The 452,319-nt window shown below is 63.9% G+C and carries 423 protein-coding genes, 5 tRNA genes, 2 pseudogenes and 1 riboswitch; of the genes and pseudogenes, 225 read left to right on the top strand and 205 right to left on the bottom strand.

The features are described from left to right. Positions 1–60: 60 nt before the first annotated feature. From trpS to AC5ZG1_RS04525, 15 genes are all read left to right on the top strand, one after another. The gene (trpS, locus tag AC5ZG1_RS04595; protein ID WP_028168416.1) at positions 61–1,113 is read left to right on the top strand and encodes a tryptophan--tRNA ligase; all 1,053 of its coding nucleotides are present in this window, start codon (positions 61–63) and stop codon (positions 1,111–1,113) included. Between the two features lie 92 nt (positions 1,114–1,205). Further along, complete coding sequence (locus tag AC5ZG1_RS04590; RefSeq protein WP_028168417.1) at positions 1,206–1,700, top strand: universal stress protein; 495 nt, start codon at positions 1,206–1,208, stop codon at positions 1,698–1,700. 116 nt (positions 1,701–1,816) lie between these two features. Next, the gene (locus tag AC5ZG1_RS04585) at positions 1,817–2,386 is read left to right on the top strand and encodes a NifU family protein (RefSeq protein ID WP_028168418.1); all 570 of its coding nucleotides are present in this window, start codon (positions 1,817–1,819) and stop codon (positions 2,384–2,386) included. Positions 2,387–2,469: 83 nt separating this feature from the next. Continuing rightward, entirely contained in the window at positions 2,470–3,168 is a 699-nt protein-coding gene (gene tsaB / locus AC5ZG1_RS04580) for a tRNA (adenosine(37)-N6)-threonylcarbamoyltransferase complex dimerization subunit type 1 TsaB (protein WP_496132080.1), read from the top strand. Continuing rightward, positions 3,165–3,650, top strand: a complete 486-nt coding sequence (rimI, locus tag AC5ZG1_RS04575) for a ribosomal protein S18-alanine N-acetyltransferase (protein ID WP_456644232.1) — start codon at positions 3,165–3,167, stop codon at positions 3,648–3,650. Before tsaB ends, rimI begins: the two co-directional genes overlap by 4 nt. Positions 3,651–3,702: 52 nt before the next feature. Next, positions 3,703–4,152 (top strand): Fur family transcriptional regulator, encoded by a 450-nt coding sequence (locus AC5ZG1_RS04570; RefSeq protein WP_456644231.1) that lies wholly within the window; start codon positions 3,703–3,705, stop codon positions 4,150–4,152. Positions 4,153–4,158: 6 nt separating this feature from the next. Beyond that, complete coding sequence (locus AC5ZG1_RS04565; RefSeq protein ID WP_456644230.1) at positions 4,159–4,836, top strand: HAD family hydrolase; 678 nt, start codon at positions 4,159–4,161, stop codon at positions 4,834–4,836. A gap of 169 nt (positions 4,837–5,005) precedes the next feature. Next, positions 5,006–6,406, top strand: a complete 1,401-nt coding sequence (gene miaB / locus AC5ZG1_RS04560) for a tRNA (N6-isopentenyl adenosine(37)-C2)-methylthiotransferase MiaB (protein ID WP_130227490.1) — start codon at positions 5,006–5,008, stop codon at positions 6,404–6,406. Between the two features lie 4 nt (positions 6,407–6,410). After that, complete coding sequence (locus AC5ZG1_RS04555; RefSeq protein WP_035692414.1) at positions 6,411–7,466, top strand: PhoH family protein; 1,056 nt, start codon at positions 6,411–6,413, stop codon at positions 7,464–7,466. Between the two features lie 86 nt (positions 7,467–7,552). Beyond that, entirely contained in the window at positions 7,553–8,059 is a 507-nt protein-coding gene (gene ybeY / locus AC5ZG1_RS04550; RefSeq protein WP_130227491.1) for an rRNA maturation RNase YbeY, read from the top strand. 1 nt (position 8,060) lies between these two features. Further along, positions 8,061–9,194, top strand: coding sequence for a hemolysin family protein (locus AC5ZG1_RS04545; protein WP_165435334.1), 1,134 nt, complete (start codon positions 8,061–8,063; stop codon positions 9,192–9,194). Further along, positions 9,191–10,804: an apolipoprotein N-acyltransferase gene (gene lnt / locus AC5ZG1_RS04540; RefSeq protein ID WP_456644229.1), complete on the top strand. Its 1,614-nt coding sequence runs from the start codon at positions 9,191–9,193 to the stop codon at positions 10,802–10,804. The genes AC5ZG1_RS04545 and lnt overlap by 4 nt, the downstream gene beginning before the upstream one ends. A 257-nt stretch (positions 10,805–11,061) precedes the next feature. Then, positions 11,062–11,478 (top strand): helix-turn-helix domain-containing protein, encoded by a 417-nt coding sequence (locus AC5ZG1_RS04535; protein ID WP_496132079.1) that lies wholly within the window; start codon positions 11,062–11,064, stop codon positions 11,476–11,478. A 221-nt stretch (positions 11,479–11,699) separates the two neighbouring features. After that, positions 11,700–12,824 carry a M20 family metallopeptidase gene (locus AC5ZG1_RS04530; protein WP_496132078.1) on the top strand — a complete coding sequence of 375 codons (1,125 nt, stop codon included), beginning with the start codon at positions 11,700–11,702 and terminating at the stop codon, positions 12,822–12,824. Next, the gene (locus tag AC5ZG1_RS04525; RefSeq protein WP_496132077.1) at positions 12,821–13,534 is read left to right on the top strand and encodes a tRNA (guanine(46)-N(7))-methyltransferase TrmB; all 714 of its coding nucleotides are present in this window, start codon (positions 12,821–12,823) and stop codon (positions 13,532–13,534) included. The genes AC5ZG1_RS04530 and AC5ZG1_RS04525 overlap by 4 nt, the downstream gene beginning before the upstream one ends. A 96-nt stretch (positions 13,535–13,630) precedes the next feature. Here the strand turns inward: AC5ZG1_RS04525 and AC5ZG1_RS04520 are convergent, their stop codons facing one another. Then, positions 13,631–14,707: a DUF2336 domain-containing protein gene (locus tag AC5ZG1_RS04520; protein ID WP_496132076.1), complete on the bottom strand. Its 1,077-nt coding sequence runs from the start codon at positions 14,705–14,707 to the stop codon at positions 13,631–13,633. A 441-nt stretch (positions 14,708–15,148) separates the two neighbouring features. Between AC5ZG1_RS04520 and rimP the strand changes: the two genes are divergently transcribed. The 4 genes from rimP (at position 15,149) to infB (ending at position 21,130) form a co-directional block, all read left to right on the top strand. Further along, entirely contained in the window at positions 15,149–15,913 is a 765-nt protein-coding gene (rimP, locus tag AC5ZG1_RS04515) for a ribosome maturation factor RimP (RefSeq protein WP_496132075.1), read from the top strand. 2 nt (positions 15,914–15,915) lie between these two features. Then, a complete protein-coding gene (nusA, locus tag AC5ZG1_RS04510; RefSeq protein WP_456644224.1) occupies positions 15,916–17,526 on the top strand; it encodes a transcription termination factor NusA in 1,611 nt (536 codons plus the stop codon). Positions 17,527–17,541: 15 nt separating this feature from the next. After that, a complete protein-coding gene (locus AC5ZG1_RS04505) occupies positions 17,542–18,228 on the top strand; it encodes an RNA-binding protein (RefSeq protein WP_028168434.1) in 687 nt (228 codons plus the stop codon). Positions 18,229–18,388: 160 nt separating this feature from the next. Beyond that, a complete protein-coding gene (gene infB / locus AC5ZG1_RS04500) occupies positions 18,389–21,130 on the top strand; it encodes a translation initiation factor IF-2 (protein ID WP_456644223.1) in 2,742 nt (913 codons plus the stop codon). A 138-nt stretch (positions 21,131–21,268) separates the two neighbouring features. Here infB and AC5ZG1_RS04495 read toward each other — a convergent pair whose 3' ends face one another. Then, positions 21,269–21,442 carry a hypothetical protein gene (locus tag AC5ZG1_RS04495; protein WP_456644316.1) on the bottom strand — a complete coding sequence of 58 codons (174 nt, stop codon included), beginning with the start codon at positions 21,440–21,442 and terminating at the stop codon, positions 21,269–21,271. Between AC5ZG1_RS04495 and rbfA the strand changes: the two genes are divergently transcribed. From rbfA to AC5ZG1_RS04465, 6 genes are all read left to right on the top strand, one after another. Further along, a complete protein-coding gene (gene rbfA / locus AC5ZG1_RS04490) occupies positions 21,365–21,727 on the top strand; it encodes a 30S ribosome-binding factor RbfA (protein ID WP_456644222.1) in 363 nt (120 codons plus the stop codon). The genes AC5ZG1_RS04495 and rbfA overlap by 78 nt on opposite strands. A gap of 1 nt (position 21,728) precedes the next feature. Further along, positions 21,729–22,838 (top strand): tRNA pseudouridine(55) synthase TruB, encoded by a 1,110-nt coding sequence (gene truB / locus AC5ZG1_RS04485; RefSeq protein WP_456644221.1) that lies wholly within the window; start codon positions 21,729–21,731, stop codon positions 22,836–22,838. Between the two features lie 2 nt (positions 22,839–22,840). Continuing rightward, complete coding sequence (gene rpsO / locus AC5ZG1_RS04480; RefSeq protein ID WP_028168438.1) at positions 22,841–23,110, top strand: 30S ribosomal protein S15; 270 nt, start codon at positions 22,841–22,843, stop codon at positions 23,108–23,110. Positions 23,111–23,490: 380 nt separating this feature from the next. Then, entirely contained in the window at positions 23,491–25,647 is a 2,157-nt protein-coding gene (gene pnp / locus AC5ZG1_RS04475) for a polyribonucleotide nucleotidyltransferase (protein ID WP_496132074.1), read from the top strand. A 196-nt stretch (positions 25,648–25,843) separates the two neighbouring features. Beyond that, positions 25,844–26,578: a superoxide dismutase gene (locus tag AC5ZG1_RS04470; RefSeq protein ID WP_496132073.1), complete on the top strand. Its 735-nt coding sequence runs from the start codon at positions 25,844–25,846 to the stop codon at positions 26,576–26,578. 277 nt (positions 26,579–26,855) lie between these two features. After that, positions 26,856–27,452, top strand: coding sequence for a glutathione S-transferase family protein (locus AC5ZG1_RS04465; protein WP_208823420.1), 597 nt, complete (start codon positions 26,856–26,858; stop codon positions 27,450–27,452). Positions 27,453–27,548: 96 nt separating this feature from the next. On the opposite strand, the gene fabI is transcribed toward AC5ZG1_RS04465, so the two are convergent. The 3 genes from fabI to fabA form a co-directional block, all read right to left on the bottom strand. Further along, on the bottom strand, positions 27,549–28,349 hold the full coding sequence (gene fabI, locus AC5ZG1_RS04460) for an enoyl-ACP reductase FabI (RefSeq protein WP_496132095.1): 801 nt from the start codon (positions 28,347–28,349) through the stop codon (positions 27,549–27,551). A 141-nt stretch (positions 28,350–28,490) separates the two neighbouring features. Then, positions 28,491–29,714 carry a beta-ketoacyl-ACP synthase I gene (gene fabB / locus AC5ZG1_RS04455; RefSeq protein WP_130227506.1) on the bottom strand — a complete coding sequence of 408 codons (1,224 nt, stop codon included), beginning with the start codon at positions 29,712–29,714 and terminating at the stop codon, positions 28,491–28,493. Positions 29,715–29,757: 43 nt separating this feature from the next. Beyond that, entirely contained in the window at positions 29,758–30,279 is a 522-nt protein-coding gene (gene fabA / locus AC5ZG1_RS04450) for a 3-hydroxyacyl-[acyl-carrier-protein] dehydratase FabA (protein WP_027580962.1), read from the bottom strand. Between the two features lie 320 nt (positions 30,280–30,599). Here fabA and irrA point away from each other — a divergent pair, with 320 nt between their 5' ends. Beyond that, positions 30,600–31,088 (top strand): iron response transcriptional regulator IrrA, encoded by a 489-nt coding sequence (irrA, locus tag AC5ZG1_RS04445; protein WP_028167278.1) that lies wholly within the window; start codon positions 30,600–30,602, stop codon positions 31,086–31,088. A gap of 181 nt (positions 31,089–31,269) precedes the next feature. Here irrA and AC5ZG1_RS04440 read toward each other — a convergent pair whose 3' ends face one another. After that, positions 31,270–31,797: an SH3 domain-containing protein gene (locus AC5ZG1_RS04440; RefSeq protein WP_028167279.1), complete on the bottom strand. Its 528-nt coding sequence runs from the start codon at positions 31,795–31,797 to the stop codon at positions 31,270–31,272. A gap of 329 nt (positions 31,798–32,126) precedes the next feature. On the opposite strand from AC5ZG1_RS04440, the gene AC5ZG1_RS04435 reads away from it, so the two are divergent. Then, a complete protein-coding gene (locus AC5ZG1_RS04435) occupies positions 32,127–33,128 on the top strand; it encodes a 2-hydroxyacid dehydrogenase (RefSeq protein ID WP_496132072.1) in 1,002 nt (333 codons plus the stop codon). A 92-nt stretch (positions 33,129–33,220) separates the two neighbouring features. Here AC5ZG1_RS04435 and AC5ZG1_RS04430 read toward each other — a convergent pair whose 3' ends face one another. After that, on the bottom strand, positions 33,221–34,138 hold the full coding sequence (locus AC5ZG1_RS04430; RefSeq protein WP_496132071.1) for a LysR family transcriptional regulator: 918 nt from the start codon (positions 34,136–34,138) through the stop codon (positions 33,221–33,223). Between the two features lie 120 nt (positions 34,139–34,258). On the opposite strand from AC5ZG1_RS04430, the gene AC5ZG1_RS04425 reads away from it, so the two are divergent. Continuing rightward, entirely contained in the window at positions 34,259–35,260 is a 1,002-nt protein-coding gene (locus AC5ZG1_RS04425) for an aldo/keto reductase (protein WP_496132070.1), read from the top strand. A 3-nt stretch (positions 35,261–35,263) separates the two neighbouring features. Here AC5ZG1_RS04425 and AC5ZG1_RS04420 read toward each other — a convergent pair whose 3' ends face one another. Then, positions 35,264–36,064 carry a HesA/MoeB/ThiF family protein gene (locus tag AC5ZG1_RS04420; RefSeq protein WP_496132069.1) on the bottom strand — a complete coding sequence of 267 codons (801 nt, stop codon included), beginning with the start codon at positions 36,062–36,064 and terminating at the stop codon, positions 35,264–35,266. Between the two features lie 249 nt (positions 36,065–36,313). Here AC5ZG1_RS04420 and AC5ZG1_RS04415 point away from each other — a divergent pair, with 249 nt between their 5' ends. Then, positions 36,314–37,669, top strand: a complete 1,356-nt coding sequence (locus tag AC5ZG1_RS04415) for a serine protease (RefSeq protein ID WP_496132068.1) — start codon at positions 36,314–36,316, stop codon at positions 37,667–37,669. Positions 37,670–37,855: 186 nt separating this feature from the next. Here AC5ZG1_RS04415 and ggt (AC5ZG1_RS04410) read toward each other — a convergent pair. Together ggt (AC5ZG1_RS04410) and mutM are read right to left on the bottom strand one after the other, a co-directional pair. Then, positions 37,856–39,536: pseudogene (gene ggt / locus AC5ZG1_RS04410) on the bottom strand (gamma-glutamyltransferase). Between the two features lie 23 nt (positions 39,537–39,559). Further along, positions 39,560–40,444 carry a bifunctional DNA-formamidopyrimidine glycosylase/DNA-(apurinic or apyrimidinic site) lyase gene (mutM, locus tag AC5ZG1_RS04405; protein ID WP_028167287.1) on the bottom strand — a complete coding sequence of 295 codons (885 nt, stop codon included), beginning with the start codon at positions 40,442–40,444 and terminating at the stop codon, positions 39,560–39,562. 192 nt (positions 40,445–40,636) lie between these two features. Between mutM and ubiE the strand changes: the two genes are divergently transcribed. The 12 genes from ubiE (at position 40,637) to AC5ZG1_RS04345 (ending at position 58,959) form a co-directional block, all read left to right on the top strand. Next, positions 40,637–41,398: a bifunctional demethylmenaquinone methyltransferase/2-methoxy-6-polyprenyl-1,4-benzoquinol methylase UbiE gene (gene ubiE / locus AC5ZG1_RS04400; RefSeq protein WP_130226689.1), complete on the top strand. Its 762-nt coding sequence runs from the start codon at positions 40,637–40,639 to the stop codon at positions 41,396–41,398. Then, a complete protein-coding gene (gene ubiB, locus AC5ZG1_RS04395) occupies positions 41,395–42,969 on the top strand; it encodes a 2-polyprenylphenol 6-hydroxylase (protein ID WP_496132067.1) in 1,575 nt (524 codons plus the stop codon). The genes ubiE and ubiB overlap by 4 nt, the downstream gene beginning before the upstream one ends. Before the next feature lie 52 nt (positions 42,970–43,021). Next, positions 43,022–44,434, top strand: a complete 1,413-nt coding sequence (gene coaBC, locus AC5ZG1_RS04390) for a bifunctional phosphopantothenoylcysteine decarboxylase/phosphopantothenate--cysteine ligase CoaBC (protein WP_496132066.1) — start codon at positions 43,022–43,024, stop codon at positions 44,432–44,434. Continuing rightward, positions 44,431–44,889, top strand: a complete 459-nt coding sequence (gene dut / locus AC5ZG1_RS04385) for a dUTP diphosphatase (RefSeq protein WP_496132065.1) — start codon at positions 44,431–44,433, stop codon at positions 44,887–44,889. Before coaBC ends, dut begins: the two co-directional genes overlap by 4 nt. 183 nt (positions 44,890–45,072) lie before the next feature. After that, on the top strand, positions 45,073–47,592 hold the full coding sequence (locus AC5ZG1_RS04380; protein WP_130226693.1) for a PAS domain-containing sensor histidine kinase: 2,520 nt from the start codon (positions 45,073–45,075) through the stop codon (positions 47,590–47,592). Next, entirely contained in the window at positions 47,589–49,112 is a 1,524-nt protein-coding gene (gene tsaE / locus AC5ZG1_RS04375; protein WP_496132064.1) for a tRNA (adenosine(37)-N6)-threonylcarbamoyltransferase complex ATPase subunit type 1 TsaE, read from the top strand. The genes AC5ZG1_RS04380 and tsaE overlap by 4 nt, the downstream gene beginning before the upstream one ends. A 78-nt stretch (positions 49,113–49,190) precedes the next feature. After that, positions 49,191–49,517, top strand: a complete 327-nt coding sequence (locus AC5ZG1_RS04370) for a PilZ domain-containing protein (protein WP_496132063.1) — start codon at positions 49,191–49,193, stop codon at positions 49,515–49,517. 242 nt (positions 49,518–49,759) lie between these two features. Then, positions 49,760–50,482 carry a nucleotidyltransferase family protein gene (locus tag AC5ZG1_RS04365; RefSeq protein ID WP_456644501.1) on the top strand — a complete coding sequence of 241 codons (723 nt, stop codon included), beginning with the start codon at positions 49,760–49,762 and terminating at the stop codon, positions 50,480–50,482. A 198-nt stretch (positions 50,483–50,680) separates the two neighbouring features. Further along, positions 50,681–53,827 (top strand): double-strand break repair protein AddB, encoded by a 3,147-nt coding sequence (gene addB / locus AC5ZG1_RS04360; RefSeq protein WP_496132062.1) that lies wholly within the window; start codon positions 50,681–50,683, stop codon positions 53,825–53,827. After that, positions 53,821–57,345, top strand: coding sequence for a double-strand break repair helicase AddA (gene addA / locus AC5ZG1_RS04355; protein ID WP_496132061.1), 3,525 nt, complete (start codon positions 53,821–53,823; stop codon positions 57,343–57,345). The genes addB and addA overlap by 7 nt, the downstream gene beginning before the upstream one ends. A 64-nt stretch (positions 57,346–57,409) precedes the next feature. Next, positions 57,410–57,730, top strand: coding sequence for a thioredoxin (gene trxA, locus AC5ZG1_RS04350; RefSeq protein WP_027580982.1), 321 nt, complete (start codon positions 57,410–57,412; stop codon positions 57,728–57,730). Between the two features lie 206 nt (positions 57,731–57,936). After that, positions 57,937–58,959 carry an ATP-dependent DNA ligase gene (locus AC5ZG1_RS04345; RefSeq protein ID WP_496132094.1) on the top strand — a complete coding sequence of 341 codons (1,023 nt, stop codon included), beginning with the start codon at positions 57,937–57,939 and terminating at the stop codon, positions 58,957–58,959. A 92-nt stretch (positions 58,960–59,051) separates the two neighbouring features. On the opposite strand, the gene AC5ZG1_RS04340 is transcribed toward AC5ZG1_RS04345, so the two are convergent. The 4 genes from AC5ZG1_RS04340 to trpA all read right to left on the bottom strand — a co-directional run bounded on the left by AC5ZG1_RS04340 (position 59,052) and on the right by trpA (position 63,005). Further along, a complete protein-coding gene (locus AC5ZG1_RS04340) occupies positions 59,052–59,792 on the bottom strand; it encodes a metallophosphoesterase family protein (RefSeq protein ID WP_496132093.1) in 741 nt (246 codons plus the stop codon). A gap of 2 nt (positions 59,793–59,794) precedes the next feature. Continuing rightward, on the bottom strand, positions 59,795–61,138 hold the full coding sequence (locus tag AC5ZG1_RS04335; RefSeq protein WP_496132060.1) for a bifunctional folylpolyglutamate synthase/dihydrofolate synthase: 1,344 nt from the start codon (positions 61,136–61,138) through the stop codon (positions 59,795–59,797). Continuing rightward, positions 61,135–62,076 (bottom strand): acetyl-CoA carboxylase, carboxyltransferase subunit beta, encoded by a 942-nt coding sequence (gene accD / locus AC5ZG1_RS04330; protein ID WP_130226699.1) that lies wholly within the window; start codon positions 62,074–62,076, stop codon positions 61,135–61,137. Before accD ends, AC5ZG1_RS04335 begins: the two co-directional genes overlap by 4 nt. A 92-nt stretch (positions 62,077–62,168) precedes the next feature. Next, on the bottom strand, positions 62,169–63,005 hold the full coding sequence (trpA, locus tag AC5ZG1_RS04325) for a tryptophan synthase subunit alpha (protein ID WP_496132059.1): 837 nt from the start codon (positions 63,003–63,005) through the stop codon (positions 62,169–62,171). Positions 63,006–63,077: 72 nt separating this feature from the next. On the opposite strand from trpA, the gene AC5ZG1_RS04320 reads away from it, so the two are divergent. Then, positions 63,078–63,422 carry an endonuclease domain-containing protein gene (locus AC5ZG1_RS04320; protein ID WP_130226701.1) on the top strand — a complete coding sequence of 115 codons (345 nt, stop codon included), beginning with the start codon at positions 63,078–63,080 and terminating at the stop codon, positions 63,420–63,422. 82 nt (positions 63,423–63,504) lie between these two features. Here the strand turns inward: AC5ZG1_RS04320 and trpB are convergent, their stop codons facing one another. From trpB to rpsA, 6 genes and pseudogenes are all read right to left on the bottom strand, one after another. Further along, positions 63,505–64,722, bottom strand: a complete 1,218-nt coding sequence (gene trpB / locus AC5ZG1_RS04315) for a tryptophan synthase subunit beta (RefSeq protein ID WP_028167305.1) — start codon at positions 64,720–64,722, stop codon at positions 63,505–63,507. Positions 64,723–64,918: 196 nt separating this feature from the next. Further along, positions 64,919–65,551: pseudogene (locus AC5ZG1_RS04310) on the bottom strand (phosphoribosylanthranilate isomerase); the annotation flags it as partial. 60 nt (positions 65,552–65,611) lie between these two features. Beyond that, complete coding sequence (locus AC5ZG1_RS04305; RefSeq protein ID WP_130226703.1) at positions 65,612–66,004, bottom strand: LapA family protein; 393 nt, start codon at positions 66,002–66,004, stop codon at positions 65,612–65,614. 81 nt (positions 66,005–66,085) lie between these two features. After that, the gene (locus AC5ZG1_RS04300) at positions 66,086–66,436 is read right to left on the bottom strand and encodes an integration host factor subunit beta (RefSeq protein WP_283813271.1); all 351 of its coding nucleotides are present in this window, start codon (positions 66,434–66,436) and stop codon (positions 66,086–66,088) included. A gap of 141 nt (positions 66,437–66,577) precedes the next feature. Then, entirely contained in the window at positions 66,578–67,555 is a 978-nt protein-coding gene (gene sppA / locus AC5ZG1_RS04295; RefSeq protein WP_130226705.1) for a signal peptide peptidase SppA, read from the bottom strand. Between the two features lie 219 nt (positions 67,556–67,774). Continuing rightward, entirely contained in the window at positions 67,775–69,484 is a 1,710-nt protein-coding gene (gene rpsA / locus AC5ZG1_RS04290; RefSeq protein ID WP_028167309.1) for a 30S ribosomal protein S1, read from the bottom strand. Between the two features lie 549 nt (positions 69,485–70,033). Between rpsA and AC5ZG1_RS04285 the strand changes: the two genes are divergently transcribed. Next, positions 70,034–70,183, top strand: a complete 150-nt coding sequence (locus tag AC5ZG1_RS04285) for a hypothetical protein (protein ID WP_155255439.1) — start codon at positions 70,034–70,036, stop codon at positions 70,181–70,183. Here the strand turns inward: AC5ZG1_RS04285 and cmk are convergent. Continuing rightward, positions 70,180–70,818, bottom strand: a complete 639-nt coding sequence (cmk, locus tag AC5ZG1_RS04280; protein ID WP_028167310.1) for a (d)CMP kinase — start codon at positions 70,816–70,818, stop codon at positions 70,180–70,182. The two genes, AC5ZG1_RS04285 and cmk, sit on opposite strands and share 4 nt — an antisense overlap. Next, positions 70,815–72,209 (bottom strand): 3-phosphoshikimate 1-carboxyvinyltransferase, encoded by a 1,395-nt coding sequence (gene aroA / locus AC5ZG1_RS04275; protein ID WP_496132058.1) that lies wholly within the window; start codon positions 72,207–72,209, stop codon positions 70,815–70,817. The genes cmk and aroA overlap by 4 nt, the downstream gene beginning before the upstream one ends. Positions 72,210–72,320: 111 nt before the next feature. Between aroA and AC5ZG1_RS04270 the strand changes: the two genes are divergently transcribed. The 3 genes from AC5ZG1_RS04270 (at position 72,321) to AC5ZG1_RS04260 (ending at position 73,245) form a co-directional block, all read left to right on the top strand. Next, positions 72,321–72,731, top strand: a complete 411-nt coding sequence (locus AC5ZG1_RS04270; protein WP_028167312.1) for a TIGR02300 family protein — start codon at positions 72,321–72,323, stop codon at positions 72,729–72,731. Between the two features lie 64 nt (positions 72,732–72,795). Then, positions 72,796–72,871 (top strand) — tRNA-Ala (locus AC5ZG1_RS04265). Between the two features lie 134 nt (positions 72,872–73,005). Continuing rightward, positions 73,006–73,245 carry a GIY-YIG nuclease family protein gene (locus tag AC5ZG1_RS04260; protein ID WP_130226708.1) on the top strand — a complete coding sequence of 80 codons (240 nt, stop codon included), beginning with the start codon at positions 73,006–73,008 and terminating at the stop codon, positions 73,243–73,245. A gap of 6 nt (positions 73,246–73,251) precedes the next feature. Here AC5ZG1_RS04260 and AC5ZG1_RS04255 read toward each other — a convergent pair whose 3' ends face one another. Next, positions 73,252–73,716 (bottom strand): MarR family winged helix-turn-helix transcriptional regulator, encoded by a 465-nt coding sequence (locus AC5ZG1_RS04255; protein WP_496132057.1) that lies wholly within the window; start codon positions 73,714–73,716, stop codon positions 73,252–73,254. Between the two features lie 156 nt (positions 73,717–73,872). Here AC5ZG1_RS04255 and AC5ZG1_RS04250 point away from each other — a divergent pair, with 156 nt between their 5' ends. From AC5ZG1_RS04250 to AC5ZG1_RS04215, 8 genes are all read left to right on the top strand, one after another. Next, complete coding sequence (locus tag AC5ZG1_RS04250; protein WP_496132056.1) at positions 73,873–74,298, top strand: organic hydroperoxide resistance protein; 426 nt, start codon at positions 73,873–73,875, stop codon at positions 74,296–74,298. 153 nt (positions 74,299–74,451) lie between these two features. Further along, complete coding sequence (locus AC5ZG1_RS04245; protein WP_496132055.1) at positions 74,452–75,657, top strand: CaiB/BaiF CoA transferase family protein; 1,206 nt, start codon at positions 74,452–74,454, stop codon at positions 75,655–75,657. Between the two features lie 354 nt (positions 75,658–76,011). Continuing rightward, positions 76,012–77,331: a sn-glycerol-3-phosphate ABC transporter substrate-binding protein UgpB gene (ugpB, locus tag AC5ZG1_RS04240; RefSeq protein WP_496132054.1), complete on the top strand. Its 1,320-nt coding sequence runs from the start codon at positions 76,012–76,014 to the stop codon at positions 77,329–77,331. Positions 77,332–77,399: 68 nt separating this feature from the next. Then, the gene (gene ugpA, locus AC5ZG1_RS04235) at positions 77,400–78,281 is read left to right on the top strand and encodes a sn-glycerol-3-phosphate ABC transporter permease UgpA (RefSeq protein ID WP_208823343.1); all 882 of its coding nucleotides are present in this window, start codon (positions 77,400–77,402) and stop codon (positions 78,279–78,281) included. After that, the gene (gene ugpE, locus AC5ZG1_RS04230; RefSeq protein ID WP_496132053.1) at positions 78,281–79,129 is read left to right on the top strand and encodes a sn-glycerol-3-phosphate ABC transporter permease UgpE; all 849 of its coding nucleotides are present in this window, start codon (positions 78,281–78,283) and stop codon (positions 79,127–79,129) included. The genes ugpA and ugpE overlap by 1 nt, the downstream gene beginning before the upstream one ends. A 3-nt stretch (positions 79,130–79,132) precedes the next feature. Next, entirely contained in the window at positions 79,133–80,221 is a 1,089-nt protein-coding gene (locus AC5ZG1_RS04225; RefSeq protein WP_496132052.1) for a sn-glycerol-3-phosphate import ATP-binding protein UgpC, read from the top strand. 290 nt (positions 80,222–80,511) lie between these two features. After that, the gene (locus AC5ZG1_RS04220; RefSeq protein WP_130229228.1) at positions 80,512–80,937 is read left to right on the top strand and encodes an Hsp20 family protein; all 426 of its coding nucleotides are present in this window, start codon (positions 80,512–80,514) and stop codon (positions 80,935–80,937) included. A 49-nt stretch (positions 80,938–80,986) separates the two neighbouring features. Further along, complete coding sequence (locus AC5ZG1_RS04215; protein ID WP_028164846.1) at positions 80,987–81,253, top strand: BQ00720 family protein; 267 nt, start codon at positions 80,987–80,989, stop codon at positions 81,251–81,253. Positions 81,254–81,368: 115 nt separating this feature from the next. Here AC5ZG1_RS04215 and ptsN read toward each other — a convergent pair whose 3' ends face one another. The 7 genes from ptsN to AC5ZG1_RS04180 form a co-directional block, all read right to left on the bottom strand. Further along, the gene (gene ptsN, locus AC5ZG1_RS04210) at positions 81,369–81,830 is read right to left on the bottom strand and encodes a PTS IIA-like nitrogen regulatory protein PtsN (RefSeq protein ID WP_027581007.1); all 462 of its coding nucleotides are present in this window, start codon (positions 81,828–81,830) and stop codon (positions 81,369–81,371) included. Between the two features lie 232 nt (positions 81,831–82,062). After that, the gene (gene hpf / locus AC5ZG1_RS04205) at positions 82,063–82,665 is read right to left on the bottom strand and encodes a ribosome hibernation-promoting factor, HPF/YfiA family (protein ID WP_130229229.1); all 603 of its coding nucleotides are present in this window, start codon (positions 82,663–82,665) and stop codon (positions 82,063–82,065) included. Positions 82,666–82,742: 77 nt separating this feature from the next. Beyond that, a complete protein-coding gene (rpoN, locus tag AC5ZG1_RS04200; RefSeq protein ID WP_496132051.1) occupies positions 82,743–84,377 on the bottom strand; it encodes an RNA polymerase factor sigma-54 in 1,635 nt (544 codons plus the stop codon). 93 nt (positions 84,378–84,470) lie between these two features. After that, positions 84,471–85,478 (bottom strand): LPS export ABC transporter ATP-binding protein, encoded by a 1,008-nt coding sequence (lptB, locus tag AC5ZG1_RS04195; protein WP_130229230.1) that lies wholly within the window; start codon positions 85,476–85,478, stop codon positions 84,471–84,473. Between the two features lie 253 nt (positions 85,479–85,731). Beyond that, entirely contained in the window at positions 85,732–86,430 is a 699-nt protein-coding gene (locus AC5ZG1_RS04190; RefSeq protein WP_463327379.1) for an LptA/OstA family protein, read from the bottom strand. Continuing rightward, complete coding sequence (gene lptC, locus AC5ZG1_RS04185; protein WP_028164841.1) at positions 86,427–87,170, bottom strand: LPS export ABC transporter periplasmic protein LptC; 744 nt, start codon at positions 87,168–87,170, stop codon at positions 86,427–86,429. The genes AC5ZG1_RS04190 and lptC overlap by 4 nt, the downstream gene beginning before the upstream one ends. A gap of 163 nt (positions 87,171–87,333) precedes the next feature. Next, on the bottom strand, positions 87,334–87,948 hold the full coding sequence (locus AC5ZG1_RS04180) for a ribonuclease D (RefSeq protein ID WP_028164840.1): 615 nt from the start codon (positions 87,946–87,948) through the stop codon (positions 87,334–87,336). A 320-nt stretch (positions 87,949–88,268) separates the two neighbouring features. On the opposite strand from AC5ZG1_RS04180, the gene AC5ZG1_RS04175 reads away from it, so the two are divergent. From AC5ZG1_RS04175 to AC5ZG1_RS04165, 3 genes are all read left to right on the top strand, one after another. Further along, entirely contained in the window at positions 88,269–88,898 is a 630-nt protein-coding gene (locus AC5ZG1_RS04175) for a class I SAM-dependent methyltransferase (protein WP_456644520.1), read from the top strand. A gap of 118 nt (positions 88,899–89,016) precedes the next feature. Then, the gene (locus AC5ZG1_RS04170; RefSeq protein ID WP_496132050.1) at positions 89,017–89,856 is read left to right on the top strand and encodes an FkbM family methyltransferase; all 840 of its coding nucleotides are present in this window, start codon (positions 89,017–89,019) and stop codon (positions 89,854–89,856) included. Positions 89,857–89,859: 3 nt separating this feature from the next. Beyond that, the gene (locus tag AC5ZG1_RS04165; RefSeq protein WP_496132049.1) at positions 89,860–90,621 is read left to right on the top strand and encodes a glycosyltransferase family 2 protein; all 762 of its coding nucleotides are present in this window, start codon (positions 89,860–89,862) and stop codon (positions 90,619–90,621) included. A 77-nt stretch (positions 90,622–90,698) separates the two neighbouring features. Here the strand turns inward: AC5ZG1_RS04165 and AC5ZG1_RS04160 are convergent, their stop codons facing one another. Beyond that, on the bottom strand, positions 90,699–92,426 hold the full coding sequence (locus tag AC5ZG1_RS04160; RefSeq protein ID WP_496132048.1) for an arylsulfatase: 1,728 nt from the start codon (positions 92,424–92,426) through the stop codon (positions 90,699–90,701). Next, the gene (locus tag AC5ZG1_RS04155; protein WP_496132047.1) at positions 92,423–93,403 is read right to left on the bottom strand and encodes a formylglycine-generating enzyme family protein; all 981 of its coding nucleotides are present in this window, start codon (positions 93,401–93,403) and stop codon (positions 92,423–92,425) included. The genes AC5ZG1_RS04160 and AC5ZG1_RS04155 overlap by 4 nt, the downstream gene beginning before the upstream one ends. Positions 93,404–93,882: 479 nt before the next feature. Here AC5ZG1_RS04155 and AC5ZG1_RS04150 point away from each other — a divergent pair, with 479 nt between their 5' ends. Further along, a complete protein-coding gene (locus AC5ZG1_RS04150; protein WP_496132046.1) occupies positions 93,883–96,378 on the top strand; it encodes a helicase C-terminal domain-containing protein in 2,496 nt (831 codons plus the stop codon). A gap of 89 nt (positions 96,379–96,467) precedes the next feature. Here the strand turns inward: AC5ZG1_RS04150 and AC5ZG1_RS04145 are convergent, their stop codons facing one another. Continuing rightward, positions 96,468–97,196: a hypothetical protein gene (locus tag AC5ZG1_RS04145; protein WP_496132045.1), complete on the bottom strand. Its 729-nt coding sequence runs from the start codon at positions 97,194–97,196 to the stop codon at positions 96,468–96,470. A gap of 88 nt (positions 97,197–97,284) precedes the next feature. After that, positions 97,285–97,371, bottom strand: a tRNA-Leu gene (locus AC5ZG1_RS04140). 153 nt (positions 97,372–97,524) lie between these two features. Between AC5ZG1_RS04140 and AC5ZG1_RS04135 the strand changes: the two genes are divergently transcribed. Continuing rightward, positions 97,525–98,514, top strand: coding sequence for a complex I NDUFA9 subunit family protein (locus AC5ZG1_RS04135; protein WP_496132044.1), 990 nt, complete (start codon positions 97,525–97,527; stop codon positions 98,512–98,514). 259 nt (positions 98,515–98,773) lie between these two features. Here AC5ZG1_RS04135 and AC5ZG1_RS04130 read toward each other — a convergent pair whose 3' ends face one another. Then, positions 98,774–99,580 (bottom strand): undecaprenyl-diphosphate phosphatase, encoded by an 807-nt coding sequence (locus tag AC5ZG1_RS04130; protein ID WP_028164835.1) that lies wholly within the window; start codon positions 99,578–99,580, stop codon positions 98,774–98,776. A gap of 269 nt (positions 99,581–99,849) precedes the next feature. Between AC5ZG1_RS04130 and AC5ZG1_RS04125 the strand changes: the two genes are divergently transcribed. Together AC5ZG1_RS04125 and queG are read left to right on the top strand one after the other, a co-directional pair. Next, entirely contained in the window at positions 99,850–100,542 is a 693-nt protein-coding gene (locus AC5ZG1_RS04125) for a glutathione S-transferase family protein (RefSeq protein WP_028164834.1), read from the top strand. After that, a complete protein-coding gene (queG, locus tag AC5ZG1_RS04120) occupies positions 100,491–101,687 on the top strand; it encodes a tRNA epoxyqueuosine(34) reductase QueG (RefSeq protein WP_496132043.1) in 1,197 nt (398 codons plus the stop codon). Before AC5ZG1_RS04125 ends, queG begins: the two co-directional genes overlap by 52 nt. On the opposite strand, the gene AC5ZG1_RS04115 is transcribed toward queG, so the two are convergent. Then, positions 101,677–102,147: a nuclear transport factor 2 family protein gene (locus AC5ZG1_RS04115; RefSeq protein ID WP_496132042.1), complete on the bottom strand. Its 471-nt coding sequence runs from the start codon at positions 102,145–102,147 to the stop codon at positions 101,677–101,679. The genes queG and AC5ZG1_RS04115 overlap by 11 nt on opposite strands. A gap of 79 nt (positions 102,148–102,226) precedes the next feature. Continuing rightward, entirely contained in the window at positions 102,227–103,018 is a 792-nt protein-coding gene (locus tag AC5ZG1_RS04110) for an alpha/beta hydrolase (RefSeq protein ID WP_496132041.1), read from the bottom strand. A 223-nt stretch (positions 103,019–103,241) separates the two neighbouring features. Between AC5ZG1_RS04110 and infC the strand changes: the two genes are divergently transcribed. The 8 genes from infC to AC5ZG1_RS04070 all read left to right on the top strand — a co-directional run bounded on the left by infC (position 103,242) and on the right by AC5ZG1_RS04070 (position 110,667). Continuing rightward, a complete protein-coding gene (gene infC, locus AC5ZG1_RS04105; RefSeq protein WP_130229242.1) occupies positions 103,242–103,781 on the top strand; it encodes a translation initiation factor IF-3 in 540 nt (179 codons plus the stop codon). Positions 103,782–104,251: 470 nt separating this feature from the next. Then, entirely contained in the window at positions 104,252–104,452 is a 201-nt protein-coding gene (gene rpmI, locus AC5ZG1_RS04100) for a 50S ribosomal protein L35 (protein ID WP_028164829.1), read from the top strand. 68 nt (positions 104,453–104,520) lie between these two features. Continuing rightward, positions 104,521–104,880 carry a 50S ribosomal protein L20 gene (gene rplT, locus AC5ZG1_RS04095; protein WP_027581334.1) on the top strand — a complete coding sequence of 120 codons (360 nt, stop codon included), beginning with the start codon at positions 104,521–104,523 and terminating at the stop codon, positions 104,878–104,880. 126 nt (positions 104,881–105,006) lie between these two features. Beyond that, entirely contained in the window at positions 105,007–106,089 is a 1,083-nt protein-coding gene (pheS, locus tag AC5ZG1_RS04090; RefSeq protein ID WP_496132040.1) for a phenylalanine--tRNA ligase subunit alpha, read from the top strand. Between the two features lie 2 nt (positions 106,090–106,091). Beyond that, the gene (locus AC5ZG1_RS04085) at positions 106,092–106,502 is read left to right on the top strand and encodes an ASCH domain-containing protein (protein WP_496132092.1); all 411 of its coding nucleotides are present in this window, start codon (positions 106,092–106,094) and stop codon (positions 106,500–106,502) included. Beyond that, the gene (pheT, locus tag AC5ZG1_RS04080; protein ID WP_496132039.1) at positions 106,499–108,907 is read left to right on the top strand and encodes a phenylalanine--tRNA ligase subunit beta; all 2,409 of its coding nucleotides are present in this window, start codon (positions 106,499–106,501) and stop codon (positions 108,905–108,907) included. Before AC5ZG1_RS04085 ends, pheT begins: the two co-directional genes overlap by 4 nt. Next, positions 108,904–109,680, top strand: a complete 777-nt coding sequence (locus tag AC5ZG1_RS04075; protein ID WP_496132038.1) for a sulfite exporter TauE/SafE family protein — start codon at positions 108,904–108,906, stop codon at positions 109,678–109,680. The genes pheT and AC5ZG1_RS04075 overlap by 4 nt, the downstream gene beginning before the upstream one ends. A 45-nt stretch (positions 109,681–109,725) precedes the next feature. Then, the gene (locus tag AC5ZG1_RS04070) at positions 109,726–110,667 is read left to right on the top strand and encodes an MBL fold metallo-hydrolase (RefSeq protein ID WP_496132037.1); all 942 of its coding nucleotides are present in this window, start codon (positions 109,726–109,728) and stop codon (positions 110,665–110,667) included. A 97-nt stretch (positions 110,668–110,764) separates the two neighbouring features. Here the strand turns inward: AC5ZG1_RS04070 and AC5ZG1_RS04065 are convergent, their stop codons facing one another. The 3 genes from AC5ZG1_RS04065 to AC5ZG1_RS04055 all read right to left on the bottom strand — a co-directional run bounded on the left by AC5ZG1_RS04065 (position 110,765) and on the right by AC5ZG1_RS04055 (position 113,996). After that, positions 110,765–111,148, bottom strand: coding sequence for an SHOCT domain-containing protein (locus tag AC5ZG1_RS04065; protein WP_028164823.1), 384 nt, complete (start codon positions 111,146–111,148; stop codon positions 110,765–110,767). A 755-nt stretch (positions 111,149–111,903) separates the two neighbouring features. Then, the gene (locus AC5ZG1_RS04060) at positions 111,904–112,572 is read right to left on the bottom strand and encodes a Dph6-related ATP pyrophosphatase (protein ID WP_496132036.1); all 669 of its coding nucleotides are present in this window, start codon (positions 112,570–112,572) and stop codon (positions 111,904–111,906) included. Further along, positions 112,572–113,996, bottom strand: a complete 1,425-nt coding sequence (locus AC5ZG1_RS04055; protein ID WP_496132035.1) for a flavin monoamine oxidase family protein — start codon at positions 113,994–113,996, stop codon at positions 112,572–112,574. The genes AC5ZG1_RS04060 and AC5ZG1_RS04055 overlap by 1 nt, the downstream gene beginning before the upstream one ends. 189 nt (positions 113,997–114,185) lie before the next feature. On the opposite strand from AC5ZG1_RS04055, the gene AC5ZG1_RS04050 reads away from it, so the two are divergent. Continuing rightward, positions 114,186–115,073, top strand: a complete 888-nt coding sequence (locus AC5ZG1_RS04050; protein WP_496132034.1) for a YiiX/YebB-like N1pC/P60 family cysteine hydrolase — start codon at positions 114,186–114,188, stop codon at positions 115,071–115,073. A 222-nt stretch (positions 115,074–115,295) separates the two neighbouring features. On the opposite strand, the gene AC5ZG1_RS04045 is transcribed toward AC5ZG1_RS04050, so the two are convergent. After that, a complete protein-coding gene (locus AC5ZG1_RS04045) occupies positions 115,296–117,497 on the bottom strand; it encodes a TonB-dependent receptor (RefSeq protein WP_496132033.1) in 2,202 nt (733 codons plus the stop codon). A 147-nt stretch (positions 117,498–117,644) separates the two neighbouring features. Here AC5ZG1_RS04045 and nikR point away from each other — a divergent pair, with 147 nt between their 5' ends. Then, a complete protein-coding gene (gene nikR, locus AC5ZG1_RS04040; RefSeq protein ID WP_028164820.1) occupies positions 117,645–118,085 on the top strand; it encodes a nickel-responsive transcriptional regulator NikR in 441 nt (146 codons plus the stop codon). Between the two features lie 76 nt (positions 118,086–118,161). Continuing rightward, positions 118,162–118,911 (top strand): sulfate transporter family protein, encoded by a 750-nt coding sequence (locus tag AC5ZG1_RS04035; RefSeq protein WP_028164819.1) that lies wholly within the window; start codon positions 118,162–118,164, stop codon positions 118,909–118,911. A gap of 10 nt (positions 118,912–118,921) precedes the next feature. On the opposite strand, the gene AC5ZG1_RS04030 is transcribed toward AC5ZG1_RS04035, so the two are convergent. The 3 genes from AC5ZG1_RS04030 to nth form a co-directional block, all read right to left on the bottom strand. Then, on the bottom strand, positions 118,922–120,550 hold the full coding sequence (locus AC5ZG1_RS04030; RefSeq protein WP_496132032.1) for an MFS transporter: 1,629 nt from the start codon (positions 120,548–120,550) through the stop codon (positions 118,922–118,924). Continuing rightward, positions 120,537–121,700: an HlyD family secretion protein gene (locus tag AC5ZG1_RS04025; RefSeq protein ID WP_456644537.1), complete on the bottom strand. Its 1,164-nt coding sequence runs from the start codon at positions 121,698–121,700 to the stop codon at positions 120,537–120,539. The genes AC5ZG1_RS04030 and AC5ZG1_RS04025 overlap by 14 nt, the downstream gene beginning before the upstream one ends. Before the next feature lie 71 nt (positions 121,701–121,771). Then, a complete protein-coding gene (nth, locus tag AC5ZG1_RS04020; protein WP_028164816.1) occupies positions 121,772–122,536 on the bottom strand; it encodes an endonuclease III in 765 nt (254 codons plus the stop codon). Between the two features lie 23 nt (positions 122,537–122,559). Between nth and AC5ZG1_RS04015 the strand changes: the two genes are divergently transcribed. Both AC5ZG1_RS04015 and AC5ZG1_RS04010 read left to right on the top strand, forming a co-directional pair. Then, complete coding sequence (locus tag AC5ZG1_RS04015) at positions 122,560–123,078, top strand: DUF2244 domain-containing protein (RefSeq protein WP_496132031.1); 519 nt, start codon at positions 122,560–122,562, stop codon at positions 123,076–123,078. A 54-nt stretch (positions 123,079–123,132) separates the two neighbouring features. After that, positions 123,133–124,029, top strand: coding sequence for a methylated-DNA--[protein]-cysteine S-methyltransferase (locus tag AC5ZG1_RS04010; protein ID WP_456644539.1), 897 nt, complete (start codon positions 123,133–123,135; stop codon positions 124,027–124,029). 48 nt (positions 124,030–124,077) lie between these two features. Here AC5ZG1_RS04010 and AC5ZG1_RS04005 read toward each other — a convergent pair whose 3' ends face one another. The 10 genes from AC5ZG1_RS04005 to dnaK form a co-directional block, all read right to left on the bottom strand. Further along, positions 124,078–124,608 (bottom strand): GNAT family N-acetyltransferase, encoded by a 531-nt coding sequence (locus tag AC5ZG1_RS04005; RefSeq protein ID WP_496132030.1) that lies wholly within the window; start codon positions 124,606–124,608, stop codon positions 124,078–124,080. After that, positions 124,605–125,228: a 2,3-bisphosphoglycerate-dependent phosphoglycerate mutase gene (locus AC5ZG1_RS04000; protein WP_496132029.1), complete on the bottom strand. Its 624-nt coding sequence runs from the start codon at positions 125,226–125,228 to the stop codon at positions 124,605–124,607. Before AC5ZG1_RS04000 ends, AC5ZG1_RS04005 begins: the two co-directional genes overlap by 4 nt. Before the next feature lie 67 nt (positions 125,229–125,295). Next, the gene (gene dapB, locus AC5ZG1_RS03995; protein WP_496132028.1) at positions 125,296–126,111 is read right to left on the bottom strand and encodes a 4-hydroxy-tetrahydrodipicolinate reductase; all 816 of its coding nucleotides are present in this window, start codon (positions 126,109–126,111) and stop codon (positions 125,296–125,298) included. Between the two features lie 163 nt (positions 126,112–126,274). Further along, positions 126,275–127,288, bottom strand: coding sequence for a M23 family metallopeptidase (locus AC5ZG1_RS03990; RefSeq protein WP_496132027.1), 1,014 nt, complete (start codon positions 127,286–127,288; stop codon positions 126,275–126,277). A gap of 98 nt (positions 127,289–127,386) precedes the next feature. Beyond that, positions 127,387–127,689, bottom strand: a complete 303-nt coding sequence (locus tag AC5ZG1_RS03985; RefSeq protein WP_456644543.1) for a DUF1330 domain-containing protein — start codon at positions 127,687–127,689, stop codon at positions 127,387–127,389. Positions 127,690–127,705: 16 nt separating this feature from the next. Further along, complete coding sequence (gene pyrF / locus AC5ZG1_RS03980) at positions 127,706–128,419, bottom strand: orotidine-5'-phosphate decarboxylase (RefSeq protein ID WP_456644544.1); 714 nt, start codon at positions 128,417–128,419, stop codon at positions 127,706–127,708. A gap of 6 nt (positions 128,420–128,425) precedes the next feature. Continuing rightward, the gene (locus AC5ZG1_RS03975; protein WP_130225531.1) at positions 128,426–129,004 is read right to left on the bottom strand and encodes an NADPH-dependent FMN reductase; all 579 of its coding nucleotides are present in this window, start codon (positions 129,002–129,004) and stop codon (positions 128,426–128,428) included. 46 nt (positions 129,005–129,050) lie between these two features. Continuing rightward, a complete protein-coding gene (locus AC5ZG1_RS03970) occupies positions 129,051–129,653 on the bottom strand; it encodes a class I SAM-dependent methyltransferase (protein ID WP_130225530.1) in 603 nt (200 codons plus the stop codon). Positions 129,654–129,840: 187 nt separating this feature from the next. Continuing rightward, positions 129,841–130,971, bottom strand: coding sequence for a molecular chaperone DnaJ (gene dnaJ / locus AC5ZG1_RS03965; RefSeq protein WP_456644546.1), 1,131 nt, complete (start codon positions 130,969–130,971; stop codon positions 129,841–129,843). A 142-nt stretch (positions 130,972–131,113) separates the two neighbouring features. Continuing rightward, complete coding sequence (gene dnaK / locus AC5ZG1_RS03960; protein ID WP_130225528.1) at positions 131,114–133,012, bottom strand: molecular chaperone DnaK; 1,899 nt, start codon at positions 133,010–133,012, stop codon at positions 131,114–131,116. A 431-nt stretch (positions 133,013–133,443) separates the two neighbouring features. Here dnaK and AC5ZG1_RS03955 point away from each other — a divergent pair, with 431 nt between their 5' ends. Then, on the top strand, positions 133,444–134,379 hold the full coding sequence (locus AC5ZG1_RS03955) for a hypothetical protein (protein WP_496132026.1): 936 nt from the start codon (positions 133,444–133,446) through the stop codon (positions 134,377–134,379). Positions 134,380–134,449: 70 nt separating this feature from the next. On the opposite strand, the gene grpE is transcribed toward AC5ZG1_RS03955, so the two are convergent. Continuing rightward, a complete protein-coding gene (grpE, locus tag AC5ZG1_RS03950; RefSeq protein WP_028164802.1) occupies positions 134,450–135,058 on the bottom strand; it encodes a nucleotide exchange factor GrpE in 609 nt (202 codons plus the stop codon). A 235-nt stretch (positions 135,059–135,293) separates the two neighbouring features. After that, positions 135,294–136,382 (bottom strand): heat-inducible transcriptional repressor HrcA, encoded by a 1,089-nt coding sequence (gene hrcA, locus AC5ZG1_RS03945; protein WP_028164801.1) that lies wholly within the window; start codon positions 136,380–136,382, stop codon positions 135,294–135,296. A gap of 156 nt (positions 136,383–136,538) precedes the next feature. On the opposite strand from hrcA, the gene rph reads away from it, so the two are divergent. The 3 genes from rph to hemW are packed head-to-tail and all read left to right on the top strand — an operon-like array spanning position 136,539 to position 139,042. After that, positions 136,539–137,252, top strand: coding sequence for a ribonuclease PH (gene rph / locus AC5ZG1_RS03940; protein WP_028164800.1), 714 nt, complete (start codon positions 136,539–136,541; stop codon positions 137,250–137,252). Positions 137,253–137,262: 10 nt separating this feature from the next. After that, positions 137,263–137,892 (top strand): RdgB/HAM1 family non-canonical purine NTP pyrophosphatase, encoded by a 630-nt coding sequence (gene rdgB, locus AC5ZG1_RS03935; protein WP_456644548.1) that lies wholly within the window; start codon positions 137,263–137,265, stop codon positions 137,890–137,892. Next, positions 137,885–139,042: a radical SAM family heme chaperone HemW gene (gene hemW, locus AC5ZG1_RS03930; protein ID WP_456644549.1), complete on the top strand. Its 1,158-nt coding sequence runs from the start codon at positions 137,885–137,887 to the stop codon at positions 139,040–139,042. Before rdgB ends, hemW begins: the two co-directional genes overlap by 8 nt. A gap of 111 nt (positions 139,043–139,153) precedes the next feature. On the opposite strand, the gene AC5ZG1_RS03925 is transcribed toward hemW, so the two are convergent. Next, positions 139,154–140,383 (bottom strand): penicillin-binding protein activator, encoded by a 1,230-nt coding sequence (locus tag AC5ZG1_RS03925; RefSeq protein ID WP_130225524.1) that lies wholly within the window; start codon positions 140,381–140,383, stop codon positions 139,154–139,156. A gap of 291 nt (positions 140,384–140,674) precedes the next feature. On the opposite strand from AC5ZG1_RS03925, the gene rsmI reads away from it, so the two are divergent. The 7 genes from rsmI to AC5ZG1_RS03890 all read left to right on the top strand — a co-directional run bounded on the left by rsmI (position 140,675) and on the right by AC5ZG1_RS03890 (position 148,761). After that, positions 140,675–141,628, top strand: a complete 954-nt coding sequence (gene rsmI, locus AC5ZG1_RS03920) for a 16S rRNA (cytidine(1402)-2'-O)-methyltransferase (RefSeq protein WP_496132025.1) — start codon at positions 140,675–140,677, stop codon at positions 141,626–141,628. Beyond that, positions 141,615–142,028 carry a YraN family protein gene (locus tag AC5ZG1_RS03915; protein ID WP_496132024.1) on the top strand — a complete coding sequence of 138 codons (414 nt, stop codon included), beginning with the start codon at positions 141,615–141,617 and terminating at the stop codon, positions 142,026–142,028. Before rsmI ends, AC5ZG1_RS03915 begins: the two co-directional genes overlap by 14 nt. A gap of 28 nt (positions 142,029–142,056) precedes the next feature. Continuing rightward, a complete protein-coding gene (gshB, locus tag AC5ZG1_RS03910) occupies positions 142,057–143,004 on the top strand; it encodes a glutathione synthase (protein ID WP_496132023.1) in 948 nt (315 codons plus the stop codon). 159 nt (positions 143,005–143,163) lie between these two features. Next, positions 143,164–144,135: an MBL fold metallo-hydrolase gene (locus AC5ZG1_RS03905; RefSeq protein WP_496132022.1), complete on the top strand. Its 972-nt coding sequence runs from the start codon at positions 143,164–143,166 to the stop codon at positions 144,133–144,135. Positions 144,136–144,247: 112 nt separating this feature from the next. Beyond that, the gene (locus tag AC5ZG1_RS03900; RefSeq protein WP_130225519.1) at positions 144,248–145,786 is read left to right on the top strand and encodes a YifB family Mg chelatase-like AAA ATPase; all 1,539 of its coding nucleotides are present in this window, start codon (positions 144,248–144,250) and stop codon (positions 145,784–145,786) included. Between the two features lie 108 nt (positions 145,787–145,894). Further along, positions 145,895–146,362: a hypothetical protein gene (locus AC5ZG1_RS03895; protein ID WP_456646339.1), complete on the top strand. Its 468-nt coding sequence runs from the start codon at positions 145,895–145,897 to the stop codon at positions 146,360–146,362. Positions 146,363–146,517: 155 nt separating this feature from the next. Next, positions 146,518–148,761, top strand: a complete 2,244-nt coding sequence (locus AC5ZG1_RS03890) for a PAS domain-containing hybrid sensor histidine kinase/response regulator (protein WP_496132021.1) — start codon at positions 146,518–146,520, stop codon at positions 148,759–148,761. A gap of 114 nt (positions 148,762–148,875) precedes the next feature. Here AC5ZG1_RS03890 and coaA read toward each other — a convergent pair whose 3' ends face one another. The 7 genes from coaA to hisB all read right to left on the bottom strand — a co-directional run bounded on the left by coaA (position 148,876) and on the right by hisB (position 153,770). Further along, a complete protein-coding gene (gene coaA / locus AC5ZG1_RS03885; RefSeq protein WP_028164789.1) occupies positions 148,876–149,832 on the bottom strand; it encodes a type I pantothenate kinase in 957 nt (318 codons plus the stop codon). 138 nt (positions 149,833–149,970) lie between these two features. Then, complete coding sequence (locus AC5ZG1_RS03880) at positions 149,971–150,294, bottom strand: phosphoribosyl-ATP diphosphatase (RefSeq protein ID WP_130225516.1); 324 nt, start codon at positions 150,292–150,294, stop codon at positions 149,971–149,973. 74 nt (positions 150,295–150,368) lie between these two features. After that, positions 150,369–151,145 carry an imidazole glycerol phosphate synthase subunit HisF gene (gene hisF / locus AC5ZG1_RS03875; RefSeq protein ID WP_496132020.1) on the bottom strand — a complete coding sequence of 259 codons (777 nt, stop codon included), beginning with the start codon at positions 151,143–151,145 and terminating at the stop codon, positions 150,369–150,371. A gap of 8 nt (positions 151,146–151,153) precedes the next feature. Continuing rightward, positions 151,154–151,894: a 1-(5-phosphoribosyl)-5-[(5-phosphoribosylamino)methylideneamino]imidazole-4-carboxamide isomerase gene (hisA, locus tag AC5ZG1_RS03870; protein ID WP_496132019.1), complete on the bottom strand. Its 741-nt coding sequence runs from the start codon at positions 151,892–151,894 to the stop codon at positions 151,154–151,156. Continuing rightward, on the bottom strand, positions 151,891–152,541 hold the full coding sequence (gene hisH, locus AC5ZG1_RS03865) for an imidazole glycerol phosphate synthase subunit HisH (RefSeq protein ID WP_028164785.1): 651 nt from the start codon (positions 152,539–152,541) through the stop codon (positions 151,891–151,893). Before hisH ends, hisA begins: the two co-directional genes overlap by 4 nt. After that, positions 152,538–153,068 (bottom strand): DUF2628 domain-containing protein, encoded by a 531-nt coding sequence (locus AC5ZG1_RS03860; RefSeq protein ID WP_496132018.1) that lies wholly within the window; start codon positions 153,066–153,068, stop codon positions 152,538–152,540. The genes hisH and AC5ZG1_RS03860 overlap by 4 nt, the downstream gene beginning before the upstream one ends. Before the next feature lie 108 nt (positions 153,069–153,176). After that, positions 153,177–153,770 carry an imidazoleglycerol-phosphate dehydratase HisB gene (gene hisB / locus AC5ZG1_RS03855; RefSeq protein ID WP_130225513.1) on the bottom strand — a complete coding sequence of 198 codons (594 nt, stop codon included), beginning with the start codon at positions 153,768–153,770 and terminating at the stop codon, positions 153,177–153,179. A gap of 181 nt (positions 153,771–153,951) precedes the next feature. Here hisB and hslV point away from each other — a divergent pair, with 181 nt between their 5' ends. From hslV to hslU, 3 genes are all read left to right on the top strand, one after another. After that, positions 153,952–154,509 carry an ATP-dependent protease subunit HslV gene (gene hslV, locus AC5ZG1_RS03850; RefSeq protein ID WP_027581383.1) on the top strand — a complete coding sequence of 186 codons (558 nt, stop codon included), beginning with the start codon at positions 153,952–153,954 and terminating at the stop codon, positions 154,507–154,509. Between the two features lie 124 nt (positions 154,510–154,633). Next, positions 154,634–155,116, top strand: coding sequence for a GNAT family N-acetyltransferase (locus AC5ZG1_RS03845; protein WP_130225512.1), 483 nt, complete (start codon positions 154,634–154,636; stop codon positions 155,114–155,116). Positions 155,117–155,205: 89 nt separating this feature from the next. Then, a complete protein-coding gene (hslU, locus tag AC5ZG1_RS03840) occupies positions 155,206–156,507 on the top strand; it encodes an ATP-dependent protease ATPase subunit HslU (protein WP_028164781.1) in 1,302 nt (433 codons plus the stop codon). Between the two features lie 96 nt (positions 156,508–156,603). Here the strand turns inward: hslU and AC5ZG1_RS03835 are convergent, their stop codons facing one another. Genes AC5ZG1_RS03835 through AC5ZG1_RS03825 form a run of 3 tightly spaced genes read right to left on the bottom strand, consistent with a single transcriptional unit; the run spans position 156,604 to position 159,369 of the window. Then, the gene (locus AC5ZG1_RS03835) at positions 156,604–157,191 is read right to left on the bottom strand and encodes a Smr/MutS family protein (RefSeq protein WP_496132017.1); all 588 of its coding nucleotides are present in this window, start codon (positions 157,189–157,191) and stop codon (positions 156,604–156,606) included. Beyond that, positions 157,188–158,747 (bottom strand): murein transglycosylase A, encoded by a 1,560-nt coding sequence (gene mltA / locus AC5ZG1_RS03830; protein ID WP_496132016.1) that lies wholly within the window; start codon positions 158,745–158,747, stop codon positions 157,188–157,190. Before mltA ends, AC5ZG1_RS03835 begins: the two co-directional genes overlap by 4 nt. Next, positions 158,671–159,369 (bottom strand): Tim44/TimA family putative adaptor protein, encoded by a 699-nt coding sequence (locus tag AC5ZG1_RS03825; protein ID WP_028164778.1) that lies wholly within the window; start codon positions 159,367–159,369, stop codon positions 158,671–158,673. Before AC5ZG1_RS03825 ends, mltA begins: the two co-directional genes overlap by 77 nt. A gap of 417 nt (positions 159,370–159,786) precedes the next feature. Here AC5ZG1_RS03825 and secB point away from each other — a divergent pair, with 417 nt between their 5' ends. Further along, positions 159,787–160,281, top strand: a complete 495-nt coding sequence (secB, locus tag AC5ZG1_RS03820; protein ID WP_028164777.1) for a protein-export chaperone SecB — start codon at positions 159,787–159,789, stop codon at positions 160,279–160,281. Positions 160,282–160,292: 11 nt separating this feature from the next. On the opposite strand, the gene dnaQ is transcribed toward secB, so the two are convergent. From dnaQ to AC5ZG1_RS03800, 4 genes are read right to left on the bottom strand one after another with little or no spacing between them, the layout of a single operon-like run. Then, on the bottom strand, positions 160,293–161,003 hold the full coding sequence (gene dnaQ / locus AC5ZG1_RS03815; protein WP_028164776.1) for a DNA polymerase III subunit epsilon: 711 nt from the start codon (positions 161,001–161,003) through the stop codon (positions 160,293–160,295). Positions 161,004–161,034: 31 nt separating this feature from the next. After that, positions 161,035–161,634, bottom strand: a complete 600-nt coding sequence (gene coaE, locus AC5ZG1_RS03810; RefSeq protein ID WP_130225508.1) for a dephospho-CoA kinase — start codon at positions 161,632–161,634, stop codon at positions 161,035–161,037. Between the two features lie 25 nt (positions 161,635–161,659). Beyond that, positions 161,660–162,268: a Maf family protein gene (locus tag AC5ZG1_RS03805; RefSeq protein WP_496132091.1), complete on the bottom strand. Its 609-nt coding sequence runs from the start codon at positions 162,266–162,268 to the stop codon at positions 161,660–161,662. Positions 162,269–162,278: 10 nt separating this feature from the next. Further along, entirely contained in the window at positions 162,279–163,118 is an 840-nt protein-coding gene (locus tag AC5ZG1_RS03800; protein ID WP_130225507.1) for a pyruvate, water dikinase regulatory protein, read from the bottom strand. A 447-nt stretch (positions 163,119–163,565) separates the two neighbouring features. On the opposite strand from AC5ZG1_RS03800, the gene hemJ reads away from it, so the two are divergent. The 8 genes from hemJ to AC5ZG1_RS03760 all read left to right on the top strand — a co-directional run bounded on the left by hemJ (position 163,566) and on the right by AC5ZG1_RS03760 (position 172,424). Next, positions 163,566–163,988, top strand: coding sequence for a protoporphyrinogen oxidase HemJ (gene hemJ / locus AC5ZG1_RS03795; RefSeq protein ID WP_130225506.1), 423 nt, complete (start codon positions 163,566–163,568; stop codon positions 163,986–163,988). A 258-nt stretch (positions 163,989–164,246) separates the two neighbouring features. After that, a complete protein-coding gene (gene rho, locus AC5ZG1_RS03790) occupies positions 164,247–165,512 on the top strand; it encodes a transcription termination factor Rho (protein ID WP_130225505.1) in 1,266 nt (421 codons plus the stop codon). Between the two features lie 288 nt (positions 165,513–165,800). Further along, positions 165,801–167,135, top strand: coding sequence for a tRNA uridine-5-carboxymethylaminomethyl(34) synthesis GTPase MnmE (mnmE, locus tag AC5ZG1_RS03785; RefSeq protein ID WP_496132015.1), 1,335 nt, complete (start codon positions 165,801–165,803; stop codon positions 167,133–167,135). A 146-nt stretch (positions 167,136–167,281) separates the two neighbouring features. Beyond that, a complete protein-coding gene (locus AC5ZG1_RS03780) occupies positions 167,282–167,695 on the top strand; it encodes a hypothetical protein (RefSeq protein ID WP_496132014.1) in 414 nt (137 codons plus the stop codon). 119 nt (positions 167,696–167,814) lie between these two features. After that, positions 167,815–169,698 (top strand): tRNA uridine-5-carboxymethylaminomethyl(34) synthesis enzyme MnmG, encoded by a 1,884-nt coding sequence (gene mnmG, locus AC5ZG1_RS03775; protein WP_496132013.1) that lies wholly within the window; start codon positions 167,815–167,817, stop codon positions 169,696–169,698. Positions 169,699–169,834: 136 nt separating this feature from the next. Continuing rightward, complete coding sequence (gene rsmG / locus AC5ZG1_RS03770; RefSeq protein WP_496132012.1) at positions 169,835–170,500, top strand: 16S rRNA (guanine(527)-N(7))-methyltransferase RsmG; 666 nt, start codon at positions 169,835–169,837, stop codon at positions 170,498–170,500. 31 nt (positions 170,501–170,531) lie between these two features. Next, complete coding sequence (locus tag AC5ZG1_RS03765; protein ID WP_130225500.1) at positions 170,532–171,383, top strand: ParA family protein; 852 nt, start codon at positions 170,532–170,534, stop codon at positions 171,381–171,383. 156 nt (positions 171,384–171,539) lie between these two features. After that, entirely contained in the window at positions 171,540–172,424 is an 885-nt protein-coding gene (locus AC5ZG1_RS03760) for a ParB/RepB/Spo0J family partition protein (RefSeq protein WP_496132011.1), read from the top strand. Between the two features lie 107 nt (positions 172,425–172,531). Here the strand turns inward: AC5ZG1_RS03760 and holA are convergent, their stop codons facing one another. The 4 genes from holA to AC5ZG1_RS03740 form a co-directional block, all read right to left on the bottom strand. Then, positions 172,532–173,560 carry a DNA polymerase III subunit delta gene (holA, locus tag AC5ZG1_RS03755; RefSeq protein WP_456646324.1) on the bottom strand — a complete coding sequence of 343 codons (1,029 nt, stop codon included), beginning with the start codon at positions 173,558–173,560 and terminating at the stop codon, positions 172,532–172,534. 106 nt (positions 173,561–173,666) lie between these two features. Continuing rightward, a complete protein-coding gene (gene lptE, locus AC5ZG1_RS03750; protein ID WP_028164764.1) occupies positions 173,667–174,221 on the bottom strand; it encodes an LPS assembly lipoprotein LptE in 555 nt (184 codons plus the stop codon). Next, the gene (gene leuS / locus AC5ZG1_RS03745) at positions 174,208–176,832 is read right to left on the bottom strand and encodes a leucine--tRNA ligase (protein WP_496132010.1); all 2,625 of its coding nucleotides are present in this window, start codon (positions 176,830–176,832) and stop codon (positions 174,208–174,210) included. The genes lptE and leuS overlap by 14 nt, the downstream gene beginning before the upstream one ends. A gap of 889 nt (positions 176,833–177,721) precedes the next feature. Continuing rightward, positions 177,722–179,419 carry a diguanylate cyclase domain-containing protein gene (locus AC5ZG1_RS03740; protein WP_496132009.1) on the bottom strand — a complete coding sequence of 566 codons (1,698 nt, stop codon included), beginning with the start codon at positions 179,417–179,419 and terminating at the stop codon, positions 177,722–177,724. Positions 179,420–179,526: 107 nt separating this feature from the next. Between AC5ZG1_RS03740 and AC5ZG1_RS03735 the strand changes: the two genes are divergently transcribed. Continuing rightward, positions 179,527–180,216 carry a YggS family pyridoxal phosphate-dependent enzyme gene (locus tag AC5ZG1_RS03735; RefSeq protein WP_496132008.1) on the top strand — a complete coding sequence of 230 codons (690 nt, stop codon included), beginning with the start codon at positions 179,527–179,529 and terminating at the stop codon, positions 180,214–180,216. 226 nt (positions 180,217–180,442) lie between these two features. Here AC5ZG1_RS03735 and AC5ZG1_RS03730 read toward each other — a convergent pair whose 3' ends face one another. Further along, a complete protein-coding gene (locus tag AC5ZG1_RS03730) occupies positions 180,443–181,012 on the bottom strand; it encodes a L,D-transpeptidase family protein (protein ID WP_456644682.1) in 570 nt (189 codons plus the stop codon). A gap of 220 nt (positions 181,013–181,232) precedes the next feature. Here AC5ZG1_RS03730 and AC5ZG1_RS03725 point away from each other — a divergent pair, with 220 nt between their 5' ends. Then, positions 181,233–181,919: a response regulator transcription factor gene (locus tag AC5ZG1_RS03725; protein WP_027582830.1), complete on the top strand. Its 687-nt coding sequence runs from the start codon at positions 181,233–181,235 to the stop codon at positions 181,917–181,919. Between the two features lie 41 nt (positions 181,920–181,960). Further along, positions 181,961–182,401, top strand: coding sequence for a cyclic nucleotide-binding domain-containing protein (locus tag AC5ZG1_RS03720; RefSeq protein WP_496132007.1), 441 nt, complete (start codon positions 181,961–181,963; stop codon positions 182,399–182,401). A 134-nt stretch (positions 182,402–182,535) separates the two neighbouring features. Here AC5ZG1_RS03720 and AC5ZG1_RS03715 read toward each other — a convergent pair whose 3' ends face one another. The 4 genes from AC5ZG1_RS03715 to AC5ZG1_RS03700 all read right to left on the bottom strand — a co-directional run bounded on the left by AC5ZG1_RS03715 (position 182,536) and on the right by AC5ZG1_RS03700 (position 188,178). Continuing rightward, a complete protein-coding gene (locus AC5ZG1_RS03715) occupies positions 182,536–183,351 on the bottom strand; it encodes an exodeoxyribonuclease III (RefSeq protein ID WP_028164758.1) in 816 nt (271 codons plus the stop codon). 153 nt (positions 183,352–183,504) lie between these two features. After that, positions 183,505–184,308, bottom strand: coding sequence for an outer membrane lipoprotein carrier protein LolA (locus tag AC5ZG1_RS03710; RefSeq protein ID WP_456644683.1), 804 nt, complete (start codon positions 184,306–184,308; stop codon positions 183,505–183,507). A gap of 151 nt (positions 184,309–184,459) precedes the next feature. Next, positions 184,460–186,931, bottom strand: a complete 2,472-nt coding sequence (locus AC5ZG1_RS03705; RefSeq protein ID WP_496132006.1) for a DNA translocase FtsK — start codon at positions 186,929–186,931, stop codon at positions 184,460–184,462. Positions 186,932–186,951: 20 nt separating this feature from the next. Next, on the bottom strand, positions 186,952–188,178 hold the full coding sequence (locus tag AC5ZG1_RS03700; RefSeq protein ID WP_496132005.1) for an aminotransferase class I/II-fold pyridoxal phosphate-dependent enzyme: 1,227 nt from the start codon (positions 188,176–188,178) through the stop codon (positions 186,952–186,954). Positions 188,179–188,352: 174 nt separating this feature from the next. Between AC5ZG1_RS03700 and AC5ZG1_RS03695 the strand changes: the two genes are divergently transcribed. Both AC5ZG1_RS03695 and AC5ZG1_RS03690 read left to right on the top strand, forming a co-directional pair. After that, complete coding sequence (locus AC5ZG1_RS03695; RefSeq protein ID WP_130226310.1) at positions 188,353–188,589, top strand: AbrB/MazE/SpoVT family DNA-binding domain-containing protein; 237 nt, start codon at positions 188,353–188,355, stop codon at positions 188,587–188,589. Then, complete coding sequence (locus AC5ZG1_RS03690; RefSeq protein ID WP_496132004.1) at positions 188,586–188,996, top strand: type II toxin-antitoxin system VapC family toxin; 411 nt, start codon at positions 188,586–188,588, stop codon at positions 188,994–188,996. The genes AC5ZG1_RS03695 and AC5ZG1_RS03690 overlap by 4 nt, the downstream gene beginning before the upstream one ends. Positions 188,997–189,186: 190 nt before the next feature. Here the strand turns inward: AC5ZG1_RS03690 and AC5ZG1_RS03685 are convergent, their stop codons facing one another. From AC5ZG1_RS03685 to AC5ZG1_RS03670, 4 genes are all read right to left on the bottom strand, one after another. Next, positions 189,187–190,629 (bottom strand): ammonium transporter, encoded by a 1,443-nt coding sequence (locus AC5ZG1_RS03685; RefSeq protein ID WP_496132003.1) that lies wholly within the window; start codon positions 190,627–190,629, stop codon positions 189,187–189,189. A 38-nt stretch (positions 190,630–190,667) separates the two neighbouring features. Further along, positions 190,668–191,006 (bottom strand): P-II family nitrogen regulator, encoded by a 339-nt coding sequence (locus AC5ZG1_RS03680; protein ID WP_028164751.1) that lies wholly within the window; start codon positions 191,004–191,006, stop codon positions 190,668–190,670. A 308-nt stretch (positions 191,007–191,314) separates the two neighbouring features. After that, a complete protein-coding gene (locus tag AC5ZG1_RS03675) occupies positions 191,315–192,616 on the bottom strand; it encodes an ammonium transporter (RefSeq protein ID WP_130226307.1) in 1,302 nt (433 codons plus the stop codon). An 82-nt stretch (positions 192,617–192,698) separates the two neighbouring features. Then, positions 192,699–193,037, bottom strand: a complete 339-nt coding sequence (locus tag AC5ZG1_RS03670; RefSeq protein WP_130582970.1) for a P-II family nitrogen regulator — start codon at positions 193,035–193,037, stop codon at positions 192,699–192,701. Positions 193,038–193,288: 251 nt separating this feature from the next. Here AC5ZG1_RS03670 and AC5ZG1_RS03665 point away from each other — a divergent pair, with 251 nt between their 5' ends. After that, positions 193,289–194,176, top strand: a complete 888-nt coding sequence (locus tag AC5ZG1_RS03665; RefSeq protein WP_496132002.1) for a DUF4339 domain-containing protein — start codon at positions 193,289–193,291, stop codon at positions 194,174–194,176. Between the two features lie 109 nt (positions 194,177–194,285). Here AC5ZG1_RS03665 and tesB read toward each other — a convergent pair whose 3' ends face one another. Continuing rightward, positions 194,286–195,146, bottom strand: a complete 861-nt coding sequence (gene tesB / locus AC5ZG1_RS03660; protein ID WP_456644688.1) for an acyl-CoA thioesterase II — start codon at positions 195,144–195,146, stop codon at positions 194,286–194,288. Between the two features lie 116 nt (positions 195,147–195,262). Between tesB and AC5ZG1_RS03655 the strand changes: the two genes are divergently transcribed. Next, a complete protein-coding gene (locus tag AC5ZG1_RS03655; protein WP_496132001.1) occupies positions 195,263–196,483 on the top strand; it encodes a ubiquinone biosynthesis hydroxylase in 1,221 nt (406 codons plus the stop codon). A gap of 235 nt (positions 196,484–196,718) precedes the next feature. Here the strand turns inward: AC5ZG1_RS03655 and AC5ZG1_RS03650 are convergent, their stop codons facing one another. Together AC5ZG1_RS03650 and AC5ZG1_RS03645 are read right to left on the bottom strand one after the other, a co-directional pair. Then, positions 196,719–196,916 carry a Trm112 family protein gene (locus AC5ZG1_RS03650; RefSeq protein ID WP_028165232.1) on the bottom strand — a complete coding sequence of 66 codons (198 nt, stop codon included), beginning with the start codon at positions 196,914–196,916 and terminating at the stop codon, positions 196,719–196,721. Positions 196,917–196,957: 41 nt separating this feature from the next. Next, positions 196,958–197,494, bottom strand: a complete 537-nt coding sequence (locus AC5ZG1_RS03645) for a TetR/AcrR family transcriptional regulator (RefSeq protein WP_208823172.1) — start codon at positions 197,492–197,494, stop codon at positions 196,958–196,960. A gap of 78 nt (positions 197,495–197,572) precedes the next feature. Between AC5ZG1_RS03645 and AC5ZG1_RS03640 the strand changes: the two genes are divergently transcribed. Continuing rightward, positions 197,573–197,923, top strand: coding sequence for a hypothetical protein (locus AC5ZG1_RS03640; RefSeq protein ID WP_130226304.1), 351 nt, complete (start codon positions 197,573–197,575; stop codon positions 197,921–197,923). 147 nt (positions 197,924–198,070) lie between these two features. Here AC5ZG1_RS03640 and AC5ZG1_RS03635 read toward each other — a convergent pair whose 3' ends face one another. Both AC5ZG1_RS03635 and trxA (AC5ZG1_RS03630) read right to left on the bottom strand, forming a co-directional pair. Further along, positions 198,071–198,745 (bottom strand): LON peptidase substrate-binding domain-containing protein, encoded by a 675-nt coding sequence (locus AC5ZG1_RS03635; RefSeq protein WP_028165229.1) that lies wholly within the window; start codon positions 198,743–198,745, stop codon positions 198,071–198,073. Positions 198,746–198,776: 31 nt separating this feature from the next. After that, entirely contained in the window at positions 198,777–199,697 is a 921-nt protein-coding gene (gene trxA / locus AC5ZG1_RS03630) for a thioredoxin (protein ID WP_028165228.1), read from the bottom strand. A 399-nt stretch (positions 199,698–200,096) separates the two neighbouring features. On the opposite strand from trxA (AC5ZG1_RS03630), the gene AC5ZG1_RS03625 reads away from it, so the two are divergent. The 3 genes from AC5ZG1_RS03625 to AC5ZG1_RS03615 all read left to right on the top strand — a co-directional run bounded on the left by AC5ZG1_RS03625 (position 200,097) and on the right by AC5ZG1_RS03615 (position 202,597). Beyond that, positions 200,097–200,171, top strand: a tRNA-Gly gene (locus tag AC5ZG1_RS03625). Positions 200,172–200,617: 446 nt separating this feature from the next. Continuing rightward, complete coding sequence (locus tag AC5ZG1_RS03620) at positions 200,618–201,895, top strand: PQQ-dependent sugar dehydrogenase (protein ID WP_130226302.1); 1,278 nt, start codon at positions 200,618–200,620, stop codon at positions 201,893–201,895. Between the two features lie 123 nt (positions 201,896–202,018). After that, positions 202,019–202,597 (top strand): c-type cytochrome, encoded by a 579-nt coding sequence (locus tag AC5ZG1_RS03615; RefSeq protein ID WP_496132000.1) that lies wholly within the window; start codon positions 202,019–202,021, stop codon positions 202,595–202,597. 101 nt (positions 202,598–202,698) lie between these two features. Here AC5ZG1_RS03615 and panE read toward each other — a convergent pair whose 3' ends face one another. From panE to AC5ZG1_RS03600, 3 genes are all read right to left on the bottom strand, one after another. Then, entirely contained in the window at positions 202,699–203,619 is a 921-nt protein-coding gene (gene panE, locus AC5ZG1_RS03610; protein WP_496131999.1) for a 2-dehydropantoate 2-reductase, read from the bottom strand. A 174-nt stretch (positions 203,620–203,793) separates the two neighbouring features. Continuing rightward, entirely contained in the window at positions 203,794–205,140 is a 1,347-nt protein-coding gene (locus AC5ZG1_RS03605) for an MATE family efflux transporter (protein WP_496131998.1), read from the bottom strand. A 220-nt stretch (positions 205,141–205,360) separates the two neighbouring features. Next, positions 205,361–205,942 carry a DUF2239 family protein gene (locus tag AC5ZG1_RS03600; protein ID WP_496131997.1) on the bottom strand — a complete coding sequence of 194 codons (582 nt, stop codon included), beginning with the start codon at positions 205,940–205,942 and terminating at the stop codon, positions 205,361–205,363. 158 nt (positions 205,943–206,100) lie between these two features. Between AC5ZG1_RS03600 and AC5ZG1_RS03595 the strand changes: the two genes are divergently transcribed. Continuing rightward, positions 206,101–206,766 carry a glutathione S-transferase gene (locus tag AC5ZG1_RS03595; RefSeq protein ID WP_464346521.1) on the top strand — a complete coding sequence of 222 codons (666 nt, stop codon included), beginning with the start codon at positions 206,101–206,103 and terminating at the stop codon, positions 206,764–206,766. Positions 206,767–206,912: 146 nt separating this feature from the next. Here the strand turns inward: AC5ZG1_RS03595 and AC5ZG1_RS03590 are convergent, their stop codons facing one another. The 4 genes from AC5ZG1_RS03590 to ggt (AC5ZG1_RS03575) all read right to left on the bottom strand — a co-directional run bounded on the left by AC5ZG1_RS03590 (position 206,913) and on the right by ggt (AC5ZG1_RS03575) (position 212,551). Then, positions 206,913–208,301 (bottom strand): serine hydrolase domain-containing protein, encoded by a 1,389-nt coding sequence (locus AC5ZG1_RS03590; protein WP_496131996.1) that lies wholly within the window; start codon positions 208,299–208,301, stop codon positions 206,913–206,915. 205 nt (positions 208,302–208,506) lie between these two features. Beyond that, positions 208,507–209,403 carry an SDR family oxidoreductase gene (locus AC5ZG1_RS03585; RefSeq protein WP_130226298.1) on the bottom strand — a complete coding sequence of 299 codons (897 nt, stop codon included), beginning with the start codon at positions 209,401–209,403 and terminating at the stop codon, positions 208,507–208,509. A 19-nt stretch (positions 209,404–209,422) separates the two neighbouring features. Further along, complete coding sequence (locus AC5ZG1_RS03580) at positions 209,423–210,721, bottom strand: MFS transporter (protein ID WP_130226297.1); 1,299 nt, start codon at positions 210,719–210,721, stop codon at positions 209,423–209,425. Positions 210,722–210,904: 183 nt separating this feature from the next. Next, the gene (ggt, locus tag AC5ZG1_RS03575) at positions 210,905–212,551 is read right to left on the bottom strand and encodes a gamma-glutamyltransferase (protein ID WP_496132090.1); all 1,647 of its coding nucleotides are present in this window, start codon (positions 212,549–212,551) and stop codon (positions 210,905–210,907) included. A 219-nt stretch (positions 212,552–212,770) separates the two neighbouring features. On the opposite strand from ggt (AC5ZG1_RS03575), the gene AC5ZG1_RS03570 reads away from it, so the two are divergent. Then, positions 212,771–214,156 (top strand): MFS transporter, encoded by a 1,386-nt coding sequence (locus AC5ZG1_RS03570; RefSeq protein WP_496131995.1) that lies wholly within the window; start codon positions 212,771–212,773, stop codon positions 214,154–214,156. Positions 214,157–214,270: 114 nt separating this feature from the next. Here the strand turns inward: AC5ZG1_RS03570 and purH are convergent, their stop codons facing one another. The 3 genes from purH to AC5ZG1_RS03555 all read right to left on the bottom strand — a co-directional run bounded on the left by purH (position 214,271) and on the right by AC5ZG1_RS03555 (position 219,319). Further along, positions 214,271–215,863: a bifunctional phosphoribosylaminoimidazolecarboxamide formyltransferase/IMP cyclohydrolase gene (gene purH, locus AC5ZG1_RS03565; RefSeq protein ID WP_496131994.1), complete on the bottom strand. Its 1,593-nt coding sequence runs from the start codon at positions 215,861–215,863 to the stop codon at positions 214,271–214,273. Between the two features lie 23 nt (positions 215,864–215,886). Then, positions 215,887–215,968: riboswitch (ZMP/ZTP riboswitch) on the bottom strand. A gap of 59 nt (positions 215,969–216,027) precedes the next feature. Beyond that, positions 216,028–217,782, bottom strand: coding sequence for a heparinase II/III family protein (locus AC5ZG1_RS03560; RefSeq protein WP_496131993.1), 1,755 nt, complete (start codon positions 217,780–217,782; stop codon positions 216,028–216,030). Positions 217,783–217,972: 190 nt separating this feature from the next. Then, a complete protein-coding gene (locus AC5ZG1_RS03555; RefSeq protein ID WP_130226292.1) occupies positions 217,973–219,319 on the bottom strand; it encodes an RsmB/NOP family class I SAM-dependent RNA methyltransferase in 1,347 nt (448 codons plus the stop codon). 196 nt (positions 219,320–219,515) lie between these two features. Between AC5ZG1_RS03555 and AC5ZG1_RS03550 the strand changes: the two genes are divergently transcribed. Together AC5ZG1_RS03550 and AC5ZG1_RS03545 are read left to right on the top strand one after the other, a co-directional pair. Beyond that, on the top strand, positions 219,516–219,713 hold the full coding sequence (locus AC5ZG1_RS03550; RefSeq protein ID WP_028165213.1) for a DUF1674 domain-containing protein: 198 nt from the start codon (positions 219,516–219,518) through the stop codon (positions 219,711–219,713). 216 nt (positions 219,714–219,929) lie between these two features. Next, complete coding sequence (locus AC5ZG1_RS03545) at positions 219,930–220,439, top strand: thermonuclease family protein (protein ID WP_496131992.1); 510 nt, start codon at positions 219,930–219,932, stop codon at positions 220,437–220,439. Positions 220,440–220,490: 51 nt separating this feature from the next. Here AC5ZG1_RS03545 and AC5ZG1_RS03540 read toward each other — a convergent pair whose 3' ends face one another. From AC5ZG1_RS03540 to acs, 3 genes are all read right to left on the bottom strand, one after another. Further along, positions 220,491–221,021 (bottom strand): L,D-transpeptidase, encoded by a 531-nt coding sequence (locus tag AC5ZG1_RS03540; protein ID WP_028165211.1) that lies wholly within the window; start codon positions 221,019–221,021, stop codon positions 220,491–220,493. Between the two features lie 274 nt (positions 221,022–221,295). After that, positions 221,296–221,688, bottom strand: coding sequence for a Kazal-type serine protease inhibitor family protein (locus AC5ZG1_RS03535; RefSeq protein WP_456644700.1), 393 nt, complete (start codon positions 221,686–221,688; stop codon positions 221,296–221,298). Positions 221,689–221,709: 21 nt separating this feature from the next. Next, on the bottom strand, positions 221,710–223,662 hold the full coding sequence (gene acs / locus AC5ZG1_RS03530) for an acetate--CoA ligase (RefSeq protein WP_496131991.1): 1,953 nt from the start codon (positions 223,660–223,662) through the stop codon (positions 221,710–221,712). A 373-nt stretch (positions 223,663–224,035) separates the two neighbouring features. Here acs and AC5ZG1_RS03525 point away from each other — a divergent pair, with 373 nt between their 5' ends. Further along, positions 224,036–225,184: a DNA topoisomerase IB gene (locus AC5ZG1_RS03525; protein ID WP_130226289.1), complete on the top strand. Its 1,149-nt coding sequence runs from the start codon at positions 224,036–224,038 to the stop codon at positions 225,182–225,184. A gap of 154 nt (positions 225,185–225,338) precedes the next feature. Here the strand turns inward: AC5ZG1_RS03525 and AC5ZG1_RS03520 are convergent, their stop codons facing one another. From AC5ZG1_RS03520 to tsaD, 3 genes are all read right to left on the bottom strand, one after another. After that, the gene (locus AC5ZG1_RS03520; protein ID WP_130226288.1) at positions 225,339–225,752 is read right to left on the bottom strand and encodes an EVE domain-containing protein; all 414 of its coding nucleotides are present in this window, start codon (positions 225,750–225,752) and stop codon (positions 225,339–225,341) included. Between the two features lie 2 nt (positions 225,753–225,754). Beyond that, entirely contained in the window at positions 225,755–226,735 is a 981-nt protein-coding gene (locus tag AC5ZG1_RS03515; protein WP_456644703.1) for an NAD(P)H-dependent glycerol-3-phosphate dehydrogenase, read from the bottom strand. A gap of 198 nt (positions 226,736–226,933) precedes the next feature. Continuing rightward, positions 226,934–228,007, bottom strand: a complete 1,074-nt coding sequence (gene tsaD, locus AC5ZG1_RS03510) for a tRNA (adenosine(37)-N6)-threonylcarbamoyltransferase complex transferase subunit TsaD (protein ID WP_464347231.1) — start codon at positions 228,005–228,007, stop codon at positions 226,934–226,936. 134 nt (positions 228,008–228,141) lie between these two features. On the opposite strand from tsaD, the gene AC5ZG1_RS03505 reads away from it, so the two are divergent. The 4 genes from AC5ZG1_RS03505 (at position 228,142) to AC5ZG1_RS03490 (ending at position 232,221) form a co-directional block, all read left to right on the top strand. Next, positions 228,142–228,879 carry a uroporphyrinogen-III synthase gene (locus tag AC5ZG1_RS03505; RefSeq protein WP_496131990.1) on the top strand — a complete coding sequence of 246 codons (738 nt, stop codon included), beginning with the start codon at positions 228,142–228,144 and terminating at the stop codon, positions 228,877–228,879. 112 nt (positions 228,880–228,991) lie between these two features. Next, positions 228,992–230,266, top strand: a complete 1,275-nt coding sequence (locus AC5ZG1_RS03500; RefSeq protein ID WP_496131989.1) for a COG4223 family protein — start codon at positions 228,992–228,994, stop codon at positions 230,264–230,266. Between the two features lie 7 nt (positions 230,267–230,273). Beyond that, entirely contained in the window at positions 230,274–232,055 is a 1,782-nt protein-coding gene (locus AC5ZG1_RS03495; RefSeq protein WP_496131988.1) for a heme biosynthesis protein HemY, read from the top strand. A gap of 90 nt (positions 232,056–232,145) precedes the next feature. Further along, positions 232,146–232,221: transfer RNA gene (locus tag AC5ZG1_RS03490), tRNA-Thr, on the top strand. A gap of 97 nt (positions 232,222–232,318) precedes the next feature. Here AC5ZG1_RS03490 and AC5ZG1_RS03485 read toward each other — a convergent pair. After that, the gene (locus tag AC5ZG1_RS03485) at positions 232,319–233,368 is read right to left on the bottom strand and encodes a polysaccharide deacetylase family protein (protein ID WP_028165202.1); all 1,050 of its coding nucleotides are present in this window, start codon (positions 233,366–233,368) and stop codon (positions 232,319–232,321) included. A 256-nt stretch (positions 233,369–233,624) separates the two neighbouring features. On the opposite strand from AC5ZG1_RS03485, the gene AC5ZG1_RS03480 reads away from it, so the two are divergent. After that, positions 233,625–233,843: a hypothetical protein gene (locus tag AC5ZG1_RS03480; protein WP_496131987.1), complete on the top strand. Its 219-nt coding sequence runs from the start codon at positions 233,625–233,627 to the stop codon at positions 233,841–233,843. 30 nt (positions 233,844–233,873) lie between these two features. Here AC5ZG1_RS03480 and AC5ZG1_RS03475 read toward each other — a convergent pair whose 3' ends face one another. Next, complete coding sequence (locus AC5ZG1_RS03475; RefSeq protein ID WP_496131986.1) at positions 233,874–235,565, bottom strand: MFS transporter; 1,692 nt, start codon at positions 235,563–235,565, stop codon at positions 233,874–233,876. 252 nt (positions 235,566–235,817) lie between these two features. Between AC5ZG1_RS03475 and AC5ZG1_RS03470 the strand changes: the two genes are divergently transcribed. From AC5ZG1_RS03470 to AC5ZG1_RS03450, 5 genes are all read left to right on the top strand, one after another. After that, positions 235,818–237,203, top strand: a complete 1,386-nt coding sequence (locus AC5ZG1_RS03470) for a cytochrome P450 (protein WP_496131985.1) — start codon at positions 235,818–235,820, stop codon at positions 237,201–237,203. Between the two features lie 46 nt (positions 237,204–237,249). Continuing rightward, a complete protein-coding gene (locus AC5ZG1_RS03465) occupies positions 237,250–238,659 on the top strand; it encodes an adenylate/guanylate cyclase domain-containing protein (protein ID WP_456644710.1) in 1,410 nt (469 codons plus the stop codon). A 219-nt stretch (positions 238,660–238,878) separates the two neighbouring features. Further along, positions 238,879–239,382, top strand: a complete 504-nt coding sequence (locus AC5ZG1_RS03460) for a tellurite resistance TerB family protein (protein ID WP_456644711.1) — start codon at positions 238,879–238,881, stop codon at positions 239,380–239,382. Positions 239,383–239,611: 229 nt separating this feature from the next. Continuing rightward, positions 239,612–240,388 carry an SDR family NAD(P)-dependent oxidoreductase gene (locus AC5ZG1_RS03455; RefSeq protein WP_496131984.1) on the top strand — a complete coding sequence of 259 codons (777 nt, stop codon included), beginning with the start codon at positions 239,612–239,614 and terminating at the stop codon, positions 240,386–240,388. Positions 240,389–240,515: 127 nt separating this feature from the next. Then, positions 240,516–241,319: a glutamine amidotransferase gene (locus AC5ZG1_RS03450; protein WP_456644712.1), complete on the top strand. Its 804-nt coding sequence runs from the start codon at positions 240,516–240,518 to the stop codon at positions 241,317–241,319. Positions 241,320–241,448: 129 nt separating this feature from the next. Here AC5ZG1_RS03450 and AC5ZG1_RS03445 read toward each other — a convergent pair. Beyond that, positions 241,449–241,524 (bottom strand) — tRNA-Ala (locus tag AC5ZG1_RS03445). A 180-nt stretch (positions 241,525–241,704) separates the two neighbouring features. Between AC5ZG1_RS03445 and AC5ZG1_RS03440 the strand changes: the two genes are divergently transcribed. From AC5ZG1_RS03440 to AC5ZG1_RS03430, 3 genes are read left to right on the top strand one after another with little or no spacing between them, the layout of a single operon-like run. Continuing rightward, positions 241,705–241,995, top strand: a complete 291-nt coding sequence (locus tag AC5ZG1_RS03440) for a YggT family protein (RefSeq protein WP_028165194.1) — start codon at positions 241,705–241,707, stop codon at positions 241,993–241,995. Between the two features lie 25 nt (positions 241,996–242,020). Further along, positions 242,021–242,350 (top strand): DUF167 domain-containing protein, encoded by a 330-nt coding sequence (locus tag AC5ZG1_RS03435; protein ID WP_496131983.1) that lies wholly within the window; start codon positions 242,021–242,023, stop codon positions 242,348–242,350. Position 242,351: 1 nt separating this feature from the next. Continuing rightward, positions 242,352–243,236, top strand: a complete 885-nt coding sequence (locus tag AC5ZG1_RS03430) for a bifunctional methylenetetrahydrofolate dehydrogenase/methenyltetrahydrofolate cyclohydrolase (RefSeq protein WP_496131982.1) — start codon at positions 242,352–242,354, stop codon at positions 243,234–243,236. Between the two features lie 107 nt (positions 243,237–243,343). On the opposite strand, the gene AC5ZG1_RS03425 is transcribed toward AC5ZG1_RS03430, so the two are convergent. The 3 genes from AC5ZG1_RS03425 to AC5ZG1_RS03415 form a co-directional block, all read right to left on the bottom strand. Then, positions 243,344–244,825, bottom strand: a complete 1,482-nt coding sequence (locus tag AC5ZG1_RS03425; protein WP_496131981.1) for a M20 family peptidase — start codon at positions 244,823–244,825, stop codon at positions 243,344–243,346. 61 nt (positions 244,826–244,886) lie between these two features. Then, on the bottom strand, positions 244,887–245,414 hold the full coding sequence (gene ppa / locus AC5ZG1_RS03420; protein ID WP_028165190.1) for an inorganic diphosphatase: 528 nt from the start codon (positions 245,412–245,414) through the stop codon (positions 244,887–244,889). 168 nt (positions 245,415–245,582) lie between these two features. Then, complete coding sequence (locus AC5ZG1_RS03415; protein ID WP_028165189.1) at positions 245,583–246,092, bottom strand: GNAT family N-acetyltransferase; 510 nt, start codon at positions 246,090–246,092, stop codon at positions 245,583–245,585. A gap of 269 nt (positions 246,093–246,361) precedes the next feature. Between AC5ZG1_RS03415 and AC5ZG1_RS03410 the strand changes: the two genes are divergently transcribed. Further along, positions 246,362–247,258: an alpha/beta hydrolase family protein gene (locus tag AC5ZG1_RS03410; protein ID WP_496131980.1), complete on the top strand. Its 897-nt coding sequence runs from the start codon at positions 246,362–246,364 to the stop codon at positions 247,256–247,258. A gap of 44 nt (positions 247,259–247,302) precedes the next feature. Then, complete coding sequence (locus tag AC5ZG1_RS03405) at positions 247,303–247,710, top strand: thiol-disulfide oxidoreductase DCC family protein (protein WP_496131979.1); 408 nt, start codon at positions 247,303–247,305, stop codon at positions 247,708–247,710. A gap of 221 nt (positions 247,711–247,931) precedes the next feature. Here the strand turns inward: AC5ZG1_RS03405 and AC5ZG1_RS03400 are convergent, their stop codons facing one another. From AC5ZG1_RS03400 to AC5ZG1_RS03390, 3 genes are all read right to left on the bottom strand, one after another. Beyond that, positions 247,932–249,176 (bottom strand): flavin monoamine oxidase family protein, encoded by a 1,245-nt coding sequence (locus AC5ZG1_RS03400; RefSeq protein ID WP_496131978.1) that lies wholly within the window; start codon positions 249,174–249,176, stop codon positions 247,932–247,934. A 151-nt stretch (positions 249,177–249,327) separates the two neighbouring features. Beyond that, a complete protein-coding gene (gene typA, locus AC5ZG1_RS03395; protein WP_028165184.1) occupies positions 249,328–251,154 on the bottom strand; it encodes a translational GTPase TypA in 1,827 nt (608 codons plus the stop codon). A 336-nt stretch (positions 251,155–251,490) separates the two neighbouring features. Next, positions 251,491–252,252, bottom strand: coding sequence for a Crp/Fnr family transcriptional regulator (locus AC5ZG1_RS03390; protein WP_496131977.1), 762 nt, complete (start codon positions 252,250–252,252; stop codon positions 251,491–251,493). Between the two features lie 200 nt (positions 252,253–252,452). Between AC5ZG1_RS03390 and AC5ZG1_RS03385 the strand changes: the two genes are divergently transcribed. Next, on the top strand, positions 252,453–252,833 hold the full coding sequence (locus AC5ZG1_RS03385) for a response regulator (RefSeq protein WP_456644720.1): 381 nt from the start codon (positions 252,453–252,455) through the stop codon (positions 252,831–252,833). Positions 252,834–252,932: 99 nt separating this feature from the next. Here the strand turns inward: AC5ZG1_RS03385 and AC5ZG1_RS03380 are convergent, their stop codons facing one another. Together AC5ZG1_RS03380 and AC5ZG1_RS03375 are read right to left on the bottom strand one after the other, a co-directional pair. Continuing rightward, positions 252,933–254,480, bottom strand: a complete 1,548-nt coding sequence (locus AC5ZG1_RS03380; protein WP_130227341.1) for an alkaline phosphatase D family protein — start codon at positions 254,478–254,480, stop codon at positions 252,933–252,935. Positions 254,481–254,767: 287 nt separating this feature from the next. Beyond that, entirely contained in the window at positions 254,768–256,210 is a 1,443-nt protein-coding gene (locus AC5ZG1_RS03375) for a TAXI family TRAP transporter solute-binding subunit (RefSeq protein WP_496131976.1), read from the bottom strand. A 172-nt stretch (positions 256,211–256,382) separates the two neighbouring features. Here AC5ZG1_RS03375 and AC5ZG1_RS03370 point away from each other — a divergent pair, with 172 nt between their 5' ends. After that, complete coding sequence (locus tag AC5ZG1_RS03370) at positions 256,383–256,682, top strand: 4a-hydroxytetrahydrobiopterin dehydratase (RefSeq protein WP_208823086.1); 300 nt, start codon at positions 256,383–256,385, stop codon at positions 256,680–256,682. Positions 256,683–256,793: 111 nt separating this feature from the next. Beyond that, positions 256,794–257,177, top strand: coding sequence for a YkvA family protein (locus AC5ZG1_RS03365; protein ID WP_496131975.1), 384 nt, complete (start codon positions 256,794–256,796; stop codon positions 257,175–257,177). On the opposite strand, the gene AC5ZG1_RS03360 is transcribed toward AC5ZG1_RS03365, so the two are convergent. From AC5ZG1_RS03360 to AC5ZG1_RS03350, 3 genes are all read right to left on the bottom strand, one after another. After that, positions 257,178–258,353: a TAXI family TRAP transporter solute-binding subunit gene (locus AC5ZG1_RS03360; RefSeq protein ID WP_496131974.1), complete on the bottom strand. Its 1,176-nt coding sequence runs from the start codon at positions 258,351–258,353 to the stop codon at positions 257,178–257,180. 18 nt (positions 258,354–258,371) lie between these two features. Next, entirely contained in the window at positions 258,372–259,238 is an 867-nt protein-coding gene (locus AC5ZG1_RS03355; RefSeq protein ID WP_496131973.1) for a hypothetical protein, read from the bottom strand. A gap of 353 nt (positions 259,239–259,591) precedes the next feature. Beyond that, entirely contained in the window at positions 259,592–260,566 is a 975-nt protein-coding gene (locus tag AC5ZG1_RS03350; protein WP_130227337.1) for an NADPH:quinone oxidoreductase family protein, read from the bottom strand. Between the two features lie 89 nt (positions 260,567–260,655). On the opposite strand from AC5ZG1_RS03350, the gene AC5ZG1_RS03345 reads away from it, so the two are divergent. The 8 genes from AC5ZG1_RS03345 to AC5ZG1_RS03310 all read left to right on the top strand — a co-directional run bounded on the left by AC5ZG1_RS03345 (position 260,656) and on the right by AC5ZG1_RS03310 (position 269,637). Then, positions 260,656–261,495 carry an SDR family oxidoreductase gene (locus AC5ZG1_RS03345; RefSeq protein ID WP_496131972.1) on the top strand — a complete coding sequence of 280 codons (840 nt, stop codon included), beginning with the start codon at positions 260,656–260,658 and terminating at the stop codon, positions 261,493–261,495. A gap of 191 nt (positions 261,496–261,686) precedes the next feature. Next, on the top strand, positions 261,687–262,238 hold the full coding sequence (locus AC5ZG1_RS03340) for an invasion associated locus B family protein (RefSeq protein ID WP_409334772.1): 552 nt from the start codon (positions 261,687–261,689) through the stop codon (positions 262,236–262,238). 65 nt (positions 262,239–262,303) lie between these two features. Continuing rightward, the gene (gene rlmN / locus AC5ZG1_RS03335; RefSeq protein ID WP_496131971.1) at positions 262,304–263,518 is read left to right on the top strand and encodes a dual-specificity RNA methyltransferase RlmN; all 1,215 of its coding nucleotides are present in this window, start codon (positions 262,304–262,306) and stop codon (positions 263,516–263,518) included. 142 nt (positions 263,519–263,660) lie between these two features. After that, positions 263,661–264,152, top strand: a complete 492-nt coding sequence (locus tag AC5ZG1_RS03330) for a hypothetical protein (protein ID WP_496131970.1) — start codon at positions 263,661–263,663, stop codon at positions 264,150–264,152. Positions 264,153–264,331: 179 nt separating this feature from the next. Continuing rightward, complete coding sequence (locus AC5ZG1_RS03325) at positions 264,332–265,087, top strand: phosphatase PAP2 family protein (protein WP_130227332.1); 756 nt, start codon at positions 264,332–264,334, stop codon at positions 265,085–265,087. Positions 265,088–265,188: 101 nt separating this feature from the next. After that, on the top strand, positions 265,189–266,526 hold the full coding sequence (gene argG / locus AC5ZG1_RS03320) for an argininosuccinate synthase (RefSeq protein ID WP_130227331.1): 1,338 nt from the start codon (positions 265,189–265,191) through the stop codon (positions 266,524–266,526). 192 nt (positions 266,527–266,718) lie between these two features. Further along, the gene (locus AC5ZG1_RS03315) at positions 266,719–268,476 is read left to right on the top strand and encodes an alkaline phosphatase (protein WP_496131969.1); all 1,758 of its coding nucleotides are present in this window, start codon (positions 266,719–266,721) and stop codon (positions 268,474–268,476) included. A 225-nt stretch (positions 268,477–268,701) separates the two neighbouring features. Then, complete coding sequence (locus AC5ZG1_RS03310; RefSeq protein WP_496131968.1) at positions 268,702–269,637, top strand: homocysteine S-methyltransferase family protein; 936 nt, start codon at positions 268,702–268,704, stop codon at positions 269,635–269,637. Between the two features lie 139 nt (positions 269,638–269,776). Here the strand turns inward: AC5ZG1_RS03310 and AC5ZG1_RS03305 are convergent, their stop codons facing one another. The 5 genes from AC5ZG1_RS03305 to AC5ZG1_RS03285 all read right to left on the bottom strand — a co-directional run bounded on the left by AC5ZG1_RS03305 (position 269,777) and on the right by AC5ZG1_RS03285 (position 276,177). Beyond that, complete coding sequence (locus AC5ZG1_RS03305; protein WP_496131967.1) at positions 269,777–272,053, bottom strand: OmpA family protein; 2,277 nt, start codon at positions 272,051–272,053, stop codon at positions 269,777–269,779. A gap of 199 nt (positions 272,054–272,252) precedes the next feature. Continuing rightward, complete coding sequence (locus tag AC5ZG1_RS03300) at positions 272,253–272,495, bottom strand: hypothetical protein (RefSeq protein WP_130229005.1); 243 nt, start codon at positions 272,493–272,495, stop codon at positions 272,253–272,255. Between the two features lie 129 nt (positions 272,496–272,624). After that, positions 272,625–273,008, bottom strand: coding sequence for a VOC family protein (locus AC5ZG1_RS03295; protein ID WP_496131966.1), 384 nt, complete (start codon positions 273,006–273,008; stop codon positions 272,625–272,627). A gap of 17 nt (positions 273,009–273,025) precedes the next feature. Further along, positions 273,026–273,961 carry a glutathione S-transferase family protein gene (locus AC5ZG1_RS03290; protein ID WP_130229003.1) on the bottom strand — a complete coding sequence of 312 codons (936 nt, stop codon included), beginning with the start codon at positions 273,959–273,961 and terminating at the stop codon, positions 273,026–273,028. Positions 273,962–274,032: 71 nt separating this feature from the next. Next, positions 274,033–276,177, bottom strand: a complete 2,145-nt coding sequence (locus AC5ZG1_RS03285; RefSeq protein ID WP_496131965.1) for a hybrid sensor histidine kinase/response regulator family protein — start codon at positions 276,175–276,177, stop codon at positions 274,033–274,035. A 225-nt stretch (positions 276,178–276,402) separates the two neighbouring features. Here AC5ZG1_RS03285 and AC5ZG1_RS03280 point away from each other — a divergent pair, with 225 nt between their 5' ends. The 8 genes from AC5ZG1_RS03280 (at position 276,403) to AC5ZG1_RS03245 (ending at position 285,612) form a co-directional block, all read left to right on the top strand. Then, complete coding sequence (locus AC5ZG1_RS03280; protein ID WP_456644734.1) at positions 276,403–276,876, top strand: nuclear transport factor 2 family protein; 474 nt, start codon at positions 276,403–276,405, stop codon at positions 276,874–276,876. 272 nt (positions 276,877–277,148) lie between these two features. Then, positions 277,149–277,427, top strand: a complete 279-nt coding sequence (locus tag AC5ZG1_RS03275; protein ID WP_028165159.1) for a hypothetical protein — start codon at positions 277,149–277,151, stop codon at positions 277,425–277,427. Positions 277,428–277,691: 264 nt separating this feature from the next. Then, positions 277,692–278,576, top strand: a complete 885-nt coding sequence (locus AC5ZG1_RS03270; RefSeq protein ID WP_456644735.1) for a LysR family transcriptional regulator — start codon at positions 277,692–277,694, stop codon at positions 278,574–278,576. Between the two features lie 113 nt (positions 278,577–278,689). Beyond that, positions 278,690–279,124, top strand: a complete 435-nt coding sequence (locus AC5ZG1_RS03265; RefSeq protein ID WP_456644736.1) for a cupin domain-containing protein — start codon at positions 278,690–278,692, stop codon at positions 279,122–279,124. Between the two features lie 317 nt (positions 279,125–279,441). After that, positions 279,442–279,813: a hypothetical protein gene (locus AC5ZG1_RS03260; RefSeq protein WP_028165157.1), complete on the top strand. Its 372-nt coding sequence runs from the start codon at positions 279,442–279,444 to the stop codon at positions 279,811–279,813. Between the two features lie 97 nt (positions 279,814–279,910). Next, positions 279,911–280,783, top strand: coding sequence for a hypothetical protein (locus tag AC5ZG1_RS03255; protein ID WP_051396836.1), 873 nt, complete (start codon positions 279,911–279,913; stop codon positions 280,781–280,783). Positions 280,784–280,877: 94 nt separating this feature from the next. Next, entirely contained in the window at positions 280,878–284,222 is a 3,345-nt protein-coding gene (locus AC5ZG1_RS03250) for an adenylate/guanylate cyclase domain-containing protein (protein WP_496131964.1), read from the top strand. 145 nt (positions 284,223–284,367) lie between these two features. Continuing rightward, positions 284,368–285,612 carry a GGDEF domain-containing protein gene (locus AC5ZG1_RS03245; RefSeq protein ID WP_456644738.1) on the top strand — a complete coding sequence of 415 codons (1,245 nt, stop codon included), beginning with the start codon at positions 284,368–284,370 and terminating at the stop codon, positions 285,610–285,612. 119 nt (positions 285,613–285,731) lie between these two features. Here AC5ZG1_RS03245 and AC5ZG1_RS03240 read toward each other — a convergent pair whose 3' ends face one another. The 5 genes from AC5ZG1_RS03240 to AC5ZG1_RS03220 form a co-directional block, all read right to left on the bottom strand. Next, on the bottom strand, positions 285,732–286,514 hold the full coding sequence (locus AC5ZG1_RS03240) for a succinate dehydrogenase iron-sulfur subunit (protein ID WP_028165154.1): 783 nt from the start codon (positions 286,512–286,514) through the stop codon (positions 285,732–285,734). Between the two features lie 37 nt (positions 286,515–286,551). After that, entirely contained in the window at positions 286,552–288,393 is a 1,842-nt protein-coding gene (sdhA, locus tag AC5ZG1_RS03235; protein ID WP_496131963.1) for a succinate dehydrogenase flavoprotein subunit, read from the bottom strand. A 3-nt stretch (positions 288,394–288,396) separates the two neighbouring features. Continuing rightward, positions 288,397–288,771, bottom strand: a complete 375-nt coding sequence (gene sdhD, locus AC5ZG1_RS03230) for a succinate dehydrogenase, hydrophobic membrane anchor protein (RefSeq protein WP_496132089.1) — start codon at positions 288,769–288,771, stop codon at positions 288,397–288,399. A gap of 17 nt (positions 288,772–288,788) precedes the next feature. After that, the gene (sdhC, locus tag AC5ZG1_RS03225) at positions 288,789–289,187 is read right to left on the bottom strand and encodes a succinate dehydrogenase, cytochrome b556 subunit (protein ID WP_028165151.1); all 399 of its coding nucleotides are present in this window, start codon (positions 289,185–289,187) and stop codon (positions 288,789–288,791) included. A gap of 209 nt (positions 289,188–289,396) precedes the next feature. After that, positions 289,397–290,320 carry a LysR family transcriptional regulator gene (locus AC5ZG1_RS03220; RefSeq protein WP_496131962.1) on the bottom strand — a complete coding sequence of 308 codons (924 nt, stop codon included), beginning with the start codon at positions 290,318–290,320 and terminating at the stop codon, positions 289,397–289,399. Positions 290,321–290,409: 89 nt separating this feature from the next. Between AC5ZG1_RS03220 and AC5ZG1_RS03215 the strand changes: the two genes are divergently transcribed. Then, complete coding sequence (locus tag AC5ZG1_RS03215) at positions 290,410–290,664, top strand: hypothetical protein (protein ID WP_496132096.1); 255 nt, start codon at positions 290,410–290,412, stop codon at positions 290,662–290,664. A 17-nt stretch (positions 290,665–290,681) separates the two neighbouring features. Further along, positions 290,682–291,542, top strand: coding sequence for a sulfite exporter TauE/SafE family protein (locus AC5ZG1_RS03210; RefSeq protein ID WP_165435483.1), 861 nt, complete (start codon positions 290,682–290,684; stop codon positions 291,540–291,542). 30 nt (positions 291,543–291,572) lie between these two features. On the opposite strand, the gene AC5ZG1_RS03205 is transcribed toward AC5ZG1_RS03210, so the two are convergent. Then, positions 291,573–292,070 (bottom strand): DUF3658 domain-containing protein, encoded by a 498-nt coding sequence (locus AC5ZG1_RS03205; protein WP_496131961.1) that lies wholly within the window; start codon positions 292,068–292,070, stop codon positions 291,573–291,575. Between the two features lie 31 nt (positions 292,071–292,101). Next, positions 292,102–293,631 carry a malonate--CoA ligase gene (locus tag AC5ZG1_RS03200; protein WP_496131960.1) on the bottom strand — a complete coding sequence of 510 codons (1,530 nt, stop codon included), beginning with the start codon at positions 293,629–293,631 and terminating at the stop codon, positions 292,102–292,104. An 89-nt stretch (positions 293,632–293,720) separates the two neighbouring features. Here AC5ZG1_RS03200 and AC5ZG1_RS03195 point away from each other — a divergent pair, with 89 nt between their 5' ends. From AC5ZG1_RS03195 to AC5ZG1_RS03180, 4 genes are all read left to right on the top strand, one after another. Then, positions 293,721–294,482: an SDR family oxidoreductase gene (locus tag AC5ZG1_RS03195; protein WP_496131959.1), complete on the top strand. Its 762-nt coding sequence runs from the start codon at positions 293,721–293,723 to the stop codon at positions 294,480–294,482. Positions 294,483–294,769: 287 nt separating this feature from the next. Next, on the top strand, positions 294,770–295,324 hold the full coding sequence (locus AC5ZG1_RS03190; protein ID WP_496131958.1) for a fasciclin domain-containing protein: 555 nt from the start codon (positions 294,770–294,772) through the stop codon (positions 295,322–295,324). A gap of 183 nt (positions 295,325–295,507) precedes the next feature. After that, positions 295,508–296,140 carry a cytochrome b/b6 domain-containing protein gene (locus AC5ZG1_RS03185; protein ID WP_496131957.1) on the top strand — a complete coding sequence of 211 codons (633 nt, stop codon included), beginning with the start codon at positions 295,508–295,510 and terminating at the stop codon, positions 296,138–296,140. Positions 296,141–296,156: 16 nt separating this feature from the next. After that, complete coding sequence (locus AC5ZG1_RS03180) at positions 296,157–296,942, top strand: molybdopterin-dependent oxidoreductase (protein ID WP_496131956.1); 786 nt, start codon at positions 296,157–296,159, stop codon at positions 296,940–296,942. A 218-nt stretch (positions 296,943–297,160) separates the two neighbouring features. Here the strand turns inward: AC5ZG1_RS03180 and AC5ZG1_RS03175 are convergent, their stop codons facing one another. Further along, positions 297,161–298,351 carry a YbfB/YjiJ family MFS transporter gene (locus tag AC5ZG1_RS03175; RefSeq protein ID WP_496131955.1) on the bottom strand — a complete coding sequence of 397 codons (1,191 nt, stop codon included), beginning with the start codon at positions 298,349–298,351 and terminating at the stop codon, positions 297,161–297,163. Between the two features lie 139 nt (positions 298,352–298,490). Here AC5ZG1_RS03175 and leuB point away from each other — a divergent pair, with 139 nt between their 5' ends. After that, positions 298,491–299,603, top strand: coding sequence for a 3-isopropylmalate dehydrogenase (gene leuB, locus AC5ZG1_RS03170; protein WP_456645299.1), 1,113 nt, complete (start codon positions 298,491–298,493; stop codon positions 299,601–299,603). Between the two features lie 118 nt (positions 299,604–299,721). Here leuB and AC5ZG1_RS03165 read toward each other — a convergent pair whose 3' ends face one another. Further along, a complete protein-coding gene (locus AC5ZG1_RS03165) occupies positions 299,722–300,117 on the bottom strand; it encodes a hypothetical protein (protein WP_208829815.1) in 396 nt (131 codons plus the stop codon). Positions 300,118–300,479: 362 nt separating this feature from the next. Between AC5ZG1_RS03165 and AC5ZG1_RS03160 the strand changes: the two genes are divergently transcribed. Then, complete coding sequence (locus AC5ZG1_RS03160) at positions 300,480–301,514, top strand: aspartate-semialdehyde dehydrogenase (RefSeq protein ID WP_496131954.1); 1,035 nt, start codon at positions 300,480–300,482, stop codon at positions 301,512–301,514. Positions 301,515–301,554: 40 nt separating this feature from the next. Continuing rightward, positions 301,555–302,106 carry a TIGR00645 family protein gene (locus AC5ZG1_RS03155; RefSeq protein ID WP_130229081.1) on the top strand — a complete coding sequence of 184 codons (552 nt, stop codon included), beginning with the start codon at positions 301,555–301,557 and terminating at the stop codon, positions 302,104–302,106. 44 nt (positions 302,107–302,150) lie between these two features. Here AC5ZG1_RS03155 and AC5ZG1_RS03150 read toward each other — a convergent pair whose 3' ends face one another. Continuing rightward, the gene (locus tag AC5ZG1_RS03150) at positions 302,151–302,801 is read right to left on the bottom strand and encodes a carbonic anhydrase (protein WP_496131953.1); all 651 of its coding nucleotides are present in this window, start codon (positions 302,799–302,801) and stop codon (positions 302,151–302,153) included. Between the two features lie 95 nt (positions 302,802–302,896). Between AC5ZG1_RS03150 and AC5ZG1_RS03145 the strand changes: the two genes are divergently transcribed. Then, entirely contained in the window at positions 302,897–303,775 is an 879-nt protein-coding gene (locus AC5ZG1_RS03145) for an HpcH/HpaI aldolase/citrate lyase family protein (protein WP_028165136.1), read from the top strand. Between the two features lie 8 nt (positions 303,776–303,783). Here the strand turns inward: AC5ZG1_RS03145 and AC5ZG1_RS03140 are convergent, their stop codons facing one another. The 3 genes from AC5ZG1_RS03140 to AC5ZG1_RS03130 all read right to left on the bottom strand — a co-directional run bounded on the left by AC5ZG1_RS03140 (position 303,784) and on the right by AC5ZG1_RS03130 (position 305,692). After that, complete coding sequence (locus AC5ZG1_RS03140) at positions 303,784–304,569, bottom strand: glycosyltransferase family 32 protein (protein ID WP_496131952.1); 786 nt, start codon at positions 304,567–304,569, stop codon at positions 303,784–303,786. 37 nt (positions 304,570–304,606) lie between these two features. After that, the gene (leuD, locus tag AC5ZG1_RS03135) at positions 304,607–305,212 is read right to left on the bottom strand and encodes a 3-isopropylmalate dehydratase small subunit (RefSeq protein ID WP_208829809.1); all 606 of its coding nucleotides are present in this window, start codon (positions 305,210–305,212) and stop codon (positions 304,607–304,609) included. An 81-nt stretch (positions 305,213–305,293) separates the two neighbouring features. Beyond that, positions 305,294–305,692 (bottom strand): metallopeptidase family protein, encoded by a 399-nt coding sequence (locus tag AC5ZG1_RS03130; protein ID WP_028165133.1) that lies wholly within the window; start codon positions 305,690–305,692, stop codon positions 305,294–305,296. Between the two features lie 103 nt (positions 305,693–305,795). Between AC5ZG1_RS03130 and AC5ZG1_RS03125 the strand changes: the two genes are divergently transcribed. The 3 genes from AC5ZG1_RS03125 (at position 305,796) to AC5ZG1_RS03115 (ending at position 307,111) form a co-directional block, all read left to right on the top strand. Then, entirely contained in the window at positions 305,796–306,122 is a 327-nt protein-coding gene (locus AC5ZG1_RS03125) for a hypothetical protein (protein WP_496131951.1), read from the top strand. Between the two features lie 328 nt (positions 306,123–306,450). Then, positions 306,451–306,672, top strand: coding sequence for a hypothetical protein (locus tag AC5ZG1_RS03120; protein WP_130229085.1), 222 nt, complete (start codon positions 306,451–306,453; stop codon positions 306,670–306,672). 124 nt (positions 306,673–306,796) lie between these two features. Beyond that, on the top strand, positions 306,797–307,111 hold the full coding sequence (locus AC5ZG1_RS03115; protein ID WP_130229086.1) for a hypothetical protein: 315 nt from the start codon (positions 306,797–306,799) through the stop codon (positions 307,109–307,111). A gap of 239 nt (positions 307,112–307,350) precedes the next feature. Here the strand turns inward: AC5ZG1_RS03115 and AC5ZG1_RS03110 are convergent, their stop codons facing one another. The 8 genes from AC5ZG1_RS03110 to ffh form a co-directional block, all read right to left on the bottom strand. After that, complete coding sequence (locus AC5ZG1_RS03110; protein WP_028166208.1) at positions 307,351–307,560, bottom strand: hypothetical protein; 210 nt, start codon at positions 307,558–307,560, stop codon at positions 307,351–307,353. A gap of 99 nt (positions 307,561–307,659) precedes the next feature. Continuing rightward, complete coding sequence (gene leuC, locus AC5ZG1_RS03105; protein ID WP_496131950.1) at positions 307,660–309,066, bottom strand: 3-isopropylmalate dehydratase large subunit; 1,407 nt, start codon at positions 309,064–309,066, stop codon at positions 307,660–307,662. A gap of 401 nt (positions 309,067–309,467) precedes the next feature. Continuing rightward, positions 309,468–309,857 (bottom strand): 50S ribosomal protein L19, encoded by a 390-nt coding sequence (gene rplS / locus AC5ZG1_RS03100; RefSeq protein WP_028166210.1) that lies wholly within the window; start codon positions 309,855–309,857, stop codon positions 309,468–309,470. Between the two features lie 107 nt (positions 309,858–309,964). Next, positions 309,965–310,687 carry a tRNA (guanosine(37)-N1)-methyltransferase TrmD gene (trmD, locus tag AC5ZG1_RS03095; RefSeq protein ID WP_496131949.1) on the bottom strand — a complete coding sequence of 241 codons (723 nt, stop codon included), beginning with the start codon at positions 310,685–310,687 and terminating at the stop codon, positions 309,965–309,967. 9 nt (positions 310,688–310,696) lie between these two features. Continuing rightward, positions 310,697–311,779 (bottom strand): zinc-binding dehydrogenase, encoded by a 1,083-nt coding sequence (locus AC5ZG1_RS03090; RefSeq protein ID WP_496131948.1) that lies wholly within the window; start codon positions 311,777–311,779, stop codon positions 310,697–310,699. A 106-nt stretch (positions 311,780–311,885) separates the two neighbouring features. Beyond that, positions 311,886–312,431, bottom strand: a complete 546-nt coding sequence (rimM, locus tag AC5ZG1_RS03085) for a ribosome maturation factor RimM (protein ID WP_456645288.1) — start codon at positions 312,429–312,431, stop codon at positions 311,886–311,888. 18 nt (positions 312,432–312,449) lie between these two features. Then, positions 312,450–312,782, bottom strand: coding sequence for a 30S ribosomal protein S16 (rpsP, locus tag AC5ZG1_RS03080; protein WP_130229090.1), 333 nt, complete (start codon positions 312,780–312,782; stop codon positions 312,450–312,452). A 138-nt stretch (positions 312,783–312,920) separates the two neighbouring features. Further along, entirely contained in the window at positions 312,921–314,468 is a 1,548-nt protein-coding gene (ffh, locus tag AC5ZG1_RS03075) for a signal recognition particle protein (RefSeq protein WP_456645287.1), read from the bottom strand. 466 nt (positions 314,469–314,934) lie between these two features. Here ffh and AC5ZG1_RS03070 point away from each other — a divergent pair, with 466 nt between their 5' ends. Beyond that, complete coding sequence (locus AC5ZG1_RS03070) at positions 314,935–315,999, top strand: MBL fold metallo-hydrolase (protein ID WP_028166215.1); 1,065 nt, start codon at positions 314,935–314,937, stop codon at positions 315,997–315,999. Between the two features lie 49 nt (positions 316,000–316,048). Here the strand turns inward: AC5ZG1_RS03070 and AC5ZG1_RS03065 are convergent, their stop codons facing one another. Then, the gene (locus AC5ZG1_RS03065) at positions 316,049–316,744 is read right to left on the bottom strand and encodes an SIMPL domain-containing protein (RefSeq protein ID WP_208829800.1); all 696 of its coding nucleotides are present in this window, start codon (positions 316,742–316,744) and stop codon (positions 316,049–316,051) included. Positions 316,745–316,764: 20 nt separating this feature from the next. Then, positions 316,765–317,478, bottom strand: a complete 714-nt coding sequence (locus tag AC5ZG1_RS03060) for a GyrI-like domain-containing protein (protein WP_496131947.1) — start codon at positions 317,476–317,478, stop codon at positions 316,765–316,767. A gap of 304 nt (positions 317,479–317,782) precedes the next feature. Between AC5ZG1_RS03060 and dapF the strand changes: the two genes are divergently transcribed. After that, complete coding sequence (gene dapF, locus AC5ZG1_RS03055; protein ID WP_496131946.1) at positions 317,783–318,661, top strand: diaminopimelate epimerase; 879 nt, start codon at positions 317,783–317,785, stop codon at positions 318,659–318,661. 1 nt (position 318,662) lies between these two features. Further along, on the top strand, positions 318,663–319,928 hold the full coding sequence (mtaB, locus tag AC5ZG1_RS03050; RefSeq protein WP_496131945.1) for a tRNA (N(6)-L-threonylcarbamoyladenosine(37)-C(2))-methylthiotransferase MtaB: 1,266 nt from the start codon (positions 318,663–318,665) through the stop codon (positions 319,926–319,928). A 109-nt stretch (positions 319,929–320,037) separates the two neighbouring features. On the opposite strand, the gene AC5ZG1_RS03045 is transcribed toward mtaB, so the two are convergent. After that, the gene (locus AC5ZG1_RS03045) at positions 320,038–320,739 is read right to left on the bottom strand and encodes an RluA family pseudouridine synthase (protein WP_496131944.1); all 702 of its coding nucleotides are present in this window, start codon (positions 320,737–320,739) and stop codon (positions 320,038–320,040) included. 48 nt (positions 320,740–320,787) lie between these two features. Between AC5ZG1_RS03045 and ftsY the strand changes: the two genes are divergently transcribed. Next, positions 320,788–321,726, top strand: a complete 939-nt coding sequence (gene ftsY / locus AC5ZG1_RS03040) for a signal recognition particle-docking protein FtsY (protein ID WP_130228361.1) — start codon at positions 320,788–320,790, stop codon at positions 321,724–321,726. 2 nt (positions 321,727–321,728) lie between these two features. Then, complete coding sequence (locus tag AC5ZG1_RS03035) at positions 321,729–322,331, top strand: septation protein A (protein WP_496131943.1); 603 nt, start codon at positions 321,729–321,731, stop codon at positions 322,329–322,331. A 101-nt stretch (positions 322,332–322,432) separates the two neighbouring features. On the opposite strand, the gene AC5ZG1_RS03030 is transcribed toward AC5ZG1_RS03035, so the two are convergent. The 5 genes from AC5ZG1_RS03030 to ccmA all read right to left on the bottom strand — a co-directional run bounded on the left by AC5ZG1_RS03030 (position 322,433) and on the right by ccmA (position 325,321). Further along, on the bottom strand, positions 322,433–323,026 hold the full coding sequence (locus AC5ZG1_RS03030; RefSeq protein ID WP_130228362.1) for a DsbE family thiol:disulfide interchange protein: 594 nt from the start codon (positions 323,024–323,026) through the stop codon (positions 322,433–322,435). Between the two features lie 44 nt (positions 323,027–323,070). Beyond that, entirely contained in the window at positions 323,071–323,250 is a 180-nt protein-coding gene (gene ccmD / locus AC5ZG1_RS03025; RefSeq protein WP_409334867.1) for a heme exporter protein CcmD, read from the bottom strand. Beyond that, positions 323,250–323,981 (bottom strand): heme ABC transporter permease, encoded by a 732-nt coding sequence (locus AC5ZG1_RS03020; RefSeq protein WP_130228363.1) that lies wholly within the window; start codon positions 323,979–323,981, stop codon positions 323,250–323,252. The genes ccmD and AC5ZG1_RS03020 overlap by 1 nt, the downstream gene beginning before the upstream one ends. A 72-nt stretch (positions 323,982–324,053) precedes the next feature. Then, positions 324,054–324,722: a heme exporter protein CcmB gene (gene ccmB, locus AC5ZG1_RS03015; protein ID WP_028166225.1), complete on the bottom strand. Its 669-nt coding sequence runs from the start codon at positions 324,720–324,722 to the stop codon at positions 324,054–324,056. Beyond that, the gene (gene ccmA, locus AC5ZG1_RS03010) at positions 324,719–325,321 is read right to left on the bottom strand and encodes a heme ABC exporter ATP-binding protein CcmA (RefSeq protein ID WP_496132088.1); all 603 of its coding nucleotides are present in this window, start codon (positions 325,319–325,321) and stop codon (positions 324,719–324,721) included. The genes ccmB and ccmA overlap by 4 nt, the downstream gene beginning before the upstream one ends. A 312-nt stretch (positions 325,322–325,633) precedes the next feature. Between ccmA and acnA the strand changes: the two genes are divergently transcribed. The 3 genes from acnA to AC5ZG1_RS02995 all read left to right on the top strand — a co-directional run bounded on the left by acnA (position 325,634) and on the right by AC5ZG1_RS02995 (position 330,090). Further along, a complete protein-coding gene (gene acnA, locus AC5ZG1_RS03005; RefSeq protein WP_496131942.1) occupies positions 325,634–328,354 on the top strand; it encodes an aconitate hydratase AcnA in 2,721 nt (906 codons plus the stop codon). A gap of 160 nt (positions 328,355–328,514) precedes the next feature. Beyond that, positions 328,515–329,273, top strand: a complete 759-nt coding sequence (locus AC5ZG1_RS03000) for a DUF1223 domain-containing protein (protein WP_028166228.1) — start codon at positions 328,515–328,517, stop codon at positions 329,271–329,273. 445 nt (positions 329,274–329,718) lie between these two features. After that, positions 329,719–330,090, top strand: a complete 372-nt coding sequence (locus tag AC5ZG1_RS02995; RefSeq protein ID WP_496131941.1) for a DUF2794 domain-containing protein — start codon at positions 329,719–329,721, stop codon at positions 330,088–330,090. Positions 330,091–330,207: 117 nt separating this feature from the next. Here the strand turns inward: AC5ZG1_RS02995 and AC5ZG1_RS02990 are convergent, their stop codons facing one another. The 4 genes from AC5ZG1_RS02990 to AC5ZG1_RS02975 form a co-directional block, all read right to left on the bottom strand. Further along, positions 330,208–330,753: a GNAT family N-acetyltransferase gene (locus AC5ZG1_RS02990; protein WP_456645277.1), complete on the bottom strand. Its 546-nt coding sequence runs from the start codon at positions 330,751–330,753 to the stop codon at positions 330,208–330,210. 194 nt (positions 330,754–330,947) lie between these two features. Next, positions 330,948–331,739: a Bax inhibitor-1/YccA family protein gene (locus AC5ZG1_RS02985; protein ID WP_028166231.1), complete on the bottom strand. Its 792-nt coding sequence runs from the start codon at positions 331,737–331,739 to the stop codon at positions 330,948–330,950. A 238-nt stretch (positions 331,740–331,977) separates the two neighbouring features. Continuing rightward, positions 331,978–334,548 (bottom strand): ABC transporter permease, encoded by a 2,571-nt coding sequence (locus tag AC5ZG1_RS02980; protein ID WP_496131940.1) that lies wholly within the window; start codon positions 334,546–334,548, stop codon positions 331,978–331,980. Next, positions 334,545–335,264: an ABC transporter ATP-binding protein gene (locus AC5ZG1_RS02975; RefSeq protein ID WP_496131939.1), complete on the bottom strand. Its 720-nt coding sequence runs from the start codon at positions 335,262–335,264 to the stop codon at positions 334,545–334,547. Before AC5ZG1_RS02975 ends, AC5ZG1_RS02980 begins: the two co-directional genes overlap by 4 nt. Before the next feature lie 55 nt (positions 335,265–335,319). Here AC5ZG1_RS02975 and AC5ZG1_RS02970 point away from each other — a divergent pair, with 55 nt between their 5' ends. The 12 genes from AC5ZG1_RS02970 (at position 335,320) to AC5ZG1_RS02915 (ending at position 349,343) form a co-directional block, all read left to right on the top strand. Next, positions 335,320–335,967, top strand: a complete 648-nt coding sequence (locus tag AC5ZG1_RS02970) for an arylesterase (RefSeq protein WP_496132087.1) — start codon at positions 335,320–335,322, stop codon at positions 335,965–335,967. A 174-nt stretch (positions 335,968–336,141) separates the two neighbouring features. Next, positions 336,142–336,678 (top strand): RNA 2',3'-cyclic phosphodiesterase, encoded by a 537-nt coding sequence (thpR, locus tag AC5ZG1_RS02965; RefSeq protein ID WP_496131938.1) that lies wholly within the window; start codon positions 336,142–336,144, stop codon positions 336,676–336,678. 136 nt (positions 336,679–336,814) lie between these two features. After that, positions 336,815–338,002 (top strand): cell division protein ZapE, encoded by a 1,188-nt coding sequence (zapE, locus tag AC5ZG1_RS02960; protein WP_496131937.1) that lies wholly within the window; start codon positions 336,815–336,817, stop codon positions 338,000–338,002. 252 nt (positions 338,003–338,254) lie between these two features. Next, the gene (gene mdh / locus AC5ZG1_RS02955; RefSeq protein WP_496131936.1) at positions 338,255–339,223 is read left to right on the top strand and encodes a malate dehydrogenase; all 969 of its coding nucleotides are present in this window, start codon (positions 338,255–338,257) and stop codon (positions 339,221–339,223) included. 129 nt (positions 339,224–339,352) lie between these two features. Continuing rightward, entirely contained in the window at positions 339,353–340,549 is a 1,197-nt protein-coding gene (gene sucC, locus AC5ZG1_RS02950) for an ADP-forming succinate--CoA ligase subunit beta (RefSeq protein ID WP_496131935.1), read from the top strand. A 2-nt stretch (positions 340,550–340,551) separates the two neighbouring features. After that, positions 340,552–341,031: a DUF1579 family protein gene (locus tag AC5ZG1_RS02945; RefSeq protein ID WP_496131934.1), complete on the top strand. Its 480-nt coding sequence runs from the start codon at positions 340,552–340,554 to the stop codon at positions 341,029–341,031. A 59-nt stretch (positions 341,032–341,090) separates the two neighbouring features. Next, complete coding sequence (sucD, locus tag AC5ZG1_RS02940; protein ID WP_028166240.1) at positions 341,091–341,975, top strand: succinate--CoA ligase subunit alpha; 885 nt, start codon at positions 341,091–341,093, stop codon at positions 341,973–341,975. A 136-nt stretch (positions 341,976–342,111) separates the two neighbouring features. Beyond that, positions 342,112–345,069 carry a 2-oxoglutarate dehydrogenase E1 component gene (locus AC5ZG1_RS02935; RefSeq protein ID WP_496131933.1) on the top strand — a complete coding sequence of 986 codons (2,958 nt, stop codon included), beginning with the start codon at positions 342,112–342,114 and terminating at the stop codon, positions 345,067–345,069. 155 nt (positions 345,070–345,224) lie between these two features. Further along, on the top strand, positions 345,225–346,484 hold the full coding sequence (odhB, locus tag AC5ZG1_RS02930; RefSeq protein WP_463328373.1) for a 2-oxoglutarate dehydrogenase complex dihydrolipoyllysine-residue succinyltransferase: 1,260 nt from the start codon (positions 345,225–345,227) through the stop codon (positions 346,482–346,484). Between the two features lie 71 nt (positions 346,485–346,555). Then, positions 346,556–347,302, top strand: a complete 747-nt coding sequence (locus tag AC5ZG1_RS02925; RefSeq protein ID WP_130231550.1) for an SDR family oxidoreductase — start codon at positions 346,556–346,558, stop codon at positions 347,300–347,302. A gap of 35 nt (positions 347,303–347,337) precedes the next feature. Further along, complete coding sequence (gene lpdA, locus AC5ZG1_RS02920) at positions 347,338–348,738, top strand: dihydrolipoyl dehydrogenase (protein WP_028166244.1); 1,401 nt, start codon at positions 347,338–347,340, stop codon at positions 348,736–348,738. Between the two features lie 74 nt (positions 348,739–348,812). Further along, positions 348,813–349,343, top strand: coding sequence for a hypothetical protein (locus AC5ZG1_RS02915; protein WP_130231552.1), 531 nt, complete (start codon positions 348,813–348,815; stop codon positions 349,341–349,343). A gap of 177 nt (positions 349,344–349,520) precedes the next feature. On the opposite strand, the gene AC5ZG1_RS02910 is transcribed toward AC5ZG1_RS02915, so the two are convergent. Both AC5ZG1_RS02910 and AC5ZG1_RS02905 read right to left on the bottom strand, forming a co-directional pair. Next, positions 349,521–350,111, bottom strand: a complete 591-nt coding sequence (locus AC5ZG1_RS02910) for a DUF4337 domain-containing protein (RefSeq protein ID WP_456645269.1) — start codon at positions 350,109–350,111, stop codon at positions 349,521–349,523. Between the two features lie 146 nt (positions 350,112–350,257). Next, positions 350,258–351,229 carry a tyrosine recombinase XerC gene (locus tag AC5ZG1_RS02905; protein WP_496131932.1) on the bottom strand — a complete coding sequence of 324 codons (972 nt, stop codon included), beginning with the start codon at positions 351,227–351,229 and terminating at the stop codon, positions 350,258–350,260. 156 nt (positions 351,230–351,385) lie between these two features. On the opposite strand from AC5ZG1_RS02905, the gene AC5ZG1_RS02900 reads away from it, so the two are divergent. Further along, on the top strand, positions 351,386–353,593 hold the full coding sequence (locus AC5ZG1_RS02900) for a primosomal protein N' (protein WP_496131931.1): 2,208 nt from the start codon (positions 351,386–351,388) through the stop codon (positions 353,591–353,593). Positions 353,594–353,859: 266 nt separating this feature from the next. Here AC5ZG1_RS02900 and AC5ZG1_RS02895 read toward each other — a convergent pair whose 3' ends face one another. Further along, positions 353,860–354,360, bottom strand: a complete 501-nt coding sequence (locus AC5ZG1_RS02895) for a septal ring lytic transglycosylase RlpA family protein (RefSeq protein WP_496131930.1) — start codon at positions 354,358–354,360, stop codon at positions 353,860–353,862. Between the two features lie 619 nt (positions 354,361–354,979). Between AC5ZG1_RS02895 and AC5ZG1_RS02890 the strand changes: the two genes are divergently transcribed. The 6 genes from AC5ZG1_RS02890 (at position 354,980) to AC5ZG1_RS02865 (ending at position 360,583) form a co-directional block, all read left to right on the top strand. Then, entirely contained in the window at positions 354,980–355,540 is a 561-nt protein-coding gene (locus AC5ZG1_RS02890) for a F0F1 ATP synthase subunit delta (protein WP_496131929.1), read from the top strand. Then, the gene (atpA, locus tag AC5ZG1_RS02885) at positions 355,540–357,069 is read left to right on the top strand and encodes a F0F1 ATP synthase subunit alpha (protein WP_496131928.1); all 1,530 of its coding nucleotides are present in this window, start codon (positions 355,540–355,542) and stop codon (positions 357,067–357,069) included. Before AC5ZG1_RS02890 ends, atpA begins: the two co-directional genes overlap by 1 nt. A 137-nt stretch (positions 357,070–357,206) precedes the next feature. Then, entirely contained in the window at positions 357,207–358,085 is an 879-nt protein-coding gene (locus AC5ZG1_RS02880) for a F0F1 ATP synthase subunit gamma (RefSeq protein WP_456645264.1), read from the top strand. Positions 358,086–358,100: 15 nt separating this feature from the next. After that, positions 358,101–358,502 carry an organic hydroperoxide resistance protein gene (locus AC5ZG1_RS02875; protein WP_028166253.1) on the top strand — a complete coding sequence of 134 codons (402 nt, stop codon included), beginning with the start codon at positions 358,101–358,103 and terminating at the stop codon, positions 358,500–358,502. A gap of 120 nt (positions 358,503–358,622) precedes the next feature. After that, a complete protein-coding gene (atpD, locus tag AC5ZG1_RS02870) occupies positions 358,623–360,065 on the top strand; it encodes a F0F1 ATP synthase subunit beta (RefSeq protein ID WP_028166254.1) in 1,443 nt (480 codons plus the stop codon). A 110-nt stretch (positions 360,066–360,175) separates the two neighbouring features. Beyond that, complete coding sequence (locus AC5ZG1_RS02865; RefSeq protein WP_496131927.1) at positions 360,176–360,583, top strand: F0F1 ATP synthase subunit epsilon; 408 nt, start codon at positions 360,176–360,178, stop codon at positions 360,581–360,583. Positions 360,584–360,788: 205 nt separating this feature from the next. On the opposite strand, the gene AC5ZG1_RS02860 is transcribed toward AC5ZG1_RS02865, so the two are convergent. From AC5ZG1_RS02860 to groL, 5 genes are all read right to left on the bottom strand, one after another. Further along, the gene (locus tag AC5ZG1_RS02860) at positions 360,789–361,841 is read right to left on the bottom strand and encodes a trypsin-like peptidase domain-containing protein (protein WP_496132086.1); all 1,053 of its coding nucleotides are present in this window, start codon (positions 361,839–361,841) and stop codon (positions 360,789–360,791) included. Positions 361,842–362,031: 190 nt separating this feature from the next. After that, positions 362,032–362,358 (bottom strand): hypothetical protein, encoded by a 327-nt coding sequence (locus AC5ZG1_RS02855; RefSeq protein WP_496131926.1) that lies wholly within the window; start codon positions 362,356–362,358, stop codon positions 362,032–362,034. A 76-nt stretch (positions 362,359–362,434) separates the two neighbouring features. Further along, positions 362,435–362,932: an Hsp20/alpha crystallin family protein gene (locus AC5ZG1_RS02850; RefSeq protein ID WP_496131925.1), complete on the bottom strand. Its 498-nt coding sequence runs from the start codon at positions 362,930–362,932 to the stop codon at positions 362,435–362,437. A gap of 79 nt (positions 362,933–363,011) precedes the next feature. Continuing rightward, positions 363,012–363,464, bottom strand: coding sequence for an Hsp20 family protein (locus tag AC5ZG1_RS02845; RefSeq protein WP_130225350.1), 453 nt, complete (start codon positions 363,462–363,464; stop codon positions 363,012–363,014). A gap of 234 nt (positions 363,465–363,698) precedes the next feature. Continuing rightward, positions 363,699–365,321, bottom strand: coding sequence for a chaperonin GroEL (gene groL, locus AC5ZG1_RS02840; protein ID WP_496131924.1), 1,623 nt, complete (start codon positions 365,319–365,321; stop codon positions 363,699–363,701). Between the two features lie 289 nt (positions 365,322–365,610). Here groL and glgX point away from each other — a divergent pair, with 289 nt between their 5' ends. Further along, on the top strand, positions 365,611–367,845 hold the full coding sequence (gene glgX / locus AC5ZG1_RS02835) for a glycogen debranching protein GlgX (RefSeq protein ID WP_496131923.1): 2,235 nt from the start codon (positions 365,611–365,613) through the stop codon (positions 367,843–367,845). A 140-nt stretch (positions 367,846–367,985) separates the two neighbouring features. On the opposite strand, the gene AC5ZG1_RS02830 is transcribed toward glgX, so the two are convergent. The 12 genes from AC5ZG1_RS02830 to AC5ZG1_RS02775 form a co-directional block, all read right to left on the bottom strand. Next, complete coding sequence (locus tag AC5ZG1_RS02830) at positions 367,986–368,489, bottom strand: RNA pyrophosphohydrolase (protein WP_130225352.1); 504 nt, start codon at positions 368,487–368,489, stop codon at positions 367,986–367,988. A gap of 2 nt (positions 368,490–368,491) precedes the next feature. Further along, positions 368,492–368,995: an RNA pyrophosphohydrolase gene (locus tag AC5ZG1_RS02825; RefSeq protein ID WP_028166262.1), complete on the bottom strand. Its 504-nt coding sequence runs from the start codon at positions 368,993–368,995 to the stop codon at positions 368,492–368,494. A 193-nt stretch (positions 368,996–369,188) separates the two neighbouring features. Further along, the gene (locus AC5ZG1_RS02820) at positions 369,189–370,385 is read right to left on the bottom strand and encodes a divergent polysaccharide deacetylase family protein (RefSeq protein WP_496131922.1); all 1,197 of its coding nucleotides are present in this window, start codon (positions 370,383–370,385) and stop codon (positions 369,189–369,191) included. A 155-nt stretch (positions 370,386–370,540) separates the two neighbouring features. Further along, complete coding sequence (locus AC5ZG1_RS02815; RefSeq protein WP_456645259.1) at positions 370,541–371,905, bottom strand: S41 family peptidase; 1,365 nt, start codon at positions 371,903–371,905, stop codon at positions 370,541–370,543. Beyond that, positions 371,902–373,278, bottom strand: coding sequence for a murein hydrolase activator EnvC family protein (locus tag AC5ZG1_RS02810; protein ID WP_463328380.1), 1,377 nt, complete (start codon positions 373,276–373,278; stop codon positions 371,902–371,904). The genes AC5ZG1_RS02815 and AC5ZG1_RS02810 overlap by 4 nt, the downstream gene beginning before the upstream one ends. 29 nt (positions 373,279–373,307) lie before the next feature. Next, the gene (gene rlmH / locus AC5ZG1_RS02805; protein ID WP_208827485.1) at positions 373,308–373,790 is read right to left on the bottom strand and encodes a 23S rRNA (pseudouridine(1915)-N(3))-methyltransferase RlmH; all 483 of its coding nucleotides are present in this window, start codon (positions 373,788–373,790) and stop codon (positions 373,308–373,310) included. Between the two features lie 48 nt (positions 373,791–373,838). Continuing rightward, positions 373,839–374,189 carry a ribosome silencing factor gene (gene rsfS, locus AC5ZG1_RS02800; protein WP_028166267.1) on the bottom strand — a complete coding sequence of 117 codons (351 nt, stop codon included), beginning with the start codon at positions 374,187–374,189 and terminating at the stop codon, positions 373,839–373,841. A 226-nt stretch (positions 374,190–374,415) separates the two neighbouring features. Next, the gene (locus AC5ZG1_RS02795; RefSeq protein ID WP_496132085.1) at positions 374,416–375,057 is read right to left on the bottom strand and encodes a nicotinate-nucleotide adenylyltransferase; all 642 of its coding nucleotides are present in this window, start codon (positions 375,055–375,057) and stop codon (positions 374,416–374,418) included. A gap of 19 nt (positions 375,058–375,076) precedes the next feature. Continuing rightward, complete coding sequence (locus tag AC5ZG1_RS02790) at positions 375,077–376,369, bottom strand: glutamate-5-semialdehyde dehydrogenase (RefSeq protein WP_496131921.1); 1,293 nt, start codon at positions 376,367–376,369, stop codon at positions 375,077–375,079. Between the two features lie 138 nt (positions 376,370–376,507). Beyond that, positions 376,508–377,650: a glutamate 5-kinase gene (proB, locus tag AC5ZG1_RS02785; protein ID WP_496131920.1), complete on the bottom strand. Its 1,143-nt coding sequence runs from the start codon at positions 377,648–377,650 to the stop codon at positions 376,508–376,510. 80 nt (positions 377,651–377,730) lie between these two features. Beyond that, positions 377,731–378,786 (bottom strand): GTPase ObgE, encoded by a 1,056-nt coding sequence (gene obgE, locus AC5ZG1_RS02780; protein ID WP_028166271.1) that lies wholly within the window; start codon positions 378,784–378,786, stop codon positions 377,731–377,733. A gap of 222 nt (positions 378,787–379,008) precedes the next feature. Beyond that, positions 379,009–381,813, bottom strand: coding sequence for a [protein-PII] uridylyltransferase (locus tag AC5ZG1_RS02775; protein WP_028166272.1), 2,805 nt, complete (start codon positions 381,811–381,813; stop codon positions 379,009–379,011). Between the two features lie 205 nt (positions 381,814–382,018). Here AC5ZG1_RS02775 and AC5ZG1_RS02770 point away from each other — a divergent pair, with 205 nt between their 5' ends. The 5 genes from AC5ZG1_RS02770 to AC5ZG1_RS02750 all read left to right on the top strand — a co-directional run bounded on the left by AC5ZG1_RS02770 (position 382,019) and on the right by AC5ZG1_RS02750 (position 386,406). Beyond that, positions 382,019–382,993, top strand: coding sequence for an aliphatic sulfonate ABC transporter substrate-binding protein (locus AC5ZG1_RS02770; protein WP_456641501.1), 975 nt, complete (start codon positions 382,019–382,021; stop codon positions 382,991–382,993). Between the two features lie 245 nt (positions 382,994–383,238). After that, positions 383,239–384,081, top strand: coding sequence for an ABC transporter permease (locus AC5ZG1_RS02765; protein ID WP_496132084.1), 843 nt, complete (start codon positions 383,239–383,241; stop codon positions 384,079–384,081). Beyond that, entirely contained in the window at positions 384,081–384,866 is a 786-nt protein-coding gene (locus tag AC5ZG1_RS02760; RefSeq protein WP_456641500.1) for an ABC transporter ATP-binding protein, read from the top strand. The genes AC5ZG1_RS02765 and AC5ZG1_RS02760 overlap by 1 nt, the downstream gene beginning before the upstream one ends. A gap of 53 nt (positions 384,867–384,919) precedes the next feature. Beyond that, complete coding sequence (locus AC5ZG1_RS02755) at positions 384,920–385,429, top strand: OsmC family protein (protein ID WP_456641499.1); 510 nt, start codon at positions 384,920–384,922, stop codon at positions 385,427–385,429. 176 nt (positions 385,430–385,605) lie between these two features. Next, positions 385,606–386,406: a hypothetical protein gene (locus AC5ZG1_RS02750; protein WP_456641498.1), complete on the top strand. Its 801-nt coding sequence runs from the start codon at positions 385,606–385,608 to the stop codon at positions 386,404–386,406. Between the two features lie 85 nt (positions 386,407–386,491). Here the strand turns inward: AC5ZG1_RS02750 and mutS are convergent, their stop codons facing one another. Then, complete coding sequence (mutS, locus tag AC5ZG1_RS02745) at positions 386,492–389,221, bottom strand: DNA mismatch repair protein MutS (RefSeq protein WP_456641497.1); 2,730 nt, start codon at positions 389,219–389,221, stop codon at positions 386,492–386,494. A 209-nt stretch (positions 389,222–389,430) separates the two neighbouring features. On the opposite strand from mutS, the gene pcaF reads away from it, so the two are divergent. From pcaF to pcaG, 3 genes are all read left to right on the top strand, one after another. Beyond that, positions 389,431–390,639 (top strand): 3-oxoadipyl-CoA thiolase, encoded by a 1,209-nt coding sequence (gene pcaF, locus AC5ZG1_RS02740; RefSeq protein ID WP_496131919.1) that lies wholly within the window; start codon positions 389,431–389,433, stop codon positions 390,637–390,639. Positions 390,640–390,871: 232 nt separating this feature from the next. After that, entirely contained in the window at positions 390,872–391,576 is a 705-nt protein-coding gene (gene pcaH / locus AC5ZG1_RS02735) for a protocatechuate 3,4-dioxygenase subunit beta (RefSeq protein ID WP_130225364.1), read from the top strand. Further along, positions 391,573–392,178, top strand: a complete 606-nt coding sequence (gene pcaG / locus AC5ZG1_RS02730; protein WP_496131918.1) for a protocatechuate 3,4-dioxygenase subunit alpha — start codon at positions 391,573–391,575, stop codon at positions 392,176–392,178. The genes pcaH and pcaG overlap by 4 nt, the downstream gene beginning before the upstream one ends. A 129-nt stretch (positions 392,179–392,307) precedes the next feature. Here pcaG and AC5ZG1_RS02725 read toward each other — a convergent pair whose 3' ends face one another. Then, positions 392,308–393,234 (bottom strand): LysR family transcriptional regulator, encoded by a 927-nt coding sequence (locus AC5ZG1_RS02725; RefSeq protein ID WP_496131917.1) that lies wholly within the window; start codon positions 393,232–393,234, stop codon positions 392,308–392,310. Positions 393,235–393,388: 154 nt separating this feature from the next. Between AC5ZG1_RS02725 and AC5ZG1_RS02720 the strand changes: the two genes are divergently transcribed. The 10 genes from AC5ZG1_RS02720 (at position 393,389) to AC5ZG1_RS02675 (ending at position 403,069) form a co-directional block, all read left to right on the top strand. Next, the gene (locus tag AC5ZG1_RS02720; RefSeq protein WP_496131916.1) at positions 393,389–394,426 is read left to right on the top strand and encodes a class 1 fructose-bisphosphatase; all 1,038 of its coding nucleotides are present in this window, start codon (positions 393,389–393,391) and stop codon (positions 394,424–394,426) included. A gap of 11 nt (positions 394,427–394,437) precedes the next feature. Continuing rightward, entirely contained in the window at positions 394,438–395,313 is an 876-nt protein-coding gene (locus tag AC5ZG1_RS02715; RefSeq protein ID WP_130225367.1) for a phosphoribulokinase, read from the top strand. After that, positions 395,310–397,334 carry a transketolase gene (gene tkt / locus AC5ZG1_RS02710; RefSeq protein WP_496131915.1) on the top strand — a complete coding sequence of 675 codons (2,025 nt, stop codon included), beginning with the start codon at positions 395,310–395,312 and terminating at the stop codon, positions 397,332–397,334. Before AC5ZG1_RS02715 ends, tkt begins: the two co-directional genes overlap by 4 nt. 2 nt (positions 397,335–397,336) lie before the next feature. Further along, positions 397,337–398,419, top strand: coding sequence for a class II fructose-bisphosphate aldolase (gene fba, locus AC5ZG1_RS02705; protein ID WP_496131914.1), 1,083 nt, complete (start codon positions 397,337–397,339; stop codon positions 398,417–398,419). Between the two features lie 32 nt (positions 398,420–398,451). Next, the gene (locus tag AC5ZG1_RS02700) at positions 398,452–399,912 is read left to right on the top strand and encodes a form I ribulose bisphosphate carboxylase large subunit (protein WP_496131913.1); all 1,461 of its coding nucleotides are present in this window, start codon (positions 398,452–398,454) and stop codon (positions 399,910–399,912) included. A gap of 12 nt (positions 399,913–399,924) precedes the next feature. Beyond that, a complete protein-coding gene (locus AC5ZG1_RS02695) occupies positions 399,925–400,350 on the top strand; it encodes a ribulose bisphosphate carboxylase small subunit (protein ID WP_496131912.1) in 426 nt (141 codons plus the stop codon). 109 nt (positions 400,351–400,459) lie between these two features. Then, on the top strand, positions 400,460–401,383 hold the full coding sequence (gene cbbX / locus AC5ZG1_RS02690) for a CbbX protein (RefSeq protein ID WP_496131911.1): 924 nt from the start codon (positions 400,460–400,462) through the stop codon (positions 401,381–401,383). Continuing rightward, the gene (locus AC5ZG1_RS02685; protein WP_496131910.1) at positions 401,380–402,147 is read left to right on the top strand and encodes an HAD family hydrolase; all 768 of its coding nucleotides are present in this window, start codon (positions 401,380–401,382) and stop codon (positions 402,145–402,147) included. The genes cbbX and AC5ZG1_RS02685 overlap by 4 nt, the downstream gene beginning before the upstream one ends. A gap of 123 nt (positions 402,148–402,270) precedes the next feature. Further along, positions 402,271–402,594 carry an ArsR/SmtB family transcription factor gene (locus AC5ZG1_RS02680; protein ID WP_208827505.1) on the top strand — a complete coding sequence of 108 codons (324 nt, stop codon included), beginning with the start codon at positions 402,271–402,273 and terminating at the stop codon, positions 402,592–402,594. A 10-nt stretch (positions 402,595–402,604) separates the two neighbouring features. Beyond that, positions 402,605–403,069: an SRPBCC domain-containing protein gene (locus AC5ZG1_RS02675; RefSeq protein WP_456641487.1), complete on the top strand. Its 465-nt coding sequence runs from the start codon at positions 402,605–402,607 to the stop codon at positions 403,067–403,069. Positions 403,070–403,075: 6 nt separating this feature from the next. Here the strand turns inward: AC5ZG1_RS02675 and AC5ZG1_RS02670 are convergent, their stop codons facing one another. The 4 genes from AC5ZG1_RS02670 to AC5ZG1_RS02655 form a co-directional block, all read right to left on the bottom strand. Continuing rightward, positions 403,076–404,137 carry an SDR family oxidoreductase gene (locus tag AC5ZG1_RS02670; RefSeq protein WP_456641486.1) on the bottom strand — a complete coding sequence of 354 codons (1,062 nt, stop codon included), beginning with the start codon at positions 404,135–404,137 and terminating at the stop codon, positions 403,076–403,078. Between the two features lie 98 nt (positions 404,138–404,235). Then, on the bottom strand, positions 404,236–405,801 hold the full coding sequence (locus AC5ZG1_RS02665; RefSeq protein WP_456641485.1) for an MDR family MFS transporter: 1,566 nt from the start codon (positions 405,799–405,801) through the stop codon (positions 404,236–404,238). Positions 405,802–406,024: 223 nt separating this feature from the next. Continuing rightward, the gene (locus AC5ZG1_RS02660) at positions 406,025–407,185 is read right to left on the bottom strand and encodes an HlyD family secretion protein (protein WP_456641484.1); all 1,161 of its coding nucleotides are present in this window, start codon (positions 407,183–407,185) and stop codon (positions 406,025–406,027) included. Further along, the gene (locus tag AC5ZG1_RS02655) at positions 407,178–407,657 is read right to left on the bottom strand and encodes a MarR family winged helix-turn-helix transcriptional regulator (RefSeq protein WP_028168004.1); all 480 of its coding nucleotides are present in this window, start codon (positions 407,655–407,657) and stop codon (positions 407,178–407,180) included. Before AC5ZG1_RS02655 ends, AC5ZG1_RS02660 begins: the two co-directional genes overlap by 8 nt. Before the next feature lie 154 nt (positions 407,658–407,811). Here AC5ZG1_RS02655 and AC5ZG1_RS02650 point away from each other — a divergent pair, with 154 nt between their 5' ends. Further along, entirely contained in the window at positions 407,812–408,315 is a 504-nt protein-coding gene (locus tag AC5ZG1_RS02650) for a Fur family transcriptional regulator (RefSeq protein ID WP_456641483.1), read from the top strand. Positions 408,316–408,580: 265 nt separating this feature from the next. Continuing rightward, entirely contained in the window at positions 408,581–409,456 is an 876-nt protein-coding gene (locus AC5ZG1_RS02645) for a DMT family transporter (RefSeq protein WP_130225392.1), read from the top strand. Positions 409,457–409,687: 231 nt separating this feature from the next. Here AC5ZG1_RS02645 and AC5ZG1_RS02640 read toward each other — a convergent pair whose 3' ends face one another. Further along, positions 409,688–410,563, bottom strand: coding sequence for a sulfurtransferase (locus tag AC5ZG1_RS02640; RefSeq protein WP_496131909.1), 876 nt, complete (start codon positions 410,561–410,563; stop codon positions 409,688–409,690). Positions 410,564–410,833: 270 nt separating this feature from the next. Between AC5ZG1_RS02640 and ispG the strand changes: the two genes are divergently transcribed. After that, entirely contained in the window at positions 410,834–412,120 is a 1,287-nt protein-coding gene (ispG, locus tag AC5ZG1_RS02635) for a flavodoxin-dependent (E)-4-hydroxy-3-methylbut-2-enyl-diphosphate synthase (protein ID WP_456641482.1), read from the top strand. A 136-nt stretch (positions 412,121–412,256) separates the two neighbouring features. Continuing rightward, complete coding sequence (locus AC5ZG1_RS02630) at positions 412,257–413,153, top strand: TauD/TfdA dioxygenase family protein (RefSeq protein WP_456641481.1); 897 nt, start codon at positions 412,257–412,259, stop codon at positions 413,151–413,153. A 31-nt stretch (positions 413,154–413,184) separates the two neighbouring features. Here AC5ZG1_RS02630 and AC5ZG1_RS02625 read toward each other — a convergent pair whose 3' ends face one another. Next, complete coding sequence (locus AC5ZG1_RS02625; protein ID WP_456641480.1) at positions 413,185–413,460, bottom strand: hypothetical protein; 276 nt, start codon at positions 413,458–413,460, stop codon at positions 413,185–413,187. Positions 413,461–413,640: 180 nt separating this feature from the next. On the opposite strand from AC5ZG1_RS02625, the gene AC5ZG1_RS02620 reads away from it, so the two are divergent. Further along, on the top strand, positions 413,641–414,981 hold the full coding sequence (locus AC5ZG1_RS02620) for a Rieske 2Fe-2S domain-containing protein (protein ID WP_456641479.1): 1,341 nt from the start codon (positions 413,641–413,643) through the stop codon (positions 414,979–414,981). A gap of 98 nt (positions 414,982–415,079) precedes the next feature. Continuing rightward, the gene (locus AC5ZG1_RS02615) at positions 415,080–415,889 is read left to right on the top strand and encodes an N-acetylmuramoyl-L-alanine amidase family protein (RefSeq protein ID WP_496132083.1); all 810 of its coding nucleotides are present in this window, start codon (positions 415,080–415,082) and stop codon (positions 415,887–415,889) included. Positions 415,890–415,983: 94 nt separating this feature from the next. On the opposite strand, the gene AC5ZG1_RS02610 is transcribed toward AC5ZG1_RS02615, so the two are convergent. After that, positions 415,984–417,591, bottom strand: a complete 1,608-nt coding sequence (locus tag AC5ZG1_RS02610) for a Na+/H+ antiporter (RefSeq protein WP_496131908.1) — start codon at positions 417,589–417,591, stop codon at positions 415,984–415,986. 107 nt (positions 417,592–417,698) lie between these two features. Next, a complete protein-coding gene (locus tag AC5ZG1_RS02605) occupies positions 417,699–418,073 on the bottom strand; it encodes a nuclear transport factor 2 family protein (RefSeq protein WP_496131907.1) in 375 nt (124 codons plus the stop codon). 259 nt (positions 418,074–418,332) lie between these two features. Here AC5ZG1_RS02605 and AC5ZG1_RS02600 point away from each other — a divergent pair, with 259 nt between their 5' ends. After that, complete coding sequence (locus tag AC5ZG1_RS02600) at positions 418,333–420,144, top strand: caspase family protein (RefSeq protein WP_496131906.1); 1,812 nt, start codon at positions 418,333–418,335, stop codon at positions 420,142–420,144. Between the two features lie 334 nt (positions 420,145–420,478). Here the strand turns inward: AC5ZG1_RS02600 and AC5ZG1_RS02595 are convergent, their stop codons facing one another. Further along, positions 420,479–421,159, bottom strand: a complete 681-nt coding sequence (locus AC5ZG1_RS02595) for a DUF1345 domain-containing protein (RefSeq protein ID WP_496131905.1) — start codon at positions 421,157–421,159, stop codon at positions 420,479–420,481. A gap of 219 nt (positions 421,160–421,378) precedes the next feature. Continuing rightward, on the bottom strand, positions 421,379–422,299 hold the full coding sequence (locus AC5ZG1_RS02590; protein ID WP_496131904.1) for a polyprenyl synthetase family protein: 921 nt from the start codon (positions 422,297–422,299) through the stop codon (positions 421,379–421,381). 184 nt (positions 422,300–422,483) lie between these two features. Here AC5ZG1_RS02590 and mtgA point away from each other — a divergent pair, with 184 nt between their 5' ends. From mtgA to AC5ZG1_RS02575, 3 genes are all read left to right on the top strand, one after another. Next, entirely contained in the window at positions 422,484–423,155 is a 672-nt protein-coding gene (mtgA, locus tag AC5ZG1_RS02585) for a monofunctional biosynthetic peptidoglycan transglycosylase (protein ID WP_496131903.1), read from the top strand. A gap of 300 nt (positions 423,156–423,455) precedes the next feature. Continuing rightward, a complete protein-coding gene (gene rpmF, locus AC5ZG1_RS02580) occupies positions 423,456–423,638 on the top strand; it encodes a 50S ribosomal protein L32 (protein WP_007598106.1) in 183 nt (60 codons plus the stop codon). Positions 423,639–423,928: 290 nt separating this feature from the next. Beyond that, positions 423,929–424,579 carry a hypothetical protein gene (locus AC5ZG1_RS02575; RefSeq protein WP_496131902.1) on the top strand — a complete coding sequence of 217 codons (651 nt, stop codon included), beginning with the start codon at positions 423,929–423,931 and terminating at the stop codon, positions 424,577–424,579. Between the two features lie 66 nt (positions 424,580–424,645). Here AC5ZG1_RS02575 and AC5ZG1_RS02570 read toward each other — a convergent pair whose 3' ends face one another. Next, positions 424,646–424,933 carry a hypothetical protein gene (locus AC5ZG1_RS02570; protein ID WP_496131901.1) on the bottom strand — a complete coding sequence of 96 codons (288 nt, stop codon included), beginning with the start codon at positions 424,931–424,933 and terminating at the stop codon, positions 424,646–424,648. Positions 424,934–425,197: 264 nt separating this feature from the next. Between AC5ZG1_RS02570 and AC5ZG1_RS02565 the strand changes: the two genes are divergently transcribed. Then, a complete protein-coding gene (locus AC5ZG1_RS02565; RefSeq protein WP_496131900.1) occupies positions 425,198–426,886 on the top strand; it encodes a putative bifunctional diguanylate cyclase/phosphodiesterase in 1,689 nt (562 codons plus the stop codon). 177 nt (positions 426,887–427,063) lie between these two features. Here the strand turns inward: AC5ZG1_RS02565 and phaR are convergent, their stop codons facing one another. After that, positions 427,064–427,675 (bottom strand): polyhydroxyalkanoate synthesis repressor PhaR, encoded by a 612-nt coding sequence (gene phaR / locus AC5ZG1_RS02560; RefSeq protein WP_028169166.1) that lies wholly within the window; start codon positions 427,673–427,675, stop codon positions 427,064–427,066. Positions 427,676–427,993: 318 nt separating this feature from the next. Between phaR and AC5ZG1_RS02555 the strand changes: the two genes are divergently transcribed. Then, entirely contained in the window at positions 427,994–429,172 is a 1,179-nt protein-coding gene (locus AC5ZG1_RS02555; protein WP_130231415.1) for an acetyl-CoA C-acetyltransferase, read from the top strand. A gap of 225 nt (positions 429,173–429,397) precedes the next feature. Continuing rightward, on the top strand, positions 429,398–430,123 hold the full coding sequence (phbB, locus tag AC5ZG1_RS02550; RefSeq protein WP_130231417.1) for an acetoacetyl-CoA reductase: 726 nt from the start codon (positions 429,398–429,400) through the stop codon (positions 430,121–430,123). A gap of 67 nt (positions 430,124–430,190) precedes the next feature. On the opposite strand, the gene AC5ZG1_RS02545 is transcribed toward phbB, so the two are convergent. Together AC5ZG1_RS02545 and gloB are read right to left on the bottom strand one after the other, a co-directional pair. Continuing rightward, positions 430,191–430,619 carry a cupin domain-containing protein gene (locus AC5ZG1_RS02545; protein ID WP_130231850.1) on the bottom strand — a complete coding sequence of 143 codons (429 nt, stop codon included), beginning with the start codon at positions 430,617–430,619 and terminating at the stop codon, positions 430,191–430,193. Beyond that, positions 430,619–431,386, bottom strand: coding sequence for a hydroxyacylglutathione hydrolase (gene gloB / locus AC5ZG1_RS02540; protein ID WP_496131899.1), 768 nt, complete (start codon positions 431,384–431,386; stop codon positions 430,619–430,621). Before gloB ends, AC5ZG1_RS02545 begins: the two co-directional genes overlap by 1 nt. Positions 431,387–431,568: 182 nt before the next feature. Here gloB and AC5ZG1_RS02535 point away from each other — a divergent pair, with 182 nt between their 5' ends. Beyond that, on the top strand, positions 431,569–432,297 hold the full coding sequence (locus tag AC5ZG1_RS02535; RefSeq protein WP_496131898.1) for a methyltransferase domain-containing protein: 729 nt from the start codon (positions 431,569–431,571) through the stop codon (positions 432,295–432,297). 130 nt (positions 432,298–432,427) lie between these two features. On the opposite strand, the gene AC5ZG1_RS02530 is transcribed toward AC5ZG1_RS02535, so the two are convergent. The 5 genes from AC5ZG1_RS02530 to AC5ZG1_RS02510 form a co-directional block, all read right to left on the bottom strand. Then, on the bottom strand, positions 432,428–433,159 hold the full coding sequence (locus tag AC5ZG1_RS02530; RefSeq protein WP_496131897.1) for a DUF4167 domain-containing protein: 732 nt from the start codon (positions 433,157–433,159) through the stop codon (positions 432,428–432,430). Between the two features lie 472 nt (positions 433,160–433,631). Then, positions 433,632–434,513, bottom strand: a complete 882-nt coding sequence (gene prmC / locus AC5ZG1_RS02525; RefSeq protein ID WP_496131896.1) for a peptide chain release factor N(5)-glutamine methyltransferase — start codon at positions 434,511–434,513, stop codon at positions 433,632–433,634. Between the two features lie 154 nt (positions 434,514–434,667). Continuing rightward, positions 434,668–435,747, bottom strand: a complete 1,080-nt coding sequence (gene prfA / locus AC5ZG1_RS02520; protein WP_028164204.1) for a peptide chain release factor 1 — start codon at positions 435,745–435,747, stop codon at positions 434,668–434,670. 55 nt (positions 435,748–435,802) lie between these two features. After that, on the bottom strand, positions 435,803–438,070 hold the full coding sequence (gene ptsP / locus AC5ZG1_RS02515) for a phosphoenolpyruvate--protein phosphotransferase (protein ID WP_208827534.1): 2,268 nt from the start codon (positions 438,068–438,070) through the stop codon (positions 435,803–435,805). Positions 438,071–438,615: 545 nt separating this feature from the next. Then, positions 438,616–439,869, bottom strand: a complete 1,254-nt coding sequence (locus AC5ZG1_RS02510) for an aspartate kinase (RefSeq protein WP_130229253.1) — start codon at positions 439,867–439,869, stop codon at positions 438,616–438,618. Between the two features lie 153 nt (positions 439,870–440,022). Between AC5ZG1_RS02510 and AC5ZG1_RS02505 the strand changes: the two genes are divergently transcribed. The 3 genes from AC5ZG1_RS02505 to AC5ZG1_RS02495 all read left to right on the top strand — a co-directional run bounded on the left by AC5ZG1_RS02505 (position 440,023) and on the right by AC5ZG1_RS02495 (position 442,352). After that, the gene (locus AC5ZG1_RS02505; protein ID WP_028164207.1) at positions 440,023–440,490 is read left to right on the top strand and encodes a PH domain-containing protein; all 468 of its coding nucleotides are present in this window, start codon (positions 440,023–440,025) and stop codon (positions 440,488–440,490) included. 13 nt (positions 440,491–440,503) lie between these two features. Next, positions 440,504–441,253, top strand: a complete 750-nt coding sequence (gene ubiG / locus AC5ZG1_RS02500; protein WP_456641466.1) for a bifunctional 2-polyprenyl-6-hydroxyphenol methylase/3-demethylubiquinol 3-O-methyltransferase UbiG — start codon at positions 440,504–440,506, stop codon at positions 441,251–441,253. 199 nt (positions 441,254–441,452) lie between these two features. Next, positions 441,453–442,352, top strand: coding sequence for an EamA family transporter (locus AC5ZG1_RS02495; protein WP_130229250.1), 900 nt, complete (start codon positions 441,453–441,455; stop codon positions 442,350–442,352). Positions 442,353–442,355: 3 nt separating this feature from the next. Here the strand turns inward: AC5ZG1_RS02495 and AC5ZG1_RS02490 are convergent, their stop codons facing one another. From AC5ZG1_RS02490 to AC5ZG1_RS02475, 4 genes are read right to left on the bottom strand one after another with little or no spacing between them, the layout of a single operon-like run. After that, a complete protein-coding gene (locus AC5ZG1_RS02490; protein WP_130229249.1) occupies positions 442,356–442,826 on the bottom strand; it encodes a DUF1178 family protein in 471 nt (156 codons plus the stop codon). Further along, positions 442,823–443,701 carry a carbon-nitrogen hydrolase family protein gene (locus AC5ZG1_RS02485; protein ID WP_496131895.1) on the bottom strand — a complete coding sequence of 293 codons (879 nt, stop codon included), beginning with the start codon at positions 443,699–443,701 and terminating at the stop codon, positions 442,823–442,825. The genes AC5ZG1_RS02490 and AC5ZG1_RS02485 overlap by 4 nt, the downstream gene beginning before the upstream one ends. After that, a complete protein-coding gene (gene grxC, locus AC5ZG1_RS02480) occupies positions 443,701–443,973 on the bottom strand; it encodes a glutaredoxin 3 (RefSeq protein ID WP_028164213.1) in 273 nt (90 codons plus the stop codon). Before grxC ends, AC5ZG1_RS02485 begins: the two co-directional genes overlap by 1 nt. A gap of 29 nt (positions 443,974–444,002) precedes the next feature. Further along, complete coding sequence (locus tag AC5ZG1_RS02475) at positions 444,003–444,812, bottom strand: ComF family protein (protein ID WP_496131894.1); 810 nt, start codon at positions 444,810–444,812, stop codon at positions 444,003–444,005. Between the two features lie 78 nt (positions 444,813–444,890). Between AC5ZG1_RS02475 and AC5ZG1_RS02470 the strand changes: the two genes are divergently transcribed. Then, positions 444,891–445,733 carry a methyltransferase domain-containing protein gene (locus AC5ZG1_RS02470; RefSeq protein ID WP_496131893.1) on the top strand — a complete coding sequence of 281 codons (843 nt, stop codon included), beginning with the start codon at positions 444,891–444,893 and terminating at the stop codon, positions 445,731–445,733. Between the two features lie 137 nt (positions 445,734–445,870). Here AC5ZG1_RS02470 and AC5ZG1_RS02465 read toward each other — a convergent pair whose 3' ends face one another. The 3 genes from AC5ZG1_RS02465 to AC5ZG1_RS02455 all read right to left on the bottom strand — a co-directional run bounded on the left by AC5ZG1_RS02465 (position 445,871) and on the right by AC5ZG1_RS02455 (position 448,783). Continuing rightward, on the bottom strand, positions 445,871–446,281 hold the full coding sequence (locus tag AC5ZG1_RS02465; protein ID WP_028164216.1) for a (deoxy)nucleoside triphosphate pyrophosphohydrolase: 411 nt from the start codon (positions 446,279–446,281) through the stop codon (positions 445,871–445,873). Between the two features lie 111 nt (positions 446,282–446,392). Then, on the bottom strand, positions 446,393–447,652 hold the full coding sequence (gene argJ / locus AC5ZG1_RS02460; protein ID WP_496131892.1) for a bifunctional glutamate N-acetyltransferase/amino-acid acetyltransferase ArgJ: 1,260 nt from the start codon (positions 447,650–447,652) through the stop codon (positions 446,393–446,395). A 189-nt stretch (positions 447,653–447,841) separates the two neighbouring features. Then, a complete protein-coding gene (locus tag AC5ZG1_RS02455) occupies positions 447,842–448,783 on the bottom strand; it encodes a peptidylprolyl isomerase (RefSeq protein WP_130229244.1) in 942 nt (313 codons plus the stop codon). 352 nt (positions 448,784–449,135) lie between these two features. Here AC5ZG1_RS02455 and secA point away from each other — a divergent pair, with 352 nt between their 5' ends. Further along, positions 449,136–451,973, top strand: coding sequence for a preprotein translocase subunit SecA (gene secA / locus AC5ZG1_RS02450; RefSeq protein ID WP_496131891.1), 2,838 nt, complete (start codon positions 449,136–449,138; stop codon positions 451,971–451,973). Positions 451,974–452,319: the final 346 nt, after the last annotated feature.

Here is a 452,319-nt window from a genome sequence, read left to right as displayed (position 1 = left end):
CCGATAGCCCCAAAATGGCAAACGACCCCGCCGAAGCGGCATTTTCCGGGAATTGACACCATGGCGTTCGTGGAACGGGTTTTTTCAGGCGTCCAGCCGACGGGCAATCTGCACCTCGGCAATTACCTCGGCGCCATCGTCAACTTCGTCAAGCTGCAGGAGACGCACAATTGCATCTACTGCGTCGTCGACATGCACGCGATCACGCAGGGCGTTGATGTCTGGGGCGGCCCGGCGGAGCTGACGCGCAACACCCGCGAGGTGACGGCGGCGTTCATTGCGAGCGGCATCGACCCGAAGAAGCACATCGTCTTCAACCAGAGCCAGATCGCGGGCCATGCAGAGCTTGCCTGGATCTTCAACTGCGTCGCCCGCATCGGCTGGCTGAACCGGATGACCCAGTTCAAGGAGAAGGCCGGCAAGGATCGCGAGAACGCCTCCGTCGGTCTCTACGACTATCCGGTGCTGATGGCGGCCGACATCCTGCTCTATCGCGCGACCCACGTGCCTGTGGGTGAGGACCAGAAGCAGCATCTCGAGCTGTCACGCGACATCGCGCAGAAGTTCAACAACGACTTCGGCGACTCGATCCGCGGCCACGGCCTTGCCGACGGCCTGTTCTTCCCGCTGCCCGAGCCGCTGATCACGGGACCGGCGACGCGGGTGATGAGCCTGCGCGACGGCACGAAGAAGATGTCGAAGTCGGAACCCTCTGATAATTCGCGCATCAACCTCACCGACGATGCCGACACCATCGCGCAGAAGATCCGCAAGGCGAAGACCGATCCGGAGCCGTTGCCATCAGAGGAAAAGGGGCTGGAGGCCCGGCCCGAAGCCGACAATCTCGTCGGCATCTACGCAGCGCTCGCCGGCATCAGCAAGCAGGCCGTGCTGAAGGATTTCGGCGGCGGCCAGTTCTCCAGCTTCAAGAACGCGCTGGTGGACGTTTGCGTTGCGAAACTGTCGCCAATCGCGGCCGAAATGAAGCGGCTGGTCGCCGACCCCGGCCATGTCGATCAGATCCTGGTCGACGGCGCCAACCGCGCCCGCGTGATCGCCGATGAAACCATGCGCGCCGCGAAGGACGTCGTCGGCTTCATCCGGCAGCGATAGGCGATCAACATCGATTGCTCTCGCACCCTCTCCCAAAAGCCGAGGGGGTGTGGCAGCATAAGTCTGCTTGGCAATAATGCACCGGGACATGCATGACCACCCAGCGACGAAGCTACGAATCTGGTCACAAGCCGAAATGCCTTGTCATCGTTGACGACAGCGCCGAATGGGACCGCGCCGTCTACTACGCCAGCCGCTGGGCGATCCGGGTCGGCGGCGGCGTCGTGATGCTGCGCGTCATCGAGACCGAGGACCAGAACCAGCAATGGCTCGGGGTGGCCGACATCATGCGTGCCGAGGCCGAGGAAGCGGCAAACGAGGCGCTCGACCGCGCCGCCGGGCGCGCCAACGGGATTGCCGCGATCACGCCCGAGCGGGTGATTCGCGAGGGCGACCCAACCGAGCAGGTCCTCGACGTCATCGACAAGGACGAGGACATCTCGATCCTGGTGCTGGCGGCCAATCCGGGGCCGGAAGGCCCGGGTCCGATCATCACCACCATGGCCAAGATCATGGGCGAGTTCCCGATTCCCGTCACCATCGTGCCCGGCGGACTGACCGACGAAGAGATCGATTCGCTATCGTAACCCCTTGATCAATCGTCGGAACCGACGGTTCCCGCCTTGATCCGTGCGTTCGCCGTCGCCATCTGCTAAGGGAACCCCACGCGCCGGCCTTGAACCGGCGACGCCGGAGAAAACAAATGTTCATCCAGACCGAAGCTACCCCCAATCCCGCCACCCTGAAGTTCATTCCGGGCCGCACCGTGCTCGCGAGCGGCACCATGGAATTTGCGACACCTGAAGCCGCCGTCCGCTCCCCGCTCGCCGAACGGCTGTTCGCCGTGCCCGGCGTCACCGGCGTGTTCTATGGCTCCGACTTCGTCACCGTGACTAAGGCCGACGGCGACTGGCAGCATCTGAAGCCCGCAATCCTCGGCGCGATCATGGAGCACTACATGTCCGGCGCGCCGCTGCTCGCCGACGGCAGTGTCGATGGCGACGATTCGCTCGATGAGGAAGACGAGTTCTTCAATGACGAAGATGCCGACACCGTCGCGCAGATCAAGGACTTGATCGAGACGCGGGTGCGGCCTGCGGTCGCCAATGACGGCGGCGACATCACCTTCCGCGGCTTCAAGGATGGCGTCGTCTATCTCAACATGAAGGGCGCCTGCTCCGGCTGCCCGTCCTCGACCGCGACGCTGCAGCACGGCATCCAGAATCTGCTGCGGCACTTCGTCCCCGATGTGGTCGAAGTCCGCCCGATGTAAGGAGAGCGAATAGTGAGTGGCGAATGGCGAATAGGGATCGCGCCTGACCATCCATTCGCCATTCGCCAATTGCCATTCGCTCCATGATCATTCTCGCCATCGATACGGCGCTCGACGCCTGCTCTGCCGCCGTGCTCGACACCACCGCGAGCAAGCCGCTCGCGCTGGAATCGCAACCGATGAAGCGCGGGCATGCCGAAGCGCTGATGCCACTGATCGCGCGGGTGATGAAGCAGAGCGGCATCGCCTTCGTCGCGCTTGATCGCATTGCCGTCACCACCGGTCCCGGCAGCTTCACCGGACTGCGCGTCGGCCTGTCGGCGGCGCGCGGCATCGCGTTGGCCGCCAGCAAACCCGTCGTCGGTGTCACCACGCTGACCGCTTATGCCGCGCCTGTCGTCGCCGAGAACGGCGAGCATCCGATCATCTCCGCGATCGATGCGCGGCATGACCATGTCTATTTCCAGGTGGTGAACGGCGACGGCAGCCCGCTGGTCAAGCCGAAGGTGGCGCCGGTCGAGCAGGCGATCAAGGCCGCGCAGCTTGGCACACCGCATCTGGTCGGCAATGCCGCAAAAATCCTCGCCGACCGCTGGCCGGCGGAGACGGCGCCGCCGTTCAAGATCGATACCCAGGCCGCGCCCGACATCACCTGGGTCGCCTGGGTCGGCGCGGCCGTCAGCCCCGAAGCGGCGCCGGCGCGGCCGTTCTATCTGCGCGCGCCGGACGCAAAGCCGCCGGCCAATCCGCTGCTCGACATCGCGCAATCGACCGCGTCATGATGGCCTGGCTTTCCGAATGGCTCAGCCGCGGCACGCCGGCGGTCGAAGCCGCGACTGTGCGCGATGCACCGCGTTTGGCGCAGCTACATGGCGCCTCGTTTCATCGCGGCTGGGGCGAAGGCGAATTCGAGGCAATGCTCGCCGAGCGCAACACGCTGGTGCATCGGCTGCGGCTCGGGCGCAAGATCATCGGCTTTGCAGTATCGCGGATCGGAGCGGACGAAGCTGAAATCCTGTCGATCGCGATCGATTCCAGCCAGCGCGGCCGCGGCCTGTCGCGCAATTTGTTGCTGACGCATCTGGGCCATCTTGCTGGCCGTGGCGTGCGCACTGTTTTCCTCGAGGTGGAGGAAAATAACCAGCCGGCGCGACGGCTCTATGAACGGGCCGGGTTCGCCGTCGTCGGTCGCCGTGAACGCTATTACAAGCAGCCCGGTGGGGAACATTTGAATGCGCTTCTGATGCGCCGTGACTTGTCGTAACATGCGGGCAGTGGCAGAACAGTCCTGCCCTGCCCCTCCAGGCTGAAGAAACATGGCTCCGCTGAAAACCTCGTCTGCGATGAAGAACACCGGCATCGAGGCGCGCTGCGCCGCGACCGGCATGCGCATGACCGAGCAGCGCCGCGTCATCGCGCGCGTGCTGGCCGAATCCGTGGATCATCCTGACGTCGAGGAACTTTACCGGCGCTGCGTTGCGATCGACGACAAGATCTCGATCTCGACCGTCTACCGCACCGTAAAGCTGTTCGAGGACGCTGGCATCATCGAGCGCCACGACTTTCGCGAGGGCCGCGCGCGCTATGAGCAGATGCCCGACAGCCATCACGACCACCTGATCAATTTGCGCGACGGCAAGGTGATCGAATTCACGTCCGAAGAGATCGAGAAACTGCAGGCGGAGATCGCCCGCAAGCTCGGCTACAAGCTGGTCGACCACCGACTCGAACTGTATTGCATCCCGCTGGACGAAGATAAATCGTAGTCTGAATTGAATCCTGATCTCATCATCTTCGATTGCGACGGCGTCCTGGTTGACAGCGAAGTCATTTCGTGTCGCGCGCATGCCGAGGTCCTGACGCGTCACGGCTATCCGATCACGTCGGAACAGGTGTTCGATCGTTTCCTCGGTCGCTCGACACGACAGGCCAATCTCGAAATCGAGGCCGAACTCGGCCGCAGCCTTCCAGATGATTATCACACGCACTTGCAGGACGAGCTGTTCCGTTCCTTTGAGGCCGATCTGCAGGCGGTGCCGCACATTCACGCCGCGCTCGACCGGATCGCGCAGCCCGTTTGCGTGGCGTCCAGCGGCTCACCACAACGCATGCGCGTCAGCCTTGGTCGCACCGCCCTCTACGAACGATTTGCACCGAACATCTTTTCAGCCCTGCAGGTCAAGAACGGCAAGCCGGCGCCCGATCTCTTCCTGTTCGCGGCCGGGCAGATGAAGGTGGCGCCCGAACGCTGTCTCGTGGTCGAGGACAGCCTCCCCGGCATCACAGCCGCCCGCGCCGCCGGGATGGCGGTGCTCGGCTTCTGCGGCGGCAGCCATTGCAGGCCCGGCCATGCCGAGACGCTGCGCGCCGCCGGTGCCACAATGACCTTTGCGGACATGCGGGAACTGCCCGGGCTGATCGAAAACGGTGCAATCGTCGCCGCAACCTGAGCCATCATTCCGGGATTGTCCGAAGGACCAGACCCGGAATCTCGAGATTCCGGGTTCGATGCTGGCGCATTGCCCCGGAATGGCGGGCCCAAAAGCTGGATTTTGACGGCTTTAGGCTATATTTGAGCCCTGCGCCCCGATGCGCTCCTTTCCACCCCAAGCAGGTTCCATGACGCCGCCGCGCAAGCTGCACATCAAATCCTATGGCTGCCAGATGAATGTCTACGATGCGCAGCGCATGGTGGATACGCTGGCCGGCGAGGGTTTTGTCGAGACGGCAAACGCCGACGAAGCGGATCTGGTGATCCTCAACACCTGCCATATCCGCGAGAAGGCCTCGGAAAAGGTCTATTCCGAGCTCGGGCGGCTGCGCGTGATGAAGGACGACGCCGCGCGCCAGGGGCGCGACGTGAAAATTGCGGTCGCAGGCTGCGTTGCGCAAGCCGAAGGCGAGGAGATCATTCGCCGCGCGCCGACCGTCGACGTCGTGGTCGGTCCCCAGAGCTACCACCATCTGCCGCAACTGCTGAAGCAGGCGAAAGCGGAAGGCCGCGCGCTGGAGACCGAATTCCCGGTCGAGGACAAGTTCGGATTCTTGGCCCCGCCGAAGCCCGACGCGATCCGCTCGCGCGGCATTTCAGCTTTCGTCACCGTGCAGGAAGGCTGCGACAAGTTCTGCACCTTCTGCGTCGTGCCTTACACGCGTGGCGCAGAAGTCTCGCGTCCCGTGACGAGGATCATCGAGGATGTGGCGCGGCTTGCCGATAACGGCGTGCGCGAGATCACCCTGATCGGGCAGAACGTCAACGCCTATCACGGCGAAGGGCCGGATGGACGAAGCTGGCCGCTCGGCAAGTTGCTTGAGCGGCTTGCCGCCATCCCCGGCGTGCTGCGCCTGCGCTATTCGACCAGCCATCCGCGCGATGTCGAGGACAGTCTGATCGAGGCGCATCGTGACCTGCCGGCGCTGATGCCGTTCGTGCACCTGCCGGTACAGTCCGGTTCGGACCGAATCTTGGCAGCCATGAACCGCAAACATACCGCCGATGATTACCGCCGCGTCATCGACCGATTTCGTGCGGTACGCCAAGACATTGCTTTTTCTTCGGATTTCATTGTCGGCTTCCCCGGCGAAAGTAGGGAAGATTTTTCTGCGACCCTCGCGCTTGTCATGCAAATAGGGTACGCTGCGGCTTATTCGTTCAAATATTCGCCGCGGCCCGGCACGCCGGCGGCGGACATGCAGGAGATGGTGCCAGCGGCGGAAATGGACGAGCGATTGGAGCGCCTCCAGAACTTGATCGACAGCCAGCAATCGGCCTTCAACAAGGCTGCGATCGGCACCACGGTCGATGTGCTGTTCGAACGCGCCGGGCGCAATCCCGGCCAGATCGTCGGCCGTACTGCCTATCTGCAGCCCGCGCACGTGATGGCATCATCGGACATCGTCGGGAAAGTCCTGCCGGTCAGGATCGACAGCCTTGAGCGCTACAGCCTGCTCGGCGAGCTGGCCCCGCGTCATGCGCGGCCTCAGTCATCCGCTCTTTCGCAGACGACCATTGGAGCCTGAACCCTTGCCAAAAAGCGCATCGGATTCACCATCGCTTGCTCCCAGCCGCAAACCTGACCGCGACATGCCGATCCCTCCAGAGACCCAGGTCGTCATCGACTTCGACGACAACCGCGCCGCATCCGCGCTGGTCGGCCCTTATGGACAGAATCTGGCGCAGGTCGAACGCCGGCTCGGCGTCGTCGTTGACTCCCGCGGCAACCAGATCACCATCGCCGGTTCCCGCGACGGCTGCGACGCCGCACGACGCGTACTGGAGACGCTTTATGGCCAGGCAACGCAAGGGCATGATCTTTCGCAAGGCGACGTCGAAGGCGCGATCCGCGCCGTGATCGCGCAGGGCTCGCTGTTCGAGTTCGACGCCAAGACCGCAAAGCCCTCGTTCGAGACCATCAACTTACGCAAGCGCCCGGTGCGGGCACGCACCGCCGCGCAGGATTCCTACATCCGCGCGCTGAAGCGGCACGAGCTGGTGTTCGGCGTCGGGCCTGCCGGTACCGGCAAGACCTGGCTTGCGGTCGCCTATGCCGCGCAATTGTTCGAGCGCAAGGAAGTCGATCGCATCATCCTGTCGCGGCCCGCGGTGGAGGCCGGCGAACGGCTCGGCTTTCTGCCTGGCGATCTTCGCGAGAAGGTCGACCCCTATCTGCGGCCGATCTATGACGCGCTCTATGACCTGATGGATGCGCGCGTCGTCGAGCGCGCACTGCAGGGCGGCGAGATCGAGATCGCGCCGCTTGCCTTCATGCGCGGCCGCACGCTGACCAATGCCGTCATCATCCTGGATGAAGCGCAAAACACCACCTCGATGCAGATGAAGATGTTCCTGACGCGGCTCGGCGAGAACAGCCGCATGATCGTCACCGGCGACCCCTCGCAGGTCGACTTGCCACACGGCCAGGCCTCCGGGCTGGCAGAGGCAGTGAGCCTGCTGGAAGGCGTCGAGGGCATCGCGCAGGTGCGCTTCACCGCGGAGGACGTGATCCGTCACGAATTGGTGGCACGGATCGTCGCCGCCTATGAGGGATTGCCACAACGGCAAGTCGCCGCCAAATCTTGATGTCATGAGCCGGCCTCACGGACCTGCCGCAAGCGGGTTCCGGCCGCAACCACAACGCCTAGAAACAACAACTTTTTGGAACGACAGTGTCTTCCGCCTTCCCCGCTACCGAGGTTCTGGTCACAGCCGATTGCTGGCAGACCGAGCCTGATACTGAAGCGGTGATCCATCGCGCCATCGAGGCCGCCGCCGAAATCACCGAGGCCGACGTCGGCGAGGCCGAACTGGCAGTGATGCTGACGGATGATTCCGGAATTCGGACGCTGAACAACAATTGGCGCGGCATCGACAAGCCGACCAACGTGCTGTCGTTCCCGGCGTTGCAGCCAAAGGGCGCTCAGGGGCTGGACGATGCCCCGCGCATGCTCGGCGATATTGCGATCGCCTATGAGACGACGCGCAGGGAGGCGGACGAGGAGCAGAAGCCGTTCGACCATCATTTAAGCCACCTCGCGGTGCACGGTTTCCTGCATCTGATCGGCTACGACCACGAAAACGACGACGACGCCGAGCAAATGGAAAATCTCGAGCGCGAAATCCTCGCGCAGCTCGGCATTCCCGATCCGTATGCGGACCGGGAGCGGATGGACTGAAATGGCGGACTCCGAACCTACCCACGACAATCCGCGCGATGTGCGCAACCTGCCGGCCGTGGTGCCGGAGGAGGCACAACGTCCCGCAGCGGAGAGCTGGCTGCTGCGCGCGATCCGCACCTTGTTCGGCTGGAAGGCAGGATCGGTTCGCGACGACCTGCAGGTGGTGCTCGACGCGTCAACGCCCGATGACGTGAACTTTTCCGCCGTCGAGCGCACCATGCTGCGCAACATCCTCAATCTGCATGAGCGGCGTATCGCCGACGTGATGGTGCATCGCGCCGACATCGTCGCCGTGAAGCGCGACATCCCGCTCGGCGAATTGATGAGCCTGTTCGAAAGCGCCGCGCATTCGCGCCTCGTGGTCTACAACGAAACCCTCGATGATCCCGAGGGCATGGTGCACATCCGAGACCTGCTTGCGTTCATGACCGCAAGAGCGCGCGTCAGCGACGCCGGCAAGACGCGGCGCAAGAAGCCGCTGCCCGCCGGCCTCGACCTGCGCGCGGTCGATCTCGCGCTGCCGCTTCATGAAGCCAGCATCATCCGGAAACTTCTTTATGTGCCGCCGTCGATGCGCGCGATCGACCTCTTGGTGCAGATGCAGGCCACGCGTATTCACCTGGCGCTGGTGGTCGACGAATATGGCGGCACCGACGGATTGGTGACGATCGAGGACCTCGTTGAGGAAATCGTCGGCGAGATCGACGACGAGCACGACAGCGATGAGCCGCCGTCGATCGTTCGCCAGCCGGATAACTCGTTCATTGCCGACGCGCGGGCGAGCCTCGATGATGTCCGCTCGGTGATCGGCGAAGACTTCGTCACGGGCGAAGCCGGCGAGGAAGTCGAGACGCTCGGCGGCTATCTGGTGTCGTTTGTCGGCCGCGTGCCGGTCCGCGGCGAATTGATTTCCGGGCCCGGCAATTTCGAGGTCGAAGTGCTCGACGCCGATCCGCGACGGGTGAAGCGCGTGCGGATCGCAACCCGCAAGGAACGCAACGTCCCGCGCAAGGAGCGCGAGAGCCGTCGCCGCAGCGAGGCCGCGCCCGATGCCAGCCCTCAGGCCGATGCCAGCCCGCAGGCCAACGACACCGCGCCTCCGCCCTCCGGCGACGGAGCCGCTCCGCAGTGAGGGTTTCCGATCAACTCCGCGCGGCCGGGCTTTCGATCATCCTGACCTGGGGATGGAAGCGCGCCGTCATCGCACTCCTCGCCGGCGCCCTATCCTCGCTCGCGATGGCGCCGTTCAACGCCTGGCCGATCCTGTTCCTGACCTTCCCGGTCGCGGTCTGGCTGATTGACGGCGCAGGCGCCGGAAAGTGGCGCGGCATCCCGGCGGCGGCAATCTCCGGCTATTGGTTCGGGCTCGGCTACTTCGTGCCGGGGCTTTACTGGATCGGCTATGCCTTCCTGGTCGATGCGCAGACCTTCGCCTGGCTGTTGCCGTTTGCGATACTGGGCCTGCCGGCCTATCTGGCACTGTTTCCCGCGCTCGGCTTTGCGCTGGCGCGCCTGCTCTGGACTCCCGACGGCTTCCGCGTGCTGGCGCTGGCAGCGAGCCTGACCATCGCCGAATGGCTGCGCGGTCATGTGCTATCAGGATTTCCCTGGAACGCCTTCGGCTATGCGCTGTCAGAACCACTGGCGCTGGCGCAGACCGCGTCGCTGATCGGGCTCTGGGGCATGACGTTCCTCAGCCTCGCAATCTTCGCAAGCCCGGCCGTCTTGATCGATGGCAAATCATCCAACCGAAAGCTGTGGCGGGTGCCGGTCATAGCGCTGGTCGTTCTCGCGGCCATGCTGGTTTTCGGCGCGGTGCGGCTGTCGCGGCTGCCGACCACCATGGTCGCCAACGTCAAGCTGCGCATCATGCAGCCCAACCTGCAGCAGGACGTCAAATTCAACTACGCCGCCAAAGCGGAGGTGATGAAGAAATATCTGACGCTGTCCGATCGCGCTTCCGGCCCGCAATCCACTGGTGTGCGCGATGCCAGCATCCTGATCTGGCCAGAATCGGCGTTTCCGTTTTTCCTGACGCGCGAGGCCGACGCGATGGCACAGATCGCCGAGCTCCTGCCCCAAGGCACCGTGCTGATCACCGGCTCGGTGCGCGCCCCGGATCTGCCGCCAGGCGTGCGCATCACGCGCGCCTATAATTCGATCTATGTGATCGACCACGACGGCAGCGTGCTGTCGGTTTACGACAAGCTGCACCTGGTGCCGTTCGGCGAATATCTGCCATTTCAGGACCTGATGGAAAAGCTCGGCTTCGTGCAGCTCACCAAGGTCCATGGCGGATTCATCGCCGGCCAGCGGCGTCGCGCGCTTGACATCCCGAATGCGCCGCGCGCACTGCCGCTGATCTGCTACGAGGCGATTTTCCCTGATGACATTGACATCCACGACGACCGGCCGGGCTGGATCATCAACGTCACCAATGACGGCTGGTTTGGAATCTCGACCGGCCCCTACCAGCATCTACAGCAGGCGCGGCTGCGCGCGATCGAGGAGGGCCTGCCCGTTGTTCGCGCAGCGAACACCGGCATCTCCGCGGTCATCGATCCGGCGGGACGGATTGTCGCAGAACTTGGCCTTGGCATCGAAGGCGTGCTCGATGCCAGATTACCGGCTGCCATCCCGCCGACGCTATATGCACGTTTCAATGACATTCCCGCGGCGATCATTCTGTTCGTCGCATTGTTGCTTGTGGTCGCACGGCGTGTTGCCCGGCGCAATTCTTGACGCCTGCGGGCTCTCGATGGTTGCTTGCGCAATGAAAAATTCCGCTGGTGTGATTCCACCAGTTGACAGAACCACCGCGTCATTCGCATTCTATCCTTGCAAGCCGAAACTGAAATCCTGCCAGCACAGTAGCTCAAATTGTCCGCATTCGTCCTCGATCCTCCCGCAGGATTTTGACGATACCGGCGCCTGGGGCATACTCCATACCCGTTTTGCCTCATTCGCCGGGCGCGTAGTCCTTCCAGGAGAGTCCGAAGATGTCTACCAAAGCGCCCAATCCTGTTGACAAATATGTCGGCAGCCGTGTCCGCATGCGGCGGATCATATTGGGCATGAGCCAGGAAAAGCTGGGAGAAAAGCTCGGCCTCACCTTCCAGCAGATTCAGAAATATGAGAAGGGCACCAACCGCGTCGGCGCCAGCCGGCTGCAGCAGATATCCGAGATCCTGCAGGTGCCGGTCTCGTTCCTGTTCGACGGCGGACCGAGCGGCTCGACAACCCCGGAAGGCTTCAGCGAAGGCGCTTCGCCCAGCTACGTTTCCGACTTTCTCGCAACCTCGGAAGGGTTGGCGCTGACGCGCGCCTTCACGCGCATCGCCGACGCCAAACTCCGCCGCAGCATCGTCGAGCTGGTCGAGCAGATCGCCGCTCGCGAAGGCCCCGACAAGCGTTGATCGGCGTCGTCATTCCTGCGACATGGCGATTGACGCGCCCGCCGGTGCGGGCGCATGACGTCGGTTCAATCGTTCTTGGATCATGATCCGATTAGACCGAATCGGATCATGATCTCACCTCTTTGTTTGAGCATGATCTTCCCACGCAAACGCTTCGCGTTAGTCGCGAGGGAAAATCGGTTTCCACTTTTCCGGATCATGCTCCAGATGCCGGCGCGCCAATGACAACGACATCATTTAATCCTGCGGAGATTCTCGACGGCATCCGCCGCTGGGTGGAGATCGAAACGCCGACAGAGGCGCCCGAACAGGTCAACAAGCTCGCCGATCTGGTCGCCGAAGGCTATCGCAGCCTGCCGGCCACCCTCGAGCGAATCGCCGGCCAGAAAGGATGCGGCGATCATCTCGTCGCACGCTCGGCCTGGGGCCAGGACGCGCCGGGAATCCTGGTGCTGAGCCATCTCGATACGGTGCACCCTCTCGGATTCATCCAGCGCCTGCCATTTTGCATCGACGGCGACAGCGCCTTCGGTCCCGGCATCTACGACATGAAGGGCGGTGCCTATCTCGCCTACCACGCCTTCAGGGAAGTTTGCGCCAATGGCGCGCGGGCGCCGCTCGGCGTGACCCAGCTCTACGTTTCCGATGAGGAGATCGGCAGCCCGACCTCGCGGGCGCTGATCGAAGCCGAGGGCCGCAAAGCCAAATATGTGCTGGTGACAGAGCCGGCACGCGACGGCGGCAAGATCGTCACCGGGCGCAAGGGCGTCGCGCGCTTCGAGATCTTCGTCAAGGGAGTGCCCGCGCATGCCGGCACGCGCCCCGAGGACGGCCGCAGCGCGATCCGCGAGCTCGGCAACATCATCCAGACGCTGGAGGCGATGAACGATCTGGCGCGCGGCGTCACCGTCAATGTCGGCGTGGTCAAAGGCGGCACCAAGCCGAACGTGATCGCGGAAGAGGCCTATGCCGAGGTCGACACGCGCGTGCCGACGATTGCCGACGCTGAAGAGCTGGTGCCGAAGATTCTCAATTTGAAATCGCGGACCGACGGCGTCAGCGTGCATGTGGTCGGCGAATTGAACCGGCCGCCTTATGAGAAGACCAACGCCGGCGCGGCGCTCTACGAGCACGCCAGGGCGCTCGCAGCCGAGATCGGTTTCGACCTCGTCGACACCTCGACCGGCGGCGGTTCCGACGGCAATTTCACGGCGCTGCATACGGCGACGCTCGATGGCCTCGGCGTCGACGGCAAGGGCGCGCATACCCATTACGAGCAGATGTACATCTCATCGATCGAGCCGCGCGCGCGGCTGCTGCATCGGCTGTATCAGACGCTGCGATGATGACGCCTTCCCGCGATCAGGAGCGCGACGCGCATGCGCAAGGCTCGTTCTTCGGACGGCGCAAGGGCCACAGACTGCGCGCCCATCAGGCCGACCTGATCGAGCATCTGCTGCCGCATCTGGCGCTCGACATCGCAAGCCCGGCGCCGGCCAGCCTGACCGAACTGTTCGATGACAACGTCGAGGATGTCAGGCTCGAGATCGGATTTGGCGGCGGCGAGCATCTCGCCGCCGAGGCCCGCGCGTTTCCGAATATCGGCTTCATCGGCTGCGAGCCCTATGTCAACGGGATGGCCAAGATCCTGACCCAGATCGAGGCGCACAATATTGGCAACATCCGCCTGTTCGCAGGCGACGCCGCCGAGCTGCTCGCCTGGGCGCCGTCAGGGTCGATGCGGCGCATCGACCTGATCCATCCTGATCCCTGGCCGAAGCGGCGGCACTGGAAGCGCCGCTTTGTCCAGGATGCCACCGTTGCAGCAATGGCGCGCATCCTCAAAGCAGGCGGCGAATTCCGCTTCGTCAGCGACATCGACGATTACTGCGCCTGGACGCTATGGCACCTGATGCGCTCGCCCGATTTCACTTGGCTGGCTGAACGCGCCTCGGACTGGCAGGCTCCCTGGCCCGACTACACGATGACGCGCTATGGCGCCAAAGCCGAGCGCGAGGGACGCAAGGCGACGTATCTGCGGTTTCGCAGAATTTGACGCGCGTCATTCCGGGGCGCGCGCAGCGAAGCAATCCATAGCACCGCAAGTGAGACGTGGATTGCTTCGCTGCGCTCGCAATGACGAGGAGCAAGACTACCGCGTTTTCCAGAAGTCCACGACGCGCTGGGCGGTGGAGGGCATCAGGCGGGTGAAGTTCAGCCGCGCGCTCTCGATATCGGCTGGCGACGGCACGCGGTTGGGGCCGAGCCGGAGCAGGATCAGCGCGCGCACGGTGGCCCATTCGAGACCGATGGTCTTGCCCGCGATCAGAATCGGATCGTAGCGGTCGCCGGTGATCAGGCGATCGAGCGTTGCGATCTTGACGCCGGTCATCGCGGCCAGCGCGCACACCGCTTCCTCGTATTTGAACGACTTGGCGAAATCGAGCAGCGCGATTTCGTTCAATTGATTGGCGTGATGCAACGCGAGGATCGTGCGCTGGGCCGGCGTGAAATCGCGTGCGCTGTCGACCTTCTCGCTCATGCCGTTGAGCTCGCTGATCGCCTGCTTGATCGCGGCCTGCCGCTCCGGCTTGACCACGTCGAACAGGCGGCGGCGGACGATCTCGACGGAGCCTGCCACCAGCGTCTTCAACTGCTCGGGCGACAGATCCGCGCGCTGACCGACGGCAAGCGTCAGCACGCTGTCCTGGCTGGCGCGCCGGATCAGCGTCGAATAGCCGCTCGTCGAGAATTCGGCGCCGGCATTGCCGGCCGCGCGCCTGACGACGTCGCGATCGCCGCGGCGGACGATGACGTCGGTCAGATCGGCCGAGAGCGTCGGCCGTTCCGCCATCGCCAGCAGATGCTTCTGCCCGTTCGCGCGCGCGATTTCGACCAGGACCTGCTCGTCGATGACAGGCGACCGGCGCAAGAGCGGTCCTGCGATCGCGATCTCGTCCTCGCGCGCAAGCTGCCCGATCAGGCTGCGCGGCGCATTCGACAGCAGCGACAGGCGTTCGGCGAGCTGCGCCCGCGCGTCGCGCTCGGCATGGGGGACGAGGCTGGTCAGGACGCCGTCGAACAGATCGACATGGTCGGTACTGAAACTGGCCGCACCCTGCAGGAACAGTTCGCCGATCCGGCGCGCGGCGTCGGCACGGCGCCCGGGGTCACCGGTGCGGACGATCTCGTCGAGTTCAGGGATCAGCGCAGTCGCTGTCGTCGTCATAAGCCTACCCAAACCGGCCCGCCGTGCCGGTTTTTGCGGCGCAATCTAGGTGGCGTTCGTGAACGAAGCGTTAGACATTCGCACCCAACTTTCCGATAGCGCAAATTTGCTCAGCAGCGGTCTCTGGCCCTTGCCGGACGGGCGGAAAAGCGCTATATCGGCAGCGACTTAAAGTTCTCATACGATCCGTATTGAGGGTGGGCCCTTCCGGACCCGCTCTTTTTTATTACCCGAACGAACCCGGCTGAGCCTGGTCCGCTTTGGGTAGCGCAACCAGAGCATGAACCCGAACGGCGGAAGCCTGTTGTCCGCAAGGATCATGCTCAAACACGAGAGATAAGATCATGGCCCGATCAGCGTGATCGTATCATGATCGGACACCGGTCTAGGGCCGGCTAACCAACAAGACCGACAGCTCAAGACGTATCTTTGACCCTCGATATGACCGATCCAACCGCTGGTTCCGTCAATGCCGAATTGCTCGCCGAGCCGCGGCTCGTGGTCGAGCCCGGCGCCGCGGCGCGCGTGTCGGCAGTTGCCACCCCGGTCCTGCAGGGACTGGGCTACCGCCTGGTGCGCATCAAGATCACCGGCGATGCCGGCTGCACCGTCCAGATCATGGCGGAACGGCCGGACGGCTCGATGCAGCTCGAGGATTGCGAGGCGATCTCGCGGGCGCTGTCACCGGTGCTCGACATCGCCGATCCCATCGACCGGGCCTATCGGCTGGAGATCTCGTCGCCGGGCATCGACCGCCCCTTGGTGCGGCGGTCGGATTTCGAGCGCTATGCCGGCCACCTCGTCAAGATCGAGATGGCGGTGGCGCATCAGGGCCGCAAGCGGTTCCGCGGCACCCTGAATGGTGTCGAGGGCAACGCGGTGCGGCTACATCGGGATGACACACGCGAGGGCGAAGATGCGGAGACCTTGCTGGTGATGGAAGACATCGCCGAAGCAAGGCTGGTGCTGACCGACGAGCTGATCGCCGAATCGATGCGGCGCGGCAAGGCTCAAGAGCGCGAGCTGCGCCGCGAATTGGGGCTAGCCCCGCCACAACCCGCGCATGCGAAAAAAAGCGATCCGAGCAAGAGCCATAAGCCGAAACAAGGGACCGGCAAGAAGCCGGCCCCGAAGAACACCAAACAACACCGCCTCGCCGCCGAACGGCTGCGCCGGGGCGAGACCGAGCCTGACGAAGGAGACTAGCCATGGCAGTCAGCGCCAATCGACTTGAACTGCTGCAGATCGCCGACGCCGTCGCGCGCGAAAAATCGATCGACCGCGGCATCGTGATTGCCGCGATGGAGGATGCCATCGCGAAAGCGGCGCGCGCCAGGTACGGCAGCGAGACCGACGTCCACGCGGAGATCGACCCCAAGAAGGGCGAACTCCGCCTGTCGCGCCACATGCTCGTGGTCGACGTGGTCGAGAATGCTTCCAACCAGATCTCGCTCGCCGACGCCCAGCGCGCCAATCCCGGCGCCCGTGTCGGCGACACCATCGCCGACACGCTGCCGCCGCTCGAATACGGCCGCATCGCTGCGCAGTCGGCCAAGCAGGTGATCGTGCAGAAGGTGCGCGAGGCCGAGCGCGACCGGCAATACCAGGAATTCAAGGACCGCATCGGCGACATCGTCAACGGCGTCGTCAAGCGCGTCGAATATGGCAGCGTGATCGTCGACCTCGGCCGTGGCGAGGCCATCATCCGCCGCGACGAGATGCTGCCGCGCGAAGTGTTCCGCAACGGCGACCGCGTCCGCGCCTATATCTTCGACGTCCGCCGCGAGACGAGGGGCCCGCAGATATTCCTATCGCGCACCCATCCGCAATTCATGGCGAAGCTGTTCGCGCAGGAAGTGCCCGAGATCTATGACGGCATCGTCGAGATCAAGGCAGTGGCCCGCGATCCCGGCTCGCGCGCCAAGATCGGCGTGATCTCGCGCGATTCGTCGGTCGATCCGGTCGGCGCCTGCGTCGGTATGCGCGGTTCGCGCGTGCAGGCCGTGGTCAACGAATTGCAGGGCGAGAAGATCGACATCATCCCGTGGTCGCCCGACATCGCGACCTTCGTCGTCAACGCGCTGGCGCCCGCCGAAGTTGCCAAGGTTGTGATCGACGAGGACCGCGAGCGCATCGAGGTCGTGGTGCCCGACACCAACAACCAGCTTTCGCTGGCGATCGGCCGCCGCGGCCAGAACGTCCGCCTCGCCTCGCAGCTCACCGGCTGGGATATCGACATCCTGACCGAGCAGGAAGAGTCCGAGCGTCGTCAGGCCGACTTCGAGAATTCGACCCGCGTCTTCATGGAGGCGCTCAATGTCGACGAAGTCGTCGGCCAGCTCCTGGCGTCGGAAGGCTTCACCTCGGTCGAGGAACTGGCGCTGGTGGATGTGAAGGAACTCGCCGGCATCGAAGGCTTCGACGAGGAAACCGCGACGGAACTGCAGAACCGCGCCAGGGAATATCTGGAGCAGCTCGAGGCCGAGCTGGAAGCCAAGCGCAAGGAACTCGGCGTCGAGGATGCCATGAAGACGGTCCCCGGCATCACCGCGAAGATGCTGGTCAAGCTCGGCGAGAACGACGTCAAGACCGTCGAGGATCTCGCCGGCTGCGCCACCGACGATCTGGTCGGCTGGACCGAGCGCAAGGACGGTGGCGAACAGACCAAGCATGCCGGGTTCCTCGACGGGATCGATATCTCCCGCGAGGACGCCGAGGCGATGATCATGCAGGCCCGCGTAAAGGCCGGCTGGATCACCGAGGCCGACCTCGCCAAGCAGAATGCCGAGGCGGAAGCCGCCGAAGAACCGACGGCGTAAGGAGATGGCCCGCGTATGCTCGCAATGGCTGACCCCGATCTGGATCATGGGCCGCGGACCGAAAAGTCCGCGACCATGCGGATGTGCGCGGTCAGCCGCGAGGTGCGTCCGATCGACGAGCTGATCCGCTTCGTCGTCGCCCCCACCGGCGAGGTGATCGCCGATGTGAAACGCAAGCTGCCGGGGCGAGGCCTCTGGCTTTCGGCCTCGCGCCGCACGGTTGCGGAAGCGGTCCGGCGTCACCAGTTTAGTCGGGGATTCAAGCGCGACGTCCGCGTCGCGGCGACTCTGCCCGATGATACCGAAGCGCTGCTGGTTCGCAGCAGCCTCGAGGCGCTGGCGATGGCCGCCAAGGCCGGCCAGGTCGTTTCCGGCTTCGGCAAGGTCGAGGACGCGTTGTCGCAGCGGGAAAGACCCCTAAGTCTGATCCATGCTTCCGATGCGGCCCCCGACGGCGTCCGCAAATTGGACGCGATCCTGCGGCAAAGGGGCCGAAAAGATGAAGATTCGCCGAAAATATCTGTCGTCACCGCGCTGACATCGGCAGAATTGGATTTGGCACTGGGCCGGTCAAATGTGATACATGCTGCCCTGCTCGCGGGCCCGGCGAGCAAGACGTTCCTGTCGCGCTGCCAGCTTCTGGTCCGATACCGGATGGCCGACGACGACAAGACCGCCGATGCGGCCAGAAATTCTAGCTAGAGCATGATCGGGAAAAGGGGAAACCGGTTTTCCGAAAAGATCATGTTCAAACAACAAGATGGAGCGGGATGACGGTCCGAGGACAGTCATTTCGGTCTTTTGGAACTGCGACGATAACGCGTGCGAAAAGGCACAACGCTAACGAGATTAGGACTGCTGAATGGTTGATACCAAAACCCCTGGCGACAAGACTTTGAGTGTCCCGAGCAAGACCTTGACGCTGAAGCCACGCGTCGAGACGGGCACCGTGCGCCAGAGCTTCAGCCATGGCCGCAGCAAGCAGGTTGTGGTCGAAAAGCGCGGCAAGCGCCGCGTCGGTGGTGACGGCCCCGGAACCGAGCCGCATGCGCCCGAGCCTGTCGTGGCCAAGCCCGCGCCGACGCCGGCCAGGCCACCGTCCGGCCGCTCCGGCGGGTCTTCCCCATCGCAGCGCAACGCCGGCGGATCGGGCGTGGTGCTGCGCAGCCTGACCGAGGACGAACGCTCGGCCCGCGCCAGCGCACTCGCCGACGCCCGGCAGCGTGAGGTCGAAGAGCGCCAGCAGGCCGAAGAGGAAGCCAAGCGCCGCGCCAGCCGCGAAATCGCCGAGCGCGCCGAGCGCGAAGCCGCCGAAGCCCGCCGGCTGGCCGAAGAGGAACGTCATCGCCAGGAAGAGGAAGCCAAGCGCAAGGCCGAGATCGAGGCCAAGCGGCGCTTTGGCGAGGGCGAAGCGAAGCCCGCCGCGGCAGCCAAGCCAGCGGCCGCAGCAGCCCCTGCGCCGGCGGCTCCGGCCCGTACCCCATCGACCCCGGGCCGCACATCTGCGGCCCCGGGACGCACGTCAGCGACCCCTGGACGCACGTCAGCGACCCCGGCACGTACACCAGCGTCGGCTCCAGCGGCGAAGGCGCCGGGCGTCGCCGCAGAGCCCGATGAAGACGAGGGTCCGCGGCAGGTTCGCCGTGGCCCGGGTGGTGCCATGCGCCCCGTGGCCGCCCCGAAGACCACCCACAAGCCGGGTCCGCAGAAGGAGCGTGGCCGCCTGACGGTTGTCACCGCGCTCAACGCCGACGACGTGCGCGAACGCTCGATCGCGTCCTTCCGCCGCCGCACCCAGCGCCTCAAGGGCATCAGCGCGAACGAGCCGAAGGAAAAGCTGATCCGCGAAGTCACGATCCCGGAAGTCATCACCATCCAGGAACTCGCCAACCGCATGTCCGAGCGCGCGGTCGACGTCATCCGCATGCTGATGAAGCAGGGCGCGATGCACAAGATCACCGACGTGATCGATGCCGACACCGCGCAACTGATCGCCGAAGAACTGGGTCACACGGTCAAGCGCGTGGCTGCGTCCGACGTCGAGGAAGGCCTGTTCGACGTCGTCGACGATTCCACCGATACCGAGCCGCGTTCGCCGGTCGTCACCGTCATGGGCCATGTCGACCACGGCAAGACTTCGCTGCTCGACGCGCTTCGTCACGCCAACGTGGTCTCCGGCGAAGCCGGCGGCATCACCCAGCATATCGGCGCCTATCAGGTGTCTTCGCCGGAAAGCGGCACGAAGATCACCTTCATCGACACGCCCGGTCACGCCGCGTTCACCGCGATGCGCGCGCGCGGCGCCAAGGTCACCGATATCGTGGTGCTGGTGGTCGCGGCCGATGACGGCGTGATGCCGCAGACGGTCGAAGCGATCAATCACGCCAAGGCCGCCAGGGTTCCGATCATCGTCGCGATCAACAAGATCGACAAGCCGGACGCGCGGCCCGAGCGCGTGCGCACGGAATTGCTGCAGCATGAGGTGCAGGTCGAATCGCTCGGCGGCGAAGTCGTCGATGTCGAGGTCTCCGCCAAGAACGGGACCAACCTCGACCGGCTGCTCGAAATGATCGCGCTGCAGGCCGAAATCCTCGACCTCAAGACCAACTCGCAGCGTCCGGCCGAAGGCACCGTGATCGAGGCCAAGCTCGACCGCGGCCGTGGTCCGGTGGCGACCGTGCTGGTGCAACGCGGCACGCTCATGGTCGGCGACATCATCGTCGCCGGCGCCGAGATGGGCCGCGTCCGTGCACTGATCTCGGACCAGGGCGAGAATCTCGACGAAGCCGGTCCGTCCGTGCCGGTCGAGGTGCTCGGCTTCAACGGTCCGCCGGAAGCCGGCGATCGGCTTGCGGTGGTGGAGAACGAAGCCCGCGCCCGCCAGATCACGAGCTACCGTGCGCACCAGAAGCGCGAGAACGCCGCCGCCTCGATCTCGGGCATGCGCGGCTCGCTCGAGCAGATGATGTCACAGCTCAAGACCGCGGGCCGCAAGGAATTCCCGCTGATCGTGAAGGCCGACGTGCAGGGCTCGCTGGAAGCGATCCTAGGCTCGCTGGAAAAGCTCGGCACCGAGGAAGTCGCCGCCCGCATCCTGCATGCCGGCGTCGGCGGCATCTCGGAATCCGACGTCACGCTGGCGGAAGGCTTCAACGCCGCGATCATCGGCTTCTCGGTACGCGCCAACAAGGAGGCGGCCGCCGCCGCCAAGCGCAACGGCATCGAGATCCGCTACTACAACATCATCTACGATCTCGTGGATGACATCAAAAAGGCGATGTCCGGCCTGCTCGCGCCGACCCTGCGCGAGACCATGCTCGGCAACGCCCAGATCCTGGAGGTGTTCAACATCTCCAAGGTCGGCAAGGTCGCCGGCTGCCGCGTTACCGACGGAACGGTCGAACGCGGTGCCAATGTCCGCCTGATCCGCGACAACGTCGTCGTGCATGAAGGCAAGCTGTCGACGCTGAAGCGCTTCAAGGACGAAGTGAAGGAAGTCGTCGCCGGCCAGGAATGCGGCATGGCGTTCGAGAACTACGGCGACATGCGTGTCGGCGACGTGATCGAGTGCTACCGTATCGAAACGATCCAGCGCTCTCTGTAAGTCCAAGTCTTACGAAGCGCGGGAATTTCGAGCTGAACCGTCATGCCCCGCCACCGGGTCTCGCCTTCGGCGAGCCCGATGACAGGCTCCGGCCGGGGCATCCAGTATTGCAATTGGTGCTAGGCACAAAATACTGGATCACCCGCTTTCGCGGGTGATGGCGACAATTTGGGATTTTAGATAATGCCCCGTCATCAGAAGAAGAGTTCCGCCGCCGGCGGCTCGCAACGTCAATTGCGCGTCGGCGAGACCGTGCGCCATGCGGTTGCCGAGATTCTCTCGCACGGTGATGTCCACGATCCGGATCTTCAAGGCCACATCATCACCGTTCCCGAGGTGCGAATGTCGCCGGACCTGAAGCTCGCGACCATTTATGTAATGCCGCTCGGCGGACGCGACACCGAGACCGTGATTACTGCGCTCGACCGCAACAAGAAATTTCTCCGCGGCGAGATCGCGCACCGCGTTAACCTGAAATTTGCACCTGACATCCGCTTCCGCGTCGACGAACGATTCGACGAAGCGGAACGTATCGAGAAATTACTGAGAACACCTGCGGTGCAACGCGATCTTGCACCCGATTCGGACGACGAGTGAGATGACCGTGACGACCGCAAACCCCGTGATCGAATCGCAAGACGTCGATTCGCATGCGGATGAAGAAAAAATTTCGGCGCCTGCGCGCGGCAACGAGACGCGTCGCGTCAACAACGATCCGCGCCAGAAGCAGAAGCAGCAGGGCAACCAGCCGCGGCGCGACAAGCGCGACGTCCATGGCTGGGTCGTGCTCGACAAGCCGATCGGCATGACGTCGACGCACGCCGTCGCGGTGCTGAAGCGCCTGTTCCAGGCCAAGCGCGCCGGGCACGCCGGCACGCTCGATCCGCTCGCCTCGGGTGGGCTGCCGATTGCGCTCGGTGAAGCCACCAAGACGGTTCCGTTCGTCATGGAGGGCCGCAAGCGCTATCGCTTCACGGTGGCCTGGGGCGAGGAACGCGACACCGACGACATCGAGGGCCGCGTGGTCGAGACCAGCGAACTTCGCCCCTCGGCCGAATCAATCCAGGAATTGCTGCCGTGCTTCACCGGCGTGATCGAGCAGGTCCCCCCGCAATATTCCGCGATCAAGGTCCAGGGCGAGCGGGCCTATGATTTGGCACGGGACGGCGAGAAGGTCGAATTGCAGCCCCGGCCGGTCGAGATCCACGAATTAACCCTGGTGGAACACGGAGATAGCGGCCAGTCCGTGTTCGAGGCCGAGTGCGGCAAGGGAACCTATGTTCGTGCTTTGGCCCGGGACATGGGGCGGATTCTCGGCTGTTTCGGCCATATCTGCGCGCTCAGGCGGACCGTTGTCGGTCCGTTTACCGAAAGCGACATGATTCCGCTGGAAGAATTGGAGGCTTTGTGCAATAGAGCCGCGTCTGGCGAGGGCAGCCTCGCCGACGCGCTTTTGCCCGTTGAGACCGCGCTGGACGACATCCCGGCACTGGCCGTCACACGGGCGGATGCGGCAAGGCTCCATCGGGGCCAAGCCGTTTTGTTGCGCGGACGGGATGCGCCCAATAGTAGCGGCACAGTCTATGTCACGGTGGCAGGCCGGCTTCTCGCGCTTGCCGAGATTGGCAATGGCGAAATCATCCCCAAGCGCGTGTTCAACCTGACCGGACTGACTGCCAGTTCGGCTCGCAACCATGGAAGTATTTGACGATGTCGATTACCGCCGAACGTAAAGCGGAAGTCATCAAGACGAATGCCCTCAAAGCCGGCGACACCGGCTCGCCCGAGGTTCAGGTCGCGATCCTGTCGGAACGCATCAGCAACCTTACCGAGCACTTCAAGACCCACGGGAAGGACAACCATTCACGCCGCGGCCTATTGAAGCTCGTGTCGACGCGACGCTCTCTCCTCGACTACATCAAGAAAAAGGACGAGGCGCGTTACAAGGCATTGCTAGAAAAGCATAACATTCGTCGTTGATTTCAAGACTACGCGCGCAAGATTAGCGCGCGTTTTCGCATGATCTTCCGAGAGACCGGAGTTTCAACCGTTCGGAGACGATCATGCGCAAGAGCATGAACGTGACGACCGCATGTCGCACACACTCATGCTCAAGCCTCGAGCATGACCCGGTTTTCCGGAAAGACCATGCTCAAACCTAAAGTGCCCAGCAGCAATCCGGCCGCCGGGCGGGGCAAGATGCCCGTATGAACGAAAGGATGGACACCATCCGGAACTTGAGAACCATGGCAGGATCGCCGGATACTGATCACGACTTGCGATCAGTGTCTCGCCATCTTGCGCATGGTTTTTGCGTTTTGGGGGCCCGCTCTTTCGTGAAACCATGAAAGAAGACCAAAATGTTTACGACCCATTCCGTGGAGATCGACTGGGGCGGACGTCCGCTCAAGCTTGAAACCGGAAAGATCGCCCGGCAGGCCGATGGCGCCGTTATGGCGACCTATGGCGAGACCGTGGTGCTTGCCACCGTCGTCGCCGCCAAGACGCCCCGCGAAGGCGTCGACTTCCTGCCGCTGACGGTCGACTACCAGGAGAAGGCCTATGCCGCGGGCCGCATCCCCGGCGGCTACTTCAAGCGCGAGGGCCGGCCGACTGAGAAGGAGACGCTGGTCTCCCGCCTGATCGACCGCCCGATCCGCCCGCTGTTCGTCGACGGCTGGCGCAACGAGACGCAGGTGATCATCACCACCCTGTCGCATGACATGGAGAACGATCCGGACATTCTGGCGATGGTTGCCGCTTCCGCGGCGCTGACGCTGTCCGGTGTGCCGTTCAAGGGCCCGATTGGCGCGGCCCGCGTCGGCTTCGCCAACGACGAATATGTGCTGAACCCGACGCTGGACGAGATGAACGAGACCCAGCTCGATCTCGTCGTCGCCGGTACCGCGGACGCCGTGCTGATGGTGGAATCGGAAGCCAAGGAGCTGAACGAAGACGTCATGCTCGGCGCCGTGATGTTCGGCCACCGCCACTTCCAGCCGGTCATCAACGCGATCATCGAGCTCGCCGAGAAGGCCGCGAAGGAGCCGCGCGAGATCACCCCGATCGACAATTCGGCGATCGAAAAAGATATGCTCGGCCTGATCGAGCAGGAGTTGCGCACCGCTTACGCTATACCGATCAAGCAGGAGCGCTATGCCGCGGTCGGTGCCGCCAAGGAAAAGGTGATGGCGCACTTCTTCCCGGAAGGGCAGGAGCCGAAATATGACAAGCTGCGCGTCGCCGACGTGTTCAAGGAGCTGGAAGCGAAGATCGTCCGCTGGAACATCCTCGACACCGGCAAGCGCATCGACGGCCGCGACGTCAAGACGGTGCGCAACATCGTCGCCGAAGTCGGCGTGCTGCCGCGCGCCCACGGTTCGGCGCTGTTCACCCGCGGCGAGACCCAGGCGATGGTCGTGACCACGCTCGGCACCGGCGAGGATGAGCAGTACATCGACGCGCTGTCCGGAACGTACAAGGAGACGTTCCTGCTGCACTACAACTTCCCACCCTACTCGGTCGGCGAGACCGGCCGCCTCGGCGGCACCAAGCGTCGCGAGATCGGCCACGGCAAGCTCGCCTGGCGCGCGATCCATCCCGTGCTGCCACCGCACCATGAATTCCCCTACACGGTGCGCGTGGTGTCTGAAGTCACAGAGTCCAACGGCTCATCGTCGATGGCCTCGGTCTGCGGCGCCTCGCTGGCACTGATGGATGCCGGCGTGCCGCTGAAGCGGCCGACCGCCGGTATCGCGATGGGCCTGATCCTCGAAGATCAGCGCTTCGCGGTGCTCTCGGACATCCTCGGCGACGAGGATCATCTCGGCGACATGGATTTCAAGGTCGCCGGCACCGACCAGGGCATCACCTCGCTGCAGATGGATATCAAGATCGAGGGCATCACCGAGGAGATCATGCGCGTCGCGCTTGGCCAGGCCAAGGAAGGACGCATTCACATCCTCGGCGAGATGTCCAAGGCACTGACCGCGGCGCGCGCCGAGCTCGGCGAATACGCACCGCGCATCGAGACCTTCAAGATCCCGACGGACAAGATCCGCGAAGTGATCGGCACTGGCGGCAAGGTGATCCGCGAGATCGTCGAGAAGACCGGCGCCAAGATCAACATCGAGGACGACGGCACCGTGAAGGTCGCCTCCAACGACGGCGAGGCGATGAAGGCTGCGATCAAGTGGATCAAGTCGATCACCTCCGAGCCGGAGATCGGCCAGATCTACGAGGGCACCGTAGTCAAGGTGATGGAGTTCGGCGCCTTCGTGAACTTCTTCGGCGCCAAGGACGGCCTCGTCCATATCAGCCAGCTCGCGGCCAACCGCGTGCAGAAGACCTCCGACGTCGTCAAGGAAGGCGACAAGGTCAAGGTCAAGCTGCTCGGCTTCGACGACCGCGGCAAGACGCGGTTGTCGATGAAGGCGGTCGACCAGGAGACCGGCGAGGATCTGGAGGCCAAGCAGAAGACCGACGCGCCAGCGACGCGCGAGGCGGCAGGCGAGTGAACGCTTCTACACAATGGAATTGCTAAAAAAGGGCGGCCTTGACGGCCGCCCTAAGTTTATGTGGGGCTTTGCAAATCAACCGTGGCTGATGGCCATGTGCGGTTTGGCCGCGATTTCGTGATCACCTTTGTCGGAACCGCTTCACGTCCTGCGCCTACAATAAGACACCATGCTTTCCTTAAGCCCGGAGGTCACGATGTCATTCCTGTCCCGCCGCCGCCTGATGATGGCCGCAACCGGCCTCGTCGCCGCAGCCGCTTCGCCGCGAATGGCGTTCGCGCAAGGCTCGGCCCAGCCGCCTGCCGGTCCGTTCAAGGTGGATCCGCTGCCCTATCCCGCCAATGCGCTGGAGCCGCATATCGATGCGCTGACGATGCAGATCCATCATGACAAGCATCACCAGGCCTATGTGAACAACGTCAACGCGATCGCCAAAGATCATCCGCAGATCGCCGAAAAGCCCGTCGCGGATGTGCTCGCCAATCTGAACAAAGTGCCCGAGGCGGTCCGCACCGGCGTCCGCAACAATCTCGGCGGCCACGCCAACCACACCATGTTCTGGCAGATCATGGGACCGAATGGCGGCAAGCCGGAAGGCGAGGTGCTCGCCGCGATCGACCGCGATCTCGGCGGAATGGAGAAACTACGGACCGACTTCAACGCGGCCGGCGGACGCGTGTTCGGTTCGGGCTGGGTGTTCGTCACCGTGACCAAGGACGGCAAGCTCGCACTCGAGACCCGGCCGAACCAGGACAGCCCGCTGATGGACGGCAAACGCACACTGTTCGGCAACGACGTCTGGGAGCACGCTTACTATCTGCATTACCAGAATCGCCGCCCTGACTATCTGCAGGCCTGGTGGAACACGGTGAACTGGAAGGCGATCGGCGACCGCTACGCGGCCGCAAAGGCAGGCACGCTCGGCGTGTAGTCCACGCGCGACAGAGCAGTCTCACGCGGCCGGGGGGCGCGATATCGTCTCCGGCCGCTTCGCTGCACCGCCGAACTTCATGAGCAAGCTTCCCTTCACGGCGCCCCAGGGCTTCGGTTCTGATTGAACCAGAACCGAAGCTCTGGACTCTTGTTTTGACGCATTTTCTTCACGCGAACCGGCGCCCACTTCGCTCGAAAACGCTCTAGAATTGGCCGTTGCCAATGCAAGCGTTCGGAGCGATGAACGCGTCTTCGCCCGTGAAAGGTTCAGCCCCATGATCCAGCTCTATTGGTCGCCTCGTTCGCGCTCGTTCACCTGCCTGTGGCTGATGGAAGAAACCGGACTGCCGTATGAGCGCGTGCTGACCGACATCTCGACCGGCGCGCAGAAGGCGCCGGAGTTCCTGAAGGTCAATCCGATGGGCAAGGTGCCGGCCTTGAAGGACGGCGACGTCGCGCTCGGCGAAGCTGCTGCGATCTGCGCCTATATTGCGGATCGTTATCCGGAGAAGAAGCTCGCGCCGGCGCTGAACGATCCGAAGCGCGGGCGATATCTGCAGTACCTGTTCTTCGCGCCGAGCTGCATCGAGCCGGCGCTGATCCAGATCTTCACCAAGCTCGAGGTGCCCGCCAGCACCGCCGCATGGGGCACCGCGACACAGGTGTTCGACGTACTCGACACCGAGCTGCAGAAGGGACCGTGGATTCTCGGCGAGGACTTTTCCGCCGCCGATATCGTGGTCGGCTCTGGCCTGAACTATGCGGTGCGGCTGTTCAAGATGGTGCCGTCGCGGCCGTCCTTCGAGGCCTATATCGATCGTTGCACCGCGCGTCCGGCATTCCAGCGCGCGGAGAAGATTGCCGCGGGTTAGCTCTTGTAGGGTGGGCAAAGCGCAGCGTGCCCACCATTCACGATCGGTGCAAGAGAAGGTGGGCACGCTTCGCTTTGCCCACCCTACGATTTCGAGCTACTCCGCCTTCAGGTCTTCCGGGCGCGGCATCGAGATCACGTTGTAGCCGGAATCGACGTAATGGATTTCGCCGGTGACGCCGCCGGAGAGATCGGACAGCAGATAGAGCGCGGAACCGCCGAGCTCATCAAGCGTCACGCCGCGGCCGAGCGGTGAATGCTTCTGCTGAAACGCGAACATCGCGCGTGCATCGCCGATGCCCGAGCCGGCGAGCGTGCGCACCGGACCCGCTGAAATCGCGTTGATGCGGATGGCGCGGGAGCCGAAATCGGCGGCGAGATAGCGCACCGAGGCTTCCAGCGCCGCCTTCGCGACCCCCATCACGTTGTAATTGGGCATCACGCGCATCGAGCCGCCGAAGGTCAGCGTAATCATGGCGCCGCCGGTTTCCGGCATCAGCTCGGCTGCGCGCTCGGCCAGTTCGGTGAACGAAAAGCAGGAGATCAGCATGGTGCGCGAGAAGTTCTCGCGCGTGGTGTCCGCATAGCGGCCCTTCAGCTCGTTCTTGTCGGAGAAGGCGACGGCATGGACGAGGAAATCGAGCTGACCCCATTTCTCGCGCAAGGCTGCGAACACCGCATCGACGCTGGCGAGATCCTCGACATCGCAGGGCAGCACCGTGTCGACGCCGAGCGACTGCGCCAGCGGCTTGACGCGCTTGCCGAGCGCCTCGCCCTGATAGGTGAAGGCGAGCTCGGCGCCCTGCGCATGGAGCGTCCTGGCAATGCCCCAGGCGATCGAATGATCATTGGCGACGCCCATGATCAGTCCGCGCTTGCCTTTCATCAGGTCCTGCATCGTACTCACCACTCTCTTTCTTCGTCATGCCCGGGCTTGTCCCGGGAATCCACGCGCTTTCGGCGCCTATGGCAAAGACGTGGATGGCCGGGACGAAGCCCGGCCATGACGGTGAATCAGCCAGTCAACTGGCTAACAATCTCACGCATCCAGCCGCTTGAACACCAGCGTCGCGTTGGTGCCGCCGAAGCCGAACGAATTCGACAACACGGTGCCGAGCTTCGCATTGTCGATGCGCTTGCGCACGATCGGCATGTCGGCGAACACAGGGTCGAGCTCGGTGATATGCGCGCTCTCGCAGATGAAGCCGTTGTTCATCATCAGAAGCGAATAGATCGCCTCCTGCACGCCGGTGGCGCCGAGCGAATGGCCGGTCAGCGCCTTGGTCGCCGAGATTGGCGGGCATTTCTCGCCGGTGCCGAACACCTTGCGGATCGCCTCGATCTCCGGCGGATCGCCGGCAGGCGTCGAGGTCGCGTGCGGATTGATGTAATCGATCGGAGTATTCACCGTCGACAGCGCCATGCGCATGCAGCGCTCGGCACCTTCGCCCGAGGGCGCCACCATGTCGTAGCCGTCGGAGGTCGCGCCATAGCCGACGATCTCGGCATAGATGCGTGCACCGCGCGCCTTGGCGTGCTCCAGCTCTTCCAGCACCACGACGCCGGCGCCGCCGGCGATGACGAAACCGTCGCGGTTGATGTCGTAGGGGCGAGAGGCGGTGGCCGGCGTATCGTTATATTTCGACGACATGGCGCCCATGGCGTCGAACAGCACCGACAGCGTCCAGTCGAGTTCCTCGCAGCCGCCGGCGAAGATCACGTCCTGCTTGCCCATCTGGATGATCTCGGAGGCATTGCCGATGCAGTGGTTAGACGTCGCGCAGGCCGAGGAGATCGAATAGTTCACGCCCTTGATTTTGAACCAGGTCGCAAGCGTTGCGGAAGCGGTCGACGACATGCCCTTGGGAACCGCGAACGGACCGACCCGCTTCGGGCCCTTGGTGCGCGCGATGTCGGCGGCCTCGACCAGGGTCCGCGTCGACGGCCCGCCCGAACCCATGATGATACCGGTGCGCTCGTTGGAGACTTCGTCCGCCTCGAGCCCGGCATCGCGGATCGCCTGCTCCATCGCCACGTGATTCCATGCCGCACCGTCGGCCAGAAACCGCATCGCGCGGCGATCGATCACCTCAGCCGGCTTGAGCGTCGGCGCGCCTTGCACCTGCGAACGGAAGCCGAGCTCGGCGTATTTCTCCGCTCGGGAAATCCCGGACTTCGCCTCGTGAAGGCTCGCAAGCACTTCCTGGGTGTTGTTTCCGATGGACGAGACAATGCCCATCCCGGTGATGACAACCCGCCTCATGATCGCCTCGCCCTGCCGTTAGTTTTCTGTGCGATGGTTTCGGTCACGCCGGGGCCGTGCCCTGCTTGAACAGCCCAACCTTCAAATCCTTCGCGCGATAAATAATCTCGCCATCCATGGAAAGCCAGCCATCGGCAATGCCGAGCACCAGCCTCGAGCGCATCACGCGCTTAATATCTACGTTGTACACAACCTTGCGCACATTCGGCAGAACTTGGCCGCCGAACTTCAGCTCGCCAAGACCGAGCGCCCGCCCGCGTCCTTCGCCGCCGATCCAGCCGAGGTAAAAGCCGACCATCTGCCACATCGCATCCAGGCCGAGACAGCCGGGCATGACGGGATCGTTCTTGAAGTGGCAGCCGAAGAACCAGAGATCCGGTTTCACATCGAGCTCGGCGCGCACCAGTCCCTTGCCGAACTCGCCACCGGTCTCGGAGATCTCGCTGATGCGGTCGAACATCAGCATCGGCGGCAACGGCAATTGGGCATTACCGGGACCGAACATCTCGCCCCTGCCGCACGCCAGCAAATCCTCGTACTCATAACCGCTGCGCCGTTCCAGCATCCTCTTTCCACTCTCCTCAATGTCCCGGTGAAGCGCTCTCGAACGAACCGGACCGTTTCCCCGGCGGGACAAGATTCCCCGCAACGCGGCGCTACCTTGGGTGCGAACGGCGTCTCTACCGAATTCGCATATGTGGTCCGCGCGCTCTGTAACATAGGCATGAAGGCGCGGCAAAGTGTCGGAATGGGTTAAATTGCTGCATCCCCAGAGGGTTCCGGTCGGGCCGACTTCGCCGGCCCCAGTTGCGAGAAACTTGCATCTGAAGGATTTCCTTCTTATAGTCTTTGGAATATTGCCCGAGTTAGGTGTCTAGAGTGCATATGAGCGACGAAGTTCCGCATGTGAGCGATGACGCTAGTCAGATCGCCCGCGGCCCGGGTCATCAGCCGGCGCTGACCGGCTGCCCATGGCATGACGTCAATGAAATGCTGCAGGCGGCAGGCCTTCGGCCGACCCGTCAGCGCATGGCGCTGGGCTGGCTCCTGTTCGGCAAGGGTGCCCGCCATCTGACCGCAGAAATGCTTTACGAGGAGGCGACGCTCGCGAAGGTTCCGGTGTCGCTGGCCACCGTCTACAACACGCTGAACCAGCTCACCGATGCGGGCCTGCTGCGCCAGGTCAGCGTCGACGGCACCAAGACCTATTTCGACACCAACGTCACCGCGCATCACCATTTCTACCTCGAGAACAACCACGAGCTGGTCGACATTCCCGACCCGCATCTGGTGCTCTCCAAGATGCCGGATATCCCTGAAGGCTACGAGATCGCGCGCATCGATATGGTCGTGCGGCTGCGCAAGAGGCGCTGAGCGCCACGTAGCTGTCGTCCCGGGCTTGATCCGGGACCCATAACCGCGAATTTTCGTTGTTTGAGAGCGGCGTCTTCCGGCAGCGCGTTATTGCGAGATGACGCGGTATGGGTCCCGGCTCGCGCGGAGCCTGTCATCGTTCGCGCGACCCGTTGGCTTGGCCGGGACGACACCGTAAAATTCAGTCCACCTTCTCGTCGGCGTAGACGCCCCACAGGCGCTGCTGCTCGATCCAGCCGTCGAAGCCGTTGCCGGTGACGCGGCACCAGCTATTGGCGCATTTCCTCACCTGCGCGATGACGCCGGCCTGCAGCCGCGCAGCGACCGCGCTCGTCGCATCCGGACGATCGTAGAGCGACGCCAGGTCGTCCTTGTGCTTCATCGTGACGACCGCAGTGCGGCGGCCCGACAGCAGCGAATGATAGACCCAACCTTCGGCGCCTTCGGAATCGCGCACCCGGCGCCAGTTCTCGAACTCGGCGGTGATTTCGACCGGCAGGCCGGAGCGGGTATAGACCCAGGCGACGTCATTGTCCTTGGTCGGGCCGGCGCGGACGTTCACATGATCGGACTTGAGGCTGACGTAACGGGGTATCGGCAGGCCGCTGGTGGTCGGACTTGCATCCTTGGCCGAATGTCCTGGAGATACCGAGGTGCCGAGCATGCACCCAACCAGCATCGCCAACCAACTCAACCGCCCCAACGCCATCAACTCGTCTCCTACTGAGAACGCCAACTCAAGTTCTGCGAGTTGAACCGGTGAACGCCCAGAACCCCAGACCCTTGCGCCGCGCGTCGATGCCCCAGCCCGTCTTGCCGAGGGGTTCTTGTGTTGGCCCGGTCTTCTGCTAGAGAGGACGGAACGTTGAGAACCAGAACGCCCGACTTTTCCTTGGAAACCCGAGGCAATCATCGGGGAACCTAGGGAAACGTGAAGGAAACGCCGGGACCGCGCAGCAACCGCAGTTTCGAACAACCGGGTTAATGAGGCCTGAACGGCGAAGCCTTTGACGGGCCGAAGCCTCATGAGAGCAGAACATGTCGGTTAAGAAGAAGCCTCTCGTCGTCGTCACCCGCAAGCTGCCGGATTCGATCGAGACCCGGATGCGCGAATTATTCGACGCAAGGCTCAATCTCGACGACACCCCGATGACGTCGGAGCAGATCGCGGAAGCTGTGCGCACCGCTGACGTGCTGGTGCCGACCGTCACCGACCTGATCCGCGAGGACGTTCTCAACCAGGGTGAATCCAAGCTGCGGCTGATCGCCAATTTCGGCAACGGCGTCGACAATATCGACGTCACGGCGGCGCACGCGCGCGGCATCACCGTGACCAACACGCCGAAGGTGCTGACCGAAGATACCGCCGACATGACCATGGCGCTGATCCTGGCGGTGCCGCGACGGATGATCGAGGGCGCCTCGATCCTGACCGAAGGCAAGCACTGGCCGGGCTGGTCGCCGACCTGGATGCTCGGCCATCGCATCGGCGGAAAACGGCTCGGCATCATCGGCATGGGCCGCATCGGCCAGGCGGTCGCGCGCCGCGCCCGCGCCTTTGGCCTGCAGATCCATTATCACAACCGCCGCCCGGTGGCGCCGCGCATCGCCGACGAGCTTGGCGCCACCTATTGGGAAAGCCTCGACCAGATGCTGGCGCGGATGGACATCCTCTCGGTGAACTGTCCGCATACGCCTGCGACCTTCCACCTGCTTTCCGCGCGGCGGCTGAAGCTGATCCGCAAGGACGCCTATATCGTCAACACCGCGCGCGGCGAGGTGATCGACGAGGACACGCTGGTCAAGCTGATCGAAGCCGGAGAGATCGGCGGCGCCGGCCTCGACGTCTATGAGCACGAGCCTGCGGTCAATCCGAAGCTGGTGCGGCTCGCCAAGGCGGGCAAGGTGACGCTGCTGCCGCATATGGGCTCGGCCACCATCGAGGGCCGCGTCGAGATGGGCGAGAAGGTGATCATCAACATCCGCACCTTCCTCGACAACCACAAGCCGCCGGATCGCGTGCTGCCGAGCATGTTGTAGCCACCACCTCGGTGTCGTACCCGCGAAGCGGACTTGTAGCCCGGATGGAGCCATTGGGCGCGCCTTCGCGCGACCCGCTGGCCCCATCCGGGCTACGGGACCTTCCTCCGCCGTTCCCGCTTGCGCCACTCCGCAACGAACGCCACGAAGGCGGCGAGCGCGGGCGGCGTTTGGCGGCGGCTCGGATAGTAGAGAAACGGGCCCGGGAACGGCGCGCACCAATCGTCGAGCACGCTGACCAGCGCGCCGGATTTGACGCCGTAGCGCACGTATCCCTCGAACGTGGCCCAATATCCGACGCCGTCATGGACGGCGCGCAGCGCAAGCCCGAGATAGGTTGCGATCAGCTTGGCCGGCGGCGACACCTTGACGACGCGTCCTGCTTTTTCGAACTCCCAATCATGCATCGCGCCGCTGCCGAAGCGGGTGCGGATACAGGGATGGTCGAGCAGATCCTTTGGCTGCGTCGGCCGGCCATGCTGCGCGACATAGTCGCGCGAGGCCACGACTGCGTAGCGTTGCGGCGGCCCAAGCGATACCGCGATCATGTCCTGCGCGAGATGCTCGCCATAGCGCACGCCGGCATCGAACCCTTCCGCGACGATGTCGACGAACGCGCTCTCGGCGATGATCTCCAGATCGACTTGCGGATGTTTTGCCAGGAACGGCGCCACCATCGGCGCCAGCACCAGGTCGATAGCCGGCGGCGGCGCATTGATGCGCAGGCGACCTGAGGGCACGCCGCGTAAGCCGCGCACCTGATCGAGCGCCGCGCAGACGTCGCGCATCGCAGGGCCCACGCGCGCAAGCAACAATTCACCGGCCTCGGTCAGCGCCACGCTGCGCGTGGTGCGGTTCATCAGGCGCACGCCGAGCCGCTCCTCCATGTCGCGCAGCCGCTGGCTGAGGCTGGAGACCGAGACGCGCTGCTCCAGCGCCGCGCGCCGAAAATTCTGCGTGCGGGCCACAGCGAGGAAGGCTTTGAGGTCGCGAAGGTCGAAATCCTGCATTGTTCGCTATAGTGAACAAGCCATTCTCAATTGTCCAGCTTATCGAAATAATCAACGCGGCGCATATCCGCCTCGTCACGCGCGGCATCCATCCGCCGCCCATTTCGAGGAGAAGCTGCCATGGAAAAACGCAAACTCGGCTCAACTGGCCCGGAGGTCTCGGCCATCGGCCTCGGCTGCATGGGCATGTCGGATTTCTACGGCCCCGCCGACCGCAACGAGAGCATCGCCACGATCCATGCGGCGCTCGATGCCGGAATCACGCTGCTCGACACCGGCGACTTCTATGGCATAGGCCACAATGAGATGCTGATCGCCGAAGCGCTTGCCGGCCACAGCCGCGACAATCTGCAGATCTCGGTCAAGTTCGGCGCGCTGCGCGATCCCAACCGGGGTTTTCTCGGCTACGATAGCCGGCCAGTCGCGGTGAAGAACTTTGCCGCCTATTCGCTGCAGCGGCTCCGCACCGACCATATCGACATCTATCGGCCGGCGCGGCTCGATCCCAGCGTGCCGATCGAAGAGACCGTCGGCGCGATCGCTGACCTGATCAAGGCCGGGCACGTCAGGCATATCGGCCTTTCGGAAGTCGGCTCGGAGACCATCCGCCGCGCGCACGCCGTGCATCCGATCGCCGATCTGCAGATCGAATATTCGCTTGTAGCGCGCGGCATCGAGGACGACATCCTGAAGACCTGCCGCGAGCTCGGCATCAGCATCACGGCTTACGGCGTCCTGGCGCGCGGCTTGATCAGCGGCCACTGGTCGAAAGAGCATTCCGGCCCGCAGGATTTCCGCCTGCTGAGCCCGCGTTTCCAGGCCGGCAATATCGACACCAACCTGGCGTTGGTGGGTTCACTTCGCGCCATCGCCAGGGACGTCGGCGCATCTCCGGCGCAGGTCGCGATTGCCTGGGTCGCCGCGCAGGGCAAGGATATCGTGCCGCTGGTCGGTGCCCGCCGCCGCGACCGTCTCACCGAGGCGCTCGGCGCGCTCGAGGTGAAACTGACGGATGCGCATCTCGCCGCGCTGGCAAACGCCTTTCCGCCCGGCGTCGCCGCCGGCGGCCGCTATCCGGAGGAGCACTTGAAGCACATGGACAGCGAGAAGCGCGCTTCGTGACACTCAAAGATGCCCGCTCAGATCGGTGATGACAGGGTTGTCACCGTTGAGCGGATTCGCCGGATCGCGCGCGTAACGCAGAGTCTCGAAGCGCATCGCGCGCGCATCCACCATCAAGAGGCGCCCGACCAGGCCCTCGCCGAAGCCGACGATCTCGCGGATCGCCTCCAGCGCCATCATAGAGCCCAGCATGCCGGCGAGCGCGCCCATCACGCCGGCTTCCGCGCAGGCCGGCACCGTGCCGGGCGGCGGAGGTTCGGGAAACAGGCAGCGATAGGTCGGATTGAACTCGCCGGCGGCATTCTTCTCATGTGCGCGGATCGTGGTCAGCGAGCCGTCGAATACGCCGAGCGCGGCCGTGATCAGCGGCTTGCCGGCGAGGAAGCAGGCATCGGAGACGAGATAGCGCGTCTCGAAATTGTCGGAGCCGTCGAGCACGAGGTCATAGCCGCCGATCAGCGACATCACGTTATCAGCGTCGAGCCGCACCGCATGCGCCTCGAAATTGACATGCGGATTGAGCGCATGGATCTGCTCGGCGGCGCTGTCGACCTTGCGTTTGCCGATGTCCGGCGTCGCATGGATGATCTGGCGCTGCAGATTGGAGAGCGACACGATATCATCATCGACGACCCCGAGCGTGCCGACGCCGGCCGCCGCCAGATACATCAGCGCCGGCGCGCCAAGGCCGCCGGCGCCGATCACCAGCACCGAAGCCTCCTTCAGCGCCGTCTGCCCGGGCCCGCCGACTTCGCGCAGCACGATGTGGCGGGCGTAGCGTTCGAGTTCGTCAGCACTCAGCATTGTTGCTTACATCCTTATCGCCACCGCCAAACCCTCATGGTGAGGAGCCGCGAAGCGGCGTCTCCTGACGATGCTATCGCATCGCCGGGCGAACCATGAGGCCCGGACCTCGCCCGTGGCCCATCCTTCGAGACGGCCGCTTCGCGTCCTCCTCAGGATGAGGTCGGAATCGTGAACCCAGGTGTGGTTGTTGCCGACCAAGCAGATGTGCATAATCGACCCACCGCGCAATAACCTCCCGGATTTGTCATGAGATCGGTGCTTTCGGCAACATTGATGGTCGTGACAATGGGGAGCGCACAGGCGCAGATGACCCCGCCGTCCACCGCCGGCGCCAAACCAAAGACAGTCGCGACCGTGCCGGTCCGCCCCGCGCTGCAGAAGCCCGAGGAGACGGCGGGCGGGATGGCGCAGGCCGAGCGGCTCGCGCTGCAATCCGATCTCGCCTGGGTCGGCCAGTATAACGGCGCGATCACGGGCGATGTCAGCGAGCGCATGGTCAACGCGATCAAGGAATTCCAGAAATCGCGCGGCGGCAAGCCGACCGGCGTGCTCAACCCGCAGGAGCGTGGCGTGCTGGCCGAGACCGCGCGGCGCAAACAGGAGAGCGTCGGCTGGCGGATTGTCACTGAGCCCGGCACCGGAGCGCGGCTCGGCATTCCCTCAAAACTGGTTCCGCAACTCGCAAGCGGTGTCGACGGCGCCAAATGGACGTCAGCGACGGGGACGATCCAGGTCGTGCTGGCGCGCCGCAAGGAGGCGAGCCCGACCACCGCAAAACTTGCCGAGCGCGAGAAGAAGGAGCCGGGCCGGACCGTCGACTATACCGTCGTCAAGCCGGATTTCTTCGTGCTGTCGGGCCTGCAGGGGCTGAAGAAATTCTACATCCGCGGCACGTTCAAGGGCGACGAAGTTCGCATCCTCACCATCCTCTACGACCAGGCAACTGAAAATACCGTCGAGCCGGTGGTGATCGCGATGTCGAGCGCGTTCAACCCGTTCCCATCAGGTCCCCAGATTGCAGGTCCCCCGCCGCGCAAGACGGTGGAATATGGCACTGGCGTTGTCGTCAGCGACGACGGCGCGATCGTGACCGACCGCTTGGCCACCGACGAATGCATCGCGATCACGATTGCCGGTCACGGCAATGCCGACCGGATCGCCGAAGACAAGGAACACGATCTCGCGCTGCTGCACATCTATGGCGCGCGCGGATTGAAGCCGCTGAATATCGGCGCCACTGGCGCAAAGCCGGCGCTCGACCTCACCGGCATCGCCGATCCGCAGAATCAGGGCGGCGGCAACGCCGTGAGCAGCGCCAAGGCGACAGCCATGGCTGTCGGCAACGATGTCACGCTGACGCCGGCACCTGCGATCGGCTTCTCCGGCGCGGCGGCGCTCGATACCGACGGCAAGTTCGCCGGTCTCGCTTTGCTGAAGCCGGTGGTCGTCGCCGGTCCGGCGAATGCGGCACCCGCATCGCAGGCGATGCTGGCGCCGGCCGAGACGGTGCGCGGCTTCCTGAAAGCCCATGGTGTGACCGCGAATGGCACATCGACCGACGCAAGGGCCGCCGTGGTGCGCGTGATCTGCGTGCGGAAATAGCGCTCGCTCCTCCCCTCGCCCCGCTTGCGGGGAGAGGCCGGATGCATCGGCAGATGCAATCCGGGTGAGGGGCTGCCTCCGCGAACTCATCTCTTACCGAATTTGCGGAGACAGCCCCTCACCCCAACCCTCTCAGGGCGAGCTCTGCTCGTCCCGCCCCGCAAGAGCGGGGAGAGGGAGCCGACGTCACGCCAATCTGAACCTTACCCCCGCACGCGCCAGCCCACCGGCGATCCCGATCGGCGTGCCGTCGGCGCGCCAGCAGGCGGCGCCCAGCATGCGGCCATCCTCATCAAATTCGATCGCGTTCATGCCGCCGGCGACGGAAGATACCGGCGCGACGGTATGGCCCATCGCGGCAAGTTTCTCGCGCACGCTCTCGGGAACCGGCGAGTTCGACTTCGAGCGCATTGCCCTCGGTCCATACCCGCGGCGCCTCGACCGCTTCCTGCAGGCTCATGCCGTGATCGATCAGGTTGATCAGCGCCTGCATTGCGCTGGGGAAGATGCGTTTTCCTCCGGGCAGGCCGAGCGCATATCTCAGTTTGCCATCGCGCAGCGCCATCATCGGCGACATCGAGGTGGTGACGCGCTTGCCGGCCGCCAGCGACAGCGCGTGGCCGGGACGCGGATCGAACAGATGCATGTAATTGTTCGCGATGGCACCAAGGCCGGGGATCAGGATCTTGGCGCCGAACAGATTGTTGATGGTTTGCGTGGTCGCAACCACATTGCCGAACGCATCCGCCGCCGTCAGATGCGTGGTATGCGCGCCTTCGAGCTGCGCAACGCCCGCGGCCCAGGCCTGCGCCCGATCGGGATCGATCGCATGGCGGCGCTCTTCGGCATAGGCTTTCGACGTCAGCCGCTCGACGGGCACGTTGACATAGGCGGGATCGCCGCTTGCCGCTGCGCGATCGGCGAAGGCGATCTTCAGCACTTCGGCGAGATAATGAATCGTCTCGGCGCTGCCGAAACCGAGGCTCGCGATGTCGTAGCCTTCGAGAATGTTCAACATCTCCGCGATATGCACGCCGGATGCCGCCGGCGGCGGTGGTCCCAGGATAACCCAGCCGCGATAATCGGCGCGGATCGGCTGGCGCTCGACGGTCTTGTAGGCTGCGAGATCGGCGCGGCGAATATATCCGCCGTTCTGCTCCATGTAGTGGACGAGGATATCGCCGAGCGATCCCTGATACAGCGCGGCCTCGCCATGCTCGGCGATATACCGCAACGTCTCCGCATATTCGGCCTGCACCACGCGTTCGCCGATCTTCGGCGGTTCGCCGTTCGGAAGATAGATCGCCGAAATCGGCTTGTCCTTCAACATGTCGGCCGCGCTCTCGCGGATGCATTCGTGCAAGTAAGGCGTCACCGCATAGCCGCGGGCGGCATGCTTGATCGCGGGCTGCATGACGTCGGCAAGGCTCATGGTGCCGAATCGCCGCAGCGTCTCGCACCAGGCCATTAGCGAACCCGGCACCGCCACCGCCTTCGCACCCACGCAATTCTCATCGCCGACGGTGTCGAACACGTCATGCGCCGAACCCGGCTTCGAACTGTAGGTGTCGGGACGGACCGCGAGCGGCACGGTGCTCTGGCCGTCGATGAAGCGATGCGTGCCGTCAGCGAGACGGATATGCGCCATGCCGCCGCCGATGATGCCGACCATCATCGGCTCGACCACGGTTAGCGTGAACAATGTCGCGATCGCCGCATCGATCGCGTTGCCGCCGGCGGCCAGCATCTCGGCGCCCGCGCTTGAGGCCAGCGGATGATTGCTGACGACCATACCGCGGCTGGAGATGGCTGGTTGCTTCTCGCATTCGAAATGTGTCGCCGCGCGATCTCGCCAATTCTCGCTCATGACGTCGCTCCCATTATTGTCGGTTATTTTTGGCATTTCGGGCACCAGAACGTCGAACGACCATTCTGGGTGAAGCGTTTCACGGTGCCGTCGCAGCCCGGAGTCGGGCACTTCTCGCCTTCGCGGTCGTAGACCTGGAACGAATGCTGGAAATAGCCGAGTTCGCCATTGGTCTGGCGATGGTCGCGCAACGATGAGCCGCCGGCCTTGATCGCCTGGTTCAACACATCGTGGATCGCAGTGACCAGTCGTTCTGCGTGCTCCGTCGGCTCCTCCGTCTTCTTCCTGGCAAGCGTTGCCGCCAGCCGGCGCGGCGACAGGCGTGCGCGAAACAGCGCTTCGCAGACGTAGATATTGCCGAGCCCTGCGACCACGCGCTGGTCGAGCAGCGCCGCCTTCAGGCTGGTTTTCTTGTTGGCGCAGGAGTGCGCCAGCATCTCGGCATCGAATTCGTTGCCGAGCGGTTCGGGGCCGAGGCCCTTCAACAGCGGCTCGTCCTCGATCGCGTTGCGCGCGATCACTTTCATGTAGCCGAAGCGGCGCGGGTCGTTGAAGATGATCGCAGCCCCCGACGACATGTGGAAGATCACATGATCGTGCGCGCGGTCCTGATTGCGCTCGTAATGGAAATGTCCCGGCGCGGCCTTGTCATCGTCCTTGAGCACGCGGAACGAGCCGGACATGCCCAGATGCATCAAGAGCACGTCGCCCGAGGTCAGGTCCGCCATCAGATATTTCGCGCGACGGCCGAGACCCGCGACAGTTTGCCCTTCCAGCCGCGCGACAAAGTCTTTTTGAAAGGGAAACCGCAGGTCCTTGCGGCGGGCTTCCGCTTTCAGGATTTTCGCACCCTCCATGGACGGCTGCAGGCCGCGGCGGACGGTCTCGACTTCGGGGAGCTCGGGCATGGAAATGTCATTCACGCGGGGCGGGATCGGCAAAAGTGTAAGCGGTTTTGCGCCCCTTCGCCCGCCAAATTAACAATTTGCCAACAATCCGCCAGATCACAGCCGGTTTGGCGGATTGTGTGCGGAGGTGCTGACGTGATAGCGCCATTGCGGCGGGCGCGCTATGGTCGCGCTCCTTAAGGTAACGTGTTGATGGATCGGCGGGACCAAACCACCCATTTCGGCTACAGGGACGTTCCCCTGGGCGAGAAACAGACGCTGGTGAACGAGGTGTTCCACAGCGTGGCGTCGCGTTATGACTTGATGAACGATCTGATGTCGATCGGCCTGCACCGGGTCTGGAAGGACATCATGATCACCCAGCTCAATCCGCCGAAGAGCGAAGCGCCGTTCGCGCTGCTCGACGTCGCGGGCGGCACCGGCGATATCTCTTTCCGGGCGGCGAAGGCGGGCGGTCCCGGTTTCCGCGCCACTGTCTGCGACATCAATGCCGACATGCTCGAGGTCGGCCGCAACCGTGCTCGCGCCCAGCATCTCGATGAACGGGTCTCGTTCGTCGCCGGCAATGCCGAGGCGCTCAGCTTTCCGGACCGTTCGTTCGACGCCTACACGATCGCGTTCGGCATCCGCAACGTGCCGCGGATCGATGTCGCGCTGCGCGAGGCCTATCGCGTGCTGCGACCCGGCAGCCGCTTCCTCTGTCTTGAATTTTCCACTGTCGACGTGCCCGGCCTCGACCGGCTCTACGACATGTTCTCGTTCAGGGTGATCCCGCCGCTCGGCCGCGCCGTGACCGGCGACGCCGAGTCCTATCAGTATCTCGTCGAATCGATCCGCAAGTTTCCACGGCCGAGCGCCTTTGCCGAGATGATCACTGCCGCCGGCTTTGCGCGGGTGAAATGGGAAATCCTCTCGGGCGGCATCGTGGCGCTGCATTCGGGCTGGCGTTTGTGATCTCTGCAACAACACACATCGCGCGCCTCGCCCGCGCCGCCTACGTCTTCGCGCGCGAGGGCGTGTTCGGCGTCGTCGATCCGGCCCTGGTGCCGCCGCCGGCACAACTTCTGGTGAAGCTCGCCCGCCTCGTCGAACGGCGCGGCGCCAAGTCCGGCCCGCGGCTGTCGCGGGCGCTGACGCGGCTCGGGCCGGCCTATCTCAAGCTCGGCCAGTTCCTGGCCACACGGCCCGACGTGGTCGGCGTCGTGTTGGCCAAGGATCTGGAGAGCCTGCAGGACCGGCTGCCGCCGTTCCCGCAGGCCGAAGCCGAAGCTGTGATCGTGCAGTCGCTGGAACGCCCGCTGGCGCAGAGTTTCGTACGGCTCGGCCCCGCAGTCGCCGCCGCCTCGATCGCGCAGGTGCATCGCGGCGAGATCGAGCGCAACGGCGTGCGCCAGCAGGTGGCCGTGAAGGTGCTGCGGCCGAACGTCGCCTCCCGCTTCCGCCGCGATCTCTCCGATTTCTTCTTTGTCGCGCACAAGGCGGAAGCCCATTCGGCCGAAGCGCGGCGCTTGCGGCTGGTCGAGGTCATCAACACGATGTCGCGCTCGGTCGCGATGGAGATGGACCTCCGCCTGGAGGCTGCCGCCCTCTCCGAGATGGCGGAAAACATCAAGGACGATCCGGATTTCCGCGTGCCGGCGGTGGACTGGGACCGCACCACCCACAACGTGCTGACGATGGAATGGGTCGACGGCATCCCGCTGAACGACCGTATCAGGCTGGAGCAAGCCGAGGTCGATCTGCCCGATCTCGGCCGCAAGGTGATCCAGAGCTTCCTGCGTCACGCGCTGCGCGACGGCTTCTTCCATGCCGACATGCATCCCGGCAATCTCTTCCTCGACGATAACGGCCGGCTGGTGGCGGTCGATTTCGGCATCATGGGCCGGCTCGGGCAGAAGGAGCGGCGCTTCCTCGCCGAGATCCTGCTCGGCTTCATCACCCGCGACTATCGCCGCGTCGCCGAGGTGCATTTCGAGGCCGGCTATGTGCCGGGGCATCACTCGGTGGAGAATTTCGCGCAGGCCATCCGCGCCATCGGCGAGCCGATCCACAATCGCACCGCCGAGGAGATCTCGATGGCGCGGCTGTTGACGCTGCTGCTCGAGGTCACCGGCCTGTTCGACATGCAGACGCGTCCCGAATTGATCCTGCTGCAGAAGACCATGGTGGTGGTCGAAGGCGTGGCGCGCGGCTTCGACCCCAAGCTCGACATCTGGAAAATTGCTGACCCCGTGGTGCGCGAATGGATCGAGCGCAATCTCGGCCCCGTGGGGCGCATCCAGGGCGCGATGTCGGGGGCCGGCGAGCTCGCCCGCGTGTTCGCGCATCTGCCCGATATCGCCTCGCGCGCGGTCGCGGTGCTGGGCAATCTGGAGAGGATGACGCGCGAAGGCGTCACGCTGTCGCCGGAAACGATCGCGGCGATGGGACAGACCGAGGGCCGCAAGAACCGCTGGCGGACGATCGCGCTCTGGATCATCGCGGCCACTTTCATCGGAATCCTGATTGCAGTTCGGAATCTTTGATTGCAATGACAGCGTATGACGCTAGCATTGCTGTCAAATCGATGGTGCGGCCATGGCCAATCTGACTATTCGCAAGCTCGATGACGCCGTCCGAGATGAATTGCGCCTACGCGCAGCCCGTAACGGGCGCTCGGTCGAGGACGAGGTCCGGGTGATCCTGGGCGAGGTGGTTGCTGGGCAGCCCTCCGAGGTCCCGCCGGCAGCTCCCGCGTCGCGCCCGCAGGCCGCTGTAGCGTCGGCCAACGGCCTGGCCCGCGTCACCCTGATCATCGGCGGCGGCATCGCCGCCTACAAGGCGCTGGACCTGATTCGGCGGCTCAAGGAGCGCCAGATTCACGTTCGCTGCGTGCTGACCAAGGCGGCGCAGCAATTCGTCACCCCGCTTGCCGCCAGCGCCCTGTCGCATGAGCGCGTCTATACTGACCTGTTCGATCCCGAGAGCGAATTCGATGCCGGCCACATCCGCCTGGCACGCGAGTGCGACCTGATCGTAGTGGCGCCGGCGACCGCGGACCTGATCGCCAAAATGGCGCATGGCCATGCCGACGATCTCGCCTCCGCGATCCTGCTCGCCGCCAACCGCCCGATCCTGCTGGCGCCGGCAATGAATCCGCTGATGTGGAACAACGCCGCCACCCGCCGCAACGTGCTGCAGCTCCGCCGCGACGGCATCCTGACCGTCGGCCCCAACGCCGGCGAGATGGCGGAGGCGGGCGAAGCCGGCGTCGGGCGGATGGCCGAGCCGACGGAAATCGCCGCCGCTGCCGAACATATCCTGCGCCCGCCGCATCGGCGCCCGCTTCAGGGCAAGCGCGTGCTGATCACCGCAGGGCCAACGCATGAGGCGATCGATCCGGTGCGCTATATCGCCAACCGCTCCTCTGGCAAGCAGGGCTTTGCCATCGCCGCCGCCGCGCGAGATGCCGGCGCCGAAGTCGTCCTGGTCTCGGGGCCGGTCGATCTCGCCGATCCCCCCGGCGTGTCGGTAATCTCTGTGGAATCCGCGCGCGACATGCTGCACCGGGTGGAAGCGGCGCTGCCGGTGGATGTCGCGATTTTCGCGGCCGCGGTCGCCGACTGGCGGGTCGCCAATGAAGGCGAGCAGAAATTGAAGAAGACCACAGCCGGCGTGCCGTCGCTGCAACTGATCGAGAACCCCGACATCCTCGCCACCATCGCCAAGCTGCAGGACAAGCGCCCGCCGCTGGTGATCGGTTTCGCGGCCGAGACCGAGCATCTGATCGACAATGCAAAGGCAAAGATCGCCCGCAAGGGCTGCGACTGGATCGTGGCCAATGATGTTTCGCCGGCCACCGGCGTGATGGGCGGGGACCGCAACACCGTCCATCTGCTGACGCGCGAGGGCGAGGATATCAGCGTCGATTCCTGGCCGGTCATGACCAAGGAACAGGTCGCCACCGAACTGGTGGCGCGGATCGCGAAGGCTGTGGAGGCGAAATCGTGAGTGCGACAATCAAGGTCGATGTCAGGCAATTGCCGCATGGCGAAGGCCTTCCGCTGCCGACCTACCAGACCGCCGAGGCCGCCGGGCTCGATCTGCTCGCCGCAGTGCCCGAAGAAACGCCGCTGGTGCTCGCATCAGGCAAATATGCAATGGTTCCGACCGGGCTGACGATCGCGCTGCCGCCGGGCTATGAGGCGCAGGTGCGGCCACGCTCGGGACTTGCCGCCAAGCACGGCGTGACCGTGTTGAATTCGCCTGGTACCATCGACGCCGACTATCGCGGCGAGATCAATGTGCTCCTGATCAATCACGGCGAGGCGCCATTTTCGATCCGACGCGGCGAGCGCATCGCGCAGATGGTGATCGCACCGGTCGTGCAGGCGGAACTGGTTCCCGTGACCGTGCTGTCCACTACCGAACGAGGCAGCGGCGGCTTCGGCTCGACCGGGCGATAAGCCATTCGAATGCGGATAAAATTTGCGCTGGCGCATGAATTGAGCCCCGCATTTTTCACAGCGTGTCTTGCGTTCACGATCTGGACTCTTACTCGCTGAGTCAGCTTGAGGATATGCTTCCTCGATTCGTGAGCACGGCGGAGGTCTGACGCCGGGCTGAAGTCGTGCGTTCTGGGGCAAATTATGTCAGGCGTGGTCGCCGCAATGCGTCGAAGCCTGCTGTCGTGCACCTCACTGGCGCGCGACGGCCTGATGGGGCTCGCCGCTACATTGGCGCTGCCCACGGGATCGGCACGCGCCGGTGACTGGCTGTTCGAGCCGGCGATCTCGGCGTGGTTCGACCTCGATCACCAGGAATTCGTTCTTTTCACCGCCGCGGTTGCGTTGCTCGGCTTTTCCGTGGTCGCCGCGATCCTCTTGATGCGCACGCGCGCTCGCGCCAGCCGGAGCGAGGGGCGCCTGCGCGCCGAGATCGCCGATCTGCAGGCCCAATCCGATCGTCTGCGCGCGCTGCTGTTTGCCGAACCGCAGGTCCTGATTTCCTGGGCGGCCGGCAACAATCGCCCCGAGATCAGCGGCGACATCGCATTGCTGACCTCGCAGGAGGCGACCCAGACCTCGCCCCAGCGCGTGCTGGCATTCGGAACCTGGCTGCCGCCGGAACCGGCGCTGCAGATGGACCACGCCGTCGACGCGCTGCGCGAGGCCGGCCAGGGCTTTCTGCTCAACCTCACGACCGCGAACGGCCGCGCGATCGAGGCCATGGGTCGCGCCATCGGCGGCCAGGCGATCGTGCGGATGCGCGAGCTCGGCGGCTTGCGCCGCGAATTGGCCGAGGCCAATCTGCGCTACAAGATGCTGCAGGAGGAAACCGAGCTGCTGCGCGATTTCGCCGCCGCCGCACCCTGGCCGATCTGGGCCAAGAATGCGCAGGACGATCTGCGCTATGCCAATACGGCCTATCTGCGGGCGACCGAGGGCGCGAGCATCGCGGATGCAATCACCCGCAATCTCGAGCTCCTGGAGAACGATCAGCGGGTCGAGATGGCCAAGGCGCTGCACGAATATGCAACCTATGCCGCGCGACTGCCGATCGTGGTCGGCGGCGAGCGCCGGATCTACGACGTGCAGGCGATGAAGCTTGCCGGCGGCAGCGCCGGCATCGCCATCGACGCCAGCGAGGTTGCCGCCCTTCGCGCCGCGCTCACCCGGATGGCGGAAGCGCATCGCCGCACCCTCGACCAGCTCTCTTCCGGCGTCGCCGTGTTCGACGCCGACCGGCGGCTCGCCTTCTACAACGAATCCTATCGCCGCCTCTGGGATCTCGATCAGGCATTCCTCGATAGCAACCCGGACGATTCCAGCGTCCTCGATCGGCTGCGCGCCGCGCGCAAGCTGCCGGAGCAGCCGGACTTCCGCGCCTGGAAGGCCAAGCTGCACGAAGCCTATCGCGCGGTCGAATCGGAGAGCTACACCTGGTTCCTGCCGGACGGCCGCGCGGTCAGTGTCGTCACCACGCCGAATCTCGAAGGTGGCGTCACCTATCTCTTCGACAACGTCACCGAAAGCCTCGATCTGGCGCGTCGCTTCGACGGCCTGATCCGCGTCCAGCACGAGACCCTCGACAATCTGAACGAAGCAGTCGCGGTGTTCGGCAGCAATGGCCGGGTGCAGTTGTTCAACCCGGCATTTGAGAAGATGTGGCGGCTGCCGGCGGATGCGCTGCGCGAGCAGCCGCATATCGAGACCGTGGAAGCGCTGTGCAGGCCGCTGTTCGACGATCCGATCGTCTGGCGCGCGCTGCGCGAGGCGATCACTGCGATCGAGAACCGGGCCCAGGTTGCGCTGAAGCTCGAGCGCAAGGACGGCAGCGTGCTGCATTGCATGACCATGCCGCTGCCCGACGGCGCGACCATGCTGACATTCCAGGACATCACCGACACCGAGAATGTCGAACGCGCGCTGCGCGAGCGCAACGAGGCGCTGGAAGCGGCCGACCAGATGAAGGTCGATTTCGTCCACCACGTGTCCTACGAATTGCGCGCGCCGCTCACCACCATCATCGGCTTTGCGCATTTCCTGTCTGATCCCTCGACCGGACCACTCAACGCGAAGCAGGCCGAATATCTCGACTACGTCACCAAATCGACCAACGCGTTGCTCGCGCTCACCAACAACATCCTCGATCTCGCCACCATCGATGCCGGCGCGATGACGCTCGAGCTCGGCTCCGTCGATATCGGCAAGACGATCGAGGCCGCGGCCGAAGGCATCCAGGACCGGCTCGCGACCGACCGCATCACGCTCAAGGTCGACATCGAGCCCAATATCGGCGAATTCATCGGCGACGAACGGCGCGTGGTGCAGGTGCTCTATAACCTGCTCGCCAACGCCGTCGGCTTCTCCCCGCATGACGGGACGGTCACGATCTCTGCGCGACGTGCCGACCACAGCGTCGTATTCGCGGTGACCGACACCGGCCCGGGCATCGCGCCTGAGGTCAAGGACAAGGTATTCAACTGGTTCGAGAGCCATTCCCATGGCTCGCGGCACCGTGGCGCCGGCCTCGGCCTGTCGCTGGTGCGCTCCTTCGTCGAGTTGCATGGCGGCAAGGTCCGCGTCGATTCGACTGTCGGCAACGGCACGACCGTGACCTGCATCTTCCCGGTCGACCAGAACGCGCATCGCAACGCCGCCGAATGATTGTCACCAGCACATTCTCGGTCGCACTCGCCAATGAGGCGGCGACCGCGCATCTGATGGCGGATCTCGCGCTCTTGATCGGCCCCGGCGAAGTCATCGCGCTCTCCGGCGATCTCGGCGCCGGCAAGACCGCCGCGGCCCGCGCGCTGATCCGCTATCTCGCCACCGATGATACGCTGGAAGTGCCGAGCCCGACCTTCACGCTGGCGCAAACCTACGAGTTGCCGGCGTTCCCGCTTGTTCATGCCGATCTCTACCGCATCAATGACGCGAGCGAACTCGAGGAGATCGGGCTGTCGCCCTTGCCTGACGGCGCGGTAGCGCTGATCGAATGGCCGGAGCGCGCACCGGATGCCTTGCCACCGGATCGTATCGACATCGCGCTGAGCCACCGGCCGGCGCTGGGATCGAACGCGCGGGCGGCCGAGATCACCGGCCACGGCAAGGCCGCCGTCGTCGTCACGCGGCTGAACGCGCTGCGCCAATTCCTCGACAATGCCGGCTACATCGACGCGCGGCGCGAGCGCATGCCGGGCGATGCCTCGACCCGCTCCTACGCCCGGCTGTTCGACGACAATGGCAGCGTCATCCTGATGAATTCGCCGCGCCGCCCCGACGGGCCGCCGATCTATGACGGCAAGTCCTACAGCGCCGCCGTCCATCTCGCCGAGGACGTCAAGCCGTTCGTCGCCATCGACAACGGACTGCGCGAGCGCGGCTTCTCCGCACCCGCGATCCGCCACTCCGACATCGATCTGGGATTCCTGATCACCGAGGATTTCGGCAAGGACGGCGTCGTCGAAGGCAACCCGCCGGCGCCGATCACCGAGCGCTATGAAGCCGCGACCGACATGCTGGCAGCCCTGCATCGCGAGAAGCTGCCAGAGGAGCTGCCACTGTCGCCGCAGCTCACCTACGACATCCCCGTCTTCGACATCGATGCATGGCTGGTCGAGCTGGGCTTGATGATCGAGTGGTACTTGCCGCAGCGCGGCGTCACCCTCGCATCGGATTTACGCAATGAATTTCTTGCGATGTGGCGAACGCTCCTGGAAAAGCCGGCCGAGGCGCCGCGGACCTGGGTGCTCCGCGACTTCCACTCGCCCAACCTGATCTGGCTCGGCGAGCGCACCGGCATCCTGCGGGTCGGCCTGATCGACTTCCAGGACGCGGTGCTGGGACCTGCCACTTACGACCTGGTGTCGCTGCTCCAGGACGCGCGGATCGACGTGCCCGAGCAGCTCGAGCTCACGCTGCTCTCCCGCTACATCAAGGCGCGGCGCGCCACCGAGGAGCATTTCGACGCGGCCAGCTTCGCCGAGCTCTACGCGATCATGTCGGCCCAGCGTAACACGCGTCTGCTGGGCACGTTTGCGCGGCTCAACGGGCGGGATGGCAAGCCGCATTATCTCAAGCACCAGCCGCGGATCTGGACCTACCTCACTCGTTCACTGGCCCACCCGGCACTGGTCGGCCTCCGCGAATGGTACGCGGCCCACGTTCCGCCGCCGGTTGCCTGATTTACCCCCTGTTAGCCCGAGCCGCCCTAGTGTGACACACGCTCCGGATGCAGAGCGCGGCTTGGTTAACGATTGAGTTTGGCGATGAAGACAGAACGGCGCCGCGGCGAGCGTGTCACCTTCGAACGCGGCATTCCCGCGCACATGATGGGGATCGATGGCACGTGGCGGCGCGACTGCACCATGGAAGACGTTTCCGAGACGGGCGCCAAACTGACGGTCGAGGGCTCCGTGGAGGGCCTGCACCTGAAGGAGTTCTTCCTGCTGCTGTCATCGACCGGGCTTGCCTATCGCCGCTGCGAATTGTCCTGGGTCAACGGCGATCAGATCGGGGTCAATTTCCTCAAGCAAGGCGACAAGAAGAAGAAGGCGGGCAAGCGCGGCTCGCAACCCGCCGAGGTCTGAAGACTGCTGTTTTAGAGCATGATCCGGAAAAGTGGAGACCGGTTTTCCGAAAAGATCATGCTCAAACAAGGAGATGAGATCATGATCCCGATTTTGTCGAATCGGATCATGATCCAGGACGTTTTCTTTCCCGTCGCACGGGCGTCATGTCCGGCGACTATCGCGTCGACCTTATGCGCGCCCCAAATCGGCGTGATAGGATAGCGCGCGTCACGATTTGAACGGTTCGAGAGCCCGGAAGAATGTCCGTCACCCCCCGTAGAGCCATGGTCCTCGCCGCCGGTCTCGGCCTGCGCATGCGGCCTTTGACCGACCATATGCCGAAGCCGCTGGTGAGCGTGGCGGGGCAGCCGCTGCTCGATCATGTCCTGGACAAGCTTGCCGCTGCCGGCGTGAGCGAGGCGGTGGTCAATGTGCACTATCTGCCCGACCAGATCATCGAGCACGTCAAGACGCGGAAGCAGCCGCGCGTGATCATCTCGGACGAGCGTGACAACGTGCTGGGCACCGGCGGCGCGGTGGTGAAGGCGTTGCCGCTGCTCGGGCGTGAGCCGTTCTTCCACGTCAACTCCGACACCATGTGGATCGATGGCGTGCGGCCGAACCTGGCGCGGCTCGCGGAGACCTTCGATCCTGCGAAAATGGATATCCTGCTGCTGATGGCGCCAACCGCGAGCAGCATCGGCTATGGCGGCCGCGGCGACTATTCCATGCTGCCGGACGGCGCCTTGCGCAAGCGGCGGGAACAGCAGGTGGTGCCGTTCGTCTATGCCGGCGCCGCGATCATGTCGCCGTCGATCTTTGCCGACGCCCCCGCAGGCGAGTTCTCGCTGACCAGGCTGTTCGACCGCGCCAACGAGCAGGAACGGCTGTTCGGGCTCAGGCTCGACGGTGTCTGGATGCATGTCGGAACCCCCGACGCCGTGCAAGCCGCGGAAGAAGCGTTTTTGGAAAGCGTGGCCTGATCCGCTAGGGCCCGCCACACTCCGGCCGGCATGCCCCGCGCATGCGGAGCATCCAGTACGCCGCAGCCTCTCGACTTATTCACTGGTGCCTGTGGAATACTGGATCACTCGCCTTCGCGGGTGATGACCGGTGAACGGCGGTTCGACCGCGCGGCGATGGCCGCCTATATTATTGCCTGATTCCGAATCAGGCTCCTCATGCGCGTTTTCAGCGTCCCCCTCTCCGTCCCGTTCCTGCGTACCGTCATCGCCGCGCTTGTTGACGGTCGCCTGGTCAGGGGATTCGACGCGCGCGGCAATCCCGAACGGCTGGCTGACGCGACGCTCTATCTGCCGACCCGGCGCGCGGGCCGGCTTGCGCGGGAGATCTTCCTCGATGTCCTGGACACGGATGCCGCTGTGCTGCCGCGCATCATTGCGCTTGGCGACATCGACGAGGATGAACTCGCTTTCGCGGAAGAGGCGGAACAATTCAGCGGCGCAGCGCCGCTGGAGATTCCGCCCAAGCTTGGCGAGCTCGAGCGGCGGCTGACATTGGCGAGGCTGGTCGCGGCCTGGGCCAAGAGCCCGGTGACCGCGCCGCAGGTGGTCGGCGGCCCCGCATCGACGCTACAGCTCGCCGGCGATCTCGCGCGGCTGATGGACGACATGGTGACGCGCGGCGTCGAGTGGAGCGCGCTCGACAGGCTGGTGCCCGATCAGCTTGACCAATATTGGCAGCATTCGCTGGATTTCCTGCGGATCGCGCGCGTGGCTTGGCCAGCCTATCTCGCCGAGGTCGGCCGTATCGAGCCGGCGGCGCGGCGCGACCTCTTGATCTCGGCCGAAACCGCGCGACTGACCGCACAATCCGATGGTCCCGTGATCGCGGCGGGCTCGACCGGTTCGATGCCGACGACCGCCAAGTTTCTCCACGCGGTCGCCAAGCTGCCGCACGGCGCGGTCGTGCTGCCCGGGCTCGATACCGATCTTGATGAAGAGTCCTGGGACATGATCGGCGGCATGCGCGACGCCAAGGGCAAATTCACCACGCCGCCCGCATCGAACCATCCGCAATTCGCCATGCACGCGCTGCTCGATCGCTTCGCGATCAAGCGCGACGAGGTCGAGATTCTGGGCGCGCCGGCACCACGCGGGCGCGAGATGCTGATGTCGGAAACGATGCGGCCGTCCAGTGCCACGGCGCAATGGCACGACCGGCTGGAGCAGCCCGAGATCGCCGAGAAGATTTCCGCCGGCACGAACGGCATCGCCGTGGTGGAGGCGCCGAATCCGGAGATGGAAGCGCTCGCCATCGCCATTGCCATGCGCGAGGCGAGGCATCTCAATAAATCCGCCGCACTGGTCACGCCGGACCGCGCGTTGGCGCGGCGGGTGATGGCGGCACTGACGCGCTGGAATCTCGAATTCGACGATTCCGGCGGTGAAGCGCTGATGGACACGCCATCGGGCGTTTTCGCCCGCCTCACCGCGGAAGCCGCGACCAAGGGATTGGAGCCACCGACGCTGCTCGCGCTCTTGAAACATCCGCTGTTCCGGCTCGGCGCCGCGCCGGGCGCCTGCCTTCGCGCGACCGAAGTCTTGGAGCTGGCGCTCTTGCGCGGCACGCGGCCGCAAGCCGGCAGCGAAGGCCTTGCCCGCGACTTCGAACGCTTCCGCAGCGAACTCGCCAAGCTGCGCCGCGGCGAGACCTCATCGCTTCATGCCCTCGAACAACGGACCCGGCTCCGCGACGTCGAGCTCGACCAGGCGCAGTCGCTGATATCAAAGCTGAGGGCCGCGCTTGCACCGCTTGAAAGTCTCAGCGCATCCAAGCCGTACGATTTTGCCGAGTTGGCGCTCCGTCATCGCGAGGCTCTCACTGCGTTGTCCTGCGATCAGCACGGCATCGCCGTCGCCTTCGAAGAGCAGGCCGGTTCCGTGCTCGCATCCGCGTTCGATGATCTCGTGGGCGCCAAGAAGCTGAGCGGCGTGATGGTCCCGCTCTCCGATTATCCCGACGCCTTCCAGACTGCGTTTGCCGACCGCATGGTGCGTCGCCCGGAATCGCCGCGCGCGCAACTGCACATCTTCGGCCAGCTCGAAGCGCGACTGACGGAAACCGATCGCGTGATCCTCGGCGGGCTCGTGGAAGGCGTCTGGCCGCCGGCGCCGCGGATCGATCCCTGGCTCAGCCGGCCGATGCGGCACGAGCTCGGGCTCGACCTGCCGGAACGGCGTATCGGCCTTTCCGCCCACGACTTTGCGCAACTGCTCGGCACTGACGATGTGATCCTCACCCACTCGGCCAAGGTCGGCGGCGCGCCGGCGGTGGCCTCGCGCTTCCTGCACCGGTTTGAGGCGGTCGCGGGCGAGGCGCGCTGGAAGGCTGCGAAAGCAGCGGGCGAGACATACGTCCATTACGCCGCCGAGCTCGACCGGCCGGACAAGGTCGAGCCGATCGCACAGCCCGCGCCGAAGCCGCCGCTTGCGACTAGGCCGCTCAAGATGTCGGTGACCGCGATCGAGGACTGGCTGCGCGATCCCTATACGATCTACGCAAGATATATCCTGCGGCTCGATCCGCTCGATCCCGTCGACATGCCGCTGTCGGCGGCCGATCGCGGCTCGGCAATCCACGCGGCGCTCGGCGAATTCACGCAAAGCTTCGCCGCCGCGCTGCCGGACGATCCGCTTCGCGCCCTGCGCGAGATCGGCGGCAAGCATTTTGCGCCGTTGATGGAGCGGCCGGAAGCACGGGCGCTGTGGTGGCCGCGCTTCCAGCGCATCGCGGCATGGTTTGCCGAATGGGAGACCGCGCGGCGCGGCGCTATCGCGGCGATCAATGCCGAGATCCGTGGCGAGATCGGCATCCCCCTCGACAATGCGCGCACCTTCACGCTTTCGGCGCGCGCCGACCGGATCGAGCACCACGATGACGGCTCGTTTGCGATCCTCGACTACAAGACCGGGCAGCCGCCGACCGGCAAGCAGGTGCGCATGGGGCTGTCGCCGCAGCTCACGCTGGAAGCCGCGATCCTGCGCGAGGGCGGCTTTGAGGGAATTCCGGCCGGTGCATCCGTCGGCGAGCTCACCTATGTCAGGCTCAGCGGCAACAACCCGCCGGGCGAGCAGCGGACCTTGGAATTGAAGATCAGACCAGGCGATACGCCGCAATCGCCCGACGATGCCGCCGACCACGCGCGGAAGGAGCTGGAAAAACTGATCCGTCAATTCGAGGACGAGAACCAGGCCTACACCTCGCTGAATCTCTCGATGTGGGCCAACCGCTACGGCACCTATGACGACCTCGCCCGCATCAAGGAATGGTCCGCGGCCGGCGGCCTGGGAGTAGAGGAATGGTGAAAGCGCCGCGCCCCATTCCCGACGCGGTGCGCGCCACGCAGGCGCGCGCGTCCGATCCCAAGGCGTCCGCGTTCGTGTCCGCCAATGCCGGTTCAGGCAAGACCCATGTGCTGGTGCAGCGCGTGATCCGGCTGTTGCTGGAGGGCACACCGCCGGAAAAGATCCTCTGCATCACCTTCACCAAGGCGGCCGCGGCCAACATGGCCGAGCGGGTGTTCTCCACGCTCGGCCATTGGGTCACCCTCGACGATACGGCGCTGGACGCAGCGATCCGTGAAGCCGGCATTGCCCATCCCAATGTGAGGCTCCGACGGGAAGCGCGAAAGCTGTTCGCCTGCGCGCTGGAGACGCCGGGCGGGCTGAAGGTGCAGACCGTCCACGCGCTTTGCACTCGCCTGCTGCAGCAATTCCCGTTCGAGGCCAATGTGCCGGCGCGGTTCGCCGTGCTCGACGAGCGCGACCAGAACGAGATGATGGAGCGCGCCAATCTCGCGGTGCTGCTGGAAGCCTCGCGCAATCCCGATAGCGCCACCGGGCGTGCGTTGATGGTGGCGATGGCGAGCGCGGCCGACGTCACCTTCAAGGACGTGGTGCGCGAAGCCTGCCTCAGCCGCGATCATTTCATGGCCTGGACCGATGCCGCGGGCAGCGCGGTGGCCGCCGCCGGCCAGATGTCGGCAGCACTTGGCGTCGCCGCTGATGATTCGATCGAGGACGTCGAGCGCGCGATCCTGGATGGTCCCTATCTGCCACGCGCGCGCTGGGAGGACATTGCGCTCGTCCTCGACACCGGCAACAAGTCCGACCAGGACCAGGCGTCACGCCTGCGTGAGGCGCTGGTCTTCACCGGCAGCGCGCAGGTCGATGCCTATCTTGGCGTCTTCCTTACCGACGCCGACCGCACGCCGCGCAAGTCGGTGGTGACGAAGAAATTCTTCGACAACAATCCCGCCATCGGTCGGCTGTTCGAAGCAGAAAGCCAGCGCATCCATCCGCTGATCGAGCGCCGCCGCGCCGTAACGATCCGCGACCGCACCGAGGCGCTGCTGCATATCGCGACTGCGGCGGCCGCGAACTACCGCCGCGAAAAGCTGGAGCGCGGGCTGCTCGACTATGACGACCTCATCGACAAGACGCTCGAGATGCTCGACCGCGTCTCCTCGGGTTGGGTGCACTACAAGCTCGACCGCGGCGTCGATCATGTGCTGATCGACGAGGCGCAGGATACCAGTCCCAAGCAATGGGACATCGTCGCGCACATCATCTCCGAATTCACCTCCGGCGCCGGCGCGCGCGACGGTGTGGTCCGCACCGTGTTCGCGGTCGGCGACGAGAAGCAGTCGATTTTCTCGTTCCAGGGCGCGGCCCCGCATGAATTCGATCTGCGCCGCCGGGAGCTGAAGAAGAAGTTCGAGGATGCCGGGCTGAAATTCGATCCTGTTTCCTTCACCTATTCGTTCCGTTCGGGACCCGCGATCCTGCAATCGGTCGACCACGTGTTCCGTGAGCAGGAGATCTATCGCAGCATCCATGCGGTCGAGAACGGCTATCCGCTCCACAATGCGCTCGCCGACGCCGGTCCCAGCATGATCGAACTCTGGGAGCTCGCGGAAGCCGACGACAGGCAGGACATCGAGGGCTGGCGCGCGCCGTTCGACGGCGTCTCCGTCACCAGCCCCGAAGTGAAGCTTGCGAAGCGCATCCAGGCCGAGATCAGGCGGCTGGTGGAAAGCCGCACCATGACCGGCAGCCGCGGCAATCGCCGGCCGCTCACCTACGGCGATGTGCTAGTGCTGGTGCGAAGACGCGGCAACGCGTTCGACGCCGTGATCCAGGCGCTGAAACACGCCAATATCCCGGTCGCCGGCGCCGACCGGCTGAAATTGACCGAGCACATCGCGATCATCGATTTGATGAACCTCGCCGACGCGCTGCTGCTGCCACAGGACGATCTGGCGCTGGCGGTCGCGCTGAAGAGCCCGCTGTTCGGCCTCGACGACGACGATCTGTTCAAGCTGGCCTGGGAGCGCAAGGGATCGCTGCGCCACGCGCTGGCGCTGCATGGGGCGACCGATGAGCGCCTCGCGGCCGCGCTGAAACGGCTCGAACGATGCGAGCGGCGCTTTGCGGACTCTACGCCGTTCGCCTTCTATGCCTGGCTGCTTGGCGGCGAAGGCGGGCGGGCGCGCATCCTGCGTCGCCTCGGCCATGAGGCCAATGATGCGCTCGACGAATTCCTTGAGCTTGCGCTGGCCTATGAGCGCAAGGCACCCAGCTCGCTGCAGGGCTTCGTGGCCTGGCTGCGTGCCGCCGACACCGAGGTGAAGCGCGACATGGAGATTTCGCGCGACGAGGTGCGCGTGATGACCGTGCACGGCGCCAAGGGGCTGGAAGCCTCCGTCGTGTTCCTGGTGGACACCACCACCTCGCCCGCGGACACGCAGCGGCTGCGGCTGATCCATCTGCCACAGGGCAACGGCGCGCCGCACGGGCCCGGCGTCGTGGTCTGGGCCGGCCGCAAGGCCGAAGACCCCGGCCCCGTCGCCAAGGCGCGCGAGGCGATGCTGGAAGAGACCGAGGACGAATATCGCCGCCTGCTCTACGTCGCGATGACCCGGGCTGCAGATCGATTGATCGTTGGCGGCTGCCTGCCCGGCAATATGAAGAAGGTCCGGACTTCCTCCTGGTATGACCTGATCGACAAGGGCCTCGCCAATTCCGACCTCAGCTTGCAGGAGATCGAGACCCCGGCGGGCCTGGTGAAGCGTTATTTCCGGCCCGATGATGCCGATGCGACGACCGGCGTCACGGTGTCGGGGGCGCCGCAGCCGATCGAACTGCCGTCCTGGCTGCAGCGGCCGGCGCCGACTGAGCTCGCCGCCGACAGCCGGCTGCGGCCATCCGACCCCAGCGACGACAGCCGCCGCGTCCGCAGCGGCGAGCAGCTCGTGCTGCGTGCCCGCGCCATCCAGCGCGGCACGCTGGTGCACCGGCTGTTGCAGTCGCTGCCGGATATCGCACCCGAGCGCCGACGCGGTGCGGCGCTGTCCTATCTCGAACGCAATGCCGAGGATTGGACCGCCGAGGAGCGCGCGGCGCTGGCCGAAAGCGTGCTGGCCTTGATCGGCGATCCGCGTTTTGCCGCGGTGTTCGCCGCCGGAAGCCGGGCGGAAGTCCCCATTGTCGGCCGGCTCGAACGGCTCGGACAATCGCCGGCGCTGGTATCCGGCCAGATCGACCGGCTGGTGGTGACGCCGAACGACATCCTGATCGTCGATTTCAAGACCAACCACGCCCCGCCGAAAACTGCGGCCGAGGCCCCAAGGGGCTACATCCGGCAGCTCGCGCTCTACCGGGCCGTGCTGCGCAAGCTTTATCCCGGACGTCCTGTCCGTGCCGCCCTGCTCTGGACCGAAAGTACTGAAATGATGGAGATTTCTGCCTCCTCGCTGGACAGGGAGCTGGCATCCCATCATGCTGGCGTGACCGAGCTTGACCCGGCAGGGGTGCGTTCATAGGTTTGTCGTACGATCCGGCGCGACTCAAATCCCGCCTTTTTCTTCCAACCGAACGAGGTACCCCATGGCCGTTGGCAAGGTTTCTGACGCCAATTTCGAAGCCGAAGTGCTCAACGCGACCGGACCTGTCGTGGTCGATTTCTGGGCCGAATGGTGCGGCCCCTGCCGCATGATCGCGCCCGCGCTGGACGAGATCGCGGGCTCGATGGGCGACAAGGTCAAGATCGTGAAGCTCAACGTCGACGAGAGCCCGAAGACGGCTTCCAAATATGGTGTGATGTCGATCCCGACCCTGATGATTTTCAAGGGCGGCGAGATGGCCTCGCGCCAGGTCGGCGCGGCACCGAAGGCGAAGCTGCAGCAGTGGATTTCCGCTGCGGTCTGATCCGTCTCCTTAGAATAATTTTCGACAACGGCCGGCGGATAGCCGGCCGTTTGCGTTGAGGGAGCGTGTGTTGCGCTAGAGCATGATCCGGAAAAGTGGAAACCGGTTTTCCGAAAAGATCATGCTCAAACAAAAGGATCTAAAGGCCCTCGCCCGTGCCGTCTCCCCGCCGAAAGACCGCTTCCGATTCCGCCGCGCTGGTCGCGATGGAGGCCCGTTCGGTCGATGCCATCCCGCGCGGGGACGAATGGCAATATGAGCCGAAATGGGATGGCTTCCGCTGCCTGCTCGCGCGCCAGGGTGCGAAGGTCGACCTGCGCTCGAAGTCCGGGGAAGATCTCGGCCGCTATTTTCCGGAGCTGATCGCCGCAGCGCTCAAGTTGAAGGCAAGCTCTTTCCTGCTCGACGGCGAAATTGTCGTGCCGCATGGCAAGACGTTCTCGTTCGACGATCTGCTGCAGCGGATTCATCCCGCTGCCAGCCGCATCAAGAAGCTGGCGCACGAAACGCCGGCGCTGTTCATCGCCTTCGACCTGCTCGCGACGGCCACAGAGAAGAAGCTTTCCGCCGAGCCGTTGAGCCAACGACGGCCAACGCTCGAAACCTTCGCCAAAGCGCACTTCAAGTCCACTCCAACATTTCGGCTATCGCCCGTCACCACAAGCTACGCCACGGCTGTGAAGTGGCTGAAGCAATCGGGCGGCGGGTTCGACGGTGTGATCGCCAAGCGCATCGACCTGCCCTATCAGGCCGGCAAGCGCGAGGGCATGCAGAAGATCAAGAAATTCCGCAGCGCCGATTGCGTCGTCGGCGGCTTTCGCTACGCGACCAACAAGATCGGCGGCCGGAACGTCGTCGGCTCGCTCCTGCTCGGCCTCTATGACGATGACGGCCTGTTGCACCATGTCGGCTTCACCTCCGCCATCAAGCGCGAGGAGAAGCTGGCGTTGACGTCAAAGCTGGAGACGCTGATCGCAAAGCCCGGCTTCACCGGGAATGCGCCTGGTGGCCCGAGCCGCTGGTCGACCGAACGCTCCGCGCAATGGTGTCCGCTGACGCCGAAACTGGTGATCGAGGTCTGCTACGATCATTTCAGCGGCGAGCGCTTCCGCCACGGCACCTCGATCCTGCGCTGGCGCCCGGACAAGGCACCGCGGCAATGCACCTTCGAGCAGCTGAAGCAGAAGGCCGTCGATCCGATGAAGCTGTTGAAGGCGCAGGAATCGTAGCCCGGATGAAGCGCAGCGCAATCCGGGGCTTTCCGCACGTGGACAGACTTTCCCCGGACTACGCTCCGCTCCATCCGGGCTACGGCATCGTGCTAGCGGATCCACCCCGTCGCCAGCGCCGATGCCAGTTCCAACTGGCCATTCTCGCGCGCCAGCGCGGCCGTGGCGTCGTGATCGTAGGGCACATGGCGGAACGTCACCCGCCAGGCACCGCCGGCTAATTCCAGGACCGCGTAGCGCGCGTCGGGCGTGCCCGCCTCCACGACATGCTTGTACGGATGGACGTCGCGATAGCCAGGAGAACCGACGCTGCCAGGATTGACGATCAGGCGGCCGTCACGAAGCCGCACCGCACGCGCGAGATGGCTGTGGCCGCAGAGGATGAGCGGCTGGCTGATGCCGCCGGCAGCTTGCTCGATCGTCTCCAGCGATGCCATCCGCACCGTGCCATCAGGCAGCACTGTCTCCAGCCAATAGACTTCATCGTCGGCAGGCGTCGCATGGCAGAGAAAGACCTGATCACGGAACACCCGTGTCGGCGGCACGGTACGCAGCCAGTCGAGATGGCTTTGATCGAGTTGCGCGTACGCCGGCCGGTCCCACGAGCCCATCTTCTCCGGCGGCCGATCGATGAGATAGCGATCGTGATTGCCAAGTACGTGAACGGCACCGAGCGCCATCAGCGTGTCCATCGTCCGCCGCGCGTCCAGCGGACCGCTCGCCATGTCGCCGAGATTGACGATATCGGCAATCCCCTGCGCGCGGATATCAGCAACCACAGCTTCCAGCGCCAGATAGTTGCCGTGCACGTCGGCGATGGCGGCAAAGCGCAGCGTCATGCCGGCGGCGTGCCGTTCACGTCGAGCACATGGCCGGCGAGATAGAGCGAGCCGGTGATCAGGATGCGCGGCGGCACCTCGTAAGCAAGCTGCGAAAGCGCATGCAGCGCGGCCTCCACGCTCGCTGCGATCTCGACGCGCATGCCGAACGCGCGCGCCGCATCCGCCAGCCGCTCCGGCGGCATCGCGCCCGCACGGCCCGGAATCTCGACCGCGATGATGTGGCGCGTCAGACCGGCGAAATTGGCCAGGAAGCCGGATGCATCCTTGTTCGCCATCATGCCGGCGATCACCACCAGCGGACGCGACACGCGCTCTTCGAGATCGCCGACCGCAGTGGCCGCCACGCGCCCGCCTTCGGCATTGTGTCCACCATCGAGCCAGATCTCGGAGCCCGGCGGCGCCAGATTGACCAGCGCGCCCGACGCCAGACGCTGCATTCGCGCCGGCCACTCGGCATTGACGATACCGGCCTCGAACGAGGCGATCCCGATCTTGAACGCCTCGATCGCACGCAGCGTCGCGATCGCGAGTCCCGCATTGTCGAACTGATGACGGCCGAACAGTTTTGGCGCTGCCAGATCCATCAGGCCGCGGTCATCCTGATAAACCAGCCGGCCGCGCTCGACCCCGACATGCCATTGCTGTCCGGCCACGTGCAGCGGCGCGCGCCGGCGCGCCGCCTGAGCCTCGACGACGGTCATCGCATCAGGCGATTGCTCGGCACAGATCACCGGCACGCCGCCCTTGATGATCGCGGCCTTCTCGCCTGCGATCGCGGTCAGCGTGTCGCCGAGGAATTCGGTGTGATCCATGCTGATCGGCGCGATGACGGAGGCGAGCGGCGTCTCAATCACATTGGTCGAATCCAGCCTGCCGCCGAGACCGACCTCCAGCAGCGTGACGTCGGCCGCATGCTGGGCGAACAGGCAGAACGCCGCCGCGGTCTCGATCTCGAAGATCGTGATCGGCTGGCCGTCGTTGACGCGTTCGCAATGTTCGAGCACCGCGTGCAACTCGTCGTCGCCGACCAGCGCGCCGCCGCCGGCGCGGCCAAGGCGATAGCATTCGTTCAGTCGCACCAGATAGGGCGAGGTGAAGACATGCACACGCAAGCCGGCCGCTTCCAGGATCGCACGCAAATAGGCGATCGTGGAGCCCTTGCCGTTGGTGCCGGCAACATGGATCACCGGCGGCAGCTTGCGCTCGGGATGATCGAGCCGCGCGAGCAGCCCATGCATGCGATCGAGGCTGAGGTCGATCGTCTTCGGATGCAGCGCCGACAGGCGCGCAACCAGCTCGCCGAGCGGCGGCGATGGCTGGGCGGCCGGTACGCTCACGCGTGCGGCGCTGCCGGCACGGTTTCCGGTGCCGAGACGATCTGGGTGGGTGCCGTGACCTCCGGCGCAGGTTTCGAGGGCACCTGCAGCGGCGGCGATTTGGTGAGCAGGCGGCACAGCCGCGCCAGCGTCGCGCGCATGTCGTGGCGATGCACGACCATATCGACCATGCCGTGGTCGCGCAGATATTCGGCGCGCTGGAATCCGTCCGGCAGTTTCTCGCGGATGGTCTGCTCGATCACGCGCGCGCCGGCAAAGCCGATCAGCGCGCCGGGCTCGGCGATATGCACGTCTCCCAGCATCGCATAGGAGGCGGTGACGCCGCCGGTGGTCGGATTGGTCAGTACGACGATGTAGGGCTGCTTGGCTTCGCGCAACATCTGCACGCCCACGGTCGTGCGCGGCATCTGCATCAGCGACAGAATGCCTTCCTGCATCCGCGCGCCGCCCGAGGCGGCGAACACGATGAAGGGCGACTTCTTCTCGACCGCGAGCTCGAGCCCGCGCACCATCGCCTCCCCGGCAGCCATGCCGAGCGAGCCGCCCATGAAGTCGAAATCCTGCACCGCGATCACGACGCCCGCGCCCTCGAGCTTGCCGTATCCGACCTTGATCGCGTCATTGAGACTGGTCTTGGCCCGCGCATCCTTGATGCGGTCGACATATTTGCGCTCGTCGCGGAACTTCAGCGGATCGGGTGTTACGTCCGGCAGCGCCACGTCGAACCAGGTCTCGTTGTCGAAGATCGACTTCAGCCGCGCCACCGCGCCCATGCGCATGTGGTAATTCGAACCGGGAATGACGAACTGGTTGGCCTCGACGTCCTTGTAGAACACGAGCTGCCCGGAATCCGGGCACTTGATCCAAAGGTTCTCCGGCGTCTCGCGCCGCAGGATGCTGCGGATCTTCGGCCGGACGACATTGGTGAGCCAGTTCATGCTTCGCTCCGAAATGCGGTCGGTTCCGCATTGGCTGAATATATGGCGGGCCGGGTAACGCCCGGCAAGCCGCCTGCAACGACGATTGCAGCCTATTCGGCCGCTTGTTTGGCGCCCCGTACGCCCTGTGACAGCGCGGCGGCAAGGTCGGCCACGGCGGTCACAGTCTTGGCGGTAGCCCGCCCCTCCGCGTCAAGGCTGCCGCGCAAGGCATCGACCAGCGCGGTGCCGACCACCGCACCATTGGCGCTTTCGGCAATGGCCCGCGCGGCTTCTGGGGTGCGGATGCCGAAACCGACGCAGACCGGCAACTTGGTATGCCGCTTGATGCGCGCCACCGCTTCGCCGACCGCCGTAGCGTCCGCCGCCGCGGCACCGGTGATGCCGGTGATCGAGACATAGTAGACGAAACCCGAGGTGTTCGCGAGCACCGCCGGCAGACGCTTGTCATCAGTGGTCGGCGTCGCCAGGCGGATGAAATTGAGCCCGGCCTTCATCGCCGGCAGGCACAGCTCGGTGTCCTCCTCCGGCGGCAGGTCGACGATGATCAGGCCATCGACGCCCGCGGCCTTGGCATCGGCGAGGAACTTGTCGACACCATAGATGTAGATCGGATTGTAATAGCCCATCAGCACCAGCGGCGTGGCGTTATCATCCTTGCGGAAGCTGCGCACCATCTCGAGCGTCTTCTTCAGCGTCATGCCGCTCTTGAGCGCGCGCAGCCCCGCTGCCTGGATCGACGGCCCATCCGCCATCGGATCGGTGAAGGGCATGCCGATCTCGATGATATCAGCACCGGCATTCGGCAGAGCCTTGAGGATGTCGAGCGATGTCGCAGGGTCGGGATCGCCGGCCATCACGAAGGTGACAAAAGCGGAGCGGCCCTGCTTCGCAAGCTCGGCAAAACGTGCATCGATACGGGTGGTCATGGCGCGGCATTCGCTGTGCTATACCTCTCCCCTCCGGGGAGAGGTCGGCTGCGCAGCAGCCGGGTGAGGGGGATGGAGAGGTTCAAGGCAAGAGCACGAAGCCTCCGCGCGTCGCAGACCAGCGCCGAGGCCAAACTTTGGCAGGCATTGCGCAACAGGAAGCTGGCGCGATGGAAATTCCGCCGCCAGCATCCAATCGATCGGTACATCGTCGATTTCGTCACGCTCGATGGGAAATTGATCGTCGAGGTCGACGGAGCGACCCATTCCAGGGACTCAGAGATCAAGTACGACGAGGCGCGAACAAAGGTTCTCGAAGCCTGCGGCTTCCTCGTCGTGCGCGTCTCGAATACGGACGTATATGAGAATCTCGACGGGGTGCTTGAGATGATCGAAACCTCACTTCGGTTCGAGTGAGCGGAGAGACCCCTCACCCGGCTGCTGCGCAGCCGACCTCTCCCCTGCGGGGAGAGGTCAGAAAGGGAGCGGCGGCGAGAGGTCACTTGTTTCGGCCCTTCAAGATGTCGCCGACTTGCGGCACGTCCTTGTCGCCGCGGCCGGAGAGGTTGACCACCATCAGGTGATCCCTGGGCCGCTTCGGTGCGAGCTCCATCACCTTGGCGATGGCATGTGCGGGCTCGAGCGCCGGGATGATGCCTTCGAGCCGCGACAGCAACTGGAAGGCTTCCAGCGCTTCCTCATCGGTCGCCGAGAGATAGTTGACGCGGCCGGTCTCGTGTAGCCAGGCGTGCTCGGGGCCGATGCCGGGATAGTCCAAGCCGGCCGAGATCGAATGTGCCTCCTGGATCTGGCCGTCTTCGTCCATCAACAGATAGGTGCGGTTGCCATGCAGCACGCCGGGCCGGCCACCCGCGATCGACGCCGCATGCAATTGCGTCAGTCCGTGACCGGCGGCTTCGACGCCGAAGATCTCGACCGAGGGATCGTCGAGGAAGGGATGGAACAGCCCCATCGCATTGGAGCCGCCGCCGATGCAGGCGACGAGCGAATCCGGCAGGCGGCCCTCGACCTCCTGCAATTGCTGGCGCGTTTCGATGCCGATGATCGACTGGAAGTCGCGCACCATCATCGGATAGGGATGCGGGCCAGCCACCGTGCCGATGCAGTAGAATGTGTCGTGCACATTGGTGACCCAATCGCGCAGCGCATCGTTCATCGCATCCTTCAGGGTGCGCGCGCCCGACTGCACCGGGACCACCTTGGCGCCCAGCATCTCCATGCGGATCACGTTGGGCTGCTGCCGCGCGACATCGACCGCGCCCATATAGACCACGCATTCGAGCCCGAACCGCGCGCACAGCGTCGCGGTGGCGACGCCGTGCTGGCCGGCGCCCGTCTCGGCGATGATACGCTTCTTGCCCATGCGGCGCGCCAGCATGATCTGGCCAAGCACATTGTTGACCTTGTGCGAGCCGGTGTGGTTGAGCTCCTCGCGCTTGAAATAGATTTTTGCGCCGCCGAGATGCTCGGTCAGCCGCTCGGCGAAGTAGAGCGGCGACGGCCGCCCGACATAGTGCTTCAGATGGCCGTCCATCTCCTTCTGGAAGGCAGGATCGGCCTTGGCCTCGGCATAGGCTTTTTCGAGGTCGAGGATCAGCGGCATCAGCGTTTCCGCGACGAAACGTCCGCCGAAAATGCCGAAATGCCCGCGCTCGTCGGGACCGCTGCGGAAAGAGTTGGGTAGTGCTGGGCTCATCGAACCATCAATTCTTCTGTGGCGCGCGCGGGCGCGCTGTCTCTACTCCCTCGCCCCGCTCTTGCGGGGAGAGGGTCGGGGTGAGGGGCTCTCGCCGCAAATTCGCTAGCAGTTGTGATCGCGGAGACTCCCCCTCACCCGGATCGCTAACGCGATCCGACCTCTCCCCGTGAACGGGGAGAGGTGAAGGGACGCCACGCGCGGCGCGGATGAAAGCGCGGATCAGCTCGGGATCCTTGATGCCGGGCGACCGTTCGACGCCGGACGAAATATCGACGCCGCCGGCACGGGTGACACGGACGGCCTCAGCGACATTGTCGGCATTGAGCCCGCCTGAGACCATGAAGGGCAATGCAAGCTCGAGCTGTTCCAGCACGTGCCAATCGAACACCGCCCCGAGCCCGCCCGGCCGGGTCGCGCCCTTCGGGGCCCGCGCGTCGAACAGGATGCGGTCGGCGACGGCGGCATAGCCTGCGAGCGGCGCGAGATCGGCCGCCGTTTCGACGGCGAGCACCTTCATCACTTGCAGGCCGAACCTCTGCTTGATGTCGCGCACGCGCGCCACCGTCTCCTTGCCGTGCAGTTGCAGGATGTCGGGCTGCAGCGTCTCGACGATGTTTTCGAGGGTGGCGTCATCCGCATCGACGGTGAGCGCCACCTTCACGGCACGGCCTTTCGCCTGCCGGCCGAGCTCCCGCGCGGTCTCGAGCGAGAGATGCCGCGGCGAGGGCGGAAAGAACACGAAGCCAACCATGTCGGCACCGGCATCGAGCGCGACGTCGAGCGTCTCGCGCGTGGACAGGCCGCAGATTTTGACGAGCAGGGACATGGTCTCTCAGGAGCGCTGCAACGGCCGAAACTTGCAGCTCCGGCACGGACGGGGCGGGTTCTACAACGTCGCGCCCTGCTTGTCTCGCCCGACGACCCCCGCTGAACCGCCATTTGATGGGGCTGTGAGGCGACGCCGTTCGGCTTGAGCTGCGGCCAAGGTCGCCCGCAGATCGGCCAGCTCCGCCCGGGCCTGCCGGGCGTCAGCCTCATGCTGTCGCGCCGCGCGGCGCCAGCGATGCTGCTGGAACCAGGTCGCCACCCCGCCCGCGAGCACGCCCAGGATCGCCACGATAATGAGCACGAGGAACAACGGCAGCGTTATCGCCACCGTCGGAGTGGTCGAATTGAACGGATCGAATGAAACCGTCACCAGGTGACGGTTCGCAACAGCGAAGATGATGAAGAACAGGCCAAGCAGGATGACGAGCAGCGTCGTGAAGAACTTTCGCATCACCATCCCTCGCATCGGCCGACAATCGCGTGCCGATCTATAGCAACCGGAGACGCGGATGCGCCAGCGAACTCCGCGAGATCAGGCGCTCGATTCCGGCGAGTTGCCGCCGCTGGCATCGCTGTCGCGGTTCAGGCGCTCGCGCATTTCCTTGCCGGTCTTGAAGAACGGAACGCTCTTCTGATCGACCGGCACATGCGCGCCCGTTCGCGGATTGCGGCCGGCCCGCGCCGGACGATGCTTCACGGAGAATGCGCCGAATCCACGCAGCTCAACCCGATCGCCGCGCGCCAGCGCAGCCACGATCTCATCGAGGATCGCATTGACGATGTTCTCGACATCCCGCTGGTAGAGATGCGGGTTGTGCTCGGCGATACGCTGAACAAGTTCGGATTTGATCATCGAGAGTGTGGCCCGGGACCTTGCGGATATCCATTTCCGTGAAAATGCCTTGAACTGTCAAGACGCTAAATCACTTTTGGCGCCGATGAAGAGCCGTGACAAATGGCCCGGGACCGGCTTTTCGCGATTCCCGCAATACGGGAGTGCGGCCGGAGACCGATTGTGCGCATCTCAATTGCTCCCCGACGGCTGCCAAAGCGCCAGCAAGCCATCCATGCCGAACCGATCGACTGCCTGGACCAGGCCGGCCTGCTCAATGCGGCGCGCAATCGCGCTCAAACCAAATGCATCAAGCGTGACCGAAGCGGCCGTGCGCAGGAATGTCAGATCACCGAAGCGCGGATTGAGCTTGTAGTCGCGGACCGGCAATTCGCTCTTGATCTTCTTCTCCTGAACCAGCCAGGCGACCGCAGCCCTCTCATCGCCGAGCTGATCGATGAGCTTCAATTCCACCGCCTGCCGGCCGGTGAAGACACGCCCGTCCGCAACCTTTTCAAGCAGGGCATCATCCATGCCGCGTCGCTCCTTCACGAGGCCGCGGAACCAGGCATAGGAATCCTTCACCAGCGCATCGATCGCGGCGCGCGCTTCCGGGCTGGTTGGCTCGAAGCCGTTGGGCGCGGCTTTCAGCGGCGAGGACTTTATCTCCTCGACCTTCACGCCCACGGTTTTCAGGAGTTCGCTGACATTCGGGAACTGGAACAACACGCCGATCGAGCCGACCAGCGAGCTCTGCTGCGCGACGATGTGGTCCGCGGCAATCGCGGTAATGTAACCGCCGGACGCCGCCAATCCCTCGACCACGACGACCAACGGCTTCTTCGCCTTCAGCCGCGTCAGCGCGTCGTAGAGCTGCTCGGAACCGGCGGTGGTGCCGCCGGGCGAATTGATATGGACGATGACGGCCGCAGCTTGCGACTTCTCGAGCCGCTCCAGCGCCTCGACACGATCCTGGTCGCTGCGGATCAGGCCCTCGATATTGATGCGCGCGATCGATCCCGCCGCCGTCAGCGAGCCGCGCCCACCCGCGACGATCACGCCGACGCCGACAAGGGCTGCGATCGCAACCACCGCGGCCGCGACGCGCCAGAAGGTCAGCTTGCGGCGAATCCGACGACGATCGACGATCACGTCTGAATCAAGCGACATCGAAAATCTCCAAAAGAGCTCAACGCGTTCTTGCAATCACAGGATGACGGAGAGGTTATCAAAATACATCAATTGCGGTGCAATATGAAGAAAACAAGGCTGGCATAGAGTTACAAGCGTAGCACGGATGGAATACGCCGAGATACGCAGCCGTAGCCCCTGAACAAAAAAGCCCCGGCCGAAGCCGGGGCTTGATGATGCGACGAAGAAAGCAAGTGCTCACTTCTCGTTGGCACGATTCTTGAGTGCAGTGCCGAGAATGTCGCCGAGCGTCGCGCCCGAATCCGAGGACCCGTACTGCGCGATGGCTTCCTTCTCTTCGGCCACTTCCAGCGCCTTGATCGAGACCTGCACCTTGCGGGCCTTCTTGTCGAACTGGATCACCCGCGCATCGACCTTCTCGCCGACGGCGAAACGTTCGGCGCGCTGATCGTTGCGGTCGCGGGCGAGTTCCGAGCGCTTGATGAAGGTGGTGAAGTCGGTGCCGGAGATCTTCACCTCGACGCCGCTCTCCTTCACTTCGAGCACTTCGCAGGTCACGACCGCGCCCTTCTTAACGTCGCCCGGCTCGGCGAAGGGATCGCCCTCGAGCTGCTTGACGCCTAGCGAGATGCGCTCCTTCTCGACATCGACGTCGAGCACGACAGCCTTCACCAGGTCGCCCTTCTTGAAGTTGTCGATCACCTGCTCGCCCGGAAGCTTCCAGTCGAGATCGGACAGGTGCACCATGCCGTCGACATCGCCTTCGAGACCCAGGAACAGGCCGAACTCGGTCTTGTTCTTGACCTCGCCCTCGACCACCGAACCGACCGGATGCTTCTCGACGAAGACTTCCCAGGGGTTGCGCATGGTCTGCTTGAGGCCGAGCGAGATGCGGCGCTTGACCGAATCGACTTCGAGCACCTGCACCTCGACTTCCTGCGAGGTGGAGACGATCTTGCCGGGATGCATGTTCTTCTTGGTCCACGACATCTCGGAGACGTGGATCAGGCCTTCGATACCAGGCTCGAGCTCGACGAACGCACCGTAGTCGGTGATGTTGGTGACGCGGCCGGTGAAGCGGGCACCAAGCGGATACTTCGCCTCGATGCCCTGCCACGGATCGTCCAGGAGCTGCTTCATGCCCAGCGAGATGCGGTGCGTCTCGTGGTTGATCTTGATGATCTTGACCTTCACGGTCTGGCCGATTGAGAGCACCTCGGTCGGGTGATTGACGCGGCGCCATGCGATATCGGTGACGTGCAGCAGGCCGTCGATGCCGCCGAGGTCCACGAACGCACCGTAATCGGTGATGTTCTTGACCACGCCGTCGATCACCTGACCCTCTTCGAGGTTCTGCACCAGCTCCTGGCGCTGCTCGGCGCGGGTCTCTTCCAGCACGGTGCGGCGGGACACCACGATGTTGCCGCGGCGGCGATCCATCTTGAGGATCTGGAACGGCTGCGAATTGTTCATCAGCGGCGCGACATCGCGGATCGGACGGATATCGACCTGCGAGCGCGGCAGGAAGGCCACGGCACCATCGAGATCGACGGTAAAGCCGCCCTTGACCTGGTTGAAGATGACGCCGGTGACCTTCTCGTTGTTCTGGAACGCCTTCTCGAGCTTGCCCCAGCTCTCCTCACGCCGCGCCTTGTCGCGCGACAGCACCGCTTCGCCCAGCGCATTCTCGATGCGGTCGAGGAACACCTCGACCTCGTCGCCGACCTTGAGATCGCTTTCGCGGCCGGGGCCGGCGAATTCGCGCAGCGCCACGCGGCCTTCGGTCTTCAGGCCGACATCGATGACGGCCATGTCCTTTTCGATGGCAACCACCTTGCCCTTGACGACCGAGCTCTCCTGCAAATTGCCGCCGGCAAAGGATTCATCGAGCATCGCGGCGAAATCGTCGCGGGTAGGACTATAGGAAGCAGCAGTATTCGAAGCCATATGTTCTCCAGATGCGGGTGTCTTGCCGGCCGTTCGGGTTAAGGGCGCACCGCGCATGTGGTGTCAGGTCCGCAAATCCTGACGACCGCTCCTTGCGCGAGGGCGCAAAAGCGGGCCGGCAGCAAGCCACATGTTCGATACGTTGATGGCGCGCATTCCGCAAAAGTGGAAACCGGTTTTGCGAAAGAATGCGCGTGACGTAGATGTCCGAGCCCGGAAACGAAGGATCGACGTCAGAAACCGATGGAGCGGGCGCTCCTCCAATATCGGCCGGGGCTCATACCCCCGCTGCCGGCCCGCTCGGGCGGCCCCGACATAGTCGATGGCGGCACGGACGCTGTTGATATAATATCCACCGCTATTTTCGGCAAGCCAGAAATGCCCGATTTGCGGGGCTTTTAAGGCTGACACAAGCCTTAACAATGCCGGACTGCATTTGAACAATTGTTGACCGTGTCGCGCGAAAGGCATCTGGCAGGGCGTGTGGTGGAACCCGGGCTTAAGTGAGCCCGCGCAGAGTGGGGCCCACCCAAGAGACAGGGAACAACCATGAAAAGCCTGATCGCCCTGGCCGTCGTCGCTGCGTTCGCACTCGGCCATGCCATCGCCGCGATGCCTGGCGCGGCGGCGTCGATGCGGACCTTTTCGGCTGCACAGTCTTCCTCCGGCCTGGCTGACCAGGAATCCTCGACGCGCTAGACCAGTCCACGCGCCGCGCGCACCGCTTCCACAATGTCGATCGCGGCGCGCACGCCGGCCTCGATATCGAGATCGGAATTATCCAACGTATGCGCATCTGGCGCCGCCTTCAGTGGGGCCACCGGGCGGTTCTTGTCGCGCTCGTCGCGCTTGAGAATATCGGCCAGCACCGCGGCCTCGTCAGCGTCCTCGCCGCGCGCGCGGGCCTCCAGCGTCCGCCGCCGCGCCCGCACACGCGGATCGGCGACGACAAAGATCTTCACATCGGCATGCGGGCAGATCACGGTCCCGATGTCGCGCCCGTCAAGCACCGCGCCGGGCGGATCGGCGGCGAACTGGCGCTGGAAATTGACCAGCGCCTCGCGCACCTTGGGTATTGCAGATACCACGGAAGCGGCATCGCCGATCCGCTGAGTCTTCAACTCGGGATGGCCGAATTTCTCGGGGTCCAGTTCCATCGCCGCCTTGATCGCGCGCGCTTCATCGGTGAGGTCGACGCCGGCGTCGAGCAGCGCCTTCGCCACCGCGCGATAGATCACGCCGGTGTCGAGATGGCGGTAGCCATAGTGGGCGGCGAGCCTCTTTCCCAGCGTACCCTTGCCGGATGCGGCCGGCCCGTCGATAGCGATGATCATGAAAACTCCGCGCCGAGCGAGCGCATCATCGGAATGAAATCCGGGAAACTGGTGGCGATGAAGGCGGTGTCGTCGATCGTCACCGGCCGGTCGGCGGCGAGCCCCATCACCAGCGCCGACATCGCGATGCGATGATCCATGTGGGTGGCGACCACGCCGCCGCCGGGCACATGGCCCTTGCCCTCGACGATCAAATCGTCGCCGGAAATCTCGACCTTGACGCCGTTGACACGCAGCATGTCGGCGGTGGCTTCGAGGCGATCGGATTCCTTGACGCGCAATTCCTGCAGGCCGCGCATGATGGTGGTGCCCTCGGCGTAAGCGGCCGCCACCGCGAGCACCAGATATTCGTCGATCATCGACGGCGCGCGTTCCGGCGGCACCTCGACCCCGCGCAATTTGGAAGCACGTACGCGGAGGCGCGCCATCGGCTCGCCGCCGTCCATGCGCAACTCGTCCTCCTCGATCGCGGCGCCCATCTCGCGCAGCGTGGTGAACAGTCCGGTGCGCAGCGGATTGGTCATGACGTCGGGCAGCACGATATCGGAGCCGCCAACGACCAGCGCCGCCACGACCGGGAACGCGGCCGAGGAGGGATCGGCGGGAACGACGACCTCGGCGCCGTGCAGTTCCGCCTGGCCGGTCAGCGCGATCCGGCGGCCGTGGCTGCCTTCCTTGCTCGAGGTGAGCGCGGCGCCAAAATGCTTCAGCATCAGCTCGGTGTGATCGCGGCTGGCCTCCTGCTCGATCACCGTGGTGACACCGGGCGCTGCCAGCCCCGCCAGCAGCACCGCGGACTTGATCTGGGCCGAGGCGACAGGGGTCTTGTAGACGATCGGCACCGGGTTGCGGGCGCCATGCAGCGTTAATGGCAGCCGGCCGCCCTCTCTCATGTCCCCCGCCCTCGCGCCCATCAGTTCCAAGGGATCGAGGATCCGCCGCATCGGCCGCGAGCGGAGCGAGGCATCGCCGTCGAAGATCGCCGTGATCGGACAGCCGGCAACCGCTCCCATCACCAGCCGGCAGCCGGTGCCGGAATTGCCGAAATCGAGCGGCCCGGCAGGCTCCGCGAAGCCCCCGACACCGACGCCGCGGACTGACCAGGCAAACGGGCCGGTACGCTCGACCTCGGCTCCGAGCGCCCGCATCGATTTGGCGGTATTGAGCACGTCCTCGCCCTCGAGCAGCCCGGAAATCCGGCTTTGGCCGACCGCCAGCGCGCCCAAAATCAGGGCCCGGTGGGAGATCGACTTGTCGCCGGGGACGCGGGCCTTGCCGCTCAGGGGACCGCTCGCGCGGGCCTCCAGGGGGGTCTTGGAGGGGGTCTTTTCGGGGTTCTGGTGGTCGGAATGGGCCAAGATCACGTCCTCTCGCGGCGCGGCAGGTAACATATCGAACCCCCGGCGTCACCCGGTGACAAATGCCCGCAGACCGCTATTGACAGCGGCCCCTCAACTAGCCAAGTGAAGCACCGCTTTTCAGAAAATTCCTGGGATCACCACGTGGCCAAGTCCGACCTCGGAACCAAACGCATTTGCCCGACCACGGGCAAGAAGTTCTATGATCTGAACAAGAACCCGGTTATCTCGCCTTACACCGGCGAAGTCGTGCCGATCGCCCCCGTGGCGCCGCCGCGCACAACCCGTGGCGCCAGCGCCGCTGCGGCCACCACCGCTGCGGATATGCCGGAGCCCGCGGAGGCCGAAGAATTGGTCTCGCTCGAGGAGGCCGACGCCGAGGAGAACACCGGCAAGGTCAAGGCCGTCGTTCCCGAATCCGAGGACGACATCGAGATCGACGAGACCCTCGAAGACGATGACGATGATGATTCCACCTTCATTGCCGACGAAGAAGAAGGCGATGAGGACGTCACGGACATCATTGGCGACGTCGGAGGCGATGAAGAGACTTGAGATCGATCCAGAACTGTGTTCTGGGTCTCTCCGCGCGAGTCGGATGCGGCTCGCGATCCCTTAAGGGGCCATAGCTCAGCTGGGAGAGCGCTTGCATGGCATGCAAGAGGTCGGCGGTTCGATCCCGCCTGGCTCCACCACGCTTCGCCCTTCGGGCTTCGCGTGGCGCTGCCACGTGATGCCCGAAGGGCGAAGCGTGGTGCCCGGCGAAGCCCGAAGGGCGAAGACGGGCTGCCCAGGACGCCGCTCGTAGACCTCCTACCAGACATTCCTGATGTGGTACGTCTACATCATCCGCAGCATCAATTTCCCGGACCAGGAATACATCGGCGCCACTGCGGATTTGAAACGGCGCTTTCCGGAACACAATGCCGGCAGGTCCGCGCACACCGCCAAGTTCAAGCCATGGCAACTGATCTGGTACTGCGCCTTTCCCGATAAGTACAAAGCGCTCGCCTTCGAGAAATATCTCAAGTCCCACTCCGGCCGAGCCTTCGCCAAGAAGCGCCTCTGATCCCCCTCACTCCCCCACCGCCGCATTCAGCCTGTCCCGCAGCGCGACGATCCCGTTCTTCATCGCCGAGAGTTCGGGGATCGAGCAGGCCGAAGCAACCAGGACCTGCTGCGGCACTGCTCTCGCCTTTTCCTTCAGCGCCTGCCCCTGCGGCGTCAGCGCGATCAGCACCTGCCGCTCGTCCTCCTTGCTACGTGTGCGCTTGATGAACTGCGCCGCTTCCAGCCGCTTGAGCAGCGGCGTCAGCGTGCCGGAATCCAGGAACAGGCGCTCGCCGATATCCTTGACCGGAACACCGTCCTTCTCCCACAGCACCAGCATCACCAGGTATTGCGGATAGGTCAGGCCGAGCCGGTCCAATAGCGGCTTGTAGACGCGGTTGAACGCGTGCGCGGCCGAATAGATCGCAAAGCAGATTTGATTGTCGAGCCGTAGCGGCTGGTCCGCGACCGCCAATTGTTTCCGTGCCATTTCTCAGCCTCGTCAGAATCTCAGTTCATTGTGGGCCGGTGCGGCCGCACATTCAATTGCGAACAATTAAATGTGAGGCCATGCGTTTTATATTGTGCGCAATATAATTGTCTGCAATATAAGTGGCGTCGAAACCATTGATGAGGGAGACACCCCATGTCCGTGAACGTGCTCTACAAGACCAGCGCAAAGGCCACCGGCGGCCGCGACGGCCATGCCGCAACGCTCGACGGCGCGCTCGACGTCAAGCTCACCACCCCGAAGGAGCTCGGCGGTGGCGGCGGCGCCGGCAACAATCCCGAGCAGCTCTTTGCGGCCGGCTACGCCGCCTGCTTCATCGGCGCGATGAAGTTCGTGGCCTCGCACGGCGGCCCGAAGGTGCCCGCCGACGCTTCGGTGACCTCGACGGTCGGTATCGGACCGCGCTCCGAAGGCGGCTTCGGCCTCGATATCGCGCTCGACATCTCCCTGCCCGGGCTCCCGCGCGCGGATGCAGAGGCGCTGGTGGAGAAGGCCCACCAGGTGTGCCCCTATTCCAACGCCACGCGCGGCAATGTCGATGTACGCCTGAACCTGGTGTAATCCGTATGGCGGAATAGCCCGCTGATTTTTCGCGGCGGGCTATTCGCGTTGCGATCGGTGACGGCATGCCCCCACGCGCGATAGGGCATTGCCGCCGCGTTCGAAGACCGCTAGCTCTGGCGAGCCCTCCATCTGTTTGACTTGAGGTTTCCCATGAGTTCAGAAGCGGTCGCAGGCGCGATGGCCGGCCTGCGCGTGATCGATCTGACGCGCGTGCTCGGCGGTCCCTATTGCACCCAGATTCTCGCCGACCACGGCGCCGACGTGATCAAGGTCGAGCCGCCCGCCGGCGACGAAGTGCGCGACTGGGGGCCTCCCTTTCATGAGGAGGATGCGGCCTATTTCGTCGGCATCAACCGCAACAAGCGCTCCATCGGGCTCGACCTTGCCTCCGAAGGCGGCCGTGCCGTGCTGATGAAGCTGCTCGAAGGCGCCGACGTCCTGATCGAGAATTTCAAGCCGGGCACGCTCGACAAATGGGGCATCGGCAACGACGTGCTACGCGCGAAATTCCCACGCCTGGTGCATTGCCGGATTTCCGGCTTCGGCGCCGACGGCCCGCGCGGCGGCAATCCCGGCTATGATGCGATCATCCAGGCCATGACCGGCATGATCGCCGCCACCGGCTCGCCGGAAAGCGGCCCGATGCGGATCGGCGTGCCGCTGGTCGACATCACCACCGGGCTCTATGCGGCGATCGGCATCCTGATGGCGCTGTCGGAGCGGCAGCGCTCCGGCCTCGGCCAGTTCCTCGAGACCACGCTGTATGAAACCGGCCTTGCGATCATGCATCCGCACACGGCCAACTATTTCATGCACGGCAAGCCGCCTGGCCTCACCGGCAACGAGCATCCCAATCTCGTTCCTTACGCGATCTTCCCGACCAAGACCGACAACATCTTCATCGGCGTCGGCAATGACGGCACCTTCCGCAAACTGGCCAAGGAGATCGGCAAGCCCGAGCTCGGCACTGATCCGCGCTTTGCCCGCAACAAGGATCGCATCGCCAACCGCGACGCGCTGCGTGCCGAGCTTGCCGCGGTGTTCAGCCAGTATGAGGCCGAGCCGCTGTGCAACCGCCTGCTCGCGGTCGGCCTGCCGGCGGGCCCGGTGCAGAAGATCGACCAGGCGCTGACCAACCCGCACACGATCTATCGCGGCGATATCATCGAGAAGGATTGGTACAAGGGCGTCGCCTCGCCGGTCCGGCTGGAACGCACCAAACCCAGCCTGCGCCGCACTCCGCCGAAGTTCAGCCAGCACGCCGCCGAGGTGCTCGGCGAGTTCGGCTATTCGCAGGCAGAAGTCGGGTCGCTCATCGCCAAGGGCGTGGTCTGCGGGCCCGAGCGGAAGCGCTGATCTGTCCAGGCTACGTGCTCGTCATTCCGGGATGCGCCGAAGGCGCAGGCCCGGAATCCATCGGGCCACAAACGATGTGGATGAATGGATTCTCTGATGTGCAATTGCACATCATAGCTCACGCGGAGCCTGTCATCGGGCCGCGCCTTGCGCGGACCCGTTGGCGTGCCCCGGAATGACGGCTAAAGCCAGCGCCGGCCCCCGACGTTCGGGGCGCCGTCATCGGCGCTGTTAGTGGTTTCTACCTTTCGCCGGCTTCCCCGGTACCCTGATCTTCGCTTATAGGTCATTTGCACGTCATTCCGCGCTGTTAGCGCAACCGGCGGAGATGGCGGCTCAATGGGAGGGGTTTTGATGGCTTTTCGACAGTTCGGCGCTGCAGCGGCAATCGCGGTCGCACTGGCATTCGGCGCTTCGCCGGCATTTGCGGTGACCGAGATCCAGTGGTGGCACGCCATGACCGGCGGCAACAACGACGTCGTGGTCAAGCTCGCCAATGACTTCAACGCATCGCAAAGCGAGTACAAGGTCGTTCCGACCTACAAGGGCGGCTATGCTGATACCATGAATGCCGGCATTGCCGCGTTCCGCGCCGGCAACGCGCCCCACATCATGCAGGTCTTCGAGGTCGGCACCGCCACCATGATGGCGGCCACCGGCGCGATCAAGCCGGTCTATAAGCTGATGCAGGAGGCCGGCGAGAAATTCGATACCAGCAGCTACCTGCCTGCGATCACCGGCTACTACTCGACCTCGAAAGGCGAGATGCTGTCCTTCCCCTTCAACTCGTCCTCGACGGTGATGTGGGTCAATCTCGACGCCCTGAAGAAGGCTGATATCGCCGAGATTCCGAAGACCTGGCCGGACGTGTTCGCCGCGGCAAAAAAATTGAAGGCCGCCGGCTACAGCAACTGCGGCTTCTCCAACGCCTGGGCGACCTGGGTCAATCTCGAGCAGCTCTCGGCCTGGCACAACGTGCCGCTGGCCAGCAAGGCCAACGGGCTCGACGGCTTTGACACCGTGCTGCAGTTCAACGGACCGCTGCAGGTCAAGCATCTCGAAAATCTGGTCGAGCTGCAGAAGGACAAGACCTACGACTATTCCGGCCGCACCAACGCCGGCGAGGGCCGCTTCACGTCGGGCGAGTGCCCGATCTTCCTGACCTCGTCGGCCTTCTTCGGCAATGTGAAGTCGCAGGCCAAGTTCAACTGGACCAACGCGCCGATGCCCTACTACCCCGACGTCAAGGGCGCGCCGCAAAATTCGATCATTGGCGGGGCCTCGCTGTGGGTGATGGGCGGCAAGACGCCTGCGGAATACAAGGGCGTCGCCAAGTTCCTTGCCTTCCTCTCCGATACCGACCGCCAGGTCGAGATCCACAAGGCCTCCGGCTATCTGCCGATCACCAAGGCCGCCTACGAGAAAGCGAAGGCAGAGGGCTTCTACAAGGATCAGCCTTATCTGGAGACCCCGCTGAAGGAGCTCACCAACAAGGAGCCGACCGAGAACTCGCGCGGCCTGCGCCTTGGCAACATGGTCCAGCTTCGTGACCTCTGGGCCGAAGAGATCGAGCAGGCGCTGGCCGGCAAGAAGACGGCCAAGCAGGCGCTCGATGCCGCCGTCGAGCGCGGCAACCAGATGCTCCGGCAGTTTGAAAAAACCGCTGTACGCTGAGATCTCTCGCTTCATTCTGATATCGTCGTCCCGGCCTTGAGCCGGGACGACGGCGGATCTGGGGTGTCATGCAGAAGCAGTCGGTTTTCCAGTCGAAGCTGTTGCCTTTTGCGCTGGTCGCGCCGCAGCTCGCGATCGTCCTGATCTTCTTCTATTGGCCGGCCGCGCAGGCCGTGGTGCAATCCTTCCTGCTTCAGGATGCGTTCGGGCTCTCGACCAGTTTCGTCTGGTTCGAGAACTACCAGGACATCCTGAGCCAGCCGGATTATTGGGCGGCGATCGTCAGGACTTTCGTTTTCTCCTTCGCCATCGCGTTCTCGTCGCTGTCGTTTGCGCTGCTGCTGGCTGTGATGGCCGACAAGCCGCTGCGCGGCGGAACGCTGTATCGCACGCTCCTGATCTGGCCCTATGCGGTCGCTCCGCCGGTGGTCGGCGTGCTCTGGGTGTTCATGCTGCACCCCTCGCTCGGGATCCTGGCGCGCGGATTGCGCGGCATGGGCATCGACTGGAATCCGCTGCTCGACGGCAATCAGGCCGCGCTCCTGATCATTCTCGCCGCCGCCTGGAAGCAGATTTCCTACAATTTCCTGTTCTTCCTCGCTGGCCTGCAGAGCATTCCGAGAAGCGTGCTTGAGGCGGCCGCGATCGACGGCGCGCGGCCGATGCGGCGGTTCTGGACGGTGACGTTCCCGCTGCTGTCGCCGACCATCTTCTTCCTCCTGGTCGTCAACATCGTCTACGCCTTCTTCGACACGTTCGGCATCATCGACACGATGACGCGCGGCGGACCGGCGAAGGCCACCGAGACGATGGTGTACAAGGTCTATGTCGACGGCCTGCTCGGCGGCAACCTCGGCGGCTCCGCGGCGCAGTCGGTGATCCTCATGATCATCGTCATCGGCCTCACGGCAGTGCAGTTCCGCTTCGTCGAGCGCAAGGTGACCTACTGATGGTCGAGCAGGAAGGCATCCAGCGCTACGTCGCGCATGCGATCCTGTGGATCGGCATCGCGATCGTCGCGTTTCCGGTCTATCTCGCCATCGTTGCGTCCACCCAGGAAAACGCCGCGATCGCCAACGGCCAGATGTCGCTCCTGCCCGGCGGACATTTCCTTCAGACCTACTACCAGACCATTTTTGTCGGCACGAGCGGCTCGACCCGCGAGCCGGTCGGCACCATGCTGCTCAACTCGCTGGTGATGGCGCTCTTGATCGCATTCGGCAAGATCGCGGTCTCGATCATCTCGGCCTATGCCATCGTCTATTTCCGCTTTCCGTTCCGGATGACGATGTTCTGGCTGATCTTCATCACGCTGATGCTGCCGGTCGAGGTGCGGATCTATCCGACCTACAAGACCGTCGCCGACCTGCATCTGCTCGACAGCTATGCCGGCCTCGCGCTGCCGCTGATCGCATCCGCCACCGCGACCCTGCTGTTCCGCCAGTTCTTCATGACCGTCCCCGAGGAGTTGCTCGAGGCGTCGCGGATCGACGGCGCAGGGCCGCTCAGGTTCTTCTGGGATACGCTGTTGCCGCTGTCGCGCACCAACATGGCGGCGCTGTTCGTCATCCTCTTCATCCTCGGCTGGAATCAATATCTCTGGCCGCTGTTGATCACCACGCGCGACGACATGCAGACGATCCAGATCGGCATCCGCAAGATGATCACCACCAGCGACGCGCTGACCGAATGGCCCGTGGTGATGGCGACTGCCGTGCTCGCGATGCTGCCGCCGGTGTTCGTGATCGTGGTGATGCAGAAGCTGTTCGTACGCGGACTGGTGGAGACGGAAAAGTGAGACATGGCTAACGTCACCCTCCGCAGCGTCCGCAAGACCTATCCGGGCGGCTTCGAAGCGATCAAGGGCATCGATTTCGAGGTCGGCGACGGCCAGTTCTGCGTGCTGGTCGGCCCGTCCGGCTGCGGCAAGTCGACGCTGCTGCGCATGGTGGCGGGACTGGAGACCATCACCGGCGGCGAGATCGACATCGGCGGCCGCGTGGTCAACCGGGTCGAGCCCGCCGATCGCGACATCGCCATGGTATTCCAGAACTACGCGCTCTATCCGCATATGAGCGTCTACAACAACATGGCCTATGGCCTGCGCAACCGCCGCATGCCGGAGGCGGAGATCAGGACGCGCGTCGAGGAAGCCGCGCGCATCCTCGAGCTTGCCGCAATGCTCGACCGCAAACCGCGGCAGCTCTCCGGCGGCCAGCGGCAGCGCGTTGCGATGGGGCGCGCGATCGTGCGGCAGCCGAAGGTGTTCCTGTTCGACGAGCCGCTGTCGAACCTAGATGCCAAGCTGCGCATCGCGATGCGTGTCGAGATCCGCAAATTGCAGCGCCGGCTGAACACGACCTCGATCTACGTCACCCATGACCAGCTTGAGGCGATGACGCTCGCCGACATCCTCGTCGTGATGAACGGCGGCTTGGTCGAGCAGTTCGGCAATCCGCTCGAAATCTACCAGAAGCCGGCAACCACCTTCGTGGCCGCCTTCATCGGCGCGCCGCCGATGAACCTGATGCCGCTGGCTTCCGAGGAGCTCAGGTCGCAGCTCGCCGGCGATATCAGTGCCGGCAAGGCCGGCATTCTCGGGATCCGGCCCGAAGACTTCGTAATCGCGAACGAATCGGTCGCCGGCGGCATCGCGCTTGGCCTCACCGTGGAGGCGATCGAGCATGTCGGCGCCGAGACCTTCGTCTACGGCACCCGCCAGCGCGAGGAACAGGGCGTGGCCGCCAACCCCGGCGAACTGCCGCCCGGCGAGGTCATCGTCCGGGTTCCCGGCGCGACCGGCCCGGCGATCGGCGAGCGCATTCGGGCGGTCGCCCCCCGCGACAAATTGCACCTGTTCACGGCCGATGGCCGGAAACGGATCGGCTGAGGCTTGGGCCGAGGTCCCCTTCCGCCGTCATTCCGGGGCCCGCGGAGCGGGAACCCGGAATCCATTGAGCCACGAGCCTCGCGGTGAAATGGATTCCGGGTTCATCGCTTCGCGATGCCCCGGAATGACGGCGTTTGAGGTTGGCACTGGCCCGATTAACCCCGATTCCACAGGTGCTTGAACCCACCGCGAATCGCCCCCATATTCGCTCATGACCGGAGGGCAAGAGGCCCATCGGTTGCATGGGGTGCCGCAAGGGCCCCTCAAAGTCGCTTCGAGAGGACTTTGGGATGTCTCGTGTTCCAACGTTGTCCAGTCCGTTCCTTTTGGGATTCGACGAGATCGAGCGTGCGCTCGATCGGGTCGTGAAAGGCGCCGACGGCTATCCTCCATACAACATCGAGCGGTTTGACCGGTCCAACGGCCAGCCCGAACGCCTGCGCATCACGCTGGCAGTGGCGGGGTTTACCCGCGACCAACTCGATGTGACGGTTGAGGAAAACCAGCTCGTGATTCGGGGCCGCCAACAGGAGGACAAGGCTCGGCAATACATCCATCGCGGCATTGCCGCGCGCCACTTCCAGCGCACTTTCGTGCTGGCGGAGGGGATGCAGGTGCTGGGCGCCGATCTGAAGAACGGGCTGTTGTCGGTCGATCTGGCCAGGCCGGAACCTGAAAGGGTCATTAAGACAATCGCCATCAACGAACACGAATAATGGAACGAGGAGCGGACTCGACCGCTTATTCGACAGAGGAGTCGAGACCATGAGTGAAGTGAGTACGACGTTAGAACGCGATAGCGTGTCCCCGGAGGCGCTGGCCCATCTGGGCGAGGGTCATATTGCCTATGTGAAGCAGGTCCGTTCCGAGGATGTACCGGATCTCTTTCCCCAGGCGCCGAAGATTGCGCCGGGACTCAAACTCTTCGCGCTCCATGCCGCCGACGGCACGCCGATGATGCTGACCGATAGCCGGGAAGCCGCGGTCGCCAACGCCTGGAGCAACGAGCTGCAGGCCGTCAGCGTGCACTGACGCGTTGATGTCATGGCTGACTGAACGCGGCAAAATGCGAATTCAAATGCGCGGGCTGTCTTCGATCGAAGATGGTCCGCGTATTTTTTTGTCTCGTGGAGAATGCGTGCGAGCGCTAAGCCGCGCTTGCCGGTGGCAGCGCGAGCACCGAGTAGATTGCCTGCGCGTCGCGGGAGGCACGCAGCTTCTTGGCGACGTCCTGATCGCGTAACAGGCGGGCGATGCGCGCCAGGGCCTTGAGGTGATCGGCGCCGGCGCCTTCGGGGGCGAGCAGGAGGAAGATGAGGTCGACCGGCTGACCATCCATCGCCTCGAAATCGATCGGGCGCTCCAGGCGCGCGAACAGGCCGAACAGCTTTTCCAGCTTCGGCAATTTACCGTGGGGAATGGCGACGCCGTAACCGACTGCGGTGGTGCCCAGCTTCTCGCGCTGCAGCAATACCTCGAAGATCGAGCGTTCGTTCTGCCCCGTAAGAGTTGCGGCCCGCGCGGCGAGCTCCTGCAGCGCCTGCTTCTTGCTGATAACTTTCAACGCCGGGAGAATCGCCTCGGGTGCGACCAGATCGGTAATCGTCATGGGGCGTTCCGAGGGTGAAGTGAACCGTCAAGTTGCGAAATAGGTTGTCAGGCGCAGGCGTCAAGAAGATGAATCGGGAAGCGGCTTTTTGGCCCAGATCCCGATCGGGCGGCTTCTACTCCAAGGCATGAGCCGTGCCAACTCCCGCCGGCTAGTTCCCTTGAGCCTATGCTTAAGGGCGGCGGACCATAGGGACGGCCACGGGGCGCGTCAATGCGGAACGGCATAACCATCATGGATTAACCATGGGGGGATCGACCCAGCCCACATTGCCGTCCGCCCGGCGGTAAATGATGTTCACACGGCCGCTCCCACCGTGCTGGAAGACCAGGCAGGCTGCGCCGGTCAGGTCCAATTCCAGCACCGCCTCGCTGACCGACAGCCGCTTCAGCGAAGTGGTCGCCTCGGCGATGATCACGGGACTGTATTCGGTGACTTCCCCTTCGCCTTCCGCCGGCGCCTCGATCACATAGCTTGGCGCATCCAGGGGGACGCCGTTGAGCTCGGCAAGGGCGGCGGAGGCCGCGTAGGCCTTGCGGGCCGAGCGGTCCTTGAGCCGGCTCTTATAGCGGCGCAGGCGCTTCTCGATCATCAGGAGCGCGGCGTCGGCGCTGGCATAGGCGTCGGGGGCGTTCGAATCCGCTTCCAGCGTGATCCCGGAATCCAGGTGCAGCGCACAGTCGGTGCGGAAGCCGAAGCCGTCCTTGCTCAGCGTGATATGGCCGGAATAGTTGCCGTCGAAATATTTCTTCAGAACCTCATCGGTGCGCTCGTTCACGCGTGCGCGAAGCGCCTCGCCGATTGAGATGCTCTTTCCCGAGATTCGAAGGGTCATTGCGTGCCTCTATGCCTATGAACCCCCCGATCGCTTCGGAGGGGTGCCAAGACTAGCGCGATTTAACGCGAACGCAATTACACCGGTGCGGTATCGCGCGACCGGTCAGGAGAGGAAGCAGGTGCTGAAAGGGCGTTTCCAAGCATGCTCTGTTTGTTGCGGCGGCGCTGCACCGAGGAAGGAATTCGCATCGCTTCGCGATACTTCGCGACGGTGCGGCGGGCGATATCAATGCCCGACGCGCGCAATCGTTCCACGATCGTATCGTCAGAGAGGATCGCGGCCGGCGATTCGGCGTCGATCAACTGCTTGATGTGATGACGCACGGCTTCGGCAGAATGCGCCTCGCCGCCGTCGGCGGAGGCGATCGACGCCGTGAAGAAGTACTTGAGTTCGAAAGTGCCGCGATTGGTCGCCATATATTTGTTGGCGGTCACACGCGACACCGTCGATTCGTGCATCTGGATCGCATCCGCCACGGCTTTCAGATTGAGCGGCCGCAGGTGCGCCACGCCGTAGGTGAAGAAGCCGTCCTGCTGGCGCACGATCTCGGTTGCAACCTTGAGGATGGTGCGGGCCCGCTGATCGAGGGCGCGCACCAGCCAGGTCGCGTTCTGCAGGCAATCCGTAAAATAGGACTTGTCGCCGTCCTTCCGGATCGTCTTGGACAGTTCGGCATAATAGGTCTGGTTCACCAGGACGCGTGGCAAGGTGTCGCTGTTGAGCTCGACATGCCAGCCGCCATCGGGTCCCGGCCGCACATAGACGTCCGGCACCATGGTTTGCGTCCGCGACGTGCCGAACTTCAGGCCCGGCTTCGGATCGAGCCTGCGGATCTCGCCGATCATGTCGGTGATGTCTTCGTCGTCGACGCCGCACAGCTTCCGCAGCGATGCGATGTCACGCTTGGCGAGGAGATCGAGATTTTCGACCAGGGCTTGCATCGCCGGGTCGTACCGATCGAGTTCGCGGAGCTGGATCGCCAGGCACTCGCTCAAGTTTCGCGCGCAGACGCCGGGGGGATCGAATTTCTGCAGCACCGAGAGCACTGCATCGACCTCCTGCTGCGGCGCACCGAGCCGCTCAGCGGTCTGTCCGAGGTCAGGCGGCAGGTAGCCGGCCTCATCGACGAGGTCGATCAGATACTGCCCGATCATACGCTGCGAAGGCGAGGCGAACGCGACCGCAAGCTGCTCGGCGAGATGGTCGGCAAGCGTCAGCTCGGCGGCGACAAAGGCTTCAAGGTTGTAGTCCTCGTCGCTCGAGGCACCGCCGCCCCATTCGGTATAGGCGGTCGGAGCCGCGTCTTTCGCGGCACGTTCGGCAGCCTCCGCCGGCTCCTCGGAGAAGACATTTTCGAGCCCGGTATCAAGCGTCTGCTCGATCTCGGCGCGGCTGCCGAGATCGCGGTTCAGCCATTCCTCCTGGCCCGGCTCGAAGCCGTCGGCGGAACTCGCCTCGCCACCGGCTTCGCCATAGCTGGAACCGTCAGGGTCAGAAAATTCCTGCCGCTCCATCGCAGGCTCGCCCGGCACCGGCGGTTCCGGACCGTCGCTGCTGCGTTCCAGCAGCGGGTTCCGTTCCAGCTCCTCCTCCACGAAGGCCGAGAGGTCCAGGTTGGACAATTGCAGCAGCTTGATCGCCTGCATCAACTGCGGCGTCATTACCAGCGACTGCGACTGGCGGAACTCTAGTCTCTGGGTCAGTGCCATGGAGGCAAGAACGGTCCAAAAAGAAGTTGGCTCGATTCTTGCTTAGCCTAGTCCAAGGCCAATGTACACGGCTTGACGGATCGGAAAGAAGGACTAGAGGCGGAATTCTTCGCCAAGGTAAAGCCGGCGGACATCCGGATTGTTGACGATCTCATCCGGACTGCCTTCCGTCAAGATTTCCCCGGCGTAAACGATGTAGGCGCGGTCGGTCAGACCGAGCGTTTCCCGCACATTGTGGTCGGTAATCAGCACCCCGATACCGCGATTGGTCAGGTGGCGGACCAGATCCTGGATATCACCGACCGCGATCGGGTCGATGCCGGCGAAGGGCTCGTCGAGCAGCATGTAATTGGGCCGCGTCGCCAATGCCCGGGCGATCTCGACGCGGCGGCGCTCGCCGCCGGATAGCGCGATCGACGGTGTCTTTCGCAACCGCGTTATGTTGAACTCGTCGAGCAGCGCATCGAGTTCCGCCTCGCGCTTCTTCCTTGAAGGCTCGACCACTTCAAGCACTGCGCGGATGTTCTGCTCGACCGACAATCCGCGGAAGATCGAGGCTTCCTGCGGAAGATAGCCGATGCCGAGGCGGGCGCGCTGATACATCGGCAGTTTCGTTACATCGTGGCCATCCAGCTCGATGGCGCCGCGATCGGCCTTGATCAGCCCGGTGATCATGTAGAACACCGTGGTCTTGCCGGCGCCATTGGGGCCGAGCAGACCGACCGCCTCGCCGCGGCGGACATAGATGCTGACGCCGCGCACGACCTGGCGGCTGCCGAAACTCTTTTCCACGCTATGCACAGCCAGATAGCCCGGACGCCGGATCAGGCGCGGCGCCGCACTGGCTGCCTTGGTCTTTGCGGGCTTGGCGGCGCGCGGGCGCGACCTCTCCTCCCTGGGCGGCTCGTGCGCCGGTTGCGGATGCGGCACTTCCAGGCCGGGCATCGGGGCGGCACGCGCCACCGGCGGCGTATCCCGGACAGAGCTTGTCAGCATCTCGCCAAAGGAATCGTCGAGCGCGGTGATGTCCTCACGCGAACGCGCGAAGCCGGAACTGCGTTTCGCAGGGCGCCTTCGGAACATGCCGAATATGTCCACCATCCCGCTTCGCCAGCCTTTCACGGTGTCCCCGGGGACTACGCCCGCGGCCTAATCGATTCGCTCGCGAACCTTGAATGTGCATGGATGCCGCTGCCCTGCGGAATCGCTCGCCCACCCCCTGGCGCGTTCCACCACCGGACGTCCACTCTCTGTTCGGAAAACCGGTTCCCATTTTTCCGGATCATGGCCTAGATACAGCCTCGCCCCGCCGGCTTCAACCTCGCCGCCTCAAGATATTCAGTAAGTCATTGATTTATTTCGACTTACTGGACGACGATCCGCCAGACGGGCTAGCGGGCGGGGGCGGGCAGCCCCCTTGCCCGCCGCCGCCTTGCCCGCCCTGTCCCTGCTGGATCAGGGCCTGCACCCTGCCGCTATCGGATTCCACGCGCGAGACGCCGGTCGTCATGTCCACCAGCAGCCGATCGCCGCGCAGCACGTTCTTGCACTGCGTCAGCACGACGCCGCCGAGCATGGTGATGAGATTGGCCTTGGTGTCGAAGATCGCGGTCTCCCCGGTGACGACCTGGTCTTTCTGGGTGACCACGACGTTGCCCTTGGCCTCCAGCCGCTTGATCGAGGAGCTGCCGCCCGGCCCCGGCTGGGCCGACTGCATCGGCGCAGATTTTGCGCCCTTGGCATTCGACGGCGGCGGCGAGCTTTGTCCCGAACTCGATTCATAGAACACGACGAGCGTCTTCGACGTCATGGTGGTGTCGCCCTGTACCACCTTCACATTGCCCGAGAATGTCGCTTCCTTTTTCTTGTCGCGCATCTCGAGCGCCGCCGCCTCGATCTGGATCGGCTGGTCGCGATTCTGGGTAAAGCCCTGCATGGCGTTGGGCACGCCGGAGACTGCGCCCTGCGCGCGCACCGAACCCGGTGCGATCATCGCGAGCACGAAGGCCGCCGTTGCAACACCGCGCGAAGAAAACTGCTTCATGAAGATCATTTCGTGTTGGCGGACTTGCCTGAGCCCGAGCGCGTTTTCTGTGGTGGCGGCGGCGCAGGTGCGGGCGCCGGCTCTGGTTCAGCCTGGGCCGGCGGATTATCCATGATCAAATTCATCACGACATTGCCTTCGAAGCGCACGAGCTCGCCGTTGTTGTAGATCCGGAGCTTGTCGGCGGTCAGCGTGCCGTTCAGCAATTTGACGTCGACATGCTCGTCCGACGTCACCGTGCCCTTGTTCATATCGACGAAGGCTTGCGAGAGCTTGGCCTCATAGCCGGTCGACGATTGCAGGAAGATGTCCTTGCGCAGGTCGAGCTGCTGCTGCTTGCTGTCGAAGAAGCCGGTGCGCGCATCCAAGGTCACCGTGGTGCGGTCTTCCATCAGCATCTTTGCGCGCAGGGTCTGGAGCTCGACATGATCGGGATCGGTGAGGTCCTGGATCGCCGCCTTGGCCCAGAGCTCGTATGGGCGCTGGTCCGTGGAGAAGCCTGCGAGGTGCGGCGATTCCATCGTGATCTTGGTGCCGGAGACGACCAGGTTGCCGATGTCGACCGGCAGCTTCGGCAATAGCATGCGGAACGGATTGAAGACCGACACCCCAACGATCGCAAGCAATGACAGCACCACCGCCGCAGGCACCGCGATGCGCAGAATCCGCACCATCCGGCTGTGGCGCTCGGCGGCGGCAAAGCGCGCCTCGAGGCCGGCTAGATAGGCTGGGGTCTGGACCGAATTCACCGCTACTCCAAGGGCGCGAAGTCTGGCAAAGGCTTACATCATTCTACCCGGGAACGCCGGATTGCGCAGCCGGGACGTCGCGTCGCGACTGCCGCACACTCGCGTTACGAGTGTGACCGAAACGGGGCGGACGGACGCCTTATCACGCCCGCCTCGGACAGGTTCAGGAATGCGCAAAAATATCTTCGGCTTCCCAGCCGCCGAGATCGAGCCGGGCGCGGGTGGGCAGGAATTCGAAACAGGCTTTCGCCAATTCAGTACGACCCTCACGCGCCAGCATGGCATCGAGCTTTTCGCGCAGCGCATGCAAATGCAGCACGTCGGACGCGGCATAGGCAAGCTGCGCCTCGCTCAGCGTCGGCGCGCCCCAGTCGCTCGATTGTTGCTGCTTCGACAGTTCGATATTGAGCACCTCGCGCACCAGATCCTTCAGCCCGTGACGGTCGGTATAGGTGCGGCTGAGGCGGGACGCGATCTTGGTGCAGTAGACCGGTGTCGGCATCACCCCATAGGCATTGTAGAGCGCCGCAAGGTCGAACCGCGCGAAGTGGAAGATCTTCAGGATATTCGGATTGGCGAGCAGCGCCTTCAGGTTCGGCGCATCGCCGGGCGCCGTTGGCACCTGCACGACGTCGGCGGTGCCGTCGCCACCCGACATCTGCACCACGCAGAGCCGGTCGCGATGCGGATTGAGCCCCATGGTTTCGGTGTCGATCGCAACGGCATCCTTGTAGCGGGACAGGTCCGGCAAATCGCCGCGGTGCAGGCGAATGGTCATGAAAGCGTGCCTCGGTCAAAAAAGTTCGATTCGAGGCGCGACACTAGCCTCCAAAGCGCGAGGAGGCGAGCGCCGGGAGGCCCTCAGATGCATCAAAAACGACCATTTATCGGGGTTTTCCGTTGTACCAAGCAGGGCAGTCGGGTGGCCCGCAAAGGATGTGCCACGGCCCGCGCTTGTCCTTGTAGAAACTAGGGAATTTTGCTTCGTTTGTTGATAGGATCGAAGAGGCAGGAACCGGGTGAATATGCCGTAACCTGGGTTGCGCGCTGCGCTCCATCCGGGCCACCGGCTGCAAGCTGGACCAACGGAGCAAACCCGTGCACAGCGAGAATCGACAGGCTCATTGGCAAAGCGTCTACACCAGCAAGTCCGAGAACGAAGTCAGCTGGTTTCAACAGAGCCCAACTCCTTCAATCGAATTGATCATGCAGGTCGGAGCGACGCGCGCCTCCGCTATCATAGACATCGGCGGCGGTGCTTCACGTTTGATCGATAACCTCATCGAGAATGGGTTCGAGGATGTGACTGTGCTCGATATATCCGAAGCTTCGCTGCAGGTTGCCAGAGCCCGTCTTGGGGACCGGGCTACAAAGGTCGATTGGATCGTCGCTGACGTCACGACGTGGGAGCCGCGAAAGACCTACGACATCTGGCATGATCGTGCCGCGTTCCACTTCCTGACGGAGCAGCGCGACCGTACCGCCTATATCGACTGCTTGAAGCAAGCGGTGAAGGTTGGAGGCCACGCGATCATCGCCACCTTTGCATTGGACGGACCGGAGCGCTGCAGTGGCTTGCCTGTGGTGCGCTATGACCCTGAAAGCCTCGGCCGGATTCTGGCTCCCGCGTTCCAGCTCACCGACCACCGACAACATAGGCACGCAACGCCATGGAGCACGCAGCAGTCGTTCCAGTTCAGCCTGTTCCGCAGGACCGCCCTCCCCTGACTTTGGCAGCGTCTGGACTTTAGCTCGCCCACTTTGTACGGACGATCTCCTCCCGAAGAGGCCGGGAGATCGGGATACGATCAGGACGATGCGCCGAATACCCAGACCGCTCCAATCCATGAAGCTCCTGCTCGCCTGGATGATGCCGCAAGGCACGTCGTTCCAGACCTATGCAACAGGGTCGAAGCTGCGCTTCTTCGTCCAGTGCCGCGACGTCATCGGCCGTCACATCGCAAAATATGGCCGGTTTGAACCGCAATTGACCGACTGGATCGGCGAGTACCTGCAAAACCGACCGAAGGGGATCGTCGTCGACGTCGGCGCCAATCTCGGCTGGCACGCGGTGCATGCGGCTCAACATGCCTCCGTCACCACCGTGGTGGCGTTTGAACCGGATGCGACCAACGCCTGGCTGCTCGATCGCAATCTCACGATCAACGACATCGACAAGGTCGTTGTCTATCCTTGCGCGGTTGGAGCCAGCGTCGGGCACGCGCACCTGCACCGCTACAAGAGATCCAACAATGGGCGCCACTCTCTGATCAAGAACTATGGCCTGGGCTCGCGCATGGTCCCGCTGACCGATGTCGATTCCGCGCTCGACGCCCTTGGGCTGGCGCAGGACAGAATTTTATTGATGAAGATCGATGTCGAGGGCTTTGAGCCCGCGGTTCTGGCCGGCGCCGTCAAGGCACTCGAGCGCGCCGATGTCGTCATCACGGAATACTCTCCTCAATTGAGCCGCAACGGCGATCTGTCGGTCGAAGGGATGGTCGATCGGCTGCTTGCGGCTGGATTTGTCCCGCATCAGCTTGCTGGCACGTCATCCAAGACTGTCCGCGTTGAGCTCAAGGATCTGCGCCGCATCGAAGACCAGACCGATATCCTCTGGATCAAATTGACGACGAACGGTAGCCCGATGGCCGCATCCGCGCAGGCCGAGCCATCTGCGGGATGACGCATGCCGAGGCTGTCCCTCATCGTCATCACCAAGAACGAAGAGCATTGCATTGCGCGGTGCCTACGTTCGGTCGATGCGGATGAGATCATCGTGGTCGACAGCGGCAGCACCGATCGAACGGTGGAGATCGCCCGCGAGATCGGCGCGCATGTCGTCGTGACATCGGATTGGCCGGGATACGGGCCGCAGAAGAGCCGCGCGCTCGAGCTGGCGCAAGGCGACTGGGTTTTGTCGCTCGACGCCGACGAATGGATCGAGCCGGAATTTGGGAAGCGCGTCAGGAGCGCCATCAACGCAGTCGACGCGCCTGCCGCCTACCAGACGCTGCGGCGATCGCGTTTCTGCGGCAAGGCGCTGAGATTCGGGGGCTGGTCTTCCGACTACATCGTTCGGCTATTCCAGCGCGGACAGGCCCGATTTTCCGACGATTTGGTCCACGAGGGGCTGATCGTGGACGGCCCGATCAGGCGGATCGATGTCACCATCGAGCATGATTCGATCGAATCCTGGTCCGACGCCGAGGACAAGATCGACCGCTATTCCCGGGCCGCGGCCGAGCAGATGAACGCCCGCGGCCGCCGCGCGGGCCCATTCGCTGCGCCGTTGCATGGTCTGGCCGCTTTCCTGAAAGTCTACGTTCTGCGCCTGGGCTTCCTGGACGGAGCCGCCGGCTGGGGCGTGGCCCAGTACAACCGGCAATATTCCGCCGCGAAATGGCGGCGTCTCGCGGAATATTCAGCGCAAGCCAAGCGTGAGCGTTGATGGCAGCGAGCCGGAGAGCTTGTTCACATGCTCGGCGGCCTTGCCGTTAACGATTTGCGGCATGGCTGAGGGCGGCGCTAATTGCCTGTGCCAACCGTCCCCCGTCTCCTCGCCGCCTTCAGATCAGCGATTGCCTCGTCCATGATCGTTGTCGGCACGAAGCTTGGCGGAAACGAACGCGGCGGAAACTCCTTGAATGTAGCCACGAACTGGAAAACATCGTCCATTGCGCCGTAGACCCCACCGATCTGATTGAGATTCCAGTCCCAGTAGGTGTTGGAGGTGATGTCCGCCCGCTCGAACGGATCCTGGAACAGGTTGTAGATCTTCTGCAGGCGCAATCTCGTGAAAGGCTCGGCCCAGACCTGCAGCTGCCCCGGAGCGCGTTGCTCGGCATAGACGTATTTGTAGTCGCCCTTTCGAAAGGCGACGAGCAGACCATCATCGTCGGCGTAGAAGAACTTGTCGCGGGCGCTCTTGACGCCGTTGTTGTTTGCCGCAGTGCCGCTCACGTTGCGGAGAAATTGCGACTGATCGTAGCCGTCGAGATGCACCTTGTAGTCGATGCCGTTGGCGGTGTAGCCGGCGCGCAGCTTGTTGACGATATCGCCTTCTCCGGCGATCGCGCACAGCGTCGGTATCCAGTCGTTGTGGCTCATGAGCTCATTGGTGACCGTTCCGCCCCTGATCACGCCGGGCCAGCGAACCAGGCAGGGTACGCGGAACGCGCCTTCCCAATTGGTGTTCTTTTCCGAACGAAACCAGGTCATGGCGCCATCCGGCCAGGTGTTCATGTGAGGTCCGTTGTCGCTGGTGTAGACGACGATGGTGTTGTTCGCGATGCCCATGTCGTCGAGCGCGCGGAGCAGGGCCCCGATCGTGTCGTCATGCTCGATCATGCCGTCGACATACTCGCTGTCGCCGTGCGTGTAGCGCCCGCGATGGCTGTCGCGCACATGCGTTCGCAAATGCATGCGCGTCGAATTGAACCAGCAGAAGAAGGGCCGACCCGCCGATTGCTGGCGCTTCATGAAATCGATCGCCGCCGCCGAGGTCTCGTCGTCGATGGTCTCCATTCGCTTCTTGGTGAGCGCGCCGGTATCCTCGATCGTCTGCTTGCCGATCCGTCCGAAGCGCGGATCGACCGTCGGATCGTCGCGGTCGCTTGCCTTGCACCTCAACACCCCGCGCGGTCCGAATTTGGCGCGGTAGGCGGGATCCTTCGGATAGTCGGGCAGCTCCGGCTCTTCCTCGGCGTTGAGGTGGTAGAGATTGCCGAAGAACTCGTCGAAGCCATTCACGGTCGGCAAGGTTTCGTTGCGATCGCCGACGTGATTCTTGCCGAATTGCCCGGTCACGTAACCGAGCTGCTTGAGCAGGCCGCCGACTGAAGGATCACGCTGGCTCATTCCCATCGGCGCCCCGGGGAAGCCCACCTTCGTCAGTCCGGTCCGGATTCCATGCTGCCCGGTCAGGAAGGCCGCTCGACCTGCGGTGCAGGACTGCTCGCCATAGTAGTGAAGGAATCTGATCCCCTCGCGGGCGATCCGGTCGATATTGGGCGTCTCATAGCCCATGAGACCGCCGGAATAGGCGCTGATATTCGCGATGCCGATGTCGTCGCCGAAGATGACGAGAATGTTCGGCTTGCGGTCGCCGGGCAGTGGCGATGCGGCGGGAGCCGGCGCGGCGGACTTCTGGTCCTGGCCGAGCGCCTCAGAGGCCAACGTTGCGGCGACCAGGGCCGTCCCGCTCAAAAGCAAGTTGCGGCGATCGAGAAACGACTGTTTCCTCTCCGAATTCATCGTTCACTCCCATTTCTGACTACGCACCTGAAACCGACATGGCTCGTCGACGTGTCGACCGGTTCGGCATGCCGGGCGGCGGGCCGATACCGGCGGCAATAGTTCGGCGCGCACAGATGCGAGCCGCCCTTCAAGACTTTGCGGGGGATGCGGATGTTCGGTTGACCTGGATCAAAGCTCGCGCGCTCGGGGCCGCCGCGCGGATTCTGCGGAATGCAGCAAGGTTTGGCGCTGTCAGCTTCGTGACGGGCCGACCACCAGTCGGCGGTCCATTCCCAGACATTGCCGATCATGTCGTAGATGCCGTAGCCGTTCGGCGGAAATGCCGTGACGGGCGAGGTACGCGGAAAGCCGTCTTCGCAGATGTTCTGGATCGGGAAGTCGCCTTGCCAGGTGTTGGCCATGTGCCTGCCGTCAGGCGTCAGCGTGTTACCCCAGGCGTATTCCTCACCATCCAGACCGCCGCGCGCGGCAAGCTCCCATTCGGCTTCGGTGGGAAGCTGCTTATCTATCCATTTGGCGTAAGCGAGCGCGTCGGCATACGAAACGTGCACCACCGGATGGTCGTCGTGGTCCTTGATGTTGCTTCCGGGTCCGTACGGGCGCCGCCAGTTGGCGCCCTTCATGAACGTCCACCACTGGCTCCAGTCGCGCAGATCGTGCACGCGACGCGGCGGCGAGAACACCAGCGAGCCGGCATAGATCATCTTCGGCAGGGCGCCGGGATAGTCTTTCGGGTTCGGTGGAATCTCCGCATTGGTGACGTAACCGGTCGCGTTGACGAACGCCTTGAACGCGCGGTTGGTCACCGGCGCGCGGTCGATCCAGAAGCCGTCCACGCTTACCCGATGGCTGGGCGCCTCTTCGGGGTAATGATTGTCGGACCCCATCCGGAAAGTGGCGCCGGGAATCCAAACCATGTCACCGGCGGCGAGATCGGTCGGCCCTCGCGTGCCTTCGCTGCCCGGCTCCAACATGCGCACTTCCCGACACGGATCCGCGACTGTCGCCTGCACGTCCCCGAAATTCAGTCCGCGCCGTCAAGGACGTAACGGCAATCTACCACAGGTGGCAAACGAGAAAAATGTCACCGCTACTGACCTATAGCGTTGAGCACCAGGACCGTAGCTCGGCTGAAGCGCCAGCGTGATGGGGGGCTGCTCATAGCCGATCGCGCAGATTTCCGGTTGTGCGTTCCGCTCCAGCCCGGTCAGCAATCTGCGGCTCCAAATCAGTGATTCAACCCCTTGCAAAGAAGAGTGGTGCCCAGGAAAGGAATGAATGGTTGGACCCATTAGTCATTGAAATAATTAGCTCTTTTGTCCTGACAATTCAAGATGTTTACCAGTCTCGTTGCGCATCTACCCGCGCCGGGCATATATGGAATCGTGTATCGTATCCACGCTTCGCGTGTTAGTATCTACTTCTTCGCGCGATTCAGGTGGTCTATCCGAACATGGCATTCGACGTAAGAAAGCTCGGTGGCGGCAAGCCGCTCGGGGGCAGCAATATCATTGACCCTCGTAAAATCTTCGGAACGCTAGCGCGGAACCCTCGCTTTCGGCGACCTTCTGACGAGCAAGGCGAGGTCCTTGATAAGTGGTTCGCCGTCAGGACGCAGCCTGACAATACCCTGAAGATGAACACCGGGTCTGGGAAGACCTTAGTCGGGCTGCTCGCTTTGCAGAGTTCCCTAAACGAGGGCGTCGGCCCGGCTGCCTACGTCACTCCCGACATTTATCTAGCCAGACAGGTTATAAGAGAAGCCAACGAACTCGGCATAGCTGTGACCGACGATCCTAGAAGCGCGGCCTACGTATCGGGCAAAGCGATCCTTGTGATCAATGTTTACAAACTCATCAACGGTAAATCGGTTTTTGGCGTGGGAGCGGAGGGATCGAAGATTCCTATCGGCTCACTTGTGGTTGACGACGCACATGCATGCCTCGCTGTCGTCGCTGCTCAGTTTACTATTGCGCTGTCATCTAAGGACGCTGCTTACGGTGAACTACTGAAACTGCTGCAAGACGATCTTAGATCGCAGTCCGAGATTGGGCTACTTGATATTCAATCAGGCGACCCGCAAGCCGTGATGCTGGTCCCGTTTTGGGCGTGGAAAGACAAACATTCGCAGATTACAAAAATCCTGCACACCCATCGTGAGAGCGACGATCTTCTTTTTGTTTGGCCGCTCCTGAAGGAGGTCATCCCGCTTTGTCAGTGTGCGATTGGTGGGCGGGGCCTTGAGATCGCACCGCGTTGTTTGCCCATCGATGAGATTCCAAGCTTCGTTAACGCAAAGCGGCGCATCTACATGACCGCGACACTCGCCGATGATGGCATCTTGATTTCACACTTTCAGGCAGACCCAAAAAGTGTGGCGACACCCATCAAGCCGAATGGCGTAGGCGAAATTGGGGACCGAATGATCTTGGCTCCTCAAGAGATCAACCCTCAAATCGTCGAGGGCGACATTAAAGGATTGGTTGCCGATATTGCGAAGCACCACAATGTGGTGATTATCGTCCCTTCGAAAAAACGCTCTTCCTATTGGTCGGATGTCGCCGCGCAGACTTTGGATGCCACGAACATCGAGGACGGGATTGCTGAATTAAAAAACGGCAAGCATGTCGGCATCACCGTCCTTATCAACAAATACGATGGTGTAGACCTACCTGGGGATGCCTGCCGTCTTCTGGTGATCGATGGCCTCCCGGAGGTCTTCGGCCTGATTGAACGAAACGAAATGGTAGTTCTGGACGGCACCGACATTCAGCTCCTTAGGCAAATGCAACGCCTAGAACAAGGCATGGGGAGGGGCGTGCGTTCGGGAGAGGATCACTGCGCCGTTCTGCTAATCGGCTCTCGCCTTACACAGCGCATCCATTTGCAAGCTGCGCGATCAAAATTCACACCGGCGACGCTGGCCCAGTTGGATTTGTCGCGCGAAGTGGCAGAACAGATTGCAGGGCAGCCCATATCGGCCTTCCGGCCTGTTCTGGACTACTGCATCAAAAAGGACCCCGATTGGTGGCGCACTGGGCGAGAGCGTCTCGCTAATGCCGCAGAAGGCGCGGCCAGCTTTGTTGATCCTAACGTCGCTGCGATTCGGAGTGCGTTCGATTTAGCCAGGGGGCAGCTTTTCGACAAAGCATGCACGGCGCTACAGACTCCTATTAACTCTACGGGTGAGCGTCGCGTGAAGGGATATCTAAAGCAACAGCTCGCTGAGTACGAGCATCATTTGGACCCCACCAAGGCACAGCAGACGCAGCTTTCGGCTTATCAAGACAATCGCCGAACGCTTAGGCCTATCAAGGGAATAACCTACAACAAACTCTCGCCACCGGCTGCGGAACAAGCGGCTGCCGCCCTACAATTCATGAAAGCCCGATTCTTGGACGGCAATGATCTAGTGTTGTTCGCGAATGCCCTAGCCGATGATCTCGACTTTTACGAAGATGACTCCAAGCGATTTGAAGCTGCAATGCGCGAACTCGGATATTTCCTAGGGTTTGGATCGCAAAGACCGGAATTGGATATCGGAAAGGGCCCGGACAATCTTTGGGCAGTGGGAGGGCTGCACTTCTTTGTGATCGAGGACAAGAACGGAGCCACGTCGGGCATCATCGCGAAGTCCGATTGCAATCAGTTGCTCGGTTCAATGGAGTGGTTCAGTCAGGCTTACGACAATAGCTGCACGGCCACGCCGATCATGGTCCATCCAGAGACCAAATTTGATCAGTACTCATCACCAAGCGCCGATTTCCGGATACTTGACAAAGTAGGGCTGAAGAAACTGCGCGAAGCTATCAGGGCTTACACAACATCCGTCGCCGCCTCGAACAGTCTCTCAGACGAAGCCAAGATAAGAGACCGACTAGCTCAGTTCGGCTTGTCAGGCGCCAAATTTGTTGAGACGTTCACGAGAGGATTTACAAAAGCGAAATAGGTCCTCGGAGCCGAAGCAATTGTGCTCCTCCACCGCTGCGGCGTTGTGGCCAGGATCGTGTCCCGTGGCGTGGTGTAGCTGAGTGCGGGTCACCGCATTCGCCGGCATGGGCCGGATCGGTCAGCTGGCGAGCGCCGGGAAGCTGACGGCGGGAAGCGCGTGGCTTCCGGGTCAGGCGAGTAGTCACCTGCGGCATTGCGCTGGCGGCTCCTGAAGGCGTCCCTCAGCGCCATCCAAAATGCCGTGAGCAAGAGGGCACGTGATTCCCTGTCCACCCGCCGAATGCCCTTGGTCAGCAACAGACGATCCACCAGGGATCCAAGGGGCCTTTCCAGGCGCGCGGGCTCGCCATCCTCGCCCACCTTCTCCCACATTGCTACCACAGCCGCCCAATAGGCCTCCTGCTCGTCATGGCTCTCCGTGTCCGGCGACCAGCCAATTCCGGCCGTGTGCGCGATGGCGACACTGCGAGCGCGGCTCTCGCTGTCCGCCCATACGCGATAAAGTTGACCCGCGAGCGCCGTGGGCCGCCGGTGTGTCAAGTGAACGGGATCGTCATTGCGGAGCGCCTCCCAAACGGTTTCCAGGTAGGCCGCGATCGCCTGACGGGTCTTTATCTCGCTGCGCGCTGCGGTGCGCAGGAAAAAGCGGACAGCCTGAGCGCTCTCGCTAGGCGTCACAAAGACGAAGCCGTCAACGAGAGGAATCGCAAGCGGATTGCCGATCGCATCGTCGCGAATGTCTGCCGGACTACGCTGCACGAATAGCGAAAATCGAGACCCGTCCCGGCGCGTCGGCCGAACAACCCTGAACAGCAATGTTATGCCCCATTGTTACACAGTCGGGGCCGACACAACACTCTGAATGGGCTTATCTATCTGGAATTACTTAATGTCCAGAAATGAGTGGTGCCCAGGAAAGGACTCGAACCTTCACGGCCGTGAGGCCACTGGCACCTGAAGCCAGCGCGTCTACCAATTCCACCACCTGGGCACGTGGCGGGGTTAGTAAGGATCGGTCGCGCGCTTGTCAAATAGACGATTGGAAACTCAAATAGTCTGTACAGGGTGACCGCGATGGCGTATCGCGACATCCGGCCCAACAGGCTCCAAAATCGCAGCTATTTCGACCCGCAGGAACTGACCCATGGCATCGAACCTGGAAACGCTCGTCACGGTTTTCGGCGGATCGGGCTTCCTGGGGCGGCACGTGGTCCGGGCGCTGTGCAAGCGGGATTACCGCATCCGCGTCGCCGTCCGGCGGCCGGAATTGGCCGGGCACCTGCAGCCGCTCGGCAAGGTCGGCCAGATCCACGCCGTCCAGGCCAATCTGCGCTACCCGGCCTCGGTGGTATCAGCGATGCGTGATTCGCACGTGGCCATCAACCTGGTCGGCATCCTCGCCGAAAGCGGCGAACAGACCTTCGAGGCGGTCCAGGCCAAGGGCGCCGAGGCGGTGGCCGCCGCTGCGAGCGCCGAGGGCGCCCGCGTGGTGCATGTCTCGGCGATCGGCGCTGATGCCGATTCGACTTCCGCCTATGCCCGCGCCAAAGCGGCTGGCGAGAAGGCGGTGCTGGCGGCCTCGCCATCGGCCACCATCTTGCGCCCGTCACTGGTGTTCGGGCCGGAGGATCAGTTCACCAACCGTTTCGCGGCGATGGCCCGGATGTCGCCGGCGATCCCGCTGGTCGGCGGCGGCCTGACCAAGATGCAGCCGACCTTTGTCGGCGACGTCGCCACCGCGGTGGCCGATGCCGTCGACGGCAAGACCAAGCCCGGCGCGACCTACGAATTGGGCGGCCCGGAAGTGCTGACCATGCGCGAGATCATGGAGACGATCCTTGAGATCACCGATCGCGACCGCGCGCTGGTCTCCCTGCCGTTCGGCCTTGCCAGGATCCTGGCCGCGTTCCTGCAATTCGCGCCGGGCGCGCTGAAGCTCACGGCGGATCAGGTCGAGCTGCTGCACAAGGACAATGTGGTGTCGGATACGGCCAAGGCCGCCGGCCTCACCTTCGAAGGGCTGGGCATCACCCCCGATTCGCTGGAAGCCATCGCTCCGCAATATCTCTGGCGCTTCCGCCCGGCCGGGCAGTTCGAGCGCAAGAACGCGTATCGTCCGCCGTCCGGGGCTTGACCGGCGACGTGTAATCACAAATGTCGATGTGGCGCGAAGCTCGGGCCGCAACCTCCCGCCTCTCCCCTTGTGGGAGAGGCCGGATTTCGCGCGCCAGCGGGAAATCCGGGTGACGGGTTTCTCTCCGCGAGTGCGGCGGTCCCTTGAGACCAACCCCTCACCCGGATCGCATTCCGCTTCGCTGCATGCGCTCCGGCCTCTCCCACAAGGGGAGAGGCGGAACGGAGCAAGCGTAGAGATTCGTACAGCTGCCGGACCCTTACCTCCCCAGAGCCAGCGCGATCAGGCCGAGCGTGCCGACGATCACGCGCCACCACGCGAACAGGGTGAAGCCGTGGCGCGTGACATAGGAGAGGAACGTCTTCACCACGACCACGGCGGTGACAAGCGAGACCACGAATCCGATTGCGACGATCCATAGATTGTCCGTCGTCATCTCGGCACGGTTCTTGTAGAAATCATAGGCGAAGGCGCCGATCATGGTCGGGATCGCCAGGAAGAACGAGAACTCCGCCGCCGCGCGCTTGTCGGAGCCGAGCAGCATCGCCGCGACGATCGAGGCGCCGGAGCGCGACACGCCCGGGATCATCGCGACGCACTGCGCCATGCCGATCCACAGATACATCAGCAGCGGATATCTCGTCGCGTCATGTTCGCGCGGCTTGAGCTCAAGCTGATCGACCCACAGCAGGATGGCGCCGCCGACGATGAGCGAGAAGCAGACGATCCATGGATTGAACAGAACACTCTTGATGTATTTGCCGGCAATGAGGCCGACGATGACCGCGGGCAGGAACGCGACCAGCACGCCGATGACGAAGCGCCGGTCATCGGCGTTGGAGAACATGCCGAGTGCGACACGCGACAATTTGCCGAAATAGAGTCCGACGATGGCAAGGATCGCGCCGAGCTGGATCAGCACGGTGAAGCTGTCCCAGAAGGCACCTTCACCGAGACCGAAGAATCGTTCCGCCAGCAGGAGGTGGCCGGTCGATGAAACGGGCAGGAACTCCGTGACGCCTTCGATTATGCCCAGAATCACCGCACGTAACGTATCGGTCATCATGATGTGGCCTGCTTTTGCTGGAGAAATCGGGTGCTTCTCGCCTATTCCCCGTTTTGCTGCAATCGCTAAAAACGCCAAACATGGGTTGCCTGATTCGTCTGATTGGCTAGAGCATGATCCGGAGAAGTGGCAGGCCGGTTCTGCGCAAAGATCATGCTCAAACAAAGACATGGGACCACGATCCGATTTCATCTGATCGCATCGTGAATTAGTGTCCCGGGTCTGCCGCGGCTTCGACAAGATCAGGCCGTGAACTGCTGAAGGACTTCATGTACACGCTGTTTCATCATCCGTTCTGTCCGCATTCCCGTTTCATTCGCCTGGTGCTCGGCGAATACGGGCTCGATCTGCGGCTGGTGGAGGAACGGGTCTGGGAACGTCGCGAGGCCTATCTGGCGCTCAATCCGGCGGCAACGACGCCGACCTTGATCGCCGAGGGTTTCCCGCCGGTTCCCGGTGTCGGCGTGATCGCCGAATATCTCGACGAGGCGCATGGGCTCAACGCCGGCGACCGGCGCCTGATGCCGACCTCGATGGCCGAACGCGTCGAGGTGCGCCGGCTGATGTCGTGGTTCAACGACAAGTTCTTCGAGGAGGCCTCCAATCCGCTGGTGACCGAGCGCATCTACAAGCGTTTCATGAGCGAGGAGGATGGCGGAGGCGCGCCGAATGCGGAGGTGCTCCGCGCGGGCAAGGCCAATGTGCGCTATCATCTGACCTATATCGGCTGGCTGGCGCGGACGCGGAACTATCTCGCCGGCGACCGGCTCACTTACGCGGATCTCGCCGCCGCGGCGCATCTTTCGGCGATCGACTATCTGGGCGACGTGCCATGGAGCGAGGACGACGCAGCAAAAGCGTGGTACGCGCGGGTGAAATCCCGCCCGTCGTTCCGCCCGCTGCTCAGCGAATGGCTGGCGGGCGTGCCGGCGTCGCGGACCTATGTGGACCTCGACTTCTGACCCCACCGCCCAAGCTTTCACCGGCCGATCTCAGATCCGCGCTCGAGCACGAAGCCCGCGCGCTCGGTTTCGATTGTATCGGGGTCACCGATCCCGGCGCGATCGGCGGCGCGGCGAAATATTTCCGCGAGTTCCTCGACCTGGGCGGCCATGGCGACATGGATTGGCTCGCAGCGCATCCTGAGCGCCGCAGCGATCCGCGCGTGCTCTGGCCCGGCGTGCGCTCGATCATCATGCTCGGCGTCAACTACGGGCCGGACCAAAACCCGCTCGAGATCCTGAAGCGCCGCGACCGCGGCGCGATCTCGGCCTACGCGCAGGGCGATGATTATCACGACGTGATCAAGAAGCGGCTGAAGGCGCTGGCGCGGTGGCTGGTCGCGGCCAGCGGCGATGAAGTGAAGGTGTTCATCGACACCGCGGCCGTGATGGAAAAGCCGCTCGCGCAAACCGCCGGCCTCGGCTGGCAGGGCAAGCACACCAATCTGGTGTCGCGCGACTTCGGCTCATGGCTGTTCCTCGGCGCGATCTTCACCGCAAGCGAGCTGCCGCGCGATGCCGCCGACATCGATCATTGCGGCTCCTGCACCGCCTGCCAGGACATCTGCCCGACCGCGGCATTTCCCGCGCCCTACAAGCTCGATGCGCGGCGCTGCATCTCCTATCTCACCATCGAGAGCAAGGGACCGATCCCGCGCGAATTCCGCAAGGCGATCGGCAATCGCATCTATGGCTGCGACGATTGCCTCGCGGTATGCCCATGGAACAAGTTCGCGCAGACCGGGCGCGAAGCGAAACTCGCAGCGCGCGAGGCATTGCGCGCGCCAGTGCTTGCCGACCTCGTGCGGCTCGACGATGCCGCGTTCCGCGCGCTGTTCTCGAAATCGCCGGTCAAGCGCATCGGCCGCGACCGCTTTGTCCGCAACGTGCTGATCGCGATCGGCAACTCCGATGATGCCGCCTTGGCCGGCGAGGCCGAGCGCTTGCTCGACGATGCAAGTCCGCTGGTTCGCGGCGCAGCGGTGTGGGCGTTGTCGCAACTGATGGAGCCACAGGCATTTGCCGCGCTGGCCTCCAAGACAGTCGATGCGGAGACCGATCAGCGCGTATGCGAAGAGTGGCGGCTCGCGGCCCTTACTTCATGAGATGCCGCGCCATTTCGGGACGCGCCTTCAGCGCGGCGCCCTGCTTGGCGACGATCTTTGCGATTCGCTCCGGCGCAAAGTGCATATCGACGAAGGCAGGCGCGGTGTTGGCGACCTCGTGATATTCCGCGATGCGGCCATTGCGAAGGGTCATGATGGCGACGCCCTCGAACATCGCCCGCGCGCCACCTGCCTCCGGCAGCGTCGAGCGGTAGCTGAAGGTGTAGCGCGCATAGAGCGTATGGCCGTCGCTGACGGGGTCGTGCATGTCCCAGCGGAAATCGGACGCGGTGCGATAGAACAAATCGTCGATCATGCCAGCGATCTCGGCATGCCCCGTGAAGGCGCCATAGAACACGTCGTGATAGACGCCGTCTTCCGTGAACAAATCAGCGAATGCAGCGCCCTTCCGCTGTTCGACCGCATCGCAGAAGGCGCGAAGCAGGCTCGTTGTGTCCATTGTTATTCCTCCCTGCGCTCTTTTACTATTTGAGCATGATCTTTTCGGAAAACCGGTTCCCACTTTTCCGGATCATGCTCTAGCCCATCTCCTTCACTGCGGCGATGATCCGGGCGATGTCCTGCGGGCGCGACAGACGGTGGTCGCCGTCCTGGATCATGGTCAGCACCACGTCCTCGCTCGGCAGCCGATGCGCCAGCGTGAACGCATGTTGCCAGGGCACGTCGGGATCCTGCGCGCCCTGCAGGATGCGCACCGGACAGCCGACATCGATCTTGGCTCCGAGTAACAAATGATTACGCCCCTCCTCGATCAGCGCCCGCGTGATCGCATAGGGCGTATCGCCATATTGCGACGGCCGCAGCCAGACGCCCTTGGTCTCGATCTCGGCACGAATTTCCGGCGAAAAGCCCTTCCACATCAGCTCTTCGGTAAAATCCGGCGCCGGCGCGATCAGCACCATCCCCGCGAGCGAGGCCCGGCTGTCGGCACGCCTGGCAAGCTCACGCGCCAACAGGAGCGCCATCCAGCCCCCCATGGAGGAGCCGATCACGACTTGCGGCCCGCTGCAGAACCGCGTGAATACTGCGACACTGTCCTCGAGCCAGCGCCCGATGGTGCCGTCGATGAACTTGCCGCCGGATTCGCCGTGGCCGGAATAATCGAACCGGACAAAGGCGCGTTCCTGTTCCACGGCCCACGCGTCGAGCGCGACCGCCTTGGTGCCCTTCATGTCGGAATTGAAGCCGCCGAGCCAGAATAGCCCAGGGTTACGACCTCCGCGCGCACGCACCGCAATGCGGCGGCGTGCGGCGCTGTTCCCTACCTCGATGAACTCTGGTTCCTGGTCGATCGTCGCGGAGGTGGTCATGGGATCGTCATTCTCATCAGTGCGTTTTCGATGGGCACGGGCAAACCGTGAGCAGGGAACGTGTCTCGCCTTGTAGAGTATCCGCTCACCAAATATCTGCCCTATCGCGTGACCTAAATGCCGCGCATTTGACGGTTTTAGGATGCAACTTGCGAGCACGCTTGCCCGTTGCCACGTATTGCTTCAAAATATCGCCTTCCTTCACAACTTTGGAGAGTTACCCATTCGCCGTCCCAATAGAGCCCCGCCCGCTGTCGCCAAAGACGGGCCGCGCACCAACGATGAAATCCGCAACGCGCAGATCCAGCTAATCGACCAGAACGGTACCAATATGGGCACCGTGGAAACCATGGTGGCCATCAAGATGGCCATGGAAGCCGGTATGGACCTGGTCGAGATTTCGCCGAACGTGAGTCCTCCGGTCTGCAAGATCATGGACTACGGCAAGTATAAATATTCTGCGCAGAAGAAAGCCGCCGAAGCCCGCAAGAAACAGAAGGTCGTCGAGATCAAGGAGATCAAGCTCCGTCCGATGATCGACGATCACGACTACGACGTGAAGATGCGCGCGATGCAGCGCTTCTTCGAGGAAGGCGACAAGGTCAAGATCACCCTGCGCTACCGCGGTCGTGAAATGGCGCACCAGGAAATCGGCACCAAGCTGTTGGACAAGGTCAAGGCCGACGTCGCGCAATACGCCAAGGTCGAGCAGGACGCGAAGTTCGAGGGACGTCAGGTCGTGATGGTGCTGGCGCCGCGCTGAGGCGAATTGTCGATCGATGAAAGGAAACGCCCGCCGGACCGATCCGGCGGGCGTTTTCGTTTCCCTTCCGGCAACCCTCCGCCGTCATTCCGGGGCGCGCGAAGCGCGAGCCCGGAATCCATCGGGCGGCTGAGTACGCGGCTAAATGGATTCCGGGCTCGCGCTTCGCGCGCCCCGGAATGACGGCGGAGGGTGTCGGGTCCGCCGGGAGCTCGAAAACATTGACCTTCTGCGGAGGTCGCGCTTGCGGGGGAGGCAAGAGACCCCTTCGTTCCGGGATTGCCAATTCGCCCCTACTCTGCCATAAGCGCAGCCTTCGCCGCCCGGCTGATCAAGGGCTGCCGTGGCGACGTTCTGTGCGGGTTGTTTCATTTGCGAAAAACCTGAGCACATTCAACGCTCTAACGAGCATTTTAGTCGGCCGACGCCCCCCGCGGGGCGGTTTCGTGCTGGCGTTTAAGGAGAGCCAAATGCCCAAGCTGAAGACCAAATCGGGCGCCAAAAAGCGCTTCAAAGTGACCGGTACCGGCAAGGTGATGCACGCCCAGCGCGGCAAGCGCCACGGCATGATCAAGCGGACCAACAAGCAGATCCGCCAGCTGCGCGGCACCCGCGTGCTGTTCAAGACCGACGGCGACAACATCAAGAAGTACTTCTTGCCGAACGCCTGATCGCGCCTGAGCCGAGCTGCGTTCCACACAGCTCCCGTCACCACTTCAGAAATCCAAGGATTTAAGTCATGTCTCGCGTCAAACGCGGTGTGACCGCCCACGCCAAGCACAAGAAAGTCTACAAGGCCGCCAAGGGCTATTACGGCCGCCGCAAGAACACCATCCGCGTCGCCAAGCAGGCGGTCGAGAAGGCCGGCCAATATGCGTTCCGCGATCGTAAGCGCAAGAAGCGCACCTTCCGCGCGCTCTGGATCCAGCGCCTCAACGCCGCCGTCCGCCCGTTCGGCATGACCTACAGCCGCTTTATCGACGGTCTCTCCAAGTCGGGCGTCGTCGTCGACCGCAAGGTGCTGTCGGATCTCGCGATCCACGAGCCGGCCGCGTTCCAGGCGATCGCCGAGAAGGCCAAGGCCGCGCTGGCGGCCTGATCCGGCTCTTCGAAGTTTCTTGAAGTCGTCATGGCCGGGTAAGAGCGCGAGGGGCATCTTTCGCGCTTCAGCTCGGTATGACCGGCTAGGAGCGACGGCTTAGCATCCTGGCCAAGAGGGATTGCTATGACCGATCTTGCTCAACTCGAATCCCAGATCCTCGCTGACGTTTCCAACGCCGGCGACGAAGCGGCGCTGGAAACCGTGCGCGTCGCCGCGCTCGGCAAGAAAGGCTCGATCTCGGCGCTGCTTGCCACCCTCGGCAAGATGTCGCCGGAGGAGCGCAAGACGCAAGGCGCGGCGATCAACCTGGCCAAGGACAAGGTTGCCCAAGCGCTCGCCGCGCGCCGCGAAGTGCTGAAGGCCGCCGCGCTCGATGCCCGGCTTGCCTCCGAGACCATCGACATCACGCTGCCGCTGCGCGAGGCGCCGGCGGAAGCGGGCCGCATCCATCCGCTCAGCCAGGTCTGGGATGAGCTGACGGCGATTTTCGCCGATATGGGATTTTCGGTCGCCGAAGGGCCCGACATCGAGACCGACGACTACAACTTCACCAAGCTGAACTTCCCGATCGGCCATCCCGCGCGCGAGATGCACGACACCTTCTTCTTCAATCCGAAGGAGGACGGCTCGCGCATGCTGCTGCGGACCCACACCTCGCCGGTGCAGGTGCGCACGATGCTGACACAGAAGCCGCCGATCCGCGTGATCTGCCCCGGCCGCACCTATCGCATCGATTCGGATGCGACCCATACGCCGCAATTCCACCAGGTCGAGGGGCTCGTGATCGACAAGGAGTCGCATCTCGGCCACCTCAAATGGATCCTGCATGAGTTCTGCAAGGCGTTCTTCGAGGTCGACCACATCAACATGCGCTTCCGGCCGTCGTTCTTCCCGTTCACCGAGCCGTCGCTGGAAGTCGACATCCAGTGCCGCCGCGACAAGGGCGAAATCCGCTTCGGTGAGGGCGAGGACTGGCTGGAGATTTTGGGCTGCGGCATGGTGCACCCGAACGTGCTGCGCGCCTGCGGCCTCGATCCCGACGTCTACCAGGGATTCGCCTGGGGCATGGGCATCGACCGCATCGCGATGCTGAAATACGGCATGAGCGATCTGCGCCAACTGTTCGACAGCGACGTCCGCTGGCTCAGCCACTACGGCTTCAAGCCGCTGGATCTTCCGACGCTGGCCGGAGGGTTGAGTACGTGAATCTGAGTGCTGTGCCCGAGCAATATCGGAACCTGCGCGCGTTCGCCTTCGGCGACGGCCCCGGGCTTGCCGACGAATTGCTCGAACTCGTCATCAAAGGCATCAAGACCGCGACCTGCAGCACCGAGGGCGAGCCGAACACCTCGACATCGGGCGAACGCTGGATCGTGCTCGACGGCCGCGGCGAACCGGCTTGCGTCATCGAAACAACCGAAGTGACCTATCGCCGTTTTGGCGAGGTCGACGCCGCGTTTGCCTACGAAGAAGGTGAAGGTGACCGCAGCCTGCAATATTGGCGGGACGCGCACCGCCGCTATTTCGGTCGGCAGGGCAAATTCAGCGAAGACATGATGCTGATGTGCGAGCGTTTTCGTCTGGTTGAGGTTTTTCGCGATCACAGGTTGGCATCATGAAGTTCACCCTCTCCTGGCTGAAGGAACATCTCGACACCGACGAGCCCCTGGAAAAGCTCGCCGACAAGCTCACCATGATCGGGCTCGAGGTCGAGAGCATCGAGGACAAGGCGAAGGTGCTGGCGCCGTTCACCATCGCGCGGGTGATCTCGGCCGAGCAGCATCCGAATGCCGATCGTCTGCGGGTCTGCATGGTCGACACCGGCAACGGCGCTGCGCCGGTGCAGGTGGTCTGCGGCGCGCCGAATGCGCGCGCCGGCCTGATCAGCGTGTTCTCTGCCCCGGGTACCTTCATTCCCGGCAAGAACATCACGCTCGGCGTCGGTACGATCCGCGGCGTCGAGAGCCGCGGCATGCTGTGCTCGGCGGCCGAGCTCGAGATTTCCGACGATCATGACGGCATCATCGAATTGCCCGCTGATGCGCCCGTCGGCCAAGTCTATGCCGAATGGGCCGGCCTCGGCGATCCCGTCATCGAGATCAACCTGACGCCGAACCGGCAGGATTGCACCGGCGTGCACGGAATCGCGCGCGATCTTTCCGCCGCCGACATGGGCAAATTGATCGACCCCGCCATCAAGCCGATCAATGGCGAATTCCCTTCGCCCGTGACGGTGACGGTGGAAGACGCCTCGCTCTGCCCGGGCTTCGCGCTGCGGTTGGTGCGCGGCGTGAAGAACGGCCCGTCGCCGGAATGGCTGCAGAAGCGCCTGGCTTCGATCGGGCTGCGGCCGATCAATGCGCTGGTCGATATCACCAACTTCATGACCTACGATCGTGCGCGTCCCCTGCACGTGTTCGACGCCAAGAAGGTGAAGGGCAATCTGGTGGTGCGCCGCGCCCGCGACGGCGAGACCCTGCTCGCGCTCGACGGCCGCACCTATACGCTGGATCCCTCGATGTGCGTGATCGCTGATGACGCGGGCGTCGAATCGCTTGCCGGCATCATGGGTGGCGAGGCTTCCGGCTGCGACGAGAACACCACCGACGTGCTGATTGAATCGGCGCTGTGGAATGAGATCAACATCGCCCAGACCGGACGCAAGCTCGGCATCAATTCGGATGCGCGCTATCGCTTCGAGCGCGGCGTCGACCCGGCCTTCATGGTGCCGGGCCTCGAGCTTGCGACCAAGATGGTGATGGAATTGTGCGGCGGCGCGCCGTCGGAAAGCATCGTCGTCGGCAATCGCTACGGCGACGACCGCGTGATCGATTTCCCGCTGACCGAGGTCAAGCGCCTCGCCGGAATCGAAGTCCCGCTGGTCGAGACGAAGCGCATTCTCAGCCATCTCGGCTTCATGGTCGCGGGCACCGGCCCTGTGGTGAAGATCGCGGTGCCGTCCTGGCGCACCGATGTGCATGGCAAGGCCGACATCGTCGAGGAGATCGTCCGCATCGTCGGCGTCGACAAGGTGCCGATGACGCCGTTCGATCGCGGCGACGAGCCCCGCAAGCCGGTGCTCACCTCTATCCAGCTCCGCACCCGCCGTGCCAAGCGCGCACTGGCCGCGCGCGGCATGGTCGAGGCGGTGACCTGGTCGTTCATCTCAAAGCCCGCAGCCGAATTGTTCGGCGGCGGACAGGCCGAACTGGCGCTTGCCAACCCGATTGCCTCTGATCTCTCGGACATGCGGCCGAGCCTTTTGCCTGGCTTGGTCGCAGCCGCGCAGGCGAACATCAACCGCGGCTATCCTGACGTCGCGCTGTTCGAGGTCGGCCAGGTGTTCAAGGGCGACAGGCCGGAAGACCAGTTCCTTGCCGCTTCCGGCGTGCGCCACGGCTTCGCCTCGCTGGAAGGCGTGGGGCGGAGCTGGTCCGGTTCGGCAACGGCTGACGCATTCGACGCCAAGGCCGACGCGTTCGCGGTGCTGGCTGCGGCCGGCGCGCCAGTGCAGGCGCTGCAGATTGTGCCGGGCGGGCCCGCCTGGCTGCATCCCGGCCGTTCCGGCACGATCCAGATGGGCCCGCAGAATGTGCTCGGCTATTTCGGCGAGTTGCACCCGCGTGCGCTCGAGGCGCTCGGCGCTGATGGCCCGATGATCGCGTTCGAGGTGATCCTCGACCGTATCCCGGAGGCCAAGCGCAAGCCGACCCGCGCCAAGCCCGCGCTCGAACTCTCCGCGTTCCAGCCGGTGTCGCGCGATTTTGCCTTCATCGTCGACCGCAGCGTCAAGGCGGCGGATATCGTTCGCGCCGCACTGGCCGCGGACAAGAAGCTGATCACCGATGTCACCGTGTTCGACGTCTATGAAGGCAAGGGCATGGAGGACGGCAAGAAGTCGATCGCGATCGCGGTCACCATTCAGCCGCGCGAGAAGACGCTGACCGACCAGGAGATCGATGCGGTAGCGGCCAGGATCGTCGCTGACGTCACGAAGAAGACCGGCGGCACTCTCCGGGGATGAGCCCGTTTGGTCTCATCCCTTCGGAGGTTGGCCTTAACGTTGCGCTGGCAATCTGTGCCATCGCCTTTGTCTCGGGAACGGCGCGCGGCTTTTCCGGTTTTGGCTCCGCGCTGATCTTCATGCCGCTGGCAAGCAGCATCGCCGCGCCCCGCCTGGTCGCGGCGCTGCTGCTGATCATCGACTTCGTCGCAGCGATGCCGCTGGTTCCGAACGCGTGGAAGCACGCCGATCGCAAGGCCACCGCGATCATGGTGCTCGGTGCGCTCGTCGGCGTGCCGATCGGCACCTATTTTCTCAGCGTGCTCGATCCCGTGACCACGCGCTGGATCATTTCCGGCTTCGTCGCTGCGCTGATGGTGCTGCTCTTGTCGGGCTGGCGCTACCGCGGCAAGGACCACGCGGCGCTTTCAATCGGCATCGGCGGCCTCTCCGGCTTCTGCAGCGGGCTCGCGCAAACGGGCGGTCCGCCGATCGTCGGCTACTGGCTCGGGCGCCCGATCAGTTTCACGGTGGCGCGCGCCAACATCGTGCTGTTCTTCGGCGCCTCAGATTTCTTTTCCCTCGTGAGCTATTTGTTCACCGGCCTGATCACCGCCGATTCCGTCAAGTTCTCGCTCGTGGTCGGGCCGGTCTACGCCATCGGCGTCTGGTTCGGCGCCTCCCTGTTCGGCAAGGCCAGCGAACGTGTCTTCCGCGCCATCTGCTATGCCCTGATCGCCGCCGCTGTCATCGCCGGCCTGCCCATCCTCGACGGCGTGCTGCGGGGACGATAGATTCGGGTGTTGAACGCGGGCGGAAAAAAGCCAAGGGAGGAATCCATGATCGATCGCCGGAATGCGCTGAAACTGGCGCTCGGCGGCGCCGCCGCACTTGCCGCTCCGGCTGTGCTGGCGCAGGCCACAAGGCCTCGGACGCGGATCGTGTTTCTCGGCACCAAAGGCGGCCCGCGCGTCGGCGTTGGCGCTTCAAATCCCGCCAACCTCGTTGTGGTCAACGATACGCCGTTTGTCATCGATTGCGGCATGGGCCTAAGCCGTCAGCTCGTGAACGCGGGTCTGCCAATCCCTTCCATCAAATACATCCTCATCACCCACCATCATTCCGATCACAATCTCGAGTACGGCAACCTCTTCTACAATGCCTGGGCCGCCGGGCTATCCACGCCGATCCATTCGTTTGGGCCGAAGGGGATCGAGGCGATGACGAAGGCGTTCTGGGAGCTGAACAAATTCGATGTCGAGACCCGGATCGAGGACGAAGGCCGGCCCGATCCGCGCAAATTGCTGATCGCGAAGGACATCGACGACGGTGTGGTGTTGAAGACATCCGAGGTGACGGTCACGGCCTTCCGCACGCCGCACCCACCCATCGTTGACAATTTTGCCTACAAGTTAGAGACGCCCGATGGCACCATCGTGTTCTCTAGCGATACTGCCTACAATCCGAAGCTCGCTGAATTCGCTGAGGGAGCCGACGTGCTGGTGCATGAATGCATGTATCTGCCTGCCGTCGATCGGCTGGTCGCCAAAACGAAGAACGGCGCAACGCTGAAGAAGCATCTTCTCGAGAGTCACACCACGACCGAGGATGTCGGCCGCGTGGCGGCGGCCGCAGGAGTCAAGGTGCTGGTGATGAGCCATTTCGTCCCCGGAGACGATCCGCTGGTCACTGACGAGAATTGGACCGAAAACGTGAAGAAGAATTTTTCCGGCCGCATCGTGGTAGCAAAGGACCTGATGGAGTTGAAGCTGCCGGTGTGAGTCGCATGTCAACGGCGATCACGGTGATCGCCGACGATGCTACAGGGGTTGTGTGCAGCACAGCAAGGATATCGGCGCGACGAAGAGCCGAGCAGCACTACTGCACGAGCCGAGCGCGCAGCCGCGTAAATTCGGCGTCGCTGATCGACCCTGCCTGTTTCAGCCGACCGAGCTTTTCGATTTCATCTGCGGCGCTGAAACCAATCGCGCTCCTGAGTTCGTCGCGCGCCTGCCGAGCTTGTTGCAAGTTGCGCTCCGCCATGCCTCTTCCCTGAAAGATCAGGTATGCAAGCATGAAAATGAATGGAAATATGATCCATCCTATCACCCATAGCGCCTTGACCCAGCCGGAAATGTCGTGGCGTCGGAATAGATCGGAAGCGACGGTAATGAGCAGCCAGAACCACACGATGAAGAAGAATATGGTGAGGACGTCCAGCAGGAAATTTCGATAGGTGAAGCCCTCCTGAAAGAAGAACATTGCGACCCTCCTCTGCCTGCCACTGCGGCAACAGTTCCAGCCGACCCGATATTGTTCCTTAAAGCGCGATCCCGCCGCCAGCGTTTGATCTAGATCAATGCACGTCGGATCGAAGATCAATCAGGCGACACCCCCGATGTCTTCAACCTATGGCTGCTTTGCCCTCAAGAGCCGAAGCCGCTCGGGTACACGCCTTCCGACTAGAGCGTGATGAGATAAGGTCGAATTGTGTTCCCACGGGCGCTGCCTCTTCTCACCTCTCCCATAGGGAGAGGTCGGCGCGTAGCGCCGGGTGAGGGGATCTGCTCTATCGAGGGACCGTAACCCCTCACCCGCGCCTCCGGCGCGACCTCTCCCTTCGGGAGAGGTGAACTTGCGGCCAAGCCGATTCAACCAAATGACATCGAGCTCTAGTGCATGATCTCCGCGCAAACGCTTCGCGTTTGTCGCGAGGGAAAACCGGTCTCCACTTTTCCGGATCACCCGCCGTCATTGCGAGCCACCGGGTCGGCGCGCAATGACGATGTGGGTGCAGCGGGTACGACAAATCAACCCGACGAGGCTGGGCAAATCAGTGATTTAACTCCGCGCGTCTCACGGCGAATGAGGGGCGGGTCGCGATCGTCACGAACGTTGCGGTGAGATGCGGTGGACGCGATGCGTACGCGGCTCTATCTCCTCAGGATGAGGGTCCAACAGCGAGCGCGGGTTGAACCGTGGGCACGGGGCCGCACGCCTTTGCCTACCCCACGTTGCTACGCAATCACCAGATCGCAATAGGCATAACCATCACGCTCCACCCGTTCGCCGGCGCTGACTGCGATCCGGTGCGAGAACATCGGGCCGGCCACCACACACGTATGAAACTCGCCATTCTCGCCGCATGGATCGACACCATCGGGGAGATCGGCGAGAAGCTGCGCATCGAACCGGCGGCCGGCGAATTCGGCAGGCAGCCGCTTCAGGTCAACGGTCGCAAGATAGGCTTCGAGCCCGCTTGCGATCATGACTTGCGCCAGTGCCGGCGTCGGCCGCTCCCACAGCGGGAAGATCGGCGTGATGCCGGTGCCAACCAGCTTCTGCTCGCGGTAGGCGCGGATATCGGCGAGGAAGAGATCGCCGAAGATCATGTGGGTGATGCCCTCAGCGACGGCCTGCGCGACCGCTTCACCCATGCGCGCCTCATAGACGTCGTTGGGACAGGCGTATGGGATCGGCACGATTCGCTGCGGCAGCCCCGCCGCCTCGCATTGCGCGCACAAGATCTGCTGCCGCACGCCGTGGATCGCAACGCGCTCCAAGGTCTCGGTGACGGTCGTCAGCGCGCCAACGACCTCGAACTCACCCGCCTGCATCACTTCATGCAACGCGAACGCGCTGTCCTTGCCGCTGGACCAGGAGATCAGCGCCTTCGGCCGCGGCATCAGTCGAACAGCCCTCGCGGCTGAGCCGATTGCGCCGGCGGTGCGCGCCTGCGCTGCTTCTGTGGCGACGGTGCTGCTGCCGACGGCGCTGCCGGCAATGCGCCGATGCGGCGCAGCGCCGCTTCCGCGGCCCGCTCGCCGCTCTCCCAGGCGCCGTCGACCGTGCCCCACAAGGTGTCATGCGTGGCCTCGCCGGCGAAATACATGCAGCCGACCGGATCGATCAGCGCTCTCCGTGCGGCCTGCCCGCCGGGCGCGGCCACCGACATCGCGCCAAGTATGTAGGGCGAAGCGTTCCAGCGCGTGGCGCTCGACTTCTTGATGCCGGCCACCGCATCGCCGCCGAACAGCTTCTTCAGCCATTCCGTCGCGAATGCGATCATCGCCTGCTCACCCTCTGCCGACAGCTCGCGGCCGAACGAGCCCGCGACGTCGACCGTGCACAAGGATGAACCGCCGACATTGGCGTAGAGCAGCGCAGTGCGCGTCGAATTGCTCTGTTCGATCACGATATCATCGCGCGCAAGCCCAAGCGGATTGCCTGACATCTGCAGCGCGATGCGGTCGTAGCTGCCGAGGCTGAGCTTAGCGACCGCATCGACCACGCGCCTCGGAAGTTCGGAATCGAACTTGAGCTTGCCGGCCGCAAGCACATTCGTCGACACCGTGATGATGGCGGCGCGCGCGAGGATCTTGCCCGACGGCGTGTTCACCTCGACGTCGCGGTTGCTGTAGGACATGCGGGTGGCGGGCGTCGACAATGCCACCGGCAACTGCGCGCCGAGCTTCGCGATCAGCGTGCCGAGCCCCTGCCGACAGGCGACTGCATTGTCGCGATCCTGCGCCCGCGCCTTATCGACGACCGAGATCTCCTTGAGGTCCTTGCCGCTGAAACTGGCGCCGAGCACGAACTCCGCCGTGCCGGCCCAATCGCCAAGCTCCTTCGGCAACACCGAGGCGCAGGATACGTCGCTTCGGCGCGCGGCATCGTCGATCGCGCGATTGGCGCGCACCAGCGCGGCCAGGAATTCCTCGGTCTCGCCGGGACGTGCGTTACGGCGGCCGATCCGGATCTTCTCGCCCGACGGCGCGGGCAGCAGCTCGAGCCCCGCGGTCCGTGCGAGGCGGAGCATCGGATTGCTCTCCGGATTGTGCACCCAGCGCGCGCCGCGATCGAACGGAACTTCGAAGGTCGAGCTGTCGGTCTGGCAGCGGCCGCCGATCTGGCTTGAGGCTTCCAGCACGATCACCTTGCGGCCCGCCGCCAATACGCGCCGCGCCGCAGCAATGCCGGCGGCGCCCGCGCCGATGACCACGATGTCAGCATCGCGCGCCGGCGGCGCGGCTCCAGCGCGGCCGGCAGAGAGCGAAGTAACAGCAATGCCCGCGGACGCCGACAGGAAGTTGCGGCGGGTGATTGTCATATCATGGTTTCCGCAGGCTTGAAGCAAATGGGAACAGCCCGCGAACCTTGCCGCATCTCATGCGGCGCAGCAACCATCATGGTGAATCAATCATGATTGATCGGCTACGTCGATGAACTAAATTGCAACCGCTCGCGACCATGATAAGGAACCAAAAAGCGGAAGGGCAAGCCGCGCAGGGGGAAGCATATGGGCGTCATGCTCGACACGATCGGCCAGGTGATCGCGGGCTACCTGCAGAAGGAGATCCCGGGCTACGAGCCGTTCACGCCGAGCGATCCGGAGCATCTGCGCGGCGTGATCCAGCCTGGCGATGTCCTGCTGGTCGAAGGCAACAACCGCATTTCCGGCATCATCAAATACCTCACGCAATCGACCTGGTCGCACGCCGCGCTCTATGTCGGTCCGGTCGACGGCGCCTGCGAGCCTGACGGCGAGCCGCATGTGCTGATCGAGGCCAATATCGGCGAGGGCGTGACGGCTGCGCCGCTGTCGAAATATTTCCCCTATCATACCCGCCTCTGCCGCCCGGTCGGCCTCTCCTACGAGGACCGCGAGACGGTGTGCCGCTACGCCATCAACCGGATCGGCTTCGGCTATGACACCAAGAACATCGTCGACCTTGCGCGCTATCTGTTCCCGCTGCCGGTGCCGCAGCGCTGGCGGCGGCGGATGATCGCGTTCGGCTCCGGCGATCCCACCAAGATCATCTGCTCGGCGCTGATCGCGCAGGCCTTCGATGCCGTGCGCTACCCGATCCTGCCCAAGATCACGCGCACCTCGAGCCGCAAGGCGCGGCGCGAGATCCTGCACATCCGCGATTCCTCGCTCTACATGCCGCGCGACTTCGATATCTCGCCCTATTTCGAAGTCGTCAAACCCACCATCGTGCACGGCTTCGACTACACTGCCCTGCACTGGGCCGACAAGCAGAAGCCGCTCGAGGAGGTGGCGGGCGAATTCAGTGTGTTTCACGAAAAGTCGCCGCCGCTTGTTCCTGAAACGATTGACCAGGAAACGCCGCTTCCGGCTGCGCCTGAGGATACGGAAGTGAAGACGCCGGAGCTCGCGGCCTAGAGCATGATGTCATTTGGTTGAATCGGCGTGACCGCGGTTGTCCACCTCTCCCATAGGGAGAGGTCGGCGCGCAGCGCCGGGTGAGGGGTTACGGTTCCTCCATGGAGCTCATCCCCCTCACCCGGATCGCATCTCACGATGCGATCCGACCTCTCCCCGCCGGGGAGAGGTAAGGCACCTCCGACGTGGCGCCAATTTGACCTGATCTCATCATGCTCTAGATTAGAAGCGCGCAGCCAGCGTCAGGCGGACCGCGAGCGGTTCGGCCGGGTGGATGTGGCGATCGGCGACGCCATCGATCGGCTCGCCCGGCAGGCGCGACAGATAATAGTATTCGATCTGGTTGGTGTTGGCATTGAAGAGATTGAGCACGTCGAGCTGCAGCCGCATGCCATTGTCGAACTGATAGCCGGCCCGGGCGTTGAAGATCAGCGAGGATTGCGAGCGCACGCTGTCATCCTCGATCAGCGGGCGCGGCCCGAAATAGCGCGCGGTCAGGGCGCCAAACCAGCCGGTCTCGCGACCGAACGTCACGGCGCCGCTGGCGATCCAGGCCGGCGCGCCCGGAATGAAGTCGCCGACAGGATCGAAATCGGTGAAGCGCGCACGGGTATAGGCGAGATCGACGTCGATGCGCATCCACGGCAACGGCCTGTACTGATTGGTCCACTCGATGCCGATGCGCCGACTCGGACGGCTCGGCTCGGTGGTGCCAGCATCGCCGACGAACAGGAGTTCGGAATCGAAGTCGAGCACGAACACCGCGAGCGAGCTGGTCAGGCCTTCGATCGCCTTGGTACGGATACCGACCTCGGCGCCCTTGGAGCGGACCAGCAGCGGCACGCGGTCGAGCGGCGTCACCTTGTCGGTGGGATCGACGGTGATCGTCGCGCCGCGGATGTCGTTCGAATGCAGGCCATAACCGGCATTGCCGTAGAATTCGGTCTTGTACCACGGGCCCAGCACGATGCCGGCCTTCGGGCTGGTCATAGCGGCCTGCGCATTGCCCGAATTTTGCGGCGTGTCGCTGAAGACATGAGCCGCAAAGAAATCCTCGCGGATGCCGACCGTGGTGCGCAGCCAGTCGGTCCAGCGCGCGGTGGTGTCGGCCCACAGGCCGACATTGCCTTCCTGCACACGGTCCTGGCGCACCGTCGAGAGCGCCTCGCGCTGGAAGGTCTTGAACAGGCCGACCTCGATATCGTCGCCGCGGGTCTGCAGGCCGACACGGGTCTGGGTCTCGATGCTGGCGACGCGCGCGTCGAAGGCATGGGAGGCATTGAAGCCATAGACGGTGCGGCGATCGAGCTGGCTGAACTGATCGCCATTGATGGGATCGTCGAGGAAATAGGTGAAGTTGTTGAACAGTCGCAGCGACGAACGGATCACATAGGCATTCGCGAGAGTCTGGCCGTAGTCACTCGACTGCGCCCAATTGCCGGACAGGCTGAAGCGGCTCGAGGTGCCGCCGTCGGTCGGATCGAGCGAGCCGAAACGGTTGATCAAACCCTGGTCGATCGCGCGCTGCGCCACCTGGTCGGTCGACGTCCAGCCGTTGGAATAGGCCATCGCCGACAGCGTAAACCCATCGGTCGCGGTGCCCTGGCTGTAGCGCAGCACGCCGCTCGCCTTACGCACATCGTCCGGCACGTCCCACGGACCGTCATATTTGTTGGCCACGATCGCGCCGAGCAGCGTGCCCTCGCCGACCGCCGTGGAGCCCGCCGCCAGCGCGCGCTGATAGCCGAAACTGCCGAAGGTCACCTGGGCGATGCTCTTGGGCAGCCGGTTGACATAATCGATGCCGACGCTGCCGGCGGAGGAGAAGTCTCCAGTGTCCGCATAGTACGGGCCCTTGCGGACGTTGACGGTGCTGATCAGTTCCGGGATCAGGAAATTGACGTCGGCATAGCCCTGGCCGTGGCCATGGGTCGGCATGTTGACGGGCATGCCGTCGACCTTGATCGCAAGATCGGTGCCGTGGTCGAGATTGAAGCCGCGCAGGAAATACTGGTTGGCTTTGCCCTCGCCGGAATGCTGGGTGACAATCAAGCCGGGCACCACTTCCAGGACCTCGCCGACGCGCGACACCGGCAACGCATTCACCTCCTCGCCGCTGATGCGCATCTCGCTCGCGGCGGTCGGCAGCAGATTAGCCGCACCCACTTGTCCCGAACCGAGGGCGATGCTGCCTGCCGCCGATGCGGGCTGAGCCGATTGGACTGTGTGAGGGTTTCGCCCGCTGCGCGGACGGTGCGACTGTTCGGCCCGCTTGATCCGCTTTGGTGGCGTCGTCTGCGGCGACGTCACCGTGACCGCAGGAAGTTGATTGCCGGGCTGGCCGGCAGCCGTTTGGGCCTGCGCCGGCGACGTGAGAACAACAAGGGAGGCGGCGGGAAAAACCCACCCGACAAGTTTACGCAATGCCCATGCCCCGCATGGCAACCTGCTACAATCCGACAGGCAACCAGTTCGACTTCAACCCAGCCCGGCGAGGCTACCAAAGCTCAGTATGACGTTACAACAAGAATATCATACTGACGCACCCGCGGCGCCAATCGGAAATACCTGATGCAACGGATCACCATCACCATCGAGGACGATCTGCTCGACGAGATCGACGCCGCGGCAAAAACGCGCGGCTACCAGAACCGCTCGGAGATCATCCGCGATCTCGCCCGCGCGGGATTGCAGCAGAGCGCGGAGGACGCGGCGCCGTCAGGGCAGTGCGTGGCCGCGCTGGTGTATGTCTACGACCACGCCGCACGCGACCTTTCAAAGCGGCTGGTGCAGAACTTCCATGGTCACCACGACCTCTCGCTGGCGACGCTGCACGTCCATCTCGACGACGATAGCTGCATGGAAGTGACCGCGCTGAAAGGCGCCGCCGGCGACGTCCGCCATCTCGCCGACCACGTCATCGCCGAACGCGGCGTGCGCTATGGCCGGGTCGTGATGATCCCGACCGCACCGGACAAGAAGCCGCGCAAGCATGGGCACCGGCACGATTGAAGGCGGCGGTCCGGCTCTTGCCGAAGCCGTCGGTCATATCTAACTGTCGCAGGGGCTTTTTGGAGATAGACCCACGATGTTAGATGCCGCCGTCAAGGCGCTCACGCAAATCCTGTCGCCGCCGATGCGCTCGATCCTGTGGCGCTCGGTCGGCGTGGCGCTGGTATTAGTGACGGTGCTCGCAATCGGATTGCAGCGGCTGTTGAGCTGGTTTGCCGACTATGGCGAGGTCTGGGCCGAAGGCCTGCTCGGCCCCAACTTCCACTCCACGCTCCATGTGCTTTCCTGGATCGTATCGATCGCCGCCGGCCTCGGCGTGGTGCTCGGCGGCATCTTCCTGATGCCTGCGATCACCTCGCTGGTGGCGAGCCTGTTCGTCGACGAGGTTGCCGACCATGTCGAGCGCGAACATTATCCGGCCGAACAGCCCGGCGTGGCGCTGCCGTTCAACCTCGCCATGACCGAGGGCATCAAGACCGCGCTGCTGACGATCCTGGTCTACCTGATCGCGCTGCCCTTCGTGCTGTTCGCCGGCGCCGGCTTCCTGATTTTCTTCTTCGCCACCGCCTGGCTCTTGGGCCGCGAATATTTCGAGCTTGCGGCGATGCGGTTCCGGCCGCCGGCTGAGGCCAAGGCGATGCGCCGCGACAATGCGGCAACCATATTCACCGCCGGCCTGATCATTGCCGCCTTCGTGTCGATTCCGATCGTCAACCTGGCGACGCCGCTGTTCGGCATGGCCTTCATGGTCCACATGCACAAGCGCCTGTCAGGCCCGAGGCCGGAATTGCTCGAGCCGCGGCGGCAGGGAATATCGATGCGCTAGCAGTCGACGATCACGCCACCGACATTCCGCACTTGCGCATCACCATCTTGGCAAAGCCGAACGGCTCCGGCGTAAACGGACCCGGCGGCGCGCGGGTAATCAGGGCGACGAAGAACAGCGCAGTCATCGCCAGCCAGAAGCACAGCCAGAAACCGTCGATATAAGCGAGCACGTTGGCCTCGCGCTGCACCAGCGCCGCCAGCGTCCCCACCGCCCGCGCCTGGGCGAGGCCGACGCCGTGTGCCGCGAATTCGTCGGCGAGCTGCTTGAGCATGCGCACGACATTGACATCGCCATTGGCGACGTGTTGCCCGATATAGTTGGAGTGGATCTGCTCGCGGACGCGCAGCCAGGTGCCCATCAGCGCCACGCCGATCTCGGCGCCGCCAAGCCGCATGATCTGGATATAGGCGGCGAACGCCGTGGCGCGGCTCGGGTCGGAATTGGCCAGCGCCATGATGATGATCGGCAATAGCGTCAGCGACTGCCCGATCGATTGCAGGAGAACGATGCCGGCAAAATCCCCCCGCGCCCAATCGTGGGTCAATTGCGTGCCCCAGAGATTGGCGGCCGCGAAGGCCGAAAATCCCATAACAACCACCGTGCGCGGATCGAAATGCCTGAGCAGATAGATCGAGATCGGCACCAGCACGAACATCGGCACCGCACCGTAGGTCAAGAGCAAAACGCCGCTCTGCTCCGGCCGCATCAGCGCGATCGTGCCGAGGAAGTTCGGCACCAGCGATGAATTGGACAGACTGGTGAGGGTGTAGAGCAGGATGACGACCAGCGAGAGCCCGACGTTGCGCGAGAACAGCACGTTCACATGCGCCCAAGGCTGCCGCACCATTGTCTCATTGATCACGAAGACGACGAACAGCGCCGCGCCGCCAAGCAACAGTGCCATCACCGTGCCAGATTCGAGCCAGTCGAGCCGATTGCCCTGATCGAGACCGGCATAGATCATCGACACCGAGCTGCCGAGCAGGAGCATGCCACCCCAATCCGCATCGCGAAGCAGATCCTTGTTGACGGGTTCGCTGGGCGTGCCGAGATAGACCATCAAGGCCATCAGCGGCGCGATGACGACGCCCTGCCAGTACACCCACTGCCAGCCGAGATGATCGACATAGAAGCCGACCAGCGAGGTCGAGGTATCCAGTGCGAAGCTGACCCGGATCGCGTAGATCGATATCGCCGGAATCCACCAGCGGATCGGTAGATTCCGGAACACGATCATCAGCGTCGCCGGCACGAAGGTGCCGAGCAACAGGCCATGCACGATGCTGAGCCCGATCAGCGTCGGGTAATGGTCGACGCATGGGATGACCAGCGACACCCCGGCATAGGCGAGGCTCGGGATGCCCAACACTCGGCGCAAGCCGAACACGGTGGCGAGCCAGGCGACCGCCGGCGCGATGAAGATTTGCGAGCCGATTCCTGCGGTCGAAATCCAGGCGCCCTCGTCGAAACCGAGCGAGAATGCGCCGCGCAGGTCCGGCAGGCCAACCGTGGTCAGCCGGCTGTCGACATTGGCGAGGAACGCGCCGAGCAGCACCGCGGCCACCGCAAACAGCGGCTGCCGCGCGATGCCGCCCTGCGAGACCGGTCCACGGCCGGCGTCGTCATTTGCCGCCATTCGTCCCCGCATCGGCAGTGTTGATGCTGGTGATCACCGACATGCCAGGCAACAGGCGCGAGAGCAGCGGCTGATTTTCGTCGAACCGGATACGGACCGGGATGCGCTGCACGACCTTGGTGAAATTGCCGGTGGCGTTATCCGGCGGCAATAGCGCGAATTGCGAACCGCTGGCCGGCGCAATGCGCTCGACGCGACCGCGCAATCTCTCACGCGGGAAACTGTCGACAGTGATCTCGACGGGTTGGCCCGGCCGCACCCGTGTGAGCTGGGTTTCCTTGTAGTTGGCGATGACATAGACATTTGGCAGCGGCACGACATTGATCAGATTGGTGCCGATATTGACGTAGTCGCCCGGCTGCACCTGCCGCTCCCCGACGACGCCGTCGAACGGCGCCACGATTTTGGTGTAGCCGAGCTTGAGCTTCGCAGCGGCGAGCTGCGCCTTGGCAGCATCGAGATCGGCGGCGCGCTGCTTCTTGGTGCCCTGCAACACCTCGAGCTGATGGCGCTGCGCGGCAACCACGGCGCGGCTCGCGCGCACATCGGCCTGCGCCTTTGCGTAGGCGGCGGTCGCCTGTTCGAGCCTCTGCCGCGTGCCTGCGTCGGTTTGCGACAGCGATTGCTGGCGCTCCTGCTCCTGGCGCGCCTCGACCTCCAGCGCCGCCGCGGACACTTGCGCGGCCTCGGCCTGCGCGATCGTCGCGTATTGCAGTTCGACCTGATTGTTCAGATTGTCGAGCGCGGCCTGCGCGGCAGCGACGCCGGCTTCGGCCTGCGCAACCTGGGCCTCGTAATCGGCGGGATCGATCTGCACCAGGAGGTCTCCAGCCTTGACGTGCTGGAAATCCTTCACCGCCACCGTCAAAACCTCGCCGGAGACACGGCTGCTCAAGCGCGTCAGCTCGGCGCGGACATAGGCGTCGTTGGTGGTCTGGATCGTGGCTGCGCCGACCCATTCGTCCCAGCGCAGCGTGGCGAGCGCAATGAAGGCGAAGGCGGCAAGCACGGCGAATACGGGAATGGCCAGCCGCGCCAACGTGCTCGACGGCGCGGCGGATGGCTTCGGCGGCGGAGCCGTAGGCGCCGGAGCCGGTGTCGGCGCAATCCTGTTCAGGGGTGCCGGGGTGATTTGGTTTTGCTCACTCAAGGTACATTCCCCAGGTCATCCTTCTCACGCAACTACCGAGACAGCGACCGGCCGAGGGCGGCCATCATCGCTCAGACCGTCTTTTCCGGCCACCGGCAAAGATCGTTGATCAGGCATACCTCGCAGCGCGGTTTCCGCGCGAGACAGGTGTAGCGGCCGTGCAGGATAAGCCAGTGATGTGCATGCAGCATGAACTCGGCGGGAATCACTTTCTCCAGTCCGAGCTCGACTTCGAGCGGCGTCTTGCCCGGCGCAAGCCCGGTGCGGTTGGCGACGCGGAACACATGGGTATCGACCGCCAGCGTATGTTCGCCATAAGCCATGTTGAGCACAACATTGGCGGTCTTGCGGCCAGCGCCGGGCAGCGACTCGATCTCGGCGCGGGTGCGCGGCACCTGGCCACCAAAATCCGAGATCAGCTTCTCGGATAGCGCGATGACGTTCTTGGCCTTGGTGCGATAGAGACCGATGGTCCTGATATAGTCGCGCAGCTTCTCCTCACCGAGCGCGAGCATTTTCTGCGGCGTGTCGGCGACGGCAAACAGCGCACGCGTCGCCTTGTTGACGCCGGCATCGGTCGCCTGCGCCGACAGCACGACGGCAACCAGCAGCGTATACGGATTGAGATGCTCAAGCTCCCCCTTCGGCTCCGGGTTGGCCTTGCGGAACCGTTCGAACGCTTCGCGCACTTCGGCCGGAGTCCAAGGCTTCTGGGCTTTAAGGGATTTCTTTGCCGCGCGAGCGGGTGGCCTCGCCACCGGCTTCTTTGCCGATTTTTTCGGCGACGATCGAACGGTGGGTTTCCTGGCGCGTTGAGCGCGGATGATTTTGGCCATGATCGGCCATATACTGGTACGCCATGACTGCTAGCAACGACTTTGACCCCACGCTTGAACCAGAGCTGTTCTCGGCGCTGCTGACGCCGCACCGCTCGCTCAATCGTACCGGCTTCATCGTGCTGATGAGCATCGTCAGCGCGGTCAGTTTTGCGGCCGGCGCCGTATTCTGGTGGATGGGCGCTTGGCCGGTGTTCGGCTTCTTCGGCCTCGACGTGCTCGTCATCTACCGGGCCTTCCGCGTCAATTTCCGGACCGCCCAGGCCTGCGAGGAAATCACAGTGACGCCATCGGAATTGCGGGTGCGCCGGGTCAACCATCACGGCCATATCGCGGAATGGGTGCTCAATCCGCTCTGGGTGCAGTTCGAGCAGCAGGTCGACGCCGAGTTCGGCATCGAGCGGCTCTATCTGGTTTCCAGGGGACGCCGGGTCGACATCGGCAGCTTCCTGGGTCCAGACGAAAAAGCTAGTTTTGCCAAAGCCTTAATTGCCGCGCTGAACGCCGCCAAGCGCGGGCCGATCTACAATCCGATCCATTGAGGGTTGTCGGAAAACGGGTGGCTGAACCGCCGCATGCGCCCTAAATCAGCACCCATGATGACACTCGCCATCCACGATCAGCGTTTGGCCAAGTCGGGCCTCCAGAGTGCCGCGCAGCGCGACTACGATTCGGTACGGCGCGCGATTGCCTTCATCTCCGAGCGTTGGCGCGCGCAACCGACCATCGAGGCGGTGGCGGACGCCGCCGGTGTGACGCCTGACGAGCTGCATCACCTGTTCCGCCGCTGGGCCGGGCTCACGCCAAAGGCGTTCATGCAGGCGCTCACCCTCGATCATGCCAAGAACCTGCTCCGCGATTCCGCCAGTGTGCTCGATGCCGCGCTCGATTCAGGACTGTCAGGCCCCGGCCGGTTGCACGATCTCTTCGTCACCCATGAAGCGATGTCGCCGGGCGAATGGAAGATTGGCGGCGCCGGCATGACGCTGAACTACGGCTTCCACCCCTCGCCATTCGGAACCGCGATCGTGATCGCCACCAGCCGCGGTCTGGCCGGTCTCGCCTTCGCCGATCCCGGCGACGAAGCAACCGCATTTGCCGACCTGCGCCGGCGCTGGCCGAACGCGACCTATGTGGAGGACGCCGAAGGCACCGCTCCGATTGCACAGCGTGTCTTCGACACGAAACTCTGGCGGCCAGACCAGCCGCTGCGCGTGGTCCTGATCGGCACCGATTTCGAGGTGCGGGTGTGGGAGACGTTGCTGAGGATCCCGATGGGGCGCGCAGTGTCGTATTCCGACATCGCCTGCAAGATCAACAGCCCGAAGGCCTCGCGCGCCGTCGGCGCCGCAGTCGGCCGCAACCCCGTGTCGTTCGTGGTTCCCTGCCATCGCGCGCTCGGCAAAAGCGGCGCGCTGACCGGCTATCATTGGGGCATCACCCGCAAGCAGGCGATGCTCGGCTGGGAAGCCGGGCAGTTGGGATTGCAGTAGTGGAGCAGCTCGCAGGATAGGCAGAGCGCAGCGAAACCCATCGCACGATCAGCGATCCAACCGCTTCCAGAACACCGCCGTGTCGCAGAGCCTGCCGTCAGGAAACAGCGCGTAGTTCGGGATGATCCCGCTCTCGGTCCAGCCGGCGCGCTTGTAGAGGCGATAGCCGTTCTCGCCCGGCACGGTGTCGAGCACGAGCAGCCAGCGGCCGCGCCTGATGGCTTCGACTTCGATCTGCGCCATTAGAGCTGCGCCGATGCCGCGCCCACGGACGGAACGGTGTACCAGCATCTTTTTCAGATCGGCGCGGTGCGGCTGGTTGGGCGGCGTGTCGAGACCCAACTGGACCGTGCCGACAATCTTGCCATCGAGCTTTGCTGTAAGCAGGACAGTCTCGCCTGACGCGACCGCGTCCGCGACCTTACGAAAGTACGCAAGCCCGTCGGCTTGCGAGAACGGTGCCATGAAGCTGACACTGGCGCCGCCCTCGACACAATCGACGAGGACCGATGCGAGTTGCTCAAGGGCTGCGTCCGGTACGGGCGCGTCGAGAACGGATATCTCGACGCTGCCGCTCACGCCGCCAGGTCAATTTTGGAGGCGACGGTGGAGTCGGCGTTGAGGCGGTAGATGATTGGTGCGCCGGTCGCCAGCTCGCGCTTCACGATCTGCTCGGGCGACAGTTTCTCCAGCACCATGATCAGCGCGCGTAGCGAATTGCCGTGGGCGGCGACCAGCGTGCGCTCGCCGCGCAGCACGCAGGGCAGGATTTCCTGCACGTAATAGGGCAGCGCGCGCGCCAGCGTATCCTTCAGGCTTTCGCCGCCGGGCGGCGACACGTCGTAGGAGCGGCGCCAGATCAGGACCTGCTCTTCGCCCCACTTCTTGCGGGCGTCGTCCTTGTTGAGACCGGAGAGATCGCCGTAATCGCGTTCATTGAGCGCGACGTCCTTGAGCGTCTTCAATCCGGTCTGGCCGATTTCGGCGAGTGCCAGATCCAGCGTATGCTGCGCGCGCTTCAACACCGAAGTAAAGGCGATATCGAACGACAGTCCCTGCGCCTTCAACTTGCGCCCGGCCTCTTTTGCTTCAGCGATGCCCTGCTCGGTAAGACCGGGGTCCTTCCAACCGGTGAAGAGATTCTTCAGATTCCATTCACTCTGGCCATGGCGCACCAGCACGAGAAGACGATCGCTCATTCCAAATTCCGTTCTTGTTTGAGCATTATCATATCGGAAAACCGGTCCCGCTTTTCCGGATCATGCGTTAGACGTCGGACAGCCCCAGCACATCCATCATGGAGTATAGCCCGGGCTCCTTGCCATGTGCCCATAGCGCCGCCTTGATCGCGCCATGCGCAAAGATCATGCGGTCCTCGGCAAGGTGCGATAGCGTGATGCGCTCATGCGGTCCCGCGAAGATCACGCTGTGGTCGCCGGGCACCGTGCCGCCGCGGAGCGACGCAAAGCCGATATCGCCGGTGCGGCGCTCCCCGGTGTGGCCGTCGCGGCCGCGCACCGAGTGCTTCTCGAGCGCAACACCGCGGCCCGCGGCGGCGGCTTCGCCGAGCAGGAGAGCGGTGCCGGAGGGCGCGTCAACCTTGGCCTTGTGGTGCATCTCGACGATCTCGATGTCGAAGGCGTTGTCGAGCGATTTCGCGACCTGCTTGACGACGGCCGCCAGGATGTTGACGCCGAGGCTCATATTGCCTGATTTCACCACCACGGCGCGGTTGGTGACGCTTCGGATCACCGCGTCGTCGGACGCTGACAGCCCGGTGGTGCCGATGACATGGACGAGTCCACGCTGGACCGCGATCGCGACATTGGCGATCGTTGCCGCCGGCACGGTGAAATCCAGGATGCCGTCGGCATTGGCCGAGAGCGACCAAAGATCAGCCGATAATTTGACGCCGTTGGCCGGCAGGCCCGCGAGCACGCCGGCGTCCTCTCCGAGGAGGTCAGAACCGGGCGCTTCCAGCGCACCGGTCAGAACCGCGCCCGAAGTCTCCGAGATGGCGCGCGTCAAGGCGCGGCCCATCCGGCCGCCGGCCCCCGCAACGATCAAGCGCATATCGGCCATGGCTTATCCCTCACCACGCCCTATAGCGGGCGCAGGCCATTCCGGCAACCGAGTCTCTTGCGAGACGTTCCCATAGGCAAGCAAAAGCTGGAAACGAGGCGGGCAGAACGATAGTCCAACCTGGCCCCGCCGGCGGGATCGCCGAGGCCGCCATCTCGCGTGGCTATAGCGCTAGTTCCAACTGCTTTTCCAAGACGACCTGGCCGTCGCGTTCGACAGTATAGGTTGCCTTGTAGGTGCCGCGGCCCCAGCCGTTCGGCGGGCGCTTCTTTCCCGCAAACAACATGTACTGTGCCTTGTTGGTCTGAAGCGGCGCAGCTCGGTTTTCGGCGAGAACTTGTCCCTGCGGGTCCTTGATCACCAGCCCCTGGGTGTCTCCCGCTTTCAGCCCGATGGCACGAACGAAGGCAACAAGCGCGGGGGAATCGGCGGATACGGATTGCCCCTCCGCACTTGCTTCCTCGATGAGTTCCATGGTCGGCGGACCATTCATGAAGCCGGCGTTCAGCACCGCTCGTTCCTGATACGCAAGCCTGGCGCGGAGCGCGGGCTGCCAGAGCGATTCACCGCTGCCGCATGAGCCGGGAACGGCACCATAAGCGAAGGGATCGACGACGGCTCCTTTGTACCTCACAGTGAAATGCAAATGAGGATATTCGGTCAGACCCGACAGACCGATGCGGCCGAGCCGCTGCCCGCGGGCGATGTCGTCGCCGGGCTTCACCGCCAGGCTGCCATTGGCCATATGGCAGTATTGGGTTTCCCAACCGCCAGGATGTTCGATAAGGACGCCGTTGCCGCATTCGACGTCGCGCACGGCCTCGCGAGCTGGCTTGCCGGTGGCGTCGGGCACGCCGTCGCGCATGCGAAGAACGCGGCCGCTTGCGGAAGCGAGCACGTCCACGCCGGATCTTTGCGCCGCGAGCGAGGGTATGCGGAAGTCCGTCCCGTTGTGTGCGTCGTAGGTGAGCGTGCCGCATTTATAATCGCGGCTCGACTGCGAAGGGTCGTCGTCAACATAGTTCTGGATGTAGCAGCTCTGGCCAATCTCGCAGCCGACGGGCATTCCAAGCTCGATGTTCTCCGCGCGCGCGGAGCCGGCAAAGCCGACTGCGGTCGCGATCGCTGCGACGGACCGTATGAAGCTCGTGGATATGGTGGACGGCGTCGCAATCATCTGGCCGAAGCCTATCAGCTATCCAGCGCAGGATCATTTCCTGTCGACTGTTATTCGGACAACGCGTGGCTCGTCACCTTCTCGCGAAGAAGGCCGGCTCAGGACTGCGGCGCGTCGTAGCCTTCGATGATGATGAGATCGGCGATCGAATGCGGCTGGCGGACCTTGATGTTGGCCTGGTATTCTGGCGAGCGATAGCAAGTCAGCGCCGTTTCGTAGTCGGGAAACTCGATCACGACGTTGCGGGAACGGCTCTGGCCTTCGACTGTGGTGAACTTGCCGCCGCGCACGACAAACTTGCCACCGAATTTCTGAAAGATGGCCGCGTTGGCCGCGATGTATGGCTTGTAGCCTTCCTCGTTGTGAACGTCGACGCGTCCGATCCAATATCCCTTGGCCATCCCTTTTTCTCCTTTGTTACCATCCGAGCGCCTGCGCGATCTCAGCCTGGACGGCTTCTGCGGCAGCTTTGGGGTCGGCACCTTCCAGGATCGGCCGTCCGACCACCAGATAGTCAGCGCCGGCGGCGATTGCACGTGACGGCGTCATGATGCGCTTCTGATCGCCGCTCGCGGAACCGGCCGGGCGGATGCCTGGTGTCACCAGCTTCATCTGGTGCCCGACGATCTTGCGCAGCGAGGCCGCCTCCTCCGGCGAACTCACGAGCCCATCGACGCCGAGCACCTGCGCCTGCTGGGCGCGCGCCTCGACGAGATCGGCAACGTTGAAGCGATAGCCGGCGGCGTGGAGATCATTGTCGTCATAGGACGTCAGCACCGTGACCGCGAGAATCCTGAGGTTCGATCCCGCGCGCGCTTCGACGGCGGCCTTCATGGTCTGCGGATAGGCGTGCACGGTGAGGAAGGTCGCGCCAAGCGTCGCGATGCTCTCGACGCCGCGCGCCACCGTGTTGCCGATGTCATGCAGCTTGAGATCGACGAAGACCTTCTTGCCGGCGCTTGCGAGCGCGCGCACCAGCGGCAGGCCGCCGGCATAAGCGAGCTGATAGCCGATCTTGTAGAAATTCACGCTGTCGCCGAGTTTGTCGATCATCGCTTCCGCTACGATGACGCTGGGCAAATCGAGGGCCACGATCAATCGGTCCTTCGGCGCGATATCGGCTGGCTGCATGTCACCTCACATCATGCGTTGAGAAAGGTCGATCAATTGCCGCACCATTGCCTGCATCGCCTCGATATCGGCGGGATGCCTTAAGCGATCCATATCGTCATAGGCATGTTCGGCAAATGACAGCGCGAGCTGGTTCGGGATCACGGGGGCCTGGCAGGCCGACAGGATGAGGCGCAGCGCCGCCAATGCGCGGCTGCCGCCGAGCCGGCCACCGGAGGCGGCAGCGATGGCGAAGACACGATCGCGAAACACCTGGCCGCGGGTCTCATGGGCATCCTGCACGCGGCTCACCCAATCGATGGTGTTCTTGACCAGCGGCGGCACCGAGGAATTATATTCCGGCGTCACGATCAGGACGCCATGATGCGCGCCGATCATGCGCTTGAGATTGATCGCGTTCTTCGGCACGCCGGATTTTGCCTGCAGGTCACCGTCGTAGATCGGCAGCGGAAAATCGGCCAAAGAGATGCGGCTGACCTCGGCGCCCGCCTGCGCGAATTCATGCGCCGCAACGGCCGCGAGCTTCGCGTTGAGCGAGCCTGATCGCAGCGACCCCGGGATCACAAGTATTTTCAGCGCAGACATTATTTTTGAATCGCGTTCGGCAGACCCGCCGCGCGACGCGCGGGTGTCACCGCCCTTTGCGATACACCCAGACCCGGGCGGGCGGAAGGTTCATCCAGATCCGCTCGGAAGCTTCTGTGGACACGCCCGGCAGCGATTTCGGGATCGGCGGGACGACCGAATAGGTGAATTGGACGAAGGGAGCGCCCGGCGCCAGGGCCGCGAAGGCGTCGCGGATCAATCTCAGGCGCGTGATCATCGGTTTGGTGACCAGCGGCAGGCCGGAAACCATCGCTGCGGCCGGCGCGGGTAAAGCGTCCCAGAGCGATTCCCGAAGCCTGTAGGCGTCGCCCTGCACCACCTTGGCCTGCGGATAGCGCTCGCGCAGCAGCGCGCAGAAGCCGGGATTGTATTCGACCAGCACGAGCCGCTTCTGATCGACGCCATGTTCGATCAGCGCGTTGGTGATCGCACCGGTCCCGGGACCAAGTTCGACGACGGGACCTTCCGATCTGACATCGACATATTGCGCCATCGTGCGCGCGAGCAACCGGCCTGACGGCATCACCGCGCCAACATGCAGCGGTTTTTCGATCCATGACCGGAGGAAGCGGACCTCGTCGTCGAGACGGGGCTTCTTCAACGGACGCACGGACGATTGCAGGGGCATGTCGCTACCAGGCGGGACCGCGCGAGCGGCTGTCAGAAAACAGTCATAAAGAGGTATAGGTCGAAGCCGTTATGGTCAAGCAGATCGCCCGCGCATCTGTTCCGCCGAACCGCAACGCAGTTCGGCGATAACGCTATGCACCAATTTGGATTTCGGCACTGTTACGCCCATCGCTTCCGCGACCACGCTAGGTACCCGTCCGAGTGCCGAAGAAGTCCTTGACCTTGGAGAAGAAACCTACCGCTTCCGGTTGCGTCGCGCCGGAGGAGAGCTTTTCGAACTCCGTCAGCAATTCCTGCTGCTTCTTGGTCAGATTCTGGGGCGTTTCGACCACGACCTGGACATACATGTCGCCGGTCTGGCGCGAGCGCAGCACCGGCATGCCCTTTGATGCAATGCGGAATCGGCGGCCGGATTGCGTTCCGGCCGGTACCTTCACCTTGGTCTTGCCCTTGTCGATGGTCGGCACATCGAACTCGCCACCCAGGGCCGCGGTGACCATCGAGATCGGCACCCGGCAGTGCAGGTCGGCGCCATCGCGCTGGAAGAACGCGTGCTGGGTCAGCGACAGGAAGATGTAGAGGTCGCCGGACGGGCCGCCGCGGACGCCGGCTTCGCCCTCGCCTGCGAGGCGAATGCGGGTGCCATCCTCGACGCCCTGGGGAATATTGACCGACAGCGTCCGCTCGCGTGTGACCCGACCGGAGCCAGAGCAAGACGGACAGGCGTCTTCGATCATCTGGCCGCGGCCCTGGCAGCCGGGGCAGGTGCGCTCCAGCGTGAAGAAGCCCTGGGCCTGGCGGATGCGGCCGGCGCCGCCGCACATCGAGCAGGTCTTCGGCTTGGTGCCGGCCTTGGCGCCGGTGCCGGAGCAGGATTCGCAGGTGACGGAGACGGGTATTTCGATCTGCGCGGTCTTGCCGAGATACGCTTCCTCGAGCGTGATCTCCATGTTGTAGCGAAGATCGGCGCCGCGCTCGCGGCCACCGCTACGCCGCTGCCCGGCCATGCCGAACAGGTCTTCGAAAATATCGGAGAAGGAAGAGGCAAAACCAGCGCCGAAGCCCGGGCCGCCGCCGCCCATGCCGTGCTCGAACGCGGCATGGCCGTAGCGGTCATAAGCAGCACGCTTGTCGTTGTCCTTCAGGACCTCGTAGGCTTCGTTGATTTCCTTGAACTTCACCTCGCTCGTGGCATCGCCGGGATTGCGGTCCGGATGCCATTTCATCGCGAGCTTACGGAAAGCCGATTTCAGCTTGGTTTCGTCCGCGTTCCGCTCGACCTCGAGGGTCTCGTAATAGCAGCGCTTGGTAGACATCAGTCAAACCCGCCCGAATTCATCCTCATGCCGGACCATGCGTTCGGCAAGATGCAGTGTCCGGCTTAACGAAAAATGACCCCCATCCATGGAGACGCTCGGCGCGCTCTTGGCATGGGGGTCATCATCCTACGCCCGCGTCTTAAGCAGACTTCTTGTTCTTGTCGTCGTCGACCTCGGTGAACTCCGCGTCGACGACATCATCCTTCGCAGCGTCCTTGGCGGCATCGCTTTCGGCCTGCTGTTTGTACATGGCTTCGCCGAGCTTCATCGAAGCCTGCGCCAGCGCGTTGGTCTTGGCCTTGATCGCTTCGGCATCATTGCCCTTCAAGGCTTCCTTCAGGTCGCTGACGGCGTCCTCGATGGCGCGGCGCTCGGTCTCGGCGACCTTCGAGCCATGCTCGGCCAGCGCCTTCTCGGTGGAATGCACCAGCGCGTCCGCATGATTCTTGGCGTCGACGGCCTCACGCCGCTTCTTGTCCTCGGCCGCGTTGGCCTCGGCGTCCTTGACCATCTTCTCGATGTCGGTTTCGGAGAGGCCGCCGGATGCCTGGATCCGGATCTGCTGCTCCTTGCCGGTCGCCTTGTCCTTGGCCGAGACGTTGACGATGCCGTTGGCGTCGATGTCGAAGGTCACCTCGATCTGCGGCATGCCGCGCGGGGCCGGCGGAATGCCCATCAGGTCGAACTGGCCGAGCATCTTGTTGTCGGCCGCCATTTCACGCTCGCCCTGGAAGACGCGGATGGTGACCGCGTTCTGGTTATCCTCAGCGGTCGAGAACACCTGGCTCTTCTTGGTCGGGATCGTGGTGTTGCGGTCGATGATGCGGGTGAACACGCCGCCCAGCGTCTCGATGCCGAGCGACAGCGGGGTCACGTCGAGCAGCAGGACGTCCTTGACGTCGCCCTGCAGCACGCCGGCCTGGATCGCAGCACCGATGGCGACGACCTCATCCGGGTTGACGCCCTTGTGCGGCTCCTTGCCGAACAACTGCTTCACCACTTCCTGAACCTTCGGCATGCGGGTCATGCCGCCGACCAGCACCACCTCGCCGACTTCGGCGGCGGTGAGGCCGGCATCCTTCAGCGCCTTGCGGCAGGGCTCAATGGTCTTCTGGATGAGTTCGTCAACCAGTGCCTCGAACTTGGCGCGGGTCAGCTTCATCGTCAGATGCTTCGGCCCGGTCTGGTCGGCCGTGATGAAGGGCAGGTTGATCTCGGTCTGCGTCGTCGACGACAATTCGATCTTGGCCTTCTCAGCGGCTTCCTTCAGGCGCTGCAAGGCAAGCTTGTCATTGCGCAGGTTGATGCCCTGCTCCTTCTGGAATTCGTCGGCGAGATAGCTGACGAGCCGCATGTCGAAATCTTCGCCGCCGAGGAAGGTGTCGCCGTTGGTCGACTTCACCTCGAACACGCCGTCGCCGATTTCCAGGATCGAGATATCGAAGGTGCCGCCGCCGAGGTCGTACACCGCGATCGTGCCGGACTTGGTCTTGTCGAGACCGTAAGCAAGCGCGGCCGCGGTCGGCTCGTTGATGATGCGCAGCACTTCAAGGCCCGCAATCTTGCCGGCGTCCTTGGTGGCCTGGCGTTGCGCGTCGTTGAAGTAGGCGGGAACCGTGATGACGGCCTGATCGACCTTCTGGCCGAGATGCGCTTCCGCGGTCTCCTTCATCTTCTGCAGGATGAAGGCGGAGACCTGGGAGGGCGAATAGGTCTTGCCGTCGGCCTCGACCCAGGCATCGCCGTTCGATGCCTTGACGATCTTGTAGGGGACAAGCTTCTTGTCCTTCTCGACCATCGGGTCGTCATAGCGGCGGCCGATGAGGCGCTTCACCGCAAAGAATGTCCGTTCAGGGTTGGTCACCGCCTGGCGCTTGGCCGGCTGACCGACGAGGCGCTCGCCATCATCGGTGAGGGCGACGATCGACGGCGTCGTCCGCATGCCCTCGGAATTCTCGATGACCTTCGCGTTCTTGCCATCCATTACGGCAACGCACGAATTCGTGGTGCCGAGGTCGATCCCTATGACCTTTCCCATGATTCTGATTTCCTTCTTTCTAAGGCAGGTTGGCTGGGCCCTGACGGCGCACCGAACCGAACCCCCACACGTTCAAATGCTCGCGATATTGCGACGATGAGCCTCATATAGGAGGGGGGGTAAGGCCTGCAAGGACTGGACGCAACCTTGAGGTCTGAAAAGACTGACGTTTGAAAGATTGTGTCAGTCCGGCCCGGGACCTGTCTGGTCCTGTTTTGGTCCCAGGCTTGGTCTTGGGGCCCACATTAACGAATGCGCAAGAAAGCTGCGACATTGCACCCTGTGCCATCAGGCTGCATGGAGCCGCCCGCCCCTGTCGTCGGGCCATCAAAACCGCTAAAAGCGGGCCAACTGAACGAGGCCCGACAGCTTGCGGCCCGCACCGGCCGCCCATTGAACGGCTTCAATGCCAAACCCGGTAGATCCTTGACATGAACCCCATTCGCCTCCTCGCCGCGGTCACCCTGTTCGTTGCCGCCGCATTTCCCGCCTTTGCCGCGGACGTGGTCTTTCCGCCGGGCGCCCGGGTCGGGATGAAGCCGCTGGTGGGGCTCAATCGCGCGAAAACCTTCACCGGCTTCGAGACCGAGGACCAGGGCGTCAAGGTGCTGGTCACCGACCTGCCGGCGGAGGCCTATGGCGAGGTCGCCAACGCCTTCAAGGCGAACCCGGGCGGCACCGGCGGGATCAAGCCGGAGAGCATCGAGACCGCTGCCGGCCTTGCCTATTACACGGTCGAGAATGCCAAGGATGGCGCCGGCGCTGTGCGGCGCTATTCGATGATCCTGCCCGGGCCGACCTTCTCCGGCTACGTCGCCATGCAGGTCCCGGAGAATGCCGCCAGGATCTATACCGATGACGCCGTCCGCCAGATGTTTTCGACAGCCGCGATCCGGGATCAGGTTCCGGTCGACGAGCAGCTCGGGCTGATGCCGTTCAAGATGACCGAACTGGCGAACTTCAAGAACGTCCGCACGCTGGCACCCGGCGCCGCGCTGATCGTCGCCGATGGCGACGAGAAGAGCGGGTTCGAGGTGGCGCCCTTCATGATCATCGGCATCATCGGCTCGACCGCCGCCTCTCCCGATGATCGCGGCCGTTTTGCCCAGCAGATCGCGACCACGATTCCCGGCGTGCGCGACGGACGGATCACGATGTCGGAGCCGATCCGCATCGATGGCCAGCCCGGCTATGAGACACGGATCGATGCGGTGAGCGGCAAGGACAATACGCCGGTGACCATCGTGCAATGGCTGCGGTTCGGTGCGCAGACCTCGCTGCGCATCATCGGCTCCTCGCCGCGCGATCAATGGTCGACCGCATTCCCGCGCTTCCGCAGCGTGCGCGACGGAATTCAGCCGCGATAACATCTATCTCTGCCGGCCTTTGTCGAGGCCGGCATTAACAGCATTCCGTCAGCCGATGCGTTGAGCAGATTCAGTTCTGCTGTGCGGCGGAAGCCGGCGCGGTTTTTGCGCCGCCCTTGGAGACACCGACCAGCGCCGGACGCAGCACGCGATCGCCGATCGTATAGCCGGCCTGGACCACCTGCACCACTGTGCCCGAGGGCACGGAGGGGTCGGGAACCTCGTACATCGCCTGCTGAAAGTTCGGATCGAACTTCTCGCCGGTGGGATCGAACTTCTTGACGCCGTTCTTCTCCAGCGTGGCGTGCAGCGAACGCTCGGTCAATTCGACACCCTCGATCAGGGCCTTCAGCCCGGGGTCGGCGGCCGCCTTGGCCTCCGCCGGGACGGCGTCGAGGGCACGCTGCAGATTGTCGGCGATGTCGAGGATGTCGCGGGCAAAGCCGGTGATGCCATAAGCGCGCGCATCCGCGATCTCGCGGCTGGTGCGCTTGCGCAGGTTTTCCATCTCGGCCAGCGTGCGCAACGTCCGATCGCGCGCTTCATTGAGCTCCTTGGTCAAGGCTTCCGCCGATCCCTGTTCGGGATCGTCGGGCATGACGTAGGGCTTCGAGACCACGGGCTCGCCTGTCTGCGCCGGGTTCTCGGCGTTGTCGTTTGGCCGGTTCGGATCGGTCATGGCTTGCCTTTTCGAAAAATCACGTCTGATCAACAGTTAAGGATTGGCTGGCCCGGATATCGTGCTTTGGGCCATGAAAATCAAGCGCAACCGGCCCCGTTTCGGGGTTAGAGCGTTTTCGAGCGAAGCATGCCCTCGGACCTGATCCGAGGGTGGACACCGCTTCGCGTGAAGAAAGCGCGTCAAAACAAGAATCTAGAGTTCCGGTTCTGATTCCATCAGAACCGGAAATGCTCTAGCCGCCGAGGATCCTGCTGACGAGGCGCGCGGCATAGTCCACGGTCGGGATCACCCGCGCATAATTCAGCCGGGTTGGCCCGATCACGCCGAGCACGCCCACGATACGGCCGGCGCCGTCGCTATAGGGCGCAACGATGGTCGAGGACCCCGACAGCGAGAACAATTTGTTCTCCGACCCGATGAAGATCCGCACGCCATCGGCGCTTTCCGCACGCCCCAGAAGGTCGATCACGCCGCGCTTGGTCTCGAGATCATCGAACAGCGACTTGATGCGCTCGAGATCCTCGAGCGCATGCAAATCCTCCAAGAGATTGGCGTGCCCGCGCACGATGAGCTGCCGGTCTTCATTGTCGCCGCCCGACCAGCTCGCAAGCCCTGCAGAGATCACCTTCTGCGTCAATTGATCGAGCTCGGCGCGACTTTGTCCCAGCGCGGTCTCGAGTTCGAGCCGCGCTTCGGCGAGCGTACGGCCGAGGATGCGTGCATTGAGGAAGTTGGTGGCCTCGATCAGTGCCGAGGATGGAACACCCGGCGGCAAGCTCAGCACCCGGTTCTCGACCTGCCCGTCTTCGCCGACCAGCACCACCAGCGCACGTTCCGGCTCCAGCCGCACGAACTCGATATGCTTCAGCCGCGCATTGGATTTGGGCGTCAGCACCACGGCGGCGGCGCGGGTGAGGCCGGATAGCCGGATCAAGGCCTCATCGAGCGCTGCCTCGACCGACTGCGCGCGGCCGACAGTAGCCAATTGGCTCTGGATCGATTGCCGTTCCGCCTCCGTGAGATGGCCGACCTGCATCAGCGCATCGACGAAAAAGCGCAGGCCCAATTCGGTCGGCAGTCGGCCGGCGGAGGTATGCGGCGCGTAGATCAGTCCGAGTTGTTCGAGATCGGACATCACATTGCGCACCGAGGCCGGCGACAGCGGCAGCGCGATCAGACGCGAGATGTTACGCGAGCCGACCGGCTCGCCGGTCGCCAGATAACTTTCGACGATTTGACGAAAAATGTCGCGCGAACGCTCGTTGAGCTGGGCAAGCCCGGCGTGCGGCGCGATCAAACCAACCGGTTCGTGTTGAGCCACAATAACTCCCTCACAACTGCCTCTAATTTGACCATCCACACGCCCGGTGACAAGCGTGCATTACCCGCCCGGAAGCCGGCCAAAAAGCTTGCCGCTGCGGCTGCCCGCTCCTACAAGCACCGCCAGCCATATCGCTCGAATTCCCGGAGGATTCCCATGCGGCCAAGCCGCCGTGCACCCGACGAACTGCGCCCCGTCTCATTGGAACGCGGCGTGGTCAAATATGCCGAGGGTTCCTGCATGGTGAAATTCGGCGACACCCATGTGCTGGTCACTGCGACCCTGGAAGACCGCCTGCCGCCATGGCTGAAGGGCCAGGGCCGCGGCTGGGTCACCGCCGAATACGGCATGCTGCCCCGCGCCACGCTGGAACGTACCCGGCGCGAGGCCTCCGCCGGCAAGCAGGGCGGGCGTACCATCGAGATTCAGCGCCTGATCGGCCGTTCGCTCCGTGCCACCATCGATCTGGAAGCGCTGGGCGAGCGCCAGATCACGGTCGATTGCGACGTGCTGCAGGCCGATGGCGGCACGCGCACCGCCTCGATCACCGGCGCCTGGGTCGCGCTTGCCGACTGCATCAACTGGATGAAGACCCGCAACATGCTGAAAACCAACGTGTTGCGCGACAACGTCGCGGCCATCTCCTGCGGCATCTATAATGGCACGCCGGTGCTCGACCTCGACTATGCCGAGGATTCTGAAGCCGAGACCGACGCCAACTTCGTCATGACCGGCGACGGCCGCATCATCGAGGTACAGGGCACCGCGGAAAAGACGCCGTTCTCGCAGGACGAGTTCCTGGCGCTGATGGCGCTGGCGCGCAAGGGCGTGGCGCGGCTGGTCGACTTGCAGAAAATGGCAGTGGCGTAGTCAATAGGCCATGCACCGCCGAATCACTGGAAAGCTCGTGATCGCGACCCACAATCCCGGCAAGCTTGCCGAGATGCGCGAATTGCTGGCGCCGCATGGCGTGGAGGCGATCTCGGCAGGCGATCTCGGTCTTGGCGAGCCTGAGGAGACCGGCGACAGTTTTCGCGCCAATGCCGCGATCAAGGCGATTGCGGCAGCCAAGGCCGCCGATCTCCCGGCATTTGCCGATGATTCCGGGCTGGTGGTCGACGCGCTGGACGGCGCCCCCGGCATCTATTCGGCGCGCTGGGCCGGCGAAAACAAGGATTTCACCGCCGCGATGACGCAGATCGAGCGCCTCTTGCAGGAACGTAGCGCCACGGCGCCCGACCGCCGGAGCGCTCATTTCGTTTCCGCGCTCTGCGTCGCCTGGCCGGATGGGCACCTCGAAGAGGTCGAAGCGCGTGCCGATGGAACTTTGGTGTGGCCGCCGCGCGGCACCGCGGGTTTCGGCTATGATCCCATGTTCCTGCCGGATGGCCATACCCGCACCTTCGGCGAGATGACGAGCGTCGAGAAGCACGGGCTGCCGCCGCTCGGACTCGGCCTGTCGCACCGGGCCCGTGCCTTCGTCAAATTGGCGGAGATATGCCTTGACTGACCGGGACCAGGCAGCCTTCGGCGTCTACGTGCACTGGCCGTTCTGCCTGTCGAAATGCCCGTATTGTGATTTCAACAGCCACGTCAGGCATACGCAGATCGATGAGGCGCGCTTTGCCCGTGCCTTTGCGCGCGAGATCGAGACCACCGCGGCGCGCGTCCCCGGCCGCGAAGTGTCCTCGATCTTCCTCGGCGGCGGTACGCCGTCATTGATGCAGCCGCAGACGGTCGGCGCGATCCTGGATGCGATCGGCAAGTATTGGCGCGTCGCTCCCGATGTCGAAGTGACACTGGAAGCCAATCCGACGAGCGTCGAAGCCACACGGTTTCGCGGCTATCGCGCCGCCGGCGTCAACCGCGTATCGCTCGGCGTGCAGGCGCTCGATGATGCCTCGCTGAAGGCGCTGGGGCGATTACACACTGCGCGCGAAGCGCTCGATGCGGTCGCCGTCGCCCGTCAATCTTTCGATCGCTATTCCTTCGACCTGATCTACGCCCGGCCCGATCAAACTCCCGCGATGTGGGCCGACGAACTGAAGCATGCGATCGCGGAAGCCGCCGAGCATCTGTCGCTCTATCAACTCACGATCGAGGAAGGCACGCCGTTCTTTGGCCTGCATGCCGCCGGCAAATTGCAGACGCCGGACGAGGCGGTCGCGCGCGCGCTTTACGACGTGACGCAAGAGGTCTGTACGCAAGCAGGCCTGCCGGCCTACGAGATCTCCAATCACGCCCGCCCCGGCGCGGAGTGCCGGCACAATCTCGTCTATTGGCGTGGCGACGAATATGCCGGCATCGGCCCGGGCGCACATGGCCGCCTCGACATCAACGGCCGCCGTCACGCCACCGCGACCGAGAAGCGGCCGGAAGCCTGGGTGATGCGTGTCGAAACCAATGGCAGCGGCGTCATCACGGACGAGGTGCTCAACAGCGAGGAGCGCGCCGACGAATTCCTGCTGATGGGGCTTCGTCTCGCCGAAGGCATCGACCCCACGCGCTATGCGTCGCTCTCAGGCCGTGCACTCGACCCGCGCCGCATCGCGGTGCTGCGCGAAGAGGGCGCCATCATCGTCGACACCGACGGACGGCTACGCGTGACCAAGTCAGGTTTCCCGGTGCTGGATGCCGTGGTGGCGGATTTGGCCGCGTAGTCGACGCACAATTCGTAGCCCGGGTGGAGCGAAGCGCAATCCGGGGCCTCTCCATCCGCACGCGACAGAATCCCGGGTTGCGCTGCGCTTCACCGGGCTACGGCCGCTTCATCACGCCCCAAAACTCTTCGGTGAGCCCGCGACCGCCTGGGCGCCGCTGGTCGCAACCTTCATCACCGCAAGGCCGCGTTCGTTGGTGCCGTCAGCGCGGAAGCGGAACAGGCCGTCGATACCGGCGAAGCCGGAAGGATTGGTCAGCGTTTCCTGCTGGAAGCGCTGAGCACCTTGCGTCCGCGCCAGCGCGGCCACCAGCGCAACGCCATCATAGGCGAGCGTTGCGGTGCGCACGGGCTCGGAGCCGTATTTGCTGCGGTAACGTCCCGCGAAGGCGCGGAAGCCGGACGGATCCGGCGCGGCAAACAAACCGCCCTGCAGCGCCTGGTTCGCGAACACCCGCGGATTGTCCCACAGGCCGGTGCCCAGAAGCTGGATGTTGCGCAGATTGGCGCCGGCTGCGGTCAGCGCGTCTGCCGTCGCTACCACCGAATCACCGTCATCGGCGAGCAACAGCGCATCGGCCTGGGCGAGCGACTGCGCCACCGTGCGTGCCGGCGTGGCGCGATCGGCGCCGTATTTTTCGAACGCGACGACGCGGCCCTTGCGGCCGGCCACCTGCTTGAACGCGGCTTCGACCACATTGCCATAGGCATTGTCGGGAACCAGCGCGGCGAAAGAGCGCTTTCCAATGCTCGCGGAATATTCGACGATCCGGTTGATGTCAGACTCCGGCAGGAAGCTCAGGAGATAGACGCCGCGTCCCGCCACGCTCGAATCCGTCGAGAACGCGATTACTGAGATACCGCGCCCGCGCGCCACCTGGGCGACGGCCGGCACCGACTGCGCGAACAGCGGGCCCAAAATGATCTCCGCGCCCTCGCCGATCGCCTGCTGCGCGCCCTGGGAGGCGCCCTGCGGACTGCCGCCATCGTCCTTGATCAGGAGCTGGATGTTCGGGTTCTGGAATTCCGCCAGCGCCAGTTCGGCGGCGTTCTTCATCGACTGCCCGGCAAGGCCGGCATTGCCGGCCGCCGACAGCGGCAAGATCAACCCTACTTTGACCTGCCCGTTGCCGATCGCCTGCGGCTGCTGCTGCGGTCCGGCGGGGGCTGCTTCCGGCTGCGGCGAGCCGGACGGACTGGTAAACTGGCTAAGGGTCTGCTGCACCCCCGAGCAGGCGGCCAGCAGGGGAGCACCCAGCATCAGGCCGAGTGCTGTCCGGCGGGTCGCGGCGGAACCTTGCAGACCCGGGGATTTTGGTTTGCGGCTATGCGGGCCCACCATCTCGTCTCTTCTCTTGACCGGCCGTGTTCGGGCCGGGATTCCAACTGCCGAACCAATGGAGGATGGAATCAGGCATATTGTCGGCGAATAGTTAACCAAAACAAAGGGATTATCCCCATGGTGAATTGCCGGCTGTGGACCGCGAACCCCTCACCAAATGCGCAGCACAGCCGCCCCCACTCCGCAAGACGCAAGCACGTTATGGCGCCGGCGCTCTCCCACTCTTCGTTCGAGCACGATCTTTCGGAAAACCGGTGTCCACTTTTCCGGATGATGCTCTAGATTGGCACTATGCGCGCAAAAGCCAGCTCAAGATACGGCGCTGACGCCGGGACGGACGTCCCCAACAGGACATTTTCCATCGGCGGTCATGTGCTGAACGCGCCAAAGCCGGTTCCCGGCCTCCATCTGGTTGCAACACCAATCGGAAATCTCGCCGACATCACCCTTCGCGCGCTGGAGACACTCGCCGGCGCGGACCTGATCGCCTGCGAGGACACCCGCATCACCCGCCGTTTGACCGAGCGTTACACGATTGCAGCCGAGCTGACCCCCTACCATGAGCACAATGCGGCCCAGGCCCGGCCAAAAATCCTGCAGCGGCTGGCCGAGGGCGCCGCGATCGCGCTGGTCTCCGACGCCGGCACGCCGCTGATCTCCGACCCCGGCTTCAAGCTGGTGCGCGAGGCCTGCGCCGCCGGGCACCACGTGGTCGCGGTACCCGGGGCATCATCGGTACTGACGGCGCTCTCGGTCGCGGCGCTGCCGACCGACCGCTTTTTCTTCGAGGGCTTCTTGCCTGCGAAGGAACAGGCCCGGCGCACGCGGCTCTCTGAGCTCGCCAGGATCGACTCAACGCTGGTGCTGTTCGAATCCGGCAGCCGCGTGCAGGAGACGCTTACCGACCTCGCCGCGATCATGGGCGGGCGCGACGCCGCGATCTGCCGCGAGCTGACAAAACTGCACGAAGAGATCAGGCGCGCCCCGATCGCCGAACTGGCGGCGGCCAGGGACGCGGTGGAGACGCGCGGCGAATTTGTGCTGGTGATCGGTCCGCCGCCGGCGGACGCGCAGGTGATGGGGCAGGATCAGCTCGACGAACTGCTGCGCGCGTCACTCCTGCGCGACAGCGTCAAGGATGCGGTTGCGCATGCAGTCGAGCTTTCCGGCCGACCGCGTCGCGAGGTCTATGCCCGCGCTCTCGAACTCGCAAAGGAACTGCGGGGCGACGATGGCCAAGAGTGACGGCAGCTCGCCGCAGGGGGCGGACATAAAGCTCGCCTCGCCCGAACGGGTCGCTGCGTTCCGCACCGGGCTATCGGCGGAAAGCCGCGCCGCGGCCTATCTGATGGCCAAGGGCTATCGCATTCTCGCCAAGCGCTTCCGCACGCCCTATGGCGAGATCGACCTGGTGGTGCGCAAGCGCAACCTGCTCGCCTTCGTCGAGGTCAAGGCCCGCGCCAGCTTTGATGAGGCCGCCTATGCCGTCACGCCGCGCCAGCAACAGCGCATCATTGCTGCGGCCCAGGCCTGGCTGATGGCGCATCCCGAACATGCGGAATTCGACATGCGTTTCGACGCCATGCTGATTGCGCCCAGGCATCTGCCGCGCCATCTGTTAGCGGCGTTCGACGCCAGCGCATGACTTCCTCGAGAGACCGGACCCAAAGCCCATGAAATTGAACGTCGCCGTCCAGATGGATCCCATTGAGCGCATCAACATCCGCGGCGATTCGACGTTCGCGCTGCTGCTCGAAGCGCAGAAGCGCGGCCACGGCATTTCCTATTACACGCCTGACAAGCTCTCGCTGCGCGGCGACGAACTGGTGGCGCCGGTGCAGGTCCTTTCCGTGCGTGACGAGATCGGCGATCACTTCTCGCTCGGCGAGCCGAAGCGCGAGCCGCTGACCAATTTCGACGTGATCCTGCTGCGGCAGGATCCGCCGTTCGATCTCGCCTACATCACTTCGACGCATTTGCTCGAGCGCCTTCACCCGAAGACCCTGGTCGTCAACAATCCTGCCAGCGTCCGCGATGCGCCGGAAAAGCTGTTCGTGATGAACTTTCCGCAGCTCATGCCGCCGACATTGATCTCGCGCGACCTCGACGAGATCAACGCCTTCCGCGACGAGCATGGCGCTGTCGTCATGAAACCGTTGCACGGCCATGGCGGCGCCGCGGTGTTCCGCGTCATGCCCCAGGACATGAATTTCGGCTCGCTGTTCGACATGTTTTCGGTGACGTTCAAGGAGCCCTGGGTGATCCAGCGCTTCCTTCCCGAGGTCAAGCATGGCGACAAGCGCATCATCCTGGTCAACGGCGAATTCGCCGGTGCCGTCAACCGCGTGCCGGCGGCGGACGATTTGCGCTCCAACATGGTGCGCGGCGGCGCGGCGCAGTCGACCGAACTCTCCGACCGCGAGCGCAAGATCTGCACGACGCTCGGCCCGGCCTTGCGCGAGCGTGGCCTGTTGTTCGTCGGCATCGACGTGATCGACGGCTATCTCACCGAGATCAACGTCACCTCGCCAACCGGCATCCGCGCTATCTCGCGGCTCGGCGGTCCGGACGTGGCCGCCAGGATCTGGGACGTGATCGAATCAAAGCGCACGAAATCGTAAGGCCCGTTCGTCTTCCTTCCTCTCTGAGACCTCTTGTCAGCTTGCGGCAGCGGGCGCAGCATGCCCCTGCTCGCCTTCAAGTCGCGGGGCAGGACCTGTTCGCGGGCGGCAAGGCGGCGACTTGCCAAAGATAACTCGACAAAAATGTGGAGGAAAAGCATGACGATCAATGTCTCGCGAAGGTCCCTGCTCGCGCTCGGCGCCGGCCTTGGTGCAAGCACGCTGCTCGGCGGCAGCGCGCTGGCACGCGCGCCGAAGCTCGGCACGCAAACGCCTTATTGGCACCGCTTCATTCTCGGCGATGCCGAAGTCACCGTCGTCTCCGACGGCCCGCTGCCGCTCGGCGATCCCTCCGGCACCTTCACCGGCGTGCCGAAGGAAGAAGTGAAGAAGATGCTGTCGGACAATTTCCTGTCGCCCGACAATGTCGTGCTGGAGCAGAATTCGCCGATCGTGAACACCGGCGACAAGCTGATCCTGTTCGACACCGGCATGGGCACGTCGAAAGCGTTCGGTCCGACCACCGGCCGCCAGCAGAAGAGCATGGCGGAGGCTGGCATCAAGCCTGAGGACATCGACGCCGTCGTCTGCTCGCATGCGCATATCGACCACATCGGCGGCATCGTCGATGCCAACGACAAGCCGCTATTCCCGAACGCGCAGGTCTATATCGCCCAGAGCGACTTCGACTACTGGACCGACGAAGGCAAGATGGGCAGCCCGCTGAAGGATTTTGTCATTCACGCGCGCAAGAATCTCATGCCGGTCCGCGACCGCCTGGTGTTCTTCAAGGACGGCCAGGAATTCCTGCCCGGCGTGCAGGCGATCGCAGCGCCCGGCCACACCGTCGGCCATCACATCTTCATGGTGAGCTCGGCCGGCAAATCCTTCGCCTTCCTCGGCGATCTCTCGCATCACGCGGTGCTGCTGCTCGAGCGGCCGCGGATGGAGTTCTCCTACGATACCGACCCGAAGCAGGCGGCGGCCTCGCGGGTGAGACTGCTGGAGATGCTGGCGGCCAACAAGATCCCGGTGATGTCCTATCACTTCGCCTGGCCCGGTTACGGCCATGTCGCCAAGGTCGGCGACGGCTTCCATTATTATCCCGAACCGATGCAGATGACGCTGTAAGCCTGCCCGGGCTCTGGGACGGCCGCGCGGTAGGTCCCGGAGCCCGCGTTCCCGTAATGTTCTTGCGCTTGGCGCTGCCTTCGGCTACCCTCGATTGTGGCAAGGGGGCAGCATGGTTCAACGCGTTTCCACCGTCGCTTTCGAGGGGATCGAGGCTCGCGCGGTCGACGTGCAGGTGCAGGTCGCGCCGGGATTGCCGGCTTTTGCGATCGTGGGCCTGCCGGACAAGGCGGTTTCCGAAGCGCGGGAGCGGGTTCGCTCGGCACTGATCGCCTCAGGCCTCGCTTTGCCGGCGCGGCGGATCATCGTCAATCTGGCGCCCGCCGACCTGCCCAAGGAAGGCAGCCATTACGACCTGCCGATCGCGCTCGGGCTGATGGCGGCGATCGGGGCCATCCCGCCGGATGCGCTCAACGGCTTTACCGTGCTGGGCGAGCTCGGGCTGGACGGCTCGATCGCGGCGGTCGCAGGCGTATTGCCGGCGGCGATCGGCGCCAATTCGCGCGACGAGGGGCTGATCTGCCCGGCGGCCTGCGGCTCGGAGGCGGCGTGGGCGAGCCCGGACATCCAGATCATCGCCGCACACTCGCTGATCCAGATCGCCAATCACTTCAAGGGCACGCAGGTACTGTCGCGCCCACAGCCGAAGGTGCATGAGCAGAAGGAGACGCTGCTCGACCTCCGCGACATCAAGGGCCAGGAAAGCGCCAAGCGGGCGCTCGAGATCGCGGCGGCGGGCGGGCATCACCTCCTGATGATGGGCTCGCCCGGCGCCGGCAAATCGATGCTGGCAGCGCGGCTGCCCTCGATCCTGCCGCCGCTGTCGCCGTCCGAACTGCTGGAAGTCTCGATGATCGCCTCGGTGGCCGGCGAGATCCGCGACGGCGCCTTGACCGCGCGGCGGCCGTTCCGCAGCCCGCATCATTCCGCCAGCATGGCGGCGCTCACCGGCGGCGGCATGCGCGCCAAGCCCGGCGAGATTTCGCTCGCGCATCAGGGCGTGCTCTTCCTCGACGAACTGCCGGAATTCGATCCGCGCGTACTGGATTCGCTGCGGCAGCCGCTGGAGACCGGCGAGGTTTCGGTTTCGCGCGCCAACCATCGCGTCACCTATCCGGCGCGCTTCATGCTGGTGGCGGCAATGAATCCGTGCCGCTGCGGTCATGCCTATGAGCCCGGCTATGCCTGCAAGCGCGGGCCCATCGACCGCTGCACCGCCGATTACCAGATGCGCATCTCTGGTCCGCTGATGGATCGCATCGATCTACGGATCGAGGTGCCGGCAGTGACCGCCGCCGACCTGATCCTGCCGCCGCCTTCTGAAGGATCGGCGGAAGTGGCGGCGCGGGTTGCTGCCGCGCGCGACATCCAGCTTGCGCGCTATGCCGCCGCCGGCATGCCCAACGTCCGCACCAACGCCGAGGCACCGTCATCGCTGCTTGAGACCATCGCCCAGCCGGACGCGCAGGGGCAAAAACTGTTGCGTGATGCAGCCGAGACCATGCGCCTCACCGCGCGCGGCTATCACCGCGTGCTGCGCGTCGCGCGCACTCTCGCCGATCTCGATGGCACGGAGAAGATCGGCCGATTGCACCTCGCGGAAGCGCTGTCCTACCGCGCGCTGGCCGACGATATCAGGCGCGCGGCGTAGAGCGCGTCCAGCAGTTTCGCGTCAACGCGACGGTAACCAGTTCTCTTTACACTCCGCCAACCATAAGTCCGCGCAATTCTAGCCGGCTGCGGTTGAGTGAGTGGTGTCATGTTGCGTTTGAAGATTCTGGCCTCGGTCGTGCCGCTGGCCGCGTTCGCGCTTGTTGCCCGCGGTGAATTGCTGCCGGGCTCGCACCCCTGCATCGAGGCCGGCGGTGCCACCATCCAGATCGCATCGCTCCCCTGGCTCGCCCAGCTCCATGTCAGCTTCACGGACGATCCGGCTGCCGCCACCGTGCGGGTCCAGATCTCCGATAGCGCGGAAGCCGCCGATTTCACCGTCATCGATGATGTCGATGATAGCGAGCCCGGCGCCTGCGAGAGCAGCGGCGTCCCACAACTGGTCGCGATCTCGGCCAATCCTACCGCAACCGATCCCGTGATCTATCTTTCGCAGGACGGCCCGGCCGATTACCGGATCTTCGTTCATTCAAAGAGCTTCTCGGTGCGAGATGCCGCGGCGCTGATCGTCGGCGCGCATGGTGGGCACCGCCGACTGCAGGCCGCTTCGCTGTAGCAACGATCGTTAACGCATTATCAACCCTGTTCGCATCGCGGGCCGGAACGCGACGCCGTCTCAAGCACTTTGCAAGGTCGCCGACGCATCGTCGACCCAACATGCGAGGTGGCCCAAGCTGCCAGCCTCCAAAGCAGGTGATCAGGGGATCGGCGATGACGTGGACCTATCGGCTGAAGCTCCGCCTGCTTCGGTTCGGGCGGCGTCACGCCTGGATCGTCTTCACCCTCCGCGCCTTCGTCGTGTTCGCCGCGGTCTTCACCGGTGGCTATGCATTGCTCATTGGCGCGGTTTCCGACCGTGACCCACGTTCCATCGCTGTGGGTGTCAGCTTGCTCTTCGCGCTCACATGCGTGGTGCTGGTCGTACTGAATGTCCGGTTGCGGCTGATGCGCGGCAAGCTGCGCATGATCGCCGAGCATAACGAGGCGCTCGCCGACCGCAATTGGGAACTGCAGGAAGCGGAGCAACGTGCCCGCAGCCTGTTCGAATCGCAAAGCGACCTGATCGTGCTGCGCGACGCCGATGGCATGATCACCTTCGTCAACGACGCCTATTGCGACCTCGCAGGAAAAACGCGCGGTGAACTGATCGGCAGCCATTTCGCCTTCGAGGTACTGGAACAGGGCAACACTGCGCTGGAGCCAAGCGGCACCCGCGTCTACGACCAGAAGATCGCGCACCGCTCCGGGCCGCGCTGGATCGCCTGGCGCGAGGGCCTCGTCCGCACCGATGCAGGACGGCCTGCGGAGATGCAAAGCGTCGGGCGTGACGTGACCGACCGCACCGAAAGCGAGCGCGCGCTCGCTGACGCGCGCGATCAGGCCGATGCGGCCAACCGCGCCAAGTCGCGCTTCCTCGCAATGGCGAGCCACGAGATCCGCACCCCGCTGAACGGCATCATCGGCATGAGCGGCCTGTTGATGGATACGCCGCTGACGCCGGAGCAGATGACCTACGCCAAGGCGGTGAAGACCTCCGGCGACGCGCTGCTGTCGCTGATCGAAGAACTGCTGGACTATTCCAAGATCGAAGCCGGCAAGATCGATCTCGAAGAGGGCCCGTTCGCGCTTTCGAAACTGATCGAGGACATCACCGAACTGCTGGCGCCAAGGGCGGAAGCCAAAGGAATCGAGATCGCCGCCTATATCGATGAGCGGTTGCCGATGGAGGTGATCGGAGACGCGGCCCGGCTGCGCCAGGTGCTGCTCAACCTCGCCGGCAACGCCATCAAGTTCACCGCGACCGGCGGCGTCGCCCTCGTCGTCGAGCCCGGCATCCGGCCGAATGAGATCAGCTTCCTGGTGCGCGACACCGGCATCGGCATTGCACCGGAAGCGCAGCAACGCATCTTCCGCGAGTTCGAGCAGGCCGATGAAGGCATTGCGCGCAGCTATGGCGGCACGGGACTGGGCCTCAGCATCAGCGACCGCATCATCAAGCGCATGGGCGGCCGCATCGCGCTTGCAAGCACGCCGGGCGCGGGCTCGACCTTCGAAGTTTCGATCCCACTCGCCGCTTCCGACGGCAACACCGCGCCCGTGTTCAGCCCGCCTGACCTTGCGGGACGATCGATCATGCTGGTCGCGCCGCAAGGCATCGAAGCCTCGCTGATATCGCGCCGCTTGCAGCGCTGGGGCGCACAGACCTGCATGGTGTCAGATACCACGGTGGCGGAGGCCTTGCTGCCCGAACGTTCATGGCACGCCGTGCTGATCGACCATGCGCTGGGAGCGGCCGAGATCAGCCGCATCAGTGAAGTGGCGCGGCTGCATGCGACGCAGCGGATCGTGATGTTCACGCCGGCGACCCGGCAGGAGCTGCGGCGGTCCGCCGACGCGCCGTTCACCGGCTATCTGGTCAAGCCGCTGCGCGCCGTCTCGCTCGCCGCTCGTCTGACTGCCACGCCCGAGGTCGCGTCGCCGAGCGTCGTCGCGGAGCCCGTTGTGGAGCCGATAGGGGACAGTTCAACGCAGGCCTCACTGTCCGATAAGAAGCTATCGATCCTGGTTGCCGAGGACAATGAGATCAACGCGCTCCTGATGCGCTCGCTGCTGACGCGTCTCGGCCACCAGGTGGTGATGACCACCAATGGCGAAGAGGCGCTTCAATCCTGGTCATCGGCGAAATCCACAGGGGCGCCATACGACCTCGTGCTGATGGACGTGCAGATGCCGCAGCTCAACGGCATCGAGACCACCAAACGCATCCGGCAACTCGAAGCCAACCAGTCCGGCCGAGCAACGCCAATCCTCGCGCTGACAGCCAATACGCTGGCTGAGGATCGCTCCGCCTGCTTCGAAGCCGGCATGGACGGCTTTCTGATCAAGCCGCTCGATCGCGAGAAGCTGGAGGAGGCGCTCGCGGGATTGGCCGCATCACGGCATCTGGCGGCATAGCCACCGCTGCTCCCGCCGTCATTGCGAGCGAAGCGAAGCAATCCATCGCACCACACATGCGGAGGCATGGATTGCTTCGCTTCGCTCGCAATGACGATGCCGGGCGACAGCGAATTATAACCGCCGCAGTGCGACTGTTTCCACCACGTGGTCGGCGCCCTTCTTCAGGATCAGCGTCGCACGCGGACGGGTCGGCAGGATGTTGTCCTCGAGATTGGCGCGGTTGGTGCGTTCCCAGATCGCGATCGCGGTGGCGGTGGCCTCTTCGTCCGACAGCACGGCATAGCGGTGGAAATAGGAGCGCGGGTCGTGGAACGCGGTATCGCGCAGGGCAAGGAAACGCTTGACGTACCACTCGCGCAACACCGGCTCATCGGCATCGATATAGACAGAGAAATCGAAGAAGTCGGAAACCACCGGCACCGCCTTGCCGTCGCGCGGCAAGCGGCTCGTCTGCAGCACATTGACACCTTCGACGATCAGGATGTCGGGACGATCGATCTCGATGAATTGGTTCGGAACGATGTCGTAGGTCAGGTGCGAATAAACCGGCGCGCGCACCGGCCGCCGCCCGGCCTTGATGTCGCTCACGAACGAGAGCAGCAATTGCTGGTCGTAGCTTTCCGGAAAGCCCTTCTTCTGCATCAATCCCAGCCGCTCGAGCACGGCGTTGGGATAGAGGAAGCCGTCTGTTGTGACGAGATCGACCTTGGGCCGCGGCGACCAGCGCGCCAGCAGCGCCTGCAGCACGCGAGCCGTGGTGGACTTGCCGACCGCGACCGATCCTGCGACGCCGATGATATAGGGCATCTTGCGGTCCTGGATGCCGAGGAATTGGCGCTGCGCGTAATAGAGCCGCTGCGTGGAGTCGACATAGATCGACAGCAGCCGCGACAGCGGCAGATAGATGTCCTCGACCTCGTGGATGTCGAGCCGATCATGCATCGAGCGCAGCCGCTCGAATTCGCCTGGCTCCAGCGTCATCGGCGTATCGTCGCGCAATTTCGCCCATTGCTCGCGCGAGAAGATCCGGTACGGATTATATTGCTGGTCGGGTGCCTGAATATCCATGGCCGTGCCCTAACTGAACTATTGCTTGGGCATGATCTTTTCGGAAAACCGGTGCCCACTTTTCCGGATCATGCCCTAGATTCTTCTTTTGACGCGTTTTCTTCACGCGAACCGGTGTCCACTTCGCTCGAAAACGCTTTAGTCACGCTTGCGCGCCGCTTTCTCTTCCAAGCCGGACATGGATGTGCGCTGCGCCAGCGCCGCCTCGACGTCCTCGAGCTTCACGCCGCGGGCCTTCAGCAGCACCAGCAGGTGAAACACCAGATCGGCACTTTCGGCGATGAGATGATTGCGATCGTTCTCGATCGCGGCGATCACGGTCTCGACCGCTTCCTCGCCGAGCTTCTTGGCACAATGCTCTGCGCCCTTGTCGAGCAGCTTCTTGGTATAGGACGCCTCTCCCCCCGACGCTGCGCGGGCATCGATGATGGCGGCCAGATCGTGGACCGTGAAACGCGACATACTCAAGCACCCAGACCGGCCGGACGCCGGCAATTTCCCCCGGAGGGGACTTAGCACTTTTGTGACGGCGAGTCCTAGGGATCGAGACGCATGGGCAGCCCTGCACGCACCATGTGCTCCTTGGCTTGGCGAATGGTAAATTCGCCGAAATGGAATATCGACGCGGCCAGGACCGCGGTGGCGTGACCCTTCCTGATCCCGTCGACGAGATGGTCGAGGTTGCCGACCCCGCCGGACGCGATGACAGGTACGGGGACACTGTCAGCGATCGCCTGCGTCAGCTCAAGGTCAAAGCCCTGCCTTGTGCCGTCCCGATCCATCGACGTCAGCAGGATCTCGCCGGCGCCGAGCGAGACCACCTCCTGGGCATATTCGATCGCCTCGATGCCGGTGGGCTTGCGCCCGCCATGGGTGAAGATTTCCCAGCGGTCGGAACCGCCGGCACGATTGACCCGCTTGGCGTCGATCGCGACCACGATGCACTGCTCGCCGAACTTTTCGGCACCGTCTTTCACGAATTCGCGACGGCTGACCGCCGCGGAATTGATCGACACCTTGTCCGCACCGGAGCGCAGCAGCGTGCGGATGTCGTCGATGGTGCGGACGCCGCCGCCGACGGTGAGCGGCATGAAGCAGGCCTCGGCGGTCCGCCGTACCACGTCCAGCATGGTGCCGCGATTTTCATGGGTCGCGGTGATGTCGAGGAAGCAGAGCTCGTCGGCGCCGGCGGCGTCATAGGCGATCGCCGCCTCCACGGGGTCGCCGGCGTCGCGCAGATCGACGAAATTGACGCCCTTGACCACGCGGCCGTCCTTGACGTCGAGGCAGGGAATGACGCGGACTTTGAACATGTCGTCTCCTAAGCCGCGGCGCTGGCGCTGCGGATCAGTTTCAGCGCGGCGTCGGGATCGAGCCGGCCGTCATAGAGCGCGCGGCCAACAATGGCGCCGGCGAGCTTCTTGGCGCGTGGCTCCAGCAATGCCTTCACATCATCGATCGAAGCAAAGCCGCCGGACGCGATCACGGGGATCGAGATGCTCTCGGCAAGGGCGATCGTAGCCTCGAGGTTGAGGCCCTTCAAAAGACCGTCGCGGGCGATGTCGGTGAAGATGATCGCGGCAACGCCGGCATCCTCGAAACGCCGGGCGATCTCGAGCGCCGTCACCTCAGAGGTCTCCGCCCAGCCCTGAACCGCGACCTTGCCGTCGCGCGCGTCGAGGCCGACGGCGACGCGGCCGGGATACTTCTTCGCGGCGCCCCTGACGAGCTCGGGGTCACGTACCGCCGCGGTGCCGATGATGACGCGCGCCACGCCCTTGTCCAGCCAGGCTTCCACCGTCTTGAGATCGCGAATGCCGCCGCCAAGCTGCACCGGCATCGTCACCGCCTTCAGCATCGCTTCGACGGCGTGCGCATTCATCGGCTTGCCGGCGAAGGCCCCGTCGAGATCGACGACATGCAGATATTCGAATCCCTGCGCGGCGAAGGCACGCGCCTGCGCCGCCGGATCGAGATTGAACACGGTGGCGCGCGCCATGTCGCCCTGCTCCAGGCGCACGCACTGTCCGTTCTTGAGGTCTATGGCAGGAAAGAGGATCACGGCTTCCACTTCAGGAAATTCGAGATCAGCGCCAGCCCGAAGCGCTGGCTCTTCTCGGGGTGAAACTGTGTGCCGATCGCGGTGTCTTTTGCAACGACGGCTGTGACCGGCCCGCCGTAATCGGCGCGCGCCAGCACGTCCTGCTCATTGGCCGCGTTAAGGTGATAGGAGTGCACGAAGTAAGCGTGGCGGCCGTCCGGCCCCAGCGGCAACCGCTCCAGCACGGGATGCTCGCGCAGCACTTCGAGCGTGTTCCAGCCCATGTGCGGAATCTTCAGGTTCTCCTCGCGGGGCTGGATCTTCTCGACGTCGCCGGCGACCCAGTTGAAGCCGTCGGTCGTCACATGCTCCTTGCCGCGCGTCGCCATCAACTGCATGCCGACGCAGATGCCGAAGAACGGCCGCGCCTTGACCCGCACAGCTTCGGTCAAGGCCTCGAGCATGCCGTCGAGCGCATCGAGGCCTTTGCGGCAATCGGCGAAGGCGCCGACGCCCGGCAGCACGATGCGGTCGGCGCGGAACACCGCATCGGGATCGCGCGTCACCATGATCTTCTGCGGATCTTCCATGCTGCGCGCGGCGCGCTCGAACGCTTTCGCCGCGGAGTGCAGGTTGCCCGAGCCATAATCGATGATGGCAACCGTCATCGCGATCCTCCCGGCTCTGGAAACAACCCGATAATGCCGCCCTGCGGCAGCGGCGGCGGCTTGGAGAACGGCTGGCCCGGGGTGTTCCGCGTCGGCGGCGGGCCACCGCGGTCGACCGACCATTGGTCGTTGACGACGCCGCGATGCGCCGCGGTCCAGCGATCGAAAAAACGGCGCTCGGCGGATTCCTCGTCGTCGGCCACGACGATGTCGAGCTGGCGCCATCGGCCGCGCGACAACGTCCAGCGCTTCAGGCTTGCCGCCTCAAATCCCAAGAGCAGCGCCAGCACGACATCGACGGCCAGGATCGTGCCGCGGCCGATGCCGAGCTTTGCCAGGCCGTAATCAATCGCCGTCATCAACACGACCCAGCCGATCAGCGCCAGCCACAGCCGGTGCCAGGCCAGCCAGATCACGCTCGCAACCGCCGCCCAGAAATGAAAGCCGTCGCGCACGAAAGTGAACCTGTCAGTCGCCGCAAGATCGGCATTGTTCCCTACGGGGGCATGCACTGTGTAGACCGGCATCAAAACTCTCCGCCGCGAAGTTTTGGTTTGGCATGATCTCCGCGCAAACGCTTCGCGTTTGTCGCGAGGGAAAGCCGGGACCGAGTTTTCCGGGCCGTGCCCGGGAAATCAGCCGCCGAGCTTGCCCTTGGTGGAGGGCACTTCGCCCGCGGCCTGCGGATCGATCGCGACCGCCGCGCGAAGCGCTCTCGCAAGACCCTTGAAACAGGATTCGGCGATATGATGGCTGTTCTCGCCATATAGGGTCTCGACGTGCAAAGTCACGCCGGCGTTCATCGCAAACGCATTGAACCATTCGCGCACCAGCTCGGTGTCGAACTCGCCGATCTTGTCGCGGGGGAAGGCGACCTTGAACACCAGCACCGGACGGCCCGAAATGTCGATCACCACGCGCGACAGCGTCTCGTCCATCGGCATGTGGATCGAGGCATAGCGGGTGATGCCGGCCATGTTGCCGAGCGCCTGTTTCACTGCCTGTCCGAGCGCAATCCCGACATCCTCGGTGGTGTGGTGGTAATCGACGTGGAGATCGCCCTCGGCCCTGACCGTGATATCGATGCGCGAATGCCGCGCCAGGAGGTCGAGCATATGGTCAAAGAAGCCGATCCCAGTCGAAACCTGGGACACACCCGACCCGTCGAGGTTGACCGCCACCTCGATGTCGGTCTCCTTGGTCTTGCGCTTGATCGTCGCCGTGCGCATGAAAATTGAGCTTTCCCGTGCCGAAAACGGGCGTCTTTTAACAGGCCGATGACCCCTTCGCTACTGCGGGATGACACCAAAAACGGCCAAGTTGCGGCCATGGTGACCAAACCGGCCTCAAATGACCCGATTGTAAGCCACTGGCCGACCGCCTAAATCTGCTCGGACAATGAGGTACCCCATGCAAGCATCCCCAAACGAGCCGACCGTCTGGCACGGCACCACGATCGTCACCGTCCGCAAGGGCGGCAAGGTGGTGATCGGCGGCGACGGACAGGTCTCGATCGGCCAGACCGTGATCAAGGCCAATGCCAAGAAAGTGCGCAGGATCGGCAAGGGCGACGTGATCGGCGGCTTTGCCGGCGCCACCGCCGATGCCTTCACGCTGTTCGAGCGGCTGGAAAGCAAGCTCGAGCAATATCCGGGACAATTGACCCGGGCGGCTGTGGAGCTGGCCAAGGACTGGCGGACCGACCGCTATCTGCGGCGGCTGGAGGCGATGATGATCGTAGCCGACAAGGACGTCTCGCTCGTCCTCACCGGAACCGGCGACGTGCTGGAGCCGGAAGCCGGCGTCATGGCGATCGGCTCGGGCGGCAATTACGCATTGGCCGCGGCGCGCGCCTTGATCGACAGCGACAAGGATGCCGAGGCGATCGTGCGCCGCTCGCTCGATATCGCAGCCGACATCTGCGTCTATACCAACCGGAACGTGACGATCGAGACGCTGGGCGGCTGAAGCATGATCCGGAAAAGTGGGAACCGGTTTTCCTCGCGACAAGCGCGAAGCGTTTGCGCGGAGATCATGCTCGGACAAAGAAATGAGATCATGATCCGATTCAACCCAACCGGATCATGATCTCATGGGACTCTACACCTTCCGGGAAATGACGACGGCCGACCTTGCGCTGATCGAGCGCTGGCTGGCGCTACCGCATGTCCGGGAATGGTGGGGCGATCCATCCGAGCAATATGCGCTGGTGAGTGGCGATCTCGATGAGCCGGCAATGGACCAGTTCATCATCTCCGCCGATGGCAACGATTTCGCTTACCTGCAGTGCTACGCGCTGACGGCCTGGAATGAAGGCTTCGGAGCACATCCCGAAGGCACGCGCGGCATCGATCTCTTCATCGGCGAGCCCGACATGATCGGGCGCGGACACGGCTCGGCATTAATCCGCCGCTTCGTCATCGAGCGGTTGGGGCAGGGCGCGCCGCGCATCGTCACCGATCCCGATCCGAACAATGCTCGCGCCGTGCGCGCCTATGAAAAAGCCGGATTTGAGAAAGTCCGCATGATCCACACGCCCGACGGCCCGGCGCTCCTGATGGTCTGTGACGCATGACCGCAGATTACGAACTCGACATGATTTCCAGCCCGACGGCGATCTAACCTCAGCTTGCTCTCACAGCCTTGAACCCCTAGCTAGGTGACATGACCGACTTCTCCCCCCGCGAAATCGTTTCCGAACTCGACCGTTTCATCGTCGGCCAGACCGACGCCAAGCGTGCGGTCTCCATTGCCTTGCGTAACCGCTGGCGGCGACTGCAGCTTTCCGGTTCCCTGCGCGAGGAAGTGCTGCCGAAGAACATCCTGATGATCGGGCCGACCGGCGTCGGCAAGACGGAAATAGCGCGACGACTGGCAAAGCTTGCCGGCGCGCCGTTCCTCAAGGTCGAAGCCACCAAATTCACCGAGGTCGGTTATGTCGGCCGCGATGTCGAGCAGATCGTGCGCGATCTCGTCGAGGTCGCGATTGCGCTGATCCGGGAGCGCAAGCGGAAGGACGTGCAGGCGCGGGCGCAACTTGCCGCCGAGGAGCGCGTGCTGGACGCCCTGGTCGGACCGGGCTCGAGCCCGGCGACGCGCGAATCCTTCCGCAAGAAATTGCGCGCCGGCGAATTGAACGACAAGGAGATCGAGATCGAGACGCAGTCCTCCGGCGGCTTCCCGATGTTCGAGATTCCGGGCATGCCGGGCGCGCAGATGGGCGCGATTTCAATCGGCGACATCTTCGGCAAGATGGGTGGCCGCACCAAGACCCGGCGTCTGACGGTGGCGGGCTCGCACGAAATCCTCGTCAATGAGGAATCCGACAAGCTGCTCGACACCGACCAACTGGTGCAGGAAGCGATCAATGCGGTCGAGAACAACGGCATCGTGTTCCTCGACGAGATCGACAAGATCTGCGTGCGCGAAAATCGCGCCGGCGGCGACGTCTCGCGCGAAGGCGTGCAGCGCGACCTGCTGCCGCTGATCGAGGGCACCACTGTTACAACCAAGCACGGGCCGGTGAAGACCGATCACATCCTGTTCATCGCCTCCGGCGCATTCCATATCGCAAAACCCTCTGACCTGCTGCCGGAGCTGCAGGGGCGCCTGCCGATCCGCGTCGAATTGCAGGCGCTGACGCGCGACGACATGCGCCGCATCCTGACCGAGCCTGAGGCGTCGCTGATCAAGCAATATGTCGCGCTGATGCAGACCGAAGGCGTGAAACTCGAGATTACCGACTCCGCGATCGACGAGCTCGCCGACGTCGCCGTGGCCGTCAACTCCACCGTCGAGAATATCGGCGCGCGGCGGCTGCAGACGGTGATGGAGCGGGTGCTGGACGAAATCTCCTTCACCGCGCCCGATCGCCACGGCGACACCATCACGGTCGATGCCGATTATGTGCGCAAGCATGTCGGCGACCTCGCCAAGAACGCCGATTTGAGCCGGTTCATTTTGTAAGCCATCAATCCGTAGCCCGGATGGAGCGCAGCTCGATCCGCGGCGGAAACTGTCCCGGGTTGCGCTTCGCTTCACCCGGCCTACGGATTGTAGCGACTAGACCCTCGCGCGCCGCACGCGCACGTAGAGCGCGCCCTCGCCGCCGTGGCCGATGTGGGCTTCCTCGAAACCGACGACGAGCGCGCGGAATTCGGGCAGGCTCAGCCATTGCGGCACCTGGCGGCGCAGCACGCCACGCTCGGAATCGCCGCCGCCGGCTTTGCCCTTGCCGGTGATGACGAGCACGAAAGTCAGCCCGTCGCTGTGCGCGCGTTGCAAGAACGTGAGCAGCACGCGATGCGCGCGCGTCTGCGTCATGCCGTGCAGGTCGAGCCGGGCGTCGATCTCCTTCTTGCCGCGCGACAGTTGCGCGCGCTCGCGGCGGCCAATCGGTGCCAGTGGCGGCGGCGTCTGCGGACGCGGCACCGGTGCTGATTTGACTGGGATCGGTTTCGCGGGCGCTGCAGTTTTGGCGGCGGCCTTGGTCTCCGCTTCGGGTCCAGCATGCGTCTTCACAGCGGGTTGGCGTTTGCGCAGCGGCTTGACCTGCTTCGCGACGCTTTCCCACAGCGCACGCTCTTCTTCGCTGAGCGCGCGCCTTCGCCGCGGCGGCGCCGGATCTGCAATCGGAACGGGACGCTTCATCTGTAGGTGCGGTAATGGCGGTAGTGCCGATGACGCCGCGGCTCATCAGTCTTGATGGCGGGCCGCGGCTCCGGCATCGGCACCGCGCTGGTCGACGCGGATGCATCCGCGGGCTTCGCCGCGCTCTTTTCCTTCTGCGGATCAGCTTGCGGAAACAGCTTTGCGATCTTTTCCGACGGCCGCTCATCCGGCACCGGCATTTTGCGCCCGCGGGCGACGGGATCGAGGCTCCTCGGCACCAGCATCACGAAGCGCATATTGTGCCGCAGCCGGCCCGACACTTTTCCGGCATCGGCTCCGGCACCGAAATAAAGGTCTGCGCGGGCCGGGCCGACGATCGCCGAGCCGGTATCCTGCGCGATCATCAGGCGGCGGAACGGCGTCTTCGATTGCTCTGACTCGATCGGCAATTCGCCTTCGATGAAGAACGGCGTGCCATAGACGTGCAGCGCCTTGTCGACCGCGATCGAACGGCCGGGCGTCAGCGGCACGCCCTGCGCGCCGACTGCCTCGTCCTTGTCGGAGAGCTGCACCTCGCGGAAGAAGACATAGGAGCGGTTCTGCCGCCGCAATTCCTTGGCTCCGTCAGGGTTCTGCGCCATCCAGTCCCTGATCTTCTGCATCGACATCTGCTCTTTCGGGATGATGCCGCGGTCGATCAGGATGCGGCCCACTGGCGTGTAGGGATAGCCGTTGTGGGCATCATAGTTGATGCGCAATGTCGAGCCGTCCTCGAAGCGCACCCGCGCCGAGCCCTGGATCTGCGCGAATAGCAAATCGGTCTGCTCCTTGAGCCAGCAGATCTCGAGGCCGCGGCCGGCGATCGCACCGTCCTCGATCTCGGCGCGATCATAGTAGGGCACGAGCTTGCGGCGGCCGATCTTGCGGAATACCTGGCCCTTGTTCGGCAGGCCGCTCGAACTCTGCTTGGCGCCACGGACGAACAGGTTCGACGGCCGGCGGTAGACCGGCACGTTGTAGACGTCGGTCTGGGTCCGCGACCCATCCAGCACCGGCTCGTAATAGCCGGTGACGAAACCCTCGTCCTCGCCGAGCCGCGAGATGCGCAAGGGCAGGAAATGCTCCTCGAAGAAGGCTTTCGCCTTGGCTTCGTCGGTGAGCTCCGGCCCCTTGGCGATGCGGCAGGGATCGCGCAACGAGGTGCCGAGCGCCTTCGATTCCGAGGGCAGCCCGTGCTCGGCGGCGATCGGCCGGCAGCTCGCGCGAAAGGCCTTATAGGCCGCAAGGTGATCGTCATCGCTCCAGCCCGGCATGTCGGTCCAGGCCAGCGGTTCATACTGGCTGCTGCTGATCTGCAGCGGCAACTCCAGGTTCGGATAGGGGAGGTGACGGGTGTGCTGGACGGCCGAATGCCTGGTCGCCTTCGCTGGCGACCTTGGGCGCGCCTCTAGCGCGGCCGTCGAGCATAGAAGAGCGATTGCGCAGCACGCGGCCGTGAGACGCGCAAGGCGAAGCCGATCAGTGGGCGCTTCCAGTGCCAACCAGTTTCCAGTTCGGATCGCGCGACGCCGTATCGCGGGCGAATGTCCAGACATCGGTGATATCGGCGACCTTTTCCGGGTTGCCGTCGACGATGGTACCGGCCTTGTCGCGGGTGACGGAAATCATCTGCGACACAAAGCGGACCGTGACCTGTGCCGCACGGTCGCGTGCTTCCGCGCTGACAATCTCGGCCTTGTCGATCGAGACGAAGCGGGTTTCGGTCTTCTGCTCGTGCTTCTCGCGATCCTTGATCGCGGCATCGAAGCTGTCATAGACCTCACTCGACAGCAGGTCGCGCAAGGCGCGGCGATCGCCGTTGGCAAAGGCCAGCACGATCATCTCGTAGGCGCTTCGCGCACCCGAGATGAAATGGCGTGGATCGAACGAGGAGTCCTGGGCGACAATGGCGTCCAGCCCCTGCGCCAGCGCCGTACCGGGTTCCGCAATTCCCTTCCAGCGGTCGGACGGCGGCGTCACGTCCTTGCTCGGCAGCGGAGGCGGCTGGTCGATCACCGAGCCCGGCATCGGGACGACATTATTGTCCCGCTGCAGCACATTCGGGGCCGCACGGTCATAGGGGGGCCGCTCGCTGCCGGTGCGCTGTCCGAGGACACTCCGCAGGCGCAGGAAAATGAAGACGGCCAGCGCCAGGAAAATGATGGTGTAGATATCCACGTCGTGTTCGCTTTCTGATCTGCACCGGCAACGGTCCGCCCCCAGCGGGCGTTCCGCTCAGGAAACGGCGGAGATTACCTCGCCAATTGAGTCCGCAGCATGTAGGCACGAAACTCCGCTCGGCCAATGGCGCGTTTTGGCGCGGCCATTCTAGCGCGTTTTGGCCGCGAGGGGAAATCCGATGATGCCTGGAAATCACGCATCTTCAAATATTTAGGGCGCAAATGGTGCCGCCTTTCAGCCGCGATTGACGATCTCGGCGCCAAATCGGCGAAGGTTTGGCAATCAAGGACTGTCGCCTTGTGGTGCAGTGTGGGGCTATGATAGCCACTCGCCCGGCACCAGCATTTCCAAAACCTTAACTGCGGCTTCGGACGTCAGACCGTCTCCGATCGCCAGTGCTCAGGAGAGCTTCCCATGACCAACGGCAACGGCGCACCCCCCGAGCAGGCCCCGCCCCAGCTCAACGTGCTGGCGCAATACACCAAGGATCTCTCGTTCGAGAACCCGAACGCGCCGGCCTCGCTCGGGCCGCAGGAGCAGCAACCGGCGATCAATATCCAGATCAATGTTTCGGCCAGGAATCTCGCCGAGAGCGAATATGAAGTGACGCTGTCGGTCGAAGGCAAGGCCGAGAGTGCCGGCAAGGTGATGTTCAGCTTCGATCTGCAATATGCCGGCGTGTTCCGGATCCTGAATGTGCCGCAGGAGAACCTGCACCCGCTGGTGATGATCGAATGCCCGCGGCTGCTGTTCCCGTTTGCGCGCGAGATCATCGCCACCGCCGTGCGCGATGGCGGCTTCCCGCCCTTGATGCTGGATCCCGTCGATTTCGTCGGCCTGTACCGCCAGAACATGGAGCGGCAGGCAGCGACACAAGCCGCCCCGGCACCCGGCGTGAAACCGAGCTGATCTTAAGGAATCTACGCGGCGGCTTCGGCCGCCGCCGGCAGGTACTCGTTCCAGATCGGCTTGTCGCCGAGGGTCGCGATGAAGGCGCGGTGTGCCTCGCGCTCCGCGTCGGTCACCCGCGGCGCCAGCGGAATCTCGCGCTGCCGCCGCGGCATATCGCCATGGCCGACCTGGGTGATCTCGGCTTCCGAGGCCAGGATGAGCTGCGATTGCCGCGCCCCGATCAGGTCGACATAGACCTCCGCCAGCAACTCGGCATCGAGCAACGCGCCGTGCTTGGTGCGGCGGGAATTATCGATCGAATAGCGCGAGCAGAGATCGTCGAGCCGATTCGACACGCCCGGATGTTTCCGGCGTGCCAGGAGCAGGGTGTCGACCAGCCGATCCTTGGCGATCACCGGCCGCTTGATTCGATCGAGTTCGGCATTGATGAAGCTGATGTCGAACGAGGCGTTATGGATCACCAGCGGAGTGTCGGCGATGAACGCCAGGAATTCGTCGACAACTTCGGTGAACACCGGCTTGCTGGCCAGGAATTCGGTCGAGAGGCCGTGAACGGCGAAAGCCTCGGCCGGCATGTCCCGCTCGGGATTGATGTAGACGTGGTAGGTTTGCCCGGTCGGCATGCGGTTGAAGATTTCGACGCAACCGATCTCGACCAGCCGATCGCCGCGCAGCGGATCAAGGCCGGTGGTTTCGGTATCGAGAACGATTTCGCGCATGGATTTTTAGGACCGCAGAATACCAGGCGAATCAGATTCGCCGCTTCGGCATCTTAACGACCTCAGCCAGAATGTCCTTGATTTGCGCGCGCACGGGATCAAGGCCATGTGAGGTATCCACCACGAAATCCGCCCGCTTGCGTTTCTCGGCATCGGGCAATTGTCGCGCCAGAATCGCATCGAGTTTCTCGTCGTCCATCGTGCCCCGTGCCAGCACGCGCTCGCGCTGTATTTCCGGCGAGGTCGTCACGACGACCACCGCATCGACCCGTTTCTCTCCGCCGGTCTCGAACAGCAGCGGCACGTCGACGACCACGACGGGCGCGCCGGAGGCTTCCGCATCCGCAAAGAATTTCTGCCGGGACGCGCCGAGCATCGGGTGGACGATCTGCTCCAGCTGCTTCATCGCCGCTGGATCGTGGACCACGCGCGCGGAGAGCTTTGCACGATCCACCTTGCCATCAGCGGTGGTGCCGGGGAAGGCAGCTTCGATCGCCGGCACCGCTTCGCCTTCGTAGAGTTGGTGCACGGTCGCGTCGGCGTCATAGACGGGGACGCCAGCTTCCGCGAACAGTTTCGCGGTGGTGGATTTCCCCATCCCGATCGAGCCGGTCAGTCCCAGGATCAGCATCTTTCAGTCATCACTCGGAAACATGTCAGATTGCCAGCAAATTCTCGCTGCGCAGGAAGGCTAACAGCGACAATAGCGGCAAGCCGAGGATGGTGAAATGGTCACCGTCGATGCGCTCGAACAGATGTACCCCGAGGCTTTCGAGCTGATAGGCGCCAACGCTGGTGGTCACGGCCTCGCCGGCCTGGCCCAGATAGGCGGTGATCTCGTCCTCGCGAAGCGGGCGCATCGACATGCGTGCCACGCTGGTGTCGGCAAACAGTATTTTGCCGTCTTGGGCGACGGCAACGGCGGAATGCAGTTCGTGAACCCGACCCGCGAGCGCACGCAATTGTTCGGCCGCCTGATCGCGGCCAGCGGGTTTGGTGAACAATCGATCGCCGAGCGCCAGGGTCTGGTCGGCGCCGACGACGAATCGTCCCGGCCGCGCGGAGGAAACGAACAAGGCCTTTTCGCGCGCCAGCAGCAACGCGATTTCCGCCGGCGCCGAAAGGCCCGAATTTTCCTGGATCGCCCGTTCGTCGATATCCGCCGGCATCGCCTCGAACGCGATCCCCGCATTGGCCAGCAGCATTTTTCGCGCACGGCTCTGGGAGGCGAGAATCAGCGGACTTTTTCCGCGCCAGATCGTCATCGCCACCGAATCACTCCAGCGGCCGTTGCCGCTGGCGGTCATTATAGAGCTTCATCACCGCTGCGGCCGTCTCCTCGATCGAACGTCGCGTGACGTCCAGCAGCGCCCAGTTGAACTTTGCGCTCAGGCGGCGCGCGAACGCGACTTCATCGGTAACCGCCTGCCTGTCGATGTATTCGTCATTGCCGGACGCCGCGCCCATGCTCAAGAGCCGGTTTTGCCGAACCTGGATCAGGCGCTCCGGCGTCGCATGGAGGCTCACTACCAGCGGTTTCTTCAGGTGCTCCAGTTGATGCGGCAGCGGAATGCCGGGTACGAGCGGGACATTTGCGGTGCGGATGCCGCGGTTGGCGAGATAGATCGACGTCGGCGTCTTCGAGGTGCGGGACACCCCGACCAGAACGACATCAGCCTCCTCCAGGCCTTCGACATGCTGGCCGTCGTCATGCATCATCGTGTAGTTCAGCGCATCGATGCGCTTGAAATATTCCGCGTTCAGCACGTGCTGCGCGCCGACCCGACCCGAAGTGGCCGCACCCAGATACGCCTCGAACAACTGCATCACCGGCCCAATGATCGACAGGCTCGGAATGTTGATCTCCCTGCATTTGGCTTCCAGCCGGCTGACGAGATCTTTCTCGAGCAACGTGAACAGCACGATGCCGGGCGATTCCTCGATTTCATCGAGCACGCGGTCGAGCTGCTTCTGGCTGCGCACCAGCGGATAGACGTGTTCGACCGGTGAGACATTGGCGTATTGCGCGGCCACCGCGCGCGCCACCGTGATCAGCGTCTCGCCGGTTGAGTCCGACACCAGATGCAGGTGAAAGTAATTGCCTGATGTAGGCACCAGAACCTCTGTCTATCCTGTGAATCCCTGTGGAGGTTGCCTACAACTTTTCAGCTGAGATCGCCGCCTTAGGGATATCTAAACCTTTTCTTCACAGCGCCTCCTGCGAGGACAAGTCCGCCGTGCCGGTGGGATGATAGTGAGAATATGTGAATTTGTCTCTTGATAAGCTGGTCAAGGAACGCCGCAAGCGCTTGAGGCCTTGGGCGATATTCCGTTGCGCGACAGTGCGGGCCGAATTGTTGAGCGGTGTGAACAAGCACCCGAGAAGGGCGGGATCGCGTTGTGTGAGTCAAATTCACGGTCACTTAGACTCAAACCTAAGATTCTAAAATTAATTGGTTTTAAGAGAGCGGTGCTTGCGGATATGTATCCGTAACCTCGCTGGCGGGCCTTCTTTTGAAACGGCGAGGCTGCCCGAGATGTTCCAGGAGCACGGCGATCACGATGTATGAGTGGATCAAGGCGCTGCACATCATTGCGGTCATCTCCTGGATGGCCGGCATGCTCTATCTGCCACGGCTGTTCGTCTATCACTGCGAGGCCGAGAAAGGCTCCAAGCAGTCCGAGACCTTCAAGGTCATGGAACGGCGCCTTCTGAGGGCGATCATCAATCCGGCCATGATCGTCACCTGGCTCGCCGGCCTCTATCTGGCCTGGACTGGTCACTGGTTCAGCTCCGGCTGGCTGCATGGCAAGCTCTTGCTGGTGCTCGTGCTCTCCGGCGTCCACGGATTTTTTGCCCGCTGGATGAAGGATTTTGCCGCCGACCGGAATACCCGAAGCCAGAAATTTTATCGGATTATCAACGAGGTGCCGACTGTCCTGATGATCGGCATCGTCATTCTTGTGGTGGTCAAGCCGTTCTAGAGGAGCCGTTTGCCCAGGAATCAGGCTTCAGTCCTTCTTGCGGAGCGCAAAGCGATTTTCTATATTTGTCCCAATCCCACCCCACGCAGGCGGATGTGATCGCGTTCCGGTTCCATCAACGGCCGGCCGCCACATCAGGTTTGAAGCCCCACCGGCGCTTTCCTTGCTTAGACCTGCGGACCTTCATTTTTGCGTCCGCTTTTTCTCAAAGCCACCTCGCAAGACCCTTCTCAAAAAATGCTCCACAGGACCACCCCCATGCGGGAAATCAAACTTCAAGACCTCAAGTCCAAGACGCCGGCCGAGCTTGTCTCGTTCGCCGAGGAAAATGGGGTCGAAAACGCCAGCACCATGCGCAAGCAGGAGCTGATGTTCGCCATCCTCAAACAGCTCGCGATCCAGGAAACCGACATTATCGGTGAAGGTGTCGTCGAGGTGTTGTCGGACGGTTTCGGCTTCCTCCGTTCGCCCGATGCCAATTATCTGCCGGGCCCTGACGACATCTACGTTTCGCCCTCGCAGATCCGCCGCTTCGGCCTGCGCACCGGCGATACGATCGAAGGCCACATCCGCAGCCCGAAAGAGGGCGAGCGCTATTTTGCGTTGCTGAAGGTCAATTCGCTCAATTTCGAGGACCCTGAGAAGTCCAAGCACAAGGTCAATTTCGACAACCTGACGCCGCTGTTTCCCAATCAGCGGTTTCGGATGGAAATCGATGACCCCACGCGAAAAGACCTTTCTGCGAGGGTGATCGACATCGTTGCGCCGATCGGCAAGGGCCAGCGCGCCTTGATCGTGGCGCCGCCGCGCACGGGTAAGACCGTGCTGATGCAGAACATCGCGCATTCGATCACGCACAATCATCCCGAATGCTATCTGATCGTGCTTCTGATCGACGAGCGTCCGGAAGAAGTCACCGACATGCAGCGCTCGGTGAAAGGTGAGGTGGTGTCCTCGACCTTCGACGAACCGGCCGTGCGTCACGTCCAGGTGGCCGAGATGGTGATCGAGAAGGCCAAGCGCTTGGTCGAGCATGGCCGCGACGTGGTTATCCTGCTCGACTCGATCACGCGCCTGGGCCGCGCCTACAACACGGTGGTGCCGTCATCCGGCAAGGTGCTGACCGGCGGTGTCGACGCCAACGCGCTGCAGCGACCGAAGCGCTTCTTCGGTGCCGCCCGCAACATCGAGGAGGGCGGCTCGCTCACCATCATCGCCACCGCACTGGTCGATACCGGCAGCCGCATGGACGAAGTGATCTTCGAAGAGTTCAAGGGAACCGGTAACTCCGAATTGATCCTCGACCGCAAGGTCTCCGACAAGCGGACCTTCCCGGCGATCGACATCTCGCGCTCCGGTACGCGCAAGGAAGAGCTGATCACCGATCCGCAGCTCCTGAAGAAGATGTACGTGCTGCGCCGGATCCTCAATCCGATGGGCACGATGGACGCCATCGACTTCCTGCTCGACAAGCTCCGGAACACCAAGAGCAACTCCGAGTTCTTCGATTCGATGAACACGTAAGCGCCGGACGACAGGTCCGCTTATGTTGCGGTGCAATATATCTGGTTATGCTGCGGTATAGCTGCAGCATAACCGCATGGTTCAGAATTCCGTCATCTAAGTATTTGATTATTATTATACTTCTTCAATTCGCGGATCTGCCGATGATGGGGCGCCGCCGATCTCGTAGCAAATTGCTGCACAATTGCTGCAGCAAGATTGGCTGATTGTTGCGATGCAGCTTAGGCGCGAACGATGAGATGCGCGAATTGTGCGTTGCCTTCCCGGCCGTTCGCTAACAAATAGGCGATGCATCCGCGAGACCAGACCATCTTTGCGCTTTCCTCGGGGCGACCGCCAAGTGCGATCGCCATCGTCCGGGTGTCGGGGCCGCAAGCTGGTCCGGCATTGGTGAAGTTGGCCGGCAAGATTCCATCGGCGCGGATGGCGAGCAGAACGCTGCTGAAGGATGCCACCGGCCAGCCGATCGACGATGCGGTGGTCCTCTGGTTCCCAGCGCCCGCGAGTGCCACGGGCGAGGACGTCGCCGAATTTCATGTCCATGGTGGGCGGGCCGTGCTCGGCGCGGTGTTCAATGCGCTCGCTGGCGTTGATGACGTTCGGCCTGCCGAGGCCGGCGAATTCACCCGCCGCGCCTTCGAGAACGGCAAGCTCGATCTGACCGAGGCCGAGGGCCTCGACGACCTCATTCATGCCGACACCGATCGGCAGCGCCGCCAGGCGCTGCGCCAGTTGAAGGGCCTGCTCGGCGATCGCGCCCGCGACTGGCGCGCTGAGATCATCGAAGCATCGGCTCTGATCGAGGCTGGTATTGATTTTTCCGACGAGGGCGACGTTCCGGCGGAACTGATCGCGCCGGCGCTCACGAAGGTCAAAGCGCTGCTGACCGAAATTCAGCAGGTGCTGGCGGCCCAGGCGCAGAGCGAACGACTTCGCGACGGTTTGGTGGTCGCAATCGCGGGTCCGCCTAATGTCGGCAAGTCGACGCTGATCAACCAGCTTGCGCGGCGCGACGTCGCGATAGTCTCGCCGCACGCTGGCACGACGCGCGACATCATTGAAGTGCAGCTCGATCTCGACGGCTACCCGGTGACGGTGATCGACACCGCCGGAATCCGAGAGACCGACGATCCGATCGAGCAGGAGGGGGTGCGCCGCGCCCGTGCCCGCGCCGAAGAAGCCGACCTGGTTTTGTGGCTCACCGATAGGACGAGCGCGGCAGCTTCAAACGACGGGTCCGCGCCGGTCTGGTTGGTACGTAACAAGATCGATCTGGATGCTTCGGCGTCGGAGCTACAAGGATCGGAACTACCGTGCGCCACGTTCAGGATCTCTGCTCGGAGCGGGGAAGGGATCCCGGAACTGATCGCGGCCCTTGTCGGCTTTGCACACGACTGCTTCGGATCTGGCGAGGGCGGTCTGATTACCCGGACGCGGCAGCGCAAGCTTTTGCGAGAGACGGCCGAATCGTTGCGGCGGGCGATAGATGTGGTCGGGGCAGGCGAAGAACTTGCCGCGGAGGAACTCCGGGCGGCCGCCTATAGTCTCGGACGGCTTCTCGGCCGCGTGGATGTCGAGGACATCCTCGACGTGATCTTTCGGGAATTCTGCGTCGGGAAGTAGGTCGCTGGATCAGTAGGCCACTGAGTCAGGGAAGCCGATCCGGGAAACGACACCATACTCGCTTCTCAGGTCCCGCAAATCATAAACGAGTCTCCCTGGTTATCCATTGTGCTGCCGAACCGTTGGCGGCCGATCGCTCCTCGCAGATGCTGGAGAACGGCCAACAGGGCGCACGGAACTTCCACCGGACAGGCCTTCCGGATTCCATCCGCTGGTCTACAAGGCCGCTATCGGGCTCGTCGCAATTCTTCGTTCTGGCGGCCTGGATATCGTTTGATTGTCAGAACGATACGAACTTCCTCTCGCAATCCGTCAATCTGTTCCTGCTGGTGGCCGTGATGCTGCCTTATCTGCTGTGGCGGACTTGGCACCATCAACGACTGCCACCTTCACTGACGGCTAACAGCGGCTTCCGTAAGTGGACCAATGAATCGGTCGAGGTCTGGCAGAGCCGGCTTAAGGGCTCGGACGCCGCAATCGATCCGACCGCGCAGCACCGGCGCCGCGCTTCTCGACGTGAATTCTCCACCTTCGCCCTGTGCCGGCACTGTTTCACGTGAAACACCCGGCGCGGGGGTCGGTGGAACACAGGACCGCACCCTGTTTCATGTGAAACACCGGATCAGGCTCGTTGAAACTTGTCTTTCGACTTTCACCGCTCCGCGCTAGAAGTTTGCGCATGTCTACCCAATCGCTTTCATTCGACGTCATCGTCATCGGTGGCGGCCATGCCGGCTGCGAGGCCGCCAGTGCGGCTGCCCGGATGGGCGCGAAGACCGCGCTGGTGACGCATCGTTTTTCGACCATCGGCGCGATGTCCTGCAATCCCGCGATTGGAGGGCTCGGCAAGGGTCATCTGGTCCGCGAAGTTGACGCTCTCGACGGCCTGATGGGCCGGGTCGCGGATGCCGGCGGCATTCAGTTTCGGGTGCTGAACCGCCGCAAGGGTCCTGCCGTCCGTGGGCCGCGCGCTCAGGCCGACCGCAAGCTCTATGCCGCTGCGATGCAGGCCGCGATCCTTGAGACCGTCAACCTGACCGTGGTCGAGGGCGAGGCGGATGATCTCCTGACCTCCAATGGCCGCATCAATGGAATTCGCCTCGGAGACGGGCGGATGCTCTCTGCCGGCGCCGTTGTGATCACGACCGGCACCTTCCTGCGCGGTTTGATCCATCTCGGCGAGAAGAATTGGCCCGCCGGCCGGGTCGGTGAGGCTCCGGCCATGGGGCTTTCAGCTTCGTTCGAGCGTCTGGGCTTTACGCTTGGCCGGTTGAAGACCGGGACGCCTCCGCGCCTGGATGGCACCACGATCGACTGGTCTGCAGTCGAGATGCAGCCAGGCGATGATCCACCTGAGCCGTTCTCCATCATGACGGGCCGGATCACGACGCCCCAGATCCAGTGCGGGATCACTCGGACCACGCCCAAGACGCATGAGGTAATCCGGGCCAATGTGCATCGTTCGCCGATGTATTCCGGTCAGATCAAGAGCACTGGGCCGCGCTATTGCCCCTCGATTGAAGACAAGATCGTCCGCTTCGGGGATCGCGATGGCCACCAGATCTTTCTGGAGCCCGAAGGCATCGACGACGATACGGTCTACCCCAACGGCATCTCGACCTCACTTCCGGAAGAGGTCCAGCTCGCGATCCTCGCCTCCATCCCCGGCCTTGAGCGGGTCAAGATGGTCCGGCCGGGTTACGCGATCGAGTACGACCATGTCGACCCGCGCGAGCTTGATCCGACGCTTGAGACCAAGCGATTGCCCGGACTGTTTCTCGCTGGCCAGATCAACGGCACGACCGGATACGAGGAAGCAGCCGGGCAGGGGATCGTCGCTGGCCTGAACGCGGCACTCGCTGCCGGCGGCACTGATCCAATCGTGTTCGACCGCGCCGACGGCTATCTCGGCGTGATGATCGATGACCTGGTCACGCGTGGGATCACCGAGCCCTATCGCATGTTCACCTCGCGGGCCGAATACCGGCTGACGCTGCGGGCCGACAATGCCGACCAGCGGTTGACGGATAAGGGGATTGCGTTGGGGTGCGTCGGCGAAGCCCGCTCCAAGCGCCACACCGCAAAGATGGCGGCGCTGAATGCCGCCAAGGCGCTGGCCAGGTCGCTTTCGATTACGCCCAACGAGGCCATAAGACACGGGCTGGCGCTGAACCGCGATGGCGTCCGCCGCTCCGTCTTTGAACTGCTGTCGTACCCCGAAGTGGAGTGGTCGACGCTCCGAGGCATCTGGCCGGAGCTGTCGGTCATCGATCCATCGACTGCCGTGCACCTGGAGATCGACGCGAAGTACGATGTCTATCTCAAGCGCCAGATCGCCGATGTCGATGCCTTCCGCCGCGACGAGGGACTCGTCTTGACCGGCGTCGACTATGACGACGTACCCGGCCTCTCCAACGAGGCGCGCGCCAAGCTGAAGGCTGCGCTGCCGCGGACCGTGGGTCAGGCAGGGCGGATCGACGGGATGACTCCGGCGGCGCTGGGCATTCTGGCTGCCTATCTGCGCCGTGAGGCACGGCGGAAGAAGGCGACGGCGACCGCGTAAGCGTTTCACGTGAAACGGCGCGCCACGGTCATTGTGAGCGCAGCGAAGCAATCCATTCATCCGAGCACGACGGCGCCAATGGATTGCTTCGCTGCGCTCGCAATGACAACCTGGCTTCCGACTGACATTGCGAATCATGGTCAAAGCATCGCTAAACAGAGCGCTACCGAGCGCAGCTGCCGACAAGAGGGCGGCCCTCGCCCTCGCCCCCGTTTCACGTGAAACGGAAGCCCGGCTCGACCGCTACGTCGCGCTTCTCCTGGAGTGGCAGGCCAAGACCAATCTCGTTGCGCCGTCGACGCTTCCCGAACTCTGGACCCGCCACATCGCTGATTCGCTGCAACTGCTCGACCTTGCTCCAACTGCCAAGGCCTGGATCGACCTCGGCAGCGGCGGCGGCTTTCCCGGTGTCGTGCTCGCCTGCGTACTCGCCGACACGCCTGGCACTAGCGTCCACCTGGTCGAGCGCAACGCCAAGAAAGCGGCCTTTCTCCGCGAAGCACTGCGGGTGACAGCGGCGCCGGGGACGGTGCATCTGGCTGACATCGGGGATATTGTGGAAAGAATCAGCGGCCCGATCGATTGCGTGACCGCGCGGGCGCTGGCTCCGCTACATCAGCTCATCGGCTTCGCGGAACCGTTGGTGCGAAAGGGTGCAAAAGCGCTGTTTCTCAAAGGCCAAGATGTAGACGCCGAATTGACCGAAGCCACTAAATATTGGAAAATTGAGCCGCAGCTTCATCCGAGTCGCACCGGCGGAGACGGCTGGATTGTCGAGCTTAGCTCCATCGGGCGCCGTTGAGCTTTACGCAGGGGACTATCAGGGCAACGCTATGACCGTAATTGATGAGATTTATCAAGAGGATAGGGCGCCACAACCGGCTGGCCATCCACGCATCTTGTCGCTTGCCAACCAAAAAGGGGGCGTCGGCAAGACAACCACAGCGATCAATCTCGGGACGGCACTCGCAGCCATCGGCGAGCGGGTTCTGGTCGTTGATCTCGATCCGCAGGGCAACGCATCGACCGGGCTCGGCATCGACCGGCGCAATCGGGGCTGCTCGACCTATGACGTTCTGATCGGCGAGGCGCCGCTGCGCGAGGCGGTCGTGGCGACCGCGGTGCCACGGCTTCACATCGCGCCCTCGACCATGGATCTCTCCGGCCTCGAGCTTGAACTCGGCACGACGCCGGGCCGCGCGTTCCGCCTGCGCGACGCGATCGCCGGGCTCAACAACAACACCTCGCCGGATGCCGATTACACTTATGTGCTGATCGACTGTCCGCCGTCGCTCAACCTGCTGACCGTGAACGCGATGGCGGCGTCGGACGCGATCCTGGTGCCGCTGCAGTGCGAGTTCTTCGCGCTCGAAGGTCTGTCGCAGCTCTTGCAGACGGTCGAGCAGGTGCGCTCGACGCTCAACCCGAACCTGTCGATCCACGGCATCGTGCTGACGATGTTCGACTCCCGCAACAATCTGTCGAACCAGGTCGTCGCCGACGTCCGGCAGTTCATGGGCAGCAAGGTCTACAACACCATGATCCCGCGCAACGTGCGCATCTCCGAGGCGCCGTCCTACGGCAAGCCGGTGCTGGTCTACGACCTCAAATGCGTCGGCAGCGAAGCCTATCTGAAGCTCGCCACCGAAGTGATCCAGCGCGAACGCGAGTTGCGCACGAATTAAGGACCATTCGTAGGATGGGTAGCGCGCCGCGAAACCCATCATCTTTCCATGCGAGGAGCGCGATGGGTTTCGCGGCGCTCTACCCATCCTACGATCCGACCGATCTGAAATTCGAATTCCGGAGTTTGCTACGTGAATCCAAGGGAGCTGGCGACAATGGCCGACGAAGCGCGTTCGCGACTGGGCCGTGGGCTTGCAAGTCTGATCGGGGACGTCGGCGGCGAGGCCGCGCATGTCGAGCGGCCGCGCACGCAGCGCAAGGTGCCGATCGAATTCCTCAAGGCCAATCCACGCAATCCGCGCCGCAGCTTCGCCGATGCCGAGCTTCGTGAGCTCGCCGATTCGATCAAGCAGCGCGGCGTGATCCAGCCGATCGTGGTGCGGCCGGTCAAGGGCGCGCAGGACCGCTACGAAATCATCGCCGGCGAGCGGCGCTGGCGCGCCTCCCAGCTCGCCGGCCTGCACGAGGTGCCGATCGTCCCGATCGAGGTCAACGATAGTGACGCGCTCGAGATGATGATCATCGAGAACGTGCAGCGCGAAGACCTCAACCCGATGGAAGAGGCGCAGGGCTATCATGCGCTCGCCAACGAGTTCAAGCGCAGTCAGGAAGATATCGCGCGGGATGTCGGCAAGAGCCGCAGCCATGTCGCCAACATGATGCGGCTGACGAAGCTGCCCGCCGAGGTGCAGGCCTTCATCGCCAGCGGCGAATTGTCCGCAGGCCATGCGCGCGCGCTGATCGGCGTGCCCGATCCGCTCGCAGGCGCCAAGCGCATCGTCGCCGAAGGTCTCAACGTGCGCCAGGCCGAAGCGCTGGCGCATGACGAGGGCGTGCCGGTGCGCAAGCCGCAGAAGGCGCGCGGCGGCGCCGCCGGCAAGGAGAAGGACCCGGACACGCTCGCGCTAGAGAAGCGCGTCTCCGATGCGCTGGGCCTGACCGTCAGTGTCAACCACCGCGATCCGGGCGGCTCCGTCCAGATCAGCTACCGCAGTCTCGAGCAGCTCGACGAGGTGATGCGGCGGCTCGAGGGCGGTTAGTCTCGTCATTGCGAGGAGCGATAGCGACGAAGCAATCCATCTCTCCGCATGGGGAAATATGGATTGCTTCGCTTCGCTCGCAATGACGCCTTGGGGTGCATCGCGTCTCATCCCCGCCGTCGCGCATTCGCGGCGATCGAGAGCAAGGTGCGTTGCGCGATCACTGCGGCGAGCGAATTCTGCTTGCGCATATCGAGCGCCGCGGTGCCGAGCTGCTCGATGATGCCGACCAGCCGCTGCGGGCTGAAATTGCGGAGTGCGATTTCGACCGCACCTTTCCGCGAGAAATGCAATCGCGGGTATCCGCCCTCCAGCACCGACGCGGCCGGCGCACCATCGGCGATTGCCAGCGCCGATTTGTGCAGCCAGGCCGCCTGGCGCTGCGCGGCAGCGATGATGACGCCGGGATAGGTACCGGCGACCATCGCTTTCGCAAACTCCGTCTCGACCGCGGCGGCATTGCCGGCGAAGGCACTGTCCACGATCGGGTCGAGCTTCAGCTCGGACGCGTCGGACACCACGGTCATCACGTCCTCAAGCGTGACCTCGCCTTTGCCGTGGGCGTAGAGCGTGAGCTTGCGCACTTCGTTGCGCGAAGCCTGGCGGTCGCCGCCGAGCAATGACATCAGCACGGCACGGGCATCTTGCGCGATGCGCAGGCCGGATGCCTTGAGTTCGTCGTCGATCAGCTTGGCGAGATCGCGCTCAGTGTCGGGATAGCAGCCGATCGCCACTGCATTCTTGGCGCGCTCGCATATCTTGCGCAGCGGCGAATCCGGCCTGATGTCGCCGGCCTCGATCACGATGCGGCAGTCCTTCACCGGCGAATCCGTCAGCGTCTCGACGCCGCTGGCAAAATTGCGCGAGCCGGCGCGAACGCGGATCGCGCGCCGTCCGCCGAACAGCGGCACCGTCATCGCTTCATCCACCAAACGCGAAGGCTCGGCGGCGAGGTCGTCGCCGTCGAGGCGGACCAGAGAGAACGGATCGTTGGGGTCGTCGACCGCGGATGCCATCAGCGCATCGGCGCGCTCGCGCACGAGGCCGGCATCGGGGCCGTAGAGCAGGATGATCGGACGGCCGGGATCGGGCCGGGCGAGGAAGGCGTCGATCTCTTTTCCGCGGAGCGCGACCATTTTATTTGAGTGTCATTCCGGGGCGTGCAGAGCACGAACCCGGAATCTCCATCCATCATCTCTGGATTCCGGGTTCATGCTTCGCATGCCCCGGAATGACGGTGTTTCAGGTCCCGGCGGTGAAGAAGGACGCCAGCCGGGTATTGATGTTGTCCGCGATCTCCTGCGCGGCGCGATCTTCGGCGTCGCGCAACGCGCGCGTGCGGGTGAAGCGCTGGTAGGAGCCCGGCATGTCGTAGGACACCCGCGAGAAGGTGGAGCCCGTCATCACCGACTTGTTGGAGGCGATCTCGACCAGGTTGTATTGCGCGTCGATGCCAAAATTCTCGCCGGTCGGCAGCGCCGTGTTCGGATCGATCATCAGCGAGGAGCGGCTGGTCGTGAAGCGGATCACCAACCGATGGGTCGGCGGCATGCCGGTGGCGTTGCCATAGAGTTTGAACGCCAGCGCATTGCGGACTTCCACGCCGATGCGGGCCTCGCGGGACGCGTTCGGCTTGTCGTTGATTGGCGGGAGCTCGACGCCCATCAGTTTCTCGCGCAACGCCGGCGTGCCGTCGGTATGCTCGGCATACATCGGCTGGAAACAACCTGCCGTCACCGCAGCCAAAGCGGCCACCGCGACGAGCCGGAGAGCGATCCGGATCCTAGCCGACGACATTCACGATCCTCATGGGCACCACGATCACCTTGCGGACGGGCTTGCCGTCCAAGGCGGCTTTTACCGCATCAAGCGCCAGAACGGCAGCCTCGATCTCAGCATTTTCCGCCGCCCGTGGCACGGTAACATCACCCCGCTTCTTGCCGTTGACCTGGACCACCAGGGTCACGCTGTCTTCAACCAGCAAATCGCGTTCGATTTGCGGCCAGGAAGCCTCCGAAATCAGCCCCTCCTGGCCCAGAACCTGCCAGCATTCCTCGGCGAGGTGCGGCATCATGGGCGCGAACAGTTGAACAAGGATGACCGCGGCCTCCCGGACCGCCCAGGCGACGTCGGGGGCAGGCTTGCCGCCCTTGGCCAGGGTCTCGGCGAGCGCATTGGCGAATTCCCGGATATGGGCGAGGCAGACATTGAAATGCAGCCGCTCGATCCCGGAGGACACCTTGTCCAGCGCGCCATGGGCCGCCTTGCGCAAGGCGAGCGCCTCGGGGGTGAATGACGCCGGCCGGGCCGCCGGCACACCCTTCGCGATCTCGGCGGATTCATTCACCAGCCGCCACAGCCGCTGCACGAAGCGCGCCGCGCCCTGCACCCGTTCGTCGCTCCAGATCACATCGCGATCCGGCGGGGAGTCCGACAGCATGAACCAGCGCGCGACGTCGGCGCCATAGGTCGCAATAATGTCGTCGGGGTCGACCGTGTTCTTCTTCGACTTCGACATCTTCTCGATCGGGCCGATCGTGATCGCCTCACCGGTGTCGATCGTCGTCGCGTGCCGCTCGCTGCCGACGACCTCGATCTTCACGTCCGCCGGCATCACGTAGGTACCGTCGGCCTTCTGGTAGGTCTCGTGCACCACCATCCCTTGCGTGAACATGCCGGCGAACGGCTCATCCATCGCGATGTGGCCCGTCGCCTTCATCGCGCGGGTGAAAAAGCGGCTGTAGAGCAGATGCAGGATCGCGTGCTCGACGCCGCCGATATACTGATCGACCGGCATCATCCGGTTGGCGACTTCAGGGGTGGTCGGCGATGTCTCGTTCCAGGGATCGGTGAAGCGCGCGAAGTACCAGGACGAATCCACGAAGGTGTCCATGGTGTCGGTCTCGCGCTGTGCCGGCCCGCCGCATTGCGGGCAGGTGACGTGCTTCCAGCTCGGGTGGTGGTCGAGCGCATTGCCCGGCTTGTCGAAGGTCGCGTCCTCCGGCAGCGTTACCGGCAGCGCGCTGTCGGGCACGAGCACGACGTCGCATTTCGGGCAATGGATGATCGGGATCGGGCAGCCCCAATAGCGCTGGCGCGAAATGCCCCAGTCGCGCAGGCGGAAGTTCACCTGGCGCTCGCCGACGGGCGCGTTGCCGCGAATCTCGCTCTCCAGCCGCTTCGCGACTTCTTCCTTCGCCTGCTCGATGGTCATGCCGTCCAGGAAGCGCGAATTGATCATGCGGCCGTCACCGTCATAGGCGGTGTCGGTGATCACGAACGTCTTCGGATCCTGCCCCTCCGGACAGACAACAGGCGTATTGCCGAGGTCGTATTTGTTGACGAAGTCGAGGTCGCGCTGGTCGTGCGCCGGGCAGCCGAAGATGGCGCCGGTGCCGTATTCCATCAGCACGAAGTTCGCGACATAGACCGGCAATTTCCAGTTCGGATCGAACGGATGGATCGCCTTGATGCCGGTGTCAAAACCCTGCTTCTCGGCGGTGTCGATGACTTCCTGCGCGGTGCCGATCCGTTTGACCTCCGTGATGAACTCGGCAAGCTTCGGATTCTTCGCGGCCGCCGCCTGCGCCAGCGGATGGTCCGCCGAGATCGCCATGAACTTGGCGCCGAACAACGTGTCGGGCCGCGTCGTGAAAATCTTCAATTCGCGCTCGCCGTCCGGCGTGGTTGTGGGATCCAGCGCGAAGCGGATCAAGAGTCCCTCGGAGCGGCCGATCCAATTGCGCTGCATCAGCCGCACCTTGTCGGGCCAGCGATCCAGCCCGTCGAGCGCGTCCAACAGCTCCTGCGAGTACTTCGTGATCTTGAAGACCCACTGGTTCATCTCGCGCTGCTCGACGACAGCGCCCGAGCGCCAGCCGCGGCCGTCGATCACCTGCTCGTTCGCGAGCACGGTCATGTCGACCGGGTCCCAGTTGACCTTGCGCTTCTCGCGCTCGACCAGGCCGGCGCGCAGGAAGTCCAGGAACATCTTCTGCTGATGCCTGTAGTAGCTGGGGTCACAGGTCGCGAACTCGCGTGACCAGTCCAGCGACAGCCCGATCGAGCGAAGCTGCTTCTTCATCGCCGCGATGTTGTCGTAGGTCCACGCCTTCGGCGCCACCTTGCGCTCGATCGCGGCGTTCTCCGCCGGCAGGCCGAACGCGTCCCAGCCCATCGGGTGCAGCACGTTGAGCCCCTTGGCGCGCATGTAGCGGGCCAGCACGTCGCCGAGCGTGTAGTTCCGGACATGGCCGATATGAATGCGCCCGGAAGGGTACGGGAACATCTCGAGCACATAGTATTTCGGCCGCGGATCGTCGTTTTTCGACGCAAAGATCGCCTTCTCGTCCCACTGGCGCTGCCAGCGCGGCTCGGTTTCACGGGCGTTGTAACGTTCGGAGGTCATGGAGCAGGGCTCTTGAGGGGCTTTTCGGCCGTTTAGAAGACGGCGGACTAGGCCATAGAATTGGCTGCGGGGTCAACGGGTTGGGGTTTTTGGCCGATCCCCGCTAGGTAGGATGGGTAGAGGGAAAGCGAAACCCATCGCGATGGAGCAAGCGCCGCAAATGATGGGTTTCGCTCCGCTCTACCCATCCTACGATTCCGATTCAATTTTCGAACAGCGGAGCGGATGTGAGTTCGCGTTCTCGCGGCGCGTTGCGTCCGAGCTTTGCGTCTCGTTTCACCCTCCTCGATAAGCAGAGGGCGCAGGGAAAGCCGGGTGCTGGTTGCACCCGTGGGTCCCGTGCAACAAAAAGCACGGGGGTAGGACCACAGGTTCAACCGAAGCATTCCGGCTTTCCCTGCGCGATGGTGTTACGGTTTCCTTCGTGCTCTCCTCGGTGACCGGGCTTTCTTGCCACCGTCACCTCTCGCGCGAAGTTGTTCGCGCAAGAGATTTAGCGCCAGCGTCGGGGCGCCAGGACCACACGACTTCGCCGTCCGCTGATGTCGCGTTCGTCTGTCGCAACACCTGCGTCCACCGCATCTCACCGCAACGTTCGTGACGATCGCGACCCGCCCCTCATCTGGGTGAGACGCGCGGAGTCATAGTGCTGATTTGCCCGACGGCGGAAGCGGAATGTTTTTTGTGCGAGGGCTGGACGGGACAAATCAGGTTGGAATTGCTTGCGAATTTTTCTCCGCCGTCATTCCGGGGCGTTCGAAGGACGAGCCCGGAATCCATCCAGCCAGGAAGGATGCGGCGAAATGGATTCCGGGCTCGCGCCAAGAGGCGCGCCCCGGAATGACAGAGGATGTGGTGATGTCGTCGCGCCCGAATGACAGCAGCGAAGTTAGCTCGCCATCGCCATCGCTGCCGCGCCTTCCGAGCCTCGCACCAGGCCGTGCTCGACGACGGTGTTGCGGCCGAGATGTTTGGCGGCGTAGAGGGCGGCATCGGCGGCTTCGATCAGGTCACCGGGGAGGAGCGCCGGGCCTGGCTTGGTGCAGGCGACGCCGACGCTGGCGGTGACGATCTGGTAGCTGGAGGTTGCGTGCGGTAGGTGGAGATCCTGCACCGTGGCGCGCACGATCTCGCCGATCTCTTTTGCGCGTGCGGCACCGGTGTTCGGCAACAGCAGGCAGAATTCCTCGCCGCCATAGCGGCAGGCGAAGCCCAACGTATTGGCGGCGATGCCGGAGAGCGTCTCGCCGAGCCTGGTCAGGCAGGCATCGCCTTCGGGATGGCCGTAGGTGTCGTTGTAGAGCTTGAAATGATCGACGTCGATCATCAGGAGCGACAGCTCGCAATCATATTGCTGCGCCTTCATCCACTCGAAATCGAGCCGGCTCTGGAAGCCCCGGCGATTGGCGAGCCCCGAGAGCATGTCGATCGAGGCCATCACCGTCAGGCGGTCGTTGGTCGCGACGAGGTCGCGTTCGCGCTGGCTGAGCTGCGCGGCCATCGCGTTGAAGGCGCGGGCCAGCGGTACGAACTCCGCCGGTAGCTTGTTCTTGGCGACGCGGGCCGACCAGTCGCCCTCGCCGAAGCGCCTGGCCGTGCGGGTCATCACGTCGATCGGCTGGATGATCAATTTCTCTGCGCCGACCAGCGCGCCGAACAGCACAACCAGGCAGACGAAGCCGAGCTGCAGATAGGCGGTGCGGATATCGCGATCGATCGCCGCCGTCACCTTGGCTTCGTCGATGCTGACGATCAGCCGCGAGCGTGTGCCGGGAATGCGGGCAAAGCTGATCGTGCGGTTCGTGCCATCCGCCGCGGTAAAGGACATCGAGCCGGAGGACTCACCATAACTAAGCGCCTTGTCCGCGACCGCGGACATCAGCGGCACGGTGTCCAGCAAGCGGCCGATCATGCTTGCCTGATCCAGCGGTGCCGCGAGAACCGTGCCAGTGCTGTCGACCAAGACGGAGGAAACACCGGCACGTCCGCCGTAATTGCTCATGATCTTGGACATCCAGTCCAGATTGATCGCGGCCAGAACCACCGAGTCGGTTTCACTGTTGACGGCCGCCACCGGGTAAGCGGCCATCACGACCGGTGTATTGGTGGGGCGGCTCACGATCAAATCGCTCAAGACAAATTCCCGGCGCCCCCTCGCTTCGGTCACATAGGGCCGGTCACTGAGATCGATGCCGACATAGGCGTTGTCGGTCGAGCACTGGATCCGGTTGTCGCTACCGAGAAACATCAGGCTGCGGATCCATGGCATGTTGGCGGGCACGCTGGCGCGCAGGATCTCGCAGCTCTTGCCGATGCCGCCGGCGGATGCGCGGATATAGGCCGCGGATTTGAGCACGGTCTCGACCGAGGAGATGACCTCGCGCTGGGCGTCGGCGCTGTGTGCGGCGAGCGCGGCGAATTCCTCGGCGGCGTGTGCGATCTGCTTGGCCCGCGAACCCTCCAGGGTGCGGACGCGGTCCAGCATCATGGGCGCCACCAGCAACAGCGCAAGCAGCGCCAGCCGCCCGCGGATACCCAGAAGAGTCTTGAGTTTGGCGCGGTGGCGGTTGAAATTAATTTTAGACATTAATGTCCCCTAGCCCCACTGGTGAAAGTAGAACGAAGGGTTCAAGAAGGCTTTCCCGGATTTGATAAAATTCGAGGGAACTCCCGCCAGCCGCGTTGGTAGATGACATGACACCGGAAAACACAGCGGCGCTAACCGCGCATTCACCAAACGGTCTCGCAGAAGTCGAGGAGGAAATCGCGCGCGCCTGCAAGGATGCGCGTCGCGATCGTGGCTCGGTGACGTTGATCGCGGTGTCGAAAACATTCAATGCGGATGCGATTTCGCCCGTCATCGCGGCCGGACAGCGCGTTTTCGGCGAGAATCGCGTGCAGGAAGCCAAGACGAAGTGGCCTGCCTTGATGCAGGCCCATCCCGACATCGTGCTGCATCTGATCGGACCGTTGCAATCCAACAAGGCGAAGGAGGCGGTGGCGCTGTTCGATGCCATCCATTCGGTGGACCGCCCCAGCATTTGCGAAGCGTTAGCCAAGGAAATCAAAAACCAGAACCGGCAGCCGCAATTGTTCATCCAGATCAATACCGGCGAGGAGCCGCAGAAGGCCGGCATTTCCCCGTCCGAGGCCGATGCCTTCATCGCGCGCTGCCGCGAGCATTACGGGCTTTCGATCTCGGGCCTGATGTGCATCCCGCCGGTCAACGACCCCCCTGCCCCGCACTTCGCGCTGACGGCCAAGATCGCCGCGCGCAACGGCCTGACGAATCTCTCGATGGGCATGAGCGCCGATTTCCCCACAGCGATCCAGATCGGCGCGACCCATGTGCGCGTGGGATCCGCGATTTTTGGGACGCGGTAGCTGCGCGGTTGCGTTGCGTTCGCGCGCAATAATGCGAAGAGGGCCGTGAGCTCCAATCTATCTCCTCACCCTGAGAAGGCCGCGAAGCGGCCGTCTCGAAGTGCGAGGCCGCCGGCGGGGCCTCATGGTTCTCCGAGCGATGCGTAGCATCGTCCGGGAGACGCGCTGCGCGCTCCTCACCATGAGGGTCTAAGAGCGGGCCGCGGGTCACAGATCTACCTGCCCTCTAACCAATCACTATCCGCGTCTGCGGGCTCATTCGCCGTAATAGCCGCAGCATCGAGGATTTGGTCATCGAGACGCAGCCGGCGGTCGGCGCGAAATTTGGACGGGCCAGATGCAGGAACACCGCGCTGCCGCGGCCGGCGATGCGCGGGGTGGTGTTGTGGTCGATCTCGATGATGAAGTCGTAGAGACGATCCTCGCGCGTCAGCCGGTCGCCGTTCTGCTCGCGGGTCAGCCGCACCGGCCGGTTGTAATGGCGGTCCCGCGGGTCCTCACACCAGGCGTCCTCGGGCCGAATGGGACGGGTGGGCAGGAAGCTCGCCGGTCGCGGGGAGCGGTCCGCCCGCCACCATAATTGTCGGGGGCGGAAGACACCCCTAGGGGTGCCGCCGTCGCCCTCGCGCTTATTGGCGAGGATGCCGCCCCGGCCAAGTGCAACCGGTACCGACCAACCGTCGGCGGTCAGCCACCCCCGGCACGGGTTACCGGCGGCGGGTTGGACGCGGACCAGGGACAACGGCCGATCACGCGCGGTTGTCTCATAAGTGATTGAAAAACTGGAACTTCTCATGTGAATCAAAAAGCCCGCGCCTTGCCTGCCCGGCCCCGATTGTTCTATCTGGCGGGATTACAGCACATTCATCCAATCGGCTGCTGATTTGGGATAGACTGTGATCGGCTTGTGAATCGGTAATGAACGACTACCTACACAGCGAGTCTCGCCATCAAGTCTCGGCCAAAGCGCTGTCCGCTTGTGTCCGCTGCTGCCTGCCTCCAAGAGGATCGTTCCTATGGCCAATGCCCGCAAGATTTTGATCGTGGATGACGACACCGACCTGCGTGACACGCTGGTCGAGCAACTTTCCCTTCACGAGGAATTCGAAGCCTCCGCAGTCGATACCGGCGCCAAGGGCGCCAGCGCCGCCAAGACCAACTCTCCCGATCTCGTCCTGATGGATGTGGGCCTTCCCGATACCGATGGCCGCGAGGTGGTGCGGTCCTTGCGCAAAGGCGGCTTCAAGGCGCCGATCATCATGCTGACCGGCCATGACACCGATTCGGACACCATCCTCGGCCTCGAATCCGGCGCCAATGATTATGTGGCAAAGCCCTTCCGCTTCGCGGTGCTGCTGGCCCGGATCCGTGCGCAGCTCCGCCAGCACGAGGCGAGCGAAGACGCGGTGTTCTCCGTCGGTCCCTACAGCTTTCGGCCCGGCTCGAAGATGCTGACCGCCGCCAATGCGCGGAAAGTGCGGCTGACCGAGAAGGAGACCGCGATCCTGCGCTTCCTCTACCGCGCCGGCCAGATGCCGGTGTCGCGCGAGACGCTGCTGCAGGAGGTCTGGGGCTACAATTCGGGCGTCACCACCCATACGCTGGAAACGCATATTTACCGGCTCCGGCAGAAGATCGAGAAAGATGCCGCCAATCCCGAGATCCTGGTGACGGAAGCCGGTGGCTACAAACTGGTGCCGTGATACGATTCGCGACCGAATCGTATCCCCGGTCACCGGCCTGAATGTCGATCGAAGATGACGTAGCGCTGCTCGAACGCGTCTCCACCTTGCGCCTGCTGGGGGATACTGCTTTGCGCATGCTTGCGATCGGCTCCGAACAGCGAAATTTCGAACCCGGCGACGTTATTTTCCATGCCGGCGACCAGGCGGATGCGGGTTATGTCGTGCAGCGCGGCGCTTTCCGCGTGGAAGATGGCGGTGCCGAGATCATCGCAGGCCCCGGCGCGCTGATCGGCGAGCTCGCGCTGATCGTGCCGATGAAGCGGCCGTCGACCGCGACCGCGCTGGAGCGCGCCACCTGTGTTCGAATTTCGCGCAGCCTGTTTCAACGCGTGCTGGAAAGCGATCCCGCCGCGGCGCGAAGGCTGCGCAACGAATTCGCCACCCGCACCAGCCAGCTTGCCAGCGATATCGTGGTGGCGGGCGGGAAGTTGAGTTCGTAGCTCCCTGTCGTCCTCGCGAAAGCGAGGACCCATAACCACAGGCAGCCGTTGTGGCGGAAGCAAGTGGTTGCGGCGGAGCACACCACAAAAGCCTGTGGTTATGGGTCCCGGGTCAAGCCCGGGACGACGGTCAGCTACACCTCCAACGTCACCGTCACCGGCACGTGGTCCGACGGACGCTCCCAGCCGCGCGCGTCGCGGGTGATCCTGAAATCCGTGACGCTGTCCTTCAGCGCGCGCGAGACCCAGATGTGGTCGAGCCGGCGGCCGCGGTCGCCGACGGTCCAGTCGGCGGCGCGATAGCTCCACCAGGTGTAGACTTTCTCCGACAGTGGAATGCGCTCGCGTGCGACGTCGAACCATTCGCCATGCACCTGCGCTGCGAGCAGCTTCTCGGTTTCGATCGGGGTGTGCGAGACGACCTTCAGGAGCTGCTTGTGCGACCACACGTCGTTTTCGTGCGGGGCCACGTTGAGATCGCCGACCAGGACGTGACGGTCGTCGCCGCGCGGGTGCAGGGGCTCGCAGGCTTTCATCTCGTCGAGGAATTGCAGCTTGTGCTCGAATTTCGGATTGAGCGCGGGATCGGGGATGTCGCCGCCGGCCGGCACATAGAAATTATGCAGCACCAGCGGCTTTGACAATTGTGCCTTGTCGCCGAACTCGACCGAGATGTGGCGGGAATCGATCTTGTCGCAGAAGGTGCGGATGTCGGTCTTCTCGAATGGCACTTTCGAGATGATGGCGACGCCATGATAGCCCTTCTGCCCGTTCAGCGCGACATGCTCATAGCCAAGCCGCTTGAACCGCTTCAACGGAAAGGCGTCGTCGATGCATTTGGTCTCTTGCAGGCAGAGCACGTCCGGCCGCGCCTGCTTGATGAACTTGGCGACGAGGTCGATGCGCAGACGCACCGAATTGATGTTCCAGGTTGTGAGGGAGAGACGCATGGGAACTGCGTCTTAGCATGGATTGCGGCGGTGGATAGGATTGTCCACAGGGGACGCGTAGGGTGGGCAAAGCGAAGCGTGCCCACCATTTACGTCGGAGTGTTGATGGTGGGCACGCTGCGCTTTGCCCACCCTACAATTCCTGCGAACTCGCTAGCCCGGCGGGGTCGCGTAGTTGGTAAAATCGATCTTGAACAGGCCCGGATCGATCTTCCTGGTGGAATCGAGATTGTAGACGGCGACGGTGGTGTCGTAGCCCTGCGGATCGGTGATGGTCCATTGCTTGAGCTGGCCGTCCTTGGCGCCGACCATCAGCATCAACCGGCTGGTGCCGATCAGCGCCTGCTTCTCCTCAATGATGATCGAGACGAAGACATCGTCGGCGGTGACGCTGACGACGTTGGTGTCCTTCATCAGGTCGATGCGGTCGGATAACAGATAGCGCAGCGGCGTCTGCGACAGCGGATAGATATCCTGCGTGGCGAGCTTGCGGTCGCGCACCGCGACCGAGGAGCCGTCGGCGACGATGTCGATCGGGCTTGGCGGCTCATATTCGAAGCGCACCTTGCCGGGCTTCTGGATATAGAAATCGCCCTTGGTCTTGGAGCCGTCGGGGCCGACCTGCACGAAACTGCCGGCGAGCGATTGCAGCGAGGAGAGATAGCTGCTGATCCTCGCGGCCTGCGCCTTCTGGTTGGCATCGAACGTCGTGAAGATGCTGGCGGGAACATTGCGGCGCGGATCGGGGATGACAGGGGTCGGCGGCGTCTGTGTCGAGCCTGTCGTCGCGGGGCCTCTCTGCTCCTGCGCGCTCAGCTGCGTGCCATCGCGGCCCTTCGGCGCGGGCTTCGGCACCGGCACGTTCTGCGCCGATGAGGGCGCGGCGCCGGCGATCGACGTGGCGATCAGGATCGCCAATCCGGAATGGATGGCGCGATGGACGTGCTGTTTGGCCATTCGGTATTTCGGATTCTGATGCAACGCGTGTTCCGACTTTAGGGGCATGATCTTTTCGGAAAACCGGTGCCCACTTTTCCGGATCATGCCTGAGTTTACCGTGGGTAATGCCGCGGGGATATCGCTTTTCCGTGAAATTCTCGGGGCAGGATCACATGCTGCCTTCTTCTTCGATCAGGACCTCGCGCTTGCCGGCATGATTGGCCTGGCCGACAACGCCCTCGAGTTCCATCCGCTCCATCAATGAGGCGGCGCGGTTGTAGCCGATCTGCAGCCGCCGTTGAATATAGGATGTCGAGGCCTTGCGGTCGCGTTTCACGATCGCCACCGCCTGCGCATAGAGGTCGCCGCCGCCGCCGTCCCCGCCCATGCCGGTGGAGTCGAATACCGCGCCGTCCTCGTCGGTCGGCTCTTCGGCGGTAACGGCTTCCAGATACTCCGGCGCGCCCTGCGTCTTCAGGTGGCGCACCACCTTCTCGACTTCGTCGTCGGAGGCAAACGGGCCGTGCACGCGGCTGATGCGGCCGCCGCCGGCCATGTAGAGCATATCGCCCTGCCCCAGCAGTTGCTCGGCGCCCATCTCGCCCAGGATCGTGCGGCTGTCGATCTTCGAGGTGACCTGGAAGGCGATGCGGGTCGGGAAGTTGGCCTTGATGGTGCCGGTAATGACGTCGACCGAAGGACGCTGCGTGGCAAGGATCACATGCAGGCCGGCGGCGCGCGCCATCTGCGCAAGGCGCTGCACCGCGCCTTCGATGTCCTTGCCGGCGACCATCATCAGGTCGGCCATCTCGTCGACGATGATGACGATGTAGGGCAACGGATCGAGGTCGAGCTTCTCCTCCTCGTAGATCGCCTTGCCGGTCTCCTTGTCGAAACCGGTGTGCACGGTGCGCGTCAGCTCTTCGCCCTTGCCCTTTGCCTCGACCAGGCGCGCATTGTAGCCGTCGATGTTGCGCACACCGAGCTTGGCCATCTTCTTGTAGCGCTCTTCCATCTCGCGCACGGCCCATTTCAGCGCGACCACCGCTTTCTTGGGATCGGTGACGACCGGCGTCAAAAGATGCGGGATGCCGTCATAGACGGAGAGTTCAAGCATCTTGGGATCGACCATGATCAGGCGGCACTGGTCGGGGCGCAGCCGATACACCAGGCTCAGGATCATGGTGTTGATCGCGACCGATTTGCCGGAGCCGGTGGTGCCGGCGATCAGCATATGCGGCGTGCGCGCGAGATCGATGATGACGGGTTCGCCGCCGATGCTCTTGCCGAGGCAGAGCGGCAGCTTTGCCACCGAGTCGATAGCTTCCTTCGCGACCAGGAGTTCGCGCAGGTAAACCTTTTCGCGATGCAGGTTCGGCAATTCGATGCCGATGGCGTTGCGGCCGGCGACGACGGCGACGCGAGCCGACAGCGCGCTCATCGAGCGGGCGATGTCGTCGGCGAGGCCGATCACACGCGACGACTTGATGCCGGGCGCGGGCTCGAGTTCGTACAGCGTCACGACCGGACCCGGATTGGCTTTGACGATCTCGCCGCGCACGCCGAAATCCTGCAGCACGCCTTCGAGCGCGCGCGAATTGGCTTCGAGCTCGGCCTTGCTCTGCGGCTGGCGGTCGGCGGCTTTCGGCGCTGACAGCACCGAGACCGAGGGCAGCTCGAACTTGTCGGACGATTTCTTCTTCGCGCGCGGCTCGGCCTTCTTGCGCGGGGCGCGGGCGACGGGCGCTTCCTCGGCTTCTTCCTCCTCGTCTTGTTCCTCTTCCTCTTCGATCTCCTCGTCGAATTCCTCGCTCGCCTCCGGCACCACGGACGGCGCGGCGCGGCCGCCGAGACTGGGCTCCTGCCGCTCGAACGCGGCTGCGCTGCGTTGTGGCGCGCTCGAGACCAGCGACCGATAGGCGGTGCCGAAGAGCCAGCCGAGCCGCGCCTTCGCGCTCATGACAGCGTGGAACAGCCAGCCGAGCGAGATCGAACTGCGGTCTTCCCCATCGTCTTCTTCGACGAACGGCTCGTCACGATCCTCGATCGCCGTCAACTCTTCTTCGCTCTCCCTTGCGCCCCAGCCGCTCGCGAACAGGAAGCTCGCGGTCATCGCGACGAACAGGATGGTGCCGAGCACCAGGCGATAGATCATGCCGGCCGGGCCGAACACCACCGCCGGTGCGCGCACCAGCGCATCGCCAACCACGCCGCCGAGCCCGGTCGGCAATGGCCAGGCGCCATTATGCGGGAAGCAGCTCGCAAAGCCCGCGGCGATCACGGTGGTGAGGATCCAGCATGCCAGCCGCAGCGCCTCGCGGTCGAAGGCGCGATGCGTCAGCATGCGCCAGCCCCACACCGCGATGGGGAGGATGAGCATGATGGCGCCGAGGCCCAGGATCTGCATCAACAGATCGGCGCCGATCGCGCCGGGATAGCCGAGGATGTTGCGGATCGGGCGCGAGGTGGCGTGGCTGAGACTCGGGTCCTGCACCGACCACGTCATCAGCGCCGCGGCGGCGACGCCGGCAAGCGTGATCAGGCACAGCCCGCCGAATTCTCGCACCCGCCGCTCCAAGGCTTCGCGGATCGGGACCGGCAGATGGCCGACCAGGGGAATGACACGTTCGATCGCTGGCATACGCTTCCAAAGCCTTGCGATTAACTTAAGGTTTCGACCAGGCGGTGCAGCGCCTCGGCCGTTGATTCACTGTCGGAGACCAGCGCGAGCCGGATATAGCCCGCGCCCGGATTGGAGCCGTCGGCCTGCGGCCGCGCCAAATAGCTGCCCGGGATCACGCGCACGCCGGCATCGCGATAGAGTTTCACCGTCGCCGCCTCATCGCCGCCGCGCTCGGAGACGTCGAGCCAGACGCAGAAGCCGCCGGCCGGACGCTGATAGCCATAGCGGCTGCCGAGGATCTGGTCGGCGAGATCGAACTTGATCCGGTAGAGCCTGCGGTTCTCCTCGACATGCGCCTCGTCGCTATAGGCGGCGACCGCGACATGCTGCAGCGGCACCGGCACTTGCGGCGCCGCCACGTTGCGTAGCTCGTGGAAGGCGGCGAGGAACTTCTTGTCGCCGGCGGCAAAGCCGACGCGCATGCCCGGCAGGTTCGAACGCTTCGAGAGCGACTGGAACACGACCACATTGGTGAAGTCGGGGCCGGCATGTTCCAGCGCGCTGCCGGGAGCTTCCCGGGTGTAGATCTCCGAATAGCATTCGTCGCTCAAAATGATGAACTCGAAACGAGCGGCGAGCGCCTTCAGCCGCGCGAAATAATCGCTCGAGGCGACCGAGCCTTGCGGGTTTGCGGGCGAAGCGATGTAGAACGCCACCGTGCGCGCCAGCAGCGCGTCATCCAGCGCGTCGAGATCGGGCAGGAATCCGTTGGCCGGCGTGGTCGGCAGATAGACCTGCTCGCAGCCGGACGCGCGCGCGCCGGCGCCATAGGCCGGATAGAACGGGTTCGGCATCAGGATTGCCGGCGTCCCCGCGCGCGCGCCGACATAGCGGGCGGCGGTGATGGCGGCGAAGAACAGGCCCTCGCGGCTGCCGTTCAGCACCAGCACTTCGCTCTCGGGATCGACCGGCCGCGGCAGGTGGAACCGGGTCGACAGCCAGTTCGCCGCCGCGCGGCGGAACGGCTCGATACCCTTGGCGAGCGGATAGCGCCCGAACTCGGCGGTATGCTTGGCCAGCACCGGCCCGACAAAGGCGGGAACCGGGTGCTGCGGCTCGCCCAACGACAGCGTAATCAATGGCTTGCCGGGTTGGTACGGTGCCAGCAGCTCGGCCGTGCGCGCAAAGGGGGAACGTTCGGCCTGACCGGCCGGCATTACACTGCCGGCGTCTTGCGCCACGCCGGAGGGAGCGGTCATTGCCATGTCTAAACGCCAGCACTTTCAATGCGGTCGAGGGGAATCCAGCTCGACCGTAAATTGATCAAGTCACCATAGATACGGCGAGGTTAAGACGCGATTAACCATCGGTGTCGCTGGACAATTTGCGTGGTATTACCATATTTTCTTCGAGTATTACCGGGCAATTGGAGATCAGCGATGACAACGACTGTCACCCGCAAGGGCCAGGTGACAATCCCAAAGCCGCTTCGCGATTACCTGGGTATTGGTCCGGGCAGCGAGGTCAATATTCGCCGTAGCGACGACGGCAGCGTTCTGATCGAGAGAGCTGATGGACCGCGGCCGGCCAGCCGATTTGCCAAGGCGCGTGGCTCCGCGGGGCGGGGCATGACGACTGACGAACTGATGGCCCTTCTGCGTGATGAGCCGGAATGACCCTCGTCGATTCGAATGTCCTTCTCGACCTCGCGACCGACGACGAGAAATGGGCCGACTGGTCGCAGGCGCAGCTCGAACGGGCGGCATCGGCTGGGCCATTGTTCATCAACAATGTCATCTACGCAGAAGTCTCGATACGCTACGACAAGGTCGAAACCGTCGACGCCACACTCTGCGACTTGAAAATCGAGCTGGCAGAGATCCCGCGCGCCGCGCTCTTTCTTGCCGGCAAGGCCTATCTCCAATATCGCGCCGCCGGTGGCAGCCGCACAGGGGTACCATCTGATTTGTTCATCGGAGCCCATGCTGCGGTGGAGCAGCTGCCACTCTTGACCCGCGACGTGCGGCGCTATCGCACCTATTTTCCAACTGTCGCGCTGATTGCGCCGGAAGGCGAACGGTAGCACCTCGAGCAGCCCTGCCGCGTCGGCAGCCGTTAGAAGGCCGGCATGCCCTCTCCTTCTTCGGGCCGCGGTCAAAAAGAAAGGGGCTCCAACTTGCGCTGGAGCCCCTCAACGGTCAGGGCATTGCCGGGTATGTGCCCGAACCGTAGTTCTGGGTGTGATCCCGGGAGAGATCACACCCCGGGAGAACTCACATGTTGTAAGCGCGCTCGGTGTGCTCGGTGATGTCGAGGCCTTCGCGCTCGGTCTCGACGTTGGCGCGCAGGCCGACGATCACGTCGACGACCTTGTAGAGGATGGCCGAGCCGATGCCGGACCACACCAGCGTGGTGCAGACGCCCCAGAGCTGGGAGGTCATCTGGGCGACGAAGTCGTAGTCGCCGATCTTGCCGGCGACATAGTCCATCACGCCGGTGCCGCCGAGCGCCGGGTTCACCAGGATGCCGGTGCCGATCGCGCCGACGATGCCGCCGACGCAGTGGACGCCGAACACGTCGAGCGAGTCGTCGTAGCCGAGCGCATTCTTCACCACGGTGCAGAAGAACAGGCAGACCACGCCGACCACGAGGCCGAGCACGATCGCGCCCATCGGGCCGGCGAAGCCGGCGGCCGGGGTGACCGCCACGAGGCCTGCGACCGCGCCCGAGATGGCGCCGAGCACCGACGGATGGCCCTTGATGATCCATTCCGCGAACATCCAGGACAACGCCGCCGCCGCGGTCGCGACGAAGGAGTTGGTCATCGCGAGCGCGGCGCCACCAGAAGCCTCGAGGTTCGAACCGGCGTTGAAGCCGAACCAGCCGACCCAGAGCAGCGAGGCGCCGATCATGGACATCGTGAGCGAGTGCGGAGCCATCAGCTCCTTGCCGTAGCCCGTGCGCTTGCCGATCAGGATCGCGCCGACCAGGCCGGCGATGCCGGCGTTGATATGCACGACGGTGCCGCCCGCGAAGTCGATCGCGCCCTTCTTGAAGATCCAGCCGGCGTCAGCATTGATCTCGTCGAGCTTGGTCTGCGCCGCGGTCTTGGCCGCGCCGTCAGCCGCAGCCGCCAGCGCCTTCGCCGCATCCGTGATCGCGTCCGGACCAGCCCAGTACCAGACCATGTGGGCGATCGGGAAGTAGATCAGCGTCACCCAGAGTGGGATGAACAGCGCGAGCGCGGAGAACTTCATGCGCTCGGCGAAAGCGCCGACGATCAGCGCCGGCGTGATCGCCGCGAACGTCATCTGGAAGCAGACATAGACGAGTTCGGAGATATTGGCGTCGACGCTGAAGGTGGCTGCCTTCGAGTCCGGCGTCACGCCCGCCAGGAAGGCCTTGGAAAAGCCGCCGATGAAGTCCGAGCCGCCGGTGAAGGCGAGGCTGTAGCCGTAGAGCGCCCAGAGCACGGTGACGATGCACACCGTGTAGAACACCTGCATCAGCACCGAGAGCATGTTCTTGGAGCGGACGAGGCCGCCATAGAACAGCGCGAGCCCCGGGATCGTCATCAACAGCACCAGCACCGTCGATGTCATCATCCAGGCGTTGTCGCCCTTGTTGACGGTCGGTTCGGCATAGGCGGCGGTCGCAGCGAACAAGCCGAATGCGAGTGCCGCCAATCCCGCGCCATGGGGACGTTTGAACGTCATGTTATTCTACTCCTGAATTGTAAGGTTTGAGCGCGAAATCAGAGGGCCGCGGCATCGGCCTCGCCGGTGCGGATGCGCACCGCGTGGTCGAGGTTGATGACGAAGATCTTGCCGTCGCCGATCTGTCCGGTCTTTGCCGCCGATGTGATGGCGTCGATAGTCTTGTCGACCTGGTCGGCCGCAACCGCGACCTCGATCTTGATCTTGGGCAGGAAGCTCACGGCGTATTCAGCGCCGCGATAGATCTCAGTGTGGCCCTTCTGACGCCCGTAACCCTTGACTTCCGTCACCGTGAGACCGTGAACGCCAATGGCGGTCAGGGCGTCGCGGACTTCTTCCAGCTTGAATGGCTTAATAATCGCCATAACAATTTTCATGTGTCCTATCCCCGCTTGGGCCCGGTGCAGACGAACCGGGTGTTTTTCGACTGAGATCCACCACGCGGAGAAAATTCACGACGCGGTCACAGCCGCAGGCGTTAGAATCAAATGCCGTGCCAGATCGACGGCACCGCCTAACGGATTATGAATCCGCCCGTTTTCGCGTTTGACGGGAATTGGTCGGACCTGCGCTATTCCGTCGCGCTCAAAACGTAATCAATATTGCCCGATTCATGGGCACGCCAGAGTCTGGACATAATCCTGCCCAGCACGGTGGCAACCTAGAGGTAATATGGTAAGCGAAATTACTGCAGGGCCTCGCCGTGCTGCGAAATATCCAGGCCTTCCAGCTCCTGCTGCAGCGACACCCGGAGCGGGACGAACGCGCTGACCAGCTTCAGCAGCACGAAGGTGATGCCGCCGCACCACACCAGCGTCACGGCGACGCCGGCGAGTTGGATCAGCAGTTGCTGCGGACGGCCCTCGAGCAGGCCGGCCGTGCCGCCGATGGCGCTGGTGGCGAACACGCCCGCGAGCAGCGTCCCGGCCATGCCGCCGATGCCGTGGACGCCGAACACGTCGAGTGAATCATCATACTTGAAGCGGAGCTTCAGCCAGGTGCAGGCCCAGAAGCACACGAAGCCCGCGATGATGCCGATGATGACCGCGTGCCATGGTTCGACGAAGCCCGAGGCCGGCGTGATGGTGCCGAGCCCTGCGACTGCGCCCGAGATCATGCCGAGCACCGACGGCTTGCGTCGCGTCGCCCATTCGATCGCGCCCCAGGTCAGCGCGCCCGCGCAGGCGGAAAGATGCGTGGCGATGATCGCCATCACCGCGCGCGAACTCACGGTCAGTGCCGATCCGCCATTGAAGCCGAACCAGCCGACCCAAAGCAGCCCCGTGCCGATCACTGCGAGCGACAGGTCGAACGGCGACAAGTTCTCGCTGCCATAGCCGTGGCGTCGCCCCAACACTTGCGCGGCGACCAATCCGCTGACGCCGGCCGAAAGATGCACGACGAGCCCGCCGGCGAAATCCAGCACGCCGAGACTTGCGAGGAAGCCGCCGCCCCACACCCAATGTGCGAGCGGAATATAGGCGAAGATGAACCAGCCGACGGAGAACCAGAGATAGGCCGAGAAGCGCATGCGATCGGCGACCGAGCCTGCCACCAGCGCCACGGTGATGATCGCAAACGTCATCTGGTACAGCATGAACAGCGCTTCCGGGATTGTCTTCGCCGCCGGATTGACGCCGTCCATGGTCATGCCGGCGAGGAACCAGCGGTCGAGCGCGCCGATCCACGGTCCATCACCGACGAAGGTGAGAGAGTAGCCGAACATCGCCCAAAGGATCGAGATGATCGCGACGGCCGACAGGCTCTGCGCCATCGTCGCCAGCACGTTCTTCTTGCGCACCATGCCGGAATAGAACAGCGCAAGCCCCGGGATCGTCATCATCAGCACCAGCGCGGTGGCAACGATCATCCAGGCGGTATCGGCGGCGTTGATGGCCGACGTCTCGGCATGCGCCGGCGTCGCCGACAACAGCGTCGCAAGACCAAGCGGCGCGATCAGCCGCGCGGCACGAGAGGATGCCCCCATGGTGTTTCCCCGGCAGAAATGAAATGAGTCTGGTGGATGCGACCGGCGGCGTTGTCGGTCGCGCTCGGAGAGTTTGGAGAAGTTAGAGCGCGTCGCTGTCGGTTTCGCCGGTGCGTATCCGCAGCGCATGTTCGATCGGCGTGACAAAGATCTTGCCATCGCCGATCTGGCCGGTGCGTGCCTTTGCGGTGATGACCTCGACCGCCTTGTCGGCGATGTCGGATGCGACTGCGATCTCGATGCGCAATTTCGGCAGGAAGTTCACGACATACTCTGCGCCGCGGTAGATCTCGGTGTGCCCCTTCTGCCGGCCATAACCTTTGACTTCAGTGACGGTCATGCCGTGGACGCCGATCTCGGTCAGCGCCTGGCGAACCTCGTCCAGCTTGAAGGGTTTGATGATGGCGACGACAAGTTTCATGGCTAGCGGTCCGCATTTTCCTTAAGCACGGCCATCCTTCCTCTTTGGATGACCTTCGATCGCGGGCCAATCTGGCATCTTTCTGAGCAAATGGCACAAAAAAGTTGCAGGTTCAGGGGGAAAACATTGGCAGACCCTGACCTCGCTCCCTGTACAGGGGACATGATCGTCCGTCACAATGCGGCTTTCCTGCTTCGCCCGTTGTTCTACTGGCGTCCGTTCCCAAGAATCGTGTTTTCCAAGGAAATGCCATGGCCGATCGATCCTGGTTTTATGCATCCGAGGGCCAGCAAAAGGGCCCGTTTCCCGAATTCCAGCTCCGTGATCTCATCATGCGGGGCACGGTCGGGGCGGATACGCTGGTCTGGACCGAGGGGATGGCCGGTTGGCAGAAGGCGCGCGAGATTCCCGGACTGATTTCGGATCCTTCCAGTTCGGCGATGCCCTCGCAGGCGGGCGGGCCGCCGATCGTCACTGCTGCCGGCTATGCGGGTGGGACGGTCTCGGCCGATCTGCCGATCTGGGAGCTGTTTGGGCGCAGTCTGTGGTTCGCCATTGGCCAGCTCCTGGTGATCCCGGCGCCGTGGTCCGCCACCGGTTTTTATCGCTGGATCATCCCGCACATCAACGTCCCCGGCCGGCCGAATCTCGGTTTCACGGGACAGGTCGGTGACATCTGGTACGTGTTCGTCGCGATCGGGCTCTTGAGCTATACCGGCTGGACCGAGAGCACGACGGTCGAGCTGCTTGCGCCGCTGCTGCAGGCGGCGCTCGGATGGGTGGTCATCCGCTGGATCGCCAGCCATCTCACGTCAAACGGACAGCAGCTCCCGATCGCCTTCAACGGCAGCATCATCGCCTATACCGGGTGGTATCTGTTGTTGGCGATCTCCTTCATCACCATCATCGGTTGGGCGTGGGTGACCACGGCGTGGATGAGGTGGATGTGCCGCAATATCGAGGGCACGCGCCGCGAAATCATCTTCAAGGCGTCAGGCCTCGAGATGCTTTGGCGAACGGTCCTGTTCACCATCGGCTGCCTATTGCTGATTCCAATCCCGTGGGCCTTGCGCTGGTATGCGAACTGGTACCTGTCGCAATTCGCGCTGGTCGAGCGCAGCACGCTGGCGAACGCTTAGAGCAGGGCAAGACGACCTCGGGTTAGTTTCGCGTCGGAGGCACCTCACCTCTCCCGATGGGAGAGGTGAGGCATCGCAACCTTCGCCGCTATCCCAGCTCTACCGCGCGCTACCTGCGTTCGCGCACCGAACCTTCCTGTGCCACTGACGCCACCAGCGTGCCGTCGGGTTTGAAGATCATGCCGCGCGTCAAGCCGCGGCCGCCTTGTGCGCTCGGCGAATCCTGCGCGTAGAGCAGCCATTCGTCGGCGCGGAACGGGCGGTGAAACCACATCGCGTGATCGAGGCTTGCCGGCATCATGCGCTTGTCGAACAGCGTGCGGCCGTAGCGCGCCATGATGGCGTCGAGCAGTGAGAAGTCGGAGGCATAAGCGAGCGCGCACAGATGCAGTGCGGGGTCGTCTGGCAGCTTCGCCGCGGTGCGGATCCAGACATGGATGCGGCCTTCGTCGATCTTCTGGCCGAAATAGCGGCCGAGCTCGACCGGGCGCAGCTCGATCGGCCGATCGGATTCGTAATAGCGGCGGATGAAGTCCGGCATTTCGCGGAACATCGGCTGCTTCGACACTTCCTCCGCGGTGAGCTTTTCCGGCGGCGGCACGTCCGGCATCTTCTCCTGGTGATCGAAGGCGCCCTGCTCCTCGGCATGGAACGACACCATGATCGAGAAGATGGCATTGCCGTGCTGGATCGCGGTGACGCGACGGGTCGAATAGCTCTTGCCGTCGCGCAGTCGCTCCACCTGGTAGATGATCGGCACCTGGGGATCGCCCGGCAGGATGAAATAGCAATGGATCGAATGCGGCAGGCGGCCCTCGACCGTGCGGCAGGCTGCAACCATCGCCTGCCCAATCACCTGCCCGCCGAACACCCGTTGCCAGCTCGTTTTCGGGCTGTTGCCGCGGAACAGATTCACCTCGAGCGGTTCGAGATCCAGGATGGAAAGCAGGTCAATCAGGCTTTTTGACATGGATGGCCTTCCATTTTGTTGCGCGGCATTAAGTACCTTGTTTGGTGCCACTGTTTCGCCCAGCTATTATCAGGTAGCAAGCACAGTCTGAGGGCACGAGCGCGTAAGGGACTTGCATGTCGGCACAACGAGGCATTGTCATTTGCGGCGGCGCTTTTGCGGGCTTGGCGCTGGCGCTGGCGCTGCGGCAGGGGCTTGGGACCGAGATCCCCGTCATCGTGGTCGATCCCGCGCTCGGGCAGCGCCCAAGCCGCGATCCGCGGGCGACCGCGATCGTCGCCGCCTGCCGCCGGCTGTTCGAGGCGATCGGCATCTGGGCCGAGATCGCCGACACGACGCAGCCGATCCTCGACATGGTCGTCACCGATTCGCGGCTCGACGATGCGACGCGGCCGGTGTTCCTGACCTTTGCCGGCGATGTCGAGCCCGGCGAGCCGTTTGCGCATATGGTCGAGAACAGGCTGCTGATCGACGCGCTGGTGGCGCACGCCGAGGCCGCAGGCATCGATCTGCGCGCGAGCGCGGTTTCGACCTATGAGGCCAATGCCGATCTCGTCAGCGTGACGCTCGCGGATGGCAGTGCGATCGAAGCGAGCTTGCTGGTCGCCGCCGATGGCGCCCGTTCGAAGCTGCGCGAGCGCGCCGGCATCGTCACCCATGGCTGGGACTACGATCAGTCCGGCATCGTCGTCACCGTCGGCCATGAGCGCGATCACCAGGGCCGCGCCGAAGAGCATTTCCTGCCCGCGGGTCCATTCGCAATCCTGCCGCTGAAGGGAAAACGCTCCTCGCTGGTGTGGACCGAGAACCGCAAGGAAGCGTCCCGCATCGTCGGCTTGAGCGAGGCCGAATTCCACGACGAGCTGGAGCGGCGTTTTGGTTTGCATCTCGGTGAGGTCAAGGCGCTCGACAAGCCGCGCGCGTTTCCGCTCGGCTATTTCGTCGCGCGCTCCTTCATCGCCGAGCGGCTGGCGCTGGTCGGCGACGCCGCGCATCTGATCCACCCCATCGCAGGCCAAGGGCTCAATATGGGCCTGAAGGATGTCGCGGCATTGGCGGAAGTGGTAGTCGATGCGGCGCGGCTCGGCATCGATCTCGGCCAAGCCGATGTGCTCGAGCGCTACCAGCGCTGGCGCCGCTTCGACACCATGGCGATGGGAGTTGCGACCAATTCGCTGAACTTCCTGTTCTCCAACGAATCGACGCTGCTCAGGACCGTGCGCGACGTCGGACTTGGCGTCGTCGACCGCCTGCCGCCGCTGAAGAGCTTGTTCATCCGTCAGGCGGCGGGGCTGTCGGGCGAAGTGCCGCGGCTGTTGAAGGGCGAGGCGCTGTAGCTGCGTAGCCCGGATAAAGCGCAGCGTAATCCGGGAAATCCCGTGCAAGCGGACGTTGCGGCCCCGGATTGTGCTGCGCTCCATCCGGGCTACGAACTTGGATCGTCATTGCGAGCCACCGGGTCGGCGCGAAGCGCCGCCCGACGACAGGCTCCGCGAAGCAATCCATCTCTCCGCTCGCGGCGCAATGGATTGCTTCGTCGCTATCGCTCCTCGCAATGACGGCTCAAATCCATCACTCGATCTTGCGCGCTTCTTCCGGCAGCATGATCGGGATGCCGTCGCGGATCGGATAAGCGAGCTTTGCGGAGCGCGAGATCAATTCCTGGCGAGCCGCGTCGAATTCCAGCGGGCCCTTGGTGATCGGACAGACCAGGATTTCCAGGAGTTTTGGATCGGCGGTGCTTTCGAGATGATCGGTCGGGGAGTTCATGATGGTCTTCCAGCTTGACGGCTCGTCTTTATCACGTTCGATCAGCGCGCCGCCATCCGCAAAAGCTCGTCGACGACCGCCTGCTGTCTTGCTTTCGGTAGCGGCTGCTCCGTCAGCGCGTGGCCGAGGAATGCCCAATAAAGAATTTGCGCGCGGGCGCGGGCGACGTCCTCGGTGAGACCCGCCCGCTTCAGGAGGCCTTCGACATAGCCGAGCCGCCGCTGGTCGATCGCCTGCACGGCGGCGCGCGCTGAAGCGTCGACGCTCGCCCAGCTTCGCACCGCATTTTCCAGCGCCGGCTTTTCGGAAAACACCCGTCGCAGCAGCACGGCGAGTGCGTCGGAACCTGTCGCTGCCGCCTCGACATCGACGATGATCCGCTCCGCAGCGATCTCGCGCCAATGTTTCAGGATGGCGGCGTGGTAGGCGGCGATGTCGGCAAAGTGCCAGTAGAAGCTGCCGCGGGAGACGCCCATCTCCTTTGCCAGGGGGTCGGCCTTCAGCGCGGTGAAGCCGCGTCTTGCCAGTGCTTTCAGGCCCTGGTCGAGCCAGTCCTTGGCGGAAAGCTGATCGGTCATGTCGCCCACCATACACCAGTGTATTGACAGGCGCCAATGCGCGCGCGATAACCATACACACCTGTATGGAGGCGAACGATGCGCGATATCCTGCTGCAATGTTCCGGCCTCGCCGCGATCGCGGCGGCGCTGATCCACGGTTATCTCGGCGAGTTCAAGGTGTTTCCGAAAATGACGATCGAACCGGCGCGGCTGCGCACGCTGATCCGCCTGGTCTGGCAGGCCGGCACGGTGGCGTGGATCGGCGGCGGCGTGCTCTTGCTCGCCGCGCCCTGGATGGCCTCGGAGGTGGCGCGGCACTGGATCGTCGTCACCCTGGCCTGCGTGTTCGCTTTCGCGGCCCTCGCCAATGCGGTCGCGACGCGCGGCCGGCATTTCGGCTGGATGGCGCTCACCGCCGTGGTGGCGATGGCGGTCGCGGGGTATTAGCCAAATATGACGCTGTCATTCCGGGGCACGCGCAGCGTGAACCCGGAATCCATTGGGCCGCATGCGCTCGTGGAGAAATGGATTCCGGGTTCGTCCTTCGGACGCCCCGGAATGACGGCGGAGGAGAACGACGGGACGCGCGGAAAATCACTGCAGCGGGGGATCGCCGCTGGTGCGCTTCTTGGCGAGATCCATCTCGGTCACCGCGATCAGGATTTCGGCGCGGGTCTTGAGGTCAGGCGCTTCCAGCATCGCCTGCTTCTCCGCCGGGCCATAGGGCGACATCATTGCGAGCGCGTTGACCAGCGCCTCGTTGGGCGCGGCTTCGATGCCGGCCCAGTCGACCTTCAAATTGTTGGCCTTGAGGAAGTCTGTCAACACCGAGAGCAGCGCTTCGCGGTCGACGTCCTCCTCGCCCTTGCGCGCGACGAAGTCACCCGAGAAGGAGAAGAAGTCGACCTTGCACTGGCGGTACGCGGTCAGGACGTTGAGCTCCTCCACCACCTTGAAGCGCGCCACGCCGGTGAGTTCGAGGATATAGCGGCCGTCGCCGGATTCGGCGAGCTGGGTGATGCGGCCGACGCAGCCGACGCGGAACAACGCCGGCTTCTCCTCATTGTGCGAATGCGTCACGTCGGGCTGGATCATTCCGATCAGCCGATGGCCGTCACGGAAGGAGTCGTCGACCATCGCAAGATAGCGCGGCTCGAAGATGTTGAGCGGCATCTGGCCGCGCGGCAACAATAGCGCGCCGGCAAGCGGAAAGACCGGGATTACCTCGGGAAGCTCGGCCGGGCCCCGATATTCGGCATTGATCGGCATCTGTGGCCCCGGTGTTATGCGCGCGCTCTAGCTAAGAGAACAGGATCGTCGACAGCCGCTTTCGTCCCTCGACGGTCGCTTCATCTGCCCCGCCCCACGCTTCGAAGAACTGGACGAGCTGCTTGCGCGCGCCGTCGTCGTTCCACTTGCGATCGCGCCTGACGATCTCCAGGAGCTGGTTGGTCGCCTCGCTGCGCTTGCCCATCGCGTTCAGCGCGGTGGCAAGATCGAACCGCGCCTGATGATCGAGCGGATTTGCGGCGACTTTCTGTTCCAGTTCGCCGATCGGTCCGACCGACTCGGCCTGCTCGGCAAGGTCGATCGCGGCCTGCACGGCCTTGACGGCCGGATCGTTGCGCTTGGACTCCGGCACCATGCCGAGCGTCTGCTTGGCCTGGTCGATCGCGCCTGTCGTGACATAACATTTGGCGAGACCGGCGAGTGCGGCGATATTGGTGGCATCGATGCCGAGCACCTCGGCATAGATCTGCGCCGCAGCCGCGGCGTCGCCTTCGGCGAGCACGGCGTCGGCCTCTTTCAGGATTTCCGCGATGTTCGGCTCGCCCGCGGCCGGGACGCCCTTGGTCAGCCGCTCGATGAAGGCGTTGACCTGGCTCTCCGGGATCGCGCCCATGAAGCCGTCGGCCGGCTGGCCGTTGACGAAGGCGATGACGGCGGGGATCGACTGGATGCCCATCTGACCGGGGATCGACGGATGCTCGTCGATGTTCATCTTGACGAGCTTGACCCGGCCCTTGGCGTTGGTCACCACTTTTTCCAGGATCGGGGTGAGCTGGCGGCACGGGCCGCACCAGGGCGCCCAGAAATCGATCAGCACCGGCTGGCGCTTCGACTCCTCGATGACGTCCTTGACGAACGTCTGGGTGGTCGTTTCCTTGATCAGATCGCCTGCCTGCGGCGCCGGACCGCCGCCCTGCTCAACTATCGTCACGATATCCTCGCCTGATGTCCCGAGATTGGCGCCTGTTCTAGCACGGCCGGAACTGAACACCCGTCAGCTAAATGGCGGTTTCGCGTCAAATTTCAATCGGCAGGCGCCCTGCTCGTTCCGCCGCAGGCCGGTCATGCAGGGGCGCGACCAAATGCGGCCGGAGTTTGCAGGACTGCTCGAGGCGAATCGGCCGTGGCGGCCTGAGGTCGGGAAAAGCGGGTTCCCAGGCGAAAAACGCGGCGAGCCGCCACCGAAACGCTCCTCGCCGCGTTGCTTTTGGGCCCTCGTCCCCATTTCTGGTCAAATGAGGCGATTTAGCCGCCTTCGGGCCTGTTGCATTCGCGGTCCGCTTTTGGCATAGCTCTGCCGTTGCCGGCGAGCGATCGTCGTCATCAGGATGCGGGTGTAGCTCAGTGGTAGAGCACGACCTTGCCAAGGTCGGGGTCGAGGGTTCGAGCCCCTTCGCCCGCTCCAATTTCCCGTCCGGCGGACCGGCTTTTACTTGTAGTCCCCGCGCCCGTGCCGTGCGCGGTATCCTTCCCTAAGATTGACGAAGCGAGCCCGTGCTAAGACCTCTCCGGCGAGAGGCGCGACCCGGCTCGATGGCTGCTCAACCATTCATCCGATGACTGATTTTTCTGGCCAATCGAAATTGTCGGCGGTGACTCTGCGAGAGGCGTTAGCTTCAAACGAATATTGCGGCGCAATGACATCGCTGATGCTTCGCAGGAAAACAGCGTAAGCGAACCTCTCAACTTGTCTTGACCTCGCTCGAATGCGGCGTTGATCGCCTGCGCTTCTCTCGCGCGGGGGATGTGCTAACATTTTCCGCTCTGGCCTAATCTCTCGCAGGCCACCACGATCGTCTCGTTAGAATCAATAAAGAGCCAGCCGTCCGGCTGGATTAGGGGAGTAACGCGATGCAATCGGTTTTCAATCGTTCCATTCTTGCGCTTGCCACCATCGCCCTCGTGGCGGGGACTGGCTTTGCCAACGCACAACAGCAGCAGGACAAGGGCAGGGAGCTGAAGAAATACGAATCCGGCACCAAGGAATTCTGGACCCATCCGCCGGATGACTGGTTCCTGGGCGATGAGACCGAAGCGCAAAAGGGCCTCGCCCCGCCATCGGGACCGCCGACCGGCGCCTCCGACTCCGAGCTGGCGGCGCTGATCAAGAAGATCAAGCTGCCGCAGGGCTTCAAGATCGAGGTCTATGCATCGAACGTGCTCGCCGCGCGGCAGATGGCCTGGGGCGACAAGGGCACGCTGTTCGTCGGCTCATTCGGGCTCGGTAACGTCTACGCGATCAAGGACAACAACGGCAAGAAAGAGGTCAAGACCATCCTCAAGGGGCTGAACATGCCCACCGGTCTCGCCTTCCGCGACGGCGCGCTCTACGTGATCGCGGTCGACAAGCTGATCCGCTACGACAATGCGGAAGCCAATCTGGACAATCTCGGCCAGGGCAAGGTGGTCTATGACGACATGCCCTCCTATGCCGCGCATGGCTGGAAATATATCGCTGTCGACAAGGACGGCTGGTTCTACATTCCGTTCGGACCGCCCTTCAACATCGGCATCCCCCCGACCAGCCTCTCGCAGATCCGCCGTGTCGATCCCAAGACCGGCAACGCGGAAATCTGGGCGCTCGGGGTGCGCAACAGCGTCGGCGGCGATGTCGATCCGCGCACCGGCCGCTACTGGTTCACGGAGAACGCGCGCGACTGGATCAGCGACGATCTGCCGAGTGACAAGCTCAACATGATCTCGAGGATCGGCGAGCATTTCGGCTATCCCTATTGCCATCAGGGCGACCTGCCCGATCCGAAATTCGCGATGGGGCATAAATGCTCGGAGTTCACGCCGCCCGTGCTCAACTTAGGGGCCCATGTCGCGCCACTCGGCATGAAGTTCTACACCGGCAACCAATTCCCGGCGGACTACAAGAACAACATCCTGATCGCGGAGCACGGCTCCTGGAACAGGCACAAGTACCAGGGCGCGCGCATCGTGCGCGTGATCGTCGGTCCCGACGGCAAGAACGCCAAGCAGGAAGTGTTCGCGTCCGGCTGGATCGAAGGCGACCAGAATTATCTCGGCCGCCCGGCTGACATCATCCTCGACAAGGACGGCTCGATCCTCGTTGCGGATGATTGGGCCGGTGCGATCTATCGCATCAGCTACAGCAAGAAGTGAGACTGTGACCAACGGGGGGCTGCGGCGGCCGGACGGCGGCTGCAGCCTGCAATTCTTGTTGCGAATCGATCCAATCGTCATGCGCGGGCTCGACCCCGGCAATGACGAGTGAGAGGAATGAAAATGCGGATTGTATTGGCCGCAACACTGTTAGCAGTGACTGCCTGCGCACTTCCCGCCCGCGCCGCCGATGTCGCGGCCGGCAAGGAGAAGGCCGAGATATGCGTCTCATGCCACGGCGAGAACGGCATTTCGCAGACCGAGAACATCCCCTCGCTCGCCGGCCAGCCGGATCAGTTCATCCAGTGGCAGCTCGTGTTCTTCCGCGCCGGCACCCGCAAGAACGAGCTGATGCAGCCGATCGTCGAGCAGCTCAACAATGACGACATCCGCAATCTCGGCGCCTATTTCTCATCGCTGCCACCGCCGAAGGGCCCGAAGGACGACGATCCTGATCTGTCGGAAAAGGGCAAGCAGGCCGCCGCCGGCCGCCGCTGCGCGTCATGCCATACCGACAGCTATGCCGGCAACAAGGCGGTGGCGCGCATCGCCGGCCAGCGCGAGGATTATCTCGTCAAGGCGCTGCACGACTACAAGTCCAGCGCGCGCTCCGGCGGCGGCATGGCCGCGATGGCCGAGGTCGCCTATCCCCTGAGCGACGAAGAGATCACCGCGCTGGCGCATTATCTCGCGCATCTTTGACGAGATGCCGTAGCCCGGGTGGAGCGAAGCGTAAGCCGGGAACTCTGTGCGCCGCGGAGAGACCTGCCCGGGTTGCGCTGCGCTTCACCCGGGCTACAAGACTAATCGCCCCGCTGCAATTCGTACGCTTTCAGGTGCGTATAGGCCGTGCGCAGCTTCGGTACGGGAATCTTGGCGGCGTCGGCGCGGGCGACGAGGTCGCCGATCACATGATCGGCTTCGACCGGCAGGCCGGCCTTGATGTCGCGGAACATCGAGGCGGTCATCGGCGAGCCCGCGGCGGTCAGCATGCCCTTGACGCGCTCGAAGAACGGTCCGCCCGGCGCATAGCCTTCAGCGGCCGCTACCGCGCTGCACTCGTCGAGGATGCCGAGCAGGAAATCCTTGCCGCCGGGCGCCGCCAGGATGTTGCCGACGGAGGTGCGCATCAGGCTGGTGGAAGCCGCGAGCGAAGCCAGGAACACCCACTTTTCCCACATGTCCTGCATCACATGATCGCTGGCGGTGGCGCCGTTGAGGGCGGAAAACACCTCCGCGATCGCGCGCACGCGGTCGGACATCTTGCCGTCGCGTTCGCCGAAGGTCAGCGACTGCATCGGCTGAAGTTGCACCACCTCGCGTGCTTCATTGAGCGTCGCCGCAATCGCGCAGAGACCGCCGAGCACATGCTCGGCGCCGAATTTCTTGTCGAGCGCATTGAGGTGCAGCATGCCGTTGAGCAGCGGGATGATCGCGGTGTTCGGCCCGACCGCCGGCGCGAACGACTTGATGGCGTCCTCCAGGTCGAATGCCTTGCAGCTCAATAGCACGACGTCGAATGTCTCGTTCAATTTGTCCGCCTGCACCGTCGGCGGATTCTTCAATGTCACATCGCCGTTCGGGCTCTTGATCACGAGGCCTGCGGCGGCGAGTTCGGATGCGCGCCTGGGGCGGACAAGGAATGTGACGTCACGGCCGGCCTGCAGCAGCCGCCCACCGAAATATCCGCCGATCGCACCGGCGCCGACGACGAGAACGCGCATGGGATGATTCCTTGTTGTTGTTGCTTGAGAGGTGGACGGGCGAACGGACTGTCAAATAGGGAGGCGACCCTCCTGCCCTTCGGTCTTTTTCCTTGGCCCCTATTGTGGCGCGATCCGCGCGGCCCGTCTACTATATGATGATCATCATCATATAGGGATGATCTCCCTTCCCGGTCAAATCAGACGCTCGACCGTCTGCTTCCGCCAGACCAGCATGTAATAGCCCATCTGCAGCAGGAACATGGTGCAGAAGGTGATCGGATAGGCGGCCCACACCCCCTCGATGCCGATCAGCCGGCTGAGGAGGATGGCGGACGGGATCTCGACCAGCGCGATCGCGAGGGCGGAGATCAACAGCGGCATCCAGACCGTGCCGCCGGCGCGCATTGCCCCCGAAAACACCGTCGACATCCCGAACAGGACCGAGCTCCACAGCACGATGTGCAGCAGTCCCTGCGCGAGCTCGAGCACGGCGGGGTCGGTGATGAAAAAGCCCATCAGCGTGCGGGAGAACAGATAGCCGAGCACGGCCAGTCCGCCGGTCAGGACCAGATTCATCTTCAACCCGGTGCCGACGATCGCGCCGATCTGGCTGGCCTCGCCACGGCCGATCGCTTGCGCGCCGAAGATCGAGACCGCGATCGCGATCGACAGCGCGGGAAACTGCACATAGCTCAAGACCTGGTTGACGGCGCCATAGGCCGCCGTGGCATTGGAGCCGAAACCGTTGACGAGGCCGAGCAGCACCAGCTCGGCAAGCGACATCACGACCATGCCGAGCGCTGCGGGAATGCCGAGCCGCAACACGGTTCGCAGCAACCTGCCGTCCGGCCGCATCGCGCGCAGGAACGCGCCATCGAAAGCCAGCGCATGGCGTCGTCGCCACAGATAGAGGTTGAGCCACACCAGTGTCAGCAGGCTCGATACCGCCGAGGCCCAGGCCGCGCTGGCGACGCCGAGATGCGGCAGGCCAAGCCAGCCGCGGATCAGCGCCGGCGTCACCACGAGGCCGATGACGGTCGAAATCGCGAGCGCGAACAGCGGCGTGAGCGTGTCGCCGACACCACGCAGCATCGAACTGGCCAGGATGAAGGCGAAGGTGAGCGGCATCGTGACCATCATGGTCTGCGCGTAGGAGGTGGCGGCATCGAGGATATCGGCCGGCGTGGCGAGCGCGACCAGGAGATCGCGCGTGAACAACAATCCGAACAGCGCGATGCCACTGGCCAGCAGGAGCGCGACCGTCAGCGTGGTGCCGGCCACCGCCTTGACCTTGTCGACTTGGCCGGCGCCGAAGGCTTGGCCGACCAGCACGGTCGCGCCCGAGCTCAAGCCCATCACGAAAGCGATCAGGAAGAACATCACCGGGAAGAAAACCGAGACCGCTGCGAGTGCCTCGACTCCGATCATCTGTCCGAGATAGATGTTGTTGATGGTGCCGAACAGCGCCTGCAGGATGTTGCTCAGCATCATCGGCAGCAGGAAGGCGAGGAAGGTCCTCCAGAGCGGCGGCTTGGACATGGAAAGGGTACCTGTTGAAATGTGATAGGTCGTTGATTGAATCAGTCGTGCCGCGAGTTCACCTCCCCCGCTTGCGGGGAAGGTCGGATCGCATCGTTAGATGCGATCCGGGTGAGGGTTCTCACCACCTAAAGAATCCCGCCGCGGAGACACCCTCACCCCAACCCTCTCCCGCAAGCGGGAGAGGGGGTGCACCTCCGTTGTGGCTTAGTTCCACGCGCTAATCCGCGCGGTCGCTGTAGGCGAGCTTGACGACGTGGTCGCGAATGTCCGGCGGCCAGTCGGCGATCTCGCTGACAAAGCGGCGGCGGTCGTCGGCGAACAGGGCGCGCGAGGCCTCCTCGAATTTCGGCAGGTTGCCAGCCATCGCCGACATGAAATGATAGGCGGCATCGCGCGCGGCGCGCTGACGGTCGCGGTCGCCGCTGCTGCGCCGGGCTTCGTCGACGAGCTTGCGGAGCGCGACCGAGGCGCCGCCGGGCTGCGCGTTGAGCCATTCCCAATGGCGCGGCAACAGCGTCACCTCGCGCGCGACCACGCCGAGTTTCGGCCGGCCGCGGCCACGCGGCTCGCTCGGCGCCAGCTCCGGCGCTTCACCTGGCGGAGCCGATGTTGGCAGCCGTGCCAGGATCTCGTCATCGCTGCCGCGAAGGTCCAGATCGAGGGCGCGTCCGGTCCCGTCGCAGAAGATCGCAATCGGCTCGGCGCTCTGGCCGGCCCGTTTGATCGCCAGCGCGACTTCCGGCAGGGGCCCGGCGGCGAGGCGCCGCTGGCCTTCGAAGGCTGTAAAGGTCTGATTCATCTGAGACATCCGGTTAATCCGTGTTCAGCAATTTATGCCCGGGTATAATTCAGGTGTCAATATCACCCGGGTAAATAATTTGGCCGCACGGCCAATCGCGAATCTGGCGATTGCCTGATACGGAACGCCCGGTAAGTTTTTCGAATTCCGGGGGCGCCGTGCTGACCGTTCATCACCTCAACAATTCGCGATCGCAACGGGTGCTCTGGCTCCTGGAAGAACTCGGCGTGCCCTATGAGATCGTGCGCTATCAGCGCCAGCCGGACATGCGCGCGCCGAAGGAGCTTCTGGTCGTCCATCCGCTCGGCAAGTCGCCGGTCATCACCGACAAGGGCAACACGATCGCGGAATCGGGCGCGATCATCGAATACATCCTCGGCGCCTATGGCCAGGGACGCCTGATCCCGGCGGCCGAGACGCCGGAACGGCTGCGTTACACCTATTGGCTGCATTATGCCGAAGGCTCGGCGATGCCGCCGCTGCTGTTGAAACTGCTGTTCACGACAATGCCGAAACGCGCGCCCTCCTTGCTGCGCCCGCTCGTGCGCAAGGTCTCCAACCAGGTGCTGACGGCGCTGGTCAATCCGCAGCTCAAGCAGCACATGGCGTTCTGGGAGGCGGAGCTCGGCAAGAGCGAGTGGTTCGCAGGCAATGAGTTCAGCGCCGCCGACATCCAGATGAGCTTTCCGCTGGAAGCAGCTTCCGCGCGCGCCGGGCTGGAGGAGGGGCACCGGAAGTGCATGGCCTTCCTCGAACGCATTCACGCGCGCCCGGCCTACGCCCGCGCGCTGGAGAAGGGCGGACCGTATCAGGTCGGACGGTAGATGTGGCTCACCTCTCCCCGCTCTTGCGGGGAGAGGTCGGCGCGCAGCGCCGGGTGAGGGGACTCACCGCACACTCCTGTCCATCGAATTCGCGGAGGCAGCCCCTCACCCCGACCCTCTCCCCGCAAGAGCGGGGCGAGGGAGTCTCACTGCTCCACCGCCGCGATCACCTCTTTCACCAGCCGCGCCAATCCGCGCATGTCGCCGGTCCGATCAACGCTGTTGCCGAGGCGGACAACGACGAGGTGCTGCGTCGGCATGATGACGATGCGCTGGCCGAGATCGCCAGAGGCAAAGAAGGCGTCGCGCGGAATGCCGAGCGCGACGCGGGCCTTGGCATTCCGGTGTTCGCCGCGGTTGGTCCAGAAGCCCGCGCCATAGTCGGTCTTCAGGGTTGGGGCGGCGGAAAAGTCCACCCAGTCTTCGTGCAGCAGCCGCTTGCCGCCGACCACGCCGTCATTGAGATACAGCAGCCCGAAGCGGGCCCAGTCCCGGGCGCTCGCCAGCATGTAGGCAGTACCCTGCAGCGTGCCGCTGCCGTCGAATTCCAGCGTGACGCTGCGCATGCCGAGCGGGTTGAACAATTCGCGCCAGGCAAAGGCGAGCGTCTGTTCGGGCCCGCCGACGGCATCGCGGATGATCCGCGCCAACAGTTGCGTCGAGGGACTCGAATAATGCCAACGCGTGCCGGGTGGCGCCATCAGCGGCGCCTTCACTGCAAAGCCCGCCATGTCGTCACGCAGGTAGACCATCTGGCTGGAGGGATCGAAGCCCGAATTGGTCTCGTCCAGCGCCAGCCCGGTGGTCATGCGCATGAGGTGCTCGACCTCGATCTCGCGACGCGGATCATTCCTGCCGCGCCATTCCGGAATCGGCGCCGGCATCGACGGCGTGACCAGGCCTTGTTGCGTCAGGATTCCGATCAGCGCATTGATCACCGACTTGGTCATGGAAAAACCAAGCAGCGGCGTGTCGACGCTGATGCCATCGGCATAGCGCTCGGCGATGATCTTGCCGTTATGGACGACCACCACCGCCTTGGTGCGCCGGAGCGGCGGCTCCGCCGGCTCCTCGAAGGCATGATCGAGCGCCGCTTTTAGCGCCGGGTCCGAAGGCTCGACAGGTTCAGGGCCCCCGATCTCCTCAAGCAGCGGCGGCGCTTTTGCCATCTTCAGCGCGTCGATATCGCTCTTGAGCACATAAGGCGCTTTTCTACCGTGCAGCAGCACGCAACCGAGTCCGTCGTGAAAGGCGGCGCGGCTTGTCAGCCATCCCACAACCGACGCATCGACGGTCTTGCCGGTGCGGTCGAGCCCAAAGCGGAGCAGCGGACGCAGTCTGCGGATGCCGGCCCGATCGATTGTTTCCGAAAACACCGTCTCCGGATCGAGGCCAGAGACGAACACTTTGGAACACACATTGTGTGCGACCACGCCCGTCGCGACACGAACGGCCCGATCGGGACGGAAGTAGGCGGCAACCGCCACCGCGGCGGCGAACGCGATTGCTGCCGCGATCCATTTCTGCCAGCCCACAAATTCCTCCGCGCTGAAGCTGAGTGGTACTCTACCTCGCCCCGCTTACGGGGAGAGGTCGGAATTCAAGCGGAGCTTGAATTCCGGGTGAGGGGACTCCCGCGAGTCCACCTATCACCGTGCGCGCGGAGACAGCCCCTCACACCGCCCCTCTCCCCGTGAAGGACGGGGAGAGGGAGAGGGCCCGCGATCGTGTCGTTGAGTCTTACCGCGACTTCTGCGCTTCGCCAACGGAGGGCAGCGGCTGAACGGTGACGCCGGGCGGCGGCACGTCGTCGTCGGGCACGAAGAAGTCGGACATCAGCGGCCGCGACGGATCGACGCGGTAGCGCTCGAAATCGCGCACGCCGCTGTCATAGAGCACCTTGTCGTCAATGCAGAACTGCCCGGTGAATTCGCGTGCCGGTTTGGTCAGGATGACATGCGCGGCATCGCCCATGATCTCGGGCGTGCGGCTGGCGCGCATCATGGCGTCGCCGCCGAGGAGATTGCCGACCGCGGCGGTCGCGATCGTCGTACGCGGCCATAGCGCGTTGACGGCGACACCAGCCGATCGCAATTCGCCCGACAGCCCCAGCACGCACATGCTCATGCCGTATTTCGCCATCGTGTAGGCGGTCGAGTTCTCGAACCACTTTGTCTTCATATCGAGCGGCGGCGACAGCATCAAAATGTGCGGGTTCGCCGCTTTCTTCAAATGTGGGATGCAGTATTTCGACACCATGAAGGTGCCGCGCGTGTTAATGCCCATCATCAGGTCGAACCGCTTCATGTCGGTGGCCTGCGAGGTGGTCAGGCCGATCGCGCTGGCATTGTTGACGCAGATGTCGATGCCGCCGAATTCCCCGACCGTCTTGTCGATCGCCGTGATCACCTGCGCCTCGTCCCTGATATCGCAGATAACAGGCAGCGCCTTGCCGCCGGCAGCGCGGATCTCGTCTGCGGCGGTATAGATCGTGCCCTTGAGTTTCGGATGCGGCTCGGTGGTCTTGGCGGCGATCGCGATATTGGCGCCATCGCGTGCCGCCCTTAGCGCCATCGCGAGCCCGATGCCGCGGCTCGCACCGGTGATGAACAGTGTCTTGCCCTTGAGCGATGTCATCCGAACCCTCCCGTGTTATTTATCCCTCAGCATGCAACACCCGTCCGCGCGTCTCCGGCAGCGCGTAGGCGGCCAGGAAGAATACAGCGTAAGCGGCGACCGCGAAAATCGCGATCGCGTTGGCGAGCGAGGTCGTGGTCGAGAGCGCGCCGACGAGAAACGGGAACAGCGCGCCAATGCCGCGGCCAAAATTATAGCAGAAGCCCTGTCCGGAGCCGCGCAGCCGCGTCGGATAGAGCTCGGTCAGGAACGCGCCCATGCCGGAGAAATAGCCTGACGCGAAGAAGCCGAGCGGAAAGCCCAGCACCCACAGCAATTCGTTGCTGATCTCCACTTGCGTATAGACCAGCACGACGGCGATGGCGCCGAGCGAGAAGGTCAGGAACAGGTTCCGACGCCCGATACGATCGGCGAGCCAGGCGCCGACAAGATAGCCGATGAACGAGCCGATGATCAGCGCGGCGAGATAACCGGTCGAGGTGACCACCGAAAGGTGCCGCTCGGTGGTGAGGAAGCGCGGTACCCAGAAGGTGATGGCGTAGTAGCCGCCTTGGCAGCCGGTCGCCGCCAACGACGCCAGGATGGTCGTCTTCAGGATCGGTCCGTGGAAGATCTCCCACAGCGACGGCCGGTCGCCCGCGGCCTGCTGCTTTTGGCGCGTGGCAGCGGCGATCTCGGGCTCGGTGACGTAGCGGCGCAGATAGAACACCAGGAGCGCCGGCAGCGCGCCGATCACGAACATCCAGCGCCATGCGATTTCCGCCGGCAGGATCGAGAACAGGATCGCCTGCGCGAGCACCGCAAGACCCCAGCCGACGGCCCAGCCCGATTGCACCGAGCCGACCGCGCGCCCGCGATATTGCGGCCGGATCGCTTCGCCCATCAGCACCGCGCCCGCCGCCCATTCGCCACCGAAGCCGAGGCCCAGAACTGCCCGCGCGATCAGGAGTTGATCGAAGTTCTGCGCGACCGCGCAGACCAGCGAGAAGAACGAGAACCAGAGAATGGTGAGCTGCAACGTCCTGACGCGGCCGATGCGGTCGGCGAGATAGCCGCCGAGCCAGCCGCCGATGGCCGACGAGAGCAGCGTCACCGTTCCCGCAAGGCCCGCGGTGCCGGGATCGACCTTCCACAGGGTGATGATGGTGCCGATCACCAGCGGATAGATCATGAAATCCATGCCGTCGAGCGCCCAGCCCGAGGCGCACGCCCAGAAGGTGCGCCGCTCCTGCAGGTTCATGTCGCGGTAGAAGGCGAGCAGGCTCGTGTCGTGGATTTCGGCGACTTCCACCGCCTTCGATGGCTCCGATATCGTCATGTTCGAGGTCTCCGCGAGTTTTTTATTGGCCGCGCCTATCGCATGCGGCGGTTCGCCGGAAAGGTAAATCTATCGCGATAGTTCCGCAACGGCGCGCCTGTCGGGCTGTGCCGATCCTCGCGCCTTCTCCGTCATTGCTTCGCTTCGCTCGCAACGACGTGGAGAGAGTATTCGACGGCGATATCAATACCCCGCCGCTTCGGCGCCGCGGGTGCGGGGATCGGGGGCGCCGAGCGGGCCGTTCGACGTCACCAGGATCGAGTTGGCGGAGGAATAGCCGAGCGGCTCGACCAGCTTGTGGCCTTTGGCTCTCAGCTCGGCCAGCACGTCATCGGGAAATCCCTTCTCGATCCGCACTTCATCCGGCAGCCATTGATGATGCACGCGCGGAGCGGCAACGGCGGCGGCGATATCCATTTTGTAGTCGATGACATCGACGATCACCTGCGTCACGGCGGAGATGATGCGGCTGCCACCGGGCGTGCCGGTCACCAGGACCGGCTTGCCGTTCCTCAGCACGATGGTTGGCGACATCGACGATAACGGCCGTTTTCCCGCACCCGGCAGGTTGGCCTCGAAGCCGACCAGGCCGAATGCATTCGAGGCGCCGGGCGCGGCGGTGAAATCGTCGAGCTCATTGTTGAGCAGCACGCCGGTGCCTTCGGCGACGAGGCCGACGCCATAGGGGAAGTTCAGCGTATAGGTGTTGCTGACCGCATTGCCGCTGGCGTCGACCACGGAGTAATGCGTGGTGTTGGAGCCTTCGCGCTGCGGCGGCACTGCTGCCGCTTCGGCCCAGGGCGTGGCGCGGGCAAGGTCGATGGTGGCGCGCTGCTTGGCGGCATAATCCTTGTCGAGCAAAGCGAGTGTCGGCGCGTTGATGAAGGCGGGATCGCCGAGATAGCGGGCGCGATCGGCATAGGCGCGCTTCATCGCTTCGATCATGACATGGAGCGAGGAGGCAGAGCCCTGCTTCATGTCGGACATCTGGAAACCCTCGAGGATGTTCAGTATCTCCAGCAGCACGATGCCGCCAGAGGAAGGCAGCGGCATCGAGACGATGTCATAGCCGCGATAGGTGCCGCGCACCGGCGTGCGAATCACGGGCTGATAGGATTTCAGATCATCCAGCGCCATGATGCCGCCGGCATCGCTGATAGCCTTGACGAGTTTTTCCGCGACCGGCCCTTCGTAGAAGCCGCGCGGGCCCTGTTCGGCGATCGCGGTGAGCGTAGCCGCGAGGTCGCTCTGGATCAGCGTGTCGCCCTCATGCAGCGGCGAGCCATCGACGCGGGAGAATGTCCTAGCCGAGTTCGGCCAGCGCGACATGCGGCGATACATATCCGGCAGCGTGTCCGCGATATCATCAGCAACTGGAAGTCCGTCGCGCGCCAAGTCGATCGCGGGTTTGACGATCTGCGCCAGCGTGAATTTCCCCGAGCCATATTTCTGAAGCGCCAGTGCGAGACCGGCGACGGTGCCGGGCACGCCGATGCCGAGCGCGGAATTGCGCGACTTGTCGGGATCGGGCTTGCCCTCGGCATTGAGGAAGATGTCGCGGGTGATGGCGCTGGGAGCGGTCTCGCGATAGTCGATCGCGATATCCTCGTTGCGATCCGCAAGGTGGATCACCATGAAACCGCCGCCGCCGATATTACCGGCGCGCGGATAGGTCACTGCCATGGCAAAGCCGGTCGCGACTGCCGCATCGACGGCATTGCCGCCCTGGCGCATGATGTCGGCGCCGACGCGGGCTGCAAGTTTTTCCTGCGCCACCACCATGCCATGTTCGGCGGCAATGCCCCGCATGGTGTCGGCAGCCGGTGGCATGTAGAAGCGGCGCTGTTCCTGCGCGGCTGCCGGCATGATGGTGAAGACCACGAGCACGACAGTCGCGACAATCCTGCGCCAACCATTTGAGGAAGTTGTCATCAATATTTCGCCGCGGTTGGAGCCGAAGTGAAGCGCTCGCGTCGGGGCCGCATGCTATATGGATTTGAAGCCGACAGGCAAAGCGCCTGTTCGTGATTGGGGCAGGACGATTTTCGCATGGACATGGCAATCAGCGAGGCAGGCAACGCGGAGTTGCCGAAGGGATATCCAGGCCGTGCCGCCGTCGTTGGCTGGATCTTTTTCGACTGGGCCGCGCAGCCTTATTTCACGCTGATCACGACATTCGTCTTCGCGCCCTATTTTGCAGGTTTCGTCGCGCCCGATCCGGCGAGCGGACAGGCGATGTGGGGCTTTGCCACCGCGGCCGCGGGGCTTGCGATTGCGCTGATGTCGCCGGTGCTCGGCGCCATTGCGGATGCGAGCGGCCGGCGCAAGCCGTGGATCGCGGGCTTCGGCGCGCTGCTCGTGCTCGGTTCCTCCCTGATGTGGATCGGCCGGCCCGGCGATGCCAGTATCATCCCGCCGCTTCTGTTCGCCTATGCGCTCGCCTCTGTCGGCGCCGAATTCGCCACCGTCTTCAACAATGCGATGATGCCCACCTTGGTGCCGCCGAACCGGATCGGGCGGCTGTCAGGAACGGGTTGGGCCACCGGCTATGTCGGCGGCGTGCTTAGCCTGTTTTTGGTGCTCGGCTTCCTCGCGGCGAGCCCCGACAGCGGGCGCACGCTGTTCGGTTTCAAGCCGCTGTTCGGGCTCGATCCCGCCACGCATGCGGGCGATCGCATCACCGGGCCGTTGACGGGGCTGTGGTTCATCCTGTTCGTGACGCCGCTGTTTCTGTTCACGCCGGACTATCCGGCGAAGAGGCCGGTGCGGCAGGCGCTGCGCGAGGGCTTGCGCGAACTGAGGCAAACGATCGGCGAATTGCCAAGGCGGAAATCGGTGGCGACGTTCCTGCTCGCCAACATGATCTATGCCGACGGGCTGGTATCGCTGTTCGCCTTCGGCGGCATCTATGCTGCCGGCACTTTCGGCTGGCGCACGATCCAGATCGGTACGTTCGGCATCATCCTCGCAATCGCCGGCGTGTTCGGCGCCTGGTTAGGCGGCAAGCTCGACGATCTCCTGGGGCCGAAGCGTGTGATCGTGGGCAGCCTGATCATCCTCTTGTTCTCGATCGCAGCGATTCTTTTGGTCGACAAGGATTCGATCCTGTTCGTGCCGGTTGCGCCGCCCGAGCCGGGCGGTGCGCTGTTCGCTGGCGCGGCCGAGCGCGCCTATCTCGTGCTTGGCTGTCTGATCGGCGCCGCCGGCGGGCCGTTGCAGGCGGCTTCGCGCACGCTTCTCATCCAGCTCGCGCCGAAGGACCGCATCGCGCAGTATTTCGGATTGTTCGCGTTGACGGGCAAGGTGACGTCGTTCATGGGCCCGCTCCTGATCGGCGCCATCACCGCAGCAACCGCGAGCCAGAAGGCCGGCATGGCGGTGCTGGTGCTGTTCTTTCTCGGGGGGCTGGCACTGATATTGCGGGTGCGGGATTAGTAGTCATCGCCGTCATTCCGGGGCATCGCGCAGCGATGAACCCGGAATCTCGTGCCACACCTCTTGGATTCCGGGTTCGCGCTTCGCGCGCCCCAGAATGACGGCGTTGCCGGATCAGTGCCGGAAATGCCTGATGCCGGTGAAGACCATGGCGATGCCGTGCTCGTCGGCGGCTTTGATCACTTCGTCGTCGCGCATGGAGCCGCCGGGCTGGATCACCGCGGTGGCGCCGGCCTCGATGCAGGCGAGCATGCCGTCGGCAAACGGGAAGAACGCATCCGAGGCGACGACCGAGCCCCTGGTCAACGGCTCGGCGAGCTTCAATTCGGCTGCGGCGTCCTGCGCCTTGCGCGCGGCGATGCGGGCCGAATCGACCCGGCTCATCTGGCCGGCGCCGATGCCGACGGTGGCGAGATCCTTGGCGTAGATGATGGTGTTCGACTTCACGTGCTTTGCAACGCGGAAGGCGAATTGGAGATCGCGCAGCTCGGCATCCGACGGCGCGCGCTTGGTCACGACTTTCAGCGCCATGTCGTCGACCACGGCATTGTCGCGGCTCTGCACCAATAGCCCGCCGGCGACGGTCTTGGCGGTGAGGCCGACGCTTCGCGGATCGGGCAGGCCGCCGGCGAGCAGAAGACGGAGATTCTTCTTCGCCGCGACGATCTTGATCGCTTCATCGGTCGCGTCAGGCGCGATGATGACTTCGGTGAAGATCTCGGTGATCGCGCGCGCGGCGGCCGCATCGAGCGTGCGGTTGACGGCGACGATGCCGCCGAAGGCGGACGTCGAATCGCAGGCCAATGCCTTGCGATAGGCGCTGACGAGATCGGCGCCTTCAGCGACGCCGCAAGGATTGGCGTGCTTGACGATGACGCAGGCGGCGGTGCGCTTGGCATCGAACTCGCCGATGCATTCATAGGCCGCGTCGGTGTCGTTGATATTGTTGTAGGACAGCTCCTTGCCCTGCACCTGCCGCGCGGTGGCGACGCCCGGGCGCTTCTCCGGCGTCGCGTAGAACGCCGCGCTCTGGTGCGGGTTCTCGCCATAGCGCAGCTTCTGGATCAGCTTGCCGCCGAAGGCGCGGAAATCGGGCGCTTCGGTCTTGAGTTCTTTCGCGAACCAGTTCGAGATCGCCGCGTCATAGGCCGCGGTGCGGGCATAGGCCTTGGCGGCGAGGCGGCGGCGAAGCGCGAGCGTGGTCGCGCCCTTGTTGGTCGCGAGCTCGTCGAGCACCGCCTGATAGTCCTGGGCTTCGACGATCACGGCGACGTCGTCATGATTCTTCGCCGCGGCGCGGATCATCGCGGGACCCCCGATGTCGATATTCTCGATGCACTCTTCGAAATCGGCGCCCTTCTCGACGGTGGCCTCGAACGGATAGAGATTGACGACGAGCAGGTCGATCGGCGCGATGCCGTGGGCCTGCATGGCCGCCGCATGCTCCTTGTTGTCGCGGATCGCGAGCAGGCCGCCATGCACCCTGGGATGCAAGGTCTTGACCCGGCCGTCCATCATTTCGGGGAAGCCGGTCAGGTCGGAAACGTCCTTCACCTTGAGGCCGGCGCCGGCAATCGCTTTCGCGGTGCCGCCGGTGGAGACGAGCTCGGCGCCGTGGACGGCGAGCGCGCGGGCGAACTCGATCAGGCCGGTCTTGTCGGAAACGGAAAGGAGGGCGCGGGTGACGCGGCGGGTCGTGTCAGTCATGGGCAAGATCCTCTGTTAGGGAGTACCTATGCCCAGGCGCGCGGCAGATATATCCCGCGCTTCCCGATGGTGCTCCATCCAAGGTCGCCAGTCGCGCGAGCGAGTGCTCGTTAGCAGCTTTCGACGATCTTCACAACGGCCCAATAGGTCTGGACGGAGTCCGTCTACAGCGGAAGTTCCGGCTCGCGTCGTGCATTGCGGCGCGCATTGGTGACCGACGCCGAAGTGCTCGAGCGGACGAAACTCCAGCGGATGGTGGAGACCTGCCTTGCATCCTGCCGGATCACGATCTGGGAGGTGCGGCGCGGGCCGTCATTGCCGGCGAGGAACACGCTGTCCTCGAGATCGACCTTGTCGTCGACCGCCTCGAAGGTCCAGACGTCGCGGTTCGGCAAGACCAGCATGACGCCGCGGGCATCCGAAAGCCGGCTCGCCTTCACCGACGGGTGCAGGTGAAACCGCAGCGCGTATTCGCTGCCGTGGCCCTTGATGCGGCCGCCTGATGGCGGCGACACCGTATCCTCGCCGTCGAGCCGCGAGCCGTCCTGCGCCGCCATCAGCACGCGGTGGTGGATGACGCCGAAGCGCGAGAGATAGCCGTCATGCGAGGTCGTCAGGACATCGCCATTGCCGGTTGCCTCGCGATAGCTCTCGACATTGCTCGGGCCGCTGGTGATCGGCGCGCCCTTGAGCAGGCGCTTCATCGCGGACATCTCGACGAACTGGCAGGATGAGGTGTCGTGATAGGTCAGTGTCGAATGCGCCGCCGTCGAGCGCGCGAACGGCCGCCAATTGTCGCGACCGGTGGCAGGCATGCCGCAATTGACGACGATCCGGCTCGGTCCGGATGAAAGCTCGAACGACAGACATCCGGCATGGGCATCCTGGCTGATGCTGGGCGGCGGCGGCGGGCCGGTGTCGATGATCACGGTCATGTTGCCGGCGTCGAGCCGCTGATACCCGGTATGCGGCATGCTCGCCATCGGTGCGCCGTGGGCGTCGTCATAGGCCAAGAGTGTCGCGACGAGGTCGGACGGCGCGGTGCTCATGCCGTTGAACAGCGCGAAGCTGCCATCGCCATGGCGGAAGAAGCGCAGCATCGGCATCATGCGATCGATGGCGTTGAGCAGCGCCGGCGGCGGGGCGATGTTGCGAGCGGCGAAGGTCTGGCGCAGCGGCAGCATATCGCTGAGCAGTTCGACCAGCGCGCCGGGATTGCGCGAGATGTGGCCGCCATCGGGCAGGATCTGCCGTTGCAATTCGTCGGACAGACGTCGCGTCGCCGAGCGGACGTGGCGAGCCTGGTTGGCAAGGCAGAGCGAGGCGTAGCACAGCGCGATCAGGACCTGCAGCCGCGGCACGCCATCGGCGGCATCGACCATGCCGTAGCGCAAATGGCGGATCTCGCGTCCCAGCCCGCGCAGATATTTCCGGTAGAATTTGCCGTCCGTATCGCTGAGCACCAGCGGCGCCTGCGACAACAGCGAGATGACACGGCGCGCCCGCACGTCGGCGCGCCGCTCCAGCGGCCGCTTGCGCGACGCGTTCGACATCCAGTCGTCGATCAGGGAACGCGCATTGGCCCGGGTCAGCGCGGTATCGGCGACGCGCAGATGGCGCAGCCAGCCGAAGCCGAGCAGGGCCGCCTCCCAATCCTCCGATGGCGGCTCGAGGTCGAAGATCGAACGGCCGTGGCAGGTCACGATCTTGCCGGCGAACACGAAGCGGCCGGCATAGATTTCCGCGGCGCGGGTGGCATCCGCCGTACGCAGGTCATGCGGGGCGATGATCAGGCGGTCGCTGCGGCCGGGCCACAATCGCGAGAGCGCGACGGTTCCGCCGCTGGCGCGCGCGGCCACGCTGCGCGCGAAGCGGCCAGCGATCAGCGTCGAGATGCGTCTGCGTTGGGCGACGGACACGCCTAACCTTTGAAGGGAGAAGGGATTCTGGCGAATCCTTTTAATCCGGAAACGCCGCCAAGACACCATCTTGAAACGGCGCGAATCAGGTGCAGCGCGATCCGGACAAGGGCGCACCGGTTTTCTTCGCGCCAACCGCAAACCATTGGCGCGAAGATCGGGCTCCAGCGACGGTGAAAGCTGAATGAAATCAGGATTTAACCAGTCGCGCGGCGTAGAATCCGTCCAATCCGCCGAGCCTCGCATCGGCATGGGGCAGATGGCAGGGCAGTGTGCGCAAGTCGCCGTCGGCGGTCACGAGCTCGGAGAGGCCGGCGACCTCGCTTGGGGTGATCGGCGCGCGGCGCAGCCCTGATTCGCTGCCCAGGAGCGCCGCAATGGGTTGCTCGCCCTCCTCCGGCTCCAGCGAACAGGTGCAATAGACCAGTGTTCCGCCTGACTTGAGCAGGGTGACCGCCTTTTGCAGCAGCCGCTTCTGCAGGGCGGCCAGCGTCGCGATCTCGGCCTCCTGCCGCAGCCAAGCCACATCGGGGTGGCGGCGGATGGTGCCGGTCGAGGTGCAGGGCGCGTCGAGCAGGATGCCGTCGAAGCCGTCACCACCGCCCGGCCACTCGACGGCGTCGGCGACGATGCATTCCGCCGAAAGCGAAAGTCGCGCAAGGTTGTCGCGCAGCCGTGCCATCCGCGCCGGCGAGCGATCGACGGCAGTCACCTGTGCGCCGGCATAGGCGAGCTGCGCCGTCTTGCCGCCGGGCGCGGCGCAGAGATCGGCGATTCGCTTGCCTTTGATGTCGCCGAACAGCCGCGCCGGAAGTGCCGCGGCGGCGTCCTGCACCCACCATTGCCCTTCCGGAAAGCCCGGCAGCATGGTCACCGAGCCGTGCAACAGCGTACGCACGGTTCCCGTCGGCAGCATCTCGCCGTGCAGCCGGCTCGCCCATTGCGCGGGGTCGGATTTCACCGTGAGGTCGAGCGAGGGCTCATTGGCGATGGCAAGCGCCATTTCGCGCGCGGTGGCTTCGCCGTAATGGGCGGCCCAGCGCGCAAACAACCAGTGCGGGAGATCCAGCGTCTGGGTCCTGACCTCGTCGACCAGCGCATGGCCCTCACGGGCGCAGCGGCGCAGCACGGCATTGACGAGGCCTGCATATTTGGCGGCGCGCCGGTCCGATTGCACGAGTCGCACCGACAGATCGACCGCGGCATGATCGGGCACGTCCATCCAGAGGATCTGCGCGGCGCCGATCAAAAGCGCGCTCTGCGCACGCGGCGCATCGGTCGGGATGCCGCGGTCGAGCAGGCGCGACAGCAGATGGCCGAGGGTTCCGAGCCGGCGCAGGATCGTCGACACCAATCGGCGCATCAGCGCGCGGTCGCGATCGGCAAGCGTCTTGAGGCCGGGATGGGCGCCAGTGCCATCGAGCTGGTCATCGAGCGTGCGATGCTTGTGCAGAACGCCGTCCAGAATGTCGGCTGCGATCCGTCGCGCCGCAAGGCCGGGCACTTCGATCGACGCTGCAAATCTTGAAGGGGGCATGGAGCGGAAATATCTCAGTCAGGGAAAGCGGATAGCGCCTCGGCTCATGCCATCATGGGGAAGAGGCCACAGCTCTGGCATGCGAATAAGCCAAATCTAAGAATCGGTCTTCCGATTTCTTGATCGTGATGCCAAAGGTTTGTGGTCATCCGCGATATAAAAATCTGTTGCAGGAAAGTTGCAGGAAAATCGTAGCATGGCCGACAATGGATCACCGCCGGAACGCAAGCCGCTGACGCCAGCCGCGCAGCGCGCGCTTGCCGAAGCCGAAGCGCGACGGAAGGCCGCGGCGGCAAACGCAACGCCGATGCAGAAGGAGGTTCAGGGACCAAAGGGACCGGAACCGACACGCTACGGCGATTGGGAGAGCAAGGGCATCGCGTCGGATTTCTGACGCAGCCGTCTCTTCTCACCTCACCGGGCTCGATCTTGTTTGGGCATGATCTTCCCACGCAAACGCTTCGCGTTTGTCGCGACGGAAAACCGGTTTCCACTTTTCCGGATCATGCTCTAGCGTGGGGCGATGCCTCCCGACGAGCGAATCAATCCATATCGGCGATCATTTCGCCGCGCTCCATTTGGCCGTCGGTTCTCGGCTGCTTTGCCATGGGTGTTCGTGATCGGTATTGCGCTCGGCACCATGCTTCCAATCCGGCAATGGGTGCCTTGGCAGCTTCCGCATTGGGGTAGTAGCCGCGTGCAGGATGCCGATGCGATCTGGCAGCGCGGCGGCACTCCAGATGTCCGCCGCACTGTCGATGTCGTCAGGACGATCGACGGCGACACGTTCGAGGCGCGCGTGCATCTGGAGCAGGGACGCGACCTCATGACCCATGTCCGCTTGCGCGGCATCGATGCGCCGGAGTTGAAGGCATCATGCCAGGAAGAATTGGAAAGGGCCGAGGCTGCGACCGATGCCTTGCGCAATCTTCTCAGCCAGGGCGGCGTCGTGATCTACAATATCGGTCCCGACAAATATCCGGGGCGCGTCGTCGCCAACGTCGCGACCAGGCGTACGGACAACGTGTCGGCGGCACTGCTCGCGGCAGGCCATGCGCGCAGCTACAATGGCGGCCATCGCTTTGGCTGGTGCGCGAGGAGCCGACGCTTCTGGGAATGAGAAAAGCCGCGCAACAGCGCAGGTTTTGTTAATTCGCGTGCTTCGATCGGTTCAGTGCGTGACGACCACGGTGGCGCCGACGGGGACGCGGGAGTAGAGGTCGGTGATGTCATCGTTCAGCATGCGGATGCAACCATAGGAGACGAAGCCGCCGACCGAGCCCGGCACGTTGGTGCCATGGATCGCATATTCGCCGCCGGCGAGCGTCATCGCCGCAACGCCCATCGGATTGCGCGGCGAGCCGCCGGGAATCACGTCGGGCATGTGGGGCTTGTCGCGCTTGACTTCGGCGGGCGGCGACCAGGCCGGATAGCGGTATTTGCCGTCGATCTGCGTGGTGCCGGCCCACTGCTTGCCGGCCTTGCCGACGCCGACCGGATAACGCATGGCGTGACCGTAATCGAGAACCAGATAGAGGCGCCGCTCGCCGGTCCTCACCACGATCGTGCCCGGAGAATAATGGTCGTCGTGCATATCGACCATTTCCGGCCGCGCTTCGGCGGCTGTCGGCATCAATGCGCCCAGCGCAAATACGCCCAGCCCAAAGGTGGCAGCCATGGCCACCGCGATCCTCATCGACATGAAACTCTCCACATCCAGCCGCCCTTTGCGGGATCTCAGATATCGCGCTGCCGGTCAGGCTCCGGCCTGCCGTTCGCACCCGGCATTCTTGACCGTGTGTGTTAACCGGCTGTTTTCTTATGTCGCGCGGGGGGCGGTTCGCGTCGGGCGGAAGAGCGGAAAAGTTGCAAATAAAGTAAATGACCCGCAAACGACACAACCTGCGGCGGCAAACGTGCCGCTCCCGCTGCGGACGCGTGACAATCGCGTGAGGATTGGAAGATGTCGATCGCGCCTACTTGCTCGATTTTTTCTTCTTGGTCGCGGGCGACTTCTCCGGCTTCGGCTCGGCGGCACCCGGTGCCTTCTTGCAAGGGCCGGCATAATCGACCGCGACCTTGACGTGCCGCGCTTCGCACTCGTTCGGATAGGTCTTGCCGTTGCAACCGCAAACCGGCCGGTGAATCCGGATGCAAAAAGCCGGGGCTTTTTCGCAGGTGCCCTTGGCATCCGCGACCCCGCACTGTCCGGCCTCCTTGCGACAGAACAGCGCCGAGTTGCAGGTGATCTTCTCCGGCCCCCCGCAGGCATCGTCGAGATTCGCCGCGCGCAAGCTCGGCATGCCGATCATGAGACCGGCCGCGGCGATCAGCGCCGCGGCGGCAAGACGACCAAAGTGCAACCCCATGAACTCCCCCCTGCCGCGGTGTTAAACCGCGGCGCCCTTCTTGTTCTGCCGGTTCTTGACGAGATCATCAACCACCGCGGGATCGGCCAGCGTCGAGGTGTCGCCGAGGCTTGACGGTTCGTCCTCGGCGATCTTGCGCAGGATGCGGCGCATGATCTTGCCGGAGCGGGTCTTGGGCAGGCCCGGCGCGAACTGGATCAAGTCGGGCGAGGCGATCGGACCGATGTCCTTGCGCACCCAGGCAACCAGCTCCTTGCGCAACTCCTCGCTCGGCTCGGTGCCCGCCATCAGCGTGACATAGGCGTAGATGCCCTGGCCCTTGATGTCATGGGGATAGCCGACCACGGCGGCTTCCGACACCGCCGCATGCGCCACCAGCGAGCTCTCGACCTCGGCGGTGCCCATGCGGTGGCCGGAGACGTTGATGACGTCGTCGACGCGGCCGGTGATCCAGTAAAAGCCGTCGGCGTCGCGCCGGCAGCCGTCGCCGGTGAAATACTTGCCCTTGTAGGTCGAGAAATAGGTCTGCTCGAAACGGGCGTGGTCGCCATAGACGGTGCGCATCTGGCCGGGCCAGGAACGGATCAGGCATAGATTGCCGGTCGCCTCGCCCTCCAGCACCTTGCCCTCGGCATCGACGATCTCAGGCACCACGCCGAAGAATGGCCGTGTCGCCGAGCCCGGCTTGAGCTTGGTGGCGCCGGGCAGCGGGGTGATCAGGATGCCGCCGGTCTCGGTCTGCCACCAGGTGTCGACGATCGGGCAGCGGCTGTCGCCGACCACGCGGTAGTACCATTCCCAGGCTTCCGGATTGATCGGCTCGCCGACCGAGCCGAGCAGCTTCAGGCTCTTGCGCGACGTCTTCTTGACGGGCTCGTCGCCACCCTGCATCAGCGCGCGGATCGCGGTCGGCGCGGTGTAGAAGATGTTGACCTTGTGCTTGTCGATGACGTTCCAGAAGCGGGAATTGTCGGGATAGTTCGGTACGCCCTCGAACATCAGCGTGGTCGCGCCGTTGGCGAGCGGACCGTAGAGGATGTAGGTGTGGCCGGTGACCCAGCCGACGTCGGCGGTGCACCAGTAGATGTCGCCATCGTGATAGTCGAACACATATTGATGCGTCATCGACGCGAACACGAGATAGCCGCCGGAGGTGTGCAGCACACCCTTGGGCTGGCCGGTCGAGCCTGACGTATAGAGGATGAACAGCGGATCTTCCGCGTGCATCGGCTCGCACGGGCAGTCCGTCGTCACCATCTCGGCCGCCTCGTGGTACCAGAAGTCGCGGGTCGGATTCATGTCGACGGCAGCGCCGGTGTGCTTGACCACGACGACCCAGTCGACGCCCTCGGTCTTGGCCAGCGCCGCGTCGACATTGGCCTTCAGCGGCACTTTCCTTCCCCCGCGCAATCCCTCGTCAGCGGTGATGACGATCTTGGATTTGCAGTCGCTGATGCGCTGGGCGAGGCTGTCGGGCGAGAAGCCCGCGAACACCACCGAATGAATCGCGCCGATCCGCGCACAGGCCAGCATCGCATAGGCGGCCTCGGGGATCATCGGCAAATAGATGGTGACGCGGTCGCCCTTGCTGACGTTGCGGTTGCGCAGGATGTTGGCCATCCGGCAGACTTCGTCGTGCAGCTCGCGATAGGTGATGTGCTTCGACTTCGAGGGGTCGTCGCCCTCCCAGATGATCGCGGTCTGGTCGCCGCGGGTTTCGAGATGGCGGTCGATGCAGTTCCAGGCGACGTTGAGCACGCCGTCCTCGAACCATTTGATCGAGATGTTGCCGGGCGCGAAGGAGACATTCTCGACCTTGGAGTACGGCTTGATCCAGCCGATGCGCTTGCCGTGCTCGGCCCAGAAGCCGTTGGGGTCGGAAACCGAGCGCGCATACATCTCCTGGTATTTGGCGTCGTCGATATAGGCGCGTTTGGCCCAATCGGCTGAGACGTCATAAATCTTCTCGGACATCACATTCCCTCCACTCGACATCCGGCCCGCGTGATCCCGGTGTTGCGGGCCATCTTCATGGTTACGGTGATTATGCGTCGCCGGACAATACCCGGACAAGCGCTGGTGTCTTGGACCTTGGTCGGCTTCTCGTGCCGGAGCCTTGCTTCCAGTTGGGGGGATCGATCAAAATCGCGTTTTGAGCGAGGTCAAAATCAACGTTATCGCGCGAATGGCGGCCATGAACGGTATTTAGGAACCGTTAATGACTGATTCGCGACTCGCAAAAGCCGGAGTAACCCCCTAAATGGCGTTCCCGAGGCCAACAGCCTCCGGAACCAAGCCATAAAAATCGGCATTACCGAAAACCAGTGGAGCCAAGGCGTCAACGGTCATGATGGATCAGCAGAATTTTGTGGCTACGCGGCCCGTTTCCGCCGATCCGACGCTGCCGCTGGCGAAAGCACTGGGCCAATGGCCGACCAAGCTGCCCACTCCCAAGCAGAAGATCACCGTCAAGGGCTCGGTGAAGGAACTGGCTGCGGAACTTGGCCTCAAGCTCGGCGACCAGGCTCTGCTCACCATCCGCCGTGTCAAGCGCGGCAAGAACTATTCATTTGTTCGCGCCAACGGCTCGCACATCCGCGACGCCCGGACCATCCGCCGCCTCCATGCGATGGCGGTACCGCCCGCCTATCGCGAGGTGCGCTACTCCCACGATCCGAGTTCGCATCTGCAGGCGATCGGCCGCGATGCCGCGGGACGGCTGCAATACCGCTATCACGCCGACTGGGAGAAGGTCCGCGAGCACCGCAAGGCGCATCGGCTGGCAAAGCTGGTGGGGGCGCTGCCGAAGATCCGGCGCAACGTCTCGAAATATCTGTCCGGCGATGAGCCGACGCGCGAATTTGCGCTGTCTGCGGTGATCGAATTGATTGCGCGCACGGCGATACGCCCCGGCAATGAATCCTATGCGCGGCTCAACGGCACCCGCGGCGCCACCACGCTCTTGAAGTCGAACGTCACGCTCGAGGACGACTGCGTGGTCCTGACCTTCAAGGCCAAGGGCGGCAAGGCCGTGCGCAAGGAATGCGACGCGGCCAAGCTGGTGCGCGCGATCGGCATCCTGCGGAGCGTGCCGGGCAAGCGCATGTTCCAGTATCGCGACAGGTCCGGCACCGTCCGTGCGGCGTCGACCACGGCGGTGAATGCGTTCCTGCGCGAGATCGCCGGTATCAAGATTTCGCTGAAGGATTTTCGCACGCTGATGGCCTCCGCCGTCGTGCTGGAATCGCTGTCGCGGATCACGCCGGCCTCGAGCGCCCGCGGCCGCAAGAAGCAGGTGCTGGAAGCGGTGCGCGCGGCGGCCGATGAACTCTCCAATACGCCCGCGATCTGCCGCAAGAGCTATGTCCACGACACCATCGTCACCGCCTTCGAGGACGGCATCCTGGAGCGTTTCGCCGCGACCATGAAAGGCTATCGAACGCAAGCCAAGCGCGAGCAGCTATTGGCGCAGGTGGTGACCGCAGCGGCGGTTTGATCTTTTTTCCTTCTCCCCATGTGGGAGAAGGTGGCGCGGACGAAGTCCGCGACGGATGAGGGGTTTGCCCACCACGAACACAGGCGTTTGCGGAGAGAACCCCTCACCCGCGCTCGCTTCGCGACCGCACCCTCTCCCACAAGGGGAGAGGGTTTCAGAGCCCGCCCATCTTGCAGACGATCTTCCACTCGTCCGCGGTCACGGGCTGCACCGACAGGCGCGAATATTTGACCAGCGCCATGTCGGCGAGCTTGTCCTCGGCCTTGATCGCTCCGATCGTCACCGGCGTCTTCAAGGGCTTGTCGGCCTTGATGTCGACGCAGACGAATTTGCCGGTCTTGTCGGTCGGGTCGGGATAGGCCTCCTTGATGATCTCGGCGATGCCGACGATCTCCTTGCCCTCGTTGGAGTGATAGAAGAAGGCCTTGTCGCCCTTCTTCATGTTGACGAGATTCTGGCGCGCGGTGAAGTTGCGCACGCCGGTCCAGGCCTCGCCCTTGGCGCCCTTCGCTACCTGCTGGTCCCAGGACCAGGTCGACGGTTCGGATTTCACCAGCCAATACGCCATCATCATCCCTCCGCCTTGAATGGCCGCGTCAACAGGCTCTCGATCGCGGCATCGATCGTCAATTGCCTGGTAAGGATCGCTGCCACCGCATTTGATACCGGCATCTCGATATTTTGCGAAGCCGCAAGCTCGATCAGCACCGGTGCAGTGAACATGCCTTCGGCAAGCTTGCCGGCTGGCGGCTCTTCCCCGCGGCCGAGCGCAATGCCGAGCGCGAAATTGCGCGACTGCGGGCTGGAGCAGGTCAGGATCAGGTCCCCGAGGCCGGACAGTCCCACCAAGGTTTCGGCGCGTGCGCCGCACGCACGTCCGAGCCGCGCCAGTTCGCTGAAGCCGCGCGTGGTCAGTGCCGCAAGCGCTGACGCTCCGAGCTCGCGGCCAGCCACGATGCCGGCCGCGATCGCCAGCACGTTCTTGGCGGCACCGCCGATTTCGACGCCGCGGACATCGGTCGTGTGATAGGGCCGGAAGGTCGGCGACCCCAGCGCCTGCACCAGCGCGCTCGCCAGGGATTCATCTCTCGTCGCCAGCGTCACCGCTGTTGGAAGCCCGCGCGCTACATCGTCGGCGAAGCTTGGTCCCGACAATATCGCCGGCGTCGCATCGGGTGCGGCCTCCGCAATCACGTCGGTCATGAACTTGTGGGTGCCGCGCTCGATGCCCTTGGCGCAGGCGATGACGGGCGTCGCCTCTGCAAGTCGGGGCGCCAGATGCATGACAGCCGCACGCAAATGCTGCGCGGGGGTTACGACGAGGATGAGATCGGTGCGGGCAGCCGCTGCAATGTCGGCGGTGACCTTGACGCTGGAGTCGAGAGGCACGCCGGGAAGTCTTGGATTGGTGCGCGTCGCCTGGATCTGCGCAGCGTGCGCCGCGTCGCGCGCATAGAGCACGACATCGCGACCGGCCCGCGCCGCGACGGCCGCGAGCGCCGTGCCCCACGCGCCCGCGCCTATCACTCCAACAGATTGATGCGCCGGCATCAGGCAGACTCATCTGAACTCCCTCTCCCCGCTCTTGCGGGGAGAGGGTTGGGGTGAGGGGCTGCTCTCCGCGAATCCGCAAAGTGAGGTGTGCGCGGAGGCTCCCGCTCACCCGGATTTGCGCTACGCGCAAATCCGACCTCTCGCCGCAAGCGGGGCGAGGTGGCACGGCGTCTGCGGCGTGATCCTTCAAACATCTCAGAATCCCGCGCGGGTGTTGGCGTAGCCCGCGGGCGCCTTGGCGTTGGCGTCGAGCAGCCAGCGGGCGCGCGGGGGCGCGTCCATTGTGTCGGTGAGGCCGAGCGCCATCCGCTCGGCGCCGGCCCAGGCGATCATCGCGCCATTGTCGGTGCAGAGTGCGGGCGGCGGAATGATCAGCGTCGTCTGCGCCTTGGCGGCGACATCCTGCAGCGCGCCGCGGATCGCGTGATTGGCGGCGACGCCGCCGGCCGCGACGAGCGCGCGGGGCGGACCGAATTGCTCCTGGAACAATCTCAAACCGACGCTCAACCGGTCCGCGGTCGATTCCAGCACCGCGGCCTGAAAACCGGCGCAGAGGTCGCTGACATCCTGCGGCTCCAGCGGCGCCAGTCGGCTCGCCTCGTTGCGCACGGCGGTCTTCAGGCCCGACAGCGAGAAATTGGCGTCGGGACGGCCGAGCATTGGCCGCGGAAATGCAAAGCGCGTGGCGTCACCACCCTCTGCCGCGCGTTCCACCTCCGGCCCGCCCGGATAGGGCAGCGACAGCATCTTTGCGATCTTGTCGAAGGCCTCGCCCATGGCGTCATCGACGGTGGTGCCGAGCCGCACATACTGGCCGACGCCGACCACGGCGACGATCTGGGTGTGGCCGCCGGAGGCCAGGAACAGGCAATAAGGAAACGCCAATGCACAGGTGAGCCGCGGCGTCAGCGCATGCGCTTCCAGATGGTTCACCGCGATCAGCGGCGTGTCGTGCACCATCGCGATCGCCTTTGCCGTGGTGAGGCCGACGATGACGCCGCCGATCAGGCCAGGACCTGCGGCAGCAGCGACGGCGGACAATTGCGCATAGCCGACATCAGCCTCTTTCATGGCGCGATCGATGATACCGTCGAGCAGGTCGACATGGGCGCGCGCGGCGATCTCCGGCACCACGCCGCCGAAGCGCGCATGCTCTTCTGTCTGCGAGCGCACGATGTTGGACAGAATCCGTCCGCTGCCGTCGCTCTGGCGCTCGACCACAGCGGCTGCGGTTTCATCGCAGGTGGTCTCTATACCCAACACCAGCATCGGCGTGTCGTTACCCAAGTTCGGTCCTTGTGCTATTTCGCGTGCTATCTTCCGTTCCGTCACTCGGTAGCATTGCGAGGTCACAGCGTGCAATCGTCGGTTCTGCCCCAAATGTCGCTCCCGAAAGCCTGAAGATGGCCGTTCTTGTCACGCGCCCGCAAGGAGATGGTGAGGCCACTGCCGATAGTCTGCGCAGCCTGGGTTTTGAGGTATTGCTCGCACCGGTGCTGCGGTTCGAGGTGCTGCCGTTCCAGGAAGACGATGCCGCGGACTATGACGCTGTCATCGTCACCAGCGCCAACGCGCTGCGCGCCGCTGCGCCCCAGCTCGCCGGCCATGCGCTGCTTCGCCTGCCGCTGTTTGCGGTCGGCGAGCATACCGCCGCCGCGGCCCGCGAGGCTGGATTTGGCGAGGTGGCAAGCGCCGACGGCGATGCCACCGCACTCTACGAGCTCGTGCGGGCGCACAGGAAAGCGAAGAAACTGAAAAAGGCGGCAACCTTGCTTTATCTCGCGGGTGCCGATCTTTCGCGCGATCTCGCCGGCGAGCTGGGCGATGCCGGCTTTACGGTCATAACCCGCACGACATACCGGATGAGCCCGGTGGCGGGACTGCCGCGTCCGGTGTGTGACGCTTTCATGGCGGGCGGTATCGAGGCCGTGCTGCATTATTCCCGCCGCAGCGCGCGGGCGTTTCTCGATGCGGCGCGGGCGGAAGGCCTCGAAATATCGGCCCTGGCGCTGCCGCATTGCTGCATTTCGGCTGCTGTTGCCGCCGTCCTGCGCGAGGCCGGAGCCACCCAGGTCGTCACCGCCGCCTCGCCGGACGAAAATGCCCTGTTCGAAACCCTGACGCGTGCTTTGCGGCCCTGATTGGCTTAAGAGAACGGTCCGATTCTGGTAAGTCTTATTCTGGTAAAGTCTTGTTCTGGTAAAGTCTTGGCTTTCCCGGTTTCGGCGTATCAACAGTCAAGGGAACCGCTGCATGGTCGATGAGAGGCCCGAAGACACCGAATCGGTGGCGGATTCCTCCGCCTGGTCGCGGCGCGCGCCGCCAACCATCGATCTCAAGGCGACCGAGGTGTCGAGCGAACCGCCCAAAACGGATTCCGTGAACACGGATAGCGCTCAGGCGGATAGCGGAAATGTGAGCGGTGAAGCGGCCGCCGCCGAGGCGGCGCCGCAACCCGAGCCTGCGATGGAGACGGCTGCAGCCGCGCCGGATCCGGAACCCTCCTCCGCCGAACCTCCGCCTCGGCCGATCTCGCCCTGGGTGATTGCGCCTGTTTCGGGCGCTGTCGCTGCCGCGCTGGTGATCGGCGTCGGCTGGTTGCTCGGCTGGCCCGCGGTACAACCGGCGCAGCCGCCTGTGCCGCAGCTTAGCGCCGGCGCTATCGACGAGCTCACGGGGCGTGTCGCAGGCGTCGAAGCGAAGATCGGCAGGCAGGCTTCAAGCGATCAGGCGCTGGCCGCGCGGATCGACGGGCTGGAGAAATCCGCGAATGCGCTGCGCGGCGAACTTGCGGCATCACGCGCGCAATCGGACAAGCTGGCCACGGCGATCGATCGGGTGAAATCGATGCCACGCGATGGGTCCGCGTCCACGCCGGATCTGTCAGCAGTCAACGATCGGATTTCAAGAATCGAGAGCGCGGTACGGAAGCAAACGGCTGAGCTCGCCCAGCAAGGCAACAAGATCGCGGAAGTGGGCGCAGCCGATGCAAAGCTCGCTGACGATCTGCCGCTGCGCCGCGTGGTTGCCGCATCGCTGCTCGATGTCGCGGTCCGTCACGGCGATGCCTATGCCGCGCCGCTCGAGGTCGCCAAGCAGTTTGCGGAAAACCCTGATGCGCTCAAGCCGCTCGATGCGTTCGCGGCCTCCGGCGTGCCGAGCGCCGGCGCGCTCTGCCGCGAGCTGCTCGAGATCGTGCCAAGGCTTGCGCCGCCCCCGCCGTCGGCCGCGGCCACCACCGGCACCGGCATCGTCGATCGCCTGCAGGCCGGCGCGGCCAAGCTCGTGCGCATCGAGCGCACCGATGCGACGGGTACCGATCGCGGCAGCGTGGTTGCGCGCATCACCCAGGCCGCACTGCGCAACGATCTCGGCGAGGCGCAGCGCGAACTGAAGACGCTGGCGCCCGCCGATCGCGCGGCGGCGCAAGCGTGGCTCGAAAAAGTCGAAGCGCGCGCCGCATCGCTGGCGGCCTCGCGAACATTTGCCGACAACGCCATGGCTGGGCTCGCGAAGGCCGGACAGTAGGTTCTCCATGATCCGGATCATTCTGTTTCTCGTATTGATCGCGCTTGCCGCGGCCGGCGCGGCCTGGGTCGCCGACCAGCCCGGCGATGTCGTGCTGTCCTGGGGTGGCGGGCGCGCGGTGACCACGCTGCCCGTGTTCGCGCTGGGGCTCGGCATCGTCGCGGTCGTGGCCGTCATCGTCTGGTCGATCCTGTCCTGGCTGTGGCGTGTGCCGGCGCGCATCCGGCGCGGCCGGCGCGAGCGCCGTCATGCGCGTGGCCGTCATGCGATCACTCAAGGGCTGCTCGCGATCGGCCATGGCGATTCGACGGCGGCGCGGCACCATGCGGAAACCGCGCGGCGTCACGCCGGCAGCGATCCGCTGACGCTTCTCCTCCACGCGCAATCGGCGCAGCTCGAGGGCGACCGCGAGGGGGCGCAGCGCGCATTCCGCGCAATGGCCGAGCGCGAGGATACGCGGCTGCTCGGCCTGCGCGGCCTGTTCATCGAGGCGCAGCGTTCGGACGATGCGGTTGCCGCGGTCATGATCGCGGAAGAGGCGCTGAAGGTTTCGCCGTCCTCGCCTTGGGCCTCGCAGGCCGTGCTCGGCTTCTGCTGCGCCAAGGGCGACTGGGCCGGCGCGCTTTCGATCCTCGACAACAACCAGAGCTCCGGCCTCATCGACAAGGCGACCTATCGGCGGCAGCGCGGCGTGCTGCTCACCGCACGCGCGCTGGAGTTCGAGACCGTCGACCGCGATTTGTCGCGCGAGAGCGTGATGGAGGCGATCAAGCTCGCGCCGACGCTCATCCCGGCCGCGGCGCTTGCCGCCAAATATGAGAGCGAGGCGCATCAGGTTCGGCGCGCGATGAAGATCGTCGAGACCGCGTGGCTGTCGCAGCCGCATCCCGAGCTCGCCGATGCCTATGCGCATGTGAAGCTCGGGGACTCCGCGCGGCAGCGGCTGGTGCGGGTCGAGACGCTGGCGGCGAAGACGCCCGATAATATCGAGGGCGCGCTCGCGATCGCGCGCGCGGCGATCGACGCCGCCGAATTCGCCAAAGCACGCGAGGCGCTGACGCCGTTCATCGCCGCACCGACCCAGCGCGTGGCGCTGTTGATGGCCGAGATCGAGCGCACCGAGCATGGCGACAGCGGCCGGGCCCGCGCCTGGACCTTGCGCGCGGTGCGCGCGCTGCACGATCCGGCCTGGACCGCGGACGGCTATGTCAGCGACCGCTGGCGGCCGGTCTCGCCGGTCACCGGCCGGCTCGATGCCTTCCAGTGGCAGACCCCGGTCGCCGCGCTCCCGTCCGACAAGGGCCCGGCGATCGAATCCTCGCCGTTCGAGGAAGCGATGCTGGCCTCGAAGCGGATCGAGCTGCCGAAGGAAGCCCCGTCCGCGCCGCCCGCGAAACCGCTCGACGTGGCCATAGAAAAACCGGTCGAGCCGATAAAGCCCGTCGAAACAGCGCCGCCCGCCCCACAGGACAACACGCCGCCGGCCGCATCCCCGGCCCCGGTGGAACCAGCGCCCGCCGCCCCGTCGGTGACGGCATCCGCCCCGCCAGCTCCACAGCCGGCCCCAGCCGAATCATCGCCCGAAGCGGTGGCGCCATTGTTCCGCGACCGCCAGGACATCCCCAAAACGCCGCCGGCGCCGATTCCGGCGGTAATTCCCATCGTCCGCGCCCCCGACGACCCCGGGATCGAGGAAGACGGCAGCCGCGACGAATTTTCCGAGCAGATCGGGCCGCCAAAGGCCCAGGCCGGCGGCTGGCGCGGATTTCTGTCCCGCTGGGGGAGCTGAGACGCGGTCAAATGGCCGCGTCAACCTTGCCAATCGGGGCTACGCCCGATATCAGTGCGCACGCTTTCTGGCTAAGTTGCCGAACGGTTCGCCGCAATAGCTCAGTTGGTAGAGCACGTCATTCGTAATGACGGGGTCGGGGGTTCGAGTCCCTCTTGCGGCACCATCGCTCAAAGCATTTTTGATATTTCCGAGCGCCCTCAAAAACGTGGATGGCCGGGACAAGCCCGGCCATGAGACGAAAGGGAGCGTTCTTTAATCGGTTACTGCTGCGACACCGTCTGCACCACGCTTGAGAGCGGACGCGCGCTCACGGCCGGGACCTTCATGTCCTTGACCATGAGGGCGTCGTATTCGGGCAGGGTTTCCAGCGGCTCCTTTGCCTTCATCTGGACCACCTTGTAGCCGCCGGCCTTCAGGCGACGCAGCAGCGTCGGCAGGGCTTGCGCGGTGTGCTTCTGCAGGTCGTGCATCAGGATGATGCCTTTGCCCTGCTTGTCCAGCTTGGTCATGACGGTCTGGATCACCTGGTCAGGCGAGCTGGACTTGAAGTCCAGGGAATCGACGTCGACGGAGAACATCGCGATGTTCCGGGAGCCGAGATAGCCGAGCGTCGCCTGGGTATGGGCGAGCGCGGGGAAGCGGAAGAACGGCGAGGGCGCGGCCCCGAGCGCCATCTTCACGGCACTGAATCCCTTCTCGATCTCATCCTTGGCCTGCTGCTCCGTCAGCTTCTTGCTGTCGAGATGCGCGTGTGACCAGGTGTGCGAGCCGATGGTGTGGCCGGCGGCGGCGACCTGTTTCAGGATCTCCGGGTGATAGGTGGTGTGCAGGCCGATCGGGAAGAACAGCCCCTTGGTGCATTCGTCCGCGAGCGCCTTCAGCACCGCCGGCGTGGTCGGCCACGGGCCGTCGTCGAAGGTCAGCACGACCTCCTTGTCGGTCAGGAAGTCGAACTGCTTGTACTGCAGGAAGCCGAAGCCCGGGCCGCCGGTGGTGTCGATGACGACCGTGCGGCTGACGCCGAGCGCATCGGGATTGGTGCAGGTCGATTTCGCCTGCATCGGGGCCGGCGCGGGAGCAGGGGCGGGCGCCGGCGCGGCAGCCGCCTGTTTCGACACCGTGGCGGTGGTCTCGACATCGTCCTTGGCGGCCGATTTCGCGGCGGCTGGGGGCAGCGAATCCGCCGGCCGGGCGGCGACGGTTTGCGGCGGCGCCGCATCGGCCCGCGGCGCGGCAGTCCAGAACCACACTCCGGCGATCACGACCGCCGCAACAACAACGGCCAGCATCAGGCCTATCGGATTACGCATCGCTACTCTCTTGGGAAACTCGGGGCTCGCTCGTAACGATCCATTAGTGCCAACGAGGTCTTAACGCGATCCCAACGCGCTTGCCTTTGCCGAAGAAAATTAGGCCGTTGTTCTGCGTGACGCCCGTCACAGACGGCGCGCCGCGACGTTTGGTCGGAACCGAGCCGCGGGTGCCGCCGTTTGAACCTTTTTCCGGAGTGCGAAAACAACATAGCACGCCGTTGTCCTGCCTATTGCCAATACGAAGGCTTGAGAAATGACCAGATTGCTGTTCGTCATTCCGCTGCTTCTGGCGGCGTCCGCGGCCTCGGCGCAGCAGCAGCAGCAGGGGCGGGAAGCTTGCACACGCGACGCGTCGCGGTTCTGCCGGGCGTATCTCGACAAGGGCGATGATGCTGTGCTGGCCTGCCTGAAAGAGCACCGCGGTCGCCTCACCAAGGCCTGCCAGCAGACGCTGACCACGCATGGGCAGTAGCAGCGCGCGCCCCGGAATGACGGCAAGGGGTCAGGTGCTGCTGCCGGCCGCCGTCGCGACGACGGGCAATACTTCGGTGGCTCCGGGGTCGGGCGTCTCGTCCTTCCAGCGCACCGAGCCGAAGGGACGCTCCAGCATGCGGCGCACCCGTATCGGTTCGGGACCGAGATGGAAGGCGATCGCCTTCAGATGCAATTCGCGCTCGGATTGGGTGGCGCGGTTGCGCTGGCGCAGGTAATCGAGCCAGGTCGGGCAGTGATAGCGCTCGGTCCACAATTCGGGATCGGCGATGTCGCGCGCGATCGACCAGCCATAGGCGCCGTTGCGCTGCCGGCTGAGCTGCACCTCCAGCATCACGTTGTGGAAGGCGCGCGCGTTCTCTTGTGCGACGCGGTACTCGATCTCGACCACCAGCGGCCCGCTGCGCGGCGTGAGCGGCATGCGGACCTCGGGATCCGCGAGCATCTCGGTGGCGTCCTCATTGCGGGCGCCGACCGGTGGCATCCTGAGCCATAATCCCAGCAGTGGCGACAGCAGCATCAAGGCGGCGGAGACCAGGAGCGCGAGCTCGACGCCGGCGGCATCGGTGAGCCGGCCCCAGCCCCAGCTACCGATCGCGATTCCACCGGCGATCGCGGCCTGAAACGCCGCCAGCGAGCGGCCGGCGACCCAGCGCGGCGCCGAGAGCTGCACGCCGATATTGAACAGCGCGATCGCCATCATCCAGACCGCGCCGGCCAGCACCAGCGCCGCGGCGGTCACCACCGCCAGCTTGCTGATCGCAACCGCGGCGATCGCGCCCGCCATCGAGATCGCGCAGACGCGCACCGCCGCCTCGCCGCTCATCCGCTTGCGCACCTCCCCGATATTGAGGGCGCCGAGCACCGCGCCCATGCCGAAGGCGCCCAGCATGATGCCGTAGGTCTGGGCGCCGCCATGCAAGAGGTCGCGCGCCACCAGCGGCATCAGCGCGGAGACCGAGCCGCCGATGATGCCGGTGACCAGCGTGCGCGTCAGCACGATCTTGATCGACGGCGAATGGTTGATGTAGCGCATGCCCGAGACGATGGCGCGGTTGAGCCGCTCGCGCGGCAGCCGCGACGGCTCGCTGACGCGGTCCCAGAGGAACAGCACGATCAGGAGCGGCAGATAGAACAGGGCGTTGAGCGCAAAGGCGGCCACCGCGCCCGCGGCTGCGACCACGATGCCGCCGATCGCCGGCCCGAAGCTGCGGGCGATGTTGTAGCTGATGCCGTTCAGCGCCACCGCGGCCGGCAGCGTTTCGGGCGGCACCTGCTCGTTGACCGAGGACTGCCAGGCCGGGCCGAACAGCGCCATGCCGCTGCCGACGATGAAACAGAGCGCGAGCAGGATATTCGGCGTCACCAGGTCGAGCCAAGCCAGCACGGTCAGAACCGTGGCGCCGACCAGCGCGATCAGAAGCGACACCATCGCCACAATCCGGCGGTCGTGCATGTCGGCAATGGCGCCGGCCGGCATCGAGATCAGCATGACCGGCAGCATCAGGGCGGTCTGCACCAGCGCCACCTTGTCGGCCGCAGATGTCATCTGCGTCATCGCCCAGGCGGCGCCGACCCCCTGGATCAGGATCCCGAGGTTGGAGAGCAGGCTCGCCAGCCAGATGCGCCGGAACACTGAATGCCGAAGCGGCGCCAAGATGCCGTCGGAGGCAGGGCTCGGGCGTCGCGGCGATGCTATCATGGTGGTTCCGTGGTCCTCTGTTGGTTGGCTTGGCTGATTCCGGCCGCCGAGTGATGCCCGTCAAACGCCCGCATTGTCCAGTCGTCATGCTGTCATTTCCGTTCCGCAAAAACACGGCTTGGGAGCGAGGAGCGGTCGGCGAGGTAACAAATGCGCGTGTTCGGCGAACTCTCCCCGAGAACGCTGTTTTACGTCTTCATCACCCCCGGATGGAGAGCGTAGACTGGGTGGATCGAGACTGGAGCGAGCACCATGAGCATGGCCGAAGTCTACGAGCTGCCGCTTGCGCGAAACCGGCTGGTGCCGCCGGCTCCGCCACGGGCGCCCGACGATTTGTCCGCCTTCAGGCGCATGACGCTGATCAGCCGCAGCCCGATCGCAAGCTGGAGCCAGCGCGCCTATGAGGAGGAGATCGTCCGCGGCCGCTTCTTCGGCCGCAGCAGCTTCATCCTCAACACGCCCGATGCGATCAGGCATGTGCTGGTCGACAATTACGAGACTTATACGCGCACGCCGGCCGCCTTCCGGGTGTTGCGCCCGATGCTTGGCGAAGGTCTTCTGATCGCCGAGGGCCGTGCCTGGAAACATCAGCGCCGCACGCTCGCGCCGGCCTTCACGCCGCGCGCGATCACGACGCTGGTGCCGCACATGGTGGCCGTGACCGACGAGACCATCGCAAAGCTCAGGGCCGCGAGCCATGGTCCGGTGGACCTTCGCGAGACGATGCAGCGGATGACGCTCGAGATCGCCGGCCGCACCATGTTCTCGTTCGGCATGGATCGCCATGGCGGCATCTTGCGCGATTTCGTCGTGGAATATGGCGAGCGATTGGCGCGGCCGCGCTTCCTCGACATGCTGCTGCCTTTGAGCTGGCCGAGCCCGCAGGATTTTGCGCGCGCCCGCTTCCGCAAGCGCTGGACCGCGTTCGTTGCCATGCTGATGGCGGAGCGCCGTGCCGCCGGCAAGACAAGCGATGCGCCGCCGCGCGATCTGTTCGATCTGATGGTTGCGGCGCGCGACCCCGAGACCGGCCAAGCCTTCACCGAAGTACAGCTCGGCGACGAGATCGCGACCATGATCCTGGCCGGCCATGAGACGACCGCGACCGCGCTGTTCTGGGCGCTCTATCTGCTTTCGCTCGATCCGCCGACGCAGGAGGAGCTTGCCGCCGAGGTGAAGGCGGTCGCCGCAAGCGGTGGACTCGAGATCGAGCGGTTGAAATTCACCCGCGCCGTCATCGACGAGACCATGCGGCTCTATCCGCCGGCCTTCCTGATCGCGCGCGCCGCAGCGGGGGCGGATACGATCGCCGGCATGCCCGTGAAGAAGCATGACGTGGTCATGATCGCGCCATGGCTGCTGCACCGGCATGAGAAGCTCTGGCACGATCCGGCGGCATTCGTGCCGTCGCGTTTCCTGACCGGCACGCCGCCCGATCGCTTTGCCTATCTGCCGTTCGGCGTCGGCGCGCGGGTCTGCATCGGCGCGCATTTCGCGCTTGTCGAGGCGACGCTGGCGCTGGCGAAGCTGATCGGTGCCTTCCGTATCTCGCTGGTCGACAGGCAGCCGGTGATGCCGGTCGGGGTGGTGACGACCCAGCCTGACCGGTCGCCGATCTTCACGATCAAGCCGAGATAGCCAGACCTTGCGTTTCGGCGCGGGTCATCTCATCTAAGGTTGCGCCATGAGCGATACCCAGGCCCAATTTGCTGTGTTGAAACAAACGGCCGATCCGGCCGTCGTCGACGAAATCGCGCGGCTCATTGCCGAGGGTGATGATCGCGATCTCAACCGCATCAACGCTTTGGACTTCGCCGGGCGTACCGGGCTCGACGAGGAAAAGGTCATTTCCGGTTTCCTCCACTCGTCACGGCTCGGCCTGTTCGACATGAGCTGGAACGTGCTCTGTCCCGGCTGTGGCGGGGTGCTCGATGCGCACTCGACGCTGAAATCGCTGCGTCACGACGATTACAATTGTGCGCTCTGCGCCGCCGGCTACGAGGCTTCGGTCGACGAAATGGTCGAGGTCGCCTTCACCGTCAGCCCGCGAGTCCGCCGCATCGGCGCGCACGATCCCAACACGCTGCCGCTCTGGGACTATGTGCGGCAGATGTTCTGGAGTTCGGGTGTCGACATCAACGACGAATCGTTTTCGCGCCTGATCAACGAAGCGACGCTTGAAGCGCTCGAACTGCCCGCCGGCGAGAAGGCGATCCTGTCGCTGAACTTGCCCAGCCAGTACGTCATCGTATTTGAGCCGGTGACGCATTCGGCCCACTTCCTTGACATTCAGGGCGAGCCGACCACGGATCGCCAGCAGCTTTCAGTCGTCTACAACAAGCTGCAGGCGCCGACCGGCACGACGGTGCTGCGGCCAGGGCCATTGCGACTTTCGCTGGAAAACCAGGCCGGCGTCCGCGTGCTGCCATCGGTCTGGGTTGCCGGCGACGCGCTGCACCAGATGCTGGGCAGGCGCAAGCCGATCCTCACCGCGAAGCGGATGCTGAGCAACCAGACCTTCCGTGATGTCTTCAAGGCCGACAATCTCAACGTCGACCAGCGATTGAAGATCACCTCGCTGACTTTTTTGTTCACGGATCTCAAGGGCTCGACCGCGCTTTATGAGCGGGTCGGCGACCTCGCCGCTTTCGATCTCGTGCGTGCGCATTTCCATGCGCTACTCGAGATCATCGCGTCCGAGCACGGCGCCGTGGTGAAGACCATTGGCGATGCCGTCATGGCGACCTTCATCAAGCCTGAACATGCGCTCGCCGCCGGCCTACGCATGCGCGCAGCGATGAAGAAGCTCAACGACGAGCGCGGCAAAGAGGACCTGATCGTCAAGATCGGGATTCACGAAGGTCCTTGCCTCGCGGTGATGCTGAACGAGCGGCAGGATTATTTCGGCCAGACCGTCAACATCGCCGCGCGTGTTCAGAGCCTGTCGACCCAGCAGGAAATTCATATCACTGCGCCGGTGATCGATTCGCCGGAAGTGCTCTCCATTCTGAGGAATGCGGAGATCCGGCCGATCCAGAAGGAAGCGGCACTGCGCGGCATCGCCGACAAGATGGTGGTGTACGAGATACCGTGATCCGCTGGCCTCAACCGTCATTGCGAGCGAAGCGAAGCAATCCATGTTTCCGCAAGTGGTGAGATGGATTGCTTCGCTCCGCTCGCAATGACGGCGAAATCGGCCTTACCGGCGCCCAGATTGCCTAAACGTAATGCAGGCCGCAGAACCGGCGCGATTGCGCGGGTCGGGTTTCCACGCCATATAGGTCCCGTACCCTGTCAATCGATAGAGGCGTTGATGCTTGACGGACTTCGCCAGTTCATTGCCGATATTGTGTCGTCCGACGCGCAGGCGGATCGGGCATTCGATGACAATGATTATCGTCTTGCCGCCACTGCGCTGCTCGTCCACGTCGTCTCGATCGACGGCGAGCCGAGCGCGAACGAGAAACGCAAACTGCACAGCCTGATCGAAAGCCGCTTTGGACTCGATCGTGGCACCGCGGACAAATTGATCGCGTCCGCAACGCGGATCGAAGGCGAAGCGGTCGATCTCTATCATTTCACGAGCGTCATCATGCGGCAGGTCAACGAAGAGGGGCGCCTGCGCATCGTCGAGATGATGTGGGAGTTGGTTTTTGCCGACGGCCAGGTCAGCGAGTTCGAGGACAACGTGGTGTGGCGAGCGGCGGATCTCCTGGGTGTCTCCTCGCGTGATCGCATCGATCTCAAGCGCCGCGTAGGCGAAAAGCAGGCGAGCCTGCCCCGGGGGCCCTGGGGTGTTGCCGACGCGGCAATCTGACACTGCGTTCGCGGGCTGTTCGCTTCCCGCCGTGCAGATGACGAAACTTTAATGTACATCGCGCAACCGGCCGGTTTGCGCGCTAAGCCCCAAAATGATGCATTCCGATCGCGAAGGCGGCCAGCGCTGCATGCGGATATGCCCGCGGGTGGCTTGCGCCGGACCACAAGCCTATGCTCTCGTTCGGCCGTTCGTAACGGGCCCTGTGATTCATTAAGAGCATTCGATCGTGACCGAGTGTGTGACGCTGATTACCGGTGCATCGGCGGGTATAGGCGCCGAGCTGGCGCGTGTTTTCGCATCCAACGGTCATCGTGTGGCGTTGGTGGCGCGCCGCGCCGATCGCCTCACGGCGCTCGCCAGTGAAATCGCTGGCAAGGGTGGTGCAGCGCCGATCGTGATTCCGTGCGACCTCGAGCAGCCAGATGCCGGCGACAAGATCGCCGCCGCGCTGGCCGAGGCCGGCGTCGAGGTCGAATATGTCGTCAACAATGCCGGCTTCGGCGTGTTCGGCTACGCGAACAAGCGCGACCGGGCCGACCAGCTCAACATCATCAACGTCAACATCCGCGCGCTGACCGATCTGTCGCTGCGATTTGCCGATTCGCTGATCCGCCATCGCGGCGGCATCCTCAATGTCGGTTCGATCGCGGGCTTCCTGCCGGGGCCGGGCATGGCGGTCTATTACGCTTCCAAGGCCTATGTGCTGTCGTTCACGGAGGCGCTGCGCAAGGAGCTCGAGCCGCACGGCGTCCGTGTCACCCTGGTCTGTCCGGGGCCGGTGCCGACGGAATTCCAGGCCCGCGCCGGCTTCGCACCGGGATTTGACTCCGCGATCCTCAACGTCTCGGCGGCGGAGGTCGCGCGGCAGGCCTATGGTGGCTTGATGGCGAACAAGCGCGCGGTGCTGCCCGGCCTCATCAAGTTCGTGCCGCTCCTGCTCCGATTATTCCCACGCTCGTTCATCCTGACGGCGGTCGGCGGTTTCCAGCTACGTCGGCGCTGACGCAAACCAAAGGGCTCCAATTTGGCCCGCGATTTGCTTTAAAATTTTCGATGAGTTGGCGTGAACTCACCCGAAATTAAGAATTGCTTAGGCATGCTGCCAGCTTGCTGCATGCCGCTTGAGGTCGATGTCGTCACGATCTGAAACAGCCAATGTCGTGCTGCCTTTCCCCGGTGGAAGGCGCGCGGCCGTCACCGCAAGCCGACCTGCCTCCCTGCTGCCGGTCCTGATCGTCCTGCACCAGGAGACTTCCAAGCCCGGCCGCGTCGGCAACGCCTTGCGCGCGCTCGGCCATCCCCTGGATATCCGCCGCCCGCGGTTCGGCGATGCGCTTCCCGAGACACTGGATGAGCATGCGGGCGCCATCATCTTCGGCGGCCCGATGAGCGCCAATGATGGCGATGATTTTGTGCGGCGGGAGATCGACTGGATCGAAATTCCGCTGCGCGAGCAACGGCCGTTTCTCGGCATTTGCTTGGGGGCTCAGATGCTCGCCAGGCAGCTCGGCGCCAGCGTCGCGCCGCATCCGGAAGGCCGCGCCGAGATCGGCTATTATCCGATCCGCCCGACCGAAGCAGGCCGCGCGCTTTGCCCCTATTGGCCGCAGCAGGTCTACCACTGGCACCGCGAGGGATTCGAATTGCCTGACGGCGCCGAGCTTCTCGCCGAGGGCGGCGACTTTCCGGTGCAGGCGTTCAGATACGGACACGCCTTCGGCTTGCAGTTCCATCCTGATGTCACCTACGCGATGATGCATTGCTGGACGACGCGCGGCGGCGACCGCCTGGATTCGCCCGGCGCCCGCCCACGCCATCAGCATTTCGCCGACCGCGCCGTCTACGACGCGGTCGAGCGGGCATGGCTGAAGCATTTCATCGACGACTGGCTGGCGCGCGAGCCGATGGCGGTGATGTCGGAGGCGGCGGAGTAGGGGGCGTTGGGAGTTTGCGGAGCGAGCCCGCCTTCGCCCGTTGGGCTTCGGCGCGGCAGCCTTCGCTCGCTTCGCTACGAGAGAGCTCGGGTGGCTTGCCGAGCCGTAGCTCGCGAAGCGAGCGAAGGCTGGTGGAGCCAGGCGGGATCGAACCGCCGACCTCATCATTGCGAACGATGCGCTCTCCCAGCTGAGCTATGGCCCCGTCCAGACCGGTCCGTGCTGAGCAGTGCGGCCGGCAATCGGCGCCATTTACCGTCCCGCCCAAGCCCAAGTCAAGAACAGTAAACGCCCGGTTTTTGGCCACGTTGATCCGGAAGTTCCCTTGTTTGTGCAGGGGCGAACCGATATTTAGCTCGTTGTCCCACCCGCGAGCCCCCACCACATGCGCGCCATCCTCGACATCGTCATCATTGTCCTTGACCTCTATGTCTGGCTCCTGATCGCCGCTGCGATCCTGTCGTGGCTGGTCGCGTTCAATGTCGTGAACACGCGCAACCAGTTCGTATCAGCGGTGGCCGAGTTCCTGTACCGGATCACGGAACCGGTGCTGGCGCCGATCCGGAAGATCATGCCTAATCTGGGCGGGCTCGATATCTCGCCGATCATCGTCATTCTGCTCATCATGTTCATCGAGCGGGTGATCATGTACTACGTCTATCCCAACGTGATCTGAGCGCCCTTCGGCCGGTGACCGATCCTTGGCAGATCTCCCCTGGCGCTATTCCACCGGTGGCATCAGCGTCGCACTCCGCGTGACGCCCCGCGGCGGCCGCGACGACATCGATGGGATCGAGACGCTGTCCGACGGCCGTAATGTGCTGAAGGTCCGGGTCCGCGCCATTGCCGACGGCGGCGAGGCCAATCGGGCGGTAATGGGCCTGCTTGCCAAGGCGCTGGGCGTGCCCAAGGGGCGGGTGAAGATCCTCTCGGGCGCCACCTCGCGGCTCAAACAGGTGGCGATCAAAGGCGATCCACGGCAGCTCGGTGACACCTTGCGCCAACTGACTGCACCCAACGCGAAGGATTGAGATGACGGCTCACATCATCGACGGAAAAGCCATTGCAGCCGACCTCCGCGCACGCGTCGCGGAGGAGGTTGCCCGCGTCAAGCGCGAACACGGGGTGGTGCCGGGGCTGGCTGTGGTCCTGGTCGGCAACGATCCCGCGAGCGAAGTCTATGTCCGCAGCAAGCACACGCAGACCCAGGCCGCCGGCATGGCCTCGTTCGAGCACAAGCTGCCGGCCGATGTCGCACAGGCCGATCTGCTGGCGCTGATCGGCAAGCTCAACCGCGACCCGGCGGTGCACGGCATCCTGGTGCAACTGCCGCTGCCCAAATCCATTCACACCGAAACCATCATCAATGCCATCGATCCGGCCAAGGACGTCGATGGCCTGCATCCGAACAATGCCGGGCGGCTCGCTGGCGGCTTCGCCGCGCTGTCGCCCTGCACGCCGCTCGGCTGCATCATCCTGACCAAGAGCGTGCATCCCTCGCTCGAAGGCATGAATGCGCTGGTGATTGGCCGCTCCAACCTGGTCGGCCGCCCCCTGGTGCAGTTGCTGTTGAACGAAAATGCGACGGTGACGATCGCGCATTCGCGCTCGCGCGACCTGCCGAAGCTCGCCGCTAGCGCCGACCTGCTCTATGCGGCGGTCGGCAGGCCCGAGATGGTGCGCGGCGACTGGATCAAGCCGGGCGCGACCGTGATCGATGTCGGCATCAACCGCATCCCCGTAGAGGGCGGCAAGCCGCGTCTGGTCGGCGATGTCGCCTATCAGGAGGCGCTGAGCGTCGCCGGCGCGATCACGCCGGTGCCAGGCGGCGTCGGACAGATGACGGTGGCCTGCCTGCTGGTGAACACGCTGCGCGCGGCTTGCGCGATCGCCAGCCTGCCCGCGCCGGGGGTTTGAGGCCGTCGTAGCCCGGGTGGAGCGCCAGCGTAACCCGGGGCCGCTCTCACGTTGATACAGATGTCCCGGGTTGCGCTCCGCTCCACCCGGGCTACGGGGCTTTCGTATCACCCGGCCGTGTTCTCGATGAACCGCCGATAGAACCGGATCATGTCGGCATAGCCTTCGATGCTGAGGCGTTCATTGGTGCCGTGGAAGCGCTTCAGGTCCTCGCTGTTGGCGCGCACCGGGGAGAAGCGGAAGATGTTGTCGGTGATCCCTGCATAGTGCCGCGAATCGGTCGCAGCGATCATCAAGCCGGGCGCGACGATGACGTCGGGATAGATCTCGCGGATGGTGCGGTTGAGCGTCCGGTAGGACGCGCTGGCTGTGCCGGTCACCGATGGCGGATCGGTATTGCCGGGAAACGGCTTGATCGAGATGCGATCGTTGCCGACGGTGGAGCTGACGTGATCAGTCACGCTTGCCTGGGTGTCGCCGGGAAGCAGCCGGAAGTTGACGGTGGCCTCGGCGCGGCCGGGCAGCACATTGTCCTTGTCGCCGGCATTGAAGATGGTGAGCGCGGTGGTGGTGCGGACCATCGCTTCTGTCGGTCCGGTCTTCTGGAACTCGCGCAGGAGCAGCGGCTTGAACAGCCAGAGATTCGACAGGATCACGCGGTTGACGCCATTCATCTCGGGCGCCAGTGTGTCGAACATCTCCGACACCGTGGCGCGGATTTGCATCGGCAGGCGGTGATCCTCAAGCTTGACCAGCGCCGCGCTCATCATGCCGATCGCGGTCTCGCGCGGCGGCATCGAGGAGTGGCCGGGCGTCGCCTGCGCCGATAGCACCAGCGTGGCATAGCCTTTTTCGGCCACGCCGATCAGGGCAGCTTGCCTGGCAAGCCCCTTCATGATGCCGTCGGTGATCAACAGGCCCTCGTCGAGCACGAAGTCGAGCTTGATCCCGCGCGAGGCGAGCGTCGCGGCGATCGCCTTGGCGCCGCGCGTGCCCGCAACCTCCTCATCGTGGCCGAAGGCGAAATAGATCGTCCGCTTCGGCTGAAAGCCGGCTTTTGCGAGCGCCTCGGCGGCCTCCAGCATCGCATAGAGGTTACCCTTGTCGTCCCAGGAGCCGCGGCCCCAGATGAATCCGTCGGCGATTACGCCGTCATAGGGCGGCTGCTGCCAGTCCTTGTCGGTGCCGGGCGCGACCGGCACCACGTCCTGATGCGCGAGCAGGGCGATCGGCTGTGCCCTCGGATCGCTGCCTTCCCAGGTGTAGAGCAGGCTCAGGCCGGCGATGACCTCGCGCTTGGCGGCGGCATGAAACGCCGGGAAGCTTTTCTCGATATGGGCCTGCATGCCGCGCAACGCCGGGGCATGCTGTTCGGGCTTTTCGAAGCTCGAGATGGTCCTGAAGCGGATTGCCTCGGCTAGCCGGGAGGCGGCGGTTTCCGCATCAACGGCCGCGCGCGGGATGGCCGCGACCTGGAGCTGCCGCGAGCCGCGGCTGAAGACATTGAAAGCGAGCACACCGGCAAGGACGAGCGCCGCTGCAACCAGGAGCAGCACGGCCTTGCCGATGATCTTGATGAGCCGGCGCAATCGTTTCCCCTCGACATTCCCATGCCCCGGAGGCGCCACACCGCGCGTTCGGGATCAGGTGTTACTTCTTCGCCCGTGCGATCCCTTCGGTGATCAGCCTGCGCGCTTCTTCGGCATCGCCCCAGCGCAGCACCTTCACCCACTTGTTCTTTTCGAGATCCTTGTAGTGCTCGAAGAAATGCTGGATCTGGTCCAGCGTGATCTGGGGAAGGTCGCCGTAGTTCTTCACCTTGTCGTAGCGCTGGGTAAGCTTTGACGAGGGCACTGCGAGGATCTTTTCGTCACCGCCGGCTTCGTCTTCCATCAGGAGCACGCCGACCGGGCGCACGCTCATCACCGCGCCGGGCACGATGGCGCGGGTGTTGACGATCAGGACGTCGCAGGGGTCGCCGTCGTCGGACAGGGTGTGCGGGATGAAGCCGTAATTGCCGGGATAGCGCATCGGCGTATAGAGGAAACGGTCGACCACCAGCGTGCCGGCTTCCTTGTCCATTTCATATTTGATCGGCTCGCCGCCGACCGGCACTTCGATGATGACGTTGACGTCATGCGGCGGATTCACTCCGATCGATACCGCATCAATACGCATAGAGAACTCCGTGATTGCCAACGCGGGTGCGCCGGGCAGGACCAGTGATTGCTGCTGTCATACGCGGGCTGGGCCCGCCCATCCATCTAACTTTCGAGGAAAAATGATGGATTTTTGGGCTATTGGTTGACGCGCGCCCGTGGCGCCGTCCCGGAGACGCTCGCAGCCTCAGTTGGTCCAGGCAAAAGCGACCTTGTCGAGCGATTTCGGCCCGAACCTTTCGGAGGAGCGCGCCACCATGCGGCCGCCGAGCGCGCGATAAAACTCCGTGGCCGGGTCGTTATCCGACAGCGCCCAGACCACCATGCTCTTCAGCCCGCTCTGCGCGAGATCGCGGCGGGCGGCGTTGAACAGGCGGCGGCCGAAGCCGAGGCCCTGGAATTCCGGCCGCAGATAGAGCTCGTAGATCTCGCCTTCGAAGTGCAGGCTGCGGGCGCGGTTACGGCCGTAATTGGCGTAGCCTGCAATCTTGTCGCCGAACACCAGCACGCTGACGCGGCTCCCCTTGCGGATCGCACTGTCCCACCAGTGCGGGCCGCGCCGGTTGATCAGCTTTTCCAGTTCGGCGCCGGGGATGATGCCCTGATAGGCTGAACGCCAGGCTTCGTCATGCGTAGCCGCCACCGCGGCTGCATCCGCAACCTTGGCCGGCCGGACCTCTATCAGGGTTGTGCTCATGATCCAATCAAAGCAAGTCGGCGCGCCGCCTTCAAGCTCTATCGTTAATTATCGGTTAACCTGTGGATTTTTTGCATCAGTTTTCGAACGACTTGTACCGAAAGAGGACAGTGCGAACTTCAATCGGCCAGTTCGTGATGCGGGGCAGGCTGGCGTCACGCTGGTGACATATGGTCAGCAAGCGTGTCGTGAAAAACTGCGCCGGGTTGATTCGCGAGATCGTCTTTCGGCGAATCCGGTTTCCCCAGCATGGTCGCGTCAGGCCAAGAATGCATTCACTTAAAGTGATTTTCGCGCTGCTTGTTGCCGCGGCGCTCGGCTCCGAAGCAGCTCTGGCGCAACCCGTCCTGGGGGCGCAGGGCGGGGAGGGGGAGCCGAGCCGGCGGCAGCAATGGCTGGTGCCGTCGCCCGACCCCGCGCGGCCGGCGCGCGCCTTGCTGTTTCGCCCACCGGGCGCAGGGCCGTTTCCGCTGGCCTTGATCGCGCACGCCACGACGCAGAATGTGCTGCGCCGGGCGCAGATGCCCCAGCCCGAATACCGCGCGCTGGCCGGCTCGATGGTCGCACGCGGCTTTGCCGTGCTGGTGCCGGAGCGGCTCGGGCATGGCGCAACAGGCGGAACATACCTGGAAGACCAGGGCGGCTGCGACGAGGCGAATTATTCACGCGCGGCTCGGGCTACCGCCGGGCAGATCAGGCTCGCACTCGATTACCTCAGCGATCAGCCTTTCATCCGGAAGGATCACGCTGTCGTCATCGGCCATTCCGCCGGCGGCTGGGGTGCGCTGGCGCTTGCCGCCGAGAGCCCAAATGGCATCTTGGCGATCATCGCCTTCGCGCCGGGGCGCGGCGGCCGCGCCAATGATTTTCCGGACCAGGTTTGCGCGCCGCACACCCTGCTCGCTTCCGCGGCCGAGTTCGGCCGAGGGGCGAAAGTGCCGGTGACATGGTTCGTTGCCGCCAATGACAGTTATTTTTCGCTGGCGCTGTCGCGGCAGCTCGCCGATGCCTTTCGCGGGGCCGGCGGTCGGGTGGATTTTCACGTGCTGCCGGCCTATGGCGGCGAAGGCCATTGGCTGGCCGAAAGCGAGAATGGCGTTAAGCTCGCCGCGGCAGAACTCGACCGCGCGCTGAGAGCGCGGCGTGCTGCTCGGACTAAACCATGACGCACGCTTCGTCGTCGCGCAAGAATGCGTCAACTGGAAACAGAATGCGACTCTGGCCGGACGATGACGTGATCCTCTATGACGGCGTCTGCATCTTCTGCTCGCGCTGGGTCCGCTTCGTCGTCGCGCGCGACACGAACCGCCGCTTCCGTTTCACGCCGGTCCAATCGGACTATGGCACGCGGCTGGCGCGGGCATTCGGCATCGATCCTGCTGATCCTGACACCAACGCGGTCGTGCATGGCGGTGTCGCGTATTTCAAATCCGACGCCGCGCTGACGGTGCTGAGCCACCTGCCGGGCTGGCGCTGGACCCGAGCACTGTTCGCGGTGCCGAAGCCGCTGCGCGACGCCGTCTACAATCTCGTGGCACGCAATCGCTATCGCATTTTCGGCAAATACGAGACTTGCTTTGTGCCGGATGCTGAGATGCGGACGCGGGTGATTGAATGATGGGTTTCGCTGCGCTCTACCCATCCTACGACTGTCGTCCGTGCGAAAGCAGCGCCCCATAACCACAGCCTCGTAGCCCGGGTGGAGCGCCAGCGTAACCCCGGGCCGCTCGCAAGGCGGATAGAGATGTCCCGTGTTGCGTGGAGCCTGTCATCGGGCGCGCGTTCACGCGACCCGTTGGCTCCACCCGGGCTACGGTGCTCGCGATGACTGGAAAGCGGTTAGCGCTTCGCCTTTGAAGCCAGCACTTCCTTCGCCGCCCGCTCGCCGGAGTCGCGCGCGCCATGTGCGGTGGAGAAGAAGTTCGGCGAGGTCGCTTCACCCGCGAAGAACAATCGTCCATCGATGGGCGCGGCCAGCACGGCGCGTTTGCCGGCATGGCCGGGGAGCGCGTGCGAATAGGCGCCGCGGGCGAAGGGGTCGTGCGCCCAGCGGGATTCCGCAAGCGGCGTCAGCTTGCGCCGGATGTCGCTACCGAGAAAGCCCGCGATCTCGTCGATGCTGTGCGCGGCAAAGGCGCCGTCGCCGGCATCTTCCAGCTCTTTTGCGAACCGGCCGCCGAAAAAGCCCTCGATGCAGGGCTGGCCGAACGGACGGATGTGATAGGTGCCCATTTCGGTGCGCATGGTGGCGCCGCGCAAATTGCCTTCCTTCGGAAAGGCCTCCGCATCGGCGAGCGTCAGCACCACCTTGTCGTCGACGCCGAGCGGCAGTCCGCGTGCGGCGTCGACCTTTGCCGGCAGCGCGGGCGAGAAGCGAATGGCTTCATCCGCGATCAAATTGGTCGGCACGGTCACGATCACATGGTCGGCCGCAAGGGTGCCCAGCGACGTTTCGAGGCGCAGGCGTTTTCCGGAATGGTCGATCAGCGTGACATTGCAATTGAGCGCGACGGGACATGAGGCACCATAGGCGGCGACCAGCGCGCCATAGCCACTCCGCACGCGCCAATTGATGTTGGTGTCCTCATAAGCCTCCATGTCGAGGATCGAGACCTGATCGAGCTCGCAGCCGTTCACATAGGTGGAGATCGCATCGATCATCGGATTCCAGCGATTACCCGGCTCGAGACAACGGTTCGCAGGCGCGTCCTCGCCCTTTTGCGCGGCCTTCCAAGCGCGCTCGTAGAATTCATCGAGCGAACGCATGAAATCGTCGCGATCGGCTTGCGGGAACGCCTTGCCATAGGCGCGCTCGCGCCAGGGCGGCAAGGTCTTGTTGATCTCGAAATTCAGTTGTTCGGCGACGGCGACGAAACTGTTCTTGTCCGCCGAATGCAGCCAGCCGCAGCCGACGTCGAACACCACATCGGGCGCGGCCTGCACCGTATGCGCCCGCCCGCCGAGGCGGTCGCGCGCTTCCAGCACTACCACCGACAGGCCGGAATCCTTCAGCGCATTGGCTGCGCCAAGGCCGGCTGCGCCAGCGCCGATGATGACGACATCGACTGAGGAGGGGAGGGACATCGGGTCGTCCACTTCATCGTCATGCCGGGGCAAAAGCGCGAAGCGCGTCTTCGCGCAGATGTCCCGGGCATCCAGCTCTTGGTTCCCAGTATCGAAGACGTGGATGGCCGGGACAAGCCCGGCCATGACGGTTCCCTTGTGGAGCGAGAGGTTAAGCCACCGCTTCCTTGGCCTTTTCGGCGCGCTTGCGGTCGTTCGGATCGAGGTGCTTCTTGCGCAGCCGGATCGACTTCGGCGTCACTTCGACGAGCTCGTCGTCCTCGATATAGGCCAGCGCCTTTTCCAGGGTCATCCGGATCGGCGGGGTCAGGCGCACCGCTTCGTCCTTGGAGGTGGTGCGGATGTTGGTGAGCTGCTTGCCCTTCAGCACATTGATCTCGAGATCGTTGTCGCGGGTGTGCTCGCCGACGATCATGCCCTTGTAGACCTTCCAGCCCGGCTCGATCATCATCGGGCCGCGATCCTCCAGCTTGAACATGGCATAGGCGACGGCCTCGCCCTGATCGTTGGAGATCAGGACGCCATTGCGACGGCCCTGGATCTCGCCCTTGTAGGGCGCATAGCCGTGGAACAGGCGGTTCATGATCGCGGTGCCGCGGGTGTCGGTGAGCAGTTCACCCTGATACCCGATCAAGCCGCGGGTCGGCGCGTAGAACACGAGCCGGAGCCGGTTGCCGCCGGACGGGCGCATCTCGATCATCTCGGCCTTGCGCTCGCTCATCTTCTGCACGACCACGCCGGAATGCTCCTCGTCGACGTCGATCACGACTTCCTCGATCGGCTCCAGCGCCTGGCCGGTGGCCTCGTCCTTCTTGAACACGACGCGCGGACGCGACACCGAGAGCTCAAAACCTTCGCGGCGCATGGTCTCGATCAGGATCGCGAGCTGCAATTCGCCACGGCCGGAGACTTCCATCGAGTCCTTGTCGGCGGCTTCGATGACGCGCAGCGCGACATTGCCTTCGGCCTCGCGCATCAGGCGATCGCGGATCATGCGGCTCGTCACCTTGTCGCCTTCGGTGCCTGCGAGCGGGGAGTTGTTGACGATGAAGGACATCGACACCGTCGGCGGATCGATCGGCTGCGCCAGCAGCGGCGTCTCGACGGTGGGATCGCAGAACGTATCGGCGACGGTGCCCTTGGTGAGGCCGGCAATGGCGACGATGTCGCCGGCTTCAGCTTCATCGAGCGGTGTGCGCTCGATTCCGCGGAACGCCAGGATCTTTGACACGCGTCCCTGCTCGACCAGCTTGCCTTCCGCATTCAGCACTTTCACAGCCTGGTTCGGCTTGACGATGCCGGAGGTGATGCGGCCGGTGATGATACGCCCCAGATAGGGATTGGCCTCGAGGATGGTGCCGATCATGCGGAACGGGCCTTCCTCGACCTTCGGCGGCGCGACGTGCCGCACGATGAGATCGAACAGCGGCTGCATGCCTGCTTCCTTTGGGCCTTCCGGGCTCTCCGCCATCCAGCCCTGCTTGGCCGAGCCGTACAGGATCGGGAAATCGAGCTGCTCCTCGCTGGCATCGAGCGCCGCGAACAGATCGAACACTTCGTTGATGACTTCGGTCGGGCGCGCGTCGGGGCGGTCGACCTTGTTGATGACGACGATCGGCTTCAAGCCGACCTTGAGCGCCTTGGAGACCACGAACTTGGTCTGCGGCAGCGGGCCTTCGGCGGCATCCACCAGCACCAGCGCACCGTCCACCATGTTGAGGATGCGCTCGACCTCGCCGCCGAAATCGGCGTGGCCGGGGGTATCGACGATGTTGATGCGGATGTCCTTCCACTGCACCGATGCGGCCTTGGCCAGGATGGTGATCCCGCGCTCGCGCTCGAGATCGTTGGAGTCCATGGCGCGTTCGGCGACCTTCTGATTCTCGCGGAACGTACCGGATTGCTGCAGCAGGCGGTCGACCAGGGTGGTCTTGCCGTGGTCGACGTGGGCGATGATGGCGACGTTACGAAGATTCATGGCTCTGCTTTTCAGTCGTGCACAGGTCTTGAGCGATCTCGCCGGAAAGCCGGGATCGATCTTTGGCAACTACGGCCCCTCCGGGTCCGGATCACACTCAAGCCTTTGAAATCTCGCGGGGCGCGGCTCGCCTCAAAAAGCAAGCCCGGCCAAAAGGGACCGGGCAAAGCTTGCGCGTTTGCGGCGCAATATAGTCAGAAACCGTCAAAAAACAATGCGTTGTTTGCCGGGTACCCGCCGTTTTTGGAACCCTTTGGGGTCCTCCTTCACCTCACCGCGAGCGGGAGAGGGGGCGCACCGTGGCCGGGGATGCAATTCAGCCTGATTTGATGATGCCTATCCGGCTTCCTTTTCCTCGCTCGGATAGACCCCACGGAGCACCTCCTCAAAGTGGTCCTTGACGGCCTCGTTGCACAGGCAGGAGCGGAGGCGCAGGACGTCGAGGTTTCGGACCAGGATCGCGCCGCGGCGCGTCTCCAGCACGCCTTCGGCCTTGAAGGACTGAATCACGCGGCTGGCATAGCTACGGCCCACCCCCAGCAGGGTGGCGAGCTGCTCATGTGTGAGCGGCACGGCGCCATCGCCATTGGTGCGCTCCATCGCCGAGATGATCCATTTGGCGGTGCGCTGCTCGATCGAGTGGATCGCGTTACATGCCGTCGACTGGAAGATCTGCGCCAGCATGCAATCGGCGTAGCGTGCGAAGACGTTGCGGATCGAGGGCGATTTCAGCTTGGCCGCTTCCAGCTTGCCGATCGCCAGCCGCGCGAACGGCCCCCCGAACTTGACGATGATGCGGGTAAAGGCGGGAAGATATCCCTGGCTGACGATGCCGCCGACAGCACCTTCGCGGCCGACCAGAATGGTCTCGACGTCGCGGCCGTCCTCGTTGGTCACGAGGTAGGAGACGAGGCTGGGACCGCACGGAAAATACACGGTCTCGACGTCATCGCCGGGGCTGTAAAGCAGGTCGTTGGCATTGGCCTCGGCGCGCGCGAGGTGCGGTGCGATCAGCCCATAATCGGCGTCGCTCAGACGGCGCAACAGGTTGTTGAAGGGCCGGTCGGCTCTGTCCGGTTGGCTGCGTTGTTGAAGCATCGGGTCTCCCCCTCACCAACCGCGACGATAGTCAACCCGTTCCTCCTGTTGTGTGCACAAGTGAACAGACGCCGGGACCGCAGTGTGGTGGTTTCAATGCGGGAACCGCCGGTGTGCTTCAGAGGCGCCGGCGGCGTGCCGACTGGCGGCTCATGTCCGGACCATCAGATCAATGCCTCAAAACAGGACCTGGCGCGCATATGAAACCGGCCCTCTTCAGCCGCATGCCTTCCGACGTGTTGATCGTCGAGGACGACCCGATCATCGCCATCGATTTCGAGGACACGATCCTCGGCTTCGGGGTGAAGACGGTGCGGACAGCGACCAGTGTCGCGCAAGCACTTCAGATGATCGCCTATCGCCGGCCCGACTTCGCGCTGCTGGATGTCGTGCTGGCCCGCGAGAACACCTTTGCGCTCGCCGAGGAGCTCGACGCGCTACGGATCCCCTATCTCTTCGTCACCGGCTATGGCGCTGACGTCCAGCTTCCCGCTGCGCTGGCCGGCAAGCCGCGCCTGGTCAAGCCATGCTCGACCGAAGCGCTGGAAGCAGCGCTGCGAATGCGGGTTTCGGATTCGTAGCCCGGATGAAGCGCAGCGCAATCCGGGGTCCTGGGTTCGCGGATAGACCGTCCCGGATTGCGCTCCATCCGGGCTACGTTACGTCACTACGTTACGATGTTACACCGGCTTCGGGTCGAGCGTGGTCGACCACAGCGCGACGTCGGCGCGGTCGCGCAAGGTTACTGTCATCTGTCCGGTCGCGCCGTCGATCTTGACGTGGCCGAAGAACTGCATGCCCGCCGATGGCGGCAGGTTCTGCTTGTCGGCTCCGGGCGCCTTGATGAACTTCACCTCGGGTCCAAACGTGTTGTCGAGCTCGTTGGGGCCGAAAGTGCCGGCATGCAGCGGGCCGGAGACGAATTCCCAGAACGGGTCGAAGTCCTGGAACTGCGCCTTGTTCGGATTGTAGTAGTGCGCGGCGGCGTAGTGCACGTCGGCGGTCAGCCACACGGTGTTGACGATCCCGGCGGTCTTGATGAAACGCAGGATCTCGGCGATCTCGAGCTCGCGGCCGCGCGCCGGGCCGTCTCCTTGCGCGAACGCTTCGGAGCCCTTGCTGTTGGCCGCATCGTCATAGACGATGAGGCTGAGCGGCATGTCGGAGGCGATCACCTTCCAGGTGGCGCGCGAGTTGAGCAGTCCGCGCTTCAGCCAGGCGAGTTGGTCCGGGCCAAGGAAATAAGCATCGGGACCGTAGCTGGTCTGCTGGTTTGGCCCGTTGGGTCCGCGATAGCTGCGCTCGTCCAGCATGAATACGTCGAGATGCGGTCCGTAGCTGAGCGTGCGATAGACGCGTCCCGGCTCGACGATGCTTTCGCGCATCGGATACATCTCGTGGAAGGCGCGCGCCGCACGCGCCGCCAGCACGTTGATGTCGCGCTCCTTGTAGGCGGCAGGAAGCTGTTTCGACAGCGACCAGTTGTTGGTGACCTCGTGGTCGTCCCACTGCACGAAGATCGGCACCTCCGCATTGAAGCCGCGCACATGCTCGTCGAGCAGGTTGTACTTGTGCGCCGCGCGGTACTCGTCGAGCGTCTCGGCGACCTTGGCCTTCTCCGGGATGGTGAGGTTCTTCCAGAGCTTGCCGTCGGCGAGTTTCACCTCGGACGGAATGACGCCATCGGCATAGATGGTGTCGCCGGAATGCAGGAAGAAATCCGGCTTGTATTTGGCCATGGTGGCGAAGGTGAACATGCCGCCATCGTCGGGATTGATGCCCCAGCCCTGGCCGGCGACGTCGCCGCCCCAGACAAAGCTGACATCGCGCCGGTCGGCGGGCGCGGTACGGAAGCGGCCGGTTACGGGCTCGCCGAGGACGTTGACATGGGCGAGGTCGCGGAAGCGCACGCGGTAGAAGATGTCCTGGCCCGCGGGCAGGTTTTCCAGGAGCATCTTGGCGGTGAAATCGCTTTCGGGCAGGGCCGCGATCGGCGGCAGTGCGCGCGCGTCCTTGAAGGATTCGGTGGTCGCGACCTCGACCATCATCTGCGACGGCCGGTCGGCGCGCGCCCAGACCACGCCGCCGTCAACTCCGACGTCGCCGGACTGCACGCCATGGGTGACGGCCGGCCGGTCGGCGGCGCGGGAGAGGTGGGGCATCGCGATGACGCCGGCGCCGACAGCGGCTGAAGAGAGGAACTTTCGGCGGGAAATCCTGATCGTCATGGCAGCCTCCGTCGGTCCGGCACCGGATGCGCCGAAATGTCGCAACAGACCTAGAAGGATTCTATGACGAAGCGATTACGGCGGCCATCTCCACGTGATCGCAGAGAAATTGCATCTGGTCGTCATTCCGGCGCACGCGAAGCGTGAGCCCGGAATCCATTCATCCACGTCGCTTGCGGCCCGATGGATTCCGGGCCTGCGCCTTCGCGCATCCCGGAATGACGGAGGAGAGGTCGCGTGCCCCGCAAACAGGGAACTGAAGCGAACCCGATTGCGTCCCGCCTTGGCTAAGCGGTCCCTGCCGCCCGGAATTGCGCGCTGGCGCGCTGCAGGTTTTGCGGCATGCTGATCAACAGCAGCTTCCGGTCGGTGACCGCGTTGTGGAATTGCTCGAGTGCGATGTTGAAGGCGGTCAGCGTGCCCTGCTCGATTCCGCCGTGCTCGAAACAGGTCAGCGCTTCGCGCAGGATGTTGTCGGCTTCGGCCTGCATCTGGTCGAGTTCTTCCATCGAATCGCTGTGGCGCGCGGCAGCGAGCATGTCGAGCAGCCGGTCGCGCTGCGAGGTGTTGATGCTGCGTTCGTCCTTCTTCAGGTAGCCGGCAAACCAGGCGCCGGCCGAACCCATTGCGGAGACCAGCATCAGCCCCCACCAGATGTAATCGCTGTAGCGGTCGAGGAAGGTCTTCTCGTCGCCATCGACGAAAGCCGCAGCCCCAGGGTGCACGGGAATCGTGGCGTCCTTGTCGGTGTCCGGCGTCTCGATCCTGGCGGCCGGCGGGAAATCGTTCTTCAGCGACTGCCGGATCGAGAACAGCTGTCGGGTGAAGATGGCGATGGTCGATTCGGAAATGCCCCTGCGCGCCACGATATGGTGCGAGAAGCTGATGGTCTTGACCTCGTCCGCAGGGCGGTCGACGCCGCCGAGCGAGCCGGCGGGGATTTGCGAGGCTTCATAGGCGGGATGGTTCTGCGCGATCGCTTCCGCCGCGTCGATGGCGAGGAAGGTCGGCGTGCCGCGCGTCGAAGCTGCGATCGCGTCGGTTGTGATCTTGCTGTTGATGGGTCCGGCGGCGAGATAGGCGTCCGCCTTCTGGCCCTTGATGGTCTCGGCCGTCTCATTGGCGGGAAACTGGACGATCTCTACCTTGGCGGGGTCGACGCCATATTGCTGCAGGATCACCTTCAAGAGGTTGACGTTGGCGGGCGTGCGGCCGACGACACCGACGCGGTGGCCGGCGAGCTGCGCGATCTTGGTGATTTTTGGCGCTGCTTTCCTGCCCCTGCCTTTGCCCTGCGGCGGCACCCAGATCGCCACGACATTCTTGCGCAGCGTCGCCACCGCCTGCGCATTCTTGGGGACATCCAGATCGCCGCGGATAATGGCGAGGTCGGCCTTGCCGCCGGCCAGCGCCTCGGCGCTCGCTACCGCGCCGTCCGTCTGCATCAGACGCAGCCGGATTTGGCTGTTGCCCTGGTTGTAGGCTTGGGCGAGCGCCTGGACTACTTTGAGGTCGTCACTGTTGGCGGGCCCGACCGCGATTTTCAAGTTCACCGGCCGCATCGCGAAGTAATAGCCGGCGGCCAGTGCGCCGATGATGGCAAGCGCGCCGGCAATCATCACGAAACTCAGCCGACGCCGCGCCGAACGCGGCGGAGGCGAAGCTGGAGCGGCGACGAAGTCAGGCTCGGTCATCGATCGCGCAAACAGCCGTTTGAGGTTCTGGGTCATCCCGCCGACGCGTTTATCCTTTGCATTGTAACAAAATTCCGGCAGCAGCTAGGTTACAATCCCGTCATGGTTACCAGCGGCGATAGGACGCGCTTTGCGGCCGCGTCGTGAGCATGGATCCCGCTGGTGGCTGCCGGTGTTAGGGTGTGAACGAGTGAAGTGGAGATTTGCCATGGCAGGACGGTTATCGGCGGAAGCGCGGAAATCGGCGCTGAAGGAACTATCCGGCTGGTCCGAGGTGCCGGGACGTGAGGCGATCGCCAAGACTTTCACGTTCAGGGATTTCAACGAGGCCTTCGGCTTCATGACGCGCGTCGCGCTGATCGCGGAGAAGCGCGACCATCACCCGGAATGGAGGAACGTCTACAAGACGGTCGATGTGGTGCTCGCAACCCATGACGCCGGCGGCGTCACGGCGCGCGACATCGAATTGGCCAGGGCGATGGAGGCGATCGCCAAGCAGGCTGGCTGAGAGAGGCGACTTCTCCTTGGATGATCTTGCAGGGCAGGCGGGAGGTCCCCACCTTTTGCGTCAGGGGTCGCGGGACCGTTTGGCGGCTGTGGTCCGAGGGAGCTTCTTCCGATGACATCATCCGAACACACTGTCGGTTTCGAGCCGGCCGATCGGCTGGCGCAGGACCGCGAGAGCGTGCGACGGCGTTTCTGGATCAAGTTGAAGCGGGTGGCGGCGAAACTGCCTTTCGCCGAAGATCTACTGGCGGCCTATTATTGCGCCTTCGACAAAGAGACGCCGCGCCATGTGCAGGCGGCGCTGCTTGGCGCCATCGCCTATTTCGTCCTGCCGTTCGACTTCGTGCCGGACGTGATGCCGGTTCTCGGCTTCACCGATGATGCTGCGATCCTGGCGACCGCGATCCGCATGGTCGCAAGCCACATCACGCCGGAGCACCGCGAAGCCGCCCGTGCCGCGCTGAAGCGCGGCATCGAGACGGCCGAGGAGATCTAGCTAGCGCTTCTCGCCTGTGCGCACCTGCGCGCGGGCATTGTTCTCCGCTTCCCAGGCCTGGAACTGCTTGAACAGCGCCTCCTTGTCGGCGTCCGTCTGCAGCTTGGCTGCGGCCGGCGATTGCTTCAGGAACTCATCGAAGCGACTGCGTGTCACCGCTTCCACGCTGTGCTTCTCCAGCCATTGCTTGGCCGACGGCAGCCGGGTCCAGTCTGGCAGCGGTGCAGCCAGCGAGACCTCCTTCCACTTCGGATGGAACGGCGGATTCTGGAAGGCCGGGAATTTCGTGAAGAAAGCGTCCACGAACAGCGCCAGCTTGCGCGAGCGCTCGGTGTTCGGCGCCCAATTATAGGCCGCGAGCACGGCAGGCACGGCGATGGTGTCGACGCGCTCCTGATCCGAAATCAGGTTCGGATAATCCTTCGAGGTGAGCGTCGCCGGCAGATAGTCGTTCTGCAGCGGCTTGTCATAGTTGACGGTGACGAGGTGGAAGCGGCCGTCATTGTTGAATGTGCTGACGGATTTGTACGGCTTGCCGCCGGTCACGATCACGGCGTCGATTTCACCAGCCTTCAATTTCTCCATCGCGATGCGCTGCTCGATGTAGAGAAATTTCGCCTTCATCCCGAGCCGCTCGAACACTGTCAGCGCGGTGACGAAGGTGCCGCCATTGGGCAGGTCGACACTGACGATCCTGCCGTCGAGATCCTTCAAGGTCTTGATCGTCTTCGGCGCGACGACATGCATCTCCTCGTTATAGAGCTTGGTCACATAGGCGAACTGCTTCTTGATGTCCTTCGCAAAGCCCTTTCTTTCGAGATAGTCGAGCGTGTCCGCGCGGACGATGCCGAGATCGACGCCCTGCAGGAACAGGATATCGGCGACGCTCTGCACGGAGCCGCGCCCGACGATCGGCAGTACGCGCAACTTGTTGCCGTCGTCGAGCACGGAAGCGAGGTCGGCGCCGAACTGGACGTAGGTGCCGCCGATCGTGCCCGTGATCAGCGTCACCGTGTTGGCGTTCAGGTTCTGCTTGGTGGCGACCGAGCCGAACTGGAAGATGGCCCTCAGGCTGTCGCTGACCTTGGCCGGATCATATTCGGTTTCCTCAGCCCGTACTGTCGGGCCGCAAATCATCGTCAGGGCGAATAACGCCACTCCAAACAATCGCAGCATGTGCTACCCCAAAAAGGTTCAATCTTGCATTTGTGTGAGACGTTGCTGGGCGTGTTGCGAGCCAAGCTCGGCCGCCCGGCGGTACCAGATCCGCGCCTGAGCCGGATCGGGCGTGATGGCGCGCGCATCCTTCGTTCCCAGCACCAGGGGATCGTAGGTCCGCGCCAGCAGCAGCGCCGCGTCGGCCTCCTGCGCATCGGCGGCGCGCTCGAGCAGCAGCCGTGCGGCTGCGATATCGCCGATCGCAAGCAGGCTGTTCGCCCGCTTCATGAGGGCGCTGAGCTCGTCGGGACTGACCTGTCTTGCCTGCGGCGCAGCGGGCGGTGCCGCTTGCGCTGCGGGGGGCGGTGCGGGTGGAGCGGCAGATAGTGCCGGTGGAGCGCCAGATGGCGGTGCCACCGACCGGACCACGGCTTGGCCGCCCTTGATCGCCTCCTGATACGCGGCCGTGATTTGCTCGCGCGACGGCGGACCTGAATTGGTCGATGGTGGCGGTACAGGCTCGCTCAAGGGTTGCGGGAGCGCCGCCATGACGGTTCGCGCCTGCACCTGCGAGGTGCCGAGCAGCCACGTCTTGGCGGTGGCCGTGATATTATGCGTGACGTCCAGCGAAACCAGCAGGACAGCCGCCGCTGCGGCGGCAGCGATGAGAAGACCACTCGTGAGCAACGAGCGGCCGAGCGAACGTTCGAGAGAACCTCGCCGATATTTCGCACCGCTGTCCTCGTCGAGAGGGTATGACAGGAACAGCGGGGCGGGCTCGTCTGTGTCGATGTCGGTATCCGATCGATACGACCGCTGGTAGCGATACTCTGCCAGCTCAGGATCATCGATATCTACGTCATGCGCCTGTCTCGGCGTGACGCGTGATGAAATATCCACCATTTTGACGCTTCCCGTTACACAATACGCAACGCATGGGGCATCTCTGGTTGTCTCTTGCTTCTTGTCGGCTTTCCCCGAGTGCCCGCTAACGGGAACTTACGCACTGCGAATGAGCCCAAAAAACGGCCCTGACCTGCGAGAATTGGGACTTATTTTGGTTCGATTATGGCAAAAATGCCCTATTCACTAAATTAAAAATGGTGATTTTGGGAATAAGTTCCGCATTCGGAACTAACCCGGTCAGTTAATTCACATAGTTAAATGAATTGGGGTCACGGGGTAAGTGCGCGTGATTCCGTAATAGGAGAGCGCGGCGCCTGGATGGCGCCACAACTCACGCGCGTGTCGCCTCTTTATGGATGCAGGATCACCTTGCCCATCGCCTTGCGGCCGGCGAGCACCTTCAGTGCTTCCGCCGTTTGCGACAGCGGGAAGGTGCGATCGACATGCGAAGAGATTTTTCCTTCGGCGGTCCACTGCACGAGCTTCTGCAGGTTCTTGCGGTTCTTCTCGGGGTTGAGCCGCGTCCACGCGCCCCAGAACACGCCGCGGATATCGCAGCCTTTGAGCAGCGCAAGGTTGAGCGGCATCTTCGGAATGTCGCCGGCGGCAAAGCCGATGACGAGAAAGCGGCCTTCCCAGGCGATGGCGCGGAGCGCAGCTTCGGCGTAGGTCCCGCCGACGGGATCGAAGATGATGTCGACGCCCTTGCCGCCGGTCAGCGCCTTTAGGCCCTCTTTCAGATCTTCCTTGGCGTAATTGAGCGTCAGCTCGGCGCCATGCTGCTTGGCAAACTCAAGCTTCTCGTCCGAGGAGGCGCAGGCGATCACCTTCAGGCCCATCAACTTGCCGAGCTCGCAGGCCGCAAGCCCCGTGCCACCGGCGGCGCCAAGCACGGCCAGCGTCTCGCCCGGTTTCGGGCTCGCACGATCTTCCAGCGCGTGCAGCGCGGTGCCGTAGATGATGATGATCCCGGCGGCGCGATCGAAATCGAGATTGTCGGGAATCTTCACGATCGAATTCGCCGGCAGCGCGATCTTCTCGCGCGCGCCATTGTGGCCGCAAGAGGCGACCACGCGATCGCCGGGCTTGAGATCAGTGACGCCGTCACCGACGCTCTCGATCACGCCGGCGACTTCCGCTGCAGGCGAGAACGGGAACGGCGGCTTGATCTGGTACTTGCCCTGGATCATCAGGATGTCGAAGAAATTCAGGGCCGCGGCTTTGATCGCGATCACCGCTTCGCCCGGTCCGGCCACGGGATCGGGCACGTCAGCCAGCACGAGATCGTCGGGTTGGCAATATTCCGTGCAGAGAATGGCTTTCATGGATGCACCTGATTTTCGGACACAGAAGGATTACTCGCTTCATGCCGGATTTGAAGCCGGGCGACAATACAACGCGGAGGGATCAAACAATGTTTGAAAAGAGCCTGCTGGCACACAAGCGGATCCTCGTCACCGGCGGCGGCTCCGGGCTTGGCGCAGCGATGGGACGACGCTTTGCCGAGCTCGGCGCCGAACTGATCATCTGTGGCCGCAGGACGGAATTACTGCAGCACACGGCGACGAGATTGCGCGACGATCTCGGCGCCAAGGTCACTACAATCACATGCGACATCCGCGACGGCGCGGCGGTGGATGCGATGATGGACGCGATCTGGCAGGAAGCGCCGATCGACGTGCTCGTCAACAACGCGGCGGCAACGTTCATTGCACAGACCGAGCATCTCTCATTCCGTGCCGCGGACGCGATCCTGGCGTCGACGCTGCACGGCACGATGTATTGCACGCTTGCTGCCGGCAAGCGGTGGATCGAGAGCGGGCACAAAGGCGTCATCCTCTCGATCCTCTCGACCTCGACGATCACCGGGCGCGCCTTCACGGTGCCGTCCGCGATGGCGAAGTCGGCGGTGCTCGCGATGACCAAGAGCCTTGCCGTGGAATGGGGGCCAAAGGGCATCCGCACTGTCGCGATCGCGCCGGGCGCATTTCCGACGCCGGGAGCAACCGGCCAGCTCCGGCCCGAAGGGCGCGAGGAGAGCTGGGCGCACCGCAACCCGCTGGGCCGTCCCGGCGAGCACGGCGAGCTCGCCAACCTCGCGAGTTTCCTGATCTCCGACCAGGCCGGCTACATCAATGGCGAGATGGTGGTGCAGGACGGCGGGGCGCATTTGCGCAGCTCCGGGGCGGAGGACCTCCTGCAATGGACCGACGCGCAATGGGAACAGCAGCGCGCCTCGCGTACCAAAAGTTAATGCGGCGGAACCGCGCGCCACGCCCCTAACTACCTTCCCAAAAAGGCCTTTTCCGGCTATTGCATCGCGCCGGGGACGACGCCGGTTGGGCCATCTTCCAGTCACAATGATAGGGGAACCAGTTGTCCGTGCGGCAAATACTGACATCTCTGGTTGCAGGCGCCCTGCTTTGCGGGACGACTTCCCTTGCCATGGCGCAGGGCGGTTCCCCCAAGGCGGCCACCAAGGGCGCGGCAAAGTCTGCGGCCCCGGCCAAGCCGGAGGGCGCTGCTGCGGCTGCCGCGGCCGGGGGCGCCGAACCGACCCTGATTGGCCAGTTCGGCACCTGGGGCGCCTATACCGCGACCCCGAACGGCAAGAAGGTGTGTTTTGCGCTGGCAAAACCGTCGTCGTCGAAGACCAATCCGCCGAATCGCCCGCGCGATCCGGCCTACGCCTTCGTCTCGACCCGTCCCGCGGAAAAGGTCATCAACGAAGTCTCGATCATGATCGGCTACACCCTGAAGCCCGGGTCGGAATCGACGCTCGAAGTCGGCGGCGGGTCGTATGCGATGTACACCCAGGGCGACGGGCTCTGGATCAAGAATGCCGCAGAAGAAGAGCGCATGGTCGAAGCCATGCGCAAGGCTGCGGACCTGACCGTGAAAGGCGTCTCGGCCAAGGGCACCGAGACGACGGACACGTTCTCGCTCAAGGGCCTGTCGCAGGCGCTCGATCGGCTGGCGCAGGACTGCAGGCGCTAATTCAGCCTGAAATCCGCGCATTTCCCGCCTTTCCAGCGCCTGCTGGAAGGCCTATTTGGTGTTTCATGACTGACACCCTCACCAGCCAGAGCGATCGCGCCAGCACCGCGCTCGTGGAGAAAGTTCCGCTCGAGACCTATGTGCCGCCGGCCAAGCCGTCGCTGATCGGGCTGTCGCGCACGGAGATCGCCGAGCGGCTCGGCGAGATCGGTGTGCCGGCCTCGCAACGCAAGATGCGCACCCAGCAGCTCTGGCACTGGATCTATTTCCGCGGCGCCAAGAGCTTTGCCGAGATGACCAACGTCTCGAAGGAGATGCGCAGCGAGCTGGAGAAGCATTTTACCGTCGACCGGCCCGAAGTGGTCGCCGAGCAGATTTCGAACGACGGCACCCGCAAATGGCTGTTGCGGCTGCCGAGCGGCAACGATCTTGAGAAGCCGCATGAAGTCGAATGCGTCTATATCCCCGAGACTGACCGCGGCACGCTCTGCGTCTCCTCGCAGGTCGGCTGCACGCTGAATTGCGCCTTCTGCCACACTGGCACGCAGCGCCTGGTGCGTAACCTCACGGCCGGCGAGATCGTCGGCCAGGTGATGGTGGCGCGGGATCGGCTGAAGGATTGGGCCGACCGCGAGAGCGGCGGCCGCCTCGTCACCAACGTCGTGATGATGGGCATGGGCGAGCCGCTCTACAATTTCGATGCGGTGCGCGATGCGTTGCTCATCGTTGCTGATAATGAAGGCATCGGCATCTCCCGCCGCCGCATCACGCTGTCGACCTCGGGCGTGGTGCCGAACATCATCCGCACCGGCGAGGAGATCGGCGTCATGCTCGCGATCTCGCTGCATGCCGTGCGCGACGAGTTGCGCAACGAATTGGTGCCGCTCAACCGCAAATTTCCGATTCAGGAATTGCTGCAGGCCTGCCGCGACTATCCCGGGGCCTCCAACGCGCGGCGCATCACCTTCGAATATGTGATGCTGAAGGGCATCAATGATTCGCTCGATGACGCCAAGCTGCTGGTGAAGCTGCTGAAGGGCATTCCGGCGAAGATCAACCTGATCCCGTTCAATCCCTGGCCGGGCACGCGTTACGAATGCTCGGACTGGGAGCAGATCGAGAAGTTCTCCGAATATATCTTCAACGCCGGCTATTCCTCGCCGGTGCGCACCCCGCGCGGCCGCGACATCCTCGCCGCCTGCGGCCAGTTGAAATCGGAGACCGAAAAACTCTCCGCCCGCGAGCGCCAGGCGCTGCGCGCAATGGCGATGACGGATTGAGACGATCTATGCACCGAAACTCGTCATGGCCGGGCTCGTCCCGGCCATCCACGTCTTTCCGAAGCTTCGAGGCAGGCGTGGAAGTCCGGGCATGACGGCAGAGATTCGTATCGCGGGTGCGGTCTGACGGCGGAATGAAGCCATGGCACTGATCGGCCGCGTCCTCCTGATCCTGTTCGCCTTCCTGGCCTCCTGTCTGGTGGCGGGCATGATCATCGTCGTGGCGGTGCTCTATCCGGAGCTGAGCGATATCGGCACCGGTCAGATCGATCAGAACGCCATCAACATCGTGCTCGGCTTCGGCTTCATCTTCATTTCCGGATTCGCGCTGCTGCCGGCGCTGATCGTGGTGCTGATCACGGAAGCCTTCAATGTCCGGGGCGCGCTGAGCTATGCGATCGGCGGCGCGATCGTCGGGGCCGCCTGTTATCTCGGCCTGGTTCCGTTCGACCCCGATACGTTCCGGTTCGAGGGCATCGTGCATCGCCATCTCGAGATCATGACCGGCGCCGGCATCGTCGCGGGTCTGGTGTACTGGCTGATTGCGGGCCGCACCGCCGGCGCTTGGCGCGAGCCGCCGCGCAAATTGCCGCCGCCCCCGCCACTGCCGTCACAATCCCGGCCGCAGCCGTGAATGGAGCTGTCATTGCGAGCCACCGGGTCGGCGCGAAGCGCCGCCCGACGACAGGCTCCGCGAAGCAATCCATGCAGCTGCGCGTGCGGAGAGGTGGATTGCTTCGTCGCTATCGCTCCCCGCAATGACGGTTGAATTCGGGGTTTCCACATCCCGCCGCCTCGGGTAAACCGCGCGCCATGAACCGGACCGGACTTTTCATCGCGCTGGGGCTTGCGGTCGTGATCGGGCTGTTGTTCGGGCTGTTTCCCGAACTCGACCTGAAGCTCGGTGCGCTGTTCTACGATGCCGCGCAAAAAACCTTTCCGCTGAAGCTGAACGCTGTCGCGTCGTTTGCGCGCGATGCGGCGATGTGGATCGCATGGGGATTTGCGCTGCCCGCGATCGCTGCGTTCGTCGTCAAGATGATCCGGCCCGACCGGCCGATGCTGATCTCGGGCCGCGCCGCGACGTTTCTCCTGGTGACGCTGCTGCTCTCCGCCGGCGTCCTCACCAACTTCACCTTCAAGACCTATTGGGGCCGGCCGCGACCGGTGGCGGTGACCGAGTTTGCCGGCGACAAGAGCTTCGTGCCGTGGTGGGATCCGCGCGGCACCTGCGGCCGCAACTGCTCGTTCTTCTCCGGCGAGGGGGCGACTGCGTTCTGGACCTATGCGCCGGCAGCGCTGGCGCCGCCGCAATGGCGCGCCCTGGCGTTTGCGGCGGCGACCGTGTTCGGTATCGCCACCAGCGCCCTGCGGATGGCCTTTGGCGGGCATTTCTTCACCGACGTCGCGATTGCCGGCATCGTGACCTACCTGGTGATCTGGCTCGCCTATGCCCTGATCTACCGCTGGCCGTCGACGCGGGTGACGGATGCCCAGGTTGATGCCGCGCTAACCCGGTTCGCGCGACGGTGGCGCCGGCGCGAGACGGACCCCAGGCCGTCGATATGAGCGACGTCATAAAGGCCGCCATTAATCACGTGCCCATCAGCGCGAAATTTGATATTCGCGCAACTTAACAGCAAACGACTTTACGACCGATTGGACGCTCCATGAGTACGATTTTGAAAAGCCTGCCCAAGGGCGAAAAAGTCGGCATCGCTTTCTCGGGCGGTCTCGACACCAGCGCAGCGCTGCTATGGATGAAACAGAAGGGCGCGCGCGTCTTTGCCTACACCGCGAACCTCGGCCAGCCCGACGAGTCCGACTACAACGAAATTCCGCGCAAGGCCATGGAGTTCGGCGCCGAGAAAGCCCGCCTCGTGGATTGCCGTATGCAATTGGTCCACGAAGGCATTGCCGCGATCCAATCCGGTGCCTTCCACATCTCGACCGGCGGCGCCACCTATTTCAACACCACCCCGCTCGGTCGCGCCGTGACTGGCACCATGCTGGTCTCGGCCATGAAGGAGGACGGGGTCAACATCTGGGGTGATGGCTCCACCTTCAAGGGCAACGATATCGAGCGGTTCTATCGCTACGGCCTGCTGACCAATTCGAACCTGAAGATCTACAAGCCCTGGCTCGACCAGCAATTCATCGACGAGCTCGGCGGCCGCGCGGAAATGTCGGCGTTCATGACCGCGCAAGGGTTCGCCTACAAGATGAGCGCCGAGAAGGCGTATTCGACCGACAGCAATCTCCTCGGTGCAACCCACGAGGCCAAGGATCTCGAGAGCCTGCAAAGCGGTATCAAGATCGTCAATCCGATCATGGGCGTGCCGTTCTGGCGCGACGACTGTGTCGTCAGGGCCGAACAGGTCACCGTGCGCTTCGAGGAAGGCCAGCCCGTCGCGCTGAACGGCCAGACTTTCCCGGACCCGGTGGCGCTGTTCCTCGAGGCCAACGCCATCGGCGGCAGGCATGGTCTTGGCATGAGCGACCAGATCGAGAACCGGATCATCGAGGCAAAGAGCCGCGGCATCTATGAAGCTCCCGGCATGGCGCTGCTGCACATCGCCTATGAGCGCCTGATCACCGGCATCCACAACGAAGACACCATCGAGCAGTACCGGATCAACGGCCTGCGCCTTGGCCGGCTGCTCTACCAGGGGCGGTGGTTCGATTCTCAGGCTCTCATGCTGCGCGAAACCGCCCAGCGTTGGGTGGCGCGCGCCATCACCGGTGAGGTGACGCTCGAGCTGCGCCGCGGCAACGACTATTCGATCTTGAACACCGAGAGCCCGAACCTGAGCTATCAGCCGGAGCGGCTGAGCATGGAGAAGGTGGAGGATGCGGCGTTCACGCCGGCGGACCGTATCGGCCAGCTCACAATGCGCAACCTCGACATCGCCGATACCCGCACCAAGCTGGATCTCTACGCGGAGACAGGCTTGCTGTCGCTCGGCGAGGGCTCGAACATCTTGAGGCTCGATAGCGACAAGAGCTGAAGCGTGTGAGCTCCGTAGCCCGGACTACGCTTGCGCTCCATCCGGGCTACGGACTGCGACGATCCATCGCCGGTATCCAGGCTCGATGTGTAATGGACGCGTCATTCGGCGCGGCTAGTCTCGTCGCCTGCGCGCCCGTGACCTCCGTACTGCAGCCGGACGGCGCGGGCGAACAATTGTGGGGCGCAAATCATGATCAAGCCATTTGCCGGTGCCGCTCTCCTCGTCCTGTTGTCCGGATCGCCGACGCTAGCCCAGACGATCTATCCGATCGACCGCGCCGACATCCTCGCCGGCGCCCATTTCGACTTCAAGGTCGAGTTTCCCGATCGCGTTGATCCGGCGAATGTGAAAGTCACGGTGAACGGCGCGGATTATTCCGCAGCGTTCGGCCAGCCCGGCACCTTCGTGGAGCACGAAGACGGCAAGGAGCAGTCGGCCCTGATCGTTCGCGACGTCGCATTGACCAAGCCCGGAAGCGTGAAGGTGGAAGTCTCTGACGGCGCACGCAGCCGCACTGTCGTGTGGTCGGTTTACGACACCGGTCCGCGCAAGGCCAAGAACGTGATCCTGTTCATCGGTGATGGACTGTCGCCGGCGCATCGGGTTGCGGCGCGTATGCTCTCCAAGGGAATTGCGGAAGGCAAAAGCCTCGGCAAGCTTGCCATCGACGACATGCCGCATATGGCGCTGGTTGCGACTGCCGGCTCCGATTCGATCATCACCGATTCGGCGAATGCGGCCAGCGCCTACGCCACGGGCCACAAGACCGCCGTCAACGCGTTGGGTGTCTACGCTGATCGCTCCACAAGCCCGTTCGATGATCCCAAGGTCGAAACCATCACCAGCGTCGCGAAGCGGCGGCTTGGTCTGGGCATCGGGATCGTCACCAACACCGAAGTCGAGGATGCCACACCGGCGGCAATGGTCGCGCATACCCGCCGCCGCGCCGCCTATGATGAGATCGTCGCGCAGCTCTTCGCCGCCAAGCCCGATGTCCTGATGGGAGGAGGCAGCGCGAATTTCCTGCCGCAAGCAGCAGCGGGAAAGCGCAAGGACGACATCGATTACATCGCCCGCTTTCGCGATGCCGGCTATCAGGTGGTGACGACAAAGTCCGAGCTTGATGCCTCGGCTGCGAAACCCGACACGAACAAGCTGCTGGGACTGTTTGCCTCCGGCAACATGGACGGCGTCCTGGACCGCAAGTTCCTCAAAGGCGGCAGCGTCGGCAAGTTTCCCGAACAGCCCGACCTGACCGAGCAGGTGCAGGCCGCGCTGAAAGTGCTGTCGAAGAACGATGCCGGCTTCTTCCTGATGGTGGAATCGGGACTGATCGACAAATACGCTCATCTCCTGGACATGGAGCGCGCGGTCTACGACACGATCATGCTCGACAATGCCGTTCGTTTTGCGCGCGACTGGGCGCAGGCCCGCGGCGACGACACCTTGATCCTGGTGGTGGCGGACCACAATCATCCCAACAGTCTTGTCGGCACCATCAATGACGACATGACTAAGACGCCCAACGTCCCGTTCCGCGAACGCGTCGGCGTCTATGACAAGGCGGGATTCCCCAACTATCCGGCTGCCGATGCGGAAGGCTATCCCTCGCGGGTGGATGTCAGCCGGCGGCTCGCGATTTTCTCGGCCAGCCTGCCGGACCATTACGAAACCTTCCGCCCCAAGCTCGATAACCCGAATGATCCGACGGCGAAGGGCGATGAGCCTGGGACTTTCAAAGCCAACGACAAATACAAGGACGTTCCGGGAGCCGTGCTACGCCCCGGCAATCTGCCGGCGATGATCGGCGCCAGCGTGCATTCGGGAGAAGACGTCATCCTGACAGCAACCGGCCCAGGCAGCGAACGCGTTCATGGTTCGATGGACAACACGGACGTCTTCCGTGTCATCGCCGATGCGCTGGGACTTGCCGCACCGGCGCCGTAGCCTCGCGAGCTCTTGTAGCGTGGGCGAAGCGAAGCGTGCCCGCGATCAACACTCCGCTCGGAGGCGGGCACGCTACGCTTTTGCCCATCGCGACAGGTTCTGCGTTCACGCCTCTGCGCGCGGGAGCCATCTGGAAGTCGCGACAATATGAGGCACCAGCCGGCCCAACCAAACCCGGCATTGGCCGACCTACCGGTGACAGCCCTTTTGATCACGGAGGCATCAATGGCCAAGTATCGGCACGACCTGCCACAGCGGCGCGGCGGCATCTTCCTGACCGACGGCGGCATGGAAACGACGCTGATCTTCCACCACGGCCTCGAGCTGCCGCACTTTGCCGCTTTCGTCCTGCTCGACTCCGCGGATGGTCGTGAGCACCTCAAGCGCTACTACGAGTCCTACCTTGCGATTGCGCGCGCGAAGGGCACCGGTTTCGTGCTCGACAGCCCGACCTGGCGCGCCAATCCGGATTGGGGCGTCAAGCTCGGCTACGACGCGGCTGCGCTGACATCGATCAACGTCCGTTCGATTGAGTTCCTGAACCATCTGCGAACCGGCTGGGAGCGGCCGAACATGCCCTGTGTCATCGATGGCGCGATCGGTCCGCGCGGCGATGGCTACAAAGCCGGCAACATGGATGCATCGGAGGCGGAAGCCTATCATGCGCCACAGATTGCCGCCTTCGCGGAAGGCGGCGCCGACATGGTGACGGCGTTCACGCTGAACGGAATCAATGAAGCGATCGGCATCGTCCACGCGGCCAAGGCACACAGTATTCCGGTGGCGATCTCCTTCACCGTCGAAACCGATGGTCGTCTGGTGAAGGGTGAAACGCTGCGTGAGGCGATCGAGGCTGTCGATCACGCCACGCAAAACGGGCCGGAATATTTCCTGATCAACTGCGCGCATCCGTCCCATTTCGCAGGCGCGTTGAGCGCGGGCGACACGTGGGCCGGGCGCATCCATGGCGTCAGGGCCAATGCGTCGGCCAAGAGCCACCTGGAGCTCGACGAATCCGAGACGCTCGATGCCGGCGATCCCACCGATCTCGGCCGCCGCTATGTCGACCTCCGGCGCTCGTTTCCCGGCATGCACATTCTCGGCGGCTGCTGCGGCACCGACCATCGCCATGTCGCCGCGATCTGCGAAGCCTGCCTATAGCCGAGTGGCCCGCAATGACGGGCTCGTAGGATGGGTCGAGCGAAGCGAAACCCACCAAAAGTCTGAAGCGAATTCGTGGTCACTGTCGAAACAAAAATGGCCGGGATCGCTCCCGGCCATTTGTTCGAAATAGCTCGCCTCAGCGCGGTGTGCTGGGTGGTGGCAGTGAAGCGGTGCCGCCGTTGAGCAGCGGGGTGATGCGGCGGACAGTGACGCGCCGGTTGATGCGACTCGGTCCGTCCGTCTGCTCCTTCAGATACTGCTTGCCGTAGCCCTGCGACGTCAGGTTCTCCGCCGGCACACCGAACTGCTGGGTCAGCAATTCAGCCGCGGACTGCGCACGGCGATCCGACAATGACAGATTGTCGACGTCGTTGCCGACCGCGTCGGTGTGTCCCTCGATCAGGAACACCTCGCGCGGGTTGCGCTGGATCGCGCGGTTGAGGCCGTCGGCGATCACCTGCAGCCGAGCCGCCTGGTCCGGCGGGATAGTCCACGACCCCGTCTCGAAGTTGATCGTGTTGACGTCGATGCTCGGCATTTGCATGCGAACATTGGGGCTGTAGCGGATCTCGTCGAGCGAATAGCGCCGTTCGATCCGTTGTACCGGCGGTGCCTCCATGGTCTCGTAGATCACGTCCGGCGACGCCTCCTGAGCGTCGACGATGTAGCGATCGTAGGGAATGTTGACCACCGGCGGCGGCACGTCGACATAGAAGCCGCCGACCGCCCGCGGATCGCGGTAGCTGTTGTCGATGATGACGATCTCGCGCCCGCCGGGGTCCCTGCGGATTCGCCGCAGCAGCGTGCCGTCCGCACCAACCACGGTGATCACCTCGCTGCCGTCGGGACGGACCACGACGGTGCGGGTTTCGCCGCCGATCGTCTCGCTCCGGATGTCGCGAGCGCCATAGCGGAAGCGATAGAGATCGTTGCCGCGGACGTACTCCTGCCCACTCGGGTCGCGGATGATGATGCGATCCGGCTCGGTGTAGACGGTACGGCCGCCTTCGACGACTTCCTGTCGCTGGTTGCGGAGGTCGGCGATTGTCGCGCCGATCACGGCGCCGGCCACCACGCCCGCACCGATCGCGAGCGGCGTCAGGTCACGCTGCGGCGGACGCGGCGGTGGTGGCAGCGGCGCTGCGACCGTAGGTGCCGCCCGGAAGGCCGGCGCAATCGTCGGCGGCGCGTATTGCGCCCTGTTGGGCGGTGGCGCTGCGGCGGGCGTGCCAGGGACGACGGTCGGCGCGGCGGCTCCGGGGGGAGGAGCTGCAGGCCGGGGCGGGAGGCCGGCCTGGGGCGGCGCAGTCGGAGTTCCGGCAGCGGGTGCGCCGGCCGGCGGCGTGCCTGCAGCGGGAGGCGGGCTCGCTGGCGTGCCGGCGGCAGGAGGTGTCGTCGTCGCTGCGCCAGGCCGCACCGGCGAAGGCGTCGGAGACGGGCTTCCCGCGGCCGGCGGCGTTCCGGGTGTCGGCGTTGCCGCAGGCGCAGGCCGAGTCTGCGTCGGCGTGGCGGGGGCCGCCCCGGGCTGCTTGGCGCCGGCGGGAGGCGTGCCTGCAGCGGGAGGCTGGCTCGCCGGCGCACCGGCGGCGGGAGGTGTCGTCGTCGCTGCGCCAGGCCGTGCCGGCGAAGGAGTCGGAGACGGACTTCCCGCGGCTGGCGGCGTTGCGGGTGTCGGCGTTGCCGCAGGCGCGGGATGAGGCTGCGTCGGCGCAGGCGCGGGCTGCTTGGCGCCGGCGGGCGGCACCTCCTTTTGCGCGCCGCGCGGTGGCGTCGGAGTGGCTGGCGTCGTGGGCGCAGCGGGCGGCGTCGCCGCGGATGGAGGCGCGGGCGGCTGCGTGCGCGCCGGCGGCGCTGCGGCTGGCGGCGTCGGAGTGTGCGGCGCTGCTGCCGGAGGCGGCGTCGGACGCGCCGGGGCGGCAGCTGGAGGCGTTGGCCGTTCTGGAGCAGCGGCTGGAGGCGGTGTCGGCCGCGTCGGAGCGGCAGCCGGCGGCGTCGGCCGTTCTGGAGCAGCGGCTGGAGGTGGCGTCGGTCGTGCCGGAGCGGTAGCCGGCGGCGTCGGCCGCTCCGGTGCAGCGGCGGGAGGCTGCGGCGTGGGGCGTGCCGGTGCAGCAGCCGGAGGCGGCGCTGGTGTCGGTCGCGCTGGCGCAGCGGCCGGCGGCGGTGCAGATGGGTGTGGCGCGGCGCCAGGAGCCGGCGCGCCTGGGTGCTGCGGCGGTGCGGGCTGTTTCGGCGCGCCGGCCGGCGGCGCTGCCTTCGGTGGCTGCTTCGGCTTTCCGTCGGGGCCGAGTTCTTCCTTCGGCGCCGCTGCCTGTGCCACGACGAGTGGCGCGGTTTGCGCATGCGATGCGAAGCTGGCTAGCTGCGTCACCGTCAATGCGGTCGTGGCAAGCAGCACGAGGCGGAGGTTTGTCATGATTGCAGGTCCCGGGAAAGTTCTTGGTAAGGAAGGAGGATGGGCGGGGGCCGAATAGCTCGGCGGTCGGATCAACGGTTATTCGTTAGGCCGCAATGTGGCGGGCGACAAAGGGGAAAGGCTTTTTATTTCAGCGTTGCAATGACTTGCAAGCAAACTTGTTCATTGCTCATTCAGACGAGACTTGCAAATCGCGATCTCACCATTGTTGCTTGCGTGGTTCCGCGGCATCGGTCGGATTCGGCGGAGGCGGTCCGTTCGGCCCGCGAATCGGCAATTCATCCGGCAGCTTGCCGGGCAGTTCGTCAGGTACTGGCGGTTCGCCGGGCTCACGTGCCGGCGGCGGCACCTCAGGGCGCGGACTCCCCGGAGGGATTCCGGGAGGTGGTTCGCTCGGCGTGCCTGGTGTCGGCGGCGGAACCTCGGGCGGTTCGATCGGCATCTACGTAACCGTGCCGTTGTTTCCGATCGCGGCGCGCGGATCATCACGCGTCATGGTTCGCTCCGTTTCTGTTTCGGAAGAACGATAACGGCACGCATGCTGTGATGTTCCGGCGGTCCAAGCCCGGAACTATTCCGGCGCGTGGCAGACCGCTTCGATGTTGTGGCCGTCGGGGTCGAGCACGAACGCGCCGTAATAGTTGGGATGATAATGCGCGCGGATACCGGGCGCGCCATTGTCGCGTCCGCCTGCTGCGATCGCTGCCTTGTAGAACGCATCCACGGTTGCGCGGTCCTTTGCCACGATCGCGACATGCAGCGGCTTTTCAAGCCCGCCTTCGCCGCCGATCCAGAAATCCGGCTTGCCGCCAGCGCCGAAGCCGGCCGCCTGGTCAGCGCCGTTCTCATGCGTGACTTCCATGATCAGCGTGTAGTCGAGCGGCGCGAGCGCCTGCTGATAGAACGCCAGGGAACGCTGATAGTCGGAAACCGGAAAACCGATGTGATCGATCATCAAGCAACTCCTTCGGCCTATCTGCCCTGATCAAACACCAGAAAGCCGGCCCGCGGGAAGTGCACCACCACCTCGCCGGCGCGGGGGTCGTGCCTGCGGATCGCGATATGCTGCGAAGACAGGGAAACGATCTCGCCGCTCACTTTGATCTTGCCGTAGTCATCGGGCATCACCTCGACCTGGTCGCCCGGCTTGCGATGGTTGGGATCGTAAGGGTCGGCCAGCACGGTGGTCCGCGGCGCAGCATTGGCGGCGATGTCGAGCGCGGAGGCGGGCGAGATTTCCTTGCATGGCTTGTGCTCGATGGCGCGAATGCGCGCCTCCCATGATCGCGTGGCGGGGAACTCGAACAGCAGCTTGTCGAGGTCGGGAAGGTTGGTGCGCACGTACCAGATATTCATGTAGGCGTTGACGTCGCACAGGCTGGCGCTATCGCCGCACATCCAGCTATGGCCGTTGCGAAGCTGGGCTTCGATCCATTGCAGGTGGGCACGAAACTGATCGCGCATCTGCGGGATCGCTTCCCGCATGGCGGCAACATCAAATTTGGCGCCGCGCAGCTTTTCGCGGTCGTCGATGAACTCCTGCGGCACATTGTCGGCCACCGAGCCGAAGATCAGGTTGACGGTGTTCTGGAAGAACGGACGGTCGGTCCACATCGCGGTCGCGGCGGCAAGCCCGTAATACCCGCTCGGGAACAGCGTCGGCTGCGGATAGCGCCGTTCCAGTTCGCGGACGATGCATTGGGTGTCGCAGTAGATATCGGCGCCGATCTGCAGCACCGGGGTCCGCCGGTAGCCTCCCGTCAGCGGCATCAGATCCGGACGGGGCATGATCCGGGAAATCAGCACCGAGGTCCATGTCACGTTCTTCAGCGCCAGGATCAGGCGGATCTTCTCCGAGAACGGCGATTGAGGAAAATGATGGAGGATGACCGGGTAGTCGGGACTCATCGTTCCCTCCTGGATAAACGCCGACGGAAGGCTAACCCCGGCCTGGACCGGTTACAATGGACCGGCGCGCGTCAGGACGACGCCGCCGTCGGTGTTCGTGTTGGTTTCGGCCGGGAGACCTTGTGCAGCGCGTGCGAGAGCTGCTCGATCGAATACGGCTTTTGCAGGAAGTCGAACCCATAGCTGCCTCGCTGCGCCAGCACCTGGCTGTAGCCGCTGGTCAGCACGACCGGCAGGTCCGGGCAGCGGCGGCGGATTTCCTGGGCGAGCTCGACGCCGCTTATGCCGGGCATCGCGACGTCGGTGAACACCACGTCGAAGCGGGCGGCGTCGCCGGCCAACGCGTCCAGCGCCTGCGTAGCGTTCTCGACCAGGGTCGCGGCGTAGCCGAGCTCGGCGAGGGCGTCGGCCGTAAACCTGCCGACCTCGATATTGTCCTCGACCACCAGCACCGACATGCCGCTGCCGTCGACCGGCGGCGCATCCGCGGCCGCGAACTGCAATGTCGGACCCGTGGCCGCGGCGCGAGGCAGATAGAGCGTGAAGGTAGAGCCCTTGCCGACCTCGCTGACGACGACAATCTCGCCGCCGGACTGCTTGGCGAATCCGAATACCTGCGACAGCCCGAGGCCGGTGCCCTGACCGATCTGCTTGGTGGTGAAGAACGGCTCGAAGATGCGCCCGAGCTGATCCTGCGGAATGCCGATGCCGACGTCCCCGACCGCCACCGCGACATAGCCGTGCGGCGCCGGCGGATGGCCATCGGCAACGGGCAGTTCGGCTGCGCGACGCACCGCGATCGTCAGCCGGCCGGCACCATTCATGGCGTCACGGGCATTGACGGCCATGTTGATGATCGCGGTCTCGAACTGGCCGGCATCGGCGTTGATGAAGCAGGGTTCGTCCGGCAGCCTGGTGACGATCTCGATCCGCGGCCCGACCAGCGTTCCGATCATCTCGCCCAGCACCTGCACGCTCTGGCCGACGTCGAACAGTTCAGGCTTGAGCGTCTGTCGTCGGGCGAAGGCGAGCAGCTGGCCGGTCAGTTTCGAGGCCCGGTTGACCGTCTCCGAAATCGCATCGATGTAGCGCAGCCGCCGCTGCTCCGGCAGGTTCGGCCGCCGCAACATGTCGATGGAGGCGCGGATCACGGTCAGCAGATTGTTGAAGTCGTGCGCGACGCCACCGGTGAGCTGGCCGAGGGCCTCCAGCCGTTGCCCATGCTTCAGCGCCTCTTCGGCTTCCTGGCGTCTTTCGGCCTCCTCATGCAGGCGTCGCGTCCGCCGCAGCGCCAGAGCGAGCAGCAGGAACAACAGCGCGGTGGCGGGCACGCCGAAGATCAGGTGCTGGCCGATGGTTGCGAGCCAGCGCGCGCGGATCGCCGAGGTCTCGAGCCCCGCGCTGACATAGATCGGATATTCGGCGAGCCGCCGATAACCGAGACGGCGTTCGATGCCGTCGGCCGGGGATGTGACGGTGATCAGGCCGCCATCGGGAATCGCGGCAAGCTTCTGCCCGACCGGCCCGTCAGGGTCGAGGCGGAACTCGCGGTCGGCCGTCGGATAGCCAGCCAGCATCGCGCCGTCGGTGCGCCCGAGCGCGAAGAAGCTGCCGGGTTCGCGGCCGATCCGCGCGTAGAAATTCTCGAAATACTCGGGCAGAACCGATGCCTGGATCACGCCGGCAAAGTCGCCCGTCTCGGTCGACCGCCGACGGCTGACGCCGAAGAATGGTGCGCCCCGGTAGGGCGGCCGCGGCGTCAGCACGTCGCCGATATGGGTGCCGACGTCGCCGGCGGCATGGGCCCTGAAATACGCTCGGTCCGAGAAATCGATGTCGGGCGCCGGGGCCACCAGGCTGTTGACCAGAGCGTGGCCCCTGGCGTCGAAGACCCAGGCCGATTTCACCTGGGGCAGCGATGCCGTGAGCTGCTTCAGCCGCTCGTGCAGGCTCTCTTCACGCGAACGGATCGCGTCGTCGGGAAGGCCGCGAATGATTTCCGCGATCTCCGACAGGCTGCGGTCGATGGTCTCGAACACTTTCAGCGCGTGCTCGTGCGCGACATCGAGCGTGCGCTCGATTTCCCGGTCGGCGGCCTGGTTGATTGAATTCCAGGAGATCGCCGAAGCAAAAACAAAGAGCGCCAGCGGAAGGGCCAGGGAAGCGGCCATCATCCATTGCAACAACTTCAGCGAATGGCGTTGTGCGGTCTGCACGGGCACTCCGGATCCTCCGCAACCTTAACGCAAAATTCGGCTCGGAAGGAAGGGGAGCTGACGCGGCTTGCTGGCCGCCATCGCCGCCAGTTCCGTCCCTCGCATCACAAGCTATCGTGCATTATGGAAAGCTGGCGCGTGCTTCGGAAAGATAAGGATGAGCCGCCCGGGCACACTCGCGTGCCATGCGCCGGACCCGGGCCGAGCTAGAAATGGAGATCGTACATGGCTGAGAGCCGTCCCCCCTTTCCACCCTTCACCCATGAGACTGCCGTGCAGAAAGTGCGCGGCGCGGAAGACGGCTGGAATTCCTGTAATCCGGAAAGGGTGTCGCTCGCCTACAGCCTGGACAGCTACTGGCGAAACCGATCGGAATTCATCAACGGCCGCGCCGAGATCGTCGCGTTTCTCACGCGGAAATGGGTCAAGGAGCTCGACTACCGCCTGATCAAGGAGCTCTGGGCGTTCACCGAGAACCGGATCGCCGTACGTTTCGCCTATGAGTGGCACGACGATTCCGGAAACTGGTTTCGCTCCTACGGCAACGAGAACTGGGAATTTGCCGAGAACGGGCTGATGCAAAAACGGTTCGCCTGCATCAACGATCTCCCCATCAAGGAGTCCGATCGCAAATACCACTGGGACCGTTCGGGACCTCGTCCCGCCAATCACCCGGGGCTTTCCGACCTCGGGCTTTGAACGTCTCTGTTCGGAGTGGCAACCCACGCTCCATGGCACGCGTCGATGATCTATCGACGCGCGGAGTGCCTATTGCTTAGGCGGTGCAAGAACAGATCGTCGGGTCGTTCGCCCGCAGTTCATCACGGCTAGCTGGTCGGTTCTTACAACCGCAACTCTTCTCCCGAATGATTGAAATCACGCTGTAGCAAGCCGCGCCGATTCTGGCCGCTCCATATCGGAAGGAGGTCAGCCGATGACACCAACGGCAATCGAAGCTTTGGAGAGCAATCATGCGTGAGATGATCGGAGCAGTGCTTCTGGCAGCTTTACTCTCTGGTCGCACGGCCACGGCCGAGACGGTGGGACTGGCGAAACCATCGCCCTCGGCCGTCTCGTCAGGCATGTCCGATGCCTCATCACGGACGTTAGGTCTGCCGTGGCCTGCGCCGGTCGGCCATCGTCAGCCCCATGCGAAGGACCTGCCGTCGCAGAACACGAACGAGCTCGAGCAAATCAGCGAAGAGGATCGCGCTGTCGATCGCAAGCTCACGATCTGCCACGGCTGTTGAGTTTCGTGCGCCGCATTTGTGGTCCCGTGCGTCCTGGCCGGTGTGACGCACGGGACAACATTTCGAATGTAACTCATCTCCGATTCGTTGAAACGATCCTGTAGCTCCGCAACGTCATTGAAGCCGGCAACCACATCAATCCTCTTCCGCCACGACGTGCTTCGTCCGTCTGCCCGCAGATCGCGGATAAATCATATGACATGCGTGATTTCGGCCCGGCCGATGCGACGACATCCGAATTTGGCGTGACAAAAGGCGCGCCGAATGGACCTCAACTCTCTTCAAACCTTTGTCGCTGTCGTGCGGGCTGGCGGATTTGCGGCGGCCGCACGTCAGACCAACACCCCGCGCTCGTCCGTCAGTTTGCGCATCCGGACCTTGGAAAGGACACTCGGCGTGCGCCTTTTCAAGCGTTCGACTCGCGCTTTCTCGCTCACCACGGAAGGCGCCGAACTGTACGGACGCTCTGCGGAGGCTCTGGCCTCCCTCGCCGGCGCGCTCGACGGCCTGGGCAAGGCAGGCAGCCCCTATGGCGGTGGAATCCGTCTGACGGTGCCGGCGGATTTTCCGCCCGGGCTCATTGCCGGCGCCGTTTCCGAATTCCGTGAAGCGCATCCCGCCGTGCGGTTCGAGGTGCTGCTCACGAACGACGTGCTCGACCTCGTCTCCGAAAACATCGACGTCGCCCTTCGCATCGGCGCTTCCAACCCGCAGGAAGCGCTTGTCAGGGGCGTTCTCGACATGGAGTTCGGCCTCTATGGCAGCGCCGAATATCTGCGCAGGAACGGCGAGCCGGCCAACATACATCAGGTGAGCACGCTGATTGGTCCCGAACGGCCCGAGCTGCGTCGCCTGCTGTCCCGTGCTCTCAAGAACGGGGTCGAGTTCCCGCAATTCCAACTCGCGGTGGACAGTTTCGCCCTGGTGCGTGAGTTCGTCTTGCTGCATCAAGGCGTCGGGCTGCTGCCGCAATCGCTGTGCCAAGCCGAGCTTGCGTCGAAAGCGGTGGTACCCGTGCTGCCGAACCTGTTCTCGGGATCGATCCGGCTGCATCTCACCTTTCCCTCGCGCGCCGACCTCAATCCCAAGGTCAATGCGTTCGCGCAAGTCCTGGCGCGCCACCTGGAGGCTGCGGCGGCCGGACAGTGACGCGCCCGATTGGCCAGTATCCTGGCCGCTCTGTCCGGACCGGCAGGGCTACTCAGGGCCGGCGCGGTCGCTACATGCGGTTTGTCAGATCGCAACCTTGCCCTGGAGCGAACATGCAAGCCGATATCACCACGGAATTCGAAACGACAGAATTCGCCGGGATCACCACCGGGATCATCAACCCCTATCCGAGCCCCTTCACGATCCTCGACATGACGATCAAGCCCGGCACCGGCGCACCCGCGCACACCTCCGCCACCGAAGACAAGCTCTTCATCGTGATCGCAGGCCAACTGAAATACCTCATCGGCGACCGCACCGCCGTGGCAGGGCCGGGCGCACGCGTCCTGGTCCCGAGAGGCACGGTCCACGGCTTCACCAATGTCGGGGACGCCGACGCGCGACATATTCTGGTGTCCACGCCGCGCCGCCACGAAGAATTCTTCCGCGACCTGCACGCCATTCCCGATCCCCGGGAGGAGCATATGGATCTCTTGCCCGCCATCGCGGCACGCCACGATCAGGCGATCGTCGGACCTCTTCCTTAAGTTCTCTGCGCTCGGCCTGCGCCTGATGGCCGCAGGCGCGGGCGGGTTTTCACTATCGGTTTTCTACCGAAGTTGGAAAACAGCTGGGCAGGAAGATCGGCGAATTGATCGTAGCCACCCAGCTTCACGGCGTGGAAGCCGCGGCGAAACCCTGACGGCGAGGCGTTCGGCCGCGGCCAGCTTTCATCGTCGACCGCCAAATGCTTACAGCCTTTTCGGTGGCGCTAGTCTGGCTTGCCACCGCAGAGTTCTACAACTAAGCTACCAAAATACCGGGCGTCAGAACGGCGCCCCTGTATTTTACGGAGGGCTTCGCTATGGCAGGTATCTTCCGGGACGCTAATCTCCAAGAAAGAGTTGCTGATTTTTCTTATCAGAACGATGCCCTCGCACAGTTGATCGTCGAGGCGTGGACCGATCCAGATTTTGAAAAGTGGTTGACGACGCGGCAGTCGGACGGCACCTCGCCAAACGCCAAGGCGTCGCTCGAGGCCCGGGGCATATTCCTCGCGAACCCCATCGTGTTCACGGAAGAAGAGTATAATAACGGCTGTCACAACCCGGACCCTGATGGGACCGGAGTCATTTTCGTGGTGCCGGACCGATCGCGCGTCGAGCAGCCTCCGCATCACCTGTCTCTGCTCGAGACAGCGCGCTTGCTGATGGCCATTACGCCGAACGGAATCTAGCGCAGTCGAGATTGGCCTGAGCTGTATTTTTGGCGAGTTTCGCGCGCACCGTGCGGGAAACGTTGCGCGCGCGACCGCTCGGATATGGAGGTGTGGAATGGCGCCCCTGGTCACGGAGTGGGTCAACGTTAGCGGCAATATTTCGATCATCGCTCGCGAGTCCGGGGAGGTCTGGTTTCATCTCCCGGGCGGCACAAAGGAATACGCAGATCCGTTTGCGACGCCGATGACGGGCGTCGGCGCCAGGGGCAGCACGATCGGGCTGCTCGACGGCGCGATCAATCTCGGATTTTCCAGAATTGAAAAGCGCCTCGCCAGCCCGGCGCCGACGCTTGTCGGCTACATCATTGCCATCGTGGGCGCCTACCACACGTCTGTCCACACGCCGCGAAATCTCCAGCGCGCCGCCAGGCGATTCAACGAACTGGGGAGGCCGGAAGTGGCGGCTTATCTTGAAGAACGTGCGCGCGAGGAGACTGGTCACGACCGGCTTGCGCTCAAGGATCTTCGCGCGCTGGGCCTGCCCGCCGAGCGATTGGTCGCCAACTTCATTCCCGACGGCATCAAGCCGCTCTGCGAGCGGTTCGATGAGCTCTGCGTCGAGGACTACCCGATCGGCTGCATCGGCTATTCCTACTGTCTGGAACGCATCGCCGCGCTCAAGCAGAAGACCGATATCGAGAAGGTGCAGGCACTATGCCCTGACGGCGTCGATGCGACCCGCTTTCTCCGAAGTCACAGTTGCCTTGGGAGCGAGGTTGCCCATGTGGAAGAGACGATCGAGTTCGTCGCGTCGCTTCCTCCGAGCGACCGCATCAGGGTCGTCCAGGAGACGTATGAATCGGCATTGATCATGGCGGAGGGATATAATCACGAGCTCCTCAAATCCGAGGCGGAGATGCTCGACGAGCTTCAGCAGGCGGTCGGAGAGGCGCTTCCGTATCGTCTGAGCAGGGCCTTCGTACAGTAAGAGGCGCGGTGCTCGGCCCTCGGCGTGAGCAGAACGGCACGGCAGTCGTCGCAGTCTGGCGTGCCTCGAGCGACAAGAGACGAGGGCCTCTGCAATGGCGAGGACAACCACCGAGGTTACCGACTGGCTGTGTGGACACGGCTTGGGGCAGTACGCCCAAACCTTCGCTGACAATAATATCGAATACTCCGTCCTTCCGGATCTGACCGACAATGATCTCAGGAAGCTCGGCGTTATTTCGTTAGGCCATCGCAAGAAGCTGCTGAAGGCCATCGAAGCATTGACGGCAGCGAAGTTCGGCATCGCGTCCGCCTCGGTCGTGCCGCAGCGCGAGGCCGAATTCCGTCAGATCACGGTGATGTTCAGCGATCTGGTGGGGTCGACGCAGCTTTCGGAGGCGCTGGACCCGGAGGATCTGCAAAAACTCATTGACGCGTATCGGGGCGAATGCAGCACCGCGATCCGGCGCTACGGAGGAGAGGTCGCGCGCTACTTCGGCGACGGCGCGATGGCGTTCTTCGGTTGGCCCTATGCGCATGAGGATGACGCCGTTCGCGCCACGCATGCGGCGCTGGAGATCGTTTCCAGAGTTGCGACCATTCCAGGGCCGGTCACCCTGACGTGCCGGGTGGGTGTCTGCTCCGGCCCCGTCGTGGTCGGCGAAACCGGAGAGAGCGGCACGTGGTCGATGGACGCGGTGGGCGAGACGCCGAATATCGCCGCGCGTCTGCAGACCCTTGCGGCCGCCAATACGGTGGTCGTTTCGGAATCGACCAGACGGCTTGTTTCGGCTGCGTTTGATTTTCAGGACCTCGGTCTGCAGGAGCTCAAAGGTGTAACTGAATCCGTTCACGTCTATCGCGTGCTCTCGGCAAAGCACACCACGAGCCGCTTCGAGGCGGCGCATGCGGGTTCCCTTACGCCGCTGATCGGGCGCTCGAGCGAGCTTTCCCTGCTGCTCGACAGGTGGCAGAAAGCCAAGGAAGCCGACGGCCAGGTCGTGTTTCTTTCGGGCATTCCCGGAGTCGGGAAATCGAGGCTTCTCCACGAACTGAAATCGCGTGTCGAGGATGAGCCGCACGTCCTGCTTCACCATCAGTGCTCGCCCTATCACAGTCAGAGCGCGTTCTTTCCCGTGATCGAGCAGATCGAACAGGCGGCCCAACTGACGGCTCGCGAGCCCGATACCGACAAGCTTGCAAAGCTCAAGGCCTACCTTCCGCGCCCGATTGACGGCTCGGCAGAGCCGGTCGCCCTGATCGCTAAACTGTTGTCGATCCCGCTGGAAGATGACCTCGAACTGTCAGGACTGACGCCGCGGCAAGTGAAGAACAGGACGATCTCTACGCTTGTCGACATCCTCTTGGCATTTTCCGTCCAGCGCCCGACGCTGTGCATCTTCGAGGATGCGCATTGGCTTGACGCGTCGACCCTTGAGCTGCTCGAACTGGCCACCAGCCGCATCGACCGCGCCCGCGTGCTGCTGATCGTATCCTGCCGGCCCGAATTTCGCCCTGCATGGATCACTCACGCGAACACCACCCTGCACTCGCTCACCCGCCTGTCGCACAGCGAGGTCAGGGCAATGATCCGGGAGCTCCTGAGCGGCGCGAGCATGCCCCAGCCGTTGCTCGACCAGATCGTCGAAAAGGCCGATGGCGTCCCGCTATTCATCGAGGAACTGACAAACAGCACGTTGAGCGCGCCTTTGCGAAGCCGAGGTGCCGTCGAGCGCAAGGCGCAGCCGGCCTTGCTCCGCGTTCCGGACACGCTAAGCGACGCCTTGATGGAACGGCTCGATCGGGTCGCACCGAGCCGGCGGCTTGCGCAGATCGCGGCCGTGATCGGACGGGAGTTTTCCTATGACCTCTTGTCGGCTGCATCGCAGGTCGACGAGGAGGATATGCTGTCGGCGCTCTCATTGCTCGAACGCGCTGATATCATTTACCGGGTCGACGTTTCGCCGTTCGTCCGTTTCGCTTTCAAGCACGTGCTGCTGCGCGATGCGATCTACGACTCCCTGCTCAAAAGCAAGCGGCTGCAGTTTCACGCCGACATCGCGACGATCCTGGAGCATGATTTCCCGGAGCTCGCCGAAAATCAGCCCGAGGTTCTCGCCTATCATCATCAGGAGGCCGGCAATCATCCGCTTGCCATTCGCTGCTGGTTCAAGTCCGGGCAACGCGCGCTAGCGCATTCGGCCAACGTCGAGGCCATCGCCAATTTTCGAAAGGCGCTTCAGCTTCTGAGCGGCCTGCCTGATACGCTCGAGCGGACCAGGCAGGAGATCGACATCCAACTGGCGTTGGGCATACCGCTCATCGCGGTGCAGGGCTATGCCTCCGCTGATACCCGCGAAGCCTTTTCGCAGGCGCGGGCCCTGTGCCTGCGGCTCGGCAATATTCCCGAATATTTCCAGGCGCTGTTCGGGTTGTGGGGAAATTCCTGGATGTCCGGCAAGAATGATGAAGCGTTCGCCATGGCCGATGAGTTCATGTCGCGGGCCCAGGCATTGCCGGACGCCGTGCCGCGCATGGTCGCTCATCGAATGATGGGCAGCACGCTATTGACGATCGGGAACTTTCGATCGTCGGTGGACCATTTCGAGGAGTCGATCAAGCTTTCGATGAACAAGGGCAGGCCGCCGCTATACCATCTCTACATGGTCGAGCCGCAGGCGGCCTCGCTCCTGCTGCTGTCCTGGGACTTGTGGTTCCTCGGCTATCCGGACCGGGCGCTCGCGCGCGTCTCGGAGGCGCTTGCCTTGGCGCGGGATCTTCGCCACCCCTACACCATAGCGTTCGCGCATTACATGACTTCGGTCGTGCACCTGTTGCGCGGCGAGGCCGATCTCGCCTTCGAGAACGCCGAAAAGAGCTTCGAGGTGTCGCGGGAGCAGCGGTTTTCGCTCTATGCAATCCTGTCGCGAATTTCGCGCGGCCGGGCCGTCGGCGACCTCGGCCGGATCGAGGAGGCTCGCGCCGAGATTGCCCGAGGACTCGACGAGGCCCGGCAGAACAATGTCGGCTTCATGCTGCCGATGATGGAGAGCTGGCTTGCGGAGATGCACGCCAAGGCCGGAGAAAATGAATACGCGTTATGGATCGTCGAGCAGACCCTGACCAGTCTCGATGATGTGACCGGCAGGGCATGGGAATCGGAATTGCATCGGCAAAAAGCGCAGCTTCTTCTGGCGATCGACCCCTCGAACATTCTGGAAGCCGAATCGTGCCTGACGAAGTCCATCGAAGTGGCTTGCGGTCAAAGCGCGAAATCCTTGGAGCTGCGCGCCTCGATGGATCTCGCCGAACTCTGGCGCACGCAAGGAAAGCTTGAGGCGTCGCGCGCGCTATTGGAGCCGATCTGCCGCTGGTTCGATGAGGGCGCCGAGACGGCCGACCTCAGAAGGGCGCGCGCCGTTCAAGCTGCGGTGCGCTGATCCTCACGCGCGATGGCCGCGGATGTGGGGAACGGAGGATTTCAAGGTACTGCTTGCACCGACGACGCGCCCTATTGAGGGGAGCAAAGCAAAATGGCAAGGGAGAGGAACAGATCGACTTTCACGGTAGGGGCTTCTCGGCGGTATGTTCGGTTCTCTCGTCCTGCTCGCGCATGGCATCATCTATTTCATTGTCATGGGGAGCATTTTCAGAGCAAGGCAGAGCATTGGAGTTGGTGTTTTTTTCTGCCTCCTCGGCACGATGCACTTCCTCGAGACCTATTTAGCCGCGACCTTCTTCATCGAACTGCCCTTCGGGCTGATCTCGCCGGGGTCCACCGTGATGTTCACGGGCAAGCTCGCCTTTTTCCTGCTGCTTTACATCAAGGAAGACGCCGAGGTGATGCGGCAGCCGATCTACGGCCTCCTGAGCGGCAACATTCTGATGATCGCGCTAGGGCTTCTCCTGCGCCTCTATAGCAATCCGGCGAGCTTGCCAGGCTATAATCCGGATCTCCGCTTCATCGACCAAATGGGCTTGCTCATGGTCTGGGGCAGCCTATTGCTGTTCATCGATCTGATCGCCCTTGTCATCATTTATGAACGGCTTGGAAAATTGGTGACGACCACCGTCCCCGGGCGGATCTTCATCAGCCTGGCGCTTGTGTTGAGCTTCGACCAGGCTTTCTTCTACCTGGGGCTGCATCATCTTACCGGCGTGCCAGAATCGGCATTCTACGGCGGGTGGATCGCCAAGGTCGCCGCGGCTGCCTTCTTCAGCCTCATGATGACCGCATATCTCCGCATCTTTGAACGAGAGCCTCTTCCCGTGCAATCGCGTCGCGCCGCGGACGTGTTCGATCGCCTGACTTACCGGCATCGCTACGAGAAGCTTGCTGAGCGAGTTGGCAGGGATGCGCTGACGGGACTTCAGGATCGTGGGCAGTTCGATGCGAAAGGGGTGGCAATGCTGCAGGCTGCTTCGCAATCGGGCCTGTCGCTTAGTCTCATGATGATCGACATCGACCACTTCAAATCGATCAACGACAGCCGTGGCCACGTCGTCGGCGATGGAGTGATCCGCAAGGTGGCCGAGACGATTGTCGCCTCAAAGCGTGAGGGTGACGAGCTGTTTCGATATGGCGGGGAAGAGTTCGCATTGCTGTGCCCGCAGCTGCCCCCAGGCGCCATGGCGCTGGCAGAACGCATTCGGGCGGCTGTGGCCGACAGCACTCATCCAGAACTGCAGCGGCCGGTGACGGTCAGCATCGGCATCGCCACCTTTCCAACCCATGCCAGGGTTTTTCGGGAGCTGCTCGAGAAGGCGGATGCTGCCCTTTATCGGGCGAAGGCGTCAGGCAGGAACGGGGTTGTCGGCGCGGACGCTTAAATGTTTGATGACCGCTTTCGAGGGTAGATCGGTACCCCGAATGAGCGAAGACGACCCGTGCTTTTGACCCGTGGCGCGAGTTATCGCAGGCCGTCGTCCCTGTAACGTTCGCCGGCGGCTTACATCTGCCGCTCGACCAGCTTCAGTTTGAGCTCGGCGATCGCTTCGGAGGGGTTGAGGCCCTTGGGGCAGGCCTTGGCGCAGTTCATGATGGTGTGGCAGCGATAGAGCCGGAACGGGTCCTCGAGATTGTCGAGCCGTTCGCCGGTGGCCTCATCGCGGCTGTCCGTGACCCAGCGCGTGGCCTGCAGCAGCGCGGCGGGACCGAGGAAGCGCTCGCTGTTCCACCAGTAGCTCGGGCACGAGGTCGAGCAGCAGGCGCAGAGGATGCACTCGTAGAGGCCGTCGAGCTTCTCGCGGTCCTCGTGGCTCTGCTTCCATTCCTTCTGCGGCGTCGGCGTTGTGGTTTTCAGCCACGGCTCGATCGAGGCGTATTGCGCGTAGAAATTGGTGAGGTCGGGGACAAGGTCCTTCACCACCGGCTGGTGCGGCAGCGGGTTGACCTTCACCGCGCCGTCTTTGACGTCGTGCATCGACTTGGTGCAGGCGAGCGTGTTCTGGCCGTCGATGTTCATGGCGCAGGAGCCGCACACGCCCTCGCGGCAGGAGCGACGGAAGGTCAGCGTCGGATCGATGTGGTTCTTGATCCAGATCAGGCCGTCCAAGACCATCGGTCCGCAATCGTTGGTGTCGACATAATAAGTGTCGACGCTCGGATTTTTGCCGTCGTCCGGATTCCAGCGATAGATCTTGAACTCGCGCGTCTCGGTGGCGCCGGCCGGCTTCGGCCAGGTCTTGCCGCCTGAGATCTTCGAGTTCTTCGGAAGCGCGAATTCAACCATGCTTGCAAGCCTTCGCTGTCGTCATCACTACGCGCGATCAGTACACACGCGCCTTGGGCGGGATATACTGCACGTCGTTGGTCATTGTGTAATCGTGCACCGGGCGGAACTCGATCGTGGTGTTGCCCTTCTGATCGAGCCAGGCCAGCGTGTGCTTCATCCAGTTCTTGTCGTCACGATCCGGGAAGTCCTCGCGCGCATGCGCGCCGCGGCTCTCGGTGCGATTGGCCGCCGAATCCATGGTGACGACGGCCTGCACGATCAGATTGTCGAATTCCAGAGTCTCGATCAGGTCGGAATTCCACACCAGCGAGCGGTCGGAGACGGCGATGTCGCCAATGCCGCCATGCACCTTGTGGATCAGGTTCTTGCCTTCCTGCAGCACTTCGCCGGTACGGAACACTGCGCAATTGGTCTGCATCACATGCTGCATGCTGTCGCGCAGCTTCGCCGTCGGCGTGCCGCCCGAGGCGTAGCGGAAATGATCGAGCCGGCCGAGCGCCATCTCGGCGGAATCCTTCGGCAGCTCCGGCTGCTTGGCGTTCGCGGTGAGTTTCTCGGCGCAGCGCAGCGCCGCGGCGCGGCCGAACACCACAAGGTCGATCAGTGAGTTGGAGCCAAGCCGGTTGGCGCCGTGCACGGAGACGCACGCGGCCTCGCCGATCGCCATCAGGCCGGGGACCACCGCATTGTCATCGCCGTCCCGCTTGGTCAGCACTTCGGCGTGGAAGTTGGTGGGGATGCCGCCCATGTTGTAGTGCACGGTCGGCACGATCGGGATCGGCTCGCGGGTGACGTCGACATTGGCGAAGATCCGCGCCGATTCGGAGATGCCGGGCAGCCGCTCCGCCAGCACCTTCGGATCGAGATGATCGAGGTGCAGGTAGATGTGGTCCTTCTTCTTGCCGACGCCGCGGCCTTCGCGGATCTCGATGGTCATCGCGCGCGAGACCACGTCGCGCGAGGCGAGGTCCTTGGCCGATGGCGCATAGCGCTCCATGAAGCGCTCGCCCTCGGAATTGACGAGATAGCCGCCTTCGCCGCGGGCGCCCTCGGTGACAAGGCAGCCGGCGCCGTAGATCCCGGTCGGGTGGAACTGCACGAACTCCATGTCCTGCAGCGGCAGGCCCGCACGCAGCACCATGCCGCCGCCGTCGCCGGTGCAGGTATGGGCCGAGGTGCAGGAGGCATAGGCGCGGCCGTAGCCGCCGGTGGCGAGGATCGTGGTCTGGGCGCGGAAGCGGTGCAGCGTGCCGTCATCGAGCTTGATCGCGATCACGCCGCGGCAGACGCCCTGGTCGTCCATGATCAGGTCGATGGCGAAGAACTCGATGAAGAACTCGGCGGCGTGCCGCAGCGACTGGCCGTACATCGTGTGCAGCATCGCGTGGCCGGTGCGGTCGGCGGCGGCGCAGGTGCGCTGCGCCTGGCCCTTGCCGTAGTCGATGGTCATGCCGCCGAACGGACGCTGGTAGATCTTGCCGTCCTCGGTGCGCGAGAACGGCACGCCCCAATGCTCGAGCTCGTAGACCGCCTCGGGCGCATTGCGCACCATGTATTCGATCGCGTCCTGGTCCCCTAACCAGTCCGACCCCTTGACGGTGTCGTACATGTGCCAGCGCCAGTCGTCCTGATGCATGTTGCCGAGCGAGGCCGAGATGCCGCCCTGCGCCGCGACCGTGTGCGAGCGGGTCGGAAACACCTTGGTGATGCAGGCGGTGCGCAGGCCCGCTTCCGAGCAGCCGACCACCGCGCGCAGGCCGGCGCCGCCGGCGCCGACCACGACGACGTCGTAGGTGTGGTCTTCGATCGGATAGGCTTTGCCGTTCGTGGCCGGGCCACTGCCATTGGTGGCCTTGCAGTTACCTTCAGCGGCCATGGTTCATACTCCCGAGGATAATTTAAGGAGCGCGTAGATCGAGGCCAAGGCCACCGCAGCGCAGAAGAAATTGTTGGCCATGATGCTGGCGAGCTTCAGCCTCTCGTTATGCACATAGTCCTCGATCACGACCTGCATGCCGATCTTCATGTGCCAGGTGCTGGCGACGATGAAGAGCAAGAGGATGATCGCGATCGGCAGCGAGCCGAGGATCTGTGTCGCGCCCGCATGGTTGCGGCCGACCAGCGTCAGGATCACGAACAGCACCGGCACGATCAGCAGCGTCATCGCGACGGCGGTGAGGCGCTGGCGCCAGAAATCGGTGGTGCCGGAATGCGAGGCGCCGAGATTGCGGACGCGGCCGAGCGGCGTGCGCATCGAGGAACGAGAGTCGCTCATCGTCCGCCTCCGATCGCGTAAGCGATGATCCAGATCAGCACCGTGAGCACAATGCCGCCGATCAGCGCGGCCCAGGTGAGGGCTTCCCGTTCATTGGCCTTGAAGCCGTAGCCCAAGTCCCACACGAAATGCCTGATGCCGCTGAGCAGATGGTGCATCAGCGCCCATGTGTAGCCGAACACGATCAGCTTGCCGATGAAGCTGCCGGTGAAAGCCTGCAGATTGGCGTAGGCGCTGGGGCCGGAGGCCGCCGCGATCAGCCACCAGGCGAGCAGCAGCGTGCCGGCATAAAGCGCTATTCCCGTGGCGCGATGGACGATGGAAAGCGCCATCGTCAGGGTCCAGCGATAGGTCTGTATATGGGGCGAGAGCGGTCGTTCGATCCTGGCGGTCATCAGCGACTTTGAGTTTGGTGGGACCGCGGCCGGCCCATCGGGGAGCGCGGTAGATAAATTCTATTTACGGAGTCGAACCTTACAGCGCAACGGCCAAATGCCTGCAAAACGAACGGGTATTCATTGCTACACCATTGATGAAGCAAGCCGATCAGGGGCTTGGTATACCAGGGCGGTCGATCCAGTCCAAGAAGCGAATTCTGATTCCGTTATAAGGCTGCGACTGCATGCGCGCCGAACGGGTCGGCGGCTCGCCATCGCTCAACCAGATAATCGACAAATGCCCTCGTCTTTGGCGACGCAAGCCGCGATGGCTGAAACACGAGGTGCAACGGCGTGGGCGGCGGTTCGTAGTCGGCGAGGATGCGCCGCAAGCTGCCAGCCCTGATATCGGCGTCGACCTGCCACGACGGCACGCGCACAATGCCGGCGCCTTCCTTCGCCGCCGCGGCAAGCGCATCGAGGCTATTCATCCAGAGCCGACCGGATATGCGGATTTTGCGGTCTGCCTTCGTGCTCTCCGCGAAGCGCCACTCGGCGCTGCCGGGTGCATCGGAGAACATGAGACAGTCATGACTAGCGAGGTCGCGCGGCGTCTGCGGCACGCCGTGGCGCGCGAGGTAGGCGGGTGAGGCGCACACGATCATCCTGAGGTCGGCGAATTTGCGCGCGACCAGTTGCGAATCCCGCAAGCGGCCGACACGGATCGCCAGATGGATGTCTTCCTCGACCATGTCGACGGCGCGATCGACCAGCAGCAGATCGACTGACAGCAGTGGATAGCGGCGCAGGAATTCGGCGAGCAGCGGCGCGATCACGAGCCGTCCCATCAGGCTGGGGCAGCTCACGCGAAGTCGTCCCGAGGGCTGGTGGCGGTCGCGTGACAATGCGGCTTCGATTTCCTTGACCTCGCCGAGGATTGATTTCGCGCGCTCATAGAGGATCCGGCCATCATCGGTCAGCGCGAGCTGCCGCGTGGTGCGCAATAGCAGCCTGGTGCCGAAATGCTGCTCCAGCGCGGAGATCTGGCGGCTGACCGAGGTCAGCGAACTCGGGAGCGAGCGGGCTGCCGCCGAGAGGCTGCCCGTCTCCACCGCGCGCACAAAGGTCGCCATGGCCGAAAGCTGGTCCATCCGATCCTTCCGGAATTCGCAAAGGTGACCACCAAAGAGGCTAGATACTCCCGCCTTCGACAAGGGTCTAGGCTTCGGGAAGCCGTCATATGGAGGAATTTGAGATGGGATGGAGTACCGGCTTCGTATCGCATCCCAGGACGATGCGTCTGCTTCACAACCGATCGGCCGATGGCCTGATCGGTCCGGTTGTTTTCGCGGTTACGGGGCTGTTGCTGGATGGGGCCGCGATGCTGGCTCAGGCGGGCGATCGATACCCCTCGGTCTTCGGGGTGGGCCTGATCCTCGCGGCGCCAGCCGTGGCGGCTCTGGCGGCCTTGCGCGTGCAAGGCTGCAGAGACTAAACGCTGGCGCAAGGGACATCATGGCTGGCCTCGATCTTATCGAACTCCTTGAACTCGCATTGCTGCTGATCGCGGTTGGGGCCTTGTCCGGCTTTCTCGCCGGCCTGTTCGGCATCGGCGGCGGCGCGATCCTGGTGCCGGTGTTCTACGAATGCTTTCGTCTGGCCGGGGTGCCAGTGGAGGTGCGGATGCCGCTCTGCATCGGCACCTCGCTTGCCGTCATCATCCCGACCTCGATCAGTTCGTTTCGCGCCCATTACCGGCGTGGCGCTGTCGACATGGAGGTGCTGAAGCGCTGGTGGATTCCGATCGTGCTCGGTGTCCTCGCCGGCAGCGTCACCGCGCGGTTTGCGCCGGAGCGGCTGTTCAAGATCGTGTTCGTGATGGTGGCCTGGTCGGCCGCGGCGCGGCTGTTATTGGCGCGCGAGGGCTGGAAGTTCGGCGACGAACTGCCGAAAGGTCTCCTGATGCGCGTCTACGGCTTCTTCGTCGGCCTGCTCTCGACCTTGATGGGCATCGGCGGTGGCCTGTTCGCCAATCTCCTGATGACCTTCTACGGCCGCCCGATCCATCAGGCGGTCGCGACCTCTTCGGCACTCGCGGTGCTGATCTCGATCCCCGGCGCGCTCGGCTATGTCTATGCCGGCTGGCCGGCGGCGGCGAGCTTTCCCGATGTCCTTGCGCTGCAGGTCCCGTTCGCGCTCGGCTATGTCTCGCTGATCGGCGCCATCCTGGTGATGCCGACCACGCTGGTCACCGCCCCGCTCGGCGTGAAGGTCGCGCATGCGCTATCGAAGCGGGCGCTGGAGATGGCGTTCGGCGCCTACCTCTTCATCGTCGGCGGCCGGTTCGTGATCAGCCTCGTGAGCGGGCAGTAGTTGCCGAACTGCGCTTTCAGCGGCGGACGGTCAGTTCGACGGCTTTTTCCTTACCTCACTATGCCGCCACATGCGGAGATCGCCTTGGCTCTCAATGCAGTCGGCTTCGGCCAATGCGCCGAGCCGCGCAGCGAGAACCTCATCGCTGACCACCAGTCCCAGTTCCCTACACCGATCGAGCGCCCAGCCAATGATCGCCGCCGTCTTGCGCCACTGAGAATGCAGCACCGAAAAGATGATCCCATCGATATCGGCTTCGGAAATCGAAGACGGAAGCGAAACCTCTTCCCAGCGAAGTGTGCTGAGGATGTGCGGAGCCTCTTTATCCGGCGGTCTCAGATCCGGGAATTTCTTGTAGAGCACGAACAGTAGCTCGTAGTACACGGCATCGCCGGCTGCCCCAAGACCGCTGGCGAACATCCTTCGTGCTTCCTCACCGAGGCTGGAGATCGCTCCCTCTGCTCGCTCGAGCGACTCAACAACGTCAAGCAGATATTCGTGAATCTCTTCCGCTTGCTCTCGGTTCATAAGCTCTGTCCCCCGGAGCGGCTGTGCGCCCCTACTTCTTCGAATAAATATCCTTATACGTATCCCGCAAAATATTCTTCTGCACCTTGCCCATGGTGTTGCGCGGCAGTTCGTCGACGATGAACACCCGCTTCGGCATCTTGAATTTCGCCAATCGGCCATCGAGCCCGTTGAGCACCGCGGCTTCATCGATCGTGGCGCCGGGCTGGCGCACCACGACGGCGGTGACGCCTTCGCCGAAATCGGCATGTGGCACGCCGATGACAGCCGATTCGACCACGCCGGGCATGCCGTCGATCTCGGTCTCGATTTCCTTGGGATAGACGTTGAAGCCCCCCGAGATCACGAGGTCCTTGCCGCGGCCGAGGATGTGCACATAGCCCTTGGCGTCGATCTTGCCGAGATCGCCGGTGATGAAGAAGCCGTCGTCGCGAAATTCGGCCTTGGTCTTCTCCGGCATCCGCCAGTAGCCTTTGAAGACGTTCGGGCCCTTGACCTCGATCACGCCGATCTCTTCGCGCGCAAGCTCCTTGCCCGTTTCGGGGTCGGTGACGCGCGCGGAGACGCCGGGCAGCGGAAAGCCGACCGCGCCGGGCACGCGCTCGCCGTCATAGGGGTTGGAGGTGTTCATGTTGGTCTCGGTCATGCCGTAGCGCTCGAGCACGGCGTGGCCGGTGCGCGCGGACCATTCGCGGTGGGTGTCGGCGAGCAGCGGCGCCGAGCCCGAAACGAACAGCCGCATATGCCTTGTCGTCTCTTTGTTCAGCGCCGGATTCTGCAGGAGACGCGTGTAGAAGGTCGGCACGCCCATCAGCACGGTGGCGCGCGCCATCAGCTTGATGATCAGGTCCGGATCGAACTTCGGCAGGAAGATCATCGCGGCGCGCGCGAACAGCGTGACGTTGCTGGCCACGAACAGGCCGTGGGTATGATAGATTGGCAGCGCGTGGATCAGCACGTCGTCCTTGGTGAAGCGCCAGTAGTCGACCAGCGACAGCGAGTTCGAGGCGAGATTGTCGTGGCTCAGCATCGCGCCCTTGGAGCGGCCGGTGGTGCCCGACGTATAGAGGATCGCGGCGAGATCATCATTGCCGCGCGCGACCGTCTTGAACTCCGGGCTCGCTTTGTCGGCGGCCTCCGTCAGCGAGCCCTTGCCGTCGGCACCGAGCGTCTCGACCTTGGCGCCGACTTTCGCCGCGATCGCGCCGATGCCTTCCGCCTTGGAAGGATCGCACACCACCAGCGATGGCTCGGCGTCGCTGATGAAGTAGTCGAGCTCGTTCAGCGTATAGGCGGTGTTGAGCGGCAGATAGATCGCGCCGGCGCGCACGGTCGCGAGATAAAGCACAAGGCCCTGCACCGATTTTTCGGTTTGCGCCGCGACACGGTCGCCGACCTTGACGCCGCGCGAAACCAGCACGTTCGCCATCTGCCCGGTGCGCGCGATCAGGTCCGCATAGCTGATGCGACTGCCGTCGAGTTGCTCGATCGCGAGCCGGCTCGGATCCTCGAGACCGTCGAACAGGCGGGAAAACAGGTTGGCGTTGGCGCTCGTGTTCATGCAACATTCCCTGGAAGGGCGAAAAGGCCGGGAAATCCGGCGAATGGCTTAGCAAAAACGCCCTTTGGAAAGCAACGGAGACAGTTTGCATGACAAATAATGGGAAACGCGTGGCCTGGGTGACGGGCGGCGGCACCGGGATTGGCGAGTCCGGGGCGGAATTCCTGGCGCCTGACGGCTGGACGGTGGTGGTCTCGGGCCGCCGCAAGGAGGAGCTGGACCGGGTGGTCGCCAACATCGCCAAGAAGGGCGGCAAGGCCGAGGCCATCCCGCTCGACGTCAGCAACAAGGACGAGGTCAACAAGGCCGCCGACCAGATCCTCGGCCGTCATGGCCGCATCGACCTCCTGGTCAACAGCGCCGGCATCAACGTGCCGAAGCGGAGCTGGGCCGACATGGAGCTGGAAGGCTGGGACAAACTGGTCGAGATCAATCTCAACGGCGTGCTCTACTGCATGCATGCGGTGCTGCCGGCGATGCGCAAGCAGCAGGATGGCTGCATCATCAACGTAGCCTCCTGGGCCGGACGCCATGTCTCGAAGATGCCGGGGCCGGCCTACACCACGACCAAGCATGCGGTGCTGGCGCTGACCCATTCCTTCAACATGGATGAATGCGCCAATGGCCTGCGCGCCTGCTGCCTGTCGCCCGGCGAGGTCGCTACGCCGATCCTGAAACTGCGGCCGGTGGTGCCGAGCGAAGCCGAGCAGGCCAAGATGCTGCAGCCGGAGGATCTCGGCCGCACCATCGCCTTCGTCGCCAGCCTGCCGCCGCGGGTCTGCGTCAACGAGATCCTGATCAGCCCGACCCACAACCGCGGCTTCATCCAGACCCCCACGAGCAGGGATTAGTCTTTGATCCCCTGTAGCCCGGATGGAGCGCAGCGTAATCCGGGATAGGTGCATCCGCCGATCAAGTGGCCCCGGATTGCGCTGCGCTCCATCCGGGCTACGCACGTCACCCCACGGCCACGCTTGCAGATAGTTTCAGCCATCACGATAAATTATCCCGCGAAACCTCGTCCCAAACCCTCCCGTAGCTGCGGCCAACGACGGCCCAATCGAATAGCCGCACCGTCGTTGCCTTCATCCCCGGCGGCAGCTCCGCCGGTCATTGTTAGCCAAACGGGAGATTGTCCATGTTGAAACGTACAGCACTTCTCGCCGCCGCAGCGTTCAGTGCGCTGGCGTTCACCGCAAGCGTGATGGCGCCGGTTCGCGCCGAGGAAAAGACCGTGATGGTCGGCGGCGCCGCGATGTTCCCGTCCAGGAACATCGTCCAGAACGCGGTCAATTCCAAGGACCACACCACCCTCGTCGCCGCGGTGAAGGCCACCGGCCTCGTTGGCACGTTGGAAGGCAAGGGCCCGTTCACGGTGTTCGCGCCGACCAACATGGCGTTCGGCAAACTGCCGGCCGGCACCGTCGAAACCCTGGTCAAGCCGGAGAACAAGGCGACGCTGACCAAGATCCTGACCTATCACGTCGTGCCCGGGAAGTATGAGGCCTCCAGCCTTGCCGACGGCAACAAGCTCAGGACTGTCGAGGGCGAGGAACTGACGGTGAAGAAGCAGGACGGCAAGGTCTGGATCGGCGACGCCAAGGGCAACTGGTCGACGGTAACGATCTCCAACGTAAACCAGTCCAACGGCGTGATCCATGTGGTCGACACCGTGTTGATGCCTGCCTCGTAACACCGCACGCGCCTGTTTCATCCCCCGACAGGCAGCGTAAGGACCAGCGAGCCGGGGGAAACCCGGCTCGCTTTTTTGTGACCGCGAAGCGACGTGCGTATCGCACTTGTACCAGGTGTCGCGGTAACAAGGCCCCGATCCGGGCGTATAGATCGGTAACGAACCCCGAGCAGGGAAACAGCCATGTCGAGCCTTGCAGTCAGCAACGAGCACGCAGCCTCCGCCAGCACGGGCAAGGTGATCCAGCCGGCCTGGGTGCGGATCGTGCACTGGATCAACGCGGTCGCGATGATCCTGATGATCATGTCGGGCTGGCAGATCTACAACGCCTCGCCGCTGTTCAACTTCACGTTCTCCCGCAGCATCACGCTCGGCGGCTGGCTCGGCGGCGCGCTGCTCTGGCACTTTGCCGCGATGTGGCTGTTGATGGTCAATGGCCTGGTCTATCTTGTCCTTGGCTTCGTCACCGGCCGCTTCCGCAGGAAGCTGCTGCCGATTACCCCTAGCGGCGTGATCTCGGACACCAAGGCGGCGCTGACCTTCAAGCTCTCGCACGACGATCTCGCCAAGTACAATTACGTGCAGAAGCTGCTCTATGCCGGCATTATCATCGTCGGTGTGGTTATTGTGCTGTCGGGGCTGTCGATCTGGAAGCCGGTGCAGTTGCAGTGGCTGACCGCGCTGTTCGGAGGCTACGACGTCGCGCGCTATGTCCATTTCATCTGCATGGCGCTGATCGTGGCCTTCCTCGTCATTCACGTCGCGCTGGCCGTCCTGGTGCCGCGAAGCTTGCGCGCCATGATCATCGGCCGCTGAATTCAGGGAGAGAGACATGGGTCGCATGCGCAAGCTCCTGATCCCCGGCGTCGACAAGAAGCTCCTGGTCAAGGACGCCGTGAAACTGATGCCTGATCTGACACGCCGGCGTTTCATCACCGGCGGCGCCAGCTTGGGGGCGCTGACGCTGCTTACGGGCTGCGACGTCCTCGACAGCTCCTCGGCGGAAACGATGCTGGCGCAGGTTTCGAAGTTCAACGATGCGGTGCAGGCCTGGATGTTCAATCCGAACGCGCTGGCGCCGACCTTTCCGGAAAGCGCCATCACCAAGCCGTTTCCGTTCAACGGCTACTATGATGTCGACGAAGCGCCCGACATCGACGGCAAGGACTGGAAGTTGGAGGTGCGCGGCCTGGTCGAGAACAACAAGCCGTGGACGCTGGAGGAGCTCTACAAGCTGCCGCAGGTCAAGCAGGTCACGCGCCATATCTGCGTCGAGGGCTGGAGCGCGATCGGCAGTTGGACCGGCACGCCGCTGCGCGATTTCTTGAAGCTCGTCGGCGCCGACACCCGCGCGAAATATGTCTGGTTCCAGTGCGCCGACAAGGACGGCTACAACTCGCCGCTGGACATGCCGACCGCGCTGCATCCGCAGACCCAGATGACCTTCAAATTCGCCGACGAGATCCTGCCGCGCGCCTACGGCTATCCGATGAAGATCCGGGTCCCGACCAAGCTCGGCTTCAAGAACCCGAAATATGTGATCTCGATGGAAGTCACTAACGACTACAAGGGCGGCTACTGGGAAGACCAGGGCTACAATTCGTTTAGCGGAAGCTGAGTCTCTCGCTGTCATTCCGGGGCGCGCGCAGCGCGAGCCCGGAATCCATCGAACCGCAGGCGCAAGCGGAGAAATGGATTCCGGGCTCATCGCTTCGCGCTGCCCGGAATGACAGCACCCGTCATTGCGAGCGGAGCGAAGCAATCCATGTCTCCACTTGCCGCACCATGGATTGCTTCGCTCCGCTCGCAATGACGACGCCGGGAAAGCGCGCCTGCCTACGCCGTCACGTCCAGCTTCCTTTGGAACGCCGAGAGGACGGCGCCGAGCGCGAGCATCGCCGCCGATATGTTCAGCGCGAATGACAGGCTGCCGACCGCATCGGTGATCGCGCCGACGACGATCGGCCCGATGGTCTGGCCGATCCCGAACGAGATCGTCAGCGCGGCGATCGCGGTCGGCCAGGACGATGGCGGATAGTTGAAGCGCACGAAGGCGGTGGTCGATCCCACCACCGCGAAGAACGCGACGCCGAACACCAGGGCGGAGACCGCGAGCAACAGCGGCGAGTGTCCGAAAATCGGTAGGCCAGCGCCGATCGCGTTGACGCCGAGGATGATCGTGGTGGCAAGCCCGCCGCGGTTGAGCCCGAGCACGCCTCGCCACACCCACGGCGTCACGAAAGCGCTCAGCCCGATCAGGCTCCAGAAGGCGCTTTGCGCCAGTGCGCCGCCGCCGGCGTCGCGCACATAGGCGATCATGAACGTCATGTAGGCGATATAGCCGGCACCGAACAGGAAATAGCCGCCGAGATAGATCGCAACCGGCGTTATCGCGAACTTCGCCGCTGACTCCTGCCTGGTCATGGCGTCAGAAGGGAAGGATGTGAGCCAGAGCGGAATGGTCATGATGGCCGCAAGCAGCGTCATCGCCCACCACACGATCCACCACGAGCCCGGGCCGAACCATTGCAGCACGAACGGCGCCACCAGTCCCGACAGCAGGATGCCGCTGCCGGGTCCGGCATAGAACAGGCTGAGCAGGAAATTGGCGCGTTCGGGCCGCGTCTGCGCGATCATCGCCGCAAGCGCGCCGCCGCCGACGAAGCCGGCAGCAGCGCCAAGGCCGGCGAGCAGCCGCGCAAAGCTCAGCACCACGTAGTTCGCGGTGATGGCGCAAAGCGCGAGCGACACCACGCAGGCCAGCGTTCCCCAGCGTACCGACGCCACCAGCCCGAAGCGCCGGATCAGCCGTGCGGCGAGCAGCGCGCCGATCAGATAGCCGGCGGCGTTGATGGTGTTCATGAAGCCCGCCGCCGAATAAGACCACGCAAGCTGCTCGCGCATATCAGGCAGCACCAGCGAATAGGCGAAACGGCCGATGCCGAGCCCCGCGGTCGGCGCCAGCGACAGGATCAGAATCAGCCGCGCGGGGTGCGCGGAAGATGGGGGCAGGTCGGGGGCTTTCACTGAGAACTCCGGCAGGGCCGCATTGTGGCAGGCCTGGCCATGCTTGCACAGGCCAACTCCGGGAATGGTGTCTTGCCAACCGCGCAACAGCGCTTTAGCACTCCGCGCGGATTTCCTTAGATCTCAAGGCGAAAACCCCATGGCGACCCACAAGCTCCTGCTCCTGCCCGGCGACGGCATCGGCCCCGAAGTGATGGCGGAGGTGAAGCGCCTGATCGGCTGGCTCAAGGCGGAAGGAATCGCCACCTTCGAGACCGAAGAGGGGCTGGTCGGCGGCGCTGCCTATGATGCGCACAAGGTCTCGATCTCGGAAGGCGACATGACCAAGGCGAAAGCCGCCGATGCCGTGATCTTCGGCGCGGTCGGCGGGCCGAAATGGGACAGCGTTCCCTATGAGGTGCGGCCCGAGGCCGGCCTGCTGCGGCTGCGCAAGGATCTCGGCCTGTTCGCCAATCTGCGGCCCGCCGTATGCTATCCGGCGCTCGCGGATGCCTCCAGCCTGAAGCGCGAGGCGGTCGAAGGGCTCGATATCATGATCGTGCGCGAGCTCACCGGCGGCGTCTATTTCGGCGAACCGAAGACCATCACCGATCTCGGAAACGGCCAGAAGCGCGCCATCGACACCCAGGTCTACGACACCTACGAGATCGAGCGTATCGCCCGCGTCGCCTTCGACCTTGCCAAGAAGCGCCGCAACAAGGTGACCTCGATGGAAAAGCGCAACGTCATGAAATCGGGCGTGCTCTGGAACGAGGTCGTCACCCAGGTGCACAAGCGCGAATACCCCGATGTGACGCTGGAGCATCAGCTCGCCGATTCCGGCGGCATGATGCTGGTCAAATGGCCGAAGCAGTTCGACGTCATCGTCACCGATAATCTGTTCGGCGACATGCTCTCCGACATCGCGGCGATGCTCACCGGCTCGCTCGGCATGCTGCCGTCGGCTTCGCTCGGCGAGACCGATGCCAAGAGCGGCAAGCGCAAGGCGCTGTACGAGCCGGTGCACGGCTCGGCGCCGGATATCGCAGGCCAAGGCCTTGCCAACCCGATCGCGATGCTCGCTTCGTTCGGGATGGCGCTGCGCTACTCCTTCGACATGGGTGCGCTCGCCGACAAGCTCGATGCCGCAATCGCCGCCGTGCTCGCAAGCGGCCTGCGTACCGCAGACATCAAGTCCGAAGGCACGACATCAGCCTCGACCACGCAGATGGGCGAAGCAATTCTGAAGGAATTGCAGAAGCTGCACGCTTAGGTGCAACAGGCACCGGGATTGGTAAGGGTGGGCAAAGCGAAGCGTGCCCACCGCCACGAGCGGAGCGTAAAATGGTGGGCACGGCGCGATGCGCCTTTGCCCACCTTATGCCCTCAGCTCAATACAGCGGGAACCGGGTCGGCTCGCCACCCAAATCCGACGGCGGGTTGAGCGGCTGGCGGTCGATCGGCCGATTGAGGTTTTCCCGCGCGAAGTCCGGGTACCCGAACGGCGACGGGAAGGCGTAGTCCTGGAACTTGCGGTCGCCCGGCAGCACCTCGGTGCCGGCATCGAGCCAGGAGCGGGTGGTCACGAAGACGCGGGTGCGCGGTCCCTGCTGGTAGGAACGGTTGGGCCCCTGCCCTCCGTAAGTGACCCGGCCGTCGCGGTCATACCGGAGCTGGTCCTGACGCCTGCTCTGGGCATCGGCAGGGCTGGCGAGGAGACCGGCCACGGCCGCGGCGGTGGCAAAAAATACCGCGAGCTTGGTCGCAGCAGGAAATTTGGCAGTCATTTCATCCTCGTCACTGTGCCCGCACGCCGGGCTGGCAGATCGCCCATCTGATTTGGCCATATTGTAGCCTTGGCGCAACGGTCGCAACTAGGTCAAATGCGCCACACCCGCGCGCAATAATGCCGCGGGAAGTGCAAAAGTTTCATGAAAACCAGTGCCTTGCCGCGATAACGCCATCATCGAAGGCGCCGCAACCGATGGCGGCCGGCCCCTAAGTGATTACATAGCGTCACGGCGCGAGGCGGCCGGACCAGCAAAGCGCTACGACTAACGTTGTCTTAACGGCGTTTCTCGCATAGAAGCGCTGCGCTTCCTGATCCGCCGGACTGCGCGGGCGAGCATTTTTCCTCGGAGAATGAACGATGGGTTACAAAGTCGCGGTGGTGGGTGCGACCGGTAATGTCGGGCGGGAAATGCTCGGCATTCTGGACGAGCGCAAATTCCCGGCTGACGAGGTGGTCGCGCTGGCCTCGCGCCGCAGCGTCGGCGTCGACGTCTCCTATGGCGATCGGACCCTGAAGGTCAAAGCGCTCGAGCATTACGACTTCTCCGATGTCGACATCTGCCTGATGTCGGCGGGCGGGGCGGTGTCGAAGGAATGGTCGCCGAAGATTGGTGCCGCCGGCGCGGTCGTGATCGACAATTCCTCGGCCTGGCGCATGGATCCGGATGTGCCGCTGATCGTGCCGGAAGTGAATGCGGACGCGGCGGCGGGCTTCACCAAGAAGAACATCATCGCCAATCCGAACTGCTCGACCGCGCAGCTCGTGGTGGCGCTGAAGCCCCTGCACGACAAGGCGACGATCAAGCGCGTCGTGGTCTCGACCTATCAATCGGTCTCGGGCGCCGGCAAGGACGCGATGGACGAATTGTTCTCACAGACCAAGGCCGTCTACACCAATGACGAGCTGATCAACAAGAAATTCCCCAAGCGCATCGCCTTCAACGTCATCCCGCAGATCGACGTGTTCATGGAGGACGGCTACACCAAGGAAGAGTGGAAGATGATGGCGGAGACCAAGAAGATTCTTGATCCCAAGATCAAGCTTTCCGCGACCTGCGTGCGCGTGCCGGTCTTCGTCGGCCATTCGGAAGCCGTCAACATCGAGTTCGAGAATCCGATCTCGGCGGATGAGGCGCGCAACATCCTGCGCAATGCGCCGGGCTGTCTCGTCATCGACAAGCAGGAGCCCGGCGGCTACGTCACGCCCTATGAGGCTGCGGGCGAGGACGCCACCTATATCAGCCGCATCCGCGAGGACGCGACGGTGGAGAACGGGCTCGTGCTGTGGTGCGTGTCGGACAATCTGCGCAAGGGCGCCGCGCTGAATGCGGTGCAGATCGCCGAATGCCTGATCAACCGCAAGTTGCTCACCGCCAAGAAGAAGGCGGCCTGAGAATAGCGGCGAATGGTGAATGACCGGGGAGCCGGAATCGATGACCGACGAGCCGGTTCCCTATCGACCTGATCCCAGGCTGAAACGCGTTGAGATCGGCTTCGAAAGCCTGATCTTCAACAGTCGCTGGCTGATGGCGCCGTTCTATTTCGGTCTCGTCGTCAGCCTCGCCGTGCTGCTCTACAAATTCGTCGCGCTGCTGTGGGAATTCATCCTGCACGTGCCGTACGCCAAGGAATCCGACATCATCCTCGGCGTGCTCTCACTGATCGACGTGTCGCTGACCGGCAATCTGATCCTGATCGTGGTGTTCTCGGGCTATGAGAACTTCGTTTCCCGGATCGATCCCGCCGGCCATCCGGACTGGCCGGAATGGATGACCAAGGTCGATTTCGGCGGCCTGAAGCAGAAGCTGCTGTCCTCGATCGTGGCGATCTCGGCGATCCAGGTGCTGAAGGCCTTCCTGAACATTGATGCGATCTTCGACGCGCAGAAGCTCGGATGGCTGGTTGGCATCCACCTGGTGTTCGTGATCTCGACCCTGATCCTGGCGTTGTCGGACCGCTGGGGCGCCGGCCACGGGGCGGATTAGGTTGATTGGCGAATAGGGAGTAGCGAATAGCGAGTGGAATTACGCTACTCGCTACCCGCCATACGCGCACTCACGAATTCCTTCGTCGTCCGGTCGAGCACGAACAGCGAGCCTTCGGCGACGCCGAAATAGGCGCCGTGCAGGTTCGTCTCACCCTTCTGCACCCGCTCGCGCACGAACGGGAACGTCATCAGGTTCTCCAGCGAGCGGAACACCGCGGCTTTCTCGATCCGGATGGTGAAATCCTGCATCGTCTCGTGCTCGCGCTGCTCGACTATCTCGCCGGGCTTGATGAACATCTGCATCCATTTGCCGATGAAGTCGCCGGGCGACAGCGGCTGGATTTTATCGATAAAGGCGCGGATGCCACCGCATTGGGCATGGCCAAGCACGACGATGTGCTTCACCTTCAGCACGTTGACGGCATATTCCAGCGCAGCCGAAACGCCGTGAGCGCCGCTGTCGGGCTGGTAGACCGGAACCAGGTTGGCGACGTTGCGCACCACGAACAATTCGCCCGGCCCGGCGTCGAAGATCACTTCCGGCGAGACGCGGGAATCGCAGCAGCCGATCACCATTACTTCGGGTGACTGGCCGCGCACGGACAATTCGCGGTAGCGGGATTGTTCCGTGGGCAGCCGCTGCGTGGCGAAAGCCCGGTAGCCGTCGAGCAGATTTTTCGGGAAGAGCTCCATGCCCTTGCCTAACCACAAGCCGATGACCGGAACAAGTCTTTCGGAGCGATGGCCGAAATGATAGGCGGGATGGAAACGACCGAAAGGAAACGACCATGACCCGTCCGCGCCGCAGCCTGTTGTTTATGCCCGGATCCAACGCGCGGGCGCTGGAGAAAGCGCGCAACCTGCCGGCCGACGGTCTCATCCTCGACCTCGAGGATTCGGTGGCGCCGGACGCCAAGGGCCTGGCGCGGGACCAGATTGCTGCGGCTGTGGCGGCCAAGGGCTTCGGCAAGCGCGAGGTGCTGGTCCGGATCAACGGCCTGGACACGCCGTGGTGGGTCGACGACATCGGCATGGCCGGCAAGGCGCAGCCCGACGGCATCCTGGTTCCCAAGGTCTCCAGCGTCGACGACCTCAATGCGATTGCCGACCGCCTGAGCGACATCAACGCGCCTGCCTCGATCCGGGTCTGGGCCATGATCGAGACCGCGCGTGCGGTGCTGCATGCCGAGGAACTCGCCGCGGCCTCAAAGGATTCCGAGACCCGGCTTGCCGGTTTCGTGTTCGGCCCGAACGACATTTCGCGGGAGACGCGGATCAAGATGCAGCCGGGCCGTGCGATCATGATTCCGATGATCACCCATTGCATCCTGGCGACGCGCGCGCACGGATTGGAGATCCTCGACGGTCCCTATAGCGATTTCGCCAATGTCGATGGCTTTGCCGCCGAATGCGCACAAGCGCGCGATCTCGGTTTCGACGGCAAGACACTGATCCATCCGGGCCAGATCGAAGCCTGCAACGCGATCTTCACCCCGCCGGCGGAAGAAGTCGCGGAAGCCCGCAAGATCCTCGCCGCGTTCGACAAGCCGGAGAATGCCTCGCGCGGCGCGATCCAGATCGACGGCCGCATGGTGGAGCGACTCCACGCCGAGATGGCGCGCCGCACGATCGCAATCGCGGATGCGATCGCAGCAATGAAGGGTTGAGACGACGGTTAGCGAAATTTTTCCGCCGCCCACGCGTAGAGACTGCCCGGGATCGGCGCTTCGCGGCCGCGGCCTTTCGGCGAGATGTGCAGGCCGATGACGTCGGGGTTGCCGAGCAGTTTCGAGAAGTCGCGCGGTTCGAAGAACAATTTCGGCTCGGCGTGCACGGCGTAAAATGACTGCTTCGGCAGGGCGTATTGCAACTCCCCTGCGCGGCGGGCGAGCGCGGTGATCGCCGGCGGGCCGTAGAGCGAGATCCGGATGTCGGAGAGACGGTCGGAAACGCCGCGCAGGCGTCGCAGCGCGAAGACGACGCGATGACGAAGCGCGAGCCACTCCGGCGTCAGCTCCTCCTGCTTCATCAATCCTTCGAAGGCGCGCACGATCGGATCGTCCGGTGGCAGATAAAGCACGGAGTTGCCGAGCTGGCGCGGCCGCTCCCACGCAAAGTAAGGCTTGGCCGAATCGATCTCGATCGGCTTCAGCAGCAGCACATCGGCATCGAGCCAAACGCCGGCGCGCTCAGTCATCAGCCGCATGCGGAAGAAATCGCTGAACTGCAGGATGGTCCAGCCGTGCCAGCTCCCGTCCGGCCCTGGCGGGCGCAGTTTCTCGGAGAACGCATGCGGCAGGATTGCCTCGGCCTCCGCATTGCCGACGCCGTCGGGCAGGCCGGGCAGCGGATCGAAACTGTAGACGGTGACCTTGTGACCGGCCGCGACCTGCGAACGCAGGCAGGTCAGCCGCAGCCGGTCGAGCGGACCGTGCCAGAAGCTAACGACGTCCGGACGCATGCGCCGTCCCTCTAGAGCATGATCCGGAGCGGAAAGATCAGGCCCAGGCGCGCTCGCGGCTGGCCTTGGCCTCGTAGTCGTCGATGGACGACTTCTTCTCCATCGTCAGCCCGATATCGTCGAGACCGTTGATCAGGCAGTGCTTGCGGAACGGGTCGATCTCGAACTTCACGGCGCCGCCGTCGGGACCGCGGATTTCCTGGTTCGCCAAGTCGATCGTCAGCGTCGCATTGGCGCCGCGCTCGGCGTCGTCGAACAGCTTGTCGAGGTCTTCCTGGGCAACGCGGATCGGCAGGATGCCGTTCTTGAAGCAGTTATTGTAGAAGATGTCGCCGAACGAGGTCGAGATCACGCAGCGGATGCCGAAATCGAGCAGCGCCCAAGGTGCGTGCTCGCGGCTCGAGCCGCAGCCGAAATTGTCGCCGGCGACCAGGACCTTGGCATTGCGATAGGCCGGCTTGTTCAGCACGAAGTCGGGATTCTCGCTGCCATCGTCCTTGTAGCGTTGCTCCGAGAAGAGCCCCTTGCCAAGGCCGGTGCGCTTGATGGTCTTCAGGTACTGCTTGGGGATGATCATGTCGGTGTCGACATTGATGATCTTCAATGGCGCCGCGACGCCCTCCAGCTTGGTAAATTTTTCCATCGATCGCACTTCCCGGTTCAAGGTGGGAGAGGGGTTATCTATCCCGAAAAACCCCCTGGAAAAAGGCCAATTTACGCAATCCTAGCCTGCAGCGGCCTCGATCGCCTCCATATCGGCGTCCGAAAGGCCGAAATGGTGGCCGATCTCATGGACCAGGACGTGGCGGACGATGTGGCCCAGCGTCTCCTCGTGCTCGGCCCAATAGTCGAGGATCGGCCGGCGGTAGAGCCAGATCATGTTGGGCAAATGCGGGATGTCGCCATGGCTCTGGTGCGGCAGACCTATGCCCTGGAACAGGCCGAGCAGGTCGAATTCGCTTTCGCAGCCCATCTCGTCCATGACTTCGTCGGTCGGGAAATCGTCGACGCGGATAATCACGCCTTCGCAAAGACTGCGAAAACGCTGGGGCAGGCGCTCGAAAACGTCATGCGCCATGACCTCCATTTCGGCGAGCGACGGCGCTTTGGCTGTGGTCCACATGGCGCCTGTTTAGCGCGAGTTTCGCACAGGGCGCCAGCGCTGTTGACCTTGTCGCGGCAATCGGAGACCGTACGGCCCGCGAACAGGACTTTGGGTGGGCGTGATGCGGCGGATCGTGATGGGAATGCTACTGGCGGCTTTGGCGGGAGCCTCGCTGCCGGTCGCGAGCGCGCAGGCGCAAACGGCGCCATCGACCAGAGGGGCCGTGCAGGCGACTACGCCCACCATCTCCGAGACCTCCGCACAACGTCGGCGGCCGCTGCGGCGGATTCCGATCTACCGCCAGGATCACTGGGAACCGGATGTCATTCCGCGCTACAATCCGGGCCCGAACGCCGTGCGCGATTGCACTGCCCACTATGTGCAGGAATACCGGCCGAGCGGGACCGTGATCACACCGCGCATGCACTGCTACTGGCGTCCCGGTTAGCTTCCCGCTGGAGCGTGATGACTTTCTTCGAATCGTCATCCCGCTCTAGCTCTTTGTTTGAGCATGATTTTTTTCGGAAAACCGGTCTCCACTTTTCCGGATCATGCTCTAGCCGCGTCGCCAATCGCCAATACCGCGGGCGGCCAGAATTCCTGACTTTGTCAGGGAACTGAAACGCGCAGTCCTGCGTTCACGTCCGCGGCGCAGATTCATTCCCTCCACATTCACGTCGTCCGCTTCTGCTTGCGACCTGCGTCGCGGCAGCCTCACTCGATTCGAATCGATGGTTGCAGACGTGACATCCGAGGACGTTCGGGAGAACAAAAAAATGAAAGTGACAAAACTTCTGGGGCTGGTTGCCGCCGGTTCACTGCTTGCTCTTGCCGTGCCGGGCGAGCATGCTCACGCGCTCTCGCTGAACAGCCCCGGCGCCGCTGCGGCGGTTCAGGATGCTCCGAAGCAGATGTCGGGGACGACCGAAGTGCGCTGGCAGCCCCGCCGCCATCACCGTTGGCACCGCCCGCATCCTCGCCGCCACTGGCGCCGCTAACAGGCACGCGGCATTCAACGCAGAGCGCACAGGCCCGTTAGCAACGGGCCTGTTTTGATTTTGGCCGCGAAATCGGCATGATGGCTTCCTTATCGCCCGCCCGATTGCTTCAAGGAGTCCTGTCATGAAAAGTTGGATCGGTATCGCGCTCGTCGTCGGTGTATTGGCATTGGCATCAACGCCGTCGCTGACGACGAGGGCAGCAGCGCAGCAGCGGATCGTCACGGAAACGGCCGACACAGGCAAAGCCACGGATCTCAGCGCGCGCCGCTACAGGCCATATTACCGAAACGTTGATCGGTCCTATGCGGGCTTCTATTACAGGCCCTATCAGCCTTACGTTCGCACTTACACGGAGCCTTACTACTTCCGACCATATCCATATGACAGGCTGGTCCCGTACGCATTCGGCTTCCGGCATGACCCGTGGTGGTGGTGAAGACGGAAAGCCTCCCAGCAGAGGGCGACCGCGTCGCACGCTTCGTATTATAGGGCGTTCACTTCGTTATCTCTGACGTCGTGACAGGAGCGACCGAACATGCGCGACGACACGCCGCTGACGCGGCGCAATCATCGTTGGGCACGTAGCAGCGAACCGCAGGAGATGTGGACGCCCGGGGTCAAGCCCGGGCATGACAAGTCAGTCGCGAAATCGACCTCTCAAATCGGTGCGGTGCATCAGTCCCAGTCCCTGAACTTCCAGGACTTCAGCTTCCACGGCGTCAGATTCTCCACCCGCCATTGCGCCCAGCGGTCCGGCGGCCAGTGGCTGAGGCGCGAGGTCTCTTTCGCCTGAGGCATTGGATCGATCACGCGCGGCATGGTTCGGCGCCGGCTCTGGCGCGTCGCCTCGCTGATCATATCGACATATTCGCGCTTGTCGGCCATGGCTGGCTCCCTGCGAAACGATGCATTCGCAAGGAGCAAGCTTGCGCCTCGTCGCTTAACGAGGCGTTTCCGGGATCGATCGAGCTTGAACGAAGGCGGCTAGCGCCAGTCCCTCACGTCGACGAAGTGGCCGGCGATTGCCGCGGCGGCCGCCATTGCCGGCGACACCAGATGGGTGCGGCCCTTGAAGCCCTGGCGTCCCTCGAAGTTGCGGTTCGAGGTGGAGGCGCAGCGCTCTTCCGGCTTCAGCTTGTCCGGGTTCATGGCAAGGCACATCGAGCAGCCCGGCTCGCGCCACTCAAAGCCGGCCTTGATGAAGATCTTGTCGAGACCTTCCGCCTCCGCCTGCTCCTTCACGATGCCGGAGCCCGGCACGATCATGGCGTTGACACTGGCATTGACGTGCTTGCCCTCGGCGATCTTGGCCGCGGCGCGCAGATCCTCGATGCGGCCATTGGTGCAGGAGCCGATGAAGACGCGGTCGAGCTTGATGTCGGTGATCTTCGTGCCCGCTGTCAGACCCATATATTTCAGCGCGCGATGCTTGGAGAGACGCTTGGCCTCGTCCGCGATCTTGTCGGGATCTGGCACGAAACCGGTAACCGAGATGACATCCTCCGGCGAGGTGCCCCAGGTCACGATCGGCGGCAGCTTCGCTGCGTCCAGCCGGAGTTCGTGATCGAAATGCGCGCCCTCGTCGGAACGCAGCGTCTCCCAATAGCGTAGCGCCGCATCCCAGGCCTCGGCCTTCGGCGCCTTGGGGCGGCCGCGCAGGAAGTCGAACGCCTTCTCGTCGGGCGCGACCAGGCCGGCGCGCGCGCCGCCTTCGATCGACATGTTGCAGACGGTCATGCGGCCTTCCATCGACAGCGCGCGGATCGCCTCGCCGGCATATTCCAGCACGTAGCCGGTACCGCCGGCGGTACCGATCTCGCCGATGATGGCGAGGATGATGTCCTTGCCGGTCACGCCTTCGGGCAATTTGCCGTCGACGGTGACGCGCATGTTCTTCGCCTTCTTCTGGATCAGCGTCTGCGTCGCCAGCACATGCTCGACTTCGGACGTGCCGATGCCGTGCGCGAGCGCGCCGAACGCGCCATGCGTCGAGGTGTGGCTGTCACCGCAGACGATGGTGGTGCCGGGCAGCGTGAAGCCCTGCTCGGGGCCGATGACGTGGACGATGCCTTGGCGCTTGTCGAACTCGTTGTAATATTCGATGCCGAATTCCTTGGCGTTCTCGGCCAGCGCCTTGATCTGCTCGATGCTTTCGGGGTCGGGGTTTGGCTTGGTGCGGTCGGTGGTCGGCACGTTGTGGTCGACGACCGCCAGCGTCTTCTGCGGCGCGCGCACCTTGCGGCCGGTGGCGCGCAGGCCTTCGAACGCCTGCGGCGAGGTGACTTCGTGCACCAGATGGCGGTCAATATAGAGCAGGCAGGTGCCGTCTTCGGCTTCGTGCACCAGATGGTCGTTCCAGATCTTGTCATACAGGGTGGTCGGTTTGGACATGAGCATCAGCTCCAGCGATGTTGTGATAGCGGATCGGCGCGGTCAGGCGCCGGGGCAAACGAAGGGACGGCGCAGCATCAAGCTGCGCGCGTAAGCTCCGACGTTGCCGAGGTCGCAAAGCGCCCGAAGAAACGGCCAGGCAGCCGCGAGCGATCGTCGATCACGACGCGCTTGATGGGCTCGATGCTGGTCTGATCTGGAACCATTCTACAAATATATAGCAGGCCAATCCGGAATCGCGAGTGCTTTCAACGCGCGTCAGGATGCGCCATAAGCGCGATTACGTGACCCTCACCCTCTCGGGATGAGGGATGAGCAGTTGGGTCCGCTGTGACGGCGGCAACAAAAAAGCGCGGGGACCGGCCCCGCGCTCTGGTCGCATCCGATTTGGTCGGATGGGATTACTCGTTGACCGCGGCGGCGCGATCCTGCTTGTCCTGCTTCTCGACGATGCGGGCCGATTTGCCGCGCAGGCCGCGCAGATAATAAAGCTTGGCGCGACGCACCTTGCCGCGGCGCACCACCTTGATCGAGTCGATCATCGGCGACATCACCGGGAAGACGCGCTCCACGCCCTCGCCATAGGAGATCTTGCGCACCGTGAAGCTCTCGTTGAGGCCGGAGCCCGAACGGCCGATGCAAACGCCTTCATAGGCCTGCACGCGGGTGCGGTCGCCTTCGACCACCTTGACGTTGACGATCACGGTGTCGCCGGGCGCGAATTCCGGGATCTGCTTGGTCGCAGCGAGCTTGTCGTACTGCTCTTTTTCGAGCTGCTGGATGAGGTTCATTGAAATCTCCATCGGAGGCGCGCCCAGCACCGACGCGGGCTGCGCAAGAATTCGGTCTATCCTGATTGCGGATTTGGGCGCTCCTATAAGGCAAAGCGGAGGCTTTGTCACCCGTCTGTCGTGTTTTTTGTGCCGTGCCGCGCGGCCCACAAGTCCGGCCGCCTGGCCCGGGTCAGAGCCTCGGATTGGGCCTGCCGCCAGGCTGCAACCTTGGCATGATCGCCCGACGTGAGAATTTCCGGGATCGGCCGGCCCTCGAACTCCTGCGGGCGGGTAAATTGAGGGTATTCCAGTAGTCCTTCGGAGAAGCTTTCGTCTTCGCCGGAGGCCTGCTTGCCCATCACCCCCGGCAACAGCCGCACGCAGGCGTCGATCAGGGCCATGGCGGCGATTTCTCCGCCCGAGAGCACATAATCCCCCATCGAGACCTCCTGGAGCCCGCGCGCCTCGATTACCCGCTCATCGACCCCCTCGAAACGGCCGCAGACGATGAGGGGACCTGGGCCGGACGCGAGTTCCGCAACCAGGGACTGGGTCAGTGGCCGACCCCGCGGGCTCATTAAGAGCCGTGGCCGGGTCGGCGCGATCTCGGTGGCATCAATGGCGGCGGCCAGGATGTCGGCACGGAGCACCATGCCCGGGCCGCCGCCGGCGGGGGTGTCGTCCACGCTGCGGTGCCTGTCGGTCGCAGAATCCCTGATGTCCCGCGTTTCCAGAGCCCATAGCCCGGAGGCGAGTGCTCTGCCGGCAAGGCTGACGCCGAGCGGCCCGGGAAACATCTCCGGGAACAGGGTGAGAACGGTGGCGCGCCATATGGTCTGAGCGGTCATCGGGTTCCGTTACGGTACCACGCACGTAAGGTCGAGACCCTGCATCAGTGCGGCGGCGTCTACCGCACGCTTGATGTCGGCGAGCGAAAACGTCGTGACGTTGATTTGGCGGAGATCGAGCAGGTTCTCGGCGGCCAGCGCCGCCAATTGGCCAGGCGCCGTCCGGTCGTACATGAATTGCCCGACCACCTCCCAGTCGTTCGCCAGCATTTCGCGGAACGAGAGCTCGAGCGGCACCTGCGCGCTGCCCATCAGCACTAGCCGCCCGCCGCGCCTAAGCGCGTGCAGGCACGACAGCGTGGTCGAGGTGCTGCCGGCGTTGCCGAGCAGGTCGAGCGCAAGGTCGGCGCTGCCGCCTGCCGCGCGGCGGATGATCGGGATATCCTTGGCCATATCGCCAGTGACGACGGCCGGAATGGCGCGCGGACCGCACGTTTCGCGCAACATCTCCAGCGCCGCCTGCTTGCGCCCGACCGCGACTACGCGTCCAGCGCCCATCGCGACGGCTAGCATCACCGCGCCCGACCCGAAGTAGCCTGATGCGCCGTTGATGATGATGGTTTGCCCGCCGCGCAGGCCCGAACGCTGCAACCCGCCGAACGGCACGATCAGTTTTGCGAGTCCGATCAATTCGGTCGCGGGTCTGTCCTCGAGCCCCGGAAGCGGCGTTACGCAGGCTGCCGGCCAATGCGCGACCTCGGCAAATACCCCGTCGCGCCAGCGTGTCTGCAGGGCCAGCGCTTCCGGCGTGGTCGTCATAGCCGTAAGCCCGATCAGGATCTGTGGTGGCTCGCGGTCGGGCACATCGCCGCGCAGATGCGGGCTCAGGAAGACGCGGTCGCCGGCTTCGACATGGTTGACATTGTTGCCGACCGCGATCACGCGCGCGATGGCATTGGTCCCGGGCACGAATGGTGTTGGCGGCAGGCTGTAGGGCGCCGCGCCTGACAGTACCTTGCCTGTGTAAGAAAGCACCATGCCGGCTTCGATGCGGACCACGACGCCATCGGGCGCGGGCGCTGGAGTCTCCACTTCGTCAAAGCGAAGATCGTTAGGCGCGTGCAGGCGCCAAGCCTTGTGGGTATTCGTCATCGCGACTCTTCCTGATTCGTCGTCTCAGCGGACGCCGGGATCCAACCCGAACGCTCATGGCGCGCTGAATTTAGGCGCTTGCCGATGCAACAACAAACGCCCGCGGCTATGGGTCCCCGCTTTCGCGGGGACGACTTGGGGAGGGTTCCTCGCCCTCTATCTCATCAGGCAATTCGACGATCACCCGTCCGCCAGCGAGGTCGACAGTCGGCACGACCGCATTGGTGAATGGCAGCAGCATTGTCGCGCCCTGCGGCGGTGCGATTTCGATGATGTTGCCGGCGCCGAAATTATGGATCGCAACGACCTTGCCAAGCGGCTGGTCGGCGGTCGTGACAGCGGCAAGGCCGATCAGATCGGCGTGGTAGTATTCGTCGTCGTCCGTTTCGGGCAATCGCTCGCGCGGAACGTAGAGCTCAAGCCCGTTCAGCCGCTCGGCCTCTTCGCGCGTGGATACGTCCTTGAACGTCGCGACCAGATGATCCTTCGCCTCGCGGACATGCGCGACCTCGAACTGGCGCGTGCCGTCCTTGGTCGTCAGCGGGCCGTAATGCTTCACGGCCAGCGGGTCTTCGGTGAAGGTCCAAAGCTTAACGGCGCCGCGCACGCCATGCGCAGCGCCGATCCGAGCGACGCAAACCGGTGTGGACACCGTCGTGCGCCGAAAAGCTTACGCCTTCGCGGCGGCTTCGGCCTGGGCCTTCCGCTCCTTGCGCGGCACGGCCTTTTCCGGGTTGTTGCGCGGCGCGCGCTTCACGACGCCGGCCGCATCGAGGAAGCGGGTGACGCGGTCCGATGGCTGCGCGCCCTTGGCGAGCCAGGCCTTCACTTTGTCCATGTCGAGCTTCAGCCGCGCCTCGCTGTCCTTCGGCAGCAGCGGATTGAAGTGGCCGAGCCGCTCGATGAAGCGGCCGTCGCGCGGAAAGCGCGAGTCGGCGACGACGACGTGATAGACCGGACGCTTCTTGGTGCCGGCGCGCGCAAGACGGATAACGACAGACATTTAGTTCTCCTGATGAATGGTTTGATTGGATGTTGGTCAGTTACGCCGTCATTGCGAGCGCAAGCGAAGCAATCCATAGCGCCGCATGTGGAGGCGTGGATTGCTTCGTCGCTTCGCTCCTCGCAATGACGAGAGACGTCATTTCTTCTTCCCCGGAAAGCCGCCGAGGCCCGGCAGTGTCGGCTTGCCGCTGAGGCCGGTGAGCCCTGGCACGTTCGGCAGGCCCTGGCGCAGCCCGACGGGGAGTTCCTTCGGCAGGTTTGGCAGGCCGCCACCGGGCGCGCCCTGCATCTTCTCGGCCAACGCCTTCATCTCTTCCGGCGAAGGCGGCTTCATGCCGCCGCCAAAACCCATCGCCTGCGCGATGCCGGCGAGCGGGCCGCGTTTGCCCGAACCCATGGCCTTCATCATGTCGGACATGTTCCGGTGCATTTTGAGCAGTTTGTTGACCTGCTCGACGTTCTGCCCTGCGCCCGCGGCGATGCGCTTCTTGCGGCTGGCCTTGAGGATGTCCGGGTTCTTGCGCTCCTGCCGCGTCATCGAATCGATGATCGCGACCTGGCGCTTCAGGATCTTGTCGTCGATCCCGGCGGCGGCGATCTGGTTCTTCATCTTCGCAATGCCGGGCATCATGCCCATCAGGCCGCTGATGCCGCCCATATTCGCCATCTGCATGAGCTGCTCGCGCATGTCGTTGAGGTCGAACTGGCCCTTGCGCATCCGCTCGGCGGTGCGCGCGGCCTTCTCGGCATCGATGTTGGCGGCGGCACGCTCGACCAGCGACACCACGTCGCCCATGCCGAGGATGCGGCCGGCGATGCGGCTCGGATGGAAGTCTTCCAGCGCATCGGTCTTTTCGCCGGTACCGATCAGCTTGATCGGCTTGCCGGTCACCGCGCGCATCGACAGCGCGGCGCCGCCGCGGCCATCACCGTCGACGCGCGTCAGCACGATGCCAGTCAGCCCGACGCGCTGGTCGAACGAGCGCGCGAGGTTGACCGCGTCCTGGCCGGTCAGGGAGTCCGCGACCAGGAGCACTTCATGCGGATTGGTGGCGGCTTTGATCTCGGCCGCCTCTTGCATCATCTCTTCGTCGAGTGTGGTGCGGCCCGCGGTGTCGAGCAGCACGACGTCATAGCCGCCGAGCTTGCCGGCCTCGATCGCACGCCGCGCGATCTGCGGCGGCTTCTGGCCGGCGACGATCGGCAGCGTCGGGATGTCGAGGTCGCGGCCGAGCACGGCCAATTGCTCCATCGCCGCCGGACGATAGACGTCGAGCGAAGCCATCAGCACCTTGCGCTTGTCGCGCTGGACCATGCGGCGGGCGAGCTTTGCGGTGGTGGTCGTTTTACCGGAACCCTGCAGGCCGACCATCATGATCGGAACCGGCGGCACCGTGTTGAGGTCGATGGTCTGGCCGTCGGAACCGAGCGTGGCGACCAGCTCGTCATGGACGATCTTGACCACCATCTGGCCTGGCGTGACCGACTTGACGACGGTGGCGCCGACCGCCTGCTCGCGCACGCGCTCGATGAAACTCCTGACAACCTCGAGCGCGACGTCGGCCTCGAGCAGCGCGCGGCGCACTTCGCGCATCGCGGCGTCGACATCCTTTTCGGTGAGCGCACCGCGCCCTGTCAGCCGATCAAGGATGCCACCAAGCTTTTCCGACAGATTGTCGAACAATGCCGTTGTCCTTTGCCTGTTACAGGCGCTGCCTTAGACTCTTTGTCCGTCATACCCCGCGAAGGCGGGGTATCCAGTACGCCGGGACCTTGCATCAAAACGAACGCGGCCGGTTACTGGATCACCCGCCTTCGCGGGTGATGACCACCTAGGTGTCCCGACGCAGAACGCCAAGACGATCTGCAAAAAGACGGTCTTCCAAACACTTTCGCGCCCGAGGGCGCACAGCGCTGTCGGGCGTTGACCTCCGGTCTCGAGGGGCCGGTCGGCGGGTCGAAAAGAACGATCTTTCCGAGAAAGTGCCGGCGTTAAACCCCCACCGAGGCCAAAAGTCAAGGAAAAGTCGGGTGAGGTGATCCGAATTGAACCCGTAAAGACATGAAAGTACTTATGTTTCGGTCATAGGTTCCGATTTATGTACTCACCGCCATATAAATTCCCACGTCACTACCCGTGATACAGGCCCGTGCCCATCACCCGTCGCCGCATTTTTGGACTGCTCGCCGGTACTGCCGCCGTAGTGGGCGTGCCGTCTGCTTGGATTGACCGCATGAAGACCTATGACGGCCCCGTCTCCGATCATTTCGATGGCTTGCGCTTCTTCGATCCTCACGGCGCGCCGCCCAAGAAACTGGCTGAGGTGCTGCGCTGGCAGTTCGACGGCGAGCGGAAGCGCGTGACCTGGCCGGACTGGGTGCCAAGTCCTCACGCCGATACGCCGCCGCCGCGGGTCGAGGGCGACAAGGTGCGGCTGTCCTTTGTCGGCCATGTGAGCTGGCTGATCCAGGCCGCCGGTCTCAATATATTGGTCGACCCGGTGTGGTCGATGCGCGCCTCACCGTTCTCCTGGGCGGGACCGAAGCGACGCAACGATCCCGGCATCGCGTTCGAGGCATTGCCCGAGATCGATGTCGTGCTGGTATCGCACGGCCATTACGATCATCTCGATATCGCGACGCTGTCGAAGCTGGCGGCGAAGTTCTCGCCGCGCGTGATCACGCCGCTCGGCAACGACGTCACCATGCGCGAGGCGGATCGCGCGATCAAAGCCGAAGCGTTCGACTGGCAGGATCGTGTCGAGCTTGGCAACGGCCTCGCAGTGACGCTGGTGCCGACCCGGCACTGGTCGGCGCGTGGGCTGCTCGACCGCAACAAGGCGCTGTGGGCGAGCTTCGTGCTGGAGACGCCGGTTGGCAAGCTCTACATCGTCTGCGATTCCGGCTATGGCGATGGCGGCCATTTTCGCCGTGTCGCCGAGGCGCACGGCCCGCTGCGCCTCGCGATCCTGCCGATCGGCGCCTATGAGCCGCGCTGGTTCATGCGTGACCAGCACATGAATCCGGAAGATGCGGTGAAGGCGCTGGCCGATTGCGGCGCCGCGCAGGCCCTGGCGCATCACCATGGCACCTTCCAGCTCACCGATGAGGCCATCGATGCGCCGGTGATCGCGCTCGGCGAGGCGCTCGACCAGGCGGAAGTGCCGCGCGACAAATTCGCGGTGCTGAAGCCGGGACAGGTGTTCGAGATCTAACGTCGTCCCGGCTCAAGGCCGGGACGACAGCCCAATTGGTTCGGCTTGCTTACTGCTTCGGCTTGATCGCCCAGGACACGTTCACCGAGACCGACAGCGTCTCCTCGCCCGGCGCAACCGGCGCTGCGGCTGCCATTGGCGCGGCCATCTTGCCGCGGAAGAGGGGCGTCGGCGGTCCGCCTTCCGTGACGCTGAGTGCATCGCCAAGCGTGACGCCGGCCGCCCTGGCGTAGATTTCCGCCTTGCGACGCGCGTCGGCGACGGCCTTTTCGCGTGCGTCATCGAGCAGTTTTGAGGCCTGCGAGACCAAGAATCCGATACCGCCGATCTCATTGGCGCCGGCGCCAACCAGGACATCGATCAGGCCCGCGATCTTGGTGATATCGCGCACCTTGATGATCACGCGATTGGTGGCGCGATAGCCGGAAATCGTTGCCGGCCCCGGCCGGCTTTGGGTCGTGGGATATTGCGGCTGCAGCGACAATCGCGAGGTCTGGTAGTCCTTCTCATCGATGCCGGCGCCTTTCAGCGCCAGCAGCACCTTGCCCATTGCGGCGTTGTTGATGTCGGACGCCTCGCGCGCGGTCTTGGCTTCCGAGGTTACGCCGGCGTCGATCTCGGCCTGGTCGGGCGCTGCCGAGATGGTGGCTTCGCCGTTGACGGAAATCGCAGGAGGCGGGACCGTCTGCGCCAGGGCAGGCGATGCCGCCAGCGCCAGCGCCGCGAGGGCAACGAGCTGTTTCATTCGCTTCACTTCACTTCAGTTCACTTCAGGGGGACGTAGACGTTGATCACCAGCTTGTCTTCCGCCGTCTTCAGCGGATCGGTGGTGTATTCCTCGATAAAGGTGTCTTTTGCTTCGAGTTTCTTGTCGTCGAGGTGATTGGTGATCGCCTCGTAGGTGTTGTCCATATTGTCGTAGGAGCCGCGGTGGACGAACTTCAAGGCTTTGCCGTCAGGCGAGTTGCCCATGCTCATGTTCTTGCCGAGGTTCTTCACCTCCTGGTCGACAGGGATTTCCGCGATGAAGGTGAAGCCGGTGTCGTCGGTCGAGGTGTAGACGATCATCGCATTGCCTGTCGGCTTGATGTTCTGTTTCTCAAGCAGCGCCGTCAGCGCCTTCAGCGAATCGGTCAGGGAGTCGAAGGCCGAGTCCCAGTTGGCGGTGCCCTTCACCATGACAACCTTCTTCGGCTCCAGCGTGAACTCCTCGCCGAAGGGGTCGGCCGTCTGGACCGGCGCGGAGGCCGGGGGCGTCGGACTCTGGGCGGTTGAAGGGGCGTCGGCCGGCGATTTGGTCTCGGCCGGCGGCGGTGCGGGAGTGGGGGCGGGCGCCGGCGGCACCGGCGAGGCCGAAGGCGCCGGCGAAGGCGAGGCGGCTGGAGCCGGCGCTTGCGCCAGCGCCACGCTGCCCCAGGCAATAGCGATTATCGGGACCAATGCGACCAATGTGCCGCGGAAACCATTGAATCGAATCATCTTGATATTCTCCATCCCCATCCCGAGCGGCCGCCTTTTTGTCCCGGCTGACGTCCGCAAGGCGCGATAGTCCTAACACGCAAGTTCCGCTTTCGTCCCATGACACTTGTGCCATGGGCGGCCGCGGGTGCGGAATGAATAGCGTCGTTTCGCGACATCATTCCGCTGCATCTTTCTGTCTGAGCGGGATCTTTTTCGGAAATGGACGCCGCTTTGCACGGGGCGCCACCTTCCGGGTCCGGACCATGCTCTGGCCAATTCGGCGTCATTCGCCATATAAGGCAGGCATAAATTGGGAAATTCCATGAGCGCGCTCGCCAACCACGCATTCGCCAAGATGAACGGTATCGGCAACGAGATCGTCGTGGTCGACATGCGTGATTCGAAGGCTCAGGTAGCGCCGGAGGATGCCCGCGCGGTGGCCGCCCCGGCCGGCGTGCCCTACGACCAGCTCATGGTGCTGCAGCCGCCGCGGCTGCAGGGGACGGAAGCCTTTATCAAGATCTACAACAATGACGGCTCGGAAGCCGGCGCCTGCGGCAATGGCATGCGCTGCGTGGTGCGCCGGGTGTTCGAGAAGACCGGGCAGTCCGCCGCCACCTTCGAGACCCGGGCGGGGCTGCTCAATTGCTGGCAGGGCCCGGCGCCCGATCTCTACACCGTCGACATGGGCACGCCGAAATTCGGCTGGCAGGACATTCCGCTGGCCGAGGAGTTTCGCGACACCCGTTATATCGAATTGCAGATCGGACCGATCGATGCGCCGATCCTGCATTCGCCCTCGGTCGTCAGCATGGGCAATCCGCACGCGATCTTCTGGGTGGAAGACGTCAACGCCTATGACCTTTCCCGCTTCGGGCCGCTTCTGGAAAATCATCCGATCTTTCCGGAGCGCGCCAACATCACGCTCGCCCATATCGTCGATGCCGACCACATCACGATCCGGACCTGGGAACGCGGGGCGGGCCTGACCAAGGCGTGCGGCTCGGCCGCCTGCGCGACCGCGGTGGCGGCGGCGCGGCTGAAGCGCGCCAGTCGTACCGTCGAGATCACGCTGCCCGGAGGCAAGCTCAATATCGAATGGCGCGAGCGCGACGACCACGTGCTGATGACGGGGACGGCGACCTTCGAATATGAAGGCCGCTTCGATCCTGCGCTGTTCGCCAGCGCCAGCGTCACCTGAGATGACCGTCGACGTCATCACCTTCGGCTGTCGCCTGAATGCGTTCGAATCGGAGCTGATCCGGCACGAGGCTGACAACGCCGGCCTTGCCGACACCATCGTCATCAATAGCTGCGCGGTTACCAATGAGGCGGTGGCGCAGGCGCGCCAATCGATCCGCCGGTTGAAGCGCGAGCGCCCCGAAGCGCGCATCGTCGTCACCGGCTGCGCGGCGCAGACCCAAGCGCAGATGTTCGCTGACATGGCGGAAGTCGATCGCGTCATCGGCAATGATGAGAAGACGCGAAGCGCAGCCTGGCACGATGCACGCGCGGTGTTCGATGCGGGCCTTGGTGTCGCACCGAGCGAGAAGATCGCGGTCGCCGATATCATGGCGGTCAGGGAAATGGCGCCGCATCTGCTGGAAGGTTTTCAGAAGGGCCTGCCGCGGGTGTTCGTGCAGGTGCAGAACGGCTGCGATCATCGCTGCACCTTCTGCATCATCCCGTTCGGCCGCGGCAATTCGCGCTCGGTGCCGATGGGCGCGGTGGTCGATCAGGTCCGCGCGCTGGTCGAACGCGGCCATGTCGAGATCGTACTGACGGGCGTTGACCTCACGAGCTATGGCGCCGACCTGCCGGGCACGCCCAAGCTTGGCACATTGACGCGGCAGATCCTGAAGCACGTGCCGGAGTTGCAGCGCCTGCGCATTTCCTCGATCGATTCCATCGAGGCCGACCGCGATCTGCTCGACGTGATCGGCAATGATGACAGGCTGATGCCGCATCTGCATCTGTCGCTGCAGTCCGGCGATGACATGATCCTGAAACGGATGAAGCGCCGGCACTCGCGTCAGGACGCGATCGAGTTCTGCGCGCAGGTACGGCGGCTGCGGCCGGATATGGCGTTCGGCGCCGACATCATCGCAGGCTTCCCGACCGAGACGGAAGAGATGTTTGCGCGCTCGCAGGATTTGGTCGCGGAATGCGATCTTACTTTCCTGCATGTGTTTCCGTATTCCAAGCGCCCCGGCACGCCGGCGGCACGGATGCCGCAAGTGGATGGTGGCGAGATCAAGCAGCGCGCGAAACGATTGCGCGCCGTGGGGGACGCGGCGTTGCGCAAGCGGCTCGCCGCCGAAATCGGCACGACGCGTCAGGTCCTGATCGAGAGCGACAGGCAAGGCCGCACGGAGCACTTTTTGCCAGTCGCGATCAGAGGCGAAACGCCGGGCGCGGTGCGGGCGCTTGCGATCAGCGGTAATGATGGTGCGCGGCTGACCATCTAGTTCTCCGTCATGCCCGGGCTTGTCCCGGGCATCCACGTCTTGCTTTTCTCAAGCGGCACGACGTGGATGGCCGGGACAAGCCGGGCCATGACGAGCTCGGGGCTACTCGCTACTCCCCATTCCAGCCGCACGCCCGCAGCCGCTCATGCATGTGCTCGGGCGCGGGCGCGACTACTCGCACCGGGTCCTTGTTCTTCGAGATCGGGATCACCAATTCGCGCGAGTGCAGATGCAGGCGCGGCTCGCCGAAGCGCGGGCCGTTGCCGTAGATGTTGTCGCCAAAGATCGGCCAGCCCATGGCGGAAGCGTGCACGCGCAATTGATGGGTGCGGCCGGTGACCGGTTCCATCGCGAGCCAGGCAAGACCGTCGCCGCGGCCGAGCACCTTCCAGTTTGTCACGGCCTTTTGACCTTCCGGGTCCGGCTTCTGCCACCAGCCGCGTTCGGCGTTCTTGCGGCCGAGCGGCAGATCGATCGTGCCTTGCTCCTCGGCAGGCCCGCCTTCGACCACGGCCCAATATGTCTTTGATATCTTGCCGTGCTTGAACAACAGGCCGAGCGAGGCGGTCGCCTTGCGATGTCGCCCAAGGACGAGGCAGCCCGAGGTGTCCCGGTCCAGCCGATGGGCGAGCACCGGCGGCCGCGGCAGGCCGAAACGCAGCGCGTCGAACGAGGCTTCCAGGTTGGGGCCGCCTTTTGGGCCACGATGCACCGGAATTCCGGCCGGTTTGTCGATCACCAGCATCAGGCCGTCGCGATGGAGCACGCGCGCCTCGATTTCCGCCGGCGTCAATTGTGGAACATCGTTCACGCGTCGAGACTTTCGTTTGCGGGGCGAAACGGCTAACACACCCGTGCCATGAACGATACCACTGCACCCAAACTGAGCTGGTGGAAGCGGCTCTCCAACGGGCTGAAGCGGACCTCGAGTTCGATCGGCACTGCCGTTGCCGGCCTCGTCACCAAGCGCAAACTCGACCGCGCCATGCTCGATGATATCGAGGATGTGCTGCTGCGCGCCGATCTCGGGACCGATGTCGCGGTGCGCATCGCGGACGCCGTCGGCGCCGGACGCTACGACAAGGAGATCTCGGCCGACGAGGTCAAGGCCGTGGTCGCAACCGAGGTCGAGAAGGTGCTGGCGCCGGTGGCCCAGCCGCTCGAGATCGATGCGGCGAAAAAACCATTCGTCGTCCTCGTGGTCGGCGTCAACGGCTCCGGCAAGACCACGACCATCGGCAAGCTCGCGGCGAAGTTTTCCGCCGAAGGCCGCAAGGTAATGCTGGCCGCCGGTGACACCTTCCGCGCCGCCGCGATCGAGCAGCTCAAGATCTGGGGCGAACGGACCAAATCGCCCGTCATCGCCGGTGCCCAGGGTTCGGATTCCGCGAGCCTCGCCTTCAATGCGCTCAGCGCGGCCAAGGAGCAGAAGCTCGACCTGCTGCTGATCGATACCGCCGGCCGGCTGCAGAACAAAGCCGAATTGATGAACGAGCTCGAAAAGGTCGTGCGCGTGATCCGGAAGGTCGATGCCACGGCGCCGCATGCGGTGCTGCTGGTCCTCGACGCCACGGTGGGACAAAATGCGCTGTCGCAGGTCGAGGCCTTTCACCGTACTGCTGGCGTCACCGGCCTCGTGATGACGAAACTGGACGGCACCGCGCGGGGCGGCATTCTGGTGGCGCTGTCGGAGAAACACAAATTGCCGGTGCACTTCATCGGGGTCGGCGAAGGCGTCGATGATCTTGCCCCCTTCACCGCGCGCGATTTCGCCAGGGCGATCGCAGGGATCGAGTAGTAATGGACAACAAAGCACCGCATCCTCTGTTCAAGCTCGCAACCGAGCTTGGTCCGCTGCTCATCTTCTTCTTCGTCAACGCCAAGTCGAACCTGTTCATCGCCACCGGCGTATTCATGGTGGCCGTGGTGATTGCGATCATCGCAGCTTACCTCGTGACGCGGCATGTGCCCTTGATGGCGATCGTCACGGCGGTGGTTGTCGTCGTATTCGGCACGCTGACGCTGATCCTGCATGATGAGACCTTCATCAAGATGAAGCCGACCATCGTCTACGCGCTGTTCGCCGCGATTTTGGGCGGCGGCCTGCTGTTCGGCCGCTCCTTCATCGCGATCATGTTCGACCAGATGTTCAACCTCACCCCGCACGGCTGGCGCATCCTCACCTTCCGCTGGGCATTGTGGTTCCTGGCGATGGCCGTGGTGAACGAGATCGTCTGGCGCACCCAGACCACCGATTTCTGGGTCACCTTCAAGGTGTTCGGCATGGTGCCGCTGACGATGCTGTTTGCCGTCACCCAGATGCCGCTGATCAAGCGCTACCAGCTCGAGCCGGTCTCGCTGGAGCGGAGCGAGGCGGAGGCCGGGGACGTGAGTAAGGGGTAAGCTCTCTCTCCGCCCGTCATTCCGGGGCGTGCGTAGCACGAGCCCGGAATCCATCGGGCGGCAAGCGCAAGTGGTGAAACGCCCCGGAATGACGGAGAAAACTACGTCCCGGCCTTCAGCGCCTTCTCGATCTCGACCTTGAGCACACTGTCGAAATTCTGCGGCGTCACCGGTCCGACCATCTTGTAGACGATGGTGCCCTCGCGGCCGACGATGAAGGTCTCGGGTACGCCATAGACGCCCCATTCGATCGAGGCGCGGCCGTTGGCGTCGACGCCGACGATGCTGAACGGATTGCCGTAGCGGCCGAGGAAGCGGCGGGCGTTGTCGGGCGCATCCTTGTAGTTGATGCCGACGAGCTGCAGCCGGTTGTCCTTGGCGAGCTCGGTCAAGAGCGGGGCTTCGTCATGGCACGGCACGCACCAGGACGCCCAGACATTGACGAGGCTGACCTTGCCCTTGAAGGCGGCGGGATCGAGTCCGGGCACCTGCGCGCCATCTCTGGTCAACCCTTCGAGCGCGGGCAGCGCGGTTTGCGGCGCCGGCCGGCCGATCAGTGCCGATGGAATCCTTGAGGGATCGCCGCCATAGAGCCGCAGCAGGAATAGCGCGGCGAGGGCGGCAAAGACCACCAGCGGCAGCGCCACCAGCCAGCGCCGGCTCCGCGGCGCGGTTTCGGCAATGGGTTCGCTCATGAGATCTTTTCGGAAAACCGATTTCCACTTTTCCGGATCATGCTCTAGATCTCCGCCGCGCTGCGCCCGGAGCGCCTGACAATGCCGCTGGCCTCGAGTTCGCGCAGCCGCGCCGTCTGCTGGCGGTAGTCGAGAAAGATCCAGACGATCAGCAGCACCACCACGGCTGCTACCAGCCCGTAGGATGTCGCGATGAAGGAGGCGTAGGGGCCGAGCGCTGCCATCATGCCGCCTTTTGATTGGCCTGCATCATCTGCAGGCTGCGCACCCTGCGGCGCAGGATTTCGTTCCGCATCGCCGCCAGATGCAAGGTGATGAACAGCAGCGAGAATGCGACCGCCATCACCAGGAGCGGAATCAGGAAGGCATTGTCCAGCGTCGGCCCGCCCATCCGGATCACGGATGCCGGCTGGTGCAGCGTGTTCCACCAGTCGACCGAGAACTTGATGATTGGGATGTTGATCGCGCCGACCAGCGTCAGCACCGCAGCGGCGCGCGCCGCGCGCGAGGGATCCTCCACCGCGCGCCACAGCGCGATCAGGCCGAGATACATCAAAAACAGGATCAGGACCGAGGTGAGCCGGGCGTCCCATTCCCAATAGGTCCCCCACATCGGCCGGCCCCATAGCGAGCCGGTGACGAGGGCGAGGAAGGTGAAGGCGGCGCCGATCGGGGCTGCAGCCTTTGCCGCGACGTCAGCGAGCGGATGTCGCCAGACCAGCGTGCCGAGCGAGGCGATGCTCATGATGCCCCAGACGAACATCGACAGCCACGCGTTCGGCACGTGGATGAACATGATCTTGACTGTCGCGCCCTGCTGGTAATCGTCCGGCGCCATCGCGGACTGGTAGAGCCCTATCAGCAGCAGGATCGCGGTCGCGCCCGCCAGCCACGGCAGCACGCGCGCGGTCAGCGCGAGGAATTTCGTGGGGTTGGCAAGGTCGATCAGGCTCATGGCTTTCTCTGATAGTCGCGGCCGGCGTCGCAAGCAATTGGCCCAAAACCTCTCGTGAAGAGTTGATTGATCTCAATCCAGCCCATGCCGCAGGCTGGCGGCTGCGGCAAAAGGCCCGACCACGAAACTCACCAGCGACAGCGCGCACAGGATCGAGAACGGGGTTCCGAACGACAGCGGGCCCATAATCGCGGCTTGCGAGGCCGCGACGCCGAAAATCAGCACCGGAATCGATAGCGGCAGCACGAGCACGGCCAGCAGCAGCCCGCCGCGGTGCAACGTGACGGCGAGCGCCGCCCCGATCATGCCGGTGAAGGTGAGCGCGGGGGTTCCCGCCAGCAGCGTCAGCGCCACCGCCAAGGTCGCGGTGCCATCGAGATTGAGCAGCAGCCCGAGCACGGGCGTCGCCACGATCAGCGGCAGGCCGGCGGCAAGCCAATGCGCCAGCGCCTTCGCCGCGCAGGCGAGTTCCAGCGGCGTCCGGCTCATCACGATGAGATCCAGCGAGCCGTCCTCGTGGTCGGCCATGAACAGCCGGTCCAGCGTCAGAAGGCTCGCCAGCAGCGCGCCGAGCCAGAGGATCGCGGGTCCGAGCCGCGTCAGCAGCGCGAGGTCCGGCCCGACCGCGAACGGCATCAGCACGGTGACGGTGAGGAAGAACAACACGCCGATCAGCGCGCCGCCGCCGACGCGCAGCGCAATCCGGATGTCGCGCCGAATCAGTGCCGAGAGCGCGGTCATGACGCGGCACCCATCCGCATTTCCCTGACATCGATGCCGAGCGGGGTGTGGGTGGCGGCGATCAGGATGCCGCCGCCTGCGAGATGATCGCGCATCAAATCGACGAAGAGGTCCTGGCCTTTGGTGTCGAGCGCGGAGGTCGGTTCGTCCAGCAGCCAGACCGGCCGTCGCGCGACCAGCAGCCGCGCGATCGAAAGCCGTCGGCGCTGGCCAGCGGAGAGGTAGGCGGCGGGCAGATGGGTCGCATGGTCAAGACCGACGGAGGCGAGGCATCGGCCGGCGTCATCCGATTCGCCGCCGAGAAAATCCCGCCAGAAGGAAAGATTTTCGAGCACGCTTAAGCCCGGCTTCAGCGCGTCGCGATGGCCGAGATAGTGCGCCTGCTCGGCCACCGTCAGTTCGGCCTCGCCGCCATCGAGCGTGATCGAGCCGTCCGACGGCACCAAGAGGCCGGCGATCACGCGCAACAGCGAGGTCTTGCCCGAGCCGTTGGGGCCGGTGATGGCAAGCGCTTCGCCCGATGATGCTGCAAAGCCTAATCCGGAAAACACTTCGCGGCCGCCCCGCACGCATCGCAAGTTTTGTCCTGAGAGCCGCATCATGCCCTTCACGGCCCTCTAGATCTGCTCAAGCATGATCGCCGCGCAGACGCTTCGCGTTTGTCGCGGGGAAAACCGGTCCCCACTTTTTCGGATCATGCTCAAAGAAATCTTTCGCTAGCCGTTGAGAATTTTTGGGTGGCGCAAGGCTGTGGCGCGCTCGTCGGTGTGGCGGCGCTTCTAGAAAGATTCTATAAGCCCCGGAACTTGATGCAGCACACCATCGGCCTCCGCAAGCCGGAAGCCGACCTCGCCGCTGCCGGTATAAAAATACCCTTGCCGGGTATAACGGAATAAGTGGGATTTCCTCGCATGACCTCGCTCGACAGCTTCAAATGCCGCAAGACCCTGAAGGTCGGTGGCAAGACCTACGTCTATTACAGCCTGCCTACGGCAGAGAAGAACGGTCTGAAGGGCATTTCGAAGCTGCCATACTCGATGAAGGTGCTGCTTGAAAACCTTCTGCGCAACGAGGACGGCCGCACCGTCAAGAAGGAAGATATCGTCGCAGTCAGCAAATGGCTGAGGAAGCGCAAGCTCGAGCATGAAATCGCCTTCCGCCCCGCGCGCGTGCTGATGCAGGATTTCACGGGTGTTCCGGCCGTGGTCGATCTCGCGGCGATGCGCAACGCGATGCAGAATCTCGGCGGCGATGCGGAGAAGATCAACCCGCTGGTGCCGGTCGACCTCGTCATCGACCACTCCGTGATCGTCAACTTCTTCGGCGACAACAAGGCCTTCGCCAAGAATGTGGTCGAGGAATACAAGCAGAATCAGGAGCGCTACGAATTCCTGAAATGGGGTCAGAAGGCGTTCTCGAACTTCTCGGTGGTGCCGCCCGGCACCGGCATCTGCCACCAGGTCAATCTCGAATATCTGGCCCAGACGGTCTGGACCAAGAAGGAGAAGATGACGGTCGGCAAGAAGACCGGCACCTTCGAGGTCGCCTATCCCGATTCGCTTGTCGGCACTGATTCGCACACCACGATGGTTAACGGCCTTGCCGTGCTCGGCTGGGGCGTCGGCGGCATCGAGGCGGAAGCCTGCATGCTCGGCCAGCCCTTGTCGATGCTGCTGCCCGAAGTGGTCGGCTTCAAGCTCAAGGGACAGCTCAAGGAAGGTGTCACCGCGACCGACCTGGTGCTGACAGTGACGCAGATGCTGCGCAAGCAGGGCGTCGTCGGCAAGTTCGTCGAGTTCTTCGGTCCTGGCCTCGATTATCTTTCGGTCGCGGACAAGGCGACGATCGGCAACATGGCGCCGGAATACGGCGCGACCTGCGGCTTCTTCCCGGTGGACGCCGCGACCATCGATTATCTCAAGACCTCCGGCCGCAAGGCGGACCGTGTCGCGCTGGTCGCCGCCTATGCCAAGGCGCAGGGCCTGTTCCGCACGGCGAACTCGACCGATCCGGTGTTCACGGAAAAGCTGATTCTCGATCTCAAGGATGTCGTGCCGTCGATGGCCGGGCCGAAGCGCCCAGAGGGCCGCGTCGCCCTTCCTGCGGTCGCGACCGGCTTCGCAACGGCGCTCGCCAGCGAATACAAGAAGGCCGATGATGCGGAGAAGCGCTATCAGGTCGAGGGCCGCAACTTCGATCTCGGCCATGGCGACGTCGTGATCGCGGCGATCACCTCCTGCACCAACACCTCCAATCCGAGCGTTCTGATCGGCGCCGGCCTTTTGGCACGCAACGCGGTTGCCAAGGGCCTGAAAGCGAAGCCTTGGGTGAAGACCTCGCTTGCCCCGGGCAGCCAGGTGGTGGCGGAATATCTCGCCAATTCCGGCCTGCAGGCCGATCTCGACAAGGTCGGCTTCAACCTGGTCGGCTTCGGCTGCACCACCTGCATCGGCAATTCCGGCCCGCTGCCGGAAGAGATTTCGAAATCGATCAACGACAACGGCATCGTCGCCGCCGCCGTGCTGTCGGGCAACCGCAACTTCGAGGGCCGCGTCAGTCCTGACGTGCAGGCGAACTATCTCGCCTCGCCGCCGCTGGTCGTAGCGCACGCGCTGGCGGGCACCGTGACCAAGGATCTCGCGGTCGAGCCGATCGGCGAGGGCAAGGACGGCAAGCCGGTCTACCTGAAGGACATCTGGCCGACCGCGAAGGAAATCAACGCCTTCATGAAGAAGTTCGTCACCGCGTCGATCTTCAAGAAGAAATACGCCGACGTGTTCAAGGGCGATACCAACTGGCGCAAGATCAAGACGGTCGAGAGCGAGACCTATCGCTGGAATATGAGCTCGACCTATGTGCAGAACCCGCCCTATTTCGAGGGCATGAAGAAGGAGCCCGAGCCGATCACCGACATCGTCGAGGCGCGGATCCTCGCCATGTTCGGCGACAAGATCACGACCGACCACATCTCGCCGGCCGGCTCGATCAAGCTGACGTCACCCGCCGGCAAATTCCTGAGCGAGCATCAGGTGCGCCCCGCCGACTTCAACCAGTACGGCACGCGGCGCGGCAATCATGAGGTCATGATGCGCGGCACCTTTGCCAACATCCGCATCAAGAACTTCATGCTCAAGGGCGCCGACGGCAATATTCCGGAAGGCGGAAACACCAAGCACTGGCCCGACGGCGAGCAGATGTCGATCTACGATGCCGCGATGAAGTACCAAGCGGAAGGCGTGCCGCTGGTGGTGTTCGCCGGCGCCGAGTACGGCAACGGCTCATCGCGCGACTGGGCGGCCAAGGGCACCCGCCTGCTCGGTGTTCGCGCGGTGATCTGCCAGAGCTTCGAGCGCATCCATCGCTCCAATCTGGTCGGCATGGGTGTGCTGCCACTCACCTTCGAGCCGGGCACGTCATGGCAGTCGCTCGGCATCAAGGGCGACGAGAAGGTCACGATTCGTGGCTTGCAGGGCGATTTGAAGCCCCGCCAGATGCTGACGGCGGACGTCACCTCCAGCGATGGCAAAGTGCAGCATGTCCCGCTGCTTTGCCGCATCGATACGCTCGATGAGCTCGATTATTATCGCAACGGCGGCATCCTGCACTACGTGTTGCGCAAGCTCGCGGCCTAACGCGGATTTGTGATCGGTGCCTCACTGCTACGTGAATGGCTAGGAAAATGCGGGCGGCCTATGAAAAAGGCCGCTTTCGCACGTCAGGGGCATGCTCTTCAGGGTCGTCTCTCATGCCCCGTACAAGTACGGATGGAAATCATCACGATCGGTTCTCAGAATGACAGCGATGATGGCCTATAATCGTCTTTCGCTTTGGTCCGGCGCGCTCAGTGTTTGCGCCATTATCGCGATCATCCGACCCGCCCACGCCGATCCGCGTGCGGTCGTCGAGCTCTTCACCTCACAGGGTTGTTCGTCCTGCCCGCCCGCCGACAAGATCATCGGCGAACTCGCCAAGGACCCGAATGTCATCGCGCTCAGCATGCCGATCGACTACTGGGATTATCTCGGCTGGAAGGACACGCTGGCTGATTCGCGCTTCAGCGCGCGCCAGAAAGCCTATTCGCATGTGCGCGGCGACCGCGACGTCTATACGCCGCAAGTCATCGTTAACGGCTCGGCGAAGGTGATCGGCAGCGATCGCGTCGGCATCGAGACTGCGATCAAGGATACCGCGACCGAGGGCGTGATGTCGGTGCCGGTGACGATGTCGCTGTCCGGCAAGCAGATCAATGTCTCGGTGGCGGCGAGCAATGGGCCGCGCGTCAAGCATGGCGAAGTCTGGATCTGCTCGATCTCCAAGGCGGTGCCGATCTCGATCGGGCGCGGCGAGAATCGCGGGCAAGAGATCACCTATCACAACGTGGTGCGTAACCTGTTGAAGGTCGGCGACTGGAATGGCAGCGCGGGAAGCTGGACTGTGCCGATCGAGAACATCTCGCGTGAAGGCGTCGATGCCGCCGTCGTCTATGTCCAGGACGGCAATCGCGACAAGCCGGGCCCCATGCTCGGCGCGGCCATGACGCCGCTGCGGTAAGGTCTAAATCAAACCCGCCACATCCTGTCATTCCGGGCGCGCATCGCGCGAACCCGGAATCTCCCGCCATCAACCTCCAGATTCCGGGCTCACGCTGTCGCGTGCCCGGAATGACGTGTCGTGAGGGACCCCCAAAAAAGAAAAGGACCAACTCTCGTTGGCCCAGTCAAAAGGGAGTTAACTCCCCTGCGAACAGGCCCGGTCCCGACGGCCCCGGGGGGCTGGGGGCTGAGGAATCCGGAACCGAAAGAACCGGGCCAACGCAGGATTTCCTTTTCGCAGGGCAGCGGGGCGGGCGGTGGGCGGAAGTGGGGCAGCAATAAGATTCTTTCTAACGATACTGTGACTCCTGGAAAATCTTCCCATTCGTCGCACGGCGGCTCTGAACCCTTGCGGCGCTGCCCGGTTAGCGCAATCATGTCAGCCGCATGACAGGAGGCGCTTGATGATATCGATATCGGAGGACAGCGAGCCAAGCGGGCTTCGCGCGGCGGCGCGGCCCGTCGCTGCCACCCCGCTACAGAACCGCGTGACGTTCAATCGTCTCGAACTCAATCGCATCCTCAATCTCTATGGTCGCATGGTCGCCGACGGCGAGTGGCGGGATTACGCCATCGACTTCCTGAAGGATCGCGCCGTGTTCTCGGTGTTCCGCCGCTCCTCCGAAGTCCCGATCTATCGAATCGAAAAGGACCCGCGGCTCGCCCGCAAGCAGGGCATGTACAGCGTGATTTCGGCGACCGGCCTGATCCTGCGCCGCGGCCATGAGCTGGAGCGCGTGCTGCTCGTGATCGACCGCAAGCTGGCGGTTGTTTAAGGCCGCGTCCATCATTCCGGGGCGCGAAGCGAACCCGGAATCTCGTGCGGCAATTGCGCTCTCACCAACCTCTGGATTCCGGGTTCGCGCTTACGCGGGCCCCGGAATGACGGAGAATTAACGCCGGCCCGGATCCTCGGTCGGTATCGTGGTCGCGCCGTCGCCGAGCGCGCGCTGCATCATCACCGTGTCGAGCCAGCGGCCGAATTTGAGGCCGACGCTCGGATGGGTTCCGATCAGCGTGAAGCCGGTCTTGAGGTGAACGCCAATTGAGCCGGCGTTGGCGGAGTCCCCGATCACCGCGATCATCTGCCGGTAGCCGCGCGCCTCGCATTCGCTGATCAGCCGCTGCAGCAGTTGCAGGCCGACGCCGCGGCGGTGGATCGAGGGATCCAGATAAATCGAATTCTCCACCGTGAAGCGATAGGCCGGACGCGGGCGGTAGGCGCCGGCATAGGCATAACCGACCACGCCTCCGTCAAGGGCGGCGATGAAATAGGGAAAGCCGCCATCCGTCAGCGCCCTGAAGCGGCGCGTCATCTCCGCGAGGTCCGGCGGGACCAGCTCGAACGTCGCGGTGCCGAAGCGCACCGCGTGCTCGTAAATTGCAGTGACGGAGGGAAGGTCGGCCTCGGTGGCGGGCCTGATCTCGACGGCGGACATGGCGGCAAGATAGCAGCAGGTTTCCCGGGAGCAACGCTCTCCTTATCTGTCATGGCCGGGCTTGACCCGGCCATCCACGCCTTTCTCGTCAATGGTGGATGCTCGGGAACGAGCCCGGGTAGGGGACTGAGTGCGCAAACGAAAAGCCCCGGCGGTGAGGCCGGGGCTTCGATCGTTGGTACTGCCGGAGGCGCTTAGTCGCGCTGTCCGAGGAGCTGCAGGAGCAGCGTGAACAGGTTGATGAAGTTCAGGTAGAGCGAGAGTGCGCCGGTAATCGCCGCACGCTCGGCAATCGCGCCACCCTGCGAGGCGTAGCCGTAGATGTAGTCGTTCTTCAGCCGTTGGGTATCCCAAGCGGTGAGGCCCGCGAACACCAGCACGCCGACCACCGAAACGATGAACTGCAGCGCCGAGCTCGCCAGGAACAGGTTGACCAGGCTGGCGATGATGATGCCGATCAGGCCCATGAACAGGAACGAGCCCATGCCGCTCATGTCACGCTTGGTGGTGTAGCCGTAGAGGCTAAGCGCACCAAAGGTCGCCGCGGTGATGAAGAACACCCGCACGATCGAGGTGTGCGTATACACCAGGAAGATCGACGACAGCGAGAGGCCCATCAGCGCCGAGAACACCCAGAACAGGAGCTGAGCAGTCGCGGGCTGCAGCCGGTTAATGCCGGCCGAGATCACGAACACCATCACCAGCGGTGCGAGGATGAACAGCCACTTCAGCGGGCTGACGAACATCGCATAGCCGAACTGCGTCAGATAGGCGTTGCCGAACTTTGCGACGGCTGCGGACGGATCCGCCGTCACCGCCGCCATATAGACGCCGAGCGCGGCCAGGCCCGTGATCGCGAGGCCGATCGACATGTAGTTGTAGATGCGCAGCATGTAGGCGCGCAGACCGGCGTCGACCGTCGCAGTGTCAATGCGACCGGCGGCCCGGCCGAAGGGAGAGGCATAGTTACGGTCTAGGTCCGACATGGTCGAATTCCCGTGGTTGTTCCGGTCGCAAGGGATTTGCGGGACCGAGTATAATCTATCTCAGATAGCGCGGCCTGCGGACATTAAAATCCGTGTCATCAAACCGCCCATCCGACCCAAGGCGTATGTGGGAAACTAACACAACCGCCGCAAGCTTCCACGCGCGGCTGAATGTCGCTCTGGCCCTTATTTCAAGGCAAAGCCGGTGTTAACCGGCCTCGTTCCCCGCTTCAAATTGTCACAAATTCCGCAACACGGCCGCGGGCTTCTGGTTCAAGGCGAGCAGCGTGCCGGCCAGCCCGAGCCCGACGGTGACGATCAGCGCCGCGACCACCACCGCCGCGGCGCTGCCAGCCTCCCAGACGAAACTCAGCGTCATCAGCCGGGTGACGATCAGCCAGGCGGCGATCGAGCCGGCGAACACGCCGAACAGCGCGGTGGCGAAGCCGATCATGAGATATTCGAGCGCATAGGCGCCCAGCAGGCGGGCGCGGGTGGCGCCGAGCGTCTTCAGGATCACCGCGTCATAGACGCGGTGGCGGTGGCCGGCGGCGAGCGCGCCGCCCAGCACCAGGATGGCCGAGATCAGCGTCACCGCGCTGGCGCCGCGGATCGCCAGCACGAGATTGGTGACGACGCTGCCGATGGTCTCCAGCGCCTCGCGGACCCGGACGCTCGTCACCATCGGGAAAGCGTCGGCGACCTGCTTGATGATGCGGGCGTCGTCGGAAGGGGACGGATGCGCCTCCGTCAGGGTCGCCACATGGCTGTGCGGGGCGCCCTTGAAGGCGTTGGGCGAAAACACCAGCACGAAATTGATGCCGAGCCCCTGCCAGTCGATGTTGCGGAGATTGGCGATCTTCGCCGAAATGTCGCGGCCGAGCACGTTGACGACGATCTCGTCGCCGATCTTGAGCCTCAGCCCGTCGGCGATCTTCTTCTCCATCGAGACCAGCGGCGGGCCGTGATAGTCGGCGCCCCACCATTCGCCCTCGACGATCTTCGAGCCTTTGGGAACCTCTCCGGTGTAGGTCAGGCCGCGGTCGCTCTGCAGCACCCATTCGGCGTCGACCGATGGTTTCAACTCGTCCGCCTTGACGCCGCGGGCGGCAACGATGCGCCCGCGCAGCATCGGCACGTCCTCGACCGTTCCGTCCGGCGTGGTCTGCTTCAGAAAAGCGCTGAACCGGTCGGCCTCGGTGGAGGGAATATCAATGAAAAAGAACGAGGGGGCGCGGTCGGGCAGGGCGGCGAGGAACTGGCGGCGCAAATTACCGTCGATCTGGGTGATGGTGACGAGCACGGCGAGCCCGAGGCCGAGCGAAAGCACCACCGATGGCGTCAGCGCGCCGGGCCGGTGGATGTTGGCGACCGCCAGCCGCACCATGGTGATGCGGCTACGCGGCAGCCGGCGCGCCAGCGCCATCAACCCGGCGGCGATCAAACGCAGCAGCACGAAGACTGCGATGGAGGAGGCGACGAACACGGCGGCGATGCGCTTGTCGTAGGAAAGTCCGACCGCAACCGCGATCAATAGCGCGATCACCGCGCCCATCAGCGTCAGATAGCTCCAGCGCGGCCGGTGCCATTCGCTGGCGACCGTATCGCGGAACAGCGCCGCCACCGGCACGTCGTGCACCCGGCCGAGCGGCCACAGGCCGAATGCGAGGGCGGTCAGGAGGCCGTAGACGAACGACAATGCAAGTTCATCGGGATGCAGCGCCGGGATCACCGGCAGCGGCAGCAGCTTTCCGAATATGCCGACGATGACGAAGGGCAGGGCCGCGCCGAGCGCCAGCCCGATCACCGAGCCGATGGTGGCGAGCACGATCACCTGGGTCAAATAGATCGTGAAGACGTCGCGGCCGGTGGCGCCGAGCGCCTTGAAGGAGGCGATGACGTCGCGGCGGCGGTCGATATGACTCTTGACGGCGTTGGCGACGCCGACGCCGCCGACCAGCAGCGCGGCGAGGCCGACCAGGGTCAGGAACTGGGTGAAGCGGTTGATGTTGCGTTCGAGCTGCGGCGAGGCGTTGTCGCGGCTGCGAATCTCCCAGCCGGCTTCGGGCAGCGCATTGCGTGCGCTATCGATGAACGTGGTGGTCGCGCGGTCGTCATTGGCGCTGCCCGGCAGCTTCACGCGGTAGATCCAGCGCACCAGGCTGCCGGGCTGCAGCAACCCGGTTGCGCGCAGGCCCGCCTCGCTGACAAGGAAGCGGGGGCCCAGGCCAACGCCGCCGACGAGCTTGTCCGGCTCGGCCTCGACCACGCTGCGGATCTGGAACGTCGCGCCGCCGATGCTGACGTCGTCACCGAGCTTCAAATCAAGCCTCGCCAGCAAGGTCGAATCGACGCCGGCGCCGAACACGCCGTTGCGTTCGGCGAAGAGATCGGAGACCGGCATCTTCGGATTGAGCGTCAGTTCGCCGAGCAGGGGATAAGACTCGTCGACGGCCTTGAGTTCGACCAGCGCCAGAGTGCCCGCCGGATTGCGCGCCATCGCGCGCAGCGTTGCCCCGACTGAGACGTCGCCATGTGTGCGCAGGAACGCGATTTCGGCCGGCTTGGCCTCGCGCTGCATCAGGGAAAAGCTGACGTCGCCGCCAAGCAGCGAGCGGCCCTCGCGTGTCAGCCCTTCGCTCAGGCTCGCCGCCACCGAGCCGACGCCGGCGATGGCCATCACGCCGAGCGCGATGCAGGCGATGAAGACATAGAAGCCGCGCAGGCCGCCGCGCAACTCGCGCAGCGCATAGCGTAGAGCAAGCGACGGTGCGCGGCTCGTCGTGGCAGCTTCGACAGCAATGCTCATGTTGCGGACTGTCCGTCGATCCGTCCCGAACGAAGCCGCACCACGCGGTCGCAGCGCTGCGCCAGCGAAGAGTCATGGGTGACGAGCACCAGCGTCATGCCGCGCTCGGCATGTTTGGTGAACAGGAGGTCTACGATCTGCTTGCCCGTTGCCTCATCGAGATTGCCGGTCGGCTCGTCCGCGACCAGGATCGCGGGATCGGGCGCCAGCGCACGCGCGAGCGCCACGCGCTGCTGCTCGCCGCCGGAGAGTTGCGTCGGATAGTGGTGCAGCCGGTGGCCGAGGCCGACCGATGTCAGTTCCGCGGCGGCGCGCTCGGCGGCGTCGGGATTGCCGGCAAGTTCGAGCGGCACCGCGACATTTTCCAGCGCCGTCATGGTGGGGATCAGGTGGAACGACTGAAAGACGATGCCTACCTGACGCCCGCGGAAACGCGCCAGCGCGTCCTCGTCCAGCGTATTGAACGACGTGCCGTTGACCACTACTTCGCCGCTGTCGGGACGTTCCAATCCCGCCATCACCATCAACAGCGTCGACTTGCCCGAGCCTGACGGCCCGATCAGTCCGATCGCTTCCCCCGATGCCACACGAAGGCTGATATCCTTCAGGATATGAACCCGGGCCGCACCGGTGCCGAGCGAGAGGTTCACGTTGGAAATGGAAACGGAGTCCGGCGCGACGCCGGAGAGCGAAGAGGATTCTATGAGACTGTCCATGGCTCGGTCATATGGCACTTCCGCCGCGCGGGTCGAGGGCCGGATTGCGACCCTCGTGCACTTAACTGTGTTGATTGTGGCCTTGATGACGGTGGCTACGGCAACGGCACAGGGACAATCGGCCGGGGCGGCCAAACCGATCAAGATGGTGGTATTGGGCGATTCCTTAAGCGCCGGGCTTGGTCTTCCGGCCAACGCCGCGTTCCCCGCGAAACTGCAAAAGGCTTTGGAGACCAAGGGGATAAGGGTCGACATGATCAATGCCGGGGTGTCCGGCGACACCGCCTCCGGCGGTCGCGAGCGGCTCGACTGGTCAGTGCCCGAGGGAACCGACGCCGTCATCCTCGAACTCGGAGCCAACGACGGGCTGCGCGGCACCGATCCTGCGGTGACCCGTGCCGCTCTGTCCGACATCCTGTCGCGGCTGAAGGCGCGCGGAGTGGCGGTGCTCATCTGCGGCATGCTTGCGCCGCCCAACTACGGAAGCGACTATGCGGCGCGCTTCAATGCGATCTATCCGGAGCTTTCGAAATCTTTCGGCGTGCCGCTTTACCCGTTCTTTCTTGAGGGTGTCGCGGCCGATGCGAAGCTCAACCAGGCCGACGGCATGCATCCGACCGCTGATGGCATCGACATCATCGTAAAAAATATGCTGCCCACCGTAGAGGCATTTGTTGGCACGATCTCTGGGCAGCGGAGTTGAAAAGCAGGCAGTGGACAAGCCTGGCTTGCGGTTTTTCCGTAGGTTTACGAGCTGTTAATGTCGCATGCTTCGCAGAGTCATATAAGTCGGCTAGAAATAATCACCGGTGATTCGCTGCCGGGCTATTCTCAGCGAGGGCTCTTCGAGCTCACGCTCTGCATCGAGGATCTTGCGATGCCGCGTCTGTTCACTGGACTGGAAATCCCGGCCGAGATCGGCCAGACCCTTTCCGGCTTGCGTGGCGGCCTTCCAGGCGCACGCTGGATCGATCCCGAAAACTATCACGTCACCTTGCGCTTCATCGGCGATATCGACGGCATCTCTGCCAACGAGATCGCGTCGATGCTGCTGCGGATCAACCGCAAGCCGTTCGAGGTCAAGCTGCAGGGGCTGTCCAGCTTCGGCGGACGCAAGCCGCGAGCGGTGGTTGCCTCCGTCGAGCCGAGCAAGCCGCTGATCGAGCTGCAGGCCGAGCTTGAGCGCTTGATGCAGCGGATCGGGCTCGATCCGGAAGGGCGCAAATTCACGCCGCATGTCACGCTGGCGCGGTTGCATGACGCTTCGAGCCAGGACGTCGCCGACTATCTCTCGGTGCGCGGCTACTTCCCGAGCCGCACCTTCCTGGCTTCGCGCTTCGTGCTGTTCTCCTCGCGCGCCTCCACCGGCGGCGGACCCTATGTGGTCGAGGATTCATACGCGCTGAGCGCGTGAGCGCCGGTCAGGGCGTAGATGGCGACGTGGGGATTCCTCCGGGCCAACCACCGGGGCATGACCGCCGTTAGAATTTGTCATAGCCCCGGCGTCATTCACGGCTTGCAATTTTTCGTCCCATAGGGCGGAAAGGGGCATGCTCTCCACCTCGCCGAGTTCCTTCCGCGCGCATTATCAGGCTCTCGTTGACTCCGGGGCGATCGAAGCCGACCCGGAGCAGGCTCGCGTCGCCGACGCTTTCGGCGCGCTCGAGGACCGCCTTGCAAGCTATAAGCCCTCGCGCAAGCAGGGCCTGTTCGGCCGGCTGTTCGGCGGCGACAAGAACGAGCCGCCGCACGGGCTGTACGTCCATGGCGAGGTCGGCCGCGGCAAGACCATGCTGATGGACCTGTTCTTCCAGCAGTGTCCGATCGAGCACAAGCGCCGCGCCCATTTTCACGAATTCATGGCCGAGGCGCACGAGCGGATCTACGGCTACCGGCAGCAGATCGCGCGCGGCGAGATCGCCGATGCCGACGTGATCGCGCTCACCGCGCAGGCGATCTTCGATGAAGCGTGGCTGCTCTGCTTCGACGAATTCCACGTCACCGACATCGCGGATGCGATGATCCTGGGGCGGCTGTTCGCCAAAATGTTCGAACTCGGCACCGTCGTGGTCGCGACCTCCAATGTCGCGCCGGAAGATCTCTACAAAGGCGGCCTCAACCGCGCATTATTCCTGCCCTTCATCGCGCAGATCTCCGAGCATATGGACGTGCTGCGGCTCGATGCGCGCACCGATTTCCGTCTGGAAAAACTTGCCGGCGGGAAGATGTGGCTGGTGCCGGCCGATGAGGAGGCGGAGGCCGCGCTGAATACGGCCTGGGCCAGGATGACCGGCAATGCGCCCTGCAAGCCGCGCGACATTCCGATCAAGGGTCGCATCCTGCAGGTGCCCTGCTCGTCGCATGGCGTGGCGCGTTTTAGCTTTGCCGAGATTTGCGAGAGGCCATTGGCTGCCTCCGACTATCTGAGACTCGCGCACGATTATCACACCATTCTGATCGATCGGATCCCGGTGATGGATCTGGCCGATCGGAACGCTGCCAAGCGCTTCATCTCGCTGATTGATACGCTCTATGACAATGCCGTGAAACTGATGGCCTCTGCCCAAGCCAACCCGGTGTCGCTTTACCTCGCGACCGAAGGTGTCGAGGCCAACGAATTCAAGCGCACGTCCTCGCGCCTGATCGAAATGAGCTCGGCCTCCTATCTGGCGCTTCCGCACGGGAAGCGAAAGGATTCCACGGCCAGCGGCGCGAGCACGGGGCTGGTGGAGACGTAGCGCCTCACTCGTCATTCCGGGGCCGCGCGTCAGCGCGAACCTGGAATCTTGAGATGGCCGCGCGAGATTCCGGGTTCATCGCTGCGCGATGCCCCGGAATGACGGGGGGCACGCTGGTATGCCTCTGATGCGAATGCGCGGCCGGCCCGACAATTGGGCATGGCCGCGACTTGAATGGATCATTCGAAAGGGATAACCAGCGATCCGATCTGCTATCCATCCTCCTCTTTGTGCTCAAAGGACAGATTTCCCATGGCGCGCGACAAGATTGCTTTGATTGGCTCCGGCCAGATCGGCGGAACGCTGGCTCACATGATCGGCCTGAAAGAGCTTGGCGACGTCGTGCTGTTCGACATCGCCGAGGGCGTGCCGCAGGGCAAGGCGCTTGATATCGCGCAGTCCTCGCCGGTCGACGGCTTCGATTCCAAGTTGGTCGGCGCCAATTCCTACGAGGCGCTCGATGGCGCCAAGGTCTGCATCGTCACCGCCGGCGTGCCGCGCAAGCCTGGCATGAGCCGCGATGACCTCTTGAGCATCAACTTGAAGGTGATGGAGCAGGTCGGCGCCGGCATCAAGAAGTATGCCCCCGATGCCTTCGTCATCTGCATCACCAACCCGCTCGACGCCATGGTCTGGGCGCTGCAGAAGGCCTCCGGCATGCCGAGCAAGAAAGTTGTCGGCATGGCCGGCGTGCTCGATTCGGCGCGCTTCCGCTATTTCCTCGCCGACGAGTTCAACGTCAGTGTTGAGGACGTCACCGCCTTCGTGCTTGGCGGTCATGGCGACACCATGGTGCCGCTGACGCGCTACTCCACGGTCGCAGGCATCCCGCTGCCCGATCTGGTCAAGATGGGCTGGACCTCGCAGGCGCGCATCGACGAGATCGTCGACCGCACCCGCAATGGCGGCGCCGAGATCGTCAACCTCCTGAAGACCGGGTCGGCCTTCTATGCGCCGGCGGCATCCGCGATCACGATGGCCGAGAGCTATCTGAAGGACAAGAAGCGCGTGCTGCCTTGCGCCGCCTACCTCAACGGGGAATACGGCGTGAAGGATATGTATGTCGGCGTGCCCGTGGTGATCGGCTCCAAGGGCGTCGAGCGCGTGGTCGAGATCGAGCTGGCCGGCAAGGACCGCGAGGCGTTCGACAAGTCGGTCGGCGCCGTGCAGGGTCTGGTCGACGCCTGCAAGAAGATCGCGCCCGATCTGCTCGGTCATTGATTTCGTTCAGTTTTCGGCCCCGATCGGGGCCGAAAGCGTTTCTAGGTTGCAGTTCTTTTGGTATGTGGTATGCCAACTACCAAGGTGAACTGTAGAACTTCGCCGTAGAGGGTTTTGGGGAGCGTCCCGATGAATATCCACGAATATCAGGCCAAGGCATTGCTGCACGACTTCGGCGTGCCGATCTCGCGCGGCGTACCCGTGCTGAAGCCTGAGGATGCCGAGGTGGCGGCCAAGACGCTTCCCGGCCCGATCTGGGTGGTGAAGAGCCAGATCCACGCCGGCGGCCGCGGCAAAGGCAAGTTCAAGGAGGCCTCCGCCGGCGACAAGGGTGGCGTCCGCATCGCCAAGTCGGCGGCCGAGGTTGCTGCGTTCGCCAAGCAGATGCTCGGCGCGACGCTCGTGACGGTGCAGACCGGGGCGCATGGCAAGCAGGTCAACCGCCTCTACATCGAGGAAGGCTCCGAGATCGACAAGGAGTTCTATCTTTCGATCCTGGTCAACCGCGAGACCTCTGAGGTCTCGTTCGTGGTTTCGACCGAAGGCGGCGTCAACATCGAGGACGTCGCGCACTCGACCCCGGAGAAGATCATTACCTTCTCGGTCGATCCGGCCACCGGCATCATGCCGCATCACGGCCGCACCGTCGCGAAGGCGCTGAACCTTTCCGGCGATCTCGCCAAGCAGGCGGAAAAGCTCGTAAGCCAGCTTTATGCCGCGTTCACGGCCAAGGACATGGCGATGCTGGAGATCAATCCGCTCGTCGTCACCAAGCAGGCGCAGCTCCGCGTGCTCGACGCCAAGGTGTCCTTCGACGATAACGCCATGTTCCGCCATCCCGACGTCGCGGCGCTGCGCGACGAGACCGAGGAGGATGCCAAGGAGATCGAGGCGTCGAAATACGACCTCAACTATGTTGCGCTCGACGGCACCATCGGCTGCATGGTCAACGGCGCCGGGCTTGCCATGGCGACCATGGACATCATCAAGCTCTATGGCATGGAGCCCGCGAACTTCCTCGACGTCGGCGGCGGTGCTAGTGTCGACAAGGTGGCCGCGGCGTTCAAGATCATCACCGCGGACCCCAATGTGAAGGGCATCCTGGTCAACATCTTCGGCGGCATCATGAAATGCGATGTGATTGCCGAGGGTGTCGTCGCTGCGGTCAAGCAGGTCGGCCTGAAGGTGCCGTTGGTGGTGCGGCTCGAAGGGACCAATGTCGAGCAGGGCAAGAAGATCATCAACAATAGCGGTCTCAATGTCCTGCCCGCTGACAATCTCGATGACGCCGCGCAGAAAATCGTGAATGCCGTCAAGGGAGGCTAGCAATGGCTCAGGACCATCTCGCCGCACCGTCACCGCTTCCGGAGCACAAGAAGCTCGGAGTCTTCGCGGGTGAATGGGCCGGCGAGGAGGTGGTCTACCCGTCGCGCTGGAACCCGGGCGGTCCCGCCACCTCGCATGTGGTGGCGCGCATCGATCTCAACGGCTTTTACCTGATCCAGGACTCGCGCCAGACGCGCGACGGCCATGAGATATTCGCTACCCATGCCCTGTTCACCTATGACCGTGACGACCGGCTCTACAAATTGTTCTGGCACGATTCGCTCGGCTACTACCCGCCGTCGCCCGCGTCCGGAAGCTGGGTCGGCAAGACGCTGACGCTCGTTCGCGGCTCGCTGCGCGGCAACGCGCGTCACCTCTACGAGGTCGTCGACGACAACAGCTACACCATGAAGATCCAGTTCTCGCCCGACGCGGAAGGATGGGCAGACGTGCTCACCGGCGTGTATCGGCGTGTCCACTAAGCCTGATCCGGCTCAAACAACTAACCTGTCACCGGCGTTTCGCGAAAGCATCTGAAGACATGTCCATCCTGATCGACAACAACACCAAGGTCATCTGCCAGGGTTTCACCGGCAAGAACGGCACTTTCCATTCGGAAGCGGCGATCGCCTACGGAACCAAGATGGTCGGCGGCACGTCGCCCGGCAAAGGCGGCTCGACCCATCTCGGACTGCCGGTGTTCGACACCGTGCGCGAGGCACGCGAGAAGACCGGCGCCGATGCGTCGGTGATCTATGTGCCGCCGCCGGGCGCGGCGGACGCGATCTGCGAGGCGATCGATGCGGAGATCCCGCTGATCGTCTGCATCACCGAGGGCATCCCGGTGCTCGACATGGTGCGCGTCAAGCGCTCGCTGTCAGGCTCGAAGTCGCGGCTGATCGGGCCGAACTGCCCGGGCGTCATGACCGCCGGCGAGTGCAAGATCGGGATCATGCCGGCCAACATCTTCCGGCCCGGCAGCGTCGGGATCGTTTCGCGCTCGGGCACGTTGACCTACGAGGCCGTGTTCCAGACCTCGCAGGAGGGGCTCGGCCAGACCACGGCTGTCGGCATCGGCGGCGACCCGGTCAAGGGCACCGAATTCATCGATGTACTGGAAATGTTCCTGAAGGACGACGCTACCAAGTCGATCATCATGATCGGCGAGATTGGCGGCTCGGCCGAGGAGGATGCCGCCCAGTTCATCAAGGACGAGGCCAAGCGGGGCCGCAAGAAGCCGATGGTCGGCTTCATCGCCGGCGTTACCGCCCCTCCCGGCCGCCGCATGGGTCATGCCGGTGCGATCATCTCCGGCGGCAAGGGCGACGCCGGTTCCAAGACCGCGGCCATGGAAGCGGCCGGAATCACCGTTTCTCCGTCACCCGCACGCCTCGGGCATACCCTTGCCGAAAAATTGAAGTCTTGATTCAGTCCTTGGTTCTTTTCGGCGCGAAGTTTAGGATTAGATAGGGTAAACCATCCTAATCTCAGCCAGCCGGCCTTCCGGGCCGGCTGCTTGCGCCGTCACTTGCGCGCGAACCGAAAATCACCAGGACGCTATCATGTCTCGCCAGGACGCGAACGCCGCTTTTGCCCTTTCCTCCTTTTTGCAGGGCACCAACGCCACCTACATTGACGATCTCTACGCCCGCTACGAGCAGGACCCGGCGTCGGTCGACACCGACTGGCAGGATTTCTTCAAGAGCCTGAAGGACACCCCGGCGGACGTCCAGAAGAACGCCGAAGGGCCGTCCTGGAGCCGTCCCAACTGGCCGGCAACGCCGCGTGACGACCTGACCTCGGCGCTGGACGGCAATTGGGCGCAGGTCGAGAAGACCGTCGGCAACAAGATCGCCGCCAAGGCGCAGGCCAAGGGCGCCGAACTCTCGCCAGCCGACGTCAACCAGGCGACACGTGATTCGGTGCGGGCATTGATGTTGATCCGCGCCTACCGCATGCGCGGCCACTTCCACGCCAAGCTCGACCCGCTCGGCATCGAGGCGCCGCGCGACCGCGAAGAGCTCGATCCGCGCACCTACGGGTTCACGGAAGCCGATTTCGACCGCAAGATCTTCCTCGACCACGTGCTCGGGCTCGAATACGGCACCTTGCGCGAAATCGTCGCGATCTGCGAGCGCACCTACTGCCAGACGCTTGGCGTCGAGTTCATGCATATCTCCAATGCCGCGCAGAAGGCGTGGATTCAGGAGCGCATCGAGGGGCCGGACAAGGAGATCAGCTTCACCCCTGAGGGGCGCCGCGCGATCCTGAACAAGCTGATCGAGACCGAGGGCTTCGAGAAATTCTGTGACGTCAAGTTCACCGGCACCAAGCGTTTCGGCCTCGATGGCGGCGAATCGCTGATTCCGGCGCTGGAGCAGATCATCAAGCGCGGCGGCAATCTCGGTGTGAAGGAGATCGTGGTCGGCATGCCGCATCGCGGCCGCCTCAACGTGCTGACCCAGGTGATGGGCAAGCCGCATCGCGCGCTGTTCCACGAATTCAAGGGCGGTTCGGCCAATCCCGACGCCGTCGAAGGCTCCGGCGACGTGAAGTACCACCTCGGTGCTTCCTCGGATCGCGAGTTCGATGGCAACAGCATCCATCTGTCATTGACCGCGAACCCCTCGCATCTCGAGATCGTCGACCCCGTGGTGCTCGGCAAAGTGCGCGCCAAGCAGGACCAGCATGGCGATCCGCCGGACATGCGTATTTCCGTGCTGCCGCTCTTGATGCATGGCGACGCGGCGTTCGCCGGCCAGGGCGTGGTGGCGGAATGCTTCAGCCTGTCCGACCTGAAGGGGTATCGCACCGGCGGCTCGCTGCACTTCATCGTCAACAACCAGATCGGCTTCACCACCTATCCGCGCTACTCGCGCTCTTCGCCCTATCCGTCCGACGTGGCGAAGATGATCGACGCGCCGATCTTCCATGTGAACGGCGACGATCCGGAAGCGGTGGTGTTCGCGGCCAAGGTCGCGATCGAGTTCCGCCAGAAGTTCCACAAGCCCGTGGTCATCGACATGTTCTGCTACCGCAGGCATGGCCACAACGAGGGCGACGAGCCGGCTTTCACCCAGCCGGTGATGTACAAGAAGATCGCCTCGCATCCGTCCACGCTGGATATCTATGCCAAGCGGCTGATCGCCGAGGGTGTTGTCACCGAGGGCGAGGTCGAGAAGGCCAAGTCCGACTGGCGCGCCCGGCTCGATGCTGAATTCGAGGCCGGCGCCAGCTATAAGCCGAACAAGGCCGACTGGCTCGACGGCAAATGGGCCGGCTTCAAGATCGCGGACCAGGAGGAGGACGCGCGCCGGGGTGTCACCGGCGTCGATGCCGCCGTGCTCAAGGACATCGGCCGCAAGATCACCAAGGTGCCGGATGGCTTCCGCGTCCACCGCACCATCCAGCGCTTCCTCGATAACCGTGCGAAGGCAATCGACAGCGGTGTCGGCATCGACTGGGCGACCGCTGAGGCGCTGGCATTCTGCTCGCTGCTGGAGGAAGGCCATCACGTCCGCCTGTCCGGCCAGGATTCCGAGCGCGGCACCTTCTCGCAGCGCCACTCGGTCTTGATCGACCAGGAGGACGAGAGCCGCTACACGCCGTTCAACCATCTCGGCGGTGACCAGGGACACTACGAGGTCATCAACTCGCTGTTGTCGGAAGAAGCGGTGCTCGGCTTCGAATACGGCTATTCGCTCGCCGAGCCGAATGCGCTGGCGATCTGGGAGGCGCAGTTCGGCGACTTCGCCAACGGCGCCCAGGTGGTGTTCGACCAGTTCATCTCGTCGGGTGAGCGCAAATGGCTGCGCATGTCCGGCCTCGTCTGCATGCTGCCGCATGGCTACGAAGGGCAGGGTCCGGAACATTCTTCGGCCCGTCTCGAGCGCTACCTGCAGATGTGCGCCGAGGACAACATGCAGGTGGTCTATCCGACCACGCCGGCCAACCATTTCCACGTGCTGCGGCGGCAGTTGCACCGCGAGATCCGCAAGCCGTTGATCATGATGACGCCGAAGTCGCTGCTGCGGCACAAGCGCGCCGTCTCGCGGCTCGAGGAGCTGGCCAAGGGTACGACCTTCCACCGCATCCTCTACGATGACGCCCAGATGCTGCCGGATGAAAAGATCAAGCTGCAGCCGGACGCCAAGATCCGCCGCGTCATCCTGTGCTCCGGCAAGGTCTATTACGACCTCTACGAAGAGCGGGAGAAGCGTGGCATCGACGACATCTATCTGCTGCGCATCGAGCAGCTCTATCCGGTGCCGTTGAAGGCGCTGGTGCAGGAGCTTGGCCGCTTCAAGGGCGCCGAGATCGTGTGGTGCCAGGAAGAGCCGCGCAACATGGGTGCCTGGCACTTCATCGAGCCTTATCTCGAGTGGGTGCTGAACCAGATCCATGCGCCGAACAGGCGTCCGCGCTACGCCGGCCGCGCGGCCGCTGCGGCGACCGCCACGGGCTTGATGTCGAAGCATCTCGCGCAGCTCAAGGCGTTCCTGGACGAGGCGTTGAACTGACATTCGATCCGTCATGCCCCGCGGAAGCGAGGCATTCAGTAACCCGCGCTGCCGCTGCTTGATTGCAGCCGCCGCGGGCTATTGGATCCTCCTCTTTCGCGGAGGATGACAGCTAGAGTTTATGACCGCACAGGTTGTTTTAAGGAAACGAGACCATGACTGAAATTCGCGTTCCGACGCTAGGCGAATCCGTGACCGAGGCCACCATCGGCCGCTGGTTCAAGAAGGCCGGCGATGCCGTTGCCGTCGATGAACCCTTGGTTGAGCTCGAGACCGACAAGGTTACGATCGAGGTGCCGGCGCCTTCCGCCGGCACACTGGGCGAAATCATCGCCAAGGACGGCGAAACCGTCGCGGTCGGCGCGCTGCTCGGCCAGATCACTGATGGCGCCGCTGGCGCTGCCGCCAAGCCGGCCGCTGCGCCGGCGCCGGCCAAGCCCGCGGCTGCACCGCCGCCGCCTCCCCCGGCTGCCGCAGCGCCCGCGCCGTCAGCACCGAAGGCACTCCCTGCGGATACGCCGCTGGCACCGTCGGTGCGCAAGCTCTCGGTTGAAAGCGGGATCGATGCCTCCACCGTGCCGGGCTCCGGCAAGGATGGCCGTGTGACCAAGGGCGACATGCTGGCGGCGATCGAGCGCGCGGCTTCCGCGCCGACGCCGGTCTTTCAGCCGGCGGCTTCGGTGCAGGTGCGGGCGCCGTCGCCGGCGGACGATGCCGCGCGCGAAGAGCGCGTGAAGATGACGCGGCTGCGCCAGACCATCGCGCGGCGGCTGAAGGATGTGCAGAACACGGCGGCGATGCTGACGACCTTCAACGAGGTCGACATGAGCCACGTCATGGCGCTGCGCTCCCAGTACAAGGACGCGTTCGAGAAGAAGCATGGCGTCAAGCTTGGTTTCATGGGCTTCTTCACCAAGGCCTGCGTGCAGGCCTTGAAGGAGATTCCGGCGGCGAACGCCGAGATCGATGGCACCGACCTGATCTACAAGAACTACTACCACGTCGGCATCGCCGTCGGCACCGACAAGGGCCTGGTCGTGCCGGTGGTGCGGGATTGCGACACCAAGTCGATCGCGGAGATCGAGAAGGGAATCGCCGATTACGGCCGCAGGGCCCGCGATGGCCAGCTCAAGATCGAGGAGATGCAGGGCGGCACCTTCACCATCACCAATGGCGGCATCTATGGTTCGCTGATGTCGACGCCGATCCTGAACGCGCCGCAGTCCGGTATCCTCGGCATGCACAAGATCCAGGAGCGCCCCGTCGTGATCGGCGGCAAGATCGAGATCCGCCCGATGATGTATCTGGCGCTGTCCTACGATCACCGCGTGATCGACGGCAAGGAAGCCGTGACCTTCCTGGTGCGCGTCAAGGAAAGCCTGGAAGACCCGGCGCGGCTGGTGCTGGATCTCTGAGCTTGCTTTCGTGCGGCGCCCGAATTTCTCGGGCGTCGTGACCGGTGTCGCATGAACGTTCAGGGGCGAATGTGACGGACAAGGTCGTTGTCATCACCGGCGGCAGCCGCGGCATCGGTCGCGCTACCGCCATCGCCGCGGCGGCGCGAGGCTTTCGCGTCGTTGTCGGCTACGCCAGCAACCAGGCGGCGGCCAACGAAGTCGTCTCCGCAATCGAGGCCAGCAACGGCAAGGCGATCGCGGTGAAATGCGATGTCGGCAGCGAGGCCGACATTCTTGCGCTGTTCAAGGCGGCCGACGAATTCGGCGCGCTCGGCGCGCTCGTCAACAATGCCGGCATCGTCGGTCCGTCGATCCGGGTCGAGGACATGTCGGCCGAGCGCATCGAGCGCATGATGGCGGTCAACGTCACCGGCAGCATTCTGTGCGCGCGCGAGGCGGTGAAGCGAATGTCGACACGCAATGGCGGACAGGGCGGCGTCATTGTCAACCTGTCGTCGGTCGCGGCCAAGCTCGGCTCGCCCAACACTTACGTTGACTACGCCGCCTCGAAAGGCGCGATCGACTCCTTCACCATCGGCCTTGGTCATGAAGTCGCGGCCGAAGGCATCCGCGTCGCCGGGATCCGCCCGGGCCTGATCGATACCGAAATCCACGCCTCCGGCGGTGAGCCCGATCGTGCCCATCGCCTCGCTCACATGGTGCCGATGAAGCGCGTCGGCACCGCGGAGGAAATCGCCAACGCCATCGTCTGGCTAATGTCGGACGAGGCTTCATATGTGACAAGCGCCATCCTTGATGTCTCAGGCGGCCGCTAATACCTGTCACGGACTTCAGCAGCAGGATCTTCGAAATGGCTTCTTATGATCTCGTCGTCATCGGCACCGGGCCCGGTGGATATGTCTGCGCGGTGCGCGCGGCGCAACTTGGCATGAAGGTCGCGGTGGTCGAGAAGAACCCGACGCTTGGCGGCACCTGTCTCAACGTTGGCTGCATGCCGTCCAAGGCACTGTTGCACGCCTCCGAGATGTTTGAGGAAGCCGCGCATTCCTTCGCCAAGATGGGCGTCAGCGTATCGGCGCCGAAACTCGATCTGCCATCGATGATGAACTTCAAGCAGCAGGGCATCGACGGCAACGTCAAGGGCGTCGACTTCCTGATGAAGAAGAACAAGATCGACGTGCTGAAGGGCGCTGGCAAGATTCTTGGCGCGGGCAAGGTCGAGGTCTCCGCCAATGGCAGCACGCAGACGGTCGAGACCAAGAACATCGTCATTGCCACCGGCTCCGATATCGCGCGGCTGAAGGGCATCGAGATCGACGAAAAGCGCATCGTGTCGTCAACCGGCGCGCTGTCGCTGGAGAAGGTGCCGGAAAGGCTCTTGATCATCGGTGCGGGCGTGATCGGACTCGAACTCGGCTCGGTGTGGAAGCGCCTCGGCGCGGAGGTCATGGTGGTCGAATTCCTCGACCGCATCCTGCCCGGCATGGATGGCGAGATCGCCAAGCAGTTCCAGCGCATCCTTGAAAAGCAGGGCTTTGCGTTCAAGCTCGGCACCAAGGTGACCGCCGTGGATACCTCGGGCAAGACTCTATTGGCCAAGGTCGAGCCCGCCGCGGGCGGGGCTTCGGAAACGATTGAAGCCGACGTGGTGCTGGTTGCGATCGGCCGCGTGCCCTTTACCGATGGCCTCGGCCTGAAGGAAGCGGGCGTCGCGCTCGACAATCGCGGCCGGGTGCAGATCGACCCGCATTTCGCGACCACCGTGAAAGGCATCTATGCGATCGGGGACGTCGTTGCCGGGCCGATGCTGGCGCACAAGGCCGAAGATGAAGGCGTGGCGGTTGCCGAGATCATCGCAGGCCAGGCCGGCCATGTGAACTACGATGTTATCCCAGGAGTCGTGTATACCACGCCGGAAGTTTCTTCCGTCGGCAAGACCGAGGAAGAGCTCAAGCAGGCCGGCATTGCCTATACCGTCGGGAAATTTCCGTTCACCGCCAACGGCCGCTCCAAGGTCAACCAGACCACGGAAGGATTCGTCAAGATTCTCGCAGATGCGAAAACCGATCGGGTGCTTGGCGTGCACATCATCGGCCGCGAAGCCGGCGAAATGATCCATGAAGCCGCGGTTCTCATGGAATTCGGCGGCTCCGCCGAGGATCTGGCGCGCACCTGCCACGCCCATCCGACCCGCTCCGAGGCGATCAAGGAAGCTGCGCTTGCGGTCGGCAAGCGGGCCATCCATATGTGATCGACGCCCGGCCTGAGCAGGGTCCGTAAAGGATTATGCTCGAAGGTAAAATCTGGCCGGGGTCGAGACAACAGATGCTGCGCCGCTTGCTTCAGCCTTTCTGGGTCCTGCTTGCGATCATCTTCCTGATCGAGGCGTGGCTTTGGGATCACCTTGAGCCGATCGTGGCGCGCGTGGTGGCGCTGATCCCGCTGCGCGCGTTCAAGCAGTGGCTTGCCGATCGGGTCGATTCGTTGTCGCCGGCAATGACGCTGATCGTGTTCATCGTGCCGGTGATCCCGTTGTTTCCGCTCAAGCTGGTGGGCCTTTGGCTGCTCGCCCACGAACATTGGCTGAGCGCGATCGGCACCCTCCTGTTCGCGAAGTTTCTCGGCGTCGGCGTCACCGCTTTCATCTTCGACGTGACCCGCCCGAAGCTTCTGGAGATGCGCTGGTTCGAGGCGCTCTATGATTTCGTGCTGAGGATGCGCGCGAAAGCCGTCGCGCTGATCGATCCGATCAAGCTGCGCATTGTGGAGACCCTGCGCGGCGACGGCAACGGCTGGTCGGCGCGAACGATCCGGCTGATCGCCCGCTTCCGCAGGAGCGTACAGCAAGCGCGGTGACGACTCGTCGCAAACCCTAGCCGCGGGCTCGGTTCACCTCTCCCTTAGGGAGAGGTCGAATTGCGCAGCAATTCGAGTGAGGGGATTTGCTGCATCGAGGGACCGTAACCCCTCACCCGCGCCTGCGGCGCGACCTCTCCCTTCGGGAGAGGTGAAGTCGGCGCGGCAATCAGTGACTCAATGCAGATGCAGCAAATGCGGCGAGTACAGGCCCAGCGCGGTGATGACGATGCCGGCGAGCGTCAGCAGGCCTGAAATCCAGGCCAGCGCGATGATGCCGGTGATGATGGTCGCCGATGCCAGCACGATCGCGATCTGGAAGGCGGCGGAGGCGATCTCGAAGTGGTGGTATTTTGCCGTCGCCTCGTCGCGCTGGTGCTCGGCATGTTTGGCGCGTTCGGCGAGCTGCTCGGTGCCTTCGCCGGTCTCGGGTTCGGAGCGATAGCGCGCCGCCGTTTTCTGCCAGTCATCGAGCTGCTTTTGGATCGTCGCCCTGATGGCATCGTCTGTGGTGGTGGCAAGGGTCAGCTTGCCCTGCTCGGCGGCCGTCTGCACCGCGGTGCGGCGGATGCTCTTGGCCTGGAAGAACGCCCACAGGTTCGACGCCTCGACGTTCTTGCTGATCGATTCGGTCTGCGCCCCCTTGCCCAGCGTCTCCGAGAGCGCCAGGAACAGCGCGATCACGGCAATCAACAGCGCGATCTTCTTGTTCTCGCCGGATGCATGCTCGGCGTGCTCCGCATGCTCCATACTCTCATGTGCGCTCATGATTCCCCTCTCCGATATGACCCGCCGTCACGATTGCCGAAACGACATCGCTTACGCAAGTGCCAAGCGGATGTGACGCGAGCGTGTCAGGATGAACCCGGCATCGCCCCTCACACGAGGAAAAACGCGTCAATACGTGAGCGAAGTCAGCCCCGCGGATGCGCGGAGCGATAGACCTCGAGCAGTCGTTCCGAATCGATGCCGGTATAGATTTGCGTGGTCGAGAGCGAGGCGTGGCCGAGCAATTCCTGGATCGCGCGCAAATCGCCACCGCGGCTGAGCAGGTGGGTCGCGAACGAATGCCGCAGCGCGTGCGGGGTGGCGCTGTCGGGCAGGCCGAGCGCGCCGCGCAGCCGCTCCATGGCGAGCTGGATGATGCGCGGGCTCAACGGGCCGCCGCGGGCCCCGACGAACATCGGGCCGGTGGGCGGCAGCGGATGCGGGCAGGTCGCCGCGTAGTCGGCAATGAGCTGCAACACGTTTTGCAGCACCGGCACCATGCGGGTCTTGTTGCCTTTGCCGGTCACGACCAGTACGTCGCCTTCGCCGGGTTTCGGCACGTCGCGACGTTTCAAGCCGAGCGCCTCGGAGATGCGCAGGCCCGAGCCATAGAGCAGTGCCATCACCGCCGCATCACGTACCAGGATCCAGGTCTTGCGTTCCTCGCCGGCGCGCTCGTCGGCATCGGCGAAGCGTTTTGCCGCCGCCACGTGGATCGGCTTCGGCAGGCTCTTTGCAACCTTGGGCGCGCGGATCGCGGAGAGGGCGCCGACCTTGCCCTTGCCTTCGCGCTCGAGGAATCGGCCGAACGAGCGCAGGCCAGCCAGGGCCCGCATCAGCGAGCGTCCGGCGACATCGTCGGCGCGGCGCATCGCCATGAACGCCCTGATATCGGTGGCCTCGAGGGCCGCAAAACCTTGCAGCGTTACCCGCGTGCCCCAGTGCTGGGCAAGAAAGGCGAGGCATTGGCGGACGTCGCGGGCATAGGCCTCCAGCGTTTTCGGCGACAATCGCCGTTCGGCACGCAGATGCGATAGCCAGTGCGCCATCTCCTGCGTGACGGTTTCGTCGGCGCAGTCGAGTTCGATCACGGGAACGGCGGGAAGCGCTTTGGCCATGGACCTGTCTTATGGACCTGTCTTGACGGACCTGTCTTGGAGGCGATCTTGGAGGCGATGGTTTAAGCCATTATATCGCATCGCTTTCGTTTACCGTTCGCTAACTTGCGCCAGCGGCTCTAACCTCACCTGCAATCGGAACTTACGATCTCCTGAATGGACACCGCGCGCAGCCACGCTTCCTCGCTCACGCCGACCTCCATGGTCGATGTACTGGTCCCGGTCGCGCTCGACCAGACCTATTCCTATCGCGTGCCGCGCGGCATGGATCTGAAGGCCGGCGATGTCGTCGCGGTACCGCTCGGTGCGCGCGAGGTGATGGCGGTGGTCTGGGCGGAAAACGCCAAGCCCGATCCGCGGCTGCACAACCGGCTGAAGGATGTCAGCGAGAAGCTCGACGTGCCGCCGCTGAAACCGGAGCTGCGCGCGCTCGTCGATTGGGTGGCCAATTACACGCTGTCCGCCCGCGGCATGGTGCTGCGGATGACGCTGCGGATGGGCGAAAATCTCGGCCCCGAGCGGATGCGCCTGGGCGTACGGCTGGTTGGCGAGCCGCCGCGGCGAATGACGCCGGCGCGGCATCGGGTGATCGAATTGCTCTCCGACCGCCTCTTGCATGGCAAGTCGGAAGCGGCAAGGGAAGCCGGCGTGAGCAGTGGCGTGATCGACGGCCTCGTCGATGAGGGCACGCTGACGGTCGAGCCGATGCCGCCGCCACCAGCGCCGCCCATGCCCGATCCGGATTACGCGCAGCCGGACTTCTCGGGCCAGCAACGCGCCGCCGCCGATGCGATGCGGACGCTGGCGGCGAGCGGCAGTTTTCATGTGGCCCTGCTCGATGGCGTCACAGGATCGGGCAAGACCGAGGTGTATTTCGAGGCGATCGCCGAAAATATCCGCCGTAACAGGCAGTCGTTGATCCTGATGCCGGAGATCGCGCTGACTGGCCAGTTCCTCGATCGCTTCGCGCAGCGCTTTGGCGTGCGTCCGCTGGAATGGCATTCCGAGCTCTCGCCGCGCACCCGCGCCCGCAATTGGGCGGCGATCTCGGGCGGCGAGGCGCCGGTGGTGGTCGGCGCGCGCTCGGCGCTGTTCCTGCCCTATGCCGATCTCGGGCTCATCATCGTCGATGAAGAGCACGACCAGGCCTATAAGCAGGACGATGGCGCGCATTACCATGCCCGCGACATGGCCGTGGTGCGCGCGCATATCGCCAAGATCCCGATCGTGCTCGCCTCCGCCACGCCATCGATCGAAAGCGAGGTCAATGCGCGCAAGGGGCGTTATCAGCGCATTGCGCTGCCTTCGCGCTTCGGCGGCCAGCACATGCCGCAGATCGAGGCCATCGATTTGCGGCGCGAGCCGCCCTCGCGTGGCCGCTTCATCTCGCCGCGGCTCGCCGAGCAGATCCGCTACGCGGTGGAACGGCGCGAGCAGGCGCTTTTGTTTCTCAATCGCCGCGGCTATGCGCCGCTGACGCTGTGCCGCGCCTGCGGACACCGCTTTGCCTGCACCATCTGCGATGCCTGGCTGGTCGATCACCGCTTCCGCCAGCGCCTGGTCTGCCACCATTGCGGTTTCTCGATGCCGCGCCCGAACATCTGCCCACATTGCGCGGCGGAGGAATCGCTGGTGGCGGTCGGCCCGGGCGTGGAGCGGCTGCAGGAAGAGGCTGCGGCGCTGTTTCCCGGCGCGCGCACCATGGTGCTCTCCAGCGACCTCATCACCTCGATCGAGACCATGCGCAGCGAACTGAACGAGATCGCCGAAGGCCGGGTCGACATCATCATCGGCACGCAGCTTGTGGCGAAAGGCCACAACTTCCCGCGCCTCAATCTGGTCGGCGTGGTCGATGCCGATCTCGGCCTCGGCAATGGCGATCCGCGTGCGGCCGAGCGTACGTTCCAGCTCCTCAACCAGGTGATCGGGCGCGCCGGCCGCGAGCAGGGCCGCGGCGTCGGGTATCTGCAGACCCATCAGCCCGAGCATCCCGTGATGAAGGCGCTGGTCGCGAGCGACCGCGAGGCGTTCTACGCCAGCGAGATCGAATCGCGCGAGCGCACCGGCTATCCGCCGTTCGGGCGATTGGCGAGCCTGATCATCTCGGCGGGCGATCGGCCCACGGCGGAGGGCTTTGGGCGCAAGCTGGCCTCGGTCGCGCCGCTCGACGAGCGCATCCAGGTGCTCGGCCCGGCGGAGGCGCCGCTTGCGGTCATCAAGGGCCGCTACCGCTTCCGCCTGCTGGTGAAGTCGCTGCGTTCGGTCGATCTGTCGCAGTACTTGCGCGAATGGCTGGCGGCCGGGCCGAAGACCACGGGCAACCTCAAGCTCGAGGTCGACGTCGATCCGCAGAGCTTTTTGTAGCCCTCTCGCCGTCATTCCGGGGCGCGACGAAGTCGCGAGCTATGATGTGCAATTGCACATCAGAGAATCCATCGGACCGCGCGCGCAGGTGGCGCGATGGATTCCGGGCTCGCGCTACGCGTGCCCCGGAATGACGGCGGCGAACTCATGAAAAAGCCTGCCGTCATTTCTGACGGCAGGCTCTCATCGGTGCGCGGAAAGTTCCGCGGCCGTACTCTACGCAACGCTTACCGAAACTGGTCGGAAACGGCGCCTGAAGGGCGCCTTTAGGAGACGACCTCGGCGGTGACACGGCCGACGCCGGCACCAGTCAGGCCAATGGCACGGGCGGCGCCCGTGGAGAGATCAAGCACGCGGCCACGGATGAACGGGCCGCGGTCGTTGATGGTGACGACCACGCTGCGGCCGCCATGGGTCACGCGCAGCTTGGTGCCGAACGGCAGGCTGCGGTGGGCCGCGGTCATGGCGTTCTGGTTGAAGCGCTGACCGGACGCGGTGCGGCTGCCGGACTCGTTGCCGTAAAAGGACGCCATGCCCGAGAAGCTCCGCCCGCCGGTGCCGGGCGCAAACGCCGCATTGGCATCGCGCGACGCCGCGTCGGTTGCGGTACGGGCCTGGTGATGGTGATGGCGATGATGGTGGTGCCGGGATTTAGCCGACGCTTCGGTGATGCTTCCACCAACCAGGAAAGTTGCGGCGACGACAGCCAGCGCCGCGCGCGACGGCCGGGTTGCGTTGCCCCGAGCCGGCTTCTTGTATTTCAACATTCAAGACCCTCAAACAGTATTGCCACATACGTGGCAAATGGAACCCCCGTCCCTTCGTCGACCAAGGCCGTGTGATTTCGCAATGAGGCATGAATTGGGCAGTAAATTCGGAATGTATCAGACTGAAATATCTTGTTACTGCCGGGGTGCTGCCGGACAGCTTTCACTAGTCTTTCGCTCTAACTAATTTTTAACCCAGTGAATACTTACGATTACTGTTGATTTACGTTTAGGAAACATTTCCGCAAGTAATCACGGAATAGAGAGCGGCTGGCCATTTTGTTCCCGGGCCCGAACTCCGGGCAGGCATGCGATTGCCGATGGAACGATGGGTCGCCTCCCTGTCTCTCGATCGAAATTCCTGCACGCAGAATTTCGCCGGCGGGGTCCTCGCGGCGCTGTGCCGGAGCCGTGCGACAAGGCATCACCTAGATGTGACGTCGTGTTGCACCTGCGCGCCTGCCATGCTAGCAAAGCCGCGATTTTAACGATCCCGGCACTCCGCGTGTCGGTCGAAAATCGAAGTCCCGCTTGAATTCCAAGGGCTTGGATCGCTAGGCGCCGCTGCAGCGGCGACGGTTTTTCCCTTGCGAATTTGACAGCAAAAAAGAGCGCGTCTGTGGCTGCTGAAGATCCGTCCGTTTCGGGAGTTGCCGGTCGTTACGCAACGGCCCTGTTCGATCTGGCTCGCGACGAAAAGTCCGTCGATGCCGTGAAGTCCGATCTCGATAAATTCAATGCCCTTCTGAATGAGAGCGCCGATCTGAAGCGCCTCGTTCGCAGTCCGGTGTTCTCCGCCGAAGCGCAATTGAAGGCGCTCTCCGCGGTGCTCGACAAGGCCGGTATCTCCGGCATCACCGCCAAGTTCCTGAAAGTGCTCACCTCCAATCGCCGCTTGTTTGCGATCGCGGACGTGATCCGCGCCTACAACGCGCTGGTGGCGAACTTCAAGGGCGAGGCGACCGCCGAAGTCACCGTCGCGGAAGCGCTCAATGACAAGAATCTCGACGCGCTGAAGGCCGCACTGAAGTCGGTGACGGGCAAGGACGTCGCGCTCAACGTGAAGATCGATCCCTCCATCATCGGCGGCCTTGTGGTCAAGGTCGGTAGCCGCATGGTGGATAGCTCGCTTCGCACCAAACTCAATTCGATCAAGCACGCGATGAAAGAGGCAGGCTGATGGACATCCGCGCCGCGGAAATTTCCGCGATCCTCAAGGACCAGATCAAGAATTTCGGCCAGGAGGCCGAGGTCACCGAAGTCGGCCAGGTGCTGTCGGTCGGTGACGGTATCGCCCGCGTCTACGGGCTGGACAATGTCCAGGCCGGTGAAATGGTCGAGTTCGAGAACGGCACCCGCGGCATGGCGCTCAACCTCGAAACCGATAACGTCGGCATCGTGATCTTCGGCGCCGACCGCGAGATCAAGGAAGGTCAGACCGTCAAGCGCACCCGCGCCATCGTCGACACGCCGGTCGGCAAAGGCCTGCTCGGCCGCGTCGTCGATGCGCTCGGTAATCCGATCGATGGCAAGGGTCCGATCCAGGCTGACAAGCGCATGCGCGTTGACGTCAAGGCGCCCGGCATCATTCCGCGTAAGTCGGTGAACGAGCCGATGGCGACCGGCCTCAAGGCGATCGATGCGCTGATCCCGATCGGCCGCGGCCAGCGCGAGTTGATCATAGGCGACCGTCAGACCGGCAAGACCGCGATCGCGCTCGACACCATTCTCAATCAGAAGCCGCTCAACGCGCAGCCGGACGAGAACATCAAGCTGTATTGCGTCTACGTCGCGATCGGCCAGAAGCGTTCCACCGTTGCCCAGTTCGTGAAGGTGCTGGAAGAGCAGGGCGCGCTGGAATATTCGATCGTCGTCGCGGCCACCGCGTCCGATCCAGCGCCGATGCAGTACATCGCGCCGTTCACCGCCTGCACGATGGGCGAATTTTTCCGTGACAACGGCATGCACGCCGTCATCATCTATGACGACCTGTCGAAGCAGGCCGTCGCCTATCGCCAGATGTCGCTGCTGCTGCGCCGCCCGCCGGGCCGCGAAGCCTATCCGGGCGACGTGTTCTATCTGCACTCCCGCCTGCTCGAGCGCGCCGCCAAGCTCAACAAGGAGCACGGTTTGGGCTCGCTGACCGCGCTGCCGGTGATCGAAACCCAGGCCAACGACGTGTCGGCCTACATCCCGACCAACGTGATCTCGATTACCGACGGCCAGATCTTCCTGGAAACCGACCTGTTCTTCCAGGGCATCCGTCCCGCGGTGAACGTCGGTCTGTCGGTGTCGCGCGTCGGATCGTCGGCGCAGACCAAGGCGATGAAGAAGGTCGCCGGCAAGATCAAGGGCGAGCTCGCGCAGTACCGCGAAATGGCAGCGTTCGCGCAGTTCGGCTCCGACCTCGACGCCTCGACCCAGCGCCTGCTCAACCGCGGCTCGCGCCTGACGGAGCTATTGAAGCAGCCGCAGTTCTCGCCGTTGAAGATGGAAGAACAGGTCTGCGTGATCTGGGCCGGCACCAACGGCTATCTCGATCCGCTGCCGCTCAACAAGGTGCGCGCCTTCGAGGACGGCCTGCTGTCGCTGCTGCGTGGCAAGAATGCCGGCATCCTCGACGCGATCCGCGATAGCCGCGACCTCAACGACGACGTTGCCGCCAAGCTGAAGAACGTGGTCGAAGGTTTCGCCAAGACGTTTGCCTAAACGTCGTCGCGGCCGGACAAAGCGCGGAGCTGGTCTTCGCGCTGCTGCTCCCGGTCGCCAAGATGCGGATGCCCGGCGCCGGAGCCGGGCAGAACAATGGGATAGGCTAGCGATCGGATCGCCGGGGTGGACGAAGAATGGCGTCACTAAAAGACATGCGGGTCCGCATCGCCTCGACCAAGGCGACGCAGAAGATCACCAAGGCCATGCAGATGGTGGCGGCGTCAAAGCTGCGCCGCGCGCAGACCGCGGCCGAGGCCGCTCGGCCCTATGCAGACAAGATGGGCGCTGTGATCGGCAATATCGCCAGCGCCGCCGCCGGCTCGCCCGGCGCGCCGGCGCTGCTCGCCGGGACGGGCAGGGACCAGGTGCATCTGCTCCTGGTCTGCACCGGCGAACGTGGCCTTTGCGGCGCGTTCAACTCCGCGATCGTGCGGCTCGCGCGCGAGCACGCGCTGTCGCTGCTCGGTCAGGGCAAGGAAGTCAAATTCTTCTGCGTCGGCCGCAAGGGCTATGAGCAGCTTCGCCGCCTGTTCGAACGGCAGATCGTCGAGCATGTCGACCTCCGCGCGGTGCGGCAGCTCGGCTTCGTCAATGCCGAGGACATCGCCAAGAAAGTTCTGGCGCGCTTCGACGCCAGCGAATTCGACGTCTGCACGCTGTTCTATTCGCAGTTCAAATCGGTGATCGCGCAAGTCCCGACCGCGCAGCAGGTCATTCCGCTGGTGGTGGAAACGCCGGCCGCAAACGGCGGCCCGGCGACCGCCTACGAGTACGAGCCGGAGGAGGACGAGATCCTCACCAGCCTGTTGCCGCGTAACCTCGCCGTGCAGGTATTCCGTGCACTCCTGGAAAACAACGCCTCGTTCTACGGCGCGCAGATGAGCGCGATGGACAACGCGACGCGCAACGCCGGTGAAATGATCCGCAAGCAGACGCTGGTCTACAACCGAACCCGTCAGGCGATGATCACCAAGGAACTGATCGAAATCATTTCCGGCGCCGAGGCGGTCTAACCAAGGGAGCGCGAAATGGCTTACGTCACATCGGCTACCACCAAGGGCGGACGCAACGGCCGCTCCGTGCTCGACAACGGCGGGCTGGCGCTCGCAATGGCGCTGCCGAAGGAATTGGGCGGCGCCGGCGATGGCCACAATCCCGAGCAGCTTTTTGCGCTGGGCTATTCGGCCTGCTTTGGCCAGGCCATCCTCGTGGTCGCCAAGAACCATGGCGTCGACGGCCAGGCGGCAAAGGTCACGGCCGACGTGACGCTCAATACCGATGGCGGCTTTTCGCTCGCCGTCGAACTCAAGGTTTCAATCCCAGGCGCTGATAAGGCCAAGGTCCAGGCGCTGGTCGAGGAAGCTCACACGGTGTGCCCGTATTCGAAGGCCACCAAAGGTAATATCCCGGTCAAGCTGACCGTGGTTTAAAGCATGATCCGGAAAAGTGGGGACCGGTTTTCCGAAGAGATCATGCGCAAAAAAAGATGCGATCATGATCCGACCCGTCGGATCATGATCTGGAAATTCGGATCGAAGGAGACAGAGTAAATGGCTACAGCAGCCAACCAGATCGGTCGCGTCACCCAGGTTATGGGCGCCGTCGTCGACGTCCAGTTCGAGGGCCACCTGCCGGCGATTCTCAACTCGCTGGAAACCAAGAACGGCGGCAGCCGTCTCGTGCTCGAGGTGGCGCAGCATCTCGGCGAATCCACCGTGCGGACGATCGCGATGGATACGACCGAGGGTCTGGTGCGCGGCCAGGAAGTGACCGATACCGGCGAGCCGATCCGGGTGCCGGTCGGCGTCGGTACGCTCGGCCGCATCATCAACGTCATCGGCGAGCCGATCGACGAGGCCGGCCCGATCAAGGCCGAAGGCGTTCGCGCGATCCACCAGGAAGCGCCGACCTATACCGACCAGTCCACCGAGGCGGAAATTCTCGTCACCGGCATCAAGGTCGTGGATTTGCTCGCGCCTTACGCCAAGGGCGGCAAGATCGGCCTGTTCGGCGGCGCCGGCGTCGGCAAGACCGTGCTGATTCAGGAACTGATCAATAACGTTGCGAAAGCGCACGGCGGTTACTCGGTGTTCGCCGGCGTCGGCGAGCGTACCCGCGAAGGCAATGACCTCTATCACGAGTTCATCGAGTCCAAGGTCAACGCGGACCCGCGCAATCCCGATCCGAGCGTACAGTCGAAATGCGCGCTCGTGTTCGGCCAGATGAACGAACCGCCGGGCGCACGCGCGCGCGTCGGCCTCACCGGCCTCACGGTGGCCGAGCACTTCCGCGACCAGGGTCAGGACGTGCTGTTCTTCGTCGACAACATCTTCCGCTTCACGCAGGCCGGCTCCGAAGTGTCGGCGCTGCTCGGCCGCATCCCGTCGGCGGTGGGTTACCAGCCGACGCTTGCGACCGACATGGGCGCGCTGCAGGAGCGCATCACCACCACCCAGAAGGGCTCGATCACTTCGGTGCAGGCGATCTACGTGCCGGCCGACGACCTGACCGACCCGGCGCCGGCGACCTCCTTCGCCCACTTGGACGCCACCACCGTGCTGTCGCGTGCGATCTCGGAGAAGGGCATCTATCCGGCGGTGGACCCGCTCGACTCGACCTCCCGCATGCTGTCGCCGCTGGTCGTCGGCGAGGAGCATTACAACACTGCGCGCATGGTGCAGCAGGTGCTGCAGCGCTATAAGTCGCTGCAGGACATCATCGCCATCCTCGGCATGGACGAGCTTTCGGAAGAGGACAAGCTGACGGTGGCCCGCGCCCGCAAGATCGAGCGCTTCCTGTCGCAGCCCTTCCATGTCGCCGAAGTCTTCACCGGTTCGCCGGGCAAGTTCGTCGAGCTCGCCGACACCATCAAGGGCTTCCGCGGCTTGTGCGAAGGCAAGTACGACCACCTGCCGGAGGCTGCCTTCTACATGGTCGGCACCATCGAAGAGGCGGTCGAGAAGGGCAAGAAGCTGGCTGCCGAAGCAGCTTGAGTACACTCGTCATTGCCGGGCTTGGCCCGGCACTCCATCAAGGCAGAACTCTTTGATCGATGGACCCGCGGGTCACGCCCGCGGGTGACAGCGGAAAGAACGGAAAGACCATGGCCACCTTCCACTTCGACCTCGTCTCCCCCGAAGCGCTCGCTTTCTCCGGCGAGGTCGATCAGGTCGATGTTCCCGGCGTGGAAGGCGATTTCGGCGTGCTCGCCGGTCACGCATCGGTCGTGGCGGCGATCCGTCCGGGTATCCTGACCATCACGACCGGCGGGGCGCATCAGAAGATGGTGGTGCTCGGCGGTCTTGCCGAGGTCTCCGACAATCGCCTGACCGTGCTCGCTGATGTCGCGACCTCGATCCAGGAAGTCGATCGCGCCGAGTTCAGGGAAACCATCGCCGAGATGGAAGAGAACCTGAAAGAGAAGCACGGCTCGGAGCTCGACCGCGAGATCGAGCGGCTCGACCACTTCAAGAGCATCGAGAACATCCTCAACGCGACGGCTATGCACTAGGCCCCGGTGCACCGCGCCGGGGCCGAACAAAAACTTGAACGACCTTCGTCCGTCACATCGTGGCGGACGAGGGTTTTTCGATGCCGAATTCCAAACATTGCGCGGGCTTAGAGCTTCGGTTCTGATTGGATCAGAACCGAAGCTCTAGATTCTTGTTTTGACGCGTTCTTCACGCGAATCGGTATCCACTTCGCTCGAAAACGCTCTAACGGCGCCTCGTCCTGCTTGAAACCGCAGCATTGGCGTCCACCATCGGCGCCACTGCGACCGTGACATTCTGGGTTCCGCCGCCGCGCTCGATTGTCAGCCTGACCTGCTCCCCGATGCGAGCGAGGCCGACACGGTTACGGAGCTGCGCAGCGCTGCGGATCGGACGATCGTCGGCTCGCAGCACGACATCGCCCTTGCGCAGACCGGCGGCCTCCGCAGGCGATCCCGGACTGATGTCGGCGATCCTGGCCCCCTCGCTGCGTCCGCCGTCCGTCGAGGGATGCATATCCTGCAGCGAGACACCGATCCGGCCGCGCACGACCTCGCCGTTCTCGACGATTTGGTCCATCACGCGGCGTGCCATGTTGATCGGGATCGCAAAGCCGATGCCGACATTGCCGCCGGCCGGCGAAATGATCGCCGAGTTGATGCCGATCAGTTCGCCCTTCAGATTGATCAGCGCGCCGCCGGAGTTGCCGGGGTTGATCGCGGCGTCGGTCTGGATGAAATCCTCATAGCCCTGTTTGCCCAGCCCGGTGCGGCCGAGCGCGCTTACAAGCCCCGATGTCACGGTCTGGCCGAGGCCGAAGGGGTTGCCGATGGCAATGACGAAATCGCCGACTTCAAGCGCATCGCTGTCGCCCAGTGCAATTGCCTTGAGTGCGGTCGGGGAGTGGATTTTCAGGACCGCGATATCGGTCGCGGGATCGCGGCCCATTACCTTGGCAGAGAACTGACGACCGTCCTTGGTTGTGATCTGGACCGCCGAGACCTGATCCACCACGTGATTGTTGGTCAGGATGTAGCCCCGCTCACCGTCGACGATGACGCCGGAGCCGGTTGCGCTGATCTCCTTCTCGAGTTGCTTCGGGACATCGAAGAATTCGCGGAACAGCGGATCGCGATAAAGCGGGTTGTCCTCGCGGATTTTGCCACGCACGGAGATATTGACGACCGCGGGAGTCACTTCGCGTACCAGGGGCGCCAGCGTCGGCACCGTGCCCCCGGTTTTCAGATTCGGAACCTGACCTGCCGCCGGCACGATCATGATGAGCGCGCCGAGCACGGCGCCGAATGCAGTCGATATTGCTCGCTTCACGTCCGCTCTCTCTATCGGTCCAGCTGGAATCCGGCGCGCAAGATGTCGCGAGAAAGCAAATCCCGCTGCCATGCGAACCATGGCATCGCCAGCAGCGCGGACGCCTGATTGACACATGCCAAAGCCAAAATAGTTGGCGTCAACAAGGCGGGGCCTCATGGGAGAGATTGGTTCGCGAAGGCCGCGGCAGCGCAGCGCCGCCGCGTGGCGGCGGATCGTCGTCGTCATCTAGCTGCCGCGGCGCGGAAAGGATATCGGCCAGGCGAATGCTGTGGTCGATCCCCGGGATGTCGCGCAGGCTGGGGCTGGATTCCACCGCGAACATGTCGGATGCCCAGGACGATAGGATGACGCGCTTCTCGGATCGGGATAGCCGCGGGTCCGGCAGGACCTGGACGGGTGAGTCGTAATGGGCGGCGGGGTGGAAGAGGGGGTGTGTGGCGGCGCTAACGTTGGTCTCGCTCATCGAAGTGTCTCCTTTACGCTCCTTTCCAAGGAACCGTTTGAGTTGAAAGGCGGCGCCGGATGCGCCGCCTTTCATGCTACTGCTTGCCGATCGGGATGCGTTTGACGCTCTCGCGCGCTTCCTCCGATTTCGGCAGCGTGATCGTCAATACGCCGTCGCGGAAGGAAGCTTGCGCCTTGTCTTCGGCAACACCATCAAGGGCGATCCGCCGCCCGAACGCGCCGTAGTAGCGTTCGGAGAAGTACTTTCCGTTGTCCGTCCGCTCGGCTTTCTTCTCGCCCCGGAGCGTCAGCACGCCATTGGCGATCTCGACCTGAACGTCCTTCTCCGTCATGCCCGGAAGCTCTGCTGAGACGGTAAGCTCCTTGTCGGTTTCGCTGAGCTCGATCTTCGGCCAACCGAAGCGGCCTTCCAACAGCGGGCTGCTGATGGGACCGAAGGAGCCGAAACCGCGGAACACGTCGTCGAACAGCCGGTTCATCTCGCGGTGAAGCGTGATGAAAGGATCGAAATTCTCGCGCGTCGGCGCAAGCTCCTGGTTCTTCGACCAGGGAATGAGATCACGAAAAGCCATCTTATCCTCCTTGTCTCAGCTACGATCTCCCGCGCGGGCGGCTTGGCCCACGCGTGTCCTCGTCAAGCATCAGGCAAAGTCAGGCCGCCTGCTTCTGCTCGATTGCTTGGGAGCCCGTACCCGCGATCGGGATGCGTCGCGGCTTCATCGATTCCGGCACCTCGCGGACGAGATCGACGATCAAGAGGCCATCCTTGATGGAGGCCTGCCTAACCTGCACATGGTCAGCGAGGCTGAATACCCGCCGGAACGGTCGCGCGGCGATGCCCTGGTAGAGATAATCGCGCGCCGGGCCCTCAGGTTTCCTGCCTTCGATCGTGAGCATGTCCTGCTCGGCGGTGACGGTGATGTCATTCACGCCAAAGCCGGCAACTGCCAGCGAGATCCGATAGCTGTCCTCGCCGGACCGCTCGATATTGTAAGGGGGATAGTTGTCGTCGGCGGACTGCCGTAGGCTCGCATCGAGCAAATCCGCAAGATGGTCAAAGCCGACTGTGGAGCGCCACAGGGGCGAGAAGTCAAAGGTCCTCATAACCAAGTCCTCCTCAGAGCAAGATGGATACGAAGGAGCGTCGGACACTGTCCGCCGCCCAGTTCGCCGGACCCAAGCTGGCATCCGGCACCACCTTTCTTGGCGGCAAAATCGAATTAGAAAACCGGCGCGAACTTTCAAGAGGGGTGTCCGAAATTTTCCGGCCACTCAGGAAAGTTCGCCAATCGCGTAAGGCGACCGGCGGCATTATCCGCGGGCCGCCCTTGTTGTCGATCAGAAGTCCATCGGCGGCGGGGTGGGCGTCTGCTCGGACTTCTTCGGCTTGTCGGCGACCAATGCTTCCGTCGTGATCAGGAGCGAGGCAACGGATGCCGCGTCCTGCAATGCGGTGCGAACCACCTTCGCCGGATCGATCACGCCGGCGCGCACCAGGTCCTCGTACTCGCCGGTCGCGGCATTGAAGCCCCAATTGTAGTCGCCGCGCTCCAGGAGCTTGCCGACCACCAGTGAACCGTCCTCGCCGGCATTCTCGACGATCTGGCGCGCCGGTATCTGCAAGGCACGACGGACGATATCGACGCCCGCCTTCTGGTCGGCATTGGTGGTCTTGATCTTGTCCAGCGCCTTCAAGGCACGCAGCAGCGCCACGCCGCCGCCGGGAAGGATGCCTTCCTCGACGGCTGCGCGGGTGGCGTGCAGCGCGTCCTCGACCCGGTCCTTGCGCTCCTTCACCTCGATTTCGGTCGCGCCGCCGACCCGGATCACGGCGACGCCGCCGGCGAGCTTGGCGAGCCGCTCCTGAAGCTTCTCGCGATCATAGTCAGAAGTGGTTTCGTCGATCTGCGTCCTGATCTGGGCAGTGCGTGCCTCGATGTCCTTCTTGGCGCCGGCGCCATCGACGATGGTCGTGCTCTCCTTCTCGATCACGACCTTCTTGGCACGGCCGAGCATGTTCAGCGTGACATTCTCGAGCTTGATGCCGAGATCTTCGGAGATCGCGGTGCCGCCGGTGAGGATGGCGATATCCTCGAGCATCGCCTTGCGGCGATCGCCGAAACCCGGCGCCTTCACCGCGGCGACCTTCAGGCCGCCGCGCAGCTTGTTGACGACGAGCGTCGCCAGCGCCTCGCCCTCGATGTCCTCCGCGACGATGAGCAGCGGCTCGCCGGACTGCACCACCGCTTCCAGCAGCGGCAACATCGACTGCAGCGTGGTCAGCTTCTTCTCATTGGTCAGGACATAGGGCTCTTCGAGCTCGACCTTCATCTTCTCCGCATTGGTGACGAAATAGGGCGAGACATAGCCGCGGTCGAACTGCATGCCCTCGACCACTTCCAGCTCGGTGTTGAGACTCTTCGCCTCCTCGACCGTGATCACGCCTTCATTGCCGACCTTTTGCATGGCATCGGCAAGGAAGCGGCCGATCTCGGCATCTCCGTTGGCGGAGATGGTGCCGACCTGGGCGATCTCATCATTGGAGGTGATCTTCCTGGCATGGGTCTTGAGGTCAGCGACGATCGCTTCGACCGCGAGGTCGATGCCGCGCTTCAGGTCCATCGGATTCATGCCAGCGGCGACCGATTTGGCGCCCTCCCTGACGATTGCCTGTGCGAGCACAGTGGCGGTGGTTGTGCCGTCACCCGCGATGTCGCTGGTTTTGGACGCGACTTCCCGCACCATCTGTGCGCCCATGTTCTCGAACTTGTCCTCGAGCTCGATCTCCTTGGCGACGGTGACGCCATCCTTGGTGATGCGCGGCGCGCCAAAGGATTTTTCCAGCACGACGTTGCGGCCCTTCGGTCCGAGCGTCACCCTGACCGCATTCGCCAGCAGATCTACACCACGCAACATGCGCTCGCGGGCCTCGGTTGAGAACTTCACGTCTTTCGCGGCCATGACGTTTTCTCCTCTCCCCTTGATGGATCAACTGCGTTCTCTCGTCCTTGTCTGAGCATCGATATTTTCGGGAAAGCGGTATCCGCTTTTCCGGATCGTACTCTAAGCGGCCTTCCGCGCGGCCTCGGCCGTCCGGCCTGGGCCGAGAGGGTTGCTCTGCTGCATGATGTCACAGGACCAGGAGGCCGGGAACCCGTTCGGGCGGCGGAGATCGGGTGAGCCGAGCCGCCCGACCAGAGGAACGATGGTGAGGTGCAGGCGTTTATGTCACCGAAGGGCAGGCCTTCTGATGGATAGATCAGCCGCAGGTCGTGAGCTCGCGCAGGCAGCCCAGTTGCTGCGGCGCTCCGCTGTTCGCGAAGGCAGGCCGTTTCCCCTGGGCGCCACCTGGGACGGCCTGGGTGTCAACTTCGCGCTGTTTTCAGCGCATGCCACCAAGGTGGAGCTATGCCTGTTCGATGACGCCGGCCAAACCGAGGTCGAGCGGATCGAGCTTCCCGAATATACCGACGAAGTCTGGCACGGCTATCTGCCGACCGCGCGGCCAGGATTGGTCTATGGCTATCGCGTCCATGGTCCCTACGAACCCGACGCCGGCCATCGCTTCAATCCGAACAAGCTGGTGATCGACCCTTACGCCCGGCAATTGGTCGGGCAGTTGCAATGGGGTCCCGAACTGTTCGGCTACAAGATCGGCGATGCCGACAAGGACAAATCGTTTGATGACCGCGACAATATCCATCTGGTGCAGAAGTGCCGGGTGATCGATCCCGCTTTCACCTGGGGACGTGACCGCAAGCCCGCGACGCCGTGGGAGCGCACCATCATCTACGAGATGCATGTGAAGGGCTTCACCAAGCTGCATCCATTGGTGCCGGAAGCCGATCGCGGCACGTTCGCGGGCCTCGCCTGCCCGAACGTATCAGCGTATCTGCGCTCGCTCGGCGTCACCAGCGCGGAGCTGTTGCCGATTCATGCTTTCGTCGACGACAGCTATCTGGTCGACAGAGGCCTGCGCAATTATTGGGGCTACAACTCGCTCGCTTTCTTCGCTCCGGATCCGCGCTACCTGCGGACTGGCTTGGCGACCGAGTTCAAGGAGATGGTCAACCAATTCCATGCCCACGGCATCGAGGTGATCCTCGACGTGGTCTATAACCACACCGCCGAAGGCAACGAACTCGGACCGACGCTGTCCTTCAAGGGCATTGATAACGCGAACTACTATCGGCTGCTGCCCGATCAGAAGCGCTACTACATCAACGATACCGGCACCGGGAACACCGTCAATCTATCGCACCAGCGCGTGCTGCAGATGGTCGCCGACTCTCTTCGCTACTGGGCAACGGAGATGCGCGTCGACGGCTTTCGTTTCGATCTTGCCACCATTCTCGCGCGCGAACCCTACGGCTTCGATGAAGGCGGCAGCTTCCTCGATGCCTGTCGGCAGGACCCGGTGCTCTCCAGCGTCAAGCTGATCGCGGAGCCATGGGACATCGGCCCCGGCGGCTACCAGGTCGGCCAGTTCGCGCCGGGCTGGGCGGAATGGAACGACAAATTCCGCGATACGGCGCGACGCTTCTGGAAAGGGGATGCCGGGCAGGTCGCTGATTTCGTCAAGCGCACTACCGGGTCGGGAGACCTGTTCAACAAGCGCGGCCGCAAACCGTGGGCGAGCGTCAACTTCGTTACCGCCCATGACGGCTTCACCCTCAACGATCTCGTCTCCTACGACGACAAGCACAACGAGGCCAATGGCGAGAAAAACCAGGACGGCCATTCCAACAATCACTCGTGGAATCACGGCGTCGAAGGTCCAACATCGGATGCGGAGATTGTCGCGTTACGCGAGCGGCAGAAGCGCAATTTCCTTGCCACGATGGTCCTGTCGCACGGCACGCCGATGCTGCTCGCCGGCGACGAATTCGGTCACAGCCAGAAGGGCAACAACAACGCCTATGCGCAGGACAACGAGACCACCTGGCTCGATTGGATGAAGATATCGCCTGAAGGACGTGCCTTGCGCGAATTCACGCGAAAGCTGATCGCGATGCGCAAGGCGTTTCCGATCCTTTATCGGAGCCGTTTCCTGATCGGCACCCACAATGAGGAGCTCGACGTCAAGGACGTGACCTGGCTTGCCCCGTCGGGCGAAGAAATGACCGTCGAGCAGTGGCAGGATGGCAATGTGCGCTGCTTCGGGATGCTGCTTGATGGTCGCGCCCAGGAAACCGGAATCAAACGTCGCGGATCGGACGCAACCCTGCTGTTGATCTACAACGCCCATTATGACGTCGTGAACTTTACGCTGCCGGAAGTTCCGGAAGGACAGCACTGGCAGGGGTTGATCGACACCAACCAGCCGGAGGGGCAACTGCCAAGCTTTCCGTTCGGCCACGTCTACGCCGTGACCGGACGCTCCATGCTGGCGTTCGGTCTCGCGAGCGAAGACAGCGCCGTGCGCCGCTTGCGGCATGGCATCGGCAGCATCCTTGATGTCGCCGAGTTCCCGCTATCCGAGTAATGCGTTCACCTAGCGCATGATCCGGAAAAGTGTGAAGCGGTTTTCCGAAAAGATCATGCTCAAACAATAACCTAAAGCGCGATAATGATTCATCCTCATCTCATCGCGCTTTAGACGAGGTGAGGTTCTGCAATCCGGTCTCAGCGCGCTTGCGCAAAGGCGGCAAAGCTGCGGGCGACATGCCGGTACACTTCGCGGCGGAACGGCACGACGAGATCGGGGACGCGGTCGAGCCGCTCCCAGCGCCAGGCGTCGAATTCGGCCGGTTGTCCGTTGCGCGGTGTCAGCGGGTCGATTTCCTCGTCGCGCCCGGTGAATCGCAGCGCGAACCATTTTTGCCGCTGTCCGTGGAATTTGCCGAGACGATGCGGCGGTCCATTGTAGGGCGGGAATTCATAAGTGACCCAATCGGTCTCGCCGAGATAGTCGGCGGAAACGGCGCCCGTCTCCTCCCAGAGTTCACGCATCACCGTCTGGCGCGGTTCCTCGCCAGCATCGATGCCGCCCTGCGGCATCTGCCATTCAAGCCCGGGAAGGATGATTTCCGGACCATCGTCCCTGAATCTGTGGCCGATCAGCACGTGGCCGGACGTGTTGAACAGCGCGATCCCGACATTGGGGCGGTATAGTTTTTCCTCGGACATTCCTATCGGCCCGCGAGCCTGGAAAACTCCTGCACGACGCGCTCATACACCGGCCGCTTGAACGGCACGATCAATTCGGGGAGATTCTTCATCGGCTCCCAGCGCCAGTTCGAGAACTCGGCCTTGTGGCCGCCGCCGGGATGTTCCACGTCGATCTCATTGTCCTTGCCGGTGAAGCGAACCGCGAACCATTTCTGGCGCTGGCCGCGATAGCGGCCCTTCCAGGCGCGCCCTGCGACCGTGCGCGGAATATCGTAAATCAGCCAGTCCTCGACCTCGCCGAGTTTCTCGACCGATCGGACGCTGGTCTCCTCGTAGAGCTCGCGCTTGGCGGCGTCCCAGACGTCTTCACCGGGATCCACGCCGCCTTGCGGCATCTGCCAGATGTGGGTGTCGTCGACATGCTCGATGCCGCCGGCGCGGCGTCCGATAAAGACCAGCCCGTCTCGGTTGAGCAGCATCACGCCGACGCAGGTCCGGTAGGGCAGTTCCTCGTAACGCGTCATTCGATCAGGACTCCCAGAGCGTGATCCGGAACCAGTCGGAAATCGTTTCTCCCTCGCGACAAACGTAAAGCGTTTGCGTGGGAAGATCACGCTCCAACAAAAAGACGAGACCATGACCCGATTCACCTGGCGGATCATGATCTGGAAGACGGGCGGGTCCGGAAGTCCGAAGTCGCGCCATCAGGTTGAAGTTCTAGCCCGATTTTGATTTCAGCATCGCGGTTGTCAATGGCACAAGCAGGATACCGCGCGCCTCCAGCGTCTTGGTCCAGGCCGCGAGGCGCTCGATCGAAATCGGCAGCGCCGAGGCCACGCCGACCGCGACGCCGCGTTCCTTGGCGAGCGTCTCGAGCTTGACCAGCACCCGGTCGATCTCCACCGACGTCGGAACCGCATCGATGGTGAAATCGGCCTTGGCAAAGGGCAGCGCCTGGCCGGCGGCGAGCGAGGCCGCGACGCTGCGTGGCGTGGCGCCGTCGTCGAAATAGCTCAAGCCGCGCTTGGCTGCTTCACGCATGATCGGCTGCATCACCGGATCGGTCGCCACGAAACGGGCGCCCATGAAATTGGCGATGCCGGCATAGCCCTGGATGCGGCTGAAGTGCCAATAAAGCCGGTCGAGATTCTGTTCCGCGTTCAGGGTCGTCAGCAGCGTTTGGGGGCCCGGGTCATTGTCCGGGTAGTCGAACGGCTCCATCGGGACCTGCAGCAGGATCTCGTGGCGCTGCGCACGCGCCCGTTCGGCAAGCTTGGTCGGGTCGGCGCCATAGGGCGTGAAGGCCAGCGTCACCGCCGGCGGCAGTTTCATGATGGCGTCGGTGGTTTTGGCGGCGCCGACGCCGAGCCCGCCGACCACGATCGCCACCACGGGTGTTTTTGCCGCCTTGGCGCGGTCGGCATCGGCCGCATAGACCGTAAACGGCCTCAAGCCGTCGGCGACCACAGGGATCATGCCATAGCGCGATTTTTCCAGGAGGCGCTGGTCTATGCCGGTCATCGGCCCTGGCGCGGCGTCGGACTCGGCCTTGTCGGCGGCATCGCCGCTGACGACGACGTCATGCCGCGCGCCGCTCGAGCCGTCGATGATGGTGACCGTCTTGCTCTCGCCGGCAGCCTGCCTGGGCGGCGATTTCGCCATGGGCTCGGCGGCAGGGCCGGCCGCTGCGGGTTTTTCCTCCGCCACCGGCGCCTTGCGCAAGGCGATATGGGCGATCGGCTCGCCGCCGAGCGGATCATCGTTGAACAAGGCGATGCCGGCGAAAGTGACCAGGATCAGGCCGAGCATCACCGCCAGCGCCTGCGTGGCCGTGAATGGCACCTGGAGCCGGCGTTTTTTGGCCACGGTTTCCTGTCCGAGCGGTGCGCTCAGTTCGTCGGCCGCCTCTGCCATGAACCCCCCGAATCAGCTCCGCCGACGATAGCACAGCCGCTTCTCGGAGGACGCCGGACACCCGTAGCTCGGGTGGAGCCAACGGGGCTACAGGACTCTCAAAATGAAAAGGGCGGCCGAAGGGGCCGCCCTTGGTCTGAATTCGCGATGGCCGATCAGTTCGCGGCCTTGCTGCCTTGCTTGTTGTCGACCGCAGCCTTGTCACCGCCGGGCGGCGGCGCCGAGCTGGCGGTGGACTTGATGCCATGCAGGAGGTCGTCGGCCAGCTTGAGTGCCTTGTCGTCCTTGGCGTCCGGCGGCACGTAGGACTGCGAGCCGGTCTTCTCGTCGCCGTCGGATTTCAGATGGCCGCGCAGCGAGGCCTCACCCTTGGTGTCGGTGCGGGCCTTCAGTTCATCCGGCACATCCTGCAGCACCTCGATATCCGGCACGATGCCCTTGGCCTGGATCGACTTGCCTGACGGCGTGTAGTAGCGCGCGGTGGTCAGCCGCAACGCGCCATTGCCGCTGCCGAGCGGGATGATGGTCTGGACCGAACCCTTGCCGAAGGAGCGGGTGCCGACCAGCGTCGCCCGCTTGTGGTCCTGCAACGCGCCGGCGACGATTTCTGAGGCCGAGGCCGAGCCGCCGTTGATCAGCACGATGACCGGCTTGCCCTTGGTCAGGTCGCCCGCATGGGCGGCGCGGCGCTGGGTTTCCTCGGCATTGCGGCCGCGGGTCGAGACGATCTCGCCGCGCTCCAGGAAGGCGTCGGAGACCGTCACGGCTTCCTCCAGCAGACCGCCGGGATTGTTGCGGAGATCGATGATGTAGCCCTTCAACTTGTCGCCGATCTGGTTCGAGAGATTGGCGATCTCCTTCTTCAGGCCCTCGGTGGTCTGCTCGTTGAAGGTGGTGATGCGGATATAGGCGATGTCGTCGGCCTCGACGCGGGCGCGCACCGAGCGGACGCGGATGTTGTCACGCACCAGCGTGACCTCGATCGGATTGTCCTGGCCCTTCCGGACGATCTTCAGCCGGATCTTGGTGTTGACAGGCCCGCGCATCTTCTCGACGGCCTGGTTGAGGGTCAGACCCTGCACGGCTTCGTCGTCGAGGGTGGTGATGATGTCGTTGGCCATGATGCCGGCCTTCGACGCGGGGGTATCGTCGATCGGGGAGACGACCTTGATCAGCCCGTCTTCCATCGTGACCTCGATGCCGAGGCCGCCGAACTCGCCGCGCGTCTGCACCTGCATGTCGCGGAAGCTCTTGGCGTCCATGTAGCTCGAGTGCGGATCGAGCCCGGCCAGCATGCCGCTGATGGCGGATTCCACGAGCTTGCTGTCATCGGGCTTCTCGACATAGTCGCTGCGCACGCGCTCGAACACGTCGCCGAACAGATTGAGCTGGCGGTAGGTATCCGAGGTCGCGGCGCGCGCGCTTGATCCCATCAGCACGGCGCGCGGTTGGGTAACGAACAGCGTCAACGCTGCACCGCATGCGGCGCTGAGGAGAACTACAGAAGTCTTGCGCATCATCCGCGAACCTTTTCGCCTTCATTTGCGGCCCACCATGGGCCTGGATCGATTGGAGTGCCGTCCTTACGGAACTCGACATAGAGCACGGGTTGGCTCGCGTTTGTAGCGAAAATAGAGGCAACCTGGGACGTAGACCCCATGGTCGCGACCGGCTCCCCCGTAAGTACAAACTGGCCGATGTTTACCGAAATACGCTCCATCCCGGCGATCAAAACATGATACCCGCCCCCGGCGTTGAGGATCAAGAGTTGACCGTAGCTTCGGAAGGGTCCGGCATAGACGACCCAGCCGTCACACGGGGTTGTGACCTGGGCACCGGGCAGCGCTGCCAAAGAAATGCCTTTTTGCACGCCGCCAGCACCGTCAGACCCGCCAAAATCACGAATCCTGGTACCGTTAACAGGGTAGGCGAACAGGCCCTTGGCCGAGGCAAAGGCGACCGCCGGCCTCAGCCGCGCCGAATCCTTCAAAGCGCCCAGATTTGGCTTGCCGTTCGGGGCGGCGGGCGTGCCCTGGAGGTTGGCGGTGGCGGCCGCTTTCGCGGCGCTCTTCAGATCCTGTTCCATCTTGGCGATCAGGCCCTGCAGGTCGTCGACCTGCTTGGACAGGGCGATGGCCCGCGCGCCTTCCGCTGCCATGTCCTTTTCGATCGCGCTCTGCTGGCGTTGCCGCTCCTCGACCAGCGCCGCGAGCCGGACCTGGTCTTCCCTGAGCTTGTCGCGGTCGCGCGCCATTGCATCGCGCTCGCTGGCGATGGTTTTGCGCAGCGCAACCAGCTCGCCGAGGTCGGCGGTCAGCTTTTCCGCGCGCCCCCGCAATTCAGGTACGACCGCACCGAGCAGCATCGCGGTCCGCAGCGACTGCAGTGCGTCTTCTGGCCGCACCAGGAGCGCCGGCGGCGTGCGCCGGCCGGCACGTTGCAGCGCCGCCAGCACCTCGATGATCTCGGCGCGGCGGGAATCGAGCGAGGCGCGGATCTCCTGCTCGCGGCCGTCGAGCGGGCGCAGCCGCGCCTCCGCATCGACGATCCGGCCTTCGACGCCGCGCACTTGGCCCGCAATGTCGATGATCTGCTGGTTGAGCTTGCTGCGGTCCTGACCGATCGCGGCAATGTCGGCCTTCAATTTCTCCTGCAGCTCGGTGGCTTTTCGTTGCTGTTCGCGGGCGGCCTCAAGCTCCTGCTCCCGCTGCTTGATGATATCGGGCGAAGGCGCGGTTGCCGCGGTCTGTTGCTGTTGCGGCGGTGTTTGCGCGATCGCGGCTGTGGCAAGGGTTGCCGACAGCAACACGACCGGAAGGGGAAGCCAGGATGCCGGATACCGGCCGCGGTGCGCGGCGTCGGGATAACGGTGAAGGTCGCGCAGCGACGGCATCGGATTGTTCAGCGCTTTCTCTTGACGGTTCACGCGCGATGATAGGGGTGGCCGGCCAAAATGGTCGCCGCCCGATAAATCTGTTCCAGAAGCATGACCCGGACCATCTGGTGCGGCCAAGTCGCCGCGCCGAATGCGACGCGCAGCTTGGCCTTGCGCTGCAAATCAGGCGAAAGTCCGTCGGCGCCGCCGATGACGAAAATAGTGTTGGCGACCGATTGGTCCCGCCAGCGCCCGAGATACCCGGCAAAAGCCGCGCTGTCGACGTTCTCGCCGCGCTCATCCAGCGCCACGAGCAGGTGTTTTTCCGGGATCAGCGCCGAGATCGCCGCGGCTTCCTCGGCCATCCTTGTTGCTGCGTCTCGCGCGCGGCTTTCCGAAATTTCATGAACGTCCAGGCCGCGGAAGCCGAGCTTGCGACCGATATCGTCGAAGCGCTCGCGATAGCGCTCCGCCAGTTCCCGCTCCGGGCCCTGCTTCAATCGGCCGATCGCGATGACAAGTAACCGCATTAACGCATGTTAGCATGCGCATCGGCCGATTTGCATCGGCTCAGAGATCTAGACCGCCGCGACCGGGCTTTGCGTCCACAACCGCTCGAGATTGTAGAACTCGCGCACCTCGGGCCTGAACACGTGCACGATCACATCGCCGGAATCGATCAGCACCCAGTCGCAATTGGGCAAGCCTTCGACATGGATTTTGCTGATGCCGTTTTCCTTCAGGGCTTTCGTGACGTTCTCCGCGATCGCACCGACGTGCCGGTTGGCCCGGCCCGAGGTGATGACCATGTAGTCGGAGTATGCTGATTTGCCGCGAAGGTCGATGGTGACCGTTTCTTCCGCCTTCATATCGTCGAGGCGGGAGAGGATCATATTCAGGGTCTTGTCGGCGTCGCCTTGCGCCTTCAAGGCCGCAGTCGGGGTCGATGTTTTACGCGCAGGTTTTGCTGCCTTGTTGGCTGCCTTGGGTAAAACAGACTTGGACAATACAGGTGTGGCCAGGGACCATTCCTTTCACTGTATCGCGAACGCCGAATCTCGGTGCCCGCCGCCTATACTACGCATGTGGGGTTAAGGGTTTCAATATTCCAGTAAGCCCCACGCCACTTGCCGCATGATCCACCTCGATCATGCGCTAGACCGTCCTCCAGCTCCCATCAGGGTTCCGAAGGCCGGTCGAAGACAGATTGGATTTCATGCCAGTGAGAAAGACCCAGGCTGGCGCCTGTTGGTCCGCCAGCCGGGGCGCCTGATTCTCGGGCAGACGATAGCGGGCGAGCGCCTGTGCGGCGGGCGCGGCGAGCGCGCGGAAACTTTGTGGCGGACGGTCGATCACGGCGATCGGCACATCGGAGGCGATGCGCCGCCAGTCTTTCCAACGGTGGAACTGCGCGAGGTTATCGGCGCCCATGATCCAGACAAAATGCACGCCGGAGACGCGGCGCCGCAAATGGATGATCGTGTCAACAGTGTAGCGCGTGCCGATGACAGCTTCGAGACAGCTCACATCGATACGAGGATCGTCGGCCACTTTCAGTGCGGCTGCAGCGCGCTCGGCGAGCGCATGCAGGCCGTCGTGATTCTTGAGCGGGTTGCCAGGCGTGAGCAGCCACCAGACGCGGTCGAGCTGCAGCCGCTTGAGCGCGAACTGACTGATCGCGCGATGCGCGGCATGCGGCGGATTGAAGGAGCCGCCAAGCAGGCCGATGCGCATTCCGTTGGTGTAGAACGGAAGCGCCTGCGCGACCGATGGCGACGCGATCTGGGCGGGCTTCAATGGGATCACAAGTTTGGCTTCACGGCCGCGTCTGTCCGGTGCCGTGGATGCGATACTTGAAGCTCGTCAGTTGCTCGGCGCCGACCGGCCCGCGGGCGTGGAATTTGCCGGTGGCTATCCCGATCTCCGCGCCGAAGCCGAACTCGCCGCCGTCGGCGAACTGGGTCGAGGCGTTGTGCAGCACGATCGCGGAGTCGACCTCGTTGAGGAATTTCTCCGCAACAGCCTTATCATCCGTCACGACGGCATCGGTATGCCGCGAGCTGTGCTGGTGGATATGCGCGATCGCTTCATCGACGCCGTCGACGATTCGAGCCGCGATGATCGCGTCCTCATATTCGGTGTCCCAGTCTTCCTCGGCTGCCGGCTTCACGCGGGCATCGACGCGTTGCACCGTCTCGTCACCGCGCACCTCGCAGCCGGCATCGATCAGCATTTCGACCAGCGGCTTCAGGCTGGCGGAGGCGCCGGCGCGGTCGACCAGAAGCGTCTCGGCCGCGCCGCAGACGCCGGGACGCCGCATTTTGGCGTTCAGCACGATCGACTTCGCCATCTCCAGATTGGCCGAGCGGTCGACATAAACGTGGTTGACGCCCTCCAGATGGGCGAACACCGGCACGCGCGCTTCGGCTTCCACCCGCGCGACCAGGCTCTTGCCGCCGCGCGGCACGATCACATCGACGCCGCCGTTCAACCCGGTGAGCAATAGCCCAACCGCGGCGCGATCGCGGGTCGGCACCAGCGTGATCACGGCTTCCGGCAGACCCGCCTCGCGCAGGCCCTGCGCCAGGCACTCATGGATCGCGCGGCAGGAGCGGAAACTGTCGGAACCGCCGCGCAGGATCACGGCGTTGCCGGATTTCAGGCACAGCACGCCGGCGTCGGCCGCGACATTGGGGCGGCTTTCGAAGATCACGGCGATGACGCCGAGCGGCACACGGACGCGTTCGATGGTCATGCCGTTCGGCCGCCGCCAGCTCTCGGTGACGGCGCCGACCGGATCGGGAATGTTGCGCACGGTGGCGACGCCATCGGCCATCGCCTCGATGCGCGCCTGCGTCAGCGTCAAGCGGTCGACGAATGCCGAGGTCGCACCGCTCGCGCGCGCCTCGGCGACATCCTCGGCATTGGCGGCAAGGATGGTCGGTGCATTCTCGCGGATGGCACGCTCGATCGCGGCAAGGGCCCTGTTCTTCTGCTCGGGCGGCGCGAGCGCCAGCACGCGCGCAGCGGCACGCGCTTGTGTCGCGAGTTCATTCATGAGGGTCGGCAGATCGGCGTTACCGTCGATCGCCTTCAGCGGCGCAGTCATGGAGTGTCCCAGCGTTCTGTTAAGACCATGGTCTAGCACGGAAATCGGGGCCTTGGCGAGGCGAGGAACCGGCATGGCAGGTCGAACCGGGTCGGTTTCACCAATCGCCGGGAAGTCCGCAGGAGCTCGGCCAATGGCCTATTTGGCCGGAATAACCCCTGCAGGGCCGACCACCAGATCGTCGCGGTGGATCATCTCCGCCCGGCCGCTGATGCCTAGGATGGCCATCACGTCGGGGGAGGAGCGGCCCTTGATCTTGTCGGCCTCCTCTGCGTCGTAGGCGACGAGGCCGCGGCCGATCTCATGGGTATCGGGGCCACGGACGATCACCGCGTCGCCGCGGGCGAACTGGCCGTCGATCCGGATCACGCCGGCCGGCAACAGGCTCTTTCCGGCGCGTAGCGCGGCTACCGCGCCGGCGTCGATGGTCAGCGTGCCCTTCGGTTCCAGCGAGCCGGCGATCCAGCGTTTACGCGCTGTGATCGGGTTGGCCGGCGTCAGGAACCAGGTGCAGCGCCCGCCGTCCGCGATCGCCTGCAACGGATGCTCGATCTTGCCGGAGGCGATCAGCATGTGCGTGCCGCCGGTGGTCGCGATCTTGGCCGCTTCGATCTTGGTGCGCATGCCGCCGCGCGACAGCTCGGATCCAGCCTCGCCCGCCACCGCCTCTATCTCCGCGCTGATGCTTTCGACCACCGGGATCAGTTTTGCGTTGGGGTTGCCGGCTGGCGGCGCGTCATAGAGGCCGTCGATGTCGGACAGCAGGACGAGGAGATCGGCGCTCGCCATCGTAGCGACGCGGGCAGCGAGGCGGTCATTGTCGCCATAGCGGATCTCGTTGGTGGCGACCGTGTCGTTCTCGTTGATCACGGGCACCGCGCGCCATTCCAGGAGCTTGGCGATCGTCGAGCGCGCATTGAGATAGCGGCGGCGCTCCTCGGTATCCTGCAGCGTGACCAGGATCTGTCCGGCGCGAATCCCGTGATCGCCAAGCACTTCCGACCAGATCCGTGCCAGCGCGATCTGCCCGACGGCGGCTGCACCCTGGCTCTCCTCGAGCTTGAGGGGCCCGCGCGGCAGTTTCAACTGGCTACGTCCGAGCGCGATCGAACCGGAGGAGACGATCAACACCTCCCGGCCTTCCCGGTGCAGCTTGGCGATGTCGGCGGCGAGCGCAGACAGCCACGACGACTTGACCTCGCCCGCCTCGGAATCGATCAGGAGCGATGAGCCGACCTTGACGACGATACGGCGAAAGCGATTGAGCGCGGGGCGTTTCATGGGTTCGGTCGGAGTAGAGCAGCGGAGGGATGCGCACCACCCCTTACTTTGAAAGCGGCGCTCGGGAAAGAGCGTTGGAATCAACCCTGCGGCGTCGGTTGCGCCCAGGGTTCGGCATCAGTGCCGCCTTTGGCCTTGGCCGACACCGGCGCCTCGCCGATCACCTCGACCAGCGCCTTCAACGCGTCCGGAATGCCCTCGCCGGTGGCGGCGGAGACGAGCAGCGGCGTCTTCTTTGCCGCCCGTTTCAGCCGGTCCTTCTGCTTCTTCAATTCGTCCGGCGCGACCGCGTCGATCTTGTTCAGCGCGACGATCTCGATCTTCTCGGCGAGATGGCCCTCATAGGCCTCGAGCTCGGTACGTACCGTCTTGTAGGCCTTGCCGGCATGCTCGCAGGTGGCGTCGATCAGGTGCAACAGCACGCGGCAGCGCTCGACATGGCCCAAGAAGCGGTCGCCGAGGCCAGCGCCTTCATGCGCGCCCTCGATCAGCCCGGGGATGTCGGCGAGCACGAATTCGCGGCCCTGCGCGCTGACGACGCCGAGCTGCGGGTGCAGCGTGGTGAAGGGATAGTCCGCGATCTTCGGCTTGGCGGCGCTGACCACGGACAGGAAGGTCGATTTGCCGGCATTCGGCAGTCCGACCAGGCCCGCATCGGCGATCAGTTTCAGGCGGAGCCAGATCCAGCGTTCCTCGCCGGGCAGGCCGGGATTGGCATTGCGGGGGGCGCGGTTGGTGGACGACTTGAAATGCGCGTTGCCGAAACCGCCATTGCCCCCCTCGGCCAGCACGAATTTCTCGCCGAGCTTGGTGAAATCGTAGATCAGCGTCTCGCGGTCCTCGTCGAACACCTGGGTTCCCACCGGCACCTTCAGCACGATCGGCTTGCCATTGGCGCCATGGCGGTCCTTGCCCATGCCATTGGTGCCCTTTTGCGCCTTGAAATGCTGCTGGTAGCGGTAGTCGATCAGCGTGTTCAGCCCGTCGACCGCCTCGATGATGACGTCGCCGCCGCGCCCGCCATTGCCGCCGGAGGGCCCGCCGAACTCGATGAACTTCTCGCGCCGGAACGCGACGCAGCCGTTGCCGCCGTCGCCGGAGCGAATATAGACCTTTGCTTCATCGAGGAATTTCATGAGCCTACCATAGCGTTTTCGCGCGAAGCATGCCCCCGGACTTGATCCGAGGGTGGATACCGGTTCGCGCCAGAAAACGCGTCGAAACAAAAGGCTAGAGCCACGGTTTACCAAGGCTCTAGGTAAGGCAGCGGCGTTGAGGCGGCAACCCTGAAGCTGGCTGATCGGATAAAAGGCTTAACTGTCAGCCGGTTGCTGGTTCCGTAAAATCACGGCGAAGGTTCAGGCCGCCGGCTGGGCGGCCGCGTTCTCGTCGGCCAGCAGGTGCAACAGCGCACTCTTGATCGCGGCCTGCCGGGTCGGCGCAGTGATCTGCGCGCCCAGGAGGTCGGTGACATAGAACACGTCGCGGGCGCGCTCGCCGAAGGTCGCGACATGGGCGGAGGCGATATTGAGGTTGAGCTTCGAGATCGCGGTGGTGAGCTGGTACAGCAGGCCGGGCCGGTCGAGGCCGGAAACCTCGATCACGGTGTAGCGGTCCGACCACTGGTTGTTGATCGTCACTTCGGGCTCGACGGTGAACGCCTTCACCTTGTTGCCGCTGCTGCGATGGACGGCGCGGCGTGCCATCGCCTCGGGCAGGCGCAATTTGCCTTCCAGCACGTCCTCGATCATCTCGCCGATCCGGGTGGCGCGGCGGCCTTCATCCTCGTCGCGGTCGTATTCGCGGGAGATCGCGATGGTGTCGAGCGCGCGGCCGTCGGTCGTGGTGTAGATCTGGGCGTCGACGATATTGGCGCCAGCGGAAGCGCAGGCACCGGCGATGATCGACAATAGCCAGGGATGGTCGGTCGCCCAGATCGTCAGTTCGGTGACGCCGCGCGCCTCGTCGAATCCGACATTGATCGCAAGCTTGTGCCCGGCCTGCTCGCTGGCGCGGATGAAGCGCGCCTGGCGGATCTTGCGCGGCAATTCGACCTTGAGCCAGTACGCCGGATAGTGCCGCTCGATATAGGCGTTGAGCTCCGCCTCCGGCCATTCGGTGAAGGCGGCCCGGAATTCGGCCTGCGCCACCGCGATGCGGCGGGCACGGTTCACTTCCGAGAAGCCGCCGGTCAACACCGGCTCGGTCTCGTAATAGAGCGTGCGCAGGAGTTGCGCCTTCCAGCCGTTCCACACCCCGGGGCCGACGCCGCGGATGTCGGCGGTGGTGAGGATCGTCAGCAGCTTCATCTGCTCGACCGATTGCACGACGGCGGCAAAATTCTCGATCGTCTTGCGGTCGGAGAGATCGCGCGACTGCGCGACCGTCGACATCGTCAGGTGGTCCTCGATCAGCCATGCGACGAGCTCGGTGTCGGCGTTGCTGAAGCCGAGCCGGGGGCATAGCCGTCGCGCCACCTTCGCGCCGGCGACCGAATGATCCTCGGGCCGGCCTTTGGCGATATCGTGCAAAAGGGTCGCGATATAGAGCACCGGGCGATGCTCGGGGCGGATCTTGCGGAACAGGTCGCTGGCGACAATGAACTCGTCATTGCCGCCGCGCTCGATCTCCTGCAGGAAGCCGATGCAGCGGATCAGATGCTCGTCCACCGTGTAGTGGTGGTACATGTTGAACTGCATCATCGACACGATCTTGCCGAAGGCGCGGATGAAGTGACCGAGCACGCCGGTCTCGTTCATTCGCCGCAGCACGATCTCGGCATTGTCTGAGGTCAGGATCTCCATGAACAGCCGATTGGCTTCCGCGTCTTCGCGAAGCTGTGTGTTCACGAGCTTCAGCGAGCGCGTCACGGTGCGCATCGCGTCGGGGTGGAAGGCGAGGTTGTTCTTCTGCGCCAGGCGGAAGATGCGGATCAGGTTGACCGGATCGTGCTTGAAGACGTCGGGCGCGGCCAGGTTGATGCGGTTGTTGTCGACGATGAAGTCGTCGCTCTCGGGCACGCGCCGCTTGGTGCTGCCGGGCCGCAGGCGCGCCACCATGCGGCTCAGCACCGGCGCCGGCTTTTTCTGCTCTTCCTCCAGCTTGGCGCACAGGATCGCCGTGAGGTCGCCGACGTCCTTGGCGATCAGGAAGTAATGCTTCATGAAGCGCTCGACGTCCTGCATCCCGGGATGCGAGGTGTAGCCGAGCCTGACCGCGATCTCGCGCTGGACGTCGAACGACAGCCGCTCCTCGGCGCGGCCGGCGAAGAAATGGATGTTGCAGCGCACCGACCACAGGAAATCGGCGCAGCGGCGGAAGGTGCGGTATTCCTGCGCGTCGAACACGCCGCGTTCGAGCAATTCATCGGTCTCGCGCACGCGGTAGACGTATTTCGCGATCCAGAACAGCGTGTGCAGGTCGCGCAGGCCGCCCTTGCCGTCCTTGACATTGGGCTCGACCAGATAGCGCGACTGTCCGGCGCGGCGGTGCCGCTCCTCGCGCTCGGCCAGCTTGGCGGTGACAAATTCGGCAGCGGTGCCCTGCACGACGTCCTTGTCGAATCGGTCGACCAGTTCGTCATAGAGCGGCCGGTCGCCGGTCAGGAACCGCGTCTCCAGGATGGCGGTGCGGATCGTCATGTCGCCGCGCGCCTGGCGGATCGATTCGTCGACCGACCGCGTGGCGTGGCCGACCTTCAGTCCCATGTCCCACAGGCAATAAAGGATCGCTTCGGCGACCTGCTCGCCCCAGGCGGTCTGCTTGTAGGGCAGGATGAACAACAGATCGATGTCGGATTCCGGCGCCATCAGGCCGCGGCCATAGCCGCCGGTGGCGACGACCGCCATGCGCTCCTCGCCGGAGGGGATCGGCGAGTGATAGAGATGCTTGGTCGCCGCCGCATAGAGGATGCGGATGATCTCGTCCTGCACGATGCAGAGCCGCTCCGCGCAGCGTCGGCCGTGGCGGTCCTTGAGCAGTACGGCCTGTGCCGTGGCGCGTGCCGCGATCAATTCCGCCTTGAGCAGTTGCGCCATGGCCGAGCGGAATTGGTCCTCGCGTCCCGCGTGTTTCTCGGCGAGCGCGTCGACCGCGGCGGTGATCCGCGCGGTATCGAAACGGTCATCCACTTCCGGGCGGGGTTCGGCCACGACACTATCCATGGTCTATCCCGATAAAGGACGGCGCCTGTGCTGTCACGGGACATTGTGGCCCCGCGATCACTCTGTGCTGAATTCCAGTTGATTTGGGCAAATTCATTCTCGCGCGGCCGCCTTCAGGATCCGGATTTTCTCATTGACCTTGCGGCCTAACTCATTGAGATGAAATGACGTTTTAACAAGATTTTCCAGTACCTGGAGGCTGAGGATGGTCCGGATTTCACGGCGCACTGTGGCTGCGATGATTGCAGGTTTGGCGCTTGCGCCCGCGGCAAGTTTTGCGGCGGAGCCGCTCAAGGAGATACGCATCGACTGGGCGACCTACAATCCGGTCTCGCTGGTCCTGAAGCAGAAAGGGCTCCTGGAAAAGGAGTTCGCCAAGGACGGCATCAGCATCGTCTGGGTGCAATCCGCCGGCTCCAACAAGGCGCTCGAATTCCTCAACGCGGGATCGATCGATTTGGGTTCGACGGCGGGCTCGGCCGCGCTGGTCGCCAAGATCAACGGCAACCCGATCAAGTCGATCTATGTCTATTCGCGTCCCGAATGGACCGCGCTGGTCACGGGCAAGGATTCCAAGATCGCCTCGGTCGCCGACCTCAAGGGCAAGCGCGTCGCGGTGACCCGCGGTACCGATCCGCACATCTTCCTGGTGCGGGCACTACTTGATGCCGGCCTCTCTGAAAAGGACATCACGCCGGTGCTGCTCCAGCACGCCGACGGCAAGACCGCGCTGATCCGCGGCGATGTCGACGCCTGGGCCGGCCTCGATCCGATGATGGCGCAGGCCGAAGTCGAGGACGGCGCAAAATTGTTCTTCCGCAAGGCGGACGCCAACACCTGGGGCATCCTTAATGTGCGCGAGCAGTTCCTGAAGGACCACCCGGACGTCGTGCGCCGCGTGCTCGCTACTTACGAAGAGGCCCGCAAATATTCGCTGGCGAATTACGACGAGCTGAAGAAGACCTTCATTGCCGTAACCAAGCTGCCGGAGGCCGTGGTCGACAAGCAGCTCAAGGAGCGCACCGAGTTGACCCACAGCCGGATCGGCGCCCCGCAGCGCGATTCGATCCTCGCCGCAGGGCTCGCGCTGCAGCAGGCCGGCGTGGTCGATGCCAAGGTCGACGTGAAGGCGGTGCTGAATTCGCTGATCGACGACCAAGTCCCTCTGCCGACGAATTGACGATCCGTAGCCCGGGTGGAGCTCAGCGAAACTCGGGCTACGAAGCCTCGACGATTTGAGCTGTCGTCCCGGGCAAGCGAAGCGCGACCCGGGACCCAACCACGAATGTTCGATGTGGCGCGACGTTGGGGCCCCAGCCCTGCCTTACCACCGGCTCCTGTGGTTATGGATCCCCGCTTTCGCGGGACAAAGTGGGGTGAGACCCACCTTGCAATCTGGCGCGGGAAAGGGTTCTTGCCGTGGCGATGACCATTGAAGTGCCAGTGCTGGAACAACCCGACGCCGCCATGCCGCCTGCGGCGGTGCGGCTGTCGCGTTTTGTGCGGCCCGCGCTCGGGCTGCTGCTGCCAGCGGGTCTCGCCGTCGGCTGGGAGCTCGCGGTCTGGCTCGGTTATTCCAACGGCCGGCTGGTGCCGCCGCCGACGAAAGTCTTCGCCACGATCGTGGAACTGGCGAAAAGCGGCGAGCTGTCGCGGCACATCATCACGACGCTCTCTCGCGTTGCCGCGGGCTTTGCGCTCGGCGTCGTCGCCGGCACGCTGCTCGGCGCCGTCTCCGGCTATTGGGGACTGGCGCGGCGGCTGCTCGATCCGACCGTGCAGGCGCTGCGGGCGATCCCCTCGATTGCCTGGGTGCCGCTGTTCATCCTCTGGCTCGGCATTTTCGAAACCTCGAAGGTCGCGCTGATCGCGGTCGGCGTGTTCTTCCCGGTCTATCTCGGCGTGATGGGCGCGATCCTCTCGGTCGATCGCAAGATCGTCGAGGTCGGCCGCATCTTCCGCCTCTCGGGCCCGGCGATGATCCGGCGCATCCTGTTGCCGGCGGTCTTGCCGGCTTACGTGGTGGCGCTCCGCGTCGGCCTTGGTCTCGGCTGGATGTTCGTGGTTGCCGCCGAGTTCATGGGCGCCTCCGAGGGGCTCGGCTATCTCCTGATCGACGGCCAGCAGCTCGGCAAGCCGGCGCAGATCGTCGCCGCGATCGTGATCTTCGCGATCCTCGGCAAGACCACCGACTGGCTGATCGAGCTCGCCACCGCGCCGCTCCTGCGCTGGCAGGACGCCTTCGGCCGCGAGCGCGGAGCCGCCTGATGCTCGCGCTCGACAAGGTCGGCAAGACCTATCCCAACGGGGTCCATGCACTGTCGCGCTTCTCTGCCGAGATCAAGCCGGGCGAAATCATCGCCATCATCGGCGGCTCCGGTTGCGGCAAGTCGACGCTGCTCCGCGCCATCGCCGGGCTCGATCGCGCCACGTCGGGCACGGTGACGCTCGATGGCGACACCATCACCGCGCCGCACGCCAAGATCGGCATCATCTTCCAGGAGCCGCGGCTGCTGCCATGGCTCAGCGTCGCCGACAATATCGGTTTCGGTCTTTCCGACCTGCCAGCCGATGCGCGGCGTGAAAAGGTCACCCGCGCGCTGGCCCGTGTCGGCCTCACTGACAAGGCCAATGCCTGGCCGCGCGAGCTTTCCGGCGGGCAGGCGCAGCGGGTGGCGATCGCGCGCGCTTTGGTGCCGCAGCCGGAGGTGCTGCTCTTGGACGAGCCGTTCTCCGCGCTCGACGCCTTCACCCGGCGCGACCTGCAGGATCATTTGCTCGACCTCTGGGCCGACACTCGCCCGACGCTGATCCTGGTGACGCATGACGTCGACGAGGCCGTGGTGCTGGCGGACCGCGTGCTGGTGATGCGGCCGCGGCCGGGCCGGCTGTTCGAGGAGATCGCGATCAACCTGGCGCGGCCGCGCGACCGAAGTTCGGCACATTTCGACAATTTCAAGCGCCGCGTGCTGACGGCGCTCGATCGTTCGCTCGACCGCAACGTGCCTGACAGCGAGGCGGCCGCGAATGCAGGCGAGGCGATGTGGTGGTGACAGCGGTGCGATAAGGCAGTACACCCGGAGGCAGAAAATCCGGGAGAACAACAATGGACGCCACCGAGCTCCGCGCGCTGCAAGCCCCGATCAAGGAACGCTACAAGGCCGATCCCGCCACCGCCGTCATCACCCTGAAAGCCAAGGGCTCGATCGAGAGCGAAGGCATCGCCTGCAAGGTCGAAACCGGCCGCGCGCTCGCGGTCGCGGGCCTCCATCCGGCGACCGGCGGCTCCGGGCTGGAACTCTGTTCCGGCGACATGCTGCTCGAGGCGCTGGTCGCCTGCGCCGGCGTGACCTTGAAATCAGTGGCGACCGCGATCGAAGTGCCGCTCAAGAGCGGCAACGTGTTCGCCGAGGGCGATCTCGATTTCCGCGGCACGCTCGGTGTCGACAAGGAGGCCCCGGTCGGCTTCGCCGAGATCCGCCTGCGCTTCGAGGTCGACACCGACGCGCCGCAGGACAAGCTCGACCTCCTCTTGAAGCTGACCGAACGCTATTGCGTGGTCTACCAGACCATCAGGCACGGCCCGGAGGTCGCGGTCTCGCTGAAGCGGGCGTGATGTCTTGTCTTACCTCTCCCATAGGGAGAGGTCGCGCCGAAGGCGCGGGTGAGGGGCTTCGCTTCCTCGAGGGACCTGAACCCTCACCCGATTTGCTGCGCAAATCGACCTCTCCCTATGGGAGAGGTGAAAGCGGCCGTCGCTACGGCGATCCTGCAATAAATTCTTCGGCGCCGATGCCCCCCGAATTCATCTTCCTGCTGACGCTGCTATTGCGCATGGCGACCACCGCCGCCTTTGTCGTGACCGCCTCCATCATCACCGAGCGTTCGGGGCCAGTGATCGGCGCGCTGGTGGCAACGCTGCCGATCTCGGCGGGGCCATCCTATGTCTTCCTCGCGCTCGACCATGATGCGGCGTTCATCGCCGAGGGCGCGCTCGCCAGCCTGCCCATCAACGCGGCGACGATCTATCTTGGACTGACCTATGTCGTGCTGGCACAGCGCCATAGTGCGCTGCTCAGCACGGTCGCCGCCGTCGCGGTATGGCTCCTGCTCGCGTCCATCTTCCGCCAGTTCCACTGGACGCTTGCCGCCGGGCTGATCGTGAACGTCATCACCTTTGCGATCTGCGTGCCGCTGTTGCAGCGCTATCGCCATGTGAAGAAGATGCCGCTGATCACCCGCCGCTGGTACGACATCCCGCTGCGCGCCTCGCTGGTCGCGACATTGGTCGCGATCGTGGTGACGTCCTCAGGCTGGGTCGGCCCGCGTGTCAGCGGCATCATCGCGCTGTTTCCGGTGGTGTTCACGTCGATGATGCTGATCCTGCATCCGCGCATCGGCGGCCCGCCGACGGCCGCCGTGATCGCCAACGGCGCCTGGGGCCTGATGGGATTTGGGCTTGCGGTCGCGGTGCTCCACCTCGCCGCGCTGCAGTTCGGCTCGGCGATCGGCCTGAGTCTTGCGCTCGCCACCTGTGTGAATTGGAATCTCGGCCTGTGGTGGCATGGCCGGCGACGATTGCTTCGAACGTAGGGTGGGCAAAGCGTAGCGTGCCCACCTTTCTTGCACCGAACGTGGAGGGTGGGCACGCTGCGCTTTGCCCACCCTACGGCAGTGTCTAACGCTTCGGCAGTTTTGCTTTCAGCGTATAGAGCGCCTCCAGCGCCTCGCGTGGCGACATCTCGTCCGGATGCAGCGCTTTCACTGCTTCCACCAAAAGCTCCGCTTCGCTCGGCGGTGCTGCTTCCGCGGCGGCGCGGGAGGGGACGGCGAACAGTGGGAGGTCATCGACCAACGCGCGCGCGGTCTGGCCGCGGTCCTGCGCCTCCAGTTTCGCCAGCACGGACTTTGCGCGGCTGATCACCGCCGGCGGCAGACCTGCGAGCTTGGCTACCTGGATGCCGTAGGAGCGGTCAGCCGAGCCCGGCAGCACCTCGTGCAGGAACACGACATTGCCCTGCCATTCCTTCACCCGCACCGTGGCGTTGAACAGCCGCGGCAGTCTTGCCGAGAGCGCGGTGAGCTCGTGATAATGCGTCGCGAACAGCGTACGGCAGCGGTTGTTCTCGTGCAGATGCTCGATCGCGGCCCAGGCGATCGACAGACCGTCGAAGGTGGCCGTGCCGCGGCCGATCTCATCCAGGATCACGAGCGAACGCTCGCTGGCCTGGTTGAGGATCGCCGCCGTCTCGACCATCTCGACCATGAAGGTCGAGCGTCCGCGCGCGAGATCATCAGCCGCGCCGACGCGGGAGAACAGGCGATCGATGATGCCGATCCGCGCTCGTGATGCCGGCACATAGCTGCCGATCTGGGCGAGCAGCGCGATCAGCGCATTCTGGCGCAGGAAGGTCGATTTGCCGGCCATGTTCGGACCGGTGAGCAGCCAGAGCTGTCCGGATTTCTGCGCCGGCCCTGGCGACAGGTCGCAGGCGTTGGCGATGAACGGCTGGCCGTCGCGCTTCAAGGCCTGCTCGACCACCGGATGGCGGCCGCCTTCGATCGCAAAGCCCAGGGAATGATCGACCTCGGGCCGCACATAATTCTCGTCGACCGCGAGCTTTGCCAGCGCGGTCGCGACATCGAGCAGTGCGAAGGCGAGCGCGGCGGCGCGCAGATCGTCGCTTGCGGCGAGTGCCATGGCAGAGAGCCGGTCGAATATCTCGAGCTCGAGATTGAGCGAGCGGTCGCCGGCATTGGCGATCTTGGCTTCGATCTCGCCGAGTTCGGAGGTGGTGAAGCGGACCTGGCCGGCAAGCGTCTGGCGATGGATGAAGGTCGCGTTCAAGGGCGGCGTCATCAATTTGTCGCCGTGTTGCGCGGTCACCTCGACGAAATAGCCGAGCACGTTGTTATGGCGGATCTTGAGCGCCTTGACGCCGGTGTCCTCGGCGTAGCGCGCCTGCATCGAAGCGACGACGAGGCGCGAGGCGTCGCGCAGGTTGCGGCTCTCGTCGAGCGCGGCCTCATAGCCTTCGCGGACGAAACCGCCGTCGCGCTTGATCAGCGGCAATTGCTCGGCGAGCCCACGCTCGAACTCATGCGCCAAGTCCCGCGACGGACGGCGCAGCGCCTCCATCACGGCCACGATTTCCGCCGGCGGCTGGTCGAGCTGCGCCAGCCGCACCAAGGCCTGATCGGCGGCCAGGATGCCGTCGCGGAGCCCAGCGAGATCGCGCGGGCCGCCGCGGCCGACCGACAGCCGTGCCAACGCGCGCGACATGTCCGGCGCCGCGCGCAGCACGCTGCGGATATCCTCACGTGCCGCACTATCGGCGACGAAGGCCGAGATGGCATCGAGCCGCCGCGTGATCGTAGTGCTGTCGGTGAGCGGCGCCGCGAGCCGCTGTGCCAGCAGGCGTGAGCCGGCGGCGGTCACAGTGCAATCGATCGCATCGAGCAGCGAGCCGCGGCGTTCGCCGGCCAAGGTGCGTGTCAATTCGAGATTGGCGCGCGTCGCCGGGTCGATCGCCATGGTGGTGCCGACCGCCTCGCGCGCGGGTGGTGACAGCGGCGGGCGTTTGCCCACCTGCGTGCGGTCGATATAGGTAACGGCGGCCGCGGCGGCCGTTGCTTCCAATCGCGACATCGCGGCGAGGCCGTCCATGGTCGCGACCGCGAAATAGTCGCACAGCCGCCGCTCGGCGGTGGCGCCGTCGAAGACGTCACGAGTAAGCGGCGTCACCGCCGGCAATTCGCGCAACACTGGCCCGAACTCGACGTCGCTGTAGAGCGCGTCGGTGACGATGGCTTCATTTGGATTGATGCGCGCCAGCGTCGCCGGAAGCTCGGCGACAGAGCACTCCGTTACCATGAATTCGGAAGTCGAAATATCGATCCAGGCCAGCCCAATGCGGTCGCCGCCGGACGAGCCGCGGGCGCGGGCGAGCGCGAGCAGGTAATTGTTGGTGCGGGCATCGAGTAGCGTGTCCTCGGTCAGCGTGCCCGGCGTCACCAGCCGCACCACGTCGCGCTTCACCACGCTCTTGTTGCCGCGGGCGCGCGCCGTTGCCGGATCCTCGCTCTGCTCGCACACGGCGACGCGGTGGCCCGCCGCGATCAATCGGTGCAGGTAATCCTCGGCGCGTTCCACCGGCACCCCGCACATCGGGATGTCCATACCCTGATGCTTGCCGCGCTTGGTCAGGACAATGCCGAGTGTCTTTGAAGCGATCTCGGCGTCCTCGAAGAACAGTTCGTAGAAATCGCCCATTCGATAGAACAGGAGCAGGCCCTGATTGGCGGACTTGATTTCGAGGTACTGTTCCATCATCGGCGTGATGCGCGCGGGCGTTTCCGCACTCGGTGTCGCCTCGGATGGAACGGGAATGGGCTGCTGGACGGTCATGAGGGGGCGGAAACTACAAAATTTCGCTCTCCCGTCCCACCGCTTTGCCCCGCGATATTGGGTTTTCCACCCTCTCCACGCCCCCGACCTCATTTCAACGCGGGCGAGGGACGCGTCCGCCTCAATTGACCTCCTGCTAACCCGCTCCTAAAACTCGCCATCAATCCAAGCCTAGCGCGCAAGTCCGCGGCAATCAGGGAGAGAAATCAATGCGTGATGTGTATATCTGCGATGCCGTCCGGACCCCGATCGGTCGCTTCGGCGGCTCACTCGCCAAGGTGCGCACCGACGATCTCGCTGCCACCCCGATCAAGGCGCTGATGGCCAAGCATCCGAACCTAGACTGGTCGCAGGTGGATGAGGTCTTTTTCGGCTGCGCCAACCAGGCCGGCGAGGACAACCGCAATGTTGCGCGCATGGCGCTGCTGCTCGCGGGCATGCCTGAGTCGATTCCCGGCCAGACGCTGAACCGGCTTTGCGCCTCCGGTCTCGACGCGGTCGGCGCGGCCGGCCGCGCCATCCGCGCCGGCGAGATCGATTTCGCGATTGCTGGCGGTGTCGAATCGATGACGCGGGCGCCATTCGTGATGGGCAAGGCGGCGGAAGCGTTCTCGCGCTCGGCCGAAATCTTCGACACCACGATCGGCTGGCGCTTCATCAATCCCCTGATGAAAGCGCAGTATGGCGTCGATGCGATGCCGGAGACCGGCGAGAACGTCGCCGAGGAATTCCAGGTTTCGCGCGCCGACCAGGATGCGTTCGCGATCCGCTCGCAGCAGCGCGCCGGTGCCGCAATCGCGGCCGGCTATTTCGCCGAGGAGATCACCCCGGTCTCCGCGCCGGGTGGCAAGGCGGGCCCCATTACCGTTGACAAGGACGAGCATCCACGTCCGGAGACGACGCTGGAAGGCCTCGCCAAGCTGAAGCCGGTAGTGCGCAACCCCGGCACGGTGACGGCCGGCAACGCCTCCGGCGTCAATGACGGCGCCGCCGCGATGATCCTTGCCTCCGAGGCCGCCGTGAAGAAGCACGGATTGACGCCGCGGGCGCGCATCCTCGGGCTCGCCTCGGCCGCGGTGCCGCCGCGCATCATGGGCATCGGCCCGGTGCCGGCGACGCGCAAATTGATGGAGCGGCTCGGCCTCAAGATCACTGATTTCGATTTGATCGAACTCAATGAGGCCTTCGCCTCGCAGGGCATAGCCTGCCTGCGCCAGCTCGGGGTCAAGGAGGATGCCGACTTCGTGAACCCGCATGGCGGCGCGATCGCGCTCGGCCATCCGCTTGGCATGAGCGGCGCGCGGCTCGTCTTGACAGCGGTGCATGGCATGGAAAAGCGGGGCGGGAAGCTTGCCTTGGCAACCATGTGCGTCGGCGTCGGCCAGGGCGTTGCAGCGGCGATCGAGAAGTTGAACTGACCTCTCTCCGTCATTGCGAGGAGCCAACGGGTCCCGCCTTTGGCGGGCCCGATGACAGGCTCCGCGACCAAGCAATCCATGCCTCGGCAAATGGCGAAATGGATTGCTTCGCTGCGCTCGCAATGACGGGACGAGGGACGGAAAAGCAAAACAGCGCTTTTCCGGATTAGTTATATCCTATAATGATCTGACGGCTGGCTCACCGGCAAGGAGCGCCAGGGAGGAAATCATCATGACCTTGCTCTATCCGCTGCAATCGCTCGCGGCGCATCCGCCGCGGCTGTCGCCGGGTTATCGCTCGACGGTCAAGCGCTCGCCGCAAAAGCCGTTGATCCCGATCCGGCAAACGCTCTCCGAACTGACCGGTCCGGTCTATGGCCACGAAACAGTGCGCGAGAACGATCACGACCTCACCATTCAGCACAAGGGCGAGCCGCTTGGCGAACGCATCATCGTGCACGGCCATGTGCTCGACGAGGACGGCCGCGGCGTGCCCCACGCGCTGGTGGAGTTGTGGCAAGCCAATGCCTGCGGCCGCTACGTCCATGTCGTCGACCAGCATCCGGCGCCGCTCGATCCGAACTTCACCGGCGCCGGCCGCGCGCAGACCGATGCGAGCGGCTATTACAGGTTCGTCACCATCAAGCCCGGCGCCTACCCGTGGGGCAATCACCACAACGCCTGGCGCCCGGCCCACATCCATTTCTCGGTGTTCGGCCATGCCTTCATCTCGCGCCTGGTGACGCAGATGTATTTCCCGGGCGATCCCTTGTTTCCGTTCGATCCGATCTTCAACTCGGTAACGGACGAGAAGGCGCGCGCGCGGATGATCTCCTCGTTCGACCTTGAGAACACCCAGCCGGAATGGGCGCTGTGCTACCGCTTCAACATTGTCTTGCGCGGCAGGAACGCGACGCCGATGGAGAATAAACAGTGAGCGAGCAGCGGCCGGACGGCATCACACCATCGCAGACGGTCGGCCCGTATTTCAAATACGGCCTGACGCCGAACGGCGAGTACGCGTGGAACGACGCCTTCACCAACAATCTGATCACCCCTGACGTTTCCGGCGAGCGCATCCGCGTCGAAGGCACGGTGTTCGACGGCGACGGCGTGCCGGTGCCGGACTGCATGCTGGAGATCTGGCAGGCCGACGCACAGGGCCGGTTCTCCGATCCGCAAGATGCCCGCGCGCTGCCGAACAGCTCGTTCAAGGGATTTGGCCGCGTCGGCACCGATGCCAAGGGCGGCTATTCCTTCGACACCATCAAGCCGGGGCAAGTGCCCGACCCCGACGGCAAGCCGCAGGCGCCGCACATCCTGCTCGCGGTGTATGCGCGCGGCATGCTGCTGCATCTCTACACGCGGATCTATTTCGATGATGAGACGGCCAACGCCGACGACCCCGTGCTGGCGCTGGTGCCGGCCGATCGCCGCGCGACATTGATCGCCAAGCGCAAGGCGGGCGCTGCCAATCCGGCCTATGTGCTCGACATCCACCTGCAGGGCGACAACGAGACCGTGTTCTTCGACGTCTAAGGTCACGCCTCAGCATTCTCTCGTCATGGCCGGGCTTGACCCGTCCATCCATCTCCAACGAGTCGTTTGCGAAGATGGATGGATACGCGGGTCAAGCCCGCGTATGACGGCTGGGTTGCGCGGCAGGCCTCACCGCACATTCGGCAAATAGCGCGATCCCTCCTTTCCGAGGAACTCCAGCATCGCCTGCGCCGGCGGCAGCAGGATCTTGTCGGCGCGGCGGATCGCGTGCCATTGGCGCATCACCGGCAGGCCCGCGACCTTGAGCACGACCAGCCGTCCTTCCTCCAACTCGTGGAAGACGGTGTGCTGTGAGATGAAGGCGATGCCGAGCCCGGCCATCACCGCCTGCTTGATGGTCTCGTTGCTGTCCATGGCCATGCCGACCTTGGGCTCGATCCGATGCTTCTGGAAGAACTGCTCCATCAGCAGCCGCGTGCCGGAGCCGTGCTCGCGGGTGATGAAGGTCTCGCCAGCAAGATCGGTAGCGGCGACGCGCTTCTTTCCATTGAGCCGATGATCGGCGGCGGCGATGATCACGTGCGGATGCCTGCCGAGCGGGCGCATCTCGACCTCGATGTCCGCTGGCGGCTGCCCCATCACGGCGATATCGAGGTCGTAGCCGCGTAGCGCATCGCGGATGTCCTCGCGATTGCCGATTCTGAGCGTCACGTCGATCTTCGGGAAGCGTTGCGAGAACGCCGCGATCGCGAACGGCACAAAATATTTGGCGGTGCTGACTGCGCCCATCGCGACGCGCCCGCCGTTCTTGCCCGCGATCATGTCGAGCGACTGCTCGCAGTCGGCGAGCGCGGATTCGATACGCTCGACCAGCGCGAGAACGGTGCGGCCGGCATCCGTTAACGCCATGCCTTCAACAGTGCGCTGGATCAGCGGCAGGCCGGCAAGATCCTGCAGGTTGCGAAGCTGCAGGGTGACCGCCGGCTGGGTAAGGTTGAGCCGGTTGGCCGCGCCCGTGATCGAGCCGGCCGCATGCACGGCGGTCAACGCGCGCAGCTGACGAATGGTGAGGTCGCGCGAGAAATGTCCCGGCATGAGTATCTCCATAAAAAATACTTTGGCCACACTTAAGATATTAAAATTTCACTAATTCTGCAATCCGCGTGTTGATAGTGGCGACAGCGACTCCGCTCCGGAGCCGCTTCAAGCGAAGCCCCGTCGAGAGGGCTCGGTGAACGGGAGAGCGGCCGTGGATCATCTTCCTGCATTGCATGCCTATCTCGACGACCCCGCGCGTCAGGACACCCTCCGCGCGGCAGCCGTGGCGGTGGTCGAGGCGCTGGCCGCGGCCGCGGTCGAACTCGCAGGCATCATCGCCTCGGGCCCGTTGGTCGGCATCACCGGCCGTGACGGTGCGGTCAATCCGGCCGGCGACACCCAAAAGGACATCGATGTTGTCGCAGATCGCCTGATGCGCGACGCCCTGCGTACAGCGCCGGTGGCGGCCGTGCTCTCGGAGGAAGTGGAACTGCCGGAGACGCTCGACGCCGAGGCGCCGCTCTGTGTCGCGATCGATCCGCTCGACGGCTCGGCCAACCTTGCGAACAACATCTCGGTCGGCACCATCTTTTCCATCCGGCCCAAGGCGCGCGACATCCTCTCGACCTTCTTCGAGCCCGGCACCGCGCAGATTGCCGCCGGCTGTTTCATCTACGGCCCGCAGACCGTGCTGGTGCTGGCGCTGGACCAGCGCGTCGACGTCTTCACCCTGTATCCGCCGCGGCGCGAATTCGTGCTGACCGGGCGCGGTATCCGGATTCCGCCCGATACGCCGGAGTTCGCGATCAACGCCTCCAATCGCCGGCACTGGAGCGGCGCGGTGCGCGGCTATATCGACGAATGCCTCGCCGGCGCCAATGGCGAGCGCGGCCGCGACTTCAACATGCGCTGGATCGGCTCATTGGTGGCGGAAGCCTACCGCATCCTGGTCCGTGGCGGCGTGTTTCTCTATCCAGCCGATGCGCGCCCGGCCTACCGCGAAGGCCGCCTGCGCCTGCTCTACGAAGCCCATCCCGTGGCGCTGATCATGGAATGGGCTGATGGCGCCGCCTCCAGCGGGCGCGCCCGCATTCTCGAACTTTCGGCGCGGACGCCGCACCAGCGGGTGCCCTTGATCATGGGATCGCCGCGCACCGTGCGCGACATCGATATGATGCACGAAGGTGTCGAGCCGCTGTTCGAAAACGCCGACGCGCCGTTGTTCGCGCGCCGCGGACTGTTTCGCTGAAGGAGGCCGGCATGTCGCGGCGTCACCCCATCATATCGGTCACAGGTTCTTCCGGCGCCGGAACGACATCGGTCAGGAAGACCTTCGAGAACATCTTCCGGCGCGAGAATGTCAGCGCCGCCTATGTCGAAGGCGATGCCTTCCACCGTTACGATCGCGCCGAGATGCGCAGCAAGATGGTTGAGGAGGCCGAGCGCGGCAACAAGCATTTCAGCCATTTCAGCCCCGAAACCAATTTGTTCGAGGAACTCGAAAAACTGTTCCGCGACTATAGCGAGTCCGGCACTGGGACGACGCGGCACTATGTGCACGACGAGCAGGAGGCGCGGCTCTACGGCGGCGATCCCGGCACTTTCACCAAGTGGGAGTCGTTGCCGGAGAGTTCCGATCTGCTGTTCTATGAGGGCCTGCATGGCGCCGTCGTCACCGAGAAGGTGAATGTTGCCAAATATGCCGACCTCAAGATCGGCGTCGTCCCCGTCATCAATCTCGAATGGATCCAGAAGCTGCATCGCGATCGCAGCCACCGCGGCTATTCCACGGAGGCAGTGACCGACACCATCCTGCGGCGCATGCCTGATTATGTGAACTACATCTGCCCGCAGTTCACCGAGACCGACATCAACTTCCAGCGCGTGCCGACGGTCGACACGTCGAACCCGTTCATCGCGCGCTGGATCCCGACGCCGGACGAATCGATGGTCGTGATCCGGCTGAAGAATCCGCGTGGCATCGATTTTCCCTATCTGCTCTCGATGATCCCGCACAGCTTTATGTCGCGCGCCAATTCGATCGTGATCCACGGCGCCAAACTCGACCTGGCGATGCAGCTCATCCTCACCCCGCTGATTCTGCAACTGATGGAACGAAAGAGGCGAACGATATGACCGCACTTGCGTCTGTGGCCAGCCGCACCCAAGTCAGCCATGCCGAGATGGCGAACGCCATCCGCTTCCTCGCCATCGATGCCGTGGAGAAGGCGAAGTCCGGGCATCCCGGCATGCCGATGGGCATGGCCGATGTTGCGACCGTGCTGTTTTCGCGCTTCCTCAAATTCGACCCCGATGATCCGGCCTGGCCCGACCGCGACCGTTTCGTGCTCTCGGCCGGCCATGGCTCGATGCTGCTCTACGCGCTGCTGCATCTGACCGGCTATGAAGGCGTCACGCTGGATCAGCTCAAGGCCTTCCGCCAGTGGGGATCGGCGACTCCAGGCCATCCCGAATATGGCCACACGCCCGGCGTGGAGACGACGACCGGCCCGCTCGGGCAGGGCATCGCGACCGCCGTCGGCATGGCGCTCGCCGAGCGATTGATGAATGCGCGGTTCGGCGACGAACTCGTCGACCACTTCACCTATGTCATCGCCGGCGATGGCTGTCTGATGGAAGGCATCAGCCACGAGGCGATCTCGCTCGCCGGGCATTTGCGGTTGAACCGGCTGATCGTGCTGTTCGACGACAACCGGATCTCGATCGACGGCGCGACGTCACTGTCCTGTTCCGACCATCAGCTCGCGCGTTTCAGGGCCTCCGGCTGGTCGGCCTGCCGGATCGACGGCCATGATCCGCAAGCGGTTGCGAGGGCGATCGATGAAGCCAGGAAGAGTGACCTGCCGTCGCTGATCGCCTGCCAGACCGTGATCGGCTTCGGCGCGCCGAACCGGGAAGGCAGCGAGAAGGTTCACGGTGCACCGCTCGGATCGGACGAGGTCGCCAAAACGCGGGCAGCGCTCGATTGGCGCTACGAGCCATTTGAAGTTCCGCCAGCCGTGCTTGCCGAATGGCGCGAGATCGGCGCACGCGGCCGGGCGGCGCGCCGCGCCTGGATCGAGCGTTCACGGAGCGCCTGCAATGGCGGCGGCAGGTCGCCGTTCCACGATGCGCTGAACAAAAAGCTGCCCGGCGCCTATACCGAGGCGATGGCGAAGCTGAAGGAGCGTTTCGCGGCCGAGCGTCCCAAGCTTGCGACACGGCAGGCGTCGCAGCAGGTGATCGATGTGATCGCCGAAGCGCTGCCAAACCTGCTCGGCGGCTCGGCCGACCTGACGCACTCCAATCTCACGCTGGCGAAATCACAGGTGCCAGTGCGGTCGGGCTGGCTGCACGGCAGCTATATCCATTATGGCGTCCGCGAGCATGCCATGGCGGCGGCGATGAACGGCATCGCGTTGCACGGCGGCTTCGTCCCCTACGGCGGAACATTCCTCGCGTTCGCCGACTATAGCCGCCCCGCGATCCGGCTCGCTGCGCTGATGGGCGTCCGCGTCATCCACGTCATGACGCACGATTCGATCGGGCTGGGCGAGGACGGTCCGACGCACCAGCCGGTCGAGCATCTCGCCGCGCTCCGTGCAATTCCCAATCTGCTGGTGTTCCGCCCTGCCGATCCAATCGAGACCGCGGAAGCCTGGGACTGCGCGCTGCAAGCCGAGACCTCGCCGTCGATCCTGTGCCTGTCGCGGCAGGCGCTGCCCGCCTTCCGCGACGCGACCGACAGCAACCACGTCGCGCTTGGCGCCTATGTGGCGATCGAGCCGGATGGAGGCCGTGACGTCACGCTGATTGCAACCGGCTCGGAAGTCTCGATCGCGCTCGAAGCGGCCAAGCTGCTCGGAAGTGAGAATATCCGCGCCGCCGTCGTTTCCGCCCCGTGCTTCGATCTGTTCCGGAAGCAGCCGCGCGACTACCAGGCCAAGGTGCTGGGCGATGCGCCACGTGTCGGCGTCGAGGCCGCGATCGAGGGCGATTGGGCGCGCTGGCTTGGCGATGATGGCGAGTTCGTCGGCATGAACGGTTTCGGCGCCTCCGCGCCCGCTGAGGTGCTCTACCGCGAGTTCGGCATTACGCCGGCCGCCGTCGCGGCTGCGGCCAGGCGCGTGATCCAGCAGGCAAACGAAAGGAAATAAGCATGGCGCGGATAACCTTGAGGCAACTGCTGGATCATGCCGCCGAGCGCGGCTACGGCGTGCCGGCTTTCAACATCAACAATATGGAGCAGGGCCTTGCGATCATGGAGGCGGCGTCGGCCTGCGATGCGCCCGTCATCATCCAGGCCTCACGCGGCGCGCGCGCCTATACGGGTGACATCATGCTGTCGAAGATGATCGATGCGCTCGAGGAGATGTATCCGGACGTGCCGCTGTGCCTGCATCTCGATCATGGCAACGAGGAATCCACCTGCGCCACCGCGATCCGCTATGGCTTCACGTCGGTGATGATGGACGGCTCGCTGAAGGCCGATGCCAAGACGGCAGCCGACTATGACTATAACGTCGACATTACCCGCCGCGTCGTCGACATCGCGCATTGGGTCGGCGCCTCCGTCGAGGGCGAGCTCGGCGTGCTCGGATCGCTAGAACATGGCGGCGGCGAGCAGGAAGACGGCCATGGCGTCGAGGGCAAGGTCAGCCATGACCAGCTCCTCACCGATCCGGACCAGGCGGTCGATTTCGTCCGCGCCACCAAGGTGGATGCGCTCGCGATCGCGATGGGCACCTCGCATGGCGCCTACAAGTTCACGCGGCGGCCCGACGGCGAGATCCTCGCGATGCGCGTGGTGGAGGAGATACATCAGCGGCTGCCGAATACGCATCTGGTGATGCACGGCTCGTCCTCGGTGCCGCAGCCATTGCAGGACATGTTCAACCAGTTCGGCGGCGAGATGCCGCAGACCTGGGGCGTGCCGGTCGAGGAGATCGTCCGCGGCATCAAGCACGGCGTCCGCAAGGTCAATATCGATACCGATTGCCGGCTCGCGATGGCCGCGGCGTTCCGCAAGGTCGCGACTCAATCGAAAAGCGAATTCGATCCCCGCAAATTCTTGAAACCCGCGATGGAGGCTTTGCGTGACCTCTGCCGCGACCGCTTCGAGCAGTTCGGCACGGCGGGCAATGCCGCAAAGATCAAGGTGATTCCGCTGCCCGAGATGGCGAGGCGCTACCGCGCCGGCGCGCTCGATCCGCAAATTGGGGCGATGACCGAAGCAGCGTGAGGGGCACGCCGGAACAATTTCAGGAGGACCATATGAACATGCAGTCGATGACCCTGCGCGGCAAGGATCGCTACAAATCCGGTGTGCTCGAATATAAGCGCATGGGCTATTGGGAGCCCGACTACCAGCCCAAGGACACGGACGTCATCGCGTTGTTCCGCGTCACGCCGCAGGACGGCGTCGATCCGACCGAAGCCTGCGCGGCGGTAGCAGGCGAATCCTCGACCGCGACCTGGACCGTGGTGTGGACCGATCGTCTGACGGCGGCGGAAAAATATCGCGCGAAATGCTACCGCGTCGATCCGGTGCCGGGTTCGCCAGGCAGCTATTTCGCCTACATCGCCTATGACCTCGATCTGTTCGAGCCGGGCTCGATCGCGAACCTCACCGCGTCGATCATCGGCAACGTCTTCGGCTTCAAGCCGCTGAAGGCGCTGCGGCTCGAGGACATGCGGCTTCCCGTTGCCTATGTGAAGACGTTCCAGGGCCCGGCGACCGGCATCGTGGTCGAGCGCGAGCGGCTCGACAAGTTCGGGCGTCCCTTGCTCGGCGCGACTGTGAAGCCGAAGCTCGGCCTCTCCGGCCGCAACTACGGCCGCGTCGTCTACGAGGCGCTGAAGGGTGGGCTCGATTTCACCAAGGACGACGAAAACATCAACTCGCAGCCCTTCATGCACTGGCGCGAGCGCTTCCTCTACTGCATGGAGGCGGTCAACCGCGCGCAGGCCGCGACCGGCGAGATCAAGGGCACCTATCTCAACGTCACCGCGGCGACCATGGAGGACATGTACGAGCGCGCCGATTTCGCCCGCGAACTCGGCTCGACGATCGTCATGATCGATCTTGTGATCGGCTACACCGCGATCCAGTCGATGGCGAAATGGGCGCGCAAGAACGACATGATCCTGCATCTGCACCGCGCCGGCCATTCCACCTACACCCGGCAACGGTCGCATGGCGTCTCGTTCCGCGTCATCGCAAAATGGATGCGGCTCGCGGGCGTGGATCATATTCACGCCGGCACGGTCGTCGGCAAGCTCGAGGGCGATCCGAACACCACGCGCGGCTACTACGATATCTGCCGCGAAGACTTCAATCCGATGCAGCTCGAGCACGGCGTGTTCTTCGACCAGAATTGGGCCAGCCTCAACAAGCTGATGCCGGTTGCGTCGGGCGGTATCCATGCCGGCCAGATGCATCAGCTGCTCGACCTCCTGGGCGAGGACGTCGTGCTGCAGTTCGGCGGCGGCACCATTGGTCACCCGCAGGGCATCCAGGCGGGTGCCACCGCCAACCGCGTTGCGCTGGAGGCGATGATCCTCGCCCGCAACGAGGGGCGCGACTACGTCCATGAAGGTCCAGAGATCCTGGCCAAGGCGGCGCAAAGCTGCGCACCGCTGCGCGAGGCGCTCGAGGTCTGGAAGGACGTCACCTTCAACTATGAATCGACCGATGCGCCGGACTTCGTTCCGACGCCGAGCGTCGCGGTCTGAAAGGGGTACATCATGCGCATAACCCAGGGCTGCTTCTCCTTCCTGCCCGATCTCACCGACGAGCAGATCACGGCACAGGTGCAGTACTGCCTCGACAGGGGCTGGGCTGTTAACATCGAATTCACCGACGATCCGCATCCCCGCAACACCTATTGGGAGATGTGGGGCCTGCCGATGTTCGATCTGCGCGACGCCGCGGGTATCATGCGGGAGCTCGGCGAATGCCGGCGCGTGTATGACGACCGCTATATCCGGATCTCCGGCTTCGATTCGAGCCACGGATGGGAGTCCGTGCGCATCTCCTTCATCGTCAATCGGCCCACGAACGAGCCCGGCTTCCGGCTCGACCGGCAGGAATCCGTCGGTCGCAACCTCCGCTATTCGACGCATGCCTATGCGGCGGAGCGGCCTGAAGGCGAGCGTTACGCAGACCGTTAACCGCGTCCGGTTCAAGCCAGGCGGGTGGCTCCCTCGGCCGACCTGGTCCGGATGCACTTCTCCGTCGTCGCCAGGTTGCGGCGACGGAGCTTTTCGACACGAGAGCAGGATGACGCAACCACAGCCACAGACTGACGAAGCCCCGCTGGAGGCCGTCGATCTCCGCCGCGAATTCGCCGACCTTGGCATCGGCGCCGTGCTCGACCAGCTCGATTCCGAGTTGATCGGCCTGGCGCCAGTGAAGACGCGCATTCGCGAGATCGCAGCGCTGCTGCTGGTGGAGCGCATCAGGCGGAAGATGGCGCTCGCTACCACCTTTCCGACCCTGCATATGTCCTTCACCGGCAATCCTGGCACCGGCAAGACTACGGTAGCAATGCGGATGGCCAGCATCCTGCACCGGCTCGGCTTCGTGCGCCGCGGCCACGTCATCAGCGTCACTCGCGACGACCTGGTCGGGCAATATATCGGCCACACCGCACCAAAGACGAAGGAGATCTTGAAGAAGGCGATGGGCGGCGTGCTGTTCATTGACGAGGCCTACTACCTCTATCGCCCCGACAATGAGCGCGACTACGGCCAGGAGGCGATCGAGATCCTGTTGCAGATCATGGAGCAGCAGCGCGAGGATCTGGTTGTGATCCTCGCCGGCTATGGCGACCGCATGGAGAAATTCTTCCAGAGCAATCCGGGTTTTCGTTCCCGCATCGCCCATCACATCGACTTCCCCGATTATTCCGACCCCGAGCTGTTCGCGATCGCCGAATTGATGCTGCAGCAGCAGAACTACCGGTTCTCAGCGGCGGCACGCGATGCCTTCATCCGCTACATCGCCGTGCGCAAGACCCAGCCGCTGTTCTCCAACGCGCGCTCGATCCGCAATGCGCTGGATCGTATCCGGCTCCGCCAGGCCAACCGCATCGTTTCCCGGCTGGACCGGGTGCTCACGGCTGACGACGTGATGTCGATCGAGGCCGGCGATGTGCTGGCAAGCCGAGTCTTTTCGAAAGGCGCGACGGACAAGGAGACATGAGCGAGACGCTGACAGCCGTGCGGGCGGCGGCCTTCGGAGACCTCCTTGCCCGCGCCCACGCACTGATCTTTGACGTCGACGGCACAATGGCCGAGACCGAGGAGGTGCACCGCCGCGCCTTCAACGAGGCGTTCTCGCGCGCAGGCCTCAACTGGTACTGGGACCAGCCCACCTACGGACGGTTGCTGCGCGTCGCCGGAGGCAAGGAGCGGATCCGCGCATTTGCCATGCGCAAGCGAACCATGCCCTTGCTGTCGACTCGCGAGATCGCGGAGCTGCACGCGATCAAAACCGCGCGTTATGCCGAACTGATCGCAACGGGCGGCTGCCCGCTGCGGCCTGGTGTGGAAGCCTTGCTCCGGAAGGCCCGATGGCGCAGCCAGCGCCTGGCGATCGCGACGACGACCTCGCGTGCCAATATCGATGCGCTGCTGTCGGTGGCGCTGGGCGAGGACTGGGCCGAGTGGTTCGAGGCGATCGTCGCCGGCGACGATGTGCCCGAGAAGAAGCCGGCATCCGACGTCTATCTCATGATGCTGGCGCGACTGTCGCTCCCTGCTTCCCGCTGCATAGCCATCGAGGACTCGCGCAACGGATTGATCGCGGCCTCGGGCGCCGGCATTCCCGTGTTGTTCACCCGCAGCGCCTACTTCCGCGACGATGATTGCTCGGAAGCGCTGTTCGCCGTCGATGAACTCACCGAGATCGCCGACGCTGCCGCGTGCCAGCTGGAGCGCCGTAGCCCGGGTGGAGCGCCAGCGTAACCCGGGGCCGCTCACAAACGTTGATGCAGATGTCCCGGGTTGCGCTTCGCTCCACCCGGGCCACGGCCCTTGACTATCAGCATTCCGTTATATAATAATACAGTTATATAATGGATGCTTGATATGCCCAACCTCGACGCCGCCTTTTCAGCGCTCGCCGACCCGACTCGCCGGGCCATCCTGGCTCGCCTTGCGCTGGGCGAAGCGACCGTCATGGAACTGGTCGAGCCGTTCGAGCTGACGCAGCCCGCCATCTCCCGCCATCTCAAGGTGCTGGAAAGCGCCGGCCTGATCATTCGCCGCGTTGAAGGCACCAAGCGACCGTGCCGGCTCGCGCCCGGTGCCATGGCCGAGATCGACCAGTGGCTTTCGATGCTACGGCAAGCCCTGAACGCGAATTACGACCGGCTCGACCAGGTTCTGGCCGATATGAAAACCGAGAAGTGAAAGGCTTCCCATGACCAGACTGACGCTGAAGACCGAAGGCGATCGATATGTCATCGTCACCCGCCGCTTCGCCGCGCCGCCAGAAGCCGTCTATCGCGCCCATACCGAGCCGGAACTCTTGCAGAAATGGCTGCTCGGTCCGCCGGGCTGGACCATGCCGGTCTGCATCAGCGAAGCCCGTCCTGGCGGCAAGATCCGCTACGAGTGGAGCAATGGCGAAGGCGGCGGGTTCTATCTGACCGGCGAATATCTGGAGCTCGCGCCGTTCAGCCGCATCGTCCACGTCGAGCGCATGCATCTGCCGGACCCGACGCCGGATAATCACGTCGAGACCATTTTCGCGCCCGACGGCAGCGGCACCTTGATGACGATGCGAATGACGCTGCCGGATGCAGCGACGCGGGACGCGATGCTGGCGACCGGCATGGAGCACGGAATGGAAGACAGCTACGCCCGGCTCGATGCGCTTGCGTAGCCGGTCTTACGGGATGAGACGCTCGTCGCGTAAACGCGCGAACAGATCGAAGAAGCTATCATCGGTTGTTTGGTAATCGAGAAAGCCGAGCTTGCGGCTCTTGCTCATATCGGTAACGACCTCGATCGGGCGACCGAGGTCGGCGTCGGTGTGCCAGGCCGAGGTGAGCACGCCGAGATCGGGCTCGGCCAGCCGATATTTTCTGGCGATGTCGGACCAGATCGGGCCCGCATCGGCCAATTGTCGCTCCAGCGGAATTCCTTCGCCCTGAAATGGCGCCGGCTTTAGTCCAAACCAGTCGGCCAGCCGCTGCCACATCCAGCTCCAGCGAAACACGTCGCCATTGACGACATTGAACGCCTGATTGCGGGCGGCCGGCGTTGTCGCCGCCCATTCCAGATGGCGTGCGAGCAGCCGCGCATCCGTCATATCGGTAAGACCATTCCACTGCGTCGCGGAGCCCGGAAACAGGAACGGACGTCCGGTCTCGCGGCAGATGGTGGCGTAGACCGCGAGCGTCACGCCCATGTTCATCGCGTTGCCCACGGCATAGCCGATGATGGTGTGCGGCCGATGGATGCTCCAGCCAAAGCCGTCGCGACCAGCCGCCGCGAACACTTCGTCTTCCTGGGCGTAGTAGAAATTCTCGATCTCGAGCCGGGGCTGGTCTTCCCGAAACGGCGTGGCGGGCAGCTTGCCCTTGCCGTAACTTTCGAACGGACCAAGATAGTGCTTCAGCCCGGTCACCAGCGCGACATGCTTCACCGAACCTGCAGGCGACAACGCGTCGAGCAGGTTGCGCACCATCGCAGAATTGACCCTGATATTCTCGGCCTCGGTGTTCTGGCGCAACCACGTGCTGATGAACACGTCCGTCGGTCTCAGATCCTGTAGCGCCTTGCGAACCGATGCGGGGTCCAGCAGGTCCGCCGCCACCGGCTGCACGCCGATGTTGGCTGGTGGCCGGCGCGCCAGCGCGTAGACCTGCCACTCCTGCTGACGCAGGTGCCGGACCAGATTATTGCCGACGATACCGCTTGCGCCCACGACCAGCGCTGAACCCGCCATGTTCCAACCTCCAGTGATATCGGTGGGGAGATAGGATTGGTCGACGCATCAACCAGGGCAGCCGCGCCGGGAATAACTCTTTCGTGAGCGAGCCTCGACTACTCCATCACCGCCGCATGGTCCGAGGATGCCTGCGACTGCGACCGCAGCGCCGCCTTGGTCGAACCGATCATGATCGCAAGCGGGATCGAGGCCAGGATGAACACCATCACGAGCTGGTAGTCGTGGGCGAACGCGATGATTTGCGCCTGCACCGCGACGATCTTATCCGCCATCGCGCGGCCGGTGTCGGTGTTGAGATTGATCATGCCACTGACATTGGGCATCTGCAGTGCATGGTTGAAGGGGGTGATGTGCTCGGACAGCGTCGCGTAGATGCGCCGCGAGCCTTCCGTGAGCTGCGCGATCACGATGGAGATCCCGATCGAGCTGGCGACGTTGCGCAGCAGCGTCAGCATCGAGGTGCCGTCAGTGCGCAGGTGATTGGGCAAGCTCAGGAACGCCACGGTCGAGAGCGGTACGAACACCAGTCCGAAGCCGAAACCCTGGACGATGCTCACGACCACGATCTCGGTTGCGCTGGTCTGGTCGGTCCAGCCGGTCATCACGAACAGCGACGCGGCGGTCAGTGCCAGGCCGGAGATGATCAGCGTGCGCGCCTCGATGAAGCGCATCATGCGTCCGACCAGCATCATCGCGACGAAGGTGCCGCAGCCGCGGCTCGCCAGCAGCACACCGGCGGTGATGATGGGATAGCCGATCACGTTCTGCAGGTAAGGCGAGGACAGCGCCATGGTCGAGTAGAGCACAAGCCCCATCACGGTCATGAACACGCAGCCGCCGACGAAATTCCTGTCCTTGAACAGTTCGAACCGGATGAACGGCTTCGACGTCGTGAACGAATGGGCGAAGAAGTAATAGAAACCGATGCCGCTGATGATGAACTCGGCGATGATCTCGTTGGATTCGAGCCAGCCGAGCTGCTCGCCGCGGTCGAGCGCAAGCTGCAGCGAGCCGATCGCAACTGCGAGCGCGCCGAAGCCGAACCAGTCAAAGCGCAGTTCCAGGTTCTGCTTGGTCTCGTCCATGAAGATGATGAGGCCGAGCACGGTGATGGCGCCGAAGGGCAGGTTGACGAAGAACACCCAGTGCCAGGAATAGGTCTCGGTCAGCCAGGCGCCGAGCGACGGGCCCATGATCGGGCCCATCATCACGCCCATGCCCCAGATCGACATCGCCTTGGCGCGTTCGTGCAGCGCGTAGGAGTCGAGCATCACGGCTTGCGACAGCGGCACCAGCGCGGCGCCGAACACGCCCTGCAGCAGGCGGAACAGCACCATCTGGCTGATGTCCTGCGCCAGGCCGCACAGCACGGAAGCCACGGTGAAGCCGGCGGAGCAGATGATGAAGATGCGCTTGCGCCCGAACCGGTTGGCGATCCAGCCGACCGGCGCGGTCATGATCGCGGCCGCCACGATGTAGGACGTGAGCACCCAGTTGATCTGGTCCTGCGACGCCGACAGCGTGCCCTGCATATAGGGCAGCGCGACATTGGCGATGGTGGTGTCCAGCGCCTGCATGACGGTCGCTGTCATCGCGCAGACCGTCACCATGTTCCGGCGCAGGCCGGGCACCATGCTGGGCGAGGGGGCCGCCGTCGACATCTGTTCTATCGCCTGGTGCTGGTTGGTTGAATCGGTCGGGCCGCGGGCACCACCTCTCCCCGCCGGGGAGAGGTCGCGCCGAAGGCGCGGGTGAGGGGGATCAGGTCCCACGAGAGAGCGTAACCCCTCACCCGGATCGCATCTTGCGATGCGATCCGACCTCTCCCGATGGGAGAGATGGCGAGTTCCGATGCCGCACCAACTCGACCTGATTTCATTAGACCTAGTCCTGCTCGTGGGCCGCTGCGGCCGAGGACAGGCCGAGCAGGCCGGACAGCGTGCGGCGATGGTTGGTGTCGATGGTGGCGTAGACGCTCATCCCCGCCTTCAATTTGCGCACCATTTTGTCGTTCTGGTCGAAATAGATCCTGACCGGCACGCGCTGCACCACCTTGACGAAATTGCCGGTCGCGTTCTGCGGCGGCAGGATCGCGAATTGCGCGCCGGTACCGGGCGAGAGCGAGCCGACCGTGCCCTTGAACAAATGGTTCGGGAACGCGTCGACCTCGAGGTCGACCGGCTGGCCGACCGCGACATAGGTGAAGTCGGATTCCTTCGGGTTGGCGTCGACCCAGGGATTCGCCACGTCGATAATGGAGAACACCGGCGTGCCGGCGGCGATGAAGCGGCCGAGCTGGATCTGCTCGACCTGGGTGGCGGTGCCCGCCATCGGCGCGCGCATCACGGTGTGGTCGAGGTTGCGCTGGGCCTCATCGAGCTTGGCCTTGGCCTGCGCATAAGGCGGGAATTGCTCCAGCGGCAGGTCGGGATCGCCGAGCAGTTGCGCCTTGGAGCTGGAGATCTGCTGCTTGATGAACTCGGCCTGCGCGCTCGCGGTCACCAGCGACGTCGCGGCATTGTCGAGGTCGAGCTGCGAACCGAAATTGCTCTTCACCAGCGACTGCTTGCGGTCGACGTCCCGCTGCTTCAGGTCGACCCCCCGTTGTGCCAGATCGAGCATCTGGCCGTAGATTTTGATATTGGCGACCAGGTTGTCATAGTTCGTGCGTGCCTGATCGAGCGCCCCCTTGGCCTGGTCCACCGCGAGGCGGAACGGCACCGGGTCGATCTCGAACAGCACGTCGCCTTGCTTGACCTGCTGGCCTTCCTTGACCACGACCTTCTCGATCTTGCCGGAGATGTCGGGCGTGATCAGCACCTTCTGCGCACCGACATAGGCGTCGTCGGTCGACACATAGCGGCCGCCGTTGAGATAGAAGACGACGCCGCCGACCAGCACCAACAGCGGCAACACGACCAGGAGGAGGAAACGGCGATAGTGCCGCAAGCCCGCCATCAGGCCGCGCGGCTGATCGGTCTTCGCTGGAGCCGAGGCCGGATTGTCCCTCTGCTCGGGCGCGAGTTTCAGTACGGGATCAGCCATAGCGCTGCTCTTTTCTGGGAGATTCGCCGGCCGGGGTCTGGATGGCATTGCGGACGTTTTCCTTGATAGATTCGAGTTGGGCGAGCAGACGGTGGGCATCGGCGGGGCTGATGCCTTCCAGCGCGGTTGCAGTGAGTTCGGAGCGAAGGCCGGCGAGCTTGGCGAGCAGCGGGCGCGCCGCCTTGCGCAGATAGAGCCGGTTGACGCGACGGTCGTTCTCGTCGCCGCGGCGCTCGATCCAGCCATTGTCGCAGAGCTTGTCGATCAGCCGGGTCAGCGTGATCGGTTGCATCTCGAGCAACTCGGCAAGCTCGGTCTGCTTCATTCCCTCGCTGCGCTCGACCTTGGTCAGCACCGCCCACTGCGCGCGGGTAATTCCGTAGCGCGCGGCCTCCTTGTCCGCGTAGACGCGGATCAGGCGAAACAATTCACCGAGCGTGAACATGAAGTTCGCGTCGACGGACCCCGGCATAATCTACCCCTCCATAAGCTTTGGCTATAATAAGCTAGCTTATGATTTCCGCATGTCCGGTTAACGGAAGGCAGCTCCGCTTCCAGAACATGGCTGGGAACGGGGCGAGCCCCGGGGCTTTGGGATCGTCGGTCAGGCTGCTAAAACGGTGCATATGACGTTGGCAAAACCCACATTTCCCGCACCTGACCACGATCACGGCCGCTGCACTGCGGAAGGGATCGCGCATGCCGAGGAGGTTTGCGCGCGGCGGGCGCAGAAGTTCACGCCGATCCGCCGTCAGGTGCTCGGGGCGCTATTGTCCAGCCACCGGCCGCTCGGCGCCTATGAGGTGATCGACGAGCTCGCCAAGTCGATGCCGCGCCCGGCGCCGATCACCGTCTACCGCGCGCTCGATTTCCTGATGGAGAACGGCCTCGTTCACCGCATCGAAAGCCGGAACGCGTTTCTGGCCTGCGCGCATGATCACGACGAGACCTCTATGGTGGCGTTTTTGATCTGCGATCGCTGCGGCGCAGTCGGCGAAATCCCGGCGGCGCCGGTGGCCCAGAGCCTGAAGGCCGCAGCGCGCGCCGCGGGCTTTGCGCCGAAGCTGTCGGTGGTCGAGATCGCCGGCACTTGCGCGCATTGCCAGAAAGAAACCAGGGCCGTTGTCTGATTGGATTTGAGCATGATCCGGAAAAGTGGAAACCGGTTTTCCCTCGCGACAAACGCGAAGCGTTTGCGCGGAGATCATGCTCAGAGAAAGAGATGAGATCATGATCCGATCCGGTCCGATCGGATCATGAAACCCGGAAGCCCCCCGCTCCGGATTCCAAACGATAACACGGCGCCAAGCCGGAAACCGAGGCAACATGTCAACGCAAACCATCTCCAGCGTCGCCGCAACCGGGCGCGCGCTCACCCCGGGCGCGGTCGCGATCATGCTGATGCTGTGCGTGAGCTGGGGATTCAACCAGATCGCGGTCAAGCTCGCGCTGCCCGACATTCCGCCGATGCTGCAGGCGATGTTCCGCTCCGCCGGCGCGTTGCCGGTGATGCTGATCGTGGGCTGGCTGCGCGGCGTCAAATTCTTCGAGCGCGACGGCACGCTTCTGGCCGGCCTGGTCGCCGGGTTGATGTTCGGCATCGAGTTCGTGCTGATCTTCAGCGGCCTGGTGTTCACCTCGGCCTCGCGCGCGTCGGTCTTCCTCTATACGGCGCCGTTCTTCGTCGCATTCGGCTCCCATCAGTTCCTCGGCGAGCGGCTCTCCGCCTTGCAATGGAGCGGGCTCGCCTTGAGCTTTGCCGGCGTCGCGCTTGCGATCGGCGTGCCGCAGCCGGATGTCGACGCCAAGGTCTTGCTGGGCGATCTGATGGTGGTCGGCGGCGGCGCGCTTTGGGCGGCCACCACGCTGGTCGCCAAGGGGACAGCGCTACGCAAGGCCGCGCCGGAAAAGGCGCTCGGCTATCAGGTCGCCCTGTCGATTCCGATCCTGGGTATCGCCTCGTGGCTTGCGGGCGAAACCATCACCCATTTTCCCAGCCCGCTGTCGCTCGCCTTGATGGCGTATCAGGCGATCTGGGTGGTGGGTTGCACCTTCGTGATCTGGTTTGCGATGGTGAAGATGTATTCCGCCAGCAAGCTGTCGGCCTTCACTTTCATCACGCCGCTGTTCGGCGTCGTCGCTGCCTATGTCATCATGCATGACACGCTGACGCCGGTATTCGGCGTCGCGGCGCTGTTGGTGATCATCGGCCTCTATCTCGTGAACAAGCCGGATCCGAAGGTGACGCCGGATCCTAATGTACCGGCGTGAGCCACCGCTGTCATTCCGGGATGCGCCGAAGGCGCAGGCCCGGAATCCATCGGGCCGCATGCGCGGTGGAGAAATGGATTCCGGGCTCGATGCTTCGCATCGCCCCGGAATGACGACTGGGCGTCGAGGTAGATCTTTCCTCCGTCATTGCGAGCGGAGCGAAGCAATCCATGCCTCCGCGTGCCGTGTATTGCTTCGCTTCGCTCGCAATGACGGGTAAAGAACCCGCGCCTATCCCCGTTCGATCGGCAGCGTCTCGTCCTTGGCCCATTCGCCCATCGACGCGTCATACAGGGTGAGGTTGTCGTAGCCGAGCCGATGGAGCTGGAATAAATCGACCGTCGCGGAAATGCCGCCGCCGCAATAGGCGATCACGCGCTTGTCCTTGCTGATGCCTTGGCTTGCAAATTTCGCTTCCGCGTCCGCGCGCGCGATGAACGTCTTCGCCGTGGGATCGAGCAACGTCGCCGCCGGCATATTGACGCTGCCGGGAATGCGTCCCGGCCGGCCGTAGCGGCTGGGTTCGAGGCCTGCGTGGAATTGTGGACCCAGCGCATTGACGGTGACGGTGCCTTGGTCCCCTCGTGCGGCGAGCACGTCGTCCTTGCCGACGAAGAAACCCGCTCGCGGTTTCGCGGCAAACGTCGCAGGCGGATAGCCCTTGGCGGGGCCGGTCTCGAGCGGGCGGCCTTCCGCTTTCCACTTGTCCAGGCCGCCGTCGAGCACGGAGGCGCCGTCGAAGCCCAGCGATTTCAGCATCCACCAGAAGCGCGTCGCCCACATCGGCGTGCCGATCGAATACAGCACCACCCGGCTGTCGGGACCGATCCCGTGGCGGCCGAAGGCGGTTTCGAGCTGCGCGACGAGGGGCATCATGAAGCGCAGTTCCGTGTTCGGAGCGGAGAATTCGCCCTGCAAGTCGAGAAAATCGGCGCCGGCGATATGGCCGGCCTCGAAGGTTTCTTTCCCCGGCACCGCAATATAGGGAACGCCGCTGCCTTCCGGCGCCGGCTCCAGATAGGTCGTACAGTCGAAGAGGCGAAGATCCGGCTGATGCAGGATATCGGCAAGTTCCGCCGTGGTGATAAGCTCATCCCTTGTCGCCATCTGCACCTCCCGCGGGTTGTATTTGCTTCAAGGTATGGCGCGCGGTAGGGGATGAAAAGCCGTCCTCGCGTGTTCGCGGGCTCTTTAATCCCCCGAATCCTCCCCCGATATACCGGTCAGCCCATCGGACGGCCGCCGGTCTTGCGCTCGATCCCGCTTTCAGGCGCAAGCTGTTGAATCTCCGTTAGAAAATATGTGATCCAATAAACCGCCAGCCCGCCTTCGTGCCCCCCTTGGTGAATGTCACCAAAACCTGATATTCGAGACGCCATGAACAAGCCCGAAATTCTCAGCGACGTCGCCGGCCCAGCGCCCCGGCATCAGACAACCCAGGTCATGGTCGGCCATGTCGCCGTCGGCGGGGGCGCCCCGATCGTCGTGCAGTCGATGACCAACACCGACACCGCCGATGTTGATGGCACCATCGCCCAGGTCGCAGCACTTTCGCGCGCCGGCTCGGAAATGGTCCGCATCACGGTCGACCGCGAGGAAGCCGCCGCCGCCGTCCCGCATATCCGCGATGGCCTGCGAAAGCGCGGCATCGACACGCCCCTGATCGGTGACTTCCACTATATCGGCCACAAGCTGCTCGCCGAATATCCGGCCTGCGCCGAGGCGCTCGACAAATACCGCATCAATCCCGGCAATGTCGGCTTCAAGAACAAGCGCGACTCGCAGTTCGCCGACATCATCGAGATCGCTAACAAGAACAACAAGCCGGTGCGCATCGGTGCGAACTGGGGTTCGCTCGACCAGGAACTCTTGACCAAGCTGATGGACGAGAACACGGCCTCGCCGAACCCGCGCGATGCCCGCGCGGTGACGCGCGAAGCCATGGTGCAGTCGGCGCTATTGTCAGCGGCCCGCGCGCAAGAGCTCGGCATGCCCAAGAACCGCATCATCCTGTCGGCCAAGGTCTCGGCCGTGCAGGATCTGATCGCGGTCTATCAGGATCTGGCGCGCCGCTCGGATTACGCGATCCATCTCGGCCTCACCGAGGCCGGCATGGGATCGAAGGGCATCGTCGCCTCCTCGGCAGCCCTCGGCATCCTCTTGCAGGACGGCATCGGCGACACCATCCGCATCTCATTGACGCCTGAGCCCGGCGGCGACCGCACGCTGGAAGTCCAGGTCGCCCAGGAACTGTTGCAGACGATGGGTTTCCGCACCTTCGTGCCGCTGGTCGCGGCCTGCCCGGGTTGTGGCCGCACCACCTCGACCACGTTCCAGGAGCTGGCGCGCTCGATCCAGGATTTCATCCGCGACGAGATGCCGGCCTGGAAGACGAAGTATCCCGGCGTCGAGCAGCTCAACGTCGCTGTCATGGGCTGCATCGTCAACGGTCCCGGCGAATCCAAGCACGCCAATATCGGCATCTCGCTTCCAGGCACCGGCGAAGCGCCGGCCGCGCCTGTCTTCGTTGACGGCAAGAAGTTCCGCACCCTGCGCGGTCCGTCGATCGCCGCCGACTTCAAGGCGCTGGTCATCGATTACATCGACCAGCGCTACGGCCGGGGTAGCACGGTGCCCGCGAGCACGGTGACCGCGGCGGAGTAAGTTCTCTCCGTCCAACGACCCCTCTCCGCTGTCGTCCCCGCTTTCGCGGGACGACAGATAAAGCCGCGGCCTGCGATTGCGCTTCGCCCCATCCGGGCTACGATGCTCCCGACAATAACGATTGGGAGCAACACCCGTGAGCTCGCTGTCCGGCAAGCAAGGTCCCCGCTACAAGCATCTCGCCGACGAGAGCGAGCCCTATGAAACCATCGGCGTCGAAAAGCTGACGCCGATCATCGGCGCGGAGATTTCCGGTGTCGATATCGCGCAGCTCGTCTCCGACGATGCGCGCTCCAATCGCCAGATGGATGAGATCCATCGCGCGCTTGCCGAGAACCTCGTGATCTTCTTCCGCGACCAGCGCATCACGCCAAAGGACCATCTCGCCTTCGGCCGGAAGTTCGGCGAATTGCACATCCATCCCGCCGCCCCGCATGAGGGCGAGGATCCCGCGCTGATGAGGATCTACGCCGACAAGGATTCGCCGCGCGCCAACGGCGAAGGCTGGCATTCGGACGTGTCCTGCGATCTCGAGCCGCCGATGGGCTCGATCCTCTACATCAGGCAGTGCCCGCCGCATGGCGGCGACACGCTGTTCGCCAATATGTATGCGGCCTATGAGGCGCTGTCGGATCGGATGAAGGCCTATCTCGACGGGCTCACCGCGCTGCATGACGGCGAGCCGATCTATCGCGGGCTCTACGCCAATTACGGCGTCGCCGACAAGCCGAGCTATCCACATGCCGAGCATCCGATGGTGCGCACGCATCCGGTCACGGGAAAGAAGGCGCTCTATGTCAATCGCGGCTTCACCCGCCACATATCAGGCATTCCCCGTGACGAGAGCGACGCCATCCTCGCCTATCTCTACCAGCACGCGGAAAACCCGCTGTTCCAGTGCCGCTTCCGCTGGACCGAGAACGCGATCGCCTTCTGGGACAATCGCTGCACCCAGCACCGTGCGATGTGGGACTACTGGCCCCATACCCGCGCCGGCACGCGCGTCACGGTGAAAGGCGAGCGGCCGGTGTGACGGTAAATGCGGGACGGCGCGCCGCAACCTATCATGTGCAGAACATCTCGAAGTCGATGCGGATGTCGGCAAGGCTCATCTCATCCTCATCGATCTGGCTCTGTAGTGATGCGATCGACTGCTTGAGCTGCTCGATGAGGGCCGGTTCGGGCCTTGGTTGAGACTCTGCCTTCCTCAGGCTGGCTTCGAGGACGGCGAGCCTGCGCCGTTCGTCGCGGATTCTGATTTCAAGGTTTGCGATCATTCGCTTGAAGAGAGCGCATCCGCCACGAACGGCAGTTTCGACTTCGGCTTCCGACGTCGCCATCTGAGCATCCTTTCCTGAACGGGACATGGCAATTCGAACGTCGCTATCATTTTTACCTGAAATTGCGTGTGATAAATCTCACAATCTATATGTGTGACACGTTGAAGCAGTGCGCGTTGACCGACGCCTGCGCTTGCGCCAAGCTTCCTCGTAACCAAAACAAGAATCGGAGGACGTCCCATGCTTCGCGCGGAAGACAACAGGTTCTTGACCGAAAGCGGGCCGGGCACGGGAATGGGCGAGCTGTTGCGCCGCTTCTGGCTGCCGGTGCTGTTGTCGGAGGAATTGCCCGAGCCCGACAGCGAACCGAAGAAGATCATCATTCTCGGCGAGGAGCTGCTCGCTTTCCGCGATAGTCGCGGCGTTGTCGGCGTCATCGACCAATATTGCCCGCATCGCGGCGCCAATCTCTGGCTCGGCCGCAACGAGGAGTGCGGCATCCGCTGCGTCTATCACGGCTGGAAGTTCGACACCGACGGCCGCTGCGTCGACATGCCGACCTCCTATCCCGATCTCAACGCCAAGGATCACATCCGCATCAAGTCCTATCCGGTGCGCGAATGGGGCGACATGATCTGGGCCTATATGGGGCCGGCCGATGCCGTGCCGGAATTGCCGGCGCTGGAGATGGCGCTGGTGCCGCCGTCGCATCGCTACGTCAGCAAGAAGTGGCAGGACTGCAACTGGGTGCAGGCGCTGGAAGGCTCGATCGATACCGCGCATTTTACCTTCGCGCATCTGTCGTTCGAGAAGGAAGAGAACGAGATTCTCGACATCAAGAAGCATTTCGTCAATCCGCTGGTGCGTGTGGCGACCGAGCACATGCGCTGGATCGCCGAAGACCCGCGGCCGGTGATCAAGATCAACGCGCACGACGCCGGGCTAACGATCGCAGGCGGCCGCCTCACCGGCTCCGACAACATCTATTGGCGCATCGCCCAATTCCTGATGCCGGTTCACGCCTTTGCGCCGAGCGCGATGCCGGGCGAGAACATCTTCGGCCAGAGCTTCGTGCCGGTCACCGATACCAACTGCTGGATCTACACCTACGCCTGGAATCCGCATCGCCCGATCACGCAAGCGGAGCGCGATGCGTATGACCGCGGCAACGGTGTGATCGCCGAGGTCGATGAGAACTATGTGCCGCTGCGCAACAAATCGAACGACTATCTGATCGATCGTAAACTGCAGAGGACCAAGAGCTACACCGGCATCAAGGGCGTCTCCGAGCAGGACGCCGCGGTGCAGGACAGCCAGGGCCCGATCGCCGACCGCACGCGCGAGCATCTCGGGCCGACCGACCTCGGCATCATGCATTTTCGCAAGCTGGTGATGGACGCCGCCCGCGCGCTGCAGCAGGGCGAGGCGCCGCCGCATGTTGCGCGTCAGGACCGTTACATCGTCCGTTCTGGCGCCTGCGTGACCAGCAAGGCGAAGGACCTGACGGCGGTCATGACCGAGCGCTTCGGCGATCCCACGGGCTTCGTCGGCGGTCCCGGCCAGAACGCCGCGGCGGAGTAGGGGGCTAACCGTAGCCCGGGTGCAGCGAAGCGAAACCCGGGATGTCTCGCACGCGGATGGACAGATCCCGGATTGCGCTTCGCTGCATCCGGGCTACGATGTTCGCCGTGTGGCGCCACCGTCCGATCATCGTGAGTTCGATCATCGTCTTGTCGCTCGTGTCGCCCGACACGCGAAATGCCGCGTGGTCGCGCGGGAGTGTCAGGGCGGCGCCAAAGACTGCGTCTTCGAAATGCGACCGGTCCAAATTCAAGCTCATCCTGGATGTCGGCCATAGCGCCGAAGCGCCGGGTGCGAGGAGCGCCCGCAACATTCCGGAATTCGATTTCAATCTCCGCCTTGCGAAACGCATCGAGGACAAATTGAAGTCGGAAGGCTTTGCGCAAACCCGCCTCCTGGTGACCGAAGGCCCGAAAAGGCCGAGCCTGTTCAAGCGCGCCGCCGCCATCAACAATTCAGGGGCCGATCTCGCCTTATCGATCCACCATGACTCGGTGCCTGATTCCTTTCTCGAAGAATGGGAGTTCGAGGGAACGAAGAGCCATTTCAGCGACCGGTTCAGCGGCTATTCGCTGTTCGTTTCTCACGACAATCCGAAATTCTGGACCAGTCTGAGGTTTGCCCGGTTGCTCGGCAATCGAATGAAGGCGCAGGGCCTGCAATATGCCCGCCAATATGCGCAGGCCGTGATGGGGCGATACCGGCGAAAATTGCTGGACAAGAAGGTGGGCGTCTATCGTTACGATCAGCTCATCGTGCTTATGCGGACCCGCGTGCCCGCGGTCCTGCTTGAGGCCGGCTCGATCATCAATCGGGACGAGGAGCTGGCAATGGCGTCCACGGAACGACAAGACATGATCGGCGCCGCTGTGGTCGGTGCTGTGAAGGAATTCTGCGCCTCGCGGTAGAGCATGATCCGGAAAAGTGGAAACCGGTTTTCCCTCGCGACAAACGCGAAGCGTTTGCGCGGAGATCATGCTCAAATAAAAAGGTTAGCCCGCGTTACAACGGTATCTTCCGATATTCGCGGTTCGCGAGGCTGGCCTCTTCCAGGTCGAGATCGCGCTCGATCCGGCGGCGCGTCTCGTCGGTGATCTTGCCGTCGCGGAGCAGGGCGTGGATGAACTGGCGCTCGGTCGCGATCAATTCCCGCGTCAGCTCGGTGCCGTTGGCGGAGACGTCGTGCTTGTCGGGATCAAGCGCGGCCGGAAGCTGGCTGGTGCGGATATGGTGCCGCGCCCGCAGCAGCTTGACGACCTCCTCGGAGAGCGCGCGCTCGTCAACGATGGCATCGAGCGATGCGAGGCCGGCGGCCAGCGCCTGGCGCCTCGCGACAATTTCTGCTTCATGCTCGGCGATAGTCTCGGCGCACCCGTCCTTGGTGATGTTCAGCCAGCCGACGACCGTGGGCAGGCTCAAGCCAAATCCCACCAGCGTGATGAAGATGACGCCGAAGGCGACGAACAGGATCATGTCGCGGTAGGGAAAAGGCTCGCCGCTCGCGAGCGCAAACGGCAGCGCCAGCGCCGCGGCGAGCGACACCGCGCCGCGAACGCCGACGAAGGCGAGCGTGAATACCCATTGCCAGGGCGGCTGTGGATCGCGCTGCCGCAGGCGCTTGCTCAGGATCCGCGGCAGATAGGTTGCGGGAAATACCCAGGCAAAGCGCGCGATGACGATGACTGCGATCACCAGCGCAGTGGTGGAGAGGATGTCGTCGAGCGGAAATGCCTTCGACTTCTCGTACAGCAAGCGCATCTGGAAGCCGGTGAGCAAGAACAGGATGCCTTCGATCAGGTAGATCACCAAGTCCCAGAAGAAGATGCCTTGCAGGCGGGTGGCGGAAGAAATCAGGAGCGGCCCATTCCAGCTCACGTAAAGACCGCAGGCGACCGTGGCGATCACGCCGGAGCCGCCAAAATGTTCGGGCAGCCAATAGGCCACATAGGGTGTGATCAGCGAGAGTGTGATCTCGACCTGCGGATCGCGCGAGTGCTGGCGGGCGCGCAGGCTGAGCCATCCGACGGCGATGCCGAACGCGATCTCGCAGACCACGATGGCTGCAAATTCGCCGATGGCCTTCGGCAGCGAGAAGGCGCCGGTGGTGATCGCCGCGAGGGCGAAGCGGTAGAGGATCAGCGCCGTGGCATCATTCGCCAGCCCCTCGCCCTCCAGCACGACAAGGATGCGGCGGGGGATGTGGAGCCGCCGCGCGATCGCAAGCGGGGCGACCACGTCGGGCGGCGCCACGATCGCGCCGAGCAGGAACCCGACCTCCCAAGGCAGCCCGATCAGGTAGTGAGTGGCGATCGCTACCGCCGCCGCTGTGAAGATCACGCAGCCGACGGCGAGCAGCACGATCGGACGAAGGCTGTTTTTGAACTCGCGCCAACTCATGGCCACCGCAGCCGTGTAGATCAGCGGCGGCAGCACCAGCAGCAGCACCAATTCCGGCGGCAATTCGATGCTGGGCATGCCCGGCACGAACGCGAGCGCGATACCGGCCAGCATCAAGAGGATGGCAGGCGCGACATTGAGGCGCCGCGCCAACAGCGCCGTGCCCGCCAGCACAGCGAGCAGGATCACGAAGGTCTGGAATCTGGCTTCCATGGCCGTCCAAATTGGCCCCGAAGCGCAGGCAAGGTCAATGTGCGTGGACGGCTCGACCGTGCGAGATCGAAAAGAGGGCGGTCCGATCCGCCAACCCTGGGGCGGACTTACTCCCGCAGGTCGTAACGATAGGATTTCGAGACGATCTGCCAGCCGTCCTTCAGTTTCATCGCCACCAGATAATCGGTGAAATAGCGCGGCGGCAATTGGCAGCGGACCTTGATGAAGGCGGTGGAGTCGTCCGAGCGGTCGATGGTAACGATGAAATCCTCGCGCGGCTTGCCTTCGGCCTTGGCCGACGGCCGCTTGCGGACCCGGTCGAGCCAGTCCGGCACGGTCAGCACCTGAAGCTCGCTCTTTTCCACCCAGCGCAGGTCGGCGGAGGGGTGAAACATCGCGCCGAGCTTTTCGGCGTCGCCTTCATAGAGTCCGTCGAAATAGTTCTGCACGACGGCCTCAATGGTCGATCGGTCATGGCTCATGGTTGGTTCCTCCCGGCATCCTTTGGTAGCCCGGGTGGAGCGTAGCGCAACCCGGGACACCTCCATCGACGGTCACCAGCGCTCCCGGGTTATGCCTCGCTTCACCCGGGCTACGCGAACCATCATTCGGCTTCGGCTACTAACACGTTATGGGACGGCGGGCACGGGATGGTTCGTGATTTGGCTCACCCCATCCGGCCCCGGCTTCTGATAGGCTTTGCTGTCGGATGGAAAAGCCGCGTTTTTTGAAGGTGCGGTAATGAAATCGATTGGATTTCCGGGATTGCATCACCTCGTTTTGGCGCTGTTCCTGCTTCTGATGTGCCAGCCGGCCTTCGCCGAGAAGCGCGTGGCGCTGGTGCTCAGCAATCAGGCCTATCAGAACGTCGCGCCGCTCCCCAACCCCGTCAATGACGGCGCGCTGATCGCGGCGATGCTGAAGGACGCCGGTTTCGACGTGGTGGACTTCCGCCGCGATCTCGCGGCGGTCGAGACCCGCCGCGCGCTGCGCGACTTTGCCGATCGTACCCGCGATGCCGAGATCGCCGTGGTCTATTACGCCGGCCATGGCATCGAGGTCGACGGCGCCAATTACCTCATTCCGGTCGATGCGAGGCTGGAACGCGACACCGACGTCTATGACGAGGCGTTTTCGCTCGACCGCGTCCTGATCGCGATCGAGCCGGCCAAGAAACTGCGGCTCGTGATCCTCGACGCCTGCCGCGACGATCCCTTTGCCAAGACCATGAAGCGCACGGTGGCGTCGCGCGCGATCGGGCAGGGCCTCGCCAAGGTCGAGCCGACCAGCCCGAACGTGCTGATCGCCTATGCGGCCAAGGCCGGTTCCACCGCCGCCGATGGCGACGGCAAGAACAGCCCCTTCACATCGGCGCTCGCAAAGCACCTGACGACGCCCGGGCTCGATGTGCGGCGCGCGTTCGGTTACGTCCGCGACGACGTGCTGAAGTCCACCAATAACCGCCAGGAGCCGTTCGTCTATGGCTCGCTCGGTGGGGAGGACGTGCCGCTGGTCCCGGCGCCAGCCAAGGCAGCGCCCGTGCCGAATCCGCAGGCCGATATCCGCCGTGATTACGAGCTGGCGCTGCAGGTCGGCAACAAGAGCGCGCTCAACGCCTTTCTCGCGCAATATCCCGACGGCTTCTATGCGAGCCTCGCCAAACTCCAGCTCGAGAAGATCACAGCCGAGGAAGCCCGCGTCGCCGCCACGGAGAAGGCGCGGGCGGCGGAGCAGGAGCGTGCCCGGCTCGCCGCCGAAGGTGCCCAAAAAGCCGAGCAGGCCAAGGCGGCTGCCGACGCCAGGGCCGCTGAACAGGCGCGCATCGCCGCCGAAAAGGCCAAGCAGGTCGCGCAGGAGCAGGCGGCGGTCGCCGAGCAGAAGCGGCTGGCCGCGGAAAAGGCACTGGCCGACAAGATCGCCGCGGATCAGGCGGCCGCCGCGCCCGCGACGACGCCGGTCGACAAGGACAAAGCGGTGAGTGTCGCTGCGCTCAGCACCGGCTCGCCGCAAGCCGACGTCACCAAATCGATCCAGACCGAGCTGCGCCGCGTCGGCTGCCTGACAGGTAGCGCCGATGGCGAGTGGAACGCCGCCTCTCAGCGGTCGCTGACGCTGTTCAATCGCTATGCCGGAACCAGGCTCGACACCAAGGTCGCCAATGTCGACACGCTCGATGCCATCAAGCAGAAATCATCGCGCGTCTGCCCGCTGATCTGCGAGCACGGCACCAAGGCCGATGGCGATCGCTGCACCCGGATCGTCTGTGGCGCGGGCTCGTTCCTCAATGAGGACAATGCGTGCGAGAAGCGGCGCGACAAGAAGCCGATGGCCAAGCGCGATTCCGGCGATCGGCCGGCACGGCGCGAGCGGGCGGAAGTGCGCATTCCCCGGCCGATGGCCTCTTCAGGCGGCCGCGGCGGTGGCGGCGGCCAAATGGTCTGCGACCGCGGCGGCTGCCGGCCGGTCGCGCGCGGCTGCCACCTCGAATTCCGCACCACCGCGCAAGGCGGCCCATACGAGGGCGGCGGCGGCAATGTCCAGGTTTGCAATTAGCTTGGCCGAGCCGTCATTGCGAGCGAAGCGAAGCAATCCATGCCTCAGCAAGCGGCGAAATGGATTGCTTCGCTCCGCTAAGAAGAAAGTGAGTTGCAAGCCGCCGGTCATCGTCCGCGCGGTCATTCCGGGGCACGCGTAGCGTGAGCCCGGTATCCATCTCACCGCGGAGTGCGGCGCCCGATGGATTCCGGGCTCGTCCTTCGGACGCCCCGGAATGACAGCGGTGAGGAGGCGCCTCTGCGCGTCAATAACGCCCTCCTATTTTCATCAAGCGGGGTCGGCCCTCGGCCGCTGCCAAACTCGCAATGACGCGTGATGTTGCGCGCCGAAGCTAGATCGCGCTCGCCGCGATATTGACCATCAACGCCAGCAGCGCCGTGTTGAACACGAAGGAGATGATGCCGTGCACGGTCGCGGTGCGGCGGATGATCCTGTCGGTGATGCCGACATCGGAGACCTGCGCGGTCATGCCGATCACAAATGAAAAGTAGACAAAATCCCAGTAATCGGCCTCGACGTGCTCCTTGCCGCTCGGAAACTGCAGACCGCCGGGTTCCTTCCCTCGATAATATTCGTGCGCATAGTGCAGCGAAAAGGCGGTGTGCACCAGCGCCCACGATAGCGCGATGGTGACGATCGCGAGTGCCAGCGCTTCCGGGCTGCTTTTGGCGGCGCCGAGCTCGAAGATGATCGCGGCAAGGCTCGCGAAGGCGCCGAGCGCGGCGATGAGCAGGATCAGGAACCGGCCGTCATCCTGCAGGATCGCGTTGCGCCTGATGTAAGCGATGCTGCATTGGAGCATCATCATGAAGGCGAGGGCGAGATATAGCGCGACGAAGATATCCCAGCTCACTACGAGCCGCGTCACCGGACGCAGTGTCTGAGGCAAAAGGAAGAACGCGGCGACGCCCACTGCGATCGAAGTAAAGATGCGTGGCCGCGAATACACCACGCGGACAGCCTTCGGCAGTTTCCGGAAGCGAACAAGGTGTTCCTCGAATTCCTTGCTCATGGTCCGCCCTGGTTGCTCTATTTGATTGTAACGGTCAGGCCACTAGCTCGTTCACCTCTCCCGCTCGCGGGGGAGGTCGCCGCGTAAGCGGCGGGTGGGGGCTCTCTCCACACGAAGAGTCTCGCCGCGGCGACACCCTCACCCCAACCCTCTCCCGCAAGCGGGAGAGGGGGCGCAGCTTCGCCTTGGTCGCTCTACCTGATCCGATCCATTGGCACTCTAATTCCTGCGCTCGGCAACGAACCGCGCCGCTGCGCGCAGCACATCGCCCTTTGCTCCGAACACCGACAAAGCGGCATCGGCACGCGCGAGCAGGTCGCGGACGCGCTGCTTGGCGCCGTCGATGCCGAGCTGGGTGACGAAGGTGGTCTTGCCGAGCGCTGCGTCCTGGCCGGTCTGCTTGCCGAGCGCGGCGGCATCGCCCTCGACGTCGAGCAGGTCGTCGGCGATCTGGAAGGCTTCGCCGAGCGCGCGGCCGAAATCGTCGAGTGCCAGATATTCTTTCTCGGAGGACTGGCCGAGGATGGCGCCGGCGATGCAGCCGAAGCGGAGCAATGCGCCGGTCTTCATCTGCTGCAGCCGCGCCACGTCCACCGGCTCGCGGTCGCCGAACCGGCCTTCGCCGGCCAGGTCGAGCATCTGCCCGCCAGCCATGCCGCCGACGCCGGAAGCGCGCGCGAGCGCCCGGGTCAGCGCCAGCCTGACGCCGGCATCGCGATGGATCTCGTCGCGGGTGATGATGTCGAAGGCGATCGTGAGCAGCGCATCGCCGGCGAGGATCGCGGTCGCGTCGTCATAGGCCTTGTGGAGGGTGGGGCGGCCGCGGCGCAGATCGCTATTGTCCATCGCCGGCAGGTCGTCATGGATCAGGGAGTAGCAGTGGATGCATTCGAGCGCGGCCCCCGCCATCAGCGCGGCGTTGCGCGGCACGCCGAACACGGCGGCACTCTCGACCACCAGGAACGGCCGCAGGCGCTTGCCGCCGCCGAGGCTCGAATAGCGCATGGCCTCGATCAGCCGCCGCGGACGGACGATCTCGTCCTGTTCCACGGTGTCGGCCAAGAGTTTCGCCAGCAGGGCCTCGGTATCGTCAGCGGTCTGGTCCAGCCGCTTGGCGAATTCTGCAGTACCGGTCGTCATTAAGAATTGCTCCAGATCGGATTTCGGGGCGGACAATCGTTGATGGCACCGGCTTCGTCAATTCCGCCGGGACGAAGGCTGCGCCTTAAAAGCGCTGGAAAAACCGCCAATTGTTACAGAATCTCATTTGAAACCGGCCAATATTGCCGGCAGCGCCGACCCGCTTTCAGCCGGAACCTCCAATTTGCGCATTGTCCGGATCCTTTTGCTGCTGCTGGTGGCCGGGCTGCTCGTGCCCTACGTGCTGACACCGCTTTACCGATCCGGGCAGCCGGTTTCGGCGCTGATGGCTTGGCGCACCCTCAAGGGCGCGCCTGTTACCCGGCAATGGGTCGATTTCAACGCGATCTCGCCGTATCTCCCCCGCTCCGTGGTGGGAGCGGAGGATTCGAAGTTCTGCAGCCATCGCGGCATCGACTGGGACGCGCTGCAGGATGCGATCGACGATGCCGAGGATGGCGAGCCGGGCCGGGGCGGCTCGACCATCACCCAGCAGGTCGCCAAGAACCTGTTCCTGTGGCCGGGCCGCAGCGTGGTCCGCAAGGTGCTGGAGCTGCCGCTGGCCATGTGGATCGATTTCGTGCTGCCGAAGCAGCGGATCCTGGAAATCTATCTCAACATCGCCGAGCTCGGCCCGTCCGGCCAGTTCGGGGCCGAGGCCGGTTCCCAATACGCCTTCGGCCGCTCGGCGGCGACTTTGTCGCCACGCGAGGCAGCGCTGCTCGCGGCGATCCTGCCCAATCCGGTCAAGCGCAGCGCCCGCAATCCCGGCCCTGGTGTGCGCCGCCTGAGCGCAACCTATATGGCCCGCGCCAGCGCGGTGCAGCGCTGCTGGAGCGAGAACCGCGGATTCTGAGCGCGATGCACCCGCTGGCCGGCACCGCATGGCCTATTCTGGACGGGACGAGATCGTGGTGCCCTCGCGTGCCGAAACCGATAGCGGATGGCCACGTTTTGTTCCGATAAATTCGACCAGCCATGTCGGGCTTTGTCCGTTGCCGACGGGGAGGGCTCGCACCGCAATCTAATCGCGTCAGGCCCTAGCTTTACGCCATCCCTTCCTCTATAAGCCCGGCCTTATCGGCATCGCAGCTCGCTTTTGACGCGCGTCCTTAATTTCGGACGGATGCCTCCGCTACACCCCTAGAGGACTGTTATGGCTGTTCCCAGAAGAAAAACCTCGCCGTCGCGCCGTGGCATGCGCCGTTCGGCGGACGCGATCAAGAAGCCGACCTATGTCGAGGACAAGGATTCCGGCGAGCTGCGTCGCCCGCACCATCTCGATCTCAAGACCGGCATGTACAAGGGCCGGCAGGTCCTGAAGAAGAAAGAATCCTGATCCCCGCGGGATCGGAGAGCATTTGGATCCCCGGCTCTGAAAGCAGGGCCGGGATCACGATTGATTGGGCCGCCTGAAATCGACCAATGAGTGCGGTCAGACGGTCCGCCTCGGCGCGTCGGGCGTGATCCGGGAAGAGTGGCACCGGTTCTTCCCTCGCGACAAACGCGTAGCGTTTGCGCGGAAGTCATGCTCAAACAATCAAATCAGGTCATGATCCGATTCAATCTGATCGAATCACGATCTCAGGGCGTTTCGCTCCTGGTTTCCTTCGCTAAGGCCTCGCTCGCATGGTCGGTTTTCCGCTGCTGCTGATTCCGCTCGCGGTCTACAACATCATCGTCTTCCTGATGCCCGGCGTATCGCTGGTCGATCCGCTGGTGACGGTGCCGCTGATGTCGGGGGCGGAGTGGCCGATAACGCTGAGCGACATCCTGCTGGCGCTCGGCATCCTCCTGCTGTTGCTCGAAGTCATCAAGGGCGCGCGGCCGGGCGCCAAATTCGTGATGGATCACTTGCTGTCGCTGATCGTGTTCGGTGCGGCAGCCGCCGAATTCGTGCTGTGGCCGAAATTCGGCACCTCGACCTTTGCTCTGCTGACCTTGCTGGCATTGGCGGATTTCATCTCCGGGATCGCGCTTCGCACCCGCCGTCGTGCGGCGATCGCGCCCGCAACACGGGTGCAGCAAATCGAGCCGGAGCCAGCCCCGCTGCCGCAACCCGCGCCGGCGCCAACTCCCCAGCCGGCTCCCGCGCCGGCCCCGCAGCCGGCTCCACCACCCGCAGCCTCAACGACGTCAGCGAACACGGTGCCGCCGGCGGCCTCGGTCGCGGAATCAGTGCTGCAGGATCATTCCAAGCCGACGCAGGCGCAACCCGCGGTCACCTCCCCGGACCTGCAGCCAAGCCGCAATCCGCCGGCTGAACCGGAACAGCGCTGAGCTCCGGATTCTTGTTTTGACGCGTTTTCTTTACGCGAACCGTTTCCACTTCGCTCGAAAACGCTCTTAGATGATCTGGCGCGTGCGGCGCGCGACGCCGCGCCGTTCCTGCGGATGGGCGCCATAGGCCATCTGCGCATCCGCCAGCGAGCCGCGCCGCAGCGGACGAGTCTCTGGCGCCAGCGCCGCAGTCGCGATCAGCTGGGTCACGAAGCCCGCGTCGGGCCGTGGCAGCGGCTGCTTGGACACGGAGTGCAGGGATTCGGTCACCGGGACGAGTTCAGCCGAGGCGGTGGCGGCGCCGGTCAAAACCTCGCCGTCCAGCACTTGCCTTGATTCGCCGGCTTCCGGCATCGCTGATCCCGCTCGATTGTCACGTTTCGGGACGCTGCCATCCCGTTGGCCTCGAACTCGCAAGGTCCATGCCGGTGCACGGGCTTTTGTTCCCGATGGCGGCAAAACGTGGTTTCCAGATTATTTATGAACTTTACCTAAGGTCTGAGCGGAAACAGAGGCACACTGCGGGCTCGGAATCACTTACCCACTGTCACGTGCGTCCACCTGTATCCAACTGGCCGTGTCCTGAATTGGCCGTGTCCTGAAACGAGGCGACAGCAGATGCCTTCCATCCCGCCAGCCGCCGACATCCTGGCTTCGCTCGGCCAAGTCACCTTTGTCTGGGATATTGCCTCCGATGCGCTCGTCTGGAGCGACAATGTGGCCTTGGTTTTCCCTGATCTCCCGGCGGAGGCGATTGCAAGCGGCGCCGCATTTTCCAGGCTGATCGAGCCATCGCGCGCCATTCGCAGCGATGCGTTCGGCCAACCCGCGCCGCTCCGTAGCGGCGAGGGCATGCCTTACCGGATTGAGTACGGCGTGCGGGCCAATATCTCGGCGCCCGTGATCTGGATCGAGGAAACCGGCTGCTGGTTTGCCGGACCCGACGGCCGGCCAGTGCGCGCCCAGGGCGTGATCAGGATCGACAATGAGCGTCATGCCCGCGACGAGCAGCTCGTGAAGCTGTCGCGGCACGATCCGCTCACCGGCGAACTCAACCGCACCCATCTGATCGCCGCGCTCGCCGAGGCGATCGAGGAGGCTGCACGCTTCCGTTCGTCCTGCGCCTTCATGCTGATCGGCATCGACCATCTGGCGCGCATCAACGACGCCTTCGGCTTCGACGTCGCTGACGCCGTGATCGCGGAGATCAGCAAGCGCATCCGCGCCCGCCTGCGCGGCGGCGACGTGCTCGGGCGTTTCTCCGGCAACAAGTTCGGGCTGATCCTGCGCAACTGCACCGTCGACGATGCCAATGTCGCCGCCGAACGTTTTCTCACGGCCGTGCGGGAGGAGATCGTGCCGACCAAGTCGGGCCCCGTCTCGGTGACGGCGTCGATAGGCGCGGTCAGCGTGCCCCGCCACGCCCGCAGCGCCGACGAGGCGATCAACCGCGCCCAGGAGACGCTCGATACCACCAAGAGCCGCCGCGCCGGCTCGTTCCTGCTTTGGAAGCCGAATGTCGAGCGCGACGCCCAGCGCCGCGTCAACATCCGCGTCACCGACGAGATCGTCACCGCCCTGAACGAACGTCGCATCGTCGTGGCGTTCGAGCCGGTGGTCGAGGTGCAGTCGCGGCAGCCTGCCTTCTACGAGTGCCTGGTGCGCATGCAGCAGGAGGACGGGCGGGCATTGTCGGCGCCCGACATCGTGCCGGTCGCCGAGCGTCTCGGCCTGATCCGGCTGGTCGATCACCGCGTGCTCGAGCTTGCGGTGGCCGAGCTTGCCGCTTCACCCGAGGTTCAGCTCAGCCTCAACATCTCGCCGGATACCACGATGGATCCGGACTGGCTCTCCGGAATCGAATCGCTGATGGCCGCGCATCCCGGCGTCGGCGAGCGGCTGATCGTCGAGATCACGGAGACGGTGGCGATCGGCAATCTCGACGAGGTGCGCGGCTTCGTCACGCGGTTGAAGAATTTCGGCAGCCGGATCGCGATCGACGATTTCGGCGCCGGCTACACCTCGTTCCGCAACCTGCGCAAGCTCGGCGTCGATATCGTCAAGATCGATGGCGCCTTCGTGCAGAACATCGCGCATTCCGCCGACGACCGCGCTTTCGTGCAGACACTGCTCGACCTCGCGCGCCGGCTCGGCATCAAGACAGTCGCGGAATGGGTGCAGGACGAAGCGTCCGCGGTGATGCTGCGCGAATGGGGCTGCGACTATATCCAGGGCCGCCTGATCGGATTGGCCTCGCCGACGCGGCCATGGCACACCGCGGATAAAGCGATGCCGGCGGCGGGTTAGTCGGTCAATTTGGGTTGGCTGTCATTCCGGGGCGATGCGACAGCATCGAGCTATGATGTGCAATTTGCACATCAGAGAATCCATTCATCCGCTCGCGCAAGTGATTCAATAAATTCCGGGTCTGCGCCTTGCGGCGCATCCCGAAATGACGAACTCAATTGCCGACTTCAGAAGAGCCTACTCTTCCTTCTTCGTCGCCGTGGTCGTCTCGCGCGACATCCGCTCGAGGCGCTCCTGCATCTCCTTCATCTGGCGGCGCAGGTCGTCGATGTTGTCGTCATCCGGCGCCGGCTCCGGCACTTTCTCGGGCTCGGGCGTTGCGGTTCCCGTGCGCGGCGGCACGAATGGCTTGAACATGGAGAAGGTCTGCTGGAACAGCTCCATGTTGCGCCGAACCTGTTCCTCGAGCGGGGCGAAGGGAGTTCCGCTCAGCGTGCTTGCGATTTGCTTGCGGAATTTCTCCTGCTCTTTCGTCAGCGTCTCGATCGACTGCTCGAGATATTTCGGCACCACCATTTGCATGCTGTCGCCGTAGAACCGGATCAACTGCCGCAGGAAAGTGGTCGGCAACAGATTCTGGCCGGCCTTGTTCTCCTGCTCGAAGATGATCTGCGCCAACACCGATCGGGTGATGTCGTCACCGGTCTTGGCGTCGTAGACGAGGAAATCCTCGCCTTCTTTCACCATCGCGGCGAGATCCTCGAGCGTCACATAAGTGCTGGTTCCGGTATTATAGAGCCGCCGGTTGGCGTACTTCTTGATCGTGGTCGGGTGTTCTGATTTTGCCATGGGGCTCACACATCAACACCAGGAGGGGACCCTTTGCAGCATTGCTGCAGGGGTGATGCACACGCATCGCAGCAAAGGTAAGCATTTTCAAAGCAGTTCGGCAACGATTTGTGCGCCACGGTTAATTCCAAAGCATAGTTATTGCTCAGGAAAGGTCCAACGAGGTCAATTTAAGTGCGCCGCGGCAGGATTTGGCCGTCTGGCCGATTGACATGCCTCAAGGAGGTTAACAGGATGAGGCTGAAAGATAGGCCCGCGTCCGGCCGCCCGCCCGCCGCCAAGTTACCCAGGCCAAACATCAAGCTCTAGGAGATGCCCATGTCAGACGATGTCGTCATCGTCAGCGCCGCCCGCACCCCGGTCGGCAGTTTCAACGGTGCGTTCGCCAACACTCCCGCCCATGACCTCGGCGCCATCGCCATCAAGGCGGCGCTGGAGCGCGCGGGCGTCGAGCCGGGCCGCGTGTCCGAAGTCATCATGGGTCAGATCCTGACCGCAGCCCAGGGCCAGAACCCGGCCCGCCAGGCCTCGATCGCCGCCGGCATCCCGGTGGAAAGCCCGGCCTGGGGCGTCAACCAGCTCTGCGGCTCGGGCCTGCGCTCGGTCGCGCTCGGCTATCAGGCGCTGGTCAATGGCGATTCCGACATCGTGGTCGCCGGCGGCCAGGAATCCATGAGCATGGCCCCGCATGCGCAGCATCTGCGCGGCGGCGTCAAGATGGGCGGGCTCGAGCTCGTCGACACCATGATCAAGGACGGCCTGTGGGACGCCTTCAACGGCTACCATATGGGCAACACGGCCGAGAACGTGGCGCGGCAATATCAGATCACCCGCGCCCAGCAGGACGAGTTCGCCGTCGCCTCGCAGCAGAAGGCCGAAGCCGCGCAGAAGGCCGGCCGGTTCAAGGACGAGATCGTCCCCGTCACCATCAAGACCCGCAAGGGCGATGTGGTCGTCGACGCCGACGAATATCCGCGCCACGGCGCCACGCTGGACGCAATGGCCAAGCTCAAGCCCGCCTTCGAGAAGGACGGCACGGTCACCGCCGGCAGCGCTTCCGGCATCAATGACGGCGCCGCCGCCGTGGTGCTGATGACGGCCAAACAGGCCGCCAAGGAAGGCAGGACGCCGCTCGCGCGCATCGTCTCCTGGGGCCAGGCCGGCGTCGACCCGAAGATCATGGGCACCGGCCCGATCCCGGCTTCCCGCAGCGCACTGAAGAAGGCCGGCTGGAGCATCGGCGATCTCGACCTGATCGAGGCCAACGAGGCGTTCGCGGCGCAGGCCTGCGCCGTCAACAAGGACCTCGGCTGGGATACGTCCAAGGTCAACGTCAACGGCGGCGCGATCGCGATCGGTCACCCGATCGGCGCGTCCGGCGCCCGCGTCCTCGTGACGCTGCTGCACGAGATGCAGAAGCGCGACGCCAAGAAGGGCCTCGCCACGCTGTGCATCGGCGGCGGCATGGGCATCGCGATGTGCGTTGCACGCGACTGAACAAGAGGCAACATGCCGGGTTGAATGATGAAAAGATCGTCTGTCAACCGCAGTGCAAGCTGTTAAGAGAATGCCCGGCCTCGCGCCGGGCATTTTCGTTTTGAGAGCATGATCCGGAAAGGTGGAGACCGGTTTCCCGAAAAGATCATGCTCAATAGAGAGATAAATTTCAAAAGACCGGCACAATGTCGGCCTAGAAAAAAAATGACGAAGGAGGAGACGGACATGGCACGTGTTGCATTAGTAACGGGTGGGACGCGAGGCATCGGCGCTGCGATCAGCAAGGCGTTGAAGGCGGCCGGGTACAAGGTCGCGGCAACCTATGGCGGCAATGATGCCGCGGCGCAAAAGTTCAAGGAAGAAACCGGCATTCCCGTTTACAAATGGGACGTCGCCTCGTTCGATGCCTGCGCTGCCGGCGTCAAGCAGGTGGAGGCCGAGGTCGGCCCGATCGACGTTCTCGTCAATAACGCCGGCATCACCCGCGACACCGCATTCCACAAGATGACGCTGCAGCAGTGGAACGAGGTGATCAACACCAATCTCGGCTCGCTCTTCAACATGACGCGCCAGGTGATCGAGGGCATGCGTGCCCGCAAGTTCGGCCGCATCGTCAACATCTCCTCGATCAACGGCCAGAAGGGCCAGTTCGGCCAGGTCAATTATTCCGCGGCCAAGGCCGGCGACATCGGCTTCACCAAGGCGCTCGCGCTTGAGAATGCCAAGGGCGGCATCACCGTGAACGTGATCGCGCCCGGCTATATCAACACCGAAATGGTGCAGGCGGTGCCGAAGGACGTCCTGGAGAAGAACGTGATCCCGCAGATCCCGGTCAATCGTCTTGGTGAGCCCGAGGAGATCGCGCGTGCGGTGCTGTTTCTCGCCGCCGAGGACGCCGGCTTCATCACCGGCTCGACGCTCACCGTGAACGGCGGCCAGTATCACGCGTGATGGTCGCTCGCGCAGGCCATGTGGAGAAAGTAGGGTGGGCACGCTTCGCTTTGCCCACCCTACAAAACTAATCGGGCTCCCAGCCTTTCGGTGCCAGTTCGAATTTCGCAAATTCAAACGCCGGCGCCACGGTGCATCCGACCAGGATCCAATCGCCGGTGCACTCCGCCGCCTGCCATGCATGCGCCGGCACGATCGCCTGCGGCACTTCGCCGGCGGTGAGATCGGGGCCGAGACGAATCTCGCGCTGTCCGCTCGCATCGGCGATCCGCAAGGTCAGTGCATCGCCAGCGTAATAGTGCCAGATCTCCACCGCATCGACGCGATGCCAATGCGAGCGCTCGCCGCGTCCGAGCAGGAAATAGATCGCAGTCGAGCGCGATCGTCCGCTCGCATCCTTCTCACTATCGCGAAACGTCTCGCGATAGTGGCCGCCCTCGGGATGCGGCTTCAGCGCAAGCTTCGCGATAATCTCGGCGGCAGTCGGCTTTGGCATCACGACTTATTCTTGCGCTCGCGCAATTCGCCGAACACTTGCGCTCCGTCGGCGCCCTTCATGTGCAGCTTGGCGGCGACCGCCGGCTCGTCGGCGCGCAGGAACACGTTGGCTTTCTTCTCCTCGCCAAGCAGCGTCGGGATCGTCGGCTTGTTCTCCGCGCGCAGCCGCGTCACTTCCTCGGCGCGGGCGTTCAATGCCGGATTGTCTGATTCCACCGTCAGCGCGAACTTGACATTGGCGGCGGTATATTCGTGGCCGCAATAGAGACGGAAATCGTCCGGCAGTGCGCGCAGCTTGAGCAGCGAATCCCACATCATCGGATAATTGCCCTCGAACACCCGGCCGCAGCCGATCGAGAACAAAGTGTCGGCGGCAAACACCGCCTTCTCGCCGTCGAACACATAGGAGATGTGGTCGAGCGTGTGGCCCGGCGTCTCCAGCACCCGCGCGAGCAGGCTGCCGACCTTGATCACGTCGCCGTTGGCGGCGCGCAGGTCGACATTGGCGATCGCCTTGGTCTTGTCGTGCGGCGCGACGACGCGGCAACCATATTTCTGTTTCAGTTCGGCAACCCCGCCGACATGGTCATGATGATGATGGGTGATGAGGATGTCGGTGAGATTCCAGCCCTCGCGCTCCAATGCCGCGATGATGGGGCCGGCTTCCGGCGCATCGATCGAGGCGGTGGCCTTGGTGGCGGGGTCGTGGATCAGATAGCCGAAATTGTCGGTCAGGCAGGTGAAGAGACGGATTTCCGCAGTCATGGTATCTCCCGCGAACGGCCAAGCGTTATTGTTTGAGCATGGTCTCTTCGGAAAACCGGTTCCCACTTTTCCTGACCATGCTGTAACACGCCCAATATGCGCAGGAAATATGGCGTTAACGCTCGCGCGGCAACGCAATTTTGGGGAACACGCGCGTAACGGCGCCGTGTTAGGTTGGGTGCATGGACGTCATTGATCTCCGCGATTTCTATTCGCAGCGCCTCGGCATCGTGGCGCGCCAATTGATCAATCGCGGCATCCGCGAGCGATGGCCGGGGGCCGAGGGCCAGCGTGTGCTCGGGCTCGGCTATCCCACCCCCTATCTCGGCCTCTTCCGCGAGGATTGCGAGCGCTGCATTGCTTTCATGCCGGCGTCACAGGGGGTTCTGAAATGGCCGACGGGCCGGCCGGCGCTCGCGACCCTGGTCGACGAATTCTCGATGCCGCTCGCGGACGCCGCGGTCGACCGCGTGCTGCTCGTGCATGCGCTGGAGATGTCGGATGATCCGGAGCGGCTCTTGCGCGAGGTGTGGCGGGTGCTGGCGCCGTCCGGCCGGCTGATCGCGGTGATACCCAATCGCCGCGGCGTATGGACACGCACCGACACCACGCCCTTCGGCCACGGCCGGCCCTATTCGCGGGCGCAGATCACGCAATTGCTGCGGCAGACTTGGTTCACGCCGACGGCGTGGGGCGAGGCGCTGTTCGTGCCGCCGTTCGCGGGGAGCTGGTTCCTGCGCTGGGCGATGGCCTGGGAGCGCCTCGGTGCGACGCTGTCATTGCCGTTCGCGGGCGTGCACATCGTGGAGGCGACCAAGCAGGTCTATCGCGCGATCCCCGCACACCGCGAGCGCGCGCGGCTCATCCCGTCGCTGCAGCCGGTGCTGGTGCCGTCGTCGTCGCGCGCGTGATTCGGTTTTGTAGATTCGTAGGGTGGGCAAAGCGAAGCGTGCCCACCATCCACGTTCGGTGCAAGAAAGGTGGGCACGCTTCGCTTTGCCCACCCTACAAATTTTTCGCTACTTTCTTGTCGCGGGCTAACTACTCATTTCCCGGATTGACGTCTTCGCTCGGCGCGGGTTGCGCGGCGGCGTCGGGTCGCGGGCCGTGCGGGCGGCGGCGGCGGCGCGGGAAGCGCTCGTTACGTTCGCTGCGTTCTCCGCCGCCATTGCCCTCATGATTGCCATTGACCTGCGGCTGCGCACCGCCGGTGATGAAGGAGGGCAGACGGTCGACGCCGCCATTGTCCGCGATCACCGGCTGCGGCTGGTTCTGCGGCGGCGGTTGATATTGCGGCTGCTGACGATGCTCGCGCTCGCGATGCTCGCGTGGCTGCTGCTGGTCGCGCTGATAGGGCTGCTGATTATTCTCGCGCGCATAGGGCGGCTGCGGCACGAAGCCCGGCTCCTGCCCGAAGCTCGAATAGTTGTCGTCCTCGTCGCCCTCATCGCTCGTCGACACATCATTGTTATTGTTGTCGATGCGGGGCTGCTGCTGATTCTGCCGAAGCTGTTCCTGAGCCGCGGCGATGATGCGGAAGTAATGCTCGGCGTGCTGATAGTAGTTCTCGGCGGCGACCGGGTCGCCGGAGGAGCGCGCATCGCGCGCGAGCTGAACGTATTTTTCCGCTACGTGGGAAGCAGTGCCGCGGATCTTGATGTCGGGTCCGTTCGATTCGAACACTCGCGTCAACGGGTTCTGACCGCGCCGGTTGTTGTTGTTGTTATTGTTATTCCGGTTACGCATCCGCTTGTTATTTTGACCGTTTCTCATGTCTCGCCTTTTATTCCAGCCCTAAGTTACCAGCGTTAGTTACCAGCGTTGAAATTGCCGTTGCGGTGGAAGTTGCCAGTGCAACTGGCGCACGCGCTCATGCGCACCGACTCACGATGCCATTCGGATCAATGCCAAAGTTCGCCAACCATCGCGTTGAGCAAAACGCGTTCCCCAACCGCCGGCCGGTCGGCCTGCGGATCAATTATTCAGCTTGCCACGCAAGCCCAGTTCTCTCACGTAAGTCTTCAAGCGCAATAACAGGCTTTCGTTCGCTTGGCGGTCGAGAGCAGCACAGCCCCGGCTATTGCGCTCATACAGACCCGCGTTTTGGAACCTTTGATCGGCGGGCTCTCGGCGAGAACCCTGGTCTTCACCCGTTAACGGTTACGGGGCCAAACCGATGTCATGACCGGAACGTAGTCGTTCCCGGGGGATATTCCAAGAGGTTTTTTTGCGTTCCAATAGGACTTTATCGCGGCAATTTGCGGCCCGCCACCGCCCGTGGGATGCCCGCCAGATCTGCCCTCGGCGGACCGGCTGGGACGAGCCCCGCACCCGTCATCAAAGCTTCAATGGCCTCGCTCTGTCCAATGCCTGATTCGACAACCAGGGCGGCGCCAGGGGCCAGCAGGCCGGCGGCCTGCGGGATCAGCGCGCGATAGGCATCCAGCCCATCGTCGCCGCCATCGAGCGCGGCAAGCGGGTCGTGCTCGCGTACCTCGACCGTAAGGTCGGCAATGTCAGCGGATGGGATGTAGGGCGGATTCGACACGATCAGGTCGAAGTGGCCGGAAAGGCCCGATGCATAGTCGCAGGCGATGAACGTCGCACGATTGCCGATGCCCAACATCAGCGCATTGGCGCGCGCCGTCTTGAGCGCCTCCGTGCTGATGTCGGTGCCGTAGCCCGTGGCCGCAGCAAGCTCGGAGAGCAGCGCCAGCAGGATGGCACCGGTGCCGGTGCCGAGATCGGCGATCCGCAATGGTTTTTCCGAAGCTCCGTCCGCGCGGAGAATTTCCATCGCGAACTCCACCACGGTCTCGGTGTCGGGCCGCGGCACCAATGTCGCGGCGGAGAGTTTTAGCGGCAGTCCCCAGAATTCCTTTTGCCCGAGGATGCGCGCGACCGGCTCGCCGGCGAGGCGACGGCGCGCGAACGCTTCCAATTCTGCTGCTTCATTCCCGGTCAGCGTCCGGCTCGCTGCCGTGATCATGCCGGTGAGATCGAGCTTGAGCACCGCGCCGAGGAGCATGCGTGCATCGAGCTCGGCCGAATCGATCGCCGCCGATTTGAAGCGTGCGCCGAGTTGTCGGCGCGCCGCATCGACATTGAGACCGACAAAAGCGCTCACACCCTCACCGTCGTCCCTTGCGAAAGCAGGGACCCATAACCACAGGACGGAGCGATCCCGCGTAGCCCGGATGGAGTGGAGCGCAATCCGGGATTCGTGCAGTCCGGCTCGCTGCCCCGGATTACGCTGCGCTCCATCCGGGCTACGGGAGTCCTCACGCCGCCGCGCCCTGCGCGGCGAGTTGCGCTGCCTGGTGCTCCGTCGTCAGCGCGTCGGTCAATTCGCCGAGTGCTTCGCCTGATATCACCTGCGGCAATTTGTAGAGCGTCAGGTTGATGCGATGATCGGTGACGCGGCCTTGCGGAAAATTATAGGTGCGGATGCGCTCGCTGCGGTCGCCGGAGCCGACCTTCTCCTTGCGGTCGGCGGAACGCGCCGCCTCCACGCGCTGGCGCTCGGCATCGTAGATGCGCGAGCGCAGGATGTTCATCGCCGACGCCCGGTTCTTGTGCTGCGAGCGGCTGTCCTGCATCATCACCACGATGCCGGTCGGGATATGGGTGATGCGGATCGCCGATTCCGTCTTGTTGACGTGCTGACCGCCGGCGCCCTGCGCCCGCATGGTCTCGATCCTTAAGTCCTCGTTCTTGATGTCGACGTCGACATCCTCGACCTCCGGCAGCACGGCCACCGTCGCGGCGGAGGTGTGGATGCGCCCCTGCGTCTCGGTGTCGGGCACGCGCTGCACCCGATGCACGCCGGATTCGAATTTCAGTTTCGCGAATGCGCCGCGGCCCTGCACCTCGGCGATGATTTCCTTGTAGCCGCCGACCGTGCCCTCGCTGGCCGAGATCACCTCGACCTTCCAGCCCTGCAGCGCGGCGAAGCGTTCATACATGCGGAACAGGTCGCCCGCGAACAGCGAAGCTTCGTCTCCACCGGTGCCGGCGCGGATTTCCAGCACGACGTTGCGATCGTCCATGGCGTCCTTCGGCAACAGCGCGATGCGGATCTTCTGCTCGAGCTCGGCAAGCCGCGCATGCAGCGTCTCGAGCTCGGCCTCCGCCATGCCGCGCATGTCGGGCTCGGTTGTGGGATCGGCGATCAGACTCTGGGTGTCGGCGAGCTCGGTGCGCGCGGCGCGATAGGCCTTCACCGCCTCGATCAGCGGATTGAGCTCGGCGAGCTCGCGGGTGATCTGGACATAGCGTTCCGAATTCACCTGGCCGAGCAGTTCGGCCTCGAGCGAGGCATGATGGGCGAGCAGGACATCGAGTTTGGCTTCGGGCAGCATGGATGGTTCTCAAATAACGGAAAGGGCAGGGGCGGCGCCGTCGAGGAGAGCGTCGCTACAAGGTGAGCCCTTCGGCTTCTGCAAATTCCGTCAGCTTCTCGCGGATCGACACGCTGCCGGCCGGCGCGTCCAGAAGCGGGTTGATTATCGCTTCGGCCTTTTTCGCGTCGAGCTCGAGGATCATCGCCTTCACCGGACCGTGCGCGGTCGCCGACAGCGATAGCGAGCGGTAGCCGAGCGCGATCAGCACCAGCGCGCCGATCGGCTTCGATGCCATCTCGCCGCACAGCGAGGCGACCTTCCTGCTTGCCTGCGCCTTGCGCACGATGTCGCGCAGCGCGCGCAGGATCGGCGCGGACAGGGTGTCGAACCGTTCCGAGACCTTGGCGTTGCCGCGATCCACCGCGAACAGGAACTGGAACAGATCGTTCGATCCGACCGAGAGGAAATCGACCCGCTTCAACAGCTCGTCGAGCTGGTACAGCAGCGCCGGAACCTCGATCATGGTGCCGACATCGACGCGCTCGGGCAGCGAATGACCGTGCTGGCGCAGATAAGTCAGTTCCCTCTCGACAATCGCCTTTGCCTGATCGAATTCGGCAACATCAGAGATCATCGGGAACATGATCTTCAGCGCGCGGCCGCCGGCTGCACGAAGCAACGCGCGGATCTGACCGCGCAACAGTCCCGGGCGGTCGAGGCCGAGCCGGATTGCGCGCCAGCCGAGCGCGGGATTTTCCTCGACGACCGTCTCCATATAGGGCAGTGCCTTGTCGCCGCCAATGTCGAGGGTGCGAAAGGTGACGGGCTTCGATCCCGCCGCATCGAGCACGGTGCGATAGAGCGCGAGCTGGTCGCTGGAGCGCGGCAGGTTCGGGCTCACCATGAACTGCAGTTCGGTCCGGAACAGGCCGATGCCGGCGCTGCCGGTGTCATCGATATGCGGCAGGTCGATGGTCAGGCCGGCGTTGATCAGGAGCTCGATCGGCTGGCCGTCCTTGGTCACGCAGGGTTTGTCGCGCAGGGCCGAATATTGCGCCTGCCGGCGCGCGCGGAAGCGGACCCGCTCGGCGTAGGCGGATTCGATCTCCGACGACGGACGGACATAGATCTCGCCCGAGATGCCGTCGACGATGATGGCATCGCCGGGATCGGCGATGCCGGGCGCGTTCGGCACCTCGCCGACGGCGGGAATGCCGAGCGCGCGCGCCACGATCGAAACGTGGGAATTGGCGGTGCCTTCTTCGAGCACCAGTCCGCGCAATCGCTTGCGGTCATAGTCGAGCAGCGCCGCCGGGCCCATCGCGCGGGCGATCAGGATCGCGTTGTCGGGCAATTGTTCGCGCGACGGCGCGTGGTCCTGGCCGACCAGTTGCCGCATCAGGCGATGGCCGAGATCCTCGAGGTCGTGCAGGCGGTCGCGCAGGTAAGGATCGGTCGAGCGCAGCATGCGCGCGCGGGTGTCGGACTGCACGCGCTCGACCGCGGCTTCAGCGGTGAGGCCGGTGGCAACCGCCTCATGCAGCTTGTGCGACCAGCCCTGGTCGTTGGCGAACATGCGATAGGCTTCGAGCACGTCGCGATGCTCGCCGCCGTCGGCGACGTCGCCGCGCTCCAGCAGCCGGTCGAGATCGGCGCGCAGCTTGGTCAGCGCCGCATCCAGCCGCTTGATCTCCTTCGGCAGGTCTTCGGCGATATAGTTGGTGATGACGACGCGCGGCTCGTGCAGCACGACATGGCCGAGCGCGATGCCCTCGGAGAGAATGGCGCCGGTCTTGTGTAGGGAATGCCGCGCCGCAGGTTCGGCGCCCGGCTGCGCCAGCGCCGCCAATTCGCCGGAGGCGATCATCTCCGCCAGCACCATGGCGGTGGTCTGCAGCGCCTCGACCTCTTCCTCGACATAAGTGCGTTTGGCGCGGTTTTGCACGACCAGCACGCCGAGCGTGTTGCCGGCGCGCAGGATCGGCACGCCGAGGAAGGAGTGATAGATCTCTTCGCCGGTTTCCGGGCGATAGGAGAAGGCCGGGTGGCTTTGCGCGTCGCTCAAATTAAGCGGCGTGGCCTCGCTGGCGACGAGGCCGACCAGGCCCTCATGGGCGCTGAGCACCGTCCTGTGGACGGCGTCGCGGTTCAGACCTTCGGTGGCGTAGAGCTCGAGGGTGTTATCGACGCGCAGGACATAGACCGAGCAGACTTCGGCCACCATATTGGCCGCGATCAGGACCACGATCTTGTCCAGCCGCTCCTGGGCTGAGACCTGCTCCGCCATGGTTTCGCGGAGCCGTCTCAACAGGACGCGGGGACCTCCCGAAGCGCTCCGCATAGGTTGCAACCCTCCCCCACATGACCAGCAGGCCGTGTGGCCGGCAACTGGCGAGAAACTCGATTAATCCAACAATTTTATCCATCGGCGCCGCCGCAACCTCGCAACCCGGCCGAATCGGATTCGCCAAGACTGTGACACAGTTTGCGGCACCCTCCGATCAGGCCGTATAGCCAATCGAGGCTTGTTTTGCCAAGCAAAACGCCTGCCAAAAGATATAACGTCTCTGTCAGCCCAATGCTGCGGTAGCTAAGAGAAATTCTTACTCGCAACAGCGAGAAACGTGGGCTTGAGCTGTTCCACCTCTCCTACAGGGAGGGGCCCTTTACCCTCCCCTTTCAGGGCAGGGCTATCGCCTATGAAATAGAACTTGGCGGGCGATTCCTTCGTGGCCCATCCTTCGAGACGCGCTGCGCGCCCCTCAGGATGAGGTCTGGTTTCGCGGCGGAATCTTAGACCCTCATGGTGAGGAGCGCCGCTTGCGGCGCGTCTCGAACCATGAGGCCCGCCCCGTGCGGAACCTCTCCCTTCAGGAGAGGTGGCCCTCAGGCCTGGTCGAGACCGTACAGCGTGTGCAGTGTGCGCACCGCGAGCTCGGTATAGGCGGCATCGATCAGCACCGAGAACTTGATCTCGGACGTGGTGATGGCGCGGATGTTGATGTTGCGCGCGGCAAGCGCGGCAAAGGCCTTGGCGGCGACGCCGGCATGGCTGCGCATGCCGCTGCCGATCACGGAGACCTTCGAGACGTCGGTGGCGCTGTCGAAGCGCTGGTAGCCGATCTTGCTCTTGGCCGCGGTAATGGTGTCGCGGGCGCGGCCATAGTCGCTCGCCGGAACCGTGAAGGTAAGGTCCGTGGTCTTGCCGTCCTCGGAGACGTTCTGCACGATCATGTCGACATTGATGTTGGCATCCGCGAGCGGGCCGAAGATCGCTGCTGCCACCCCCGGCTTGTCCTCGATCTGGCGCACGGAAATCTGGGCTTCGTCCTTGGAGAAGGCGATGCCGGTGACGACGTGCATTTCCATGATTTCCTCCTCGCTGCAGATCAGCGTTCCCGGCGGCGTGCCGTGCGGGTCGATATCTTCAGGCTTGTCGAAGCTGGAGCGGACGAAGATTGGCATGTTGTGCACCATGCCAAGTTCCACCGAGCGCACCTGAAGGACCTTGGCGCCCTGAGAGGCCAATTCCAGCATGTCCTCGAACGCGATCTTATCGAGCCGGTGCGCCTTCGGCACCACGCGTGGGTCGGTGGTGTAGACGCCGTCGACGTCGGTATAGATGTCGCAGCGGTCGGCCTTGACCGCCGCTGCAATCGCCACCGCCGAGGTATCGGAACCACCGCGGCCGAGCGTGGTGATGCGGCCGGTCTCGGGATTGATGCCCTGGAAACCGGCGATGACCGCGACCTCCTTCCGCTCCTTGAAGCGCTTCATGAGTTCGGTGCCGTCGATATCGAGGATGCGCGCCGAGGCGTGCGCGTCGGAGGTCTTGATCGGGATCTGCCAGCCCTGCCAGGAGCGCGCCTGGACACCCATGCTCTGCAGCGTGATCGCCAGCAGGCCCGAAGTGACCTGCTCGCCGGAAGCGACGACCGCGTCATATTCGCGTGCATCGTGCATCGGGGAAGCCTCGCTGCACCAGGCCACCAATTCGTTGGTCTTGCCGGACATGGCGGAGACCACCACGGCAACATCGTGCCCGGCATCGACCTCGCGTTTGACATGGCGTGCGACGTTGCGGATTCGGTCGATATTGGCGACGGAGGTGCCGCCGAACTTCATCACGAGGCGGCCCATGACGACGCGTGCATTCCCTGTGAGGATAGGTAGATTGCCCGTGCTTAACCCAAGCACGGGCTGAAACGCGCGTATACATAGCGAAGCGGCCGGGGGCAAGCGGGTTCCTGGCGCCGTCCGTGGCGGGGGCGCGGCGGTAACTGAGGCGTTTGTATGGGGCGGTATATCGACGAGATCCTGCAGCCCGGTGAGAGGGTGCTGTATTCGACGAACGCGCACTGGATTTTCTTCCTGCCGGCCATTGCCGGCTGGGTCGTGGCGATCGTGTTCCTGATTCTGGCCTACATGGTCCCAACCGGCGCGCCGGCGGTGCTTTGCCTGGCGCTGAGCGGAATCGCGGCGCTCGCGGCCCTGTACAAGACGGTGACCGCCTGGTTCCATCGCTGGACCACCGAGACCGATGTGACCAATTTGCGGATTGTGCACAAAGAGGGGTTCATTCAGCGCGAGACGTTTGAAATGAGCCTCGACAAAGTTGAGAGCGTCGACGTCTCCCAGAGCATTCTTGGCCGTATCCTCAACTACGGCAATGTGAGAATTCTCGGCGTCGGCGAGGGGCAGAAGACGATCAAAATGATTGCTTCGCCGCTCGCATTCCGTAGTTACATCACGGCGCGATAGGGGCGCGCGCATCATGGCTATGCAGTCTGACTTTTCCGGCACCACAGTCGATCCGGCCGAGGTCGCAAAATTCTCAAAACTCTCGGCGGAGTGGTGGGATCCGCGCGGCAAGATGGCGCCGCTGCACAAGATCAATCCGTTACGGCTCGGCTATATCCGCGATGCCGCGTGCCGCAAGTTCGACCGCAACGTCAGGAGCCTGAGCTGCCTGTCCGGCTTGCGCATCCTCGATATCGGCTGCGGCGCCGGGCTATTGTGCGAGCCGCTGGCCCGGCTCGGCGCCCAAGTGATCGGGATCGATCCCTCGGCCTCCAACATCGCCGCCGCGAAACTGCATGCCGACAGGGGGCATCTGGCGATCGATTATCGCTGCACCACGGTGGAAGAAATGGACGCGCGCGAGCGCTTCGACATCGTGCTGGCGATGGAGGTGGTCGAGCATGTGACCGACGTCGGCGTGTTCCTAAAGCGCTGTGCGGCGATGCTCAAGCCCGGCGGCCTGATGGTGCTCTCGACGCTCAACCGCAACTGGAAGAGCTTTGCACTCGCGATCGTCGGCGCCGAATATGTGCTGCGGTGGCTGCCGCGCGGCACCCATCAATGGAGCAAGTTCGTCACCCCCGACGAACTCGCCCACTATCTGCAAGACAACCGCCTCACCATCACCGACCAGGCCGGCGTGGTCTACAACCCGCTCGCCGACCAATGGAACATCTCCTCGGACATGGACGTGAACTACATGGTGGTCGCGGAGGAGGGGTAAGCAATTTCCCGCGAAGCCGTCATTGCGAGCGGAGCGAAGCAATCCATAGTGCCACTCGCGGAAGCATGGATTGCTTCGCTCCGCTCGCAATGATGAGGCGCCGCAGCGCAATCCTGTCATGCGCTGTTCCGGTTGACCGCGCGCGCGGCGCCCGGCACGGTGAGAGCGTTTTCCCCGCCCGCCCGCGATTCTTGCGCACATGCTGACGATTTCCTGGCTCTGGATTCCTTTCACCATCGTCGCTGCGCTCGGGCAGGTTGCGCGCAATGCGATGCAGCGGTCGCTGACCGGGCCGCTCGGGACCTGGGGCGCGACCAATATCCGCTTCCTGTTCGGCTTTCCGTTCTCGATCCTGTTTTTTGCGCTGGTCATCGTGGTGACCGGCGATTCCGCTCCGTGGCCGCCGGTGGCGTTCTGGCCGTGGCTGCTGCTCGGTGCGCTCAGCCAGATCGTCGGCACCGGCCTGATGCTGCTGGCGATGAACGAGCGCTCCTTCGTGGTGACGACGGCGTATCTGAAGACCGAGGCGATCCAGACCGCGATCTTCGGCTTCGTCTTTCTCGGCGATCATCTCACCTTGCTGAAGGTGATCGCGATCCTGATCGCGACCATCGGCGTCGTCATCACCGCACTTCGGCCCGGCGGCGAGAAGGGGTTTGCGGAGCTGAGGCCGACCATCATGGGCCTGGTCGCTGCGGCTGCGTTTGCGCTGTCGGCGATCGGCTTCCGGGGCGCGATCATCGCGGTGCCCGGCGTCTCCTTCGTGACGGCGTCGTCCTATACGCTGGTGTTCGGCCTGTTCGTGCAGACGCTGGTGCTGTCGATCTATCTGTTGCTGCGGGCGCCCGGGGTGCTCAAGGCGATCCTCGGATTATGGCGGCCATCGATGCTGGCGGGCTTCATGGGCGCGTTCGCCTCGCAATTCTGGTTCCTTGCCTTCGCACTGACAGCGGCGGCGAACGTGCGAACGCTGGCGCTGATCGAAGTCTTGTTCGCGCAAGGCGTGGCGTATTATTCATTCAAGCAGCCGATCTCGCCGCGCGAGTTTTCCGGCATCGTCCTGATCGTGATCGGTGTGGCGCTATTGATCGCGGCGTGAGGATCAGTTCCGGTCGTCCGGCAGCACCGGCAGCGGCGAGACCTCGACGCCTTCCTCGATCAGCGAGCGGGCTTCCTCCGGCGAAGCTTCGCCGTAGATCGGACGGTGCTCGATATCGCCGTAATGCATCTTGCGCGCCTCGTTGGGGAAGCGGTCGCCGACATTGTCGGCGTTCTTGACGATGTGGTCGCGCAATTCCTTCAGCTTGGCGCGCAGTTCGCGCTCCTGCGCCATCATCAGCGGCGTCGATTCGGCCGGCGCTGCCGCCGGCTGCTCGGCCGGCACAGGCGCTGCGCTTTCGCGGCCTTTCTTGCCGACGATCTGCGGCGCCATGATTGCCTTCTCGATCTTTGACGAGCCGCAGGTCGGGCAGGTCACGAGCTTGCGGCGGACCTGAGAATCGTAAGCCGACGAAGTCTGGAACCAGCTTTCGAAAGCGTGGCCCCGTTCGCAGCGCAGGTTGTAGCGGATCATGCTGAGCCCCGGACGAGGTGCAGATGCTCCGGACCTGCCTTGGGGTCGGCGACGGTGAAACGCCGTCCGTGCTGCAGCGAGGGAATCGCCCTGCGCGCGGTCTCGACCTTGGCCGGATCGATCTTCGCCAGGAACACGCCCGGCTCGACGCCGCCCTCGGCGAGGATCTCGCCCCAGGGATCGATGATCAGCGAATGACCATAGGTCTCGCGCTTGTTCTCGTGCAGGCCGGCTTGCGCGGCGGCAAACACGAAGCAGCCGGTCTCGATGGCGCGGGAGCGGAGCAGAATGTGCCAATGCGCCTCGCCGGTCTTGCGGGTGAAGGCGGACGGTACGGTGAGGAAGGACGCGCCGCTTTCGGCCAGCGCGCGGTACAGCGCCGGGAAGCGCACGTCATAGCAGATCGTCAATCCAATCCGGCCCCAGGGCAGATCGGAGATCATAGCAGTCTCGCCCGGCTGGTAATTGGCCGATTCGCGGTAGCTCTCGCCGCCGGGCAGATCGATGTCGAACATATGGATCTTATCGTAGCTGGCGAGCAGATTGCCGTCCGGGCCGATCAGGAAGGAGCGGTTCACCGCCTTCTCCGGCGAGAAGCGCAGTGCCAGCGAGCCGATATGCAGATGGATCTTCAATTCGGCTGCCAGCGCGCGATAGGCCTTCAGCGACTTGTCGTCCTCTTCCGTCGCCAGATGCTCGAACAGCGCCTTGCGGTTCAATTGCATCATGTTGCTCACTTCGGGCGTGAGCACATAGTCCGCGCCTTGCGCTGCCGCCTCGCGCACCAGCTTCATGCCCTGCTCGAGGCTCGGCTCCGGCAGAAGCGAGGTGCGCATCTGCACCATGGCTGCGGTGAAGGTGCTGTCGGCACTCATCAGGCCACGCCTTCGCTGGCTAAGAGACCATCGAGCTTGCCCTCGCGGTCGAGCGCATAGAGCTCGTCACAGCCGCCGACATGGGTGCTGCCGATGAAGATCTGCGGAAAGGTCGAACCGGCGCCGGCCCGCTTGTACATCTCGTCGCGATAGGCCGCGTCGCTGGCCACGTTGAATTCGGTGAACGCCGCCTTCTTGCGGGTCAGAAGCGACTTGGCCGCGCTGCAGTAGCCGCAGCCCGGGCGGGTATAGATTTCAATCGCAGCGGTCATGGTGCGCTCGGTTGTGATTTTGTCCGGGATTATATGGGAGTTTTGTGGCTATCGACAACCCGGGCGAACACCAGCACATCGACCTGTGCCGCCTTGGCGCGCAGAAGCGCCCGCGCGCAGGCGTCGACCGTCGCTCCCGAGGTCAGGACGTCATCGACCAGGATCACGCGGCGGCCCTGGATTTCGGCCGCGCGGTCCGGCCCCACTTTGAAAGCACCCTGGACATTGGTCGCCCGCTGCGCCCGCGACAATCCGACCTGCTGCTCGGTCGAGCGCACCCGGCGCAGCGCATCGGGGGCGAGCGCGACGCCGCTCTGGCGCGAAATGACGCGGGCAAGCGCGCCGGATTGATTGTAGCGGCGGCTCCAGCCGCGCCGCCAGTGCAGGGGAACTGGTACCAAAATATCGGCCTCGCGAAGCAATTCCTTCCCCGCGCGCGCCATCCAGCGGCCCATTGCTGGCGCGAGGTCCGTGCGGTCCTGGTATTTCAATGCGTGCACCAGCGTGCGCGCGACGTCGTCATAGCGCACCGCGGCGCGGGCGCGCTGGTAGGCCGGCGGACTGGCGATCGCCTCCATCGACAACAGCTCCGGACCGGGGTCGTAGACGAAGGGAATGCCGAGCCGCGGGCAGAACGGTGGTGCAATGAACGACAATTTGGCCCAGCAGGCGGCGCAGACGCCCTCGCCATCGACCGGCTCGCGGCACGAAACGCACAGCGTCGGCAGCGCGATGTCGAGCATCAGCCGTGCTGCATGCGTCCATGCTCCCTGCGCAACGCTCAGCGCGCCACGCAGATGGCCTGCAATGGAGCGGGATGGTGATGCCTCGGCGCCCATGGACCGAGGCTAGCCTCATGATCGTGTCAGCTCAAGCATTGCGTTGCCAGAGGCGAAGGCAGGGCGTAACCAGCGGGCATGGCCGCAAATCCGACCACACCTGTGTTGTTCGATCGTTCGCTGCTCGCGGCGCGGCTGAAGCGCGCGCGGCGCGATGCGCCGGTCACCTTCCTGCTCGAGCGCGTCGGCGAGGACATGGCGGAGCGTTTGCAGGCGGTCACGCGGGAGTTTGCCGATGCCGCCGACATCTGGACGCCGGGCAATGCGCTCCATGATCTCTTGCGCGCGCGATGCAAGTCCGTCCGCGAGGTTGCGTTCGAGGCTGCCGAAGTCCTTCCGCTGCAGCCGGCTTCGCTCGATCTTGCGGTCTCCGCGCTCGCTTTCCAGTTCGTCAACGATCTTCCCGGCGTGCTCGCGCAGCTGCGTCGCGCGCTGAGGCCCGACGGGCTGTTGCTCGCGGCGATGATCGGCGGCGATACGTTGACCGAGCTTCGGCAATCCTTCGCCGCGGCCGAAGCCGAATGCGAGGGCGGAGTGTCGCCGCGCGTGGCGCCATTCGCCGATTTGCGCGACATCGGCGCGCTGTTGCAGCGTGCCGGCTTCGCGCTGCCGGTGACCGACGTCGACCGCATCGTGGTGCGCTACGCCAACGCCTTCGCGCTGATGCAGGAATTGCGGCGCATGGGCGCCACCAATATCCTGGTCGAGCGGCGCCGCGCGCCAACCCGCCGCGCCACGCTATTGCGGTTGGCGCAAATCTATGCCGAGCGCTTCGCCGATCCTGACGGCCGCATCCGCGCCACCTTCGACGTGATCTGGCTGTCCGGCTGGGCACCGCATGAAAGCCAGCAAAAACCGCTGCGCCCGGGTTCGGCGAAAGCGAGTTTGGCAGAGGCGGTGAAGCGGGCAAAACGCGACTGACGCCGAATACCGCAGCCGTGATCGCCGGGCTTGACCCGGCGATCCATCGATCTGGAAAGAGCCTTTTTCGAAGATGGATGCGCGGGTCAAGCCCGCGCATGATGAGTGAGGGTGCGGCGGCCCTGTCGCGAGCAAACCTACAACAGCAGATCAATCAGATGCGGGATCAGCGGAATGTCCGCCGCCGGCATCTCATAGTCGCGCAATTTGTTGGCGCGGACCCAGGCGAGGTTCTGTCCCTCGCGCGCCGTCACCATGCCGTCCCAACGCCGGCAGATATAGAGTGGCATCAGCAGGTGAAACGTCTCATAGGCGTGGCTCGCGAAGGTCAGCGGCGCCAGGCATGGCTCAGCGACGGTGATGCCGAGTTCTTCATGCAATTCGCGGATCAGCGTCGCTTCCGGCCGTTCGCCGGCCTCGACCTTGCCGCCCGGAAATTCCCAGAGCCCCGCCATCGGCTTGCCGGCAGGCCGCTGCGCCAGCAGCACGCGCTTGTCGGCATCGATGAGCGCGCAGGCAACCACGAGGGTGAGTTTGATATCGGTCATGCATTACACGCTTGCTGAATCGTAGGATGGGTAGAGCGCAGCGAAACCCATCGCGACGGAGCAAGCCGTGCGATGATGGGTTTCGCTGCGCTCTACCCATACTACATAGAATTACGACCGATAATCGCCGTTGATCGCGACATATTCCTTGGTGAGATCGCAGGTCAGCACGCGGTCGCGGCCCTTGCCGAGGCCGAGATTGACCTTGATCTGGATCTTCGGCTCTTTCATCGCCTGCGACACTTCCGCCTCGTTGTAGGAGGGATCGCGGGCGCCGCTCTTGGCGACGCGGATGCCGTTGAAGGAAATCGAGAGCTTGTCGCGGTTGGCGGGCTCGCCGGCCTTGCCGACCGCCATCACCACCCGGCCCCAATTGGCATCCTCGCCGGCGATCGCGGTCTTGACCAGCGGCGAGTTCGCCACCGACATCGCGATCTTGCGAGCGGAAGCCTTGGTCGTCGCGCCATCGACGATGATCTCGACCAGTTTCCGCGCGCCTTCGCCGTCGCGCGCCACCTGTTCGGCAAGGTTGGCGAGCACATCGCGGAACGCCTTTGCGAATGCTTTCAGGCGCGGGTCGCTGGCGCGGCTGATCTTCGGCGCGCCGTTCGCGGCCGCGGTGCCGGTCGCGAATGCCAATAGCGTGTCGGATGTCGAGGTGTCGCCGTCGATGGTGACGGCGTTGAAGGTGTCCTCGACCCCGCTCTTCAGGAGCTGCTGCAGCGCGGCTGATGACAGCGGCGCGTCGGTGAAGATGAACGACAGCATCGTCGCCATATCAGGCGCGATCATGCCGGCGCCCTTGGCCATGCCGTTGATCGTCACCTTGGCCTTGCCGAGCTTCACGGTCGCGGTCGCGACCTTCGGGAAGGTGTCGGTGGTCATGATTGCCTTCGCCGCGCCCATCCAGTCGTCGGGCCCGGCTTGCTCGGCCAGCGTCGCCAGTACGCCGTCGAACTTGGTCGCATCGAGCGGCTCGCCGATCACGCCGGTGGAGGCCAAAAACACCTCATTGACGCCGCAGCCGACCGCCTTGGCGGCGATCTGCGCGGTCAGCGCGGTCGACTGCTTGCCGGTTTTGCCGGTGAAGGCATTGGCATTGCCGGAATTGACCACCAGCGCGCGTGCAAATCCGCCCTTAGAAGATCCGCCTTTGCCGAGCTTGGCGCGGCACCACTCCACCGGGGCTGACGGGCATTTCGACTTGGTGAAGACGCCGGCGACGGCGGTGCCTTTGTCCATCACCGCGAGCAGCACATCGGTGCGCCCCTTGTAGCGGATGCCCGCGGCCGCCGTCGCAAGCCTGACGCCCGCAATCGCGGGCAAATCGGGAACGTCTGTCGGGGCGAGGGGAGAAACGGCGGTGGACATGGCGGATTCCAATCAGGGAGGCGCAATCGTCATGGCCGGGCTAAAGCGCGAAGCGCGTCTTCGCGCAAGATGTCCCGGCCATCCACGTCCTTTTCCCGGCCGGCGAGGCGCCAAGACGTAGATGGCCGGGACAAGCCCGGCCATGACGAGTGTAGATACTATTGGCTTCGCTGAAGTGACAGCGAATTCTTACTTCTTCGCCGGCGGCGCCATCTTGGAGTCGGACGGCTTGGCGGCGGGGGCCGTCGTATCAGCAGGCTTGGCGTCGCTCTTGGCGGTCTCTTCCGGCTTGTCCATGCGCTCGATCTTGGCGGCCTCGCGCAGTTTGGCGACATAGTCGGCCTGCGCTTTGCGGGTCACATAGGTCTCGATCTGGCTCTTGACCTGGTCGAAGGGCGGCGCGGTGCGGTTGCGCTTTTCCTCGACCTTGATGATGTGCCAGCCGAACTGCGACTTCACGGGGTCGGAGATCTTGCCCGGCTCGAGCGAAAAGGCGACGGCAGAGAATTCCGGCACCATCTGCTCCTTGGTGAAGAAGCCGAGATCGCCGCCATCGGAGGCGCCGGGATCCTTGGACTTCTTCTTGGCGAGCTCGGCGAAATCGGCGCCCTTGGCGAGCTCGGCCTTGATTGCCTTGGCCTCGTCCTCGGTCTCGACCAGGATGTGGCGGGCATGCACTTCCTGCTCGCCGGTGATCTGCTTGGAGGCCTCTTCATAGACCTTCTTCATGGCGTCGTCGTTGGTCGCCGCCTTGCCCTCGCTGGCAAGCAGGCTATCCATCAGGAGGCGGTTGCGGGTGAAGGCGAGGCGCTTCTTGAACTCGTCGGTATTGTCGACCTTCTTGTCCTCGGCGGCCTTGGCGACGATCTTCATGTCGATCAGGAAGGCCAGGAGGTTATCCTTCCGCGTCGCAGGGTCCATCTGCTGCAGGCTCGGCCCAAGTTCCTCTTCGGCGATCGCCACATCGCTCTGGCGGATCTCCTGCCCGTTGACCTTGGCAAGCACCGGGTTGGAATCCTCAGCACGGACCGGCAGACCGAAGGCGAGAACCGCGGCGATCGAGCCGGTCACGGCCAGGGATGCGAGGCCGATACGCAAGCCGGGTTTCATTTCCGCGAACGACGTGGTCATGCAAAATCCTTAACTTGTCTCGAACAGGGGGAACTTCTCTTGAGCGGGGCGGACACTCGCCCAATCAAGCCGCCTTGGCAACGCGAAAAGTCTGACAAAATGATGAATTCCTTGACATCCTGCCGAGCGTTGACAACCCCCGGAGCGGGCCATATCTCTGGCCCATCGTGTCAATGGCGATAGCGCTCATTTTGCTTACGTTTTTGGCCGTTGAACCTTGGATTGCTTGCTTCCCACTTAATTGGCGGATCGGGCCCCAGGTTGGGGCCGTTGCCGGGGTGCGTCACGGTGAGTTGATAGACAATCGGCGGCACCACGCTCTGGTTGCAACGCAGAAGAACAGGAACTACGCATGATCGGCGCGCTCGCCCGCAAATTGTTCGGCTCCGCCAACGACCGGAGGGTGAAGGGCTATCAGGCCCGCGTCAACGCCATCAACGCATTGGAGCCCGAGCTCGCAAAGCTTTCGGACGAGGCGTTGAAGGCCCGCACCGCCGAATTCCGGCAGGAGCTGGCGAACGGCAAGACGCTCGATGACCTCCTGGTTCCTGCGTTCGCCACCGTCCGGGAGGCCGCCAAGCGCACCCTCGGCCAGCGCCACTTCGATGTGCAGCTCATCGGCGGCATGGTGCTGCATGAGGGCGACATCGCCGAGATGAAGACCGGCGAAGGCAAGACGCTGGTGGCGACGCTCGCGGTCTATCTCAACGCACTTGCCGGCAAGGGCGTCCATGTCGTCACCGTCAACGACTACCTTGCCCGCCGTGACTCCGGCTGGATGGGCCAGATCTATTCCTTCCTCGGCATGAGCACCGGCGTCATCGTCCACGGGCTCGACGATGCCGAGCGCAAGACCGCCTATGGCTGCGACATCACCTACGGCACCAACAACGAATACGGCTTCGACTACCTCCGCGACAACATGAAGTACCGCCTGGAGGACATGGTCCAGCGCGGGCACTATTACGCCATCGTCGACGAAGTCGACTCGATCCTGATCGACGAGGCGCGGACGCCGCTGATCATCTCCGGTCCGCTCGACGACCGCTCGGATTTCTACAACACCATCGACACGTTCTTTCCCAAGCTCGACAAGTCGGACTACGAGGTCGACGAGAAGCAGCGCACGGTGACGCTGACCGAAGGTGGCATGGAAAAGCTCGAAGGGCTGCTGCGCGATGCCGGCCAGCTCAAGGGTGACTCCCTCTATGACGTCGAGAACGTCTCGGTCGTTCACCACGTCAACCAGGCGCTGCGCGCGCACACGCTGTTCACCCGCGACAAGGATTACATCGTTCGCGACGGCGAGGTCGTCATCATCGACGAGTTCACCGGACGCATGATGCCGGGTCGCCGCTACTCGGAAGGCCTGCACCAGGCGCTGGAAGCCAAAGAGCACGTCCAGGTCCAGCCGGAGAACCAGACGCTCGCCTCGATCACCTTCCAGAACTATTTCCGGATGTACGAGAAGCTGGCGGGCATGACCGGCACGGCCGCGACCGAAGCCGACGAATTGTTCGACATCTACAAGCTCGAGGTCGTGGAGATCCCGACCAACCTGCCGGTGGCGCGCCTCGACGAGGACGACGAGGTCTATCGCACGCAGACCGAAAAATATGCCGCGATCCTCGCAGAGATCGAACGCGCCAACAAGCGGCTGCAGCCGGTCCTGGTCGGCACCGCCTCGATCGAGAAATCCGAAGTGCTGGCCGAGTACCTGCGCAAGCACGGCTACAAGCAGATCGACTTCAGCAATCACGGCGCGCTCGACAAGCTCTATGCCGCGGCGCGCGCCGGCAAGCCGGCCAAGCTGTTCGCGGTATTGAATGCGCGCTTCCACGAGCAGGAAGCCTATATCGTCGCCGAAGCCGGCGTGCCCGGCGCGATCACGATCGCGACCAACATGGCCGGCCGCGGTACCGACATCAAGCTCGGCGGCTCGCTCGAGATGCGGATCCAGCAGGAGACGGCCTCGATCGCTGACGAAGCCGAGAAGGCGCAGAAGATCGAGCAGATCAAGGCCGACATCGAGCGCTTCCGCGAGATCGTCTTGAAGGCCGAGGAGGTTGTCGAGGTCGAGCCCGCCAAGGGCAGCAAGCCGGCGAAGACGGTGACCAAGCCCGGCGGCCTCTACATCATCGGCTCCGAGCGGCATGAATCCCGCCGCATCGACAACCAGCTCCGCGGCCGCTCCGGCCGCCAGGGCGACCCCGGCCGCTCGAAATTCTTCCTGTCGCTGGAAGACGATCTGATGCGCATCTTCGGGTCCGACCGGCTCGACAGCATGCTGACCCGGCTCGGCCTGAAAGAGGGCGAGGCGATCATCCATCCCTGGATCAACAAGGCGCTGGAAAAGGCGCAGCAGAAGGTCGAAGCGCGCAACTTCGACATCCGCAAGAACCTGCTCAAATTCGACAACGTCCAGAACGACCAGCGCAAGGTGATCTTCGACCAGCGCGTCGAACTGATGAAGGACGAGAGCGTCGCCGAGACCGTCACCGACATGCGCCACGCCTTCATCGAGGATCTGGTGGCCAAGCATATCCCGGAGCATGCCTATGCCGAGCAGTGGGATGCGGCTGGCCTGAAGGACGAATTGAAGCGCGTGCTCGATATCGACCTGCCGGTCGACGAATGGGCCAAGGAAGAGGGCATCGCCGACGAGGAATTGTTGGCGCGGATCGAGAAGCATGTCGACGAGCGCATGGCGGCCAAGGTCGCGCAATGGGGCCCCGACGTGATGCGCTACGTCGAGAAGACGATCCTGTTGCAGACGCTCGACCATCTCTGGCGCGAGCACCTGATCATGCTCGACCATCTGCGCCAGGTGATCGGCCTGCGCGGCTATGGCCAGCGCGATCCGCTGCAGGAGTACAAGACCGAAGCCTTCAACCTCTTCCAGGAGATGAGCTCGCATCTGCGCGAGGCCGTCACCGCGCAATTGATGCGGGTCGAGATCATCCCGCCGGAGGAGCAGCAGCCGGTGTTGCCGGCGATGGAAGCGCACAAGCTCGATCCCAACACCGGCGAGGACGAGATGTCCTTCGCCAACGCCTCGCTGGTGCCGAAGGCCGCCCCCTCCGACCGCGATCCCAACAACCCCGCCACCTGGGGCAAGGTCGGCCGCAACGAGGATTGCCCTTGCGGCAGCGGCAAGAAGTACAAGCACTGCCACGGCCGGTATGCGTGAGCTGAGCCGCCCGTAGCTGCGGGCAGCATTCCACGCTCTCGGTCGTTGACCGACAACATCGCCGCCACCTCCGTCGTCATTGCGAGCTCGACGCTTAGCGTCGCCCCGGAATGACAGTCCCGTCATTGCGAGCGCAGCGAAGCAATCCACGTCTCCACAAGCGGCGCTATGGATTGCTTCGCTCCGCTCGCAATGACGATGTGGCTAGTTTGGGTGCGACATAACAACCCGACGGGCAAATCACCGAAAGTCTGTCCACCCCTCGCGCAAAAAACATTCCGCTTTCGCCGTCGGGCAAATCAGTGATTTAACTCCGCGCGTCTCACCCAAGATGAGGGGCGGATCG

The organism is Bradyrhizobium sp. Leo78 (assembly GCF_059512425.1).
Note: the sequence above shows the minus strand (reverse complement) of the source record. Positions and strands in the feature narration are given on the sequence as shown.

Excerpts from the sequence above, each read along its gene's own strand:
- trpS (WP_028168416.1), top strand. The coding sequence starts at position 61 with ATGGCGTTCGTGGAACGGGTTTTTTCAGGCGTCCAGCCGACGGGCAAT.
- AC5ZG1_RS04590 (WP_028168417.1), top strand. The coding sequence starts at position 1,206 with ATGACCACCCAGCGACGAAGCTACGAATCTGGTCACAAGCCGAAATGC.
- AC5ZG1_RS04585 (WP_028168418.1), top strand. The coding sequence starts at position 1,817 with ATGTTCATCCAGACCGAAGCTACCCCCAATCCCGCCACCCTGAAGTTC.
- tsaB (WP_496132080.1), top strand. The coding sequence starts at position 2,470 with ATGATCATTCTCGCCATCGATACGGCGCTCGACGCCTGCTCTGCCGCC.
- rimI (WP_456644232.1), top strand. The coding sequence starts at position 3,165 with ATGATGGCCTGGCTTTCCGAATGGCTCAGCCGCGGCACGCCGGCGGTC.
- AC5ZG1_RS04570 (WP_456644231.1), top strand. The coding sequence starts at position 3,703 with ATGGCTCCGCTGAAAACCTCGTCTGCGATGAAGAACACCGGCATCGAG.
- miaB (WP_130227490.1), top strand. The coding sequence starts at position 5,006 with ATGACGCCGCCGCGCAAGCTGCACATCAAATCCTATGGCTGCCAGATG.
- AC5ZG1_RS04545 (WP_165435334.1), top strand. The coding sequence starts at position 8,061 with ATGGCGGACTCCGAACCTACCCACGACAATCCGCGCGATGTGCGCAAC.
- AC5ZG1_RS04535 (WP_496132079.1), top strand. The coding sequence starts at position 11,062 with ATGTCTACCAAAGCGCCCAATCCTGTTGACAAATATGTCGGCAGCCGT.
- AC5ZG1_RS04530 (WP_496132078.1), top strand. The coding sequence starts at position 11,700 with ATGACAACGACATCATTTAATCCTGCGGAGATTCTCGACGGCATCCGC.
- AC5ZG1_RS04525 (WP_496132077.1), top strand. The coding sequence starts at position 12,821 with ATGATGACGCCTTCCCGCGATCAGGAGCGCGACGCGCATGCGCAAGGC.
- AC5ZG1_RS04520 (WP_496132076.1), bottom strand. The coding sequence starts at position 14,707 with ATGACGACGACAGCGACTGCGCTGATCCCTGAACTCGACGAGATCGTC.
- rimP (WP_496132075.1), top strand. The coding sequence starts at position 15,149 with ATGACCGATCCAACCGCTGGTTCCGTCAATGCCGAATTGCTCGCCGAG.
- nusA (WP_456644224.1), top strand. The coding sequence starts at position 15,916 with ATGGCAGTCAGCGCCAATCGACTTGAACTGCTGCAGATCGCCGACGCC.
- AC5ZG1_RS04505 (WP_028168434.1), top strand. The coding sequence starts at position 17,542 with ATGCTCGCAATGGCTGACCCCGATCTGGATCATGGGCCGCGGACCGAA.
- infB (WP_456644223.1), top strand. The coding sequence starts at position 18,389 with ATGGTTGATACCAAAACCCCTGGCGACAAGACTTTGAGTGTCCCGAGC.
- truB (WP_456644221.1), top strand. The coding sequence starts at position 21,729 with ATGACCGTGACGACCGCAAACCCCGTGATCGAATCGCAAGACGTCGAT.
- rpsO (WP_028168438.1), top strand. The coding sequence starts at position 22,841 with ATGTCGATTACCGCCGAACGTAAAGCGGAAGTCATCAAGACGAATGCC.
- pnp (WP_496132074.1), top strand. The coding sequence starts at position 23,491 with ATGTTTACGACCCATTCCGTGGAGATCGACTGGGGCGGACGTCCGCTC.
- AC5ZG1_RS04470 (WP_496132073.1), top strand. The coding sequence starts at position 25,844 with ATGTCATTCCTGTCCCGCCGCCGCCTGATGATGGCCGCAACCGGCCTC.
- AC5ZG1_RS04465 (WP_208823420.1), top strand. The coding sequence starts at position 26,856 with ATGATCCAGCTCTATTGGTCGCCTCGTTCGCGCTCGTTCACCTGCCTG.
- fabI (WP_496132095.1), bottom strand. The coding sequence starts at position 28,349 with ATGCAGGACCTGATGAAAGGCAAGCGCGGACTGATCATGGGCGTCGCC.
- fabB (WP_130227506.1), bottom strand. The coding sequence starts at position 29,714 with ATGAGGCGGGTTGTCATCACCGGGATGGGCATTGTCTCGTCCATCGGA.
- fabA (WP_027580962.1), bottom strand. The coding sequence starts at position 30,279 with ATGCTGGAACGGCGCAGCGGTTATGAGTACGAGGATTTGCTGGCGTGC.
- irrA (WP_028167278.1), top strand. The coding sequence starts at position 30,600 with ATGAGCGACGAAGTTCCGCATGTGAGCGATGACGCTAGTCAGATCGCC.
- AC5ZG1_RS04440 (WP_028167279.1), bottom strand. The coding sequence starts at position 31,797 with ATGGCGTTGGGGCGGTTGAGTTGGTTGGCGATGCTGGTTGGGTGCATG.
- AC5ZG1_RS04435 (WP_496132072.1), top strand. The coding sequence starts at position 32,127 with ATGTCGGTTAAGAAGAAGCCTCTCGTCGTCGTCACCCGCAAGCTGCCG.
- AC5ZG1_RS04430 (WP_496132071.1), bottom strand. The coding sequence starts at position 34,138 with ATGCAGGATTTCGACCTTCGCGACCTCAAAGCCTTCCTCGCTGTGGCC.
- AC5ZG1_RS04425 (WP_496132070.1), top strand. The coding sequence starts at position 34,259 with ATGGAAAAACGCAAACTCGGCTCAACTGGCCCGGAGGTCTCGGCCATC.
- AC5ZG1_RS04420 (WP_496132069.1), bottom strand. The coding sequence starts at position 36,064 with ATGCTGAGTGCTGACGAACTCGAACGCTACGCCCGCCACATCGTGCTG.
- AC5ZG1_RS04415 (WP_496132068.1), top strand. The coding sequence starts at position 36,314 with ATGAGATCGGTGCTTTCGGCAACATTGATGGTCGTGACAATGGGGAGC.
- mutM (WP_028167287.1), bottom strand. The coding sequence starts at position 40,444 with ATGCCCGAGCTCCCCGAAGTCGAGACCGTCCGCCGCGGCCTGCAGCCG.
- ubiE (WP_130226689.1), top strand. The coding sequence starts at position 40,637 with ATGGATCGGCGGGACCAAACCACCCATTTCGGCTACAGGGACGTTCCC.
- coaBC (WP_496132066.1), top strand. The coding sequence starts at position 43,022 with ATGGCCAATCTGACTATTCGCAAGCTCGATGACGCCGTCCGAGATGAA.
- AC5ZG1_RS04380 (WP_130226693.1), top strand. The coding sequence starts at position 45,073 with ATGTCAGGCGTGGTCGCCGCAATGCGTCGAAGCCTGCTGTCGTGCACC.
- tsaE (WP_496132064.1), top strand. The coding sequence starts at position 47,589 with ATGATTGTCACCAGCACATTCTCGGTCGCACTCGCCAATGAGGCGGCG.
- AC5ZG1_RS04365 (WP_456644501.1), top strand. The coding sequence starts at position 49,760 with ATGTCCGTCACCCCCCGTAGAGCCATGGTCCTCGCCGCCGGTCTCGGC.
- addB (WP_496132062.1), top strand. The coding sequence starts at position 50,681 with ATGCGCGTTTTCAGCGTCCCCCTCTCCGTCCCGTTCCTGCGTACCGTC.
- addA (WP_496132061.1), top strand. The coding sequence starts at position 53,821 with ATGGTGAAAGCGCCGCGCCCCATTCCCGACGCGGTGCGCGCCACGCAG.
- trxA (WP_027580982.1), top strand. The coding sequence starts at position 57,410 with ATGGCCGTTGGCAAGGTTTCTGACGCCAATTTCGAAGCCGAAGTGCTC.
- AC5ZG1_RS04345 (WP_496132094.1), top strand. The coding sequence starts at position 57,937 with ATGGAGGCCCGTTCGGTCGATGCCATCCCGCGCGGGGACGAATGGCAA.
- accD (WP_130226699.1), bottom strand. The coding sequence starts at position 62,076 with ATGAACTGGCTCACCAATGTCGTCCGGCCGAAGATCCGCAGCATCCTG.
- trpA (WP_496132059.1), bottom strand. The coding sequence starts at position 63,005 with ATGACCACCCGTATCGATGCACGTTTTGCCGAGCTTGCGAAGCAGGGC.
- AC5ZG1_RS04320 (WP_130226701.1), top strand. The coding sequence starts at position 63,078 with ATGGAGAGGTTCAAGGCAAGAGCACGAAGCCTCCGCGCGTCGCAGACC.
- trpB (WP_028167305.1), bottom strand. The coding sequence starts at position 64,722 with ATGAGCCCAGCACTACCCAACTCTTTCCGCAGCGGTCCCGACGAGCGC.
- AC5ZG1_RS04305 (WP_130226703.1), bottom strand. The coding sequence starts at position 66,004 with ATGCGAAAGTTCTTCACGACGCTGCTCGTCATCCTGCTTGGCCTGTTC.
- sppA (WP_130226705.1), bottom strand. The coding sequence starts at position 67,555 with ATGTCGCTTGATTCAGACGTGATCGTCGATCGTCGTCGGATTCGCCGC.
- rpsA (WP_028167309.1), bottom strand. The coding sequence starts at position 69,484 with ATGGCTTCGAATACTGCTGCTTCCTATAGTCCTACCCGCGACGATTTC.
- AC5ZG1_RS04285 (WP_155255439.1), top strand. The coding sequence starts at position 70,034 with ATGAAAAGCCTGATCGCCCTGGCCGTCGTCGCTGCGTTCGCACTCGGC.
- cmk (WP_028167310.1), bottom strand. The coding sequence starts at position 70,818 with ATGATCATCGCTATCGACGGGCCGGCCGCATCCGGCAAGGGTACGCTG.
- aroA (WP_496132058.1), bottom strand. The coding sequence starts at position 72,209 with ATGTTACCTGCCGCGCCGCGAGAGGACGTGATCTTGGCCCATTCCGAC.
- AC5ZG1_RS04260 (WP_130226708.1), top strand. The coding sequence starts at position 73,006 with ATGTGGTACGTCTACATCATCCGCAGCATCAATTTCCCGGACCAGGAA.
- AC5ZG1_RS04255 (WP_496132057.1), bottom strand. The coding sequence starts at position 73,716 with ATGGCACGGAAACAATTGGCGGTCGCGGACCAGCCGCTACGGCTCGAC.
- AC5ZG1_RS04250 (WP_496132056.1), top strand. The coding sequence starts at position 73,873 with ATGTCCGTGAACGTGCTCTACAAGACCAGCGCAAAGGCCACCGGCGGC.
- AC5ZG1_RS04245 (WP_496132055.1), top strand. The coding sequence starts at position 74,452 with ATGAGTTCAGAAGCGGTCGCAGGCGCGATGGCCGGCCTGCGCGTGATC.
- ugpB (WP_496132054.1), top strand. The coding sequence starts at position 76,012 with ATGGCTTTTCGACAGTTCGGCGCTGCAGCGGCAATCGCGGTCGCACTG.
- ugpA (WP_208823343.1), top strand. The coding sequence starts at position 77,400 with ATGCAGAAGCAGTCGGTTTTCCAGTCGAAGCTGTTGCCTTTTGCGCTG.
- ugpE (WP_496132053.1), top strand. The coding sequence starts at position 78,281 with ATGGTCGAGCAGGAAGGCATCCAGCGCTACGTCGCGCATGCGATCCTG.
- AC5ZG1_RS04225 (WP_496132052.1), top strand. The coding sequence starts at position 79,133 with ATGGCTAACGTCACCCTCCGCAGCGTCCGCAAGACCTATCCGGGCGGC.
- AC5ZG1_RS04220 (WP_130229228.1), top strand. The coding sequence starts at position 80,512 with ATGTCTCGTGTTCCAACGTTGTCCAGTCCGTTCCTTTTGGGATTCGAC.
- AC5ZG1_RS04215 (WP_028164846.1), top strand. The coding sequence starts at position 80,987 with ATGAGTGAAGTGAGTACGACGTTAGAACGCGATAGCGTGTCCCCGGAG.
- ptsN (WP_027581007.1), bottom strand. The coding sequence starts at position 81,830 with ATGACGATTACCGATCTGGTCGCACCCGAGGCGATTCTCCCGGCGTTG.
- hpf (WP_130229229.1), bottom strand. The coding sequence starts at position 82,665 with ATGACCCTTCGAATCTCGGGAAAGAGCATCTCAATCGGCGAGGCGCTT.
- rpoN (WP_496132051.1), bottom strand. The coding sequence starts at position 84,377 with ATGGCACTGACCCAGAGACTAGAGTTCCGCCAGTCGCAGTCGCTGGTA.
- lptB (WP_130229230.1), bottom strand. The coding sequence starts at position 85,478 with ATGGTGGACATATTCGGCATGTTCCGAAGGCGCCCTGCGAAACGCAGT.
- AC5ZG1_RS04190 (WP_463327379.1), bottom strand. The coding sequence starts at position 86,430 with ATGATCTTCATGAAGCAGTTTTCTTCGCGCGGTGTTGCAACGGCGGCC.
- AC5ZG1_RS04180 (WP_028164840.1), bottom strand. The coding sequence starts at position 87,948 with ATGACCATTCGCCTGCACCGCGGCGATTTGCCGGACCTGTCCCGCTAC.
- AC5ZG1_RS04170 (WP_496132050.1), top strand. The coding sequence starts at position 89,017 with ATGAAGCTCCTGCTCGCCTGGATGATGCCGCAAGGCACGTCGTTCCAG.
- AC5ZG1_RS04165 (WP_496132049.1), top strand. The coding sequence starts at position 89,860 with ATGCCGAGGCTGTCCCTCATCGTCATCACCAAGAACGAAGAGCATTGC.
- AC5ZG1_RS04160 (WP_496132048.1), bottom strand. The coding sequence starts at position 92,426 with ATGAATTCGGAGAGGAAACAGTCGTTTCTCGATCGCCGCAACTTGCTT.
- AC5ZG1_RS04155 (WP_496132047.1), bottom strand. The coding sequence starts at position 93,403 with ATGTTGGAGCCGGGCAGCGAAGGCACGCGAGGGCCGACCGATCTCGCC.
- AC5ZG1_RS04150 (WP_496132046.1), top strand. The coding sequence starts at position 93,883 with ATGGCATTCGACGTAAGAAAGCTCGGTGGCGGCAAGCCGCTCGGGGGC.
- AC5ZG1_RS04135 (WP_496132044.1), top strand. The coding sequence starts at position 97,525 with ATGGCATCGAACCTGGAAACGCTCGTCACGGTTTTCGGCGGATCGGGC.
- AC5ZG1_RS04130 (WP_028164835.1), bottom strand. The coding sequence starts at position 99,580 with ATGATGACCGATACGTTACGTGCGGTGATTCTGGGCATAATCGAAGGC.
- AC5ZG1_RS04125 (WP_028164834.1), top strand. The coding sequence starts at position 99,850 with ATGTACACGCTGTTTCATCATCCGTTCTGTCCGCATTCCCGTTTCATT.
- queG (WP_496132043.1), top strand. The coding sequence starts at position 100,491 with ATGGCTGGCGGGCGTGCCGGCGTCGCGGACCTATGTGGACCTCGACTT.
- AC5ZG1_RS04115 (WP_496132042.1), bottom strand. The coding sequence starts at position 102,147 with ATGGACACAACGAGCCTGCTTCGCGCCTTCTGCGATGCGGTCGAACAG.
- AC5ZG1_RS04110 (WP_496132041.1), bottom strand. The coding sequence starts at position 103,018 with ATGACCACCTCCGCGACGATCGACCAGGAACCAGAGTTCATCGAGGTA.
- rpmI (WP_028164829.1), top strand. The coding sequence starts at position 104,252 with ATGCCCAAGCTGAAGACCAAATCGGGCGCCAAAAAGCGCTTCAAAGTG.
- rplT (WP_027581334.1), top strand. The coding sequence starts at position 104,521 with ATGTCTCGCGTCAAACGCGGTGTGACCGCCCACGCCAAGCACAAGAAA.
- pheS (WP_496132040.1), top strand. The coding sequence starts at position 105,007 with ATGACCGATCTTGCTCAACTCGAATCCCAGATCCTCGCTGACGTTTCC.
- pheT (WP_496132039.1), top strand. The coding sequence starts at position 106,499 with ATGAAGTTCACCCTCTCCTGGCTGAAGGAACATCTCGACACCGACGAG.
- AC5ZG1_RS04075 (WP_496132038.1), top strand. The coding sequence starts at position 108,904 with ATGAGCCCGTTTGGTCTCATCCCTTCGGAGGTTGGCCTTAACGTTGCG.
- AC5ZG1_RS04070 (WP_496132037.1), top strand. The coding sequence starts at position 109,726 with ATGATCGATCGCCGGAATGCGCTGAAACTGGCGCTCGGCGGCGCCGCC.
- AC5ZG1_RS04065 (WP_028164823.1), bottom strand. The coding sequence starts at position 111,148 with ATGTTCTTCTTTCAGGAGGGCTTCACCTATCGAAATTTCCTGCTGGAC.
- AC5ZG1_RS04060 (WP_496132036.1), bottom strand. The coding sequence starts at position 112,572 with ATGCCGCGGCCGAAGGCGCTGATCTCCTGGTCCAGCGGCAAGGACAGC.
- AC5ZG1_RS04055 (WP_496132035.1), bottom strand. The coding sequence starts at position 113,996 with ATGACAATCACCCGCCGCAACTTCCTGTCGGCGTCCGCGGGCATTGCT.
- AC5ZG1_RS04050 (WP_496132034.1), top strand. The coding sequence starts at position 114,186 with ATGGGCGTCATGCTCGACACGATCGGCCAGGTGATCGCGGGCTACCTG.
- nikR (WP_028164820.1), top strand. The coding sequence starts at position 117,645 with ATGCAACGGATCACCATCACCATCGAGGACGATCTGCTCGACGAGATC.
- AC5ZG1_RS04035 (WP_028164819.1), top strand. The coding sequence starts at position 118,162 with ATGTTAGATGCCGCCGTCAAGGCGCTCACGCAAATCCTGTCGCCGCCG.
- AC5ZG1_RS04030 (WP_496132032.1), bottom strand. The coding sequence starts at position 120,550 with ATGGCGGCAAATGACGACGCCGGCCGTGGACCGGTCTCGCAGGGCGGC.
- nth (WP_028164816.1), bottom strand. The coding sequence starts at position 122,536 with ATGGCCAAAATCATCCGCGCTCAACGCGCCAGGAAACCCACCGTTCGA.
- AC5ZG1_RS04015 (WP_496132031.1), top strand. The coding sequence starts at position 122,560 with ATGACTGCTAGCAACGACTTTGACCCCACGCTTGAACCAGAGCTGTTC.
- AC5ZG1_RS04010 (WP_456644539.1), top strand. The coding sequence starts at position 123,133 with ATGATGACACTCGCCATCCACGATCAGCGTTTGGCCAAGTCGGGCCTC.
- AC5ZG1_RS04000 (WP_496132029.1), bottom strand. The coding sequence starts at position 125,228 with ATGAGCGATCGTCTTCTCGTGCTGGTGCGCCATGGCCAGAGTGAATGG.
- dapB (WP_496132028.1), bottom strand. The coding sequence starts at position 126,111 with ATGGCCGATATGCGCTTGATCGTTGCGGGGGCCGGCGGCCGGATGGGC.
- AC5ZG1_RS03990 (WP_496132027.1), bottom strand. The coding sequence starts at position 127,288 with ATGATTGCGACGCCGTCCACCATATCCACGAGCTTCATACGGTCCGTC.
- AC5ZG1_RS03985 (WP_456644543.1), bottom strand. The coding sequence starts at position 127,689 with ATGGCCAAGGGATATTGGATCGGACGCGTCGACGTTCACAACGAGGAA.
- pyrF (WP_456644544.1), bottom strand. The coding sequence starts at position 128,419 with ATGCAGCCAGCCGATATCGCGCCGAAGGACCGATTGATCGTGGCCCTC.
- AC5ZG1_RS03975 (WP_130225531.1), bottom strand. The coding sequence starts at position 129,004 with ATGTCTGCGCTGAAAATACTTGTGATCCCGGGGTCGCTGCGATCAGGC.
- AC5ZG1_RS03970 (WP_130225530.1), bottom strand. The coding sequence starts at position 129,653 with ATGCCCCTGCAATCGTCCGTGCGTCCGTTGAAGAAGCCCCGTCTCGAC.
- dnaJ (WP_456644546.1), bottom strand. The coding sequence starts at position 130,971 with ATGTCTACCAAGCGCTGCTATTACGAGACCCTCGAGGTCGAGCGGAAC.
- dnaK (WP_130225528.1), bottom strand. The coding sequence starts at position 133,012 with ATGGGAAAGGTCATAGGGATCGACCTCGGCACCACGAATTCGTGCGTT.
- AC5ZG1_RS03955 (WP_496132026.1), top strand. The coding sequence starts at position 133,444 with ATGAACCCCATTCGCCTCCTCGCCGCGGTCACCCTGTTCGTTGCCGCC.
- grpE (WP_028164802.1), bottom strand. The coding sequence starts at position 135,058 with ATGACCGATCCGAACCGGCCAAACGACAACGCCGAGAACCCGGCGCAG.
- rph (WP_028164800.1), top strand. The coding sequence starts at position 136,539 with ATGCGGCCAAGCCGCCGTGCACCCGACGAACTGCGCCCCGTCTCATTG.
- rdgB (WP_456644548.1), top strand. The coding sequence starts at position 137,263 with ATGCACCGCCGAATCACTGGAAAGCTCGTGATCGCGACCCACAATCCC.
- AC5ZG1_RS03925 (WP_130225524.1), bottom strand. The coding sequence starts at position 140,383 with ATGGTGGGCCCGCATAGCCGCAAACCAAAATCCCCGGGTCTGCAAGGT.
- rsmI (WP_496132025.1), top strand. The coding sequence starts at position 140,675 with ATGCGCGCAAAAGCCAGCTCAAGATACGGCGCTGACGCCGGGACGGAC.
- AC5ZG1_RS03915 (WP_496132024.1), top strand. The coding sequence starts at position 141,615 with ATGGCCAAGAGTGACGGCAGCTCGCCGCAGGGGGCGGACATAAAGCTC.
- gshB (WP_496132023.1), top strand. The coding sequence starts at position 142,057 with ATGAAATTGAACGTCGCCGTCCAGATGGATCCCATTGAGCGCATCAAC.
- AC5ZG1_RS03905 (WP_496132022.1), top strand. The coding sequence starts at position 143,164 with ATGACGATCAATGTCTCGCGAAGGTCCCTGCTCGCGCTCGGCGCCGGC.
- AC5ZG1_RS03900 (WP_130225519.1), top strand. The coding sequence starts at position 144,248 with ATGGTTCAACGCGTTTCCACCGTCGCTTTCGAGGGGATCGAGGCTCGC.
- AC5ZG1_RS03895 (WP_456646339.1), top strand. The coding sequence starts at position 145,895 with ATGTTGCGTTTGAAGATTCTGGCCTCGGTCGTGCCGCTGGCCGCGTTC.
- AC5ZG1_RS03890 (WP_496132021.1), top strand. The coding sequence starts at position 146,518 with ATGACGTGGACCTATCGGCTGAAGCTCCGCCTGCTTCGGTTCGGGCGG.
- coaA (WP_028164789.1), bottom strand. The coding sequence starts at position 149,832 with ATGGATATTCAGGCACCCGACCAGCAATATAATCCGTACCGGATCTTC.
- AC5ZG1_RS03880 (WP_130225516.1), bottom strand. The coding sequence starts at position 150,294 with ATGTCGCGTTTCACGGTCCACGATCTGGCCGCCATCATCGATGCCCGC.
- hisF (WP_496132020.1), bottom strand. The coding sequence starts at position 151,145 with ATGTTCAAAGTCCGCGTCATTCCCTGCCTCGACGTCAAGGACGGCCGC.
- hisH (WP_028164785.1), bottom strand. The coding sequence starts at position 152,541 with ATGACGGTTGCCATCATCGATTATGGCTCGGGCAACCTGCACTCCGCG.
- AC5ZG1_RS03860 (WP_496132018.1), bottom strand. The coding sequence starts at position 153,068 with ATGCCGGTCTACACAGTGCATGCCCCCGTAGGGAACAATGCCGATCTT.
- hisB (WP_130225513.1), bottom strand. The coding sequence starts at position 153,770 with ATGCGCACGGCGACGATCAAGCGCAAGACCAAGGAGACCGACATCGAG.
- hslV (WP_027581383.1), top strand. The coding sequence starts at position 153,952 with ATGCAAGCATCCCCAAACGAGCCGACCGTCTGGCACGGCACCACGATC.
- AC5ZG1_RS03845 (WP_130225512.1), top strand. The coding sequence starts at position 154,634 with ATGGGACTCTACACCTTCCGGGAAATGACGACGGCCGACCTTGCGCTG.
- hslU (WP_028164781.1), top strand. The coding sequence starts at position 155,206 with ATGACCGACTTCTCCCCCCGCGAAATCGTTTCCGAACTCGACCGTTTC.
- AC5ZG1_RS03835 (WP_496132017.1), bottom strand. The coding sequence starts at position 157,191 with ATGAAGCGTCCCGTTCCGATTGCAGATCCGGCGCCGCCGCGGCGAAGG.
- mltA (WP_496132016.1), bottom strand. The coding sequence starts at position 158,747 with ATGTCTGGACATTCGCCCGCGATACGGCGTCGCGCGATCCGAACTGGA.
- secB (WP_028164777.1), top strand. The coding sequence starts at position 159,787 with ATGACCAACGGCAACGGCGCACCCCCCGAGCAGGCCCCGCCCCAGCTC.
- dnaQ (WP_028164776.1), bottom strand. The coding sequence starts at position 161,003 with ATGCGCGAAATCGTTCTCGATACCGAAACCACCGGCCTTGATCCGCTG.
- coaE (WP_130225508.1), bottom strand. The coding sequence starts at position 161,634 with ATGCTGATCCTGGGACTGACCGGCTCGATCGGGATGGGGAAATCCACC.
- AC5ZG1_RS03805 (WP_496132091.1), bottom strand. The coding sequence starts at position 162,268 with ATGACGATCTGGCGCGGAAAAAGTCCGCTGATTCTCGCCTCCCAGAGC.
- hemJ (WP_130225506.1), top strand. The coding sequence starts at position 163,566 with ATGTATGAGTGGATCAAGGCGCTGCACATCATTGCGGTCATCTCCTGG.
- rho (WP_130225505.1), top strand. The coding sequence starts at position 164,247 with ATGCGGGAAATCAAACTTCAAGACCTCAAGTCCAAGACGCCGGCCGAG.
- mnmE (WP_496132015.1), top strand. The coding sequence starts at position 165,801 with ATGCATCCGCGAGACCAGACCATCTTTGCGCTTTCCTCGGGGCGACCG.
- AC5ZG1_RS03780 (WP_496132014.1), top strand. The coding sequence starts at position 167,282 with ATGCTGGAGAACGGCCAACAGGGCGCACGGAACTTCCACCGGACAGGC.
- mnmG (WP_496132013.1), top strand. The coding sequence starts at position 167,815 with ATGTCTACCCAATCGCTTTCATTCGACGTCATCGTCATCGGTGGCGGC.
- rsmG (WP_496132012.1), top strand. The coding sequence starts at position 169,835 with ATGGTCAAAGCATCGCTAAACAGAGCGCTACCGAGCGCAGCTGCCGAC.
- AC5ZG1_RS03765 (WP_130225500.1), top strand. The coding sequence starts at position 170,532 with ATGACCGTAATTGATGAGATTTATCAAGAGGATAGGGCGCCACAACCG.
- AC5ZG1_RS03760 (WP_496132011.1), top strand. The coding sequence starts at position 171,540 with ATGGCCGACGAAGCGCGTTCGCGACTGGGCCGTGGGCTTGCAAGTCTG.
- holA (WP_456646324.1), bottom strand. The coding sequence starts at position 173,560 with ATGGTCGCGCTCCGCGGAAAAGAGATCGACGCCTTCCTCGCCCGGCCC.
- lptE (WP_028164764.1), bottom strand. The coding sequence starts at position 174,221 with ATGTCGTCGGCTAGGATCCGGATCGCTCTCCGGCTCGTCGCGGTGGCC.
- leuS (WP_496132010.1), bottom strand. The coding sequence starts at position 176,832 with ATGACCTCCGAACGTTACAACGCCCGTGAAACCGAGCCGCGCTGGCAG.
- AC5ZG1_RS03740 (WP_496132009.1), bottom strand. The coding sequence starts at position 179,419 with ATGTCTAAAATTAATTTCAACCGCCACCGCGCCAAACTCAAGACTCTT.
- AC5ZG1_RS03735 (WP_496132008.1), top strand. The coding sequence starts at position 179,527 with ATGACACCGGAAAACACAGCGGCGCTAACCGCGCATTCACCAAACGGT.
- AC5ZG1_RS03730 (WP_456644682.1), bottom strand. The coding sequence starts at position 181,012 with ATGAGAAGTTCCAGTTTTTCAATCACTTATGAGACAACCGCGCGTGAT.
- AC5ZG1_RS03725 (WP_027582830.1), top strand. The coding sequence starts at position 181,233 with ATGGCCAATGCCCGCAAGATTTTGATCGTGGATGACGACACCGACCTG.
- AC5ZG1_RS03720 (WP_496132007.1), top strand. The coding sequence starts at position 181,961 with ATGTCGATCGAAGATGACGTAGCGCTGCTCGAACGCGTCTCCACCTTG.
- AC5ZG1_RS03715 (WP_028164758.1), bottom strand. The coding sequence starts at position 183,351 with ATGCGTCTCTCCCTCACAACCTGGAACATCAATTCGGTGCGTCTGCGC.
- AC5ZG1_RS03710 (WP_456644683.1), bottom strand. The coding sequence starts at position 184,308 with ATGGCCAAACAGCACGTCCATCGCGCCATCCATTCCGGATTGGCGATC.
- AC5ZG1_RS03705 (WP_496132006.1), bottom strand. The coding sequence starts at position 186,931 with ATGCCAGCGATCGAACGTGTCATTCCCCTGGTCGGCCATCTGCCGGTC.
- AC5ZG1_RS03700 (WP_496132005.1), bottom strand. The coding sequence starts at position 188,178 with ATGGCAATGACCGCTCCCTCCGGCGTGGCGCAAGACGCCGGCAGTGTA.
- AC5ZG1_RS03695 (WP_130226310.1), top strand. The coding sequence starts at position 188,353 with ATGACAACGACTGTCACCCGCAAGGGCCAGGTGACAATCCCAAAGCCG.
- AC5ZG1_RS03690 (WP_496132004.1), top strand. The coding sequence starts at position 188,586 with ATGACCCTCGTCGATTCGAATGTCCTTCTCGACCTCGCGACCGACGAC.
- AC5ZG1_RS03685 (WP_496132003.1), bottom strand. The coding sequence starts at position 190,629 with ATGACGTTCAAACGTCCCCATGGCGCGGGATTGGCGGCACTCGCATTC.
- AC5ZG1_RS03680 (WP_028164751.1), bottom strand. The coding sequence starts at position 191,006 with ATGAAAATTGTTATGGCGATTATTAAGCCATTCAAGCTGGAAGAAGTC.
- AC5ZG1_RS03675 (WP_130226307.1), bottom strand. The coding sequence starts at position 192,616 with ATGGGGGCATCCTCTCGTGCCGCGCGGCTGATCGCGCCGCTTGGTCTT.
- AC5ZG1_RS03670 (WP_130582970.1), bottom strand. The coding sequence starts at position 193,037 with ATGAAACTTGTCGTCGCCATCATCAAACCCTTCAAGCTGGACGAGGTT.
- AC5ZG1_RS03665 (WP_496132002.1), top strand. The coding sequence starts at position 193,289 with ATGGCCGATCGATCCTGGTTTTATGCATCCGAGGGCCAGCAAAAGGGC.
- tesB (WP_456644688.1), bottom strand. The coding sequence starts at position 195,146 with ATGTCAAAAAGCCTGATTGACCTGCTTTCCATCCTGGATCTCGAACCG.
- AC5ZG1_RS03655 (WP_496132001.1), top strand. The coding sequence starts at position 195,263 with ATGTCGGCACAACGAGGCATTGTCATTTGCGGCGGCGCTTTTGCGGGC.
- AC5ZG1_RS03650 (WP_028165232.1), bottom strand. The coding sequence starts at position 196,916 with ATGAACTCCCCGACCGATCATCTCGAAAGCACCGCCGATCCAAAACTC.
- AC5ZG1_RS03645 (WP_208823172.1), bottom strand. The coding sequence starts at position 197,494 with ATGACCGATCAGCTTTCCGCCAAGGACTGGCTCGACCAGGGCCTGAAA.
- AC5ZG1_RS03640 (WP_130226304.1), top strand. The coding sequence starts at position 197,573 with ATGCGCGATATCCTGCTGCAATGTTCCGGCCTCGCCGCGATCGCGGCG.
- AC5ZG1_RS03635 (WP_028165229.1), bottom strand. The coding sequence starts at position 198,745 with ATGCCGATCAATGCCGAATATCGGGGCCCGGCCGAGCTTCCCGAGGTA.
- AC5ZG1_RS03620 (WP_130226302.1), top strand. The coding sequence starts at position 200,618 with ATGCAATCGGTTTTCAATCGTTCCATTCTTGCGCTTGCCACCATCGCC.
- AC5ZG1_RS03615 (WP_496132000.1), top strand. The coding sequence starts at position 202,019 with ATGCGGATTGTATTGGCCGCAACACTGTTAGCAGTGACTGCCTGCGCA.
- panE (WP_496131999.1), bottom strand. The coding sequence starts at position 203,619 with ATGCGCGTTCTCGTCGTCGGCGCCGGTGCGATCGGCGGATATTTCGGT.
- AC5ZG1_RS03605 (WP_496131998.1), bottom strand. The coding sequence starts at position 205,140 with ATGTCCAAGCCGCCGCTCTGGAGGACCTTCCTCGCCTTCCTGCTGCCG.
- AC5ZG1_RS03600 (WP_496131997.1), bottom strand. The coding sequence starts at position 205,942 with ATGAATCAGACCTTTACAGCCTTCGAAGGCCAGCGGCGCCTCGCCGCC.
- AC5ZG1_RS03585 (WP_130226298.1), bottom strand. The coding sequence starts at position 209,403 with ATGACATCGCTCAAGGGCAAGACACTGTTCATCACCGGTGCGAGCCGC.
- AC5ZG1_RS03580 (WP_130226297.1), bottom strand. The coding sequence starts at position 210,721 with ATGACGATATCGGAGCCATCGAAGGCGGTGGAAGTCGCCGAAATCCAC.
- ggt (WP_496132090.1), bottom strand. The coding sequence starts at position 212,551 with ATGCCACCGGCTGCCGACACCATGCGGGGCATTGCCGCCGAACATGGC.
- AC5ZG1_RS03570 (WP_496131995.1), top strand. The coding sequence starts at position 212,771 with ATGGACATGGCAATCAGCGAGGCAGGCAACGCGGAGTTGCCGAAGGGA.
- purH (WP_496131994.1), bottom strand. The coding sequence starts at position 215,863 with ATGACTGACACGACCCGCCGCGTCACCCGCGCCCTCCTTTCCGTTTCC.
- AC5ZG1_RS03555 (WP_130226292.1), bottom strand. The coding sequence starts at position 219,319 with ATGCCCCCTTCAAGATTTGCAGCGTCGATCGAAGTGCCCGGCCTTGCG.
- AC5ZG1_RS03550 (WP_028165213.1), top strand. The coding sequence starts at position 219,516 with ATGGCCGACAATGGATCACCGCCGGAACGCAAGCCGCTGACGCCAGCC.
- AC5ZG1_RS03540 (WP_028165211.1), bottom strand. The coding sequence starts at position 221,021 with ATGTCGATGAGGATCGCGGTGGCCATGGCTGCCACCTTTGGGCTGGGC.
- AC5ZG1_RS03535 (WP_456644700.1), bottom strand. The coding sequence starts at position 221,688 with ATGGGGTTGCACTTTGGTCGTCTTGCCGCCGCGGCGCTGATCGCCGCG.
- acs (WP_496131991.1), bottom strand. The coding sequence starts at position 223,662 with ATGTCCGAGAAGATTTATGACGTCTCAGCCGATTGGGCCAAACGCGCC.
- AC5ZG1_RS03525 (WP_130226289.1), top strand. The coding sequence starts at position 224,036 with ATGATGGATCAGCAGAATTTTGTGGCTACGCGGCCCGTTTCCGCCGAT.
- AC5ZG1_RS03520 (WP_130226288.1), bottom strand. The coding sequence starts at position 225,752 with ATGGCGTATTGGCTGGTGAAATCCGAACCGTCGACCTGGTCCTGGGAC.
- AC5ZG1_RS03515 (WP_456644703.1), bottom strand. The coding sequence starts at position 226,735 with ATGCCGGCGCATCAATCTGTTGGAGTGATAGGCGCGGGCGCGTGGGGC.
- tsaD (WP_464347231.1), bottom strand. The coding sequence starts at position 228,007 with ATGCTGGTGTTGGGTATAGAGACCACCTGCGATGAAACCGCAGCCGCT.
- AC5ZG1_RS03505 (WP_496131990.1), top strand. The coding sequence starts at position 228,142 with ATGGCCGTTCTTGTCACGCGCCCGCAAGGAGATGGTGAGGCCACTGCC.
- AC5ZG1_RS03500 (WP_496131989.1), top strand. The coding sequence starts at position 228,992 with ATGGTCGATGAGAGGCCCGAAGACACCGAATCGGTGGCGGATTCCTCC.
- AC5ZG1_RS03495 (WP_496131988.1), top strand. The coding sequence starts at position 230,274 with ATGATCCGGATCATTCTGTTTCTCGTATTGATCGCGCTTGCCGCGGCC.
- AC5ZG1_RS03485 (WP_028165202.1), bottom strand. The coding sequence starts at position 233,368 with ATGCGTAATCCGATAGGCCTGATGCTGGCCGTTGTTGTTGCGGCGGTC.
- AC5ZG1_RS03480 (WP_496131987.1), top strand. The coding sequence starts at position 233,625 with ATGACCAGATTGCTGTTCGTCATTCCGCTGCTTCTGGCGGCGTCCGCG.
- AC5ZG1_RS03475 (WP_496131986.1), bottom strand. The coding sequence starts at position 235,565 with ATGATAGCATCGCCGCGACGCCCGAGCCCTGCCTCCGACGGCATCTTG.
- AC5ZG1_RS03470 (WP_496131985.1), top strand. The coding sequence starts at position 235,818 with ATGAGCATGGCCGAAGTCTACGAGCTGCCGCTTGCGCGAAACCGGCTG.
- AC5ZG1_RS03465 (WP_456644710.1), top strand. The coding sequence starts at position 237,250 with ATGAGCGATACCCAGGCCCAATTTGCTGTGTTGAAACAAACGGCCGAT.
- AC5ZG1_RS03460 (WP_456644711.1), top strand. The coding sequence starts at position 238,879 with ATGCTTGACGGACTTCGCCAGTTCATTGCCGATATTGTGTCGTCCGAC.
- AC5ZG1_RS03450 (WP_456644712.1), top strand. The coding sequence starts at position 240,516 with ATGTCGTCACGATCTGAAACAGCCAATGTCGTGCTGCCTTTCCCCGGT.
- AC5ZG1_RS03440 (WP_028165194.1), top strand. The coding sequence starts at position 241,705 with ATGCGCGCCATCCTCGACATCGTCATCATTGTCCTTGACCTCTATGTC.
- AC5ZG1_RS03430 (WP_496131982.1), top strand. The coding sequence starts at position 242,352 with ATGACGGCTCACATCATCGACGGAAAAGCCATTGCAGCCGACCTCCGC.
- ppa (WP_028165190.1), bottom strand. The coding sequence starts at position 245,414 with ATGCGTATTGATGCGGTATCGATCGGAGTGAATCCGCCGCATGACGTC.
- AC5ZG1_RS03415 (WP_028165189.1), bottom strand. The coding sequence starts at position 246,092 with ATGAGCACAACCCTGATAGAGGTCCGGCCGGCCAAGGTTGCGGATGCA.
- AC5ZG1_RS03410 (WP_496131980.1), top strand. The coding sequence starts at position 246,362 with ATGCATTCACTTAAAGTGATTTTCGCGCTGCTTGTTGCCGCGGCGCTC.
- AC5ZG1_RS03405 (WP_496131979.1), top strand. The coding sequence starts at position 247,303 with ATGCGACTCTGGCCGGACGATGACGTGATCCTCTATGACGGCGTCTGC.
- AC5ZG1_RS03400 (WP_496131978.1), bottom strand. The coding sequence starts at position 249,176 with ATGTCCCTCCCCTCCTCAGTCGATGTCGTCATCATCGGCGCTGGCGCA.
- typA (WP_028165184.1), bottom strand. The coding sequence starts at position 251,154 with ATGAATCTTCGTAACGTCGCCATCATCGCCCACGTCGACCACGGCAAG.
- AC5ZG1_RS03390 (WP_496131977.1), bottom strand. The coding sequence starts at position 252,252 with ATGCTTCAACAACGCAGCCAACCGGACAGAGCCGACCGGCCCTTCAAC.
- AC5ZG1_RS03385 (WP_456644720.1), top strand. The coding sequence starts at position 252,453 with ATGAAACCGGCCCTCTTCAGCCGCATGCCTTCCGACGTGTTGATCGTC.
- AC5ZG1_RS03380 (WP_130227341.1), bottom strand. The coding sequence starts at position 254,480 with ATGACGATCAGGATTTCCCGCCGAAAGTTCCTCTCTTCAGCCGCTGTC.
- AC5ZG1_RS03375 (WP_496131976.1), bottom strand. The coding sequence starts at position 256,210 with ATGACCCAGAACCTCAAACGGCTGTTTGCGCGATCGATGACCGAGCCT.
- AC5ZG1_RS03370 (WP_208823086.1), top strand. The coding sequence starts at position 256,383 with ATGGCAGGACGGTTATCGGCGGAAGCGCGGAAATCGGCGCTGAAGGAA.
- AC5ZG1_RS03365 (WP_496131975.1), top strand. The coding sequence starts at position 256,794 with ATGACATCATCCGAACACACTGTCGGTTTCGAGCCGGCCGATCGGCTG.
- AC5ZG1_RS03360 (WP_496131974.1), bottom strand. The coding sequence starts at position 258,353 with ATGCTGCGATTGTTTGGAGTGGCGTTATTCGCCCTGACGATGATTTGC.
- AC5ZG1_RS03355 (WP_496131973.1), bottom strand. The coding sequence starts at position 259,238 with ATGGTGGATATTTCATCACGCGTCACGCCGAGACAGGCGCATGACGTA.
- AC5ZG1_RS03350 (WP_130227337.1), bottom strand. The coding sequence starts at position 260,566 with ATGAAAGCCATTCTCTGCACGGAATATTGCCAACCCGACGATCTCGTG.
- AC5ZG1_RS03345 (WP_496131972.1), top strand. The coding sequence starts at position 260,656 with ATGTTTGAAAAGAGCCTGCTGGCACACAAGCGGATCCTCGTCACCGGC.
- AC5ZG1_RS03340 (WP_409334772.1), top strand. The coding sequence starts at position 261,687 with ATGGCGCAGGGCGGTTCCCCCAAGGCGGCCACCAAGGGCGCGGCAAAG.
- rlmN (WP_496131971.1), top strand. The coding sequence starts at position 262,304 with ATGACTGACACCCTCACCAGCCAGAGCGATCGCGCCAGCACCGCGCTC.
- AC5ZG1_RS03330 (WP_496131970.1), top strand. The coding sequence starts at position 263,661 with ATGGCACTGATCGGCCGCGTCCTCCTGATCCTGTTCGCCTTCCTGGCC.
- AC5ZG1_RS03325 (WP_130227332.1), top strand. The coding sequence starts at position 264,332 with ATGAACCGGACCGGACTTTTCATCGCGCTGGGGCTTGCGGTCGTGATC.
- argG (WP_130227331.1), top strand. The coding sequence starts at position 265,189 with ATGAGTACGATTTTGAAAAGCCTGCCCAAGGGCGAAAAAGTCGGCATC.
- AC5ZG1_RS03315 (WP_496131969.1), top strand. The coding sequence starts at position 266,719 with ATGATCAAGCCATTTGCCGGTGCCGCTCTCCTCGTCCTGTTGTCCGGA.
- AC5ZG1_RS03310 (WP_496131968.1), top strand. The coding sequence starts at position 268,702 with ATGGCCAAGTATCGGCACGACCTGCCACAGCGGCGCGGCGGCATCTTC.
- AC5ZG1_RS03305 (WP_496131967.1), bottom strand. The coding sequence starts at position 272,053 with ATGACAAACCTCCGCCTCGTGCTGCTTGCCACGACCGCATTGACGGTG.
- AC5ZG1_RS03300 (WP_130229005.1), bottom strand. The coding sequence starts at position 272,495 with ATGCCGATCGAACCGCCCGAGGTTCCGCCGCCGACACCAGGCACGCCG.
- AC5ZG1_RS03295 (WP_496131966.1), bottom strand. The coding sequence starts at position 273,008 with ATGATCGATCACATCGGTTTTCCGGTTTCCGACTATCAGCGTTCCCTG.
- AC5ZG1_RS03290 (WP_130229003.1), bottom strand. The coding sequence starts at position 273,961 with ATGAGTCCCGACTACCCGGTCATCCTCCATCATTTTCCTCAATCGCCG.
- AC5ZG1_RS03280 (WP_456644734.1), top strand. The coding sequence starts at position 276,403 with ATGGCTGAGAGCCGTCCCCCCTTTCCACCCTTCACCCATGAGACTGCC.
- AC5ZG1_RS03275 (WP_028165159.1), top strand. The coding sequence starts at position 277,149 with ATGCGTGAGATGATCGGAGCAGTGCTTCTGGCAGCTTTACTCTCTGGT.
- AC5ZG1_RS03270 (WP_456644735.1), top strand. The coding sequence starts at position 277,692 with ATGGACCTCAACTCTCTTCAAACCTTTGTCGCTGTCGTGCGGGCTGGC.
- AC5ZG1_RS03265 (WP_456644736.1), top strand. The coding sequence starts at position 278,690 with ATGCAAGCCGATATCACCACGGAATTCGAAACGACAGAATTCGCCGGG.
- AC5ZG1_RS03260 (WP_028165157.1), top strand. The coding sequence starts at position 279,442 with ATGGCAGGTATCTTCCGGGACGCTAATCTCCAAGAAAGAGTTGCTGAT.
- AC5ZG1_RS03255 (WP_051396836.1), top strand. The coding sequence starts at position 279,911 with ATGGCGCCCCTGGTCACGGAGTGGGTCAACGTTAGCGGCAATATTTCG.
- AC5ZG1_RS03250 (WP_496131964.1), top strand. The coding sequence starts at position 280,878 with ATGGCGAGGACAACCACCGAGGTTACCGACTGGCTGTGTGGACACGGC.
- AC5ZG1_RS03245 (WP_456644738.1), top strand. The coding sequence starts at position 284,368 with ATGTTCGGTTCTCTCGTCCTGCTCGCGCATGGCATCATCTATTTCATT.
- AC5ZG1_RS03240 (WP_028165154.1), bottom strand. The coding sequence starts at position 286,514 with ATGGTTGAATTCGCGCTTCCGAAGAACTCGAAGATCTCAGGCGGCAAG.
- sdhA (WP_496131963.1), bottom strand. The coding sequence starts at position 288,393 with ATGGCCGCTGAAGGTAACTGCAAGGCCACCAATGGCAGTGGCCCGGCC.
- sdhD (WP_496132089.1), bottom strand. The coding sequence starts at position 288,771 with ATGCGCACGCCGCTCGGCCGCGTCCGCAATCTCGGCGCCTCGCATTCC.
- sdhC (WP_028165151.1), bottom strand. The coding sequence starts at position 289,187 with ATGACCGCCAGGATCGAACGACCGCTCTCGCCCCATATACAGACCTAT.
- AC5ZG1_RS03220 (WP_496131962.1), bottom strand. The coding sequence starts at position 290,320 with ATGGACCAGCTTTCGGCCATGGCGACCTTTGTGCGCGCGGTGGAGACG.
- AC5ZG1_RS03215 (WP_496132096.1), top strand. The coding sequence starts at position 290,410 with ATGGAGGAATTTGAGATGGGATGGAGTACCGGCTTCGTATCGCATCCC.
- AC5ZG1_RS03205 (WP_496131961.1), bottom strand. The coding sequence starts at position 292,070 with ATGAACCGAGAGCAAGCGGAAGAGATTCACGAATATCTGCTTGACGTT.
- AC5ZG1_RS03200 (WP_496131960.1), bottom strand. The coding sequence starts at position 293,631 with ATGAACACGAGCGCCAACGCCAACCTGTTTTCCCGCCTGTTCGACGGT.
- AC5ZG1_RS03195 (WP_496131959.1), top strand. The coding sequence starts at position 293,721 with ATGACAAATAATGGGAAACGCGTGGCCTGGGTGACGGGCGGCGGCACC.
- AC5ZG1_RS03190 (WP_496131958.1), top strand. The coding sequence starts at position 294,770 with ATGTTGAAACGTACAGCACTTCTCGCCGCCGCAGCGTTCAGTGCGCTG.
- AC5ZG1_RS03185 (WP_496131957.1), top strand. The coding sequence starts at position 295,508 with ATGTCGAGCCTTGCAGTCAGCAACGAGCACGCAGCCTCCGCCAGCACG.
- AC5ZG1_RS03180 (WP_496131956.1), top strand. The coding sequence starts at position 296,157 with ATGGGTCGCATGCGCAAGCTCCTGATCCCCGGCGTCGACAAGAAGCTC.
- leuB (WP_456645299.1), top strand. The coding sequence starts at position 298,491 with ATGGCGACCCACAAGCTCCTGCTCCTGCCCGGCGACGGCATCGGCCCC.
- AC5ZG1_RS03165 (WP_208829815.1), bottom strand. The coding sequence starts at position 300,117 with ATGACTGCCAAATTTCCTGCTGCGACCAAGCTCGCGGTATTTTTTGCC.
- AC5ZG1_RS03160 (WP_496131954.1), top strand. The coding sequence starts at position 300,480 with ATGGGTTACAAAGTCGCGGTGGTGGGTGCGACCGGTAATGTCGGGCGG.
- AC5ZG1_RS03155 (WP_130229081.1), top strand. The coding sequence starts at position 301,555 with ATGACCGACGAGCCGGTTCCCTATCGACCTGATCCCAGGCTGAAACGC.
- AC5ZG1_RS03150 (WP_496131953.1), bottom strand. The coding sequence starts at position 302,801 with ATGGAGCTCTTCCCGAAAAATCTGCTCGACGGCTACCGGGCTTTCGCC.
- AC5ZG1_RS03145 (WP_028165136.1), top strand. The coding sequence starts at position 302,897 with ATGACCCGTCCGCGCCGCAGCCTGTTGTTTATGCCCGGATCCAACGCG.
- AC5ZG1_RS03140 (WP_496131952.1), bottom strand. The coding sequence starts at position 304,569 with ATGCGTCCGGACGTCGTTAGCTTCTGGCACGGTCCGCTCGACCGGCTG.
- leuD (WP_208829809.1), bottom strand. The coding sequence starts at position 305,212 with ATGGAAAAATTTACCAAGCTGGAGGGCGTCGCGGCGCCATTGAAGATC.
- AC5ZG1_RS03130 (WP_028165133.1), bottom strand. The coding sequence starts at position 305,692 with ATGTGGACCACAGCCAAAGCGCCGTCGCTCGCCGAAATGGAGGTCATG.
- AC5ZG1_RS03125 (WP_496131951.1), top strand. The coding sequence starts at position 305,796 with ATGCGGCGGATCGTGATGGGAATGCTACTGGCGGCTTTGGCGGGAGCC.
- AC5ZG1_RS03120 (WP_130229085.1), top strand. The coding sequence starts at position 306,451 with ATGAAAGTGACAAAACTTCTGGGGCTGGTTGCCGCCGGTTCACTGCTT.
- AC5ZG1_RS03115 (WP_130229086.1), top strand. The coding sequence starts at position 306,797 with ATGAAAAGTTGGATCGGTATCGCGCTCGTCGTCGGTGTATTGGCATTG.
- AC5ZG1_RS03110 (WP_028166208.1), bottom strand. The coding sequence starts at position 307,560 with ATGGCCGACAAGCGCGAATATGTCGATATGATCAGCGAGGCGACGCGC.
- leuC (WP_496131950.1), bottom strand. The coding sequence starts at position 309,066 with ATGTCCAAACCGACCACCCTGTATGACAAGATCTGGAACGACCATCTG.
- rplS (WP_028166210.1), bottom strand. The coding sequence starts at position 309,857 with ATGAACCTCATCCAGCAGCTCGAAAAAGAGCAGTACGACAAGCTCGCT.
- trmD (WP_496131949.1), bottom strand. The coding sequence starts at position 310,687 with ATGACCGCTCAGACCATATGGCGCGCCACCGTTCTCACCCTGTTCCCG.
- AC5ZG1_RS03090 (WP_496131948.1), bottom strand. The coding sequence starts at position 311,779 with ATGACGAATACCCACAAGGCTTGGCGCCTGCACGCGCCTAACGATCTT.
- rpsP (WP_130229090.1), bottom strand. The coding sequence starts at position 312,782 with ATGTCTGTCGTTATCCGTCTTGCGCGCGCCGGCACCAAGAAGCGTCCG.
- AC5ZG1_RS03065 (WP_208829800.1), bottom strand. The coding sequence starts at position 316,744 with ATGAAACAGCTCGTTGCCCTCGCGGCGCTGGCGCTGGCGGCATCGCCT.
- AC5ZG1_RS03060 (WP_496131947.1), bottom strand. The coding sequence starts at position 317,478 with ATGATTCGATTCAATGGTTTCCGCGGCACATTGGTCGCATTGGTCCCG.
- dapF (WP_496131946.1), top strand. The coding sequence starts at position 317,783 with ATGAGCGCGCTCGCCAACCACGCATTCGCCAAGATGAACGGTATCGGC.
- mtaB (WP_496131945.1), top strand. The coding sequence starts at position 318,663 with ATGACCGTCGACGTCATCACCTTCGGCTGTCGCCTGAATGCGTTCGAA.
- ftsY (WP_130228361.1), top strand. The coding sequence starts at position 320,788 with ATGAACGATACCACTGCACCCAAACTGAGCTGGTGGAAGCGGCTCTCC.
- AC5ZG1_RS03035 (WP_496131943.1), top strand. The coding sequence starts at position 321,729 with ATGGACAACAAAGCACCGCATCCTCTGTTCAAGCTCGCAACCGAGCTT.
- AC5ZG1_RS03030 (WP_130228362.1), bottom strand. The coding sequence starts at position 323,026 with ATGAGCGAACCCATTGCCGAAACCGCGCCGCGGAGCCGGCGCTGGCTG.
- ccmD (WP_409334867.1), bottom strand. The coding sequence starts at position 323,250 with ATGGCAGCGCTCGGCCCCTACGCCTCCTTCATCGCGACATCCTACGGG.
- AC5ZG1_RS03020 (WP_130228363.1), bottom strand. The coding sequence starts at position 323,981 with ATGAGCCTGATCGACCTTGCCAACCCCACGAAATTCCTCGCGCTGACC.
- ccmB (WP_028166225.1), bottom strand. The coding sequence starts at position 324,722 with ATGACCGCGCTCTCGGCACTGATTCGGCGCGACATCCGGATTGCGCTG.
- ccmA (WP_496132088.1), bottom strand. The coding sequence starts at position 325,321 with ATGCGGCTCTCAGGACAAAACTTGCGATGCGTGCGGGGCGGCCGCGAA.
- acnA (WP_496131942.1), top strand. The coding sequence starts at position 325,634 with ATGACCTCGCTCGACAGCTTCAAATGCCGCAAGACCCTGAAGGTCGGT.
- AC5ZG1_RS03000 (WP_028166228.1), top strand. The coding sequence starts at position 328,515 with ATGACAGCGATGATGGCCTATAATCGTCTTTCGCTTTGGTCCGGCGCG.
- AC5ZG1_RS02995 (WP_496131941.1), top strand. The coding sequence starts at position 329,719 with ATGATATCGATATCGGAGGACAGCGAGCCAAGCGGGCTTCGCGCGGCG.
- AC5ZG1_RS02990 (WP_456645277.1), bottom strand. The coding sequence starts at position 330,753 with ATGTCCGCCGTCGAGATCAGGCCCGCCACCGAGGCCGACCTTCCCTCC.
- AC5ZG1_RS02985 (WP_028166231.1), bottom strand. The coding sequence starts at position 331,739 with ATGTCGGACCTAGACCGTAACTATGCCTCTCCCTTCGGCCGGGCCGCC.
- AC5ZG1_RS02980 (WP_496131940.1), bottom strand. The coding sequence starts at position 334,548 with ATGAGCATTGCTGTCGAAGCTGCCACGACGAGCCGCGCACCGTCGCTT.
- AC5ZG1_RS02975 (WP_496131939.1), bottom strand. The coding sequence starts at position 335,264 with ATGGACAGTCTCATAGAATCCTCTTCGCTCTCCGGCGTCGCGCCGGAC.
- thpR (WP_496131938.1), top strand. The coding sequence starts at position 336,142 with ATGCCGCGTCTGTTCACTGGACTGGAAATCCCGGCCGAGATCGGCCAG.
- zapE (WP_496131937.1), top strand. The coding sequence starts at position 336,815 with ATGCTCTCCACCTCGCCGAGTTCCTTCCGCGCGCATTATCAGGCTCTC.
- mdh (WP_496131936.1), top strand. The coding sequence starts at position 338,255 with ATGGCGCGCGACAAGATTGCTTTGATTGGCTCCGGCCAGATCGGCGGA.
- sucC (WP_496131935.1), top strand. The coding sequence starts at position 339,353 with ATGAATATCCACGAATATCAGGCCAAGGCATTGCTGCACGACTTCGGC.
- AC5ZG1_RS02945 (WP_496131934.1), top strand. The coding sequence starts at position 340,552 with ATGGCTCAGGACCATCTCGCCGCACCGTCACCGCTTCCGGAGCACAAG.
- sucD (WP_028166240.1), top strand. The coding sequence starts at position 341,091 with ATGTCCATCCTGATCGACAACAACACCAAGGTCATCTGCCAGGGTTTC.
- AC5ZG1_RS02935 (WP_496131933.1), top strand. The coding sequence starts at position 342,112 with ATGTCTCGCCAGGACGCGAACGCCGCTTTTGCCCTTTCCTCCTTTTTG.
- odhB (WP_463328373.1), top strand. The coding sequence starts at position 345,225 with ATGACTGAAATTCGCGTTCCGACGCTAGGCGAATCCGTGACCGAGGCC.
- lpdA (WP_028166244.1), top strand. The coding sequence starts at position 347,338 with ATGGCTTCTTATGATCTCGTCGTCATCGGCACCGGGCCCGGTGGATAT.
- AC5ZG1_RS02915 (WP_130231552.1), top strand. The coding sequence starts at position 348,813 with ATGCTGCGCCGCTTGCTTCAGCCTTTCTGGGTCCTGCTTGCGATCATC.
- AC5ZG1_RS02910 (WP_456645269.1), bottom strand. The coding sequence starts at position 350,111 with ATGAGCGCACATGAGAGTATGGAGCATGCGGAGCACGCCGAGCATGCA.
- AC5ZG1_RS02905 (WP_496131932.1), bottom strand. The coding sequence starts at position 351,229 with ATGGCCAAAGCGCTTCCCGCCGTTCCCGTGATCGAACTCGACTGCGCC.
- AC5ZG1_RS02900 (WP_496131931.1), top strand. The coding sequence starts at position 351,386 with ATGGACACCGCGCGCAGCCACGCTTCCTCGCTCACGCCGACCTCCATG.
- AC5ZG1_RS02895 (WP_496131930.1), bottom strand. The coding sequence starts at position 354,360 with ATGTTGAAATACAAGAAGCCGGCTCGGGGCAACGCAACCCGGCCGTCG.
- atpA (WP_496131928.1), top strand. The coding sequence starts at position 355,540 with ATGGACATCCGCGCCGCGGAAATTTCCGCGATCCTCAAGGACCAGATC.
- AC5ZG1_RS02880 (WP_456645264.1), top strand. The coding sequence starts at position 357,207 with ATGGCGTCACTAAAAGACATGCGGGTCCGCATCGCCTCGACCAAGGCG.
- AC5ZG1_RS02875 (WP_028166253.1), top strand. The coding sequence starts at position 358,101 with ATGGCTTACGTCACATCGGCTACCACCAAGGGCGGACGCAACGGCCGC.
- atpD (WP_028166254.1), top strand. The coding sequence starts at position 358,623 with ATGGCTACAGCAGCCAACCAGATCGGTCGCGTCACCCAGGTTATGGGC.
- AC5ZG1_RS02865 (WP_496131927.1), top strand. The coding sequence starts at position 360,176 with ATGGCCACCTTCCACTTCGACCTCGTCTCCCCCGAAGCGCTCGCTTTC.
- AC5ZG1_RS02860 (WP_496132086.1), bottom strand. The coding sequence starts at position 361,841 with ATGATCGTGCCGGCGGCAGGTCAGGTTCCGAATCTGAAAACCGGGGGC.
- AC5ZG1_RS02855 (WP_496131926.1), bottom strand. The coding sequence starts at position 362,358 with ATGAGCGAGACCAACGTTAGCGCCGCCACACACCCCCTCTTCCACCCC.
- AC5ZG1_RS02850 (WP_496131925.1), bottom strand. The coding sequence starts at position 362,932 with ATGGCTTTTCGTGATCTCATTCCCTGGTCGAAGAACCAGGAGCTTGCG.
- AC5ZG1_RS02845 (WP_130225350.1), bottom strand. The coding sequence starts at position 363,464 with ATGAGGACCTTTGACTTCTCGCCCCTGTGGCGCTCCACAGTCGGCTTT.
- groL (WP_496131924.1), bottom strand. The coding sequence starts at position 365,321 with ATGGCCGCGAAAGACGTGAAGTTCTCAACCGAGGCCCGCGAGCGCATG.
- glgX (WP_496131923.1), top strand. The coding sequence starts at position 365,611 with ATGGATAGATCAGCCGCAGGTCGTGAGCTCGCGCAGGCAGCCCAGTTG.
- AC5ZG1_RS02830 (WP_130225352.1), bottom strand. The coding sequence starts at position 368,489 with ATGTCCGAGGAAAAACTATACCGCCCCAATGTCGGGATCGCGCTGTTC.
- AC5ZG1_RS02825 (WP_028166262.1), bottom strand. The coding sequence starts at position 368,995 with ATGACGCGTTACGAGGAACTGCCCTACCGGACCTGCGTCGGCGTGATG.
- AC5ZG1_RS02820 (WP_496131922.1), bottom strand. The coding sequence starts at position 370,385 with ATGGCAGAGGCGGCCGACGAACTGAGCGCACCGCTCGGACAGGAAACC.
- AC5ZG1_RS02815 (WP_456645259.1), bottom strand. The coding sequence starts at position 371,905 with ATGATGCGCAAGACTTCTGTAGTTCTCCTCAGCGCCGCATGCGGTGCA.
- AC5ZG1_RS02810 (WP_463328380.1), bottom strand. The coding sequence starts at position 373,278 with ATGCCGTCGCTGCGCGACCTTCACCGTTATCCCGACGCCGCGCACCGC.
- rlmH (WP_208827485.1), bottom strand. The coding sequence starts at position 373,790 with ATGCGGTTACTTGTCATCGCGATCGGCCGATTGAAGCAGGGCCCGGAG.
- AC5ZG1_RS02790 (WP_496131921.1), bottom strand. The coding sequence starts at position 376,369 with ATGACTGCGCCGCTGAAGGCGATCGACGGTAACGCCGATCTGCCGACC.
- proB (WP_496131920.1), bottom strand. The coding sequence starts at position 377,650 with ATGAAACGCCCCGCGCTCAATCGCTTTCGCCGTATCGTCGTCAAGGTC.
- obgE (WP_028166271.1), bottom strand. The coding sequence starts at position 378,786 with ATGAAATTCCTCGATGAAGCAAAGGTCTATATTCGCTCCGGCGACGGC.
- AC5ZG1_RS02775 (WP_028166272.1), bottom strand. The coding sequence starts at position 381,813 with ATGGATAGTGTCGTGGCCGAACCCCGCCCGGAAGTGGATGACCGTTTC.
- AC5ZG1_RS02770 (WP_456641501.1), top strand. The coding sequence starts at position 382,019 with ATGGTCCGGATTTCACGGCGCACTGTGGCTGCGATGATTGCAGGTTTG.
- AC5ZG1_RS02765 (WP_496132084.1), top strand. The coding sequence starts at position 383,239 with ATGACCATTGAAGTGCCAGTGCTGGAACAACCCGACGCCGCCATGCCG.
- AC5ZG1_RS02760 (WP_456641500.1), top strand. The coding sequence starts at position 384,081 with ATGCTCGCGCTCGACAAGGTCGGCAAGACCTATCCCAACGGGGTCCAT.
- AC5ZG1_RS02755 (WP_456641499.1), top strand. The coding sequence starts at position 384,920 with ATGGACGCCACCGAGCTCCGCGCGCTGCAAGCCCCGATCAAGGAACGC.
- AC5ZG1_RS02750 (WP_456641498.1), top strand. The coding sequence starts at position 385,606 with ATGCCCCCCGAATTCATCTTCCTGCTGACGCTGCTATTGCGCATGGCG.
- mutS (WP_456641497.1), bottom strand. The coding sequence starts at position 389,221 with ATGACCGTCCAGCAGCCCATTCCCGTTCCATCCGAGGCGACACCGAGT.
- pcaF (WP_496131919.1), top strand. The coding sequence starts at position 389,431 with ATGCGTGATGTGTATATCTGCGATGCCGTCCGGACCCCGATCGGTCGC.
- pcaH (WP_130225364.1), top strand. The coding sequence starts at position 390,872 with ATGACCTTGCTCTATCCGCTGCAATCGCTCGCGGCGCATCCGCCGCGG.
- AC5ZG1_RS02725 (WP_496131917.1), bottom strand. The coding sequence starts at position 393,234 with ATGCCGGGACATTTCTCGCGCGACCTCACCATTCGTCAGCTGCGCGCG.
- AC5ZG1_RS02715 (WP_130225367.1), top strand. The coding sequence starts at position 394,438 with ATGTCGCGGCGTCACCCCATCATATCGGTCACAGGTTCTTCCGGCGCC.
- tkt (WP_496131915.1), top strand. The coding sequence starts at position 395,310 with ATGACCGCACTTGCGTCTGTGGCCAGCCGCACCCAAGTCAGCCATGCC.
- fba (WP_496131914.1), top strand. The coding sequence starts at position 397,337 with ATGGCGCGGATAACCTTGAGGCAACTGCTGGATCATGCCGCCGAGCGC.
- AC5ZG1_RS02700 (WP_496131913.1), top strand. The coding sequence starts at position 398,452 with ATGAACATGCAGTCGATGACCCTGCGCGGCAAGGATCGCTACAAATCC.
- AC5ZG1_RS02695 (WP_496131912.1), top strand. The coding sequence starts at position 399,925 with ATGCGCATAACCCAGGGCTGCTTCTCCTTCCTGCCCGATCTCACCGAC.
- cbbX (WP_496131911.1), top strand. The coding sequence starts at position 400,460 with ATGACGCAACCACAGCCACAGACTGACGAAGCCCCGCTGGAGGCCGTC.
- AC5ZG1_RS02685 (WP_496131910.1), top strand. The coding sequence starts at position 401,380 with ATGAGCGAGACGCTGACAGCCGTGCGGGCGGCGGCCTTCGGAGACCTC.
- AC5ZG1_RS02680 (WP_208827505.1), top strand. The coding sequence starts at position 402,271 with ATGCCCAACCTCGACGCCGCCTTTTCAGCGCTCGCCGACCCGACTCGC.
- AC5ZG1_RS02675 (WP_456641487.1), top strand. The coding sequence starts at position 402,605 with ATGACCAGACTGACGCTGAAGACCGAAGGCGATCGATATGTCATCGTC.
- AC5ZG1_RS02670 (WP_456641486.1), bottom strand. The coding sequence starts at position 404,137 with ATGGCGGGTTCAGCGCTGGTCGTGGGCGCAAGCGGTATCGTCGGCAAT.
- AC5ZG1_RS02665 (WP_456641485.1), bottom strand. The coding sequence starts at position 405,801 with ATGTCGACGGCGGCCCCCTCGCCCAGCATGGTGCCCGGCCTGCGCCGG.
- AC5ZG1_RS02660 (WP_456641484.1), bottom strand. The coding sequence starts at position 407,185 with ATGGCTGATCCCGTACTGAAACTCGCGCCCGAGCAGAGGGACAATCCG.
- AC5ZG1_RS02655 (WP_028168004.1), bottom strand. The coding sequence starts at position 407,657 with ATGCCGGGGTCCGTCGACGCGAACTTCATGTTCACGCTCGGTGAATTG.
- AC5ZG1_RS02650 (WP_456641483.1), top strand. The coding sequence starts at position 407,812 with ATGACGTTGGCAAAACCCACATTTCCCGCACCTGACCACGATCACGGC.
- AC5ZG1_RS02645 (WP_130225392.1), top strand. The coding sequence starts at position 408,581 with ATGCTGATGCTGTGCGTGAGCTGGGGATTCAACCAGATCGCGGTCAAG.
- AC5ZG1_RS02640 (WP_496131909.1), bottom strand. The coding sequence starts at position 410,563 with ATGGCGACAAGGGATGAGCTTATCACCACGGCGGAACTTGCCGATATC.
- ispG (WP_456641482.1), top strand. The coding sequence starts at position 410,834 with ATGAACAAGCCCGAAATTCTCAGCGACGTCGCCGGCCCAGCGCCCCGG.
- AC5ZG1_RS02625 (WP_456641480.1), bottom strand. The coding sequence starts at position 413,460 with ATGGCGACGTCGGAAGCCGAAGTCGAAACTGCCGTTCGTGGCGGATGC.
- AC5ZG1_RS02620 (WP_456641479.1), top strand. The coding sequence starts at position 413,641 with ATGCTTCGCGCGGAAGACAACAGGTTCTTGACCGAAAGCGGGCCGGGC.
- AC5ZG1_RS02615 (WP_496132083.1), top strand. The coding sequence starts at position 415,080 with ATGTTCGCCGTGTGGCGCCACCGTCCGATCATCGTGAGTTCGATCATC.
- AC5ZG1_RS02610 (WP_496131908.1), bottom strand. The coding sequence starts at position 417,591 with ATGGAAGCCAGATTCCAGACCTTCGTGATCCTGCTCGCTGTGCTGGCG.
- AC5ZG1_RS02605 (WP_496131907.1), bottom strand. The coding sequence starts at position 418,073 with ATGAGCCATGACCGATCGACCATTGAGGCCGTCGTGCAGAACTATTTC.
- AC5ZG1_RS02600 (WP_496131906.1), top strand. The coding sequence starts at position 418,333 with ATGAAATCGATTGGATTTCCGGGATTGCATCACCTCGTTTTGGCGCTG.
- AC5ZG1_RS02595 (WP_496131905.1), bottom strand. The coding sequence starts at position 421,159 with ATGAGCAAGGAATTCGAGGAACACCTTGTTCGCTTCCGGAAACTGCCG.
- AC5ZG1_RS02590 (WP_496131904.1), bottom strand. The coding sequence starts at position 422,299 with ATGACGACCGGTACTGCAGAATTCGCCAAGCGGCTGGACCAGACCGCT.
- rpmF (WP_007598106.1), top strand. The coding sequence starts at position 423,456 with ATGGCTGTTCCCAGAAGAAAAACCTCGCCGTCGCGCCGTGGCATGCGC.
- AC5ZG1_RS02575 (WP_496131902.1), top strand. The coding sequence starts at position 423,929 with ATGGTCGGTTTTCCGCTGCTGCTGATTCCGCTCGCGGTCTACAACATC.
- AC5ZG1_RS02570 (WP_496131901.1), bottom strand. The coding sequence starts at position 424,933 with ATGCCGGAAGCCGGCGAATCAAGGCAAGTGCTGGACGGCGAGGTTTTG.
- AC5ZG1_RS02565 (WP_496131900.1), top strand. The coding sequence starts at position 425,198 with ATGCCTTCCATCCCGCCAGCCGCCGACATCCTGGCTTCGCTCGGCCAA.
- phaR (WP_028169166.1), bottom strand. The coding sequence starts at position 427,675 with ATGGCAAAATCAGAACACCCGACCACGATCAAGAAGTACGCCAACCGG.
- AC5ZG1_RS02555 (WP_130231415.1), top strand. The coding sequence starts at position 427,994 with ATGTCAGACGATGTCGTCATCGTCAGCGCCGCCCGCACCCCGGTCGGC.
- phbB (WP_130231417.1), top strand. The coding sequence starts at position 429,398 with ATGGCACGTGTTGCATTAGTAACGGGTGGGACGCGAGGCATCGGCGCT.
- AC5ZG1_RS02545 (WP_130231850.1), bottom strand. The coding sequence starts at position 430,619 with ATGCCAAAGCCGACTGCCGCCGAGATTATCGCGAAGCTTGCGCTGAAG.
- gloB (WP_496131899.1), bottom strand. The coding sequence starts at position 431,386 with ATGACTGCGGAAATCCGTCTCTTCACCTGCCTGACCGACAATTTCGGC.
- AC5ZG1_RS02535 (WP_496131898.1), top strand. The coding sequence starts at position 431,569 with ATGGACGTCATTGATCTCCGCGATTTCTATTCGCAGCGCCTCGGCATC.
- AC5ZG1_RS02530 (WP_496131897.1), bottom strand. The coding sequence starts at position 433,159 with ATGAGAAACGGTCAAAATAACAAGCGGATGCGTAACCGGAATAACAAT.
- prfA (WP_028164204.1), bottom strand. The coding sequence starts at position 435,747 with ATGCTGCCCGAAGCCAAACTCGATGTCCTGCTCGCCCATCATGCCTCG.
- ptsP (WP_208827534.1), bottom strand. The coding sequence starts at position 438,070 with ATGCGGAGCGCTTCGGGAGGTCCCCGCGTCCTGTTGAGACGGCTCCGC.
- AC5ZG1_RS02510 (WP_130229253.1), bottom strand. The coding sequence starts at position 439,869 with ATGGGCCGCCTCGTGATGAAGTTCGGCGGCACCTCCGTCGCCAATATC.
- AC5ZG1_RS02505 (WP_028164207.1), top strand. The coding sequence starts at position 440,023 with ATGGGGCGGTATATCGACGAGATCCTGCAGCCCGGTGAGAGGGTGCTG.
- ubiG (WP_456641466.1), top strand. The coding sequence starts at position 440,504 with ATGGCTATGCAGTCTGACTTTTCCGGCACCACAGTCGATCCGGCCGAG.
- AC5ZG1_RS02495 (WP_130229250.1), top strand. The coding sequence starts at position 441,453 with ATGCTGACGATTTCCTGGCTCTGGATTCCTTTCACCATCGTCGCTGCG.
- AC5ZG1_RS02490 (WP_130229249.1), bottom strand. The coding sequence starts at position 442,826 with ATGATCCGCTACAACCTGCGCTGCGAACGGGGCCACGCTTTCGAAAGC.
- AC5ZG1_RS02485 (WP_496131895.1), bottom strand. The coding sequence starts at position 443,701 with ATGAGTGCCGACAGCACCTTCACCGCAGCCATGGTGCAGATGCGCACC.
- grxC (WP_028164213.1), bottom strand. The coding sequence starts at position 443,973 with ATGACCGCTGCGATTGAAATCTATACCCGCCCGGGCTGCGGCTACTGC.
- AC5ZG1_RS02475 (WP_496131894.1), bottom strand. The coding sequence starts at position 444,812 with ATGGGCGCCGAGGCATCACCATCCCGCTCCATTGCAGGCCATCTGCGT.
- AC5ZG1_RS02470 (WP_496131893.1), top strand. The coding sequence starts at position 444,891 with ATGGCCGCAAATCCGACCACACCTGTGTTGTTCGATCGTTCGCTGCTC.
- AC5ZG1_RS02465 (WP_028164216.1), bottom strand. The coding sequence starts at position 446,281 with ATGACCGATATCAAACTCACCCTCGTGGTTGCCTGCGCGCTCATCGAT.
- argJ (WP_496131892.1), bottom strand. The coding sequence starts at position 447,652 with ATGTCCACCGCCGTTTCTCCCCTCGCCCCGACAGACGTTCCCGATTTG.
- AC5ZG1_RS02455 (WP_130229244.1), bottom strand. The coding sequence starts at position 448,783 with ATGACCACGTCGTTCGCGGAAATGAAACCCGGCTTGCGTATCGGCCTC.
- secA (WP_496131891.1), top strand. The coding sequence starts at position 449,136 with ATGATCGGCGCGCTCGCCCGCAAATTGTTCGGCTCCGCCAACGACCGG.